Origin of the sequence: Streptomyces spinoverrucosus, assembly GCF_015712165.1 — a bacterium.
Classification (GTDB): Bacteria; Actinomycetota; Actinomycetes; order Streptomycetales; family Streptomycetaceae; genus Streptomyces; species Streptomyces spinoverrucosus_A.
In genome coordinates this window covers 6,301,597-6,761,194 of record NZ_JADPZX010000001.1, presented here as the reverse complement: position 1 = coordinate 6,761,194, position 459,598 = coordinate 6,301,597, and the positions used below count along the sequence as shown (strand labels likewise).

Sequence of the window (459,598 nt, the reverse complement as noted above, 5' to 3'; positions counted from 1 at the left end):
GGCGGCGACGGTCAGGGACGTCACGGTCACGACGGCGATCGACGGCCTGCCCCACCGCATGCTGCGTACCGAACTGGTCGACGCCCTGGAGAGATCCGGCCGGACCGGCAGACTCCTGCGGGCCGTCCGTCGAGCGGCCGGCTTCCGCAGGATCTCCGGCCTCACCTGGCGCCGTATGCTCCAGGACGGCCTCGCCATGAAGCACGGCAAGGACCTGACCTGGGGCCAGGTCCTGCTGGCCGCGAACACGCCGATGCTGCTCAGATCGGCGATGGTGCAGGGCCGTACGGACCTCGGGGTGATGGCGTCCGGTCAGGTCGCCGGGGTGATCGAGGATCTGCCGTCGTGCGCGGAACTGGTGCAGCGCATCGTCGGGGAGGCGGAGGCGGTGCTGAAGTCGCTTGAGCCGCTCAGGTCCGACCAGTGATCGCGTCCCGGAAGAGGCTCCGCCCCCTCTCAGACCCGCTCAATGATCGTCACGTTGGCCTGTCCCCCACCCTCGCACATCGTCTGGAGCCCGAACCGCCCGCCCGTGCGCTCCAGTTCGTGCAGCAGTGTCGTCATCAGCTTCGCGCCGGTCGCGCCGAGCGGGTGTCCCAGGGCTATCGCGCCGCCGTTGACGTTGACCTTGTCGGGGTCGGCGCCGGTCTCCTTCAGCCAGGCGAGGACGACCGGCGCGAAGGCCTCGTTGATCTCGACGAGGTCGATGTCGTCGAGGGTGAGGCCGGTCTTCTTCAGGGCGTGGGCGGTGGCCGGGATCGGGGCGGTCAGCATGCGGATCGGGTCCTCGCCGCGCACCGAGAGGTGGTGGACGCGGGCCCGAGGCGTCAGCCCGTGCTCGCGCACCGCCCGCTCCGAGGCCAGCAGCAGTGCCGCCGCCCCGTCGGAGACCTGGGACGAGCAGGCGGCCGTGACCGTGCCGCCGTCGATGACCGGCTTCAGCGCGGCCATCTTCTCCAACGTGGTGTCCCGCCGTGGCCCCTCGTCGACGGTCACGTCCCCGTACGACACGGTCTCGCGCGCGAAGCGGCCCTCGTCGATCGCCCGCACGGCCCGCTGGTGCGAACGCAGCGCGAACTCCTCCTGCTCAACCCGGCCGATCCCCCACTTCGCGGCGATCATCTCGGCCCCGGCGAACTGGTTCACCGGCCGGTCCCCGTATCGCGCCCGCCAGCCCTCGCTGCCCGCGAACGGCCCCTGCGTGAAGCCCAGCGGCTCGGCGGCCTGCCGGGTGGCGTAGGCGATCGGGATCTGCGACATGTTCTGCACGCCCCCGGCGACCACCAGGTCCTGCGTCCCGGACAGCACGGCCTGCGCCGCGAAGTGCACGGCCTGCTGCGAGGACCCGCACTGCCGGTCGACGGTCACGCCCGGCACCTCCTCGGGCAGCCCGGCCGCCAGCCAGCAGGTCCGCGCGATGTCACCGGCCTGCGGCCCCACCGCGTCCAGACACCCGAAGACGACGTCCTCGACGGCCGCCGGATCCACCCCGGCCCGCGAGACGAGTTCCCTGAGCACATGCGCGCCCAGGTCGGCCGGGTGGACCGCGCTGAGTCCTCCCCCGCGTCGCCCGACGGGCGTACGGACCGCTTCGACGATGTAGGCCTCGGCCATGACGACTCCCCAGCGAGGTGTGCGACTTCTGCGAGTTATGTGCGTACGGCGATCCCGTCCAGCACCATCGACAGGTACTGCCGGGCGATCTCCTCCGGGCTGTGCTGTCCGCCCGGCCGGTACCAGGACGCGGCGACCCACACGGTGTCCCGCACGAACCGGTACGTGAGCCGGATGTCGAGGTCGTCCCGGAAGGCCCGGTCGGCGACCCCGCGTTCCAGCGTGGACAGCCACGCCTTTTCGAACCTGCGCTGCGACTCGGCGAGGAACGCGAACCGTTCCTGCGCAGCCAGCTGCCTGGACTCCTTCTGGTAGATCGCGACGGCGGCGCGGTGCCGGTCGATCTCCCGGAACGACTCGGTGACCAGCGCCTCCAGTGTCTCTCTCGGCCCGAGCCCGGCGTCCAGGACGGCGTCGTAGCCGTCCCAGAGCTCGTCGAGGAAGGTGCGCAGGATCTCCTCCAGCATCGACTCCTTGGAGTCGAAGTGGTAGTAGAGGCTGCCCGCGAGCATGCCCGCGTGGTCGGCGATGGTCCGGACGGTCGTGGCGTTGTACCCCTGCTCGGCGAAGACCTCGGCGGCGGTGCGCAGGAGTTCACGGCGGCGCGCCGGTGCGGGGGCGGTCACCTGGGGGTTCTTCTTGGTCGGCACGGCATCCATTGTGGGCCTACGGGTGTTGGCTGCTGACGGAGACGACCTCTCCGGTCAGATAGGAGGAGTAGCCCGAGGCCAGGAACACGATCACGTTGGCCACCTCCCAGGGCTCCGCGTACCGCCCGAAGGCCTCGCGCGCGGTGAGCTCGGCGAGCAGTTCGGGGGTGGTCACCTTGGCCAGGTGCGGGTGCATGGCGAGGCTGGGCGCGACCGCGTTGACCCGCACCCCGTACTCGGCGGCCTCCATCGCCGCGCACCTGGTCAGCGCCATCACGCCGGCCTTCGCGGCGGCGTAGTGCGCCTGCCCGGCCTGGGCCCGCCAGCCGACGACGGACGCGTTGTTGACGATCACGCCTCCATGCCCCGCCTCGCGGAACAGCCGCAGGGCCGCGCGCGTACACCGGAACGTCCCGTTCAGCGTCACGTCGACCACCCGGAACCACTGCTCGTCGGCCATGTCGGCCAGCTCGCAGGTCCCGCCGAGCCCCGCGTTGTTGACGACGACGTCCAGCCGCCCGTGCTCCCGCACGGCCGCCGCGAACAGCTCCCGTACCTGGGCCTCGTCCGTGACGTCACAGGGCACGGCGGTCACCGCCCCGGCGAACTCCCGCCCCAGCTCGGCCTCGTACTCCTTCAGCCGCCGCACATGGGCGTCGCTGATCAGCACGCGCGCGCCCTCCTGAAGGAACCGGCGCGCGGTCGCCCCGCCGATCCCCGCCCCGGCCGCGGCCGTGATGACGGCGGTGCGGCCTTTCAGCAGCCCGTGCCCGGGCACGTACGCCGGACTCTCGACGCCTGTCATAGGGTCACGCTAACCTACCAAACACTTGTTAGGGAAGGACTGTTCGTCGATGGATCTCGCGTTCACGCAGGAAGAGGACGCCTTCCGGGCCGAGGCCCGGAGCTGGCTGCACGCGCACGTGCCGTCCGTTCCCCTCCCCTCCCTGGAGACCGAGGAGGGCTTCGCCGCCCACCGGGCGTGGGAGGCCGAACTGGCCGCGAACCGCTGGTCGGTGGTCGACTGGCCGACGGCGTACGGCGGCCGGGACAGCGGGCTCGTCCGGTGGCTGATCTTCGAGGAGGAGTACTACGCGGCCGCCGCCCCGGCCCGCGTCAGCCAGAACGGCATCCATCTCCTCGCGCCCACCCTCTTCGCCCACGGCACCGAGGAGCAGCTGGCACGCGTCCTGCCGACCATGGCCTCGGGTCACATCATCTGGGCGCAGGCCTGGTCGGAGCCGGAGGCGGGTTCGGACCTCGCGTCCCTGACGTCGAGAGCCGTCCGCACCGACGGCGGCTGGCTGCTGTCCGGCCAGAAGACCTGGTCCTCCCGCGCGCCCTTCGCCGACCGCGCCTTCGGCCTGTTCCGCAGCGAGCAGCACACCGCGAGGCCCCATCAGGGCCTGACGTACCTGATGTTCGACCTGCGCGCCCCCGGCGTCACGGTCCGCCCCATCGCCCGCCTGGACGGCAAACCGGCCTTCGCCGAGCTGTTCCTGGACGACGTCTTCGTCCCCGACGAGGACATCGTCGGGGAGCCAGGACAGGGCTGGAGTGTCGCCATGTCGACAGCGGCCGGCGAACGCGGCCTCACGCTCCGCTCCCCCGGCCGTTTCCTGGCCTCCGCCGATCGGCTGCACGAGCTCTGGCGGGCGAAGGGAAGCCCCGAAGCCCTGCGCCGGAAAGTCGCCGACGCCCTCATCGGCGCCCGCGCCTACCAGCTCTTCACCTACGCCGCCGCGTCCCGCTTCCTCGACGGGGAGCCGCTCGGCGCGGAGTCGAGCCTGAACAAGGTGTTCTGGTCCGAGTACGACATCGCGCTGCACGAGACCGCCCTCGACCTCCTCGGCCCGGAGGGTGAGCTGGCGGACACGGCGTGGTCCGAGCCGTACGTCTTCGCCCTGGCCGGACCGATCTACGCCGGCACCAACGAGATCCAGCGCGACATCATCGCCGAGCGCCTGCTGGGCCTGCCGAAGGGACGCCGCTGATGCGCTTCCTCCTCGACCCCGAACAGCGCGCCTTCGCCGCGTCCCTGGACGCCCTGCTCACCGCCGCCGACACGCCCGCCGTCATCCGGGACTGGAGCCGCGGCGACCACTGCGGCGGACGCGCGCTGTGGGCCCGTATCGCCGAGGCGGGCGTGTTCGCGCTGGCGATACCGGAGGAGTACGACGGGCTGGGCGCCCGCCCGGTCGAACTGGCCGTCGCCTTCGTCGAGTTGGGGCGACATGCCGTTCCGGGCCCGCTGGTGGAGACGGTCACGGCCGCCGCGCTGCTCACGGAACCGGCCCTCGCCAAGCGCTTCCTGCCGTCCCTCGCGGCGGGCGGGACCATGGCGACGCTGGCGTCGGCGGACGCCCCGTACGCCCTCGACGGCGACGCGGCCACCACCCACCTGTCCCTCACCGCCGACGGCCTGCGTCTGTCCCCCGGCCCGGCGACCCCCGCCCGCCCCTCCCTGGACCCGGCCCGCCGCCTCACCCCCCTCCTCCCCGGCGGCGAGCTCCTCTCCCCCACCCCGCCCACCGACCAGGCCCTCACCTGGGCGCGCCTGGCCACCGCCGCGCAGGCCCTCGGCCTCGGAGAAGCCCTGCTCGACCGGACTGTCGCCTACGTCCGGCAGCGCACCCAGTTCGGCGTGCCCACAGGGTCCTTCCAGGCGGTCAAGCACCGGCTGGCCGACGCTCGGATCGCCCTGGCGTTCGCGCGCCCGCTGCTCTTCGGTGCCGCGCTGACCATGAGCGCCGCCGACGTGGCCGCCGCCAAGGTCACGGCGTGCGAGGCGGCGTACACTACGGCCCGTACGGCGCTCCAACTGCACGGCGCGATCGGCTACACGGCGGAGTACGACCTGTCCCTGTGGCTGACCAAGGCCCGCGCCCTGCGCGGCGCCTGGGGCGGTCCGGACGAGTGCCGGGACGCGGTCCTGAGTGCCCGCCTGTGATCCCCGGTACTCCTCAGTGCCCGCGCGTGATCTCCCGGTACTCCTCCGGGGTCGGCTTCGGGATGTGGCTGTCGGGCCCCAACATGGCCCGCGCCAGCCGCGCCCGTACCCGCTGGGAGACGGTGACGCGGCGCCGGACGCCGTTGGCGTCGACGCGCGGTCCGATCTCGTACGGCGGCGGCTGCTCGTGCTGGGTGAGGGTGTGCCGCTGGGCCTGGGTGAGCGGTTCGTGGACCTCGATGTACTTGCCGTGCGGCAGGCGTTTGATGGTGCCGGTCTCCCGGCCGTGCAGTACCTTCTCGCGGTCTCGGCGTTGCAGGCCCAGGCATATCCGCTTGGTGACGACGAACGCCAGCACCGGCGCGACGAAGAACGCGATCCTGACGAACCAGGTGATGGCGTTGATCGACAGATGCAGATGGGTGGCGACGATGTCGTTGCCGCCGCCGATCAGGCAGACCACGTAGAGGGTGAGCCAGGCGACGCCGAGGCCGGTGCGGACGGGGGCGTTGCGCGGCCGGTCCAATATGTGGTGCTCGCGTTTGTCCCCGGTGATCCAGGCCTCTATGAAGGGATAGACGCCGATGGCCGCCAGGATCAGCGGGAAGAGCGCGAAAGGGATGAAGACACCGAGGACGAGGGTGTGGCCCCCGAGGTCGATCTCCCATCCCGGCATCACCCGGATCAGGCCCTCGGAGAAGCCGAGGTACCAGTCGGGCTGGGCGCCGGTGGTGACGAGGTCGGCGCGGTACGGCCCGAACGCCCAGACGGGGTTGATCTGCGCGAGTCCGCCCAGCATCGCGAGCGCGCCGAAGACCAGGAAGAAGAAGCCGCCGGCCTTGGCCATGTAGACCGGCAGGAAGGGCATGCCGACGACCGACTTCTGGTCGCGGCCGGGGCCGGGGTACTGGGTGTGCTTGTGGTAGAAGACCAGGATCAGATGGGCCACCACCAGGCCCAGCATGATCCCGGGCAGCAACAGGACATGGATCGGGAACAGCCGCGAGATGATGTCGTGGCCCGGGAACTCCCCGCCGAACAGGAAGAACGCCAGATACGTGCCCACGATCGGGACGGACAGGATGGCGCCCTGGGCGAAGCGCAGGCCGGTGCCGGAGAGCAGGTCGTCGGGGAGCGAGTAGCCGGTGAGGCCGGTGATGACGCCGAGCAGCAGCAGGGTCCAGCCGAACACCCAGTTGATCTCGCGCGGCTTGCGGTAGGCGCCGGTGAAGAACACCCGCATCATGTGCACGAGCATGCCGGCGACGAAGACCAGCGCCGCCCAGTGGTGGATCTGCCGGATGAGCAGCCCGCCGCGCACGTCGAAGCTGATCTCCAGGGTCGATTCGAACGCCCGGGTCATCACGATGCCGTTGAGCGGTGTGTACGACCCGTCGTAGACCACCTCTACGCTGCTCGGCTCGAAGAACAGCGTGAGGTAGACGCCGGTGAGGATCAGCACGAGGAAGCTGTAGAGGCAGACCTCGCCCAGCATGAAGGACCAGTGGTCCGGGAAGACCTTGCGCATGTTGGCCTTGGCGAGCGAGTAGAGCCCGAGCCGCCCGTCGGCCCAGTCGGCCAGCTTCTCGCCCCGTCCCGGGGAACTCCCCCTGCCGGTGGCCGTGTTCACCGACCGTGCGCCGTTCATGAGTCGTCGCCCTCCCCCGTCGGATCGGATCATCCTCAGGGTGACACGGTGGAGCGCTCGAGCCAAAGGTTCGCGAAAGATCTCAGCCGGTCCGTACGTCTCGACCGGTCCGCGCGCTCCCCGCTCCCGGGCGCCCGCCAGCCACTGACACTCCCGCCCCACCGCGATCACCGTCCACCGACGTTCGCTATTTTGTTCGCCGCCGACCCCACCGGCTCACCGTCCGCCCACCCCCTTCGAGGAGCCGGCCGTGGAACCCGAGTCCACCGTCACCACCTGCTACCGCCACCCCAAGGTGGAGTCCTACGTCCGCTGCACCCGCTGCGACCGGTACATCTGCCCGGACTGCATGCGCGAGGCGGCCGTGGGCCACCAGTGCGTCGAGTGCGTGAAGGAGGGCGCGAGGTCGATCAGGCAGACCCGCACGGTTGTCGGCGGCCGGGTGTCGGCGGTGCCGGTCGTGACGTATGCCCTGATCGCGCTGAACGTCCTCGCCTATGTCGGCGAGTTGGTACGCCCGGAGATCGTGGACCGTCTCGGGATGCTGGGCGCCGGCCTGGTCGGCCCGGACGGCGGGCACTACCGGTGGCAGGAGGTGTACCCGGCGGGCTTCGAGCCGGAGGGCCTGGTCGACGGCGAGTGGTACCGCCTGCTGACCGGCGCGTTCCTGCATCTCCCGCCCACCGAGGGCACGTTCGGCATCCTGCACATCGTGATGAACATGGCGGCACTGTGGAACCTCGGCCGCGTGGTGGAGCACCAACTCGGCCGCGTGCGCTACGTCTCCCTCTACCTCCTGTCCGCCCTCGGCGGCTCCGTCCTGGTCCTCCTGCTCGCCCCCGACGCCCTCACGGTCGGCGCCTCCGGCGCGATCTTCGGCCTCGGCGCCGCGTACTACGTCATGGCCCGCCGCCTGGGCGCCGACATGAACGCCGTCAACCGCTTCATGGCGGGCCTGCTGCTGTGGCTGCTGATCTCGGCAGGGCTCACGTCCTGGCAGGGGCACCTGGGCGGGCTGCTGGCGGGCGGGGCGGTGGCGCTGGCGCTGGCGTACGCGCCGCGCGGCCGGCGCACACTGGTGCAGGCCGGGGCGTGCGTGGCGCTGCTCGCGCTGCTGGTGGCCCTCGCGCTCGGCAAGGTCACGGCACTGGCCTGAGACCAAACGGCGGCGCCTGCCCAGTCGGTCCGGTCGGGGACTGGTCGGGCAGGCGCCACCTGGTGTTCCGTACGCCTTTGTACGGGACGCTTGTTGAGTCGGATCAGACCATCAGCGCGCGGTCCGTCGGACGGATCGGGGCCGGCAGGTCGCTGGCTCCCGTGAGGAAGCGGTCGACGCCGCGGGCGGCCGAGCGGCCCTCCGCGATCGCCCACACGATCAGCGACTGGCCACGGCCCGCGTCACCCGCCACGAACACGCCCGGCACGTTGGTCTGGAAGTCGGCGTCGCGGGCGATGTTGCCGCGCTCGTCGAGGTCCAGGCCGAACTGGTCGACCAGGCCGTTCTCGCGGTCGGTGCCGGTGAAGCCCATGGCGAGGGTGACCAGCTGGGCCGGGATCTTGCGCTCGGTGCCCGGCTTCGGGGTCAGCTTGCCCTCGACGAACTCCACCTCGGTGAGGTGCAGCCACTGCACGTTGCCGTCCTCGTCGCCCTCGAAGTGGGTCGTCGAGACGGAGTAGACCCGCTCGCCGCCCTCCTCGTGCGCGGAGGTGACCTTGTACAGCATCGGGAAGGTCGGCCACGGCTGGTGCGCGGCACGGTCCTCGCCCGGCCTCGGCATGATCTCCAGCTGCGTGACGGAGGCCGCGCCCTGGCGGTGGGCGGTGCCCACGCAGTCGGCGCCGGTGTCGCCGCCGCCGATGACGACGACGTGCTTGCCCTCGGCCGAGATCGGCGGGGAGACGTAGTCGCCCTCCTGCACCTTGTTGGCCAGGGGCAGGTACTCCATGGCCTGGTAGATGCCCTTGAGCTCGCGGCCGGGGACCGGGAGGTCACGGGCCGTGGTGGCGCCGGCGGCGATGACGATCGCGTCGTACCGCTTCTTCAGGTCGGTCGCCTTGAGGTCGCGGCCGATCTCGATGCCGGTGCGGAAGCGGGTGCCCTCCGCGCGCATCTGCTCGATACGGCGGTTGATGTGCCGCTTCTCCATCTTGAACTCGGGGATGCCGTACCGGAGGAGGCCTCCGACGCGGTCCGCGCGCTCGTAGACGGCGACCGTGTGGCCGGCGCGGGTCAGCTGCTGGGCGGCGGCCAGACCCGCCGGGCCCGAGCCGATGACCGCGACCGTCTTGCCGGACAGGCGCTCCGGGATCTGCGGGGCGACGTCCCCGGTCTCCCACGCCTTGTCGATGATCGAGACCTCGACGTTCTTGATGGTGACCGGCGGCTGGTTGATGCCGAGCACACACGCCGACTCGCACGGAGCGGGGCACAGGCGGCCCGTGAACTCCGGGAAGTTGTTCGTGGCGTGCAGGCGCTCCGACGCGGCGCCCCAGTCCTCGCGGTAGGCGTAGTCGTTCCACTCGGGGATCAGGTTCCCCAGCGGGCAGCCGTTGTGGCAGAACGGGATACCGCAGTCCATGCAGCGGCTGGCCTGCTTGCTGATGATCGGCAGCAGGGAGCCGGGGACGTAGACCTCGTTCCAGTCCTTGACGCGCTCCTCGACCGGGCGGGACTTGGCGACCTCGCGGCCGTGGTTCAGAAAGCCCTTCGGGTCAGCCATTGATCGCCGCCTCCATCATCTTCTCGTGGGTCTCGGACTCGGAGAGACCGGCTCGCTCGGCGGCGTCCTTGGCGGCGAGCACTGCCTTGTACGTGCTGGGGATGATCTTGCTGAAGCGCTCGACCGCCGTGTCCCACTCGGCCAGGAGCTTCTCGGCGACCGTGGAACCGGTCTCCTCCTGGTGGCGGCGGACCACGTCGTGCAGCCACTGCTTGTCGGTGTCGTCGAGCGCCTCGACCGCGTTGAGGTTGCCGACGTTGACGTTGTCGCGGTCCAGGTCGACGACGTACGCGACACCGCCCGACATACCGGCCGCGAAGTTGCGGCCCGTCTCGCCGAGCACCACCGCCTGACCGCCGGTCATGTACTCGCAGCCGTGGTCGCCCACGCCCTCGGAGACGACCAGCGCGCCGGAGTTGCGGACGCAGAAGCGCTCGCCGACCTTGCCGCGCAGGAACATCTCGCCGCCGGTCGCGCCGTACGCGAGGGTGTTGCCCGCGATGACGCTGTACTCGGCGAGGTGGTCCGCGTTCCGGTCCGGGCGGACGATCACACGGCCGCCCGACAGGCCCTTGCCGACGTAGTCGTTGGCGTCGCCCTCCAGGCGCAGCGTGACGCCGCGCGGCACGAAGGCGCCGAAGGACTGGCCGGCGGAGCCGGTGAAGGTGATGTCGATGGTGTCGTCGGGCAGACCCGCGCCGCCGAACTTCTTCGTCACCTCGTGGCCGAGCATGGTGCCGACCGTGCGGTTGATGTTGCGGATGGCGACCTGGGCGCGCACCGGCTGGGCGTCCTCCACGGAGGAGGCGTTCAGCGCGTCGGCGGCGAGCTTGATCAGCTCGTTGTCGAGCGCCTTCTCCAGGCCGTGGTCCTGCGCGACGACCTGGTGGCGCACCGCGCCCTCGGGCAGCTCGGGCACGTGGAACAGCGGCTCCAGGTCCAGGCCCTGCGCCTTCCAGTGGTCGACGGCCCGGGTGACGTCGAGGGTCTCGGCGTGGCCGACGGCCTCCTCGATGGAGCGGAAGCCCAGCTCCGCGAGGATCTCGCGGACCTCCTCGGCGATGAACTGGAAGAAGTTCACGACGAACTCGGCCTTGCCGGTGAACCGGTCGCGCAGCGTCGGGTTCTGGGTGGCGATGCCGACCGGGCAGGTGTCCAGGTGGCAGACGCGCATCATGACGCAGCCGGAGACGACGAGCGGCGCGGTCGCGAAACCGAACTCCTCGGCGCCCAGCAGCGCGGCAATGACCACGTCACGGCCGGTCTTCAGCTGGCCGTCGGTCTGCACGACGATCCGGTCGCGCAGGCCGTTGAGCAGCAGCGTCTGCTGGGTCTCGGCGAGGCCGAGCTCCCAAGGGCCACCGGCGTGCTTCAGCGACGTCAGCGGGGACGCACCCGTACCACCGTCGTGCCCGGAGATGAGCACCACGTCCGCGTGCGCCTTGGACACACCCGCGGCGACGGTGCCGACGCCGACCTCGGAGACCAGCTTGACGTGAATGCGCGCCTGGGGGTTGGCGTTCTTCAGGTCGTGGATCAGCTGGGCCAGGTCCTCGATGGAGTAGATGTCGTGGTGCGGCGGCGGGGAGATGAGCCCCACGCCCGGCGTCGAGTGCCGGGTCTTCGCCACCCACGGGTACACCTTGTGGCCGGGCAGCTGGCCGCCCTCGCCGGGCTTGGCGCCCTGGGCCATCTTGATCTGGATGTCGTCCGAGTTGACCAGGTACTCGGAGGTCACGCCGAAGCGGCCCGACGCCACCTGCTTGATGGACGACCGGCGAGCGGGGTCGTACAGACGCTCCGGGTCCTCGCCGCCCTCACCGGTGTTGGACTTGCCGCCCAGCTGGTTCATGGCGATGGCGAGCGTCTCGTGCGCCTCGCGCGAGATCGAGCCGTACGACATGGCCCCCGTGGAGAAGCGCTTGACGATCTCGCTGACCGGCTCGACCTCGTCGACGGAGATCGGCTGCCGGTCGGACTTGAAGCCGAACAGGCCGCGCAGCGTCATCAGGCGCTCGGACTGCTCGTTCACACGCTCGGTGTACTTCTTGAAGATGTCGTAGCGGCCGGTGCGCGTGGAGTGCTGGAGGCGGAAGACCGTCTCCGGGTCGAACAGGTGCGGCTCGCCCTCGCGGCGCCACTGGTACTCGCCGCCTATTTCGAGGGCTCGGTGCGCCGGGGCGATGCCACTCGCCGGGTACGCCTTGGCGTGCCGGGCGGCGACCTCCTTGGCGATGACGTCGATGCCGACGCCGCCGATCTTGGTGGCGGTGCCGTTGAAGTACTTCTCGACGAAGGCCTCGTCGAGACCGACGGCCTCGAAGACCTGGGCGCCGCGGTAGGAGGCGACCGTCGAGATGCCCATCTTGGACATGACCTTCAGGACGCCCTTGCCGAGCGCGTAGATCAGGTTGCGGATGGCCTTCTCGGGCTCGATGTCCGAGAGGAAGGTGCCCGCGCGGACGAGGTCCTCGACGGACTCCATCGCCAGGTACGGGTTCACGGCGGCGGCGCCGTAGCCGATGAGCAGGGCGACGTGGTGGACCTCGCGGACGTCACCGGCCTCGACCAGCAGACCCACGTGGGTGCGCTGCTTGGTGCGGATGAGGTGGTGGTGGACGGCCGCGGTGAGCAGCAGCGACGGGATCGGTGCGTGCTCGGCGTCCGAGTGGCGGTCGGAGAGCACGATCAGGCGGGCGCCGTTGTCGATGGCGGCGTCGGCCTCGGCGCAGATCTCCTCGATGCGCGCGGCGAGCGCGTCACCGCCGCCGCTGACCCGGTAGAGGCCGGAGAGCGTGGCGGCCTTCATGCCGGGCATGTCGCCGTCGGCGTTGATGTGGATGAGCTTGGCCAGCTCGTCGTTGTCGATCACCGGGAAGGGCAGCACGACGCTGCGGCAGGAGGCGGCCGTCGGCTCCAGCAGGTTGCCCTGCGGGCCGAGGGAGCTGCGCAGCGAGGTGACCAGCTCCTCGCGGATGGCGTCCAGCGGCGGGTTGGTGACCTGCGCGAACAGCTGGGTGAAGTAGTCGAAGAGCAGCCGCGGGCGGTCGGAGAGGGCCGCGATCGGCGAGTCGGTGCCCATCGAACCGATCGGCTCGGCGCCGGTCTTGGACATCGGCGCCAGGATGACGCGCAGCTCCTCCTCGGTGTAGCCGAAGGTCTGCTGGCGGCGGGTGACCGAGGCGTGGGTGTGCACGATGTGCTCGCGCTCGGGCAGGTCGCCCAGCTCGATCTCGCCGGCGTCCAGCCAGTCGGCGTAGGGCTGCTCGGCGGCGAGGGTCGCCTTGATCTCGTCGTCCTCGATGATCCGGTGCTCGGCGGTGTCGACGAGGAACATGCGGCCGGGCTGCAGGCGGCCCTTGCGGACGACCTTGGAGGGGTCGATGTCGAGGACGCCGACCTCGGAGCCGAGGACGACGAGGCCGTCGTCGGTGACCCAGTAGCGGCCGGGGCGCAGGCCGTTGCGGTCGAGAACGGCGCCGACCTGGGTGCCGTCGGTGAAGGTGACGCAGGCCGGGCCGTCCCAGGGCTCCATCATCGTGGAGTGGAACTGGTAGAAGGCGCGCCGGGCCGGGTCCATGGAGTCGTGGTTCTCCCACGCCTCGGGGATCATCATCAGCACCGAGTGCGGGAGCGAACGGCCGCCGAGGTGCAGCAGTTCGAGCACCTCGTCGAAGGACGCGGAGTCGGACGCGGCGGGGGTGCAGATCGGGAAGATCCGCTCCAGCTTCTCCGGGGAGCCGAACAGCTCGGAGTACAGCTGGGACTCACGGGCCCGCATCCAGTTGCGGTTGCCCATGACGGTGTTGATCTCACCGTTGTGCGCGACGAAGCGGTACGGGTGCGCCAGCGGCCACGACGGGAACGTGTTCGTGGAGAACCGGGAGTGCACGAGCGCGATCGCGGAGGCGAAGCGGCGGTCGGACAGGTCCGGGAAGAAGGGCTCCAGCTGGCCCGTGGTCAGCATGCCCTTGTAGACGATCGTCCGCGCGGACAGCGACGGGAAGTAGACGCCGGCCTCGCGCTCGGCGCGCTTGCGCAGCACGAAGGCCTTGCGGTCGAGCGCGATGCCCTCCGACGAGCCGTCGGTGACGAACAGCTGCCGGAAGGCGGGCATCGTCGAGCGGGCGGTGGCGCCGAGCAGTTCGGGGGCGACGGGGACCTCGCGCCAGCCGAGGACGGTCAGGCCCTCGTCGGCCGCGACCGTCTCGATCTGTGAGACGGCCTCGTCGGTGCCGTCCTCCGGCAGGAAGGCGATACCGACGGCGTAGCCACCGGCCTGTGGTAGATCGAATCCGGCCACCTCACGGAAGAAGGCGTCCGGCACCTGGGCGAGGATGCCCGCGCCGTCACCGGAGTCCGGCTCGGAGCCGGTGGCCCCACGGTGCTCCAGGTTGCGCAGCACCGTGAGCGCCTGCTCGACCAGCGCATGGCTCGCCTCACCGGTGAGGGTGGCCACAAAGCCGACGCCACAGGCGTCGTGCTCGTTGCGGGGGTCGTACATACCCTGCGCAGCAGGGCGAGCATCCATGAACGACCAGTTCTGGCCATTCGTGGTCTGCTGGGACGGCTGGCGCGGCGTACGCATCGGCTCTCCCGTCGTCATGTGGCATGTTCAAGTGCCGAGGGACGACGCTGGCCCTCTGCGTGAGATCAAAATTTCGTGCAGGTTACATGATGGAGCGGTTCTCGGGAACCGGAAGCACCGTTCCAGCATGCGGACGCCGCAGGTCGCGGCTTGGGTACCGCGCACGGGCGGCGGAGGTATGTGGGGACCGGAGCGGACAGATCCATGTCCGTCGGTCCAAAAGAACCGGACAGCAGCGTCGCTCACCCGGGGGCGCGCCGCAAGCCTCATTGCCCACAGCGCTTACGGCTCATGCCCAGTGGTTAAGCACTCGAAACCAGCAAGTAACGGCTATTTATGCGGCCCAACGCATAAGTCCGAGCCTCTTTATCCTACGGCCGTTCCGAACAAACTGCCCAGGGCGTATGTCACACCGGCCGCCGCGCCACCGAGCGCGAGCTGCCTCAGCCCGCTGTACCACCAGGTCCGCGCGGTCACCTTGGCCACCACGGCACCGCATCCGAACAGCCCGAGCAGCGCGAGCAGCACCGCCGGCCACAGCGCGGTGGCCCCGAGCAGATAGGGCAGTACGGGGAGCAGGGCCCCCAGCGCGAAGGAGCCGAAGCTCGACACCGCGGCGACCAGCGGCGACGGCAGATCCCCGGGGTCGACGCCGAGCTCCTCACGGGCGTGGATCTCCAGCGCCCGCTCGGGGTCCTTGGACAGCTGCCGGGCCACCTCACGGGCCAGCGCCGGCTCGACGCCGCGCGTCTCGTAGAGCCGGGCGAGCTCGGCCTCCTCGTCCTTCGGGTGCTTGCGCAGCTCGCGCCGCTCGACGTCCAGCTCGGCCTCGACCAGCTCGCGCTGCGAGGCCACCGACGTGTACTCACCGGCGGCCATGGAGAAGGCACCGGCGGCGAGGCCCGCGAGCCCGGTCAGGACGATCGTCTGCTGACCGACCGCACCGCCCGCGACACCGGTCATCAGAGCGAGGTTGGAGACCAGACCGTCCATCGCGCCGAAGACGGCGGGGCGCAGCCAGCCGCCGTTCACATCCCGGTGCGTGTGGTTGTCGCGATGCGCCTCGTGCAGCGCCGCCTCGGTCTCGATGATGGCCATGCCGGTCCCCCAAAAGGCTTGTTTGGACGAGTTCTACTTTTCGACAACGGCCAGACTACGCCCGGAATTCCAGCCCCGCCAGCAAGGAAAGGCTGGGCTAACCTGCGGTTTTACCGTTCTACGCTCATCAGAATCAGCAGGCGCTCAAATGTCGACCGGGTGACGCTGAGGCCTGTGAGGCTGCGCGGCACACCGCACCGGGGACAGTTCCGCAAAGGGTTCCGCGCCTTGAGAGGTGCCTTCAAGCGAAAGGCCCCGAGGTGCTTCTGGCAGAGCCCTGAGAGGAGAGGCCGCGATGCCATCGATCGCCTGCGTTCCCTCGGTCCCGGCCCCCGAGGACGCCGCCGAACTCCGCGCCCGGGCCCGCGGCGCCCTGCTCGGTCTCGCCGTCGGCGACGCCCTGGGCGCCCCCGCCGAGAACATGAAGCCCTCCGAGATCCGCGCCCGCTGGGGCCGTATCACCGGCTACGTCACCGACCGCCCGTCGGGCACGGACGACACCGAGTACGCGATCTTCTCGGGCCTGTTGCTCGCCCGGCACGGCTCCGCACTCACACCCGCGCACGCGGAGGCCGCCTGGCACGCCTGGATCGCGGACCGCGCCGAGGGCCAGTTCCGGGGCGCGGGCTTCAGCGAGCGCGGCACCCTGGAGAACCTCCGCCGCGGCCTCGCCGCGCCCATCTCCGCCCAGCACCGCCACGCCTGGAGCGACGGCCTCGCCATGCGCGCCGCGCCCTTCGGCGTGTTCGCCGCGGGCCGCCCCGCCGAAGCGGCCCGCCTGGTCGCGATCGACGGCTCGGTCAGTCACGACGGCGAGGGCATCTACGGCGGCCAGGCGGTCGCCGCCGGGGTCGCGGCGGCGATGGCGGGCGCCCCGCCCATCGCCGTGGTCGCCTCCGCCCTCGCCGTCGTACCGGACGACTCCTGGACCGCCCGCTCCCTGCGCCGCGCCGTCGCCGTCGCCCACCACGGCGAACGCGCGGTCCGCTCCGCCGTGGTCATCGGCGGCTACCCGTGGACCGACCTCGCCCCCGAGGCCGTCGCCCTCGCCTTCGGCGCGTACGCGGCGGCCGACGGCGACTTCAAGGAGGCGGTGCTCACGGCCGTCAACATGGGCCGCGACGCCGACACGACCGCCGCCGTCGCCGGCGCCCTGGCGGGCGCGACGCAGGGCGAGTCCGCGATCCCGGCGGAGTGGGCGGCACCGATCGGCCCGGCACGCGGGAGCTGCCTGCCGTCGATGGCCGGCCACCACGTACTGGACGTGGCGGACCTGCTGACGCCGGAGGTGCCGTCATGACACCACCGCCCCCATGGGACGACACAAAGACTCTGCGCGACCGATTCGATCCCGCGGCCGCCGACGGCGAGAACTCCCCACAGGGGCCACCCGCACCCGACCACGAAACCCGCACGGGCGGTGCGGGTGGTAAACACCCAGCCGAAGGCGAAGTCGAGGCCCACAAACACCCCACCCGCACCCGCACCCGCGCCCGAATCGAAGGCCTCCTACTGGGCCTCGCCGCGGGCGACGCCGCCGGCTGGCCCGCCGCCCGCCACCGAGCCGCCCGCATGCCCGAATGGACCCGCCGCCTCACCCGCGAACTCGACACCTTCGCCGAGCACAACGCGACCACCACCCTCCCCGTCCCCATCGCCCTCAACCAACCCCCCGAACCCCTCCGCCTCGGCCCCTCCGACGACGCCGAGTGGGCGGTGTTCGCGGCGGAGGCGGTGCTGCGGGCCGGCGACGACACCACCCTCGGCGACCTCAGCCGGGAACGCCGGGTACGCGCCGCCATCGACCTCACCTGGACCGCCGTGGCCAGCGAGGTCGCCGCCGCGGCCGAACGCGCCCCCGAGGTCGAGTCCGCCGTCCTCCCGCTGCGCGCCCGCATCTCCGTCCGGGCCGGCCTCGGCAACCTCGCCGCCGGCCTGCGCCCGCCCGCCACCGGCCACGACAACCCGCACTACTTCGACGACGCGGCCTGCGTACGCGCCTGCGTGCTGGCCGTCGCTCACCCGGGCGACCCCACGCTCGCCGCGTCCCTCGCCGAGTTCGACGCCCGCTACACCCAGGACGGCGACGGCGTGCACGGCGCCCGCGCGATGGCCGCCGCCGTGTCCCTCGCCCTGGCCGGCGCGAACCAGCGCACCTGCGTGACAGCCGCGCTCGCCGAACTGCCCGAGGAGACGGAGATCGGCCGCAACGCCCGCCACGCCCTGAGACTCGCGGCGGACGCCGTCAGCGCCTTCGCGCTGATCCCCCTCCTGGAACACCAGATCGTGGACCACGTCTACAGCTACGGCATCGCCGCCGCCGAGACGGTCCCGGTCGCCCTCGCGCTCACCGTCGCCGCCCACGGCCGGATCGCGGAGGCGGTCCCCGCGGCGGCCTGTCTCTCCCGCGTCGCGGACTCGGCCCCGGCCCTCGCGGGCGCCCTCACCGGCACGCTCGGTGGCGGCAAGTCGATCCCGGCGTCCTGGCGCGACACCTGCCGCCATCTCTCCGGCTGCGTACTCCCCCGCCTCACCGGCACCGACCTCGTGGAACTCGCCGAACTCCTGGAAGCCGCACAACCGGCCCCGCCAGGGGGATGATTCGGCTCATGACCCCCAAAGGAGAAGAAAGCCGAGCAGACTCTCGCAACGAGCGGATCGACCCCAACGACCGGACCGACCTCGACGACCGAATCACCGGCGCCCTCGTCGGCGCGGCCGTCGGCGACGCCCTCGGCGGCCCCGTCGAGGGCTACTCCCCCGACCAGATCGCCGAACGCCACGGCGGCCGCGTCCACGGCATCGTCGGCCCCTGGAACGGCGACGCCTGGCGCACCGCCCGCCCCATCGCGCCGTACCACAAGGGCGACGGCCACGTCACCGACGACACGTTGATGACCCACGCGCTGGTACGGGTCTACGCCCAGGTCCGCGACCACCTCGACGCCTACGCCGTCGCCGACCACCTGGTCCCGGACCTGATCGGCACCCCGCGCTGGATCCCGGAGCTGGAGTCGCAGGCCCTTCCCCTGCACCGGATCTTCCTGGCGGAGAAGTGGCTGGTGACCCGGCTGCACTACGGTCACGTCGACCCCCGGGAGGCTGGCGTCGGCAACATCGTCAACTGCGGTGCCGCGATGTACATGGCCCCGGTCGGCCTGGTCAACGCGGCCAACCCGGCGGGCGCGTACACCGAGGCGCTGGACGTCGCGGGCGCCCACCAGTCGTCGTACGGCCGCGAGGCGGCGGGCGTCTTCGCGGCGGCCGTGGCGGCGGCGTGCGTCCCCGGGGCGACACCGGAGTCGGTCGTGACGGCAAGCCTGGAGTGGGCGAAGGACGGTACGCGGGCGGCGATCGAGGCAGTGTGCGAAACGGCGTCCGGATACACCGACTTCGAGTCGGCCCTGGCTGCGCTGCGCGAGGCGGTTGCCCCGTACGACACGGTGGGCCCCGACTACCGGGCCCCCTCGCTCGGCGCCCGCCGCCCGTCCCGGCTGCACTCGATCGAGGAACTCCCCATCGCGCTGGGCATGTTGCTGGTCGCGGGCGGCGACTACCGGCAGGCGGTCCTGGGTTCGGTGAACTACGGCCGGGACTGCGACTCGATCGCCACGATGGCGGGCGCCCTGGCGGGGGCATTGGGCTCGCCGGTGCCGGAGGAGTGGTCGAAGACGGTGGCGGAGGCCAGCCGTCTCGACCTGTGGGAACCGGCGCGAACGCTCAGCGAAGTCACAGCCGAGATCTTCAAACGGGACGTACGCCGGCGCCGTACCCACGAGCAGTTGTTCACCGCGTTGGGAGGCACCGCATGCTCCGCCTGACCTGGGTCCAGCCCGAGGACCTGATCGGCCACGAAATCCGCCAGGCACATCAGGACGGCCGACGGCCGACGGCCATCGAGAAACGCTGGCAGGCGGCGGGCGGCCCCGAGGCCCCGACCCGCGCGGGCGCCTCCCCGGGACCGGCCTCCCGCTATCTGCGCCAGCTGGCGGAGGACCTGCTGGACGAACTGGCGGACCTGCCGAGCCTGCTGGCGGACCGGGAGCCGACAGGCCTGGCGAAGATCAAGTCCCTGTGCCCGAACTGGCCGTCGTCGGACCGCGCGCCCGGACCCCCGGTCGACCTGGAGTCCCGCCTGCACGCCGCCTGGCTGGGCCGGGCCGTCGGCTGTCTGCTGGGCAAGCCGGTCGAGAAGCTCCCCCTCACCGGCATCCGCCAACTCGCCCAGGCCACCGGCAACTGGCCCCTCAGCGCCTACTTCACGGCCCGGGGAGTCCCCCAGCCCCTCCTCGACACCTACCCCTGGAACCGCCGCTCGGCCGACACCTCCCTCGCCGAGAACATCGACGGCATGCCCGAGGACGACGACCTCAACTACGCCCTGCTCAACCTCCTCCTGCTCCAGCGGCACACCAGACGCTTCACCACCACGGACGTGGCCACCCTCTGGCTCGACGAACTCCCCGCCGGCCGCGCCTTCACCGCGGAACGCGTCGCCTACCGCAACCTCCTCACCGGCATCGAGCCCCCGCACACCGCCCGCCACCGCAACCCCTTCCGCGAGTGGATCGGCGCCCTCATCCGCGCCGACGTCCACGGCTGGACCAACCCCGGCGACCCCGCCGCGGCGGCCGAACAGGCCCACCGGGACGCCACCCTCACCCACACCGCGAACGGCGTCTACGCCGCGATGTTCACCGCCGCCACCATCGCCACCGCGGCGACCGGCACCGCCGACGTCCACACCAGCCTGCGCACCGGCCTCACCGTCGTCCCCCCGCACTCCCGCCTGGCCAACGCGGTCCGCCACGCCATTCAACTGGCGCAGTCCCACGACGACTTCGACACGGTCGTGGACGAACTCCACGCCCACCACGCCGCCCACCACTGGGTCCACGCCATCCCCAACACCGCCCTGATCGCCGCCGCCCTCACCCACGCGAACGGCGACTTCACGGGCGCCATCTGCCGCGCCGTGTCCGGCGGCTGGGACACCGACTCGAACGGCGCGACGGCCGGCAGCATCGCCGCCCTCCTCACCGGCACGCCCAGCGCACTCCCCGACCGCTGGACGACCCCTCTGAAGAACCGCCTCGCCACCTCCATCGCGGACCTCGACGGCACCGGCTTCGACACGCTCGCCCACCTCACGCATGTGGAGGCGACCCGCCCATGACCCGTATCGCCGTCCTCGGCAGCACGAACATGGACCTCGTCGCGTACGTCGAGAAGGCCCCGCAGCGCGGCGAGACCGTGACGGGACGGGAGTTCCGTACGATCCCCGGCGGCAAGGGCGCCAACCAGGCGATCGCCGCCGCCCGCGCGGGCGCCACCGTCTCGATGATCGGCGCCGTCGGCAACGACCCGTTCGGCACCCGCCTGCGCGCCACCCTGGAACACTCCGGCGTGAACACCGACCACCTGCGCACCACCGAGGGCCCCTCCGGCACGGCCCACATCGTGGTCGACGACGAGGGCGGCAACGCGATCGTCGTGGTCCCCGGCGCCAACGGCACCGTCGACCACCTCGTGCCGGGCGACGAGGGCCTGATCTCCTCCGCCGACGCCCTGCTCCTCCAGCTGGAGATCCCGCTCCCCGCGGTCGTCGCGGGCGCCCGAACGGCCCGGGCCCACGGCGTCCGTACGGTCCTCACCCCCGCTCCCGCCCGGCCGCTGCCCCGTGCACTCCTCACCCGCGTCGACCTGTTGGTGCCCAACGAGCACGAGGCGGCCACCCTCACCGGCATCCCCGACCCGCGCGAGGCGGCCACCGCCCTGCTCGACCAGGTACCCGAGGTGGTCGTCACCCTCGGTGCGGCGGGCAGCCTCCACGTCTCCCGCGGCGCCGCGCCGCTGACCGTCCCGGCCCCGCAGGTCACCGCCGTGGACTCCACCGGCGCAGGCGACACCTTCGCCGGCACCCTCGCCGTCGCCCTCTGCGAGGGCCGTCCCATGCGCGAGGCGCTGACCTGGGCCGCCGCGGCCGCCGCCCTCTCCGTCCAGCGCGAAGGCGCCTCCGCCTCCATGCCGTACCGCTCAGAAATCGAGGCCCAGTTCACGCAATGAGCACGCAGACCTCATCCCCCACGCACACCCCACCCCTCACCGGCCTCCGCGTCCTGGACCTGGCCACCCTCTTCGCCGGCCCCCTCGCCGCCACCTTCCTCGGTGACTTCGGCGCGGACGTCATCAAGATCGAGCACCCCACGAAACCGGACCCGTCCCGGGGCCACGGACCCGCCAAGGACGGCATCGGCCTGTGGTGGAAACACCTCGGCCGCAACAAGCGCACGATCACCCTCGACCTCTCCAAGCCCGGCGGCCAGTCCACCCTGCGCCGCCTGGCCGCCGACGCGGACGTCGTCATCGAGAACTTCCGCCCCGGCACCCTGGAGAAGTGGGACCTCGGCTGGCCGGAACTCTCCGCCGCCAACCCCCGCCTGATCCTGACCCGCGTCACCGCCTTCGGCCAGTTCGGCCCCTACGCCCACCGCCCCGGCTTCGGCACCCTCGCCGAGGCGATGAGCGGCTTCGCCGCGATCACCGGCGAACCCGACGCGCCCCCGACCCTCCCGCCCTTCGGCCTCGCCGACTCCATCGCCGGCCTGGCCACGGCGTACGCCGTGCTGACCGCCCTCGCCGCCCGCGACCGGACCGGCGCGGGACAGGTCGTCGACATGGCGATCATCGAACCGATCCTCACGGTCCTGGGCCCGCACCCCATCTGGTACGACCAGCTCGGCCACGTCCAGCCCCGCACCGGCAACCGCTCCCAGAACAACGCCCCGCGCAACACCTACCGCACGGCCGACGGCAGCTGGGTCGCGGTCTCCACCTCGGCCCAGTCCATCGCCGAACGCGTGATGCGCCTGGTCGGCCGGCCCGACCTGATCGACGAGCCCTGGTTCGCCACCGGCGCCGACCGCGCCCGCCACGCGGACGTCCTCGACGAGGCGGTCGGCAGCTGGATCGCCGAACGCAGCCGCGACGAGGTCCTCGCGGCCTTCGAGAAGGCGGAGGCGGCGGTGGCCCCGATCCAGGACGTACGGGACGTGATGACCGACCCCCAGTACGCGGCCCTGGACACCATCACCACCGTCGACGACCCCGACCTGGGCGCCCTGCGCATGCAGAACGTCCTCTTCCGCCTCTCCGCCACCCCCGGCTCCATCCGCTGGGCGGGCCGCCCGCACGGCGCGGACACCGAAGAGGTCCTCAGCGAACTGGGCCTGACCCCCGCCGAACTGGCCGCCCTCCGCGCGGAGGGCGCCCTGTGACCCCCCTGACCTGGCTGTACGCCCCCGGAGACCGCCCCGATGTGGTGCGCAAGGCGCTCGTCGCGGGCGCCGACGTCGTCGTGATCGACCTGGAGGACGCGGTCGCCCCCGACCGCAAGGACTACGCCCGAGCCGCCACCGCGGAACTCCTCTCCGAGCCGGACCACCCCACCCCGGTCCACGTCCGCGTCAACGCCCCGGCCACCCCATGGGCCGACACGGACCTGAAGACGCTGGCCGCCCTCCCCGGCGTGTCGGGCCTGCGCCTGCCGAAGGTGACGTCGCCCCGCCACATCACGGACACGGCGCAACGAACAGGCGCCGACGGCAGCCGACCACCCCTGTACGCGCTGCTGGAATCCGCGCTCGCCATCGAGAACGCCTACGCCATCGCCTCCGCCCACCCGGCCCTGCGCGGCATCTCCCTCGGCGAGGCGGACCTACGGGCCGACCTCGGCGTACGCTGCGACAGCGGCCTCGACTGGCCCCGCTCCCGCATCATCAACGCGGCGCGGGCGGCGGCCCTCGCCCCGCCGCCCCAGTCGGTCCACCCGGACGTCCGCGACCTGGACGGCCTGGCGGCGACCTGCGCGCACGGCCGGGCCCTGGGGTTCCTGGGCCGAGCCGCCATCCACCCCCGCCAGCTCCCGATCATCGAACGGGCCTACCTTCCCACCCAGGACGAGATCGAGAAGGCCGAGACCATCGTCAAGGCAGCGGCCACCAACAGCTCGGCGCAGGCCCTCCCCGACGGCACGTTCATCGACGCGGCGGTGGTCACGGAGGCAACCCGAACCCTGGCACTGGCCCACCGCGACTGACCTTCCCGACACACAACGAGGGCGCCCGGAAAAACTCCGAGCGCCCTCGCCGACGTACGACCGACCGTCAGGTCTTCTTGGTCGCCGACCCCGCCTCGTCCTCGGCCACGTCGGTCTCGACGTCCGCACCGTCGGCGTCATCGGCAGCGTCGGCCTTGGACCCGGCCTCACCGTCGACGTCACCGGCACCGTCGGCCTTGGACCCGGCCTCACCGTCGGAGACGCCCGGCTCGACCACGGCCTCCCGCCCCGGCCGCTTCCTGGCGGACAGCACGATGTAGACCACGGCCAGCAGGAAGACCAGCAGCGCGGTCCAGTTGTTCAGCCGCAGGCCGAGGATGTGGTGGGCGTCGTCGACCCGCATGTACTCGATCCAGAACCGGCCCGCGCAGTACGAGGCGACGTACAGCGCGAACGCCCGGCCGTGGCCGAGGTTGAACCGCCGGTCGGCCCAGATCACCAGCAGCGCGACGCCGATGCACCACAGGGACTCGTACAGGAACGTCGGGTGGTAGTAGCCCGGCACGCGCCCGTCCGCCGTGGACGTGATGTGCAGCGCCCACGGCAGGTCGGTCTCCCGCCCGTACAGCTCCTGGTTGAACCAGTTGCCCCAGCGGCCGATCGCCTGCGCCAGCGCGATACCGGGCGCGACGGCGTCGGCGTACGCGGGCAGCGGGATGCCCCGCCGGCGGCAGCCGATCCACGCGCCGACCGCGCCCAGCGCGATCGCGCCCCAGATGCCGAGGCCGCCCTCCCAGATCTTGAAGGCGTCCACCCAGTTACGGCCCTCGCTGAAGTACAGCTCGTAGTCCGTGATCACGTGGTAGAGCCGGCCGCCGACCAGGCCGAACGGCACCGCCCAGACCGCGATGTCGGCCACAGTGCCGGACCGGCCACCGCGGGCGATCCAGCGCTTGTTGCCGTACCACACGGCCACGAAGACGCCGAGGATGATGCAGAACGCGTAACCGCGCAGCGGGATGGGGCCGAGGTACAGCACTCCGCGCGACGGGCTGGGGATGTAGGCAAGTTCCATGGCAAGGTCGACGCTACCGTGCCGGGCAGGCCCGTTGTCGGGCGGCCCGGCTACGGCTCCATAACGGGCCCGGCCCGCGGCTCACCCGCGCGCGGCCTCCTGCACCAGCTGCTTCAGCTTCGCGGGCGTCATCGTCCGGTCCTCGTAGATGTTCTTGCCGTTGAGCAGCACGGTCGGCGTGCCGGAGAAGCCGCCCCTGGCGAAGGCCTCGTTGGACTTGTCGACCCAGCTGTTGTGCGTGCCGTCCTCGACGCACTTGCGGAACGCGGGCGTGTCCAGGCCGTCGACCTTCCCGGCCAGCTCGATCAGCTTGCCGTTGTCCGCGAAGGCGTCGTCGGGCTCCGGCGGCTGGTTGTCGTAGAGCACGTCGTGGTACGGCGTGAACCTTCCCGCGTCCTGTGCACAGGCGGCGGCGTTGGCCGCGTTGCGGGAGCCGCTGCCGCGCGTCATGCCGTCGATGATCGTGGCCAGCCGGTACTCCACTCTCAGCTGGCCGGCGTCCGTCAGCTCGTGGATCGTCGAGCGGTAATCCTGCTCGAAGGACTGGCAGGCCGGGCAGCGGAAGTCCTCCCACACCGTGAGCGTCGACTTGGCGGTGTCCTTGCCGACCGGGATGGCGAGGTCGTCCTCGCCGTTGGCCCCCGAGGGCGCCACGACCGGGCCCGCGCTGTCGCCTTCGTCCTTGCCGGCGTTCGCGGCGATCACGCCGATCACCGCGGCCAGGCCCAGGACGCCCACGACCGCCGCGCTCACGATCAGCGCCCGTCGGCGCTTCTCCGCGGCCTTCTGCTTCTCACGCTCGACCGCCAGCCGCTCCCGGGCGGTGCGCTTTCCGTCACGGTTCTTCTCGCTCACACCCCGCAGAACGAACCGGGGAGGCGCACCGCGCCTCCCCGGTCCCAGGTCCACCCGTACGAGGGACCCGTATGACTTCCCGCTTTGCACCCGTATGTATTGCGGGCCCGCCTACGCCTGTCCGCGCACGCCCTTCGCCAGCTCACCCGCGAGCGCGCGGACCGCCTCGACGCCGGCCGCGTCGTCCGGCGCGTCCAGCATCCGCTTGACGAAGGCCGAGCCGACGATCACGCCGTCGGCGAAGCCGGCCACCTCGGCGGCCTGCGCCGCGTTGGAGACGCCGAGCCCGACGCAGACCGGCAGGTCGGTGCCGGTGGCCCGGGTCCGCTGGACCAGGTCCTGGGCCTGCGCGCCGACCGACTCGCGGGTGCCCGTGACGCCCATCAGCGAGGCGGCGTACACGAAACCGCTGCCCGCCGCGGTGATCTGCGCGAGCCGCTCGTCCTTGCTGCTCGGCGCCACCACGAAGACCGTCGCCAGGCCGTGCTTCTCGGCGTGCTCCCGCCACAGCGCCGACTCCTGGACGGGCAGGTCGGGCAGGATGCAGCCGGCGCCGCCCGCTTCCGCGAGCTCGGCGGTGAAGCGCTCGACGCCGTAGCGGTCGATGGGGTTCCAGTAGGTCATGACGAGGATCGGCTTGCCGGTGGCCTCGTGCGCCTCGCGGACGGTGCGCATGACGTCCGCGATCTTCACGCCGCCGCGCAGGGCGATGTCGTCGGCGGTCTGGATGACCGGGCCGTCCAGGACGGGGTCGCTGTGCGGCAGCCCGACCTCCACGACGTCGGCGCCGCCGTCGAGGACGGCCTTGATCGCCTCGATGCCGCCGTCCACGGTCGGGAACCCGGCCGGGAGGTAGGCGATGAGGGCGGAACGTCCCTCGGACCTCGTCGCGGCGAGGGTGTCGCTCAGCAGCTGAATGTTCCCGCTCACTTGGCGTCCCCCTCGATCTCGGCGGTGCCGGACGCGTCCTTGGCGACCTCGGCGTCGGTGTCGTACAGGTCGAAGTAGCGGGCGGCGGTGTCCATGTCCTTGTCGCCGCGGCCGGACAGGTTGACCACGATCAGCCCGTCCTTGCCCAGCTCCCGCCCGACCTCCAGCGCCCCGGCGAGGGCGTGGGCGCTCTCGATGGCCGGGATGATTCCCTCGGTCCGCGACAGCAGCCGCAGGGCCTGCATCGCGGCGTCGTCGGTGATGGCGCGGTACTCACCGCGGCCGGTGTCCTTGAGGTAGGAGTGCTCGGGGCCGATGCCGGGGTAGTCGAGTCCCGCCGAGATCGAGTACGGCTCGGTGATCTGGCCTTCCTCGTCCTGGAGGACGTACGACCGCGAACCGTGCAGGATGCCGGGCTCGCCGGCGGTCAGGGTGGCCGCGTGCTCACCGGTCTCCACACCGTGCCCGGCGGGCTCGCAGCCGATGAGGCGTACGTCGGCGTCCGGGATGAAGGCGTGGAACAGGCCGATGGCGTTGGAGCCGCCGCCGACGCAGGCGATGGCGGCGTCGGGGAGGCGGCCGGCGCGCTCCAGGAGCTGGCGGCGCGCCTCGACGCCGATCACGCGGTGGAAGTCGCGGACCATGGCCGGGAAGGGGTGCGGGCCCGCGACGGTGCCGAAGAGGTAGTGGGTGTGGTCGACGTTGGCGACCCAGTCGCGGAAGGCCTCGTTGATGGCGTCCTTCAGCGTGCGGCTGCCGGACTTCACGGCGATGACCTCGGCGCCGAGCATGCGCATCCGGGCCACGTTCAGGGCCTGGCGCCGGGTGTCGATCTCGCCCATGTAGATCGTGCAGTCCAGGCCGAAGAGCGCGCAGGCGGTGGCCGTGGCGACGCCGTGCTGGCCGGCGCCGGTCTCGGCGATCACGCGGGTCTTGCCCATGCGCTTGGTGAGCAGGGCCTGGCCGAGCACGTTGTTGATCTTGTGAGAGCCGGTGTGGTTGAGGTCCTCGCGCTTGAGGAACACCCGGGCGCCACCGGCGTGTTCGGCGAACCGGGGCACCTCGGTGAGGGCGCTCGGGCGGCCGGTGTAGTTGACGAGCAGGTCGTCGAGTTCGCGGGCGAACTCGGGGTCGTGCTTGGCCTTGTCGTACTCGACGGCGACCTCGTCGACGGCAGCGACGAGGGCCTCCGGGATGAACTTGCCGCCGAACGCCCCGAAGTAGCCTTCGGGGCTGGGGACCTGACCCTCCGGGTCGGGGATGAAGAAGTTGCTGGGCATGCTTGAGCCTCACGGTGAGTGTGTGGAATGACACTAATCGCCGTGGGGGCGGGGCTGGTCGTACGGCCTCAGATCGTCCGTGGCTTGTCGCGCAGTTCCCCGCACCCCTTTGAGGGCTGGGGTTGTCGGTCGGCTGCGAGCCGTGCGTCGCTGGTCGCGCCCGCGCGGCGGTAGCCGCACGTCGAACAGAGCCCCGCGCCCCTCTAGGTCGGCTGCTGCCATCGCATGCCGTTGACCTGCCCAGGCTCGTCGCCGATCACATACCGGACCCGGCGGCCGTGCACCCGGCGGGCGGGGGCGCGGCAGCCTCGGGGCCTGCAGCCGCGCGCGAGGCGGGCGTACGGGTCCCTGGTCGCCAGGGTGATCGTCGAAGTCATCGCCGCTCAGCCTACCGGGGGTCAGCCCCGGCCGTGCCGCAGAGCGGGATGTGCGCCCGCCGCCACCAGGTCGGACACCGCCGTCTTGGGGTCCTTGCCGGTGACGAGGGACTCGCCGACCAGGACCGCGTCGGCGCCCGCGTTGGCGTAGGCGATGAGGTCGTGCGGGCCGCGGATGCCGGACTCGGCGACCTTGACGATGCCCTCCGGGACCTCCGGGGCGACCCGCTCGAAGGTTCCGCGGTCGACCTCAAGCGTCTTGAGGTTGCGCGCGTTGACGCCGATGAGCTTGGCGCCCGCGTCGACCGCGCGGTCGACCTCGTCCTCGTCGTGCACCTCGACGAGCGGGGTGAGCCCGATGGACACCGCCCGCTCGATCAGGGACTCCAGGGCCGGCTGGTCGAGGGCCGCGACGATCAGCAGCGCGAGGTCGGCGCCGTACGCCCGGGCCTCCCACAGCTGGTACGAGGTGACGATGAAGTCCTTGCGCAGTACGGGGATGTCCACGCGCGCGCGGACCGCCTCCAGGTCGGCGAGGGAGCCGCCGAAGCGGCGCTGTTCGGTGAGGACGGAGATGACGGCCGCGCCGCCCGCCTCGTAGTCCGCGGCGAGGCCGGCCGGGTCGGCGATCGCGGCCAGGGCGCCCTTGGAGGGGCTGGACCGCTTGACCTCGCAGATGACCTGCACGCCTTCGCCGCGCAGGGCGGCCAGTCCGTCCTTGGCGGCGGGGGCCTTCGCCGCGCGCTCCTTGAGCTCGTCGAGGCTCACGCGCGCCTGCCGCTCCGCGAGGTCGGCACGGACTCCGTCGATGATCTCGTCGAGCACACTCACGCGAGTGGCCCCCTTCCAGACGGTTGACTGTTAAAGCGGCATTCCCAGAAGAAAACCGGTGGTCACTGCGATGGTATCCGGAGCGGGGCGAAGGCCTCGCATCCGGTTGACGCCGGTCCCACTACCTGGACATCCGCCAGTTGATCAAGGGTGGAGCCAGCCACCGAAGGGCAGGTTCCGGACAACGGTGAAGAGCAGCAGCAACGCGCCCGCCGTCCACAGGTGGACGGACCGCAGGTCGAGGCGGAGCGGTCGGCCGCGGGCCGCGCGGACCACCCAGACGGTCCAGAGCACGGCGAAGAGCAGATAGCCGACGACGGCGATCGCGTTGGCGTGCAGCGCCGCCGGGAGGTCGCCGTGCACGACGGCGTGGGCGCTGCGCAGGCCGCCGCAGCCGGGGCAGTACAGGCCGGTGAAGCGCAGTAGCGGGCAGACGGGGTAGTGGCCGGGTTCGTTGGGGTCCACGGCGCCCACGTAGGCGAAGGCGGCGGCGACGGCCGCGAGGATGCCGACGGGGGCGGCCAGCCGTCGTGTGGGGGTGCTGCGGCTGTCGGCGCTCATGCCCCGCATTGTGCCCGGCCCGGGTGCGGACGCGCGCGAGGGGCGGCCCGGCGTCGCACCGGGCCGCCCCTCGACGAGGTCGCGGCGGAAGGCCGTACGGGTTGGATCAGCTCTCGGCGGCGACCGGCTCGCGCGTGGTCACGGTCCGCGTGGGCTGCGGCGCGGAGGACGTCATCTTGAGGGGGTGCGCCTTGGGCGCGCCCAGGCCCATCGCGCGCATGATGCCGCCGACGACACCGCCCGCGACCACGATCGCCATGCCGCCCCAGAAGCCGAGCGGGTTGTCCATCACCATGAAGGCGCCCGCGACGCAGAAACCGATGAAGATGATGATGACACCGGTCCAGGCGGCGGGGGTGTGACCGTGCCCGTGGCTGCTGTCCGCCATTGCTTGCTCCTCGTTGCCGTATGCGTGGGTGAGCCTGACGCTCGTCGTTCATTGTCCCGTACGCGCGCGTGTGTCATGCGCGGGGGGCTGCTCCCGGGTGCGTCTGTTTCGCCACACCAGGGCCAGTGGTCCAGTGCCTACGCCGGGCCGGTGCCCGTCGGGTCCTCGCCGCGGTCCAGGGCCTTCCAGAGGTCCTCGGGCCGGTCGGGGTCGACGGACGGGGCGCTGCGGCGTGCGCGGGGGGCGCCGCCTCGCTCGTAGCGGCCGGACATCGCGGGCCACAGGCGGCCGTAGCGCAGGGCGAGCAGTCCGGCGAGCAGGATGAGGGCGCCGCCCACGGCCGCGGCGTACGGCCACGCGGTGTGGGTGAGGGCGTCCACGGTGGCGGAGGTGTCACCGGAGGCCTGGGCGGCCTTCTCGTCGAGCGCGGAGCTGTCGGAGGCGCCGAACAGGGCGGCGGCGACGGTGCCGGCGCCGCACAGCGCGAGCAGCCCGGCCACCGCGAGGCGGCCGGCCCGGCGGACGGCGAAGACGGCGACGAGCGCGGCCAGGCCCACTATGGCGAGCGCGGCGGGGACGCCGGTGACGTCACTGCCGTTGGCGGTCAGCGGGAAGGCGCCGCCGGCCACCGTCGCGGTGCCCTCCGACCACTGCTGACGGGTGGCCAGCAACGCCACGGCCGCGCCGAGCGCACCGCACAGCAGGGCCAGGGCAAGACTCCGCCGACCGGCACGCGCGGGTCCGGAACCTTGGGAACGGGGGTGAGGAACAGCAGTCACGTACTCCACTATCGCCTGCCCCCGGCCCGAACCGTCACCCGGGGTTCACGTGAGAAGCGCCCTATTGTGCGAGCCGGTTCGCCGTGTGGATCGCGCGGAGGACCGCCGCCGCCTTGTTGCGGCACTCCGTGTCCTCGGCGAGCGGGTCGGAGTCGGCGACGATGCCCGCGCCCGCCTGGACGTACGCCGTGCCGTCGCGCAGCAGGGCCGTGCGGATGGCGATGGCGGTGTCGGAGTCGCCCGCGAAGTCGAGGTAGCCGACGCAGCCGCCGTACAGGCCGCGCCGGGACGGCTCCAGTTCGTCGATGATCTGCATCGCGCGCGGCTTGGGCGCGCCGGAGAGGGTGCCCGCCGGGAAGCAGGCCGTCAGCACGTCGAAGGCGGTGCGGCCCGCCGCGACCCGGCCGGTCACGGTCGAGACGATGTGCATCACGTGCGAGTACCGCTCGATGGACATGAAGTCGACGACCTCCACCGAGCCGGGCTCGCAGACCCGGCCGAGGTCGTTGCGGCCCAGGTCGACCAGCATCAGGTGCTCGGCGCGCTCCTTGGGGTCGGCGAGCAGCTCCTCGGCCAGGGCCTGGTCGTCCTGCGGGGTGGCGCCCCGGGGGCGGGTGCCGGCGATGGGGTGGACCATGGCTTGCCCGTCCTCGACCTTGACCAGCGCCTCGGGCGAGGAGCCGACGACGTCGAAGCCGTCGAAGCGGAGCAGGTACATGTACGGCGAGGGATTGGTCGCCCGCAGCACCCGGTAGACGTCCAGCGCGCTCGCCGTGCAGGGCGTCTCGAACCGCTGCGAGGGCACGACCTGGAAGGCCTCGCCGGCCCGGATGCGTTCCTTGATGTCCTCGACGGCCTCCTGGAAGTCGGGGCCGCCCCACAGCGCGCTGTACTCGGGCAGCTCGGAGGGCGGCAGCACGGCCGGCGGCTGGGCCACCGCGCGCGTGAGGTCGGCCTCCATGGCGTCGAGACGGGCCACGGCGTCGGCGTAGGCCTCGTCGACGCCGGTGTCGAGGTCGTTGTGGTTGATCGCGTTGGCGATCAGCAGGACGGAACCCTCCCAGTGGTCCATGACCGCCAGGTCGCTGGTCAGCAGCATGGTCAGCTCGGGCAGCCGCAGGTCGTCCCGGTCGCCGGGGCCGATCTTCTCCAGGCGGCGGACGATGTCGTACCCGAGGTAGCCGACCATGCCGCCGGTGAAGGGCGGCATGCCCTCCTGGTGGGGCGTGTGCAGGGCCTCGACGGTGGCGCGCAGGGCGGCCAGCGGGTCACCCTCGACGGGCACGCCCACGGGGGGCTCGCCCAGCCAGTGCACGTGGCCGTCCCGCTCGGTGAGCGTGGCGGCGCTGCGGACGCCCACGAACGAGTAGCGGGACCAGGAGCGGCCGTTCTCCGCGGACTCCAGCAGGAAGGTGCCGGGGCGCTCGGCGGCGAGCTTGCGGTAGAGCCCGACCGGGGTGTCGCCGTCGGCCAGGAGCTTGCGGGTGACGGGGATGACGCGGCGGTCGGTGGCCAGCTTGCGGAACGTCTCGAGGTCCATGGCGGCCGACCCTACTGACCCAGCGGCAGGACGTCGGAATCGAAGCAGGTGCGCGCGCCCGTGTGGCAGGCGGCACCCACCTGGTCGACCTTGACGAGCACGGTGTCGGCGTCGCAGTCCAGGGCCACGGACTTCACGTACTGGACGTGTCCCGAGGTGTCGCCCTTGACCCAGTACTCCCGGCGGCTGCGCGACCAGTACGTGCAGCGGCCGGTGGTCAGCGTGCGGTGCAGCGCCTCGTCGTCCATCCAGCCCAACATGAGCACCTCACCGGTGTCGTACTGCTGGGCGATGGCGGGCAGGAGCCCGTCGGCGCTGCGCTTGAGGCGCGTGGCGATCTCGGGGTCGAGGCTGCTGGGCGGCGGCGTACTGGTCATGGGGCCATTGTGCCGCGCCGCACCGACAGTCCCGGGGCGCTGTCCACTGTGCGGTACGGATACCCGGTCGTAGGCTGACTCCATGTCGACCTTTGCCAAGCGTGAACGGCTTCTGCTCGCCGACCTCTTGGAGACCGCCGGTCCGAACGCCTCCACCCTGTGCGAGGGCTGGCTGACCCGTGACCTGGCCGCGCACGTGGTGGTGCGCGAACGCCGCCCGGACGCCGCCGGCGGCATACTGATCAAGCAGCTCGCGCCACGCCTGGAGAAGGTGATGGAGGAGTACACGGACAAGCCGTACGAGGAGCTGATCCAGCTCATCCGCACCGGCCCGCCGCGCTTCTCACCCTTCCAGCTCAAGCAGATCGACGAGATGTCGAACACGATCGAGTTCTACGTCCACACCGAGGACGTCCGCCGCGCCCAGCCCGACTGGACGACCCGCGAGCTCGACCCGGTCTTCCAGGACGCCCTGTGGTCCCGGCTGGAGCGCACCGCCCGCCTGATGGGCCGCGGCGTTCCGACGGGCCTGGTGCTGCGCCGCCCCGACGGCCAGACGGCGGTCGCCCACCGCGGCACCCCGGTGGTCACGGTGACGGGTGAGCCGTCGGAGCTGCTGCTGTTCGTCTACGGCCGGCAGAGCGCCGCCAAGGTGGACGTGGACGGCGACGCGGACGCCATCGCCCGGCTGGAGGAGGCCAAGCAGCTCGGCATCTGAGGCGGTGGCGGCCTACGTCACCGTACGAGGTGACCCGCCGCCCGCAGCGTCTCCTTCACCTCGCCGATGCGCAGATCGCCGAAGTGGAACACCGAGGCCGCGAGGACGGCGTCCGCGCCGGCCGCGATGGCCGGCGGGAAGTCGGCCAGCTTGCCCGCGCCGCCGGAGGCGATCACCGGCACGGTGACGTGCTTGCGGACTGCGGAGATCATCTCCAGGTCGTAGCCGTCCTTGGTGCCGTCCGCGTCCATCGAGTTGAGCAGGATCTCACCGGCGCCCAGCTCGGCGGCCCGGTGCGCCCACTCGACGGCGTCGATGCCGGTGCCCTTGCGGCCGCCGTGCGTGGTCACCTCGAAGCTTCCCGAAGGGGTCCGGCGGGCGTCCACGGACAGCACCAGCACCTGCCGGCCGAACCGCTCCGCGATCTCCCGGATCAGCTCCGGACGCGCGATCGCGGCCGTGTTGACGCCCACCTTGTCGGCGCCCGCCCGCAGCAGCCGGTCCACGTCCTCGGCGGTGCGCACACCCCCGCCGACCGTGAGCGGGATGAACACCTGCTCGGCGGTGCGGCGCACCACGTCGTACGTCGTCTCCCGGTTGCCGGAGGACGCGGTGATGTCCAGGAACGTCAGCTCGTCGGCGCCCTCGGCGTCGTACACCTTCGCCATCTCGACGGGGTCGCCCGCGTCGCGCAGGTTCTGGAAATTGACACCCTTGACGACCCGGCCGTTGTCGACGTCCAGGCAGGGGATGACTCGGACCGCCAGGGTCATGAGTTCACGGCTCCTCTGAATGCTTCCACTTCCACTGAGACCAGGATCCTCGGGTCGACGAAGCCCTCCACGACCAGCAGGGTCGTCACGGGCCGCACGGAGTCGAACAGCTCCTTGTGGGCCCGCCCCACCTCGTCGACGTCCCGCAGATGAGCGAGATACATCCGGGTCCTGATCACGGACCCGACACCGAGCCCGAACTCGCCGATCGCCTCGATCGCGCTGGTGAAGGCCACCTTGGCCTGCTCGTACGGGTCGCCCTCCCCGTACAGCACCGTGCCCTTGAAGGACGTCGTGCCCGCCACCAGGACGCGGTCGCCCGCCGCGACGGCGCCTGCCGAACCGAAGGACTCCTCCCAGGGACTTCCGCTCTGCACCCGCCGTACGGCATCGGACGTCATGACGACACTGCCTCCAAGGCCTCTTCCAGGGTGAACGCCTTCGCGTACAGGGCCTTCCCGACGATCGCGCCCTCGACACCGAGCGGCACGAGCTCGGCGATGGCCCGCAGGTCGGCCAGCGAGGACACGCCGCCGGAGGCCACGACCGGGCGGTCCGTCGCCGCGCAGACGTTCTTCAGCAGCTGAAGGTTCGGGCCCTGCAGCGTGCCGTCCTTGGCGATGTCGGTCACGACGTAGCGCGCGCAGCCCTCCTTGTTGAGGCGCTCCAGCGTCTCGTAGAGGTCGCCGCCGTCGCGGGTCCAGCCACGGCCGCGCAGGGTCGTGCCGCGTACGTCGAGACCGACCGCGATCTTGTCGCCGTGCTCGGCGATGACCCTGGCGACCCACTCGGGGGTCTCCAGGGCGGCCGTGCCGAGGTTGACGCGGGTGCAGCCGGTGGCGAGGGCGGCGGCGAGGGTGTCGTCGTCGCGGATACCGCCGGACAGCTCCACCTTGATGTCCATCGCCTCGGTCACCTCGGCGATCAGCGCGCGGTTGTCGCCGGTGCCGAAGGCGGCGTCCAGGTCGACCAGGTGCAGCCACTCGGCGCCCGCCCGCTGCCAGGCGAGGGCGGCCTCCAGGGGGGAGCCGTAGGAGGTCTCCGTGCCGGACTCGCCGTGCACGAGGCGGACCGCCTGGCCGTCACGGACGTCGACGGCGGGGAGGAGTTCGAGCTTGGCCATGTCTCTACAGGGTTCCGATCCAGTTGGTGAGCAGCTGCGCGCCGGCGTCGCCGGACTTCTCGGGGTGGAACTGCGTGGCCCACAGGGCGCCGTTCTCCACGGCGGCCACGAAGGGCTTGCCGTGCGTCGACCAGGTCACCTTGGGGGCGGTCATCGCCGGGTTGAGCGTCTGAAGGTTCCAGTCGTGGACGGCGTAGGAGTGCACGAAGTAGAAGCGCGCGTCCGCGTCCAGGCCGGCGAACAGCTCCGAGTCGGGCGGCGCGTCCACGGTGTTCCAGCCCATGTGGGGCACGATGTCGGCCTGCAGCGGCTCGACCGCGCCGGGCCACTCGTCGAGGCCCTCGGTCTCGACGCCGTGCTCGATGCCCCGGGCGAAGAGGATCTGCATGCCGACGCAGATGCCCATCACGGGGCGCCCGCCGGCCAGCCGCCGGTCGACGATCCAGTCGCCGCGCGCCTCCTTCAGACCCGTCATGCAGGCGGCGAAGGCGCCCACGCCGGGCACCAGCAGGCCGTCCGCGTTCATGGCCTTGTCGAAGTCGCGCGTTATCTCGACGTCGGCACCCACGCGCGCGAGGGCGCGTTCGGCCGACCTCACATTGCCGAAGCCGTAGTCGAAGACCACGACGCTCTTCGAGTTGCTCAATTCCACACCTCCAGCCGTAGCACGCCCGCGACCAGACACATCGCGGCGCCGATGGAGAGCAGCACGATCAGGCCCTTCGGCATTTTCTGCTTGACGAAGGAGATGATCCCGCCGACCAGGAAGAGGCCGACGACGATCAGCAGGGTCGAGGTGCCGTTCACAGCGCGCCCTTCGTCGACGGGAGGATGCCGGCCGCGCGCGGGTCGCGCTCGGAGGCGTACCGCAGCGCCCGCGCCAGCGCCTTGAACTGGCACTCCACGATGTGGTGGGCGTTGCGCCCGTACGGCACGTGCACGTGCAGCGCGATCTGCGCCTGGGCGACGAACGACTCCAGGATGTGCCGGGTCATCGTCGTGTCGTACTCGCCGATCATCGGCGCCATCTTCTCGGGCTCGGTGTGCACGAGGTACGGACGGCCGCTCAGATCCACCGTCACCTGGGCCAGGGACTCGTCCAGCGGGACCGTGCAGTTGCCGAATCGATAAATCCCCACCTTGTCGCCCAGCGCCTGCTTGAAGGCCGCGCCGAGCGCGAGGGCGGTGTCCTCGATGGTGTGGTGCGAGTCGATGTGCAGATCACCCTCGGTCTTCACGGTCAGGTCGAACAGACCGTGCCGGCCGAGCTGGTCGAGCATGTGGTCGTAGAAACCGACCCCTGTCGACACATCGACCTTGCCGGTGCCGTCGAGGTCGATCTCGACGAGGACCGACGTCTCCTTCGTGACCCGTTCCACGCGTCCTACGCGGCTCATGCGCTCTGCTCCTTCTTCAACTCACGGACCGCGTCCAGGAACGCGTCGTTTTCAGCCGGCGTCCCGGCGGTGACCCGCAGCCACCCCGGTACGCCGTTGTCCCGGACCAGGACGCCCCGGTCGAGGATCTTCCGCCAGGCCTCGTGGGCGTCCGGGAACCGCCCGAACTGCACGAAGTTCGCGTCGGACTCCGTGACCGCGTAGCCGATCGCGCGCAGTTCGGCGACCAGCCGGTCCCGCTCGGCCTTCAGCTGCTCGACGTACCCGAGCAGCGTGTCGGTGTGCTCCAGGGCGGCCAGGGCGGTCGCCTGGGTGACGGCCGACAGGTGGTACGGCAGCCGTACGAGCTGCACGGCGTCGACGACGGCCGGGTCCGCGGCGAGATAGCCGAGGCGCAGGCCGGCCGCGCCGAAGGCCTTGGACATGGTCCGGGAGATCACCAGATGCGGACGGCCCGCCAGCAGCGGCAGCAGCGAGTCGCCGTGGCTGAACTCGATGTACGCCTCGTCGACCACGACCATCGACGGCTTCGCCGCCTGCGCGGCCTCGTACAGGGCCACCACCGTCTCGCGGGAGACCGCGTTGCCGGTGGGGTTGTTGGGGGTGGTGATGAAGACGACGTCGGGCCGGTGCTCGGCGATCGCCTGCTCGGCGGCGGTGAGGTCGATGGTGAAGTCCGCACGCCGGGGACCGGAGATCCAGCCGGTGCCCGTCCCGCGCGCGATGAGGCCGTGCATCGAGTACGACGGCTCGAAGCCGATGGCCGTACGGCCCGGTCCGCCGAACGTCTGGAGCAGCTGCTGGATGACCTCGTTGGAGCCGTTGGCCGCCCAGACGTTGGCGAGGCCGACCTCGTGGCCGGAGGTCTTCGTCAGGTACTCGGCGAGCTTGGTGCGCAGCTCGACCGCGTCGCGGTCCGGGTAGCGGTTGAGGTTCCGGGCCGCCTCACGCACCCGCTCGGCGATCCGTTCGACCAGCGGCTCGGGCAGCGGGTACGGGTTCTCGTTGGTGTTCAGCCGTACGGGCACGTCCAACTGGGGCGCGCCGTAGGGGGACTTGCCGCGCAGCTCGTCCCGTACGGGGAGATCGTCGATGCCAGTCACTTGCCTTCAGGAACCTTCCAACCGAACCGTGCCTTGATCGCCGCGCCGTGCGCCGGGAGGTCCTCCGCCTCCGCCAGCGTCACGACGTGATGCGCGACCTCGGCCAGCGCGTCCTTCGTGTAGTCGACGATGTGGATTCCGCGCAGGAAGGACTGCACGGACAGGCCCGAGGAGTGGCAGGCGCAGCCGCCGGTGGGCAGGACGTGGTTGGACCCGGCCGCGTAGTCGCCCAGCGAGACCGGCGCCCAGGGGCCGATGAAGATGGCGCCCGCGTTGCGCACCCGGTCGGCGACCTGAGCCGCCTGGGCCGTCTGGATCTCCAGGTGCTCGGCGCCGTACGCGTCGACCACCCGCAGGCCCTCGTCGACGCCGTCGACCAGCACGATCGCGGACTGCTTGCCCTTGAGCGCCGGGACGATCCGGTCGTCGATGTGCTTGGTCGCCGCGACCTGCGGCTCCAGCTCCTTCTCCACCGCGTCCGCCAGCTCGGGAGAGTCGGTGACGAGCACGGCCGCCGCCAGCGGGTCGTGCTCGGCCTGGCTGATCAGGTCGGAGGCGACGTGCACCGGGTCGGCGGTGGAGTCGGCGAGGATCGCGATCTCGGTCGGGCCGGCCTCGGCGTCGATGCCGATCTTGCCGGTGAAGTAGCGCTTGGCGGCGGCGACCCAGATGTTGCCGGGGCCGGTGACCATGTTGGCGGGCGGGCAGGACTCGGTGCCGTACGCGAACATCGCCACGGCCGTCGCGCCGCCGGCGGCGTAAACCTCGTCGACGCCGAGCAGGGCGCACGCGGCAAGGATCGTCGGGTGCGGCAGCCCGTTGAACTCGGCCTGCGCCGGAGAGGCGAGCGCGATCGACTCGACGCCGGCCTCCTGCGCGGGCACGACGTTCATGACCACGGACGACGGGTAGACCGAGCGGCCGCCCGGCGCGTACAGGCCGACGCGCTCGACCGGCACCCACTTCTCGGTGACCGAACCGCCGGGCACGACCTGGGTCGTGTGTGTCGTACGGCGCTGCTCGCGGTGGACGAGCCGGGCACGCCGGATGGACTCCTCCAGGGCGGCGCGCACGGCCGGGTCGAGCTCCTGAAGCGCGCGGGTGAGCGCAGCGGGCGGCACCCGCACCTGGTCGAGCTTGACGCCGTCGAACTTCTCGGCGAAGTCGATCAGCGCCGCGTCGCCCCGATGATGCACGGCTTCGCAGATCGGGCGCACCTTCTCGAGGGCAGCCTGAACGTCGAACTCGGCTCGGGGCAGCAGGTCGCGCAGGGCGGGGCCCTCCGGGAGGGCGTCGCCGCGCAGATCGATTCGGGAGATCACGCACCCAATTCTCGCAGACCCGGACGGGGCGCCGTTCGCGCGTATCAGTGGCTGATACGAGACCCCGCTCACGCCCCGCACCGGCACCCTGAAGATCAGCTGCACGTTGAGCGTTCGGGGCGTCACTCAGCGGGCATGAACGGCAGTACGAAACCGCTGAGCAGCCGGGGAGGGGAGAGCACACCGTGACCGACGGGGCCGGCATCCGGGACGGGGACCTGCCGGACGATCTGACCGCCGCCGAGGCCGGCATGTGGCAGGCCTTCCGCAACGGCAGCGAGTACGACCTGAGCAGCGGGGACACGCTCGTCGACGATCCGCACGGCGGGCATCCGTGGGGGCCCGAGCGGACCGTGCGGGCGCGCATCGTGTGCTGGCTGCTCCTGGACGGCCCGCCCGCGCTCGCGGGCCGGGTGTCCGCGCTGAAGCTGACCGGCGTGCAGGTCAGCGGCAGCCTGGACCTCGCGGGCGGCGCGGTGGTGCCGTACGTCGAGCTGCGCGGCTGCCGCTTCGAGCAGGAGGTCCTGATGCCGGAGGCCCAGTTCAGGACGGTGCGGCTGGTGAACTGCTCGGTGCCGCGGCTGGAGGCGGCCCGGGTGCACATCGAGGGCGATCTGCATCTGCCGCGCTGCCGCTTCCACAACGGCATCCGGTTGACCGACGCCCACATCGGTACGGACCTGCTGCTCAACCAGGCCGTCGTGTACCGGGACCACACCGGCCGCTCGATCGCCGGGGACGGCATGACCGTCGGCCAGGACCTCCAGGCGGAGATGCTGGAGTCGCACGGCGAGCTGAGCCTGCGCAGCGCGAACGTGGGCGTCTCGCTGAGCCTGCGCGGCGCCCGGCTGCGCAACCCGTACACCCGGCTCGCGCTGAACGCCCCGCAGCTGACCGTCGAGCGCACGCTGTACCTGACCCCGGCGGGCGTCGGCGGCCCGCAGCTCGCCGGGCGCACCCCCGCGCGCGGGACGCGGATCCAGCAGTTCGAGTGCCAGGGCGGGGTGCGGCTGGACGACGGCCGGTTCGGGGACGCCGTCGACCTGGAGCGCGCCCGGTTCACCCTCACCGACGACCAGGAGCTGTCGCTGCGCCGGGTGCAGGTGCCCGAGCTGCGCTTCCTCGGGGAGCGGCCGCAGCGCGGCAAGGTGGTGCTGTCCGGCGCGCGGATCGTCAACCTGGTCGACCGGGCGAGCAGCTGGCCCGGCCCCGGCAATCTGCACATGCCGGGCTTCGCCTACGAGAACCTGGTGCCGCAGGGGCCGTTCCCGCTGGCGGAGCGGCTGGAGTGGGTGGCCGCGGCGACCGCCGAGTACCACCCGGAGCCGTACGAGCGGCTCGCCGCCGTGCTGCGGGCGGGCGGGGAGGACGAGGACGCGCGCGAGGTGCTGCTCGCCAAGCAGCGCCGCCGCCGGGAGACCCTGCCGCCGGCCGGGAAGTTCTGGGGGTACGCGCAGGACCTGACGGTGGCCTACGGGTACCGGCCGGGGCGGGCCGCGGTGTGGATGGCGGTGCTGTGGGCGGCCGGCTCGCTGGCCTTCGCCTGCGCCGGGCGGCCCCGGACGGGGGGCAGCGCCGGTGCGCCGCCGTGGAACCCGGCGCTGTTCGCCCTCGATCTGCTGCTGCCGGTGATCGATCTTGGCCAGGTGGGTGTCTGGCATCTGGACGGCGGCTGGCAGTGGCTCGCCGCCGCGCTGGTCCTGCTCGGCTGGATCCTCGCCACGACGGTCGCGGCGGGGGCGACACGGCTGCTGCGGCGCAACTGAGTGGGGCTCCGGGGAGGGGCGGGGCGGACGGGCAGGGTCCGGCGACCATTAGGCTCTTGCGTCGTGACCACCGTCCGGCTGCCGCTCTTCCCCCTGAACACGGTGCTGTTCCCGGGGCTCGTGCTCCCGTTGAACATCTTCGAGGAGCGCTACCGCGCCATGATGCGCACGCTCCTGAAGACCCCCGAGGACGAACCGCGCCGCTTCGCCGTCGTGGCGATCCGCGACGGCCACGAGGTCGCGCCGAGCGCGCCCGGTATGCCCGACCCGACGGCGGTGCCCGAGCGGGGGGCGGCGGCCGGGTTCGGCGCCGACCCGGCCAAGGCGTTCCACGGTGTGGGCTGTGTGGCCGACGCGGCGACGATCCGGGAGCGGGCCGACGGCACGTTCGAGGTGCTGGCGACCGGGACGACCCGGGTGCGGCTGCTGTCGGTGGACACGTCGGGGCCGTTCCTCACGGCCGAGCTGGAGGAGTTGGCGGAGGAGCCGGGCGACGAGGCGGGGGCGCTGGCCGAGGGGGTGCTGCGGGCGTTCCGGCAGTACCAGAAGCGGCTGGCGGGAGCGCGGGAGCGGTCGCTGTCGACGGGCGGGGACCTGCCGGACGAGCCGTCGGTGGTGTCGTATCTGGTGGCCGCCGCGATGATGCTGGACATCCCGACGAAGCAGCGCCTGCTGCAGGCGCCCGACACGGCGTCCCGCCTGCGCGACGAGCTGAAACTCCTTCGCTCCGAGACGGCCATCATCCGTACGCTGCCGTCACTGCCGGCGTCGGATCTGACGCGCGCGCCGACGAGCCTGAACTGACCCGATGAACTGAGCTGGGGAACAGCCCGGATGGCAAAGAAGCCGAAGAAGAACCAGCAGTCCGGCGGCACGCCCGCGACGGTGGCGCTGACGGCGGCGGGCGTGGACTTCACGGTCCACTCCTACGACCACGACCCGTCCCACCCCTCCTACGGCGAGGAGGCGGCGGAGGCGATGGGCGTCTCACCGGAGCGCGTCTTCAAGACCCTGGTCGCGGACGTCGACGGCACCCTGACGGTGGCGGTGGTCCCGGTGGCGGGCACGCTCGACCTGAAGGCCCTGGCGTCGGCGGTGGGCGGCAAGAAGGCGACGATGGCGGACCCGGCCCTCGCCGAACGCACCACGGGCTACGTCCGGGGCGGCATCTCGCCCCTGGGCCAGCGCAAGCGACTCCCCACGGTCCTGGACGCCTCGGCCTCCGCGCACGCCACGATCTGCGTCTCGGCGGGCCGCCGTGGCCTGGAGGTGGAGCTGTCCCCCGACGACCTGACCAAGCTGACCGAGGCGACCCTGGCCCCCATCGGCCGCGCGTGACCTCTCGACGGCGTGCCCTTTCTCGGTTAATGAGAAAGGGCATGTCGAAGAAAACCCGGAAACGCAAATGGCGCATACGAAAACGCCGAGCGAACCATGGCCGACGCCCGTCGTAGTCGGCTGGGTCGGCCGTAGTCAGCTGGGCCGACCGTAATCATCCGGCTGGTCCGCGGTAGTCATCCGGCTGGTCCGTGGTAGTCACCGGGCTGATCAGCTGCCCGCGGCTGCTCCGCAGCGAGCGCAGCTGCGGGCAGTCGTGCCGCTGGGGCGGCACGGGTGGGCGCAGCGGCACCCGTCGCGCCGGGCTGCGCAACGCCCCCCCGCACGGACGCCGGACGCCTCAGACAGCTACCGAACCTCTCCGTGCGGCCCGTACCCCACCGGCTCCGGATCCCGAGGCCCGAACAACGCCGTAAGCCCCAGATGCACCAGCACCCCGAGAACGACCAGGCCAGCAACGCCCCCTTCGCCGCCAACTTCATCGGCGCCGAGAACGTCACCCCCTTCCCCACATCCTTCGCGTGCGCCAGCACATCCTGCGCGGGCCCGAGCCACACCCCCACCCGCCAGGCGAGCAACGACCCCAGCAGCCCCCCGACCCCCAGCGCGACCACGAGGGGCACACCCCCACGCCGTCGCGCCAGAAACACCAGCACCGCGCTCACCACACCGAACGCCAGCGCAAGCAGGGTGAACGTTCCGTCGACCCCGACCGACTGCTCCCCCTCGGTGTCCGCGGAGTAGACGACCCACACACCGTCCATCACGTCACCGACCAGCGGCACACTCGGCGCCAGCCAGTTCCACAGCACCCCGAGCAGCGCCCCACCCAGCGCCAGAGCCACCGCGATCACGGCGGCCTCCCGCACCTCGGTCCTCATCCCTGGCCCATCCACGGCGTGATGATGCGCGCCCGTCCCGGGCCCCGCCCCGGCCCCGGCCGGGGGCCACGCCCTGTGCGAGGACTGTTCATGCGGCGGCGGAGGCGGCGTCAACGGTGCTGTCACCCTGACATCGTGCCAGGCCCGTCCGTGGGACGCGTCACCGGACGGCGGCCCGACGGTACGCCCAGGTGGCGACGGCCAGCGAGATCACCCCGACCCCGGCGCACACGGCGAGGTCCCCGAACACCCGCGCCCAGTCGGGCTGCGCCGAGAAGGTCCGCGCGAACGCCTCCACCCCGTACGTCGACGGCAGCAGATCCCGGGCCAGCCGCACGATCTCCGGCATCCGCTCCGGCGGCAGCACCCCCAGCAGCAGCGCCGCGGACATCCCCAGCTGCCCCAGCAGCGTGGCCAGCTCCGGCCGCGGCGCGAGCAGCCCGCAGGCCGCCCCGAGCCCGGCCAGCGCGGCCCCGGCGAGCGGAATCACCGCCAGCAGGATCCACAGGTTGGCCAGCGGCAACCCGAACAGCACGCACCCGAAGACGGCGGTCACCAGCGTCCCCGGCACGGTGAAGGACGCGTACGCCCCGGCGGCGCCCAGCACCACCGCGGCCGGCGGCACCGGCAGCGTGGCGTAGTGGTCGAGCCCGCCGCTGGCCCTCAGCTGGCCGAAGTACTGGGCGAGCAGGTTCAGCGCCACGAACGCGACGACCACGACCGACGACCCGGCGACCACGGACTGCGCCTCGCCCCCGCCGTCCACCACGCCCCGCATCATGATCATGATGCCGACGGACTGGAAGGTCGCCACGAACAGCAGCGGAATCCGCGCCACCCGCGCCCGGGACAGCTGCGCCCGGTACACCGCCGCCAGCGACGGCCACAGCCGCGCGGGCGGCGCGAGCTCGGCCGCGTCCCGGGCCGCTCCGTCGGCGGCCAGGACACTGCCCGGCAGCACTTCTGCGGGTACGACACTCACGTCGCGCTGTTCCCCTTCCCCGGTTTCACTCCGGCGCTCCCCCGTTCCGTACGGATGTCACGGCTGGACGACTCAAGCTCACGCCCTGACCAGCCCCTGCCGCGCCGCCCCGCCCAGCGCCATGTACACGTCCTCCAGGCTCGGAGTGGTCAGCGTGAAGTCGTCCAGCGCGGCGAACGCGGCCCCGCCGGTGACCGTGGAGACGACCGCGCGGGCCTCCTCCGGCGCCAGCCGCAGCGTCCAGCGCCGCCCGGACTCCACGACCCGGTCCCGCAGCGCGGCCACCTCGGGCACGTCCAGCGGCGCCCGCTCCCGCCACACCAGGTCGACCCGCACCTCACCGGCGACCTGCTCCTTCAGCCCGGAGGGCGTGTCGCAGGCGATCACGCGCCCCTGGTCCAGGACGGCGACCCGGTCGAGCACGGTCTCGGCCTCGATGACGTTGTGGGTGACCAGCACGACGGTCGTGCCGCGCTCGGAGCGCCGCCGGTCCACGGCGGCCCACACGGCCCGCCGCGCCACGGGGTCCATCGCGGCGGTCGGCTCGTCCAGCACGAGCAGCGGCCGCTCCCCCACCAGCGCGGCGGCGACGCAGGCCAGCCGCCGCTGCCCACCGGACAGCTTCTTCAGCGGCCGCCCGGCGATCTCGCCGAGCCCCAGCTCCTCCAGTACGGCGTCCCGCTCGTCCCGCGCGTGCCGCGCGTCCAGGCCGCGCAGCCGCCCGGTGGTCTCGGCGGCGAGGGCCACCGTCAGTTCGTCGAGGGCGGTGGACTCCTGCCCGAGGTAGGCGAGGATCCGCGAGGCCCGCTCCGGGTGGCGCACGATGTCGTGGCCGAGGATCTCGACGCTCCCGCTGTCGGGCCGCATCAGCCCGGTCAGCTGCCTCACGAGGGTGGACTTGCCGGCCCCGTTCGGCCCGAGCAGCCCGAAGATCTCACCCCGGCGCACATCCAGCCGTACGTCGTCGGTGGCCCGGACCTCGGGTGTGCCGGGCGCCCCGCGCCGGGCCCGTACCGCCGGATAGGTCTTGGTCAGCCCGCGCACCGCACACACGACCTCGCCACTGTCATGGATGGCCTGTGCCGCGCGCGTACTCACAAGGGACGAGACTACGGGGTCGGCCACCCCGGCTCGCCCTTGGGGCCGTGTCCGAGGAGCATCGGGTCGGGGAAACGCGCCGCGCGCGCAGCCTCACTGCTCCCCGGCAGGAGCCGGTTCGGCCGCCGTCCGCACGTCGATCTCCCGCCAGAACCCGGCCCGGATCGCGTACCGGTCGTGCTCGTCGATCTGGTCGTCCTTGTGGGCGAGCAGCCCGAAGCGGGCGGCGTACCGCAGCAGCTCCCCGTCGATCCGGTGCGGGACGCGGGGGTACATCCCGGACAGCTTCTGCAGGTGGCTCTGGTCACCGAGCCGCGACATCCACCGCCGCGCGAACACCTGTCCGACCTCGTACGGGTCTCCGCCGACGGTCGTGATGTCCTCCTCCCGGTCGGCCCACCGCTGCTCCGCCGTGGTGAGCTGCGCCAGCGTCGGCATCGAGGCGACCTCGGGCGGCTCCGCGGCGACGCCGGGCCGGTCCACCCAGCCCTTGTCGGAGGACCAGCGCAGGGTCGCGGTGGTGGGCTGCGTGGCCTGTGGGCCGTGCGCCCGGAGCGCGGCGAGGTCCTTGGGCGTCGGCACGCCCTTCGGCGCCGGCACCCGCTCCTCGGCGCCGTTCTGCGCGGCGACGGGCGCTGCCCGCGGCGGCTGCTCGGCGGCCCGCTCGGCGGCGGGGGCGAGCGTGGAGTCGGGCAGCGGCGCGGACAGGATCGCGGCGATCTCCGGGCGCGGCGCGGGCGGCGGCGCGCAGATCCCGCCCAGCTCCTTGGCGCGTACGGCCTTGGTGATCCACGTCCGGTCGAGCACGCGCCGCTCGTCGGCCTCGGCGACCAGGTCCTCGGACTGGTTGTAGTCCCCGTCGGCGGCCTGCACCGCCCACAGGTGTACGGCGACCCCGTGCTCCTTGGCGGCCATCATGCCCGGCAGCAGATCGCCGTCACCGGTCACCAGGACGATGTCGGAGCAGGCGCGGTTGCGGGCCAGCTCGGTGAGCTCGGCGTGCATCGCGGCGTCGACGCCCTTCTGGTTCCAGCGGCCGTCGCTGCGGGTGAGCGCGCCGAGCCGGACCGTGACCCGGGGCATCACACGCAGCCTGCGGTGCTCGGGCTGCGGGACACGGTCGGGGGCGCCGTCGAACCAGTAGATGCGCAGCAGCGGCCGTTCCGTGTCGGACTCGGCGCGTTCACGCAGCCCCTGGATCAGGGCGGTGTGGTCCACGGTGATGCGGGACCGCGAAGGCTCCCCGGCGAGGAGACTGGCGGCGGCCCCCAGCAGATACCCGGCGTCCACCAGGACGACGCAGCGGTCCACGCGACTCACCCTCTTCCCGGGAGGTTTGCTTCGGGCTTCCTTCGAGTCTGCCCGACCGCGCGGGGGTTAACGGCCGGAACTCGATCTTCGGCGTGGCGTTTGTGGGATTCGCGCGCCCTTCGCACTCCGACAAGCCCTGTCACGGACGGTAATTGTCCGACATGCATCCGTTGTCAGCCTATGTGAATCTGGTCCCGGCCCTGGCCCCTAGATCCCCCACAGGAGGCAGATCACCATGGCCAAGAACAAGAACCGTGACCGTAAGCAGCAGCAGACCAGCCGCGCGCAGCAGCAGCCGGAGCAGTCGTCGGCGGAGCCGATGTCGGAGCAGCACGCCGCGCAGCCTTCGCCCATAGACGTGGCCCGCAAGGGCCGGCAGAAGCGCTTCGGCCACAACTGACATCACCACAAGGGCCGTTGCGGCCCAGGCACATGACGAGGGGCGCATCCGGCAACGGATGCGCCCCTTGCGCACATCAGGAAGCCGAGCTCAGCCCGCCAGGCAGGACGGTCCGAGCAGCACCTTCAGGTCACCGAACAAGGCCGGGTCCGGCTTCACCCGGTGCCGGTCCAGCCGCAGGACGGTCGTCTTCGTCGGACCCTGGAGCTTGATCCGCACCTCGCTGTCGCCCTTGTGGTGGGTGAGGATCTCACCGAGCCGGCTGATCATGGGCGGAGTGACCTTCACCGCCGGGATGGTGAGCACCACGGGCGCGTTGGTGCCCGCGTTGGACAGGTCGGGAACCATCAGCTCCATCGCGACCAGCCGCGGCACGTCCTCCCGCTTGTCCAGGCGGCCCTTGACGAACACCACGGCGTCCTCGACGAGTTGGGTCGACACCAACTGGTACGTCGCCGGGAAGAACATGCACTCGATGGAACCGGCGAGGTCCTCCACCGTGGCGATCGCCCAGGCGTTGCCCTGCTTGGTCATCTTGCGCTGCAGACCCGAGATGATGCCGCCGATGGTGACGACCGCGCCGTCGCCGAAGTCCCCGCCGGTGAGCTGGGCGATGCCCGCGTCGGCCTTGTCGGACAGCACGTGCTCCAGGCCGAAGAGCGGGTGGTCGGAGACGTACAGACCGAGCATCTCCCGCTCCTGGGCGAGCAGATAGGTCTTGTCCCACTCGTCGGTCGAGAACTCCACGTCCAGGCCGAAGCCCGGCTCGCTGCTCGCCTCCTCGCCCATGCCGCCGAAGAGGTCGAACTGCCCTTCCGCCTCCTTGCGTTTGACCGCGACCACGTTGTCGATCATCGGCTCGTACTGCGCCGTCAGGCCCTTGCGGGTGTGGCCCATGGTGTCGAACGCGCCCGCCTTGATCAGCGACTCCGTGGTGCGCTTGTTGCAGACGACCGCGTCGACCTTGTCGAGGTAGTCGGGGAAGGAGGCGTACTTCCCCTTCGCCTTGCGGCACCTGATGATCGACTCGACCACGTTCGTACCGACGTTGCGCACGGCGGACAGGCCGAACAGGATCACTTCGTCGCCCTGCGCGGCGAAGTTCGACTCGGACTCGTTGACGTTCGGCGGCAGCACCCGGATGCCCATGCGGCGGCACTCGTTGAGGTAGACCGCCGACTTGTCCTTGTCGTCCTTGACCGAGGTGAGCAGCGCGGCCATGTACTCGGCCGGGTGGTTCGCCTTCAGGTACGCGGTCCAGTACGAGACCAGTCCGTACGCCGCCGAGTGCGCCTTGTTGAACGCGTAGCCGGCGAACGGGACCAGCACGTCCCACAGCGCCTGGATGGCCTCGTCGCTGAAGCCCTTCTTGCGGGCGCCGCCCTGGAAGATGACGAAGTTCTTCTCCAACTCCTCGGGCTTCTTCTTGCCCATCACGCGGCGCAGGACGTCGGCCTCGCCGAGCGAGTACCCGGCGATGATCTGCGCGGCCTTCTGCACCTGCTCCTGGTAGACGATCAGGCCGTAGGTGACGTCCAGGACTTCCCTGAGCGGCTCCTCCAGCTCCGGGTGGATCGGGGTGATCTCCTGCTGGCCGTTCTTGCGCAGGGCGTAGTTGGTGTGGGAGTTCATGCCCATCGGGCCCGGGCGGTACAGGGCCGACACGGCGGAGATGTCTTCGAAGTTGTCCGGCTTCATCAGGCGCAGCAGCGAGCGCATGGGGCCGCCGTCGAACTGGAAGACGCCGAGGGTGTCGCCGCGCTGGAGCAGTTCGAAGGTCGTGGGGTCGTCCAGCGGGAGGCTGAGGAGATCGATGTCGATCCCCTTGTTGGACTTCACCATCTTCACGGCGTCGTCCATGATCGTCAGGTTGCGCAGGCCCAGGAAGTCCATCTTCAGCAGGCCGAGCGACTCACAGCTCGGGTAGTCCCACTGCGTGATGGTCACGCCGTCGGTGTGCCTCACCCACACCGGGACGTGGTCGGTGATGGTCTCGCTGGACATGATCACGCCGGCCGCGTGCACACCCATCTGCCGGACCAGGCCCTCCACGCCGCGCGCGGTGTCGATGACCTTCTTCACGTCCGGCTCGTTCTCGTACATCGCCCGGATCTCGCCCGCCTCCGAGTAGCGCGGGTGGCTGGAGTCGGTGATGCCGGAGAGCGGGATGCCCTTGCCGAGGACGTCCGGCGGCATGGCCTTGGTGAGCCGGTCGCCCATCGCGTACGGGTAGCCGAGGACGCGCGCGGAGTCCTTGATCGCGTTCTTGGCCTTGATGGTGCCGTACGTGCCGATCATGGCGACCTTGTCGGCGCCGTATTTCTCCGTCACGTACCTGATCACCTCGACGCGCCGACGCTCGTCGAAGTCGATGTCGACGTCGGGCATCGAGATGCGCTCGGGGTTGAGGAAGCGCTCGAAGATCAGGCCGTGCGGGATCGGGTCGAGGTCGGTGATGCCCATGGCGTAGGCGACGATCGAGCCTGCCGCGGAGCCTCGGCCGGGGCCGACCGCGATGCCCTGCTTCTTGGCCCACATGATGAAGTCGGCGACCACGAGGAAGTAGCCGGGGAAGCCCATCGAGATGATGACGTCCATCTCGTACTCGGCCTGCTTCCTGCGGTCCTCGGGGACGCCGCCCGGGAAGCGGCGCTCCATGCCGCGGCGGACCTCCTCCTGGAACCAGGTGACCTCGGTGTAGCCCTCCGGGATGTCGAACTTGGGCATCAGGTCGCGCTTCTCGAACATGCCCGCGGTGTCGACCATCTCGGCGACCAGGAGCGTGTTGGCGCAGCCCTCCTGCCAGGCGTCCGAGGAGTCGATGGCGTACATCTCGTCCGTGGACTTCAGGTAGTAGCCGGTGCCGTCGAACTTGAAGCGGTCGGGGTCGGAGAGGTTCTTGCCGGTCTGGATGCACAGCAGCGCGTCGTGGGCGCCCGCCTCGTGCGCGTACGTGTAGTGCGAGTCGTTGGTGACCAGCGGGGGGATGCCGAGCTTCTTGCCGATCTCCAGCAGTCCGTCGCGGACCCGGTGCTCGATGTCGATGCCGTGGTCCATCAGCTCCAGGAAGTAGCGGTCCTTGCCGAAGATGTCCTGGTAGTCGGCGGCCGCCTTGAGGGCCTCGTCGAACTGACCGAGGCGCAGCCTGGTCTGGAGCTCGCCGGACGGGCAGCCGGTGGAGGCGACGATGCCCTCGGACCACTGGGCGATGGTCTCCTTGTCCATCCGGGGCCACTTCTGGAGCCAGCCCTCGGCGTACGCGTCCGAGGACAGCCGGAAGAGGTTGTGCAGGCCGGTCTTGTTCACGGCCCACATCGTCTTGTGGGTGTAACCGCCGGAACCGGAGACGTCGTCCCGCTTCTGGTGCGGCTGGCCCCACTGGATCTTGCGCTTGTTGCGTCGGGACTCGGGCGCGACATACGCCTCGATGCCGATGATCGGGGTGATTCCGGCCTTCTTCGCGGAATGGAAGAAGTCGTACGCCCCGTGGAGGTTGCCGTGGTCGGACATGGCGATGTGCGTCATGCCCATCTCGTTGCACGCGTTGAACATGTCCTTGAGCCGCGCGGCACCGTCCAGCAGCGAGTACTGGGTGTGGACGTGCAGGTGCGTGAACGGCGGCTTCGACACGGTTTCGGCCTCCAAGGAAAACGTACGACTAAGGGGGTCCGACAGGCTGCGGACAGTCTGGGGGACAGCGTCGAAGTCTATGCCTCGGGACTGACACTGGATGGATACTGTGGCGCGAAGCGCCCCGATGAGGGGTGGTGGTCGGGCGACGGGCGGGCGGGCACTCCCGCGTACCTTCGAACGTTGGAAGGTGACGGACGCCGCGTGCCACGGGCACGCACCATCCGTCCCACAGGTCACGTACGACCCCGCACCAGGAGGCACCCCGCGATGTCGTTCCCGCAGCTCAACGACGAGCAACGCGGCGAGGAGATCCTCGCCGTCTTCGACACCGCCTTCGGCGAGCTGCTCGCCGCCGACCCGGCCGCGTTCCGCGTGAAGTTCCGGAAGATGGCGGCCTCGGCCTTCGCCTTCTACCGGGGCACGGCGTGCCTCTTCTACCACGACCTGGACGCCGGGAACGCGGGACGGGACGGCGGGAGGATATACAGCGGCCCGTTCCTGGACGAGCGCACCTCACGCGTGTGGATCCACGGCGACCTGCACGCGGAGAACTTCGGCACGTACATGGACTCGAACGGCCGGCTGATCTTCAACGTCAATGACTTCGACGAGGCGTACGTCGGCCCCTTCACCTGGGACCTCAAGCGCTTCGCCGCCTCCATCGCCCTCATCGGGTACGCGAAGGCGCTCAGCGACGACCAGATCACCGAGCTGGTGACGATCTACGCGACCGCCTACCGCGAGCGCGTGCACGCGCTGGCCACCGGCGCCAAGAGCGACGAGGTGCCGCCCTTCACCCTGGACACCGCCGAGGGCCCGCTGCTGGACGCGCTGCGCGTCGCCCGCTCGCTGACCCGGTTCGGGCTGCTGGACTCGATGACCGAGATCCGCGACTTCGAACGCCGGTTCGCCGCGGGCGGCGGCTCCATCGAGCTGGACGCGGCCACGCGCTACAAGGTGCTCGCCGCCTTCGACGGCTACCTGGAGACGCTCCCGGAGTCCTCGCTGGCCCGCCCGGACTCGTACCGGGTGAAGGACGTCGTCGGCCGCCGCGGCATCGGCATCGGCTCGGCCGGCCTGCCGTCGTACAACATCCTGCTGGAGGGCAACAGCGACGCCCTGGAGAACGACGTGGTGATCTACGTCAAGCAGGCACAGACCCCGGCGGTCTCCCGGCACATCACGGACCCGGCGATCCGCGAGTACTTCCAGCACGAGGGCCACCGCACGGTGATCTCCCAGCGCGCCCTCCAGGCGCACGCCGACCCGTGGCTCGGCTGGACCGAGCTGGACGGCGCGGGCCAGCTGGTCGCCGAGGTGTCGCCGTACGCCGTCGACCTCGACTGGGGCGACATCGACGACCCGGAGGAGATCGCCGCGGTCGTCGCCGACCTGGGCCGCGCCACGGCCACCATGCACTCGGCCGCCGACGACGACTCCGGCCACTCCGAGCTGGTGCCGTTCTCCACCGAGCGGGCCATCGACGCGGCCCTCGCGGGCGACGAGGAGGGCCTCGCGCCGCTGCTGGTCGACTTCGCGCACAGCTACGGGGCACGCGCGCGTGCCGACCACCAGATCTTCGTCGACCTCTTCCGCAACGGCCGGATCCCCGGCCTGTGACCGCCCACCGACCGCCCCAGGACTTCACAGGGACCCTTTAGGAGTCCCTTACCGGAGTCCGTGACACACTCTCCCCGCGATGGACATATCAGGGACCCCGCTCCGAGCCGTACGCGCGGCGCTGTTCACGGCACTCGTCGTGACACTCGGCACCGCGTCGCACGTGCTGCTGTCCGGGGTCCCGCTGCCGCTGGGCACGGTGGCGGCAGCGGCCGCCGGCGTCTTCGCAGTGGCCTACGCGCTGGCGGGGAGCCGCGAACGCCGCCTCGGCGGCATCGCCGCACTGCTGATCCCTCTCGAACTGGCAGTCGACACACTCTTCACCACCGGCCAGCACGCCTGCTACGGCCGCGCCGGCGGCCCGGTCGCCGGCCCGCTGCGCTCGGTCGGTCTGGACGTCCTGTGCGCCGGCGAGGTCGGCACCCCGCTGGCCCGTATGACCGGAACCACCGCCCCCGACCGCGCCGCCACCCTCCTCGCCCACGCCGACCCGCGCACCGCCTGGCTCCTGCTCGCCGCCCACGCCGGCGTCGGCCTCCTGGCCGCGGCCTGGCTCCGCCGCGGCGAGCGAGCCTTGGCCCAGCTGCTGGGCGCGGCCACCGCGACGACGTTCAGGCCGTTGCTGCTGGCGGTCGCGGCAGTGACGGTACGCCTGGCCCCGGTGCCGCGCCGTCTGCCCCGCCCGGCTCACCGCCCGGCGCCGGCCCGCGACCTCCTCCTGACCCACTCCGTGGGCCGCCGAGGGCCACCGCGCGCAACCGTCTTCGCCTGAGAAGCCCAAACGCAGGGGCGCTCCATCGGCGCGGCGCCGCAGCGCACCTGAGGGGCTCGGGGAACTGCGCGACCAGCCACACCACACACGCGCACCCGCCGAACACCCCCTGCCGCGCCCTTCGCCGCGCGCGCCCACGACGGCATCAAGCATTCGTACGCAATCCACCCGGAGAACAATCATGAGCAAGCGAAACAGCCAGGCCGCAAAATCCGCCGCCCGCGAACGCCTCCGCGCCGAACGCGAGCGCGAGGCACAGCGCGCCAAGGTCAAGCGCCAGATCATCGTGGCCTGCTCGGTCGTCGGCGTCCTCGCCGCGGCCGGCGGCATCGGCTACGCCGTCGTCCAGACCAACCAGCCCAGCGCGTGGGAGGCGGCCGCCGACGCCAAGGTCGTCGCCCCCGCCAACACCTCCGGCAAGAACGGCACCACGGTCCTGGTCGGCGACTCCAAGTCCGACAACGTGGTCCACCTCTACGAGGACCCGCGCTGCCCGGCCTGCGCCTCCTTCGAGCAGACCGTCGGCGAGACCGTCAACAAGGGCATGGAGGACGGCGACTACAAGCTCTCCTTCACCCTCGGCACCTTCCTCGACGGCAACCTCGGCGGCGAGGGCTCCAAGAACGCCCTGAGCGCACTCGGCGCCGCGCTGAACGTCGGTCCCGAGGCGTTCCTGGACTACAAGACCGCGCTGTACTCGGCGGAGTACCACCCGGAGGAGTCCACCGATGAGTTCTCCAAGGACGACTACCTGATCAAGGTGGCGAACACGGTGGACGCGCTGAAGAACAACAAGAAGTTCCAGGACGCCGTCGAGAAGGGCACGTACGACGCCTGGGCCATGAAGATGAGCCAGTCCTTCGACGACACCAAGGACGTCAAGTCGACCCCCACCATCAAGATCAACGACAAGGTGATCGAGAACCCGAGCACCGTCGCCGAGTGGGAGACGGCCCTCAAGGACGCGGGCGTCACCAAGTAGCACCTGGGTAACACGCCGTCAGGCGGTAACGCCGTACGGAAGCACGACGAAAGAGCGGGCGAACTCTTCCCGGTTCGCCCGCTCTTCGCACACCCGCGCCTTACCGAAAGCGCTACCGATCAGTAATCTGATCGCCCGTGACCAGTCGAAACAGACCCAACACGGGCCTCAACTCTCCCGCTCCGCGCCGCCGTACGGTCGTCAAGGCGGCCGCCGCCGGAGCCGTCCTCGCCGCCCCGCTCGCCGGTGCCCTGCCCGCCCGCGCGGCCACCGGGACCCCCGCCTTCCTGCACGGCGTCGCCTCCGGTGACCCCCTCCCGGACGGCATCCTGCTGTGGACCCGGGTGACGCCCACCACCGAGGCGACGCCCGGCTCCGGACTCGGCCCGGACACCGAGGTCAGCTGGATCGTGGCCAGGGACAAGGCGTTCACGAACATCGTCGCCAAGGGCTCCACCACGGCGACCGCCGCCTCCGACCACACGGTCAAGGCCGACATCCGCGGCCTCGCGCCCGCCACCGACTACTGGTTCCGCTTCTCCGCCGGCGGCACCGACTCCCCGCCCGGCCGCGCCCGCACCGCCCCCGCCACCGACGCGGCCGTCGCGGGCCTGCGCTTCGGCGTGGTCTCCTGCGCCAACTGGGAGGCCGGCTACTTCTCCGCGTACCGCCACCTCGCCGCCCGCGGCGACCTGGACGCCTGGCTGCACCTCGGCGACTACATCTACGAGTACCCGGCGGGCGAGTACGGCACCCGGGGCACCTCCGTGCGCTCGCACGCCCCCGCGCACGAGATCGTCACCCTCGCCGACTACCGCATCCGGCACGGCCGTTACAAGACCGACCCGGACCTCCAGGCGCTGCACGCCACCGCCCCCGTCGTGGCGATCTGGGACGACCACGAGATAGCCAACGACACCTGGTCCGGCGGCGCCGAGAACCACACCGAGGGCGCCGAGGGCACCTGGGCGGCCCGCCAGGCCGCCGCCAAGCAGGCCTACTTCGAGTGGATGCCCGTCCGCCCGGCCATCGCCGGCACCACCTACCGCCGGCTGCGCTTCGGCAAGCTCGCCGACCTCTCCCTGCTCGACCTGCGCTCCTTCCGCTCGCAGCAGGCCGCCATCGGCAACGGCGACGTCGACGACCCGGACCGCACGCTCACCGGGCGCGCCCAACTCGACTGGCTGAAGGCGGGCCTGAAGTCCTCCGACACCACCTGGCGGCTGGTCGGCAACTCGGTGATGATCTCGCCGTTCGCCATCGGGTCCCTCTCCGCCGAGCTGCTGAAGCCGCTGGCCAAGCTGCTGGGCCTGCCGCAGGAGGGCCTGGCCATCAACACCGACCAGTGGGACGGCTACACCGACGACCGCCGCGAACTCCTCGCCCACCTGCGCTCGAACGCGATCCGCAACACGGTCTTCCTCACCGGCGACATCCACATGGCGTGGGCCAACGACGTGCCGGTGAACGCCGGTACGTACCCGCTGTCGGCGTCCGCCGCCACGGAGTTCGTGGTCACCTCGGTCACGTCCGACAACCTCGACGACCTCGTGAAGGTCCCCGAGGGCACCGTCTCCGCCCTTGCCTCGCCGGTCATCCGCGCGGCCAACCGGCATGTCCACTGGGTCGACACCGACCGTCACGGCTACGGCGTCCTGGACATCACCGCCGAGCGCGCGCAGATGGACTACTACGTCCTCTCCGACCGCACCAAGGCCAGTGCGACGGCCTCCTGGAGCCGCTCCTACCGCACCCGCAGCGGCACGCAGAAGGTCGAGCGGACGTACGACCCGGTGTAACAGCCGGTCCTTCCGGGCGTCTCAGAGACTGTCGAGGAAGCCGAGCGCCACCCGCCAGGTGGCCTCGGCGGCCTCCTCGTCGTAGTCCGGGAGCTCGGGGTCGGTGTACAGGTGCCCGGCCCCGGCGTACCGGTAGATCTCCACGTCCGCACCGGCCCGGCGCATCTGCAGATACCAGGCGCTGAGCCAGTCGTCCGTCTCGAACGGGTCCGGCTCGGCGACGTGCAACTGCACCGGCAGGTCGTCCACCGAGACGTTCGGCGCGAGGTCCGACGTGCCGTGCAGGAGCAGCAGCCCGCGCGCCTTGTCGTCGCCCAGCGCGAGGGTCTGCGCGACCGAGGCGCCGAGCGAGAACCCGGCGTACACCAGCCCGCGCTCCGAGTACGGCGCGGCGGCCAGCACGGCCCGCTTCAGCAACTCGTCCTTGCCGACCTCCTCCTTGAACGCCATGCCGTCCTCGGCCGTCTCGAACGTGCGCCCCTCGAAGAGGTCCGGCGTCCACACCTCGTGACCGGCCGTGCGCAGCCGGTCCGCCGCGGCGCGCACCGCGGGTCTGAGGCCGTAGGTCGAGTGAAACAGCATGATGTTCATGAGGCCATGGTGCCAGCCGGGTACGACAACGCAGGTCCGGGGCACTACCCCGATCCGCCGCGAACTCACATGTTCACCACCCCCAAGGACTGGTTACGTTCGAGGGCATGGAGAACCTGCTCCGCCCCCTCATCGTGATCGGCGGCTCGGTCCTGCTCGGCCTGCTCATCGGCTGGGCCACCGACCGGCTGCTGCGCAAGGCCGACGAACGGCACCCGGAGACCCCCCTGTGGGGCCTGCTGCGCCGGGGCCGCATCCCCTACCAGCTCGTGCTGTGCGCCGCCCTGCTCAGAGGGTCGTACGACGAGGCGCAGCTGCTCCAGGACCACCGGGTCGGCGTCGGCCAGGCGCTCACGCTGGTGCTGATCGGGTCGGCGGCCTGGCTGGTGATCCGGATCGCGGCGGCGGTCGTGGAGACGTCGTACACGCGCTACGCCAGCTCCCGCGCCCAGCGTGACCCGGCCCGGGTCCGCCGGGTACGGACCCAGGTGACGCTGATCATGCGGGTGGTCGCGGCGGTCGTCGGCGTGGTGGCCGTCGCGGCGATGCTGCTGACGTTCCCCGCGATGCGCGCGGCCGGCGCCTCGCTGCTGGCCTCGGCCGGCATCCTCGGCATCGTCGCCGGTGTGGCGGCGCAGTCCACGCTGAGCAACATGTTCGCGGGGCTGCAGATCGCGTTCGGCGACATGGTGCGCATAGGGGACACGGTCGTGGTGGACGGTGAGTGGGGCACGGTCGAGGAGATCACCCTCACGTACCTCACGGTCCGCACGTGGGACGAGCGCCGGATCACGATGCCGGTGTCGTACTTCACGTCCAAGCCCTTCGAGAACTGGTCGCGCGGCACCCCGCAGATGACCGGCATCGTCTACTGGCACCTCGACCACACCGCCCCCGTGGCCGCGATGCGCGAGAAGCTCCGCGACATCCTGCGCGAGTGCCCCGCCTGGGACGGCCGCGCCTACGGCCTGGACGTGACGGACACCACACCCAACACCATGGAGGTACGGGCCCTGTTGACGGCGAAGGACGCGGACGACGTCTGGACGGTACGGGTCGCGGTCCGCGAGCGGATGATCGCCTGGCTGATCCAGGAACACCCGTACGCCCTGCCCCGCGTCAACACGGCCGACGCGACCCTCCCTCCAGGCGCCAACGGCCGCCGCCCGTCCCCGGACGGCACCCCCCAGCGCCGAGCAACGGACACCCCAAGGCCAGACCGATTCTGACCCCCCAAACCCACCACAACACCACTAAAACACCCACAACACGGCACGCCACCGAGACGACGGCAAACCGCGCACGACGCCACCGAGAGAACGGCGCACTGCGCACAACGCCGCCACGACGGCGGAAAGCCGCCGCCGGCGCTGAGCCCCCACGGGCGACGTTCACCTCCTGCCCAACTGGAAGCGGGCGGTGCGCGGGCGGGAGATCACCTCAAACTATGCACATCAAGCTGCCGCAACACACGATCCACCACCTCCGGATCGGCCCCCACCTCACTCCGCGCCGCCAACACCTCATGCCGCGCCGCACTCAGCATCTCCCTCTCGATCCGCCGCAACCGCCGCACCCTCCGCGCCCGCCGCTCATGCCCCTCCCGCCGCTCGTCCTCCCCCAACTCCGGACTGATCCGCCACCCGATGTCGAACGCCCGCCGCAACATCCGCTCGGACACCTCGTCCGGCAACTCCTCCACCTCCTCGATCTCCCGCAACCTCCGCTTCGCCGCCTTGGCGGCCCGCACCGCCAGCGCCCGCTCGAACTCCTTCTCCCGCGCCGTGTCCGCCCGCACCCCCAACCGCCGTACCAGCCACGGCAGGCTCAGCCCCTGCACCACCAGCGTCGCCATGATCACCCCGAACGCGACGAACACGATCTCGTCCCGGTTGGGAAAGGCCTCCCCGCCCTCCGTCCGCAGCGGAATCGCGAGCGCCAACGCCACGGACGCGACCCCCCGCATCCCCGACCACCACATCACCACGGTCTCGCGCCAGCTCATCGGGACCTCCTCGTCGTAGTCCCGCCTGGCATGCAACCGCTTGGTGAGCCACGTGGCCGGCAACAGCCACACCAGCCGCACCAGTACGACGACCCCCACGATCGCCGCCGACCACCCCAGCAGCTCACCCCACCGCCCGGACGCCGTCCGGATCGCGTTGTGCAGCTCCAGCCCGATCAGCCCGAACGCGACGCCCGTGACCAGGGTGTCGACGATGTCCCAGAAGGTGTGCCCGGCGAGCCGCGTCACCACGTCGTCGGGATCACTCGCGTACTCGGCGAGGAACAACGCGGTGGTGAGCACGGCGAGCACCCCGGACCCGTGCAGCTCCTCGGCCAGCACATAGGACGCGTACGGCACCAGCAGCGTCAGACTGATCTGCAGGGTCGCGTCGCCAAGCACGTCCATCAGCTTGTTGGCGCCCCAGCCGAGCGCCAGCCCGACGGCCACCGCGACCACGGCGGACAACACCAGCTGGCCACCGGCCTCCCACGGCGAGAACGTCCCGCTGACCGCCGCCGCGATCGCCACGTGATACAGCACGATGGCCGTCACGTCGTTGAAGAGTCCCTCGCCCTCCAGGATCGACACCAGTCGCCGCGGCAGCCCCAACTGGCCCGCGACGGCGGTCGCCGCGACCGGATCGGGCGGCGCGACCAGCGCTCCGAGCGCCACGGCGGCGGCGATCGGCAGCCCCGGCACGATCGCGTGGGCGACGGCGGCCACACACACCATGGTGACGAACACCAACGCCACGGCCAGCAGAAGGATCGGCCGGATGTTGGCCGTGAACTGCCGCCAGGACGTGCGCCGTACGGCGGCGTAGAGCAGCGGCGGCAACAGCAGCGGCAGGATCAGGTCGGGCGGAATACTGACGTTCGGTACGAAGTCGAGGAGCGCGAGCACGATGCCCAGCAGCGTCATCAGCACCGGCGCCGGCAGCCGCAGCCGATCCCCGACCGGGACACTCACCACGGCCCCGAGCAACAGCACGAACAACAGGGCCAACTGATCCACGGTCAGCACTCCGAGATCTGGACGGTCTGCGAGCCCCCGCCGTACGGTCAAGCCCCCGTCGTACGGTCAAGCCCCGCCGTACGGTCAAGCCCCCCGTCGTACGGTCAAGACCCGTTGAGCGGTCAAGACCCCGTTGAACGGTCAACCCGCCTGGAGCGAACGCCGCATCGCCCGATGCGGTATCCCCGCGTCGGGGAACTCGGGCCCGTACACCACGTACCCCAGCCGCTCGTAGAACCCCAGCGCATGCGTCTGCGCGTGCAGATCGACCGCCGACAGCCCACGCACGCGTGCCGCGTCCTCGATGGCCCGCACCAGCGCGCCCCCGACGCCGAGCCCGCGCGCCTCCCGCGTCACCGCGAGCCGCCCGAGCGAGCCGACCAACGGATCGCCGCCGGTCTTGCCGGCCGCCGCGTCGCCGAACAGCAGCCGCCCGGTCCCGAGCGGCACCCCGTCCGCCCGCACGGCCAGCACATGCACCGCGCCGGCGTCGTACGCGTCGTACTCCAGGTCCTCCGGTACGCCCTGTTCGGCGACGAAGACCTCCTTGCGCACGGTGAAACACGCCTCGCGGTCGGCCTCGTCCCCGGCGACCCGCACGACGTACCCGGGGCTCATCCGTAGGTCTCCTCGCGCACCTTGTCCAACGCGTTCCGCAGGTCGTCCGGGTAGTCGCAGGCGAACTCCACCCACTCGCCGTCACCGGGGTGGTCGAAGCCCAGCCGTACGGCGTGCAGCCACTGCCTCGTCAGACGGAGCCGCTTGGCGAGCGTCGGGTCGGCGCCGTACGTCAGGTCGCCGACGCAGGGGTGGCGGTGGGCGGCCATGTGGACGCGGATCTGGTGGGTGCGGCCCGTCTCCAGCTTCACGTCGAGCAGGGAGGCCGCGCGGAACGCCTCGATCAGGTCGTAGTGCGTCACGGACGGCTTGCCGTCGGCCGTGACCGCCCACTTGTAGTCGTGGTTGGGGTGGCGGCCGATGGGTGCGTCGATGGTGCCGCTGGTGGGGTCGGGGTGGCCCTGGACGAGGGTGTGGTAGCGCTTGTCGACCGTGCGCTGCTTGAACTGCCGCTTCAGCGAGGTGTACGCACGCTCGGACTTGGCGACCACCATCAGTCCCGACGTACCGACGTCGAGCCGGTGCACGATGCCCTGGCGCTCGGCCGCGCCGGACGTGGAGATCCGGTACCCGGCCGCCGCCAGGCCGCCGATGACCGTCGGCCCGGACCACCCCGGACTCGGGTGCGCGGCGACGCCGACCGGCTTGACGATGACGACCACGTCCTCGTCGTCGTGCACGATGTCCATGCCCTCGACCGGCTCGGCCACCACCTGCACCGACGGGGCCGCCTGCGGCAGCTCGACCTCCAGCCAGGCACCGCCGCGCACTCGCTCGGACTTGCCGACCACCGTGCCGTCGACCAGCACCTTGCCCGCCGCGGCGAGCTCCGCGGCCTTGGTACGGGAGAAGCCGAACATGCGGGAGATGGCGGCGTCGACGCGCTCGCCCTCCAGGCCGTCCGGCACGGGCAGGGTACGGATCTCGGGAATCGTGCTCACCCGTCGAGTATGCCGGACCGGTCCGACAGCGCTGACCGGAGGCTGTTGCTCAGTCCTTGTGGACGGTCCCGTCCGGGTCGAGGCCCTTGAAGGACAGCAGCACGATCAGGATGCCGCCGCACACGATCGCCGAGTCGGCGAGATTGAAGACGGCGAAGTGCTTGGGCGCGATGAAGTCGACGACCGCGCCCTTGAAGACGCCCGGCGAGCGGAAGATCCGGTCGGTGAGGTTGCCGAGCGCACCGCCGAGCAGCAGGCCGAGGGCGATCGCCCAGGGCAGGCTGTAGAGCTTGCGGGCGAGCCGGGCGATCACCACGATCACGGCCGCGGCGATCACCGTGAAGATCACGGTGAAGGCCTCGCCGAAACCGAAGGCCGCGCCCGCGTTGCGGATCGCCTCGAAGCGCAGCCAGTCCCCGATGATCTCGATCGGCTCGTGGTGCTCCAGCTTGGCGACCACGATCATCTTGCTGATCAGGTCGAGGGCGTACGCGACACCGGCGACCCCGAACAGCACGGCGATCCGGCGCTTGCCCCGGGACGGCTCGGCAGGGGCGCCCTGCTCGTCCGTGCCGGACGCACCGGACGCGGCCGCCGCCTCGCCGGTCGCCTCGTCGCCGCCGGAACCACCGGCCGGGGTCTGTGCCCCCTCGGCGGCGGACCGCTCCTGCGACGCGTCGTCGTCGCCGGGCCGCTCCTGCTCGGCCCGCGCCGCCTCCGGGGTGCCCGGCGTACCGATGATGCGCTCCGCCTCTGCCACGTGAGTCCCTCAACCTAGGTGCCTGACTGAGCACGAGGGTACGGCACGCCGATGACGGCGCACGTGCTCAGGAGGCATATGGAGGCATCCCGCGGGATACGAGGGCCGGACCGGGCTCGGTCAGTACCGGCGCTCCTGCTTCTGCTTGCACTCGACGCACAGGGTGGCCCGGGGGAAGGCCTGCATACGGGCCTTGCCGATGGGGTTGCCGCAGTTCTCGCACAGGCCGTACGTGCCCGCGTCGAGGCGTTGCAGGGCGTGCTCGATCTGCGTGAGCATCTCGCGCGCGTTGGCGGCGATGGCCAGCTCGTGCTCGCGCGTGATGTTCTTGGCGCCGGTGTCCGCCTGGTCGTCGCCGGCGCCGTCGCCGGAGTCCCGCATCAGGCCGGCGAGGGAGGCCTCGGCGTTGGCGATCTCGGTCTGCAGCCGCTCCATCTCCGACGCCAGCTCCCCGCGGGCCTCCGCGACCTCTTCCGGGGTCCAGGGGTCCTCTCCGGGGCGCACCGCGAGGTCGCCCGGCTTCGCCGCGGCGACCCGTGCCTTGGGGACGGCTGTCTTCGCCGCCGTGGCCTGCCCAGGGGTCTTCTTCGCAACCACCGTCGTGGCTCCCGTCTGCTTCGCGGCCCGCGCCGCGCCCACCTTCTTGCCCGTACTCCGCCCGCCCGCCGCCTTCTTGCCGACGGTTTCCTCAGCCGCCGCTGCCTTACTGGACACGGCCCGCTTGGCCGGGGCCGCCTTCCCGGCGACGGCCTCCCCAGCCGCCGCAGGCTCGGCCACCGCCGTCTTCTTCACCCCGGCTTTCTTGGTCGACGCCGCCTTCTTCGCCACGGCCTTCTTCGCAGCCGCCGTCTCGGCGACGGTGTTCTTGACCGCTGCCTTCCTGGCCATCGCCTCCTCAGCCACCGCCGCCGTCTTCCCGGCGACGGCCTTCTTGACCACGGCCTTCTCGGCCACCACCTCCTCAGGCACCGCCGCCTTCTCGACCGCCACCGTCTTCTCGGCTACGGCCTTCTTGGCCGCGGCTTTCTCGGCCACCACCTCCTCAGGCACCGCCGCCGTCTTCCCGGCGACGGCCTTCTTGACCACGGCCTTCTCGGCCACCACCTCCTCAGGCACCGCCGCCGTCTTCCCGGCGACGGCCTTCTTGACCACGGTCTTCTCGGCCACCGCCTCCTCAGGCACTGCGGCCTTCTCAACCGCGGCCTTCTTGGCCACCGCCTTCTTCGCAGCGCGCTTCTCGGCCACCACCTCGCCGGCCACAGCCTTGCTCGCAGCGCGCTTCCCGCCCGCCACCTCGCCGGCCGCGCCCTTCTCCGCCGACGCCTTCTTCGCCCCCCGCTTCTCGGCGGCCTCCTTCCGGGCGGCCCCCTTCCCGGCGGGAAGCTCCTCGGGTACCGCTGCCTCTGGTGCCCCCTTCTTGCCCGGCACCTTCTTCGCGGCCCGCTTCCCGGCGGCCCCCTCCTCGGCGTTGGATTTCCTGGCACCTGCCTTCTTGGCGGCCGCCGCACCCGAACCCGGCGCCTTCTTAACGGCCCCCTTCTCAGCCGCCGCCGAAGCGGCCCCCTTCTCAGCCCCAGTCCCGGCCGAAGCAGCCCCCTTCCCAGCCCCCACCCCCGCCGAAGCCGTACCCTTCCCAGCCCCCACCCCTGCGGAAACCCGCTCCTTCTCCGCCCCCGCCCCCCTCTTCGCAGGTGCCGCCCGCGCCCCGGTCCCCTCTTCCTTCTCGGCGGTCATCCCACGCACCCTCTTCACGGCCCTGCCCACCACACGCTTCGCGGCCGACGCGACACCCTGCGCGTTCTTCTTCCCACCCACCCCACCGGAGGCGCCCGCGGCCGACGCGACACCCGCCGCGTTCTTCTTCCCGCCCGCGCTCTTGGCCGCACCATCGGACGCGCTCGCCGCACCACCGGACGCGCTCGTGGACCTGCCAGGCGCCGACTGCTGTACGGGGGTCTTCTTCGCCACCATGGCCGCGGCCCCTTCACATATTGTGATCTTGCACGCGCATCGTGCTGGGACGATAAATCGACTCGAGTCCCGCGGCAACGGGGCACACCGCCCGAACCGCCCGCCCCGCGGCCGCCGCGCGGCCGGCATGCATGCGTTGTGCCCAGCTCGCCGCCAGGTAATCCGCCGAGCCGGACATCACAGGATCCGAAGTCTCATAACAGACCAATCGGGTCATATTACACACATCCCCGCCTCCCCGACCCCCTCCGAAAATCCGGTCGGCCACTGTCCGCCCGGCGCCGTACACTGGGCGGAGCGAAAAGCTTGGATGGGGACGAGTAGCGGCGTACGCAGCCCAGAGCGACCCGGGGACGGTGGAAGCCCGGGGGCGAGCGCGACGTGAAGATCACCCCGGAGCCGCCGGAAGAAAGCCCAGCCGAAGAGCCAGGGTCGGTAGAACCGGCATCGCGACCCCAATGAGGGGGCTCACCGAGGCACAACAGTGCGTCGGCGGGCCAAGGAGGGTGGTACCGCGGGAGCGCGCCGAAACCGGCGTAAGGAAAGACTCGGCTCTCGTCCCTCCGGACGGAAGGCAGCAAGTCCGCCGGAGGAAGCTCGCAGATGACAACGCCGACGTACCGCCAGGTGCCCGCCCAGGTCGACCTGCCCGCCCTCGAGCACGCCGTGCTCGACTTCTGGCGTGAGCAGAAGATCTTCGCCAAGACTCTGGAGCAGTCCGAGGGCCGCCCCGAGTGGGTGTTCTACGAAGGCCCGCCCACCGCGAACGGCATGCCGGGCGCCCACCACATCGAGGCCCGCGTCTTCAAGGACGTCTTCCCCCGCTTCCGCACCATGCGCGGCTACCACGTGGCCCGCAAGGCCGGCTGGGACTGCCACGGCCTCCCGGTGGAGCTGGCGGTGGAGAAGGAGCTGGGCTTCTCCGGCAAGAAGGACATCGAGGCGTACGGCATCGCCGAGTTCAACGCAAAGTGCCGTGAGTCGGTGACCCGCCACACCGACGCCTTCGAGGCGCTGACGACGCGCATGGGCTACTGGACCGACCTCCAGGACCCGTACCGCACGATGGACCCCGAGTACATCGAGTCGGTCTGGTGGTCGCTGAAGACGATCTTCGACAAGGGCCTGCTGGTCCAGGACCACCGCGTCGCCCCCTGGTGCCCGCGCTGCGGCACCGGCCTGTCGGACCACGAGCTGGCCCAGGGCTACGAGACGGTCGTGGACCCGTCCGTGTACGTCCGTTTCCCGCTCACCTCCGGTCCGCTCGCCGGCGAGGCCGCGCTCCTGGTGTGGACGACGACCCCCTGGACCCTGGTGTCCAACACGGCGGTCGCCGCGCACCCGGAGGTCACCTACGTCGTCGCGACCGACGGCAAGGAGAAGCTCGTCGTGGCCGAACCCCTGGTCGCCAAGGCGCTCGGCGAGGGCTGGGAGACCACCGGCCAGACCTTCACCGGCGCCGAGATGGAGCGCTGGACGTACCGGCGCCCGTTCGAACTGGTCGAGTTCCCCGAGGGCACGGAAGCCCACTTCATCGTCAACGCCGACTACGTCACCACCGAGGACGGCACCGGCCTGGTCCACCAGTCCCCCGCCTTCGGTGAGGACGACCTCAGGGTCTGCCGCTCCTACGGCCTGCCGGTCGTGAACCCGGTCCGCCCGGACGGCACCTTCGAGGAGGACCTCCCCCTCGTCGGCGGCGCCTTCTTCAAGAAGGCCGACGAGAAGCTCACCGAGGACCTCGGCAACCGCGGCCTGCTCTTCAAGCACCTGCCGTACGAGCACAGCTACCCGCACTGCTGGCGCTGCCACACCGCGCTGCTCTACTACGCGCAGCCGTCCTGGTACATCCGCACCACGGCCATCAAGGACCGCCTCCTGGAGGAGAACGAGCGGACCAACTGGTACCCGGACACGGTCAAGCACGGCCGCTACGGCGACTGGCTCAACAACAACATCGACTGGGCCCTGTCCCGCAACCGCTACTGGGGCACCCCGCTGCCCATCTGGCGCTGCGAGGACGACCACCTCACGGTCGTCGGCTCCCGCGCCGAGCTCACCGAGCTGACCGGCACCGACCAGTCGAACCTCGACCCGCACCGCCCGTTCATCGACGAGGTCACCTTCGCCTGCCCGGCCGAGAACTGCGGCCAGACGGCCACGCGCGTGCCCGAGGTCATCGACGCCTGGTACGACTCCGGTTCGATGCCGTTCGCACAGTGGGGCTACCCGTACAAGAACAAGGAACTCTTCGAGTCCCGCTACCCGGCGCAGTTCATCAGTGAGGCCATCGACCAGACCCGAGGCTGGTTCTACACGCTGATGGCGGTCGGCACGCTGGTCTTCGACAAGTCGTCGTACGAGAACGTCGTCTGCCTCGGCCACATCCTCGCCGAGGACGGCCGGAAGATGTCCAAGCACCTGGGCAACACCCTGGACCCGATCCCACTGATGGACCGCCACGGCGCGGACGCGGTCCGCTGGTTCATGGCGGCCGGCGGCTCCCCGTGGGCGGCCCGCCGTGTCGGCCACGGCACCATCCAGGAGGTCGTCCGCAAGACGCTCCTCACCTACTGGAACACGGTCGCCTTCCAGGCCCTGTACGCCCGCACGTCGAACTGGGCCCCGTCCGCGGCCGACCCGGCCCCGGCCGACCGCCCGCTGCTCGACCGCTGGCTGCTGTCCGAACTGCACGCGCTGACCGACCAGGTGACCCAGTCCCTGGAGGCGTACGACACCCAGCGCGCCGGCAAGCTGCTGTCGGCGTTCGTCGACGATCTGTCGAACTGGTACGTGCGCCGCTCCCGGCGCCGCTTCTGGCAGGGCGACAAGGCGGCGCTGCGCACCCTGCACGAGGTCGTCGAGACGGTCACGAAGCTGATGGCCCCGCTGACCCCGTTCATCACCGAGCGGGTCTGGCAGGACCTGATCGTGCCGGTCACGCCCGGGGCGCCGGAGTCCGTGCACCTGTCCTCCTGGCCGGAGGCAGACCTCGCCGCCATCGACCCGGAGCTGTCGAAGCAGATGGTGCTGGTGAGGCGGCTGGTGGAGCTGGGCCGTGCCACGCGCGCGGAGTCGGGTGTCAAGACGCGTCAGCCGCTGAGGCGCGCGCTGATCGCCGCGACCGGGTTCGACGCCCTCTCCCCCGAACTGCACACGCAGATCACTGAGGAGCTGAACGTCGAGTCGCTCGCGTCGCTGAGCGAGGTCGGCGGCTCCCTGGTCGACACCACGGCCAAGGCCAACTTCCGCGCGCTGGGCAAGCGGTTCGGCAAGCGGGTCCAGGACGTCGCCAAGGCCATCGCGAACGCCGACGCGGCCGGGCTGTCCCTCGCCCTGCGCGAAGGCACGGCGTCGGTGGAGGTCGACGGCGAGACGATCACGCTGGCTCCGGACGAGGTCATCATCACCGAGACCCCGCGTGAGGGCTGGTCGGTGGCGTCGGACTCGGGTGCCACGGTCGCCCTGGACCTGGAGATCACGGAGGAGCTCCGCCGGGCGGGCCTCGCCCGTGACGCGATCCGCCTGATCCAGGAGGCCCGCAAGAACAGCGGCCTCGACGTCGCCGACCGCATCGCCCTGCGCTGGACGGCGACCGACCCGGCGACCGTCGCCGCGCTGACCGAACATGCCGGGCTGATCGCCGACGAGGTGCTGGCAACGGACTTCGCGTCCGGCGAGGCAGACGGCACGTACGGCGAGGCGTTCACGGACGAGCCTCTGACCCTGACGTTCCGCCTCCGCAAGGCGTAACACCACTCGAAGGCCCGGTCCGCCAAAGAATCTTGGCGGACCGGGCCTTCGGCGTTGCGTACGCCCACACAACTGCGCCCATAGCCGAACACGCGCGGCAAATGCCATGAACACGCGTAGCAAAAGGGCGGGGCCCCGGAATTGGAATCCGGGGCCCCGCCCTATGAACGCTGCCGACGTCTACGCCGTACTACGAACCGTCAGTTGTCGTCCTCGTCGATGAGGAACCCACGCATCGGCGAGGGAGCCTGACCCATCGGCGACGGGCCCTGCGGCCGTACCGGCGCCATCGGCTGGGTCATCGCGGGGGACATCTGCTGCTGACCGCCGTAGGACGGAGCGGCCGGCGAGGGGGCGCCGCCCATCGTCTGGTTGCCGCCGTACGACGGGGCACTCGCGCCGGCCGGGGCCATGGAAGGCGCCGGGGACGGCGGGAGGGACGCGGTCGCCGGAGTGCGCGGCGGGGCGAGCGAGTCGTCCGCTTGGGTCTCCAGCTGACGCAGCTGCGACTCGAGGTAGGACTTCAGGCGCGTGCGGTACTCCCGCTCGAAGCCGCGCAGGTCCTCGACCTTGCGCTCCAGCGTGGCGCGGGCGGACTCCAGCGAGCCCATCGCGACACGGTGCTTCTCCTGGGCGTCCCGCTCCAGCGCGTCGGCCTTGGCGCGGGCGTCCCGCTCCAGACCCTCGGCCCGCGAACGAGCCTCGCCGACGATCTTGTTGGCCTCGGAACGGGCCTCCGCGATCGCCTGGTCGGCGGTCTGCTGGGCGAGCGACAGAACGCGCGCGGCGCTGTCGCCACCGGGGCCGCCCTGACCGGGACCGCCCATCGGGCCACCCATAGGACCGCCCATGGGGCCGCCCATCTGCTGCATGGGGGGCTGGCCCATCGGCCCCGGACCCTGGCCCATCGGACCGGGACCCTGCGGGCCACCCTGACCGCCGGGACCGGCGGGCAGCTGCGGGGCACCGCTCGGCAGCTGGGGCGGACCACCCATGGGGCCACCCATCTGCTGCTGCGGCGGGCCCGATATGCCGGCGGGGACGGGAGCGCCGGGACCGCGCATGCCCTGCTGCGGCATGCCGCCCTGCTGCTGGTCCTGCGGTCCGCCGGGACCCTCCGGGGGCTTGCGCATGTTCTGCTGGTTCTGGGCAGCAGCACGCGTGGCCGCGGCCAGCTTGGCGCGCAGGTCCTCGTTCTCGCGGAGCAGGCGGGTCAGTTCGGCTTCGACCTCATCGAGGAAGGCATCGACCTCGTCCTCGTCATAGCCTTCTCGGAGGCGGACGGTCGTGAACTGCTTGTTCCGCACGTCCTCGGGGGTCAACGGCATCTCTTCACCTCAACGTAGTCGTCGGCATTCGGCAAGACCGTAGTTCACATCGCTCACAGCCGGCTCACGATCGAGATCAGGATGTAGACGATGATCATCAGTACGAAGAAGGACAGGTCGAGCGCCACGCCCCCGAGACGCAGCGGCGGAATGAACCGCCGCAGAAGCTTGAGCGGTGGATCAGTGACAGTGTAGGTGGCCTCCAGAACGACCACCATCGCCTTGCCGGGTTGCCATGAGCGGGCGAACTGGAAGACGTAGTCCATGACCAACCGGAAGATGAGCACGATGAGGAAGCACATCAGCGCGATATAGACGACATCCAGGACCACGCTCATGACCCTTGCTTCCCTCTCCCCTGATCCGTGCTCTGGGTACTGCTCGGTGATGCTTGTACTGCTGTTTCCGGTCGTGCGTCTCAGCTCTGGTTGAAGAACCCGCCCTCTGCGATGCGGGCCTTGTCCTCCGCCGTGACATCGACGTTAGCAGGAGACAACAGGAACACCTTCTGCGTCACCCGCTCGATACTGCCGTGAAGACCAAACACCAAACCCGCCGCAAAGTCGACAAGTCGCTTGGCATCTGTGTCGTCCATCTCAGTCAAGTTCATGATCACCGGGGTGCCCTCACGGAAGTGTTCCCCGATGGTACGGGCTTCGTTGTAGGTCCGCGGGTGAAGTGTGGTGATCCGGTACGGCTCTCGTTCCGACACGACCTTGGGCATGATCACCGGTGCGTTCTTCTCCAGGGACTGACGTTCTTGTGTGATGGATGCCACGGGCGCGATGCGCGCCGGGCGTCCGGATTCCGCGGGTAGCGAAGCGGCGTGGACGATCGGCTCGCGGGGCGCCGGAGGCTGCACCACTCGTACCGGTTCGTCTCTTTGGGACTGATGTGCACCGTGGGACTGGTGCGACGACTCGTGACGCCGGTGGTCCCGTTCGGGCTCCGGGTCGAGTTCGGGCTCGAAGTCGTCGTCGGGGTCGAACCCCCGGCCGTCGTACCCATCGTCCTCCACGAGGCCGAGGTAGACCGCCATCTTGCGCATCGCGCCGGCCATGCTCTGAGTCCTCCGCTCTGTGGTGGATCGGCTGACGACTGCCAAGTGCCCGCCATCCACGAGGTCGTTACGCCCGCCCTTCGACGGAAATGACCATATTTTCTGCTGTGGTCCGACTTCTTGGCGACGTTACCCGAGCCTGGGGCGGACTCCGAGTACCGCGGTGCCGACGCGCACATGTGTCGCTCCGGCGGCCACGGCCTGTTCGAGGTCCGCGCTCATCCCTGCCGAGACCATGGTGGCAGCCGGATGGGCCCTGCGCAGGTCAGTCGACAAATCCATCATCCGCTCGAACGCCGCCAGTTCGCGTCCCGCGTACTCTCCGGTGAGCGGCGCGACGGTCATCAGCCCGTCCAGCCGCAGCCCCGGAGCCCCGGCCACGAGGTCCGCCAACTCCCCGATTCCGCCGGGCGCCACGCCGCCCCGCTCCCCTCTCGCGCTCTCGCCCGCGTCGAGGGCGACCTGGAGGAGACAGCCCACCTCACGCCCGGCGCGCACGGCCTCCTTGGACAGAGCCGTGACAAGCCTGGAACGATCGACGGACTGCACGAGATCGGCGTAACCGACCACGGACCGCACCTTGTTGGTCTGCAACTGACCCACGAAATGCCACGTAAGGGGCAGATCCGAGCATTCCGCGGCCTTGGGAGCCGCGTCCTGGTCGCGGTTCTCGGCGACATGGCGCACACCGAGTTCCGACAGGATCCGCACATCGGCAGCGGGATAGGTCTTGGTGACCACGATCAGGGTCACCTCCTCGCGCCGCCGCCCGGCGGCCGCGCACGCGGCGGCGATCCGCTCCTCGACTTCGGCCAGATTTCCGGCGAGTTCGTCCTTACGGTCCGTCATGTCCCATCAGTCCAGCCATACATAGCCCGCGAGCCGACCGGTGGTGCGGTCTCGGCGGTACGAGAAGTGGTCGCCCGACTCCAGCGTGCACACCGGCGACTGCGCCCGGTCGCGCACCCCGAGCCGGGTGAGCTGGGCGTGCACGCCGGCGGCCACGTCGACCGCGGGCGTGCCCCAACTCGTCTCGGCGTACGCCTCCGGCTCGACGGCGGCCACCTCGGCGCGCATCGCCTCCGGCACCTCGTAGCACCGGCCGCACACGGCGGGTCCCGTGCGGGCCACGATCCGGTCCGGTTCGGCACCCAGTTCCATCATCGCGCGTAGCGCGGCGGGGACGACGCCGGCGACCATGCCGGGCCGGCCCGCGTGGGCGGCGGCGACGACCCCGGCGACGGGGTCGGCGAGCAGGACCGGCACGCAGTCGGCGGTGAGGACGGCGAGGGCGAGGCCCCGCCGCCGGGTCACGACCGCGTCGACCGAAGGGATCGGCGCGGCGGAGTCCCAGGGTCCGTCGACCACGGCCACGTCGTCGCCGTGCACCTGGTTCATCCAGACGACCCGTCCGGCCTCGAGTCCCAGGGACTTGGCGGCCAGCTCACGATTGGTCCGTACCGCCTCGGGGTCGTCACCGACCGCCCCGCCGAGGTTGAGCTCCTCGTACGGAACGGCGCTCACCCCGCCCCACCGGTCGGTGAAGGCGAAGTGCGCGCCGTTCACGCTCTCGCGCTGTCCTATCACTTCAGAAACATCACTTCAGGAAGTCCGGTACGTCCAGTTCCTCGGCCGCGCTGTCCGCGTAGGTGCGCGACGGCGGGACCGGCGGCGGGGCCTGGATCTCGCTCACCGGCTCGGGCGCGGGCTCCGGCTCCTCCTTCGGCTTGACGCTGCCGAGGGCGCCGAAGGACGGGCGGCTCTCGGTCTGCCGTACCGGAGCCGGCTCCTCGCGCTTGGCGGAGGTCGAGCCGAGGACGTTGTCCCGGCGGGCGGGGGGCTGGCCCCCGTCGAAGCCGGCGGCGATCACGGTGACCCGGACCTCGTCGCCGAGGGCGTCGTCGATGACCGCGCCGAAGATGATGTTGGCCTCGGGGTGGGCGGCCTCGCTGACCAGCTGGGCGGCCTCGTTGATCTCGAACAGGCCGAGGTCGGAGCCGCCGGAGATGGACAGCAGCACACCCCGGGCGCCGTCGATGGACGCCTCAAGGAGCGGCGAGGAGATCGCCATCTCGGCCGCGGCCACCGCGCGGTCGTCGCCGCGGGCCGAGCCGATGCCCATGAGGGCCGAACCGGCCTCGGACATGACCGACTTGACGTCGGCGAAGTCGAGGTTGATGAGGCCGGGGGTGGTGATGAGGTCGGTGATGCCCTGGACGCCGGAGAGGAGGACCTGGTCGGCCGACTTGAAGGCGTCGAGAACCGAGACCTGGCGGTCCGAGATGGACAGCAGCCGGTCGTTCGGGATGACGATAAGGGTGTCGACCTCTTCGCGGAGCTCGGCGATGCCGTCCTCGGCCTGATTGGCGCGGCGCCGTCCCTCGAAGGTGAACGGGCGCGTGACCACACCGATGGTGAGGGCACCGAGGGAGCGTGCGATGTTGGCCACGACGGGCGCGCCGCCGGTGCCGGTGCCGCCGCCTTCACCGGCCGTTACGAAGACCATGTCGGCCCCCTTGAGGACCTCCTCGATCTCCTCGCGGTGGTCCTCGGCGGCCTTGCGGCCGACGGCCGGGTTGGCTCCGGCGCCGAGTCCGCGGGTGAGTTCACGGCCGACGTCGAGCTTCACGTCGGCGTCGCTCATCAACAGCGCCTGTGCGTCGGTGTTGATGGCGATGAACTCGACGCCCTTGAGACCGACCTCGATCATCCGGTTGATGGCATTGACACCACCGCCGCCGACACCGATGACCTTGATGACTGCGAGGTAGTTCTGCGGTGCTGCCACGTCGAAGGCCTCTCGCCTCGAATTACGTGCCGTCGTCTCGCGGTGCCCCGCGGTCCGACGACTGATGCCGAATGGGACGGTCCGTATCGCCGACCCGAACCCTAACGCTGAAGTTTAGGGTTACCAGTGTGTCTGTTCCCTGGAGTCTTCTGAACAGGACACTAAGTCGACAAGTGGCGCACGTTCAACGAACACGCCGAACCTCCCGTTTTTCTTTTCACCCTATGTGATCAGCCGTAGCGCTGCCCAACCAGGGTGCTGGCCTGCGCGGATGTGCGTCAACTCCCTGATGACGCAGGCGCGGTGGGAACGCTGACGTCGAAGTGCCGTGCGCCGGGGGCCGCTTTCATGAGAGCGGTGAGCGTACGGGCCTTCGCGGGCCCCTTCTCACCGCTCCCCCACGCGACGGTGCGTCGGCCGCTCAACTCCAGTGAGATGTCGTCGTAGGAACGGACCTTGACGACCTGGGTCTGGCGGGCGACCGCGGCCGGAACGGCACCGGCGACCCGGACCGCCTCGCGCACCAGGCGGGCCTCGCCGAAGCGGCGGTGGCTGGCCGCGGCGGAACCCGACCGGGACACCGTCAATTCGAGGAACGGAACACCTTTCGGGGCCTCAGAAACCGTGGCGAACCGGACACCTTCATCGTCCACTTCCACGAACTTGGCGCCCTTTTTGACGAGCAGAACCGGAGTCCGCTCGGTCACTTTCAGGACGATTCCATGGGGCCAGGAACGGACCACCTGAACCGCGTCAATTCGGGGCAATTTCCGGCGCAGTCGCGCCTCAATCCCGTCGGTGTCGACGGAAATCAGCGGCGCCCCGACCGGCACGTCGGCGGTCTCGCGCACCTGCGTGGGCGTCAGAACGCGGGTGCCGGAGACGGTCACACGCTCCACGCGCGTCCACTGCGAGCCGTACAACAGCCAGCCGGCACCGGTACCGAGAAGAATCAGGACAATCGCAAGGATGATGATCGTACGAAGCCTGGGCGGCCTCAACCGCCGGGCGCGGGGCGGGCCGGACGACTCCTGCTGTGCACCGCGCTCGGCGGTGGTCGGTCCGGCCACGCTCCCTGCCTTCCGTTCAAACGTGCCTAACGGTGTGCACGGTTGGCGGCGATCGCCTCGTACACCATGCCGACGAGGAGTTCGTCGGCGTCCCGGCGGCCGAACTCACCGGCGGCGCGGGACATCTCGTACAGCCGGTGCGGGTCGGCGAGCACGGGCAGGACGTTCTGCTGCACCCACTCAGGGGTGAGTTCCGCGTCGTCGACCAGCAGTCCGCCACCGGCCTTGACCACCGGCTGGGCGTTCAGCCGCTGTTCGCCGTTGCCGATGGGCAGCGGGACGTAGGCGGCCGGGAGTCCGACGGCGGAGAGTTCGGCGACGGTCATCGCGCCCGCGCGGCAGAGCATCATGTCGGCCGCGGCGTACGCGAGGTCCATCCGGTCCAGGTAACTTACCGGGATGTAGGGGGGCATCCCCGGCATCTGGTGCACCTGCGGCAGTTCGTTCTTCGGGCCGACCGCGTGCAGGATCTGGATCCCCGCCTGCTGCAGCCACGGGGCGACCTGCTGGACCACCTCGTTGAGCCGGCGCGCGCCCTGCGAGCCGCCGGTGACCAGCAGGGTCGGCAGGTTGGGGTCGAGGCCGAACATCGCGCGGGCCTCGGGGCGGGCGGCGGCCCGGTCGAGGGTGGCGATGGAGCGGCGCAGCGGGATGCCGATGTAGCGGGCGCCGCGCAGCTTGCTGTCGGGGGTGGAGACGGCGACCTGGGAGGCGTACCGGGAGCCGATCTTGTTGGCGAGGCCGGGCCGGGCGTTCGCCTCGTGGATCACGATCGGCACACCGAGCCGCTTGGCGGCCAGATAGCCGGGCAGCGCCACATAGCCGCCGAAGCCGACCACGGCGTCCGCCTTGGTGCGCTCAAGGATCTGCTCGGCCGCCTTGATCGTGCCGCGCAGCCGGCCCGGGACGGTGATCAGCTCGGGCGTGGGCTTGCGCGGCAGCGGTACGGCGGGGATCAGCGCCAGCTCGTAGCCGCGCTCCGGGACGAGCCGGGTCTCCAGGCCGCGCTCCGTGCCCAGGGCCGTGATCCCCACCGTCGGGTCCTGCCTGCGCAGGGCGTCCGCGAGGGCGAGCGCGGGCTCGATGTGGCCGGCGGTCCCCCCACCAGCGAGTACGACATGCACCGAAATTCACCGCTCTCCGGACGAGCGCGCCGGGGCGCGCCGTCGCATCGTGTTCCAACTCCGGGGACTCCGATTCGACGCAGTACCCCCAGCCCCCCGCTTTCTACCAAAGCGAGGTTGCCGCATCGCAAGCGCCGCCCGCGCAGCGGGCTCGTCGCGCGCGAAGGCGATCATCAGCCCGATGGCGAACATGGTCGGCAGCAGGGCGGATCCCCCGTAGGAGAACAGCGGGAGGGGGACGCCGGCGATCGGCAGCAGGCCGAGCACCGCACCCATGTTGATCACGGCCTGGGCCGTGATCCAGGTGGTCACACCTCCCGCGGCATACCTCACGAAGGGGTCCTCCGTGCGTCCGGCCACGCGGATACCCGCATAGCCTAGAGCGGCGAAGAGGGCGAGCACCGACAGCGTCCCCGCCAGGCCCAGTTCCTCACCGGTGACGGCGAAGATGAAGTCGGTGTGCGCTTCGGGGAGTTGACCCCATTTTTCCACACTCGCACCGAGCCCGGAACCGAAGAGTCCGCCGGAGGCGAGGGCGTAGATGCCGTGCACGGCCTGCCAGCAGGAGCCGTCGGGGCCCATCTCGGTGGCGCCGATGCAGCGGAACCGGTCCAGCCGGTTGGAGCTGCTCTGGATGAGGATCGTGCCGAGCACGGCGGCGACCGCCAGCACACCGACGAACAGCCGGGTCGGGGCGCCCGCCAGCCACAGCAGGCCGAACAGGATCGCGGTGAGGATGATCGCGGTGCCCATGTCGCCGCCGAGCATGATCAGGCCCAGTAGCAGGAACGCGACCGGCGCCAGCGGCACCAGCATGTGCTTCCACTGCGCCAGCAGGTTCCGCTCCTGCTTGCGGGCGAGCAGATCGGCACCCCACAGCACCAGGGCGAGCTTGCCGAACTCGCTGGGCTGGATCTGGAAGGAGCCCCCGAGGGCGATCCAGTTCTGGTTGCCGTTGACGGCCATCCCTATCCCCGGCACCTGCACCAGGGCCATCAGGAAGACGGCACCGGCCAGGAACGGGTAGGCCAGCGCCCGGTGCAACTTCACGGGCATCCGCGAGGCGACGTACAGCAGCACCGCGCCGATGACGGCGGCCAGCATCTGCTTGCGGAAGAAGTACGACCCCGGCAGGGACTTCTGCAGAGCGGTGATCTGGGAGGCCGAGTAGACCATCACCAGGCCCAGCACGGTGATCAGCAGGCTGCCGCCGAGGATGAGGTAGTACGCGGTCAGCGGCCGGTCCCAGGCCCTTCGCGCGCGCGTGAAGGACCGTACGAAGGCGTTCTCGCGCGCCGGCCGGTGGGCGGCGGGCGCGCGGACGCTCCGGGGAGCCGGAGGACGTCCTGTACGGCTGCCGGAGCTCACCGGCCACCACCGGCGGGCAGCCGCCGACCAAACCCGAGCCACATCCGAGTCACCCGTCCCTCCAAGGGTCCCAAAGCACCCGCCGTGGCCGAGACCGCCGTCAGGCGCCCGCGCCGAGTTCGCGAACCGCCGCCGCGAACGCGTCTCCCCGCTTGTTGTAGTTGGCGAACATGTCCATAGAGGCACAGGCAGGTGCCAGGAGCACCGTGTCTCCGGTGACGGCGAGTCGCCGTGCCTCTTCGACAGCCGCGAGCATCGCCCCAGTGTCGGTCCGGTCGAGGTCGACGACGGGTACTTCCGGGGCGTGTCGCGCGAGGGCGTCCCGGATCAGGGCACGGTCGGCGCCGATGAGCACGACCCCGCGAAGTCGCTTGGCCGACTTGGCGACCAGTTCGTCGAAGGTCGCGCCCTTGGCCAGTCCGCCCGCGATCCACACGATCGACTCGTACGCCGCCAACGAGGCCTCGGCGGCGTGGGTGTTGGTGGCCTTGGAGTCGTCGACGTACGCGACCCCGTCCACGTCGGCGACGTGCGCGATGCGGTGGGCGTCCGGGGTGAAGGCCCGCAGCCCGTCCCGTACCGCCGTGGGGGGCACGCCGAAGGCGCGTGCGAGGGCCGCGGCGGCAAGGGCGTTGGCGATGTTGTGCGGGGCCGGCGGGTGGACGTCGGAGACCTCGGCGAGCTCCTGGGCGTTCTTGTGCCGGTCCTCGACGAAGGCGCGGTCGACCAGGATGCCGTCCACGACGCCGAGTTGGGACGGCGCCGGCGTGCCCAGCGTGAAGCCGATGGCCCGGCAGCCCTCCTCGACGTCCGCGGCGCGCACCAGGTCCTCGGTGGCCTTGTCGGCGGCGTTGTACACGCAGGCGACGCGATTTCCTTCGTAGATACGGCCCTTGTCGGCTGCGTACGCCTCCATGGAGCCGTGCCAGTCGAGGTGGTCGGGGGCGAGGTTCAGCACGGCGGCGGAGTGGGCGCGCAGGGAGGGCGCCCAGTGCAGCTGGTAGCTGGACAGCTCGACGGCGAGGACGTCGTACTGCTCGTCGCCGAGCACCGCGTCCAGCAGGGAGACGCCGATGTTGCCGACGGCGGCGGTGCGCAGTCCCGCGGCCTTCAGGATGGACGCCAGCATCTGCACGGTCGTGGTCTTGCCGTTGGTGCCGGTCACGCAGAGCCAGGGCGCCGCGTCCGGGCCGCGCAGCCGCCAGGCGAGTTCGACGTCGCCCCAGATCTCCAGGCCGGCCTCGCGGGCCGCCGTGAACAGCGGCTTGTCCGGCTTCCAGCCGGGCGCGGTGACGATCAGCTCGGTGCCCTCGGGCAGGGTCGACCCGTCGCCGAGGCGGACGGTGACACCGAGCGCCTCCAGCTCGGCGGCCTGGGCCCGGGCGCGCTCGTCGGCGCCGTCGTTGACGACGGTGACGTGCGCGCCGAGGCCGTGCAGGACCTTGGCCGCCGGGACGCCGGAGACGCCGAGCCCGGCGACGGTGACGTGCTTGCCCCTGACCATCGAGGACACCGAGGAGGTCACTTTTCTGCTGCCCATCCCGCGTAGAAGAGGCCCAGTCCGACAATCACACAGATGCCCTGAATGATCCAGAAGCGGACCACGACAAGGACTTCGGACCAGCCCTTGAGTTCGAAGTGGTGCTGCAGTGGCGCCATCCGGAAGACGCGCTTGCCGGTCATGCGGAAGGAGCCGACCTGGATGACCACCGACATGGTGATCAGCACGAACAGGCCGCCGAGGATGGCCAGCAGCAGCTCCGTACGGGAGCAGATGGCCAGACCGGCGAGCACACCGCCGAGCGCCAGCGAACCGGTGTCACCCATGAAGATCTTGGCCGGTGAGGTGTTCCACCACAGGAAGCCGAGGCAGGCACCCATCAGCGCGGAGGCGACCACCGCGAGGTCGAGCGGATCCCGCACCTCGTAACAGGCGCCCGGGTTGGTCAGGGTCAGCGCGTTGGCGCAGGACTCCTGGAACTGCCAGACGCCGATGAACGTGTAGGCGCCGAAGACCAGCACGGACGCACCCGTGGCGAGGCCGTCGAGGCCGTCGGTGAGGTTCACGCCGTTCGACATCGCGAGGATCATGAACAGCGCCCAGATCACGAACAGCACCGGGCCGATCGTCCAGCCGAAGTCGGTGATGAACGACAGCTTGGTGGAGGCGGGTGTCTGGCCCCGGCTGTCCGCGAACTGCAGGGAGAGCACAGCGAAGGCGATGCCGACGATCAGCTGGCCGGCCATCTTCGCCTTGGCCCGCAGACCCAGCGAACGCCGCTTGACGATCTTGATGTAGTCGTCCAGGAAGCCGACCAGACCCATACCGGCCATCAGCCCGAGCACCAGCACGCCCGAGAAGGTCGGCGAGTAGCCGGTGATCAGCTTGCTCAGGAAGTACGCGGCGATCGTCGCCAGGATGAAAGCGATACCGCCCATGGTCGGCGTACCGCGCTTGCTGTGGTGCTCGCGCGGGCCGTCGTCGCGGATGTACTGGCCGTAGCCCTTGCGGGCCAGCAGCTTGATCAGCAGCGGGGTGCCGATCAGCGTCAGGAAGAGGCCAATGACTCCTGCGAACAGGATCTGCTTCATCATCGGGCGGCAACCTCACCCTCGGCACCGGTCTCGAGCAGCGCCTGGGCAACGCTCTCGAGGCCGACCGAACGGGACGCCTTCACGAGTACGACGTCCCCCGGGCGCAACTCGCTGCGCAACAGGTCGACCGCCGCCTGTGCGTCGGACACGTGCACCGACTCCTCACCCCACGAACCCTCGTTATATGCGCCCAGTTGCAGCCAGGCGGCTTCCCTGCCCCCGACCGCGACGAGCTTGCTGACGTTGAGCCGGACGGCGAGCCGTCCGACCGCGTCGTGCTCGGCGAGCGCCTCGTCCCCGAGCTCGGCCATCTTGCCGAGCACCGCCCACGTACGACGCCCCTTGCCCATGGCCACCAAGGCGCGCAGGGCGGCCCGCATGGACTCGGGGTTCGCGTTGTAGGCGTCGTTGACGACCGTCACGCCGTCCGGGCGCTCGGTGACCTCCATCCGCCAGCGGGAGAGGGAGCCCGCCTCGGAGAGCGCGGTGGCGATCTCTTCCGCGGACATGCCCAGCTCATGGGCGACGGCGGCCGCGGCGAGCGCGTTCGACACGTGGTGCTCACCGTACAGGCGCATGGTCACATCGCTGCACCCGGAGGGTGTGTGAAGAGTGAAAGAGGGCTGGCCGGAGTCCGTCAGACGCACGTTCTCGGCGCGTACGTCCGCTTCGTCGGCCTCTCCGAAGAGGATCACCTTCGCCTTGGTACGCGACGCCATGGCGCGTACGAGGGGATCGTCGGCGTTGAGGATCGCGGCGCCGCCCTCCTCCGCCGGGGGCAGTGCCTCGACGAGCTCGCCCTTGGCCTGCGCGATCTGCTCGCGGCCGCCGAACTCCCCGATGTGCGCGGTGCCGACGTTGAGCACCAGGCCGATCTTCGGGGGCGTCAGGTCGGTGAGGTAGCGGATGTGGCCGATTCCGCGTGCGCCCATCTCCAGCACCAGGAATCTGGTGTCCTCGGTGGCGCTGAGTGCGGTCAGCGGCAGCCCGATCTCGTTGTTGAACGATCCGGGCGTCCACACCGTCGGCGCCTTGCGCTGGAGCACCTGCGCGATCAGGTCCTTGGTGCTGGTCTTGCCCGCGGAGCCGGTGAGCGCCACGAGGGTGGTGCCGAGCTTGCGTACGACATGCCGGGCGAGGGCGCCGAGGGCCGTCTGGACGTCGTCCACGACGATCGCGGGCACGCCGACGGGGCGCGACGCGAGCACCGCGACCGCGCCCGCCTCGACGACCTGGGCCGCGAAGTCGTGGCCGTCCACGTGTTCGCCGACGAAGGCGGCGAACAGGCTGCCGGGCGCGGCCTCGCGGGAATCCCGGACGACCGGTCCGGTCACCTGGGCCGACGGATCCGGTATGTCGTGCGTCTGCCCGCCGACGACTTCCGCGATCTCGGCGAGAGAGAGGGCGATCACAAGTTCATCCCCTGGATCTGGTGGATTTTCATCCCTGGGTTTTCTGGATTGCTTCGCGCAGCACCTGGCGGTCGTCGAACGGACGGACCACCCCGGCGATGTCCTGGCCCTGCTCGTGGCCCTTGCCCGCGACCAGCACGGTGTCCCCGGGCCGCGCCCGGCCGACGGCGGCGGCGATGGCGGCGGCGCGGTCCTCGAAGAGCAGCACCTCGCCGCGTTCGTGCGCGGGCACCGTCGCCGCGCCCTGCAGCATCGTGGCGAGGATCGCGAGCGGGTCCTCGGAGCGGGGGTTGTCGGAGGTCAGTACGGCCGTGTCGGAGAGCCTGGCCGCGGCGGCGCCCATGGGGCCCCGCTTGGTGGTGTCCCGGTCGCCGCCGCAGCCGAGCACGACGTGCAGCCTGCCCTTGGTGACCTTGCGCAGCGCCTTCAGGACGGATTCGACGGCGTCCGTCTTGTGGGCGTAGTCGACGACCGCGAGATAGTCCTGACCGGCGTCCACGCGCTCCAGGCGGCCCGGCACTCCCGGCACGGCGGCGATGCCGTCGGCGGCGGTCTGCGCGTCGAGCCCGGCGGCGGCGAGGGCGACGATCGCGGCGAGGGTGTTCGCCACGTTGAAGGGGCCCGGCAGCGGCGACCTGGCGCTGATCCGCTCACCCTGGGGGCCGAGCACGGTGAACGGCGAGTCCAGCGGGCCGACCTCGACGTCCTCGGCGCGCCAGTCGGCGTCCGGGTGGCCCTCGGCGGAGTAGGTGACGACCGGGACGGTGGCCTCGCGGGCGAGCCTGCGGCCGTACTCGTCGTCGATGTTGACCACGCCGAGTTTGCTGCGTTCCGGCGTGAAAAGCTGCGCCTTGGCCCGGAAGTAGTCCTCCATGTCGGAGTGGAACTCCATGTGCTCCGGGCTGAGGTTGGTGAACACGGCGACGTCGAAGACGCAGCCGTCGACCCGGCCGAGGACCAGCGCGTGGCTGGAGACCTCCATGGCCACCGCCTCGACCCCGCGCTCGCGCATCACGGCGAACAGGGCTTGCAGGTCGGTGGCTTCGGGCGTGGTGCGCTCGGACTTGATGCGCTCGTCGCCGATCCGGGTCTCGACCGTGCCGATCAGGCCACTGCTGTGGGCCGTTTTGAGGCCGCCCTCGACGAGATAGGCGGTGGTGGTCTTGCCCGAGGTGCCGGTGATGCCGATCTGGAGCAGCTCGCGGCCGGGCCGGCCGTAGATCGTCGCCGCCAGCTCGCCCATCCGCGCGCGCGGGTCGTCGACGGTGAGCACCGGCAGACCCATGGCGGCGGCGCGTTCGGTGCCGGCCGGGTCGGTCAGTACGGCGGCGGCGCCGAGGCCGACGGCCTGGGTGACGAAGTCGGCGCCGTGCGCGCGGGCACCGGGCAGGGCGGCGTACAGGTCGCCGGGGCGGACGGCACGCGAGTCATGGGTGATGCCCGTGACCTCGGCGGCCCCCTCCGGGACGGCGACACCCAGCTGGTCGGCGAGGTCCGCGAGGGGTGTGGCGGAGACCCGTTCCGGCCTGGGCGGTCCCGGATATGTCACGGGAACGTCCTTCTGGGTGGTTTGGGACTGATCAGCGTGTGGCACGGCGGTGAGCGTACCGGGCGCACCCGCTCCGGAGCGAAGTGAGGGGCGGGGGGTGCTCTGGTTCCCGGGATCGGGGGTGATCGTTGTCACGGATGGTTCCTGGGGTGCTCGGTGCTGATCGGGTGTTCTGTGGTGGGTGCTCTGGGGTGGGTTCTCTGCGGTGGGTCTCTCTGTCGGCTCGGGTGCGGTGGTCAGGGTTTGAAGGTGACCGGGAGGTTCGCGGGCTTCGCTCCGGTCGGCGGGATCTGGAGCGTCTTCAGGGCGAACTCCATCACCTGCTTGTAGACGGGTCCGCAGATCTGGCCGCCGAAGTAGCTGCCCTTGGTGGCGTTCTGGATGGCGCAGTACACGGTGACTCGGGGCTTGTCAGCGGGGGCGAAGCCGGCGAACGACGAGGTGTAGCCGCGGTACTTGCCGGTGGCCGGATCCACGCGGTTCGCGGTGCCCGTCTTGCCCGCGACCCGGTAGCCGGGGATGCGGGCCTTGGTGCCGGTGCCCTCCTCGTCGTCGACGACCGACTCCAGCATCCGGGCGAGCGTCGTGGCCGTCTTCTCGCTCACGACCCGCGTCTTCTCGGGCTTCGGGGCGGGCGTGAACTGTCCGTCCGGTCCCTTCGTGCCGCGCACGAGCGTCGGTTCGACGCGTACGCCGCCGTTGGCGATCGTCGAGTACACGGAGGCCGCCTGCATCGCGTTGATGGACACGCCCTGGCCGAAAGGAATCGTGTACTGCTGCGATGTCGACCACTGGTCCGGCGGCGCGAGGATGCCCTTGGTCTCGCCGGGGAAGCCGAGCCCGCTGTAGCTGCCGATGCCGAACTTGCGCAGGTACTTGTAGAGCATCCGGTTGGCCTCGGCCTGCGTTTTGCCGAGCTGTCCGGTGGCCAGGATGGTGCCGATGTTGCTGGACTTGGCGAGCACGCCGTTGAGCGTCAGGTACCAGGTCGGGTGGTCGATGTCGTCCTGGAACAGCCGGTCGCCGCGGTGCAGCCGGTTGGGCACGACCACGTGCGTCTGGGGCGTGGCGACGTTCTCCTCCAGCACGGCTGCCATCGACATGACCTTGGCGGTGGAGCCGGGCTCGTAGGCGTCCTGGAGGGCCGCGTTGCCCATGGCGGCCGCGTCGGCCGTGGTCAGGTCGTTGGGGTCGAAGCTGGGCGAGTTGGCCATGGCGAGGATCTCGCCGGTGCGGGTGTCCTGCACGATCACATAGCCGCGGTCGGCGTCGGACTTCTCCACCTGTTCGGCGATGGCGTTCTGCGCGGCCCACTGGATGTCGCGGTCGATGGTCAGCTCGATGTCGGAGCCGGGCACCGCGGGTGTCTCGGTGGAACCGACGGTCGGCACCTGCAGGCCGCCGGACTGGGCGTAGCGGATCTTGCCGTCCTCGCCGGCCAGCCGCTCGTTCAGCTGCTGCTCGATGCCGCCGCCGCCCTTGCCCTCGGCGTTGACCCAGCCCAGTATCCCGGCGGCGAGGTCGCCGTTGGGGTACACGCGCTTGCTGCTGGGTTCGGCGAGGACGCCGGCGAGGAAGTTGACGGTGCTCTTGTCGGTCTTCGCCTTGGTGGCGAGCGCGGTCCGCAGGTCCTTGATCTGCCTCCAGACCTGCGGGGTCTGCCGCCCGGCGAGCTTGACGTAGCGCAGGGTCCGGTCCTGGGGGCGGAGCTTTCGGACGAGCTCGGCCTGGTCCTTGCCGAGGATCGGCGCGAGCAGCGCCGCCGCCTGCTCGGGCCCGTCGTCGATCTTCAGCTGCTCGCGGGTGAACAGCGTGGGGTCGGCGGTGATGTCGTACGCGTCGACGCTGGTCGCCAGGGCCACTCCGGCGCGGTCGGTGATCTCGCCGCGCTGGGCGGCGAGGGTGTGCACGACGTACCGGTTCCGCTCGGCCTTGGCGGCGTACGCGCTCGCGTCGACGGCCTGCACCTGGAGCAGCCGTACGACGAAGACCAGCAGGACGAGGGTGAACGTGAAGCCGATCAGGCGCAGCCGGGGGCGGGGGCTGCCGAGGCGAATCGCCTTCGGGGCCGGGCGGGGCGGGGCGGGGCGGCGCGCCGGGCGGGCGCCGGGGCCGGGTCGCCGTCGGCCGTCGGCGCGCTCGGGCCGCGCGGGTCCGGGCACGCGGCGACGCGGCGATTCCCTGTCGGTCACTTCCGTCACCTGCCGGAGGGTGTGGTCGGGAGGGGGGCGGGCGTGCTGGCGAGCGGGCGGGGCGCGGGGGCCGTGGAGGTGACCCTGGTGGCCGGCGAAGCGGTGGGGGTGGCCGTGGTGGCCCGTGGGGCCGTGGGGGTGGCCGGGGCGGGACTGGCGGCGGTCGGTGTGATCCGCTGAAGCGCCGAGGGGAGCGCCGCGGAGGGAATGGACACGGGTGCGGTGGTCATCGCCTCGGGGGCGAGGACGAGGGGGTGGCGGGCGGAGGCCGGTTCGGCGTCGACGGGGGACGGGACGCCCTTGACGGTGCCGTCGGGGTTGAGGAAGGCGGGGTCCGAGCCGGGGACCATGCCGAGTTCGCGGGCGCGGCGCTGGAGGGCGTCGGGGGCGGAGTAGGCGTCGATGTCGCGCTGGAGGGCCTGTTCCTCGTCGGTGAGGCTCTTGGTCTCCTTCTGCAGGTCGTCGAGTTGGAACGACCCTTCGCTGAGCGCCGAGTTCAGCACCAGCAGGCCGATGAGGCCGCCCCCGAGGAGCAGGACGACAAGGAGGACGAACGGCGTCCGGGCAGCCTGCGCCCGTCCGGTCGGGAGGAACTGCGCGAGCCGTGCGGCCCTCCCCCTCAGTTCGGGTTTCCTACTCACTCACCCTCCCCTGCGTGGGTTCGATTTTCCAACCGAAACCCACGCCCCGTCGGTTGCCTCACTCGACGTCCTCCCTGATCCGCTGCGCCCCGCGCAGTCGCGCCGGGGCCGCACGGCGGTTCTCGGCGACCTCTTCCTCGGTGGGAAGTTCGGCACCGCGGGTGAGCAGCTTGAGCCGGGGCTGGTACTGCTCGGGCACCACCGGCAGCCCGGGGGGCGCGGTGCTGGCGGCACCCGCCGCGAACACCTGTTTGACCAGCCGGTCCTCCAGCGAGTGGTACGACAGGACGGCGATCCGCCCGCCCACGTCCAGCGCCTTCACCGCCGCCGGGATCGCCCGCTCCAGCACCGACAGCTCGCCGTTGACCTCGATGCGCAGGGCCTGGAAGGTGCGCTTGGCCGGGTTGCCGCCGGTGCGCTTGGCGGCCTGCGGCAGCGCGTCCCGGATCAGCTCCACGAGCCGCGCGCTGTTGCTGAACGGCTCCTTCTCGCGCTCCCGCACGATCGCGGCGACGATCCGCTTGGCCTGCTTCTCCTCGCCGTACGCGCGCAGGATCCGCACCAGCTCACCGGCCGGGTAGGTGTTGAGGACCTCGGCGGCGCTGATGCCGCTCGTCTGGTCCATGCGCATGTCGAGCGGGGCGTCCTGCGCGTAGGCGAAGCCGCGGTCGGCCTCGTCGAGCTGCATGGAGGAGACCCCGAGGTCGAACAGCACGCCCTGCACGCGCGCGATGCCGAGCCTGTCCAGCACGTCGGGCAGTTCGTCGTACACGGCGTGCACCAGGGTGGCGCGCTCCCCGTACGGTGCGAGCCGCTCGCCGGACAGGCGCAGCGCCTCCTTGTCCCGGTCGAGGGCGACGAGGCGGGCCTGGGGGAAGCGCGCGAGCAGCGCCTCGCTGTGGCCGCCGAGGCCGAGGGTGCAGTCGACGACCACGGCTCCGGGCCGCTCCAGCGCGGGTGCCAACAGGTCCAGGCACCGCTGGAGCATCACCGGGACGTGTCGACTCTGGCTCAAGGGGCCCTCTCAGGTCCGGCGGGCCGTACGCACCGCCGGGTCCCCGCCCGCTCGTGAAGGGGAGGCCTGCCGGCGCCGGAAGCGTCAGCCGGCCGGGAGCGGGTGGAGGCCGAGCCGTACGTACGCGCCGCGCACGCGGGGGATCTCCGGCGGCTACGCCGGAATCCTGGGGAATTCGATTCAGCGGGGAGAGCCTCGCCTCCCGCTTCGCGTCACTTTAGTCCACCCCCTGTCGCGGTCAATCAACCGGCTTGCGCGTCGCGGCGGCGGACGGGAACCAACCCGCGAACCGGCGAGGATCACTCGCAAGGGCGCATACGCGCCACGCTTGTGGGTTAGCTCACATCACGGCCTGATGACGCTCTTTGTCCTCCCCACAACAGGACCCGATCGGCCGTGACCAGTAACGTCATCACCATGACGACTTCTGCATCGGTTCCCGCCGGCCCCGAGGACGCCATAGCCCGCGTCGGCACCGTCACCGACCGCGTGGTCGAGGCCAACCAGGAGTACGCGGCGGCCTTCACCGACCCCGGCCTGGACGCCGCCCCGGCCCTCCAGGTGGCCGTCGTGGCCTGCATGGACGCCCGGCTCGACCTGTACCCCGCGCTCGGCCTTCGGCTCGGCGACTGCCACACCATCCGCAACGCGGGCGGCGTCGTCACCGACGACGTGATCCGCTCGCTCACCATCAGCCAGCGCAAGCTCGGCACCCGCAGCGTGGTCCTCATCCACCACACCGGCTGCGGCCTGGAGAGCCTCACCGAGGACTTCCGCACCGAGCTGGAGGCGGAGGTCGGCCAGCGCCCGGCGTGGGCGGTGGAGTCCTTCAAGGACGTCGAGCAGGACGTACGGCAGTCGATGCGCCGCGTGCGTACCTCGCCGTTCCTGCAGCACACCGACGACGTGCGCGGCTTCGTCTTCGACGTGCGGACGGGTCTGCTGCGCGAGATCGACCCCGCGTAACCGTCGCCCGGGACTCTCGTTCCTCGGGATTCCCGGCCGCAGGGCGGAACAAAATGGCGTAAGACCCGACATATCGCGGCCAGTTGTCCACAGTCGAGTGACACGAATCGGTAACGGCAGCAAGAATGCGGGTGGTGGCGTCGCGCGGAACTTTTCACGCGTGGTGTCCGTGTTTCGGGGTGGGCCGGATACGCATCGCAGAGCGTCGGCCCGTAAGCAAGAACGGGCCGAGGAGGGCCGGGTGACGACCTATGACGATCGAGCGAGCCTCACTGATCTGACTGCCACTGTGGATCGGGTCCGCAGTTCGGTGGAGGAAGTGATCGAGGGCAAGCCCGAGGTCGTGCGGCTTTCGCTGACCGTGCTGCTCGCCGAGGGGCACCTCCTGATCGAGGACGTCCCCGGGGTGGGCAAGACGATGCTCGCCAAGACGCTGGCGCGGTCCATCGACTGTTCGGTGCGGCGCATCCAGTTCACGCCCGACCTGCTGCCCTCGGACATCACCGGTGTGTCCATCTGGGACCAGCAGCGCCGGGACTTCGAGTTCAAGCCGGGCGCGATCTTCGCCCAGATCGTGATCGGCGACGAGATCAACCGCGCCTCGCCCAAGACCCAGTCCGCGCTGCTGGAGTCGATGGAGGAGCGCCAGGTCACCATCGACGGGCAGACCTACGAGCTGCCCAGCCCCTTCATGGTGGTCGCCACGCAGAACCCGGTCGAGATGGAGGGCACCTACCCGCTCCCCGAGGCCCAGCGCGACCGCTTCATGGCCCGCGTCTCCATCGGCTACCCGAGCCCGGAGGCCGAGCTGCAGATGCTCGACGTGCACGGCGGGGTGAACCCGCTGGACGACCTCCAGCCGGTGGCGCACGCGCACGACATCGTGAAGCTGATCGAGGCGGTGCGCGGCGTCCACGTCGCCGACACCGTCCGGCGGTACGCGGTGGACCTGGTCGCCGCCACCCGCACCCACCCCGACCTCAGACTCGGCGCCTCCCCGCGCGCGACGCTGCACCTGCTGCGCGCGGCGAAGGCGGCGGCGGCCCTCAGCGGCCGGGAGTACGCCCTGCCGGACGACGTGCAGGCCCTCGCCGTGGCCGTGCTGGCCCACCGCCTGCTGCCCACCGCCCAGGCCCAGCTCAACCGCCGCACGGCGGAGCAGGTGGTCCAGGAGATCCTGCAGCAGACGCCGGTGCCCGCGACGCCCCAGCAGAACGCCTTCGGCGGCCTGGGCCACGGCGGCCCGGCGTACGGTCAGCAGCCGCCCCGGAGGCTGTGATGACCAGCCCGGCGGGACCCGAGCCCGCCGACGCCGACCGGGGCGACAAGGGCGGCGTGCGTACGGCCCTGGCCGGCCTGACCACCCGGGGCCGCTCGTTCCTGGCCGCCGGAGTCGCCGCCGCCGTCTGCGCCTACGTCCTCGGCCAGAGCGACCTGCTCCGGGTCGGACTGCTACTGGCGGTGCTGCCCCTGGTGTGCGCCACCGTGCTGTACCGCACGCGCTACCGGGTGGCCGGCAGCCGCAGGCTGTCCCCCGCGCGCGTGCCCGCCGGTGCCGAGGCCCGGGTGCACCTGCGGATGGACAACGTCTCGCGGCTGCCCACCGGCCTGCTGATGCTCCAGGACCGGGTGCCGTACGTACTCGGCCCCCGCCCCCGTTTCGTGCTCGACCGCGTCGAGCCGGGCGGCCGCCGCGAGGTGTCCTACCGCGTCCGCTCCGACCTGCGCGGCCGCTATCCGCTGGGCCCGCTGCAACTGCGCCTGACCGACCCGTTCGGGATGTGCGAGCTGACCCGGTCCTTCTCGACGTACGACACCCTGACGGTGATCCCGCGCGTGGAGCCGCTGCCGCCGGTGCGGCTGGCCGGCGAGGCGACGGGGTACGGCGACGGGCGGCTGCGCTCGCTCGCGCTGGCCGGCGAGGACGACGTGATCCCGCGTGGGTACCGCTACGGCGACGACCTGCGCCGCGTGCACTGGCGCTCCACCGCCCGCTACGGCGAGCTGATGGTGCGCCGCGAGGAGCAGCCGCAGCGCTCGCGCTGCACGGTGCTGCTGGACACCCGGGGCGCCGCCTTCGAGGGTTCGGGCCCGGACTCGGCCTTCGAGTGGGCGGTGGCGGGCGCCGCGTCCGTGCTGGTGCACATGCTCGAACGGGGCTTCTCGGTACGGCTGTTGACGGACACCGGCAGCTCGGTGCCCGGCGAGGGCGCGGACGGCTTCGCGGGCGCGAGCCAGATGTCGGCGGACGCGGCCGGGCTGATGATGGACACCCTCGCGGTGATCGACCACTCCGACGGTACGGGCCTGTCGCGGGCGTACGACGTGCTGCGCGGCGGGCACGAGGGGCTGCTGGTGGCCTTCTTCGGCGACCTCGACGAGCCGCAGGCCACGGTGGCCGCCCGGATGCGCCAGCGCACGGGCGGCGCGGTCGCCTTCGTCCTGGACAGCGGGGACTGGGTGCGGGAACCGACCGATGTGCCCGGGCCGTTGGACGGGAAGGAGGAGCGGCTGCGGATGCTGCGCGAGGCCGGCTGGACGGTCGTGCGCGTGCCGCGGGGCGCCTCCCTGCACGATCTGTGGCGCCAGGCGGAGCGTGAGCGCACGGGCGTCGTGACGGCGAGCGGTACGACCGGTGGGGAGGGGCGGTCATGAGCGGGCAGGCACGGATGGCGCTGTGTGCCACGGCGGCGACGCTGATGGCCGCGTGCGCCCTGCTGCCGCTGGTCGATCCGGCCACCTGGATTCTGCAGGCGGCCGTCCTGCTGGCGATCCAGACGGCAGTGGGCGCGACGGCCCGGCGGGTGCCGCTGGCCCGCCCGCTGACGGTGGCGGTGCAGGCCCTGGTCACGCTGCTGCTGCTGACCTTGGTCTTCGCCCGGGAGTACGCGATCATCGGGCTGATCCCGGGCCCCGAGGCCTTCGTGCACTTCGCCGACCTGCTCCAGCAGGGCACCCAGGACGTCGGGCGGTACGCCATCCCGGCTCCGCTGTCCCCGGGCATCAGGCTGATGCTCGTCGGCGGTGTCCTGGTGATCGGGCTGGCGGTGGACGTGCTCGCGGTGACCTTCCGCAGCGCGGCCCCGGCCGGGCTGCCGCTGCTCGCGCTGTACTCGGTCGCCGCGGGGCTGTCCGACGGCGCCGGCGGCTGGGTGTGGTTCCTGATAGCTGCGGTCGGCTATCTGATGCTGCTGCTCGCCGAGGGCCGCGACCGGCTGGCGCAGTGGGGCCGGGTGTTCGGCGGCGCGCCGCGCGCCTCAGGCGACGGCGAGCCGGGCGGTCCGGTGGCACCGGTTCGTACGGGGCGGCGGATCGGCGTGGTCGCGCTGGGCACAGCCCTGGTCGTGCCGCTGGCCCTGCCCGCGATGAACGGCGGTCTGCTGGACGGCGCCGGGACGGGCGCCGGCTCGGGCAGCGGCGGCGGTGGCACGATCTCCGCGGTGAACCCGCTGGTGTCGCTGCGCGACAGCCTGAACGTGGACGAGGACCGCACGGTCATGACCCTGCGCACCAGCACCAACGACCTGTCGGGCATGTATCTGCGGATCGTGTCCCTGGACGACTTCGACGGCACCACGTGGAAGCCCTCCCGGCGGAACATCATCGCGGTGCCGGACGAGTTCCCGACACCCCTCGGGCTGGGCCCGGACGTCCGCCGCGCCGAGGTCCGCACCCGTATCGCCGCCGCCGACTGGTACGGGCAGGACTGGCTGCCCATGCCCTACCCGCCGAGCGACGTGAGGATCGACGGCAACTGGCGGTACGAACCGGTGGGCATGACCCTCGTCGGCGACCACGGCCAGACCACCCGCGGTGCCGGCTACGAGGTGACCAGCCTCGATGTGCAGCCAACAGCGGAGCAGCTAGCCTCGGCGCCGGAGCCGCCCTCCGCGCTCGAGCGCGAGTTCACCCAGGTGCCGGACTCACTGCCGGGGGTGGTGTCGCGGCAGGCCCGCGAGATCACGGCCGGCGCGAAGAATCCGTACGAGCAGGCGGTCAAGCTCCAGGAGCACTTCGCCCTGACCGGCGGGTTCCAGTACGACACCGAGGTGGAGGTCGGCAGCGGCTCCCAGGCGATCGCCCGCTTCCTGCGGGACAAGCGGGGCTTCTGCGTGCACTTCTCCTTCGCGATGGCGTCGATGGCCCGCACGCTCGGCATACCGGCCCGGGTCGCGGTGGGCTTCGCACCCGGTACGCCGCAGGGCGACGGCACGGTGACGGTGGGGCTCAGGGACGCGCACGCCTGGCCCGAGCTGTACTTCGAGGGCGTGGGCTGGACCCGTTTCGAGCCGACGCCGAACCGGGGCACGACCCCCTCGTACACCCAGCCCGAGGTGCCGGGCAGCAGCATTCCCGAGCTGCCGGAGGCCTCGAGTTCGGCGGACCCGGCCCCTTCGGCGGAGCCGTCCACGAGCGAGAGCTGCTCGGCGCAGGACAAGCGGCTGGAGGCTTGCGGCGCTGCGCTGCCGCTGGACCCGGGCACCTCGGACGACGAGGGCCGCCCCTGGTACCAGACGGCGGGCTGGACGCTGCTCGCCGTCGCGGTGATCGTCCTGCCGCTGCTGCCCATGCTGTGGCGGATCAGACGGCGGTCGGTGCGGCTGGCCTCGGCCCGGCACACCGGCTCCGCGGTACAGGGTGAGCTCGGCCGGGGACGCGACGGTGCGGGCGGCAGCGACGGCGTCGAGGTGGCCACGCTCGACGTGGAACTGGACGAGCGGCATGTCGCCGAGCTGGCCGCCGGGCATGTACTGGCCGTCTGGCGCGAACTCACCGACACCGCCTGGGACTACGGCATCGCGCCGGACGACGCGCTGACCCCGCGCAAGGCGGCCGCGCGGATCGTGCGGCTGGGGCAGCTGGACGAGCCGACGACCCGGTCGGTGCACCGGGTGGCCGGTGCTGTGGAGCAGGTGCTGTTCGCGCCGAATCCGCGAGCGGAGTCCGGGCTGGCCGACGACGTCCGCCGACTGCGGTCGGCGCTGCGCTCCCGGGCCGGCTGGCGGACCCGGATCCGGGCGGTCGTGGCACCACGCTCGGCCATCCGCGCGGTGTGGGACCTGAGCGACCGCTGGACGGCCGCGAAGGCCCGCGTGGCGACCGGCTGGGCCGCTCTGCTGCGCCGGCCGTCCGGTCAGCAGAGCGGCTGAGGCGGCTGAGGTCGGAGACAGACAGGGCGAGGGGGCCGGTGTCCGGACACCGGCCCCCTCGCCTGTTCCGGCGGCTTACGTCCCGACCGGGTCACGGCATGCGTGAGGGGTTACCGCCCGCCGGGCGGTAACCCCTCACGTACGTCAATGGGAGCTGTGGGTGGGAATCAGTGGCCCTGCTGCTCGTCGCGGCGTCGCTGCCAGCGCTGTTCGATACGGTCCATCATCGAGCGCCGCTGACGTCCCTGACGGCCGGCGGGCGGACCACCCGCAGCGGGCTGCTCGCCCGGCTTGGGGGCCTTGCGCCAACCGGTCACGGCGAGTACCGCGCAGCCCAGCATGACCAGGAAGCCCACCACGCTGAGCCAGACCTGCTTGGCGACCATTCCGGCCATGAGGAGCGCGATACCTACGAGGAAGCCCGCGACCGCCTGGTAGACCCGTCGCCGGGTGTACGTACGCAGCCCGCTTCCCTCAAGCGCTGTCGCGAACTTGGGATCTTCGGCGTACAGCGCTCGCTCCATCTGCTCGAGCATGCGCTGCTCGTGCTCTGAGAGCGGCACGGAGTCCTCCTCATCGTGCAGTCGCCGGGGCGACCCGGGGGGTCCCTTCAGGATAGGCAGGGAATCGCCCCCGTGAAACCCGCCCCTCTGCGCCAATTGGCCAACCGGAACCCGCCATGGCCGGACCGGCCCGCTGAGGTTCACATTCCCCGGCAGCCGACCCGTCATGCCGGGCGGTCTCCCTCGATCATACGGCGGGAAGGGCCCGTTCGGGGGGCCTGTGGCGCACTCCATCCGCAACCAACGCGCTGATCAGCGCCGCGCCACAGCAGTCGCTCAGGCCCCGGCAGACGCTTGCGTTTCACCGAGCACATGAAGCTGCGTGGCCACGGCGTGAAACGCGGGCAGCTCGGCCGCGGCGGCCTCCAGCTTGAGCAGGGCGTCCATGGCGCCGGGCTCGGTGTCCACCAGCACGCCGGGGACGAGGTCGGCGAAGACCCGGACGCCGTGCACGGCGGTGACGGCGAGGCCGGCGCCCTCCACCAGGCCGGTGAGCTGCTCGGCGGTGAAGCGGCGCGGCATCGGGTCACCCGAGCCCCAGCGCCCGTTCGGGTCGTCGAGGGCCTGCTTGGCCTCCTTGAAGTGGCCCGCGAGGGCACGCGCGAGCACGGCGCCGCCCAGCCCGGCGGCGAGCAGGCTGAGGAGGCCCTCGGTGCGCAGGGCGGCCACCGCGTTGCGGACGCCTTCGGCGGGGTCGTCCACGTACTCCAGGACGCCGTGGCACAGCACCGCGTCGTAGCCGCCGCGCTCGACCACGTCGAACAGGCCGTGGGCGTCGCCCTGCACGCCCTTCACCCGGTCGGCGACGCCGGCCTCGGCGGCGCGGCGCTCCAGGGCGAACAGCGCGTTCGGGCTGGGGTCGACGACGGTGACCCGATGGCCGAGGCCGGCGACGGGCACGGCGAACTTGCCGCTGCCGCCTCCGGTGTCGAGGACGTCCAGCGACTCCCGGCCCGTGGCCTTCACCCGGCGGTCCAGGGCGTCCTGGAGGACCTCCCACACCACGGCGGTACGGAGAGAGGTGCGGGGGCGCATCGGGTCCGACACGGCAGTTGACTCCTCGGCGCGGCACCGCCCTCGTGCGGGGCGGAGCGAACGGGCTGCCTCCCCGGCCCGGGGTGCGGGAGGGAAGGCTTCAGGCGTCCTCCACCCTATTGCCTCCGGTGTGCCGACCGGTCACTGTGGTGACCGCATATCCCTCCTGACCATGAGTGGTTTGGACGTCTGGTGTGCCAGGTGCGTTGGATGCGTCATGTGCGTTCGGTGCGCTCCACACATCAGGTGAGTCAGCCCGCGTCCGGGCGGGGCGGCGGGAGGACCGGCTGGAGCACCAGCATCCGTTCGACGAGGCGGACGAACATCGCCACGTCCCGTATCAGGTCGTCGGCGTCCCGGCGGCTGGCCGCGCCCTGGATGCCCGCCTCGGCCCGGGCGCGGCGCCGGGCCCCCGAGGCGAACAGCGCGCTCCACTCGGTGAGCTCGGGTGCGATCTCGGGGAGCACTTCCCAGGCGCTGCGGATCCGGGCCCGGCGCCGGGGGTTGGACTCCGGGCGGCCCCGCGCGGCCAGCACGGCGGCGGCGGTGCGCAGGGCGGCGAGGTGGGCGGTGGCGTAGCGCTCGTTCGGCGTTTCGAGGACTGCTGCCTCTTCGAGCCCGGCGCGGGCCTGGGCGAGCAGGTCGAGGGCGGCGGGCGGGGCCGTGGCCCGGCGGAGCACGGGGTGCACGTCGCTCGCCGGGCCGGTCAGTGAGGGGGCAGGGCCGGTGGCGCGGCGCCGACGGGCGGCGGCTGCGGACGAGTTGGCCATGACGAACCTCCTGTCGTCTGTGTGACGGCACGCCCTCGCACGGGGGTGCCGTATGTGCCCATCGTGAGGTATGCCACTGACAATCCGTTCTGACCTGCGCTTTTGCTTCGATCGAAGGTTCGGGCTAGCTTTTGCACTGACCAGTCAGTTCAAATAGTTCCGTTCAGAAACACCTGGGGGCACTGTGGGGGGAACCGTGGCGGGACTCGCCGTCACCGCCCGCGACTTCGGGCTCAGGGGGCCCCGCGGCTGGGCCTTCCGCGGCATCTCCTTCGCCGCGGAGCCCGGCTCGCTGATCGCGATCGAGGGCCCGTCCGGATCGGGCCGTACGAGCCTGCTGCTCGCGCTCACCGGGCGGATGAAGGCGACCGAGGGGATGGCGGAGGTGGGCGACGCCCGGCTGCCGAAGCAGCTGGCGGCCCTGCGCCGAGTGAGCGCGCTCGCCCACGTCCCCGGTGTCACCGACCTCGACCCGGCCCTGACCGTCGGGGAGCACCTGCGTGAACGAGCGCTGCTGGAGCGCCGGTTCGGCGTCTCACTGCGGGGGCTGCTGCGACCGCGCGCCGAACGCGCGAAGGAGGCAGGGCTGCGGATCGACGCCGCCCTGAGCGACGCCGGACTGGACCGGGATGCCCTGCCCAAGGGCTCGCGGACCGCCGTGCGCGACCTGGAGCGCGTCGAGGCGCTGCGGCTGTCCGTCGCCCTGGCGCTCGTCGGGCGCCCGCGGCTGCTCGGGGTCGACGACACCGACCTCAAGCTCTCCGACGCCGAGCGGGGCGAGGTCTGGGCGCTGCTGAGGTCCCTCACCGAGGCCGGGACGACGGTGGTGGCGGTGTGCAGCGAGGCGCCGGGGGACGCCGTGGTGGTGTCCACCGAGCGGGCCGGGAGCGACGTACCGGAGAAGTCCGGGGCCGACGGCCTGCGCGAAGGCGACGACGAGGACGCGGACCCCGGGGGCGCCGGCGGCGGTGCGTCGGGCGAAAGGGCCGACGAGGAAAACGAGGACGACGAGGACGACGAGCCCGGCCGGGACGGCCTGGCGGTCCACGACGATGCGAAGGAGGCGGCGGATGCGTTCGCCGAGGCTGGCCGCGCTTGAGCTGCGGCGGTTCGGCCGGGGGAAGCTGCCCCGGGCCGCCCTGGTGGCGCTTCTGCTGCTGCCGCTGCTGTACGGCGCGCTGTACCTGTGGTCCTTCTGGGACCCGTACGGCCGCCTCGACCGGCTCCCGGTGGCGCTGGTGAACGACGACAAGGGCGCGACCGCCGGCGGGAAGAGGGTCGATGCGGGCGACGACATCGTGGCGGGGCTGCGGGACAGTGAGGTCTTCGACTGGCACGAGGTGAGCGCCGAGGAGGCGCTTGCGGGGGTCGAGGACGGCACGTACTACCTGTCGCTGACCATGCCGGCCGACTTCAGCAGGCGCATCGCCTCCAGCTCGGGCGACGCCCCCGAGACGGGCGCGCTTCAGGTCCGTACGAACGACGCGAACAACTACATCGTCGGGCAGATCTCGCGGACGGTGTTCAGCGAGGTGCGCACGGCGGCGTCCACGAAGGCGTCGCGGTCCTTCCTGGACCGGATCTTCATCTCGTTCTCCGACATCCACGGCGAGACGGTGAAGGCGGCCGGCGGGGCCGACAAGCTCAAGAACGGCATCGGTACGGCCGAGAAGGGCTCCAAGGACCTTGCCGACGGGCTGAAGGACGCCAAGGACGGCAGCGGGGACCTGTCCTCGGGGCTGACGAAGCTCACCGAGGGCGCGGGTGATCTGCAGGACGGTTCGGCACGGGTCGCGGAGGGTACGCAGGCGCTCGCCGACCAGGTCAACGGCATCGCGGACAAGCTGGGGCCCTTCCTGAAGGACAACGAGAAGACCATCGGTGACACGGCGCGGCTGGTCGCCGACTCGTCGGCGGCGATCCGCGACAACCTCGACGCGCTGGTGAAGCGGGCTCCGGGCGCCGCCAAGGGAGCCCATCTGGCCGCCGACACGCTGAGCGAGATCCACGAGAGGCGCTGCGAGACCCCCGTACTGCCCGACGCGGCCTGCTCCGACCTGGAGAAGGCCATGGACTCGGCCGCCGACGTGGCGACGATCGCGGACGACCTCAACACGGTGATCAGCGACTACGACGGCGACCTGGACAAGCTCGACGGGCATCTCGCCACCCTTGAGGAGCAGGCCCGGGCTCTCGCCAAGGACGCCCCGCACCTCTCGGAGGACCTCGACGAGGCCGTAGCGAAGATCAACAAGTTGAACGAGGGTGCCGGGAAGGTCGCCGAGGGCGCCAAGGCTCTGCACTCGGGGCTGGGCACCGCCCGGACCGGCGCGGTGGACCTCGACGAGGGCGTCGGAGAGCTCAAGACGGGCGCGGACGACCTCAGTGGGGGCATGTACAAGCTCGTGGACGGCTCGGTGAAGCTCGCGGACGGGCTGCACGAGGGCGCCGAGCAGATCCCCGACTACGACGAGCGGGAACGCGACGCGCGGACGGAGGTCATGGCGGACCCGGTCCAGCTGGCCTCCAAGTCCCTGCACAAGGCGCCCAACTACGGCACCGGTTTCGCCCCGTACTTCATCCCGCTGTCCCTGTGGGTGGGCGCGATGGTGGCGTACATGCTGATCCCGCCGCTCAACCGGCGGGCGCTGGCCGCCGGAGCGTCGGCCTGGCGGATCGCGCTGGCGGGCTGGCTGCCGGTGCTGGCGATCGGCGTGCTCCAGACGGTGGCCCTGATGTCGGTGCTGCACTGGGCGGTCGGCCTGGAGATGGCGCGGGCGGCCGGGACGGTGGGCTTCCTGTTCCTGGTGACGGCGTGCTTCGCGGCGATCGTCCAGTGGCTGAACGCACGCTTCGGCGCCGCCGGCCGGATCCTGGTGCTCGCCCTGCTGATGCTGCAGCTGACGTCCGCGGGCGGCACGTACCCCGTGCAGACCAGCCCGGGCTTCTTCAACGCGCTGCACCCGTACCTGCCGATGAGCTACATCGTCGAGGCGCTCAGGAGGCTCATCACGGGTGGTGGCCTCGGTCCCGTGTGGCACGCGTGCGTGGTGCTCGCCGCGTTCACCGTGGGCGCCCTCGCGCTGACCGCGCTGTCGGCCCGCCGCCGCCAGGTGTGGACGCTGGACCGGCTGCATCCGGAGCTGAGCCTGTGAGCTCCTCTGCCACGCCCTACAGGGAAGCGGTTCCTGTGACAATCAGGGCCATGGAAAGCAGCAGCGCCACATCGGGGGCCAGTACGCGCCGCGAGGCGACCCGGCAGAAGCTCTACGAGGCGGCCGTCACACTCATCGCGGAACAGGGCTTCTCCGCGACCACGGTGGACGAGATCGCCGAGCGGGCCGGGGTCGCCAAGGGCACGGTGTACTACAACTTCGCCAGCAAGTCCGTCCTCTTCGAGGAACTGCTGCGGCACGGCGTGGGCCTCCTGACCGCCTCCCTGAGGGAAGCGGCCGAGCGGACGGCGAAGGACGGCGGCACCAAGGTGGCGGCGCTGGACGCGATGATCCGGGCCGGGCTCGTCTTCATCGACCGCTATCCGGCCTTCACGCAGCTGTACGTGGCCGAGCTGTGGCGCACCAACCGGGCCTGGCAGTCCACGCTGCTGGTGGTCCGGCAGGAGGCGGTGGCGGTCGTCGAGGACGTGCTGCGTGGGGGGATCGAGAACGGTGAGTTCAGCGAGGAGATCGATGTGCCGCTGACGGCGGCGGCGCTGGTCGGGATGGTGCTGGTGGCGGCGCTGGACTGGCAGGCGTTCCAGCCGGAGCGTTCGCTGGACGACGTGCACGCGGCGTTGTCGCGGCTGTTGCAGGGGCGGGTGAGCGGGCGTCCGTGAGCGGCGGTTCCGGCGCCGGCGGATGAGGACCCACCCCGGGAGGGAGCCTCGGCAAACGGAAAGCGCCGGTCCGGGTTGTGGCCGCGTCCCCCGCGGGCCACGCCGGACCGGCGCTTCCCTGTGCTCCCCCGTTGTCCCCCGTTCCCCCCGTTGGGCCCCCGTTCGGTCGTCCCTCCCCCGGGATCCCCCGTGTCTCGCTCCCGCCGACCTGAGCCGGCGGAAGGAGCGGTCCAGGGCCGCGCCGTTCCGCCGCCCCGTGTCGGCGGTGCCGGCGCGGGGCCCCTTTCCGTGCCTCCACTCTCTCGTTCGCGCAGGTCGGGCCCCATCCGCGCGCGTACTCATCTCCCCGCCTAGGTACGGATACTCAGTCCTGCGCGCTCGCCCCCAGGACGCGCCGCCGCCCGCTGGTTACGATCGCGTCCGTGTCCGTACTCCCCCTCGTCTTCACCAGCGGCTGGGCCAGCGGCGTCAACGCGTACGCCGTGGTGCTGCTGCTCGGCTTCTTCGGTGCGACGGGACTGAGCGACGAGGTCCCGGAGGCCCTGCAACGCCCCGAGGTGCTCATCACTGCGGGCGTGCTGTTCCTGTGCGAGGCGGTCGCCGACAAGATCCCGTACGTCGACTCCGTGTGGGACTCCGTGCACACGGTGATCCGGCCGGCCGCCGGCGCGTGGGTCGGGGCGCTGCTCGCCGGACAGAGCGGTTCGCTCTCCGATCTGGCGGCGGGCGCGATCGGGGGTTCGACGGCGCTGGCCAGCCATGCGGTCAAGGCCGGGACGCGGATGGCGGTCAACTCCTCGCCGGAGCCCTTCAGCAACGTGATCATCAGTGTGGCCGAGGACCTGGGCGTCGGCGGCCTGGTGACGTTCGCGATCTTCCACCCGGAGGCGGCGGCGATCATCGCGGCGACGCTGCTGGTCATCGGCCTGACCGCCCTGTACTTCCTCGCCTCCCGCATCCGCCGCTTCCTGCGCCGCAGAGCGCAACGCCGGGAGGAACGACGACTGGCGGGACGGGCGGGGTGGCCACCGGGCTGAGGCTGCGGGGCGGAGAAGCGGCGCCGTCAACAGGCCCAGGGCTGAAGCCGGCGCCGGCTCAAGGACTGCGGGCGGCGCAGAAGCCTCCGTCAACGGGCCGGCGGCACGGCCGCCCAGGAGACCGTCGTCGCCGTGAACCTCGCTGGTCACAGGCCCGGACACGGACTGTCAGTGGCGGCCGATAAAGTCGCACGCATGGCACGGATTGCGGTGATCGGCGCTGGGATGGGCGCCATGGCGGCTGCCGCGCGGCTGGCCGTGGCGGGCCACCGGGTGGCGGTGTACGAGCGCACGGAGACGTACGGCGGGGCGGTGCGGCGGCTGGAGCGGGACGGGTTCGCCTTCGACACCGGCCCCGGAGTGCTGCCGTTGCCCGCGGTCTGGCGGGACCTGTTCCTCAAGACCGGCAAGGAGCCGCTGGAGGCGTGCGTCGAGCTGACGCAGGTCGATCCGTCGGCCCGGCACCTCTTCGCGGACGGCACCGAGGTGTCCCTGCCGAACGCCTCGCGCGCGGGCGTGGTCACCGCCCTCGACGAGGCGCTGGGCTCGGGTGCGGGCGCCCGCTGGGGCGACTTCCTGGTGCGGGCCCGTGAGGCCTGGGACCGGACGCGCCGACCGCTCCTGGAAGAGCCGCTGTGGCCCAACTGGGAGGTGCTGGCCGAGCGCGAGCCCTACCCCGCGGTCCCGCACAAGCGGCTGCTGCGCACCCGCCGGGCCGGCACGCTCGCCGAGGTCGGCGCCTGGGAGCTGCGCGACGCCCGGCTGATCGCCCTGCTGGAGAGCCACGCCCTGGCCTACGGCCTGGACCCGCGCGTCGCACCGGCGAGCGCGGCCGTGCTGCCGTACATGGAGCACGCCTTCGGCACCTGGTACGTAAGCGGCGGCATCCGGGAGCTGGCCCGCGCGGTGTACGAGCGTTGCCTCGCCCGCCGGGTCGAGTTCGGCTTCGGTACCGAGGTCGCCCGGGTGCTGGAGAAGGACGGCCGAGCGGCGGGCGTGGAGCTCGCCGACGGCAAGCTCGCGGAGGCGGACTTCGTGGTCGCCGGTGCCGCGCCCGGCGCACTGCCGGACATGCCACCGCGGGCCACCGGCGAGATCCCGCCCCAACGCGGGCTGCCCAGCCGCCTGACGGTGCTGCTGGCGCTGCGCGGCTCCCGCCCGGCGGGGACACCGCACCGGACGGTGGTGCACGCCGAGGACCGGGACGGCGAGTTGGAGTTCCTCTTCGGCACCGGGACCGGGACGGCGACGACACCGCGTCCCACGGTCACGGTCCTGCGCCCCGACGACCCGCGACTGGTCCCGGACGCCGATCACGAGGCGGTCACCCTGACGACCACCGTCCCGGCCTCGACCCCGTCGGAGGCGTGTGCCCACCACGCCGAAGCCATGATCACCGCCGCCGAGCGCGCGATACCCGACCTCCGCTCCCGCCTCCTGTGGCACGAGGCTCGCACCCCGGCCCACATCGCCGAGGCGACCGGCGCGGAGGGCGGAGCGGTCCCGGCCCCGGCTCTGGCGGCGGCCGGGGGCAGGCTGCTGCACCCGTCCAACAGCAGCGCACTGCCCGGCCTGTTCGTGGCCGGCGGCTGGTCGCACCCGGGCGGCGGCCTCCCGCACGCCGGGATGTCGGGCGCGCTGGTCGCGGGGCTGATCGTGGAGGGTCCGGACTTCCGCGGCTCTCAGTGAGAAGCCGACGGCTCACTCAGCGCTCAGGGACTCAGAACCGGTACCGCTCGTCGTACCCGTTCCCCTGCTGCGCCTGACCGTCTTCCTGATAGGGATACGACTGCTCGGGCGGCAGCTCGCCGCCGTACGGATCGTCGGCGTTGCGCTGCTGCGGCACCCACACACCCCCGGACGGGGTCTCGCCGCCGTAGCCGCCGTTGGCGTACTGGTCCTGGCCGTAGCCCTGCTGGCCGTACTGCTGGTCGTAGCCGGTGTCGTACGACCCACCGCTGTAGGTCTGGGTGCCGATGTACGGGTCGGAGTAGGCCGCGTACTGCTGCTGGCCGGTGGTGTCGTAGCCGTACTGCTGCTGGCCGTAGGTGGAGTAGCCGTCGTAGGCGTAGGTCTGGTCGGCGGCCTGGGCGGCCGTCGCGTACTGGTCCTGGCCCTGGGCGGCGTAGGCGCCGGTGTCGCCGTACACGCCGTACGAGCCGGTGTCGTCGGGCATCGGCTGCGGCTCGTACACGGCGGTGGTCTCGGCGGCCGTGGGCGCGGCAGGGCGGGCCGGGGTGAAGACGTCGTCGCGGTCGTAGTCGTCCTGACCGTACGCGGCGCCGCCCTGCTCGTACTTGGCGCCGCCGTCGCCGTAGTCGGCCGCCTGGAGGTCGGAGACCTCAAGGGTCGGGTCCTGGTGGTCCGGCTCACCGCGGCGGCGCTTGCTGCCGCCCAGGCCCGGACGGCCGGTGACCGCCCAGCCGGCGGCGAAGCCACGGCGGAACGACAGGGTGACGTAGGTCTGCCCGACCGCGAAGGCGGCCGCGCCCAGTCCGATCACGATGACGGACGGGATCAGTACACCGACGACGACACCGAGGAAGCCGACGAACGCCAGCAGCCGCCAGCGAAGCCGTGCCTTGTACTGCAGCAGGACCTCGCCGAGCAGCCACAGCGCGACGATGCCGAACGCGATGTAGAGGACCGTCCAGCCCATGTACGCCCCTCTCCCAGTGGCCGCTACGCAGTGTGTCGTATGAGCGTGCGACCGGTCTAGGCCCGCGGTGGGTGGTGCAGGCCCAGGTTCTCGTAGATTTCCAGGGTCGCCGTGGAGTTGTTGAGCGTGATGAAGTGCAGACCCGGCACTCCCTCCGCCAGCAGCCGTGCGCAGAACTCCGTGGCGAACTCGATCCCAATGGAGCGTACAGCGGACGGATTGTCTTTCGCTGTGAGGATCCGCTCTTTCAAGGTGGACGGAATGTGAGCGTTGCTGAGCTGCGGCAGCCGCTCCAGCATCCGAACGCTGGTCACCGGCATGACCTCGGGGATGACCGGCGTCTCGCAGCCCGCGGCGGCCACTCGGTCACGCAGTCGAAGGTAGGACTCAGGCTGGAAGAACATCTGTGTGATCGCGTAGTCGGCACCGGCCCGGCACTTGTCGACGAAGTGCCGGGCGTCCGTGTCCCAGTCGGCGGAGCGCGGGTGCATCTCCGGGAAGGCCGCGACGCCTACGCAGAAGTCGCCCGACTCCTTGATGAGCCGGACGAGGTCGGCGGCGTAGGTCAGACCCTTGGGGTGCGGCACCCACTCGCCCATGGGGTCGCCGGGCGGGTCGCCGCGCAGGGCGAGCATGTTGCGGATGCCGGCGTCGGCGAACTGGCCGATCACGTTGCGCAGCTCGCCGATCGAGTGATCGACGGCGGTGAGGTGCGCGACCGGGGTGAGCGTGGTGTCGGCGACGATCTGCTGCGTCTCCTTGACCGTGCTCGCGCGCGTGGAACCTCCGGCGCCGTATGTCACGGAGACGAAGTCGGGGGCCACCGCCTCGACCCTGCGCAGCGCGTTCCACAGGCTGCGCTCGCCCTTGGCGGTCTTCGGCGCGTAGAACTCGAACGAGTACGTCGTCTTGCCGGCGGCGAGCATGTCACGCACGGTGCGCGCGCGATCAGTCCTGGTGGATGCGGTTCCGAGGGCCATACGGGCAGGTTAGCCAGGGGCTGCCGGTCCCCCAACCGGACGCCGGAAATTTGCCCGAATTGTCGGCTTGTTGTCCACCCCTTGGACAAGGCGACTCCGGTAACCGGCTGAAGTCGGCCTCACACCCCTCGCAGCCGCTTCGCGAACTCCCCCGCCGCCGCGCCCGGGTCGTCCGCCTCGGTGATCGCGCGGACGACGACGACCCGGCGGGCGCCCGCTTCGAGGACCTCGTCGAGGTTGCCGAGGGCAATGCCGCCGATGGCGAACCAGGGGCGGTCGGTGCCCAGCGCGGCCGTGTGCCGGACCAGGTCGAGGCCGGGGGCGTGGCGGCCGGGCTTGGTGGGGGTCGGCCAGCAGGGGCCGGTGCAGAAATAGTCCACGCCCTGCTGGACGGCCGCCGCCTCGGCCTCGGACTCCGCGTGGGTCGAGCGGCCTATGAGGATGTCGTCGCCGAGGATCGCGCGGGCCGCGGGGACCGGGAGGTCGCCCTGGCCGAGGTGGAGCACGTCGGCGCCGGCGGCGTGGGCGACGTCCGCGCGGTCGTTGACGGCGAGGAGCTTGCCGTGCCGGGCGCAGGCGTCGGCGAAGACCTTGAGGTGCTCCAGCTCCTCGGCGGCCTCCATGCCCTTGTCGCGCAGCTGCACGATGTCGACCCCGCCGGCCAGGACCGCGTCCAGGAACTCGGGCAGGTCGCCCTGGCGCTTGCGGGCGTCCGTGCACAGGTACACACGGGCGTCGGCGAGGCGGGCGCGAGCGGTGGCGGCGGTGTCGGACATGCGTGGGTCCCCCCGTGGATCGGTACCTCTGGGTGTCACTGTCGGTGGCGTACGGGCCGCGCCGGGCGCGGTCGCCCCGGGCCGTGGCCCGTGGACCGCGGCCCGTACGCCGGACGGTTGCTCGTGTCGGCCGGTGTCAGACGGCGAGCGCCTGGGCCCGCCGCTTCACCTCCGTGCCGCGATTCTCGCTCAGCGCCTGCGCGGGCGTGCCGGGCAGGGTCGGGTCGGGGGTGAAGAGCCACTCCAGCATCTCTTCGTCCGTGAAGCCGTCGTCCCGCAGGAGCGTCAGGGTTCCGGACAGGCCCTTGACGACCTTGTCTCCGTCGATGAAGGCGGCGGGGACGTGCAGCGCGCGGTTCTCACCGCGGCGTACGGCGATGAGCTGGCCCTCCTTGACCAGCTGCCGCACGCGCGTCACCTCGACATCGAGCATTTCGGCGATGTCGGGGAGGGTGAGCCAGGCGGGGACGAGAGCATCGATCTTTGCGTCAATCTCGGTCACGGGAACAAGCCTGCCATCCCGCACTGACAGTCGGAAGTCAGCCCCGCCCGCCGACCCTGCCCACCTGCGAGAACGCGCTACGCCGTGGCCGCCTTCAGTGGGCGTGCCGGGTCGGACAGCAGCTGTGGGTCCATCGTCGTCGCGGCCTCGATCAGACGTCGGCCCTGCGCGAGGTCCCGCGGGCGGCCCACGGCCAGCAGTGCCACCAGCCGGCCCTCGCGCAGCCAGCACACCGACCAGGCGGGCCCGGCCGGGTCACCGCGCCACACGGTGGCGTCGGCGGCCGTGTGGTGTCCGGCGTACTGGACGAACCGCCCGAACTGCTCGGACCAGAAGTACGGCACCGGGTCGTAGACCGCCGGCGCCTCGCCGACGATGTTCGCCGCGACCGTGCGGGGGCCCTGCAGGGCGTTGTCCCAGTGGTGCACCATCAGCCGCTCGCCATACCGTCCCGAAGGGAAGGACGCGCAGTCGCCGACCGCGTAGACGTCCGGCGCCGAGGTGCGCAGGTGGTCGTCGGCCACGACCTCGCCGTACCGGCCGAGCTCGATGCCGGAGCCGGCGAGCCAGCGCGTGGCGGGCCGGGCACCGATGCCGACCACGACGGCGTCGGCCGGCACCCGGGAGCCGTCGTCCAGGACCACCGAACCGGGCTCGACGCGCTGCACGCGCGCGTGGGTGCGCAGTACGGCGCCGCTGTCTGCGTACCAGGCGGTCATCGGCGCGGCCACCTCGGCGGGCAGGGCCCCGGCGAGGGGGCGGTCCGCGGCCTCCACGACGGTCACCGCGCAGCCCGCCTCCCGGGCGGCCGTGGCGAACTCGGCGCCGATCCAGCCCGCGCCGACGACCACGATGTCGTGCTGCCGGGCGAGCACCGGCCGCAGCCGTTCGGCGTCGTCGAGGGTGCGCAGCAGATGCACCCCGGGGACGCCCTCCACGCCCGGCAGGGTGACGGGTTCGGCGCCGGTGGCGAGGACCAGCACGTCGTAGGGCACGGGCCCGGCCTCGGTGTCCAGCTCGTGATCACCGGGGCGGACGCCGGTCACCTCGCGCCCGAGGTGCAGGTCGATGCCGAGCGCCTCGAAGTCGACGTCGAAGGCGGAGCCCTCGGCCGTGCCGAGCAGGACGGCCTTGGACAGCGGTGGCCGGTCGTACGGCTGGTGGGGCTCGGCGCCAATCAGCGTCACGGTGCCGGTGAAGCCCTGCTCCCGCAGGGCGACGGCGGTCTGCACCCCGGCCATTCCCGCGCCCACGACGACCACCCGCCGTGCCCCTGCCCTCGTCTGCTCGCTCACCTGATCACCATAGACACTGACAGATTGTCAGTCAGGGGGCGGACTCAGTGACCTGCTCCACAACACTGGTTCCGCTGCCCGCCTGCGACTCCCACTCCCAGGCCTCCTCCAGTCGCACCCGCCCGTCCGGCAGTGCCACGACCGTCGACACACAGTGCCCCGAGGACGTCGTCCCGTCCTGCTTCAGCTGCACGTACCGGAAGTCCAGCCGGTCGCCCTCCCGGGTCCCCACCAGGTACCCGCGCACGACATCCCCACCCGCGTACTCGGCCCAGATCTCGCCGCCCTTCTCGTGGTACGTGAACCGGGTGCGTGTCCCCACCTGCCCCGGCGCCTGGTCGGCGACGGGGGCGAGGACGAGGCCGTCGAGTGAGCGGGGCATGACAGCGGACTCCCTTACAGAGGCGCGGCGGCAAGGGCTAGGGTGGCCACCGTAAAGCACTCGCGGGAGCCCGGACGCACCGGGCTGAGAGGGAGGCTGGCGGCCTCCGACCGTACGAACCTGATCCGGGTCATGCCGGCGAAGGGAGGGGCTGGACGCCCGTGTCGTCTTCCACACGTACGTCAGACGTCCTCGTCATCGGGGGCGGAATCATCGGCCTGGTCACGGCCTGGCGAGCCGCGCAGCGCGGACTCGCCACCACGGTCGTGGACCCCGAACCGGGCGGCGGGGCCGCCCAGGTGGCGGCCGGCATGCTGGCCGCCGTCACGGAACTGCACTACGGCGAGGAGACCCTGCTCGGTCTGAACCTCGCCTCGGCCCGTCGCTATCCGGACTTCGCGGCCGAGCTCACCGACCTGACCGGCCACGACCTCGGCTACCGCCAGTGCGGCACGCTCGCCGTCGCGCTGGACGCCGACGACCGCGCCCATCTGCGCGAACTGCACGCCCTGCAACGGCGGTCGGGGCTCGACTCCGAGTGGCTGTCGGGCCGGGACTGCCGCCGCCTGGAGCCGATGCTCGCGCCCGGTGTGCGCGGCGGGCTGCGGGTCGACGGCGACCACCAGATCGACCCTCGGCGACTCGCGGCGGCCCTGGTCGCCGCGTGCGAGCGGGCGGGCGTGGTCCTCCACCGGGAGTGGGCCGAACGGCTGCTGGTCGTCGGGGAGCGGGCGGCGGGAGCCGTCACGCGCGCGGGGGCCGAGTTGACCGCCGGGCAGGTGGTGCTGGCCGCGGGGAGCCTCAGCGGCCGGCTGGCGGGCGTCCCGGACGCCGTACTGCCGCCCGTGCGGCCGGTGAAGGGGCAGGTGCTGCGGCTGACCGTACCGCCGCGCCACGCGCCGTTCCTGAGCCGCACCGTGCGCGCGGTGGTGCGCGGCAGCCATGTCTACCTGGTGCCGCGCGAGAGCGGTGAGCTGGTCGTCGGCGCCACCAGCGAGGAGCTGGGCTGGGACACCACGGTCACCGCCGGGGGCGTGTACGAGCTGCTGCGCGACGCGCACGAGCTGGTCCCCGGCCTCACCGAGCTGCCCCTGACGGAGACCCGGGCCGGACTGCGCCCCGGCTCCCCCGACAACGCGCCCCTGCTGGGCCCGACCGAACTGGACGGCCTGCTGCTGGCCACCGGCCACTACCGCAACGGCGTCCTGCTCACCCCGGTCACCGGCGACGCCATGGCGCACGCCCTGACCACCGGTGAACTCCCGGAGGTGGCCCGTCCCTTCACGCCGAAGCGCTTCAGCGCCGCACTCACGGAGCAGCCCGCATGATCATCTCCGTCAACGGGGAGCCCCGCCGGATCGCCGACGGCACGGCTCTCGACGCCCTCGTCCGCACCCTCACCCCGGCACCCTCCGGGGTGGCCGCCGCCCTCAACGAAACCGTCGTCCCGCGCGCGCAGTGGCCGGCCACGCCCCTGTCCGAGGGGGACCGTGTCGAAGTCCTCACCGCCGTCCAAGGAGGCTGACCATGGCCGACGATCCCTTTGTCCTCGGGGGTACGACCTTCACCTCCCGGCTGATCATGGGCACCGGCGGCGCGCCCAGCCTCGACGTGCTGGAGCGGTCGCTGGTCGCCTCCGGGACCGAGCTGACCACGGTGGCGATGCGGCGTGTGAACCCCGATGTGCACGGCTCGGTGCTGTCGGTGCTGGACAAGCTCGGCATCCGGGTGCTGCCCAACACGGCCGGCTGCTTCACCGCCGGTGAGGCGGTGCTGACCGCCCGCCTCGCGCGCGAGGCGCTGGGCACGGAGCTGATCAAGCTGGAGGTCATCGCCGACGAGCGCACCCTGCTGCCGGACCCGATCGAGCTGCTGGAGGCGGCGGAGACCCTGGTGGACGACGGTTTCACGGTGCTGCCGTACACCAACGACGACCCCGTCCTGGCGCGCAAGCTGCAGGACGTGGGCTGCGCCGCGATCATGCCGCTCGGGTCGCCGATCGGCTCCGGGCTCGGCATCCGCAACCCGCACAACTTCCAGCTGATCATCGAGCACGCGCACGTGCCGGTGATCCTGGACGCGGGAGCCGGTACGGCGTCGGACGCGGCGTTCGCGATGGAGCTGGGGTGCGCGGGTGTGATGCTCGCCTCAGCCGTCACCAGGGCACAGGAGCCGGTGCTGATGGCGGCCGCCATGAGGAACGCGGTGGAGGCGGGGCGGCTGGCCCGGCTGGCGGGGCGTATCCCGCGGCGGCACTTCGCGGAGGCCTCGTCGCCGGTGGAGGGGATGGCCGCGCTGGATCCGGAGCGGCCCGCTTTCCAGTGACCCCGCGCGTGCCCGCCGCCGAGTAGGAGCCGCCGGGTCGGACACGTCACAGGTCGGCTGCAGTCCCGCCCCGATGCCGCGGGAAGCGGCCAGGAGTGTCGGCGGCGGCTCGTACACTCGCCTGCGTGGACACGACCCTTCAGGACCCTCTGGTCGGGCAGTTGCTCGACGGCCGTTATCGCGTCGACGCGCGGATCGCGGTCGGCGGGATGGCCACGGTCTACCGGGCCGTGGACACCCGCCTCGACCGCGTCCTCGCGCTCAAGGTGATGCATCCGACCCTGGCCGCCGACGGCTCCTTCGTCGAGCGGTTCATCCGCGAGGCCAAGTCGGTGGCCCGGCTCGCCCACCCCAACGTCGTCCAAGTGTTCGACCAGGGGACGGACGGGTCGTACGTCTACCTGGCCATGGAGTACGTCTCCGGCTGCACCCTGCGGGACGTGCTGCGCGAGCGCGGGGCGCTGCAGCCGCGGGCCGCGCTGGACATCCTGGAGCCGGTCCTGGCCGCGCTGGGCGCCGCGCACCGCGCCGGGTTCGTGCACCGGGACATGAAGCCGGAGAACGTCCTCATAGGGGACGACGGCCGCGTCAAGGTCGCCGACTTCGGGCTCGTCCGGGCCGTGGACACGGTCACCCACACCACCGGGTCCGTCCTCGGCACGGTCTCCTACCTCGCTCCGGAGCAGATCGAGCACGGCAGCGCCGACCCCCGCGTCGACGTGTACGCGTGCGGTGTGGTGCTGTACGAGATGCTGACCGGCGCCAAGCCGCACACCGGGGACTCCCCCGCCCAGGTGCTCTACCGGCACGTCCACGAGGACGTCCCGCCGCCCTCGGCGGCCGTGCCCGGTCTGCCGTACGAGCTGGACGAGCTGGTCGCCTCCGCGACCGCCCGCACGCCGGAGATCCGCCCGTACGACGCCGTGGCGCTGCTCGCGCAGGTCCGCGAGGCGCGTGGCGCGCTCAGCGCCGACCAGCTCGACGCGGTGCCCCCGCAGGCGATCAGGGCGGAGCACGACAACGCCGACGACCGTACGAGCGTCATCCCGCGCGCGTTGACCGCCCTGCGGCAGCTGCCCGTGAACGAGGACGGCGACGAGTCCCGGTACAACCGGACCAGCCGACTGGAGTCCCCGCCGCTGGACGCCCCGCGCCGCCGTTCCCGGCCTCCGCGCTCGGTCGTCACGATCGTCGCCGCCGTGCTGCTGGCGCTCGGTCTCGGTGTGGGCGTCTGGTACATCAACTCGGGCCAGTTCACCGAGGTCCCGCCGCTGCTGGCGAAGACCGAGGCGCAGGCCGAGGACCGGCTCGCGGACGCCGGGCTGGAGGTCGGGCAGGTCAAGCACGCCTACAGCGACACGGTGAAGCGCGGCACGATCATCAGCACCGACCCGGCGCCGGGCTCCCGGATCCGGCACAACGACTCGGTGACGCTCACCGTCTCCGACGGCCCCGAGACGGTGAAGGTGCCGGATCTCGCGGGCTACCGGCTGGACAAGGCGCGCAGCCTGCTCAAGGACGGCGGGCTGGAGCCGGGCATGGTGACCCGGGCGTTCAGCGAGGACGTCCCCCGGGGCTTCGTGATCAGCACGGACCCGGCGACGGGCACGACCACGCGCGCGGGCACGGCGATCGCCCTCACCGTCAGCAAGGGCGCCCCGGTCGACGTCCCGGACGTCACCGGCCGTGACCTGGGCGAGGCCAGGGAGCAACTCCAGGAGGCGGGCCTGAAGGTCCGCATCGCCCCCGAGCGGATCAACTCCGAGTTCGAGGCGGGCCAGGTGGCACGGCAGAACCCGGGCCCCGACGGCCGGGCCGCCGAGGGCGACACGGTGACGCTGACGGTGTCCAAGGGGCCGGAGATGATCGAGGTTCCGGACGTGGTGGGCGACAGCGTGGACGAGGCCACGCGGAAGCTTCAGGACGCCGGTTTCGAGGTCGAGGAGGACCGCGGGCTGCTCGGGCTGTTCGGCGACACCGTACGGGGCCAGTCCGTGGAGGGCGGGGAGACCGCACCCAAGGGGTCGACGATCACCATCGAGATCCGCTGAACGACGATCACCTGCCGCACCTCCGACCGACGAAGATCCGCTGACAGGGCACCCAGGGCCGCATGACACCCTGAACAGGTGAAGAGTCAACACCCCGGTCCCTCCCGCAACCCCATCGGCGGTCACGTCCCCGTGGCCGGCGGCCTGCACTCCGTGGGCCTCACCTACGCCCACGACCTCAAGGCCGAGACCGTGCAGGTCTTCGTCGCCAACCCGCGTGGCTGGGCCACGCCGGCCGGTGACCCGCGGCAGGACGAGGCGTTCCGCGCGGCGTGCGCGGAGGAGTCGATCCCGGCGTATGTGCACGCGCCGTACCTGATCAACTTCGGCTCGCACACGGCGGCCACCGTCGAGCGGTCGGTGGAGTCGCTGCGGCACTCGCTGCGGCGCGGCCGGGCGATCGGCGCGCTCGGCGTGGTCGTGCACACCGGGAGCGCGACCGGCGGGCGGGAGCGGTCGGTGGCGCTGAAGCAGGTACGGGAGTACCTGCTGCCGCTGCTCGACGAGCTCACCGACGACGACCCGTACCTCCTGCTGGAGTCCACGGCGGGCCAGGGCGCCTCGCTCTGCTCCCGCACCTGGGACTTCGGGCCGTACTTCGAGGCCCTGGACGCCCACCCGAGGCTCGGCGTCTGCCTCGACACCTGCCACATCTTCGCCGCCGGGCACGACCTGACCGGCCCGAACGGCATGCACCAGACGCTGGACCTGCTGGTCGACACGGTCGGCGAGGGCCGGCTGAAGCTGATCCACGCCAACGACTCCAAGGACATGGTCGGCGCCCACAAGGACCGGCACGAGAGCATCGGCGCAGGCCACATCGGCGAGGACCCGTTCCGCGCCCTGATGACGCACCCCGCGACCGAGGGCGTACCGCTGATCATCGAGACACCCGGCGGCAAGGAGGGGCATGCGGCCGACGTGGAGCGGCTGAAGAAACTGCGGGATTCCTGAACGTTCAGGAATACCCCCAGGGGGTATACGGTTCCTGCTCGATGCGGGAACCGTCACCTGACATTGGGGGCACACATGCAGCACGGACACACAGAGCACGAACACGCCCAGCACGCCCACGCACACACCCCGCCGACTGGCCCACGGCCGTCCAGGCCACCCTGCACTGCCTCACCGGCTGCGCCATCGGCGAGGTGCTCGGCATGGTCATCGGCACCGCGCTCGGCTGGGGCGACGTACCGACACTCGTCCTGGCGGTCGTACTCGCCTTCTTCTTCGGCTACGCGCTCACCCTGCGCGGGGTGCTGAAGTCGGGCGTCGGCCTGCGCGCCGCCATCCGCGTGGCACTCGCCGCGGACACGCTGTCCATCGCCGTGATGGAACTGGCCGACAACGGCGTGATCGCGTTCTGGCCCGGCGCGATGGACGCCGGCCTGGACACCGCGCTGTTCTGGTTCGTGCTCGCGATCGCCCTCGCGGTCGCCTTCGTGGTCACGGTCCCGGTCAACAAGTGGATGATCGGCCGCGGCAAGGGCCACGCGGTGGTGCACCAGTACCACCACTGAGCACCGCAAGTACCTCCACCGGGCACCGTACGAGGAGTCAGAGCTCGGGGCCGTCCCCGGGCTCCTCCTGGTACGAGTAGCGCTGCTCCTTCCACGGATCGCCGATGTTGTGATAGCCGCGCTCCTCCCAGAAGCCGCGACGGTCGGCGGTCATGTACTCCACGCCGCGCACCCACTTCGGACCCTTCCAGGCGTACAGGTGCGGGATGATCAGGCGGAGCGGGAAGCCGTGCTCGGCGGTGAGGAGTTCGCCGTCCTTGTGGGTGGCGAAGATCGCGTGCTCGGAGGCGAAGTCCGACAGCCGGAGATTGGAGCTGAAGCCGTACTCCGCCCACACCATCACATGGGTGACGTTCGGGGCGGGCGGCGCGAGGTCCAGGATGGTGCGGGCGGGGATGCCGCCCCATTCCGCGCCGAGCATGCTGAACTTCGTGACGCAGTGCAGATCGGCCACCACGGTGGTGTACGGCAGAGCCGTGAACTCCTCGTGGGTCCAGCAGCGCTTCTCCCCGTCGGCGGTGGTGCCGAAGACCCTGAACTCCCAGCGCTCGGGCCGGAACTTGGGCACCGGACCGTAGTGCGTGACCGGCCATCCGCGCTGCACTCGCTGCCCCGGCGGAAGCTCGAACGATGCCGCTGCTCCAGATTCGCGCTCCACCGGGTGACCCATGACTCCATCCTGACAGACCCAGGACAGTGCACCGGACCACCCCTTCTCAATTCATCCCAAACAGGACTAAGCATGCACTTACTTACTAAGTGAAGACTTACTGGACGATCTTTGTCGCCGGTGCAATCATGCGGCGCAACCTGGCAGTTCCCCCCGGTTCAGAAGGAGCCTGAAGCGATGCAGGGCGACCCCGAGGTCCTCGAATTCCTGAACGAGCAGCTCACCGGCGAGCTCACGGCGATCAACCAGTACTGGCTGCACTACCGGATCCAGGACAACAAAGGCTGGACCAAGCTCGCCAAGTACACGCGTGAAGAGTCCATCGATGAGATGAAGCACGCGGACAAGATCACCGAGCGCATCCTCATGCTGGACGGCCTGCCCAACTACCAGCGACTGTTCCACGTACGGGTCGGCCAGACGGTCACCGAGATGTTCCAGGCCGACCGGCAGATCGAGGTCGAGGCGATCGACCGCCTCAAGCGGGGTATCGAGGTGATGCGCACCAAGGGCGACATCACGTCCGCGAACATCTTCGAGTGGATCCTCGCGGACGAGGAGCACCACATCGACTACCTGGACACACAGCTGGAACTCGTCGACAAGCTCGGCGAGGCGCTGTACATCGCGCAGCAGATCGAGCAGCCGAGTTAGGCGGCTTCGTCGAGGCCCGCGACCTCGGAGAGGACCGGCTTGCCCTTGTCGGCCAGTTCACGGCGTGGGCAGGTACCCCGGCCCAGGAGTGCCTGGATACGACGGACGCAGGAGCCGCAGTCCGTGCCCGCCTTGGAGGCCGAGGCTATCTGGCGGGGGGTGCAGGCGCCGTTCTCCGCGTGCTGCTTGACCTGCTGCTCGGTGATGCCGAAGCAACTGCAGACGTACACGCGGTTCACCTCCCGCAGGGGTCGATTGATGGTGCCGTCCCCGTTGATCGGTGAGGCTAACCTAACCTTACCCGGCCCACCCGGACCGCAAAAGTGGCGGGGCGCGGATCGTATGTGATCCGCGCCCCACCGCATGCCCTGGTAACAGGCGAACCGGCTACTGGTCCCTGTACATCTCCGCGACCAGGAACGCCAGGTCCAGCGACTGGCTGCGGTTCAGCCGCGGGTCGCAGGCCGTCTCGTAGCGCTGGTGCAGATCGTCGACGAAGATCTCGTCGCCGCCGCCCACGCACTCGGTGACGTCGTCGCCGGTCAGCTCGACGTGGATGCCGCCCGGGTGGGTGCCGAGGCCCTTGTGGACCTCGAAGAAGCCCTTGACCTCGTCGAGCACGTCGTCGAAGCGTCGGGTCTTGTGGCCGGAGGCCGCCTCGAAGGTGTTGCCGTGCATCGGGTCGGTCACCCAGGCGACGGTCGCGCCGGACGCCGTGACCTTCTCGACCAGCTCGGGGAGCCGGTCGCGGATCTTGTCCGCGCCCATGCGGACGACGAAGGTCAGCCGGCCGGGCTCACGCTCGGGGTCGAGGCGCTCGATGTACTGCAGCGCCTCCTCGGGCGTGGTCGTCGGGCCGAGCTTGATGCCGATCGGGTTGCGGATCTTCGAGGCGAACTCGATGTGCGCGTGGTCGAACTGCCGGGTGCGCTCACCGATCCACACCATGTGCGCCGAGACGTCGTACAGCTGCCCGGTGCGCGAGTCGACCCTGGTCAGCGCGGACTCGTAGTCCAGCAGCAGCGCCTCGTGCGAGGAGTAGAACTCGACGGTCTTGAACTCCTCCGGGTCGGCCCCGCAGGCGTGCATGAAGTTCAGCGCGTTGTCGATCTCGCGGGCGAGCTGCTCGTAGCGCTGGCCGGACGGCGAGGAGCGCACGAAGTCCTGGTTCCAGGCGTGCACCTGGCGCAGGTCGGCGTAGCCGCCGGTGGTGAAGGCGCGGACCAGGTTCAGCGTGGAGGCGGAGGCGTGGTACATCCGCTTCAGCCGCTCCGGGTCCGGGATCCGGCTGGCCTCGGTGAAGTCGAAGCCGTTGACGGAGTCGCCGCGGTAGACCGGCAGGGTCACGCCGTCGCGGGTCTCGGTCGGCTTGGAGCGCGGCTTGGAGTACTGGCCGGCGATGCGGCCCACCTTCACCACGGGCACGGACGCGGCGTACGTCAGCACGGCGCCCATCTGGAGCAGGGTCTTGAGCTTGTTGCGGATCTGGTCGGCCGACACCGCGTCGAAGGCCTCGGCGCAGTCGCCGCCCTGGAGGAGGAACGCCTCTCCCCTGGCGACGGCCGCCATCCGGGCGCGCAGCTGGTCGCACTCGCCCGCGAAGACGAGCGGCGGATACGACTCCAGCTCCGCAACGACTGCGCGCAGAGCCTCGGGGTCGGGGTACTCGGGCTGCTGCGCCGCGGGCAGGTCTCGCCAGGTGTTGCCAGCGTGGGAGCTGGTCTTAGCGTTCACGGTCACAACCTCAACATTACGGGGTGATGTCCGGCCTTCCTGCCCATGCCCAGGAAGTGAGACGCCGGTAACGCAGTGCGGACATGGGGTAAGGTGCGGCATATGTTCGCGCACTCGATCCAGAACTGGTGGTGGACCGCTTCTCCGGCGGCCCACTGACTGCGCGTACCCAAGACTTCGCGAAGGCCGCCCGAGGGGCGGCCTTCGGCGTTTGCGGGCCGTTCCTCGAACCGATCACGACGACGGAAGAGGAAACCATGGACCTGGCACAGCTCCCGCACGACGACCGCCCCTTCGCCCTGCTCCACCGCCGCACGCCGGGCCGTGACCACGACACCGTGGAACTGCTGCTCGGCCCGGTGACGGCGTACGACCGGCTCGCCGACCTCCCCGACGAGGGCCTGGCGCTCGTCCCGCACCGCCAGATCCGCGAGCGCGGCTTCGACGTCCGCGACGACGGCACCCCGCTGCTGGCCCTCACCCCCGAGGAGTCGTACGACATCCCGCTCGCCGAGGCGCTGCGTCGGCTCCCGACGCACGCGGTGCGCGTCGAGGGCGGCGGCTTCGACGTCGGGGACGAGGAGTACGCCGGGATCGTCGGGCGCGTGCTGCGGGAGGAGATCGGGCGGGGCGAGGGCGCCAACTTCGTGATCCGGCGGACGTACGAGGGCGGGATCCCGGGGTTCGGCCGCGCCGACGCGCTGGCGCTGTTCCGGCGGCTGCTGGAGGGCGAGCGGGGTGCCTACTGGACCTTCGTCGTCCACACCGGGGACCGGACCCTGGTCGGCGCCAGCCCCGAGGTGCACGTGCGGATGGCCGGCGGCACGGTCGTCATGAACCCGATCAGCGGGACGTACCGCTATCCCGCCGAGGGGCCCACTCCCGAGCACCTGCTCGGCTTCCTCGCCGACGGCAAGGAGATCGAGGAGCTGTCGATGGTCGTCGACGAGGAGCTCAAGATGATGTGCGCGGTCGGCGACATGGGCGGGGTGGTCGTGGGGCCGCGGCTGAAGGAGATGGCGCACCTGGCGCACACCGAGTACGAGCTGCGCGGCAAGTCGTCGCTGGATGTGCGCGAGGTGCTGAAGGAGACCATGTTCGCCGCCACCGTCACCGGCTCCCCCGTGCAGAACGCCTGCCGGGTCATCGAGCGGTACGAGGCCGGCGGACGCGGCTACTACGGCGGGGCCCTCGCCCTGCTCGGCCGGGACTCGGGCGGGGCGCAGACGCTGGACTCCCCCATCCTCATCCGCACCGCCGACATCGACGCGGCAGGGCGGCTGCGGGTGCCGGTGGGCGCCACGCTGGTGCGCGGCTCGGACCCGGCGGGCGAGGTCGCGGAGACCCACGCCAAGGCGGCGGGGGTACTGGCGGCGCTGGGTGTGCGGGAGCAGCGGCCGCGCGAGGAGGCCGTACGGCCGAGGCTGGCCGACGACCCCCGGGTGCGGGCCGCGCTGGACGGACGCCGGGCCTCCCTCGCGCCCTTCTGGCTGCGGATGCAGGAGCCGACGGAGGACCTCACCGGGCACGCCCTGGTCGTCGACGGCGAGGACACCTTCACGGTGATGCTCGCCCACGTGCTGCGGTCCTCGGGCCTCACCGTCACCGTCCGCCGCTACGACGAACCCGGTCTGCGCGAGGCCGTGCTCGCGCACGAGGGGCCGCTGGTCATCGGACCCGGCCCCGGCGACCCGTCCGACCTGGGCGATCCGAAGATGCGGTTCCTGCGGGAACTGACCGCCGAGGTGATCCGCGGTCACCGGCACGGGGTGCTCGGTGTCTGCCTGGGGCACGAGCTGATCGCGGCCGAGCTGGGGCTGGACATCGTCCGCAAGGAGGTGCCGTACCAGGGGGCGCAGACGACGGTCGACCTGTTCGGGCGGGCCGAGACCGTCGGCTTCTACAACAGCTTCGTGGCGCGCTGCGACGACGAGACCGCGGCGGAGCTGGCCGCGCACGGGATCGAGGTCGGCCGCAGCGAATCCGGTGAGGTGCACGCCCTGCGCGGACCGGGGTTCGCCGGCGTGCAGTTCCACGCGGAGTCGGTGCTGACGCTGAACGGTGCGGACATCGTGCGGGAGCTGGTCGGTCAGCTGCGCGGCACCAGCACGTTCTCCGAGCGGCGGCCGGCCCTGTAGTCGAGGACGTTCTTCACCGTGGCGTCGACGATCTCACCGACGGCGTCCTCGGTGTAGTACGCCTGGTGCGAGGTGACCAGGACGTTCGGGAAGGTGACGAGGCGGGCGAGGGTGTCGTCCTCGATGGCCTGGAGGGACTTGTCGAGGAAGAACAGCCCGGCTTCCGCCTCGTACACATCGAGGCCGACGCCCGTGAACCGGCCCGCGCGCAGCTCGTGGACGAGGGCGGCGGTGTCGATGAGGCCGCCGCGGCTGGAGTTGATCAGGATCGCGTCGTCCTTCATCGCCTTCAGGGCGGGCGCGTCGATCAGGTGCCGGGTCTCCGGCATCAGCGGTACGTGCAGGGTGATCAGGTCGGACTCGGCGAGCAGTTGCTCCTTGGGGACGTACGTCATGCCCAGTTGCATGCATTCGGGGTTCTCGGCGATGTCCCAGCCGAGCAGCCGCATGCCGAAGCCGTGCGCGATCCGGGCGAACACCTCGCCGATCTTGCCGGTGCCGAGGACGCCGGCGGTGCGGCCGTGCATGTCGCGGCCCATCAGGCCGTCGAGCCGGAAGTCGAAGTCGCGGGTGCGGGTGGAGGCGCGGACGACACGGCGGTTGACGGCCATGGCGAGGGCCCAGGCGAACTCGGCGACCGCGTACGGCGAGTAGTACGACACCCGGGCCACCGTCATGCCGAGCCGCTCGGCCACGTCGAGGTCGATGTTGTTGAAGCCGGTCGAACGCTGGGCGATCATCCGGGTCCCGCCGGAGGCGAGGGTGGCCAGGACCGGCGCGCCGAGGTCGGCGTTGACGCTGGTGGAGACGATCTCGTGGCCGGCGGCGATGGGGGCGGTGTCCTCGGTGAGGAAGACGTCCAGACAGCGGATGTCGTGGCGGCCCCGGAAGGCTCGCTCGATCAGGGGCTTCTCGTCGGCCTGCACACCGAAGGCCAGGATTTCCACGACATCTCCTGTTCTGTACGGGTATGGGCCGAATACGCCGAATATACGGTCCATACCCGTACGACTGCCCGTACGACCGCCCGTGCGACGCCGGTCAGCCGAAGAACACCCCGACCTCCTCGTAGAGCTTGAGGTCGACCGTCTTCAGCCGGGCCGTGGCCTCGGCGATCGGGACCCGGACGATGTCGGTGCCGCGCAGGGCGACCATCGTGCCGAAGTCGCCGTCGCGGACACAGTCGATGGCGTGCAGGCCGAAGCGGGTGGCGAGCCAGCGGTCGAAGGCGCTGGGCGTGCCGCCGCGCTGGACGTGCCCGAGGACGGTCGTGCGGGCCTCCTTGCCGGTCCGCCGCTCGATCTCCTTGGCGAGCCACTCACCGACCCCGGACAGCCGCACATGCCCGAAGGAGTCGAGGCTCTCGTCCTTGAGGACCACGTCGCCGTCCTTCGGCATGGCCCCCTCGGCGACGACGACGATGGGGGCGTACGACGCCTTGAACCGGGACGTCACCCAGGCGCACACCTGGTCGACGTCGAAGCGCTGCTCGGGGATGAGGATGACGTTGGCGCCGCCGGCCAGGCCGGAGTGAATCGCTATCCACCCGGTGTGACGGCCCATCACCTCGACGACCAGGACCCGCATATGCGACTCGGCGGTGGTGTGCAGGCGGTCGATCGCCTCGGTCGCGATGCCGACGGCGGTGTCGAAGCCGAAGGTGTAGTCCGTGGCGGACAGGTCGTTGTCTATCGTCTTCGGGACGCCGACGCAGGGCACGCCGTACTCGTCGGACAGCCGTGCGGCGACGCCGAGGGTGTCCTCGCCGCCGATCACGATGAGCGCGTCGACCTCCTGCTTGGCGAGGTTCTCCTTGATCCGGGCGACGCCGCCCTCGTGTTGGAACGGGTTGGTGCGCGAGGAGCCGAGGATGGTGCCGCCGCGGGGCAGGATGCCGCGCACGGCCGGGATGTCGAGGCGCATGACGTCACCGTCGAGCGGACCTCGCCAGCCGTCCCGGAAGCCGGTGAAGTCGTAGCCGTACTCCTGCACGCCCTTGCGGACGATGCCCCGGATGACGGCGTTGAGCCCGGGGCAGTCGCCGCCTCCGGTCAGTACTCCGACCCGCATGGAATTGTCCCTTCGCCGCGGTTGCCGTGTGCCGTGTGCCGTACGAGCACGCTAATGGTGATTCAGGTCACTACGGCATGGCCCGGGCGGGTAATTCCGGTGAATTGCCGGGCGTTTGGGTTCACTCCTCGTCGAGGCCGCGCTCTATCGCGTACCGCACCAGTTCCACGCGGTTGTGCAACTGGAGCTTGCCGAGGGTGTTCTGCACGTGGTTCTGGACCGTGCGGTGGGAGATGACCAGCCGTTCGGCGATCTGCTTGTAGCTCAGGCCCTTGGCGACCAGCCGCAGCACCTCGGTCTCGCGGTCGGTCAGCCGGGGCGCCTTGGGCTCGTCGGTGTCCGTCGCCGCGCCGGGCGCCGGGTCGGAGGCGAGGCGCCGGTACTCGCCGAGCACCAGCCCCGCCAGGCCCGGCGTGAAGACCGGGTCGCCGACGGCCGTACTGCGTACCGCGTCCAGCAACTCCTCCGTGGACGCCGACTTCAGCAGATAGCCGGTCGCGCCGGACTTCACCGCCTCCAGCACGTCGGCGTGCTCACCGCTCGCCGAGAGCACCAGGACGCGCAGCGCCGGGTTGTGGGCGACGAGTTCCTTGCAGACCTGGACGCCGGGCTTGGCGGGCAGGTTGAGGTCCAGGACGAGGACGTCGGGCGCGGCCGCCTTGGCGCGGCGTACCGCCTGGTCGCCGTCGCCCGCGGTGGCGACCACCTCGAAGCCCGACTCGGCCAGGTCGCGGGCGACCGCGTCGCGCCACATGGGGTGGTCGTCGACCACCATCACCTTGATCGGGTCCTGCCGTTCGCTCATCGCTGCCCCCGTGCCATCTGCTTCGGTACCTTCAGCTCGACTTCCGTGCCCTGTCCGGACGTCGATATCAGCTCGGCCGTGCCGCCCAGGTCGCGCAGCCGGCCCCGGATGGACAGCGCCACGCCGAGCCGTCCCTCGCCCTCGGCCTGCGCGAGGCGACCCTCGGGGATGCCGGGGCCGTCGTCGCGGACGGTCACGATCACCTCGTCGGGCTCGTCCTCGACCAGGATCCAGGCCCGGGCGCCCGCACCGGCGTGCTTGCGGACGTTGTCCAGGGCCGCCGACACGGCGGCGGCCAGTTCCCGCGCCGCGGGCGGCGGCAGCAGGACGGGCGCGCCGGGCTCGGCGAGGCTGACCCGGGCGGCGGCGTACGGGGCGAGCAGCACGCGCAGATCGACGGGGCCGGCGTCGTCGTCCGGTTCCTCGACGGTGCGTACGACCGCGCCCTCGGCGACGTCCTCCGAGACCCGGGAGACGGGCACCAGGCCGCCGGACACCAGCGTGCGCAGGGCCACCTCCTGCTCACCGGCCAGCCGCCCCAGCTCGGCCGCCTCACCGCCGATGACCGCGCCGCGCCGCTGCACCATCGCCAGCACCTGGAGCACGCTGTCGTGGATGTCCCGGGCGAGCCGCTCCCGCTCCCGGGTCGCGGCCTCGATCTCCAGGGCGCGGGCCAGGGTGCGTTCGGAGGCGCGGGCGACCTCGACGACGTACCCGATGGCGATGGAGGCGATCCAGACCAGCAGCACCATGTGGACGGTGTCGCGGGTCGGTACGCCGGAGCGGTGGACCAGGTTGGCGGCGGCGACCAGCGTGGAGGCGAAGGCGGCCCAGCGCCAGCCGCCCTTGATGGCGAAGGCCAGCACGGCGCCCGCCGTCCATATCGACGGCAGGGTCGGGGCGCCGGCCTCGATCCGCTCGGGGGACTCGACGACCCGGGTGAGCAGGATGCCGGCCAGGGCGACGGCGAGGTCGACGGCGAGGAAGCGCTTGGTGCAGCTCGCGGCGTTCGCGACGCGGGGCAGGGTGGCCAGGGTCCACACGGCCAGTACGGCGTAGTAGGCGATGGCGATCCGGGGCCGGGCGACCTCGTCGTAGGCGCTCGCGAAGAGCCCGATCGCGTACAGCATCGTCAGGACGCGGTATCCCGTGAGCGCACGCCACAGCGGCTGCTCGACCGACATCCGCATGACTCTCTCGCGTCTGGCCATGTCCCCCCGCCCCCCGGTTACTACTGGTCGGCCCGCTGTTCCTTTTCCTTCTGAGCTTCCTTCTGGGCCAGTTCCTTCTCGGCCTGCGCGAGCGCGGCCTTGGCCGCCTTGGCCGCTTCCTTCTCCGCCTTGGCCGCCTCCGCGATCTGCCGCTTGGCCGCGGTCGCGTACATGTCGACGTACTCCTGGCCGGAGAGCTTCATGATCTCGTACATGACCTCGTCGGTCACCGCGCGGAGCACGAAACGGTCGTGTTCCATGCCCTGGTAGCGGCCGAAGTCCAGCGGCTTGCCTATCCGGATGCCGGGCCGCATCAGCTTCGGCACGACCTTGCCGGGCGGCTGGATCTTCTCCGTGTCGATCATCGCGACCGGGATGACGGGGGCGCCGGTGGCGAGCGCCACGCGCGCGAGGCCGCCGGGCTTGCCACGGTAGAGGCGGCCGTCGGGCGAGCGGGTGCCCTCGGGGTAGATGCCGAACAGCTCACCGCGCTCGATGACCTCTATGCCGCTCTTGATCGCGGCCTCGCCGGCTCCCCGCGCCCCGGAGCGGTCCACCGGGAGCTGGCCGACGCCCTTGAAGAACGCGGCGGTCAGGCGGCCCTTGACGCCGGGGGTGGTGAAGTACTCGGCCTTCGCGATGAAGGTGACCTTCCGGTCGAGCACCGCGGGCAGGAAGAACGAGTCGGAGAACGACAGGTGGTTGCTCGCCAGGATCGCGGGGCCCTCGGCGGGGACGTTCTCCAGGCCCTCCACCCAGGGCCGGAAGACAAGCTTCAGCGGTCCCCCGACGGAAACCTTCATCGCGCCGTACAACAACCGAGTGCCTCCTGTGTCTGTCGATCAGACCTTAACCCGGCGGCCGACCAATGAACCCGACGACCCTGGTCGGTGTCAGTGCGGTCGCGTACGGTGAAGCACACCTGGACTCGTTTCACGCCCCTCTCACATGAACAGGAGACCGAAGGTGCCGGTCCTTCCTGGAGCCGAGCCGTACCGCCATGACGGCGGAGAAGTCGGCGTCCTGCTCTGCCACGGCTTCACCGGTTCCCCCCAGTCACTGCGCCCCTGGGCGGAGTATCTCGCCGAGCACGGCCTGACCGTCACGCTGCCACTGCTGCCCGGGCACGGCACGCGATGGGAGGACATGGAGCTCACGGGCTGGCAGGACTGGTACGCCGAGGTGGACCGCGAGCTGCGCGCCCTCAGCCGCCGGTGCGCGCAGGTGTTCGTGTTCGGCCTGTCCATGGGCGGCGCCCTCGCGCTGCGGCTCGCGGCCCGGCACGGGGACGCGGTCAGCGGTGTCGTGGTCGTCAACCCGGCGAACAAGGTGCACGGACTGTCGGCGTACGCCCTGCCGGTCGCCCGCCATCTCGTGCGGACGACGCCGGGCATCACCAGCGACATCGCCAGGCCCGGCGTCGTGGAGGTCGGCTACGACCGGGTCCCGCTGCACGCCGCGCACTCCCTGCGGAGCTTCTTCCGCATCGTCGACGGCGAGTTGCCGCAGGTCACGCAGCCGCTGCTGGTGCTGCACAGCCCGCAGGACCATGTGGTGCCGCCGGCCGACTCGGCGCGGATCCTCAGCCGGGTGTCGTCCACGGACGTGCGGGAGGTCCTGCTGGAACAGAGCTACCACGTCGCGACGTTGGACCACGACGCGGACCGGATCTTCGAGGAGAGCCTCGCGTTCACCGGCCGGCTCGCACCCAGTGTCGGCAAGGAAGGGACGGCCGCAGGTGGCTGAGCACGACTCCGACCGCGAGGACCGCGAGGAGCGGGAAGAACGGGAGGAACGGCAGGCCGGCGCCGGGCAGCGGCACGAGCCCGGTGAGCAGCAGGTGCCGTTCGACGAGGACGCCGCCTGGGCGGCGATCGTCGCCGGGTTCGGTGAGGAGCCGCCGGATCCGCCGGGGGCCAAGCCGTTCAAGTCGGTCGAGGACCTGGCGCTGCTGGAGGCCGAGCCGAACGACGGCGGGGGCGAGGCGGGCGAGCGGGAGCCGGAGCCGAAGCCGCAGAAGGAGACGCCGAAGCCGCTCGGCAGCTCGGTGACGTTCGCGCCGGGCGTGGGCGGCGGGCCTCGGGACTACTCGCCGCCCGAGCCGTCCGACGAGGACCTCGGCGAGGACGACGAGGGCCACTTCGTACCGCCGGAGCCGCCGCCGCTGCCCGCCGCCGACGCCACGGCCAAGTTCGCTTGGCTGGGGGTGCTGGGCGGGCCGGTGCTGCTTCTGCTGGCGGTGCTGCTCGGCTGGGACATGACCTGGTGGCTGACCACGCTCGGCATCGGCGGCTTCCTGGGCGGTTTCGCGACGCTGGTGATGCGGATGCGCACCGACGAGGAGGACGACGACGATCCGGGGCGGGGGGCGGTCGTCTAGGGCCTGTTGCGAAAGTGGCCTCGTCGCCCGGAGGGCGGCCGCGCGGCGAGGGTGCGTGCCGGGCGTCGCGCGGCAGAGGCCACTTTCGCAACAGGCCCTAGGACAGACCCTGGGCGGTCGTCCAGCTCGCGGGCACTTTGAGGGCGGCCAGGACCGGAAGGTGGTCCGTGGCCGCCCTCAGGTCTGTCTGCGTCACGCCGGGGTGACCGTGCGGCACCCCGCAGCCGAGGACCTCGATCCCCTTGGTCGCGAAGATCGCGTCGATGCGCTGGTGGGGGTCGACCGGGGTCGAGGTGTACTCGCCGCCCCAGGGAGCCGTGGCCCAGCAGTCCTGGAGTCCGTCGGCCAGGCGCCGGAAGGTGCGTCCGCCGGGCCGTTCGTTGAGGTCGCCGCCCGCGATCACATGCTCCGTGCCCAGGGCGGCGACACGGTCGAGGAGCATGCCGGCCTGCTCGTACCGCTCGTCCTTCTGGAGCGAGAGATGGCAGCTCAGCACCCCGAGGCGAGCGCCACCGAAGCGGACCACCGCGGTCGCGAAGCCGCGCCGGTGCAGTCCGGGGGTGAGCGGCAGCAGCACGTCCTCGGTGCGCTCGACGGTGGCCCGCAGGGAGCACAGCAGCGCCGGTCCGGCGGCGGTCGCGCCGCCCGAGAGGATCACCTGGCCGGACGCTGCCGCGAGCCGGGCGAGCTTCTTGCGCCAACGGAAGAAGCGGGGGGCCTCCTGGATCAGGACCAGGTCGGGGTCGCAGGCGGTGATCACGCGGGCCAGCGCGGTGGTGTCGTCGCGCATGGAGCGGATGTTGTAGCTGAGGACGCGGAGGACGGCGGAACCGTCGGGTGCGGTAAGGGAGTCGGGCAGCAACGAGGTCGCCATGCGGTCAAGATACGGGACCGCACCGACCCCAGGGGCGCGGGGAACTGCGCGACCAGCCACGACGAACCCGCAGCCCGAATCGCGCAGAACCCCGACGGCGAAACCATCACATGATCGGGTCGGGTTCCCGGGCCAGGTCCGCCGCGCCGACCAGCCCCGCCTTGTTGCCGAGCTGCGCGGCGATCACGTCCGCGACCGGGCGCCAGTTGCCGCCCACGAGCCATCGCTTGTACGACTTGCGGATCGGCTCCAGGACCAGCTCGCCCTCCTCGGACAGCCCGCCGCCGACGATGAACGCGGACGGGTCGAACAGCGAGGCGAGGTCGGCCAGGCCCGCGCCGGCCCAGCGGGCGAGCTCGCGGTAGGAGTCGACGGCGACGGGGTCGCCCTGGCGGGCGGCCATGGAGATGTGCTTGCCCTCGATGCCGTCGGGGGTGCCGTCGCCGAGGCCGAGCAGCAGCTCGGCGTTCTCCGGGGTGGCGTTGGCGCGCTGCTTGGCGTACCGCACCAGGGCGCGGCCGGAGGCGTACTGCTCCCAGCAGCCCTGCGAGCCGCAGCCGCACATCAGCCCGTCCGGCACCATCCGGATGTGGCCGAACTCGGCGGCCACGCCGAAGTGCCCGCGGCGCAGCTTGTTGCCGATGATGATGCCGCCGCCGAGGCCGGTGCCGAGCGTGATGCAGATGACGTTGCGGTGGCCCTTGCCCGCGCCGAACTTGTACTCGCCCCACGCGGCGGCGTTGGCGTCGTTCTCCACGACGACGGGGAGGCCGGTGCGGGCCTCGACCTTCTCCTTGAGCGGCTCGTTGCGCCAGTCGATGTTGGGCGCGAAGTAGACCGTCGAGCGCTGCCGGTTGACGTATCCGGCGGCACCGATGCCCACGCCGACGATCTCGTGCCCCGCGCGTGCGCCCTCCACGGCAGAGGCGATGGCGTCCACGATGCCCTCGGGCGTGCCCGGGGTCGGCACCTTGTGGGTCGAGAGGATGTTGCCTTCCTCGTCGACCACGCCGGCCGCGATCTTCGTGCCGCCGATGTCGACGCCGATGGTGAGTCCCATGAATCCCTCAGTTTCGGTCGAGCCCCGCTACGGCCAACCGTACCCGAGCAGAGGGTCAGTCCAAGTCGATGCGCTGGCCGGGGCCGGTGCCCTCGCCGGGGTCGCGGGGGGACTCGTCGAGATCCTTCAGTTCGTCCGTGGCGCTGCCGGCGTCCGTACCGGACGTCCAGCGGCGTTCCTGGGCCTGGACCGCGGAGCGGTAGGCGGCGAGGAGTTCGTGGCCGGCGGCGGCGAGGTGGTCGAAGACGTCCGGGTTGCGCTCGATCACGGGTTCCACGGCGGCCTTGGCCTGCTGCACCACCTGCTGCACCACCTGCTGGGCGGCCGGGCCGGCGACCGCGCCGAACAGCGGCGACTGCAGGCCGGACAGCTTGTCCGCGACGGTGTCGACGAGTCGGCGCAGCTCATCGGCCGCCGAGCCGGGCGGCGGCCCCTGCCGGCCCCGGCGGCGGGCCTTCTCCGCCTCCAGGTCCTCGGCGCACGCGGTCGCCCACGCGTCGGCGTCACCCGTGGGGCGCGGCTCGTCGGCCGGCTGTTCCTGAGCGGCGTCGGGGAGGGGGCGCTCTTCGCTCATGGCGGGCTCCTGACTACGTGTCGTCCCTACGACGTTACCCGAACGGGGGTAGCGGTTTCACGGCGTCCGCGGCCACAGCTGCGCATCCGGTTCGAACCGGATGCGCAGCTCACCCTCGCGCAGGCCCGCCCCGGCGACGGTGCAGCGGCGCAGGGCGGAGGGCAGCGGGACGACCCGGCGGAACTCGGCGGCGGTGACGACGATTTCGTCGCCGCGCCGGACCAGGTCGAGGTCCTCGCGCACGGCGCCGGGCAGCGGGATGCGCCAGACGAGCACGCCGTCCGCGGCGAGCCGGTCCTCGACGGGCCATTCGACGGGGGCGGGCGCCGCCTCGACCACGGGCACGGCCAGGGCGGCGAGGTCGTCGGTGCCGCGCGGGTCGTGCCCGAGGTGGCGGACGCGGCGTACGTCGTACGCGGCATCCCACTCGTCGACGGCCTTGCGCTGCTGGGCCAGCGGCCCCGCGAGCCAGCCGTCCCCGGCGTCCTCCGGGAGCACCCGGTTGGCGATCAGCGTGTCCGGGCGCAGGCCGCGCAGGGCGAGGCCGAGGGTGGCGGTGTGGACGGCGTCGAGGCCGGCCGGGGAGGGCTCGGCGACGAGCCGTACGGTCGTGCCCTTGTCGGCCAGGACGGCCTCCAGGGCGGCGAGTTCGAGGTCCCAGCGGGCGGCGGTCTCGTACAGCCACTCCGCGGGCATGGGCACTCCGGCCAGCCGGCCGAGTACGGGGCGCAGGGCGCGGGCGGCCTGCCGCTCGGGCGGCAGCAGGCGGCGCAGATAGCGGCGGAGCTCCTCGGGCAGGGCGAGCAGCGCGAGGGCGTGCGGGACGGGCGGCAGATCGACGACCAGCAGGTCGTGCGCCTCGGCGAGGGCGGCGTCGCGCAGGGCGCGGAGTGTGGCGAGTTCTTCGGCGCCGGGGAGCGGGGTCAGCTCCCCGGGGTCGAGCGGACTGGCGCCGAGCAGGTCGAGCACGGTGGACGCACGGTCCTGCAGCCGGGCGAGGTCCTGCCGGAAACCGGCGGCGGGGTCGGGACGCCAGGCGGTGAGGCCGGGCGCGACTGCCACGGGGGCCGGTCCGGTCGCCGTCCCCAGCGCGGCCCCGAGACTGTCGTTCCGGTCGGTGCCGAGGACGAGCGTACGGATGCCCTCGCGCGCGGCGGCGAGCGCGGTGGCCGCGGCGACGGTGGTACGACCGCTGCCGCCGGGCCCGGTGATCAGGATGGTGCGCATGAGGGTGAACCGTACCGGGGCGTCGGCGGCACGCCCGTCTATGGCCTGACGGCGTGGTGGGAAACCTACTGCCCGGACTCGACCCGCTTCTTCAGGCCCGCCAGCGCCCGGTCGATGATCACCTTCTCGGCCTTGCGCTTGATCATCCCGAGCATCGGGATCTTGACGTCCACCGTCAGCTGGTAGGTGACCTCGGTCGAGCCCGCGCCCGCCGGCTTCAGGAGGTACGAGCCGTCCAGGGACCGCAGCATCTGGGACTTCACCAGCGTCCAGGAGACCTCGTGCTCCCCGGTCCAGGTGTACGCCAGCGTCTGGTCGTCCTTGATCGCGCCGGCGTCCATGACCAGCCGCACCTGCTCGGCGCGGCCCTCGCCGTCGGACTTGAGGACCTCCGCCTCCTTCACCTCACCGGTCCAGTCCGGGTAGCGGGCGAAGTCGGCGATCACCGCCATGACGTCGGCCGGGGCCGCCTCGATCTCAATGCTCGAGCTGGTGTGTTCCGCCATCGCCGTGGCTCCTCCAGATGCGGTCCGGCAAGAGGTCGTCGTGCGCACGTGTGTGCAGCGTGAAGGCTACCGCGCGGCGCCCCACCCGCCGTCACCGCTACCTGCGCGAACCGGCCCCCGGCCTCACCACTGAAGCGCCCAGGGCCGGCCCGTCCCCGCGAAGTGCCCCACGTTCACACACTCGGTCGCCCCGATCCGCATCCGGCTGACGAGCGGCTGGTGGACATGCCCGAAGAGGGAGTAACGGGGGCGGGTGCGGCGGATGGCGTCCAGCAGTGCCCGGCTGCCCCGCTCGAAGCGCCGCGCCACCGTGTCGTACACCAGCTCCGGTACCTCCGGCGGGATGTGCGTGCACAGCACGTCGACCTCGCCCACCGCCTCGATCTTCGCCGCGTACTCCTCGTCGCTGATCTCGTACGGCGTGCGCATGGGGGTGCGCAGGCCGCCGCCCACGAAGCCGAACACCCGGCCCCCGATCTCCACCCGCTCGCCGTCCAGCACCGTCGTGCCCGGCCCGGCGTACTCCCGCCACAGTGGCGGCATGTCGACATTGCCGTACGTGGCGTACGTCGGCGTCGGGAACGCCGCGAACAGCTCGGCGTACTGCTTGCGCACCGCCCGCTCGATCACCGCGGCCCGGTCCTCACCGATCCCGGCCCACAGCCGCGCGCCCAGCTCGCGCGCCTCCTCGAAGCGGCGGGCGGTGCGCAGGGCGACGATGCGGTCGGCGTTCTCGACGCCGAACAGGTCGGGGAAGATGCCGCGCGAGTGGTCGGCGTAGTCGAGGAACAGGACCAGGTCCCCCAGGCAGACGAGCGCGTCCGCGCCGTCCCCGGCGCGTGCGAGGTCACGCGCGTTGCCGTGCACATCGCTGACCACATGGATCCGCGTCCTGCGGTTACCGGCTGGTGTGGGTGCCATGGCGATCAAGGGTAAGCGTGTGCGACTAACGTGAACAGTGGCGGCTGGACCTGCGATTACTCGCCAGTCGGGAAATCCGTCGACTACTGTGCGCGCTGGAGCACCAACAGGAACATCAACGAAGCACCAACTGTGTGACGCAGCGAACATCTCGCCGGACCCCCCTGTCGTAGACGCCATACCGGCGGGTAACGTCCGGGCAGTCCAGTCGTACTCAGGTTTTCAACCAGTGGGATCCGTTGGCTCCTGCCGGTCACCTGAGCACCCCTGCCCGAGCCTTGGACCGGACCGTCGCATCACACAACGTCGTGGCGCCGGCGCCCTATGAGGAGCAGCAGTCTTGCGCGAGTTCAGCCTTCCGGCTTTGTACGAGGTCCCCTCGGACGGCAATCTGACGGACATCGTCCGCAGAAACGCCGCGCAGCATCCGGACGTCGCCGTGATCGCCCGCAAGGTCGGCGGCGCCTGGCAGGACGTGACGGCCACCGCCTTCCTCGACGAGGTCCGGGCCGCCGCCAAGGGCCTGATCGCCTCCGGCGTGCGGCCGGGCGACCGGGTCGGCCTGATGTCCCGTACCCGCTACGAGTGGACGCTGCTCGACTTCGCGATCTGGAGCGCGGGCGCGGTCACCGTACCGGTCTACGAGACCAGCTCGCCGGAGCAGGTGCAGTGGATCCTCAGCGACTCGGGCGCGACCGCCTGCATCGTCGAGCTGGACAACCACACGGCCGCCGTGGAGTCGGTGCGCGACCGGCTGCCCGAGCTCAAGCAGGTCTTCCAGATCGAGGGCGGCGGCATCGACGAACTGGGCCGCCTGGGCAAGGACGTCAGCGACGCGGCCGTCGAGGAGCGCAGCTCGCTGGCGAAGGCCGACGACCCCGCGACGATCGTCTACACCTCCGGAACCACCGGCCGCCCCAAGGGCTGTGTGCTCACCCACCGCAGCTTCTTCGCGGAATGCGGCAACATCGTCGAGCGGCTGCGGCCCCTGTTCCGCACCGGCGAGTGCAGTGTGCTGCTCTTCCTGCCGCTCGCCCACGTCTTCGGCCGGCTGGTGCAGGTCGCGCCGATGATGGCGCCGATCAAGCTGGGCTGTGTCCCGGACATCAAGAACCTCACCGACGAACTGGCCGCGTTCCGGCCGACGTTGATCCTCGGTGTGCCGCGTGTCTTCGAGAAGGTCTACAACTCGGCCCGCGCCAAGGCCCAGGCGGACGGCAAGGGCAAGATCTTCGACAAGGCCGCGGACACGGCGATCGCGTACAGCAAGGCGACGGACACCCCGTCGGGCCCGTCCATGGGTCTGAAGATCAAGCACAAGGTCTTCGACAAGCTCGTCTACAGCAAGCTGCGCGCGGTCCTCGGCGGCCGCGGCGAGTACGCCATCTCCGGCGGCGCCCCGCTCGGCGAGCGGCTCGGCCACTTCTTCCGCGGCATCGGCTTCACGGTCCTGGAGGGCTACGGCCTGACCGAGTCCTGTGCCGCCACCGCCTTCAACCCCTGGGACCGGCAGAAGATCGGCACGGTCGGCCAGCCGCTGCCGGGTTCGGTGGTGCGGATCGCGGACGACGGTGAGGTGCTGCTGCACGGCGAGCACCTGTTCAAGGAGTACTGGAACAACCCGGGCGCCACCGAGGAGGCCCTCGCCGACGGCTGGTTCCACACCGGCGACATCGGCACCCTCGACGAGGACGGGTACCTGCGGATCACCGGCCGCAAGAAGGAGATCCTCGTCACCGCGGGCGGCAAGAACGTGGCGCCGGCCGTGATCGAGGACCGTATCCGGGCGCACGCGCTGGTCGCGGAGTGCATGGTGGTCGGTGACGCGCGGCCGTTCGTGGGCGCGCTGATCACCATCGACGAGGAGTTCCTCGGCCGGTGGGTCGCCGAGCACGGCAAACCGGCCGGCTCCACGGCCGCGTCCCTGCGCGAGGACCCCGACCTGCTGGCGGCGATCCAGTCCGCCGTCGACGACGGCAACGCGGCGGTGTCCAAGGCGGAGTCGGTACGCAAGTTCCGCATCCTGGACTCGCAGTTCACCGAGGACTCCGGTCACCTCACGCCCTCGCTGAAGCTGAAGCGGAACGTGGTGGCGAAGGACTTCGCGTCCGAGATCGAGGCGATCTACCAGAAGTAGCAAGCTGTCTGACGTACCGTCACGGCGCGGGTCCGGAGCAACAGGACCCGCGCCGCGATGCGTCTACAGCAGCTCCTCGAGCCGCTCCGCCAGCAGATCCCAGCGCCACTTCTCCTCGACCCAGGCGCGCCCGCGCTCCCCCATCCGGCGGCGCAGCTCGGCATCCCCGAGGAGGGTGACGATCCGGTCGGCGGCGTCCTCCACGGACCCGCCGCGCACGACCCACCCGGTCTCCCCGTCGAGCACGGCATCGGGCGCGCCCCCGGAGTCCCCGGCGACGACCGGCAGTCCGGTCGCGGACGCCTCCAGGTAGACGATGCCGAGCCCCTCGACGTCGAGCCCGCCGCGCCGGGTGCGGCACGGCATGGCGAAGACGTCACCGGCGCCGTAGTGGGCGGGCAGCTCCGACCAGGGCACGGCGCCGGTGAAGACCACGGACCGCTCGACCCGGGTCTCCCGCGCCAGCTTGCGCAGCTCCCCCTCGTACGGCCCGCCCCCGACGATCAGCAGCACGGCGTCCGGCTCCTTGGCCAGGATGCGCGGCATCGCGAGGATCAGCGTGTCCTGCCCCTTGCGCGGCACGAGCCGGGAGACGCACACCACGACGGGCCGGTCGGTGAGCCCGAGCCGGGCCCGGACGCGGTCGCCGCCGGAGCCGGGGTGGAAGGTCTTCTCGTCCACGCCGGGCGGCAGTTGGACCATCCGGGCGGCCGCGTCCGGCGTCAGCGCCCCCGCGATCCGGGAGCGGGTGTACTCGCCGAGGTAGGTGAGGGTGTCGGTGGAGTCGCCGATCCGGCGCAACAGCTGCCGGGCGGCGGGCAGTTGGGCCCAACCCGCCTCGTGACCGTGGGTGGTGGCCACCAGCCGCTCGGCGCCCGCCCTGCGCAGGGCGGGCGCCATCAGCCCGAGCGGCGCCGCCGCCCCGAACCACACCGACGTGCACCCGTGCGCGCGCAGCAGCGCGACGGCCTGCCGGGTGGCGGCGGGCGTCGGCAGCAGCATGGTCGTCCGGTCGCGTACGACGGTGAAGGGCTGCTCGGCGTCGAAGGCGGCGGTGGCCTCGACGCCCTCGCGGCTCCGCTTCCAGGTCGAGGCGTAGACGACGAGCCGGTCGGGATCCAGCCGGAGCGCCATGTTGTGCAGAAACGCCTGGATGCCGCCGGGTCGGGGCGGGAAGTCGTTCGTGACGACGAGGGTCTTGCGCATCAGCGCCGACCCTACCCAACGTAGACTCGTCGCTCGGCACGGCCGCGTGACGAACAGGGGCGCAGGTGGACAGGACGGACGGAACGCGATCCCTGACCGGACTGCTCGCGCTCTGGGGCCTGACCCGGCTGCTGCTGCTCGTGTTCGTCTTCAAGGTGTACGTCTTCCCCGGCCCGGACGTCACCAGCGACGTCTCCGTGATCTACCAGGGCTGGTACGAGGTGCTGCGCACCGGAACGTTCCCTCTGGACGACGTCACCTGGCAGTACCCGCCCGCGGCCGCCCTCGCGATCCTCTCCCCGGCGCTGCTGTTCTTCCTCGACTACGCGCAGGCCTTCTTCGTCCTGGTCTTCCTCGCCGACCTGGCGGTCCTCGCCCTGCTGCTGAACGCGGGCCTGCGCCCGGGCCGCACGGTGCGCGGCGCCTGGGTGTGGGCGGTGGGCGTTCCGCTGCTCGGGCCGACGGTGTACGCGCGCTACGACGTGATGGTCACGGCCGTCGCGGTGGCCGCGCTCCTCGCGGGCACCCGCCGGCCCCGGCTGATGGGGGCGCTGGCGGGCCTCGGGGCGATGCTGAAGGTGTGGCCGGCGCTGCTGCTGATCGGTGCCGTGCGGCGCCGGGCGTGGGCCGCGGCGGTGGTGACGGCGGGGGCGCTGGCGGCGCTGTTCGCGCTGGCCATGCCGGGTGCCTTCGCGTTCCTGTCCTTCCAGCGGGACCGGGGCACCGAGGTGGAGTCGCTGGGCGCGCTGGTCTTCCATGTGGCCCGGCACTTCGGCTGGGACGGGCAGGTACTGCTCAACTACGGCTCGGTGGAGTTCCTCGGCCCGTACGTCGACGTGGTGAGCGGCGCCGCCCTGGCGCTGTCCGGGATCGCCTTCGGCTGGCTGCTGCTGTGGCGGCTGAGGGCGTCGAGGTTCCTGGCGCACACGCTCGCGGACGCCGCCTTCGTGGCGGTGCTGCTGTTCACGACCACGAGCCGGGTGATCAGCCCGCAGTACCTGGTGTGGCTGGTCGGGCTCGCGGCGGTCTGCCTGTGCTTCCGCCGCACCGGCATGCGCGTACCGGCCGCTCTGGTCCTGGCGGCGTCGCTGGTGACGATGCTGGAGTTCCCCCTGTGGTTCTCGCACGTCGTCGCCGGCGACGCGCTCGGCGTCACCCTGCTCTTCGTCCGCAACGGCCTGCTGGTGCTGGCCACCCTCGTCGCGGCCCGCGAGCTGTGGCGCACGTCGGTGCCCCGGCGGCAGGAACCCTTCGCCGATCGGGACGCCGACGCCGAGCGACGCACCGACGGGCGGGAGGGCGAGCCCCTGAAGGGGGCCCGCCACGGCCTCACTTCCCCAGGGGCTGGGTGAAGCGCAGCAGGTTGCCGGCCGGATCGCGGAACGCGCAGTCGCGGACGCCGTAGGGCTGGTCCATGGGCTCCTGCAGCACCTCGCCGCCGGCGGCGCTGATGCGCTCGAAGGTGGCGTCGCAGTCGGCCGTGGCGAAGATGACGCCCCGCAGCAGGCCCTTGGCCATCAGCTCCGCCATGGTCTGCCGGTCGGCCACCGAGGCGTTGGGGTCGGCGAGGGGCGGTTCCAGGACGATGTTCACGTCCGGCTGCGTGGGCGACCCGACGGTCACCCAGCGCATCCCCTCGAAGCCGACGTCGTTGCGCACCTCCAGGCCGAGCACGTCGCGGTAGAAGGCGAGCGCCTTGTCGTGGTCGTCGACGGCGATGAAGCAGGTGTTGAGCGTGATGTCCATGCCGCCGAGGCTACGGCCGATCGACGCGGCCGGCTTCTCCATTCCTGACCGGCCGGGTGTGGATCTTGGCGATGCACGGCGGGATGGCGGCGCTGTCGTCGTGGCTGCGCGCCCGGTAGGCGCTCGGGCTCTCGCCGACCAGCTCCGTGAAGCGCGAGCTGAACGAGCCCAGCGACGTACAGCCGACGGCGAAGCAGACCTCGGTCACCGTGAGGTCGCCCCGCCGCAGCAGCGCCTTGGCGCGCTCGATGCGGCGGGTCATCAGGTAGCTGTACGGCGTCTCGCCGTAGGCGGCGCGGAAGCTGCGGGAGAAGTGCCCCGGCGACATCAGCGCCTGGCGCGCCAGCGCCGGTACGTCGAGCGGCTCGGCGTAGTCGCGGTCCATCCGGTCGCGGGCCCGCCGCAGCCGGACGAGGTCGTCGAGGTCCTGCCGTTTCACCCGACGAGTCTGCCACAGCGGCCCGGCCCACATACCGGGCCGCTGCGGAAAGGGGGCAGCTGTGGGAAGGGGTCAGCCGCCCACGTACGCCGCGAGGTGCTCGCCGGTGAGGGTGGAGCGGGCGGCGACGAGATCGGCCGGCGTGCCCTCGAAGACGATCTTTCCGCCGTCGTGGCCGGCGCCGGGGCCGAGGTCGATGATCCAGTCGGCGTGCGCCATGACCGCCTGGTGGTGCTCGATGACGATGACCGACTTGCCGGACTCCACGAGCCGGTCGAGCAGGCCGAGCAGCTGCTCGACGTCGGCGAGGTGCAGGCCGGTCGTCGGCTCGTCGAGGACGTAGATGCCGCCCTTGTCGGCCATGTGCGTGGCCAGCTTCAGCCGCTGCCGCTCGCCGCCGGACAGCGTGGTGAGCGGCTGGCCGAGGGTGAGGTAGCCGAGCCCGACGTCCGCGAGCCGGTCGAGGATCCTGTGCGCGGCCGGGGTGGCCGCCTCCCCGGCACGGAAGAACTCCTCGGCCTCGGTCACCGACATCGCGAGCACCTCGCTGATGTCGCGGCCGCCGAGCCGGTACTCCAGCACCTCGGCCTGGAACCGCTTCCCGTCACAATCCTCGCAGGTGGTGGCCACGCCGGCCATCATCGCCAGGTCGGTGTAGATGACACCGGCGCCGTTGCAGGTGGGGCAGGCGCCCTCGGAGTTGGCGCTGAACAGCGCCGGCTTGACGCCGTTGGCCTTGGCGAACGCCTTGCGGATCGGGTCGAGCAGTCCGGTGTACGTCGCCGGGTTGCTGCGCCGGGAGCCGCGGATCGGGCTCTGGTCGACGGACACCACGCCTTCGCGCGCCGGAATCGACCCGTGGATGAGCGAGCTCTTGCCGGACCCGGCGACGCCGGTGACCACGCACAGCACCCCGAGCGGGACGTCGACGTCGATGTCGTGGAGGTTGTTCGCCGTCGCGCCGCGGATCTCCAGCGTGCCCTTCGGTGTCCGCACGGTCTCCTTCAGCGCCGCCCGGTCGTCCAGGTGGCGTCCGGTGACGGTGCCGCTGGCCCGCAGCCCCTCGACGGTGCCCTCGAAGCAGACGGTGCCGCCCGCCGTACCGGCGCCGGGGCCGAGGTCGACGACGTGGTCGGCGATCGCGATGGCCTCCGGCTTGTGCTCGACGACGAGGACCGTGTTGCCCTTGTCCCGCAGCCGCAGCAGCAGGTCGTTCATCCGCTGGATGTCATGGGGGTGCAGGCCGATGGTGGGCTCGTCGAAGACGTACGTGATGTCGGTCAGCGCGGAGCCCAGGTGGCGGATCATCTTGACGCGCTGTGCCTCACCGCCCGACAGGGTGCCCGCCGGCCGGTCCAGCGAGAGGTAGCCGAGGCCGATCTCCACGAACGAGTCGAGGGTCTGCCGCAGCGCGGTCAGCAGCGGCGCCACCGAGGGCTCCGTCAGCGCGCGGACCCATTCGGCCAGGTCGCGGATCTCCATCGCGCAGGCGTCGGCGATGCTGACGTTCTTGATCTTCGACGACCGGGCGCCCTCGCTGAGCCGGGTGCCGTCGCACTCGGGGCAGGTGGTGAAGGTGACGGCCCGCTCCACGAACGCCCGGATGTGCGGCTGCATCGCCTCCTTGTCCTTGGACAGGAACGACTTCTGGATCTTGGGGATCAGGCCTTCGTAGGTGAGGTTGATGCCGTTGACCTTGACCTTGCGCGGCTCGCCGTAGAGGAAGTCCTGCATCTCCTTCTTGGTGAACCTGCGGATCGGCTTGTGCGGGTCGAGGAGACCGGACTCGGCGTAGAGGCCCACGGTCCACTGGCTGTCCGACTTCCAGCCGGGGATGGTGAACGCGCCCTCGGAGAGCGACTTGGAGTCGTCGTAGAGCTGGGTGAGGTCGATGTCGGAGACCGTGCCGCGGCCCTCGCAGTGGGTGCACATGCCGCCGGTGCGCTGGAAGGTCGCCTTCTCCGCCTTGGTCTTGTTGCCGCGCTCGACGGTGATCGCGCCGCTCGCGCGGACCGAGGCCGTGTTGAAGGAGTACGCGCTGGGCGGGCCGATGTGCGGCTCGCCGAGCCGGCTGAAGAGGATGCGCAGCATCGCGTTGGCGTCGGTGGCGGTACCGACCGTGGAGCGGGGGTCGGCACCCATCCGCTGCTGGTCGACGCTGATCACGGTCGTCAGCCCGTCCAGCACGTCGACCTCCGGCCGCGCCAGGGTCGGCATGAAGCCCTGGAGGAAGGCGCTGTACGTCTCGTTGATCAGCCGCTGCGACTCGGCGGCGATGGTGTCGAACACCAGCGAGCTCTTGCCCGAGCCGGACACGCCGGTGAACACCGTCAGCCTGCGCTTGGGGATCTCGATGCTGACGTCCTTGAGATTGTTCTCGCGCGCTCCGTGCACGCGGATCATGTCGTGGCTGTCGGCAGCGTGCGGCGCGGGCGACTGCGTGTTCTTTCTCGTGGGCATGCTCATGTCTCCATCCATTGGGGCGCGGCCGCGGCAGCGACCTCCGTCGGCGTCACCCGGCTCGATCCAACCAGCTTCGAGCGGCACGCGTGATTGTCCTTCGTCGATCCGGCCGTCTGTCCAGGTCAGCGCTCAGCGGAGCTGCTGGATCCGGATCAGGTTGCCCGCGGGATCGCGCACGGCGCAGTCCCGGACGCCGTACGGCTGCTCGGTCGGCTCCTGGGCGATCTCCGCGTCGCGGGCCCGCAGCCGGGCGAAGACGCCGTCGAGGTCGCGGGTGGCGAGGAGGATACCGGCGTAGGTTCCCTTGGCCATCATCTCGACGATGGTGCGGCGCTCGTCCTCGGTGACGCCGGGGTCGGTGACCGGCGGCCGCAGCACGATGGACGTGGCCGGCCGGCCGACGGGCCCGACGGTGATCCAGCGCAGCCCCTCGTGTCCGACGTCGTCGCGGACCTCGACGCCGAGAGTGTCGCGGTAGAAGGCCAGGGAGGCGTCCGGGTCGTCGTGCGGGAGGAAGCTCGCGTGGATGCGTAGGTCCATGACCGTCACGCTAGGCGCGACCCGGGCGCCGACGCTTCTCGATTCCTGACCGGTTCCCGACGCCGCCGGAACAGCGGGAACGCCGCCGCACACTGCACGGTCATCGCCAGCGCCAACGCCAGGCACACCCCGGGCAGGCCCAGCCCCGACAGCCCGTACGCCAACGGCAGCTGGACAGCCGTGCCCACCACGGTCACCCGCAGCAGTACCGGCGCGCCCCCGCTTCCCTCGAAGACCCCGCCGAGCGCGATGAACCCCGCCATCAGCAGCAGATACGGCCCGACACAGCGCAGGAACAGCACACCGGCGTCGGCGACGGCGGGCCCGGCGCCGAAGGCGGCCATGATCCAGGGCGCGGCGAGGCCCAGCACCAGTGCGGCCGCCACGCCCACCGCGCCCGACAGGAGCACGGTTTCGCGCCCGATCGCCCGCCGCTCCTGCGCGCGCCCGGCACCGAGGGTGTGCGCGGTGTGGATGGCGGCGGCCTGCCGCACCGCGTAGAAGGCCATCGTCGCCACGTACATGACCTTGTAGGCGATCGCGTACGCGGCCACGGCCGTCACCCCGAGCCGCGCCACGATCGCGACCATCACCAGCGCTCCGCCCTGCCGCACCCCGAAGTCGGCTGCCATGGGCAGCCCGGTCCGCAGCGTGTCCCGCATCCGGGCCCGCGAGGGCACCCCCGTGCACTCCCGCAGCAGGGCGTTGCGGCGCAGGGCCGCCAGCCCCACGGCCAGGGCCACGCACCGGCACAGCACCGTCGAGACGGCGGCGCCCTGGACGCCGTACCACCGGATCAGCCACGGATCGCACACCAGGATCAGCCCGTTGGCGAGCAACGCGAGCCGCATGGGGGTTCTGGTGTCGCCCGCGCCCTTGAGGATGCCGTCGACGAGGGTCTGCGCGAAGAAGACGGCCATGCCCGGCAGGGAGATCGCGAAGTAGCCGACGGCCAGGGGGAGAGCACCGCTCTCGCCGCCCAGCACCAGCCGGGCCAGCGGCTCACGCGCCAGGAACCCGCCCACCGCCACCACCGGCGTGACCACCGCCCACAGCGCCCAGCCGCCCCGCACCGCCGCCCGCGCCGCGGCCCGGTCCCCTGCGCCCCGCGCGTGCGCGACCAGCACGGTCGTACCGGACCCGAAGACCAGCGCGACCCCGAGCAGCACGTTCTCGGTGTTGGTCGCGACGGCCACGGCGGCCACGGCCGAGCCGCCGAGCCGGGCGACCCAGACGGTGTTGATGATCCCGGCGGCGACGGAGGCGAGGAGGGAGAGGTAGACGGGGTGGGCGAGCGATATCAGCTGTCTGCGGTGCGCGTTCACCATGCGAGGCCCCCTTGAAAAGCTGTACCTCGATTCGAGGTAACTCGACAAGAGGTACCATCGCCCGAGACCACCCGCAAGGAGGGCCCCGTGCTGGAGCTGTCGATCCTGGGCTTCCTGGCCGAGGAGCCGTTGCACGGCTATGAGCTCAAGGAGCGCATCAAGGCCCTGACCGGCCATGTCCGCCCGGTCAGCGACGGCGCCCTCTACCCGGCGATCAGCCGCCTGGTCGCGGCCGGAAAGCTCGACCAGCACACCGAGCCGGGCGCGAGCGCGGCTCCCCGCCGCACCCTGTCCCTCACCGACGAGGGTCGCGCGGACCTGCTGGAACGGCTGCGCCACCCCAAGCAGGCCGAGATCACCGACCAGGTCCGCTTCAACACGATCCTGGCGTTCCTGCGGCACCTGCCCGACAGCGGCGAACAGGCCGCGGTCCTGCGCCGCCGTCTCGACTTCCTTGAGATGCCCGCGAGCTTCTTCTACCGGGACGGGGATCCCGTACGGGCGGAGGAGGCGGGTGATCTGTTCCGTCAGGGCATGCTGCGGGTGGCCCGGGCGACCGGCGCGGCGGAGCGGGAGTGGCTGAGGGAGGCCATCGCAGTGCTGGACCCGCCTCAGCGCGACTGAGCCCTGCCCGGCCGGACCGCCTCCTCAGCGCGACTGAGCCTCGCCCGCGCTGAGCCTCACCCGGCGGCCGGACCGTCTCCTGCGAACTGAGTCCGCAGATACTCCCGCCACCACCCCGTGAACTCCTCCGGCGACGTCCCGAGCACGTCCGTCATGGCGGCGTCCACCCCCTCCGCCCCCACCGCCCGGTAGAACGCGCCCAGCCGCCCCTCGCCCCACCGCTCCGCGATCAGCCGGCAGGCCATCCAGCCGCCCTCGTACGCCTGCGCCAGCGCGGTCGAGTCCCCGGTGAAGCCGAAGTCGCCGCTGTCCGGCAGCGTGGCGGGCACGTCCCCGGCGGCCACCGAGCGCGCCAACTCGGGCGCGGCCTCGGCCGGGGTGCGGCCGCTGTCGCGGTAGCCGATCCAGTCGGCGTACCCCTCGGACAGCCACATCGGGGTGCCGGTGTCGGTGTGGGCGCGGGTGGCGACATGGGTGGTCTCGTGGGTGAGGACCACCTGCTTGCCGACGGAGCCCAGGACGTCGTACGCCTCGGGATTGACGATGATCCGGTCGGCGGGCGCCCGCGCGGCCCCCGTCTCGCCGGTCGTCACGGCGGCGATCCCCCGGTAGGAGGAGGCGGGCGACCCGAGCAGTCCTGCCATGCCCTCCAGCGACTCCGGTACGAGCACCACCACATGCTCGCTCCAGTCCGTGCCCCAGGCCTTCGATACCGCGGGCACGGCCCGGTCGCCCAGCTCCGCGTAGCGCTCCAGCGCCTCCCGGGACTGCCCCACCCCCAGCACCAGGCTGTGCTCGCCGCGGACGGCGGTCACCGCGCCCCGGTCCCAGAGCTGTTCGGCGGAGTTCCCAGCGGGCCGGTCGGAGATGACGGACCACCCGCCGTCGGCGTCCCGGGTCAGTTCCAGGGTGCGTCGGGCCGTCACGGGCGCCTTGTCGAAACCGTCGATCCGGTAGCGCAGTTCGGCGTCGGCGGTGGCCCGGTCGCCGGTGCGGTGCAGCTCCGTCAGCCGGTACGACCAGTCCGCGAGCGGCAGTGCGCGCACGTCGGCGAATCCGGCCGCCGACCCGGTCCGCCGGTACCCGCTCTCGTCGTGGTCGAGGACCGCGGCCGCCCGCCGGTCGAGCAGCCGCTGTACGTCGGCCCGCGCGTTGTCGGTGGCGGGCCGGCCCCCGCAGGCGACCAGGGAGACGAGCAGCAGACACAGCGCCACCACCGAGGAACCCGACGCCCGCCTTCGACCTGCCACCCGCCCGATCGTACGGGGGCCCGCGCCGCCCGATCAGACCCTGGTGACCCCCGAGACCGGCATCATGCCGACCGGGTCGTAGCGCACCGGCGCGCCCGGGTAGGGGGCGTGGACGACCTGGCCGTTGCCCATGTACATCGCGACATGGCTGGCGTCGGACCGGTAGGTGATCAGGTCGCCGGGCTGGGCCTGGGAGAGCGGGACCTGGCGGCCGGCCGCGCGCTGGCCCTGCGAGGTGCGCGGCAGCGCGATCCCGGCCTGGGCGTACGACCACTGCATCAGGCCGGAGCAGTCGAAGCCGCTGGGACCGGCCGCGCCCCAGATGTAGGGCCTGCCGAGCGCGGAGCGGGCGGCGGCGACCGCGGCGGCCGCGCGGCCGGAGGCGGGGACGGCGCCCCCGAGGTCGGGCATGTCGGAGCGGCCGGAGCGGGAGGCCCGGTCGTAGGCGGCGCGTTCGTCGTCGGTGAGGGCGTTGAGGAGTGCGCGGGCCTTGGCGAGCTTCTGCTCGACGGTGCGCTTGTGGGAGGCGACGGCCTTGCGGCTCTTCTCCAGTTCGCCGAGCTTCTCGGCGGCCTCGGCGCGCTCCTGGGTGAGTTCGCGCATGGCCTCCTGGAGGTCCCTGAGCTGTCCGGCCTGGTGGAGGCTGATCCGGTCCAGGACGGCGGCCTTGTCGAGGTACTCGTCCGGGTTCTCGGAGAACAGCAGGGCGAGGGAGGGGTCGAGGCCGCCGGAGCGGTACTGCGCGCCGGCCAGCGAACCCAGCGCGTCACGCATGGAGTTGATGCTCTCCTGCTGCCGGGCGATCCGGTCCTGGGCGCGGCCGACCTGCCCGTGCAGGGCGTCGGCACGCTCGTCGGCCTCGTTGTAGGCCTCGGTGGCCTTCTCGGCCTCCGCGTAGAGGCGGTCCACCTCGGCGCGAGTGTCGTCGGCCGGCGCGGCCTGCGCCGGTACGGCGGCGACAGCGGCCGCTGCGGCGGCCGCGGCCGACAGTACGCCGACGGTGAGACGCGCCACGCAGGCGCCCCGGTCGAACCCGGACGGTGCAAGGCGGCGATGGGACCCCACGAGAAGCCGCGCTCCTTCCACTGGCGGACAGGAAAATCCCCCGGCGCCGGACGGAGGTCCGACGGGGGGAAACGCGGCAGACAGTAGCCCCGCGGTGGGGCAACGGCCAAAGAGCTCGGCGGGCACTCAACGTGACACCCCGCCGCTGACGCAGGTCATTGGCGGGGTGTGGGGTCACAGCCCGGTTCCGTAATTCGCCCGAACGGGCGGCACGGTCCGTTGATCTCGGGGAGCGCCTACGGCTCTCAGATCCGGACGCCGAACTGGTACGGCATGTTGTTGATCGACTCGTAGCGGACGACCGTGCCGGAGCGCGGGGCGTGCAGCACCTGGCCGTTGCCCGCGTAGAAGCCGACGTGGTGCAGGTCGCCGTAGAAGATGACCAGGTCGCCGACCTGGAGGTCGCTCTGCGAGTAGATCCGGGTGCCGGCGTTGGCCTGCGCCTGCGAGGTGCGCGGGATCTGGATGCCGGCCTGGGCGAAGGCCCAGGAGGTGAGGCCCGAGCAGTCGAAGGAGGACGGGCCGGAGGCGCCGTAGACGTAGGGCGAGCCGATCTTGCTCTGCGCCGCGCCGTAGGCCGAGGACGCGCGGCCGGTGGCGGGGGCGTTGGAGCCGCCGAGGGCGGTGCGCTCGCTGGCGCGGCTGGCGCGCTCCTCCTCGGCCGCCAGGGCCGCCTTCTCCGCCGCGGTGAGGGAGTTGAGCAGCTTCTGCGCCTCGGCGAGCTTGCCCTGCACCTCGCTCTTCTTCTTGCCCAGTTCGGTGCGGGTGGTGGCGAGGTCCTTGAGCTTGTCGGAGGCCTCGGCGCGCTCCTGGGCGAGTTCGCGCTGCTTTTCCTGGATCTTCTTCAGCGCCTCGACCTGCTGAGCGCTCAACTGGTCGAGCGTGGAGGCCTTGTCGAGGTAGTCGTCCGGATCGGCGGAGAGGAAGAGCTGCAGGGCGGGGTCGATGCCGCCCGAGCGGTACTGGGCGCTGGCCATCGAACCGAGGCCGTCGCGCAGCTCGTTGACCTCTTCCTGGCCGCGGGCGACGTTGTCCTGGATGGTGGAGATCTCCTTCTGGAGCTTCTCCTGCTTCTCCTTGGCCCCGTTGTACTTCTCGGTGGCCTGCTCGGCTTCCTCGTAGAGCTTGTCGACCTTGGCCTTGACCTCGTCCTTGCTCGGCTTCTCGCTCGGCGCGGCGTTGGCGGCCTGCGAGCTGAGGGCGACGGCAGCGGCGGCTGCGGTGGTCAGCACGGTCACGCGTGTGCGACTGGGCTGCTTGGGTCGACGGTGGGACGCCACGGGGGCAATCTCCTTCTTGTGAGTGATCACCCGATCGGAGGTTCGAGGCCAGACCCTAGTGACCCAGTTGTGATCAGATCAAATCCTCACGTGAAAAATCTCGGTGACCGAGCGCATCCTTTACCTACAACTCACGTGCAGTGATGCGTGTTGACGCTACGTTGCGTGACGGTTCCGTCAATTCGGGCATTCTCCGGGCACATTGCACGGTTGGGACGTAGGTGGCGCATGGGGCGTACGTCAGCTGCGCGAGAGGCGCTTGAGCAACACCGCCGACGCCACCGGCCGCGCCCCCGCGCGGGCCACCCCGTCGGCCACCTCACGGTCGGTCGAGACGACGATGACCGGACGCCCGGGCGGCTCGGCGCGCACCAGCTGGCGGATCAACTCGTCGGCGGTGACGCCGGGCTTGGAGAACAGCACCCGCACTCCGCGGGGCGGGGCCAGCAGCACCGGCGCGGCCAGTTCGGCCCCGTCGAAGACACAGGTCACCTCGGCGCCGGACTGCGCGGCGAGCTGCGAGAGCTGCCCGAGCAGCCTCAACCGCTGCTTCTCCAGCGGCATTTGGGGATAGCCGGTCTTGGTGACGTTGTAGCCGTCGACGACCAGATGGGCCTGCGGCAGCGCGAGGAGCTGGTCGAGGATCGCGGGGTCGTTCTCGGACAACGCCCGCGCGGCGATGTCCTTCGGGGTCATTCGTCCCGGTTCGACCGCGTCCACGGTCTCGGCGGGGCGTACGGAGACCGGCGGCAGCGCCAGTTCCCGGCGCAGCCCCTGCGCCGCGTCCAGCACGGTGTCGAGCAGCAGCCGTACCCGCATGTCCTCGACGCTGCGGCCCTCGCGCGCGGCCCGGCGAGTGGCCTCCAGGGCGGCCTCCGCCTCCCCCAGCCGCGCCTTCAGCCGCCGCGCCTCGCTCTCGGCCACGGACACCTGGGCCTGGCCCTCGGCGCGTACGGCCTCGATCTCGGCCTGCACCTTGCGCAGCGCCGCCTCGCCGCGCTTGACGTCGCTGAGCGCGGCCCGCAGCTTGCGGTGAAGCGATTCGGCTTCCTTGCGGGCGCCGTCCAGCTCGGCGCGCAGCCGCTCCGTCTCGGCGCGGGTGTGGTCGCGGGCGGCGGCGAGTTCGGTACGCAGCCGCTCCAGTTCGGCGCGGCTCTCCTCGTCGGCGCGCTCGGCGTCGGCCCGCTGGGCCTCCTCGCCGGCGGCGGCGACCAGTTTCACCCAGCCGATGGGGCGCAGCACATACGCGGCGGCGGCCACGTCCAGCGGATCCGCGGCCGGCGGCGGCGATCCGGCGTCGAGGGCACCGGCCAGATCGGGCTGGGCCTCGCGGAACTTCTCCCCGATGCGCTGCCGGAACAGCGGGTCGGTCTCCACCGCCGCGGCCATCGCGTTACCGGCGAACTTGGCCCGGCGATTCGGGGCGAACCGCGCGTACTGCCGCAGCTGGGCGGGCAGTTCGGCCATCGTCAGCCCACCGAAACCGTCGGAGACGATCTGCACGACCTTGCGGCGCACTCCTTCGGGCAGCGGACGGTCGAGCACCTCAGCGGCGCCGTCGCCCGGCCCCCCGCCTGCGGTCTCCACCATCCGTCACCCCAATACCCCTGCGGGGCCGGTCCCTGTCAGGAGCCGGCGCCCGGCCTGTCCACGAGTTCCACCTGATCCACGGCGTTGCACCACCGGCACCGCACCGACTCGATGGTCTCACTGACCACCTCACGCTCCTCGACCCTCGGCTCACCGGCGAGGTCGAGGTGGACGTACTCGACGACCTTCGAGGAGCGCGTCACGTCGAAGCGCGTCAGATTGCCGCAGAGGGTGCAGCGCCACCGCGTGGTGTCGGTCGGCAGGGGAACCGTCATCGTGGCTGTTTCTTTCCTTCTAGTTTCGGTGATGCGTCGTTTCTCGGTGATACGTCGTGATGCGCCCAGCTTCCCTGGAGCGTGTGGCTCGTAACCCTACGGCCTGGCGGGTCCTCGACGCCCGTCCGTCCCGGGCGGCGAGGCAGTCTGTGCGGTTGCGTCCGCTTACGTCATGCTCTGTGTCCATGATCAGCCTCTGGAGCACGGTGGGCCGCCGGGCGGTCCGCCGACCGCAGGCGCCGGTGATGTTCACACTGATCGCCGTGTGCTGCCTGATCTTCCTGGCCGGCCCGGCCTCGGGGCTCAGTCCGGTGTACGGCTCCGGCGACGAGCCGCTCGCCGTACAGCGGGCGTACTTCCGCCACTGGGGGGTGGTACCCGCAGAACTGTTCGAGGGATCCCCCCGGGCCGCCCTCACCCCGGCCACGGCCCTCTTCGTGCACGGCAGCTGGGTCCACCTGCTCGGCAACATGCTCTTCCTCCATGTCTTCGGGGCGATGACCGAGGAACGGATGGGCCGCGTCGAGTTCACCCTCTTCTACGTCGGCTGCGGCTACCTCGCGCTGCTGGGGTACGCGGCGGCCAACGCCGACTCCGAGCAGTCCCTGGTCGGCGCGTCGGGCGCGATCTCGGCGGTGCTCGGCGCCTTCCTGTACCTCTTTCCCCGGGCCCGGGTGACCAGCCTCCTGCCGTTCCTGTTCTTCCTGCCGCTGCGCTTCCCGGCGTGGGTGGTGCTGCCCTTCTGGGTGGCCCTGCAGTGGCTGGCGGCGCGGCAGGCGTCCAGCGGGCCGGGGGTGGCGTATCTGGCCCACCTGGTGGGCTTCGGGCTGGGCTTCGCCTACGCGTGGGCGCGGTACGGCCGTGCGACTAAAGTGAAGGCCGCCCCAGCTCCGGCCCCCGAGGGAGAGAACCAGCCGTGATCACCGCGATCGTCCTGATCAAGACCAGCGTGGACCGGATCCCCGAGATCGCCGAGCAGATCGCCGCGCTGGACTCCGTCAGCGAGGTCTTCTCCGTCACCGGCACCTACGACCTGATCGCCATGGTCCGGGTGAAGCGGCACGACGACCTCGCCGACGTCATCCCCGGCAGCATCAGCAAGATCCCCGGCGTGGAGGCGACGGACACACACGTGGCGTTCCGGACGTACTCCCAGCACGACCTGGAGGCGGCGTTCGCGATCGGGCTGGACAACTAGCTAGTAGTGCTTCGTTACGTCGAGTGATCTCGCCTGGTGGTGGGCATCTTCGTGGTGTGAAGCTGGGGGAAGTGGAACGGCTCCGCGGTGAGTTAGCAGAGTTCGTTGCCGATGTCTTGGGGTCGTTGCCGCGGCGGGATCAGCGGCGGTGGGGCGATTGTTATCTGCGGGGTCTGATGCTGGACGGCCGGCGGAAGTCGATCCAGCCGATGGCCGAGCGGCTGCCGGACGGCAACATGCAGGCCCTGCAGCAGTTCGTGAACCAGTCGCCGTGGGACCCGCTGCCGGTGCGGCGGCGGATCGCCCAGCGGTTGTGCGAGGCGATCCGCCCTGAGGTGTGGGTGGTCGACGATGTGTCGTTTCCCAAGTGCGGCACGGCGTCGGTCGGGGTGGCCCGGCAGTACTGCGGAGCGCTGGGCAAGCGGGCGAACTGCCAGGTCGCGGTCAGCGTCCACGCGGCCACCGACACAGCATCGTGCCCGTTGGAGTGGGAGCTGTTCCTGCCCCAGGAGTGGGCGCACGACGATGGTCGGCGGCAGCGCGCTGGGATACCCGTGGAGGTCGGGCATGTCTCCAAGACGCACCTGGCTCTGGGCCTGTTGGACCGGCTGGCCGGGCAGGGATTGGCGGTGCCGGTGATCGTGGCCGATGCCGGCTATGGCCGCAGCGTCTCCTTCCGGCTCGCACTGGAGGAACGCGCCTGGACCTACGTCATGGCCGTCGACCCGAAGGAGATCGCGCGGCCTGCCGACGCCGAGCCGTATCAGCCGGCTTATGGCGGGCTGGGACCACCGACCCTGCCCCGCTACCGCGAGAAGCCCTGCCCGTTGCCCGGCCTCGTTGATGAAACCGCCGTGTTCGAGGAGGTCACCTGGAGGCAGGGCAGCAAGGGGGCGATGACCTCGCACTTCGCGGTGCTTCCGGTGCGGCCCTCGGGCAAGGAGGCCTGCCGCACCGCCCAGGAACAGGCCGGGGGACGCAGCCGGTGGGACGGTGTGCTGCCGCTGCGGACCCTGCTGGTCGAACGGCCCGAAGAAGCCGACGAGCCGACCGGCTACTGGATGACCAACCTGCCCGCCACCACTCCGATCGCCGACCTGGTGCGGTGGGCCAAGATGCGCTGGCGGATCGAGCACGACTACCGCGAACTCAAACACGGCCTGGGCCTGGACCACTTCGAAGGCCGCACCTGGCGCGGCTGGCACCACCACGTCACCCTCGTCACCGCCGCCCAGGCCTTCCTCACCCTCAGGCGGCTCGACCCAAAAGCCCAAGCGCCGGCCTGACCCTCTACCAGGTCCTTGGTGCCCTTCAGGACCTGCTGAGGTGCTGGACCGGCACCTGCACCACCTGCGGCCGCCCCCTCACCACACCCCGAAGCAGAGCCAGAACCTAACGAAGCACTACTAGGGCCTGTCCGGCCGATCAGGCCGCAGACGCGGGGTCTGGCACGCCGATCTGCGGCGTTGTCGTCGGTTGCCGACGCTCCGCGTCGCCGCCCTCCTCCGCCTTGCAGCTCGACGCACCAGCCCCCTGTCACCCGCGTCCATGAATCACCGCCGATTTCCTGCGACCTGATCCGCCGGACAGGCCCTGTCCGCACGGAGTGTGGCGTGCGTCCCGCGATCCGGACTCGGGTTGCGGGGCGCCGATCAGTTCACGTACGTTCCTGTTCAGGTCATGAGCGACAGTCATTCGGCCCCGGCCGACTGTCCGGCAACCCTCCGTCCGTGGCGGGGTGCCCCGGGTGAAGACCAGGCCGTAGGCAGCGAGGTCTACGGCAAGCGCGGACCCCTCGCGAAACCAGGGGTCCTGGTCGTCGAGGAGCCTTCCGTGAGCAAGCGAATGCGATAGGGCCGCCGAGCCCCGCCTCCGCACACCCCTTTTTTCTCTCTTTTCTCTCTGTCTCTCACGGGAGTTCCGCCATGTCCGTCTTCACCGCTGCCGCCGATCAGTCCGTTTGTGCCCCGCTGCCCGTTCTGGGGCGGGATGTCACCGTCCCGCTCGTCACCGGGGGCGAAGTCAGCTACGCCGCCCTCGACTACGCGGCCAGCGCCCCCGCCCTCCAGCGGGTGTGGGACGACGTGGCGGCCTACGCGCCGTACTACGGCAGCGTCCACCGCGGCGCCGGCTACCTCTCCCAGCTCTCCACCGACCTGTTCGAGAACTCCCGCAGGACCGTCGCCGAGTTCCTCGACTGCCGCGCAGACGACCAGGTGGTCTTCACCCGGTCCACCACCGACTCGCTCAACCTGCTCGCCGCCGCCCTCCCGGCCGGCTGCCAGGTCTTCGTCTTCGAGACCGAGCACCACGCCTCCCTGCTGCCCTGGCGGGACGCCCACGTCACCTACCTCGACGCGCCGCGCACCCCGCAGCAGGCCGTGCGGACCCTGGAGCGCGCGCTCGCCGACCGCGACCCCCACGGCCCGGCCCTCGTCTGCGTCACCGGCGCCTCCAACGTCACCGGCGAGCTGTGGCCCGTGCGGGAGCTCGCCGCGGCCGCGCACGCGCACGGCGCCCGCATCGTGCTGGACGCCGCCCAGCTCGCACCCCACCACCCGGTGTCCGTACGGGAGTTGGACGTCGACTGGGTCGCCTTCTCCGGGCACAAGCTGTACGCCCCCTTCGGCTCCGGCGTCCTCGCCGGCCGCGCCGACTGGCTGCGCGCGGCCGAGCCGTACCTCGCGGGCGGCGGCGCCAGCCGCAAGGTCGCCCGGCGGGCGGACGGCGGCGTGGACGTGGAGTGGCACGACAGCGCCGCCCGGCACGAGGCGGGCTCCCCGAACGTCATCGGCGCCTACGCCGTCGCGTCGGCCTGCAAGGCCCTCACCGAGGCCGGCTTCGACACGCTGGTCGCCCGTGAGCAGCACCTGATCGACAAGGTGAAGGACGGCCTCGCCGAGGTCCCCGAGGTCCGGATCCTGTCCCTGTTCGGCGACGACGCCCCCCGCGTCGGTGTGCTCTCCTTCGTCGTCGACGGCTGGAACAGCTCCCACTTCGCCGCCGCGCTCTCCGCCGAGTACGGCATCGGCGTCCGCGACGGCCTCTTCTGCGCCCACCCCCTCGTGCGCACCCTGCTCGGCAGCGATCCGCAGACCCAGGGCGAGTGCGGCGCCCCCGAGGCGGCTCCCGGGGAGAAGTCGCTCAACGCGATCCGGGTGAGCTTCGGGGCGGGCACGCCGGACGAGCATGTCGAGCGGTTCGTCGGGGCGGTGCGGGAACTGGTGCGCGACGGCGCGAAGTGGAACTACCGCACTGTGGACGGGCGTTGCGTCCCCGCCGTGTGAGCCGCTGACCCGGGCACGGCGTATACGCTCCCCTCGGCAGCCGTACGCGGGACAGGGGGAACACGGGGTGCAGGCGCTGCGGGACACGGATCCTCGGCGGGTCGGGCCCTACGAGGTCCGGGGCCGACTCGGTGCCGGCGGCATGGGCGAGGTGTATCTCGCCGAGGGCCGTGGCGGACTTCGGCTGGCCGTGAAAGTGGTGCGGGCCGAACACGCGGAGGACCGCACCTTCCGCGCCCGGTTCCGTCAGGAGGTGCGGGCCGCGCAGACCGTCGGCGGTGCGGGGACGTACACCGCCCGGGTCGTCGACGCCGACACAGAGGCCGAACGGCCGTGGATGGCGACGGAGTTCGTCGACGGACCCAACCTGCGGGACGCCGTGCTGGACCACGGGCCGCTCCCCGAGGACGCGGTGCTCGTCCTCGCGGCGGCGCTCGGCGAGGCGCTGGGCGCCATCCACGGCAAGGGGATGGTCCACCGCGACCTGAAGCCGTCCAACATCCTGCTCGCGCAGGACGGCCCCCGGGTCATCGACTTCGGGATCGTCCGGGCCCTGGAGGCGACCTCGCTGACCCGGACCGGGACGATCGTCGGCTCGGTCGGCTATGTCTCGCCGGAGCAGATCCGCAACGGCGCCGAGGTGGGCCCGGCCAGCGACGTCTTCTCACTGGGCGCGGTCCTCGCCTACGCGGCGAGCGGCCGGGAGCCCTTCGGGGAGGGCCAGGACTCGGTGATCCTGCTGCGGATCCTGACCCGGGACTTCGATCTGTCCCAGGTGCCGAAGCGGGTGCTGCCGCTGGTCGAGTCGTGCCTGCGGGCGGAGCCCGAGGAGCGGCCCACGCCGCAGGCCCTGGTCGCGGAGGCCGGGCACACCGGCCGCTCGCTGCGGGACAGCACCCGGCCGGGCTGGCTGCCCTTCGCCCCGGAGCGCGCCCAGGACGCGGGCCCGGAGCGTGCCGAGGACGGCGAGCGCTGGGTCGCGGACCGGGACTCCGGCCCGGAGCGGAGCCGGGTGGAGTACCTCGCCCCGCCCACGGTGCTCTCCGAGGCCCGGCCGGCCGCCGAGGTGCGGCAGGACGCGCCCTCCGGCCGGGGTCTGTCGCGGCGCCGCCTGCTCACGGCCGGGGGAGGGCTCCTGGTGGCCGGTGTGGGGGTGGGCGGGGTCCTCCTGACCCGGGAGCGCGACGCGGGCGGCGGCGCCAGTCGCTCCCCTTCCGGCACGCCCGCCTCGGACACCGGCGCGTCCGCCGCGAAGGCCTCGGTCGCCTGGCAGTTCGAGACCGGGCCCCTGTTCTACGCCGCCGGGGCCGGCCCGTGCGTGGCACTCGCGCCGAACGACGACGTCGTCTACGCCGCCGGCGAGGACGGCACGCTGTGGGCGATCAATTCGGACGGCACCCAGCGCTGGAAGACGGACTTCGACGGGATGGCGGCGACGCCCCCGGCGGTCACCGCGGAGGGCGTCTTCTGCGCCCTCACCGCCGATGCGCCCGGCTCGGAGCGGCTCGCGGCGGTCAGCCATGACGGCGACCATCTGTGGACCAGGGATCTGCCGCCCCGCGGTTTCGAGATGCCCGCGGTCACCTGGGACGGCCTGGTGCTCGTCGGGTACGGGGACGCGGGCACCGGGGGCGTGCGCGCCTACGCCGCCGACGGCACTCCGGCCTGGACACGGACCCTCACGGGGTCGCCGGACGTGGCCCCCGTGGTGGCCGACGGGACGGTGTACGTGGGCAGCTACGACAACCACCTGTACGCCCTCGACGCCGGCACCGGGGCCCTGACCTGGCAGGCCGAGCTGGACAGCGACGTGGCGCGGCCGGGCGTCTCCGTCACCCGGGGCATGGTCGTGGCGAGCACGAACAACGAGGCGAACATCCTGTACGGCATCACGACCGACGGGAAGCGCGTGTGGCAGCGGGAGGGCCAGGGCGGCGGCATCTACTCGTCCGCCGTCACCTTCGGCTCGCTGGCCCTCGCCAAGGTCGGCACCACGCTGGTGGCGAGCTCACTGGAGGACGGCGCCCGGATGTGGACGTACGGCCCCTGCCACTCGGACCCGACGCCCGCCGCCGACGCCGTTCTGCTCCGCTCCGGCAGTGAGCTGCGCGCCGTGGGCGCGGACGGCGCCCTGATCTGGAGGGTCACCGTCGGCGACCCCGGCGAGCGCCGGCTGAGCCCCGTCGTCCGCGGCACCCGCGTCTACGTCCCGTCCGCCAAGGGACTCGCGGCGGTCAACTTCAGGGGCTAGTAGTGCTTCGTTACGTCGAGTGATCTCGCCTGGTGGTGGGCATCTTCGTGGTGTGAAGCTGGGGGAAGTGGAACGGCTCCGCGGTGAGTTAGCAGAGTTCGTTGCCGATGTCTTGGGGTCGTTGCCGCGGCGGGATCAGCGGCGGTGGGGCGATTGTTATCTGCGGGGTCTGATGCTGGACGGCCGGCGGAAGTCGATCCAGCCGATGGCCGAGCGGCTGCCGGACGGCAACATGCAGGCCCTGCAGCAGTTCGTGAACCAGTCGCCGTGGGACCCGCTGCCGGTGCGGCGGCGGATCGCCCAGCGGTTGTGCGAGGCGATCCGCCCTGAGGTGTGGGTGGTCGACGATGTGTCGTTTCCCAAGTGCGGCACGGCGTCGGTCGGGGTGGCCCGGCAGTACTGCGGAGCGCTGGGCAAGCGGGCGAACTGCCAGGTCGCGGTCAGCGTCCACGCGGCCACCGACACAGCATCGTGCCCGTTGGAGTGGGAGCTGTTCCTGCCCCAGGAGTGGGCGCACGACGATGGTCGGCGGCAGCGCGCTGGGATACCCGTGGAGGTCGGGCATGTCTCCAAGACGCACCTGGCTCTGGGCCTGTTGGACCGGCTGGCCGGGCAGGGATTGGCGGTGCCGGTGATCGTGGCCGATGCCGGCTATGGCCGCAGCGTCTCCTTCCGGCTCGCACTGGAGGAACGCGCCTGGACCTACGTCATGGCCGTCGACCCGAAGGAGATCGCGCGGCCTGCCGACGCCGAGCCGTATCAGCCGGCTTATGGCGGGCTGGGACCACCGACCCTGCCCCGCTACCGCGAGAAGCCCTGCCCGTTGCCCGGCCTCGTTGATGAAACCGCCGTGTTCGAGGAGGTCACCTGGAGGCAGGGCAGCAAGGGGGCGATGACCTCGCACTTCGCGGTGCTTCCGGTGCGGCCCTCGGGCAAGGAGGCCTGCCGCACCGCCCAGGAACAGGCCGGGGGACGCAGCCGGTGGGACGGTGTGCTGCCGCTGCGGACCCTGCTGGTCGAACGGCCCGAAGAAGCCGACGAGCCGACCGGCTACTGGATGACCAACCTGCCCGCCACCACTCCGATCGCCGACCTGGTGCGGTGGGCCAAGATGCGCTGGCGGATCGAGCACGACTACCGCGAACTCAAACACGGCCTGGGCCTGGACCACTTCGAAGGCCGCACCTGGCGCGGCTGGCACCACCACGTCACCCTCGTCACCGCCGCCCAGGCCTTCCTCACCCTCAGGCGGCTCGACCCAAAAGCCCAAGCGCCGGCCTGACCCTCTACCAGGTCCTTGGTGCCCTTCAGGACCTGCTGAGGTGCTGGACCGGCACCTGCACCACCTGCGGCCGCCCCCTCACCACACCCCGAAGCAGAGCCAGAACCTAACGAAGCACTACTAGGCGTTGCTGACGGCCACCCAGCGGTCCAGGACGCGCTTGGCGGCGCCGGAGTCGATCGACTCGGCCGCGCTCTCCATGCCGGCGCGGATCCGCTCGGCCAGCGGCCCGTCACCCGGCCGCAGCGCCACCAGCGCCGCCGCCGCGTTCAGCAGGACCGCGTCCCGGACGGGGCCGCGCTCACCGTCCAGCAGGCGCCGGGCGACCTCGGCGTTGTACGAGGCGTCCGCGCCCCGCAGCGCCTCCACCGGCACCAGGTCGATGCCGACCTCGCGCGGGTCGAAGGTCTCCTCGGTCACCTTGCCGTCCCGGACGACCCACACCCGGGACGTCGACGTGGTCGTCAGCTCGTCGAGGCCGTCGTCACCGCGGAACACCAGCGAGGAGTTGCCGCGCTCGGCGAAGACTCCGGCGACGATCGGCGCCATCCGGAGGTCCGCGACGCCGACCGCCTGCGCCCTGACCTTGGCGGGGTTCGTCAGCGGGCCCAGGAAGTTGAACGTCGTCCTGATGCCCAGCTGGCCGCGCGCCGCCGCCACATGACGCAGCGCCGGGTGGAACTTCACCGCGAAGCAGAAGGTGATCCCGGCCTCCTCGGCCACCTCGGCGACCCGCCGCGGCGTCAGCTCCAGATTGACGCCCAGCTTCTCCAGTACGTCGGACGCGCCGGAGGCGGAGGACGCGGCGCGGTTGCCGTGCTTGACGACCTTCGCGCCCGTACCGGCGATGACGATCGCCGACATGGTGGAGATGTTCACCGTCTTCGCGCCGTCGCCGCCGGTCCCGACGATGTCGACCGTCTCGCCCGGCACCTCGATCACGTTCGCGTGCTCGTACATCGTCCGGACGAGTCCGGTGATCTCCTCGACGGTCTCGCCCTTGGCCCGCAGTGCCACCGCGAACCCGGCGATCTGCGCGTCCGTCGCCTCGCCCCGCATGATCACGTCCATCGCCCAGGCGGTGTCGTCCGCGCCCAGGTCACGGCCGTCCAGCAGGCCGTTCAGCAGGGCGGGCCAGGAGCGGCCCGCCGCGGTGTCGCCTCCAGCGGGGGTCACAGCGCTCATAAGCCGCTCCTGGGTCGGTCCCGTCGTACGGGACACGTGTCTCGAACAAGGTCCACCCTATCCAGCCCGGGGGACGGCGAAGGGCCCCGTCCGAGCTTCGGACGGGGCCCTTCGCCGTGGCGTGGCGAGTGCAGCGATCAGTGGTGGCCGTGGCCGCTCGTGATCTCCTTGTACTCCTCGACGGTGGGCTTGGGGATCTGGGCGTCCTCACCGAAGTAGGCGTCGCTGAGCTTGGCGCGCAGCTTCTCGGAGCCCTTCACCTTGCGCTCGACACCGTTCTCGTCGACCGTCGGGCCGATCTCGGCCGGCTTGTACTGCTCGTGTGCCGTGAGCGTGTGCAGGGCCTCCTGGCTGAGCGGCTCGTGGACCTCGATGAACTCACCGTGCGGCAGGCGCTTGATGGTGCCGGTCTCCCGGCCGTGCAGCACCTTGTCCCTGTCCCGGCGCTGCAGGCCGAGGCAGATCCGCTTGGTGACGATGAAGGCGAGGACCGGTCCGGCGAAGAAGCCGATCCGGACGAACCACGTGACCGCGTTGATCGACAGATGGAAGTGGGTGGCGATGATGTCGTTGCCACCACCGATCAGCATGATCATGTAGCCGGTGACCCAGGCGACACCGAAGGCGGTGCGGGTCGGGGCGTTGCGCGGCCGGTCCAGGATGTGGTGCTCGCGCTTGTCCCCGGTGATCCACGACTCGATGAACGGGTACAGCGCGATCACCGCGAGGAACACACCGAACAGCACCAGCGGGATGAACACGCCCAGGACCAGCGTGTGACCCCAGAAGTCGATCTCCCAGCCGGGCATGGCCCGGACGAGGCCTTCGGCGAAGCCCATGTACCAGTCGGGCTGAGCGCCCGTGGACACCAGGTCCGGACGGTACGGGCCGAGCACCCAGATCGGGTTGACGCTCGCGATGCCGGCCAGGGCCGCGATGGCACCGAAGACCAGGAAGAAGAAGCCTCCGGCCTTGGCCATGTAGACCGGCAGCAGCGGCATGCCGACGACGTTCTTGTTGGACTTTCCGGGGCCCGCGAACTGCGTGTGCTTGTGGTAGAAGACCAGGATCAGGTGGCCGACCACCAAACCGAGCATGATGCCCGGCAGCAGCAGGATGTGGATCGAGTAGAAGCGGGCCACGAAGTCGGTGCCCGGGAACTCTCCGCCGAACAGGAAGAACGAGATGTACGTGCCGACGATCGGCACGGACAGGATCGCGCCCTGGGTGAAGCGGACACCGGTGCCGGAGAGCAGGTCGTCCGGGAGCGAGTAACCGGTGAAACCGGTGAACATGCCGAGGACGAACAGCAGGAAGCCGAACAGCCAGTTGATCTCACGCGGCTTGCGGAACGCGCCGGTGAAGAAGACGCGCATCATGTGCACGAACATGCCGGCGAGGAAGATGATCGCCGCCCAGTGGTGGATCTGCCGGATCAGCAGACCGCCGCGCACGTCGAAGCTGATGTCCAGCGTGGAGGCGTACGCCTCACTCATCAGCACGCCCTGCATGGGGACGTAGCTGCCGTGGTACTCCACCTCGTTCATCGACGGGTGGAAGAACAGCGTCAGGTACACACCCGTGAGGATGATGATGATGAAGCTGTACAGGCAGATCTCACCCAGCATGAAGGACCAGTGGTCCGGGAAGATCTTGCGCATGTTGGCCTTGGCCAGGGAGTAGATCCCGAGCCGGCCGTCGGCCCAGTCGGCGACGCGCTCGCCGGCCGGTGCCTTCCCGCGAGAGCGGGACTCGGAGGTGGTCGTAGTGCTCATCCGCGCTCCCAGAATGCAGGACCGACGGGCTCTTCGAAGTCGCCGAGCGCCTCGAGGTAACCCTCGTCGTTCACGCCGATGCGCAGCTGCGGCAGGGCGTGACCGGCGGGGCCGAAGATGACCCGGGCACCGTCGGAGAGGTCGAAGGTGGACTGGTGGCAGGGGCACAGCACGTGGTGCGTCTGCTGCTCGTACAGCGAGATCGGGCAGCCGACGTGGGTGCAGATCTTCGAGTACGCCACGATGCCCTCGTGCGACCACTCGAGCTCGCGCTTGTCCTTGATGTCGCCCGGCTGCAGCCGCACGATCATCAGGGCCGCCTTGGCGATCTCGTTGTTGAAGTCGTGGTCGTGCTCCTCCAGGCCTTCGGGCTTGGCGAACGTGAGCGAGCCGACGGCGACGTCCGAGGGACGCAGCGGCTCGTTCGTGTTCATGTTGACGAGGAGCTTGCCCTTCTTCCACAGGGTGTGGCGGAGCGTGTCCTCGGGCAGCGGACCCAGGTCGCGCAGCAGGACGACGCCGGAAAGCGGCACCAGCGTTAGCGCGCCGAACATGGTGTTGCGGATCAGCTTGCGACGGCCGATCGCGGACTCCTTGGCACCCTGCTTGAAGTCCGCGTGGACCTTCGCGCGGACCTCGGGCGAGGCCTCGATCGGGTGGCGCTCGTCGGCGATCTCGACGTCGGACATCAGGGTGCGGGCCCAGTGGACCGCACCGGCGCCGATGCAGAACAGCGCGAGGCCGAGGGTCAGGCCGAGCGCGAGGTTCAGCGCGCTGATGTGGCCGAGCGGCCAGACGAAGATCGACTTGTCGACCGGGATCGCCACGAACGCGGCGATGAAGCCGATCGTGGCCAGCATCGACAGCGTGAACAGCAGGGCCACCGTGCGCTCGGACCGCCTGGCGGCCCGCTCGTCGATGTCCTGGATCCGGTGCTCGTGCGGCGGCAGGCCCGGGTCTGCGAACGGGTGCTTCTCGTCGGCGACGTCCACCGCGCCGTGCACGCTGTCCCGCTCGGCGGGCACGTTCTCTTCTGGAATGTCTTGGCTACTCATGACTTCTTGGCCTTTGCGGTCCGGGCGGCGACCCACACGGCGACGGCGATCAGCCCGCCGAGACCGAAGATCCAGCCGAAGAGGCCCTCACTGACCGGCCCGAGGCCGCCCAGCTCCAGACCGCCGGGGTTCTCCGTCTTGGAGCTGTTGACCGCCTCCAGGTACGCGATGATGTCCTTCTTGTTCTGCTCGGACAGCGTCGTGTCGGGGAAGGAGGGCATGTTCTGCGGGCCGGTCTGCATGGCCTCGTAGATGTGCTTGGGGTCGACGCCTTCCAGGGTCGGCGCGTACTTGCCGTTGGTGAGCGCACCGCCCTTGCCGGTGAAGTTGTGGCACTGCGCGCAGTTGGTGCGGAACAGCTGGCCGCCCTCGGCGATGTCCGCGCCCTCCGTGCCGTACTGCTCCTTGGTCGGGATGTTCGGGCCGGCGCCGAGCGAGGCGATGTACGCCGCGAGCTGGTCGATCTGGGCCTGGGTGTAGATGACCTTCTTCCGCGGCACCTGGGCGCCCTGGGAGGTCGCGGCCGGCATACGGCCGGTGCCGACCTGGAAGTCGACGGCCGCCGCGCCCACGCCGACCAGGCTCGGACCGTCGGAGGTGCCCTGACCGCCGGTGCCGTGGCAGCTGGCGCAGCCGACGGCGTAGAGCTTCTTGCCCTCGTCGATGGCGAGGGACTGGGCTGTGTCATCGGCCTGCGCCTTACCCGTAGGCGCGAGCGCGGTGTACAGCACCCCCGTGGCCGCCAGCGCGAGGAGTAGGACGACGACCGCCGCCAGCGGATGGCGTCGTCGTGCGGAAAGCTTTTTCACGGATTACCCCGGTGTCAGGATCTTCTGCGTCGAGTCTTCTGGGATGCGCGGGAACGGGTCCCGGGCTACTTGATCATGTAGATCGTGGCGAAGAGGCCGATCCAGACGACGTCGACGAAGTGCCAGTAGTAGGACACGACGATGGCGGCGGTCGCCTGCTCGTGGGTGAACCTCCGGGCCGCGTAGGTCCGGCCGAGGACCAGCAGGAAGGCGATGAGTCCGCCCGTCACGTGCAGGCCGTGGAAGCCGGTGGTCAGGTAGAAGACCGAGCCGTACGGGTCGGAGGAGAGCGAGAGCCCGTCCTTCTTCACCAGCTCGGTGTACTCGTAGACCTGACCGCCGATGAAGATCGCACCCATCACGAAGGTGACGATGAACCACATCCGGAGCTTCTTTACGTCACCGCGCTCGGCGGCGAAGACGCCGAGCTGGCAGGTGAGGGAGGAGAGCACCAGGATCGTGGTGTTGGTCGCCGAGAACGGGAAGTTCAAGGCCGAAGCCTTCTCATGCCAGAACTCGGGGCCGGTCACCGATCGCAGGGTGAAGTACATCGCGAAGAGGGCCGCGAAGAACATCAGCTCGGAACTCAGCCAGATGATGGTTCCGACGCTGGTGAGGTTCGGCCGGTTGACCGACGGGTGCGCGTGCCCGGTATCTACTGTCGTTGCTGTCGCCACGACCGACATTATGTCGGTCGCTTATCCCGCCCTCACTCCGGGGGGTGCCGTTCGGAGTGTCTCCCTGTTTCTTACTGGTGTTGACGTGGTGTTCAAGGGAGTAGCATCCGCGTCACGGGCCTTGCCGTACGACGCCGAAGTCACGGAGGAACCATGCAGCCGACCGCCACCGTGCTGGTCTACAGCGACGACTCCAACACCCGCCAGCAGGTACGGCTGGCGACCGGCCGTCGGCCGGCTCCGGACGTCCCTGTCGTGGAGTTCGTGGAGTGTGCGACTCCGGGTGCCGTCGTCAAGGAGTTGGACAAGGGCGGGATCGACGTCTGCGTGCTGGACGGTGAGGCCGTGCCGATGGGGGGCATGGGGGTGTGCCGGCAGATCAAGGACGAGGTGTTCCAGTGTCCGCCGGTGCTGTTGCTCATCGCTCGGCCCCAGGATGCGTGGTTGGCCACGTGGAGCCGGGCCGATGCGGCGGTGACGTTGCCTGTGGAGCCGGTGGAGTTCGCGTCCGCGTTGGCTTCTCTGTTGCGGCAGAAGAGGCTTGCGAGCGCCTGAGGGGGCGGTTGGTCCGGTTGTGGGGCGACTGCGGGCTGCCTGTGGCTTGTCGCGCCCACGCGGCGGAGCCGCACATCGATACGCCCCGCGCCCCTCAGGGCGTTGTTCAGACGCTCTGGGCGTTGTTCAGACGCTCTGCGGCTGAAGTCGTAGCTTGTCCGACTCCTTCGGGCCCTCGGGGTTGCCCTTGAGCAGGGCGCTGCCCTTGCGCCATTTCGCCCAGTCGACGTTCCAGTCGCCGAAGCCGTTGCCGAACGGTTCCATGGTGTGGCCGTAGGAGTTGACCACCTTGACGATGTCGCCGGGGCGGACGTTCTCGTAGAACCAGGCGGCGTTGGTGGTGCTCATGCCGGTGCAGCCGTGGCTGACGTTGGCGGAGCCCTGGTCGCCGACGGACCAGGGGGCGGCGTGTACGTATTCGCCGCTCCAGGTGACCCGGGTGGCGTAGTAGACGGGCAGGTCGTACGACTCCGAGGTGCCCTCGGCGATGCCGACGGTGGTGCCGCGCATGCGTACGAAGTACTCCTTGCCGATGACCACCTTGACCCCGTTGCGGGTCTCGAAGCCGGGCTTGCCCATGGTGATCGGGATGGTGTTGATCACCTTGTCGTTCTTGTAGACCGTCATCTGGTGGCTGGCGCCGTCCGCGACGGCGACGATCCGGTCGCCCGTGGTGATCTTCAGGGGCTTCGCGGTGCCGCCCCAGAGGCGGTCGCTGATCTTGATGCCGTCGAGATTGCTGCTCACCTGGATGCCGGCGTTGACGGGCCAGTACTCCTTGGGCCGGTAGTGGAGCTTCTTGTCGTCGACCCAGTGCCAGGCGCCGTCCACGACGGGGCTGGAGACCACCTTCAGACCGCGTTCGACGATCGCGCGCTGCGCCTTGTCCTTGACGGGCTGGCTCAGGTCGGCGGTGATGGGCTGGCCCACGCCGTACTTGCCCGCCTCGGGGCCGAAGGTGACGTTCAGCCGCTTCTTGGTGCGGGGCTTGCCGGTGTCGAAGGTGACGACCCGGCGGCCGGGCGCCCCGTCGTCGTCCTCGGTGCTCACCCGGACCGTGTAGTGGGCATTGGCGGCCAGCGGTGAGGTGCTGTGCCAGCGGCTGCCGTCGGCGGAGAGTTCGCCCGAGACATGGCGTCCCACGGCGTCCATGGCCGTGACGTCCGTGATCCGGCCCTCGGAGCCCTCGGCGGTGATCTCCAGGGGCTTGTCCGGGTCGGCCTTCTTCCCGGCCTTGGTGGGGCCGTTGAAGGAGATCTGCTCCGCCGCGTCGTACGGCGTGGCGGACAGCGGGTTGCCGTCGCTGCCGCAGGCGGTGACGCCCGCGCCGAGGGCGATCACCACCAGCGTGCAACCGGCGACTCTGCTGGTGCGCGAAGAGTGGCTCATGCCTTCACGCTAGGAAGGTTCGTCAGGCTCGGCGCGGTGAGTCATCCGGACGGGTGACTCCGTCCGTGGGTGTGAAGGACAGAACGAGGGAGCCCGGACCCTCCTGACGGAGAGTCCGGGCTCCTGGAGCGCTCGGCGCCGACTGTTACTGGGTGCGGTTCTCACCGCGGTAGTACTCGAAGACCCAGCCCCAGATGCCGATCAGGATCAGCGGGGCGGAGAAGTACAGCAGCCACCAGCCGACCGCGACACCGAGGAAGGCGAGGGCGCCGCCGATGCCCAGGGACAGCGGCTGCCAGCTGTGGGGGCTGAAGAAGCCCAGCTCGCCCGCGTCGTCCGCGACGTCGGCCTCCTTGTTGTCCTGGGCGCCGGTGTCGACCCGCTTGGCGGTGAAGCCGAGGTAGAAGCCGATCATGATGGCCAGGCCGAAGGCCAGGAAGAGGGCGGTGGTGCCGGCCGGCTCCTTCGACCACAAGCCATAGACGATCGCCATGGCGAGGATGAAGACGCTCAGCCAGATGAACATCTTGCCCTGGATCTTCACTTGCCGGCCTCCTTGCCACCCGCGAGGGCGCTGGCACCGTGCCCGCCGTGGCCGAGCTCCTCGAGCGCGGCGATGTCGGGGTGGTGCAGGTCGAACGCCGGGGATTCACTGCGGATCCGCGGCAGGGTGAGGAAGTTGTGCCGCGGCGGCGGGCAGGAGGTGGCCCACTCCAGCGAGCGGCCGTAGCCCCACGGGTCGTCGACGCCGACCGGCTTGCCGTACTTGGCCGTCTTCCACACGTTGTAGAAGAACGGCAGGACCGACAGGCCGAGCACGAAGGAGCTGATCGTCGAGATCGTGTTCAGGGCGGTGAAGCCGTCGGCCGCCAGGTAGTCGGCGTACCGGCGCGGCATGCCCTCGGCGCCCAGCCAGTGCTGGACCAGGAAGGTGCCGTGGAAGCCGATGAACAGCGTCCAGAAGGTGATCTTGCCGAGCCGCTCGTCGAGCATCTTGCCGGTCCACTTCGGCCACCAGAAGTGGAAGCCGGAGAACATCGCGAAGACGACGGTGCCGAACACCACGTAGTGGAAGTGCGCCACCACGAAGTACGAGTCCGAGACGTGGAAGTCCATCGGCGGCGAGGCCAGGATGACACCGGTCAGACCACCGAAGGTGAAGGTGATCAGGAAGCCGGTCGCCCAGAGCATCGGCGTCTCGAAGGACAGCGAGCCCTTCCACATCGTGCCGATCCAGTTGAAGAACTTCACACCGGTGGGTACGGCGATGAGGAACGTCATGAAGGCGAAGAACGGCAGCAGCACACCACCGGTGACGTACATGTGGTGCGCCCACACCGTCACGGACAGACCCGCGATCGCGATGGTCGCCGCGATCAGACCCGAGTAGCCGAACATCGGCTTGCGGGAGAAGACCGGGATGACCTCACTGATGATGCCGAAGAACGGCAACGCGATGATGTACACCTCTGGATGGCCGAAGAACCAGAAGAGGTGCTGCCACAGCAGCGCTCCACCGTTGGACGAGTCGAAGATGTGCGCCCCGAACTTGCGGTCCGCCTCCAGGGCGAACAGCGCCGCCGCGAGGACCGGGAAGGCGAGCAGGACCAGGACACCGGTCAGCAGCACGTTCCAGGTGAAGATCGGCATGCGGAACATCGTCATGCCGGGAGCGCGCATGCAGATGATCGTGGTGATGAAGTTGACCGAGCCGAGGATGGTGCCGAAGCCGGAGAAGGCCAGACCCATGATCCACATGTCGGCGCCGACACCCGGCGAGCGGACCGCGTCCGACAGCGGGGAGTAGGCGAACCAGCCGAAGTCGGCCGCACCCTGCGGGGTGAGGAAGCCGGCCACCGCGATCAGCGAGCCGAAGAGGTACAGCCAGTAGGCGAACATGTTCAGCCGCGGGAACGCCACGTCGGGCGCGCCGATCTGCAGCGGCATGATCCAGTTGGCGAAACCGGCGAACAGCGGCGTCGCGAACATCAGCAGCATGATCGTGCCGTGCATCGTGAACGCCTGGTTGAACTGCTCGTTCGACATGATCTGCGTACCCGGGCGGGCGAGCTCGGCGCGCATGAAGAGCGCCATCACGCCACCGATGCAGAAGAACGCGAACGAGGTGGCCAGGTACAGCGTGCCGATCGTCTTGTGGTCGGTGGTCGTCAGCCACTTGACGATGACGTTGCCGGGCTGCTTGCGCCGGACCGGCAGTTCGTTCTCGTAGGAGCCGGCCTCGGCGGCACCCGCGGGTTCGTTGAGGATGCTCACAGCTGGTTCACCTCCCGCTCCTTCTCGTGGTCCGTCTGCTCGATGCCGGCGGGAACGTAACCGGTCTGGCCCTTGCGGGCGAGCTCCTGAAGGTGCTGCTCGTAGCGCTCCTGGGAGACGACCTTCACGTTGAACAGCATCCGGGAGTGGTCGACGCCGCAGAGCTCGGCGCACTTGCCCAGGAAGGTGCCCTCCTTGTTGGGGGTCACCTGGAAGGCGTTGGTGTGGCCCGGGATGACGTCCTGCTTCATCAGGAACGGCACCACCCAGAAGGAGTGGATGACGTCACGCGAGGTGAGGACGAAGCGGACCGTCTTGCCCTCGGGAAGCCAGAGGGTGGGGCCCGGGTTGCCCGTCTGCGGGTTCCGCTCACCCGGCGTGCCGCAGGTGTAGACCCCGCCGGCGTCCGCCGGGAACTCCTTCTTGTAGCGGTCCGGAATGGCGTCCAGGGCCGGGGCGGTCCTGGCGTCGCCCGTCGAACCTTCGACGTTCTCGATGTAGTTGAAGCACCAGCTCCACTGGAAGCCGACCACGTTCACCGTGACGTCGGGCTTCTTCGACATGTCGAGGAGCTTCGTCTCGTCGCGGGCCGTGAAGTAGAAGAGGACCGAGACGATGATGATCGGAACGACCGTGTACAGCGCCTCGATCGGCACGTTGTACCGGGTCTGCGGAGGAACCTCCACCTTGGTGCGGCTGCGCCGGTGGAAGATCGCACTCCACACAATGAGGCCCCACACCAGCACGCCGACGGCGAGCGCGGCAGCCCAGGAGCCCTGCCAGAGGGAGAGGACGATCGGCGCCTCCTCCGTGGTGGGGGTGGGCATACCAAGGCGGGGGAAGTCCTCCCATGTGCAACCGGTGGCGGTCGCCAGGACCAGGCCCGCGGTCAGTGCCTGCAGCAGCTTCCGCCGCATCGGGCGCCGCGGCGAGCGGTCGGAGCCGTTGGGACTCACGTAGCGCCTTCCCGAGAGTCTCGCCCGCGCGGTCGGCTGCGGCCTTCTCGCTGGTCGGTCGCCGCCCTGCGTCGGGCAGGGGTTTGGATGTTTATGCGGACCAAACCCTAGCCGACGCCCTCCGGGGGTTCGCGGGGAGGGGTGCCTGTACGCGCCGCTGGGTCAGCCGAAGGGGGCCTAATGCGCCGGGGGGTGCGACTTGTGCGGCGAAGTGCGGGTGGTTGGGGTTGCTCGCGCCCCGCGGCGGAGCCGCTGAAGTCACGGCCCCGCGCCCCCGAGGGACGAGTACCCGCACGGCGATTTAGCGTTGGCGTATGGGTTACTTCGACGCTGCCTCCGCCGCTCCGCTTCACCCTGTCGCGCGGCAGGCGCTGCAGGCCTCGCTGGATGAAGGGTGGGCCGATCCCGCGCGGTTGTATCGGGAGGGGCGGCGGGCGCGGTTGCTGCTCGATGCCGCCCGGGAGGCCGCCGCGGAGGCGGTCGGTTGCCGGCCGGACGAGTTGGTGTTCACGTCGTCCGGGACGCGGGCCGTGCACACGGGTGTCGCGGGGGCGTTGGCCGGGCGGCGGCGCGTCGGACGTCACCTGATCGTGTCAGCGGTCGAACACTCCTCGGTGCTCCATGCGGCTGAGGTGCACGAGGCGGACGGCGGTACGACCACTCAGGTTGCGGTGGGCCGGGAAGGCGCCGTGCGGGCGGAGGGGTACGCCGAGGCGCTGCGGCCCGACACCGCGCTGGCGTGTCTGCAGTCCGCCAACCACGAGGTGGGGACCGTGCAGCCGGTGGCCGAGGTGGCGTCGGTGTGCCGGGAGGCCGGGGTGCCGTTGCTGGTGGACGCGGCGCAGTCGCTGGGGTGGGGGCCGGTGGCCGGCGACTGGTCGCTGCTGACGGCCAGCGCCCACAAGTGGGGCGGGCCTTCGGGCGTGGGGCTGCTGGTGGTGCGCAAGGGGGTCCGGTTCGCGCCGCAAGGGCCCGCGGACGAGCGGGAGTCGGGGCGGGCCGCCGGGTTCGAGAACATCCCGGCGATCGTCGCGGCGGCGGCCTCACTGCGGGCCGTTCGGGCCGAGGTGGCGCAGGAGTCGGTACGACTGCGGGAACTGACGGACCGGATCCGGGCGCGGGTTCCGGAACTGCTGGGGGACGTCGAGGTGGTGGGCGATCCGCAGCGGCGACTGCCGGGGATCGTCACGTTCTCGTGTCTCTATGTCGACGGGGAGACTCTGCTGCACGAGTTGGACCGCGCCGGTTTCTCCGTCTCGTCCGGATCGTCCTGCACGAGCAGCACGCTGACGCCGAGCCATGTGCTGAAGGCGATGGGGGTGCTGAGCGAGGGCAACGTGCGGGTGTCGCTGCCGCTCGGGGCGGCGGCGGAGGACGTCGACCGGTTCCTTCAGGTGCTGCCGGGGGCGGTCGCGGCGGTCCGGGAGAAGCTCGGGGCGCCGACGCCCAGCACGGTCGTACGGGAGGACGTGCTCGTCGTGGACGCGGTGGGCAAGCTCTGCCCCATCCCGGTGATCGAGCTGGCCAAGGTCATCGGGGACGTGCCGGTGGGCGGCACGGTGCGGGTGCTCGCGGACGACGAGGCGGCGAGGCTGGACATCCCGGCGTGGTGCGCGATGCGGGGCCACGAATACGTAGGCGAGGAGCCGGCAGAAAAGGGAACGGCTTACGTGGTCCGCCGGGCGCTGTGACCCACCCGGGGGCGCGGGGCTGTATCGATAGGCGGCTACCGCCGCGTGCGCGCGACCAGCCCCACGCACCCGCAGACGAAACTAGACGAGTTGCGCCTGGACCTCGGCGGCGGCCTCGTGACCGTACGCCTTGGTGAACCGGTCCATGAAGTGCGCCCGGCGCAACGCGTACTCCTGCGTGCCGACGGTCTCGATGACCAGCGTCGCCAGCATGCAGCCCACCTGCGCGGCCCGCTCCAGGGAGACCCCCCAGGCAAGCCCCGACAGGAACCCGGCGCGGAAGGCGTCGCCGACGCCGGTGGGGTCGGCCTTGCGCTCCTCCTCCGGGCAGCCGACCTCGATCGGGTCCTCGCCGGCCCGCTCGATGCGCACGCCCCGGGCGCCGAGGGTGGTGACGCGGTGGCCGACCTTGCCGAGGATCTCCTCGTCGCTCCAGCCGGTCTTGCTTTCGATGAGGCCCTTCTCGTACTCGTTGGAGAAGAGGTACGTCGCCCCGTCCAGCAGTATCCGGATCTCCTCGCCGTCCATGCGGGCGATCTGCTGGGAGAAGTCGGCGGCGAACGAGATGTTGCGGGAGCGGCACTCCTCGGTGTGCCGGAGCATCGCCTCGGGGTCGTCGGCGCCGATCAGGACGAGGTCGAGGCCGCCGACGCGGTCCGCGACGGTCTTCAGCTCGATCAGGCGGGCCTCGCTCATGGCGCCCGTGTAGAAGGAGCCGATCTGGTTGTGGTCGGCGTCCGTGGTGCACACGAAGCGGGCGGTGTGCAGGGTCTCGGAGATGCGCACGGAGGCGGTGTCGACGCCGTGCCGGTCCAGCCAGGCACGGTACTCGTCGAAGTCGGCGCCGGCGGCACCGACGAGGATCGGCCGGGTTCCGAGCTGGCCCATCCCGAAGGCGATGTTGGCGCCCACGCCACCCCGGCGGACATCGAGCTTGTCGACCAGGAACGACAGCGAGACCGTGTGCAGCTGGTCCGCGACGAGCTGGTCGGCGAAGCGGCCGGGGAAGGTCATGAGGTGGTCGGTGGCGATGGAGCCGGTGACTGCGATGCGCACGGCGTGGAATCTCCCGGGTGGAGGGGGTTGACGATTCACGCTACCCGGTTGCGGCGGTGACGCTGAAGCGGATGGCTCGATGGTGTGGGGAGAACGCCCGGAGTCGGCCATGCGGCGGACATGAGGCGGGCGGACGGCTTCGAAGCCACCAAAACTACCCGATAGTAGATCTTTCTTCGCCTGCCTCGGCGTGCCTACGGTGCGGCTATGACGAAACTCGACGACCCGGCCCCCACGCCCGCCGACCTGGAGGGCGACCTGGCCTCGCTGCGCGGCGACTGCGCCCGGATGGTCCCGCACTGGTCGGCCCCGGACCGGGGTGTCACCCGCCCGGTCCCGCCGTCGCTGATCCACGGGGTGACCGTGCCGCCGAAGTCGGCCCGGCTGCTGGACGCGATGTCGGACTACGGCGACTGAGCGGATCCGCTCCGGGAACCGCGCGCTCCCCCGCTGCGTCCCATCGCTGTCCCCCGTAAAGGGGATACGGGATACGACCCACCAGCGTGAGCTGTGCAGCCGAAGGAGCGATGCGGTGAACACCGAGCGACCCGACAACGACGACGACGTCGCGGGCGGGACCGGCGCGCAGGCCTCCCGGCGGGGCTCGGAGGACGCGCGGGCTTCGGAGGAGGCGCACGCCTCTGGGGACGCGCCTGCCTCCGGGACCGCCGAGGAAGGCGCCGATCAGGACACCGCCGGCGAGGAGCAGGGCGCCGATCAGGACGCAACCCTTCACGCGCCCGACGCCGAACAGGACGCAACCCCTGACGAATCCGGCGCCGATCAGGACACCGCCCGCGAAGACCAGCGCGCCGAACAGGACGCAACCCTTCACGAGCCCGGCGCCGATCAGACCGCAACCCTTCACGAGCCCGGCGCCGATCAGGACGCCGCCCATCACGCGCCCGGCGCCGATCAGGACGCCGCCCATCACGAGCGCGACGCCGATCAGGACGCCGCGCACCCCGAACCCGGCGCCGATCACGACGTCACCCGCGAGGAGCCGGGCCAGGGGGACGCCGTCCGTCCCGCCCGCCGTCGCTCCCCCGCTGTCATCGCCTCCGTCGCCGCCGCCGTGCTGCTGGTGGGAGGCGGCGGAGCCTATCTCGCGGCGTCGGCCGGTGGCGGCTCCGGCAGCGGTACGGGGTCCGGTGCCCCGGCGGGGAACGGCACTCCCCCGCCGCTCGCCCTCGACGGCTACTCCTCCGGCACCCCGAACGGCATCGCCCCCGGCGAACCCGACCCGAACGGCGTCACCTACAAGGCCGACGGAACCCTCCCGGACGGCCCGCGCTCGGCGGCCGTGCACTGGCCGAAGGGCGAGGTCACCCAGGAGGACGTGGCGCGGCTCGCCGAGGCGCTCGACCTGGCCGGGACGCCGGTCGCCGAAGGGCAGGCCTGGAAGATCGGCGGCCAGGACGGTCAGGGCCCCAGCCTCCAGGTGAACCGGCAGGCGCCCGGCACCTGGACCTTCCACCGGTACGCCCCCGGCACCGACAACTGCCAGGGCACCACGACGTGCGCCAAGGGCCCCTCCGCCGGTTCCGTCGATCCGGTGAGCGAGGAGGCGGCGAGGAAGGCGGCCGCGCCGATCCTGAAGGCGGTCGGGCAGGACTCCGCCAAGGTGGACGCCGGCCAGGTCATGGGCGCGCAGCGAGTCGTGAACGCCGATCCGGTGGTCGGCGGGCTGCCGACGTACGGCTGGCCGACCGGGGTCACGGTCGGCGCCCAGGGCGACGTGGTGGCCGCCAGCGGCCAGTTGACGGCGCCGGTGAAGGGGGCGACGTACCCCGTGCTGAGCGCGGAGCGGACGCTGGAGCTGATGAACGCGGCGCAGGGCCCCGCCCCGCGCGCCGGCATCGGCGGCTGCGCCAGCCCCGTACCGCTGGAGGGCGACGCGTCCTGCGGTGCGGCGACCGGCGCGCCCAAGCAGGAGCGGATCGCCGTCGAGGAGGCGGTGTTCGGGCTGGCCTCGCACTCGGTGGACGCCCGGCCGGCGCTGGTGCCGTCCTGGCTGTTCGAGGTCAGGGCGCCGGGGGCGCAGGACAGCTTCACGGTGACGTATCCGGCGATCGACCCGAAGTACCTGGCCTCGACCCAGTCGGGCGGGCAGGTCAGTCCGCGCCCGTCCGAGCCCGGGGACGCGCCGCGCGCCCGGGACGTCCAGGTGGAGGGCTACACCGCCGAGGGCCGGGAGCTGACCGTGAGCTTCACGGGCGGGGTGTGTGCCGACTACGAGGCGAAGGCGGTCGAGGGGTCCGACAAGGTGACCGTGACGGTGACCGAGAAGCCGTGGCCGGACAAGGTCTGCATCCTGATCGCCAAGGTCCACTACCGGACCGTGCAGCTGGACGAGCCGCTCGGTGACCGGAAGGTGGTCGGCTCGGACGGCAAGGGCGTTCCGCTTGAGAAGCCGGGAGCCCGGCTGCCCCAGTGACCATGACAGGAAGAAGGCGGCGGTCCCCTCGGAGGGGGCCGCCGCCTTCACTCACACCTGTGGGTCAGCTGAAGGAGTCGCCGCAGGCGCAGGAACCCGTCGCGTTCGGGTTGTCGATCGTGAAGCCCTGCTTCTCGATGGTGTCCACGAAGTCGATGGTCGCGCCGCCCAGGTAGGGAGCGCTCATCCGGTCGGTGACGACCTTGACCCCACCGAAGTCCTTCTCCACGTCGCCGTCGAGCGAGCGCTCGTCGAAGAAGAGCTGGTAGCGCAGGCCGGAGCAGCCGCCGGGCTGGACGGCGACGCGCAGCGCGAGGTCGTCGCGGCCTTCCTGGTCGAGCAGCGCCTTGACCTTGGACGCGGCGGCGTCGGTCAGGATGATGCCGTCGGTGACGGTGGTGGTCTCGTCCGATACGGACATCTACATCTCTCCCGGGTTGTACGGAGACTGCTTGCCGACGGTTGCAACCGGCGGGGCCGTGGATTCATTCCGGGGCGGGCCCGTGTCTTTTCTCCTTGGCGTCCTCTTCATGCTCGCACATGCCTCCGGGAGCGCACAGCAGCCTGTGGACAACGGGACAACGCCATACGACAGGGAGGTGTCGGGATTCACGTCACATCGACGCAATGGCCATCGTCAAACTGACGTGAAGCGGTTATGATAGATAGCGTCATTTCGACGAAAAGTCGAAAAGGTGTCCCGTATGTCCCGCCGATCCGGCTCCCCGGGTCGGCGAGCCGCAGAACAGAAAGGGTGCGTGTCGTGACCACCGCCCAGACCCAGGAGCTCGACGTACAGCCGACGCCCCTCGCCCTGCTGCTGCTCGGCCGTGAGGCCGACCCGAGGAGCGAGCGCGGCGTCGAGTGTCCCGGCGACCTGCCCTCGCCGTCCGACCCGAACCTGGTCGAGCGCGCCCGCGCGGCCAAGGAGAAGCTGGGCGACAAGGTCTTCGTGCTCGGCCACCACTACCAGCGCGACGAGGTCATCCAGTTCGCGGATGTCACGGGCGACTCCTTCAAGCTGGCCAGGGACGCGGCCGCGCGCCCCGAGGCCGAGTACATCGTCTTCTGCGGCGTGCACTTCATGGCCGAGTCCGCGGACATCCTGACGTCCGACGACCAGAAGGTCGTGCTGCCGGACCTGGCCGCCGGCTGCTCGATGGCCGACATGGCGACGGCCGAGCAGGTCGCCGAGTGCTGGGACGTGCTGACCGAGGCCGGGACAGCCGAGCAGGTCGTGCCCGTCTCGTACATGAACTCCTCCGCCGACATCAAGGCCTTCACCGGCAAGCACGGCGGCACGATCTGCACCTCCTCCAACGCCAAGCGGGCCCTGGAGTGGGCGTTCGAGCAGGGCGAGAAGGTGCTCTTCCTGCCCGACCAGCACCTCGGCCGCAACACCGCGGTGCGCGACATGGGCATGTCCCTCGACGACTGCGTGGTCTACAACCCGCACAAGCCGAACGGCGGCCTGACCGCCGACGAGCTGCGGGCCGCGAAGATGATCCTGTGGCGCGGCCACTGCTCGGTGCACGGCCGTTTCAACCTCGACTCGGTCAACGACGTGCGTGAGCGCATCCCCGGCGTGAACGTGCTGGTCCACCCCGAGTGCAAGCACGAGGTGGTGTCGGCCGCGGACTACGTCGGCTCGACGGAGTACATCATCAAGGCCCTGGAGGCCGCGCCGGCCGGCTCCAAGTGGGCCATCGGCACGGAGCTGAACCTGGTCCGCCGCCTGGCGAACCGTTTCGCGCCCGAGGGCAAGGAGATCGTCTTCCTCGACAAGACGGTCTGCTTCTGCTCGACCATGAACCGCATCGACCTGCCCCATCTGGTCTGGGCCCTGGAGTCCCTGGCCGAGGGCAACCTGGTCAACCGCATCGAGGTCGACAAGGAGACCGAGGCGTTCGCGAAGCTGGCGCTGGAGCGGATGCTGGCGCTGCCGTAGCCTCCGGCGGCAGTAACGCGTGAAGGGGCCGCACCCTGCGAGGTGCGGCCCCTTCGTCATGCGGTCAGACCCCCGCCGGTTCCGGCTGCGGTTCCGCCGGAGTCTGCGACTTCGCCTGCCGCTTCGCCGCCCGCTTCTTCGCCCGGCGCTCCTTGCGGAGCTCCAGCATCGCGTAGAGCGTCGGGACCAGCAGCAGGGTCAGCAGGGTGGAGGTGATCAGACCGCCGATCACGACCACCGCCAGCGGCTGGGCTATGAAGCCGCCCTCGCCGGTGATGCCCAGGGCCATCGGGAGCAGGGCGAAGATGGTCGCCAGGGCGGTCATCAGGATCGGGCGGAGCCGGTGACGGCCCCCCTCGACCACGGCCTCGACGACGCCGTAACCCTGCCTGCGGTACTGGTTGATGAGGTCGATCAGCACGATCGCGTTGGTCACCACGATGCCGATCAGCATCAGCATGCCGATCATCGCGGGGACGCCCATCGGGGTGTCGGTCGCGATCAGCAGTCCGATCGCGCCCGTCGCGGCGAACGGGATGGAGACCAGCAGGATCAGCGGCTGGACCAGCGACCGGAAGGTCGCGACCAGCAGCATGAAGACGATCGCGATGGCCGCCAGCATCGCCAGGATCAGGTTGGCCTGGGCCTCTTCCTGGTCCTCGGAGACGCCGCCGATCTGGACGGTGGCGCCCTCCGGGAGGTCCAACTTGTCGAGCTTCTGCTGCAGCTCGGTGCTGATCGCGCCCGTGTTGTCGCCGGTCGGCCTGGCGGTGACGGTGGCCGCGCGCTGACCGTCGATCCGGGTCATGGAGACCGGCCCGTCCACCTCCTTGACGGTCGCGATGTCACCCAGCCGCACCGGGCCGAGCGGCAGCCTGCGCAGCTCGGCGAGGGTGTCGGCCGGCTTCTCGGACGTGATGACGATGTCCCGCTCGGTGTCGTCCAGCGTCGCCGTGCCCGCGGTGGTGCCGCGCACCGCCTGGGCCACGGCCGCGCCCAGCGTCTGGTCGTTGAACCCGGCGGCCGCCGCCGAGGGCTTGGCCGTCACGGAGATGCGCGGCACGCTCTGCGCCAGGTCGCTGGTGACGTCCGTGACGTCGTCCAGACCCGCCACCGTCTTGCGGACCTCCTCGGAGGCCTCGCGCAGCACGTCCGCGTCGGCCGCCTTCACGACCACGCTGAGGTCCTGGCTGCCGAAGCCGTCACCGACCGAGACGGTGGTCGTGCCGATGCCGTCGAGCTTCTTCAGGCCCGCGTCGATGCGGTCCTGGACGTCCTTGGACGACGCCGAGTCCTCCAGCATCACCGAGTACGAGGCCTGGTTGGTGTCGGTGCCGCCGCCGAAGGCGGCCATGAAGCCGGAGGAGCCGACCGTCACCTGGTAGTCCTTGACGCCCTCGGTGTCGGCGAGCAGCTGCTCGACCTTCTTCGCCTGGGCGTCGGTCGCGGCCAGGCTGGTGCCGGGCTCCAGCTCCTGCTTGACGGAGAGGACCGCCTGCTCGCCCGGGTCGAAGAAGTTGGTCTTCAGCAGCGGCGCCATGCCGAAGGTGCCGATCAGCACGACGACCGCGATGGCCACGCTGGTCAGGCGGCGCCGGGTGGCGAAGCGCAGGACGGGGACGTAGAACCGCTGGAGCCTGCTCTTCGCCTCCTTCTCCTCCGCCAGGCGGCGGGCCTCCTCGGCGTCCTCGGGGGTGCCCTTCGGGGCGCGCAGGAACCAGTACGACAGGACCGGTACGACCGTCAGCGAGACCAGCAGCGAGGCCAGCAGGGCGGCGGTGACGGTCAGCGAGAACGAGCCGAACAGCTCGCCCACCATGCCGCCGACCAGACCGATCGGCAGGAACACCGCGACCGTGGTGAGCGTCGAGGACGTCACCGCGCCGGCCACCTCGCGGACGGCGTTCAGGATCGCCGACTGGCGCTCCTCGCCGTAGCCGAGGTGCCGCTTGATGTTCTCCAGCACCACGATCGAGTCGTCGACGACCCGGCCGATGGCGATGGTCAGGGCGCCCAGCGTGAGCATGTTCAGGGACAGGTCCCGCGTCCACAGCACGATCAGGGCCAGCACGACGGAGAGCGGAATGCTGACCGCCGTGACCAGCGTCGAGCGGATCGACGCCAGGAAGACCAGGATCACCAGGACCGCGAAGAGCAGACCGAGCCCGCCCTCCGTGGTGAGGCCCTCGATGGACTTCGAGACCGCCGGGCCCTGGTCGCTGACGACCGTGACGGTGGCGCCGGAGCCGAGGTCAGCGCGCATCTCGGGCAGCTTGTCCTCGACCGCCTCGGAGATGGCGACCGCGCTGCCGTCGCGGTCCATGGTGACGGCGACGGCGAGGCTGGGCTTGCCGTTGGTGCGGGTGAGGGACTCGGCCCTGGCCTGCTTCTCGGTCACCTCCGCGACCGCGCCGAGACGCACAGGCTTGTCGACGCCCTCGCCGGTGATCATCAGGTTCTCGATCTGCCGCAGCGAGGTGAAGGCGCCGCCGACCTGCACGGTGCGGTTGCCGCCGTCCTCGTCGAACGAGCCGGCCGGGACGGTGGCGCCGCCCGCCTGGAGGGCCTGGACGAGGCTCTGGACGGTGAGGCCGGCCCGGGCCAGCTTGCGGTCGTCCGGGGTGACGGAGACCTGGAGGTCCCGCACGCCGTCGACGGTGACCTGACCGACGCCGTCGATGTCCTCCAGGGCCGGTACGACGGTCCGGTCCAGCCGGTCGGCCAGCGCCTGCTGGTCCTCGCCGGAGGTGACGGCGAGGACGACGGTCGGGATGTCGTCCGTCGAGCCGGCGATGACCTGCGGGTCGACGTCGTCCGGGAGCTGCACACGGGCCCGGTTGACGGCCTGCTGGACGTCGGCGACGAGCTGGTCGGTGTTGTTGCCGTAGTCGAAGGACGCCATGATCACGGCGTTGCCCTCGCTCGCCGTGGAGGTGACGCCGGTGATGCCGTCGACGGCTTCGAGGGTGTCCTCGATGGGCTCGACGACCTGCTTCTCGACCACGTCCGGGGACGCGCCCTGGTACGGCGCGAGCACCGACACCATGGGCAGTTCGATGGTGGGCAGCAGTTGCTGCTTGAGCTGTGGGATCGCGATCGCACCGAAGGCGAGCGCGACGATCGACATCAGCCCTATCAGGGCCCGTTGCGCGAGGCTGAATCTGGACAGCCAGGACATGGGTCAGCGTCTCTCTTCTGTGGCCTGAGCAGGAGCGGCGGGCGCATGTGAGCGCCCGTACCTACACCCTGAGCCATCGCCCCCCGGTGATCCGTCGCCCCTGGGTCCATTTCCTTATACGGCGCATACTCCGGCCGCAGTACACACCGCTCGGGGTCAGTCCACCCTTGGACGTACCAGCCCCGACTCGTACGCGATCACCACCAGCTGCGCCCGGTCGCGCGCGCCCAGCTTGGCCATGGCCCGGTTGACGTGCGTCTTCACCGTCAGCGGGCTGACCTCCAGGCGTTCGGCGATCTCGTCGTTGGAGTGCCCGCCCGCGACCTGGACGAGGACCTCCCGCTCCCGCCCCGTCAGCGCGTCCAGCCGCGCGGTGCGGGCGTGGTCGCGGTCGGTGTCGTCGAGGTCGCCGCCCTGGGCGAGGAAGCGGGCGATCAGGCCCTTGGTGGCGGTCGGGGACAGCAGCGCCTCGCCGCCGGCCGCGACCCGGATGGCGGTGAGCAGCTCGTCCGGCTCGGAGCCCTTGCCGAGAAAGCCGGAGGCGCCCGCGCGCAGCGACCGCACCACGTAGTCGTCGACCTCGAACGTGGTCAGGATGACGATCCGGACGTGGGCGAGGCCGGGGTCGGCGCTGATCATCCGGGTCGCGGCGAGGCCGTCGGTGCCGGGCATCCGGATGTCCATCAGGACGACGTCGGCGCGCCGCTCCTTCGCCAGCCGTACCGCCTCCGCCCCGTCGGACGCCTCCCCCACCACCTCCATGTCCGGCTCGGAGTCGACGAGCACCCGGAAGGCACTGCGCAGCAGCGCCTGGTCGTCGGCGAGCAGGACACGGATCGTCATACGGGGTCCTTCGCTGGGGCGGTACGGGTCTTGACCGGCAGGATCGCATGCACGCGGAAGCCGCCGCCGTAGCGAGGACCGGTGGTGAGGGTGCCGCGCAGGGCGGTGACGCGTTCGCGCATGCCCAGCAGTCCGTGGCCGCCGGAGACAGGGCCGTCGTCCTGGCCGGAGCCGTTGTCGAGGACGGTGATCTCGATGTTCGGCCCCACGCGGACGACGCTGACCTCGGCCTTCGCCGCCGTACCGGCGTGTTTCTGGACGTTGGTGAGGGCTTCCTGGATGACGCGGTACGCGGCCAGGTCGACGGCGGCGGGGAGGCTGGTGTCGTGGTCGGTGCGGGCTACCTCGACGTGCAGGCCGGCGCTGCGGAAGGTGCCGACGAGTTCGTCGAGGCGGTCCAGGCCGGGGGCGGGTTCGGTCGGGGCCTCGGGGTCGTCGGACTGGCGGAGCAGGCCGACGGTGGCGCGCAGTTCGTTGAGCGCGGAGCGACTGGCTTCGCGGACGTGCGCGAGGGCCTCCTTGGCCTGGTCGGGCCGCTTGTCCATGACGTGGGCGGCGACCCCGGCCTGCACGTTGACCAGGGCGATGTGGTGGGCGACCACGTCGTGCAGGTCGCGGGCGATGCGCAGCCGCTCCTCGGCGACCCGGCGGCGGGCCTCCTCCTCGCGGGTGCGCTCGGCCTTCTCGGCGCGCTCGCGGATGGCCTGCACGAAGTCCCGGCGGCTGCGGACGGCGTCGCCGCCGGCCGCGGCCATACCGCTCCAGGCGAACACGGCGAGGTTCTCCTGCGCGTACCAGGGCAGGGGGCCGGCGAGCATGGCGGCGCCGGTCAGCAGGGCCATGGTGAGCAGGCCGACGCGCCAGGTGGTGGAGCGGTCGGTGGCGGCGGCGACGGTGTAGAGGGCGACCACGGCGGCCATGGCGACCGGGGCCCGGGGGTCGCCGGTGACGAACTCGACGACGGAGAGGGAGCCGGTGATGCCGAGGACCCGTATGGGGGCGCGCCTGCGGAACACCAGGGCGGCGGCGCCGAGCACCATGAGGACGAGGCTGAGGACGTCCGGGGTGCGCAGCGCCCAGTTGACGCCGTGCTTGCCGTGCGGGTCCACGAAGGAGCCGGCCACCATGCAGATCAGTACGCCGGCCGCCAGCGCCGCGTCCAGCGCCGCGGGGTGGGCCTTCAGACGGCGCCGGGCGCTTTCGAGGGTGCTCACGGCTGTCAACGGTACGGGTACCTCGCGGGGCTTGGAACGGGGGCCGACTGCCGGCCCCGCCGTTCGTCAGCCCCCCGGGATCAGTCCGTCGTCGCTCAGCAGCTCCCGTACCTCTTCCAGGGTCGCGTCGGGGGACGGGAGGATCAGTTCCGAGGGTTCGAGGGAGTCGTCGGGGAGGGGATCGCCCAGTTCGCGGACCTGGGTGAGGAGGGCCTCAAGGGTGCGGCGGAAGCCGGGACCGTCGCCGTTCTCCATTTCCGCCAGGAGCTCGTCGTCCAGCTTGTTCAGCTCGGTGAGGTGGCTGTCGGCCAGCCTCACCTGCCCCTCCCCCATGATCCGTACGATCATGTCGCCCTCCGGTGGGTGACTACTGCTTGTCGAAGCGCGGGGTGTCCTGCGGCTGCTGCTGGGACTGGGGCTGGTCCTTGCCGCCCTCGATGGCCTGCTGGCCACCGGAGCCGCCGGCCAGCTCCGCCTTCATGCGCTGCAGTTCCAGCTCCACATCCGTACCACCGGAGAGCCGGTCCAGCTCGGCCTGGATGTCGTCCTTGGCCATGCCGGTGGGGTCGTCGAGGGCGCCGGAGGCGAGGAGTTCGTCGATCGCGCCGGCCCGGGCCTGGAGCTGGGCCGTCTTGTCCTCGGCCCGCTGGATGGCCAGGCCGACGTCGCCCATCTCCTCGGAGATGCCGGTGAAGGCCTCGCCGATCCGGGTCTGGGCCTGGGCCGCGGTGTACGTCGCCTTGATCGTCTCCTTCTTCGTGCGGAAGGCGTCGACCTTGGCCTGGAGGCGCTGGGCCGCGAGGGTGAGCTTCTCCTCCTCGCCCTGGAGCGTCGCGTGCTGGGTCTCCAGGTCCGTGACCTGCTGCTGGAGGGCGGCGCGGCGGGAGAGGGCCTCGCGGGCCAGGTCCTCACGGCCGAGCGCGAGCGCCTTGCGGCCCTGGTCCTCCAGCTTCGTCGACTGCGTCTGCAACTGGTTCAGCTGGAGCTCCAGGCGCTTGCGCGAGGTCGCCACGTCCGCGACACCACGGCGGACCTTCTGGAGCAGCTCCAGCTGCTTCTGGTACGAGTAATCGAGGGTCTCGCGCGGGTCCTCGGCCCGGTCAAGGGCCTTGTTCGCCTTCGCGCGGAAGATCATCCCCATACGCTTCATGACACCGCTCATGGGCTTCGCGCGCCCCCTTCTGACGGACTCCAGCTCCAGCTCTGCGACAGAACCCACAGTACGGGCCCTGCTTCCATTACCGCACTGTTCGGGGACGGATGCGCTCATCCCCAAGGACGACTGAGTGCGCTCCTGCTCCGGCGTAGGGAGTAGGTGGTCCCCGGGTATGCCCCGGGGGACCCGAGTGCTCGCACCCGGGGGGACCCGAGGGCGTACACATCGTCCCCTCTGTCCCCTTACAGACGACTGGTGTTGCGGGATCGTTCCCCGCGGGACTGGGGTCCATGCCCCGGGACCCCGTACCCTTGGGTTTTGTGTTCCGTAGCCGTGCCAAAGACGAGAAGGCCGCCGTCGCCGCCCAGGCCCAGGTGACCGACTCCAAGCAGACCCGTGACCCGCAGGCCCCGAAGGGCCGGCCGACACCCAAGCGCAGTGAGGCCCAGTCTCAGCGCCGCAGCGTCGCCAACACGTCGATGACGCGCAAGGAGGCCGCCAAGCGACAGCGCGAGGAGCGCCGTGCCGCCATGGAGCGGCAGCGTCAGGCGCTGGCGGGCGGTGACGAGCGGTACCTGCCGGCGCGCGACAAGGGGCCGGTGCGCCGGTTCGCCCGTGACTTCGTCGACTCCCGGTTCAACATCGCGGAGTACTTCCTGCCGATGGCCGTGGTCATCCTCGTGCTGAGCATGGTGCGGGTGCCGGCGCTGCAGAGCGTCGCGCTGCTGCTGTGGCTGGTGGTGATCGTGCTGATCGTGCTGGACTCGATCGTCACCGGGTACCGGCTGAAGAAGCGGCTGGCCGAGCGCTTCCCCGACGAGAACAAGCGTGGCGCGGTCGCCTACGCGCTGATGCGTTCCCTCCAGATGCGCCGACTCCGGCTGCCCAAGCCGCAGGTCAAGCGCGGAGAGCGGCCCTGAGCGCGACGGCTTTCTCCGGGGGTGCGGCGGACGCCTGGCTGAGCAAGCTCGGCGGGTTGCGTGACGTCGTACGGCAGGAGCTGGTGGCTCGGCAGCTCGACGAGCAGATAGCCGGGCGGTTCCCGGTCGGGCAGCGGCTGCGGGTGCTCGACGTGGGGATGGGCCAGGGGACGCAGGCGCTGCGGCTGGCCCGGGCCGGGCACCGCGTCACCGGCATAGAGAAGGACGCCACCATGCTCGCCGCGGCGAGGTCGGCGCTGACGGAGGAGCCGGAGGGGATCCGGGAGCGGGTACGGCTCATCGAGGGGGACGGCCGGGACACGGGGGTGCACTTCCTGCCCGGCAGCTTCGACGTCGTGCTCTGTCATGGCGTGCTCATGTACGTCGACGATCCCGATCCGCTGCTGGCGGGGCTGGCGCGGATGCTGGCGCCGGGCGGGCTGCTGTCGCTGCTGGTGCGCAACGGGGACGCGCTGGCCCTCCGGCCGGGTCTGTCCGGCGACTGGACCGCGGCGCTCGCCGCCTTCGACACCACGGCGTACCGCAACCGGCTGGGCCTCGACGTCCGCGCCGACCGGCTGGGCGCGCTCACGGCCACCCTCGCCGGGATCGGCGCACCGCTGCACGCCTGGTACGGCGTGCGGGTCCTCACCGACACGGCGTCCGACGGCGCGGAGGTCCCGGCGGACGTGGAGACGCTGCTGGCGGTTGAGGAGCGGGCCGGGCGCACGGATCCGTACCGGGGGGTCGCGGCGTTGCTGCATCTGTGCGGGGTGCGGGGCTGAGCCCGTTCGGGCGTACAGCGCGGGCCCGTGTCGTGGTCCTGAAGTCAGACTCGGGGCATGGAAGCTCCCCCTTACCGCCTTGCGGGTCTGTCGTGCTGCCTCGCCCTGGTCTTCGTCTCCGGGTGCACCGTCGGCGGGTCGGCGCCGCGGTCCGAGCCGTCGACGACGCAGGCCGCCGTGCCGGTGGCGGCGAACGATCTGCAGAACGACTACCAGAGGGTGATCAGGGACGTCCTGCCGTCGGTCGTACAGATCCAGGGCCGCCAGGATCTGGGCTCCGGGGTGGTGTACGACGACAAGGGCCACATCGTGACCAACGCGCACGTCGTCGGTGAGCAGCGCACGTTCCAGGTGACGACCGTCAACAGCGAGGACCCGCTGCGGGCCCGGCTCGTCTACTCGTATCCCGAGCAGGACCTGGCCGTGGTGCAGCTGGACCGGCCTCCGAAGGGACTGCGGCCGGCGGCCTTCGGGGACTCCAAGAAGGTCGAGGTGGGGCAGATCGTGCTGGCGATGGGGTCGCCGCTCGGGCTGTCGTCGAGCGTGACGCAGGGGATCGTGTCGGCGACCGGGCGGACCGTCACGGAGCCCAGTGAAGGCGGCGGTCCGGGGGCGACGATCGCCAACATGGTGCAGACGTCGGCGGACATCAACCCGGGCAACAGCGGCGGCGCCCTGGTGAACCTCGACGGGCAGGTCATCGGCATTCCGACGCTGGGCGCGACCGACCCCGGCATCGGGGCGGGCGCGGCGCCCGGTATCGGGTTCGCGATCCCGGCGTCGACGGTGAAGCTGATCGCCGATCAGATCGTCAAGGACGGCCGGGTCACCGACTCGGGGCGGGCGGCGCTCGGCATCACGGGCCGTACCGTCGTCGACGACGAGTACCAGGCCGCCGGGGTGGCCGTCGTCGAGGTGCGCGGTGGCGGGGCGGCGGCGCAGGCCGGGATCGAACCCGGGGATGTCATCACCAGGTTGGGTGACACGGAGATCACCACCCTCACCTCACTGGCCGAGGCGCTGGCGGCGCTGCGGCCGGGCGACCGGACGAAGGTGACGTTCACTCGGAACGGCGATGAGCAGACCGTGGACGTGACGCTGGGTGAGCAGTGAGACGGGGGCGGCCTGCGGGTAGGGCCGCCCCGCACCCTAGGCCTGGTCCGCGTGCAGGTTCATCGGTCCGTAGATCTCGGTGGCGTCCTCGAAGAGCCGTACCTGGTCCGCGCCCCCGGCGAGCAGTTCCTTCCAGTGCTCCCCGATCCAGGACTCGGCGTCGCCCTGCGTGGTGAACTCCTCGGGCTGCACCGCGGGCTGGACCTCCGTCCCGTCGGCCTTCTCGAACCGCCACGTCCATGCCGTCATGTCGCCTCCGGGTGTCTGGATCTTGGTCGGGCTGCCGCCAAGGGTATTCGCTCGGGGGTGAGCAGGTCTCCGCGTTCTCCCGAAGCGTCCCGGGCGGGCATGACAAGCGGGGAACGGTGAGAATCGGATCGTGGAAATTACTTTGCTCGGCACCGGCGCCCCGATGGGGCTGCCCCGGCCCGACTGTCCCTGCGCGGCCTGTGCCGGAGCACTGGGCGCGGACGCGCGCGCGGCGACCTCGGTGCTTGTGGACGGCACGTTGCTGCTCGACCTGACGCCGGGGGCGGCGTTCGCGGCGGCGCGGGCGGGGCGGTCGCTGGCGGGGGTACGGCAGGTGCTGTTGTCGCATCCGCACGACGGGCCGCCCGTGGAGGTGCCGGCCGGGCTGCCGCAGCCCGGGCGGGTGCCGGACGGGCGGGAGTTGGCGCTGCTGACGGGGCATCGGGTGCGGGCGCTGGCGATGGACGCGCCGGGCACGGGGTACGCGGTGACCGGGCCGGACGGGCTGCGGTTGCTGTATCTGCCGCCGGGGTGCGCGCCGGCCGGGGTCGAGGAGGGGGGCGCGGCTGCGGAGCCGTACGACATGGTGCTCCTGGATGTCGTGGGGCGGCCGGACGCGCTGGCGCGGCTGCGGGCGGTGGGGGCGGTCGGGCCCACCACGGACGTCATCGCCGTACACCTGGATCACGACGTGCCGCCCGGGGCCGAGTCGCGGCGGCGGCTGGCGGCGGCGGGGGCGCGGGCCGTGCCGGACGGGGCGAGTGCGGCGGTGGGGGCGTACGAGGAGGTGCCGGATGTGCCGCGCCGGACGCTGGTGCTGGGTGGGGCGCGGTCGGGCAAGTCGGTGGAGGCGGAGCGGCGGCTGGAGGCGTTCCCCCATGTGCTGTACGTCGCGACGGGCGGCACCCGTAACGGGGACGGCGAGTGGGCGGAGCGGGTGGCCGCGCATCGGGAGCGGCGGCCGGGGTCGTGGCGGACGGTGGAGACGTGCGACCTGGTACCGCTGCTCGCGGAGGACGGGCCGCCGCTGCTGATCGACTGCCTGTCGCTGTGGCTGACGGACGCGATGGACGCGGTGGGCGCCTGGGACGACGCGGAGTGGGCCGACGGCGGTGAGAAGGCGCTGCGCGAGCGGGTGCGCGCGCTGACGGAGGCGGTACGGGGCACCCGGCGGGTGGTGGTCGCCGTGTCGAACGAGGTGGGCTCGGGCATCGTCCCCGCCACCGCGTCCGGACGGCGCTACCGGGACGAACTCGGGCGCCTGAACGCGGCGTTCGCGGGCGAGTGCGAGCAGGTGCTGCTGGTGGTGGCGGGGCAGGCCGTGGTGCTGCGGGGGTGAGGAGCCGACCGGCGTCGCCCGGCTTACGGCAGTGGGTCCTTGCGGGCGATCACCCGGTACGCGTTGGAGAAGCCGGTGCGGCGGAGGACGGGCGCCAGGGCGTGGTCCAGGGCCGCGGCTGTCAGGCGCAGGGGGACGGTCGCCGGTGTCAGGGCCGCGCGCGTGGTGTGTTGCAGCAGGGTGGGTGGGGTGACTCGCCAGGGGGTGTCGGGGGAAGGGAGGGCCTGGGCGAGGGCTCGGGTCGTCGCCGTGGCGAGGTCCGTGGGGGTGTGGGGGGTGGACTCGTCCGTGGTGAGGATCGTGCAGTTGTGGGACTCCAGGACCTCGTACACGTTGGCGAGCGGGATGAGGTGGGCCTGGCGGGGTTGCGCGTGGCCGGGCCACCACTTGCCCAGGAGTGCGGCGAAGGCGCTCTGGGGGTTGGTCAGTTCGAGGACGAGGTGACCGCCGGGACGGAGGGCCGCGATCGCCGCCCCGAGTTCCTCGCGGGGTGACGGGGACTGTTCCAGCTGGTGGAAGACGCTCACCACGTCGTAGCGGGAGCGCAGACGGGCCAGGAGGCGGGGGCTGGTCAGGTGCCCCACGTAGGCCTCCTCCACGCGTTCCGTGGCGCGGGCGCGCAGGACGCGCGGGGTGGGGTCCGTGCCGTCGAAGGACGTGTACGGGAGCAACTCCTGGGCGACGGCCGGGAAGTCGCCGTCGCCCGTGCCCACGTCCAGCCAGCTCTCCGGCACTGGGAAGCGCAGCATCGCCCGGACGCGCTGCCGGTTGCGGCGCCGCGAGGGCGGGCGCTCGTACAGGTCCCGGTCCCGGTGGTAGAACGCCGCGCCCTCCGGGGTGAGACCGGGGTTCTGGAAGACATGCGCGCAGTCCTGGCACTCGTCGAGCGTGAACGTGCCCGGCTTGCGCTGGATGACGTCGGGTGCCGTGAGGCGGGTGCGCAGGCGCTGCCCGCCGCACCAGGGGCAGCTGTCGCGCCGCGCCGCGTGGAAACGCGCGGTGCCCTGGGCGAGTTCGGCGAGGTACTTGGCGCGGCGCAGGTCGATCGCCGGTGGGGCGACGGGGGCGGACGACGACATGGGCGGCTCCCGGGGCGCGACGGACGGAGCGGGGTGGGACGTACGACGAGACATACGACAATCCGCTGCAAAACGGAACGTATGGGATCGCGATCTTGGGTGCAACGACGTGGTGGGGTCGAGGTCGCCATGTGGCGCCGTCCTGTTCGATCGGGGCCGGTACTGTTCGGCGAATGAGCTCGCTTAATCTCGACGACTTCACCGACCTGATCGAGCGCCCGGACGGCGGGGTGCGCCGCGACGCGGAGGCGCGCCGGGAGCGTCAGATCGTGCCGCCCGGTTCGCTGGGGCGCCTCGACGACCTGGGTGAGTGGCTGGCCGCGGCGCAGGGTGCCGTACCGGTGCGGTCGGTGGAACGGCCGCGGGTGGTGCTGTTCGCCGGTGACCACGGTGTCGCGGAGCTGGGGGTGTCGGCGCGGCCCGCGGGGAGCGCCGTGGAGCTGGTGCGGGAGGTGCTTCAGGGCGGCCGGCCGGTGTCCGTGCTGGCCCGGCGGCTCGGCGTGCCGGTGCGGGTCGTGGACATGGCTCTGGACTGCGATCCGCAGGCGCTGCCCGAGGACGTCGTGAAGCATCGGGTACGGCGGGGCAGTGGGCGGATCGACATCGAGGACGCGCTGACCGCCGAGGAGGCCGAGGCGGCGTTCCGGGCCGGGGTCGCGGTGGCCGACGAGGAGGCCGACTCCGGTACGGATCTGGTGGTGCTCGGCGATGTGAGCGTGGGCGGGACCACGGTGGCCGGGGTGCTGGTCGCCGCGCTGTGCGGGACCGACGCGTCGGTGGTGACCGGGCGGGGCGGGCTCGCGATCGACGACCTGGTGTGGATGCGCAAGTGCGCGGCGATCCGGGACGCGTTGCGGCGGGCGCGGCCGGTGCTCGGGGATCAGTTGCAGTTGCTGGCGACGGTCGGCGGGGCCGATGTCGCGGCGATGACCGGGTTCCTGCTCCAGTGCGCGGTGCGGAAGACGCCGGTGATCCTGGACGGTGTGGTGGCGGCCGCGTGTGCGCTGGTGGCGCAGCGGATCGCGTTCCGGGCGCCGGACTGGTGGCTGGCCGGGCACAACAGCGGGGAGCCGGGTCAGGCCAAGGCGCTGGACCGGATGGCGCTGGAGCCGCTGCTCGACCACGGGGTGTCGGTCGGTGAGGGCGCGGGGGGCCTGTTGGCGCTGCCCATGGTGCAGGCCGCGGCGGCGTTGGCGGCGGAGCTTCCGGAGCGGCCGGCGGAGAAGAAGCCGAGCGAGGAGCCGGAGGCCGAGTAGGGGCGTCGGCCGGTTGGGCACCGCCGGGCTGCGCCGTCGTGGCCGAGCGCGGCTTCGGCCGGTTCGGCACCGCCGGGCTGCGCCGTCGTGGCCGAGCGCGGCTTCGGCCGGTTGGGCACCGCCGGGCCGCGCCGTCGTGGCCGAGCGCGGCTTCGGCCGGTTGGGCACCGCCGGGCTGCGCCGTCGTGGCCGAGCGCGGCTTCGGCCGGTTGGGCACCGCCGGGCCGCGCCGTCGTGGCCGAGCGCGGCTTCGGCCGGTTCGGCACCGCCGGGCTGCGCCGTCGTGGCCGAGCGCGGCTTCGGCCGGTTGGGCACCGCCAGGCTGCGCCGTCGTGGCTGAGCGCCGTCGCGGCGGGAAAAGCGGGGTAGGTGCCTGAGGTGCAGGTCACTCGCGGTGTGGGCAACTTGCGGGAGGTTTCGGGCGGTCTCCGTACGTGTCGTCACGTATTCCGTCCCGCCGCATCGTCCGGAGCCGCCCCCGATGAACCCGCTCGCCCGCTGGGCCCGCGCCGAATGGGGGCCGCTTTACCGGACCGTCCGTGACGGGCTGCGGGCGCGGGCGGTGGCGATGGCGCTCGGGGCCGTCGGCCTCACCGCCCTGCTGCATTTCGTGCACGGACAGGCGTGGGGCTACCGGTTCGTGCAGAACGTCGGGGCCGTCCGCGCCGAGGACCCCCTCTGGCTCGCCCTGCTGCGCACTCCCCTGTCGCTGTTCGTGCCCGCCCTCGACCTCCCGGTGTGGGGTGCGCTGCTGCAGATCCTGCTGGTGCTCGGCATCGCGGAGATCTGCCTCGGCCGCCCGCTCACCCTCGCGCTCGCCTACGCCGCCACCCTCGCCGGCACACTGTACGCCCGGCTCGGCATCGCCCTCGGCTCCGGCCACCCGCTGGGCCTGCCCGCCTCGGACGCGCAGGTCGTGGACAGCGGCCCGTCGGCGGCGGTCGTCGGCCTCGCGGTGTACGTCGGCCTGCGCCACGGCGCGTACGTCACCGCCGGAGCGGTCGTCGTCGCGATGGTGGTCGAGGTGCTGGTGAAGGAGAACCTCGCCGGCAAGGAGCACCTCGCGGCGATCGCGGCGGTGCTGGTGCTGTGTGCGGTGACCGCGCTGTGTCAGTGGCTCTCCAGGGCCCGGGTCCGCTCGGGGTCGGGCGTGCCGCCGAGCCAGTCCTGAAACTTACGGCTGGGACCCAGCCAGCGGCGGTCGTGGTGGTAGGCGCGCAGACTCGCTCTGGCCCGGGCGCGGGGGCGGCGCCGGTAGAGGCGTTTAGCCCACGGGGAGCCGGGGCGGGCCAACCGGATCGCGCCGAACAGGGCGAGGAACGGGACGATCACGCCGAGGATCGCCAGGCGGGCCTTGCCCTTGGCGAGGGCGATGAGCGACAGGAGGAAGTTCGCGGCGACGGTGGAGATCACCGTCCCCCGCCCCTGCAGCTCGTCCTCGTCGAGGTCGTTGACGCCGAACGGCGAGAAACCGGCCACCCACAGGCCGACCAGCGCGGCGGTGAGCACGACCGCCTCGACGCTCTTGCGGCCCGCCTCGGTCCAGTACACGTCGGCCAGGTGCAGGATCAGCGCGAACTCATCCAGCACCAGGCCCGCGCCGATCCCGAAGACCACGGCCGAGAGACAGGCCCCGAAGCCTTGCCGGCCGCCGGCCACCGCCCCGAAGCCGCCGACGAGGGTGAGGATGACGCCGGGCACCACGTGGTGGACGTGCACACCGCCCGCCCTGACGTTGCCGAAGGGGCCCTTGCCCGCCCGGATCATACGGGTGATCAACCGGGTGATCAGGAAGGTCAGCACGAAGGCGGTGAGGGCGAGCAGCAGGGGGAGTTTGCCGGGCTCGACGATGTTGCGTTCCAGCCAGTTCCCCATGGGTCCAAGTCTGCCCAGGATCACCGTGCGGCGCTCTGTGAGCGGTCGCGTACCCTGCCGGGATGCCCCTGCTCCCGCCCGCGCACGGCCTGCGCTTCGCCTTCGGCACCCTCACCGTCCTGCCGGTACGGGTGACCCGCTGGGACCGTGGGACCGCACGCGGCGGGATGCTCTGCGCCCCTCTCGCCGGGCTGGTCGTCGGCCTGTGCGCGGCCGGGCTCGGTCTCCTGCTGCTGCTCCTCGGCGCGAGTCCGCTGCTCGCCGCCGTCGCAAGCGTCGCCGTCCCCGCCGTACTCACCCGTGGCCTGCACTTGGACGGGCTGGCCGACACGGCGGACGGGCTGGGCAGCGGCAAGCCCGCCGAGGACGCGCTGCGGATCATGAAGCAGTCGGACATCGGGCCGTTCGGGGTGCTCACCCTGGTCTTCGTGCTGCTGGCCCAGGTGGCGGCGCTCGCACAGATCTACGAGGGCTCCTGGGCCCGGGGCGCGCTCGCCGCCGTCGTCGCGGCCACCGCCGCCCGGCTGGCGCTGACGCTGGCGGCCCGCGCCGGGGTGCCGGCCGCCCGGCCGGACGGGCTGGGGGCGGCCGTCGCCGGGGTCGTCCCCGCGGGCTGGGCGGGGGGCGTGGCCCTCGCGGTGACCGGGGCCGCCGCGGCCGCCGGGGCGCCCTTCGGGTCGTACGACATCGCCCGCGCGGCCCTCGCGGTGGTCGCCTCCGCCGTCGTCGCCGACGTCCTGCTGCGGCACTGCGTCCGCCGGTTCGGCGGGGTCACCGGGGATGTGTTCGGCGGGCTCGCCGAGACGGCGGCCACGACGGCGCTGCTGGTGCTCGCCCTGGGGTGAAACGCCTCAGCAGCTCTGGCGCCACACACCCAACTCGTACTTCTTCAGCAGCGAGCTCAACTTCAGCCGGCGGGACTCGGCGCAGAAGCTGCGCGTGGAGAGTTCGTACTCGGCGTGGAAGACCGCCTTGCCCGCCTCGATGAAGGGGGTGAGGGCGGCGCACTCGTCGTACTGGGCGCACTGTTCGTTGACCGCGAAGTCGAAGTCGTCGACCAGTTCGGGGATCTGGTCGAGGTCGTTCTTCAGGCCGGCCGCCATGCCGCGCTCGTGGGCCAGGTCGGCGATCAGCCGGTTGTAGCGGAGCTGGTCGGCAGCCTTGAGGGGGAAGCCGGTGCGGTTCTTGTAGCCGTCCATGTTGTCCGGCTCGACCGCGTCGAAGCCCTTGTCGCGGCACATGTCCATGCGGGCCGCCATCAGCGGCTCCAGCACGTCGGTGCGGCGGATGTCGAGCCAGCGTTCGCCCTCCCAGCCGTTGCCCTCGCCGATGACCGACTTGGGGAACTTCTTCGCGTCGGGCCGCCAGTCCTCCCAGGCGCCGGTGGAGAGGTAGCAGATGACCTTGCGGCCCTTGTCGTGCAGTTCGGCCACCGTGGCCTCGGGGGTGTCGAAGCCGTCGATGTCGTAGACGGGGGCGTCGACGGAGGTGTCGACGCGGCCGCGCAGCTGCCACTGCCAGTCCGTGCCGGGGCGCGGCTGCCAGATGGCGTCCGGCGGCTCGGGGTCGGAGGTGCAGCCCGCGATCAGCAACAGCAGGGCGATCAGGAGGATCGGGCGTCTCACCGGACGGGCTCCAGGGTGTGCGGCAACGTACCCCACGGATGATCTCCCATCCCGGGTACCGCGCAGTGCACGGCCGCCCCCGCGCGCGGGCCAGCTCCGCCGCGTCGACGCCGGCCGGGACGCCGTACACCAGATGGCACAGGTGCACGCCCGCGCCGCGCCAGGGCCTCGGGGTCAGGTCGCGGTACGTCGTCCAGTCGCCCTCGAAGGTGACCAGGACGTCGGCGATGCGGGCGTACGAGGGGTGCGGCGGGGTGCCGTGGTTGAGGGCGAGGGTGTCGCAGCCTGCGCCCCAGGCGGCGGTGGCGAGCCGCTGGTAGTGGCCGAACCGTTCCGGTTCCGCGGCCACCTGGTCGAGGAAGGCGCCGTCCGCCCCGTACCACTCGCGGTGCCGGGTCAGGTCCTGGACGACCTCGGCGTGGCGGCGGTGGCCGTAGGCGGTGTCGGTGTAGCCGAGCACCCGGACGCCGGCCGCGCGGAGACGGGCGGCGACCTCGGCGAAGGCGTCGTCGGGGTGGTCGCCGGGGCCGCTGGCGGGGTTGAGGACGACGCCGTAGAGGCGGGGCGCGGCGGCGACGATCGCGTCCCATTCGGCGGGGCGGGCGGCCGGGTGCTCGTAGTACGGCACCAGCAGGGTGCTCATCGGTGGGCGGTGACCCTTCCCAACAGGCCGCAGACCAGGGCGGCCTGGGCGGCGGCCGCGCAGCCGTACACCGTCACGCCGACCAGGTGCGGGGCGCCTGCGTGGGTGATCAGGGCCAGCGTCTGGGCGAGGGCGGCCGCGCCGCAGAGCGCCGCCGCGCCGATGACCGCGCCGAACGACTGGAGCAGCAGGCCCGTCCACAGCACCACGCCGAGCAGCAGCAGCCCGGCCAGGCGGACACCGCCGGGGAACGGGGTGTGCGGCCACAGCGCGGCGGTGGCCAGGGCGAGGGCGAGCAGGGCGGCGAGGTAGCCGGTGAGGCACCGCGCGACGGTGCGGGCGGTGGCCCGCCAGAAGGCGCGGGGCGTGCCGGCGGAGCGCAGTCCGGCCAGGCTGCCGCTGCGGAAGCGGTACAGCAGCCATTCGGCGGGGCCCATGCTGAGCGTGAGCGCCACGGCCGCGGGTGCGGCGAGCGCGCTCTGCTCCTGCCCGGTGAGTACGTCGCCGAGTGCCGCGTACAGCACCAGGACACCACTGGCCAGGCCGAAGAGGGCGTACGGGAGGGAGGCGGCGAGGCGGGGACCGCCCGTGCGGCGCGGCAGGGGGCCCAGCGCCCCGAACGGCAGCAGTGCCGTCAGTCCGGCCGTCCAACTGCCCTCGCCCAGCTCCTTCACGGCGGGCGCCACCTCCAGCAGCGCGACCATCACGACCGCCGCCAGCGAGCCGAGCAGCAGCGTGAGGCGGGCCGCCTCGGGCACGTCCGTGAGCAGGGCGACCACCGCGCCCGCCGCCATCGGCGCCAGCGCGGCGAGCAGGGCGCGTTCGCGGCCGAGGACCAGCAGGGTGGTGGAGGCGCCCAGGTAGCAGGACTGGCCGGCGGCGAAGGCCACGGCGGCCGGGGCGGCGGTGCCCGCGACGGCGAGGGCGGTGAGCGAGCCGAGCAGGGCGCCGAGCGGGGCGCCCACGAGGAGACAGCGGCGGGCGGCGGAGCGGTCACCGAGACCCAGCCAGGAGTACGCGCGGTGGGCGAGCCCCTGGTTCCACATCCAGCCGGTCACGGCGCCCGCGAGGAGCGGGATCGTGCCGGCCGGGAGGCCGAAGTCGTCGCTCGGGCCCGCGAGAAGCGGGGCACCGAGGACGTAGGCGAGGCCGGGGAGGGCGAAGACCACGCCGCGCAGGAGGCAGCCGAGGAGGCCGACCTGCCAGGGGTCGTGGACCGGGCCGTCGGGTTCGGGACAACGGCGTCCGACGCGTTCGTAGAGCTCCTCGGCGAGGGCGAAGGAGTTCTTCACGCCGTACCGCTCGCGTATCCGGGCGTCGGAGAGTCCGTCGGACTCCAGCAGCGCGGCTATCTCGTCGGGGTGGACGGCGGCGGCTATGAAGTCGTCGAGGCGCTCGGCGAGTTCGTCGATCGGGTCGGGCCGCGCCCAGCTGGGGGTGGTGCGCCGGCGCGGGATGGCGGGCAGGGTGTCGGGGCGGGCGCCCGGGGGCAGCCAGACGCTTCCGCTCACCAGCCCGTTCCGTTCGTCGCGACGGTCGCGTACCAGGGGTCGCGCAGTTCGAGAGTCCAGTCGGCGACCGTCTCGACCGTGGGCTCGTAGACCTCGGCCTGGCCCGCGAGTTCCTGGTAGATGGTGCGGAAGTTCTCCACGCAGCGGCGGAGCGTGAACCGGTCGATGACCCGCTGGCGGGACGACTCGGCGAGCCGCAGCCGCCGTTCGTCGTCCCTCAGCAGCGTCAGGGCCGCCGCGGCCATCTTCTCCGGCTCGCGCGGCGGCACGACCAGGCCGGTGTCGCCGACCGCCTCGCGCACTCCGCCGACGTCGGTCGAGACCGTCGTACGGCCGCAGGACATGGCCTCGATGAGGGAGAACGGGAAGCCCTCGGAGATGGACGACAGCATGACGACGTGGCCGGCGGCGTAGGCGCGCCAGACCTCGCTGATGCGGCCCTCGAAGGTGAGGCCGTCGGTGACACCGAGTTCGGCGGCGAGCTTCTCCAGTTTCGTCCGGTACGCCTCGCCGCCGGGCGGGACGGGGCCGAACAGGCGCAGCCGGGTTTCCGGGATCTCGGCGCGGACCATGGCGTAGGCGCGGATGAGGGTTTCCAGGTCCTTGATGGGGTCGACGCGGCCGCACCAGGTGAGGGTGGGGATCTCGGGTTCGGGGCCGGCGTGCGGGAAGGCGGCCGGGTCGACGCCGTTGTACACCGTGCGGATCCTGTCGGCGTCGGCGCCGCCGCGCTCCTCCCAGCGGCGGTTGTACTGGTTGCACGGTGTGATCAGGTCGGCCGCTCGATAGCCGTGTGAATTCAGTTCACGGTAGAAGCCGAGCATGAACGCCTTCACCGGCCAGCGCTGGGCGTCCCGGCGGTAACCGAGGTACCGCTCGCGCAGATAGATGCCGTGCTCGGTGAGGAGGAAGGGCACCCCGTCCAGCTTGTGCGCGGCGAGGGCCGGGAGCGTGGCCAGACCGCTGCTCACCGCGTGGGCGACGCTGTCCTCGGGGATCCGCACCCCGAGCGGGCGCAGCGCGTGCTCCAGCAGGTCCGTCGCGGTCAGGGCGTCATGGACGGTCGGCCGGGCCGCCGCCGTCGGTAGATGCGGCATCGTCCAGATCCACATCAGCGACCGCAGCGCCGACTCCGTGCGCAGCGCCGCCGACAGCCGTCCGTCCCGGGCGAGTTCGGCCAGCTCGTACAGCGCCTCGCCGAAGTCGCAGGGTGCGTCCGGGTCGAGGAAGGACAGCAGAAAACGCTCGTAGGAGTCGGTGAAACGGCGCCGGGCCCGGCCGTACGGTGCCCGCTTGCGGCCCGGGCGTGGGCCCCAGGTCGGCACCGAGGTGTGCCGGTAGACGTTGGGCGGCAGCTCCCAGGTGACGGGTTCGCGGCCGGTGCCGGTGAGCGAGACGAGGTGGAAGTCGACTTCCGGCATGCCCTTCACTAGCTGGTCGCACCAGGTGCTGACGCCGCCGTGGACGTGTGGGTAGGTGCCTTCGGTGAGCATGGTGACGTGACGGCCGGTACGCATCGCTGCGCGGTTCCCCCCTGATTTCCGGATGTTGTGCGGGGAACTGCCGACCGGAGGCCGGGTGCGGGTTTGGTGTGGCTGGTCGCGCAGTTCCCCGCGCCCCTTGAGGGCGTTGCTGCTTACGGCAGCTTCAAGGTGAGTGCCGACTGCAGCAGGGCAGGAGTTGCCCAGGCTGAGCGAGTGCCGGCATATGGCGTGCCGAAGGTGGTCGTGCCCAGCAGGAGTTGCTGCTTGGTGCCCTCCGGGGCGGTCACCGGGATCTGGACGCCGCTCGGGGCGGTGACCGTGATCGTGTTGCCGATGCGGTATGCGGTGACCCGGTTGTTCGTGACCGCGTTCTGCCAGGCCGTGCGGCGCTGGAGTTCGGTGCCGATGGACTTCTGGCTGAGGTTCTCCAGCGGGGTGTTGTCGGCGAACAGCGCCCGGTAGTCGGCGAGTACCTGGTCCAGCACCGGGTACAGCAGCCGGTCCTCGGCGAGGTTGGACTGGTGCACGTAGTGCGGGCGCGGGTCGTTGTTCAGGGCGTGCCCGAGGGCGATCCGGGTCTCCTGCGGGACGATGTACGAGGCGTAGCCGGTCGCCGGGTCCAGCGGGTCGTCCAGGCAGGTCGAGGTCGGGTTGTTCTCGCAGATGCCGCTGCCGCCGTCGGCGGCGGAGGTGTAGATGAAGTTGTACTCGTCGACCATCTCCTCGGCCGTGCCGACGTTGTAGTACACGTTCATCGGGTGCCGGGGCACGGTCAGCGCGCCGCCGACGGCCCGCTGCTCGGGCTCGCGGGAGTTGTCGGAGGCGATCCACTTCACGCCGGTGTCGGCGAGGGCGCCGGCGAGGTCGGGGTTGTCCTCGGGCTGCTGCGGGAGTGTCTTCAGCCCGGAGTGCTCGCCGGTGACCAGTTCGGTGCGGTCGACGGGGAGGCCCTGGCGCACCGCCCAGTTGTGGTTGTCGCGGATCTGCGCGGCGATCTCGGCGCGGCTCATCCAACGCGTCGTGCCGTCGGCGTTCTTCGCGCAGCTCCACGGCACGGTGGAGGTGTCCTGCACACAGCCCAGGTACGGGTGCGTGTAGGTGTGGTTGATCCAGCGGTACTGGTTCCGGTCGGCGAGCAGTTGCGCGGCGAGGGCGTCCGTGCCGCCGTTCTCCGCCTTCCACTCCTCGCCCGAGCCGGCGTTGTAGACCATGTCGAGCGTGAAGCCGCGCTCGCGCTGCCACTGGGCGGCGTACTGCGCGTCGGCGGCGGTCATCCGGATCGGCGTGGTCCCCTCGCCGTCACCGCCCGCGCAGTCGAAGTCGCCGGGCGTGCAGTCACGTTCGGTGTCCCAGCGGCTGTCGGGGGCGAAGACGTCGTCGACGTGGACGGCGAAGTAGTTGCGGTCGCGGCCCAGGTGGACGCCCTGGGTCAGCCACTCCACGATGCCCCGGGCCAGCGCCCGGAACTGCCGCTGGTGCTGGTTGTAGGCGAAGGTGACGACGAGCTCGCGGCGGCCGTCGTGGGCGTACTCCCCGACCAGGCTGCCCCGGCCGGACCCGGCGGGCACCGGGACGTCCACATAGCTGGTGAAGCCGCTGCGGGGCCGGGCCACATAGCCGTAGCTCTCCTGCACGGCGGGCGAGTTGTCCTCGAAGGCGAGGGCGCCGTCGAGGTAGTCGAAGGGTCCCGCCTTCCCGGCGTCGGTGACGGCGGCCTCACGGCCGTCGAGGGTGCCGGCCCAGCCGCCCTCGCTGGTGTAGTCGAGGCCGACCCCGGGGTGCGCCCACGTGTAGGCGTCGACCTGCGGGATGCCGTAGGTCCGCTCGTACGTCTCCAGCGCGGTCTGCTCGGCGGAGCCCGCGCCGAACGGGGCCTCGTTGGGCAGTACGACGCCCTGGTACTTGGCCCGGGGCGTGCCGTTCACGGTGTCGCTCAGGAACGCCTCGGTGATCGTCGGGCGGTCCGGGTCGGTGAGCTGCACCGTGGTGTACGGGATGCCCGTGCTCCTCAGCTGGGCGGTGATGGCCTGGACGGGGCTGTCCCCGTTGTCCACGACCAGCACCCTCAGATCGATCCGCGGCTCGGGAGCCGCGGACGCGCCGGGTGCGATGAGCACCGGCGTCAGCAGTCCGGCGGCCGTCAGGACGGCGGCCGCGGATCTCCGTATGCGCGCGCGTGGCGCCATGGTGGTCCTCCCCCCAGAAGATCCCCGCGCGATCCCGACGGCCCGTGTGCACTTGTGACGGGTCCACGGGGGATCAGTGGAAATCATGCAAAGCGGTGAGCGCCCGGCTCACCCGAACCCGACGAGTGTGACTCAGCTCATGGAGTGCGAGGATCGGTACATGGCGACGACGCCACTGACAGGTGAACGTCCGCAGGAATGCTCGAAGAGATACCGGGCGTAGGCTCGTGCCAGGTCAAAACCTGTCCAGGTGCGGACTCCACCGCACGAGGGATCTAGGGTCGGCTGTCGGGCCCGGCCGTCCCACTCCTTCGGCCACAGAAACTTCACATCGGAAGCGAGATTTCACCACCGTGACTGCTCTCACTCTCAGCACCGCCGCGGCGCCGGGCCTGCGGTCCGACGCGATCGTGATCGGTGTCGCCAAGGGCGACAAGGGCCCGGTCGTCGCACCGGGCGCGGAAGCCGTGGACAAGGCGTACGACGGCAGGCTCGCCGGCGTCCTGGAGACCCTGGGTGCCTCCGGCGCCGAGGGCGAGGTGACGAAGCTGCCCGCGCCGGCCGGCTTCAAGACGCCGCTCGTGGTGGCGGTGGGCCTGGGTGCCCGGCCGGAGAAGGACGCGGAGTACGACGCGGAGGCGCTGCGCCGGGCCGCCGGGGCCGCCGCCCGTGCGCTGACCGGCGCCAAGAAGGCCGCCTTCGCACTGCCGGTCACGGACGCGGCCGCGGTCGGCGCGATCGGCGAGGGCGCGCTGCTCGGCGCGTACTCCTTCGACACGTACAAGGACAACGGCAAGAACGCCAAGGACAACAAGAACGGCAAGGCCCCGCTCGCCGAGGTCACCGTGCTCGGCGGCAAGCCGCGCGACAAGGCGCACAAGGCGGCGGTCGAGCGTGCCATCGCCGTGTCCGAGGAGCTCAACCGCGCCCGCGACCTGGTCAACACCCCGCCGAACGACCTCAACCCCGAGGCCTTCGCCGCCGTCGCTCAGGCGGCGGCCAAGGAGCACGGCATCAAGGTGCAGGTGCTCGACGAGAAGGCGCTGGCCAAGGGCGGGTACGGCGGCATCGTGGGCGTCGGCTCCGGGTCGGCGGCGGCGCCGCGGCTGGTGAAGCTGTCGTACACCTCCTCCAAGGCGAAGAAGCACCTCGCGTTCGTGGGCAAGGGCATCACCTACGACTCGGGCGGCATCTCGCTGAAGCCGGCCGGTCACAACGAGACGATGAAGTGCGACATGAGCGGCGCGGCGGCGGTCTTCGCGGCCGTGGTCGCCGCCGCCCGGCTCGGGCTGGAGGTCAATGTCACCGGGTGGCTGGCGCTGGCCGAGAACATGCCGTCCGGGTCGGCCACGCGGCCGGGTGACGTGCTGCGGATGTACAGCGGCAAGACCGTCGAGGTGCTGAACACCGACGCCGAGGGACGGCTGGTGCTGGCGGACGCCCTGTGGGCGGCGTCGGAGGAGAAGCCGGACGCGATCGTGGATGTGGCGACGCTGACCGGGGCGATGATGCTGGCGCTGGGCAACCGGACGTTCGGCGTGATGGCCAACGACGACGCGTTCCGCTCCGCGGTGCACGAGGCCGCGGAGGAGGTCGGTGAGGCGGCGTGGCCGATGCCGCTGCCGGAGCATCTGCGCAAGGGGATGGACTCGGCCACCGCCGACATCGCCAACATGGGTGAGCGGATGGGCGGCGGGCTGGTCGCCGGGATCTTCCTGCGGGAGTTCGTGGGTGAGGGCATCACCTGGGCGCACCTCGACATCGCCGGGCCCGCTTTCAACGAGCAGGGGCCGTTCGGGTACACGCCGAAGGGTGGGACCGGGTCCGGGGTGCGGACTCTTGTGCGGCTGGCGGAGCTGACGGCCTCCGGCGATCTGGGGTGAGGGTCGCCTAACAGCTGATCCGTTCCGTCGTACGGCGGGTGCGGGTGGACTGTGCTTGATCGCGCAGTTCCCCGCGCCCCTGGGGCGTTGCAGTGGGGCGTATCACACAGTGGCCCCGCGTCTCGTTGTGTGCTGACAAGTGCGAAGATGGGGCTCGGCAGGACAGGGCCCCACCGAAGGGCCGAAGTAGAGCGGCCGGACACCAGCCGCCTGCCGGTCATCGTCGACCGGCGTACGGCGCACATGCATGGAGGACGTGACGTGGCGAACGACGCCAGCACCGTTTTCGACCTAGTGATCCTCGGCGGTGGTAGCGGTGGTTACGCCGCGGCCCTGCGCGGGGCGCAGCTGGGCCTGGACGTCGCCCTGATCGAGAAGGACAAGGTCGGCGGCACCTGCCTGCACCGGGGTTGCATCCCCACCAAGGCCCTGCTGCACGCGGGCGAGATCGCCGACCAGGCCCGCGAGAGCGAGCAGTTCGGTGTGAAGGCCACCTTCGAGGGCATCGACGTGGCCGGGGTCCACAAGTACAAGGACGAGGTGATCTCGGGCCTGTACAAGGGTCTGCAGGGCCTCATCGCCTCCCGGAAGGTGACCTACATCGAGGGTGCGGGACGGCTGTCCTCGCCCACCTCGGTGGATGTCAACGGTCAGCGGATCCAGGGCCGCCACGTGCTGCTGGCGACCGGCTCCGTACCGAAGTCGCTGCCGGGTCTGGAGATCGACGGCAACCGGATCATCTCCTCCGACCACGCTCTCGTCCTGGACCGCGTGCCGAAGTCGGCGATCGTGCTCGGCGGCGGTGTCATCGGCGTCGAGTTCGCCTCCGCCTGGAAGTCCTTCGGCACCGACGTCACGGTCATCGAGGGCCTTAAGCACCTCGTCCCGGTCGAGGACGAGAACAGCTCCAAGCTTCTTGAGCGCGCCTTCCGCAAGCGCGGCATCAAGTTCAACCTGGGCACCTTCTTCCAGAAGGCCGAGTACACGGCCGACGGTGTCAAGGTCACCCTCGCCGACGGCAAGGAGTTCGAGGCCGAGGTCCTGCTGGTCGCCGTCGGCCGCGGCCCGGTCTCGCAGGGCCTGGGTTACGAGGAGGCCGGGGTCGCCATGGACCGCGGCTACGTACTCGTCGACGAGTACATGCGGACCAACGTCCCGACCATCTCGGCGGTCGGCGACCTGGTCCCGACGCTCCAGCTCGCGCACGTCGGCTTCGCCGAGGGCATCCTGGTGGCGGAGCGGCTGGCCGGTCTGAAGGTCGTCCCGATCGACTACGACGGTGTCCCCGCGTGACCTACTGCCACCCGGAGGTCGCCTCCGTCGGCATCACCGAGGCCAAGGCCAAGGAGATCTACGGCGCGGACAAGGTCGTCGCCCTGAAGTACAACCTGGCGGGCAACGGCAAGAGCAAGATCCTGAAGACCGCGGGCGAGATCAAGCTCGTCCAGGTCAAGGACGGTGCGGTGGTCGGCGTGCACATGGTCGGCGACCGTATGGGCGAGCAGGTCGGCGAGGCCCAGCTGGTCTACAACTGGGAGGCGCTGCCGGCCGAGGTGGCCCAGCTCATCCACGCCCACCCGACGCAGAACGAGGCGCTCGGCGAGGCCCACCTGGCTCTGGCCGGCAAGCCGCTGCACTCCCACGACTGACGCCCTCGGTCATCGGGCGCGACGACACAGACTTCCGCAATTCGTAAGGAGCAACCGAAACCATGGCGGTTTCCGTAACCCTTCCGGCGCTCGGCGAGAGCGTCACCGAGGGCACTGTCACCCGCTGGCTGAAGGCCGAGGGTGAGCGCGTCGAGGCCGACGAGCCGCTGCTCGAGGTCTCCACCGACAAGGTCGACACCGAGATCCCGGCCCCGGCCGCCGGTGTGCTGGCCTCCATCAAGGTCGCCGAGGACGAGACCGTCGAGGTCGGCGCCGAGCTGGCCGTCATCGACGACGGCACCGGCGCTCCGGCCGCTGCCCCGGCCCCGGCCGCCGCCGAGGCTCCGGCCCCGGCCGCCGAGCCCGCTCCGGCCCCCGTGGCCGAGGCCCCGGCCGCACCCGCCCCCGCCGCTGCCCCGGCCGCCCCGGCCGGTGGTGCCGCCGAGGGCACCGACGTGGTCCTGCCCGCGCTCGGCGAGTCCGTCACCGAGGGCACCGTCACCCGCTGGCTGAAGTCGGTCGGTGACAGTGTCGAGGCCGACGAGCCGCTGCTCGAGGTCTCCACCGACAAGGTCGACACCGAGATCCCGGCGCCCGCCTCCGGCGTGCTGCTGGAGATCACGGTCGGCGAGGACGAGACGGCCGAGGTCGGCGCCAAGCTGGCCGTCATCGGCGCCCCGGGTGCGGCTCCGGCCGCTGCCCCGGCTCCGGCCGCCCCCGCTCCGGCGCCCGCCGCCGAGGCCCCGGCCGCGCCCGCCGCTCCGCCGGCCCCGGCCGCCCCGGCCCCGGCCCCGGCCGCTCAGGCTCCGGCCCCCGCGGCTCCCGCGGTCCCGGCCCAGCCCGCGGCTCCGGCCCAGCCCGCCGCCCCGGCTCCCGCGCCGGCCGCTCCGGCTCCGGTGACCCCGGCCCCGGCCCCGGCCGCCGCCCAGCCGACCGACGAGGGCGCCTACGTCACCCCGCTGGTGCGCAAGCTCGCCGCCGAGAACGGCGTCGACCTGGCCACCGTCAAGGGCACCGGCGTCGGTGGCCGCATCCGCAAGCAGGACGTCCTGGCCGCCGCCGAGGCCGCGAAGGCCGCCGCAGCCGCCCCGGCTCCGGCCGCCGCCGCCCCGGCCGCTGCCGCCGCCGCCAAGAAGGCGCCGGTCCTGGAGGTCTCCCCCCTCCGTGGCCAGACCGTGAAGATGCCGAGGATCCGCAAGGTCATCGGCGACAACATGGTCAAGGCGCTGCACGAGCAGGCCCAGCTGTCGTCGGTCGTCGAGGTCGACGTCACCCGCCTGATGAAGCTGCGCGCCCGCGCCAAGGACGCGTTCGCGGCCCGCGAGGGCGTCAAGCTCTCCCCGATGCCGTTCTTCGTCAAGGCCGCGGCCCAGGCGCTGAAGGCGCACGCGCCGATCAACGCCCGGATCAACGAGGCCGAGGGGACCATCACCTACTTCGACACCGAGAACATCGGTATCGCGGTGGACTCCGAGAAGGGCCTGATGACCCCGGTCATCAAGAACGCCGGTGACCTCAACCTCGCCGGTATCGCCAAGGCCACGGCGGAGCTGGCCGGCAAGGTCCGCGCCAGCAAGATCACCCCGGACGAGCTGTCCGGCGCGACCTTCACCATCTCCAACACCGGTTCGCGCGGTGCGCTGTTCGACACGATCATCGTGCCGCCGGGCCAGGTCGCGATCCTCGGCATCGGCGCCACGGTCAAGCGCCCGGCCGTCATCGAGACGGAGGAGGGCACGGTCATCGGCGTCCGCGACATGACGTACCTGACCCTCTCCTACGACCACCGCCTGGTGGACGGCGCCGACGCCGCCCGTTACCTGACGGCGGTCAAGGCAATCCTGGAGGCAGGCGAGTTCGAGGTCGAGCTCGGTCTGTAACAGCGCCTGAGGCAAGTCGATCGATGCCCCGCCCGTGTTGAACGGGCGGGGCATCGGCGTCCCCAGGGGCGCGGGGCTGTGACCTCAGCGGCTCCGCCGCGGGGCGCGAACACCCCCACCACCCGCAGCCGCCGAACAACAGAACACCCCGACCCACCAGGCGTGTAAGTCTCGTCTCACCTGCACCAAAGCACCCCCATCGGCCCCTACAGCGGAGCGCCCCCCCCGTATTGTCTAAACGTCAACGCGCCCTAAGGAGCCCTCATGACCGCGCCCGTCATCCACTCGCTGCGCGAACAGATCCGCGAGCACATCCTGGAAGGGATCATCAGCGGGCGCTGGAAGCCGGGCGAGCGGATCGTGGAGCGCCGTATCGCCACGGAACTGGAGGTCAGTCAGACCCCGGTCCGCGAGGCTCTGCGCGAACTGGAGTCCCTGCGCCTGATCGAGTCCGCGCCCAACAAGGGCGTACGCGTACGGAATCTCACCGCGGCCGACCTGGAGGAGAGCTACCCGGTCCGGGCCGGTCTGGAGGCGATCGCGGCGGAGCTGGCGGCGGAACGGCTCTCCCAGGACTGCTCGGCCCTGAAGCCGCATGTCGCCGCCCTGTACGAGGCCGACCGCAAGTCCGACGGCACGGCCCAGGTGCGGCACACGGTCGCCTTCCACCGCGAGCTGGTCCGGGCGGCCGGCAACTCGGTGCTGCTGCACACCTGGGAAGGCCTCGGCATCGAGGTGTTCACCACCCTTTCCATCCGCTGGCTGGGCACGGTCCAGCAGTCCTACGCCGAGGAGCACGAGGAGTTGGTCGAGGCGTTCCGGCGGCGCGATCCGGAGATCGGCCGTCTGGTGAAGGAGCACGTGCTGGGCTGCGCGCCGCGCGCCGCCGGCGATCACGCCTGACCTCCGGATTCGCTCGTTCCGTGGGGGGCACTCGGCTACCCGGCCCAGCAGGCTCGTCCGTGCCGGGCGAGGCCGCTGGGACGCACACATACTGAGGGGTACCGTCGCCTCCCGGGCGCCGGTCCCGTCTCCAGTCGGCCGATGGTGGAGGCCGCGCGTGATCTGGCCACAGCTGTCCTCCGTGCTTCCCGGCTCGTTGCTGCCCGCGTTCGTGGTCCCTTCGACGAAGGCCGCGGTGGCCTCGACGGCCTCGACGGTCCGGGCTGTGGCGCAGGGCCTGACCGCCGTACCGGCGGCGCTGCCCGTGGTGGGGCCGATGCTGCGGCCCGGCAGGCCCAAGGTCTGGCGGACCTCCGGAGGCGTGCAGATCGAGGTACGACGCCTGGGACGGCCCGGGACGGCATCCGCGGCGCGTGAGCTGGAGGCCGCGCTGCGCCGGGTGCCGGGGGTGAGCCGGGCCGAGGTGAACGGCACGCTGGGCTGCGCGTACGTCGGCTGCGGGCCGGAGACCGACGTGGCGGCCCTCGTCGACATGGTCGGCGCCGCTGACACCGCCGCCGAGGAGGAGGCGCTCGGTGCCCGGCGCTCCGGGGGCGCGGATCAGGGGCGGCCGCCGGTCGGCTACCCCGGGGCGGCGGGGGCACGGATCGGGTCGGCCGTCCGGCTCGGCGCGGGCCTGGTCGCGGTGGGCGTGGCATCGGTGGGCAACGCCGTCGGGCTGCGCGGCCTGCCGCCGGCGGTGATCTCGGCGCTCCAGCTCGTGGAGTCCATGCCGCCGCTGCGCGAGGGTCTCGCCCGCCGGATCGGGGAGCCGGCCGCGGAGCGGGGCTTCGCGGCGGCGAACATGCTGGTGACGACGCTGACGTTCCGGCCGCTGGGCGCGGTGGTGGCCGCCGTCCTGGCCGCTGCCCGGTACGGGGAGGTGCAGGCCCGTCGCACGGCATGGGGGAACTGGTCGCGCAGGCTGGCCGTGCACGAGGGCACGTACCGCCATGACGCCGTCCCGGGCTACGAGCGGCCCGCCCCGCTGCCCCCGGGGCCGGGCGAGCGGTACGCGAACGTGGCGGCGCCGGCCTCCCTCGCGGCCTACGGGCTCACGACGCTCGGCAGGCTCGGCCAGGACCGCGGGCTGGCACTGCTGATCGCGGGGACGCCGAGGGGCCCGCGGTTCGGCCGGGAGGCGTTCGCGTCCTCGGTGGGCCGGGCCGTCTCCGACCGCGGGGCCCTGGTGCTGCGGCCGGAGACGCTGCGCCGGCTGGACCGTGTCGACATGGTGGTCCTCGACGCCCGGGTACTGGCCGACGGCGCCTGGACGGTGGAGAGCGTCCTGCGCCTGCCGCCGACCGGGCCTGCGGAACCGGGCCTGCTGGACGCCGGGGGGCCGGCCGACGGTGGTGGCCCCGATGCGGCTCTGCCGGTCGCTTCCGCGCCGGTGCCGGAGTCCCGCGGCCCGCAAACCGGCGGACCCGCACCTGTGCGGGAGGCCGGCGATCCCGATGGGGAGCGTCCGGGGGACGACGAGATCCACGCGCGTCTCCACGAGCTGATCGCGCCGGACGGGCCGCCGCCGAGGTGGCGGATCCGGCACGGCGGAGTGCCGCTGCCCGCGCGACGGCTGGGCAGTTGGGAACTGCGGCCGTTCACCGGAGCGGCCGCCGTCCCGGGCGATGACGTCGTACCCGATGAGACGGCCGCGCGGGCCCGGCGGTGGGCCGAGGAGGGTGCGCAGGTCATGCTCGTGCTGCGCGAGGGCACCCCGGTGGCCATGGCCGCGCTGGTGCCCCAACTGCACCCGCTCGCCCACCACTTGGTGCGCGCGGCGCGGGAGTGCGGCGAGGTGCGGCTGGTGGGCGGCCCGCCCGGTCTGCATCGCCGGTTCGGGCTCGCTCAGGCCGCGCCCACCGGGCATCGGCGTACGGCCGCGCTGGTGCGCTCCCTCCAGGCGGACGGGCACGGTGTCGCGGTGATCTCGGCGCGGACCCGGCGCGCGCTCGTCCGCGCGGATCTGGGCATCGGGGTGATCACCGTCACCCGGCACGTGCCGTGGGACGCCGATGTCGCCGCCCCGCCCGATGTCGTCCATCTGCTGCTGGCGGCCCTGCCGGAGGCCCGGCGGATCAGCCGGCTGTGCACCCGGCTGGAGGTCGTCGGCGCCGCGCTGGGCTCGGGACTCGCCCTCCTGGTGCCCCGCCCGCGGGCCTGGGTGCGGGCCCGCCTGGTGACCGACGGGGTGACCATCGCGGGGATCGCGGCGGGCTTCTGGGCGGGCTGGCAACTGCACGGGCGTCCGGCCCCGGCCGCCGCCGAGCGCACGCCCTGGCACGCCATGACGGTACGTCAGGTGATGGCCCGTCTGGGCACCTCGTCCCGTGGGCTGGACGAGGCCGAGGCGGCCCGGCGCAGGCAGTTCGAGGGCCATGACCGGCACGACGGTGCGGTCACCCTGATCGGCCGGGTCGCGGAGGAACTGGCCAATCCGCTCACGCCCGTTCTGGCGATCGGCGGTGGCATCTCGGCGGCGCTCGGCTCCGTGCTGGACGCCGTGCTGATCGGCGGGGTGCTCGGCGTGGACGCGCTGGTCGGCGGGGTGCAGCGGCAACAGGCCGACGAGGCGGCGGAACGGCTGGTCGAGGCGACCTCGGCGCGGGTGCGGGTGCGGCGGCCCGACCGGGCCGAGGCGGTGGAGGCGGCCGGTGAGCACCTGGTGCGCGGTGACGTCATCGAGCTGCGGGCCGGGGACGCGGTTCCGGCGGACTGCCGGGTGGTGCGGGCGCAGGGTCTGGAGGTGGACGAGTCCAGTCTCACCGGTGAGTCGCTGCCGGTCGTGAAGAGCGCCGCGCCGACCGCGGCCCGGACGGTCGCGGACCGGACGTCGATGCTCTACCAGGGGACGACGGTGGCGGCCGGCCATGCCCTCGCCGTGGTCGTCGCCACCGGGACGGCCACCGAGGCGGGCAGCGCGGCGGAGGCGGTCCCCGAGAGCGGGCCGCCGGAGAGCGGTGTGGAGCGGCGGCTGAAGGCGCTGGGCCGGTGGTTCCTGCCGCTGTCCATCGCCGCCGGGGTCGTCCTGTTCGCCGTCGAACTGCTGCGCAGGCGGCCCGCGGGCGCCGCCCTGGGCTCCGCGGTCAGCCTGTGCGTCGCGGCCGTACCGGAGGGGCTGCCGTTCGTCGCCACGGTCGCGGAACTGGCCGCGGCGCGCCGGTTGTCCACCCGCGACACCCTCGTCCGCAGCGCCTCCACCATTGAGGCGCTGGGTCGCACCGATGTCCTGTGCTTCGACAAGACCGGCACGCTCACCGAGGGCCGGATCAGCCTCCAGCAGGTCTCCGACGCCCTGGACCGCCGACCGCCCGACCGGCTCACCCCGCCGCTGCGCCGGATCGTCGCCACGGCGGCCCTCGCGGGGCCACGGGGCCCGGCCGCGACGCTCGCCCACCCCACCGACCGCGCCATCGCGGCGGGGGCCGAGCTGCTCGACGACGCCCCGGAGCGGGCCGCCGGGCTCGGCTCGGACACCTGGGAGCAGCTGGCGGAGCTGCCGTTCGAGCCGGGGCGCGGCTTCCACGCCGTGGTGGGGCGGACCGACTCCGAGGCGCGGATGGTCGTCAAGGGCGCACCCGAGGTCGTACTGGCCCGCTGCGACCGTATCCGCCGGGGTGCTGCCACCGAGGCGTTCGGGGACCGGCTGCGGGAGCAGATCGAGGCGGAGATCGACCGGCTGGCCCGGCGCGGTCTGCGGGTTCTCGCGGTCGCCGAGCACGTTCCGCCGACGGGCGGGCCGCAGGAAGGTGCCGAGCTCGCCGACGAGGACGTCGACGGGCTGTGTCTGCTGGGCCTGCTGGGTCTGGCGGACCCGGTGCGGGCCACCGCAGCCGAGAGCGTGGACCGGCTGTCCCGGGCCGGGGTGCGCATCGTCATGCTCACCGGTGACCATCCCAGCACCGCCGCCGCGATCGCCCGGGAGCTGCGGCCCGAGGAGGAGCCACGGCTGATGACCGGGGCGGAGCTGGACGCGCTGGACGACGACGCGCTAGCCCGGACGCTGCCGGACATCACCGTGTTCGCCCGGGTCACGCCGGCCCACAAGGTCCGTATCGTCACCGCGCTGCGCTCGGCCGGCCGGATCGTCGCCGTCACCGGCGACGGCGCCAACGACGCGCCCGCCATCCGGATCGCCGACGTCGGCATCGCCCTGGGCTCCCGGGCCACCCCGGCCGCCCGCGCCGCCGCCGACGTCGTCGTCACCGACGACCGTATCGAGACGATCGTCGACGCCTTCGTCGAGGGCCGGGCCATGTGGGCGTCGGTGCGCAAGGCGCTCGGCATCCTGCTCGGCGGCAACCTCGGGGAGATCGTCTTCACCCTGGCGACCACGCTGTTCACCGGGCGCAGCGCGCTGAACGCACGGCAGCTCCTGCTGGTCAACGTGCTCACCGACATGCTGCCCGCCATGGCGATCGCCGCCCGGCCGCCCGCCGACCACGCCGGCCGGCTGCTCGCGGAGGGACCGGAGGCCTCGCTCGGCACGGCGCTGACCCGCCATATCCGGCTACGGGCCGTGCTCACCACGGCGGCGGCCACCGTCGCCTGGGTGCTCGCCCGGGCGACCGGCACCCGGGGGCACGCCGACACGGTCGCCCTGGTCGCGCTGGTGACGTCCCAGTTGCTCCAGACGCTGGTGGACGCGGGCCGCGATCCGGTGGTCGCGGCGGCCGTGGCGGGGTCCCTGGTGGTGCTGGGTGTGGTGGTGAGCGTGCCCGGGCTCAGCCACTTCTTCGGCAGCCGGCCGCTGGGCCCCGCGGGCTGGACGATCGCGCTGGCGTCGGCGGCGGGGTCGGTTCTGGTGCCGGCCGCGGCGCAGGGCATCGCCGGGATGCAAGGCAGATTTCACCCGAAGGACACCGTGGTGCAGCCTCGCGGATGACATCGGCCCGGACAAAGGAGCCGTACCCCGCACACTGCACACGAAAGGCGGCCACCATGCCGCACATCCTCACCACCATCGTCACCCAGGTGGCCGTCGCCCTGATCGAGGCCGCTCTGGTGCGCCTGTTCATGCAGCTCTGGAAGTCGTTCGGCGCGACCGCACGCCCGGCCGCCGCGTACGCCTGACCCCGGAGCACGAAGTCCCCTGAGCGCGCCGGCCGCTCAGGGGAGCCCCCTCCCTGCCCGGCCCGAGTCGCGCAGGCTAGCCACCCGCACCTCATCTGAGCAGGAAAAATGCGGCACCGCGTGCCTGCCCCAAAGGCACCCCGTGCCTATTTTCTCGTGATCAAGAGGTTTTGACCCTCAACCCTTTGATCGATCATCGATCAGGGAGTTACAGTCGCCGACGGACTTCCACCCGAGTCCACCCGCCCTGTCCTGCCAAAGACCAAGGGCACCCCCGAACCCTTACCGATGAGGGAACCCCCTTCGACTGAGGAAGGCGGCGACATGACCGACCCCAACGCCATCCAGCCGAGCGCGCTCGACCAGCTCCCCGACCGGGATCCGGAGGAGACCGCCGAATGGCAGGCCTCGCTGGACGCGGTCGCCAAGGCGGCCGGGCCGCACCGTGCCGCGTACCTGATGCGGCGCACGCTGGAGCGTGCCGAGGGCAACGGCATCGCGCTGCCCAAGCTCCTTGAGACCGACTACGTCAACACCATCCCCACAGCCGCCGAGCCGACCGTGCCCGGTGACGAGGAGATGGAGGCGCGGATCACCGCCTGGAACCGCTGGAACGCGGCCGCCATGGTGACCCGCGGCAGCAAATACGGCGTCGGCGGCCACATCGCCACCTTCGCCTCCGCGGCCTGGCTGTACGAGACCGGCTTCAACCACTTCTTCAAGGGCAAGGAGGCCGACGGGTCCGGCGACCAGCTCTACATCCAGGGCCACGCCTCCCCCGGCATCTACGCCCGCGCCTTCCTCGACGGCCGGCTGAACGAGGACCACCTCGACAACTTCCGCCGCGAGGCCGGCGGCAACGGCCTGCCGTCGTACCCGCACCCGCGCCGCCTGCCCTGGCTGTGGGAGTTCCCGACCGTGTCGATGGGCCTCGGCCCGCTCTCCGCGATCTACCAGGCGCGCTTCAACCGCTACCTCACCAACCGCGGCATCAAGGACGTCTCCGCCTCCCACGTGTGGGCCTTCCTCGGCGACGGCGAGATGGACGAGCCGGAGTCGACGGCGGCGCTCGCGCTGGCCGCGCGTGAGGAGCTGGACAACCTCACCTTCGTCATCAACTGCAACCTGCAGCGCCTGGACGGCCCGGTCCGCGCCAACTTCAAGATCGTGCAGGAGCTGGAGGCCCAGTTCCGCGGCGCCGGCTGGAACGTCGTCAAGACCCTGTGGGGCTCCACCTGGGACGAGCTGTTCCAGCTCGACACCACCGGCGCGCTGGTACGACGCCTGCGCGAGGTACCCGACGCACAGGTCCAGACGTACCAGACCCGCGACGCCGCCTACATCCGCGAGGACTTCTTCGGCAAGGACCCGGCGCTCGTCGAGATGGCGAAGCTGCTGAGCGACGACAAGATCCTCGACTGCTTCCACTTCTCCCGCGGTGGCCACGAGCCGCGCAAGGTGTACGCCGCGTACAAGGCCGCCGTCGAGCACAAGGGCGCGCCGACCGTGATCCTGGCCCAGACGGTCAAGGGCCACACCCTCGGCACGGGCTTCGCGTCGAAGAACGCCAACCACCAGATGAAGAAGCTGACGGTGGACGAGTTCAAGACGATGCGCGACCTGCTCGGCCTGCCGATCGCCGACAGCGCGTTCGTCGACGGCGTGGTCCCCTACGGCCACCCGGGCGCCGACTCCGCCGAGGTCCGCTACCTCCAGGAGCGTCGCGCCGCCCTCGGCGGTCCCGCCCCGGCCCGCCGCGTGCACCCGGTTGCGCCGCTGCCCGCGCCCGCCGAGAAGGCCTTCGCCTCCTTCGACAAGGGCTCCGGCTCGCAGAACGTGGCCACCACCATGGCGTTCGTCCGCCTGGTCAAGGACCTGGTCCGCGACAAGGAGACGGGCAGGCGCTGGGTGCCGATCGTCCCCGACGAGGCGCGCACCTTCGGCATGGAGTCGCTGTTCCCGTCGCTCGGCATCTACTCGCCCAAGGGCCAGACGTACGAGCCGGTCGACCGCGACCAGCTGATGTACTACAAGGAGGCCGAGAACGGCCAGATCCTCAACGAGGGGATCACCGAGGCCGGTTCGATGGCCGACTTCATCGCCGCGTCCACCGCGTACTCCACGCACGGCGAAGCGATGATCCCGTTCTACATCTTCTACTCGATGTTCGGCTGGCAGCGCACGGCCGACCAGATGTGGCAGCTCGGCGACCAGCTCGGCCGCGGCTTCCTCATCGGCGCGACGGCCGGTCGTACGACGCTGACCGGTGAGGGCCTGCAGCACGCCGACGGCCACTCCCCCGTCATCGCGGCGACCAACCCGGCGGCGCTGACGTACGACCCGGCGTTCGCGTACGAGGTCGCGGCGATCGTCAAGGACGGTCTGCGCCGGATGTACGGCGAGGCGGCGCCCGGTGAGGACCCGAACGTCTTCTACTACCTCACCGTCTACAACGAGCCGCTGCCGCAGCCCGCGAAGCCGCAGGGCCTCGGCATCGACGAGGGCATCGTCAAGGGCCTGTACCGCTTCAACACGGCCGAGTCGGCGGGCGTGACCGCGCCGGCCAACGCCCCGCGCGTCCAGCTGCTCGGCTCCGGTACGGCGATCCACTGGGCGCTGAAGGCGCAGACGCTGCTCGCCGAGGAGTGGGGCGTGGCCGCCGACGTGTGGTCCGCGACCTCCTGGAGCGAGCTGCGCCGGGACGCGCTGGAGGCCGACGCGGCACTGCTGCGCGGCGAGGAGCGGGTGCCGTACGTCCGGCAGGCGTTGCAGGGCGCCGAGGGCCCGGTGCTGGCGGTCTCCGACTACATGCGCCAGGTCCCCGACCAGATCGCGCAGTGGGTCGAGCAGGACTACTCCTCGCTGGGCGCCGACGGCTTCGGTCTGTCCGACACCCGCGACGCCGCCCGCCGCCACTTCGGCGTCGACGCGGAGTCGATCGTCGTCGCGGCCCTGGCCCAGCTCGCCAAGCGGGGCGAGGTCAAGGCGACGGCCGTGAAGGAGGCCCGCGAGAAGTACGGGCTGTAAGGCCCACGCTCGCGGAAGGGGTACGGCGGCAGCCGTACCCCTTCGTTGTACGAGTATCGATGTCAGTGGCCCCCGGCATCATGAACGCATGCGCGCTGCCCGGCTCATCAAGATGGTGCTGTTGCTCCAGTCCCGGCCGACCATGACCGCCGCCGAGCTGGCGCGGGAGCTGGAGGTGTCGGAGCGGACGGTGACCCGGGACGCGCAGGCGCTGTCGGAGGCCGGGGTTCCGGTGTACGCCGACCGGGGCCGGGCCGGGGGTTACCGGCTGATCGGCGGATACCGCACGCGGCTGACCGGCCTGCACCGCGGCGAGGCCGAGGCGCTGTTCCTGTCCGGGGTGCCGGGGGCGCTGAGGGAGATGGGGCTGGAGGACGCCGCCTCCGCCGCCCGGCTGAAGGTGTCCGCCGCGCTGCTGCCCTCCCTGCGGGACGCATCGAGGACGGCCGCGCAGCGGTTCCATCTGGACGCCCCGAACTGGTTCAAGGAGCCCCGGACGCCCGAGTTGCTGCCCGCGGTCGCGGACGCGGTGTGGGACGACCGGCGGATCGTCGCCCGCTATGTGCGCGGGGAGGCAGAGGTCGTCCGGGAGCTGGAGCCGTACGGGCTCGTACTCAAGGCGGGCGTCTGGTACCTGTGCGCGCGGGTGGCGGATCACGGGGCCTTCCGGGTGTACCGGATCGACCGGTTCACGGCGGTGGAGCCGGGCGAGGAGCGGTTCGCGCGCGACGGGGAGTTCGAGCTGCCCGCGTTCTGGGAGGAGCGGGCGGAGCAGTTCGCGCGCTCGATCCTGCGCGCCGAGGTGGTGGTCCGGCTGTCCGGGGAGGGCGTGCGGAGGCTGCCGTTCGCCCTCGATCCGCAGTCGGCGCGGGACGCGCTGGCCGCCGTGGGCGCCCCGGACGACGACGGCTGGGTGACCGTGACGCTCCCGGTGGAGTCCGAGGAGGTCGCGCACACCCAGCTCACCGCCCTCGGACCGGAGGTCGAGGTGCTGGCGCCCGAGGAGCTGCGGGCGCGGTTCGCCCGGGACGCGCGGCGGATCGCCGCCCTGTACGGCACATAACGATCCGCCCCACTCCGCGTGCGCCCCACCCGTGAAGGCCCGATGCTTGTCCCGTGATGGACGAGACGGAGTTCTGGGAGCTGATCGACGCCACCCGCGAGGCCGCCGAGGGCGACCCGGAGGAGCAGGCCGACCTCCTCGTGGACCGGCTCCTGCGGCTGGATCCCGAGATGGTCCTCGACTTCGCCCGTCACTTCGAGGCCCGCTACAACCGCGCGTACACCTGGGACCTGTGGGGCGCCGCCTGGGTGCTGCTCGACGGGGCCAGCGACGACGCCTTCGACTTCTTCCGGTGCTGGCTGATCGGCCAGGGCCGCGAGGTGTACGAGGGCGGCGTGCACGACCCCGACTCGCTCGCCGACCTGCTGGGCGACTTCGACGAGGAGATCGACGGCGACGGCGAGGAGCTGGGCTACGCCGCCGACGAGGCCTACGAACAGCTCACCGGCACCGTCGCTCCCGACCTCGGCATCGCGCCCGCCACCGCCGAGCCGGAGGGCACGCCGGTCGAATTCGAGAACGAGGCGGTGCTCGCGGAGCGGTTCCCGCGACTGTGGGACCGCTTCAAGGAGTGAGACCGGCGCTCGGGGTTCAGGCGCCCCTGCGGCGGGTGTCCGTCGGTATGTACGCCTGCGTCTGATCGGCCTTCGCCGCGTGGTGCAGCGGTGCCGCGTTGGCCTGGTCGAGTGCCGACGCGGTGACCGCGGCCGGTCCGAGGACGACCGTCGCGACCGCGCAGAGCACCGTCCAGGGTCCCCGCAGGGCCCCGTTCCACGTGCCCGCCCCGTGCTCCGTACCACGGCTGCTGCTCATGTTCCCCACCTCCGGTCGGCTGCTGGCCGCAACGGTAGGGCGCGGGCCTCTCAGTGCCCTGCGGGGCGGCTGTGGCCTTCCTATGGAGTTCACGGCCGCCCCTGCAACCGGGCCGCCCGGTCCCTGATCTGCGGCAGCCGCGCGGTCAGGGCGGCGCCGGGGCAGTTGGTCATGTAGCCGTCGTTGTGGCCGGCCAGGGCGGGCAGCGTGGCGGAGGTGCCGGCGGCGAAGCGGCTGCGGCTGTTGCTGGAGACCAGGCGCACCTTCGCGTGCGGGTCGGTGCCCGACAGGCCCAGTTTCCAGGCGGCCAGCGCGGCGATCGCCTCGGTCATCGCGCGCGGCACCTCGGCGCCCGCCGTGAAGGTGCCGATGGCGGCGATGCCGGCGGTGCGGTGGTTGAAGCCCAGGGTGTGGGCGCCGGTGACGGGGCGGGTGACGCCGCCCGCGCGGCCCTCGTAGATGGTGCCGCAGCGGTCGACGAGGAAGTTGTAGCCGATGTCGTCCCAGTCCTGGTCGCCGGTCTGGCCGGCGTAGAGGTCGCGGATGATGCGGGGCGAGTCGGTGCAGCGGTACGCGTTGGGGGTGTCGGTGTGGTGCACGAACACGGCGACGACCTTGTCGTCGTAGCGCGGTGGCGGCTGCTTCTCGACGGGGGCCCGGCCCTGGCCGGTCCAGGCCGTCCGGGGGACGACGGGCGGCTTGGGTGCGGTGTGCGGGGTGCCCGCCCGGGCGACGGCGAGCGAGCGGGCGGTCCGGGCGTCCGTCACCAACCGGTCCACCACGTGGGCGCACAGCGCCAGGGCGGTGACCGCGGCGACTCCGGGCAGACAGCCCGCCAGCGCCACGGCGGTGCCACGTATCGGCACGGCGCGGCGCCGTGCTCCCCGTCTTCTTCTCTTGCCTTGTCTCAGGACACGCATGGACCCACTGTCGGTCCGAGCGCCTGCGCCCGCGATGTGTGCTGTGCCACCTGGTGGAACCATCGTCCGGGTCGGTGACGTTTTTCGGGATACACGCACACGTGGCCGGTTTCCCGACCGGTGGCGCGGGCGTGGCTGATCACTGGACCCGTCCGGCGCGTACTAAGGCGTGCTGGGGCGCGTACCCGCGCACCGACGGGTCCTAGAGAAAGGCGGCTCCGTGGACCTGCTCGACATCCTGCTGGTGCTGGTGATCCTGGTGTACGCCGGTTCCGGCTACCGGCGCGGACTGGTGGCCGGCTGTGTCTCGCTCGCCGGGTTCGTGGGCGGCGCGGTCATCGGCGTGTGGATCCTGCCGTGGGTGATGGACCTGGTGTCGCCGGGGACGACGGCGGCGACGGTGACGGCGGTGCTCACGGTGCTGGTCCCGGCGGTGGTGGGGCACGAGCTGGCCGGTCGGCCGGCGCTGCGGCTGCGGCGGGAGCTGGACCGGGGGCCGCTGCGGGTGGCCGACGGGGCCGGCGGGGCGGCGGCCAACTCGGTCGCCGTGCTGATCGTGGCGTGGGTGGCGGCGAGCGTGCTGGCGGCGTCCGCCTCGCCGCTGCTGACGGGCGCCATCCGGGACTCACGGGTGCTGGGCGCGGTGCAGAGCGCGATGCCGGACACCACACCGGCCTGGTTCTCGCGGGCCACGTCGGCGCTCACCGAGGCGGGCTTCCCGCAGGTGTTCAACCCGTTCGAGAACGAGTCGACCGCCGAGGTGGCGAGGCCCTCCGGCGACAGCGTCACGCCTGCCGCCACCAACGCGGCCAAGCTGAGCACGGTGAAGGTCGAGGGCGCCGTGGGCGACCAGGGGCGCGAGGGCAGCGGGTTCGTGTACACGGCCGAGCATGTGATGACCAACGCGCACGTGGTGGCGGGCATCGACGAGCCGACCGTACGGATCGGCGGGGTCGGGCCGTCGTACGAGGCACGGGTGGTGCTGTTCGACCCGGACAAGGACGTGGCCGTGCTGTACGTCCCCGATCTGCGCGCCCCCGCCCTGGAGTTCGACGACGACGCCGATCGCGGCGACGCGGCCGTTGTCGCCGGTTATCCGCAGGACGGCGGGCTGGATCTGCAGGCGGCGACGGTCGCCAACCGGGTGCGGGCGACCGGCCAGAACATCTACAGCGACGAGAACGTCACCCGCGAGATCTACTCGATCCGCTCCACGGTCCGCCCCGGCAACTCCGGCGGCCCGCTGCTCACCACCGACGGCAGGGTCTACGGCGTGGTCTTCGCCCGCTCCACCTCCGACGCGGAGACGGGGTACGTCCTGACGGCCGACGAGGTCGCCGGTGACGCGACGCGGGCGGCGGACGCGACGACACCGGTGGACACGGGCGAGCTGGTGGCGTCGTAGCGCCCGGCACGGCTCACAGGGCCCGGCCCATCAGCACGTCGTCGACGTACTCCCCGTCGAGGAAGAACTCCTCCGGCAGCACGCCCTCCACCACGAACCCCTCGGACTCGTAGAGCTTGCGGGCCGGGGTGTTGTGCCCGAGGACCCGCAGGGTGATCCGGCGGGCCCCCTGCCGCCGTGCCTCGTCCTGCACGGCCCGTAGCAGCGCCCGGCCGACCCCGGCGCCCCGCGCCTCCTCGGCGACGACGAGGCCCTGGATCTGGCGGACGTGCGCGTTGCTGTCCAGCGGGGTGGAGAAGGCGAGCCGTATGTAGCCGACGATCGCTCCGGCGAGTTCGGCGACGAGATGGTCGCGCGGCCCGAAGCGGTCGTTGAAGAAGGGGTCGTACGGCGGCCTGGGGCGCGGCTGGACGGAGTGCAGCCCGGACCAGCAACGGCGGTCGAGCCGCCCCAGTTCTTCCTCGTCGGCGTACCTGGCGTGACGTATGTACGGAACCGGCATGACGTCACTGTACGGCGGCCGTGGGAGCGCCTGTTCGGCATTTATCCGGGCTTGACCGGCAGTATGGGCCGCATGGAACGAATCGCGGTGGCCGGCGCGTCCGGTCTCATCGGCAGCGCCCTCGTGCGATCCCTGACCGCCGAGGGGCACGAAGTGGTGCGCCTGGTACGCCGGGAGCCCCGGGCGGCGGGCGAGGTCCGCTGGGATCCGGAGCGCGAGTACGTCGATCCGGCCGGGCTGGCCGGGTGCGACGCGGTGGTGAACCTGGCGGGCGCCGGGGTGGGCGACCGCCGCTGGACCGAGGAGTACAAGGCGCGGATCCGCGACAGCCGGGTGCGCGGTACGGCGACGCTGGCCGGGGCGGTCGCCGGGCTGCCGGCGGAGCGGCGGCCGCGGGTGTTCGTCAGCGGCAGCGCGATCGGCTACTACGGCGACACCGGGCAGCGGGCCGTCGACGAGGAGGCGCCCGCGGGGAGGGGTTTCCTGCCGGAACTGTGCGTGGAGTGGGAGTCGGCCGCGGCGCCCGCGCGGGACGCGGGTGTGCGGACGGTGTTCGCGCGGACCGGGTTGGTGGTGTCGCGCAAGGGCGGTGCCTGGGGGCGGCTGTTCCCGCTGTTCCTGGCGGGTCTCGGTGGGCGGCTCGGGGACGGGCGGCAGTACTGGTCGTTCATCTCGCTGCACGACGAGGTCGCCGCGCTCCGGCACCTGATCGACCGTGAGGACCTGTCGGGGCCGTTCAATCTGACGGCCCCGCAGCCGCTGACGAACCGTGAGATCACCGCGGCGATGGGGCGGGTGCTGCGCCGGCCCACGCTGTTCGCGGTGCCGGCGCCGGTGCTGCGGGCCGTGCTGGGCGAGATGGCCGGGGATGTGCTGGGCAGTCAGCGGGTGGTGCCGAAGCGGTTGCTGGAGTCCGGGTTCGGCTTCGCCTTCCCGGGGATCGAGGAGGCGATTCGCGCGGCGGGGTGAGGTTTACGGTCGTCCAGGACGTGGCACCCTGCCCCCTTGGCCGTACCTGACCGTATGCGACCGCCGTGCGACCGTGCCCTGTTCATGCGCGACTTCCCTTGACCGAACGCGGCCCTAACCTCGACCCGAACTCGGGTATCCCCGGAGCCGGTTGAGGGCATGACCTCTCCACCGGCCGTGCAACGTCGAGGAGGGGCACGTGCTTGAGCCCGCGTATCAGGCGGATGTCGTCGTCGTGGGAGCCGGGGTCGCCGGTCTCGCCGCGGCGCATCGGCTGACCGGTGCAGGAATCCCGACCACCGTCCTGGAGGCCGCCCCTTGTGTGGGCGGGCGGATGGCGACGGAGAAGGTCGACGGCTTCCGGCTCGACCGCATCGGGCAGCTCCTGTTCACGTCGTATCCCGAACTGCGTCTGACACCGGGGCTCGACGCGCTCGCGCTGCGCGCGTTCACCCCGGGTGTCCTGCTGCACAGCGACGGGCGCCGGCAGCGTGCGGGCGCCCCGGCGGGCGGCAGGAGCGCGAGGGGCGCACTCCATGCCGTGCGCGCCCTTGCGAGCGCCCCCCGTTCGACGGGGAGGCCCGGCACCGGTTCCCGCGGACCGGCGGGTGCGCCGCTGGGCGGTGCCGTCGATCAGGCGCGGCTCGGGGCGGCGCTGGCCCGGATCGGCCAGATGCCGGTCGAACGGCTGCTGTCCCGCCCGGAGTTGCCCGCAGGTCAGGCCCTCGCGGAGCGCGGGCTGCCCGCCCGGACCGTCGACGGCTTCCTGCGCCCGCTGCTCGCCGCGCTGCTGTGCGACCCGGAGCTGCGGACGTCCAGCCGGTGCGCGGATCTGGCGCTGCGGGCGTTCGCGGCGGGGCGGATGTGTGTGCCGGAGGGCGGCGCCGAGGTGCTGCCGGAGCTGCTCGCGCGCGGGCTGCCGCCGGGGACGGTGCGCACCGGGGTGCGGGTCACCGGTGTGTCCACGACGTCGGTGAGCACGGCCGAGCACGGGGAGTTCCGGTGCCGGGCGGTGCTGCTGGCGACGGACGCGCGGACGGCGGCCGAGCTGCTGCCCGGGCTGCGGGTGCCGGACTTCCATCCGGTGACGGTGGTGCACCACACGACCGACGAGGCACCGCAGACCGGGGCCTCGCTACTGCTGGACGCCGACCGGGGCGGCCCGGTGGCGCACACGGCGGTGGTCAGCGCGGTGGATCCGACGCGCGCGCCGGCGGGGCGGGCGCTGGTGTCGTCGACGGTGCTGGGGGCCGTACCGAGCGATGTCGACACGGCGGTACGAATGCATCTGGCCCGGCTGTACGGCACGTCGACGGCACGGTGGGAGACGCTCGCCGTGCACCACACCGCCGAGGCCGTGCCGGTGATGCGGCCGCCGCACGATCTGCGACGGCCGGTGCGGCTGCTGGCGGGCCTGTACGTGTGCGGCGACCACCGGGACACCAGTACGGTCCAGGGCGGGCTGCACTCGGCCCACCGGGCGGCCGCGGCGATCCTGGCCGACCTCGGGGCGACGGGCTCGATGCACGCGGCGGACCCGGCGCCCACGGCTCGGGCGGCGTGAGGCGGATCGACTCACCGCCACCCCGTCACGACGCCGTCAGTTCAGCACGGCCACCTTGTCCCGGTACGTCCGCACCGGTGCCGCGTCCTTGTACGGCTCCAGGCGGCGTTCGAAGTCCTTGACGTACTCCACCGCCCGCACCGACCGCATCTCCGCCGCCTGGCCGGCCGCTTCGGCGGCCAGTTGGCAGGCCTGGTCGAGTTCGCCGAGGCCGAGGCGGGCGGTGGCGAGGACGACACGGCAGAACAGACTGCTGCGGGCGAAACCGGGGCCCCGCAGCTGCAGCGAGCGCTCCGCGTGCTGCGCGGCGGCGCGGAACTGCTGCAGGTCCCGGTGGCAGTGCCCGAACTCGTCGGCGAGCTGTGCCTCGTCGAAGAAGCGCGCCCAGTACGGGACGTCGTCCCCGGGCCGGGCGCCCTCCAGCGCGCGCTCGGCGCGGACGAGGGACGCGGTGCACGCCCGTACCTCCCCCAGCACCCCGTGCCCCCGTGCCTCGGCGGCGTGCAGCAGCGCCTGCACGACGGGCGGCGCGGAGCCGCCCACCCCCTGCTGGGCCACCCGCGCCAGCTGCACGGCCTCGCGCCCGTGGCTCAGATAGACGGCCTGCCGGCTCATCGTGACCAGGACATACGCCCCGTACGCCCGGTCCCCGGCCGCCTGCGACAGCCGCAGCGCCTGTACGAAGTACCGCTGGGCGAGACCGTGCGCGGCGATGTCGTACGACGTCCAGCCGGCGAGCCGGGTGAGGTCGGCGGCGGCGCCGAACAGCCGGCGGCCGGTCTGCTCGCCGTAGGTGCCGCGCAGCATCGGTTCGAGCTCGTGTTCCAGGTAGCGCACCAGGGCCTGCCGGGCGTGGCCGCCGCCGTAGGCGTTGTCGAGGGTGCGGAACAGCTCGGCGACCGAGCGGAGCGCGGCGATGTCGCCGGAGGTGACCCGGTGGCCGGGCCCGCGCTCGGCCCGGCCGCGCTGCTGGGGCACCGCCGGGCGGCCCTGCGCGGGCACCCGGGCCGGGGACTCGCCCCGGGCGACCTTCTCGTCGGCGCGGCCGATCAGCCAGTCCCGGCTGGGGACGACCAGCCCGGCCGGGGTGAAGGCGATCTTGCGCAGCTCGGCATGGCTGCCGGAGTCCTTGCGCCACAGGCCGCTGACGATGTCGACGGCCTCCTCGGGCCCCGCCGCGAACTCCAGCCCCGCGTACACCGGGGCGCAGGCGTCCAGGCCCAGGTCCTGGGCGGTGAGCCGGCGGCCGAGGCGGCGGGTGAACACCTCGGCGATGAGCGCCGGGGTCGTTCCCCTGGGCTGCTGTCCGCGCAGCCAGCGGGTGACGGAGGTCTTGTCGTATCTGAGGTCGAGTCCGTGTTCGAGGCCGAGCTGGTCCACGCGACGGGCGAGACCTGCGTTGGAGAACCCCGCTTCTGCGATGAGCGCGGCGAGCTGGCGGTTGGGAGTGCGCTGCGCGGGTCGTTCCGTCATCTGCGGTGCGGTCTCCTGCCTTCGGGCGTTCGGCGGCTGTCGCCACCGCGCTGCCCGGATTGCCTGTGAGCAGCCCATATGGCCTCGTGAACGGCGCGAATGTAGCGGAGAGTGAGCAGCTGATAGCACACTTCGACGTTCATTCATCCGATCGTGTGAGGATTGCCCCCAGGGCTGACGCGCCCGGAGGAGTCGTACAGTGGCGTAGGCGCGTTTCATGCCTTACGACCTCTAGGGAGGCGCTTGCCGTGAGTGAGTTGCGGTTCGTCCGTATGGGATTCGGCGCGGACGCCGTCGAGTACCAGGAGGCGTGGGACGAGCAACGCCGGGTGCACGCGGCGCGGTTCGCCGACGAGGTCTCCGACACCGTGCTGCTGCTGGAGCACCCGCCGGTCTACACCGCGGGCCGGCGCACGGCGGACAACGAGCGCCCCCTCGACGGCACACCGGTCGTCGACGTGGACCGCGGCGGCAAGATCACCTGGCACGGCCCGGGCCAGCTGGTGGGCTACCCGATCCAGAAGCTCCCGCGCCCGGTGGACGTGGTGGCGCACGTACGACGGCTGGAAGAGGCGCTGATCCGCACCTGCGCGGAGTTCGGCCTGCAGACCACCCGGGTCGAGGGCCGCAGCGGGGTGTGGGTCCTCGGCGACCCGGTCGAGCAGCGCCCGTCCGTCGGCGGCCTCTCCCTCGACTTCGACCCCCGGCTGCACGACGAGGAGTTCGACCCCCGCCTGAACGGCCCGGAGTACGCCCCCTCCAATGCCGGCCAGCGCCGCGAGGACCGCAAGATCGCCGCCATCGGCATCCGTGTCGCCAAGGGCGTCACGATGCACGGCTTCGCGCTGAACGTGAACCCCGACAACAAGTGGTTCGACAAGATCATCCCTTGCGGCATCCGCGACGCGGGCGTCGCCTCCCTCGCGAACGAGCTGGGCCGCGACATCACGATCGAGGAGGTGCTCCCGATCGTCGAGCGCCACCTGAGGGACGTACTGGAGAACGCGGAACTGAAGCCGAGGGTGATCGAGAAGGCCCCGGCCGCATAACCTGGCCGGCACCGACGCAGGCCAGAATTCCAACGGGCGTACCCTGAAAAGTCGCCGTACCACCAATCGCTAGGGAGCCGGTCGTGTCCGCAGTCGCACCCGACGGACGCAAGATGCTGCGCCTGGAGGTCCGCAACAGCCAGACCCCCATCGAGCGCAAGCCCGAGTGGATCAAGACCCGGGCGAAAATGGGCCCCGAGTACACCAAGATGCAGAACCTCGTGAAGAGCGAGGGCCTGCACACGGTCTGCCAGGAAGCCGGCTGCCCGAACATCTACGAGTGCTGGGAGGACCGCGAGGCGACCTTCCTCATCGGCGGCGACCAGTGCACCCGGCGCTGCGACTTCTGCCAGATCGACACCGGCAAGCCCGAGGCGCTCGACCGCGACGAGCCCCGCCGGGTCGGCGAGTCCGTGGTCACCATGGACCTGAACTACGCCACCATCACCGGCGTCGCCCGCGACGACCTGGAGGACGGCGGCGCCTGGCTGTACGCCGAGACCGTGCGCCAGATCCACCAGCAGACCGCCGGCCGTGAGGGTGGTCACACCAAGGTCGAGCTGCTGGCTCCCGACTTCAACGCGGTCCCCGAGCAGCTGGCGGAGGTCTTCTCGGCCCGCCCCGAGGTCTTCGCGCACAACGTCGAGACGGTGCCCCGGATCTTCAAGCGGATCCGCCCCGGCTTCCGCTACGACCGCTCCCTGAAGGTCATCACCGCGGCCCGCGACTACGGCCTGGTGACCAAGTCCAACCTGATCCTCGGCATGGGCGAGACCCGTGAGGAGGTCAGCGACGCGCTCAGGCAGCTGCACGACGCCGGGTGCGAGCTGGTCACCATCACGCAGTACCTGCGCCCGTCGGTGCGCCACCACCCGGTGGAGCGCTGGGTGAAGCCGCAGGAGTTCGTGGAGCTGAAGGAGGAGGCCGAGCAGATCGGCTTCTCCGGTGTGATGTCCGGCCCGCTGGTGCGCTCCTCGTACCGCGCCGGGCGCCTGTACCAGATGGCCGTCGAGAAGCGGGGTACGTACGTCGCGGCGCAGGCCGTCTGACGCGGCGTCACCCGCCGTCCCCGTACGGCGTGCGGCGAGCGTGTGAATTCCCGCACAAGCGGCTACCCGCAGGTAGTGACCGATACGACGCGGTCCTGACCGTCCTCGCAGATGAGGGCGTACGTCAGGGCCGCGTCCGCGTTCGGGGCCGCCGTATCAAGGCTTCATTGGTGTTTGACCGGTCGGTCACGCCCTGGTAACACCAATCAGTGACGCTGGCCTCACGCCACGTACACCGGTATCCACAGCCGATCTCGAGGGGGGACCTCCACCATGCAGGCCGCGCCCGTCCGCGCCACCGCCATTCCGTCCTTCACCACCGCCCTGCGCGCCGTGGAGTCCCTGCTGATGAGCGGCGGCCAGCGCACCGCCCGCCGCAACGCCTGGACCTCCGTGCTGGAGGACCGCCGCCGGGCCAAGGACCGGATCGAGGCGCAGCGGATCGTGGAGCAGACCTTCGCCCGTCGCTCCTGAGATGCGCACCGCCGTCGAAGGCGGTTCGCGAGCCACGTAGACTTCGTGGCATGGCGAGGAAGGAAACCGCAGCGGACGCTGCGAACCCCGGGCGACTGAAGCAGATCGCTCTGACCTACAAGATGACCCGCAGGGCCGACAAGAAGATCGGTCTTGTACTCGCGGCAGTCGGAATCGTCACCTTCGGTGTCTTCCTCGCGATCGGTTTCTTGATCGGTCACCCCATCTATCTCGGCATCCTGGGCCTGTTGCTCGCCTTCCTCGCGACGGCGATCGTCTTCGGGCGCCGCGCCGAGCGGGCCGCCTTCGGGCAGATGGAGGGCCAGCCGGGCGCCGCCGCGGCCGTGCTCGACAACATCGGCCGGGGCTGGACGACGACCCCCGCGGTGGCGATGAACCGCAGCCAGGACGTGGTGCACCGGGCGGTCGGCAAGGCCGGCATCGTGCTGGTCGCCGAGGGCAACCCGAACCGGGTGAAGTCCCTGCTGGCCGCCGAGAAGAAGAAGATGAACCGGGTCGTCGCGGACGTGCCGGTGCACGACCTGATCGTCGGCACCGGCGAGGACGCGGTCGAGCTGAAGAAGCTGCGCACGACCATGCTGAAGCTGCCGCGCGTACTGACCGGACCCCAGGTGACCGCCACCAACGACCGGTTGCGGGCGATGGGCGACCTGATGAGCAACATGCCGCTGCCCAAGGGGCCGATGCCCAAGGGCATGCGGCTGCCGAAGGGCGGACCGAGGGCCCGCTGACCCTCGGTCGGCGTCGCGGACCACAGGTACGGGCTGAGCCCGGGCGTACAGGCGCCCGGCTCGGCCCGTACTGCCTTCCGGGGTGACACGCCGTCGAACGGAGCATCCAGCCGGTAATCGACTGATGCGCTCCTAGCCTTCGGAATGTGACAAAACGCCATATCACATACGTCGCATGCGCGACGGCGCTCCTGGGCGCCCTTGTCGGTTCCGCTCCCGCGTCGGCCGCCCACCAGGTCCACGTGGTGACGCCGGGCGAGTCGATCCAGAAGGCCGTGAACGCCGCCCAGCCCGGCGACACGGTCCTCGTCATGCCCGGCGTCTACCACGAGAGCATCACGGTGAGGACGCCGGGACTGACCCTGCGCGGACTGCGCCACCACGGCGACGACACGGTGATCCAGCCGGTCCAGAAGAAGAAGGTCGCGCCGCGCGCCACGAAGGCCACCCCGAACTGCCTCGACTCGGGGAACGGCATCTGCGTGATCGGGGAGAAGAACAAGGCCCTCCAGGACGTCACCATCGCCGACCTGAAGGTGACCGACTTCTCCAAGAACGGCCTGTTCGCGCTGGGGACCGACCGCCTGACCGTGCGGCGGGTGACCGCCGACGACAACGGGCAGTGGGGCATCGCGCAGGAGCACTCCACCCGCGGCGTCTTCCGGGACAACATCGCCCGGGGCAACGGTGACGCGGGCCTGTTCCTCGCCAACAACGTGAAGGCCGAGGTGGGCGCCACCGACACCAAGGGCACGGTGATCGAGCGGAACCACCTCGAGGACAACCGGATCGGCATCACCGTCCGCCGGCTGCGGAACCTCGCCGTCACGGCCAACCACCTCACCGGCAACTGCACCGGCCTGTTCGTCGTCGGCGACGAGAACAAGCCGAGGGCGGGCGCTCTGACCGTCAGCGACAACCGCGTCGAGAACAACAACAAGTACTGCGCGAAGACCGCCCGGCTGCCCTTCCTGCAGGGCTCCGGCATCGTCCTGACCGGCGCCGAGAACACCCTGGTCGCGCGGAACGTGGTCACCGGCCACTCGGGCAAGTCCCCGCTGTCCGGCGGCATCGTCCTGTTCAAGAGCATGGTGGGCGTCACGAGCGAGCGGAACCGGATCACCGACAACCGCCTGGAGAACAACTCGCCGGCGGACCTCGTCAACCAGGAAGCCACCAAGAGCGCCAACGCGTTCGACGCCAACACCTGCGGGGCCTCCAAGCCCGCGGGTCTGTGCTGACCGGACAGCCGTAACCCACTCACGCAAGGAAGGAAGGCGGCACATGACCGCTCCATCCCCCGAGCTCTCGGCTCCTCCGCCACCACCGCCGTCGATGCGGCTGAGAGAGCTCGTGTTCGGGGCGGCGTGTGCCGCCGCCGTCCGCGCGGCAGCCCGGCTGGGCGTCGCCGACGCGCTCGCGGACACCCCCATGACCGTGGAGGAGCTCGCGGCCGCGGTGAAGACCGAGCCGAAGCCGCTGCGCCGGCTGCTGCGCGCCCTGTCCTGCTACGGCGTCTTCGCCGAGCGGCCCGACGGCACCTTCGGCCACACCGAGATGTCCAAACTGCTGCGCGAGGACGACCCGAACAGCCTGCGGTACATCTCCCTGTGGTGCACCGAGCCGTGGACCTGGGACGCCTGGCCGAAGCTCGACGAGGCGGTGCGCACCGGCCGGAACGTCGTCGAGGACCTCTACGGCAAGGAGTTCTTCGTCTACCTGAACGAGGACGCCCCCGAGTCTGCCGACGTCTTCAACCGCGCGATGACCACCTCCAGCGAGCAGTCGGCGCGCGATGTCGCCGCACTTTTGGACCTGTCCGGCGCTTCGTCCGTCGCGGACCTCGGCGGCGGCCAGGGGCACGTGGTGGCCAGCCTGCTGGACAAGTACCCGTCGATGAAGGGGTACCTGCTCGATCTGCCGCGGGTGGTGGACAACGCCGTACCGCGGCTGCGCCAGGGTGGCGATCTCGCCGACCGGGCGCGCATCGTGCCCGGCGACATCCGGGAGTCCGTCCCGGTCACGGCCGACGTCTACATCATCAAGAACATCCTGGAGTGGGACGACGAGTCCACGGCCAGGCTGCTGCGCAACGTCGTCGAGGCGGGCGGTCCCGGCACACGGGTCGTGGTCATCGAGAACCTCGTCGACGACACCCCGTCCATGCGCTTCAGCACCGCCATGGACCTGCTGCTGCTCCTGAACGTCGGCGGAGCCAAGCACACCACCGACAGCATGGTCGGACGGCTTCAGGCCGCCGGCCTGACCGTCGGCGACATCCGGCCCGTCAACCCCTACCTGCACGCGTTCGACTGCACGGTCGCCGTGTGAGCGAACTCCCCCCGGAGAACACCGGTGCCGGGCCCGCGTCGGACGCGGGCCCGGCACCGGTGGCCGGGACGGGGTTCAGGCGCGGGCGTCGCGCTCCCAGAGGTAGAAGCGCTGTGCCATCGCGTCCTTCGGGGACCGCCAGGTCTCCGGGTCGTACGCGCTGACGTATGCCGAGAGGCGCTCGCTGACGTCCCTGAACTCGGGATGCGAGGTGACCTTGGCGATGGCCGGTCCCGGCTCGCGCTCGGACTCGATGAGGTGCATGTACACATCGCCGAACTGGAAGAGGCTGCGCCGGACGACGCCGACGAGGTGCGGCAGCTCTCCCCGGTCGGAGTCCTCGAACACCTTGGCGATGTCGGGGGCGGAGCCCGGGGCCATGCGGGCGACGATCAGGGCCTGGTGCACGGTCTTCTCCTGTCGTCGGGCTCAGTCGGCCAGGGCGGGGGCGGGCCGGTGACCACCGGCGGCCGCCTTCTCGATCTTGTCCCGGATGAGGGCCATCTGGATCTTCGAGTTCTTGTTGATGTTGTCGGTCATCCAGTCGTCGTCGACGGGCGCGTCCGGCTTCATCGCGAAGTCCTGCGTCCAGACCATCCGGGTGCCGGCGGGGACCTCCTCGTAGCGCCAGTGGATGTTCATGTGGGCGAAGGGCCCGGTCTCCACCCGGCGCGCCTTGACGGTGAGGGTGTCGCGGTCCGGCTCGCGCTCGGAGACCCAGCTCCAGACGGTGCCGTTCTCGTCCGGGTGCATGGTCAGCCGGAACGTCGTCTTCTTCCCCTCCTGGGAGAGGACCTCGACGGACGCGTACTCGCTGAACAGCTGCGGCCACCGCTCCAGGTCGTTGGTCATGTCCCAGACCAGGTCCAGCGGGGCGGCGATGGTGATCTCGTTCTCGGTGTGTCCGGCCATCTCAGGCTCCAGTCATCAGGGTGCTGTTGACGAGGTTGAGGAACTGCTGGGGCGTCTTGCAGCGCTCCGCGTCGACCGGCATCGGGGTGCCGTGCACGTTCTCCAGCTCGCCGACGATGCCGAGCAGGCCCAGCGAGTCGACGCCGAGGACGTCGAAGCCGGTGTCCGGCTTCTCCTGGAGCTGCTGCGGGCTGACGGTGACCCCGGCGGCCTTCTTCATGAGCGCGGCGAGTTCTTCCACGGTGATCTGGGACATGTCTTCCTCCTTTGCTGTGCTCACTGCGCGGCGCCGTGTCGCAGCACCAGCGCCGAGTTCGACCCCATGAGTCCGCGGCTGAGGACCAGCGCCGTGCGCAGCTCGGCGGCCCGGGCACGGCCCGTCACGAGGTCGAGGTCGTGGCAGACGTCGAAGACGTTCGGCGTCGGCGGGATCAGGCCGTGCTCCATGGCGAGCACGGCCGCGGCGGTGTCCAGCACGGGGGCCGCGCAGTACCCCCGCCCGGTTCCGGTCTTCGGCGCCGTGACCGGCACCCGGGTGCCGTGTCCGCCGAGGGCGTCGGCGAGCGCCAGTGCCTCGGCCCGGTCCGCCTCCGGCACCCCGAGGGCGTCGGCGAAGACGACGTCGATCTCCTCGGGCGCGCAGTCGGCCTCCCGAAGGGCCTGCCGGATCGCGTGGGCGAGGCCGTCGCGGGACTCCGCCCAGCGGGAGGCGCCGGTGAAGGTGGCCCCGTGGCCCGCCACGACGGCCCGGATCCCGGCGCCGCGTTCGCGGGCGGTACCCGCCGCCTCCACCACGAGCATCGCGCCGCCCTCGGCCGGCACGAACCCGCACGCCGCGTCCGTGAACGGGCGGTAGGCCCGGGACGGATCGGTCTCGCGGCTCAGCTCGTCGTAGCCCAGTTGGCAGACCACCGAGTACGGCGCGAGGGGCGCCTCGGTGGAGCCGGCAACGATCGCGCCGGTGCCGCGCCGCACCGCCCGCGCCGCGTGCGCCAGGGCGTCCAGACCGCCGGCCTCGTCGGAGGCGACGACCGAGCAGGGGCCCTTGAACTTGCGGCGGATGGAGATCTGGCCGGTGCTCGCTGCGTAGAACCAGGCGATGGACTGGTACGGGCCGACGAACCGGCTGCCCTTGCCCCACAGCTGTTGCAGCTCACGCTGGCCGAACTCGCCGCCGCCGGACCCGGCCGCGGTCACCACACCGATGGAGTACGGCTCGTCGGAGGTGTCGGCCTGCCCGAGCCGTGCGTCGTCCAGGGCGAAGTCCGCCGCGGCCATGGCGAAGTGGGTGAACCGGTCGGTCTGGACGAGGAACCGCTCCTCGATCGTCGCCGCCGGGTCGAAGCCGCGGACCTCGCCGGCCACCTTCAGCGGAAGGTGCTCACAGCCCTCGCGGGTGACCCGGTCGAGGACGCTGAGTCCTTCCTTGGTGGCCTTCCAGAACGCGTCGGTGCTGGTTCCGTTGGGCGCGACCACCCCGATTCCGGTGACGGCCGCGCGCCGATCGTGCGGTTCGCTCATCGTGTCCTCACTCCCTGCTTCGGGTCAGGACCACCGCCGACTGGAAACCCCCGAATCCGCTGCCCACGGACAGGACGCTGGTCAGCTTCCGTTCGCGGGCGACACGCGGGACGTAGTCCAGGTCGCACTCGGGGTCGGGGGTCTCGTAGTTCGCGGTCGGCGGTACGACCTGCTTGGCGAGGGCCAGCACACAGGCGACCACCTCGATCGCCCCGATCGCCCCGAGCGAGTGGCCCACCATCGACTTGATGGAGCTCATGGGGGTGTCGTAGGCGTGCCGACCGAGGGCCCGCTTCACGGCCGCCGTCTCGTGGCGGTCGTTCTGCCGGGTGCCGGATCCGTGCGCGTTGACGTAGTCGATCGCCGTCGGATCCAGTCGGGCGTGGTCGAGTGCCAGATCTATCGCCCGGGCCATCTCCAGACCTTCGCTGGTCAGGCCGGTCATGTGGTAGGCGTTGCCGAAGGTGGCGTAGCCGCCCAGCTCGCAGTACACGTGGGCGCCGCGGGCTCGCGCGTGCTCCAGCTCCTCCAGGACGAGCACGGCGCCGCCCTCGCCCATCACGAATCCGTCACGGTTGTTGTCGAAGGGCCGGGAGGCGTGGGCGGGGTCGTCGTTGTTCGGGGACGTGGCCTTGATCGCGTCGAAGCAGGCCATGGTGATGGGGGAGATCGGGGAGTCCGAGGCACCCGCTATGCAGATGTCGGCCCGGCCCTCCTCGACGGTGTGGAAGGCGTACCCGACCGCGTCCAGGCCGGAGGTGCAGCCGGTGGAGACGGTCTGGACCGGACCCTGGGCGCCGAAACGTTCCGCCACCGCGGAGGCGACCGTACTGGGCGAGAACGCCCGGTGCAGGTGCGGCTCCGCCTGCTGGTGTTCGACGTCCCAGCGCTGTCCTCGGTGACTGACCAGGACGTAGTCGTGCTCCAGCCGGGTGGTGCCGCCGACCGCGGTGCCCACGGACACCCCGACCCGCCACGGATCCTCCCGGGCCAGTTCCAGACCCGAGTCCCGGACCGCTTCCTCGCCGGCGACCAGGGCGAACTGTATGTACCGGTCCGCGCGCGCTATCTGCTCCTCGTCGAGGCCGTGCGCCGCCGGGTCGAAGTCGCACTCGGCGGCTATCCGGGAGCGCAGTCCCGTGGGGTCGAAGAAGGTGATGCCCCGCGTCGCGGTCCGGCCGTTGGCCAGCAGATCCCAGAAAGCCGGTACGCCGATGCCGCCCGGGGCGACGATGCCTATGCCAGTGACCGCCACGCGCCGGGTCATGATCGAACCTGACCTCGGTCGTGGGCGGCACACGCGGATGCGGGCTCCGTGGCCACCGCGGCGGCCCCGATGACCTCCGTCTCCTCCGTGTCGACGTGTCCCAGGCTCGGGCGCGGGGCCAGCGGCCCCAGGTGGAAGACGATGCGCGCCTCCACGTTGCCCACGTTCCGGAAGCGGTGGCGCATGTGGGCGGGGATCATCAGCCCCTGCTCCGGGCGGAGCGGGTGCGCCTCGCCGTCCAGGTCCACCTCCAGCTGCCCGCAGACGACGTACACGAACTCCTCGGAGTACGGGTGGTAGTGCTCAGCGATGCGGTCGCCGGGCTGGACGATGGCCACGCCCATGAAACCGCTGGTGGAGCCCACCGTGGTCGGGGTGAGCATGGCGCGCAGATCGCCGCCGCGCCGGGTGTTGGGCTCGACCTCGCTGAGGTCCACGATCTTGGGAATGGGTTTGATCACGACGTTCCTCCGTGGGTGTGCTGCGCCTGACGGAATCAGGCGTCCGGCGAGCGGCGGTCGGTGACGAGTTCCATGCGGGCGGCGTCGCCGTCCAGCAGGGCGTTCGGCGGGGACAGTGCCCCGGACTTCGACAGGGCGACGTCGGCGTCCACGCCGGGGCGCACGTCGATCAGCCGTACGACGACGTCGTCCCGCTGGAAGATCGTGCTGCGCAGCACCGGGTTCGCCGGGTCCTGCGCCGCCTTCTCGTCCTGCCGGGAGAGCGCCTCGGCCAGCTGCATGCCCTCGCCGGGCCGGGCCGGGTAGGACAGGGCGTACCGCGCGCCCTCGGGCATCTCGTCCACGCTGATGTGGTGCACGGCGGGCAGCGCCGCCCGGGTGAAGAACACGCGCGCGGAATCGTCGTCGCTGAGATCCCGGTCCTGCTCCAGGTACGGGTTGATGGCCTCCTCGATCGCCCGTACCTCGGGCTGCCGGGCGACGTGCCGCAGCGCCACGAGCAGGTCGCCGCGGACCTCGATGGCCCGTACGACCCGGTTGGCGTGCATGAAGAGAGAGGTGCGGACCAGACGGGTGGTCTCGTCGACCCGCGTCTCGGGTGGATCGTAGTTCGCGAGGATCTTCGCGACCTCCGGCTCGCTGCCCGGCTTGACCGTGAAGGTGAGGGCGTGGCGGATCACGCCGTCGCCGATCCGGGGGGACATCTGCAGTTGGCGGTGTGCCGTGTCGGCCATCGGCGCCGCGCCGCCCGTCTCGCGGACGATGTGGAAGCGGAGCGAGCGGGTGTCCCGTACACAGCTGTGCAGCGGGCGCACCATCTGCACGTGCTCCTCGCTGTTCACCCAGGCGAGGAACGGCGGGGCGCTCTCCCACTCACTCGTGATGAGCCATTGGGAGGGATTCTCGATGGACTGGCACAGCTGGTCGCTGACGTGACCCGGCACCGAGGCCACCTGGCTGCACAGTTGCTCGTATGCCTCCAGGAACTGCTGCTGGGCACCGTCGTGTACGTCGACCAGCAGGATGACCCGGAGGCGGGAGCCGTCGAACACGGACTGGGAGACCCGTGCCGACACCTGTCGCGTCAGCTGCTGCTGCTGCGAAACCTTTTCCGACGTGGTGGTCATGCTGCGCAATCTCCTTCTCTGGAGGCCAGGGCGAACGCCGGCCGCCGATGACGCGACGTCAGCGCTTCTTGATCCTCTGCCGGTCCCCCTCAGTGCGCGACTCGCGTGAACCACGCGGGTGATAGAGCACGCGGAACCCCCTTCCAGAGGGCATGGAAACTGCAACACCCCCAACACCCCCAACACCCCCCACCACTGCCTCAGGAGTCCTTGATGCAGCAAAAAGCCGATCACCAGGTTCCCGTCCTCGTCGTGGGCGGTTCGCTGGTGGGCCTGTCCATGTCCCTCTTCCTGGGCCGTCTCGGCGTGCGCCACATGCTCGTCGAGCGGCATGCCGGGACCTCGATCCACCCGCGCGGCCGCGGCAACAACGTGCGGACGATGGAGCTCTACCGGGTGGCCGGCATCGAGCCGGACATCAAGACGGCGGCCGCCCTCCTCGCGGACAACCACGGCATCCTGCAGACCCCGACGCTGGTCGGTGACGCCGGGGAGTGGCTGTTCAAGGAGATGGACCCGGGCGGCGGCCTCGCCCGGTTCAGCCCCTCGGGGTGGTGCCTGTGCAGCCAGAACGACCTGGAGCCGGTGCTCAGGAAGGGGGCCGACGCGCTCGGCGGCGACCTGAGGTACTTCCACGAGCTGGAGTCCTTCGAGCAGGACCCCGAAGGAGTGACGGCGTTCGTCCGGGACCGTGACAGCGACGAGCTCTACACGGTCCGCGCGGACTACCTGGTCGCGGCCGACGGTCCGCGCAGCCCCGTCCGCAACCGGCTCGGCATCGGGCAGAGCGGCCCCGGCGACCTGTTCGCCAACGTGAGCGTCACCTTCCGGTCCAAGCTGCTCGCCGACGTCGTCGGCGATCGGCGGTTCATCTGCTGCTACCTCACCAACCCCGAGGCGGACGGTGCCCTGCTGCCCGTCGACAACAAGGAGAACTGGGTCTTCCACGCCCCCTGGCACCCCGAACAGGGCGAGCAACTGGAGGAGTTCACCGAGGAACGGCTCCAGCGGCACATCCGGCTCGCGGTCGGCGCCCCCGACCTCGACGTCGAAATCACCGGAAAGGCGTCCTGGCGCGCCGCCGAACGGGTCGCCGAACGGTATGCCGTCGACCGGGTCTTCCTCGCCGGCGACTCCGCCCACGAGATGTCCCCGACCGGCGCCTTCGGCTCCAACACCGGGATCCAGGACGCCCACAACCTGGCCTGGAAGCTGGCCGCCGTCCTCGGCGGCTGGGCCGGGCCGGGGCTGCTGGAGACCTACGGCGCCGAGCGCCGGCCCGTCGCCCTGGCCACCAGCGCCCGTGCCTCGGCCCGCTCGGTGGAGCACAGCCATCCCGGTTTCGCCCCGCCCCCCGGCATCGGCGGCGGCAAGGGCGGCGGCATCCTCAACATCGTCCTCGCCTACCGCTACCCGCAGGGCGCCGTCGTGGGCGCCGACCCGGCCCAGCCGGTCGTACCCGAAGGGATGCGCCTGACCGCGGAGCCGGGCAGCCGGGCCCCGCACATGTGGCTGCGGCACGCGGGCGAACGGGTCTCCACGCTCGATCTGTACGAGCGTTCACTGGTGCTGCTCTGCGACGCCGCCTCGAGTGAGGGCGCCGCCTGGCACGCCGCCGCCCGGCGCATCGCCGACACGGACGGCGTACAGCTGGACGCGTACCGGATCGGTGCGGAGGCGGATGCCGAGCTGGCGTACGACGCGGAGGGCGACGACTGGGCGGAGACGCACGGGACGTCGGCCGACGGGGCGGTGCTGGTGCGGCCGGACGGGTTCGTGGCCTGGCGCTCACCCGGAGCGGCAGCGGATCCGGAGGCCGAGCTGCGGCAGGTCGTGGCGGCGATCCTGCACCACCGCTGACTTCGGCGCAACCACCCCGAAGGCCACCCGCCCCGACCGGCACGGGTGGCCTTCGGCATGTCAGCGGGCCGGTGGGGGTGGCTGTCGGTTCGTCTAGGGGGGCGGTACGGGTGGCCTTCGGCAAGTCAGCGGGCCGGTGGGGGTGGCTGTCGGTTCGTCTAGGGGGGCGGTACGGGTGGCCTTCGGCAAGTCAGCGGGCCGGTGGGGGTGGCTGTCGGTTCGTCTAGGGGGGCGGTACGGGCGGCCTTCGGCAAGTCAGCGGGCCGGTGGGGGTGGCTGTCGGTTCGTCTAGGGGGGCGGTACGGGCGGCCTTCGGCAAGTCAGCGGGCCGGTGGGGGAAGCTGTCGGTTCGTCTAGGGGGGCGGTACGGGCGGCCTTCGGCAAGTCAGCGGGCCGGTGGGGGAAGCTGTCGGTTCGTCAGCCGACCGGTGCGAACGGACCTCGGCACGTCAGCGGGCCGCTGCGAGTGGCCCTCGGCTTCGTCCAGCGGGGCGGGCGGGTGGGCCATGTCAGCGGGCCGGTACGGGCGGCTGTCGGCTCGTCAGCGGGACTCTGCGAGTGGCCCTCGGCTCGTTAGCCGAGGGGTACCAAAGGCCCTCGGCACGTCAGCCGACCGGCACCCGCGGCACTCGGCACGTCAACGGGAGGCTGCGAGTGGCCGTCGGCTCGGCGGCCGACCAGTACGAACGGACCTCTGCACGCCAGCCGACCGGTGCAAGGCGCCCTCGGCACGTCAGCCGACCGGTACGAACGGCACTCGGCACGTCAGCGGGCCGCTGCGAGTGGCCCTCGGCACGTCAGCCGACCAGCACGAACGGACCTCTGCACGCCAGCCGACCGGTGCAAGGCGCCCTCGGCACGTCAGCCGACCAGTACGAACGGCACTCGGCACGTCAATGGGCCGCAGCCGACCGGTACGAACGGCACTCGGCACGTCAGCGGGCCGCTGCGAGTGGCCCTCGGCACGTCAGCCGACCGGTGCGAACGGAGCCGGCGCGTCGGACGGGCGGGATTCCGGGATTCAGATTCGTACCTCGACCGTCTTCGCCACCCGGTCGTGGAGTCCGCGGCCGTCGCGGTCCCAGATCAGGGCGGGGACGGCGAGGCAGAGCAGGGCCGTGCGGAGCAGGGCGCGGCCCGGGTGGACGGTGCCGGTGTCGAGGGCGACCACGCGCAGGCCGAAGAGGCGCTTACCCGGGGTGACGCCGATGGTGCCGACGGTCAGGGCGCTCATGACGAAGAAGATCAGCAGCGCCCAGTTGCCGGTCGTCTGGCCGCCGTAGCCGTCCGTGATCAGGCTGTATGCGATCATGAAGCACAGGCCCCAGTCCACGGCCAGGGCGACGAGCCGCCGACCGGGGCGGGCGATCGATCCCGGCCCCTCCTCGGGCAGACCCAGCTGCTCCCCCCGGTAGCCGAAGTCCGCACCGGCGTCCTCCATGGCCGCACGGGGGCCGGAGAGCCATGATCCGATTGCTTGCCTCTTGTCCACCCGCCAAAGGTACTGCGCCCGGATTTGACCGGGGTACGCCGGGGTCGGTCCGCGTTACGGTGGAACAGAGCCGGTTAACTTCTGCGAAACAAATGGGTCACGCCCGAGAAATCACGCGTCCCTAGTGTCGAGGTCAGCGTGTGCCACCGCACTGGCCGCACGAACGAACTACCACCCCGGCGGGACGGTCGGGAGTAGGAGGAGCTGGATGTTCCAGAACGCCGACGAGGCCAAGAAGTTCATCGCGGACGAGGACGTCAAGTTCGTCGACGTCCGCTTCTGCGACCTGCCGGGCGTCATGCAGCACTTCACGGTGCCCGTCGAGGCGTTCGACCCGGACGACGAGCTCGCCTTCGACGGATCCTCGATCCGCGGCTTCCAGGCCATTCACGAGTCCGACATGGCCCTGCGCGCCGACCTGTCGACCGCCCGCGTGGACCCGTTCCGCCGCGACAAGACGCTCAACATCAACTTCTTCATCCACGACCCGATCACGGGCGAGCAGTACTCCCGTGACCCGCGCAACGTGGCGAAGAAGGCCGAGGCGTACCTGGCGTCGACCGGGATCGCCGACACCGCGTACTTCGGTCCCGAGGCCGAGTTCTACGTCTTCGACAGCGTCCGCTTCAAGACGTCCGAGAACGAGTCCTTCTACCACATCGACTCCGAGGCGGGCGCCTGGAACACCGGCGCGCTGGAGGACAACCGCGGGTACAAGGTCCGCTACAAGGGCGGCTACTTCCCGACCCCGCCGGTCGACCACTTCGCCGACCTGCGCGCCGAGATCTCCCTGGAGCTGGACAAGGCCGGCCTGAAGGTCGAGCGCCAGCACCACGAGGTGGGCACCGCCGGCCAGGCGGAGATCAACTACAAGTTCAACACGCTGCTCGCCGCCGCCGACGACCTCCAGCTCTTCAAGTACATCGTGAAGAACGTCGCCTGGCGCAACGGCAAGACCGCGACCTTCATGCCGAAGCCGATCTTCGGTGACAACGGCTCGGGCATGCACGTCCACCAGTCGCTGTGGAGCAACGGCGACCCGCTGTTCTACGACGAGCAGGGCTACGCCGGCCTGTCGGACACCGCCCGCTACTACATCGGCGGCATCCTCCGGCACGCCCCGTCGCTGCTCGCCTTCACCAACCCGACGGTGAACTCGTACCACCGCCTGGTCCCGGGCTTCGAGGCGCCGGTCAACCTGGTGTACTCGCAGCGCAACCGTTCCGCCGCGATGCGTATCCCGATCACGGGCTCGAACCCGAAGGCCAAGCGCGTCGAGTTCCGCGCCCCGGACTCCTCCGGCAACCCGTACCTGGCCTTCTCCGCCCTGCTCCTCGCGGGCCTGGACGGCATCAAGAACAAGATCGAGCCGGCCGAGCCGATCGACAAGGACCTCTACGAACTCGCCCCCGAGGAGCACGCGAACGTCGCGCAGGTCCCGACCTCCCTCGGCGCCGTGCTGGACCGCCTGGAGGCGGACCACGAGTTCCTCCTCCAGGGCGACGTCTTCACGTCCGACCTGATCGAGACCTGGATCGACTACAAGCGTTCGAACGAGATCGCCCCGCTGCAGCTGCGTCCGCACCCGCACGAGTTCGAGCTCTACTTCGACGTGTGATCGACGCCTGAGACGTCACGCGCGAGACGTCATGGCTGAGGGCCGCCACCTGGAATGCTGCAGGTGGCGGCCCTCAGGCGTTCACTTTCCGTCCGCCGGGGTCGCTGCCACCGTCACCGAACCACGATCACGACGGGTCCGCTGCTGAAGCGGTTGTACGGATCGAAGAAGCCGTAGTTGTCGAAGAAACCGTAGTGACCGTACCGGTCCCGGTGGTCCCACCAGTCATCGTCGCCCCAGTTCGCGGGCGTGCTGGTCGGGGTGGCCGCCGAAGCCGTACCGGCTGTGCCGATCGCGGCCCCACCGGCCAGCAGAACGCCTATGGCGGACATCGCGAAGAGACGCCTGGCGCGTGGTGCTTTCATGGAGATACCTTCCTTCCATCCCATCGTGCGGAGCACGATCCGGAGGGATGGCCGCAGCCGCAGCGGGGAAAGTACGGCGCGCTCGTCGGTGTATCCGCCTGAGTACGAGGCGTACGTTCAACCGCGTTCCGTGCGGCATGTGGCTGTCGGTTGTGAACAGGGATCTCGCCGACGGGGGGCGCGTCCCGGAGAACAGCTCACTTTCAAGGCTAAGCCCGCCACCGATCACTCGGCATCCCGAGCCACGGGGGATCATGGGCCCGGAGACAGTTGTTCGAGAGAGGGGTACGGGGATGACCGAGCAGGACGACCCGGAGCGGGAGTACGACCTCAGGTGGGCGGACAGCGCCGAGCACAAGGAGCCCTCGGCGCGGGCCCGCATGCTGGCCGCCCGCTGGAAGCACAGCCCGCCGGAGCCGGTGCCTTTCCGGGCGGATCCGGAAGGGCGGGCGCCACGCCGGTCGTCGTGGATATCGACGGCCGTGGTCCTGGGGTGCGTGGTCACGGTGATCGTGGTGCTCGGCTACATCAACTTCCGGGCGCCCTACTGATTCCCACTGAGTGTTGATCCTTTGCCGGTCCTGGGGCTGATCACGACCGCTTCATGGGGTGGGGCGGGTGCACACTGGGCAGTGGGACGAGTGCCTGAGCGCAGGATGGTGTTCCATGCACAGCCGCTTCCGCAGTGACCGGCGGTTGACCGTGCGGATGACGGTCACGCTGTTTCTGCTCGGATTGTTGTACGTGGCGTTCGTCGCCGCGTTGATCGCGTTGCTGAAGTCCTGGGTGCTGGTCGTGGTGATCGCGGCGGCGCTGCTGGGCGCTCAGTACTGGTTCTCCGACCGGATCGCGCTGTACGCGATGCGTGGACGGGTCGTGGAGCGGGACGAGTATCCGGAGCTGCACGGCGTGGTCGACCGGCTGTGCGCGGTGGCGGACATGCCCAAACCGGTGGTCGCCGTGTCCGACATGGAGATGCCGAACGCGTTCGCGACCGGACGGAACCCCGACAACGCGGTGGTCTGCGTGACCACCGGGCTGCTGCGGCGGCTGGAGCCGGCGGAGCTGGAAGGGGTGCTCGCGCACGAGCTGTCGCACGTGGCGCACAAGGACGTCGCGGTGATCACGGTCGCGTCGTTCCTCGGCGTGATCGCGGGGCTGATCGTCCGGTTCGCCTTCTACTCGCAGGTCTTCGGCGGCGGGCGACGCGACCAGAACACCGCCGTGATCTTCATGGGGGTCATGGGCGTCTCCGCCGCCGTGTACGCGATCAGTTTCCTGCTGATCAGGGCGCTGTCCCGGTACCGGGAGCTGGCCGCCGACCGGGCGGCGGCGCTGCTGACCGGGCGGCCCTCCGCCCTGGCGTCCGCGCTCACCAAGGTGACCGGGGACATCGCGCGGATCCCGACGAAGGACCTGCGGACCGCGCAGGCCTTCAACGCCTTCTACTTCACGCCGGCGCTCGGCCGTGGGTCGGATGTCGCACGGCTGTTCTCCACCCACCCGAGCCTTGAGCAGCGGCTCGAACAACTGGGTCGGATCTCCGCCGAGTTGGGCGATGCCGCGGCTCCCGGAAAGGCGTGAGTATGGGATTGCTGGACATCCTGCTCGGTCGTACGAAGCCGGTCGCGCCCGATCTCGACCAGCTGTTCGCGCTGCCCTCGGCGGCGGTGACGCTGGAGGCGGCGGCGTCCTTCACCCCGACCGGGCACGGCGCGGTGTGCTTCGCGACGGTCGAGGGCGCCGCGTTCGACCAGACGCACCGGGAGGTGCGGGCGCTGCTGGACGCGGACACCGATCGGACCGGGCCGCCGGTGGAGCTGGAGCGGGACGCGTACGGGTACTCGTGGCTGGTGTCCCGCCGCGCCCCCGACGAGCTGTCGCTGCTCGTCAACGATCTGCACGCGGTGAACAGCTCCATGGAGATCAACGGATTCGGGCCGCAGCTGCTGTGCTCGCTGGCCGGTTTCCGGGACGATTCGGGACGATCACTCGCGCTGGTCTATCTCTACAAGCGCGGCACCTTCTACCCGTTCGCGCCGCTGCCCGGTGCGGGGCAGCGGCGCGACAACGCGCTGGAACTCCAGGTGAAGGCCGCGCTGGCCGGTGATCTGCGGATCGAACAGGATCTGGGGCGCTGGTTCCCGGTGTGGGGCGCCCCGGGGCTGTGACCCCGTCCTGCTTGTCACGTCCTGCTTGTCACGTCCTGCTTGTCACGTCCTGCTTGTCACGTGCTACTTGCTGCGCTCGCGCTCCTGGCGGCGGGCCTGAAGCGGCCGCTCACGGCGGTAGCGGCGCTCCCACCTGGCCTGCTGGTCGCGGCGCTCGCGGTACGCCTTGTAGGTCGTGGGCGCGGGACCGGGCGACGAAGGGTTGGAGGTCGAGGACGTCGAGGCCGCGTCGCGCCCGTATCGCATGTAGAGGAAGAGCAGGGCGACGGCGGCGAGCCAGTAGAGGTGGTTTCCGAATCCCAGGACGACCAGGACGACCGTCCCGGAGATGACGATGGTGCCCATGACGGGACTCCCCTGGGAGGTTTGCTTGCGGTGCAACGAGAGTAGCGCCGGGGGCGTGGGGTGCCGCATCTCCTTTTCCGTGGTGTGTGACCGTTTCGCGGTGTGCGGACGCGGGCGCCATGAATGATTGGCGCCATGACGGACCTCTCCCCCTTCGCGGGCTTCACCTACGACCATGACGGCGAACGGCTCAGCGGTGTGCACGGCGGTGCTCCTCAGGCCCCGGCCACCGCCGTCGTCCTGCACGGCGCGGGCAACGGCGACAAGGAGCGCCTGCTGCCGCTGCTGGGCGAGTTCGTGGCGCGGGGCTGCCGGGGTCTCGCGTTCGACTTCTCCGGGCACGGTGAAAGCACCGGCGAGCTGCGGGAGTTGAGTCTGCGACGCCGGTTCGAACAGGCCGTGGCGGTGATCGACGGGCGGGTCGCGGCGGGCGGGGCGCTGATCCTGGTCGGCTTCAGCATGAGCGGACAGACGGTGGCGGATCTCGCGGCGCATTACGGCGACCGGGTGACGGCACTGGGCTTGTGCGCGCCCGCTGTCTACGCGGCGGAGGCATGGGACGTGCCCTTCGGGACGGGCGACGGCCGCTTCAGCACCCTCATCCGGCGGCCGGACAGCTGGCGTGAGTCGCCCGCGCTGGACGCGCTGCGGGCGTACGAGGGGCGTGCGGTGCTCGCCGTACCGGGCACGGACGCGGTGATCCCGTCGGCGGTGACGGACGCGGTCCAGGACGCGTTGGCGACCCGCGCCCGGTACACCCGCTTCGAGCTGCCGGACGCGGACCATTCAGTGGGGCTGTGGTTCCGGGAGCACGGGGACGACCGGCGGGCGTTCGTGACGCAGGTGCTGAACGGGCGGGTGGCCGAGCGGGGCGGGGTTTTTGCAGGTGGGGGGCCATTGTCAGTGGTGGTCGGCAGGATGGGTGGCAGGACGTCGTCGTGAGTGGCGTCGGCACAGTGGGTGCAACGGGTGGAGGCCGGGATGGGTGCTGCGGGGTTGCCGTACGTGGGGGTGGCGGAGCGGCGGGCTCGGGTGGCGGTGCGGCATCGGTTGGCGGCGGGTGCGCGGGCCGGGCGGCCGGAGGAGGCCGCTGACGCCCTGGTCGCGTTGCACGGTACGGATCCGGCGACCGTCTATCTGGCGGTGGGGGCGCGGCTCGCGGAGGCCGCGGGGACCGTGGCGGAGACCGAGCGGGCGTTGTACGGGGAGCGGACGCTGGTGCGGATGCACGGCATGCGGCACACGGTGTTCGTGTTCCCGACGGAGCTGACCGCCGTGGTGCACGCCTCGACGGGGCTCGCGGTGGCCGCGCGGGAGCGGGCCTCGCTGGTCAAGGACATGGCGAAGGTGGGGGCGCCGGACGCGGCCTGGCTGAAGGAGGTCGAGGAGTCGACGCTGGCCGTGCTGGGGCTGCGCGGGGAGGCCACGGCGGCCGAACTGGCGGGGGACGAGCCGCGGTTGCGGGAGCAGTTCGCGTATGCCGTCGGGAAGAGTTACGAGGGCGTCCACACGGTGTCGACCCGGCTGCTGCGGGTGCTGGGCGTGGAGGGGAAGGTCGTGCGGGGGCGGCCGCTCGGTTCCTGGACGTCGAGTCAGTTCCGCTGGGCCCTGGCGCCCGAGCATCCCGAGCTGGACGTCGCCGAGGCGCAGGCCGCGCTGCTGCGCCGCTGGCTCACGGCGTGCGGGCCGGCGACCGAGGCGGACCTCAAGTGGTGGACGGGGTGGCGGGTGACCGACGTCCGCAGAGCCCTGACCGCGATCGGGGCACAGGAGGTGCGGCTGGACGAGGGCACGGGGTACGTCGTCGAGGGCGACGTCGAGCCGGTGGGTCCGGGGCCTGTCGAACCGTGGGCCGCGCTGCTGCCCGCCCTCGACCCCACGGCGATGGGCTGGCAGCACCGCGACTGGTTCCTCTCCCCCGAGCTGCGGCCCGCCCTGTTCGACCGCAGCGGCAACGTCGGGCCGACGGTGTGGTGGGACGGTCGGGTCGTGGGCGGTTGGGCCCAGCGGGCCGACGGGGAGATCGTCTGGCGGGCGCTGGAGGACAGGGCCGTGGGCCGGGAGGCGGTCACGGCGATCGAGCGGGAGGCGGAGCGACTTCGCCGGTGGGTGGGGCCGACGCGCATCACACCACGCTTCCGGACACCACTGGAGCGGGAGTTGGCGGCGGGGTGAGAGGCGAGGTGTGCGCCGGGTGCCGTGGTGAGTGGGTGGCACCCGGCGCCACGGCTCACCGCGTGTAGCGCAGCAGCGCCCGCACCATGTGACACGTCGTGTCGGACGGCGGGTGGACGCCGATGAGCTCCGCGGCGTCGCGGATCGTCTCGTTGCGCGCCTGGTTCGGCACGTACACCCCCGAGTCGAGCAGCGCGATCGCAAGGCGCATGGCCTTGAGCCGGCGGTTGTGCGAGATGTACCACTCACGCGGACGCCCCGGCGGCAACGGCCGCTTCTCCACGGGCGCGTAGGGAAGGTCGAGCAGGACGGGGCGCTTCACGGTGGACTGGGTCGGCAACGGCTTCGGCTTCAGTGCGGCAGCGGGCACAGGCATCCTCCTGTCGCGGTCAGGGCGCCGGCCGGACACCCCGGCGACACCCTCGAACACTGCTTCTATTCTACTGGCCCCCACTGACAAAAGCCCCTGGCCACAAGGGCTTTCGGGGCCGCAGTGACACACGTGGAAGACGGGTTTCGAGGCGGGTTCGGAGACGGGTTTTCGGCGGCCTACCGGCGTACGGTGGCCGCATGGAAATCTGGATCAACCCCGCCTGCTCCAAGTGCCGCAGCGCAGTGCAGCTGCTCGACGCCGAGGGCGCCGACTACACCGTCCGCCGCTATCTGGAGGACGTACCGACCGAGGACGAGATCCGCGACGTACTCGACCGTCTGGGCCTGGAGCCCTGGGACATCACGCGAACCCAGGAGGCCGCGGCCAAGGAGCTCGGCCTGAAGGAGTGGCCGCGCGACGCCGCCGCGCGCGACCGCTGGGTGACCGCCCTCGCCGAGCACCCCAAGCTCATCCAGCGGCCCATCATCACCGCGGACGACGGCACGGCGGTCGTCGCCCGCACCGACGAGGCCGTCCGTGACGCGCTGTCCCGCTAGCAACTCCCCTGTGACGCACGACACTTCAACGTACTCCTGTAACCACTGAGTAACCTCGTTCGGGATCTCGTACATAGCGGCGTACGCTCCCCGACCTCCCAGGAGGCGCGCATGTCGCGTAGGAGAACTCTCAGCACGAGGAAGAAGCTGGCCCTGCTGGTCAGCGCGGCGTCGGTGGCGGGCGGTGGTGCGTTCGTCATGGCGAGCACCTCGAACGCCGCGCAGACCGCGGCGGACTCGACGGTCTGCCAGGGCCTCGCCACCGCCCTCGGCAACAACCAGCGGTTCATCGAGGGCCAACGGGCCAACCCGGACGCGCAGTCCGCGGCCCGGATCGCCAACCGCGAGGCCGTCATCGCCCAGATCCAGCGCCAGCAGGAAGCGTCCGGGTGCGAGGTTGGGGAGTCGGCTCAGGGCTCCCAGGCCGCACAGCCCGGCCAGCAGGCCGGGGACGCGGGTCAGGGCGCCGGTCAGCAGGCAGGGGGCGGCGGCGCCCAGCAGTCCACGCCGCCCGCCGAGCCCGCCGCCCCGGGCGCCGGCGGTGGCGCCGCCGCCTCCGGGGAGCAGGTCTGCAACGGCTCCACCGTCACCCTCTCCGGCGAGGGCGGTGCCCCGGCCGCGTCGAGCAACCAGTTCCCGGCGGGTACGAAGCTGAAGGTCACCAACCTGGACAACAACAAGTCCACGACGGTGGAGGTCACTTCGGTGTCCGGCAGCTGCGTCCTGCTCAACAACGCGGCCTTCGAACAGGTCCGGGAGCCCGGCAAGTTCCTGATCCGCCGGGCCGTGATCGAGAAGGTGGGGTGAGGTTCAGCAGCCGAGGAAACCGCTGAGGCGGCGGCCCAGTTCGGGCGGTGCGGCATGCGGCAGGGCGTGATGTGAGACCTCCGGCAGTACGGCGGTCTCGACACGCGGCAGCAGCGCACCGGCCCTGGACGCCACCTCGTATGTGTCATGGGTCCTGCTGCTCGCGGCCACGAGCAGCAGGACCGGCACGTTCAGTCCGCGCAGTGCCTCCGGCGCCGGACGCGGGCCGGTCACCGGCCGCGCGGCGGGGAAGCCGGCGGCCGCCTCCTGAAGGCGGAGCCAGTCGGGGTCGAGCGCGGCACCCCCGGTCTCCCACTCCAGGAAGGCGCGGACCCGGCGGGCCGAGGGCCGCAGCAGCATCGGCAGGGCACGCAGCAGATACGCCGCCCGGAACCCGGCGAAGCACTGGGTGGGGTCGAGCAGGAACAGGCTCCGCACCCGGTCGGGCGCGTGCACAGCGTGGTGGACGGCGATCCAGGCACCGTACGAGTGCCCGCCGAGGTCGGCCGTCTCTACCCCCAGCCCGTCGAGGAGCGCGTCGAGCCAGGCCGTGAGATCGGCGACGGTACGCAGGGGACGGCCACCGGCCGGGTTGCTGCGGCCCGGCCGGCCGATCAGGTCGACGGCGTAGAGGCGGCGGGTCCGGGCGAGGTCGGCGGCCTGCGCGAACCAGGATGCCGAGGTCGCTCCCCCACCGCCGGGCAGCAGGATCAGCGGGGGTGCGTCACGTGGTCCACAGGCGTTGACGTGCGTGCCGCCGAAGGGCGTGCGAATCTCCAGCGCCTCCCGGTCGTGCGGCCACTTGGCCATGACCTTGTCGTACGCCGCCCGGAACCCGTCGATGTCGTACGCGTTGCTGTCGTACGCGCCGCCGCGGCTGCTCATGCGTACCCCCTATTATCTCGCTCAGCAAGATACTCGTGGAGCGAGATGATACGCCCAGTGCGGAAGCGGAGGTACGGCTCGTGCGGAACGACGGCCCGGAGATGGAGATCGTCCATCTGCTGCGCGCGACGACGGTCGAACTCGGGCTGCACAGCACGCGGTTCGCGAACCGCAACGGAATGCACCCGACGGACGTACGCGCCCTGATCGCCCTCATGGACGCCGGGCGAGCAGGCGAGGAGATGACCGCCGGGAGGCTCGGGGCCGCGCTCGGGCTGAACTCGGCGGGTACGACGGCGCTGGTGGACCGCCTGGAGCGGGCCGGGCACGTCAGGCGCGTGCGCGGCAGGCGGGACCGGCGGCAGGTCGTGGTGGAGGTGGACGCGCGGGCGGTCGACCTCGGCTGGGCCTCCTTCGGGCCGCTGATCGAACGAGCCGTGCAGTTGCTGCGGGGGTACGACGAGCGGGAGCTGGCGGCGATCCGGGGCTTCCTGGAGGGCGTACGGGAGGCGGCGGCCGGGACGGAATGAGCGGAATCACATCGCATACGAGTCGTCCCGCCCCCGCCACCCGCGTCCCAGGTAACACGGGGTTCACAAACGGGCAATGATCGGGAAATCGCCTGTTGACACGCTGCTGGGCAAACACAAGCGCGGCGCCCCAGTGCCGCAGCGCCGCAGCACCCGCAAGCGCGCCCAGACCCACCCCCGAAGGATGTGGCCCGTGACCTTCAAGGCTGAGTACATCTGGATCGACGGCACCCAGCCGACGGCCAAGCTTCGTTCCAAGACGAAGATCCTGGCCGACGACGCCAAGGGCGCCGAGCTTCCGATCTGGGGCTTCGACGGGTCCTCCACGAACCAGGCCGAGGGCCACGCCTCGGACTGTGTGCTGAAGCCGGTCTTCTCCTGCCCGGACCCGATCCGCGGCGGCGACGACATCCTGGTGCTGTGCGAGGTCCTCAACACGGACATGACCCCGCACGCCTCCAACACCCGTGCCGCGCTGGTCGAGGTCGCCGAGAAGTTCGCGGCGCAGGAACCGATCTTCGGCATCGAGCAGGAGTACACCTTCTTCGACGGCGCCCGCCCGCTCGGCTTCCCCGAGGGCGGCTTCCCGGCCCCGCAGGGCGGCTACTACTGCGGTGTCGGCGCCGACGAGATCTTCGGCCGTGACATCGTCGAGGCCCACCTGGAGAACTGCCTGAAGGCGGGCCTGGGCCTGTCCGGCATCAACGCCGAGGTCATGCCCGGCCAGTGGGAGTTCCAGGTCGGCCCGCTGTCCCCGCTGGAGGTCTCCGACCAGCTGTGGGTGGCCCGCTGGCTGCTCTACCGCACCGCCGAGGACTTCGGCGTCTCCGCCACCCTCGACCCCAAGCCGGTCAAGGGAGACTGGAACGGCGCCGGTGCGCACACCAACTTCTCGACGAAGGCGATGCGCGAGGGCTACGACGCGATCATCACCGCGTGCGAGTCGCTCGGCGAGGGCTCCAAGCCGCTCGACCACGTCAAGAACTACGGCGCCGGCATCGACGACCGCCTGACCGGCCTGCACGAGACCGCCCCGTGGAACGAGTACTCCTACGGCGTCTCCAACCGCGGTGCCTCGGTCCGTATCCCGTGGCAGGTCGAGAAGGACGGCAAGGGCTACATCGAGGACCGCCGCCCGAACGCCAACGTCGACCCGTACGTGGTGACGCGCCTGCTCGTCGACACCTGCTGCTCCGCGCTGGAGAAGGCCGGCCAGGTCTGATCGGCGCCCGCACGGCTCCTGAAGGGGCGTCCACCGGCCGGTGGACGCCCCTTCCGTGTTGACGTGAGCCGTCGTCGCCTTGTTGACTTGGGGACATGGCCAGCCTCCAGAAGTACGCCGCCACGGGTCGCCGTGACCTCGAGCCCTTCTGGCCTTCCCGTCAGCACCACGACTTCGACCGGGTGTGTTGCCGCGCGCTGACCGCGCCGGCCTGCTGACGCCGTACACCCCGGCCCTGGGCCAGCGCGAAACGACGTACGTCTTCCCACGGACTCTCGCGCGAAAGAGCTGACCTCCCATGGCGACCACTCGTTCTCTGTCCCCCGCCACGCTCACCTCCCCTTCCACCAACGGTTCACGGCATCATCTGCGGGCCGTGGACCGGGACGAGGTGATCGACGTCGCGGACCTGCTGCCGCCGGGTGCCACCTGGCTGCCCGCCCCGCAGCACTCCCTGCCCACGCTGCCGGGGCAGCCACCGATGATCGGCTATCTGGTGCTCGTTCCGGCCGACCAGCAGCCGCCGTTGCGGCAGCCCGCCACCGACCCCGACGCCCTCATCCGCATCGACACCGTCCGCCGCACGGCCGCCGTGGACGGCCGGGAACTCGACCTCACCTACCTGGAGTTCGAGCTGCTCGCCCACCTGGTCGCGCACCCGCACCGGGTGCACACCCGCGACCAGCTGGTCACCACGGTGTGGGGCTACGGGCACGTGGGCGACGGCCGTACGGTCGACGTCCACATCGCCCGCCTCCGCCGCAAGCTGGGCGCCGAACACCGGCAGGCGATCCTCACGGTGCGCCGGGTGGGTTACAAGTACGCCCCGCCGAAGTCCGCCCCGCCGAAGTCCGCCCCGCCAACCGGGCACTGACGATCTGCCCTCGGCAGATCCCGCTTCCCCCGCGCCCCTCCCCCGGGCAGGGTCAGTCCCATGAGACTGCTGATGCTGGGTGGTACGGAGTTCGCGGGCCGGGCCGTCGTCGAGGCCGCTCTCGGGCGGGGCTGGGACGTCACCGTCTTTCACCGGGGGACGCACGCGGCGCCGCCCGGGGTGCGGGAGGTGCTGGGCGACCGCACCGCACCCGACGGGCTCGGCGGACTGGAGTCGGGCGACTGGGACGTGGTCGTCGACACCTGGTCGGCGGCGCCCCGGGCGGTGCGGGACGCGGCGCGGCTGCTGCGGGGCCGCGCCGGGCGGTACGTGTACGTGTCGAGCTGCTCGGTGTACGCCTGGGCCCCGCCCGCCGGGTACACCGAGGAGGCGCCCCTGGCCGAGGGCGCGGAGGCCGGCGCGGACCACACCGACTACGTCCGCGACAAGCGGGGCGGTGAGCTGGCCGCCGTCGAGGCCTTCGGCGCGGCGAACTCCCTTCTCGTACGGGCCGGGCTGATCCTCGGCCCGTACGAGAACGTCGGCCGGCTGCCCTGGTGGCTGACCCGGATCGCCCGCGGCGGTCCGGTGCTGGCGCCGGGTCCGCGTGATCTGCCCCTGCAGTACGTCGACGTACGCGATCTCGCCGAGTGGATCCTCGGGGCCGTGGAGCGGGAGTCGAGCGGCCCGTTCAATCTGATGAGCCCGCAGGGACACGCGACCATGGGTGAGTTGCTGGAGGCGTGTGTGCGGGTCACCGGTGCGGCGGCCGAGCTGCGCTGGACCGAGCCGCAGGTGATTCTCGACGCGGGCATCGAGCCGTGGACGCAGCTGCCCGTATGGGTGCCGCCGGGCACCGACATGCACGACGCCCTGCACTCCGCCGACGTCTCGCGGGCGGTGGCGACCGGGCTGCGCTGCCGGCCCGTCGAGGAGACCGTCGCCGACACCTGGAAGTGGCTCCAGGACATCGGCGGCACCGCGCCCCAGCGCCCCGACCGGACCGTCAAGGGCCTGGATCCGCAGGTGGAGGCGAAGGTACTCGGGGACAGCGGGGGTGTACCTGACAACACCCCCTGAACGGGGCCTCCTCCCCGAAAACGGACCGGGTTACTCACTCGCCGTGGGTGATCCACAACTCCCGGTATTCCAGGGGCAGTTGTTTCCACAGTGCCCTCACGAACTTCTCATCAATTTCCGGGACGGCTGAACACCCGTGGGGCTGCCTCCGTATTGGAGGGCGCCGCTTCACTCCTGTCGGGCGCCTCGGTGCTGCCCCGCAAGGAAGTCAGAGGAGTTCCATGGGACGCAATACACGAAAACGCCGTTCGTCGCTGGCCACCAAGGCCATTGCCGCATCGGCGGCCCTAGCGCTCGGTGGGGGCGGGCTGGTCTGGGCGAACTTCTATGCCTCGGCACACGAGGAGAACCGCTGGTCGAACAACACGAGGTCAGCAGGGGCCCAGATCGCCACGATCTCCTGCCCTGACGTCGGTCTGAAGCTCAGGAAGGTGCCGAAGCAGGCGCGCTACGGCGTCGCCAGGGAGCTCGCCAACCTGGACAAGCAGATCACCGACGCGTACACCCGCCTCGCCTCCACGCGGCAGGCCCAGGCGGGCGACCCGGCCTACGTCGACAACGCGATCCTCGGACCGCTGAAGTCCAAGCGCGTCGCGGCGATCGACCGCATCGGTATCAACATCAAGCGTGTGGGCGGCACCGCTCCGCGGGGACTGTCGAAGTTCGCACAGTGCAAGGGCGTGCCGGCCGAGCAGCCGCAGCCCAACGACGGCAACGGCGACCAGAACAACGACGGCCAGGACAACGGCCAGGGCCAGGACAATGGTCAGGGCCAGGACAACGGCCAGGGCAACGGCAACGGCCAGGACAACGGTCAGGGCCAGGTCGGGGACAACGGCAACGGCGCCGCCGGGCCGGTGGCCGACGACTTCGTCGACATCACCACCGTCCAGCCGAACACGCCCCCGGCCAACGGGAACGGGCTGAAGGCGAACGGCGACAGCGGTTCGCAGGGCAGCTTCACCACGGTCTGCGGTGTCAACGAGAACAACAACTTCAACACCGACAACCTGATCGTCGCCCCCGGTGTCGACAACGGCGCGCGGCACACGCACGACTACGTCGGCAACCAGGGCAACAACGCCTTCGCCAGCGACCAGGATCTCGACAACGCCGAGACCAGCTGCCAGAACCAGGACGACAAGTCCACGTACTACTGGCCGGTGCTCCGGCTCCAGGACGGCACCCAGGAGTTCGACCAGAACGAGCTGGGCGGTGGCGCCGAGGGCAACCTCGGCCGGATCCTGAAGGCCGAGACGGCGGAGATCAAGTTCGTCGGCAACAAGCAGGGCGACGTCGTCGCGATGCCGAAGTTCCTGCGCATCATCACCGGCGCCGCCAACGCCTTCACCGGCGGCGACGCCAACGCCAACGCCTCCTGGAGCTGCACCGGCTTCGAGGACAGGCAGCTGACGGACAAGTACCCGATCTGCCCCGAAGGCAGCAAGGTGGTCCGCACGGCCAACTTCCAGAGCTGCTGGGACGGCCAGAACATCGACAGCGCCAACCACCGCGCCCACGTCGACTTCGTCGAGGCGGACGGCAGCTGCTCGAACGGCTTCCAGGCCATCCCCCAGCTGCAGATCCGGCTGGTGTACGACGTGCCGGCCCCGGTCATCGAGAACGGACAGCTGCAAACCCCGTTCGCGGTGGACGGCTTCCCGGAGGAGCTGCACAAGCCGATCACCGACCACAACGACTTCATCAACGTCATGGACGATGACCTGATGAACCAGGTGGTCGAATGCATCAACAGCGGTCAGGACTGCCAGTGACGCGGTAGCCGGTGACCCAAGAAGGCCGGCGGTGGGATCTCCCACCGCCGGCCTTCTCGCGTCCGGCCGAAGAACGCCGGCTTCAGTGATGGCCGGAGTGGTCGGCGCCGATCTCCAGCGTCCCCCCGAGCTCCCCGCCCAGGTCCGTCACGACGTCCTTGTGGCCGACGGCGACCCACTTGCGGCCGACGAGGAAGAAGCCCCCCATGCGCTTGGACTCGTTGATCCACTCGCGCTGGCCGCGGTCGGTGGCGAAGGTGGCGAGGATGTACTTCTCGTCGCCCTCCTTGCAGATGGCCTGGCGGAGCTCGTCCGCGTCGATCTGGATGTTCGGCGTGCACTTCACCTCGGCGGCCAGCTGTTCCAGGCTGCCGGTCGCCGTCTCGGCCGCCTGGTCGGCGCCGGAGCCGCAGCCCGCGAGCGCCAGCACCGCGACCGCACCGCTCACGGCGAGCATCGGACGGGTCAACCTCATCTGTTCCTCCGGTCGGTCAAGGAAGGCACACACCTGTGCCCCCCGTTCGATACGGCTGGGAATGGCCCGGTGCTCAATCCGACGGCCTCCGACGCGCACTCGGTCGACGGCGGACTCCACGCCCGCGTGTTCGTCAACCCCGGCGGCTCACCGCACCCGTGCGTCGGTGACCTCACGCCGATTCGCTCGTTCTGCTGAACGTGCAGTCACAGGATGTCGCCCCGCGCCCCACGTCTTCCGCTTCCGCCCCGGTCGTCGACGTCGAGCAGGCCGAGGCCGCGCTCGTCGAGCACTACCCGCGGCTGGTCCGTCTCGCCTACCTGGTGCTGCCGCCCGGCCTGGGCCGCAACCGGCGTGTCCTGACCGCGCACGCCCTCACCCAGCGCGCGCTGCCCCGCGGTCGCGCCGCGGCGTCGGTGATCCCGGCCCAGTCGACCGGCCGCGACGGCGACCCGGGCTACGCCTTCGTCCGCCTCCAGGTGCTGCGCACGGCACTGGAGGCCGGCCTGCCGCTGCGGCGCAAGGCGTGGCCCAAGCGGTCCCAGCTGCCGCCGGTGCTCCCCCAGGTGTGGGGTCTGCGCCTCTTCCCGCGCTCCGGCGGCGCCGACGAACTCGCCCTGGACCAGCAGCTGTCCGCGCTCTCCGCCCCCGCCCGCGCCGCCTACGTCCTGCGCGGCCTGGAGCGGCTCCCCGACAGCGACGTGCACCACGTTCTGCGCACCGCCGGCGTCACCGACCCGGACGCCGCGCTCCAGGAGGCCGACAGCGTCCCGGCGCAGTACACGCTGCTCGACTCCCCCGAGTTCGACCCCTGCTCGCTGCAGGCCAGGCCCACCGACCTGATGCGCCGCCGCCAGCACCTGAAGGCCGCGCTCGCCGGTGCCGCGGCTCTCGCCGTGTGCGGGGCACTGCTCGCCCTGCCCGGCGACGGCTGGGGCCCCGACGGCGCCGCCGCTCCGCCGTACGCGCAGAACCCGGCGGCCCAGGCGGCCCTCGACCCCAGCAGGCTGCTGAAGGTCTCCCCCGCCGCCTGGCAGTCCGCCACCCGCACCGACTTCTCCGTCTGGCCCGCCCGCGGCGACCTCACCACCGACCGCGCGCTGCTGCGCCGCGCCCTCACCGTCTGGGCCCGCCCCGGTGAAACCGTCCAGGTCTCGGCGACCCCCGGCACCCCGACCGGCGGCCCGCCCGGCCCGCCCCAGCTGCTCTACGCCGGGACCGTCGACAACGCCCGCGTGGTGATCTTCTACGACGGTCTGCGCATCGCCCGCTACGCCGAGCCGAAGGACGGCACGGCCGGCGCCGCCCTCGACTTCGCCCGCGCGGACGGCGCGAGCCGCATCGAGGCGAACGCGGTGGTGCTGAACCGGACCGACGGCAACGTCCGCTACCTGACCGCGCCCTGGGTGAGGAAGACGGCCGAGCGGGACCTGATGAAGCCGGGCTCCGGCGCGATGGACCTCGGCCTCACCAACGGCGTCACCGCACCGCTGGCCAGCCCCGCCACCCGGACCGGCGCGTGCACGTCCTGGAACGTCCTACAGGTCACCGACGACTCCGGTACGCGGCTGATGACCGACCTCGGCGAACTGGTCCCCGCCCGCCTCACCACCGGCCGTCCGGGCTCGACGCACGACGCGTCCGGGGCGGAGGCGTTGCGCACCTGGGCGCCGTTCGGCTGTTCGCTGGGCGACCTGCGCGGGCACGGCGTACGGTCCGTGAACGCCTGGCAGTACGCAGAGCAGCCGCTGCCCGACGCGAGCGGCACGGCGGCGTGGGTGTGCACGCGTGGGGAGACCTGGCGGGGCGGCGGCGAGCGGGTGCTGGCGCAGTTCCACACGCCGGGCGGGAAGTACGGGGCGGTCGCCGCGAAGGCCGAGGACGTGGCGGCGTGCGGGGCCCGCGACCCGCATGTGCTGGCCGGGGTGCTGTGGAAGTCCGAGGCGGGCCCCTGGTATCTGCTGGCGGCGGGCAGCCGCGACACCGCGTCGATCAGCGCGACGGGCGGGGTGGCGCAGACCGCGCAGGGCAACCTGCTGGCAGCGAAGGCGAAGCAGGGCGCCCGGGCCGGGCTGAAGGCGACCCTGACGGACGGACGGTCGGTCAACGGCCTGCGGTAGCCGACAGGCCGTAGCTGACGTCGGCGTCATCAAGTCGCGGCACAAGGGTTCCGTCGCGACTTACCCGTCAGTACATTGACGCCATGTCTAATACGCAGGCCCGGGTGCCCCGCCCCGTGGAGTCCGAGCGCATACCGCTCAAGGCGCGGAAGGTGTCCTTCTCCTGGGAGGACACGCCGCTGCACTGGGTGCCCGGGGATCCGTTCACCACGCACACCATCAATGTGCTGCATCTGCTGCTGCCCGCCGGTGAGCGGTGGTTCGTGCATGTGTACAAGCAGGTGCTGCCGTACATACGGGACGACCGGCTGCGCGAGGACGTCATCGGGTTCATCGGGCAGGAGGCGATGCACTCCCAGGCCCACGACGAGGTGCTGCCGCATCTGAGGGAGCAGGGGCTCGACCCGACGCCGTACACCGCCCAGGTCGACTGGCTCTTCGAGAAACTGCTCGGGGACCGGACGCTGCCTCCGGGCCGGGCGCGTCGGTGGTGGCTGATGGAGCGGGTCGCGCTGATCGCGGCGATCGAGCACTACACCGCCTTCCTCGGCGACTGGGTGCTCAACGCCGGGGAACTGGACCGGCGCGGGGCCGATCCGACCATGCTGGACCTGCTGCGCTGGCACGGCGCCGAGGAGGTCGAGCACCGATCGGTCGCCTTCGACCTCTTCATGCACGTCGACGGCGGCTACGCGCGCCGCGTCCGCACCTGGGCGACCGCCTTCTCGGCGCTGGTGTTCCTGTGGCAGCGCGGGGCGCGTTTCTTCATGGCGAACGACCCGACGCTGCTGGGCGGAAAGGCCACGTTCAAGGACTTCTACGTGCGCGGCAGGCGGGGTGTGCTGCCGACGACCGGTGACATGGCGAGGTCGATCCCGCGCTATCTGAGCCGTACGTACCACCCGTCGCAGGAGGGTTCCACCGAGCAGGCGGTCGCCTATCTCGCCTCGTCGCCCGCGGCTCTCGCCGCCGGTGTCGCCGTCGATGCCGCCTCCGATGTCACCTCCGATATCGCCGTCGAGAAGAGGGGCGCGTGATGCCGAGGGCGCGCACTGTGGTGGTCGTCGCGGGGGCCGCGCTGCTGGCCCGGCGGGCGATGCGGCGCCGGATCCAGGCCTCGCCCCTGTGGCCGATGCCGGCCCTGGAGGAGCCGATCTCCGGGCGGCCGCGTTCGCGCGCACTCAGGCTCCGGGTCACCGCACGGGAGACGATCGCCGAGGGGGTCGTACAACTCCGCCTCGAAGGCCACGACTTGCCGCGTTGGGAGCCCGGGGCGCATCTCGACCTGGTGCTGCCGTCGGGGCTGGTGCGGCAGTACTCGCTGTGCGGGGACCCGGAGGACACCTCGTCGTACACCGTCGCCACCCGGCTCGTGCCGGACGGGCGCGGTGGCTCGCGGGAGGTGCACGAGCAGGTACGGGAGGGGACGGAGATCGAGGTGCGGGGGCCCCGGAACCGCTTCCCGCTGGTCGCGGCGGACTCGTACGTCTTCGTCGCCGGGGGCATCGGGATCACTCCGATCCTGCCGATGCTGCGGGCGCTGCCGGAGGGGGTGGAGTGGCGGCTGCTCTACGGCGGCCGGACGCGGGCGTCGATGCCGTTTCTGGAGGAGGTCGGGAAGCTCGGCGGCGATCGGGTGACCGTGGTGGCCGAGGACGAGGCCGGACTGCCGGATCTGGACGCGCTGTTCACGGGCCTGCGTCAAGACACCGTCGTGTACTGCTGTGGGCCCGGGGGGTTGCTGACCGCGGTCGAGGAACGGTTTCCGGAGGTCCGCCTGGAGCGGTTCGCGCCCCGGACGTCGGTCGACGGCAACGGTTCCTTCGAGGTGGAACTCCGCCGCAGTGGGCGGTCGTTGACCGTGCCCGCCGACAGCACGGTACTCGCCGCCGTGCGGGCCGAGCTGCCGAACACCGCGTACTCCTGTGAGCAGGGCTTCTGCGGGACCTGCCAACAGCGGGTGCTGGAGGGTGCGGTCGATCACCGGGACGAGTTGCTGACCGACGGGGAGCGGGCCGACTCGATGCTGATCTGCGTGTCGCGGGCGCGAGGTGAACGGCTCGTGCTGGATATGTGATCGGTACCGCTGAACGCCCCGCACCGGTCCTGTCCGTTCAAGGCCGGATCCGATCGGTAAGGTGTTCGTATGTCTACCGGGGTTCGCCGCAGAATGGGTGTCGAGGAGCGGCGGCAGCAGTTGATCGGCGTCGCCCTCGAACTGTTCAGCCGCCGCTCCCCCGACGAGGTCTCCATCGACGAGATAGCGTCCGCCGCGGGCATCTCGCGCCCGCTGGTCTACCACTACTTCCCCGGCAAACTCAGCCTGTACGAGGCCGCGTTGCAGCGGGCGGCGGACGATCTGGCGGGCCGGTTCGTCGAACCGTACGAGGGTCCCCTCGGTGCGCGTCTGCTGCGGGTGATGCGCCGCTTCTTCGACTTCGTCGACGACCACGGCCCCGGTTTCTCGGCGTTGATGCGGGGCGGACCGGCGGTGGGTTCGTCACGGACGAACGCGCTCATCGATGCCGTACGGCAGGCCGCGTATGACCAAATCCTTTCGCATCTCGGCGTCGAGGATCCGCCCGCGCGACTGGAGCTGGTCGTGCGGTCATGGATCTCGCTCGCCGAGTCGACGGCGTTGATCTGGCTGGACGGCCGACGCATCCCGCGTGCCGAGCTGGAGTACCAGCTCGTGCACGACTTCGCGGCGCTGGCGGCCGTCAGCGCGGCCTACGACGAGGAGATGGCGATGCTGATGCGCCAGGTCCTCAAGGACGAGCCGACCGACGGGCCGTTCAGCGATCTGGCGGCCCGGCTGATCACGCTGGCGTCCTGAGCGACTCTTTTCAGGCGTCGAACTTCCGGTACGACGGGTCGAGGTCGCGCACCTCGGCCGAGGCGTGCAGGGCGAGACCCTCGGCGGGCTTGAGGTGCTGCCGCAGCAGCTCCAGTACGGCCTCGGTGAGTCGGGCCTTGGTCTCGTCGGTACGCCCGGCCAGCAGTCCCATCGTCACGTGCACGATCGCGTGCCCCTCGGTGTCCGGGCCGACCGTGGTGTCCTCGGTACGGCGGAACTGCGTCTTGCACGCCGGGAGCTTGGCGGCGGCGATGTCGACCACCGCGTCGTGCATCGCCCGCGCGAACGCGGGCCGGTCGAAGTCGTCGGCCAGCCGGGCGGAGTAGTCGACGGTGATCTGCGGCATGGGTGCTCCTGCTTTCTACGGCGGACAGGAGCACCCTATGCTCCACGGGTTGTGCGGCGATGGGCCGTCTTTCGGGTGCGGGTGCGTTGTGGCTGGTCGCGCCCACGCGGCGGAGCCGCATATCGATACAGCCCCGCGCCCCTTAGGGCGCTGCCCGGACGAAGACTGCGACCGTGCGGGCCGGGACGGTGAACGTGCCCGAGTCCGCCGCGTAGGCCGAGCCCTTGACGACCGGGTCCGCGCCCGTCGCCTGGCCCGGGTGCAGCCGGTAGCCGTCCCCGGCCAGCGCGGCGATCCGCTGCTCCTGCCGCTTCGGCGTCGCGTTGAAGACGACGACCAGGTCGCCGAGTCGCATGGTGATCACGCCGGGTGTCTCCTCCCTGCCGGACAGCGGGAAGGAGAGCTGCTGCTGGACCCGCTCGGTCGTGTCGAGGGAGAAGGCGTTCTCCGTCGTACGGATCTTCAGCAGATCCCGGTACGCCGCCGAGGCCCCCTCGATCTGTGTGCAGCCGACCCCGACCGAGGTCAACAGCGGCTTGGCGTACGACCACTTGGACCGGTTGTCGGCGGCCATCGGCAGTCCGCGTCCGAAGCCGTTGCCGTCGGCGCAGTTCCAGTGGATGGCGTTGAACCAGTCACCGCTGTCGTAGGAGTTGCGGTCCAGGGACTTGGAGCGCAGCAGGTCGGTGCCGGCCTGGGAGAGCGACGGGCCCTGCGAGAGGGTGGCCGTGGCCATGGCGAGGACCTGCATCCGGGCCCGGTCGGAGGCACTCACCGACGCGGGCAGCTTGAAGGCGAGCGCGTCGAAGAGGGTCTCGTTGTCGTGTGCGTCGGCGTATGCGAGGGCGTCGCCGGGGGCGGCCGCGTATCCGGCGGGCGAGCCGTTGTAGTCGACCTCGGAGCCCTTGACCTCCTTGCCGCTGGTGTCGGTGAAGCGGTACTCGGCGAGATTGCCGGACAGCCCGACCTTGATCAGGTCCTGGTAGTGCAGCAGCCGGGCCTTCTGCTCCTGGGGCGTGCCGTTGTTCGTGGACGAGTTGGGCTCGTTGTACAGCCCGGACGCGAAGCCCTGGATGCCGGGGTCCTCGTCGAAGGGGCCGCCGCCGCGCACGGCGTCACGGGCGCGGTCGGAGAACGTGGCGATCCCGGTGCCGGCCATGTTCTTCTGCGTGGCCTGCTCGAAGCGGGCGTCGTCGGCGATCTCGCCGAAGTTCCAGCCCTCGCCGTACAGGATGATCTTCTTGCCGTCGACGCCGTCCTTTTCGAGGGTCAGCGCGTCGAGGGCCTCGCGGACGGCGAGGATGTTGGCCTTCGGGTGGTGGCCCATGAGGTCGAAGCGGAAACCGTCCACCTTGTACTGCTTGGCCCAGGTGACGATCGAGTCGACGACGAGCTTGCCCATCATGGCGTTCTCGGGGGCGGTGTTGGCACAGCAGGTGCTGTTCGCGACCGTGCCGTCCGCGAGGAGCCGCTGGTAGTAGCCGGGCACGATCCGGTCGAGGACGCTGGTTGGCGCCTGCCCGCCGGCCGCCGTGTGGTTGTAGACGACGTCCATGACGACGCGCAGGCCGTCCTCGTTCAGCGCCTTGACCATCTCGCGGAACTCGACCGTACGGGCCGTGCCGTCCGGGTCGGTGGCGTAGGAGCCCTCCGGGACCGTGTAGTGGTACGGGTCGTAGCCCCAGTTGTAGGCGTCCTTGGCGGCGATCGCGGACACGCATTCCTGCTGCCGCTCGGAGTCCGCCGGGAGGGCGGCGAGGTCGCAGTCGACGGTTGACTGGTCCGCGCGGCGTTCGGGGATGGTGGCGATGTCGAAGGCCGGGAGGAGATGGACGTACGAGGTCCCGGAGTCGGCGAGCTCGCGCAGGTGCTTGCTGCCGTCACTCCCCTTGTCGGTGAAGGCGAGGTAGGTGCCGCGGTGCTCGGCCGTGCCGTCCTCGACGGAGAAGTCCCGGATGTGCAGCTCCTGGATCTGGGCGTCCTTCAGCGGCACGGCCCTGGGCTTGCGCAGTGACGTCCAGCCGCTGGGCTTCAGCGACCTGTCGGCGAGGTCGACGACGAGGCTGCGCTCGGAGTCGGTGGTGAGGGCGAGGGAGTAGGGGTCGGTGACCTTGTTGGTGACGACCTCGCGGACGCTGGGGGCCCAGACCTTCACGACGTACCGGTAGGGCTTGTTCTTCCAGGACGCGGGGCCGGTGACGGACCAGACGCCGGTCGTGGCGTTCCGCCGCATCGGCTTGAGGGAGCCGTCCAGCTCCAGGGAGACGGACTGGGCGGTCGGCGCCCAGACGGACAGGGTGGGGCGGCCCTTGTGGAAGGTCGGGCCGAGGTCCGCCTTCGTCGCGTCGTACAGATCGTCGAGTACGCCCGCGATCTGGACGCCGGTCGCGGCGAGCACGGCGCCGTTCGCGGCCCGCTGGGCGGCGACGACCTGGCCGCGCAGGGCCTCGCGGACCCGGTCGCGGTCGCGGGGGTCGACGGACCAGGCGGTGTAGTCCTTCAGGTGCGGGAACTTGGTCTTCTGGTCATCGGTGAGGGCGGTTTTCGTCAGGCGGAGCCACTTGGCGTCGTCGCCGGTGAGCGTGCCGTTCTCGGCCTTGATGGCGCCGTCGCGCGAGTACAGCAGCTGGGTGGACGCGGCCGCGTCGGAGCCGTTCCAGGCCACCGTGTTCCGGTCGATCCAGATGGCCTTGGAGGTCGTCAGGTCGAGCGCGGCGGCGCTGCCCGCCGGCTGCGGCAGCAGGTACTTCTCCTGGCCGTTCAAGAGCCACACCTCGTGGCCGCTGGCCTTGAGGTCGAGCGCCTGGTCGGCGGAGAGGTCCTTCTCGTCGCCCTTGTGGATGATGTAGCTGAGGCTGGTGGCACCCTCGGTGAGCGGCACCTCGAAGACCGCGCCATAGGAATCAGTCTTCACCGGCATCAGGGGCTTCGACCAGTCGGTGGGCTGCGCGGCGCCCGTCCAGACGTGCAGGCCCCAGCCGTCGTAGGCGCCGTCGGCGCGGTGGTAGTGCAGTACGGCCTTGGACTTGTCCTGCGCCGGGTACTCCGGGCGCTCGGTGCGGACGGTCTCCTTGCCCTGCTCGATCCAGATCTCGCCGGTCTTCGTCACGTCGATCGTGCGGTCGGCGGAGACGTCCTTGTCGCCGTCCTTGTCGATGACCAGGAAGCCGATGTTCGAGGCGCCGGGCTTGAGCTTGACGTAGGCGAAGGCGCCGTAGGCGTCGCGGCCGATGAAGGGGTGGCTGTCCGGCCAGGTGGTCGACTCGCCGTCGGCGAGGTCGCCCCAGGCGTACAGGCCCCAGTCGGCGTAGTTCCCGTCGGGGCGGTTGTAGTGGACGATCGCGTAGTCGCGGGAGCCGGCGGTGGGGGGCTGCTCGGTGGTCGGCGTGCCGGTGGTGCTGGTGGCCGTGGCGCTCGCGGTGCGGCCGGCGGAGTCGATGACGACCGCCTTGTAGCGCAGGGCGGTGCCGGGCTCGACGTCCTTGCCGATGGTGTGGGTGACCTTGTAGGGGGCGTGGTCGGCGGAGCCGAGGGTGCGCCACTTGCCGGTGCCGGTCTGGGCGGCGAACACGACGCGGTTGAGCCCGCCGCCGTCGACGTCGGCCGTGACCTCGACCGTGCCGGTGGCGCCGGGGGCGGGGCCGGCGAGGGTGATCGTCGGCTTGGTGGCGGGGGCGGGGACCTTGCCGGTGGCCTTGTAGACGACCGCGGACCGGGCCGGGACGGTGACGGTCACCTTCCGGTCGGCGTCGGACTTCAGGTGCTGGTCGGTTCCGTAGATGCCGTCGAAGCCCATGTCGGCGGAGCCGGTCGGGAAGGTCGCCGACTTCGCCTCGCCCGCGTTGTTGAAGGCGACGACGTATTCGGTGCCGGTCTTCGCGTCCGTGCGGGTGACGGCGTAGACGCCGGCGCCGTCGGCCGCGTACCGCTCGGTCTGGACTCCGTCGGCGAGGGCGGGGTGGGCCTTGCGCAGCTTGGCGAGAGCACTGATCTGCCGGTAGAGCGGTGCTCCGGTGTCGTAGGCGTCGACGGCGTGCGTACGGTCCGTGCCGAGCTGGTCGTCGTCGAGGTAGTCGGCGGTGGCGGAGGCGAACATCGTCTGGCGGGCGTCCTTGTCGCCGCCCGCGCCGGTGAAGCCCTGCTCGTCGCCGTAGTAGATCACCGGGTTGCCGCGGCTGAGGAACATCAGCTCGTTGGCGAGCCCGGCCTTCTTCAGCAACTCGGCGTCGCTCGCGCCCTCGTTGTCCTGCTTGAGGAAGGTCCCGATGCGGCCCATGTCGTGGTTGCCGAGGAAGGTGACCTGCTCGTACGCGTTGGCCGTGCCGGTCGTGTACTTGTAGTCGTCACCGAAGACCGACGCCAGCCGCTGGGCGCTGCCGCCCTGGGATGCGTAGGCGCGGGCCGCGTCCTGGAAGGGGAAGTCGAGCGTGGAGTCGAGGCGGCCCTGGGTGACGTACGGGGAGGTCACGGAGGTGTCGGACGAGTACACCTCGCCGAACATGAAGAAGTCGTCGCGCCCCTGCTTGGCCGCGTAGGCGTCCAGGGCCGTGGCCCACTGGGTCCAGAACTCCATGTTGACGTGCTTCACGGTGTCGATCCGGAAGCCGTCGATGTCGAAGTCCCTGACCCACCGCTGGTAGATCTTCTCCATGCCCTCGACGACCTCGGGACGCTCGGTCCACAGGTCGTCCAGGCCCACGAAGTCGCCGTAGGTGGCGGACTCACCGGCCCAGGTGGAGTCGCCGCGGTTGTGGTACATCGTCGGGTCGTTGAGCCAGGAGGGGACCTTGACGTTCCGCTTGGCGGCGGGAACGACGGGCGTGCGCGGGAAGGTGGCCTTGTCGACCTCGGGGAAGTCCCGCTTCCCGTCCGCGTGGTCGGCGTCGTCGAAGGGCTCGCCGTCCTCGGTCAGATACGGGAAGGCGCCCTTGGAGAGGTAGTCGTAGGACTTCTCCTCGTAGTCGACGACGTCGGCGGTGTGGTTGGTGATGACGTCGAAGAAGACCTTCATGCCCTTGGCGTGCGCCTTGGCGATGAGGGTTTCGAGGTCCTTGTTGGTGCCGAAGTGCGGGTCGACCTGGGTGAAGTCGGTGATCCAGTAACCGTGGTAGCCGGCGGAGGCGTTGGTGCCCTCGCCCTGCACCGGCTGGTTCTTGAAGATCGGGGCGAGCCAGATGGCGGTGGTGCCGAGGCCCTTGATGTAGTCGAGCTTGCGGGTCAGGCCCTTGAGGTCGCCGCCCTGGTAGAAGCCCTTGTCGGTGGGGTCGTAGCCGGTGGTGAGACGCGAACCGGTGAGCCCGCCGCGGTCGTTGCCCTTGTCGCCATTGGCGAAACGGTCCGGCAGAACGAAGTAGAACTGCTCCCGGGTGAGGTCGTGCCGAGCGGGCTCGGCGGCGAGCCTCGCGTCGGACGGCGGCGGGGGCGGGGTGGCGGCCCTGGCGGCGAGGGGTTGGACGAGCGCTGCGGCGAGCGCGGCCACGGTGACGGCCGCGACCCGTCTGACATGGGCGGTACGGCGCCTGCGGGGCGCCCGCCATCTCGGTATCACGAGCGTGAACTCCTTGCGATTGCGGCTCTTGTGAGTCCTTGAGTCCGACCCCTGCGCCCGCGGCACGGCTTCGTCGCCGGGCGCCCGGGTGCGACCGTATCGCTGACGAAAGGTTTACAGCAAGAGTGTTGAAACACTTAGCAAGAAGTTTCAGTGCGAGGCGTGTCGCACTCATGCGAACAGCCCCGCCAACTTCTGCGCCGACGGGGCTGCTTCGTGTCGATCTGTCGCACACCGCCGCCGGTGCAGGCGACGGAATGCCGGCTACTCGGGCTGTGTCACCGTCAGCCCCCAGCGGATCGACTCCGCCGAAGCGTCGACGGCCACGGAGAAGGAGCCGGAACGGACCACTCCGGCATCCATGGTCACCGAGCCCACCCCGGCGGTCCCGGCCGGGCAGTCGACCGAGAACGCGGCGACCTCCGTCCCCTGCGACTCCATCGTCACCCGCACGCTGCCACCGCCCTCGCAGGCCACGGTGAGTACGGTCGGCAGGCTCTCCCACACGCCGGCCGACACGACGCCGCCGTCACCCGTGCGTTCGCCCACCCACACCAGGCCTTCCGGGCCGGGGTGGGGCAGCAGGTCGTCGGCCGCCGCGGCGGCGGCACCCGCGCCCACGCCCGTCAGCCCGAAGGCCGCCAGCGCCGTCACGGCCAGAGCTGTGCTGATGCGTCTCACGTTCGCTCCTCTGTGGTCCGTCATGGACACCACAGTCTGCTGAGCGAAGTGAACCGGCACATGAGTACCTGTACTTACTCGTCTGCTCGCTCGTCACCGCAGGTCGAGCCGCATCAGGATCCGCGGATGACCGGCCAGGACGGACGTGGTGTCGGCGGCGTGGACGAAGCCCGCGCGTTCGAAGTTCTTGCGGAGACCGGCGTAGGCCATCGTCAGGTCGACCTTGGCGTCACCGTTGTCGAGGGGGTACGCCTCGATCACCGGGGCGCCGTGGGTGCGGGCGAAGTCGACCGCGCCGGCGATGAGGGCGTGCGTGATGCCCTGCTTGCGGTGGCCGGGGCGCACGCGGACGCACCACAGCGACCAGACGGGCAGGTCGTCGACGTGCGGGATCTTGCGGTTGCGTGCGAAGGACGTGTCCGCGCGGGGCGCCACGGCGGCCCAGCCGACCGGCACGTCACCGTCGTAGGCGAGCACCCCCGGAGGGGGGTCCGTGCCGCACAACCGGGCCACGTACTCACCGCGGGCCGGGCCGCGCAGCTCGTTGTTGAGCCTGGAGGGGATCCGGTAGCTCAGACACCAGCAGACGCTGGCCCCGGGTGACTTGGGACCGAGCACGGCGGCGACGTCCTCGAACACCGACGCCGGGCGAACTTCTATGGGCATGGCACCACGATGTCACGGCGCCGCCACGCGCGCCCTCAGGAGATCGTCGCGGCGGGCGGCGTCCACCGGTGGGTGCGAGGCACCGTGCCGGCGACGCCGTAGTCCTTCTTGAGCTGTTCCGGGATGGCGTAGTGCATGACGCGTCCACGGGTGAGGGAGGACAGCTCGAAGATCGTGGTGAGGTGGCCGAGGCGGTCCAGGGCCCAGGCCCCGAGGGGTGAGCGGTCCTCGATGGTTTCGAGGACGCCGAGCAGGTGGGGCACGGCCCGGACGACGGTGTCCCACGGGGTGCGCGGCACCTGGAGCCAGTCGGCGCAGGTGTCGCCGACGAGGTGGCGGATCAGGGCGGAGACGATCGGGTCGAACAGGGTGCCGGGCACGACCTCCTCGTAGAGGTCGATCAGCTGCCGGGTCAGGTGCGCGCCCTCCTCGGACGGCCCCATGTGCCGGATCATGTACCGATCGAGGAACTGCCGGGCCTCGTCGAGGGACTTGGGTACGGCGTCCTGGTCGACGCCGAGCATGGCACCGACCACGCGCCAGGCGTAGTAGTAGGCCTCCGCGCCCTCCGTCGACATGTGGATGCCGAGGCGGTGCAGGCTGTCCAGCACCAGCAGGGAGAAGAACATCTGGCCGCCGATCATGTCCTCCTGGCAGATCGGCGTGCCGAGGGTGCCGGTGTCCCACCGGTTCTCGCGTCGGAGGTGGTGGCGGATCGAGGCGTGCAGGAGGCGGACCTTCTGGGCGGCGGGAATGAAGCGGCTGCCGGCCTCGAAGGCGTCGGGCTGCATCAGGTAGACGGTGAACTGGCCGGTCTCCGCCATCCGTTTGGAGGGGTACTTCAGCCCGTGCGTCGCCGACAGCAGCCGCGCCACATGCGGGACGACGTAACAGGCGGGCATGGACGCGAAGGACAGCGCGGTGGAGATGTGCACGTTGTTGTCGAGGAAGAACAGCCGCGCCTTCTCCATCTCGCCCCAGTCGACCCAGGCCGGCGGGGCGCTCGTCGCCCGGAGGTACTCCCGGGCGACATCGGGCAGCCCGTCCGGCAGCGGAGCGCCCGCGGTGGAGACATGGCGCATCAGCGTGTTGAACGTGCCGACCTCCCCGCGCTCGAACAGCGTGGCGACGGTGGCGTCGGCCAGGTCGTCACCGACCCGGCGGAGCGCGTCCATGGATGCCTCGGTGTACGTCATGGCAGGGCTCCTCGTGTTCAGGACGGGCGGACGGCCGCCGAGTACGCCAACGCGCTCAGGGCTGCGGCGGCGTGCGCGGGGACGTCCAGCTCGTGGAGGGCGCCGAGGGCCTCCTCGACCCGTGCGGTGATCATGTGCTCGACGCGGTCGGGGGTCTTCAGCCGGCGCATCACCTCGCGTACGGCGTGCAGTCCGTCCCCGTCCGGGTCGTGTCGCCCCAGGAGGGCGCGCAGCTGCTCCCGGTCGTCCGCGCCGGCGAGGCGCCAGGTCTCCGCCAGCAGGGCCGTGGGCCGGTGGCCGCGTACGTCGTCGGCGTTGGCCTTGCCGGTCCGTTCCGGGTCGCCGAACAGGCCGAGCAGGTCGTCGCGCAGCTGGAACGCCTCGCCCAGCGGCAGCCCGTAGGCGGAGTAGCCCTCGCGCAGCCGCTCGCCCGCCCCGGCCAGCGCGCCGCCGATCAGCAGGGGCTGCTCGACGGTGTACTTGGCGGTCTTGTACCGGATCACCTTCAGCGAGGCCGCGGTGTCCGGTTCGGCTCCGGTCCGCAGGATCTCCAGGCACTCGCCCGCGATCAGCTCCCGGGCCAGCACCGACCACAACGGGCGGGCCCGCGCCAGGTACGCGGCGGGCAGGCCGCTGGTGGTGAACAGCTGCCCGGCCAGCCCCATCAGCAGGTCCCCCACCAGCATCGCCAGGGACCGGGCGGCGGCGACGGCACGCGGGCGACGGCGTACGGCGGCGCGCAGCGCGATGTGGGCGGTGGGCCGGCCGTGCCGCAGCGGGCTGTCGTCGATGAGGTCGTCGTGCACGACCGCGGCGGCATGCACCAGCTCCATGGAGGCCGCCGCCCGCACCAGCGCGTCACTGTCCGGATGTCGCGCCGCGCGCCAGCCCCAGTAGCAGAACGCCGCCCGCAGCCGTTTGCCGTCCGCGACCGCCGCCTCCAGTTGGTCGGCCACGGGGCTGAGGGCCGGATCGATCGCCGCGAACCGCTCGGCCTCCTGCGCGACGAACCGACGCAGTACCTCGTCGACGCGGGTCTTGAACGCGGCCGGCTCCCACCGGTCAGACATCCTCGGCGGCCCGTCGAGTCAGGGCGTGCCGGGCGAGGATCTCCAGGTGGGCCGGGGGTGCGGTCGCGTACCGGTCCAGCGCGAGGCGGCCCCGCGCCATCAGATCGTGCTCGGCGTCGGCCGCCAGCTCCGCCGCGTCCGAGCGGCGTAACAGCCCCCGTACCGTTCCCACGGCCGTGCCCACCGTGCTCACCGCCAGATCGGCCAGCCCGGCGGCCAGCAGGACCGCCCGCTGGTCCAGGCCCTCGTGTCGTCCCACTTCCCGCGTCATGCCGCTCCCCCCAGCAAGTACGGGCGGCGCCGGTCATCCGCCGCCCGCACCAGCTTCGCGACGCGCCGGTCACGGAACACCGGGAACTCACGACCGAGTGAACGGCCGCTCGCCCGTACGGGAGTACTCAGCAGCTCGACTTGCCCGCGTAGATCGCCAGCGCCGTGTTGCTGCCCAGCGTCGCCGTGAGCTGCCCCGAACCGTTCACCGTCACCGTCGTGTTGTTCTGGACGTTGCAGTACGTCCCCGACGGCAGCGACGTCTGATACGTGCGGGTCAACGAACCGGCCTCGTGGTTGATCGCCACGAAGCCCTTGCCGCCCCGGCCGAAGGCGATCGCGTCGCCGCCGTTGTCCCACCAGTTCGTGACGGCCTCGCCCCGCGTGGCGTTGCGGAAAGCGACCATGCGCTGGATCTCCGGCCAGGCGTGCTGGCACTTCCAGCCGTTCTGCCAACAGGCGTTGACCTGACCGCCGTTGGGCGGACCCGCGTCATGGTCGGTGAACTCGTAACCGGAGTTGATGTCCGGCGCCCCGTACGGCCACGCCAGCATGAAGACGTTGGCGAGGGTGTAGTTGGCGTTGTCCTTGTAGCTCAGCGTGGAGCCGTTGCGCTCGGTGTCGTGGTTGTCGACGAAGACGCCGGAGACGGAGCTGTTCATGTAGCCCCAGCCCTCGCCGTAGTTCTTCAGGTACGCCAGGTTCTCGTTGTTGAAGACGCGCTTGAGGTCGTAGGCGTAACGGAACTCCTGCACGTCCCCGTTGCCGGTGTACTCCGTCGGCTGGACGGCCTCTCCGCTGCCGTAGATGACCTCCTGCTTCCAGTAGGCGGACGGATTGCTCAGCCGCGACTTGATGTTGGCCAGGTCGGCGGTCGGCATGTGCTTGGCCGCATCGATGCGGAAGCCGTCGACGCCGAGGGAGAGCAGGTCGTTCATGTACTTGGCGATGGCCCCGCGGACGTACTCCTCTCCCGTGTCCAGGTCGGCGAGGCCCACCAGTTCGCAGTGCTGGACGTTCCAGCGGTCCTGGTAGTTGGAGATCTGAGCCGTGCAGTCGTCGAAGTCGAAGGACGAGTACAGGCCGGGGTAGTTGTACTTCGTGTACGACGAGCCGCCCGTGCCGGTGCCGCTGCCCGCCGACATGTGGTTGATGACCGTGTCGACGACCACCTTCACGCCTGCCGCGTGGCAGGTGTTGACCATGTTCTGGAAGGCCGTACGGTCGCCCAGGCGGCCGGCGATCTTGTAGCTGACCGGCTGGTACGAGGTCCACCACTGGGCGCCCTGTATGTGCTCGGCAGGCGGGGAGACCTGCACGTAGCCGTAGCCGGCGGGGCCGAGGGTGTTGGTGCACTCACGGGCGACCGAGGCGAAGTTCCACTCGAAGAGGACGGCCGTGACGTCCTTGGTGCCGGGCGGGGAGGCCTCAGCAGCGGACGGGGTCATGACAAGGGCGGCGGTTGTGAGGGCGGCCGCCCAGGAGAGGGTTCTGCGTGCCATGTGGGGTTCCTTCACCTTTGAAGGCTCTTGCTGAAAACTTTCAACCATCTTGCGGTGACGGAGATGTTAAAGGCCCGCCGCCTGAAAGGGCAGCGGGCCGTACGAACTTCAATGAAAAATTTTGCGAGGGGCCGTCAGGCGGTGGTCCACCACACCGTCGTGTCGGCCGGCACCTTCACCTCGCCGTCCGCCTCGCTCACCTCACCACTGGCGAGCAGCAGACGGCCGTACGCCGGAGTCGTCACCGCCTCCGCACCGGTGTTGGCGACGCACACGAACTCCCCACGCCGGAAGGCGAGCACGCCCTCGGGCGCCTTCAGCCACTCGACCGCCTCCCCCGCGCCGAGGTCGGGCTGAGTGCGCCGCACGGCGAGCGCCGACCGGTACAGCTCCAGCGTCGAACCGGCCACCCCCTCCTGTGCCTGAACGCTCAGCTCGCCCCACCCCTCCGGCTGCGGCAGCCAACTGCCCCCGCCGCCGAAGCCGTACGACGAGCCGGTGCGCGTCCACGGGATCGGCACCCGGCAGCCGTCACGGAAGCCGTCCTGCCCCGCGCCCCGGAAGTACGCGGGGTCCTGGCGCACCTCGTCCGGCAGGTCGACGACGTCCGGCAGGCCCAGCTCCTCGCCCTGGTAGATGTACGCCGATCCGGGCAGCGCCAGCATCAGCAGGGTGGCCGCCCGCGCCCGCCTCAGCCCCAGCTCGCGGTCGCCGGCCTGGCGGATCTGCGTGCCGAGGCCGGGCGGGTTGGCGAAGCGGGTGGCGTGCCGGGTGACGTCGTGGTTGGACAGCACCCAGGTGGCCGGGGCGCCGACCGGGCGCATCGCCTCCAGGGTGCGGTCGATGACCGTACGGAGTTCCTCGGCCTCCCAGTCCGTGCTCAGGTACTGGAAGTTGAAGGCCTGGTGCAGCTCGTCCGGGCGGACGTAGTGCGCGGTGCGCTCCACGGTCGGCGTCCACGCCTCTGCGACGAAGATGCGCTCGCCCGCGTACTCGTCGAGGATCGTGCGCCACTGCCGGTAGATGGCGTGCACGCCGTCCTGGTCGAAGAACGGCATGACATCGTTACCCAGCAGCTTCAGCTGGTCGTGGGCGCCGAGGTCGGGCAGGCCGTCCGCCTTGACCAGGCCGTGCGCCACGTCGATGCGGAAGCCGTCGACGCCCATGTCCAGCCAGAAGCGCAGGATGGAGCGGAACTCGTCGCCGACCGCCGGGTGCTCCCAGTTGAAGTCGGGCTGCTCGGGGGCGAACAGGTGCAGGTACCACTCGCCGTCGGGTACGCGCGTCCACGCCGGGCCGCCGAAGATGGACTCCCAGTCGTTGGGCGGGAGTTCGCCGTTCTTCCCCTTGCCGGGGCGGAAGTGGTACCGCTCCCGGAGCGGCGAGCCGGGGCCTTCGCGGAGCGCCCGCTTGAACCACTCGTGCTGGTCGGAGGAGTGGTTCGGGACCAGGTCCACGATGATGCGCAGGCCGTGCTCATGGGCGTCGCGGATCAGCGCGTCGGCGTCCAGGAGGTTGCCGAACATGGGGTCGACGGCCCGGTAGTCGGCGACGTCGTACCCGGCGTCGGCCTGCGGGGAGGCGTAGAAGGGGCTGAGCCACACGGCGTCCACGCCGAGGTCGCGCAGGTACGGGAGTCGGGATCGTACGCCCTCCAGGTCGCCCATGCCGTCGCCGTTGCTGTCGGCGAAGCTGCGCGGATAGACCTGGTAGATCACCGCGTCGCGCCACCAGTCGCGGCGGCGGGCGACGGTGGCGACGGCGGAGGTCGGGGCCGGGTCGGTGGAGTACTGGCTCATGGCGTCCTTGATGCGTCAGGGAGTCATCGGGCGTGAGTGGGGCGGCTGTCGGGGGCGAAGACGAGGCGGCCGCGGTGACAGCGGGGTCGGATGAGGCACCGCGGCCGCCACCCGCGCGGCAAGGCGCGCGGGAATCTCGTACGGGCCGGTCAGCCCTTGGTGCCACCGGCGGTCAGGCCGGTCACCAGGTTCTTCTGCACGAGGTAGAAGAACGCGGAAACCGGTATCGCGATCAGTACGGCGGTGGCGGCCATCAGGTTGCGCTGGGCGTCGTGCTCGCTGACGAAGCTCTGCAGACCGACCGCGAACGTGTACTTCTCGTCGTCCAGCAGGAACGTGGTGGCGAAGGCGACCTCGCCGAAGGCGGTGATGAAGCTGTAGAAGGCCGCCACCGCCAGGCCCGGCCGGGCGAGCGGCAGGATCAGCCGCACGAAGGTGCCGAACGGGGAGAGTCCGTCGACGCGTCCCGCCTCGTCGATCTCGAAGGGGATGGTGTCGAAGTACCCCTTGAGCAGCCAGGCGCAGTACGGCACGGCCGTCGAGCAGTAGACGAGGATCAGGCCGAGGTAGGTGTCGATGAGCTGGAGGTCCGACAGGATCTGGTACATCGGCACGATCAGCACGGCGATCGGGAACATCTGGGTGACCAGCAGCACCCACATGAACTTGCGGTAGCCGGGGAAGCGCATCCGGGACACCGCGTAGCCGGTGGTGGCGGCGATGAGCACGCCGATGGCCGTGGTGCCGAGGGAGACGACCAGCGAACTCTTCAGCCAGTCGAAGAAGTTCGTCTCCGTCAGGACGTACGAGTAGTTCTCGAAGGTCATCTTCCCCCAGATGCGCCCGGGGTGCAGGTAGTCGTCCTTGTCCGGGCCGAGGGACAGGAAGACCAGCCAGGCGATCGGGAACAGCGCGATCAGGCTGGCGACGGTCAGGATGCCGTGCGAGGCGAGGGTCCCGGCGAGGCCGCGCTCGCCGCGCCGGCGCGGCGGGGCGGAGGCGGGGGCCTGGTCCGCGGTGGCGGACTTCTGAACGGTCGTGGTGCTCATGGGGACTCCTGCCTCAGATCGCGAGCTGCTGGTCATTGCGGTTCAGCCAGCGGCGGTAGACGGAGGTGAAGACGATCAGGATGGCCAGCAGCAGGATGCCGTAGGCGGCGGACTGCGCGAAGTCGCGCGGCTGCTGTCCGAAGCCGAGGTAGTACGCCCAGGTGACGAGGATCTGGGCATCCGGCGCAGTGGTGCCGAACAGCAGGAAGATCACCGCGAACTGGTTGAAGGTCCAGATCACGCCGAGCAGGACGACGGTGGAGCTGACCGACCTGAGGCCCGGCAGGGTGACGTAGCGGAAGCGCTGCCAGGCGCCCGCGCCGTCCATCTCGGCGGCCTCGTACAGCGTGCGGTCGATCGACTGGAGCCCGCCGAGCAGCGAGACCATCATGAACGGCACACCGCACCAGGTGTTGACCATGATCGCGGCGAACCGCTGCCAGAAGGTGTCCTCCAGCCACAGCGGCGTCGGCAGGTGCAGGAAGTCCAGCGCGGAGTTGATGACGCCGCCGTCGGCGAGCATGAAACGCCAGCCGAAGACGGTGACGAAGGTGGGCACGGCCCACGGCAGGACCAGGATCAGCCGGTAGAAGGTGCGGCCGCGCAGCTTCTGGTTGAGCAGCAGGGCGAGGCCGAGACCGATGGAGTAGTGCAGGCCGACGCAGGCGGCCGTCCACACGATCGTCCAGATGAAGTGCGACCAGAAACGGTCGTACGCGGTTTCCCCCCACAGGATGTCGGCGTAGTTGTCGAAACCGATGAACTTGTAGGTGGCCTCGATCTCGTTGACGCCGATCGTGCGCGCCGTGTTGAGGCTGTTGGCGTCCGTGAGCGTCAGATAGAAACCGTACGCGAGCGGATACAGCACCAGGACGCCGAGCACGACGACCACGGGGGCGATCATCGCGTAGGCGTACCAGTACCTCTGGTAGCTGCGCCTCAGGCGCTGAACGGCGACTGTCATGGTTCGACAACCTTCGTGTGGGTCTGCGGATCAAGGGGGCATGACACACAGGCCGGTGGCCGCCGGGTCCGTCCCCCCAGGGACAGCGGACCCGGCGGCCACGCGGCGGTCACTTGCTGAAGTCCGGCACCAGCTTGGCGATGGCGGTCTCAGCGCTGCTCAGCCCCTCGTCCAGGGACTTCTTGCCGCCGGCGACGGCGAGCAGCTCGTCGTCGAGCGGACCCCACAGCGAGCTGTACTCGGGCAGCGCGGGGCGCGGCTGGGCGGCGGCGAGGACGCCCTGGTAGCCGGCGATGCCCGGGTCGGCCTTGACCTCGGCGGTGTAGGCGTCGTCGCGGGTGGGCAGCGTGGCGTTCTTCAGGGCGATGGTCTCCTGGGCCTTCACCGAGGTCATGAAGTTGACGAACTTCAGCGCGGCCTTCTGGTGGGCCTCGTCGGAGCCGGCGTACACGGAGAGGTTGTGGCCGCCGGTCGGGGCGCCCGCCTTGCCGGTGGAGCCGGCCGGGACGGTGGTGATGCCCAGGTTCTCCTTGTCCTTGAACGCGGAGCCCTTGTAGAAGTTGGTGATCTCCCAGGGGCCCTGGATGATCGCGGCGACCTTGCCGTTGACGAACGCGTCCTGGATGTGGGCGTAGGCGTCGGCGGTGGTGTCGGCCTTGTGCAGGCCCTTGCCGTCGAAGAGGCTCAGCCAGGTCTCGTAGGCCTTCTTGGCCTGGGGCGAGTTGATGGTGATCTTCTTGGCGTCGGCGTCGACGGTGTCGGTGCCCTCGCCGTGGAGGAAGGTCTGGGCGTAGTAGCCCTGGGTGGAGCCCCAGTAGCCGTCCACGCCGGTCTTCTCCTTGATCGTGGCGGCGGCCTTCTTCAGGTCCTGCCACGTCTTGGGGGCCTCGACGCCGGCCTTGGCGAAGAGCTCCTTGTTGTAGACCAGCGCGAGCGTGTCGGTGGTGAAGGGCACGCCGTAGGTCTTGCCCTCGTACTTGGCCTGCTCGATCAGGCTGGGCTGGAACTTGTCCTGGTCGGCGAGGGCCTCGGTGCCGTCCAGCGGCACGAAGTAGCCCTTCTTGGCGAAGGCGGGGGTCCAGCCGACCTCGGAGCGCAGCACGTCCGGGGCGCCCTTGGAACCGGCGGCCGTGTCGAACTTGTTCTGCGCCTGGTCGAAGGGGACGTTGACGTACTTGACCTTGATGTCCTTGTTGGCGGCCTCGAACTCCTTGACCAGGGCCTGGTACGTCGGCGCCTCGTTGGTGGCGTTGGAGGTGTCCCACCAGGTGATCGTGACCGGACCGTCGGCCGAGTCGCCGCTGTCGTCTCCGCCGCAGGCCGTCGCCGTGAGCGCGAGGGACGCCACCAGCGCGGTGGCCGCTATGCCACGCCGCATGAGTTCTCCTTGAGGGTGAAAGCCCGAGTGAGCAGGGGGTGGTCCCGTCTACCGCCCCTGTCTGTGTGCCGACTGCGCCGTTGCGGCGGCCGGGCGACCGTGAACGTAACAGCGATGTAAGCGTTGCGAAAGACCTTGCAGAAAAAAAGTGCAAGACATCTCCGAAGTTATCCGGGCGTGACCTCTTGTCGACCGCCGTGAGACCGTTGTTCTGCGGGGTTGAGCGGGCACGGACGGTGTTGTGCAAGACTCTGCAAGCTCTTGCCGTCGGTTTCACGAAGGGACGCCATGTCGCAGCAACCCGCAGCGCGCCGGTCAACCGCCCGCACCCGGCGTCCGGTTGGTGGGCAAGGAGAGATACGGCCGGTACAGTCCAACCCCGTGACCACACGGCTTGCCGACATCGCTGCTCAGGCGGGGGTGAGCGAAGCGACCGTCAGCCGCGTCCTCAACGGGAAGCCGGGCGTCGCCGCCACCACCCGCCAGTCCGTGCTGGCCGCGCTCGACGTCCTCGGCTACGAGCGCCCGGTGCGGCTGCGACAGCGCAGCGCGGGCCTGGTCGGCCTGATCACCCCGGAGCTGGAGAACCCGATATTCCCGGCCCTGGCACAGGTCATCGGCCAGGCGCTGACCCGGCAGGGCTACACGCCGGTGCTGGCCACCCAGACCCCCGGCGGCTCCACCGAGGACGAGCTGACCGAGATGCTGGTCGACCGCGGCGTCGCCGGCATCATCTACGTCTCCGGACTGCACGCCGACACCACCGCCGACATGCAGCGCTACGAGCAGCTGCGCGCGCAGGGCGTGCCCTTCGTGCTGGTCGACGGCTTCTCCCCGAAGGTGCAGGCGCCCTTCATCTCCCCCGACGACCGGGCGGCGATGACCCTGGCGGTCACCCACCTCGCCTCCCTGGGGCACGCCAGGATCGGCCTGGCCCTCGGCCCGAAACGGTTCGTCCCCGTGCAGCGCAAGATCGAGGGCTTCGTGCGGGCGATGCAGGACCAGCTGGGCCTGAGCCGGGAGACCATCGAGGCGGAGTTCGTCCAGCACTCGCTGTACACCCTGGAGGGCGGCCAGGCCGCCGCCGCGGCCCTGATCGGCCGGGACTGCACGGCGGTGGTGTGCGCCAGCGACATGATGGCGCTCGGTGCCATACGGGCGGCCCGGCAGCTGGGCCTTCGGGTCCCTACGGACATCTCGGTGGTGGGCTTCGACGACTCCCCGCTGATCGCCTTCACCGACCCGCCCCTCACCACCATCCGCAAGCCGGTCCCGGCGATGGGTCAGGCGGCGGTGCGTACGTTGCTGGAGGAGATCGGCGGGACGCCCGCACCGCACAGCGAGTTCGTGTTCATGCCGGAGTTGGTGGTGCGCGGTTCAACCGCTTCGGCCCCTGGGGACCGGAATCGTCCCTAAGGCGGAGAATCGTCCCCCGATCTGATACGCGGGTACGAGACGAGGGCCTCCCGCAGCCGTAGAACGTGCGTGCTGAATGCCACCAGGGGATGATCGGAGCGGGAATTCTTTTCTGGCAGACTCTGTGCCCATGGGTGACACGACCGTGACGACACTGGAAGGCCAGGAAGAGGCCGTTCCGCACCCCGTCGCGGACGACATGGGGGCGGGTTTCCTGCATCGGCTGCGTACTCCGCGTCGGCCTCGGCTGTGGTTCGAGATCCTGTTGATCGCGGTGAGTTACTGGACGTACTCACTGATCCGCAACGCGGTTCCGGAGCAGAAGGCCGAGGCGCTGCGCAACGCCGACTGGATCTGGAAGGCCGAGCAGCAGCTGGGCATCGCCGTCGAGCAGTCCGTCAACCATGCGGTGAACTCGGTGACTTGGCTCATCGTCGGCATGAACTACTACTACGCGACACTGCACTTCGTGGTCACGCTGGGAGTCCTGGTGTGGCTCTACCGTGGCCATCCGGGCCGCTACGCGGCGACCCGCATGGTGCTGTTCGCGACGACGGGTGTCGCGCTGGTCGGTTACTACCTGTATCCGCTCGCGCCGCCCCGGTTGATGAACGGCGGCCACTTCGTCGACACGGTCATGGTCCACCAGACCTGGGGTTCGATGGCCTCCGGCGACCTGAAGAACATGTCCAACCAGTACGCCGCGATGCCGTCCATGCACATCGGCTGGTCGCTGTGGTGCGGCCTGACGATCTTCGCGCTGGCGACCGTCCCCTGGGTCAGGGTGCTGGGCGTGCTCTACCCGACGCTCACCCTCGTCGTCATCGTCGCCACCGCCAACCACTTCTGGCTGGACGCGATCGGCGGTCTGCTGTGCCTCACCTTCGGTTACGGGGTGGCACGCGCGTGGTACGGAACACTGCCGCACGCGCTGCCGCGCCTGGTGTCGAAGCGGAAGCCGTTGGTGCCGACGCAGGCGTAGCCGCCTCGGGCTCCCGCTCAGTCCTGGTAGAACAGCGACTCCACCACACCCCGGGCCCGCCGGGCCGTACGCCGGTAGGCGTCGAGCATGTCGCCCACGTGCCCCGGCCCGTACCCCAGGTAACGCCCCACCGCCGCCAGCTCCCGCGCGTGCGACGGGAAGGTGTCCCCGGCCCGCCCGCGCACCAGCATCACGGCGTTGCGGACGCGCGTGGCGAGCACCCACGCCTCGTCCAGGGTCCCGGCGTCCTCGGCGGAGATCAGCCCGGCGTCCCGGGCCGCCCGCAGGGCCTGGCGGGTCCGGGTGGTGCGCAGCCCCGGCACCTCCCAGCCGTGCCGCAGTTGCAGCAACTGCACCGTCCACTCCACGTCGGACAGCCCGCCCGGCCCGATCTTGGTGTGCAGCTTGGGGTCGGCGCCCCGGGGCAGCCGCTCCGACTCCATCCGGGCCTTCAGCCGCCGGATCTCCCGTACGGCCTCGTCCCCGAGCCCCCGCTCCGGGTAGCGCAGCGGATCGATCAGGGCGACGAAACGCCGGCCCAAGTCCTCGTCACCGGCCACCGGTTCGGCCCGGAGCAGCGCCTGCGACTCCCAGACCAGGGACCAGCGGCGGTAGTACGCCTCGTACGACTTCAGCGTGCGCACCAGCGGTCCGGACTTGCCCTCCGGCCGCAGGTCGGCGTCGATCAGCAGCGGCGGATCGGAGCTCGGCAGTTGCAGCAGCCGGCGCATCTCGGAGACCACCCGGTTCGCGGCGTCGGACGCCTCCCGCTCGTCGGCCCCCTCCTGGGGTTCGTGCACGAACAGCACGTCCGCGTCGGAGCCGTAGCCCAGCTCGTGCCCGCCGAACCGCCCCATCCCGATCATGGTGAACCGGGTCGGCAGGGTGTCCCCCCAGCCGTCCCGCACCACGGCCCGCAATGTCCCCGCCAGCGTCGCCGCCGTCAGGTCGGACACGGCCCCGCCGACCAGGTCCACCAGCGCGCCCTGGTCCACCTCGACCGGCTGGGCCTCGGTGCCGTAGGAGCCGACGATGTCCGTGGCGGCCGTACGGAACAGTTCCCGGCGGCGTACGCCCCGGGCCGCGGCGACCGCCTGCTCGCCGCCCTCGGCGCGGCCGACCGCCGCGAGGATCTCCTGCTCCAGATGGGCCCGCGGCCGCGGCTCCAGTCCCCCGCCGTCCCCGTCGCCCAGCAGGGCCACGGCCTCCGGGGCGCGCATGAGCAGGTCGGGGGCGAGCCGCCCGGCGGACAGCACGCGGGCGAGGTTCTCCGCCGCCGCGCCCTCGTCGCGCAGCAGCCGCAGATACCAGGGCGTCTTGCCCAACGCGTCGGAGACCTTGCGGAAGTTGAGCAGTCCGGCGTCCGGGTCGGCGGAGTCCGCGAACCAGCCCAGCAGCACCGGCAGCAGCGTCCGCTGGATCGCCGCCTTGCGGGTGACCCCGGACGCCAGCGCCTCCAGATGCCGCAGCGCCGCCGCGGGATCGGCGTACCCGAGCGCCACGAGCCGCTCCCGAGCCGCCTCGGGGCTGAGCCGCGCCTCGCCGGGGGCGAGTTGGGCGACGGCGTCGAGCAGTGGCCGGTAGAAGAGCTTCTCGTGCAGACGTCGTACGACGGCGGCGTGCCGTTTCCACTCGCGGTTCAGCTCGGCGACCGGATCCGCGCGCAGGCCCAGGGAGCGGCCGAGGCGCCGCTGGTCGGCCTCGCCCTCCGGGACGAGGTGGGTGCGGCGCAGCCGGTAGAGCTGGATGCGGTGCTCCATGGAGCGCAGGAAGCGGTACGCCTCCGCCATCTGCGTGGCGTCGACCCGGCCTACGTACCCGCCCGCGGCCAGCTGCCGCAGGGCCTCGAGGGTCGAGCCGCTGCGCAGCGAGGCGTCCGTGCGCCCGTGCACCAACTGCAGCAACTGCACGGCGAACTCGACGTCCCGCAGGCCGCCCGGGCCGAGCTTCAGTTCGCGCTCGACCTCGGCGACCGGGATGTTCTCGACCACCCGGCGCCGCATCTTCTGCACATCGGCGACGAAGTTCTCGCGTTCGGCGGCCTGCCACACCAGGGGGCCGACGGCGGCGACGTACTCCGCGCCGAGCTTGAGGTCGCCGGCGACCGGGCGGGCCTTGAGCAGGGCCTGGAACTCCCAGGTCTTCGCCCAGCGCTGGTAGTAGGCGAGGTGGCTGCTGAGCGTGCGCACCAGAGGACCGTTTCTGCCCTCGGGGCGGAGGTTGGCGTCCACGGGCCAGATGGAGCCCTCGACGGTGGTCTCGGAGCAGATCCGCATCATGTGCGAGGCGAGCCGGGTGGCGGCCCGCAGCGCCTTGCCCTCGTCGGCGCCCTCGACGGCCTCCCCGACGAAGATCACGTCGACGTCGGAGACGTAATTCAGCTCGTTGCCACCGCACTTGCCCATCGCGATCACCGCGAGCCGGCACAGCGCGGCGTCGTCGGGCGCGGCGGCGGACGCCAGGGCGAGGGCGCGGCGCAGGGTCGCGGTGGCCAGGTCGGCGAGCTCGGCGGCGGTCTGCGCGACGTCGATCGTGCCGCACACGTCACGGGCGGCGATGGACAGCAGACAGCGCCGGTAGGCGACGCGCAGCGAGACCGGGTCGGTCGCCTCGGCGAGCCCCCGCTCGAACTCGGCGATCCCCGGATGCAGGTCCCGCGGCTCATAGGTGACCAGCGCCCGCCAGTCGCCGGAGTGCCGGGCGAGGTGGTCGGCGAGGGCGGCGGAGGCGCCGAGCACACCGAGGAGCCGGTCGCGCAGGGGCTTGGCGGCGGTCAGGGTGTCGAGCAGTTCGCGGCGCGCGGTGGGGTCGGGCTGCGCCTCCAGCAGCCGTACCAGGCCGTGCAGCGCGAGATCGGGGTCGGCGGTGGCGCCCAGCGCCTCCAGCAGCACCGGATCGTCGCGGACGGCGCCCAGCCCGGCGCTCTCCAGCAGCCGCTCGGCGGCGGTGGCGTCGGTGAAGCCGTGCCGCAGCAGCCGTGTGAAGGTACTGCTTCTGCGCCCCGGCGTCATCCTCGGCCCTCCCGTCCGGATCAGCGTGGTACGAGCCGAGCCTAACCGGCCCGCCGGTGACAGGCGCCGATGAGTTCCGCTGTCGTACACGGTCTGCACTCCAGGGAACCCTGCGGCAGGAGGCAGCTCATGACCGGCAAGAACCGACCCCGGACCCTGCTCGACCCGCGCTACAGCGACGAGACGGCCACCGCGACGCCGTGGCCCGAGGCCGAGGCGCTGCTGAGCGAGGCAGAGCTGTTCTGGATCTCGACGGTACGTCCGGACGGGCGGCCGCATGTGACGCCGCTGCTCGCCGTCTGGTCGGCCGGCGCGCTGCACTTCTGCACCGGCCCGGAGGAGCGCAAGGCCCGCAACCTCGCCGACAACCCGCACGTGGTCCTGACCACCGGCATCAACATCTGGAACAAGGGCTACGACCTGGTGGTCGAGGGCGAGGCGGTCCGCGTGAGCGACGAGGACCGGCTCCGTGAGCTGGCGGCGGCCTGGGAGGCGAAGTACGGCGAGTTCTGGCGCTTCGAGGTACGGGACGGCAGCTTCCACCACGGGACGGGACACGCTTATGTCTTTTCGGTGGCGCCCGTCACGGTTTTCGGCTTCGGTAAGGGTGAGCCGTTCAGCCAGACCCGCTGGCGCTTCAATCTGGAGGACCACTGATGGACTTCACGCTCGAAGTGATCCCGCTGCCGGTGAGCGACATCGACCGGGCCCGCGACTTCTACCGGGACAAGGTCGGCTTCCACGTCGACATCGACCAGGAGGTCATGCCGGGCATGCGCATCGTCCAGCTGACACCGCCCGGCTCGGGCTGCTCGATCGCCCTCGGCGACAGCATCTGGGACATGGCCGAGGGCCAGTCCAAGCCCGAGCCCGGCTCCTACCAGGGCCTGCAGCTCTGCGTCACCGACATCAAGGCGGCCCGCGCGGAACTGGTCGAACGGGGCCTGGAAATCTCCGAGCCCGTCCAGTACGCCCCCGACGACGGCGCCACGTTCATGTACTTCAAGGACCCGGACGGCAACGGCTGGTCGATCCAGGAGTACCGGCGCAGGGCGACGGAGCCGTTGCACCAGGTACTCAGGGAACGTCAGCAGTAACGCCCTGCTTTTGGGGCGCGGGGCTGTATCAATATGCGGCTCCGCCGGGTGGGCGCGACAAGCCCCCACCGGCAGCAAGCCGAAACACAACCCGCGCCCCTACGGCGAGAAACCCCTAAAGAACCGGCAGATTCTTCCGCAACTCGAACGCGGTCACCTCGGACCGGTACTCGTACCACTCCTGCCGCTTGTTCCGCAGGAAGAAGTCGAACACATGCTCCCCAAGCGTCTCGGCAACCAAGTCGCTCCGCTCCATCAGCGACAGCGCCTCCCCCAGGTTCTGCGGCAACGGCTCGATTCCCATCGCCCGCCGCTCCGCGTCCGACAGCGCCCAGACGTCGTCCTCGGCCCCCGGCGGCAGCTCGTACCCCTCCTCGATGCCCTTCAGACCCGCCGCCAGCAGCACGGCGTAGGCGAGGTAAGGATTCGCCCCGGAGTCCAGCGACCGCACCTCGACCCGCGCGGAGCCCGTCTTGCCCGGCTTGTACATCGGGACGCGGACCAGGGCCGAGCGGTTGTTGTGGCCCCAGCAGATGTACGACGGGGCTTCGCCGCCCGCGCCTGCGGTGCGCTCGGAGCCGCCCCAGATGCGCTTGTAGGAGTTGACCCACTGGTTGGTGACCGCCGAGATCTCGCCCGCGTGCCGCAGCAGGCCCGCGATGAAGGAGCGGCCGACCTTCGACAGCTGGTACTCGGCGCCGGACTCGTAGAACGCGTTCCGGTCGCCCTCGAACAGTGACAGGTGCGTGTGCATGCCGGACCCCGGGTGCTCGGAGAACGGCTTCGGCATGAACGTCGCCTGGAGGTTCTGCTCCAGCGCCACCTGCTTCATGACCAGCCGGAACGTCATGACGTTGTCGGCCGTGGACAGCGCGTCCGCGTACCGCAGGTCGATCTCCTGCTGGCCGGGTGCGCCCTCGTGGTGGGAGAACTCGACCGAGATGCCCATCGACTCCAGCATGGTGATCGCCTGGCGGCGGAAGTCCATGCCGACGTTGGTCGGGGTGTGGTCGAAGTAGCCGGAGTTGTCGGCGGGGGTGGGCACCGTGCCGTCGACCGGCTTGTTCTTCAGCAGGAAGAACTCGATCTCGGGGTGGGTGTAGAAGGTGAAGCCCAGGTCGGAGGCGCGGGCGAGGGCGCGCTTGAGGACGTAGCGAGGGTCGGCGAACGACGGGGAGCCGTCCGGCATGAGGATGTCGCAGAACATCCGGGCCGTGCCCGGCGTCTCCGCGCGCCACGGCAGGACCTGGAAGGTGGACGGGTCCGGCTTGGCGATCATGTCGGACTCGTAGACCCGGGCGAAGCCCTCGATCGCGGAGCCGTCGAACCCGATGCCCTCGTCGAAGGCCTGCTCCAGCTCGGCCGGGGCCACGGCCACGGACTTCAGGAAGCCCAGCACGTCCGTGAACCACAGGCGTACGAACCGGATGTCGCGCTCCTCCAAGGTCCGGAGTACGAACTCCTGCTGCTTGTCCATCTTCCGATTCCCCATCCTTGCTGGTCAGGCCGCCTGCATCCCGCGCACGGGACGGTCGGGCTCCTGAGCATCCCACCACAACACCATTTCATGCGCGTTGCGCACCTTGATCGCCCGGCCGACCCCGGCCTTAACGCCTCACATACGGCAGGTGTACGGCTGCTGAGCCCATCTTGCCCGCTCGGACTGACATCCGTAATGCCCGGCCATTTCTGTGCCCTCGCTACGAGATCGTCGGCCCGGCCCACTACGATCAGCGCACCCGTCCGTCTCCGCTTCCCAGAAGGGCCGGCCCCATGGGTTCCGCCAAGAACAAGAGCAGTGCGGCGCGCAAGGCGCGCATAGAGGAGATGCGGCGCGCGGAGCGTGCCCGCGAGCGTCGCAGCCGGATCCTCACCATCGCGGCCAGCGTGGTGGTCGTCGCCGGTCTCGTCGTCGGCGGCGTGGTGCTGCTCCAGTCGCAGTCCGACGACTCCGACGCCGCCGCCGCCGACTCCAAGTCCACCGGCAAGTTCGTCACCGGCGCGGACGGCGTGAAGACGTGGCAGGGCAAGCTGACCCAGAACCACGTCACGACGGACGTGAAGTACCCGATGGAGCCCCCGGTCGGCGGCGACCACAACCAGGTGTGGATGAACTGCAACGGTGACGTCTACGCCAAGGAGATCCCGAAGGTGAACGCCGTGCACTCGCTGGAGCACGGCGCGGTCTGGGTGACGTACACGAGCAAGGCCGACAAGGCCGACGTGGACGCGCTGGCGGCGAAGGTGAAGAAGACGCCGTACACGCTGATGAGCCCGGACGAGCAGCAGAAGGACCCGATCATGCTGTCGGCGTGGGGCCACCAGCGCACGGTGACCGGCGCGGACGACCCGAATGTCGACAAGTTCTTCGAGACGTACGTCCAGGGGCAGCAGACCCCCGAGCCGGGCGCGGCCTGCACGGGCGGGCTGGCGCAGTGACGGCAGCGGTGAGGCGTAACCAGTGAGGCAGGACCAGTGAGGCACGCGCAGGCCGGATGGATCGCGGGGGCCGCGGCGGCGCTGCTCGTCGCGGTCGGCGGGATCACGTACGCGGTCGCCGAGGACGGCGGCTCCGACGCGGGCAGGCCCGCGGCCGACTCCGCGGACGCCGGCTTCGCACGCGACATGGCGGTGCACCACCAGCAGGCCGTGGAGATGTCGTACATCGTGCGCGACCGCACCGACGACGAGGAGGTGCGGCGGCTCGCGTACGACATCGCGCAGACACAGGCCAACCAGCGCGGCATGCTGCTGGGCTGGCTGGACATGTGGCAGCTGCCGAAGGTGTCGTCGGAGCCGATGAGCTGGATGGGCATGGGCGGCATGGCCTCCGGCGAGGACGGCGCGCTGATGCCGGGGATGGCGACCAACACCGAGCTGGACAAGCTCGGCCGGCTGAGCGGCCGGCAGGCCGAGGTCTTCTATCTCCAGCTCATGACGGACCATCACAAGGGCGGTATCCACATGGCCGAGGGCTGTGTGGACAGGTGCTCGGTCGATGTGGAGAAGCGGCTCGCGCGGGGCATGGTCGAGGGCCAGCAGTCGGAGATCCAGCTGATGACGGACATGCTGCAGGAGCGGGGCGCGAAGCCCCGAGGGTGAGGCCCTGGGTCAGTACGGCAGCGAAGGGTGCGTGGGGTGGCCCACACCACGCCACCCCCCCATCGCGTCGCTCTGACGATTACACTGGGCCCGTGCCTCAACTACGTCTCGCCCTGAACCAGATCGACTCGCGCGTCGGCGACCTCGCCGGGAACACCGAGACGATCCTCACCCGGACCCGGCACTGCGCCGAGCGGGGAGCGCATCTCGTGGCGTTCCCGGAGATGGTGCTGACCGGGTATCCCGTCGAGGACCTGGCCCTGCGCTCCTCCTTCGTCGAGGCCTCCCGCGCCGCCCTGCGCACGCTCGCGGCGCGGCTCGCCGAGGAGGGCTTCGGGGAGCTGCCGGTGATCGTCGGCTACCTCGACCGCAGCGAGACCGCGCAGCCGAGGTTCGGCCAGCCGGCCGGCGCCCCGCAGAACGCGGGCGCGGTGCTGTACGGCGGCGAGGTGGCGCTCACCTACGCCAAGCACCACCTGCCGAACTACGGCGTCTTCGACGAGTTCCGCTACTTCGTGCCCGGCGACACCATGCCGGTCGTGCGGGTGCACGGCGTCGACGTGGCGCTGGCCATCTGCGAGGACCTCTGGCAGGACGGCGGCCGGGTGCCGGCGGCGCGTTCGGCGAAGGCCGGGCTGCTGCTGTCGATCAACGCCTCGCCGTACGAGCGCGACAAGGACGACACCCGGCTGGAACTGGTCCGCAAGCGCGCCCAGGAGGCCGGCTGCACCACCGCCTACCTCGCCATGATCGGCGGGCAGGACGAGCTGGTGTTCGACGGCGACTCGATCGTGGTCGACCGGGACGGGGAGGTCGTGGCGCGGGCGCCGCAGTTCGCGGAGGAGTGCCTGATCCTGGACCTCGACCTGCCGGCCGCCTCCGCCGACGCCCCCACCGGCGTGGTGGACGACGGGCTGCGCATCGAGCGGCTGGTGCTGTCCGAGGAGCCGCTGCCGGCGTACGAGCCGGAGCGGACGGGCGGGTACGCCGAGCGCCTCGACGACGACGCGGAGGTGTACTCGGCGCTGGTCACGGGCCTGCGGGCGTATGTGCGCAAGAACGGCTTCCGGTCAGTGCTCATCGGTCTGTCCGGCGGCATCGACTCCGCCCTGGTGGCGGCGATCGCGTGCGACGCGGTGGGCGCGGAGAACGTGTACGGCGTGTCCATGCCGTCGAAGTACTCCTCCGAGCACTCCAAGGGCGACGCGGCGGAGCTGGCGCGGCGGACGGGGCTGAACTTCCGTACCGTCGCGATCGAGCCGATGTTCGACGCGTACATGGGGTCGCTGGGACTGACCGGGCTGGCGGAGGAGAACCTCCAGTCCCGGCTGCGCGGCACGCTCCTGATGGCGGTCTCCAACCAGGAGGGCCACATCGTGCTGGCGCCCGGCAACAAGTCCGAGCTGGCGGTGGGCTACTCGACGCTGTACGGCGACTCGGTGGGCGCGTACGGGCCGATCAAGGACGTGTACAAGACGTCGATCTTCCGGCTGGCCCAGTGGCGCAACCGGGCCGCGGAGGAGCGGGGCGAGACGCCGCCGATCCCGGAGAACTCCATCAGCAAGCCGCCGAGCGCGGAGCTGCGGCCGGGGCAGGTCGACACGGACTCCCTGCCGGACTATCCCGTCCTGGACGCGATCCTGGAGCGGTACGTGGACCGGGACGAGGGGGCCGACGCGATCGTGGCGGCCGGGTTCGACCGGGAGCTGGTGACGAAGACCCTGCGGATGGTGGACACGGCCGAGTACAAGCGACGGCAGTATCCGCCGGGGACGAAGATCTCGCCGAAGGGGTTCGGGAAGGACCGGCGGCTGCCGATTACGAATGGGTGGCGCGAATCGGCGTAGCGCCGGGGCGGGTGCTGCGCGTCGCCGGGTGCGGGTGTGTGGGGGGCTGGTCGCGCCCACGCGGCGGAGCCGCATATCAGTACAGCCCCGCGCCCCTTGGGGGCGTTGCAGTCGCCCCCGTTCCCCCCACCCCCACCGCTCAGCGGTGCAGTGCCTCCGACGGTTCCGGGACGTGCGAGGCCACCAGGCGCTCCCGGCCCCCGCCGATGCTCCGTCGGTCCACCGCGTACGCCGTGCCCGCCACCGCCAGGCCCAGTACGGCCAGCGCCGCGCCCGCCGTCGCCGGGGACGTCGTGCCGAAGCCCGCGGCCAGGGCGAGGCCGCCGATCCAGGCGCCGCCGGCGTTGGCCAGGTTGAAGGCGGCCTGGTTGGCGGACGACGCCAGGGACGGGGCCGCCGACGCCTTCTCCATGACCATCAGCTGCAGCGGCGAGCCGGTGACGAAGGCCGCCGTGCCGAGCAGAGCGACGCCCAGCGCGGCGCTCCACTGCGCCGACATGAGCACCGGGAACAGGGCGAGCACCGCGACCAGCGACGCCAGGCCGCCGAAGAGGGTGCCCCGCATCGCGTGGTCGGCCAGCCGGCCGCCCAGCAGGTTGCCGATCGTCGCACCGACGCCGAACAGCGCCAGCAGCAGCGTCACGCTGGTCTCGGCGTACCCGGCGGAGTCGGTGAGCATCGGCGTGATGTAGCTGTACGCGGCGAAGAGCGCGCCGAAGCCCGCGACGGTCGTACCCAGCGCCAGCCACACCGGCAGGGACTTCAGCGCGGCCAGCTCGCCGCGCAGCCCGCTCGCGGAGGCGTGCGTGTGGTCGTGCGGGATCAGCATCGCCAGCGACGCGATCGCCGCCACGCCGATCGCGCTGACGCCGAGGAAGGTCGCCCGCCAGCCGAGGTGCTGGCCCATGAGGGTGGCGACCGGAACGCCCGCGATGTTGGCGACCGTCAGGCCGAGGAACATCAGGGACACGGAGCGGGCCTTGCGCTCGGGCGCGACCATGTTGGTCGCGACGACGGCGCCGACGCCGAAGAAGGCGCCGTGCGGCAGACCGCTCAGGAAGCGGGCGGCGAGCAGCCAGTGGTGGTCGGGGGCGAACGCCGACAGGGCGTTGCCCACGACGAACAGGACCATCAGGCCGATCAGTACGGTCCGCCGCGACATCCGCGCGGTGACCGCGGCCAGCAGCGGGGCGCCGATGACGACGCCCAGCGCGTACGCGGAGACCAGATGGCCGGCGGTGGGGATCGAGACGTGCAGGTCGTCCGCGACATCGGGCAGGAGCCCCATCATCACGAACTCGGTGGTACCTATGCCGAAGGCGCCCACGGCGAGGGCGAGCAGGGCCAGGGGCATGAAGGGCCTTTCAGAGCGGAGTTCCGTTGCATCGTATGTTCACGTTCGGAACAAAGGCTCTCAGGCCGAGTATTCCAGCAGGTTAAGGCCCGGTTGCGGTGACCTCGCCCACACCGGTCGGAAGGCGGACACGCACACCGGTCAGGAGGCGGACATATCCATCCGTACCCGTGCCGCCACCGGCAGATGGTCGCTCCCCGTCTGCGGCAGCGTCCACGAGGTCACCGGCTCGACGCCCTTGACCATGATCTGGTCGATCCGGGCCATCGGGAACGACGCCGGCCAGCTGAAGCCGAAGCCGCTGCCCGCCGCGCCCTGCGTGGAGCGCATCTGGGCGGTCACGGCGTTGAGGGCTCGGTCGTTCATGGTGCCGTTGAGGTCGCCGAGCAGGATCACCCGGTCCAGGCCCTCGGCGGCGATGGCCTCGCCGAGCGCGTCGGCGCTGGTGTCGCGCTGCCGGGCGGTGAACCCGGCCTCCAGCTTGACCCGCACGGACGGCAGGTGGGCGACGTAGACGGCGAGCTGCCCGCCGGGCGCGGACACCGTGGCCCGCATGGCGCGGGTCCAGCCGAGCTTGATGTCGACGGGCCGGACGTCACTGAGCGGGTACTTGCTCCACACCCCGACCGTGCCCTGCACCGAGTGGTACTTGTACGTCGACGCCAGCGCCGCCTCGTACGTCGGTACGGCCGCCGCCCTCAGCTCCTCCAGCGCCACCACGTCCGCGCCGGACGCGGCGACGTCGCGGGCGGTGCCGGAGGGGTCGGCGTTGTCGGCGTTGACGTTGTGCGTGGCGACGGTGAGGTCGCCGCCGGTGCCGGCCTTGTCGGTGAGCAGCCCGCCGAAGAGGTTGACCCAGACGACCGCCGGGAGCAGGACCGCGATGAGGGCGGTGGCGGACCTGCGCACCAGGGCCAGCAGGAGCAGCAGCGGGACGAACAGGCCGAGCCAGGGCAGGAACGTCTCGGTGAGGCTGCCGAGGTTGCCCACGCTGTTCGGGATGTAGGCGTGGGCCCCCATCACGACGGTGAGCAGTACCGCGAGCAGGGCCACGATCAGGCCGCGCCGCCAGATGCGGGGGTCGCCGCGCCAGCCGCCGGTCACACGGGCCGCCACGCGCCGAAGCCGAGACCCGCGGTGCTCGGGTCCCGAGCCGCCGCCCGCCGTCTCCGTCACGTACGCCTGCTGCGCCATACCGTCGCCTCGCTACCTGCCGTGCACACCGTCGTCCCCCGCGCACAAGACCCTAGGGGATGTTCGGCTCCGATCCTGCCGTCACATGACGGCCGTACGGGCACTTAGGACGAACAAGTCGGCGCCGGGAGTTCCGGTTTCGCGGGCCGGGAGTGTCGTCTGTGACGAAACGCGCACATTCGGGTTACGCGGTGGGGGAGCTGACGGGGCGTAGTCCTTCGAGCACGGTGTCGACGAGTTGTTCCGCGAGTCCTTCGGGGAGTTCGGCCTCGGGGTGCAGCAGCGAGCGGGTGAGCATGGGGCCGACGACGATGTCGTGGACGAGTTCCAGGTCGACGTCGGCGCGGAGTTCGCCGTCCTGCTGTCCGCGGCGCAGGACCTCCATGCCGAGGCGGCGGCGGGGGGCGATGACGGCGTTGTGGTAGGCGGCCCAGATGCGGGGGCTGGTCTTCATCTGGGCGTGCACGTTGTGCAGGATCGCCGAGGTGCGGTTGGCCAGGCCACGGCGGCGCAGGGCTTCGAGGAGGACGACGAGGTCGTCGCGCATGGAGGTGCCGGGGAGTTCGGGGTCGGGCGGTTCGGCGGAGCGTACGACGTCGACGAAGAGTTCCTCCTTGCCGTGCCAGCGGCGGTAGATGGTGGCCTTGCCGACGCCGGCGGTGCGGGCGATGCGTTCGATGGAGAGCTCGGCGAGGGGGACGCCGTCCTCCAGGAGCTTCATCGTGCCTTCGATGATGGCGCGTTCCACGGCCTCGCTGCGGGGGCGGCCCCGAACGGGGGCCGCGTGCGGGGGGTGGCTTGCGGCGAGGGGGTTCACTGGGCTGCGTCCTTTCCGTGCGTTGCGGTGATTCTCCCGGTTGTACGACGGTGATGACGCGACCCGCGTTACGCGGCTTCGTCCGCTCCCACCCGGGCGCCTTCGGGAACCTGACCGTCCGCCGGGCTGTCAGGCGTCCGCCCCGGCAGGGACAGGGCCACCACCGCGGCACCCACCAGCGCCACTCCCGCCCCGCACAACGCCGTGATGTGCATGGCGTGGAGGAAGGCGTCGTGGGCCGGGGCTATGAGGGAGCTGCTCTCGGGGCCCAGGCGGGACGCGGCGGCCAGGGTCGCCTCGATCGACTCGCCCGCCGAGTGGCGTACGGAGGGCGGGAGAGCGGTCAGGTGGTCCTCGATCGAGGTGCGGTACGCCGTGGAGAGGACCGAGCCGAGGACCGCGATGCCCAGGGCGCCGCCGACCTGGCGGAAGGTGTTGCTGAGGGCGGAGGCGGAGCCGGCCTTCTCGCGGGGCAGGGCCTGCATGATGACCACGCTGGTCGGGGTCATGATGTGCGCCATGCCGGTGCCCATGAGGAAGAAGACGACCTCCAGGATCCAGATGGGCGTGTCCGCGTCCAGCGTGGCGAACGCCGCCAGCGTCGCCGCGATGATCAGCATGCCGCCCGTGGTCGTGGCCCTGTTGCCGAAGCGGTCGACGACGAGCCGGGCGCGCGGGGCGAAGATCATCTGGGCGGCGGCCAGGGGCAGCATCAGCAGCCCGGTCTCCAGTGGCGAGTAGCCGCGCACGCTCTGGGTGTAGAAGACGGCGAAGAACGTCACGCCCATCAGCGCGAAGAAGACCAGCGCGATGACCGTGATCGCGGCCGAGAACACCTTGTTCTTGAAGTAGGTGACGTCGATGGAGGGGTGGTCGCTGCGCTTCTCGAAGAGATCGTCTTGACGGCGACGTTGAGGATCGAGTTGTCGAGCACCACGATCAGCAGGCTCAGCATGAGCACACCGAGTATGGCCCAGCGGCGCCGGTGCACCGCTTCCGGGACGCGGGTGCCGGGGGCGGCGAGAGCAGTCATGCCGCCGAGGCTAGGGAATTACGATACGAGACGGTACCGTATCGTAAATTTTTTACCCGGCTCTGGTGCTCTCCTTACCTGCTCCCCTTCGTGCTCTCCTTACGTGACGGGGTCCCCCTAGCCGTTCCATGGCACGAGGTGCCACCATGGGACTGGTCCGGGGACGCCGTCAGGGCGCCTCGAGATGACGTAAGGAGCCGTTGCAATGACGCAGCTTTCGGCTGCCCAGACTGCACCGCAGAAGTCCTCCGACGGCAGCAAGGCGCTGTACGGGGGCAAGGGCACACGCCGTATCACGGTTCGTGACATCACCGCCGCCAAGGAGCGCGGCGAGAAGTGGCCCATGCTCACCGCGTACGACGCGATGACCGCGTCCGTCTTCGACGAGGCCGGTATCCCGGTGATCCTCGTCGGCGACTCGGCGGGCAACTGCCACCTCGGGTACGAGACCACCGTGCCCGTCACCCTCGACGAGATGACCATGCTCTCCGCCGCGGTCGTACGGGGCACCAGGCGCTCCCTGATCGTCGGCGACCTGCCGTTCGGGTCCTACCAGGAGGGGCCGGTGCAGGCGCTGCGCTCGGCGACCCGGCTGGTGAAGGAGGCCGGGGTGCAGGCCGTGAAGCTGGAGGGCGGCGAGCGGTCGCACGAGCAGATCCGGCTGCTGGTCGACTCCGGCATCCCGGTCATGGCCCACATCGGGCTCACCCCCCAGTCCGTCAACGCCATGGGCTACCGGGTGCAGGGGCGCGGCGAGGAGGCGGCGGCGCAGCTGCTGCGGGACGCCAAGGCCGTGCAGGACGCGGGGGCGTTCGCGGTGGTGCTTGAGCTGGTGCCGGCGGAGCTCGCCGCCGAGGTGACCCGGACGCTGCACATCCCGACGGTCGGCATCGGGGCGGGCGCGGAGACGGACGCACAGGTGCTGGTGTGGACCGACATGCTCGGGCTGACCGGGGGGCGGGTGCCGAAGTTCGTGAAGCAGTACGCCAACCTGCGTGAGGTGATGAGTGGCGCGGCGAAGGCGTTCGCCGAGGACGTCGTCGGCGGAACGTTCCCACTGGAGGAGCACTCCGTCCACTGAGCCATGGCCGCACCACGGGCAGCCCGCCGATCATCCCCCGTCGGCGGGCTGCCGTCTTTTGGGACACAGAGGAGAGAAATGACCGGCTCAGCCACCCGCTATCTGTATCTCGTTCGGCACGGCGAGGCATCGCCGGACGAGAGCGGGCTGACAGAGGGCGGCCGCCGTCAGGCCACGCTGCTCGGCCAACGCCTCCGGGACGTCCCTTTCGCCGCCGTTCACCACGGCCCGCTGCCCCGGGCGGAGCAGACCGCACGTCTGATCGGCGATCAGCTGCCGAACGTCCCCGTGCACGTCTCGGACGCTGCCGGTGACTACGTCCCCTACACGCCGGTGAGGGACGAGCTGCCGGCAGAGTCGGCGGACTTCTTCCTCGACTTCGTCGCCGGTGCCAGTGACGAGGAACGGGAGCATGGAGCTGTGCTGGCCCGCCGGGCGCTGGACCTGTTCACCGGGCCGGTGGACGACGGAGAGGACCGGCACGAACTGGTCGTCACCCACAACTTCTTGGTCGCCTGGCTCGTCCGGGACGCCATGCATGCGCCGAAGTGGCGCTGGCTCGGCGTCAACCACTGCAACGCCGCCCTCACGGTCATCCGGTACGCGCCCGACCGGCCGGCCACGATCCTCGTCTCCAACGACATGCGGCATCTGCCCACCGAGCTGCGCTGGACCGGCTTTCCCCCCGAGTCGCACGTCTGACGGCACTCGCCAACCCCTTCAAGGCCAACAGGCACTGGCGACTACATGGCCCATCAACGATCATGGCCGCCATGACTGACCACCCCGCACGATGGACCCAGGCAACCGTCCACCCCGACATGTGGGTCGACCCGGACGACGACCCCCGTGACAACGGCGGAGCCAGTCCGGACGGGGAGCTTGCGACGTTGCTGGACTTTCTGGCGGGTTACCGCCTGACCCTGCGGATGAAGTGCGAGGGGCTGGACGCGGAGCAACTGGCGCGGCGGTCGGTTCCGCCGTCGACGATGTCGCTGCTCGGCCTGCTGCGGCACCTCGCCGAGGTCGAACGGGACTGGCGCAACTGGATCGTCGACGGCGATCCGCTGCCGAAGCTGTACGGCGAGGGCGACGGGGACTTCGACGGGGCCGTCGCCGAGCAGGCCGTCGTCGACGCCGCGTACGCGACTCTGGAGCGCGAGCAGGCCGCGACCGACGCCGCGCTGGCCGAGCACCCGGATCTGGGCGAGCGCCTGGCGAAGGACGGGATCGCGGTTCGGGAGCTGATGGTGCACAGGATCGAGGAGTACGCCCGGCACTGCGGGCACGCCGACCTGCTGCGCGAGTGCGTCGACGGCAGGGTGGGCCAGTGACGAGGGCCGCGTCCGAGGGCGCCGTCGGCCCGGTGTCGGCGGCTGTCGGTGAGCTGTAGGCCGTTTGTCGGTGGGGCCTGGCACAGTCCTCGGCATGACACACATCGACAAGAAACCCAGCAGCGCGGCCGTCACCGTGCGGGGGCTGGTCAAGCACTACGGCGAGACCAGGGCGCTGGACGGAGTCGACCTCCAGGTGCGTGAGGGCACCGTGATGGGAGTGCTGGGGCCGAACGGGGCCGGAAAGACGACCCTCGTGCGGATCCTGTCCACCCTGCTGGCCCCGGACGCCGGCCAGGCGACCGTCGCCGGCTACGACGTCGTACGGCAGCCGCGGCAGTTGCGCCGGGTGATCGGGCTCACCGGGCAGTACGCCTCCGTCGACGAGAAGCTCCCGGGCTGGGAGAACCTGTACATGATCGGGCGGCTGCTCGATCTGCCCCGCAAGGAGGCCCGCTCCCGGGCCGACGAGTTGCTGGAGCGGTTCTCGCTCACCGACGCGGCCAAGCGGCCGGCGGCGACGTACTCCGGTGGTATGCGGCGGCGCCTGGACCTGGCCGCCTCGATGATCGGGCGGCCGGCCGTGCTCTTCCTCGACGAGCCCACCACCGGCCTCGACCCGCGCACCCGCAACGAGGTGTGGGACGAGGTGAAGGCCATGGTCGGGGACGGCGTCACCGTCCTGCTGACCACGCAGTACATGGAGGAGGCCGAGCAGCTGGCCTCCGAGCTGACCGTCGTCGACCGGGGCAAGGTCATCGCGAACGGCGGGATCGAGGAGCTGAAGGCCAAGGTCGGCGGGCGGACGCTGCGCGTGCGGCCGGCCGATCCGATGCAGCTGCGGCCGCTGGCCCGCGCGCTCGACGAACTGGGCATCACCGGGCTGGCCACGACCACCGTGGACACCGAGGGCGGCACCGTGCTGGTGCCGATCCTGAGCGACGAGCAGCTGACCGCCGTGGTCGGCGCCGTCACCGCGCACGGCATCACGCTCGCGTCGATCAGTACCGAACTGCCCAGCCTGGACGAGGTGTTCCTGTCCCTCACCGGCCACCGTGCCAGTGCCCCGCAGGACGCCGTGCCCGCCGACGACCGCGAGGAGGTCGCCGTATGAGCGCCGCCGTCGCCACCCCGACCGCCGACGCCCGCATTACGCTGCGCGGCCACCTGCGCCACACCGGCGCCCTGATCCGCCGCAACCTGCTGTGGATCCGGCAGGACCCCGAGTCGATGTTCGACGCGCTGCTGATGCCGGTCGTCTTCACCCTGCTGTTCGTGTACGTCTTCGGCGGCTCGATCGGGCAGGCCCTGGGCGGCGGTCAGGACGGGTACGTGCAGTACGTGATCCCCGGCATGATCGCGATGATGAGCATGACGCTGTCCCAGGGCGTCGGCACCGGCTTCAGCCAGGACTTCAACTCCGGTGTCATGGACCGTTTCCGGTCCCTGCCGATCGGGCGCGGCTCGGTGCTGTTCGCGAAGATCTCGGTCGAACTGGTCCGGATGCTGTTCGCGACGACCGTGCTGATGATCGTCGCCGTCCTGGTCGGCTTCGACATCACCAACTGGCTCGGTGTCCTCGCGGCCGTGGGTCTGTCCACGGCGTTCGCCTCGTCGATCATGTGGGTGTTCCTCACCCTGGGCGTGGTCCTGAAGAACGCGCAGTCCGTGCAGGCGATGGGCTTCCTGGTGCTGTTCCCGCTGCAGTTCGGTTCGTCGATCTTCGCGCCGACGGCGTCGATGCCGGGCTGGCTGCAGGCGTTCACCGACTACAACCCGCTGTCCACGCTCGCGGACGCGGCCCGCGGCCTGATGGTGGGCGGCCCGGTCGCGCACGACCTGTGGGTGACGCTGGGCTGGTCGGCGGCGATCACGCTGGTGATGGCGCCGGTCGCGATCCACAAGTTCAAGACGAAGAACTGAGCCGGTCACACCAGGGCGGCGGCCTCCTGCGGGGAGATGCCGCCGCCTTCGGCGTACGCCGCCGTGAACTCCTCGGCGGGCAGCGCGGCCCGTACGGCGGCGGTGGCGCGGTCGTGGGCCATGCGCTCCATGGACCCGCGCAGATGGCCGGGCGGCAGCAGCGCGTCGGCCGCGCCCAGGCAGCGCGCGGCGTCGCGTCCGCCGTCGCAGCCGGCCATGGCCAGGGCGGCGATGACGAGGTACGAGGAGAACAGGTGCGGGGCCATCGCCTTCGACAGCGGGTCCTCGGCCTGCGCGAGGCCGCGCCGGATCTTCTCCCTGGCCTGCTCGTAGCGGCCGTCGAGGGCCTCCACCCACGCCTCCTGGCCGAGGATGAACGCGTCGAAGACCACGAAGTTGGCGATGGTGAACTCCTCGCGCAGCGCCCGCAGATGCTCGCGCGCCTCGGCGGTCCGGCCGGTGCAGCTGAGCCATCCGGCGAGCATGACCCGGGCGAACGGCATCGCCTCGTTGTGCGCGCCGTCCACGTCGTCCAGCACCTCCCGCAGCAGGCGCTCGCCCCGCTCGGCGTGGCCCGCCTCCAGCAGCGCGCCGGCCAGCCGGGCGGTGAGGACCGTGTGCTGGGCGTGGGCTCCGAGTCGCCGGGCCTGTTCCATGGCGGCCTCGTAGTCGGCGGCGGCCACGAGGTAGCGCCCGGTGCGCTCATGCGCTTCGGCGCGCGCGGAGAGCGCTTCGGCGCTGCCCCAGGCGTCGCCCAGCCGCTGGTAGATCTCCAGCGACTCGTCGGCGTCCTGCTGCGCGGCGCCCGCCCGGTCGGGCCGGTTGGCGAGGATGTTGGCGCGGAGCTGGAGGCTGGCGGCCAGTTCCCAGTCGTAGCCGGGCGTCGCGCGGCAGGTGTCGACGGCGGCGTCGAGGAGCTCGGTCAGCCGGTCCATGCCGCCGGTGAGCATCACGGCGTAGAACGACAGCATGCCGGGGCTGCGGCAGGTCTGCGGGAGTCCCGGCTCGTAGGCCTCGGAGATCGCCCGCAGCTTGCGCTGCGCCTCGGGGGTCTGCCAGGCGTCCAGCTCGGTGTCCATGCACGCGAGATGCCCCAGGTGGACCCCGCGCCGGGCCTCCTCAAGGAGCTCCCCCGTCCAGGGCGGCGGCTCGGCGGTGCAGCGCTGCCACACCGGGGCGGCCTTGCGCACCGGCTCGGCGAAGGGGTCGGGGCCGAGGTCCATGACCGCGCGGCACCAGTGGCGGGCCTCGATGCGCAGGTCGCGCATCTGCCAGTACCAGGTCAGCGACAGCACCAGGCACATCGCCTCCTGCTCGTCGCGTTCGGCGACGGCGTGCCGCAGCGCTGTCCGCAGGTTCTCGTACTCGCGTTCCAGCCGCTCGATGGCGGTGAGTTGACCGGGGCCGCGCAGCAACGGGTCGGTGGTGCGGGCGAGTTCGCGGTAGTACGTCAGGTGCGCGTGCTCGGTGTCGCGGCGCTGCCCGGCCTCGTCGAGCCGTTCGCCGGCGTACTCGGCGACGGTCTCCAGGAGCCGGTAGCGCATCTCGCCGTCGCCGGAGGGGGCGGCCACGACGAGCGACTTGTCGACGAGGGAGGCGAGCGCGTCCAGGGCGGCGGGCCCGCACACGGCCTCGGCGGCGGCGAGGTCACAGCCGCCGGCGAACGCCGACAGGCGGCTCAGTACGTCCCGCTCGTCCGCGTCGAGCAGGTCCCAGGACCAGTCGACGACGGCACGGAGCGTCTGCTGGCGGGGCAGCACGGTACGGCTGCCGGAGGTGAGGAGCCGGAAGCGGTCGTCGAGCCGGTCGGCGATCTGGCGGGGGGTGAGCATGCGCAGCCGGGCGGCGGCGAGCTCGATGCCGAGGGGCAGGCCGTCAAGACGGCGGCAGATCTCGGCGCAGGCCTCCGGGTCGTCGTCGACACGGAACCCGGGCCGGGCGGCGGCCCCGCGGTCGGCGAGCAGCCGCAGGGCGTACGGCTCCGGCAGCGGCTCCACGGGGCGCAGCACCTCCCCCGGCACGCCGAGGGGTTCCCGGCTGGTGGCGAGGACGGTGAGGTGCGGGCACCGCGCCAGCAGCTCCTCGGTCAGGCGGGCGGCGGCGTCGACGACGTGCTCGCAGTTGTCGAGGACGATCAGCATGCGGCGCCGGGCGCAGTGCTCGACGAGCCGGGCGACGGGGTCGTCGTGGCGTTCACCGGTGGCGGCCCGGAACTCCTCGGCGCCGGCGCCGTGCAGCACGGTCTCGCGGGCGCCGATCGCGGTGAGCACGGCCTCGGGGACGGCGGCGGGGTCGTCGACCGGCGCCAGCTCGGCCAGCCAGACGCCGTCGGGGGCCGCGTCCCGTACGGTCTCGGCGGCCTCCTGCGACAACCGGGTCTTGCCCGCCCCGCCGGGCCCGAGCAGCGTGACGAGCCGGGCGGTGGCGAGGTCGGCGCGGATGGCGTCGATGTCGTCGGCCCGGCCGACGAAGGAGGTGAGGCGGGCGCGCAGGTTGCCCAGGGGGCGGGACTCGGCGGGGCGGGCGTCCTGCTGCCGGAGCAGCTCGGTGTGCAGGGCACGCAGCTCGGGCCCCGGGTCGGACCCCAGCTGCTCGGCGAGCAGCCGTCGTACGTCCTCGTAGGCGGCCAGCGCCTCGGCGGTGCGGCCCGCGTCGCGCAGGGCGCGCAGGCGCAGGGCCTGGAGGGGTTCGTCGAGGGGGTGGCTCTCGCACAGCGCGGTCAGTTCGGGCAGCGCCTGCTCGGCCTGGCCGAGGGCGAGGGCGGCGGCGAGCCGGGCGCGGCGGGCGTCCAGTCGGCGGGCGGTGCAGCGGGCCGCCTCCACGGTGCGGTCGGGGAGGTCGGCGAGGGCGGGGTCCCGCCACAGGGCGAGGGCGTCGTCGAGGAGGACGGCGGCCTTGGCGGGGTCGCCGTCGGCCAGCGCCCGCGCGCCCTCGTCGGCGAGCCGCTCGAACCGGTGCAGGTCGATGTCGTCGGGCGCGGCGGCCAGCCGGTACCCGCCCTCGGCCGAGGCGATCGCCTCCGGTCCCAGAACCCGCCGCAGCCGTCCCACGAGCGCCTGCAGGGCCCCGGCCGCGTCGGCGGGCGGCTCCCCCTCCCAGACCTCGTCCACCAGCAGCCCGACGGGTACGACCCGCCCGGCCCTGAGCGCCAGCACGGTGAGCAGCGCACGCAACCGCGCCCCGCCGATCGGGACAACCGAACCGTCGGGGCGAACCGCCTGTGTGGTGCCGAGGATGCGATAGCGCACGGGACCCATTGTCTCCGGCCCGGCCAGTGCGCCGCCTCCGGGTTTACGCACGCATGAACCGCACGTGCAGGGGCCGGGGGGCGGGGAGGAACCTCGGGCCCGCCCGCTGACGTTCACCTCACGCCACCGGTACGGTCGACCCCACGCCGCCCGAGACGTCAGGAGTGCTCACCATGACCATCGCCGCCTCCCGTCGCGCCGAGCGGCGGATCAGTCCGGTGTTCCTCGGGATACTGGCCGTCACGGCGGTGACCGGGTGGGCCACCTGGACGGGCTTCGCCCAGCAGCCCGGGGTGGCCGTCTTCCTGTTCGTGACCGGCGCGTGGGTCGTGTCGCTGTGCCTGCACGAGTACGCGCACGCCCGCACCGCCCTGCACGGCGGGGACATCACGGTCGGCGCGAAGGGCTATCTCACGCTCAATCCGCTGAAGTACACGCACGCCCTGCTGAGCATCGTGCTGCCCGTGCTGTTCGTGATCATGGGCGGGATCGGGCTGCCGGGCGGGGCGGTGTTCATCGAGCGGGGGCGGATCCGGGGACGGTGGAAGCACAGTCTGATCTCGGCGGCCGGGCCGCTGACGAACGTGCTGTTCGCGGCGGTGTGCACGGCGCCGTTCTGGCTGGACGCGCTGGACGGGGTGCCGCGGGACTTCCGGTACGCGCTGGCGTTCCTGGCGCTGCTGCAGGTGACGGCCGCGATCCTGAACTTCCTGCCGGTGCCGGGCCTGGACGGCTACGGCGTGGTCGAGCCCTGGCTGTCGTACAACATCCGCAGGCAGGTGGAGCCGATCGCGCCCTTCGGGCTGCTGCTCGTGTTCGCGCTGCTGTGGATCCCGGCGCTGAACGGCGCGTTCTTCGACGTCGTCGACGCCGTGCTGCGCGCCCTCGGCGTCGGCGACCTCGACACGTACTGCGGGTACGAGCTGTACCGCTTCTGGCTCGGCACGAACGAGTACTGCTCGGTCAGCCCGTGACCGAGTCCCGCCGGGCGAGCTTGCCGCGCTTGAGGTAGTACCAGGCCATGTTCGACGACAGGCCCGCCAGCAGCACCCACACGATGCCCAGCCAGCTGCCCCGCACGAAGGACATGACGGCCGCGGCGACGGCGAGGACGCAGACGACGAGCGCGTAGAGGGCGAGTCGCCGGGCCGGGCTGGGTGGGGGCAAGGGGGGCATGTGGTCGGCTCCTGTCGGGGGACACTGCTGGGGTTGTGCCGGGATTGTGCTGACCACCAGTGTCCCCCATGGGCTCAGACGTCCGTGACGCGCAGTCCCGCGTGGGCCTTGTAGCGGCGGTTCACGGAGATCAGGTTGGCGACCAGCGACTCGACCTGGTGGGCGTTGCGCAGCCGCCCGGCGAAGATGCCGCGCATGCCGGGGATGCGGCCGGCCAGCGCCTGCACCATCTCCACGTCCGCCCGCTCCTCGCCGAGGACCATGACGTCGGTGTCGATCTGCTCGATCTCGGGGTCCTCCAGGAGGACGGCCGACAGGTGGTGGAAGGCGGCGGTCACCCGGGAGTCCGGCAGCAGGGCGGCGGCCTGCTCGGCGGCGCTGCCCTCCTCCGGCTTCAGCGCGTAGGCGCCCTTCTTGTCGAAGCCGAGCGGGTTGACACAGTCGACGACCAGCTTGCCCGCGAGCTCCGTGCGCAGGGACTCGAGCGTCTTGCCGTGCCCCTCCCACGGCACCGCGACGATCACGATGTCGCTGCGCCGGGCGCACTCGGCGTTCTCGGCGCCCTCGATGCCGTGCCCGAGCTCGTCGGCGGCGGCCTGCGCCCGCTCGGTGGCCCGCGAGCCGATGATCACCTTCTGGCCGGCCCGGGCGAGCCGGTAGGCGAGGCCCTTGCCCTGCGGCCCGGTCCCGCCGAGCACACCGACGACCAGCCCGGAGACGTCGGGCAGGTCCCAGGGGTCCTTGGCGGGGGCCTTCGCGGGCTTGTCGGCGGCAACACTGTCGGTAGAGGTCATGAGCCCGACTCTACGTCCGCCCCCGCCGGCCCGCGGGGTCAGGTGAGCCGCTTCACGGGCAGCCGCCGGAAGGCGATCCGTTCGTACGCCCCGAAGTCACCGGTCTCGTACAGGAGGCCGACCGTGCGGTCGTCGACGCGGACGAGGTCGGAGTAGGCGGCGGGCAGGCCGTCGACGGTGTGGGTGTCGCGCCAGGTGGTGCCGTGGTCGGTGGAGGCGCGGATGGTCATCAGGCCGCGGCCTGCGGGGAAGGCGGGGCCGGAGAAGAGCAGCACGTCGGGCTCGCCGAGGTGCAGGACGCTGGCCTGGCAGACGGGGCCGGCGAGACCGGCCTGTGGGCGGAAGGCCTTCACGAGGGTCCTGCCGCCGTCCTTGGAGAGGGCGTCGGCGCGGTTGCCGGGGGACGGGGAGTCGTTGCGGGTGTTGAAGTAGACGCGGCCGTCGGGGAGTTCGGCGGCGGTGGTCTCGTTGGCGTTGACGTAGCCGTTGGTGTTCTGGTCCAGGTAGCCGAGGTACCAGGTCTCGCCGTGGTCGTCGCTGAGCAGGCAGTGGCCGCTGTTGTACTTCGCCTCGTCGCCGAGGTCGGTGCCGGTGGGCGGGAGGGTGTGGTTGCCGGGGACGACGACCCGGCCGGTGCTCAGCTGGAGGGCGTGGCCGGGGGTGGTGGCGTACCAGCGCCAGCCCGGCTGCTTCACCTGCTCGGTGATGTCCCGGGGCGCGGACCACGTTTCACCGTCGTCGTCGCTGTGCTGCACCCACACCCTGCGGCCGTCGGCCTCGCTCACCTCGCCGCGCAGGATGAGGTGTTCGGAGGCGGACGCGGCGGAGCGGACGTGGACGAGGAGGATGCGGCCGGTGTCGAGGACGACGGGGGCGGGGTTGCCGGCGAGGTCGGTGCCGTTGTCGGCGGCGACCCGCAGCGGGCCCCAGGTGCGGCCGCCGTCCGTGGAGCGCTTGAGCACGATGTCGATGTGGCCCCAGTCCTTCGCGGAGTCCGCCCTGCCTTCGCAGAAGGCGAGGAGGGTGCCTTCGTGCGTGCGCACGACGGCCGGGATCCGGTAACTGGCGTATCCCTCACGGCCGGCGCGGAAGGGGACAGTGGCTGCGGACATGGGTGGCTCCTCGCGTCGGTGATCTCCGTGAACGGCGGTAATGCGGCCGTCTGCCCATCTTGGGGGAATTCGCGGTGAACTCGGGGTCACGAGTGGTTGGTTGCGGCAGTATGCGGGGGCATGGATGCCGTACGGGTCGCGTGGTTGCGCGAAGTGCTCGCCGGGACCGAGTGGTTGGGGGCCACGCGCAGGTTCGCCGGGGTGCTGCGTGGGTCGGTGGTGTCGCACGGGGGCGGGTTGCTGCTCGTGGGCACGCGGGAGTACGAGCCGTGGCATCTGGCGGCGCACCTCGTGGACGAGGCGGCCTGGTCCGGTACGCCGGAGCTGGCGCCGACTCTCGTACGCCATGACGCGCGGCCCTCGGACCCGGCGCATCTCGCGGTCGGGCTGGGGCGGATCGAGGCGGCTCGGCGGGGGGAGACGCTGCTGGTGGTGTCGCCCGAGGGGCCCTGCGACGCGCTGCTGGAGCGGGTGCACGACGCGCGGCGGGCCGGTGCGACGGTGCTGGCGCTGGGCACCGCCGAGCGGGACCTCGCGGCGATGGCGCACGACGCGCTGGCCGTCGGGGCGGAGTCGGAGCTGGACCTGGACACCGTGCAGCACCTGGTGAGCGCGGCGGCGGGCGAGGACGCGCTGCCCGCGGCACGGGGCCGTCGCCGCTTCCGGGACCGCCTGTCCCGCCTGGCGGACGAACTGACGGCCCCGCCGCCGCCCCGCTGGTAGCCCCCGCGAAAAGCGGTTGCCTCGGGTCGCGGCCCCGTCCAACCATGGCGTCTCGTGACCGACGACGCCCCGGCAGCCGCCCCCACTGGCCTGCGCGCCCTCCTCCCGGATCTCGCTCCCTGGCGGGCCTCCCCCGACTTTCGCAGGCTCTGGATCTCCGGGCTGGTCACCAACTTCGGCAGCTTTCTGACCTTCGTCGCGCTGCCGGTGCAGATCAAGGAGCTCACCGGGTCGGCGGCGGCCGTGGGGGCGATCGGTGCGGTGGAGCTGGTGCCGCTCGTCGTGTTCGGGCTGTACGGCGGTGCGCTGGCGGACGCGTGGGACAAGCGGCGGCTGATCGTGTGGACGGAGGTGGGGCTCGGGGTGCTGTGCGCGGCGCTGCTGGTGAACGCGCTGCTGCCGAGCCCCGCCGTCTGGCCGCTGTACGTGGTCGCCGCCCTGTCCTCGGCGCTGGTGTCGGTCCAGCGGCCCGCGCTGGACGCGTTGACGCCCCGGATCGTGGCCCACGAGCACCTGCCGGCCGCGGCCGCGCTGAACTCGTTGCGCTGGCAGGTCGGCGGCATCGCGGGCCCGGCGCTGGCGGGCTTGGTGGTGGCGTACGCGGGGCTGGGCTGGGCCTATGCGCTGGACCTGGCCACCTTCGTCGTCTCCGTGGCGCTGGCGGTCGGCCTCGCCGCCTCCCCCGCGTCCCACGAGGCGGCGAAGCCGTCGTGGCGTTCGATCGCGGAGGGCGCCCGGTACGCGTGGAGCCGCAAGGAGCTGCTGGGCACCTACACGATCGACCTCGCGGCGATGTTCCTGGCGATGCCGCTCGCCGTGCTGCCGTTCCTCGCGGACGAGCTGGGGGCGGAGTGGTCGTTGGGCCTGATGTACGCGGCGATTCCGGCGGGGTCCTTGCTGGTGAGTCTGACCAGCGGCTGGACGTCGCGGGTGCACCGGCACGGGCGGATGGTGGTGCTGGCGGCGGCCGGCTGGGGTCTGGCCATGGCCGCCGCGGGGATCGCCGGAAACGTGTGGCTGGTGCTGCTGTGTCTCGCCCTCGGGGGTGCCTTCGACATGGTCAGCGGCATCTTCCGCGCGGCGATGTGGAACCAGACGATCCCCGACGAGCTGCGCGGCAGGCTCGCCGGGATCGAGCTGCTGTCGTACTCGGTGGGCCCGCAGCTCGGCCAGGTCCGCGCGGGTGGCATGGCCGCGTGGGCCGGGGTGCGGGCGTCGGTGTGGTCCGGCGGGCTGCTGTGCGCGGGCGCGGTGGGGTTGCTGGCGCTGTGCCTGCCGAAGCTGATGACGTACGACGTCCGGACGAACGAGCACGCGACCCGCCTGCGCGAACAACGCGCAGCGGCAGCGGCGTCGGCCTGATCTCACGCCGACGCGCTCATTACGCCGGGCCGGCCGGGCGCCGGGACGGCCAGGGCACGGGGGGATCAGCCGCCGGGCCGACCAGGCGCCGGGCAGAACAGGACACTGGGCAGACCAGCCGCCACGCCGACCAGGCGCCAGGCAGAACAGGACACTGGACAGACCAGCCGCCACGCCGACCAGGCGCCAGGCAGAACAGGACACTGGACAGACCAGCCGCCACGCCGACCAGGCGCCAGGCAGAACAGGACACTGGGCAGACCAGCCGCCACGCCGACCAGGCGCCAGGCAGAACAGGACACTGGGCAGACCAGCCGCCACGCCGACCAGGCGCCAGGCAGAACAGGACACTGGACAGACCAGCCGCCACGCCGACCAGGCGCCAGGCAGAACAGGACACTGGGCAGACCAGCCGCCACGCCGACCAGGCGCCAGGCAGAACAGGACACTGGGCAGACCAGCCGCCACGCCGACCAGGCACCGGGCAGAACAGGACACTGGGCAGATCAGCCGCCGGGCCGGTCAGGCATTGGTCATCGGACGACCAGTCCGACCCGGCGTCGGACTCGCCGATGACGGCCTGATCAAGCCTCGGCGATCAGTGGCCGACGCAACCAGACCCCGGCCGGATCAGCCTCGCCCCGACCAAGCCCGCCCCCTCAGTCCTCCTCGCGCTCCCCCCGGCCCACGCTGTCGTGCCACCGCGGGTCGGTCTCCCATTCGAGGTTGCGCTCGCGGGCCGTCTCCATCGCGTGTTCGGCCTCCTCGCGGCCGGCGTACGGGCCGAAGCGGTCCTTGGCCGGGCACTCGGGGCCCTCCTCGACCTTCTTGTGTTCCAGGCAGTAGTACCACTCGCCCGGCTTCCCGACCGTGCGCTTCTTGAACAGGGCCATGACCGGCTCCTTTCGCCAGGGGACATGGTCTCGTATGCCCGCTGGTTAGACTCGCTGGCATGTCTGGCCAGTCGCTGCTCGTTCCAGGGGAGCTGTCTCCCACCCGTTCCGTGCCCGGAAACATCCGCCGGCCCGAGTACGTCGGCAAACCCGCGCCGACCCCGTACACAGGCCCCGAGGTGCAGACCCCGGAGACCGTCGAGGCGATGCGGACCGCGGGGCGGATCGCCGCGCAGGCCTTGGCGGAGGCGGCGAAGGCGATCGCGCCGGGCGTGACGACGGACGAGTTGGACCGGATCGCGCACGAGTTCCTGTGCGACCACGGCGCCTACCCTTCCACGCTCGGCTACCGGGGCTTCCCGAAGTCCCTGTGCACCTCGGTCAACGAGGTCATCTGCCACGGCATCCCCGACTCGACGGTCCTGCGCGACGGCGACATCGTCAACCTGGACGTGACCGCGTACATCGGCGGGGTGCACGGCGACAACAACGCCACCTATCTCGTCGGTGACGTCGACGAGGAGAGCCGGCTGCTGGTCGAGCGCACCCGCGAGTCGCTGAACCGGGCGATCAAGGCGGTCAGGCCGGGCCGCCAGGTCAATGTCATCGGCCGGGTCATCGAGTCGTACGCCAAGCGGTTCGGGTACGGCGTGGTGCGGGACTTCACCGGGCACGGCATCAACTCGTCGTTCCACTCGGGCCTGATCATCCCGCACTACGACGCCCCGCACGCGACCACTGTGATGCAGCCCGGCATGACCTTCACCATCGAGCCGATGCTGACGCTCGGGACGTACGAGTACGACATGTGGGACGACGGCTGGACGGTCGTCACCAAGGACCGCAAGCGGACGGCGCAGTTCGAGCACACGCTGGTCGTGACGGACACCGGCGCGGAGATCCTCACGCTGCCGTGAGCCCCTGCTCGTGAGAAAGGCCCGCTCTCCTCGGAGGGCGGGCCTTTTCGTGTGCGACCCGTGCGGATGAGGGGTAGAAAGTTACCGACAGGCTGTCGGAAAGCCGTTGACTTAGGTAAGCCTAACCATAGAAACTGGCCCCATGGACTCCTTCTCGACCGTCATCCGCACCGCTTCCCACGAGCAGCACGAGGAGGCGAACACCTCGACGTTCATGAGCGATCTGCTCGGTGGCCGGCTGGGGGTGGACGCGTACACGCGCTACACCGAACAGCTGTGGTTCGTGTACGAGGCCCTGGAGGCCGGCGCGGACCGGCTGGCCTCGGATCCGGTGGCGGGCCCCTTCGTCCGCCAGGAGCTGTTCCGGCTGCCCGCGCTGGAGCGGGACCTCGAACACCTGCGCGGCGCTGACTGGCGGGCGACTCTCACCGCGCTGCCCGCCACCCGGACGTACGCGGACCGGATCGCGGAGTGCGCACATCAGTGGCCGGCCGGTTATGTGGCCCACCACTACACCCGTTACCTCGGCGACCTGTCCGGCGGTCAGGTCGTCCGCGACAAGGCCGAGCGGACGTGGGGTTTCGCGAAGAAGGGCGACGGCGTCCGGTTCTACGTCTTCGAGGAGATCGGCAACCCGGCGGCGTTCAAGCGGGAGTACCGCGAGCTGCTGGACGCGATCAACGCCGACGAGCTGGAGCAGCAGCGGATCGTGGCGGAGTGCAGGAAGGCGTTCGCGCTGAACATCGCGGTACTCCGGGCGCTGGGCGAGGAGTTCCCGCTGTCGGCGTGAGCGTCGCGTACCAACGGGCGGGTCCCCCTCGCGTCGGGCGAGAGGGACCCGGGGCCGACTCGGCCATGCGCCCGTCGTGTCCTGCTCAGAAGTCGAACACTCCCTTGTGACAGACCGCGCCCGACCATTCGAGGTCGGCGGTCTCGGTGTCGATTTCGCCCTCGTACGGGCTGCACGGGACGGAGTCGTCGGACCCGTCCCGGTGGTTGTCGAGGGCGGTGGCTGTGGCGGTGCCGGTGACAGTCAGGGCGGCGGCCAGGACGGTCGCGGCCAGGGCAGATCGGATGCGCATGGGGCTCCTCTCGCGATGCTGAGTGGTCACGCCCATCGGTCCCCGTTCGGCACGGAACACACACACTGTTCCACCCGTACGGACGCTCACCGCGCCGCACTTCGGGCCCCCGCAGGTCAGCGCTCCAGCAGCACCCGGCCCCCGATCTCCACCCACCCCTCGGGCTGAGGAGCCGTGAGGATCTGTGAACCGGCGCCCTGCGCGATGTTCAGGGCCCGGTTCAGCTGGGCCGTGAGCTGGAGTGCGGCGGCGCCCGTCGCCTCGTCCTCCTCGATGCCGTCGCCCCGGCCGGGGAAGCCGCGGGCACGCACCCGCCCCGCCGCCTCCTCCTCCCACGCCCAGGCATACACCCACTCCCCCTGCGGCGGTACGGGCAGGTCGTCGACTTCGGCGGGGCTCGGGTACCGGCGCAGGGTGCGCGGCTCCGGCCACTCCGGCCGCGCCTCGATCCAGCTGAACTCGCCGTCCTGCCGGGCCCCCACCACCCCGGCGGGCGTGACCAGTTCGGGCACGTCGAGCAGCCAGGCCGCGCCGACGCAGGGGTACCCGGCGAACGGCAGACGCGTGCTCGGCGTGTAGATGTCGATGACGCCGCGCTCGGGGTCGTCCACGAACACGGTCTCGCTGAAGCCGAGCTTCGCCGCGAGCGCCTGCCGTTCGCTCCGCCCGGGCACGACCGAACCGTCGCGGACGACGCCCAGTTCGTTCCCGTATCCGCCGTTCGCCGCGCAGAACACGCGCAGCACGTCGTAGTCAGTCACCCGGGCATTGAAACATCACGAGGTGGCCGGGTCGTCCCCCGCTTCGGTTGACCCGACGACAGCCGGCCAGAAAGGTAAGGCTACCCTTAGCTGTAGCTGGGGTTCCGGGACAACGGGGGTGCCGCATGACGGCGTTGGAGGAGAAGGCCACCGAGAAGGCCACCGACGAGGCCGCCGAACCGACCGCCCCGCCGGACACCCCGCCCGGCAGACGCCGACGCCCCGCCTGGCTGCTGACCATCGGCCTGGTCGCCACCCTCCTCGTTCTCGTCCCGCTCGCCGCCGGCATCGGCGCCTACCCCGTCCCCGTCGGCGACGTGCTCACCTCCGTGCAGCACAAGGCGGGGCTGGGTGGCACGGAGTTGGACCGGGTCGCCGAGTCCGTGCTCTGGAACGTCCGCTTCCCGCGGATCGTCCTCGCCCTGCTCGTCGGCGCCTCGCTGGGCTGTGCGGGTGCGCTGATGCAGGGCGTGTTCGGCAATCCGCTCGCCGAACCGGGCACCATCGGCGTCTCCTTGGGCGCGGCGGTCGGCGCGGTCGCCGCGATCGCGCTCGGGCTGGACTTCCTCGGCAACTGGACGCTCCCGGCGATGGCGTTCGTCGCCGGTCTCGGCACCGTCCTGCTGGTCTACGCGATGTCCCGCGCGGGCGGCCGTACGGAGGTCGTGACGCTGATCCTCACCGGCATCGCGGTCAACGCGTTCTGCGGGGCGCTCGTCGGTCTGTTCATCTTCCTCGCCGACACCGCCGCCGTGAACCAGATCACCTTCTGGCAGCTCGGCTCCCTCTCCCAGGCCACCTGGCCCAAGGTGCTGGCCGTGCTGCCGTGCGCGGCGGCCGGACTGCTGCTGGCGCCCCTCTCCTCGCGCCGCCTCGACCTGCTCGCCCTCGGCGACCGGCCCGCCCGGCATCTGGGCGTGGACGTGGAGCGGCTGCGGATCATGCTGATCCTGGTGGTCGCGCTGCTGACGGCGGCCGCGGTGAGCGTCTCCGGCGTCATCGGCTTCGTCGGTCTCGTCGTACCGCATCTGCTGCGCATGGCCGCCGGACCCGGGCACCGGTTCCTCGTCCCGGGCAGCGCCCTCGGCGGCGCGGCGGTGCTGCTCGGCGCCGACCTCGCGGCGCGGACCCTCGCCGCGCCCGCCGAACTGCCGCTCGGTGTCCTGACCGCCCTGGTGGGCAGCCCGTTCTTCTTCTGGCTGCTGCGCCGCACCCGACGCAAGCAAGGAGGCTGGGCATGATGCCGCTGCTCCGCACCCGGCGCCCCACTCCCCCACCGGCCCCGGCCGCCGGGGACGTCCTCGCCGAGGCCGAGGGCCTGCACGTCCGCCTCGGCGCGCGTGCGGTCCTCGCCGGCGTCGACGTCACCGTCCGCGCGGGCGAGGTGCTGGCGCTGGTCGGCCCCAACGGGCGGGCAAGTCCACCCTGTTGAGCGCCCTCGCCGCAGATCTCCCGGCCGCCGAGGGGGTCGTACGCGTCCACGGCCGTCCGGCGTCGGAGTGGTCGGCGCCCGAACTCGCCCTGCGCCGGGCGGTGTTGCCGCAGTCGGCCGCGCTGTCGTTCCCGTTCACCGTCGAGGAGGTGGTCCGGATGGGGCGGGCGCCCTGGGCCGGGACGCCGCTGGAGGAGCAGGACGACACGGCGGTGGCGGCGGCCATGGCGGCGACCCAGGTGACCGCCTTCGCCGTACGGCCGTTCTCCGCGCTCAGCGGCGGCGAACGCGCCCGCGTCGCGCTCGCCCGGGTCCTCGCCCAGCGGGCCCCGCTGCTGCTGCTCGACGAACCGACCGCCGCCCTCGACCTCAAACACCAGGAACTGGTGCTGCGGCTGTGCCGGGAGCGGGCGCGCGCCGGGGACGCCGTCGTGGTCGTCCTGCACGACCTGGGCCTCGCCGCCGCCTACGCGCACCGCGTCGCCGTGCTGCGCGCGGGCCGGATCGCGGCCGACGGGCCACCGGCGGAGGTGTTCGACGAGCGGCTCCTGTCCGAGGTGTACGACCAGCCCGTCGAGGTGTTCCCGCATCCCCGTACCGGAGCGGTTCTGGTGGCGCCCCGGCGTGACCTGTGAAGTACAGGTCACGTTGTGGCCGCTGTACCCGGTCCGGCCGTCCGCACCTCGGGGTGCACCGGTAGGGTTCGCCTCCGGGAAGGGGAAGGTGAAAGGACCCGATGAGCAGGGATCGCGGCCCTCGAAGGCTTCGCAGGCTGGACCGGAGTGTGCTCATGGCCGCTTCGGTGACCGCTTTGTCGTTGACGGCGAGCGGGTGCGTGGTGGTGCACGGGGAGCGGGAGGTGCTGCCGGGCGCGACCGAGGACGAGGCGGCCAAGGCGCTTCAGGAGTTCACGAGCGCGTACAACCGGGCGGACAAGTCGTACGACAGTTCGCTCGACGCCGACCATGTCACCGGGCCCCTGGCCGATATCGACGAGGCGCGGCTGAAGGCGGGCAACGTCAACAACCCGGGCGGCAACCCGAACCACTCGCCGCTGGAGTTCAGCGACGTCGAGTACACGATCCCGAAGAAGGCGGGCTGGCCGCGCTGGTTCCTCGCGAACGCGAAGGCCAACCGGGGCGGTGACGCGCGCTGGCTGCTGGTGTTCACCCGGGACGGGCTCGCCGAACAGTGGGAGGTGTCGTATCTCACCCTCGTGGCGCCCGAGAAAATGCCGGAGTTCAGGAAGGACAAGGACGGCTGGGCGGAGGCCCTCCCCGTCGATTCCGGCGAGTTCGCCATGAACCCGGCCGAGTTGGGCGAGAATTACGTCACCTACCTGCAGAAGGGCGGGGACGGTTTCGAGTCCGGCACGCACACCAGCGTGTGGCGCGAGCAGCGGGAGAAGGACAAGGAGCGGCCGGGTCTGGTCACCCAGTACATCGACGAGCCGCTGGTCGACGGCGACTACGCGCCGGTCGCGCTGCGCACCGCGGACGGTGGGGCGCTGGTGTTCTTCACCACGCACCACTACGAGAAGCAGACCGCCGCGGCGGGCACGTCGGTGCCGACGCCGAGCGAGGACGTGGAGGCGCTGACGACCGGCGAGATCAAGCAGTCGCTGACGATGGAGTTCGTCTCCAACCAGGTGGCGCTGGACCCGAAGAAGGGGTCCGGCACGGACCAGGTGACCGTGCTGGGCCGGATCCAGGGGCTGACGTCGGCGAAGGGTGAGTAGCGCCTGGGCTTGAGGTTCGGTGCCGTGGCGTCGGGGCCGTGGCGTTCTGCGCTGTGGCGTTCTGCGCTGTGGCGGTCGGGGCCGTGCCGGTCGGGGCCGTGGCGATCGGTGCCTTGGTGTTCAGTGGCGCAGGGGCCAGGCCGCGCGTGTGTGGTCGGGGTCCGTGCCCGCGTGTCGGGCGCAGGCGTCCGTGAGTGCCTCCAGCAGGGTCAGCGGGTCGGGCAGCGGATGCTCGGGGCCGCGCAGCCAGCGCACGGTCTGGTCGTCGCCGGGGAGCCGGGCCGGGGGGACGAGGACGTAGGAGCCGCGGCAGTGCCAGCGCAGGCCGGGATGCTCGTCCATCGTCTCGGGGTGGCAGTCCAGTTCGCACGGCCACCACTCGTCCTCTTCCTCGGGGGTGCCGCGGGTGAGGGTGAAGAACAGCATGCGGCCGTCGTCGCTGGCGGCGACCGGGCCGACCTCGACACCGGAGGCGAGCAGCCGGTCCAGGGCTTCGCGGCCGGCGTCCAGCGGTACGTCGAGGACGTCGTGCGTCATGCCGGTCGCGGTGATGAAGTTGGCCTGCGGCTGGTGGCGGGCCCAGCGCTCGATCTGCGCGCGGTCGGTGGTGGACTGCGTCTGCCAGGCGAACGACACCGGGTGCCGGGCGGGGTGGGACAGCCGACGCGGTCACAGGAGCAGCGGTAGCCGGGTGCCGGGTGCGCGGCGGGCGCCAGGGGCAGTCCCGCGGCGGCGGTGGCCAGCAGCAGGTCCTCCCGGCCGCCGTCGCCGGCGGCCTCCTTCGGGCGGCGTCCGCGCAGCCACTGGGAGAGTTTGCCCTGCCGGCCGGAGCGGCCGCCGAACTCCGCGCTCATCTATCCCCTCGCCTCGCCTGTTGAACGGTCAGCATGACCCATCGTCCCACCATCCTGCGCCTCGGGGGGCCGCAGACCCCAACCGGGGCAGGGGGTACGAGACATACTCCACACGGCAGATCACGGACAGCCACGGCGAGTGACGTGCGGTCAGCGGGGTGCGAGGCCGTGCAGGGCGTAGTCGACGAGGGTGTCGGTGTACTCGTAGGAGATGGGCGCCGTGCGCTGCAACCAGCGCTGGGCCAGCGGGGAAACGAAGAGTTCCAGGCCGATACGCGGGTCGATGTCGGGGCGGACCTGGCCGGCGTCCTGGGCTGAACGCAGGCGCTGGACGTAGAGCTGGAGCTGGGGTTCGAGGAGCTTGGTGACGAACTCGCGCCCGACCTGCTCGTTGACGAGACCCTCGGCGGCCAAGGCGCGGGACGGGGCCTCGAACTTGGGATCGAGGAGTTCGTCGACGGTGGCGCGCAGGACGTACTTGAGGTCGGCGGCCAGGTCGCCGGTGTCCGGGATGGCGTACTCGGCGCCGGGCGGCGCCCCCTGTTCGGCCGCCTGCTCGGCGGCCTGCTCGCTGAGGTCGAGGAAGGCCTCCAGGAGCACGTCCGCCTTCGACGACCACCACCGGTAGATCGTCTGCTTGCCCACGCCGGCGCGGGCGGCGATCCCCTCGATGGTGGTCTTCGCGTAGCCGACCTCTCCGACGAGCGTGAGGGCGGCGTCGTAGATCGCGCGGCGGGACTTCTCGCTGCGGCGGGTGGAGTCGGGGGTGGGCTTCTTGACCATGCGACGAATTTACCAGGTTGACAAGACGGTGCGTCTCGCCGCACGCTGATGAACGTCACTAGCGAGACGATGCGTCTCGCGAGACCGATGACGGTCGACCGTCGACGATCACGAGGGAGACACACGATGACCCGAGGTGGAGCCGGAAACATGCTGGGAGTCGGCGGCACGCGCCAGAACCTCGGCCGCAAGGCCCTGCGGGGCGGCGGCCGTGGTGGCCGCACGGGCGGCCTGGACGCGCAGGCGCAGAAGCGGGAACTGCTGCGCAAGCTGCAGGAGAAGAACGCGGAACGGCGGGGGCGGGCGCAGGATCGAGCGGAGGAGGATGCGCGGGAAGGGGCGCGGGAGGGGGCGTTGCCCCGGAACGGCCCGTCGGGGGTGAGCGGCGGGGCGGAGGGAAGGCGGTAGCCGCGCGGTAGCCGTCGCTCAGGCTCGACCGCTGGCCCCTCCGGCGGCCTCATGGTGGCCAGGGGTCGCCCCAGTCGGCGTCGCGGGCGGCCTTGTAGAGGTCGCCGTGGCGTTTGGTGACGGTGGCGCGGCGCAGGGCGGGCTCGGTTTCGCAGAGGTCGAGGAGGACCTGGCCCTTGCGGATCTGGGGCTTGCGTACGACGCGGGAGGGGGCCGGGGTGGGGCGGAAGCGGGTCGCGGCGACGTAGCTGAACTTCTCGTCCTCGTAGGCGAGGGAGCCGCCCTTGACCTGGCGGTGCAGCGAGGAACGGCTGACCCGCGCCGAGAAGTGGCACCAGTCCGTGCCGGGGGCGATGGGGCAGGCGGCGCTGTGCGGGCAGGGGGCGGCGATGTGGAAACCGGCGCCGATGAGGCGGTCGCGGGCCTCGATGACGCGGGCGTAGCCGTCGGGGGTGCCGGGTTCGACGATCACGACGGCCTGGGCGGCGGTGGCGGCGGCGTCGACGAGGGCGGCGCGGTCGGGTGCGGTGAGCTCGTTGAGGACGTAGGAGACGGTGACGAGATCAGTGCTCTCGATGGTGAGCGCCGCTCCGATACGAGAGCGCTGCCAGCGGGTTTCCCGCAGGGCCGGGTTGGCCGCGGCGATCTCGCGGCCCAGCGCGAGCGCCGGCTCGGCCCAGTCGAGCACGGTGACCGGGCGGGCCCCGTCCCAGGTGGCGGCGACGGCCCAGGTCGCGGCACCGGTACCGCCCCCGACGTCCACATGCCCACCGGGCACCCATTCCGGCACGGCGTCCGCGAACGCGCCCAGCGCCGCCGAGACCGCCTCGAAGGTGGCCGGCATCCGGTACGCGGCGTAGGCGACCACGTCCGCCCGGTCCCGCAGAATCGGCGCGTCGGTCGGCGTGGCCCCCCGGTAACTCGCGATCAGCCGCTCCACGGCCTGCGCGGCCTGCCTGGGCGGAAGCCCGTCGAGGAGACCGGCGAGGGCGGCGCGGAGGGTGTCGGCGGGGGGTAGGGGGGCGTGCACCGTGCGATTCTCTCAGGTGGCTCACTCAGGTCTCTCAGGTGGCTCACTCAGGTGGCTGTCTCAGGCGGCTCTCTCAGGCGGCTCTCTCAGGCGGCTCTCTCAGATGGCCGACGGAGTCACACCCCCCGCACCGCCCAAGCCACCCGCGACCCCGCCCGCGCGCGTGGCCTGCTGTCCGGGGTTCGGCGTCGGGGGTGGACCGTGTTCGCCAGCAGCACCAGGAACGTGTCCGTCGCCCGGTCCACGACCAGGGACGTTCCCGTGAAGCCCGTGTGCCCCGCCGCTCCCCTCCCCGCCAGCTCCCCCATGAACCACCGCTGGTCCAGCGCGAAGCCCAGCCCGGGCGGCGTCAGCATCAGGTCCACGAAGTCCGGGCCCAGGATGCGCGCCGGGCCGTACGAGCCGCCCGCCAGCAGGGCGCGGCAGAACACCGCCAGGTCCCGGGCCGTCGAGAACAGGCCGGCGTGACCGGCCACCCCGCCCAGCGCCCACGCGTTCTCGTCGTGGACCTCGCCCCGCAGCATCCCCCGGTCCGCCTTCGCCCACGGCCGGCGCTGGTCCTCCGTCGCCGCCGCGTCGGGGCACGGGCCGAAGCGGGTCGACGTCATGCCCAGGGGCCGGGTGATGCCGTCGTGGATCAGGACGTCCAGGGGGCGGCCGGTGACGCGTTCGAGGACGTGCTGGAGGAGGAGCAGGTTGAGGTCGGAGTAGCGGTAGTCGCCCGGTCGGCCGGTCGGGGCCTCCGCGCGGAGCAGGGCCAGGCGGTCGGCGTCCGTGGCGCAGTCGTACAGCGGCAGCTCCGGGCGTAGGCCCGACGTGTGCGTGAGGAGGGCGCGGACCGTGACGCCGTGGCGGGCGGCGGCCCGGAACTCGGGGACGTACGCGCCGACCTGCCCGTCGATGCCCAGCGTGCCGCGCTCGATCTGCTGCACCGCGGCGACGGCCGTGAAGAGCTTGGTGAGCGAGGCCAGGTCGAAGGGGGTGTCGACGGTCACCGTCACCCGTTCGGGCTCCGGCAGTTCCACGCCCGCGTCCGCCTCCGCGTCGTAGGCCGCGTACCGCACCGCGTACCCGGCCGCCTCGTGCACCGCGAGTACCGGCCCCCGCCCGGCGGCCACGACGACGCCGGGTGCCCAGGGGTGTTCCCCGGTCGTCAGCTGCTGGACCTCGCGGACCAGGTGACGCAGCTCGCCGGGGTCGAGGCCGGCCCGTTCCGGGGCCCCGGTGCGCAGTCTGGGTGCGCTCAGCTCTCCGCTCCCTCCGTGCTCGCACGGGTGTTCCAGGGACGGCACATTCCCACGAAGCAGGCGGTCGCGACCAGCGCGGCGGCCAGTTGGACGACGGCCATCGGGACGGCGGTGTGCTCACCTGCGATACCGACGAGCGGGGAGGCGATCGCGCCGATGAGGAAGGAGGACGTACCGAGGAGGGCGGACGCGGAACCGGCCGAGTGCCGTACCCGCATCAGGGCCAGCGCCTGGGTGTTGGGCAGCGTGATGCCCATCGCGCTCATCAGCACGAACAGCGCGGCAGCCACCGGCGCGAGCCCGACCTCGCCGAACGCCCCCAGCGACATCAGCAGCAGCGCGGTCGCGGCCAGCACGACGATGCCCAGGCCGACGGCCAGCACCCGGTCCAGGCTGACCCGCCCGACCAGCACCTTGCCGTTGATCTGCCCGGCGACGACGAGGCCGATCGAGTTCAGCCCGAACAGCAGGCTGAACGTCTGCGGGGAGGCGCCGTAGATCTCCTGGACGACGAACGGCGAGGCCGAGATGTAGGCGAACAGCGCGGCGAAGGCGAAGCCGCCGGTGAGCATGTAGCCGGTGAAGGGCAGGTCGGCGAGGAGGCGGCGCATCGAGCTCAGGGCCTCGCCGACGCCGCCGCTGTGCCGCTCCTTCGCCGGCAGGGTCTCCGGCAGGCGGAACCACACGACCCCGGCGAGCAGTACGCCGAGCACGGTGAGGACGACGAACACGCCCCGCCAGTCCGTCACCCGCAGGATCTGCCCACCGATCAGCGGCGCCACGATCGGCGCGACGCCGGAGATCAGCATCAGGGTGGAGAAGAAGCGGGCCATCGCCATGCCGTCGTACAGATCGCGGACGACCGCCCGGGCGATCACGATCCCGGCCGCACCCGCGAGTCCCTGCGCCAGCCGGAAGGCGACCAGCGTCTCGACGGTGGGCGCCAGCGCGCACAGCGCGGTGGCTACGACGTACACGGCGAGGCCGACGAGCAGCGGGCGGCGGCGGCCCCAGCGGTCGCTCATCGGGCCGACCACCAGCTGGCCGAGCGCCATGCCGGCCAGGCAGGCGGTGAGCGTGAGTTGCACGGTCGCGGCGGGCGCGTGCAGCGACCGGGTGACCTCCGGCAGCGCCGGGAGGTACATGTCCATGGCCAGCGGCGGGGTGGCGGTCAGTCCGCCGAGGACGAGCGTGACGAGCAGTCCGGCGCGGCGCTGCGCACGAACGGGCGGCCGCGCATCCGCCGCGGCCGCCTGTGACAGGTCCGGTATCGGTGCCCCTTCGGGCATGTGCCCCTCCCTCTCCGAGCAGTCCGGTCCCTATGCTCTCAGTTCGAACACGGTGCCTGGTGACATCGAACGAGAACGCACGAGATCGAACGAGGACGAGGGCGGGCGGGAATGGGCGGGGCGGGAATGGGCGGGGCGGGAATGGGCGCGGACAGCGTGCGGTGGGGGATCCTGGCGACGGGCGGGATCGCGGCGGCGTTCACGGCGGATCTGGTCGATCTGCCGGACGCCGAGGTGGTGGCGGTGGCCTCGCGGAGGGCGGACTCGGCGAAGGCGTTCGCGGAAAGGTTCGGGATTCCCCGGGCGTACGGCGACTGGGACGCGCTCGCGCACGACGAGGACGTGGATGTGGTGTACGTCGCCACTCCGCACTCGGCGCACCGGACGGCCGCCGGTCTGTGTCTGGCGGCGGGGCGGAACGTGCTGCTGGAGAAGCCGTTCACGCTGAACGTGCGCGAGGCGGAGGAGCTGGTCGCGCTGGCGCGCGAGCGGGGGCGCTTCCTGATGGAGGCGATGTGGATGTACTGCAGTCCGCTGATGCGGAGGCTGAAGGCACTGGTCGACGATGGTGCGGTCGGTGAAGTGCGCAGCATTCAGGCGGACTTCGGGTTGTCCGGGCCCTTCCCGCCCTCGCATCGGCTGCGGGATCCGCGGCAGGGTGGGGGTGCGCTGCTGGATCTGGGCGTGTATCCGGTGTCGTTCGCGCAGTTGCTGCTCGGGGAGCCGTCGGACATCGCGGCGAGAGCGGTGCTCTCGAACGAGGGCGTCGATCTCCAGACGGGAGCGCTGCTCTCCTGGGAGAGCGGCGCTCTCGCTTCGGTGCACTGCTCCATCGTGGGTGGTACGCCCGTGGCGGCCTCCGTCACCGGCAGCCACGGCCGGATCGACATCCCGTACGGCTTCTTCCACCCGGAGCGTTTCGTCCTGCGCCGCGACGGCCGCGAGCCCGAGGAGTTCGCCCACGACCCGGCCGCCGGCGCCGCGCACAACAGCCTCAAGCACGAGGCCCGCGAGGTGATGCGCGCCCTGCGCGCCGGCGAGACCGAGTCCCCGCTGGTCCCGCTCGACGGCACCCTCGCCGTGATGCGGACGCTCGACACGATCCGGGACCGCATCGGCGTCCGCTACCCGGGCGAGGCCCCCGAGACGGACCCCACGGCGGAACTCACACCTGCCTGAGCCCCTGCTCCCCCACCTGGGTCACGAAGGACGCGGCCGTCGTGACCGGCGCCCCGGGCGTGGTCACGTACGGCACCGTCCGGAAGTCGGCCCGGGCCTGCTCCCGGCCCAGCGCCACCGTCACATAGCCGCGCCGCCCGTTGTAGAACTTCATGTGCGGGTTGGCGGTCATGTACGTGTTCCAGTTGGCGGGCTTGTCCGAGCCGTCCCGGCCGCTGGCGATCGACGTGGCGACGATCTCGGTACCGAGCGTCCGCGACGCCGGGTCGTCGAAGTCGTCCTTGATGTCGAAGGCGTAGCCGACGTGCACGTCACCGGTGAGCACCATCAGGTTCTCGACGCCTGCCGCCTTCGCGCCGTCCAGGACGCGGCGGCGCGAGGCGCGGTAGCCGTCCCAGGCGTCCATGGACACCCGTGCGGGCTCGGTCAGGTCGAACTTCCGCTGGGAGAAGGTGACCTGCTGCGGTACGACGTTCCACAGCGCCTTGGACCGTCGCCAGCCGTCGAGCAGCCAGCGCTCCTGCGTCTCGCCGGTCATGGTGCGCGTCGGGTCGTCGACCTCGGGGCCGGGCACGTCGGAGCCGTCGCCGTAGGCCTGGTCGGAGCGGTACTGCCGGGTGTCGAGCACGTCGAACTGGGCGAGCCGGCCCCAGTACAGCCGCCGGTAGAGCTGCATGTCCGGGCCCTCGGGGCGCTGGGGGCGGCGCAGCGGCTGGTTCTCCCAGTAGGCGCGGTAGGCGGAGGCGCGGCGCAGCAGGAACTCCTCCGGCGGGACGGAGTTCTCGGGGATGTCGTCGGCGTAGTTGTTCTCGGTCTCGTGGTCGTCCCAGGTGACGACGAAGGGGTGCGCGGCGTGCGCGGCGCGCAGGTCGGGGTCGGACTTGTAGAGGGCGTACCGCAGCCGGTAGTCCTCCAGCGTCATGGTCTCCCGGTTGAAGAGGTCGGGCAGGGTCCGGTCGGTGTACTTGCGCTGGCCGCCGACCGCGTTGACGGCGTACTCGTACAGGTAGTCCCCGAGGTGGAAGACCACGTCGACGTCGTCCTGGGCGAGATGGCCGTACGCCGTGAAGTAGCCGTCGTGGTACGCCTGGCAGGAGACGGCGGCCAGGGTGAACCCGGAGACCCGGTCGAAGGGGGCGGGCGCGGTGCGGGTGCGGCCGGCCGGGCTGACCCAGCGGCCGACGCGGAAGCGGTAGAAGTAGACGCGGCCGGGCTCCAGGTGGCCCACCTCGACGTGCACGGTGTGGTGGAACTCGGGGTGCGCGGTGGTGGTGCCGCGCCGGACGGGACGGCGGAAGTTCTCGTCGCGGGCCAGCTCCCAGTGCACCGTGACGCGCTCGGCGGGCAGGCCGCTGTCGGGCTGGTAGGGCGCGGGGGCGAGGCGGGTCCACAGCAGGACCGAGGTGGGCTGCGGGTCACCGGAGGCGACGCCGAGGGTGAAGGGGTCGTCGGTGATCTGCGCGGCGTCGAGTTCGGCGGCGCCGGCGACGCCCGCGGTGGGCAGGTTGACCGCGAAGGCGAGCGCGGCGGCCGCACCGGTGGCGGTGAGGAAGCGGCGACGGCCGATGTGGCGGGCGGCGGCGCGGAGTTCGGGGGCGTGCTGGGGCTGACGGGCTGCGGGTGTCATCCGGTTCTCCCCTGGCGATCCTGTCGATCGACGGTTGTGAAGCAGTTGGTCGCAGGTGGCATTCGAATCGCCGGGGACGACACACGCTTGGCGCGTACACAACACCCGAATGGCGGACTGATGAGTTCTGGATGGCGGACCGTCTCCTACGCTGCGGGGCTATGAATGCCGAGCAAACTGCCGAACGGCAGTCGAGGATCGCGGTCGTGACGGGCGCCGGCTCCGGTATCGGCCGCGCGGTCGCGGTGGAGCTGCTGCGCGCGGGCTGGTCGGTGGCGCTGGCGGGCCGCCGGGTGGAGACGCTGGAGGAGACGGGGGCCCTGGTGCCGGAGGGCGCCTGGTTGGCCGTACGCACGGACGTGTCGCGGGAGCAGGACGTGAGCGCGCTGTTCGCGGCGACCGTCGAGCGGTTCGGGCGGGTCGACCTGCTGTTCAACAACGCGGGGACGTTCGGGCCGGGCGGGGTGCCGGTGGAGGAACTGGCGTACGACGCCTGGCGGCATGTGGTGGACACCAACCTCAACGGGGCTTTCCTGTGCGCGCGGGCGGCGTACCGGCAGATGAAGGAGCAGGACCCGCAGGGCGGCCGGATCATCAACAACGGCTCGATCTCGGCCCACACCCCCCGCCCCCGCTCCGTCGCCTACACCGCCACCAAGCACGCGGTGACCGGCCTGACCAAGTCGCTGTCGCTGGACGGCCGGCCGTACCGGATCGCGGTCGGGCAGATCGACATCGGCAACGCGGCGACGGACATGACGCACGCGATGCAGACCGGCGCGTTGCAGGCGAACGGCGAGATGGCGCCGGAGCCGGTGATGGACGTCGCCGACGTGGCGCGCACCGTGCGGCACATGGCGGAGCTGCCGTTGGAGGCGAACGTGCAGTTCGCGACCGTGCTGGCGACGGCGATGCCGTACGTCGGGCGTGGCTGAACGGTCAACCTCTACAAGCGGAATACAGAGGTCCGCCACATCGCCGCCGGTGGGGCGCTTATGCTCGGATCTCCTCCACAGAAGCTTCACACTTGGAGCGCCCAGCTCCCGTCGGCTGCATTCCAGGGGGAGGGCGGCAGCCGTTCCACGGCGACCGGAGGGGGGACCTCGCGCGGGACCGCGAGGTACGGACCGGTCGCCCGTGGAACGGCTGCCGCGTTCACAGCGGCCCCGGGCCCCTGCCGCCGCTCACCGCCCCAGAATGTCGTCGATCTCGGCCATCTGCCCGGCGGTGAGCGGGCCCTTGGCGAGCGCGCCCGCGTTCTCCTCGGCCTGGGCGACCGTACGGAAGCCGGGGATCGGGACCGTGTGCGGGCTGCGTGCCCAGATCCAGGCGAGGGCGCCCTGCGCGAGCGTCCGGCCGTCGCTGGTCAGGACGTCCCGCAGCGCGTCGACCCGCCGCGTCCACTGCGGGTCGGCGCCCGTGCCCGGGGCGAATCCCGGCAGCCAGGCGGGCGGCGTGCTGCGGATGTCGCCCGCGTCGAGCGGCTGCCCGGCGGCCCGCTTGCCGGTCAGCAGGCCCATCGCCAGCGGGCTGCGGTTGATGCCGGCGAGCCCCGAACGGGCGCACAGGGCGAGCATCTCGGGTGCGTCCTGGAGGACGTTGAGGCGGTGTTGTACGGCGGCACAGTGGGCGCCCTCGGCGAAGACGGCGGCGCGGGCGGGGTCGTCGGTGCTCCAGCCGTACGCCCGGATCAGCCCTTCCCGTACGAACTCCTCGCAGGTGTCCCGGAGTTCGGCCGCGCGGTCCGGGTCCGCGTCGGACAGGTGCAGCTGGTACAGGTCGATGTGGTCGGTGTCGAGTCGGCGCAGGGAGGCGGTCAGCGCGCGGCGGGCGTACGCCGGGGAGTCGTCGGCGCCGGTGAGGGTGCGGGTGTCCTCGTCGAAGACGTTGCCCCACTTGGTGGCGACGACGACATCGGCGCGGCGCTTGCCGAGGGCGCGGCCGAGGACGCGTTCGCTGTGGCCGGCGCCGTAGGTGTCGGCGGTGTCGAAGAAGGTGACGCCGAGGTCGAGGGCGCGCCGGATCGCCCGTACGGACTCCTCGTCGTCGACCTTGCCCCAGCCCAGCGGCTGTCCCTCGGCGTCCTGCCACTCACCGCCGACGGCCCAGCAGCCGAAGCCGAGAGCACTGATCCCGATGCCGTCGCGCCCAAGTGTTCTGGTGGTCTCCATGCCCGGTGAGGCTAGGAGTTGAAGCGCACTTCAGCGCAAGGCATGAGGCGCGACGACTCTCACGCCTGCCCGGTCTCGAAGCGGGTGATCCTGCCGTCGTCGTCGACGGTGAAGCTCCACCGCGTGCGCATCTCGCCCCAGGTGTCGTTGCTGTAGCGGGCGATGAGCGAGCGGCCGCCCTTGGACTCGTTGTCGACCTCCATGTGGCCGTGGGAGGAGAAGATCTCCCGGTCGATCCAGTCGGCGAGGTCGCGGTCGGTTCCGTCGTCGGCCATGGTCGCGCCGGGCGCGAGGAGGGTCATGAAGCCCTCCCTGTCGTGGGAGTTGACAGCGGTGACGAAGGCGCGCACCGCCGGGTCACTCAGCTTGGCTGTCTGAATCGTCATGCCAGCCACACTCACACCGCGTCCGGCACCCCGCCACCCGAACGGCTGCCCGGGAGGGCCGGGTGGGTGGCGGGCTGCGACGGTGGGGTGGAGTCCATTTCTGCACCGGGAGACAACGTGACGTGCTACGACCGACGTGATCTGGGTCTGCTGCTGCTCCGGCTGGGCACCGGCGGGGTACTGGCCGCGCACGGCGCGCAGAAGCTGTTCGGGTGGTTCGGCGGAGCCGGGATCGAGGGCACCGGTCAGTTCATGGAGTCCGTCGGGTACCGCCCCGGCACGCTGAGCGCCACGGCGTCGGGGCTGGCGGAATGGGGCGGCGGGACCCTGCTGGCGCTGGGGCTGGCCACTCCGGCGGCGGGTGCGGCGGCGGCCGGCGGGATGGCGGGCGCGGCCGCGGTGCACGCCCCGAGCGGCTTCTTCAACCAGGAGGGCGGCCTCGAGCACCCCGCGACCCTCGGCCTGACCGCGGCGGCCCTCGCCGTCATCGGCCCCGGCCGCCTCTCCCTCGACCACCTCCTTAGGGACCGCCTGAACCGCGGCTGGATGGTCCCGGCGGCCCTCGGCGCGGCGGCGGCCGGCACGGCGGTGGTCGTGGGGCTGCGGAACAAGCGGGTGCGGCAGGCGGCGGAGATGAGCGGCCAGGAGGCGCTGTTCGAGGAGTAGCGGGCGCCTCGACGACACGCGGAAAGCCCTTGTGGGGCAAGGCCAGCGGTGGCGGGCCCGGTAGGGGCGAGGCACCCTGGAGAAGAGGCATGAGCGTGGCGGCGGGCCTCCTGTGCTCGGGCCCCTGCGCGCCCGGAGGAGGCGGGTTGGACATGACGGAGACGACCGGTGCGACGGTACGCACCACGGAATCCGGCGCCGGCGCGCGCGGAGGCGCGACCGCACCCGGCACCCGGGGCAGGACCACCATCGCGGACGACGTCGTGGCGAAGATCGCCGGGATGGCCGCGCGTGAGGTGCCCGGCATCCACGCCCTGGGTGGTGGCCTCGCCCGCACCATGGGTGCGGTGCGCGAACGGGTCCCCGGCCGGCGGCCCAGCGTCACCAGCGGCGTCAAGGTGGAGGTCGGCGAGCGGCAGAGCGCCGTCGATCTCGATGTCGTCGTGGAGTACGGGCTGTCCATCACCGAGGTCGCCGGCGACGTACGGGAGAACGTCATCGCGTCGATCGAGCGGATGACCGGCCTGGAGGTGGTCGAGGTCAACATCGCGGTCAACGACGTCCACCTCCCGGACGAGGAGGAGGGCGAGGAGCCCACGGTGGGGCGGGTGCAGTAGCCGCCTCGCGTCCGGGAGCCGGCTCAGATGAGCCGGCCCCGCAGACCGCAGACCCAGGCCAGGGCGCCGTACACGCCCTGGAAGTACTCACGGTTGCCCGCCGGGTTGGTGGGGTCCTCCAGTCGTACGACGGTGGCGTCCACCTCGGCCGTCAGCAGCTGCAGATCCGGAACGTCGCCACCGCCCACGCCGGTGACCGGCGCGCGGGCGGTACGCCCCAGCGCCCACTGCAGGGCCACCGCCTCCCCCGCCGAGAACTGCGGGCTGCCCACATGCCGAGCCACCAGACCACTCAGCGCCGAGTCGACCTCCCCGTACGTCCGGATGCCGATCCGCCGCTCCGGCCGCGTTCTCCCGGTCACCCGCTCCATGGCATCCTCCTCGCCGCTCGTCGCCGCCCGCCGCCCGCCGCCCGCCGCCCGCCGCCCGCCGCCCGCCGCCCGTCGCCCGTCGGACAAAGGTGCGTCCCTCTTCGTTGCGGTGCGTCCTTCTCTTTGCGTCTTCCTTTCTTGCGCCTTCCCGAACTCCCACCCGTCGAACAGGTTGTCCTTGCGCGGCCGCCGGTCAGCCGGCCGCGTGCTCGACCCGCAGCCGCACCTGCTCCTCCAGCCGCCGCAGGCTGGAGTCCAGGGCGTCGCGTACGGCCTCCTCGCCGGGGTCGTGGCCGGCGTCGAAGAACGACAGGTGCACCGTCACCTCACTGGCTCCGGCACCGATACCGGCGACCTGGAGCCAGCCGGCGTAGCTGCCCTGTTCGCGGGTGCCCCATTCGAGCCGCATCTGGTCGCGCTGGGCGCGCAGCAGGGCGGCGGTGTCCTCGTCCGTACGGTCTTCGTGCACGGTGATGGCGGGAAGATCCACGGACTCCACGTGCAGAGCCTCCGGCATCCAGGACTCCAGCCGTCCGACGTTGGCGGCCTCGTCGAAGACCTGCTCGGGCTGGGCGGGCATCGTGCGTGAGCGTTCGTACTCGGTCATGGCCGCCGGGTACCCAGCGGCTCGGCCGGTGAATCGGTCCCACAAGGTCACCGAAGGCGGGTTCACCCGTTAGTCCGTTTACACGACGGCGTCCGGCTTTTGCGTGATGACGGCGTCCAGCTTTTGCCTGACGCTTCGAGGAACCCACTGGGAGGGACCACCATGGACAGCAGTGCCTGGGAGAAGACCGCCGAACTGGCCGCATTCCTCGACAGGGCGGCAGCTCACATCCCCCCTGACCAGCGCTCGGCCCTGCAGGTGCTGAAGATCGGCGAGGAGTTCGGCGAGGCCGCCCAGGCCCTCATCGGGGTCTCCGGCACGAGCCCCCGCAAGGGCGTGAGCCACACCTGGGAGGACGTGACGGCGGAGGTGTGCGACGTGATCGTGACGTCGATGGTCACCCTGCACCGCCTCGGCGTCCCGAACCCCGAGGCCCGCTTCGCCGAGCACCTCGAACAGGCCGCCGCCCGGACCCTCACCTCGCGGGAGTCCTGAGTGGCCGACTGGCTCCCCCGCGAGGAATGGATCAGAACCCAGCCGCAGGCACTCATCGCTTCGTGCGTGCTGCTCTTCGACCGCCGGGGCCGGATCCTTCTCCTGCGCTATGCCCCCGGCCAGCCGTTGGCGGGCGTCTGGTGGCTGCCCGGCGGCATGCTCGACCACGGAGAGGACCCGCTGACGGCCGCGCGCCGCGAAACGCACGAGGAAACCGGCATCGGCCTCCCCGCGCCCCCCGTCCTGATCGGCATCGACCACCGGGTGAACGTCGGCGGCACGGGCCCGGTCCTCGACTGCTACTTCCACGCAGGCACCCTCCCCGACGGGGCACGCATCACCCTGAGCCCCGAACACGACGAGCACACCTTCGCCGCCCCGAACGACCTGAGCGACACCCTGCACCCCGCGCACCTACGGACCCTGAACGCGCTGCGGGCGGCCGCCGTGTCCGGGAGGGTCGTCTGCCTACGGGAGGGGGAGCCGGCGGCCATGGCCGAGGAATAGCCCGGCCGCCTGTCAGGAGGCCGGGCAGGCACTCCCAACCCCCACCTGGGGCTCGGCGCCGGGTCGCATTACTGTCTGGGGGCGCGCGGCCGGCCGGCCTCGACGGTCATCAGCGGCTTCAAGAACCTGCGGCTGCGACTCACCCCTGCCTGCACCGGCTGCCGTACGGCCTGAACACCGGAGCTCGTACGAACAGATGGGCGGAACAGTGACGCGACAACCGGTGACGGACGACCGGCCCGAGCAGGCCGATCGCCCCACGGTGTGGCACAGCGGGAACTTCCTGCTGCTGTGGGGCGGACAGACCGTCGCCGAGTTGGGCTCACGGATATCCAGCGTCGCGGTCCCGCTGCTCGCCGCCGAGACGCTCGACGCGAGCGTCTTCCAGATCTCGCTCCTGACCACCCTGGCCTGGCTGCCGTACCTGCTCATCTCGCTGCCGGCCGGACTGCTCGCCGACCGGGTCGACCAGCGCAAGCTGATGATCGCCTGCGACCTGGGTCGCATGGCGCTGATGCTGTCGCTGCCCGTCGCCTCGATCGCCGGGGCGCTGAGTCTGGGGTACCTGTACGCCGTCGTCGGGATCTCCGGCGTACTGACGGTCCTGTTCAACGTGGCCTACCGGGCGAAGCTGCCGCGCCTGCTGAGACCGGGTGCCCCCTCGGACGCCCTGAGGTCCGTTCGGTTCACCGCGGCTGCGGGATCAGCCGTCGACGGCCCCGAACTCCACGTGCGCACCGAGGACATGGAGCCGGTCGCCGCCGACGCCACCCGGCAAATTCGGACGAGCCTGGCAAACACCGGGGCCCTGCCTCAAACAGAGCCGAACCCTTTGTCGAGTGCACGGATCGTCAATTGACAAGCCAGTGGCGCGACTTAGCAAAGCCCGTGGGTGAAGTCAAGCCTGGTGGCCTTGAGAAAATTCCAGTTACAGTGACTGAGCTGTAAACGAGTGCGGGAGAGCGACCACTCTCCCCATTTCGGGGGCTTCCGGGGGAACGTCAAGAGGGAACTCACCTGCCCGGACCTCTGTCGTGCGTACCTGTAACGACTAGAGCGAAGCGAGACGATGGAGCCAGACTTCGAGCAGCGCCTGATCACTGCGATCCAGCCGATCAGGGGCTTCTTTCTAGCGCAATGCCTTGAGTTCGCCATGACCAGCGGCCTTCTGAGCAAACTCGGTGAAGCCTCACCGACGGATGTGGAGCAGCTCGCCAAGGACCTGGCCCTCGACCCCGAGCGGCTGGCCGGATTGTTGCGCTACCTGGAAGGCGAAGGGGTGGTCACCGACTCGGAAGGGTCGCCGGCCATCACCGCCAAGGGCCGTGAGTTCCTGGAGTTCCGCCCCTGGTACGAGCTTCTGATCGGCGGGTACGGCGCCACCCTGCGGGAACTGCCCGAGGTCATGGCCGACCGCACCCGCTTCGCCTCACGCAACGGCACCATGGTCGGCCTCGGCAGCTGCGGGATGAGCCGCTACGACGCCATTCCGCTGGTCAAGCGCCTCATCGACCGCCTGCCCGAGCCCCCGAGCGCCGTGGTGGACCTGGGATGCGGCGACGGCACGTTCCTGCTCGACCTGTGCGAGGGCGGCCGCCCCGGTATCGGCGTGGACCCGCACCCGGGCAGCATCGACAACGCCCGCCGCGCGGCCGCCGCGCGCGGCCTGTCCGAGCAGGTCGGCTTCGTGAACGCGACGGCCGAGGACTACATGGCGCAGGTCAGGCCCGAGGCCGGGCCCACCCCGTGCTTCGTCACGGCCTTCTCCTTGCAGGAGGTCCTGGAGCAGAAGGGGCGGGACGCCACCGTCGAGGTGGTCCGCACCGCGCTCACGCACACGCCCGGCGCCCACCTCGCCGTCGTCGAGGTCGACCACCGGCCCCTGGACCCCGCGGTACTGCGGCACGGCCTGGGCAACGCGTACTACAACCCGTACTACTTCCTGCACCAGATCACCGAACAGCGGCTGGAGACGCGCGCTTTCTGGGACGAGCTCATCGCGGAAGCGGGCGGGCGCATCGTCGAATGCCTGACGACGGCCCCGGAAGTCGACTCGACAGGGCTCGAATTGGGTTACCTGGTACGCGGCCAGTAGCACGTAAAATTAGGGACAGATACCTTCATGTCATCCGGTCTTTGGCGGCACCGGGACTTCAGGAACCTCTGGCTCGGCCAGACATCGTCGATGTTTGCGGCGAATATGGTGGCGGTTATTTTTCCGCTCCTCGCCGCGGTTTCCCTGAATGCTTCCGTATTCGAAATGGGTCTGCTTTCGGCGGCGGGCCACGTGCCATATCTCTTTGTGAGTCTCTTCGCCGGTGTCTGGCTCGACAGAAAACCGAAGCGGGCCATTATCGTGCTGTGCGACACGGCTCGCGCGCTCCTTCTGCTCGGCCTTCCTGCCGCCTCGTGGCTCGACATTCTGAGCGTTCCTGTCCTGTTGGTCATCGCGTTGCTCGTCGGTTGCTTCAGCGTGGTCGCGGACGTCGGAAGTTCCGCGATTCTGCCGTCCCTCGTCAAGCGCGACGAGCTCATCGACGGCAACAGCAAGCTGGAGATGAGTGCCTCTTCGGCCAGCGTGGCCGGAAGTGCGCTGGGCGGCGCGGTGTTCCAACTCCTCGCCGGCGCCGCCTCGATGCTCATCAACACGGTGCTTTTCGGCCTCTCCGCCTTCTTCACCGCGCTGATCCGCGGCGAGCGGAAGCCCACCGGCGGCGAGGAGTCGGGGGACGAGGCGGACCAGGAGCAGAGCCAGTCGATACGGCAGGACATCGCCGACGGCATCAAGTTCGTCACCGGTCACGTCACGGTGCGCACCCTGATCCTGGCCACCCTCGTCATCAACTTCTTCATGGCGATCGCGGAGCCCGTCTCCCTCGTCTTCATCACCCGCACCCTCGACATCCCGCCGTTCTCGGTCGGCCTCGTGCTCGCCGCCTCGGGCGTCGGCGCGCTGCTCGGCGCCGTCATCGCGGCCCCGATGAGCCGGGCCCTCCCGCTGGGCAGGCTGATCGTGCTGACCGCCTCGCTCACCGGTCTCGCCTCGCTGCTGACACCGCTGGCCACGCTGGTGCCGGTGCCCGCCGCCGTGACGCTGCTGATCGCCATGTACGTGCTGGACGCCGCCATGATCATCGTCTACAGCATCAACGTACGCAGCTACCGCTCGGCCATCACCCCCGACGCCCTGCAGGGCCGGATGAACGCGACCAACCGCATGGTCGTCATGGGCGTCATGCCGGTCGGAGCCGTACTCGGCGGTCTGCTGGGCACCGTGGTGGGCACCCTGCCCGCGCTCGTCCTGGCCTCGCTGGGCATGCTCATCGCCCCCGTGATCCTGGCCTGCTCGCACGTGCGCACCGTCAAGAGCGTCCCCGGGCTCGAAGAGGCTCCCCGACCCGAAGAGGAACCGCAGGTGGAGGAGGGGCGGACATGAGCGGACAGCTGAGCGGCAGGGTCACCGAGGATCCCAGCGACCTCGTACGGGAGTTGGTGCTCGACCCGCAGTTCCGCTACGAGACACGCACCCTGCTGCCCTCGTACGTGGCGATCGAGAAGGCCATCGTCGCCGAGTACCTGAGGATGGGCCTGATCGACGCCGAGCAGGCCCGCACCCTCGGCGGCCTCCTGGACGACGTGACACCCGAACGCATCGAGGACGCCCGGCAGCAGAACCTGTCCGACATCGCCCTCGCCCTGGAACGCACCGTCACCGAGGGCCTCGCGGCACCCGTGCCCGTCTGGCACGTGGACCGCAGCCGCAACGACCTCCAGGCCTGCGCACAGGTGATGTACGCCAAGCACCGCCTGCGGGAGACCGCAGGTCATCTGCACGCCCTCGCCGACGCGGCCCGCGGCCTCGCCGAGCGGTCCGTCGACGTCCTGATGCCGGGTTACACACACTTCCAGTCGGCCCAGGTCATCAGCGCGGGCTTCTACTTCGCCGCGCTCGACGAGAGGCTGCTGCGCCGCTCGCGCCGCCTGCTGGCCACCCACGACGCGATCGACGCCTGCCCGCTGGGCGCGGGCGCCCTGTCGGGGCAGGAGCTGGCCTGGGACCGGGAGCGCCTCGCCCGCCTGCTGGGCTTCGAACGCCCCGAACCGCTCGCGCTCAGCGCCGTCGCCTCCCGCGAATGGGCCCTGGAGGTCACCGCCGAGCTGGGGCTGCTCGGCGCCACGTTGAGCCGGTTCTGCACCGACCTGCTGATGTGGGCCGGCAGTGAACACGGCTTCCTCGACCTGCCCGACGCGCTGTCGGGGATCTCCGCTTCCATGCCGCAGAAGAAGAACTTCCCCCTGCTCGAACGCATCCGCGGCAAGACCGCCCACCTGGCCGCCTTCCACGTGGACGCCCTGCTGGGCCAGCGCAACACCCCGTACACCAACCTCGTGGAGGTCTCCAAGGAGGCGGGCGCGCACGTGGCGCGGGCCTTCGACACCGGCCGCGACCTGCTGCGGCTGTTCACGGCCGTCCTGGAGGGGCTGCGGCTGCGCGAGGACAGGCTGCTCGCGGCCTGCGAGAAGGAGTTCTTCGGCGGGTTCACGCTCGCCAACCAGCTGACGCTGCGGCACGGCATCCCCTGGCGCACCGCCCAGGTGATCGCCGGAGGCTACGTGCTGGCCGCGGTGCGCGCCGGACACACCCCCGAGGAACACGCCCCGGACGTGCTGGGCGAGATCGCGGCCGGGCACGGGCACACCGTCGACGCCGCCGACGCCGAGGCGCTCCTGAAGGACGCCTTCGACGTGCGGCGCGCGCTGCGGCGGATGAGCTCGGCCGGCTCCGCCCACCCCGACCGGGTCGGCGAGGCCCTGGCCGCGCAGCAGCAGGACGCGAAGGTTCTGGCCGATGCCTGGGCGGTACGTGCCGACGCGGTGCGCACCGCCCGGGCGACGACGGACCGGGCCCTCGGTCTCGTCACCGATACGGAGTGAGCGGATGCGGGGGGACACGATAGACGAGGGGACGGCACACGCGCCGCCGGCCGCGACCCGCGCCGCGCAGGCGGCCTTACCGGTCGGCAGCGGGTCGGCGGTGGGCACCTTCGGCGAACTGCTCCAAGGGGTCCTGCCGGATCACCGGCACTTCCTCGTGACGCTGCCGATCACCGCCGGCAGCACCGCGCGGTTCCGTTACGCCGACGACGCCGACGGCATCACGGTCGACGCACCACACAAACAGAAGTCGGCGCACGCGGCCGCGCTCGCGCTCAAGGAGCTCGGCCGGCCCGGCGGCGGACGGCTGCTGCTGAGCAGCGCACTGCCCGAGGGCAAGGGGCTCGCCAGCTCGTCGGCGGACCTCGTCGCCTCCGTACGCGCCGTCGCCGACGCCTTCGGCGTGACCTTCCCCGCCGCGACGATCGAATCGCTGCTGCGCGAGGTGGAGCCGTCCGACGGGGTCATGCACGACGAGATCGTGGCCTTCCTGCACCGCGAGGTGCGCCTGCACCGGCGCCTCGGCCACCTGCCCCGCCTCGTGGTCGTCGGCTACGACGAGGGCGGCCAGGTCGACACCGTCACCTACAACCGGCACGACACCCCCGTGTACGCCCGAGCGCGGGCCGAGTACGGGCAGCTGCTCGACACCCTGACCGCCGCCGTCGCCGCCCACGACCTGCGCACCGTGGGCCGCGTGGCCACCCGCAGCGCCGAACTGCACGTACGCACCCGACCGCGGGCCGCGTTCGCGCCGCTGCGGCGGGCCTGCGAGGAAGCCGACGGGCTCGGCGTCGTCATCGCGCACAGCGGCACCATGCTCGGTGTCCTCCTCGCCGGCGACGACCCGGAACTGGAGCGCAAGACCGCCCACCTGCGCGGCCACTGCTCCCGCCTGGGCGGCACCAGCGCCCTCTACCACTACGCGCCCGGCACGACCGCGCGGCACCCCGCGACCGAGGAGAACGGCGATGTTCTTTGACGCCATGCACGACGCCATCGGTTCGACGCCGCTGGTGCGACTGAAACTGGACGCCGCCCCCGGTGTGGAGGTGTGCGCCAAGCTGGAGATGCACAACCCGTTCGCCATGAAGGACCGGGTCGCCCGCAGCATGCTGCTGGAGGCCCGACGCCTCGGCGTGCTGCGGCCGGGCGCCCCCGTGATCGAGAGCTCGTCGGGGACGATGGCCCTGGGCATCGCCCTGGTCGGACGCTCCCTGGGGCACCCGGTGCACATCGTCACCGACCCGCGGATCGACACCATCACCCTCGCCAAGCTGCGGGCGCTGGGCTGCGAGGTCCACGTCGTGGAGCGCATGTCCAGCCACGGCTGGCAGAGCGCCCGCATCGAGCGCCTCGAACAGCTCCGAGCGGACCTGCCCGGCGCGTTCTGGCCGCAGCAGTACAGCAACCCCGACAACCCCGGCGCCTACCGTGAACTCGCCCAGGAACTCGTCACGGACCTCGGCACCGTCGACGTACTCGTCGGCTCCGTCGGCAGCGGCGGCTCGCTGTGCGGCACGGCCCGCGCGCTGCGCCGCCACAACCCCGACCTGTACGTCGTCGGCGTGGACTGCGTCGGCAGCGCCCTGTTCGGCCAGCCCGACCGGCCCGGAAGACTGCAGAGCGGCCTCGGCAACAGCCTGCAGCCCGCCAACCTCGACGCGTCCCTGCTGGACGAGGTGCACTGGCTCAACGACCACGAGGCGTTCGCCGCGACCCATGAACTCGCCCGCGACCAGCAGATCTTCGCCGGGAACACCTCCGGGTCGGTGTACCAGGTGCTGCGGTACCTGGCCCGCACCAGCGCGCCGGGCCGCCGCGTCGTCGGCATCTTCCCCGACCGCGGTGACCGCTACGCCGAGACCGTCTACAGCGACGGCCACTGGCAGCAGCACCAGCTCACCGGTCTCGAACGCGCCGAGCAGCCCACGCAGGTCACGTACGGCACCGAGGTGCACGCCTGGTCGCGGGCCCTGCTCGCGGACGCCCGGCCCACCCCGCGCACCCTCCTCTTCGTCGAGTCGAACACCACCGGCACGGGCATGGCCGCCCTGGGCCTGGCCCGCGAGATGGGTTACACCCCGGTGTTCCTCACCAACGACCCCGAGCGGTACACGGGACTGGCCGACACCGGCAGCGAGGTCGTCGTGTGCGACACGAACACGCTGCCCGCGCTGCGCGAGACGGTGCAGGCCCGCTTCCGGCGCGACGAGATCGCCGGGGTGACGACCACCAGCGACTTCTACGTGCCCGCCGTCGCCGAACTCGCCACCTGGCTGGGCGCTCCCGGCAATCCGCCCGAGGCCGTGCGGATCTGCCGGGACAAGGCGCGGCTGCGCGAGACGTTGGACCGGGCGGGGGTGCGCCAGCCCCGGTTCGTGGCGGTGCGCGACGCGGCCGCCACCGCGACGGCCGTGGCCGACGTGGGCCTGCCGTGCGTGGTCAAACCCGCCGACGACTCCGGCTCCACGGACGTGCTGCGTTGCACGACCGTCGAGCAGGCCACCGCACACGTCGCGCACATCCTGAAGCGGACGGTGAACGCGCGCGGGCTGCCCATGGCCGGTACGGCCCTGGTCGAAGAGCTCGCCGACGGGCCGGAGTTCAGCGTCGAGATGTTCAGCACCGAGGGACACCATCACTGTGTCGGGGTCACCGCCAAGACGGTCACCGGTACCCCGCACTTCGTCGAACAGCAGCACCTCTTCCCGGCGCCGGTCGCCGAGACGGTCGCCGCCGACCTGGAGCGCACCGTGCGGGCCGCGCTCACCGCGGCGGGCATCCGGTTCGGGCCCACGCACACCGAGGTGCGGCTGCTGCCGGACGGGCCGGTGATCATCGAGATCAACCCGCGGCTCGCCGGCGGGATGATCCCGGAGATGATCCGACTCGCCACCGGCACCTCGCTGCTGGAACAGCAGTTGCGCGCGGCGACCGGCCAACAGCCGTCCCTGGAACCCGAGTTCGTCCGGCAGGGCGGCATCCGGTTCCTGCTGGCGGACCAGGCCGTACGGCTCGCCGCCGTCGAGGGCGTCGAGCGGGCCGCCGCGATCGCCGGGGTGGAGCGGGTGACGGTGACGGTACGGCCGGGCGCCGAGGTGCGGCCCGCGACGGACGCCTACGGACGGCTCGGCCACATCATCGCGACGGCCGAGCGCCCCGACGAGATCGAGAAGATCCTCGACGCCGCCGAGGGCGAGATCCGCTTCCGGTGAGGGCGGGCGCGAAGCCCGCTTCCCGCAAGGGGCGTCGAGACCCGCCGGCGAACCCGTCGGTGTCCGCCTCGGCGCACCCCGTCGGCGCGCGCCGACGACCGCCACGACCGCCGACGAACTCAGGCCGATGGAAAGGGGCTGGGTGTGCAGCAGACAGACGAGCCGCAGGAGCACTTCCACGTCGTCGTCAACGACGAGGAGCAATACTCGATCTGGCAGGAGGGCAGGCCGCTGCCCGCCGGCTGGAACGCCACCGGGCACAGTGGCACCCGGGACGAGTGCCTCGGCAAGGTCGCCGAGATGTGGACCGACATGCGGCCGCGCAGCCTGCGCGAGCGGCACGGGGAGGCGAGGTGACCCCGCAGCTCTCGGCGCTGCAACGGCGCCTGAACATCGCCGAGTCACGGCCCGGCGAGGACTGGCTCGTGCTGGTCGAGAACGTGCCCGAGTGGCCGCGCACGGCGTCCCCGCAGGCCACGACGACCCACGCGGACCACCCCGGCGCGCCCTTCGGCTACGCCCCCTCCCAGGGCCACCCGCGGCTGACGGAGGCGCTGGTCAAGCGGGAGCACGAGGTGTCCGCGAGCCGCCTGGCCGACGAGGCCAACGTACTCGTCACCGCGGGCGGTATGCACGCCGTGGGCCTGGTCCTGCGCGACCTGGCCGCGCGCGGTTTCCGCAAGGCGGTGCACACCACCCCGGTCTTCTGCGGGGTGCACGACAGCATGCGGGCGGCCGGAATGCGGGCGAAGCCGCTCTTGCTGACCGGCACGGCACAGGATCTCGCCGTTCTGGAGGCCGAGTTCACCGAGCCGACCGTCGTCTACGTCAACCTGCCGCACAATCCGACGGGCGAGGTGCTGCGCCACGAGTACGTCGACGTGCTGCGGGCCCTGGCCGCCCGGCCCGACGTGCACGTGGTGTACGACGCCGTGTACGACTCCTTCGACTTCGGGCCCGACCGCTGTCCGACCCCGGTCGACCTCGCCGTCGAGGAAACCGGCCTGACGATCGTCAACTCCGTCTCCAAGAACTACGGGCGCCCCGGTGACCGGGTGGGCTGGATCGTGGCCGCCCGGGAGAACATCGCACGGCTCGTGCCGCGCCTCGAATGGGAGGCGGTGTCCATCAACGGGCGGGCCCAGCTGGACGCGGTGGCCGCGATCGACCGCGGCAACGCCGAGCTGGTCGAAGGGGTACGGGCGGGGCGGGCCGCCGCCCTCGACCACGCCCGGCAGACGGGCGGGGTCGGGCCGTTGCCGCCGGGCGGCACCCAGCTCTGGCTCGACCTGCGCGTCGCCGACATCGAGCGGTTCGCCGACTTCGCCCTGGAGCGGCACCACCTGGTGCTCACCACCTCGGCGAACTACGTCCCCGTGGTGCGCGGGCACATCCGGTTCCCCACCGGCATCCCCGCCGAGCGGATGCGGCGGGCCCTCACCGCGCTGCACGAGGCGCTCGACGACTGGCGCACCCATCACGCGGAAGGAACGGTCGCACATGTCGGTAGCCGTTGACGGGCGCGAGGCGGCGAAGCGGTACTGGCAGGACGCCTTCACCGGACTCGCCACCCGCGAACGCGCCTTCCCGGCGGCCCGCCGTGCCGACGGCGCGCAGGACGCCGGGGCGCCAGTTGCGTACGCCGAGTACTCCCTGACGCTCGACCCGCGGCAGGCCGCCCGCCTCACGGCCGCCGCCGAACGCTGGGGCGTCGCCTTCGACACGCTGGCCGACGGCGTCTGGGCCGTGGCTCTCGCCCTGCGGTCGGGCCGTGACGACGTGGTGTTCGGCCACGTCGACGCGGGCGGGGAGGCGGTGCCGCTTCGGGTGCGGCTCCCCGCCGGGCGCCCGGTGTCCGCGTGGCTGCGGGAGCTGAGCGCCCAGCTGCGCCAGGCGCGGCGCCACCTCGGCGTGGCGCCCGAGGACATCCGGCGCTGGGCCGTCGGCGGCGACGGCGAACTCTTCGACAGCATCGTCTCGTCGGAGCCCGCGGACGGGCCGGCCACACCGGTGGCGCTGCGCGTGCGAGGGGGCGCCGCACCGCGGTTCGTCGTCGACGCGGTGACCGAGGCTCTGTCCGCCACGGCCGCCGCCGAACTCCTCGACGTACTCGACCGGGCGACGCAGCGGCTCGCCGCCGACCCGGAGCCGCTGCTCGGCGACCTGATCGCGGCGGCGAGCGGAGTGCTGCCGTTGGCCGCGACGGGCGGCGTCCGCCCCGGCGCCGGGGCGGACGCCCTGATGTCGGCGGACACCCGCGAGGCGCTGCTCGCCACGGTGTGCCGCGCCGATGACGAGGGCGACACGTTCGTGCCGGTGCAGGAGATGTTCGCGGCAGCGGTCCGGCAGTGGCCGGACGCGATCGCGGTCGAAGCTCCCGACGGCGAGCTGACCTTCGCCGACCTGGACGTACGGGCCCGCCGTCTCGCGGCCCGCCTGCGGTCCCGGGGCGCCGGTGCCGAGACCGTCGTGGCCGTCCTGACCGAGCGCACCGGGGAGCTGGTGGCCGCCGTGCTGGGGATCTGGGCGGCGGGCGCGGCCTTCCTGCTGGTCGACCCCGGCGAGCCGGAGCGTCGTACGCGGCACAAGCTCGCGCAGGCCGGCGTACGGCTGGTCGTCGCCGACGCCGCCCACCAGGAGGCGGCGGCACGCCTCGGCCCGCCGGTCGTCGCGGTGACCGACGACACCGAGCCCGGGGAGGTGCCCGCGTACGCGCGGCCGCTGCCCCGGCAGCTGGCCTACGCCGTGTTCACCTCGGGCTCCACCGGAAACCCCAAGGGTGTCCTCATCGACCACCTGGGCCTGGCCGAGCACGTGCACACCCAACTCGCGCCCGTGTACCGGCGCGTGAGCCCGGACGGGAGCGGGCTGCGCGTCGGCGGGGCCGCCCCCGTCACCTTCGACTCGTTCATCGACCAGATGCTGCCCATGATCACCCTCGGGCACCGTCTCGTGCTCTTCGACGAGATGCAGCGGCGCGACCCCGGCAGCTTCCTGACCCGCGCGCCCGGCACCGAACTCGACGTCGTCGACTGCGCCCCCTCGCAGCTGGTGCTGCTCGTCGAATTCGGTCTGCTGCAGACCCCGTTGAAGCTGCTCGTCTTCGGCGGTGAGAAACCCGGCGCGCAGCTGTGGGACACGTTGCGGCAGGCGCGGGCGCACGCGGTCAGCGTCTACGGCGCCACCGAGTGCTCCATCGGCTCGGTCGAGGCGGACGTGCACCGCGACCCACGGGTGTGCCTGGGCCGCCCGGCCGGCTCCGGCACCGTCTACGTCCTGTCGCCGGAGCAGAAGCTGCTGCCGCCGGGACTGGTCGGCGAGATCTACCTGGGCGGCCCCGGCGTCGGGCGCGGATACGCGGGCGACCCGGCGCACACCGCCCGCGCCTTCCTGCCCGACCCGTTCTCGAACCGGCCCGGCGCACGCATGTACCGCACCGGCGACCTCGGCCGGGTGGCGCCGGACGGACGTCTGGTCTTTCTCGGACGGGTCGACGACCAGCTCAAGATCAGCGGCTACCGCATCGAGCCGGCCGAGATCGAGGCCGCCCTGGACGCGGTGACGGGTGTGCGCCGCTCGGCCGTCCTGCCGGTGCGGTCGGCGAGCGCCGACCGGCTCGTCGGGTTCGTCGAGTGCGCCGAGGACTTCGACGCCGAGCGGGCCATGGCCGAACTCGCCGCCCGGCTCCCGTCGTACATGGTGCCCAAGCGCCTGATCCCCGTGGACACGCTGCCGTTGACGCCCAACGGCAAGGTCGACCGCAAACAGCTCGCCCGAGGGGTGGAACCGCATGAGTGACCGCACATCGCCACCGGTGACCCGGCTCAGCGCCGCCGACAGCCCGGTCGTCCTCGGTGACGCCCGGCTCTCCGCGGCCGAGCTGCACACCCGCATCACCCGCCTGCGCACCGTCCCGCTGACCTTCGAGGGGCCCCGCGGCGACACCACGCTCGACATCGCCCTCGACCCCGACCGCACCGCCGTGGACGAGGCCGACTTCACGGCCGGTACCGGGCGGCTGCACCTGGAGGGCGAGCTGACGCTCGACGAGACACTCCTGCGCTGCACGGCCGACGTCGACCTGGCCACGCGCCGGGGGACCGGACGGTTGCAGGTTTCACGACGTTCGACTCGGGAGACGGTGTGAGCAGCATGACCGCCGACGCCGTACAGGCACGGCTGACGGACCTGTTCCGCGAGGTGCTCGGCGTGCCCGGGCTCGGCCCCGACGACAGCTTCTTCGACCACGGTGACTCGCTGCTCGCCGCCCGCCTCATCATGCGGGTGCGCGGCGAGTTCGGGCAGAACGTGCCGCTGCCGTGGCTGTTCGAGGGCCGCACCGCCGCCGCCCTGGCCGAGCGCATCACCCGCACGCCCGAGCAGTCGGCCGCGCCCGAGCCGATCGAGCGCGTCGACAGTCGGCGCCCCGTTCCGCTGTCGCACGCCCAGGAGCGGCTGTGGTTCCTGCATCTCCTCGACCCCTCGGACCCCGCCTACAACGAGCCGCTCTCCTACCGGGTGCGCGGAGCACTGGACACGGCGGCGCTGCGGGCGGCGCTCCAGCAGGTGATGGACCGGCACGAGCCGCTGCGCACCCAGGTCGCGCTGGGCGACGACGGTGAGACGCCCGTCCTGCTGGTGCGTGAGGACGTGGTCTGCGCCCTCGACGTACAGGACCTGCGCGTCGCGTACGCCGAGGGCGGCGAGCCGTGGCTGCGCGAGACGCTCCGCGCCCGGATCCGCCACCCCTTCGATCTGACCAAGGCGCCGCTGGTGCGCGGCCACGCCTTCCGGATCGGCGACGACGAGTGGGCGTTGCTGTTCACGCTCCACCACATCGTCACCGACGGCTGGTCCAACACCGTCTTCCTCGAAGAGCTGAGCGCCGGCTACCGGCAGGCCCGTGAGGGCCGCCCCACCGACGACCTCGGCGCGCTGCCCGTCCGGTTCTCCGACTACGCCGCCTGGGAGCGGCGCATGGTGGGCGAGGGCCTGGAGCGCGGGCTGCGCTTCTGGGAGGAGGAACTGCGCGAGGCACCCAACGCCCCGGCGCTGCGCACCGACCTGCCGCGCGGCGACGCCCTGTCCACGCGCGGCGACGCCGTGCTGCACGATCTGGACGCCGCCACCTCCGCGCGGATCGCCGACGTGGCCCGGCGGTGCGGGGTGTCGACGTACTCGCTGACGCTGGCCGTGTTCACGCTGCTGATGCACCGCTGGACCGGCGAGGCGGACGTCGTAGTCGGCACGCCCGTCGCGGGCCGCCACCACCCCGACCTGGAGCGGCTGATCGGATTCTTCGTCAACACCCTGCCGGTCAGGTCGGGGTACGACGGGCGGGACACGTTCGCCGCCCACGCCGCCCGCATCGAGGCGACGGTGCGGCGCGCGTCCGCGTACGACCACATCCCTTTCGACCGCATCGTCAACCGGGTCAGCGGCGGCCACAGCGGCTACCAGCCGCTGCCCCAGGTGGTCTTCGCCTACCAGAACGACTTCGACCGCAGGCTCGCCCTCGACGGCCTGGACGTCGAGCTGTCGCACGTGCCGAACGGCTCCGCGCGGTTCGAGATGACGTTGTTCATGGCCGTCGCGCCGGGTGGCGCCCTGGAGTGCGAACTGGAGTACAACACCGACCTGTTCACGCGGGACACCGCGCAGCGCTTCCTCGACGTCTACCGGCACCTGCTGGCCGGCGTCCTCGAGGACCCGTACCGGCCGCTGTCCCGGTACCCGCTGGTCCCGCCCGCCGAACACCGGCGGCTGGCCGCCTGGAACGACACCGGCATGCCGTTCCCCGACCGGACGTGTCTGCATCATCTGGTCGCGGAGCAGGCGGCACGGACCCCCGACGCCGTCGCCGTCGTCCACGGCCACACCCACCTGACCTACGGTGCGCTGGACGCCCGGGCCAACCGGCTGGCCCGCCACCTGCGGGCCCTGGGCGCGGGCGCCGACGCGGTCGTCGGCATCTGCATGGACCGCTCCGTGGAGATGGTCGTGGGGCTGCTGGGCATCCTCAAGGCGGGCGCCGCCTATCTGCCGCTGGACCCCACCTCGCCGCGCCACCGCCTGGAGACGATCAGCGAGGACGCCCGCTCCCGCTGGTGTCTGAGCCTGGAACGGCACCGCGACGGCGTCCCGGACGTCCCCCACCGGGTGTTCCTGGACACCGACCGGGAGGCGACCGACGCCCACGACCCGACACCGCCCGACGCACCCGTGTACCCGGACGACCTGGTGTCCGTGTACTACACGTCCGGCTCCACCGGCCGCCCCAAGGGCGTGGCCAACACCCATCGGGGCTGGGTCAACCGCATGGCGTTCCTCCAGCGCCGGCACCGGCTGCACCCGGGCGAGACCGTCCTGCACAAGACCACGTTGAGCTTCGACGACGCGGCCCTGGAGATCTTCTGGCCGCTGCTGCACGGCGGCCGTGTCGCCCTGATCGACCCCGAACTGCACCGCGACCCGCGCGAGATCGTCGACGCCGCGATCCGCAGCCGCACCATCCATCTGCAGCTCGTGCCCAGCATGCTCGCGATGGTCGTCGACACCGTCGACGCCCTGGACCCGGACACCCGCGCCCTGCTGAGCGCCCTGCGCACCACCGTCTCCAGCGGCGAGGCGCTCTCCGGCGAACTGGTGCGCCGCCACGGGGAGTCGCTGCCCGGCACCCTGCACAACACCTGGGGCGCCACCGAGGTCTCCATCGACTCCACCACGCACGCCTGCACCGCCGCCGACGTCGACACGGCCGGCGCGGTCAGCGTGGGCCTGCCGTTCGACAACAACCAGATCCATGTGCTCGACGCCCACCACCAGGAAGTACCGGTGGGCGTCGTCGGGGACCTGTACATCGGCGGCATCGGCCTGGCCCGCGGCTACCTCGGCGACCCGGCCAGGACGGCGGCGGCGTTCGTGCCCAGCCCGTACGCGCCCGGCGAGCGCCTGTACCGCACGGGCGACCGCGGTTACCGGCGCCCCGACGGCACCCTCATGTTCGTCGGCCGCACCGACCACCAGGTCAAGATCCGGGGCATGCGGGTCGAACTCGGCGAGATCGACGCCGTCCTCACCCGGCACCCGGACGTCAGGGAGTCCCTCACCGTCGTCCAGGAGTCGACGTCCGGGGTCAAACGGCTCGTCGCCTATGTCGTGGCGGCCGGCGCGGCGCAGGCGCCGACTCCGACGGCGCTGCGCCGGCACGTCGGCGACCTGCTGCCGGACTACATGGTCCCCTCGTTCGTGCTGGTCCTCGACGCCTTCCCGCTCACCCCGAACGGCAAGGTGGACCGCAGGGCGCTGCCCGAGCCGGACCGGCTGCGCGACCACTCGGACCTGGAGTTCGTGGCGCCCCAGGGCCCGGTGCAGGAGAACATCGCCCGGATCTGGGGCGACCTGCTGGGCGTCGACAAGGTCGGCGCGCTCGACAACTTCTTCGCGTTGGGCGGCCATTCGCTGGTGGCGACCCGGCTCGTCTCCCGCGTCCACCAGTGTTTCGGCGTCGAACTGCCGCTCAAGGACGTCTTCGGCAGCCCGACCGTCGAGGCCCTGGCGCAGGACGTGGAACGGCTCCTGGCCGAGCGGGTCGAGGCCATGACGGAGGCCGAAGTCAGGGAGCTGTTCGAGCGGTTGGGCGGCTGACCGGCCTACCCGTCGCCCGAGCCGTCCTGTCCCGCCCTGTCCTGTCCTGTCCCTCACCGAGCGGAGACCACAGCATCATGGCCAACCCATTCGACGACACCGACGGCACGTTCCTCGTCCTGGTCAACGACGAAGGACAGCACTCCCTGTGGCCGGCCTTCGCCGCCGTCCCCGACGGCTGGCAGCGCGTCTTCGGTGAGGCGAGCCGTCAGGAGTGCCTGGACCACGTCGAGCGGGCGTGGACCGACCTGCGGCCGCGCTCGCTCGTCGAGGCACCGCAGAGCACCCCCAGCTGAGCGCTCGCCCACCCCACCGACACCCACGGAGCCCGGACCATGACCACCGTTGTTCTGGACGCCCACGACATCTCCCGCATCATCGGCACCGTCGGCCGCGACGCGGTGATGGACCGCGTCATCGACGCCCTGGCCACGGCGTTCACCGCGCTCGCCCACGGCGAGGGCGGCAGCACGCCCGCCCGCGGCGGGTTCACCAGGCAGGCCCACGGCGAGGGCTGCCTGGAGTGGATGCCGCACCATGAGCCCGGCAGAAGCGTCACCATCAAGACCGTCGCCTACTCGCCGGGCAACCCCGCGCACTGCGCGCTGCCCACCATCCTCGGCACCGTCGCCCGCTTCGACGACATCACCGGCCGGCTGACGGCGCTCGCCGACGGCGTGGTGCTCACCGCCATCCGCACCGGCGCGGCCTCCGCCGTGGCCAGCCGGCTGCTCGCCCGGCCCGACAGCGGCGTCGTCGGGCTGATCGGCGCCGGCGCCCAGGCGGTGACCCAACTGCACGCCCTCAGCCGGGTGTTCGACATCCGCGAGGTCCTGGTGCATGACGTGAACCCGCGGCATCTGGCCTCGTTCGCGCAGCGCGTGGAGTTCCTCGGCCTCGACGTACGGGCCGCCGCCGCGGCCGACGTGGTGGCCGCCGCCGACATCCTGTGCACCGCCACCTCCGTCGAGGTCGGCGCGGGCCCCGTCTTCCACGACGCCGACCTGCGCGAGCACCTGCACGTCAACGCCATCGGCGCGGACCTGCCCGGCAAGACCGAGCTGCCCCGCTCGCTGCTGACGCGGGCGTTCGTGTGCACCGACCACGTCGAGCAGGCCCTGCGCGAGGGTGAGTGTCAGCAGCTCGGTGCGGACGGCATCGGCGCCCATCTGCCGCAGCTGTGCGCCGACCCGGCCACCGCCCACGCCCAGCGTGCGCGCACCACCGTCTTCGACTCCACCGGGTTCGCCCTGGAGGACCACGTCGCCCTCGACGTCCTGCTCGAACTGGCCACCGAACTCGGCCTCGGCACCGGCCTCGACATCGAGTACCACCCGGTGGACGCGCTGGAGGTCTACCCACCGCTGGCGGCCGGCGACCGGCTCGCCCCGGCCACCGCGGGCTAGGGCCGGTCCGTCGAAAGTCCCGCACGTGAAAGGATGGGGTCAACTCCGTTGAGTACGAGCCAGTTTGATGATGTGGCCGCGGACGTGCCGGACGGCGGCAGCGGTGAGGACTGCTACGTCTTCCCCGCCTCGCGGGCCCAGCAGCGCATGTACTTCCTGCAGGAACTGGCGGGCGACGCCTCCACCTACCACGTGCCGCTGTTCTTCGCACTCACCGGCGAGGTCGACGAGCGGGCCCTGCGCGAGGCCGCACAGGGCCTGCTCGACCGGCACGAGGCGCTGCGCACCCGGTTCGCGGTGCGGGACGGCGAGCTTCTCCAACTCATCAGCGAGAAGGCCGAGTTGGCGTGGCGTGTGGACGAGGCCGCCGCGGCGGACGACGACGAGGAAGTGGCCCGGTGGCTGCGCCGTGAGAGCGCGCGCCCCTTCGACCTGCGCACCGGGCCGCTGTTCCGCGTCGCGCTGCTGCGCAGGTCGAGGCAGGCGTCGGTGCTGCTGCTCGACATGCACCACATCGTCACCGACGGCTGGTCCTCGGGCATCCTCCTCCGGGAGCTGTCCCACGGCTACGCACGCCGCATCGCGGGCGCCGAGGACGACCAGCAGCCGCCCGAGGTGCAGTACGCGGACTACTCCACGTGGCAGGACGAGTGGCTGGAGTGCGCGGCGGCCCTCCGCCAGGAGGAGTACTGGCGCGGACGGCTCTCCGGTGAGCTGCCCACCCTGAAGCTGCCCACGCCCCGGCCGCGCCGCCAGGACGTACCCGACGGCGCCGGAAGTCATGTCTTTGCGCTGTCCGACCGGGCGGCGCAGGGGCTGACCGAACTGTGCGCGCGGTCCGGCGCCACCCCGTTCATGGGACTGCTCGCCGCCTTCAACGTGCTGCTGAGCCGCTACACCGGGGACGAGGACATCCTGGTCGGCACGCCCATCGCGGGCCGCAACCGCGACGAGTTCGCCCGGACCGTCGGCCTGTTCGTGAACACCACGGTGCTGCGCACCGACCTGTCCGGCGATCCGACCTTCAGGGAGCTGCTCGACCGGGTCCGTGACCGGGTGCTGGAGGCGCACGACCATCAGGATCTGCCCTTCGAGCGGCTGGTGGAGCTCGCGGGGGCCGGGCGGGGTCCGCAGTCCTCACCGCTGTTCCAGGTGATGTTCGGGATGAACCGGTCGGGCGATCTGGAGTGCACGCTGCCCGGCGTGGATGTCGAGTGGCTGCCGGTGACGCTCTCCGAGGCCAAGTTCGACCTGATGCTGGACGCGACCGAGTCCCCGGCCGGTATCGAGTGCGCCTTCGAGTACCGCGCCGACCTGTTCGGGGCCGAGACGATCGCGCTCCTCGCCGAGCAGTACGGGGTGCTCCTGGAGTCCGTCGTCGCCGACCCGGACGGTCCCGTGTCGGCGCTGCGGGTGCTCACCGACACCGAACTGGCCCGGCAGGCGTACCCGTCGACGGCTTCGACGGGTACGGCGCCGCGGCTGTGTCACGAGCGGTTCGCCGACTGGGCGGCCCGCACCCCCGACGCGATCGCCGTGGCCGACGGCGACGCGCACCTCACGTACGCCGAACTGGAGGCGTACGCCAACCAGTTGGCGCACCACCTGCGCGCGGCGGGCGTCGGCCCCGGCACCCTGGTGGGGCTGAGCATGCGCCGCACCGCCGACCTCCTCGTCGCGCTCCTGGCCGTCGTGAAGGCGGGCGGCGCCTACGTGCCTTTCGACCCGGCCTACCCCACCGACCGGCTGCGCTTCATGGCCGACGACAGCGGGGTGCGCACCCTGGTCGTCGGCGACGGGGTCCCGCGCTGGTGGGACGGGCTCTCCCTGCACGTCGTCGACCCGGCCCGCGAGGCCGCCGCCGTCGCCGCGCGGCCGCGCACCGCCCCGGACAGCGGCGTCACCGCCGACGATCTCGCGTACGTCATCTACACCTCCGGCTCCACCGGCCGCCCCAAGGGCACCCTGATCCCGCACCGCAACATCGCCCGGCTGTTCTCCGCGACCGAGCCCTGGTTCGGCTTCGGGCCGACGGACGTGTGGACGCTGTTCCACTCCTACGCCTTCGACTTCTCGGTGTGGGAGATCTGGGGCGCCCTCACCCACGGCGGGCGGCTCGTGGTGGTGCCCTACGAGACCAGCCGCGACCCCGAGGAGTTCCACCGGCTGCTGAGCGCGCAGCGGGTGACCGTGCTCAACCAGACACCGTCGGCGTTCTACCAGCTGATGCGGGCCGACCGGGACACCCCGCGCCCGCTCGCGCTGCGCCTGGTCGTCTTCGGCGGCGAGGCCCTGGACCTGCCCGCCCTGCGCGACTGGTTCGAGCGGCACGGCGACAGCTCGCCACGCCTGGTCAACATGTACGGGATCACCGAGACGACCGTGCATGTGACCTACCGTCCGATCACCCTGCGCGACCTGGACGAGGGCCGCGGCAGCGTCATCGGCAGGCCCATCCCGGACCTGCGTCTGTACGTCCTGGACCGGCACGGCCGCCCCGTGCCCACGGGTGTGCCCGGCGAGCTGTACGTGGGCGGCGCGGGCCTGGCCGACGGCTATCTGAACCAACCCGAGCTGACCGCGCGGCGGTTCGTGCCCGCACCGCCCGGCAGCGGCGCGACCGGGCCGCTGTACCGCACCGGCGACCTGGTGCGCCCGCTGCCCGACGGCGACCTGGAGTACTGCGGCCGCATCGACCGGCAGGTCAAACTGCGCGGCTTCCGCATCGAACTCGGCGACATCGAGGCCGCGTTGAGCAGCCACGACGCCGTCGTCGACTCGGCCGTGCTGCTGCGCACCGACGACGCGGGCCATCCCTACCTCGCCGCCTACGCCGCCGCGCCGGGCGCCGACGCCCCGGATGCGCGGGCGCTGCGTGACCACCTGGCCGCGCTGCTGCCCGACTACATGGTCCCGGCCTCCTGCACCGTACTGCCCGCCCTCCCGCTGACCGCCAACGGAAAGGTCGACCGCGACGCGCTGCCCGCACCCCGGGCGGCCCGGGAGCCGGCCGCCCGGTACGTCGCCCCGCGCACTGAGGTCGAACGCGCCCTCGTCGAGGTGTGGCAGGAGGTGCTCGGCTGCCGCGTCGGCATCGACGACGGCTACTTCGCCCTGGGCGGCGACTCCATCCGCAGCATTCAGCTGCTGGCCCGCGCCCGCGAGGCAGGGCTCGACTTCAAGCTCACCGACCTGATGGACAAGAAGACCGTCCGCAACCTGGCCGGCACCGTCACCGTGCGCGTTCCGCGCGGACAAGGCAGCCGCCCCGGGGCGTTCGACCTGCTGTCCGCCGCCGACCGGGCCCTGCTGCCGCCCGGCCTCGACGACGCCTACCCGATGACCCGCACCCAGCTCGGCATGGTCTTCCACAGCGGCCTGTCGCGCGGCGGCACCGGCGTCTACCACAACACCACCTCCTACCGGCTGCGCGCCCGCTTCGACGAGGCGGCCTGGCGCACCGCCCTCGACGCCACTATCGGCCGCCACGACATCCTGCGGACCTCCTTCGACCTGCACACCTGCTCCGTGCCCGTACAGGTGGTGCACCACCGGGTGAGCGCTCCCGTCACCTTCGAGGACCTCACCCACCTGACCGACGCCCGGCAACAGGCGGCGGTCGACCGGCGTGCCGCCCAGGAACAGGCCGAGCCGTTCGACGGGCAGCGCGCCCCGCTGATCCGCTTCCACGTCCAGCGCCTGTCCGACGACACCCAGCAGCTGTTCATCACCGAGCACCACGCGATCCTCGACGGCTGGAGCGAACGCTCCCTGTTCACGGAGCTCCTCACCCGCTACGCCGCCGCTCTCACCGGCGCCCTCGCCCCCGGCGTCGCCCCGCCCGCCGCCCGCTTCCGCGACTACGTCGCCCTGGAGGCCGCCGCGCTCGCCGACGAGGACAGCGCCGCGTACTGGCGAAGGGAGCTGGCGGACGCCGCCTCGACCCGGCTGCCCCGCCCGGTACGGGCCATCGGCCAGGACCGCGACAGCGACATGCGCTTCGCCGAGGCCCCCGTCGCCCCCGAGGTGACCGCCGCCCTCACGGCGCTCGCGGCCCGCCTCGACGTACCGCTGCGCACCGTCCTGCTCGCCGCCCACCTGCGCGTGATGGGCCTGCTCGGCGGCAGCGACGACGTGGTCACCGGCGTCGTCCACAACGGCCGCGGCGAGGACCGCGACGCCGAACTGACCCTGGGCGTCTTCCTCAACACCCTGCCGTTCCGCTCCCGTTCGACCGGCGGCAGCTGGATCGATCTGATCGAGCGCACCGCACGGCAGGACATCGACATCCAGCCGCACCGCCGTTTCCCGCTCCAGGAGATCATGCGGCTGCACGACGGCGCGGAACTCTTCGAGCACTTCTTCAACTTCACGCACTTCCACGTGGAGAACACCGGAACGTACGACGGTGCTGTCGACGTCCTGGACGCCCAGGGCGAGGCGCCGACGAACTTCCCCTTCGGCGCCGAGTTCGCCCTCGCGAGTGGCGACGGCGACCTCACGCTCGGACTGCGCTATGACGCCGCCCGGTTCGACGACGACCAGATCACCGCTTTCCACGGCCACTACGCCGCCGCCCTCGCCGCCATGGCCCACTCGCCGCACAGCCCGTACCTGGACGCGGATCTGCTCTCGCCCGCCGAACACGCGCTGATCGCCTCCTGGAACGCCACCGAGCGGGACTACAGCGACCGCCCCCACCTGCTGCACTCGCTGGTCGCCGAACAGGTGCGGCTGCGCCCCGAGGAGATCGCGGTGCGCCACGACGGGGCCGAGCTGAGCTACCGCGCCCTGGACGAGCGGGCGGCGCGCCTGGCGGCCGCGCTGCGCGAGCACGGCGTGGCCCGGGGCACGTTCGTCGGCGTCCTGCTGGAGCGCTCGCTCGATCTGTCCGTGGCCCTGCTCGCCGTCCTCAAGGCCGGTGCCGCGTATGTGCCGTTGGACGTCGAGCACCCGGACCGGCGCATCCGCCAGGTCGTGGACGCCGCGGGCCTGACCGTGGTCGTCACGGACGCGGCCGGTGCGGACCGGTTCGCCGCCGTTCCCGGCCCGACAGTGGTGGCCCCGGACGCCGTACCGGCGGACACCGTCCGGGAGGAGACCGGGCGCACTCCCGACGACCCCGCCTACATGATCTTCACGTCGGGTTCCACCGGCACCCCCAAGGGCGTCGTCGTGTCCCACCGGGCCATCTGCAACCGGCTGCTGTGGATGCAGCAGGAGTACCGGCTCGTGGCCGGGGAGCGGGTGCTGCACAAGACGCCGTACACGTTCGACGTGTCGGTGTGGGAACTGTTCTGGCCGCTGCTCGCGGGCGCCACCGTGGTGCACGCCCGGCCCGGCGGCCACCGTGACCCGGCCCATCTCGCCGAGCTGATCGTCGCCGAGCACATCACGACCGTGCACTTCGTGCCGTCCATGCTCCAGGCGTTCGTCGAGGAACCCGCGGCCCGCCGGTGCACCGGCCTGACCCGGGTCGTGTGCAGCGGAGAGGCACTGCCGCACGATCTGCAGACCCGGTTCTTCGCCGTCCTGGACGCCGAACTGCACAACCTGTACGGCCCCACCGAGGCCGCCGTCGACGTCACCGCCTGGCACTGCCGCGACGACGGCCGCGCCGTGGTGCCGATCGGCCGCCCCATCGCCAACATGCGGACCCACGTCCTGGACCCGCGCGGCCGCACCGTGCCCGTCGGCGTCACCGGTGAACTCCACCTCAGCGGCGTCGGCCTCGCCGACGGCTACCACGGCAGGCCCGACCTGACCGAGCGGGCCTTCGTCACACACACCGACCGCACGGGCGTCCGGCGGCGCATGTACCGCACCGGCGACCTGGCGCGCCTGCTGCCCGACGGCACTCTCGAGTACCGGGGCCGCACCGACTCCCAGATCAAACTGCGCGGAGTCCGCATCGAACTGCAGGAGATCGAGGCCGTGCTGGCCGCCCACCCGGCCGTCGCCGAGTGCGCGGTCGCCTTGCGCGGGCAGCGGCTCGTCGGCTACGTCGTACCCGCCGCCGGCGCCGACCTCGACCCCGCCGACGACGCGGCCGCCCACCTCGCCCAGCGGCTGCCCGCCCCCATGGTGCCGACCGCGTGGGTGCGCCTGGACGCCATGCCGCTCACCGGCAGCGGCAAGCTCGACCGCGCGGCGCTGCCGCAGCCGCCCGCGACGGAACGCCCCCAAGGGCACCGCGTCGCCCCTCGCGACCCGCACGAGGAGCGCCTGGTGCGGCTGTGGCAGCGGCTGCTCGACACCCAGGACGTGGGGGTGCACGACGACTTCTTCGCCCTGGGCGGGCACTCGCTCACCGCTGTCCGCCTCGTCGCCCTGGTCAACGCCGAGTTCGGCGCCGCCCTGCGCGTCTCCGCGGTCCTCGAACACCCCACGATCGCCCGGCAGGCCGCGCTGCTGCGACGGCACCGGGACCCGGCGGGCGGCGCGGCCGCGCCCGTGGTGACGCTGCGCGGCCACGGCCGTCGCACGCCCCTGTTCCTGGTCCATCCCGTCGGCGGGGGAGTCACCTGCTACCGCGACCTGGCCGCCGCCCTCGACGACGAACAGCCGGTGTACGCCCTGCCCGCGCCCGGCCTGGACGACGCCGATGCCCTGCCCGCCTCCGTCGCCGAACTCGCCGAGCGCTGCCTGCGGGCCGTGCTCGCCGTGCGTCCCGACGGTCCCTACGCGCTGGCCGGATGGTCCTTCGGCGGCCTGGTCGCCCAGGAGATGGCCTGCCGCCTGCACGAGCACGGCACGCCCGCCACGGTTCTCGCCCTCATCGACACCGGCTTCCCGACGGCCGCCCCGCCGGAGCCCGACCTGCTGCGGGACTTCGCCGTGGACGTGCTGAGCTCGGCGGGCCGCGCCGCCGACGCCGCGCTGCTCGCACAGCTGGCGGCGCACGCGGCGGCGGCCCGCACCGACGCGGCCGTCGAGACGCTCGCCCGGCACCTCGACACCCCGCGGCCCGACGACGGACCCGGCGGCCTGACAGCGCCCCAACTCGCCCGCCGCTACGCCGTGTTCCGCAACAACCGGCTGCTGGCCGCCGCCCACCGGCCGCGCCCCTACCCCGGCGCCGTCCGCTTCTACCAGGGCACCGACGCGGCGGCCGGACACGAGGCCACCCGCTGGGCCCCGTCCTGGCAGGGCCCGGCCGTCGTCCGCGAACTGCACGCCGGCCACTACGACATCGTGCGCCCCCCGCACGTCAAAGCGGTCGCCGACGACCTCGGCACCGCCCTCACGACTCGGCAACAGGAGACACCCGCATGATCGAGCTGCGCAGCGACACCTTCACCCTGCCGACCCCCGCCATGCTCACCGCGATGGGCCGGGCCAGGCTGGGCGACGACGTGTACGGCGAGGACCCGACCGTCCGCGAACTGGAGGAGAAGGCCGCCCAGTTGCTCGGCAAGGAGGCGGGCTGTCTGATGCCGAGCGGCACCATGGCGAACCTGGCCTCGATCATGACGCACGCGCCACGCGGCTCGAAGGTCCTGGTCGGCACCGAGAGCGACATCTACGTCTACGAGGCGGGCGGCGCCTCCGTGTGCGGCGGCATCGTCTACGAGCCGGTCGTCAACCGGCCCGACGGCACGCTGCCCCTGGCCGAGCTGCGGGCCGGCTTCCCCGACGACCCGGAGGACCCGCAGTTCGCCCTCCCGTCGCTGATCTGCCTGGAGAACACCCAGAACCGCTGCGGCGGCGTCCTGCTGAGCCTGGAGTACCAGCGCGAGGTACGGGAGTTGGCGGACCGGCACGGCATCGGCGTCCACCTGGACGGGGCGCGGATCTTCAACGCGGCGGTGGCGCTCGGCCGTCCGCCCGCCGACCTGGTCCAGTACGCCGACTCCGTGCAGTTCTGCCTGTCCAAGGGGCTGTCCGCGCCGATCGGATCGATGGTGGTGGGCTCCACCGACTTCGTGCGCGGCGTCCGTCGCGTCCGCAAGATGCTCGGCGGCGGCATGCGCCAGGCCGGCCTGCTGGCCGCCGCGGGGCTGGTCGCGCTCGACGACTACGAGCGCCTCGCCGAGGACCACGAGAACGCGCTGCGCCTGGCCAAGGGCCTCGCCGACATCGACGGCATCGCCGTCGACCCCGACGCCGTACAGACCAACATCGTCATGTTCCGCGTGACGGCCCCCGGCTTCACCTGGCAGATCTTCGCCGACGCCGCCGCCCGCCAGGGCCTGGCCATCGCCGAACTGGGCCACGGCCGGCTGCGCGCCGTCACCCACCGTGGCGTCGACGCCGCCGGCATCGACGCGGCCCTCGCCATCGTGCGGCGCGTCATCGCGCAGGGAGCGGAGGCCTGACATGACGGCACACGAGAAAGAGCCCTCCACCGCCGCGCTGCGCGCCGCGCTGCTGCAGAAGCTGCGCGGCGGCGCGGGCGACACCCCTCCGGCCGAGACGGCCACGGCCGCCGCGGCCCGCGTGACCGCCGTCCCGAGGACCGGCCCGCTGCCCGCCTCCAGCGCACAGGAACGCCTGTGGTTCCTGGACCAGTTGCACGGCGAGAACGCCGCCTACAACGTGGTGTTCGCCCTCCGCCTCGACGGCCCGCTCCGTATCGACGTGCTGCGCGCCTGCCTCGCCCGCCTCGTCGACCGGCACGAGGTGCTGCGCACCCGCTACGTCAAGGAGGGCGAGGACCTCTTCCAGGACATCGCGCGCACCCTCACCCTCGACATCCCCTGCGACGACCTGACCCGGCTGCCCGAGAACGAGCGGGAGGCGGAGGCACACCGCCGCCTCGCCGCCCACAGCCGCATCCCCTTCTCCCTGCTGTCCGCGCAGCCCCTCGTACGGTTCCGCGTGCTGCGCTCGTCACCGACCCGCCACCACCTCTTCGCCAACTTCCATCACAGCGTCACCGACGGCTGGTCGGAGGACATCTTCTTCGGCGAGCTGTGGCAGCTGTACGGGGACGTCGTGGCGGGCCATGAGAGCCGCCTGCCCGAGGTGCCCGTGCAGTACGCGGACTACGCGGTGTGGGAGCGCGGCCCGGCCGCCACCGCCCGCGTCGAAGAGCAAGTGACGTACTGGAAGCAGCAGTTGAGCGGCGAGCCAGCCGCCGTCGAGCTGCCCGCCGACCGGCCGCGGCCCACCGCACCCAGCTTCCGCGGCGCCGGTGTCACCGTCGACGTGCCGCCCGAGGTGGCCCGGGCCATCGACGAGACGGGCCGCCGCGAACACGTCACCCCCTTCACGGTCCTGCTGACGGCGCTCACCGCCCTGCTGCACCGCTACACCGGCGGCGAGGACATCGTCGTCGGCACGCCCGTCGCGGCCCGTACCCGCCCGGAACTGGAACGGACCGTCGGGTTCTTCGTGAACACCGTCGCGCTGCGCACCGACCTGTCGGGCGAGCCCACCTTCGCCGAACTGCTGCGGCGCGCCCGCGAGGTGACCGTGCAGGCCCAGGCCCACCAGGAGGCCCCGTTCGCCCGGGTCGTGCAGGAGGTCGCGCCGGACCGCGACCCGGCCCTCAACCCGCTCTTCCAGGTGCTGTGCAACTACCTGGAGACACAGGAGAGCTGGCACGTCGGCGAGGTGACCGCGCAGATCGTCGACATCGCCGAGCAGAGCACCCGCTTCGACCTGGAACTGCACGCCGAGAAGCTCGCGTCGGGCGGCTACCGATGCCGCTTCGTGTACGCCACCGACCTCTTCGACGAGGCCCGGGTACGACGCCTGGCCGAGCACTACCTCACGGTGCTGGCCGCCGCCGTCCAGGCACCGCACACCCGCGTCGCCGACTGCGCCCTGCTGTCCGGCAGCGAACGCGAGCTGGTCGTCGAGACGTGGAACGCCACCGAGCGCCCGCTGCCCGATCGGACGGTGGTGGAACTCTTCGGGCGAGCGGCCGCCGCCACCCCCGACGCCACCGCGCTGCTGCACGAGGACGCCGCCCTGACCTACCGGGAACTCGACGAGCGCTCGGACCGGCTGGCCCGGCTGCTGGCCGCCCGCGGCGCCGGCCCCGAGCGGGTCGTGGCCCTGACGCTGCCGCGCTGCCCGGACCTCGTCGTCGCCATGATGGCCGTCCTCAAGACCGGCGCCGCCTATCTGCCCGTCGAACCCGACTACCCCGACGACCGCGTCGCCTACATGCTCGGCCAGGCCCGCCCCGCGCTCGCGGTGACCTACCGCTCCCGCCTCGACGGGCTGCCCGCGGGCGTCGAGGCGCTGGTCCTCGACGCCCCGCAGACGGCCGACCGGCTCGCCGCGCAGCCCACGGGGCCGCTCGACGCACGCGAGTGGCACGGGCCGCCCCCGCGTGACGACCACCCCGCCTACCTGATCTACACCTCCGGCTCCACCGGCCGGCCCAAGGGTGTCGTCATGCCGCACCGCGGCCTGCGCAACATGCTCGCCGCCCACCGCGCCGCCTTCCCCGCCGGCGGCCCCGGCACCCGCGTCGCCCAGTTCTGCTCCGTCGGCTTCGACTTCTCCGTCGAGGAGATCCTCGCGACGCTGCTGCACGGCAAGACGCTCGTGATCCCGCCCGACGAGGTGCGCCGCAGCGCCGAACAGCTCGCCCGCTGGATCGCACGCCACCGCGTCAACGAACTGTTCGCGCCCACCGCCGTCATCGAGGCCCTGTACGAGGCCGCCCGCGAACAGGGCATCCCGCTCGACACGCTCACCGACGTCATCCAGGGCGGCGAGGCCCTCACCCTGGGCGAACGCACCCGCGCCGGACACCGGCCCGGCTCCGGACGCCGCCTGCACAACGTGTACGGACCCGCCGAGACCCACGGCGTGACCATGTACACGCTCCCCGAGGACAGCGCCGGCTGGCCCGCGTCCGCCCCGCTCGGCGCCCCCATCGCCAACACCCGCGCCTACGTCCTCGACACCCGCCTGCGCCCGGTGCCCGTGGGCGTCACCGGCGAGCTGTACCTGGCCGGCGACTGCCTCGCCCGCGGCTACGCCCACCAGCCCCGGCTCACCGCCGAACGCTTCGTCGCCTGCCCCTTCGGCGCCCCGGGCGAGCGCATGTACCGCACCGGCGACCTCGCCCAGTGGCAGCCCGACGGCACTCTGCAGATGTTCGGCCGCTCCGACGAGCAGGTGAAGATCAGGGGATTCCGGGTGGAGCCCGGCGAGGTGGAGGCGGCCCTCACCGAACTGCCCGACGTCGCCCACGCGGCCGTGACCGTGTGCGAGGACCGGCCCGGCGACAAGTACCTCGCCGCCTACGTCACCCCCGCCGACGGCACCCCGCTCGACATCACCGCGCTGCGCGCCCGGCTCGCCCGGTCGCTGCCGTCGTTCATGGTCCCCGCGGTCTTCGTCCCGCTGGACGCGCTGCCGCTCAGCCCCAACGGCAAACTCGACCGCAAGGCACTGCCCGCCCCCGACCACGGGGCGCGCGAGGCCGGACGCGGGCCGCGCACCGAGGCCGAACACCTGCTGTGCGGACTGTTCACCGAGGTCCTCGGACACCCCTGGGAGGATGTCGAGGCGAGCTTCTTCGCCCACGGCGGCCACTCACTGCTCGCGACCCGTCTGATCACCCGCATCCGCGGCGAATGCGGTGTCGAACTCCCGCTGCGCGCCGTGTTCGAAACCCCCACCGTCGCCGAACTCGCCACCCGCCTGGGCGTACGGGGAGCGAGCCGCCCGGCCCTCGAACGCGCACCGCGCCCCGAGACCGTACCGCTGTCGTACGCGCAGCGCCGGCTGTGGTTCCTCAACCGGTTCGAGGACCAGCGCGCCGTCTACAACATGCCGTGGGCGCTCACCCTCACCGGCCCGCTCGACGTCGCCGCGCTCGAAGCGGCGCTCGGCGACCTGGTGGGCCGCCACGAGAGCCTGCGCACGGTGTTCCCCGCGACCGAAGGCGAACCCCACCAGTACCTGCTGAGCCCCGAACAGGCGCGCCCCCGGCTGCGGTTGCACGACACGGCCACCGCGCAGGGCCCCGGCGACCTGAGCGAGCCGGTCGCCGCCGCGGCGGCGGCGGGATTCGACGTCACGGTGGACCCGCCGCTGCGCGCCCATCTGTTCACCGCGGGACCCGACACCCACGTCCTGCTCGTCGTGGTGCACCACATCGCCTGCGACGGCTGGTCCATCGGACCGCTGTGGCGGGACCTGTCGGCCGCCTACACGGCCCGCCGCGCGGGCCGGGCGCCGCAGTGGGAGCCGCTGCCCGTCCAGTACGCCGACTACACCCTGTGGCAGCGCAGGCTGCTCGGCGCGCCCGACGACCCCGACAGCGTGCTCGCACGCCAGACCGCGTACTGGGCAGAAGCACTGGCCGGACTGCCCGACGAACTGAACCTGCCCACCGGCCGACCGCGCAGGCCCGACAGCGGGCACCGCGGTGGCGCCGTCCCCTTCGCCGTACCGGCCGCCCTGCACCGGCGTCTGACCGACCTCGCGCAGCGCACCGGCACCAGCACCTTCATGGTGGTGCAGACGGCGCTCGCCGCGCTGCTCACCCGGGCCGGGGCGGGCACCGACATCCCGCTGGGCACACCCCTCGCGGGCCGCGCCGACGAAGCCCTCGACGACCTCGTCGGCTTCTTCGTCAACACCCTCGTGCTGCGCACCGATACCTCCGGCGACCCGACGTTCGCCGAACTCCTCGCCCGTATCCGCTCCCACAGCCTGGCCGCGTACGCGCACCAGGACCTGCCCTTCGACCGGCTGGTGGAGTCGCTGAACCCGGCCCGCTCGGTCGGCCGCCACCCGCTGTTCCAGGTGATGCTCGCCTTCCAGAACAACGCGGGCGGCGAACTCGACCTGCCCGGACTCCAGGTCCGTGACTTCCCCTTCGAGCTGCGGCACTCCATGTTCGACCTGCTGTTCAACATCACCGAGCAGCGCGACACGCGGGGCGAGCCCGCGGGCCTGGGCGGCTACGTCACCTACCGGCTCGACCTGTTCGAGCGCGGCACGGCCGAATGGCTCGTGACCGGCCTGACCCGGATGCTGACGGCCCTGGCCGCCGACCCCGACCGGCGCCCCGCCGACGTGGATCTCCTCGACGCCGCGCAGCGCCACCTCCTGCTGAGCGAGCGCAACGACACCGACCGCACCCTGCCGCGGACCTCACTCGCCGCCCTCTTCGAACACCAAGCGGCCCGCACCCCCGACGCCCCCGCCCTCAGCCATGGTGAACTGACGCTGACCTACCGGGAGTTGAACGAGCGGGCCAACCGCCTGTCCCGTCTGCTCGTGGGACGCGGGGTGGGTGCGGAGGACATCGTCGCGCTCCTGCTGCCCCGCTCGGCGGAGCAGGTGATCGCCCTGCTCGCGGTGGTCAAGGCGGGCGCCGCCTACCTCCCCCTGGACCCGAGCCAGCCCGCGGACCGCGTCGCCTACATGCTCCGTGACGCGTCCCCCGCCCTGACACTCACCACCACCGCCGTCGACGCGACCCTCCACGGCCGGCCACCGGCCCGGACGATCCACCTCGACACCGCGGACCACACCGCCGCCCTCGGCCGGCAGTCGACCGACGACCTGCGCGACGAGGAGCGAGTGCGCCCCACCCACCCCCTCCACCCGGCCTACCTCGTCTACACCTCGGGATCCACCGGCCGCCCCAAGGGCGTACTGATGCCCGGCCGCACCCTGATCAACCTGCTGACCTGGCAGGCCGATGCAGGACCCGGCCACGGCCCCGGCCGCACCGCGCAGTTCACCACGCCCAGCTTCGACGTCAGCACCCAGGAGATCCTCGCCACCCTTGTCGACGGCGACGAACTCGTCGTCCCCGACCTGGACGTCCGCGAGGACTTCGCTGGGTTCGTACGCTGGCTCGACCGTGAACGGATCACCACCCTGTACGCCCCCAACGTCGTCATCGAGACCCTGGCCCGGATCGCCGACGAGGAGAGTCTGGGCCTGGCCGCGCTGCGCCAAGTCGCCCAGGCGGGCGAGGCGTTGGTGCTCGGCGACCGCATGCGTCGCTTCTTCGCCGAGCGGCCGCACTGCCGGCTGCTCAACCACTACGGCCCGGCCGAGACCCACGTCACGACCAGCTACGCGCTGCCCGCCGAGCGCGCCATGTGGCCCTACGCTCCCCCCGTCGGCCGTCCCGTGGACAACACACGCTGCTACGTCCTGGACGACCGACTGCGCCCGGTGCCGCCGGGTGTCCCCGGCGAGCTGTACCTCGCGGGCGCGGCACTCGCCCGAGGCTACGCGGGCCGACCCGCCCTGACCGCGGAGCGCTTCGTCGCCTGCCCGTTCGGCGCACCTGGCGAACGGATGTACCGCACCGGCGACATCGTGGTCTGGAACGCGGAAGGCCAACTGGAGTACCGCGGCCGCGCCGACGACCAGGTCAAGGTACGCGGCTTCCGCGTCGAACTCGGCGAGGTCGAACAAGCCCTGGCCGGGCACCCGGAGGTGACCCAGGTCAAGGTGCTCGCCGAGGACCACCCCAGCCGCGGCAGGCAACTCGCCGCCTACGTCGTGACCGCGGCGGACGCCGAGCCGACCGCCCGGGACCTGCGCGAGCACGCCGCCCGCTGGCTGCCCGACCACATGATCCCCGCCCGCTTCTGCACCGTGGCCGCCTTCCCCGCCTCGCCCAACGGCAAGGTGGACGCGACCCGCCTGGCGGCACTCGCCACGGAACTGCCCGCCGAGGACACGTACGAGCCCCCGACCTCACCCACACAGCACACCATCGCGGCGGTGTGGCAGAAGCTGCTCGACACCGACCGCGTCGGCGTGCACGACAACTTCTTCACCCTGGGCGGCCATTCACTGCTGGCCACCCAGGCGGTGTCGAAACTCCGCACGGCCCTGGGGATGCCCCTGACCATGCGGGACTTCTTCACCCACCCCACCGTCGCCGCCCTCGCAACCCTGGCCGAGAGCCGGGACACACAGGAGACACCCGAGGAACCGGAGGTACCGGTGGTACGCCGGGCCCGACGCCGCACGACACTCTGACGGGCGCGGGGGGCCGGAGGGAGCCCGGCACCGGTCCCCCCAGCTGGGCGAGAGTTCGCGGCGGGGTGGCCGGAGCGATGCGCGGGGCGCTGGCTGAGGAGAGGAGGGATGCGGGGAGGTTCGGCGGGGAGGGCTAAGCGAAAGGTCGTGATCCATCCAGGAACTGAGCGATCAGATTCGCCGCTTCCGCGCCTGCGGACAAGCGCGAGATCACCTCGGCCTCGCGGTCGAGGTGGGTCTCCAAACCATCGGCCCACGAGGAACGCACCAGGTGTCGGGCTTCACCGAGCGCACGAGTGGGCCTTGATGCCAAACGCACAGCCAGGCGATGCGCGCTCTCCCCGACGAGCTCGTCGTCGCACACCTGGGACACAATGCCCAGTTCCCTCGCACGCTCAGCATCAACCGGGGCTGACATCATGATGAGTTCGAGGGCCCGCTGCTGCCCGATCGCTCGTGGAAGAAGCCACGACAGTCCGCTGTCAGGCGACAGGCCGATCGAAGTGTAGGCGGTGACGAACCTCGCCGAGCCGCCCGCCACGACGGCATCGGCTCCCAGCGCGAGCGCGAACCCGGCTCCGGCTGCCGCGCCTTGGACCGCCGCTACAACCGGCTTCGGCATCGCATCCATGACCTTCACTGCTTCATGCGCGGCCCGCACAAGGGACGTGAGGAACGCCGGCCGGTCCGCGGCGGCTGCCATGGCCGCGACATCGCCGCCGGCGCAGAAGTTCTTTCCCGCCCCCATGAGCAGCACGGCGTCAACATCGGTGTCCTCCCCGGCACTTCTCATCGCCACTTTCAGCTGTCGCGCAAGCGGGATGTCAATGGCGTTGGACACCTCCGGCCGGTTGAGCGTCACATGTGCTACGCGGTCGTGTACCCCGTAGAGCACGGCCTGTGACCCGTCGGCCGCGGAGTGGGTGCGCAATGGACCTCCTCAGTCGATCCATGATAGAAGGAAGATTGTATATGATATTTGAATTGGGGGTCCGATGCGCGTCCTTAACGGAATCGACGAGCTGCGCGCGGCCGTCGGTGAGCACCTCGGGTACAGCGACTACCGAACGGTCTCGCAGGCCGACATCAACACCTTCGCCGATCTGACGGGTGACCATCAGTGGATCCACGTGGACCCGGACCGGGCCAAGGACGGCCCCTTCGGCGGCACCATCGCGCACGGGCTGCTCACCCTGTCGCTGGGGCCTCGGATGGTCAACGACATCTTCCGCATCGAAGGGATGCGGATGGGCGTGAACTACGGCTACGACCGCATCCGATTCCCCGCCCCCGTCCCCGTGGACTCCAAGGTGCGGGTGGGCGCGGCACTCGAAGCGGTCGAGGAGGTGCCGGGCGGCGTCCAGGTGCGGATGGCGTTCACGTGGGAGATCGAGGGCGGGAACAAGCCGGCGTGCGTGGCGGCCATGCTGCTGCGATACAGCGCCTGAAGCGGGAGGGCGAAGTCGTATGCGAGAAGCGGTTGTCTGCGAGCCGTTGCGTACGCCCGTCGGCCGGTACGGGGGTGCGCTGCGCGATGTGCCCGCCGTCGGCCTGGCGGCCACCGTGCTGCGGGCCCTGGTCGAGCGCACCGGTCTGTCCTCGGCCGACATCGACGAGGTGCAGCTCGGTCAGTGCTATCCGACCTCGGAGGCGCCGGCGATCGGCAGGGTCGCGGCCCTCGACGCCGGTCTGGACGAGACCGTCACGGGGTTGCAGATCGACCGGCGATGCGGTTCCGGGCTGCAGGCCGTCCTGAACGCAGCGATGCAAGTGCGCATGGGGGTCAGCGACCTGGTGGTCGCGGGCGGCGCGGAGAGCATGAGCTCCGCCGCGTTCTACACGACCGAGGCCCGCTGGGGTGCCAAGGGCGGGGCGCTCACCCTCCACGATGCACTGGCGCGTGGGCGTACCACCGCGGGCGGTCAGCTCCATCCCGTGGCTGGCGGGATGCTGGAGACCGCGGAGAACCTGCGGCGCGAGTACGGCATTTCCCGTCTGGAGCAGGACGAGCTCGCGCTCGGCTCGCATCTGCGCGCCGTGGACGCCCAACGCAAGGGTCGGTTCGCCGACGAGCTCGTGCCGGTGGAGGTGGCCGGCCGCAAGGGTGTGACCGTGGTCGACGCCGACGAGCACCCGCGGCCCGAGGTGTCCCTGGAGTCGCTCGGCCGACTGCGTCCGGTCCTGGCCGCTCAGGACCACGAGGCGACGGTCACGGCGGGCAACGCCAGCGGCCAGAACGACGGCGCCGCGGTCTGCGTCGTCACCCATCCGGACAACGCCCAGCGACTGGGGCTGCGCCCCATGGCCCGGGTCGTCTCCTGGGCCGTCGCCGGCGTACCACCGCGCACTATGGGCATCGGCCCGGTTCCCGCCACCCGGATCGCCCTGGAACGCGCGGGACTGAAGCTCACCGACATCGATCTGATCGAGATCAACGAGGCCTTCGCCGCCCAGGTCCTCGCCTGCACGCGGGAGTGGGGCTTCGGGGCCGCGGACTGGGAGCGCACGAACGTCAACGGGTCAGGGATCTCACTCGGCCACCCCGTCGGTGCCACCGGCTGCCGGATCCTCGCGACACTGCTGCGCGAGCTCGACCGCCGGCAGGGGCGCTACGGCCTGGAAACCATGTGCATCGGAGGCGGCCAGGGCCTGACCGCGGTCTTCGAGCGCATCGCTGCGTAGAGGCCGGCAGATCACCGCGTAGGCACCACCACGTGAAGGAGCTTCGATGAAACTTCTTGAGGGGCAGAGCGTGATCATCACCGGCGCCGGTCAGGGCATCGGTCTCGCCATCGCCAGGGTCTTCGCCGCCCAGGGAGCGCGGCTGATCGTCGCCGACATCGACCTCGACGCGGCCGAGGCGGCCGCCAAGTCGCTGTGCGACACCGGGGCTCAGGCCTCAGCCGTACGCTGCGACGTCACCGTCGAGGACCAGGTGGAGGCCTTGGCCGGGGCCGCGGTCGAGCGGTACGGCGCGCTGGACGTCCTGGTCAACAACGCGGGCATCACCCGTGATGCCACGCTTCGCAGGATGACCGTTCAGCAGTTCCGCGAGGTCATGGACGTCCATCTCGTCGGCACCTGGCTCGGCCTGAAGTACGCCGCAGCGCGCATGCGCGAACAGGGCGGCGGGGCCGTCGTCAACATCTCGTCCATCTCCGGCAAGGTGGGGCTGCCAGGTCAGACCAACTACAGCGCGGCGAAGGCCGGTGTGGTCGGCATGACGAAGGCAGCGGCCAAGGAACTGGCGCACCTGGGAATCCGGGTGAACGCCATCCAGCCGGGTCTGGTCCGCACCGCGATGACCGAGGCCCTGCGGCCGGACATCTGGGAGGAGAAGCTCGCCGGAGTTCCGATGGGGCGGGCCGCGGAGCCCGAGGAGATCGGCAAGGTGGCGCTGTTCCTGGCCAGTGAGCTGTCGAGCTATATGACCGGTGCGGTGCTCGAAGTGACCGGTGGTCGGCACATGTGACCGTGCGGGTGGCCGTCCCTGGTGACGGTCACCCGCGCGGTGCTGTGCGCTCACCCCGGGCGGACGATCCTCTCCGTCACCTGCCAGCCCTCGTCGGTGCGGCGGAACGTGTCCCGGTACGTACCCATCGAAGCCAGCACCGGGCGCCCACCGGTCCCGACATAGAACTGCCAGCAGGACTCGGCGACGGCCTCGTCTCCATGGACAGTGACCGCGGTGGTGCTGATCAGGTGTCTCGTACGGGTTCCCGGCCCGGCGATGGCGGATGCCCTCCGCTCGGCGCCGGCGAGGCAGATCTCCGTACGCCCCTTGCGCACGACCTGGCCGGGCATCTCCCAGCGCGCGTCCTCGGTGAAGCACGCGCCGTACTCCTCCAGCGTGCCTTCGTCCGAGCTGTGCGCGATCCGTGCCAGCACGTTCCTGATCTCGAACTGCGCTTGTCCGTATGAACGCTCGCGCTCGGACGTCGTGTCCATCTGCTTCTCCCCCACAGCCGGAGGCCTACCGAAGCCCGGCCGCGCGGGTGCCGAAGAGATCTGTCGCGATCGAGGCGCCCAGGGCCGTCGCGTCCCAGCGCTTCTCGCCGCTGCAGATGCTGCGTGCCTCGTGCCAGCCGCCCATGAGGTGAATCTTGTCGTGGATCGCGCGGATCACCTGGCCCGTCACATGCTGGGCCTCATCGCTCGCGAGCCACGCGACGAGTGGGGAACTGCCCGCCGGATCCATGGGGTGGTACTCGTCCTCGGCCAGTTGGTCGGGCTCGAACGGCACCAGGTCCGCGCCCATCGTCGCGGTCAGCCGCGTCATGCCGCCGGGGCCGACGGCGTTGACCGTCACACCGAGCTTGTACAGCTCAAGGCTCGTGGTGAGAGTGAGGCCTACGATCGCCGCCTTGGCCGTCGCGTAGTTGGACTGGCCCATGTTGCCGCTCAGGCCCGCCCCGGACGTCGTGTTGATGATCCGTCCGCGGACCTGCTCGCCGCCCTTCACTCGCTCCCTGAAGTGCCGGGCCGCGTGGTGCGTGGTCAGCCAGGAACCGCGGACGTGGACGCGCATCACTGTGTCGAAGTCGTCCGGCGACATGTTCCAGATCATCCTGTCGCGCGCTATGCCCGCGTTGTTGACCACGACGTCCACGCGGCCGAACTCGGCGACGGTGCGCTCGAAGAGGGCTTCGACGCGATCGGCGTCGGAGATGTCCGAGTAGTCGGCCACGGCTGTCCCGCCGCGCCCGGTGATGAGGTCGACCACCTCGTCGGCGTCCTTCCCTTCTCCCTCACCGCGTACGGACGCGCCGACGTCGTTCACCACGACGCGTGCGCCGTGTCGGGCCAGTTCCAGAGCATGGCCGCGGCCGATCCCATGGGCTGCGCCCGTGACGATCGCGACCTTGTCCTCCAGAAGACGGGGCATACGGACCTCCCGAGAGCGATTGCAGACTATATATATTATCAATCTCTTGGGAGGAGATGCAGCATGGCCACAACAGACAGGCCAACCACAGATCCCCGAGCCGACCTGCGCTGGGGAACGACCAGCGCGCTCCTGAGCGATGCGGCCGCCCGCCTGGGTTCCGCCGAGGCCGTGGCCGAGGGCGCGGACCGCTGGACGTACGCCGAACTCGACGCCCGAGTGACGCGGCTGGCCCGGTCGTTCCTCGCCGCAGGCCTCGTCAAGGGCGACCGGGTGGCCGTCTGGGGCCCGAACAGCGGCAAGTGGATCGTCACCGCGCTGGCGCTGCAACGGGCCGGCGGGGTGCTGGTGCCGCTCAACACGCGCTTCAAGCCGGCCGAGGCCGCGTACATCCTGGCCCGCAGTGGGGCACGCATGCTCGTCGTCACCGGGGAGTTCCTTGGACGTGATTACGCGGCCGGGCTTGCCGAGGAGACCGGACCCGCGGCCGGCGGGCTTCCCTTCAGCGGTCTGCCGCTGCTGGAGACCGTGGTGCTGATGGACGGCGACGCGACGGGACCACTGCTCGCCTGGCGGCAATTCGAGAACCTCGGCCAGACGGTGGACGAGGCGGACGTGATCCGCCGGGCGGCCGTGATCGGACCCAACGACCTGTCCGACATGCTCTTCACCTCGGGAACCACCGGACATCCCAAGGGCGCGATGTGCACACACGGCCAGACACTGCGGGCGTACGCGGTCTGGGCCCAGGTCGTCGGGTTGCGCGAAGGCGACCGGTACCTGGTCGTGAATCCGTTCTTCCACGGGTTCGGCTACAAGGCCGGCTGGCTCGCGTCGTTGATCGTCGGGGCCACGGTGCTGCCCGAGCGCACGCTCGACGTGCCGCATGTGCTCGAGGTCGTACGACAGGAACGCGTCACCGTCCTTCCCGGTACGCCGACGCTCTATCAGACCATGTTGGAGCACCCCGACTTCAGCGCCGAGGGCGTCGCGCATCTGAGACTGGCGGTGACGGGTGCGGCCAGTGTGCCGCCGAGGCTGCTGACCCGTATCAAGGAGGAGATCGGCTTCGACCACGTCGTCACGGGCTACGGACTCACCGAGTCGTGCGCGATCGTCTCCATGTGCCGCTACGACGATCCACCCGAGGCGGTCGCCACCACCTGCGGCCATCCTCTGCCCGGCATCGAGGTCGCCGTGCTGGACGGTTCGGGCTCCGCTGTACCGCCCGGCGAGGAGGGCGAGATCGTCGTCCGCGGATACACCGTCATGAAGGGGTACTTCGGAGAGGAGTCCGAGACCGCGGCCACCATCGACGAGGACGGCTGGCTGCACACCGGCGACATCGGACTGCTCGACCCGGACGGCAGGCTCCGGATCACCGACCGCATGAAGGACATGTACATAGTCGGCGGTTTCAACGCGTATCCGGCGGAGATCGAGCGGATCCTGGACGGCCATCCCGGTATCGCCCGCTCGGCCGTGGTCGGCGTCCCGGACGCTCGCATGGGCGAGGTGGGAGCCGCCTTCGTCGTGCCGCGCCGTGACACGACCCTCGTCCCCGAGGACGTCATCACCTGGGCCAGGGCGAACATGGCCAACTACAAGGTGCCCCGGCAGGTCCACGTGGTCGCGGACCTGCCGGTCAACGCCTCCGGGAAGGTACTGAAAGGCGAGTTGCGCGAACGCCTCGCCACGCCCTCCCAGAGCTGATCAGGCCGTACCCAGGACTCCGGCCGTCCGCAGCGCTTCGATCCGGGCGTCGTCGTAGCCGAGGAGGTCGCGCAGGATCTCCTCGGCGTGCTCGCCGGGCGCCGGCGCCTTGGCGTTGGCCGCGGGCGGCTGCTCCCCCACCACGCGTACAGGGAAGGGGAGTTGATCCGCGCCGAGGCGCTCCGCGCACTGCCACGGCATCCGCTCGCCGAACTGCGGGTCCGCCGCGATCGTCGCCGGCGTGTTCACCGGCCCGATCGGTACGTCATGGGCGAGCCCCAGCTCGATCCACGCCGCCGTCGTGCGCTGCCGGAAGACGTCGGCCAGTTCGCGGCGCAGCCACAGGTCGCCGCGCGCGTGGTCGGCGAGGTGGGCTCCCGGGCGGGCCTCGTAGAGGTCGTCGCGGCCCACGGCCGAGCAGAAGTTCTTCCAGAACTTCTGCTCGGAGGCCATGAACAGGACGTGGCCGTCCGCCGATGCGTAGAACTGGTAGCGGACGCCGTCCGCCATACCGGCCGTGCCCGGCGGCCGCCGCTCCAGACCGTCGGAGGGATTTCCGGTGACCTCGTCGGCGGGACGCTCATGGGCGCGGTGGCCTTCGCTGCGCAACCAGTCGAAGGCCGCTGCCGCATCGGACTGGGCGACTTCCAGATGGCAGCCGGCGCCTGTCTCGCGAGCGCGCAGTACTGCGGCCAGGATCGCCGCGGTGCCGTACAGCGGACCCGCGGTGATGCCGATCGAGGTGTGGTCCGGGATCGACGGAAGACCTTCGGGACCGGGCACCGGGGCCACGGTCCCGGCCCACGCGTCGTACGCGATCCCGTGGCTGGGCAGATCGCGATACGGGCCGGTCATGCCGTATCCGGTGATGGTGAACAGCACGACACGCGGGTTGACTTCCGTCAGCCGTCCGAAGCCCAGGCCTCTGCGGTCGAGCCCGCCGGGCCGCATGGCCTCGATCACCACGTCGGCACCGGCCACAAGCTCCAGGAAGATCTCCCTGCCCGCCTGAGTGCGAAGGTCGAGCACGATGCTGTTCTTGCCACGGCTGATGTGCAGGTGCAGGAGCGAGTCCCCCTGCACGATGGGCCAGCTCATCTCGCGTATGTAGTCGCCTCCCGGCGGCTCCACCTTGATCACGTCCGCGCCCAGGTCGGCGAGCGGTGTGGAGACCGCCCCCGGACCGAGCATCGAGCACTCCACGACCCTGAGCCCGGCCAGCAGCCGGGATCCCACTGGCGCGTCGTCGGTCACTTGCGACTCCCTCCGTCCGAGCAGTACGGTCAACTATATATAATATTCAGGAGGTGGGCGTGGGTTCGATCTACTCGTCGGCACAGGGCCTGGACCTACACGTCGACGACGCTGTCCTGAGAATCACCTTGGACAACCCCGAGCGGCGCAACGCGCTGAACGACGTGTCGATGGCGGCCTTCATCGCCGCACTCGAACGGGCCGCGACCGACGAGCAGTTGCGGGCCGTGCTGCTCTCGGGAACCGGCGGAACATTCTGCAGCGGCTTCGACATCGTCGGCCGCAACGCCGCGCGGAACACCGGCCCCAAGCCGCGAACCGGCAGCATCCAGCGCAGACTTCCCACCCAGGCGAACCGGCTCGTCCCCCTGCTCCTCGAGATCCAGCTCCCGGTGATCTGTGCCGTCCGGGGTTCGGCCGTCGGGATCGGAGCGCAGCTCGCGCTCGCCGCCGATTTCACGGTGACCGCGGCCGATGCCCGCTTCTGGTATCCCTTCCTGCGTCGGGGATTCACTCCGGACTCGGGCAGTACGTGGCTCCTTCCCCGCGCCGTCGGGCCCCAGCGGGCACGCCAACTTCTCATGCTCGGGCGGGAGTTCTCGGGGACCGAGGCGGAGGCCTGGGGAATCGCCCACGCCGCGGTCCCGGACGACGAGGTCATGTCCGCCGCCGAGCAGCTCGCGGCGGAGCTGGCGACCGGCCCCACCGTGGCGCTCGGCCTGACCAAGGCACTGCTCAACGCGAGCGCCGACCACGATCTGCGCAGACACCTCGCCGATGAGGCGTACGCCATGGAGCTCAGCAGCCGCAGTCCGGACTTCCGCGAGGGGCTCAAGGCGTTCGCCGAGCGCCGCGATCCCGGCTTTCAAGGCCGGTGACGCCCGGGTCAACGGGTCAGTGGCGGCGGAACCAGGCGACCGCGTCTCGCACCGTGTCCTCGATGGGGCGCGGCTCCCACCCGAGTTCGACGCGCGCCCGCGCGTTGTCGTACGGGCCGAACGTGGAGGCCAGTTCGATCGCGTCCGGCCGCAGGTCGATGTGGTACCCGCCGATCGCGGCGGCACGCGCGACGATCTGCGCGGCCAGCTTGGCCCGGCGCACGGAGACGGTGCGCGGCGGGCGGTTGCCCTGCACACCTGCCGCCAGGGCGAACAGGCGCTCGTGCGAGACCTGATCGGCGACGACGATGTAGCGCCGACCGGTCTGCCCGATCTCGGCCGCCCGGACCATCGCCTCAGCGGCGTCACGGATGTCGACGCACGGCATGGTGGCCCGGAGCGCGTACCGCAGTCGACCCGTGGCCGCTCGTCGCAGCAGGGCGCCCTGCGGTGTGGGCTGGACGTCGCCGGGGCCGAACGTGGTGCCGACACACATCGAGACCCCGCCCAGCCCGCCCTCCCGGCAGTACGAGAGCAGGCGCCGCTCCCCCATGACACGCGAGGTGACGTACGCCGGGGCGTCCTCCCAGTCGAACGGGTCCTCCTCCGTGGCCGGGCGACTGCGGGGGCGTCCGACCGTCGCGACGCTGCTCGCCAGGACGAACCGCCGCGCATTCGCCCACAGCGCCGAGTCCAGGGCATTCGACAGACCGCGGACGTTGCAGTCGAACAGCGGCTTGGAGTCGCACAGCAAGGCCCGGGTGTCCACCGCGCAGTGGAAGACGGTGTCGCAGCCGGCCATCGCCGCGTCGAGCGAATCGGGGTCCAGCAGATCGCCGTGGCGCAGATCGACGTCGAGGTCCCGCAGACCGGACAGGTCGCTGGTGGTGCGGACCAGCGCCCGCGGCCGGTACCCCCGGCTGTGCAGCAGTCGGACCACGTTGGATCCGAGAAAGCCACTGGCGCCCATCACGAGCACGGTCTGCATGGGCCGTCAGTCTTCCTTCCACCTCGGTTCACGCTTGGCGGCGAACGCCGCGGGTCCCTCGGTCTGGTCCGGGTGTCCCCACAGACCGACCAGCTCGGCGGCCCCCGCCTTGCACGCGTCTGTGAGCCCTTGCTCGAGCGCACCCCAGAGCGCGCGCTTCGTGGCGCGCAGCGCCGCGGGCGAGTTCCTGGCGATCTTCTCGGCCAACTGCTGTGCCGCTGCGTGCAGTTGATCGGGCGGTTCGACCACTTCGCTCACCATGCCGAGCTCCCAGGCCCGCGTGGCGGGCATGCGCTCGTGCCGCCCCACTAGTGCCATACGGAACACGGCCTCGGCCGGCATCTTGCGGATCAGGGCGATCGTCTCGACGGCACTGACCTGGCCGACCGAGACATGCGGGTCGGTGAACGCGGCGTCGGATGCGGCGAGCACGATGTCGGCGTCCGCGACGAAGTGCAGCCCGCCACCCGCGCAGACGCCGTTGACGGCGGCGATCACCGGCTTGTCGATGCCGAGGTGCCACGCGGTGAAGCCCAGATCGAAGGCCTCCATGGATGCGCGATAGCGCTCCATGCCCTGCCCGTCGGTGGCGAGCTCGACGACATCCGCGCCGGTCTGGAAGTCGCGGCCGCGTCCCGCGTTGACGATCACCCGTACGCCCGGATCCCCGGCGAGCTCGGTCCAGGCCGCTCGCAGCTCGTCGCGCATCGCGTTGTTCATGGCATTGCGGCGGTCGGGCCTGTTGAACACCAGCCAGCCGACCGGGCCTCGGCGGAACACGTCCAGGGTGGCGTAGCTCATGCGGGGTCCGTCCCTTCGGAGTCCGCTGCGGCAAGGCGCGCGACCAGCTCGCGTTTCAAGACCTTTCCGATCTCTGTTCTGGGGAAGTCGTCGACGAAATGCACCGCGACCGGCACCTTGTATCCGGCGAGACGGCCGCGGGCGAAGGCCCTGAGCTCCTCTGACGCGGGTGTGCGGCCCGACGCCGGCCGTACCCACGCCACCGGCACCTCGCCGAGGCGTTCGTCGGGCATACCGGCCACGGACGCGTCCGCCACGTCGGGGTGGTCGCGCAGCACCTCTTCGACCTCGTACGGGACCACCTTCAGACCGCCCCGGTTGATCATGTCCGAGACCCTGCCCTCGATCCACAGGAACCCCTCGGGGTCCAGGCGCCCGAGATCACCGGTGCGCAGATAGCCGTCCACCACACGGTCCGCGGGCAGTTCCCCCTCGGAGGAGGCGAACGGCGATTTGATCCAGATCTCCCCGACCGCACCCGGCTCGACCTCGGCTCCCGCGTCGTTCAGGATCCGGATCCGGACGCCGGCGTGCGGCCTGCCGACCGCGCCGAGCTTGGTGGACCCGTACGCGCGAAGATCCGCCGCGGTCCATCCGACGACCTCTCCCCCGAGCTCGGTCTGGCCGTACGAGTTCATGACGCCCACGCCGAAGCGAGTGTGGAAGCGGCGCGCCTGGGCTGGGGAGAGCGGCGCGGTGACGGACCGTACGTAGCGCAGGGGCCGCAGATCCGTGACGCGGGGATCGTCGCAGAGCATGGTCATCATGGGGGGCGCGAGGATCGTGGAGCGGATCTCGAAGCGCTTGACCATGGCCGCGTACTCGGCGGGATCGAAGGGGTCGAGGAGCACCACTTCCGCGCCGAGGCGCACGGCGAACAGCGTGTTCCAGATGCCCGCCCAGAGGGCGAGTGAACTCGGCATCAGGTTCGGCATGGGCCGCCCGGTCGTCTGCTTGCCGGCGCCGCGCAGCTTCTCGATGACCGTGTCGATGCCCTTGCGGACGCCCTCGTGCTCCAGGACCACGGGCTTCGATGCGCCGGTCGTGCCCGAGGTACGCATCACCAGGGCGACGTGCTCGCCGAACTCCTCGCCGCGCCAGGGCTGTTCGGCCTCCGTGACGGACCAGCCGTCGCCGTCCTGAACGAGCCGCCTGGGGCCCGGACGCACGCGGTCGGCTTGAAGACCACTCGTGATGACGGCCGCGGGAGCGACAGCGGCCAGCTGCTGGTCGACCTCGGCGTCGGTCAACCGGGCGTTCACCGGTATGTACACGCCGTCGGCCAGCCAGGTGGCGAACATGGCCGTGAGCGCGAGCGGTCCGCTGTCGACCACACAGGCGACGGGTGCGCGGTCGACCGGTCCGAGCCGGCGGGCGAGGGCCTGTGCCCGGCCGGTCAGCTCGCCGAGGGTGACGCTGCCTTGGGGCCAGTGCGCGACCGGTGTCTCGGGCGTGCCGGGATAGTCGAGGAGGAAGGAGCTCAGGTTCATCGGGCAGCTGCCAGGTGATCTGCGAGGGTCTCCAGGTGCTCCTCGGGCCTGCCGAGCAGTTCCCTGCTGGTCCACGCCCGTTTCAGGTACAGGTGGGCGTCGTGCTCCCAGGTGAAGCCGATCCCTCCGTGCACCTGGATGTTCTCCGCGGCGACGGAGACGAAGGCGTCGCAGCAGTAGGCCTGCGCGACAGCCGCGGTCACGGCGAGTTCCGGCACGTCCGTCAAAGGGCTCCCGTCCGTCGCGGGCGCGCTCAAACCGTGGCCGGCCAGGAGCCCGGCAGCGGCGTGTGCCGCGGCGATCGCCGCGGAGTTGGCGGACTCCACTTTGATCAGCAGGTCGGCGGCCTTCTGTTTGGTGGCCTGGAACGAGCCGATGGCGCGGCCGAACTGGACCCGGTGCTTGGCGTAGTCCACGAGTACGTCCAGGCACTCGGCGGCGCCTCCGGCCTGCTCACAGGCGAGCATGGCCCTGGCCACGTCGAGGGTGTTCTCCAGAGCGAGTGCGGGTTCGCGGCAGGCCAGCACAGTCGCCCGTACGCGGGTGAAGGTGAGCCGCGCCTGGCGGCGGGTCTGGTCCAGACAGACGAGTGGTTGGCGGACGAACCCCGCCTCTTCTGCCTCCACCGTGAAGAGGGCCATGGCTCCATCGAGCAGGGCGGGAACGAACACGAGGTCGGCCGTGGCGCCGTCCACCACATGATCGGCCACGCCGTCCAGCACGTATCCGCCGTCCTCGGCCCTCGCCTCGATCGGCCGACCGCTCAGGATCGGCCGGCCCGTACTGTCGCTGGTGACGACGGTCGCGGTGAGCGTTCCGGCGCACAGGCCCGGCAGGTACCGCTTGCGTGCCGGGTCGTCGTCCGTGAGGAGCAGCAGCGGTATGGCCAGGCCCGCGGTCGACAGGAGCGGCCCGCAGAGCATGCGCCGCCCGGCCTCCTCGAAGAAGACGCCTTGCTCGACGGCCGACAGCCCGGCACCGCCGTACTCCTCCGGCACGGCCAGTCCCGCCACGCCGAGTTCGCCGCAGAGCCGCCGCCAGACCTCCGCGTCCCACCCGTCGGCCATCTGGCGGCGCACCTGGGCGGAGGAGGACAGCTCGCCGAGCGCTTCGCGTGCTGTCTGCCGGAGCATTCTGAGGTCGTCGGCCGTCATGCGCGGCCTCCGCGGAAGGTCTCGATCGTCGCGTCGAAGGCCTCGTCGAGGGTGTTTCCCGGCGGGTCGGGGAGCCTCACGGGTCCGTGTTCCCGGCTCGGCAGCAGGATCGTGGCGGCGGCCGGCGAGGTGACTTCGCCTCGCTGGTTACGCGTCCGCAGGTCAAGGTCGACCGCAGGCCGGTCACCTTCAGCAAGGTAGTGCCGGGTCACCTCGCCTTCGACCCACTGCACGTCTCCCACGTAGTTGAACCTGCGGAACTCCACCCGCAGTCGCCACAGCCAGGCGTCGTCACCCATCCAGTCCGTGCAGGCGTGGATGAGCCAGGTTTCACGCATCCGCCCGTAGTCGAACGTTGTGGGATTCCCGGACTTGCGGGCGTACGCCGGGTCCCAGTGCACACGCTGCATCACATCCGGTATCCCGAGTTCGTCGCGGTGGTAGAAGCGGGGGATCCGCCTGCGGTTGCGGTGGGCCAGACGCAGGGGGGCCACGCCGTACATGCCCATCCCCATGCCGACGTGCCAGCAGACCATGTCGGTCACGGTCAGCGGGCCCTTCACCAGCGGCCCCACCAGATCGCCGACCCGTACGTCCTCCCACCAACGCGGCTCGCTCCCGCGCGGGCTCTCGGCGGCCAACTGTTCATCCAGCGCGGCCAGTTGCTGCTCGCCCCAAGGTTCGACGGTGACGTCCGCGTACTTCTTGCGCTCGCGTGCCTTGCCGCGTTCGGTGCGGTACATCATGCGGTTCTGGGCGCCGAGGAGCACCCCTGCTTCGGTGCGGTACGCCTGTGATGTCCACTCCTGAACGCCGCGTCCGCCGAACTCGCTCGGTTTGTCGACCACGCCCACGAGGGCGGTCCTGCGGAAGATCCGCTGATCGGCGGTCAGCGGCGCCCACCACTCACGCTGGCTCGCCGCATAGAAGGCGTGAACTCCGCGCAGGGGGTCACCACGCAGGTCCTTCTGCTGATCCAACTCCGTGTCGGTGAGTCGGTCTTCGCCGATGAGACTGTCACCACCGATCAACGGCGGCGGGGCGATCTGCTCCTTCCACCGCGTCGTCGGGGCGTGGGACGGATCGCTCCACAGCGGATTGTCGTCCCCGTACGACCTCGCGACGTGGCGGAAGGCATCAACTCCCGGCCGCAGATAGTGCGGAGGCACCGGATACACCTGCGGTACGCCGATCCGCGCTCGCAGCCGCGCGACTCCCTCATCCGTGATGATTCCGGCGGTCGCCGAATCCGACATCCACGGCCTCCCAGGCCTCCGAAGCGGCTCTACATCCAGGAACTTGTATCATCGATATGATATACAATCAATGTGCTGAGTGACGATCCCCTCCTCCTCGAGAGACGAGGCCCCGTGGGCTGGCTCGTCTTCAACCGGCCCGACGTGGGCAATGCCATGAACGCCCGGATGATGGAGCAGCTCCCCCAGGCCTGGAGGGAGTTGGAGGCCGATGACTCGGTGTGCGCGATCGTGGTCACCGGGCGCGGCAGTGCCTTCCAGACCGGTCTCGACGTGCGCCAGCTCAGTCGTGATCCCCAGGCTCTGCGCGCCATGTCCCGCCGCACCAAGCAGGCCGATCTGCGGCTGACCGGCTGGCACTTGGGCGTGAGCAAGCCGGTCGTCACCGCGGTGAACGGAGTCTGCGCCGGCGGCGGACTGCACTTCGTCGCCGACTCCGATCTGGTCCTGGCCTCCGAGACGGCCTCGTTCCTCGATCCGCATGTGAGCCTCGGACAGGTCAGCGCGTTCGAGACGATCGGCCTCGCGCGCCGCGCCTCCTTCGGCGCGGTGGCTCGTATGGCTTTCACGGGTGCCCACGAGCGCATCGGAGCGCGGGAGGCACTGCGTCTGGGCTGGGTCGGCGAGGTCGTCAGCGCCGACCGCCTGGAAGCGCGGGCGCAGGAGCTCGCCGAAGCCGCGGCCCGGTGTCCGGACTCTGCGGCCACACGGAAGGCCGCTCTGTGGCGCGCGTTGGAGAGCGGTTTGAGCGACGCGAGAGGGAGGACGCAATGAGTGACGTGCTTGCGGAGTGCCGCACAACCGGCCAGGTCAGGGCGGCGGTTCAGGACTGGCTGGCGAGTACGGTGCCGGCACGCTGGCGTACGGCGGCCGAGTCGGGTGGCCGTGGCGCGGTGCGCCGGATACGGACTCCCGACGAATACCGTGCCTGGTACCCGCAGTTCGCCCGCAGTGGCCTGGTCGTGCCGCAATGGCCGACTGAGTACGGCGGTCTGGGCTGGTCACGGGAGCTCGCCCAGGCCGCCGAGGCCGAGCTCCGCCCGTACCACCTGCCGCGCCTCAATCCGCTCGGCCTGAATCTCACAGCAGCCGCGCTCTTCGCCCACGGCACCCACGAGCAGCGTCTGCGCTTCCTGCCGAAGCTGGTCTCCAACGAGGAGGTGTGGTGTCAGCTCTTCAGCGAGCCCGGCGCGGGCAGTGACCTCGCCTCCCTCGCGACGACCGCGGTCCGTGACGGCGACGTGTGGCGCATCACCGGACAGAAGGTGTGGACGACGTGGGCACATCTGGCCGACCTCGGCGTCCTGCTGGCGCGGACCGACCCCGGCGTGCCCAAGCGCGAGGGCATCACGTACTTCCTCATCGACATGAAGCAGCCGGGTGTGGACGTCCGCCCGCTGCGGCACATCGGAGGCGAGGTCGACTTCAACGAGGTGTTCCTCGACGGTGCCGTGGTGCCGGACGCCCAGCGGGTCGGTGCGGTCAACTCGGGCTGGAAGGTGGCCCGTTCCACGCTGAGCGGGGAGCGACAGATGGTGTCGGGCGCGGGATCCGGCGGCGTCGACCGTATCGGCGGCACGGGTGCCGGGCGGCTCGTCCGGCTGGCGCAGGAGCGTACGGAACGCAGACTCCCCTACGGCTGGGACGACGCGAACACGCGCCACGCGCTCGTGCGGCTGTGGTGCGAGGAGCAGATCCGCTCGTGGACCAACTCCCGTGTCCGCGCCGGCATCGCGGCCGGCTTTCCGCCCGGGCCCGAGAGCTCGGTCGGCAAGGTGCACGGATCCGAGCTCAATCAGCGGCTGCAGGAGACCGCGGCGCGCATGCTGGGCCTGGGAGCGACCGCGTGGCCGGGCGATCCCGCCGGGTACGCCGAGGACATGCCCGCCGAGGTACGCGCCATGCTGCGCAGTCGGGCGAACACGATCGAGGGCGGAACGACCGAGGTCAACAAGAACATCCTCGCCGAGCGCGTGCTCGGCCTTCCCAAGGAGCCCGACCCGTGGGAGGGCAAGCCGTGGCGCGAGGTACCACGAGGCTGAGGAGGCCACATGAGCGCCCTGAACGACGAGGACTTCGAGGAGATACTCCGCACCACCCGGCAGTTGGTCAGGGAGCTCGTCGTGCCCGCGGAGGCGGAGATCGACGAAACCGACCACATGCCGGACGACTTGAAGGCGTTGGCGGCGCAGGTCGGGCTCTACGGTTTCGCCCTGCCCGAGGAGTACGGCGGGTTCGGCCTCAGCATGGCGCGCGAGGCGCGCCTCGTCATGGAACTGGGCTACACCACCCCCGCCTTCCGGTCACTGTTCGGCACCAACAACGGCATCGCCGGCCACGTCCTGATGCTCGGCGGGACCGAGGCACAGAAGAAGGAGTACCTGCCGAGGATGGCCTCGGGCGAGTGGACGGCGTCGTTCGCGCTCACCGAGGACGAAGCCGGCTCCGACCCCGCCGGCCTGCGGACGACGGCCCGACGGGTTCCCGGAGGCTATTCACTGACGGGCTCGAAGCGCTACATCACCAACGCCCCGGTCGCCGATCTGTTCATGGTCTTCGCTCGCCACGGCGACGAGGAGCGCGCCACGCGTGACATCTCCGTCTTCCTTGTCCCCGCCGGCACTCCGGGGCTCACCGTCGGACCGCGCGACGCCAAGATGGGCCAGCACGGCGCCTGGACCGCCGAGGTGATTCTCGACGGGGTGGAGGTCCCCGAGCACGCCTTGGTCGGCGGCCCCGAGGGCAAGGGCCGCGGCTACATCACCGCCATGGCATGCCTGGCCCACGGTCGTCTGCACATCGCCGCACTCTGCGTCGGCATGGCCGAGCGGCTCCTCGACGAGACGACGTCGTACGCGCTCGCCCGAAAGCAGTCCGGCCGGCCCATCGCCGAGTTCCAGCTGATCCAGGGCCTCATCGCGGACTCGCAGACCGAGGTGTACGCCTCACGCGCGCTCGTCCTGAACGCCGCCGAGGCGTACGACCGTGGCACCGACACCCGGCTCGGGCCGTCCTGCGCCAAGTACTTCGCGAGCGAGATGGTCGGCCGGGTCGCCGACCGCGCCGTCCAGGTGCATGGCGGGGCGGGTTATATGCGAGGCGTCGCCGTGGAGCGCTTCTATCGCGACGCCAGGCTCTTCCGTATCTACGAGGGCACGAGCCAGGTGCAGCAGGTGGTCATTGCGAAGCAGGCACTCAACGCGGCACGCGAGCGCGACCACTGACCTTCCGGGCGGACGTGGAGGGCGGCCGCCACCGCTTGGCCTCGGTGACAGCCGCCCGGAACGTAGCCGAAGCCCGTCCGACCCGGGCTCGGGTACGTCCGCCACGGGCCGCCTACAGGAACAGGTCCTCGGCGGCGTCGGCCATCGCCGCGTATCCCGCGTCGTTCAGATGGATGTGGTCGCCGCTGTCATACGCGGGCAGGATGCGCGACGGGTTCGACGGGTCGCGGATCACCGCGTCGAAGTCGACGACCTTGTCGAACCCTCCTGACTTTCCGGCGGTCGAGCGCAGCCACTCGTTGACCTCATCGCGCTTCTTCTGGGCCGTGGGGTTGTCGTAGATGTGGCCGCCCACCGGCGTCAGCGTCCCGCCGTAGGCCTTGATGCCTCGCGCGTGTGCGCGTTCGATGAGCGACTGATATCCCGCGATGATCTGCTGGCTGGTGACGTTCTCCCTGGGGTCGAGGAAGTCCGCCACGCCGATGTCGTTGATGCCGACATGGACCAGCACGTACTTCGCGGAGGCCTTGGACAGCACGTCCCGGTCGAACCGGTCGACGGCCCTCGGGCCGATACGGTCGTGCAGCAGCCGTCCGCCGCCGATACCGGAGTTGACGACGGCCAGGGTCTTCGTGGCCGACTGGCCCGCCAGTTCCTTCGCCAGGTAGTCGGGGTAGCGGTGGTTGGCGTCGACGGTCGACCCGGTGCCGTCGGTGAGCGAGTCGCCGAAGGTGACCACGCCCTGCCGGGTCGCGTCCAGCACGTCGATGCCGCTCAGGAAGAACCAGCTGGCGGTGGTGCGGCCGACCGGCAGGGAGGGCTTTCCGGCGTGGTCGCCGGCGGTCGAGACGTACGAGGTCTGGCGTGCTTCGAGGTGGCCGGTGGGAACGCCGGTCGACTGCGGGAGGAACAGGTCGACCGCCACGTTCTGCCCGGCGGGCAGCGAGAACTGCACGGGGTCGGACACGATCTGGGCACCGGCCGCCACCGTCACGCGCTGCCGTCCGCCGAACGTCAGTGAGCGGACCGTCGCCGCGTCCACGGCGGAACCGGAGGTCTGGCGGGCGATGGTCGCCCGGCCGATGGTGAGCGGCCGATCGCCGAAGACGTTCGACAGGCGGATACGCACCGTCGCCCCGCTGGTCTGCGGTTGGACGATCATCCGCAGCGTCTCGTTCTGGAGCGGGGCTGCCGGTGGCATCCCCGGGATGCCCGTGTCACCCGGCTGTGGGGCGGCGCCCCAGGCGCCCACCCATCCGGAGCCGGCGACCGGCACGGCGGCGGAGGCCGGGAACGGGCCCCCGCCTCCGACTGCGCAGGCCGTCGCCAGGGCGATCAGGGCGGTCGTCGTACGCCGCCGTCTACGTGACGTCATGTCAGTCATGATCCGTTCACTCCTTCAGGCATTGCGCATACTTGATTTCATATACGAACGTAGAGGCGACCTTCCGTGATTGGCCACCCTCTTGCACCACTCCCCTAGCGATCGTTCGGGAGAAGGTCCATTCGCTCCACCTCATACAGCACCCGACGCCTGGCTGTTGACTAGCGAGCGTTCGGTAGGCAACCATCACACGCGACGACCAGGAGATGGCATGCGTGCGTTCCAGCTGACGGAGTACGTGGGCCCCACCGGGCTCCGACTGGGCGAGATACCCGCCCCTGAGCCGGGTGCCGAGGGGGTGCTCGTCGACGTACGCGCGATCGGCGTGAACTTCCCCGACCTGCTCATGACGAAGGGGCTTTACCAGTACCGCCCCGAGCTTCCTGCCGTCCCTGGCTGTGAGGTGGCCGGGGTTGTCCTCCACTCCCCCGATGGCTCCCACTGGGCCGGCGGTGACCGAGTGGCAGGGTTCGTCTGGCACGGCGGCTTCGCCGAACAAGCGGTGCTGGACCAGAAGTCGATGGTGCGCATGCCGGACAACGTCGATTTCGCCTCGGCAGCGGCGATGATCGTCAACTACCACACCGTCCACTTCGCGCTCGCCAGGCGAGGGCAGTTGAAGGTCGGTGAGACCGTCCTGGTGATGGGCGCCGGTGGCGGCATCGGCACAGCCGCGATCCAAGTCGCGCTCGGTCTGGGCGCATCAGTGATCGCGGGTGTCGCCGACGAAGGACAGGCCGAGACGGCCCGCGCTGCGGGAGCAGCCGAAGTGGTCGTGCTCGGCGAGCACTTCGCCGCCCTGGTCTCGGAACTGACCGGCGGTCGCGGTGTGGACGCGGTGCTCGATCCGCTCGGCGACTGGCTGTTCGGGGAGGCGGTCCGGGCGCTCGCTCCCGAGGGCCGGATCCTGGTCATCGGATTCGCCGCCGGCCGGATCCCGGAGATCAAGGTCAACCGTCTTCTGCTGCGCAACGCCTCAGTGGTGGGGGTCGCCTTCGGCGCGTTCCTGGAGCAGGACCCGGGCCTGATGCGCGAGCAGGCTCGCTCGCTGGACCGGATGGTCGACGAAGGGATCGTGCGTCCGCAGATCGGTGCCCGGTTCACGTTCGAGGAGATCCCCGAGGCACTGGGCCGCCTCGAGAAGGGGCTCATCCCCGGCAAGGGTGTCGTTCTGCTCTGAAGCCGAAGATGCGAGGTCGCTCTCAGGTGGTCGCCGTCACTCAGGCACTGGAGGTGTGGTGAACGAAAGTCCCCGGCCCTGGCAGGAGCTGTACCCGCCATCCGTCGACTCCGGTCTCACGGGGGCCTTCCCCACGATGCTGCACGCATGGGACGAGCATGTGCGCCGGCGGCCCAAGGCGCCGGCGGTCTACTACTTCGCCACGGAGCTGAGTTTCGCCGCCGTGGATCGCACCGCCGACGCGCTCGCGTGCTGGCTTCAGGGCGTCGGCGTTCAGCCGAAGGACCGCGTGGCGGTCTACCTCCAGAACGACCCGCAGTGGCTGGCCGTCATGCTCGGCATCTGGAAGGCGGGCGCGATCCCGGTCGCGGTGAACCCGATGCTGCGGCACGAGGAACTCACCCACCATCTCGTGGACTGCGGCGCGGTCGTCCTGGTCTGTCTGGAGCACCTGTACGGCGAGGTGGCCGAGGACGTGGTGCCGCACACGGCGGTCCGACATGTGCTCACCACACACCCCTTGGACATGACGCCCACGGTCCAGCCGCCGGAAGCGGTCGCCCGGCACATCCCCGGACGACGGGACTTCGAGTCGGCCGAGGGCTGGCGCGTGGTTGTCGAGCGCTACGAGGGACGCCGACCGGAGTCCGCGGGCCGCCGCCCGCAACCGGGAGACGTGGGGATGCTGACGTACACCTCCGGAACGACCGGACGTGCCAAGGGCGCGATGAACCTCCAGTCGGCGATGGTGCACAACTCGACTGTGTACAGCACGTGGTGGGACCTCCGGTCGGAGCGTGACGTGGTGCTCTGTATGGCACCGGTGTTCCACATCACCGGGGCGATCGCCGGGTTGGGCACGGCCATCGTCTCGGGGACGCCGGTGGTGCTGCTGCATCGCTTCGAGCCCGAAGTGGTGCTGCGGGCCGTGGAGCGCCGGCGCGCGACCTTCACCGTCGCGGCGAGCACCGCTTTCATCGCGCTGATCAACCATCCCTCCCTCCAGCACTACGACGTTTCCTCGCTCACCAAGACGCTCTCCGGGGGCGCTCCGGTCAGCGCCGCACTCGTGCGCAAGGTGCGGGACGCGGCCGGCTGGAATCTGCACGGTGTGTACGGGATGACCGAGACCACCTCGCCGACTCATCTGGGACCGCCGGGTGTGCAGCCGCCGGTCGACGCGGAGTCCGGGGCCTTGTCGGTCGGCGTTCCCGTGCCTGGTTGCGAGATACGCGTCGTGGACCCCGCGGACGGCCGGGTTCTGCCGCCCGGGGAAACGGGCGAGATCGTCGCCCGTGGTCCGATGGTGGTGCCCGGGTACTGGCAGCTGCCGGAGGAGTCGGCTCGCGCCGTCGGCGACGACGGCTGGCTGCGTACCGGTGACGTCGGCAAGGTGACGGAAGGCGGCTGGCTGTTCGTCGTCGACCGCCTGAAGGACCTGATCAACGCGGGCGGGTACAAGATCTTCCCGCGTGATGTCGAGGGCGTGCTCCAGGAGCACCCCGCCGTGCGTGAAGCCTCGGTGGTCGGCATTCCGCACGAGTACCGGGGTGAGACGGTGAAGGCCTTTGTCTCCGTCGTCCCCGGCCACCACGTCGACCCCGAGGACCTCATCGCGTACTGCAAGGAGAGAATGGCGGCCTACAAGTACCCACGCGAGGTCGAGATTCTCGAAGAGCTGCCCAAGAACACCAGCGGCAAGGTGCTGCGGCGGGAGCTTCGGGAGCGATGAGGGTCGTGGCCACAGCGGGAGGAAGTGTCCGGATGAGCACGGGCCGACGGACCAGGGCGCCAGGCAGGGACGTCGTGCTCGACGCCGCCGTCGACAACTTCCAGCGGCTCGGCTACCACGGCACCACCATGCGGGACATCGCCCGCGACGCGGGTATGAAGGTGGCCTCGATCTACCACCACTTCCCGTCCAAGCAGCGGATTCTGCAGGACATCATGGTGCGCGTGCTCAGCGACGTGATCGCGGTGACGCGCAATGCGCTGATGGGTTCCGGTACGAGCGCGAGCGAGCAACTCCAGGCCGTGATGCACGCCTGGGCCCTGTTCCACACGACCCGCCGGGCCGAGGCGCTCATCGGCGCTTCGGAGCTGCGGAGCCTGGACGAGGTCGGGCTGCGGCTCGTGGTGGCGCTGAGGGACGAGCAGGAGGGGATGTTCCGCGCCATCGTCGAACGCGGCGTGGCACAGGGCGAGTTCACGACGCCGTACCCGCAGGAGGCCGTGCGGGCGATCATCAACATGGGGTCCTCGATCGCCACGTGGTATCGCCCGGGCGGCGAGCTGAGCCCGGAGCAGATGGCCGAGCGGTACGCCGCACTGGCACTGGGAACGGTCGGGGCGGCGGCCCGGCCGACGTGACGGCCGCGAGCGCACAGGGATGTCGGGAGGGGAAGCCGTGGGTGTGGGGGACTTCCGGGTCGGCGCGTTGCGGCGCTGGCTCGCCGAGCAGGTCGGGGAAGAGGTCGGGGAGCTGTCCGTCGAGCCGATCGACGGGGGGCGGTCGAACCCGACGTACGAGGTCACCGATGGCCGCGGGTTCTGGGTGCTGCGTCGACCGCCGTTCGGCCATGTGCTGCCGACCGCGCATGACATGGGCCGCGAGCACCGCGTGCTCTCCGCTCTCTTCGGCACCGGCGTGCCGGTGCCCCGGGTTGTGGGTCTGTGCCGCGACGAAACCGTCGTCGGTGCCCCGTTCTACGTCATGGACAGGATCGACGGGATCGCCCTGCGCACGCAGGAGGACACCGCACGGCTGACGGCCGGGCAGCGCGCGGGACTCGCCGACCGGATGATCGAGACGCTGGTGCGGCTCCATGAGGTCGCCCCCGCCTCGGTCGGCCTCGCCGGTTGGGGGCGTCCGTCGGACTATCTCGAACGGCAGTTGAAGCGTTGGCACGCCCAGTGGGAGGCGTCGACGACCAGGCCGAGGCCGCAGGTCGAGGAGCTGCTGCGGCGGCTGACCGCGACGGCGCCGCCCTGTACGTACCCCGGGATCGTCCACGGCGACTTCAAGATCGACAACCTGCTGCTCGACCGGGCCGACCCGACCCGTATCGTCGGCGTGCTCGACTGGGAGATGTCGACCCTGGGCGACACCCTCACCGACCTCGGCATTCTGTGCTCGTTCTGGGACCAGGAGGGCGAGTTCCACAATCCGATCACCGCGGGAGCCACGGCACTGCCGGGGTTCCCGAGCCGCCGGGAGGTCGTGGAGAAGTACGCCGCCGCCCGGGGCATCGACATCGCGGACCTGGACTGGTACATGGTCTTCGCGGACTTCAAGATCGCGGTCATTCTCGAAGGCATCCACGCCAGGCGCATGCAGGGCCACACCGACGACTCCGCACGCTTCAAGGGCCTCGACGTGATGGTGGACGCGCTCCTCGACCGGGCGCTCGAACTCGGCTCGCGGTCGGTCATCGCGGGCCTGCGGGGGTGAGCGGGGCGTGGACCCTCGGATTCTCACTGCACAGCATCAAGTCGACAACCTCGATCTGCGCCCCTCGCCGCGAGCGCTTCGCATGAGCGAGACGCTGGTCGAGTTCATGAACGAGCATGTCCTCCCGGCGGAGCGCGACTACGAGGAGTACCGGGCGCGGGCCGGGCATCACGACCACAGCGTTCCGCCGGTCGTCGAGGAGTTGAAGGCGAGGGCGCGCGAACGCGGGCTGTGGAATCTCTTCCTGCCCGCTGTCTCAGGCCTCAGCCAGCTCGACTACGCGGGTCTCGCGGAGATGACCGGCTGGAGCATCCCCCTAGCCCCGGAGGCGATCAACGGGTGGGCGCCCGACGCGGGGAACATGGAACTGCTGCATCTCTTCGGAACGGATGAGCAGCGCAAGCGCTGGCTGGAACCGCTGCTGGCCGGAGAGATCCGCTCCGCGTTCTCCATGACCGAGAAGGAGGTGGCGAGTTCGGACGCGACGAACATCCGGACGCGGATCGAGCGCGACGGGGACACGTACGTCATCAACGGCCGCAAGTGGTGGACCACCGGCCTGGCGGACCCCCGCTGCGCCCTGCTGATCGTCATGGGCAAGACGGACCCGGACGCGGAGCGGCATCGTCAGCAGTCGATGATCCTGGTCCCGGTGGACACCCCCGGCGTCACGGTCCTGCGCGACCTGCCGGTCTTCGGCCGCTACGACCAGCATGGCCACTGCGAGGTCGTGTACGACGACGTCCGGGTTCCGGCCGCGAACCTGCTCGGCGAGGAAGGAGCCGGGTTCGCCATCGCCCAGGCCCGCCTCGGTCCGGGACGCATCCACCACTGCATGCGGGCGATCGGCGCCGCGGAACGGGCCCTTTCCCTGATGACCACCCGTGCCGCTGCGCGCGTCGCCTTCGGCAAACCGCTCGCCGAGCAGGGGGTGGTGCAGCAGCAGATCGCCGAGTCCCGTATCGCGATCGACCAGGCGCGCCTGTTGTGCCGGCTCGCGGCCCGAACGATCGACCTGCACGGCAACAAGGCGGCGGCCCCGTACGTCTCGGCGGCCAAGGTGGCAGCGCCGCGCATGGCGCTCGAGGTCATCGACCGGGCCATCCAGGTGCACGGCGGGGCGGGCATCAGCGACGACGTACCGCTGACAGCCATGTACGGCTGGCACCGGGCGCTGCGGATCCTGGACGGGCCGGACGAGGTCCATCTGCGGTCGATCGCCAAGCACGAGCTGAAGCGGGCAGCGGCGGGCGGCGCCATCGACAAGCCCTGGTGACTGCACGAGCTCCGGAGCAGGACAGGCCGTGCGGGGCCGCGATCCACGCGACCGCGGCCCCGCACGGCATCGTGCGCCGTGTCAGTGGCGGATGATCTGCCCGCCATCTGTCGCGAGAACCTGTCCGGTGACCCACGACGCGTCGTCGGACAGCAGGAACAGCAGCGCGCCGACGTGGTCCTCCGGAGTGCCGAGTCGCTTGATCATCAGGGAGTTGACCAGCGGCTCGATGAAGGGCTCGGGTACGACGGTGCGCGTGGCCGCCGTGTCCGTCGGCCCGGGCGCGATCGCGTTGACCCGGATGTTGCGGCCGCCGAGCTCGGAGGCGAGGTTCACGGTGAGCGCGTTCAGGGCGGCCTTGGCGATCGAGTAGTAGCCGCCGGCCATCCAGGCCGCGGTGGACGACTGGTTCACTATCGCGCCGCCGCCGCGCTCGGCCATGGACTCGTAGCACGCGCGGGTGCAGTGGAGCGCACCGTTCATGTTCACCGCCAGGAAGCGGTTGTAGTAGCCAGGGTCCACGGTGAGCAGGGATTCGATCTGCATCCCGCCGTATATCGCCGCGTTGTTGACCAGGTGGTCGATGCCGCCCCAGGCGGACTTCACCGTCTCGGCCATGGCGCGAGCGCTCTCGGGGTCGGCCACATCGACCTTGACGGCGAGCGCGGTGCCGCCGCTCGCCTCGATCTCCTTGGCGACACGGTCGGCCTGTTCGGAGTTGAGGTCGGCGACGGCGACGCTCGCGCCCTCGGCGGCCAGCGCCTTGGCGTAGGCCTCACCGATCCCCTGACCCGCTCCGGTCACGATCGCGATCTTGTCCTTGAAGCGCATGGTGCGGCCTCCCCTGGTTCCGGACTTGAGGGCCAGATTTTGAATACTATATATAACATCAGGCTCTGCAGGGTAGCCGCTGGACGCGTCCACCCACCGACAGACTGGAGCTCGCCCGTGCGCATAGGGATGCCGCTGGCCTACAGCGGCGGATTCACCGAGACCGCCGACCGCTTGGCCGACTACGAGCGAAGCGGCCTCGACGTCGTCCTGCTCCCCGAGGCCTACAGCTTCGACTCCGTCAGTCAGCTCGGCTACCTCGCCGCGAGGACCGGCACAGTGGAGATCGCCTCCAACATCCTCAACATCTATTCCAGAACACCCGCGTTGCTCGCCATGACCGCCGCCGGTCTCGACTACGTCTCCGGCGGGCGCTTCACCCTCGGCATCGGCGCCTCGGGCCCGCAGGTCGTCGAGGGCTTCCACGGGCTGCCGTACCGGGCACCTCTCGCGCGCACCCGCGAGGTGGCCGAGATCTGCCGCAAGGTCTGGCGCAGGGAGCCGGTGGAGCACAGGGGCACGCAGTTCCATCTGCCCCTGGACCGCGAGCATGGCGGATCGGGTGTCGGAAAGCCCCTCAAGCTGATCAACGAGCCGGTGCGGGAGCGGATTCCGATGATGCTGGCCGCCCTCGGACCGAAGAACGTCACCTTGGCGGCCGAGCTGTTCGAGGGCTGGGAGCCCATCTTCTTCTACCCGGAGGCCGCACGCGCCGCCTTCGGCGGGGCCCTCGACGCCGGCCTGGCTCTCCGCGACCCGTCGCTCGGCCCGCTCCGGATCGCTGTCGACACCCAGGTCGCTGTGACCGAGGAGGAGACCGAGCTGGTCGCGGCAACTGATCACGTCCGCCGCCAACTCGCCCTGTACGTAGGTGGAATGGGTGCGCGCGGCAAGAACTTCTACAACGACCTGGCACGCCGTTACGGCTTCGAAGAGGCCGCAGAGACCGTCCAGGACCTCTACCTCTCCGGCCGCAAGGCTGAGGCCGCCGCAGCGGTCCCCGACGCGCTCGTCCACGGCGTCTCGCTGATCGGCCCGCTCGGCTGGATCAAGGAGCGCGTCGCAGCGTTCGCCGAGGTCGGCGTCACCCAGCTCAACGCCAGGCCGCTGGCCGCGACGCACGAACACCGCGTACGAGACATCGGCCTGCTCAAAGAGACCGCCACCTGAGGAACGGAACCGGCTCGTCGCCACGTAACACCCCCTTACCAGCGGCAAGTTACGCCGATCTCACCAGCAAGAACAGATCTCAGTGACATTTTGTCTGGACAGGCGACTGATCGTATGGTCTGCTGCCAGCATGTCAGAGGACACTGCGGTTGATGACATACGGCGGGACGTTCGGGTCGCCGTCATCGGGGCCGGCTTTTCCGGCATCGCCATGGGCATACGGCTGCTGCGCAAGGGACTCCACGACTTCGTGATCCTGGAGCGGGCAGCCGAAGTCGGTGGCGTATGGCGGGACAACACCTATCCCGGCGTCGGCGTGGACACTCCGTCGAAGCTGTACTCGCTCTCGACGGATCCCAACCCCCACTGGTCCCGGCTCTTCGCCATGGGCGACCAGCTCTTCGACTACACCCGCGATGTGGCGGAGCGGCGCGGTCTGTTGCCGCACATCCGCTTCGAGCACCGCGTGGACGAGGCGCGCTGGAGCCCGGACGAGCGGTTGTGGGTCATCGCCACGTCCAAGGGCGTCTACCGGGCGCGCTTTCTGATCAGTGCGGCGGGTGTCGTGGCCGACCCGAGCTACCCGGACGTTCCCGGCCTGGAAGAATTCCCCGGAGAGTGCTTCCACTCGGCGCGCTGGAACCACGATCACGACCTACGAGGTCGTCGGGTCGCCGTGATCGGCACCGGTTCGTCGTCGGTCCAGTTCGTGCCGCTGATCCAGCCGCAGGTGGCCGAGCTTCATGTCGTTCAGCGCACGGCGGCCTGGGTCAGGCCCAAGGTGGACCGGCCGATCCCGGAGCGAGCCCAGCGCCGCCTGCGCCGGCACCCCCGCCTGATGACGGCCGAGCGAGGGCTCTTCTACCTCATCACGGAGGCGCTGGCGGCCGGTCGGCGCTTCGGCGTGCTGCGCAGCCGATTCCAGAAGACCTGCCTCAAGCACCTCCAGAAGCAGGTCCCGGACCCAGAACTGCGGCGCAAACTACTGCCCGACTTCGAGTACATGTGCAAGCGGCCCCTGATCTCCAACGACTACCTGCCCGCGCTGTGCGAGCCGAACGTCACCCTGCACACCGGCGGACTCGTCGAGGTACGCGGCAACACCGTCCTCGCGGGAGACGGCACCAAGGCCGAGGTCGACACACTGATCCTCAACACGGGCTTCGACATCGGCGTGACCAGCCCGATCGCTCAGCGCATCCACGGCAGGGGCGGTATCTCCCTGGCCGATTACTGGGGCGACGATCCCCGGGGCTACAAGGGGATCACCGTACCGGAGTTCCCCAATCTGTTCATGCTGCAGGGACCCAACGCGACCAGCGGGGTCAGCTCGGCGCTGATGTTCAGCGAGGCGCAGGCCGTGTATGTCGCCGATGCCCTGCAGCGGTTCGCGAAGGCTGACGTGGAGACGGTTGAGGTCCGGGCGGAGCGGGCCGGCGCATGGACCCGCTGGGTCCGGCGCATGTCGAAGCGCACGGTCTACGAGGTGGGCGGCTGCCGCAGCTACTACCTCAACCGCAAAGGGGAGAACGTCGTCATGTGGCCTGCCTGGAGCGCGGGTTACCAGCTGCGCACCCGACGCTTCGACACGGCTGCCTACCGCGTGACCCGCGCAGGCGCCGCCCGCGTCCGCGAGGAGGTGGCGTCATGACGCTCCCGCTGCGGGTCCGCGTCCTCACCAAGCCGCAGAAGTGGTCGTCGGCGAACACCGTGCTGGGCAAGTCTGCGGACGAGATTCCCGCGCTGCGGCGCCGGCTCGCGCCACCTCGCAGCGGACCGGGGACACTGCTGACCGGCAGGGTGCCCAAGTCCGTGGCCGTGGACTGGATCCAGGCCGAGCTGCCCGGACGCAGTCTGTGCGTACGCCGGTACCGGCCCCGGCAGCAGGCCGCCGACCCACGGCCGGTCCTTGTCGACTTCCACGGCGGCGGATTCGTGATCGGCGATCCCACGCTCAAGGAATGGTTCAACGCCCAGTTGGCCGCACGCCTCGATGCCGTCGTCGTGTCGGTGGACTACCGCCTCGCGCCCGAGCACCCGTTCCCGGCCGCCTACGAGGATGCCGTCGATGCGGCGCGCTGGGCCTCGGCGACCGCGCGGGAGTGGGGCGGGGACCCGGCGCGGATGGTCCTCATCGGGGACAGCGCGGGCGCCAACCTGGCCACGGGGGTCGCTCTGGCCGACCGGGACGGATCCTCCGGTCCGCGCTGGTGCGCACAGGTATTGCTCTACCCACCCGTCGATCTGGCCGGCGACTATCCGTCCGCGGTGGAACACGCTGTCACACCCATGCTGACCAGCGCGGAGTCCGAGGCGTATCTCGCGCACTATCTGGGCGAGCTGGACCGATCGGACCCGCGGATCTCGCCTCTGCTGGCGTCCGATCACCGCGGTCTGCCGCCTGCGGTGATCATCGCTGCCGAGCATGATCCGCATCGCGACCAAGGTCCCGCGTACGCCGAAGTGCTGCGTGCCGCGGGCGTCCCGGTGCGGCAGACGACCTATGCGGGCGCCGCGCACGGGTTCCTCTCCGTCCCGGGCCTCTTCCCGGTCTCCCTGCACGCCCTGACCGAAGTGGTCGACGCACTACGCCGGCTGCTGCCACACGCCACCACGCCCGGCCTGGAATCAAAGGTCGACTGAGGGCACCCGCTGCCCGATTGGGAGACTGCCGGAGACACTGCCGCGGCGACCGACGGCGAAAGGCAACGAGCAGATGAGTCACAGCGCATGAGCAAAGAACGACGCCCCAGCATTCGCGAAGAACAAAAGAGGCTGACCCGTGAACGGCTTCTTGACGCAGCCGTAGAGGTCTTCGCGGAACGATCCGCATTGGACGCCAATATGGACGACATCGCCAAAGCGGCCGGAGTGGCCAGAGCCACCGTGTACGCGCATTTCACGAACAAGTCGGATGTGGTGCTTGCTCTCGCGCAACGGCAGTACGAGCTCGCTGACGAGGTGTACACCGAGCTGGCGGCGATCGAGAACTGGACCCGCGCCGCCATCCACACCTGGCTCGAAGCACTCGAGGTGCGCTGGCGCGAACAGGCCACCAGCATCCGCGCACTCACCATGGCCGGCCCAACTCTTGCCTCCGACGGCGCTGCCGAAGCGCACGAACGCTTCATCGCCAAGCTCGCGGACGACCGCGAACGCTGGCGCGATGTCTCACCGGCGGAAGCCCGCCAGCGCGTGCTGATGGCGCTGGGGCAGATCGAGTCGTTCTTCTCGGCCTGGGTGGTCGCCGATTGGAAGCCGGCCCTCGAAGATCCGCTCGACCTGGTCACCGACGTCGTCTGCCATCTGCTCGCGCCCGCCCTCTACGAGGAGCCGGGGTAGTCACGAAGGGAACAGCATGCGCGCTGCGATCTACCATCGCGGGGAATTCGAGGTAGGCGACTTCCCGTTGCCGCCTCTTCAGGCCGGGCAGATGCGGGTGCGCCCCATAGCCAACGGCATTTGCGGCACCGACCTTTCGGCTTGGGCGCACACCGACGACTTCCTTGCGGCGGCAGTCGAAACGGGCCAGGAGCTCTATCGGTTCGATGCGAAACAGCCGGTGGTGTTCGGCCACGAGTTCACGGCAGAGGTCGCCGAACTCGGTCCAGGGGCGGACGAGTTCTCCGTCGGCCAGAAGCTCTTCGTCCTGCCGGCGGTCTTCGACGACAGCGGCGCGATGCACGGGATCGGTTTCTCCAACAGCTACCCCGGCGGTATGAGCACCGAAGCCGTCGTCATGGCGATCATGCACGTCCCGCTCGACGGCGTGGACCCGGTCCTCGCCGCCACACTGGAGCCGATCGCCACCGGTACGAACGGTGCTCGCCGGACGGGCCTGAGTGCGGGCGGCACCGCCCTTGTCACCGGTGCGGGGCCGGTGGGCCTCGGTGCGGTCGTCGAGTTCGCGGCGGCCGGGGCGAGCACCGTCGTGGTCTCCGATCCCTCGGCGAAGCGCCGGGAGATCGCCCTGGCGTACGGGGCCACGGTCGCGGTCGATCCCCGGGAGAAGGACCCCGTGGAGGTGTGGCGGGATCTGGTGCCGGCGGGCAGCCGGCTGCATGTCGTCGAGGCGTCGGGCGCACCCGGGCTGTTGACCGGACTGCTCGGCTCCGTCCCGCCGTACACCGTGATCGCCGTCGTGGGCGGCGCGACCGAGAGGGAGTCGCTGCGGCCGATCTCCGCGGTCATGAAGAACATCTCCGTCGTCTTCGCCTCCGGCCCCGCACACGGCGAGATCCGCTACGAGGCGGTGTGGCGGGCGTACGAGCATCTGCGCGAGGGGCGTTACGACCCGGCGCTCATGGTGACCGCGTACACCGGTCTCGCCGGAGCGCAGAAGGCCTTCGAGGCCCTCCGCCCCCGCGACGGAGCCACCGATCAGGTCAAGATCCTCATCCTGCCGGATCTCGACACGGACGAACTGCTCACCGCCGAACAGGCCGGATACGGCCCGGCCCCAGCCACCCACACGTGAGTGCGCACCCTCCCGCACTCGGACAGAAGGGCGAGACCGTGCTTCATTTCGATGGCCAAGTCGCCATAGTCACCGGCGCGGGCCGGGGCATCGGCGCCGCGCACGCCGCGCTCCTCGCCGCTCGCGGGGCCAAGGTCGTGGTGAACGACATCGGGGCCGCGATGGACGGGGCGGGAACCGATGCCACCCCGGCTGCCCTGCAGGCCGAGCGGATACGGCAGTCCGGTGGCAGCGCTGTGTCGGACACCTCGGACATCGCCACGCCCGAGGGCGCCCAGGCGCTGGTGGATCGTGCGATCGACGCCTTCGGCCGCCTCGACATCGTGGTCAACAACGCCGGCATCTATTGGTACGACGCGTTCCCCGCCGTCGAACCGGCCGACCTGCAGGCGCAGTTGGCCCTGCACATCGGGGGCAGCTTCAACGTCACGCGGGCCGCCTGGCCGCACTTCGAGTCCGCCAGGTACGGGCGTGTCGTGATGACCACGTCCACCGGAGCGCTGGGCCAGGCGTCACTGACGTCGTACGGATCGGCGAAGGCCGGGGTGATCGGCCTGGGACGCGCCCTCGCCATGGCCGGGGCGCCGCTCGGCGTCAAGGTCAACATGGTCGCGCCCATGGCCATGACCCGCATGATGAACGCGCACACCGGCCAGTCCGAGGTGCCCGACGACCCGGAACGCGCCCCGTCCCTCGTATCACCGCTGGTGGCGATCCTCTGCCACCGCGACTGCCCGGTCAACGGGGAGACGTACGTCAGCGGGATGCGCCGGGTGACCCGGCTCTTCATCGCCGAGACCCACGGATACACCCACCCCGGCCTGGACCTGACGCCGGAGCACCTGCTGGAGAACTGGGACGCGCTCAACGACCTCGACCGGCAGCAGCTTGCCCCTGACACGAAGACCTGGGCGGATGCGAACAGCAGGCACCTGAGCGCCACGATCGGGACGAGCACGCGATGAGCGAGAAGTCGGCCTTCGATGCCGTGGTCATCGGCGCCGGGTTCAGCGGTCTGTACGCCCTGCACCGCCTGAGCGGACTGGGCCTGGACGTGCGGTGCCTGGAAGCGGGCGACGGTGTGGGAGGCACCTGGTACTGGAATCGCTATCCCGGTGCGCGCGTCGACATCGAGAGCATGCAGTACTCCTACTCGTTCGACGAGGACCTCCAGCAGGACTGGAAGTGGCCGGAGCACTTCTCGCCGCAGCCGGACCTCGAGGCGTACGCCAACCATGTCACGGACCGCTTCGGGCTCCGCGAGAGGATCCGGTTCGGCACGCGCGTCAACCGGCTCCGCTTCGACGAGGGAACGTCCCGCTGGCACATAGCCGCGGAGGACGGATTCACCGCAACCGCCAAGTACGTGATAGCGGCGACCGGAAGCCTCCATGCGCACAACGTCCCCCCGTTCCCCGGGCTCGACTCGTTCAAGGGGACCTGGCACCACACCTCGCGGTGGCCGGCCGAAGGCGTCGACCTGACGGGCAAGCGAGTGGGCCTGATCGGGACCGGCTCCACCGGCATCCAGATCGCACCGGTCGCGGCCGAAGTAGCCGAGCACCTCACCGTCTTCCAGCGCACCCCGGCCTTCAGCGTCCCGGCCGTCCACCGGGCACTGGACCCCGCGTACGAGCAGGAGTGGAAGGCGCAGTACGCCGAGCGCCGCGAAGTCATGCGCGCCAATCCGTCGGCCGTGTTCCCGACGGTCCCGCGCTTCGGCTCGGTCTTCGACCACTCCCCCGAGGCCCGGCAGGAAATCCTCGAACGAGCCTGGTCGGCACGCAACGGACTACTCTTCCTACAAGCGTTCACCGACACCATGGTGGACCCGGCGGCGAACGAGGTCGTGGCGGAGTTCATCCGCGGCAAGATCCGCCAGATCGTGCGGGATCCCGAGGTCGCGGAGCTGCTCTGCCCCAAGACGTACCCCGTGGGCACCAAGCGGATCTGCATGGACACGGGCTACTACGAGACGTTCAACCGCGAGAACGTGACGCTCGTCGACGTCCGCACCCACCCGATCACCCGGATCACGGAGTCCGGCCTGCGGACCACGAACGCCTCGTACGACCTCGATGTGATCGTCTTCGCCACCGGATTCGACGGCGTGACGGGCTCGTTCACCGCCATGAACGTCACCGGCACGGACGGCCTCGACCTGCGCGAGAAGTGGGCGGACGGCCCCACGTCCTACCTGGGTCTGCTCGTGGCCGGCTTCCCCAACCTCTTCATGGTGCACGGTCCCGGCAGCCCCGGCGTCCTCGCCCAGATGATCACCGGAGGCGAGTGGCAGGTCGACTGGATCACCCGCTTCATCACCCACATGGAGACCGAGGGGCACGAGCGGGTCGACACCACTGTGGAATGGGAGCGCCGCTGGGGCGCGGAAGTGGACGGCGCGGCCGACCACACGCTCTACAAGCGGGCCGACTCCTGGTACATGGGGGCGAACATCCCCGGAAAGCCACGGGTGTTCATGATCTACGTCGGCGGCTTCGACCGCTATGTACAGCGCTGCACAGAGCAAGTCGAGGCCGGGTATGAGGGGTTCGTCTTCGACGGACCGGCACGCGGGCCTGTGCACGCCAACACGCATGCCCCTGCCCCCGCCACTGACTGACGCCGCTCCCGAGGAGGCACGATGTCCTACGCGTACGATCCCGAACTCGCACCGCTGATCTCCTTGCTCCCGGTCTTCGGTCCCGACGACCTGCAGACGCTCCGCGCCCAGTCGGTGACGGGTTCGGCGGGACCGCCGTACGAGCCGCCCGTCCCCGTCGACATCCAGGACCGCACCATCCCCGGCCCCGCCGACGCCCCCGACGTGACCGTGCGCGTCTACACCCCGTCCGGACAGGACGGGCCACGACCCGGCGTCCTCTACATCCACGGCGGCGGATTCGTCTTCGGAGCACCGAAGACGTTCGACGCCTCCACCACCCGCATGGCCGCGGAAGCCGGTGTGGTCGTGGTGTCGGTCGACTACCGCCTCGCACCAGAGAATCCCTACCCCGCCGGCCTCGACGACTGCTATGCCGCACTCCTGTGGGTCGCGAAGTCGGCGACGGAGCTGGGCATCGCCCCGGACCGCCTGGCGGTCTACGGCGAGAGCGCGGGCGCCGGTCTGGCCGCGGCCCTCACCCTGCTCACGCGCGACCGCGGCGGTCCGTCCCTCTGCTACCAGTACCTGGGCATCCCGGAACTCGACGACCGGCTCGACACTCCGTCGATGCGCGCCTACGTCGACACACCGCTGTGGAACCGCCCCATGGCCGAGTTCAGTTGGGAGTCCTATCTCGGCCCGGGCCGCCGTGGTGCCGCCGACGTGCCCGCGTACGCGGCCCCCGCGCGCGCCGAGGACCTCTCCGGCCTGCCGCCCGCGACCGTGGTCACCTGCCAGTACGACCCGATGCGCGACGAGGGCATCGACTATGCGCAGCGCCTGGCACAGGCGGACGTGCCGGTGGAGCTCAGGCTGTACCCCGGCACGTTCCACGGGTCGGTCCTGGCGCACGATGCGGCGGTCTCGAGGCGGATGATCGCAGAGGCGCTGGCCTCGCTGAAGCGCGGGCTCGGACTGAGCTGACTCCCGCGTCGATGCCCATCGGCGTCCCCTGTTCAGACCTCCGCATCCTGATCCGCACACCCTTCCCTGCTCACCGAGGACACTCGCTTTCTGGTGTTCATGGACGCCACAGCGGCCGAGCCGACGCAAGTGCTGCACGGGCCAGATTCCCTTGGGCCCATTGAAGTGGGTGGTGGCCTTGTAGGTGTTGAGGTTCTGCCTGGGGCGGGACCGCGTCGTGGGCCGACATGGTGCTCCCTACGACCACGCCACCGAGCGGGAAAGCATCATGTTGGCGTTCGGGGCGAGGTGAGGCAGCTTGGTCACTACATCGAAAGGGTGGAGCTCTTTGCTTTTGCGCAGGGACCATGGAGAGCCCCGTGTGCCGGCTGCCGGTCAGCGCAGGAGCGGCTTGATGAAGCGGGCGGCGTCGATGACGCCTTCAACTGCGTCCTGGACGGGGTCCTCGTTCTCGATGCTGACGATGTCGTCGTAGCCGACCTCGGCCAGCGCCTCGATGAACGGGGCCCAGAACTCGGTGCCGTGGCCGTGGCCGACCGTGCGGAAGGTCCAGGCCCGCTCCTCGGGAGTGGCATAGGGACGGTTGTCGAGGACGCCGGCCAGCGCGAGCTGGTCGACGCGGTATTCGACGTCCTTGAGGTGGACGTGGTGGACCGCCGGGCCCAGCGTGCGGACCACGGCGGCCGGGTCCATCCGCTGCCAGAACATGTGGCTGGGGTCGACGTTGGCGCCGATGATCGGGCCGACCGCCTCGCGGAGCTTCAGGAGCGTGGGCACGTTGTAGACCATGTGCAGCGGGTGCAGTTCCAGTGCGATCCGCTCGATGCCGTGGTCGGCGGCGAAGGGTGCGAACTTCTGCCAGAAGGCGATGGTCTCGTCCCACTGGCGGTGGAGGAGTTCGATGTTCTCCGGCGGCCAGGGGTAGAAGATCCAGTTGGTGAGCCGGGCGTCGGGCGACTCGCCCGGGTTGCCGGTCATGGTCACGATCTTGTCGACGCCGAGCTGTTCGGCGAGCCGTACCGCCGCCTCCATGATCTCGACGTGCCGTGCGCCGTGCCGGGGGTGCATGGGCCAGGCCGAGCAGTTCACCGCGCCCATGCGCAGGCCCCGGGAGGCGAGCGCGTCGGTGAACTTCCGGCGTTCCCCGGCGTTCTCGACGAGTGCGAAGACGTCCATGTGCGGGGCGCTGGACTGGCCGCCGGCGGCTATCTCGACGGCGGTGCCGCCGATCCGGACGGTGAGGTCAAGGGCCTCCTCCAGGGAGAGGTCGGGGACCGAGTCGGTGTAGAGGCACAGTTCCATGGGTCAGCTCCCGTTGGGGGTCAGTCCGAAGAGGCCGCGGGTGCGGACGCTCGAGGTGGCGGGGATGTCGAGTTCGGCGAGACCGATGACGCCCTGGCGGTGCACGGGACCGTCGGGGGGCAGGGGGATGTCGACGCTGCGGCCGAGGGCCGCGGAGGCGTAGGCGGCGACGGTCGCCTCCAGCGTGCGCAGGGCGGCACGTCCGGAACCGGCCGGGGCCCGGCCCGCGGCGACGGCATCGGCGAAGTCGGCGACGGTGATCCGCAGCGCGTCCGCGACCAGGGGGCCGAGTTCCTGTCCCGGGGGAAGACCGACGGTCTCGGTGCCGGACTCGGTGGTGAGGGCCATTGCCTCGAAGGGGGCCCAGGGGATGGTGCCTTCGTCGCGATAGCGCAGGACCATGCGCCCCTTGGAGCCGTTGATCCGGATGCCGCCGGGACCGAATCCCCAGCCGATGTTGACCAGTGCGGCGCGGCGGGCGGATTCGAGGCGGCACAAAGCCAGCCCTTCGACCGCGTCACCGGGGGTCGCGGCGTCGACGTAGGCCGACACCCGCTCGACGGGCTCGTCGAGGAAGTGTTCGGCGAGGTAGACGCCGTGGAGCATGTCCATCAGCACTCCGCCGCCGGCCGCGGCGGGGTCGTGGCGCCACCGAGGGCGGTAGCCGGCGGCACCCGGCGAGTCGACGACACCGAGCATGTCGACGGTGACCGTACGCACTTCGCCGATCGCTCCGTCGTCGATCAGCTCACGAGCGGCGATGATCTCGGGGAAGAAGAGGTAGTTGTGTACGACGCCGAGCACCACCCCGGCCTCGTCCGCGGCCCTGACCATGGCCGCGGCGTCGGCGGGGGTGGCGGCCAGCGGCTTCTCGCACAGGATGTGCTTGCCCGCGGCCGCCGCGGCGACCACGAGGTCACGATGCAGGTGTTGAGGGGTGCATACGTCGATGACGTCGACGTCGTCGCGTGCGATGAGGTCGAGTGGGTCGCCGTGGACCTGCTCGGGAGTCAGGCCCGTGCCCGTACGGCCGAGTTCGAGCCGTTCGGGGGTGGTGTCTGCCAGGGCGGTGATGGTGAAGCGGTCCGGTTCCGCCTGGTAGGCGGGTACATGGAAGTTCAGCGCGACGTTGCCGCAGCCGACGATGCCGACGCGCAGGGGTGCGGGCATGGTGGGACTCCTCAAGGGCCTAAAGGTCTACGGCGGCGACGGAAGGTGCCGGTGCGACGGGGGCGCCGAGCGCGGCGGCGCGGCGGATCGCGTCGACCACTTCGGCCTGGTCGACGGCGTCGGCGCGCCCGAACAGCGGAGCCGTACCCTGGGTGATGGCGTGCGAGGCGGCCTCGAACTCGATCCGGTAGGCGTCGGCGTTGTCCGGGTCGTCGGCGAAGGTCAGCGCGAAGGTCCCGTCCGGGTCGGCCGGCAACCGGCGGGGCACTCCGGCGCGTTGCAGCTCGATGTGTCCGGTGCGGCACAGCCACGGATCCGGGACGGTGATCTTCCCCTCGGTGCCGATGATCTCCAGTTCGTCGCGCCTGGGGAAGTCCAGGGCCACGTCGAACTGAGCCAGGACGCCGCCCGGCATCTCCAGCGTCGCGGCCAGCCGCAGGTCCGTTCCTTCGCTGCCCTCGGCGTGGTCGAGGACACGCGCGGCGTGCACGCGCCGCGGATGGCCGGCCAGCAGCCGGATCGCGCTGACGCAGTAGCAGCCCAGGTCCAGCGAGGCACCGCCGCCGAGGGCGGTGGTGCGCCGGATGTCACCGGGCGGGGCGGATACCGTCAATGCCGCCCGGATGTACGCCAGTTGCCCGATCGCGCCATCGGTGACCAGTTTGCGTACGAGCTGTGTCTGCGGGTGGTGCCGGTACATCAGGCCCTCGACGCACAGCCGCCCGGCGGCCTCTGCCGCGTCGAAGCAGCGCACGGCGTCGGCGGCGGTCACCGCGAACGGCTTCTCGCACAGCACGTGTTTGCCGGCTTCCAGCGCCTTGATCGTCCATTCGGTGTGCATCGAGACGGGCAACGGGACGTACACCGCGTCGATGTCGTCGCGGGCGAGCAGTTCGTCGTACGACCCGAAGCTCAGCTCCGCTCCGATGTCCTCGGCGTAGCGGCGGGCGCGATCGGCGTCGCGCCCGCCGACGGCGACCAGGTCCGCGTGGGGCGAGGTCCGCAGGGCGGCGGCCACCACCCGCCCGATCCCGGCCGTCGAGAGCATGCCCCAGCGGACCGGCTTCATCGCGCGCCTCCGACGGTCACGACCCGTCCGGTGCGCAGGCTCTGCTCCGCCGCGTCGGCCAGGACGAGGGCGGCACGGCCGTCCTCGAAGCCGGGCGTCGGCTCCGTGCCGCTGTCGATCGCCTCGATGAAGTGGGCGAGTTCGGCGCGGTAGGCGGGCGTGTAGCGGTCGAGGAAGAAGTCGAGGTAGGGCGCGGCGGCCTCGGTCGCCCGGGCGCCGTACGCGCGGACGCCGTCGGGGCGCAGGTTGTCCACGCCGAGCGCGCCGAGCGCGCCGAACGCCTCCAGGCGCTGGTCGTAACCGTACGTGCAGCGGCGGCTGTTGGTGATGTGGGCGAGGGCGCCGTCCGCGCCGCGCAGGGTGACCATCGCGCCGTCGATGTCGCCGAGGTCCGCGATGTAGTCGGCGACCAGGTTGCTGCCCATGGCCGAGACCTCGACGACTTCGCCGAGGAAGAAGCGGGCCATGTCGAGGTCGTGGATGGTCATGTCCCGGAACAGGCCGCCGGAGCTCGCGAGGTACTCCGCCGGAGAGGGGGCCGGGTCGCGGCTGATGATGACGAGTTGCTCCAGCCGGCCGATCTCGCCGGCCGCGACGCGCTCGCGCACCGCGCGGAACGAGGGGTCGAAGCGGCGGTTGAAGCCGACCATGACCCGGGACGCGGCGGCGCCGATCCAGGTCCGGCAGTCGTCGACCCGGGCGAGGTCGAGATCGATCGGCTTCTCGCACATCACGGCCTTGCCGGTCTCGACGGCGCGGGTCAGCAGGTCGACATGGGTGGGGGTCGGCGAGGCGATGACCACCGCGTCGACGCCGGGGTCGGCGAGGACCGCGTCGGCATCGGAGCCGGGCAGGCCTCCGAACCGCTCGGCGACCTCCCGGGCGGCGCTCTCGACGGCATCGCAGGCCCGCACGAGTTCGGCCTTCGGGTGCAGGGCGACCGATTCGGCGTGGACCCGCCCGATGCGCCCGCATCCGATGAGAGCGATCCGCATGAGCACTCCTCTTAGATCGATCTAAGTATCATCTGACTGGAATGATGTGACGCCTGAAGCCCGCCGTCAAGGGTTAGCTTAGATCGATCTATACTGCTACAGACGGTGCGGTCAGCGCCGTGCCACAGTCGAGGCCCCGGAGGTCCCATGCCCAGCCCAAAGGCGCCCCGTCCCTCGGGTCCGAAGGACGGCCCGAAGGACGGCCAGGCGGCGGGCTCGGCGGCGGGCACCGGGCGACGGCCGACCCTGATGGACGTCGCCCGCCGCGCGGGCGTGTCGCGGGCGACGGCTTCGCTGGTCATACGTGACGCGCCCGGCCCGAGTGCCGAGTCCCGGGAGCGGGTGCGCGCGGCCGCCGCCGAACTCGGCTACCGCCCCGACCAGGCCGCCCAGTCGCTGCGGCGCCGCAACAGCCGCCTGATCGGCGTGATGTTCAGCGCCCAGGAATCCTTCCACGCCGATCTGATCGAGAGCGTCTACGCCGCCACCGAGGAGGTCGGCTATGACGTGGTGCTCAGCGCGGTGGTCCCGAGCCGCAGCGAGCGGCGTGCGGTCGAGGCGCTCATGGCCTCCCGCTGCGAGGCGGTGATCCTGATCGGAGCGCGCGAGGCATGGCCCGCCGACCTGGGCATCCAGGTCCCGGTCGTGGAGATCGGCCGCCCGCCGACCCAGACGGTGTTCGACGCGGTCCACACCGCCGACGACGAGGGGGCCCGTCTCGCCGTAAACCACCTCGTCTCCCTGGGGCATCGCGACATCGTCCACGTCGACGGCGGCGAACGCCCCGGTGCGGCCGAACGGCGCGCGGGCTACCTGGCCGCGATGCGCGACCACGGGCTGGGGGCCGGGCGAGGGTGGTGCCCGGCGACTACACCGAGCACTCCGGTTCCGAGGCCGCCCACTCCCTGCTGGACGCGGGCACCCTGCCCACCGCCGTCGTGGCCGGCAGCGATCAGTGCGCCATCGGACTCCTCATCGAGCTGAGGCGGGCCGGCATCGATGTCCCCGGTCGGGTCTCGATCGTCGGATACGACGACATCCGTTCCGCGCAGCTCGCCCACATCAGCCTCACCACCGTCCGTCAGGACGCCGGGCAGCTGGCCCGGCTCGCCGTCCAAGCCGCGGTCGAACGCCTCGACAACGGCCTCGACGGCGAGACACGGGAATTCAGCCTCGCCCCGCAGTTGGTGGTGCGCGGTTCTACCGGCCCGGTCTGCTGACGTCAGGCCCAGAGACGGTGCAGTGCGTCGCGGACGTCGCCCAGCATTCGGTGGCAGACCTCAAGGACACCACCGATCCAGAGGAACCCGTGGGTGGAGTCCTCGTAGTGGAGGGAAACCGTGGGCACCCCGCACGCGGCCAGCCGTTCGGCATACAGCAGTCCCTCGTCCCGAAGGATGTCGAACCCGGCGGTCACCACCACGGCCGGAGGCAGGCCTTCCAGCGAACTCGCCCGCGACGGGCTGACCCAGGAGCTCAGGCGCACCTCTTCGTCGGGGGCGTACTGCTGCCATGACCAGCGCATGTCCTCGGTGGTGAGGCCGAATCCCTCCGCGTAGTCCCTCGCCGACGCCGTGTCGAGGCCCGGGTCGAGGGCCGGGTAGACGAGGACCTGCGCGGCCGGCGCCCGCTCGCCGAGGTCACGTGCCCTCAGGCACACCGCGGCGGCGAGATTGCCGCCCGCGCTGTCACCGGCGACACCGATCCGAGCGGGGTCGATGCCGAGTTCACGTGCATGCTCGGTGGTCCAGGCATAGCCGGCGCAGCAGTCCTCCAGCGGGACCGGGAAGGGGTGCTCGGGAGCCTTCTGGTAGTTGACGGCCACCACGACGCATCCGGTTGTGGCGGCAAGAACCCGATGGGGCCGGTCGGAGAGGTGGATGTTCCCGACGATCCAGCAACCGCCGTGGAAGACCACCAGGGCCGGGAACGGGCCTTCGCCGTGCGGCGTGTAGATGCGCACCGGGATCTCGGCGGTGCGCGACGGGATGATGCGGTCCTCGACCTTGGCCAGATCCGCCGGTTCGCCCATGTACGGCAGCCATCCCCAGGTGGCCGCCCGCGACTCCGCGATGCTCGCCTCCCTCATGGGGCGGTCGCCCGCGGCGGCGCGTTCGGCCAGGACGGCCCTGGTCTGTTCGTCGAGTTCGGCCCGCACAGCCTTCGTCTGTCCGTCGGGTTCGGTCACTGGTAGAAGTTCCTCGGCCATTCGTGGGTTTTGAGGGCCTCGAACAGGTCCTCGGGGAAGGGGGCACCGTCGGAGCAGGCGACGTTCATGTCGACTTCGGCGGGGGTCAGCATGCCCGGGATCACGGTGGACACCTCGGGGCAGGCCAGCGTGAAGCGCAGGGCGGCCTCGGCGAGCGTCGGGTAGTACGGCGCGCAGAGTTCCCTGAGCGCCCGGATCCTGCGCAGCGTCTGGCCGAACCGCTCGCCGCGGAACAGCCAGGCGGGCACCGAGTCCTCGGGCCAGGTGGCGTAGGTGTCCTCGGTCCAGTGGCCGATCAGCGACCCGGAGTCGAACGGAACCCGGGCGATGAACGCGGCTCCGCTCCCGGCACCGGCGGGGAACAGCGCCTGACGGGGGCGCTGTTCGAAGAGGTTGAGGACGACCTGGAGGGAATCGACCAGCCCGAACCTCGCGAGGTCGACCCCGTCCTCGGGGCGGTAGTCCCGGACGGACACCCCGATCCTGTCGATCTTGCCCTCCTGCCGGAGGGCGTTCAGCACTTCGAGCCAGTCGAGGGTGGTGATGCCGTCGGGGATCCAGGCGTGCAGCTGCAAGAGGTCCAGGCGTTCCACACCGAGGCGCCTCAGCGCCTGCTCGACACCCTGGCGGAGGTACCACTCGGGGTAGCGTCCGGCCATCTGCGGGGCGTCCTCGGCCGGATCCGGCCACCGGATCGGCTGGATCTTCGTGGCGACGTACACCCTGTCGCCGTCCCAGCGCCGCAGCGCCCGGCCGATCACCTCCTCGCTGTGGCCTTCGCCGTACAGCTCGGCGGTGTCCACGAAGTTCACGCCACGCTCGAACGCGTGGAGCAGCGCGGCGATGGACGCCTCGTCGTCGACCTGGCCCCACTGCCCGCCCAACTGCCAGCCCCCGAAGGCGATTTCACTCACCTTCCACCCGGTGCGACCGAACTCGCGGTATTTCATCGTGCTCCGTTCTGTGTGATGCGCTGGTGAAAGGTCCAGGGCGCGGCGTGATCCGGGTCAGAGGTCCAAAGCCCTGCGTGGTGCGGGTCAGAGATCCAGGACCAGGCGCTTGGTGCAGGAGCGGGAGACGCAGATCATCATGCGGTCGCCCGTCTTGCGGGACGCCTCGTCCAGTACCGAGTCGCGGTGGTCCGGTTCGCCTTCCAGGACGGTCGTCTCGCACGTGCCGCAGGTACCTTCCTGGCAGGACGAGAGCACCTCGATCCCTGCCTCCGCCACGGCCGCCAGGACGGACTTCTCCGGGGGAACGTCGAGCGTGAGGCCGCTCTGGGCGAGGTGGACCTCGAACGCCTCGTTCAGGACCGGTGCGGACAGCGGCCTTGCCATGAACCGTTCGACGTGCAGCGCGTCTTCCGGCCAGGTCGCGCACTTCTGCTCGACGGCGGCCAGGAGAGGCTCGGGCCCGCAGCAGTAGACCTTGGTGTCGGGCAGTGGCGTGCCGAGCAGGCCGTCGAGGTCGATGAGGCCCTGCTCTTCCTGTGGCCAGACGGTGACGCGGTCGCCGTAGCCCGCGAGTTCGTCCAGGAAGGCCATCGAAGCGCGCCGGCGACCGCCGTAGACGAGTCGCCAGTCGGCGCCGGCGGTCTCGGCGGCGCGGATCATGGCCAGGATCGGAGTGATACCGATGCCGCCGGCGATGAACAGGTAGCGCGGTGCCGCCACCAGCGGAAAGTTGTTGCGCGGGCCGCGGATGCGGACGGTGTCGCCCGCCCGGAGCCGGTCGTGCACGTACAGGGAGCCACCGCTGCCGTCCGGGTCGCGCAGGATCCCGAGGCGCAGGGTTCGGCGGTCGGTGGGGTCACCGCACAGCGAGTACTGCCGGGTGGGGGCACCGCCCAGCACAAGGTCGACGTGGGCGCCGGGCTCCCAGGCCGGCAGTGGCCGGCCGTCCATGGCGTGCAGGGTCAGGGCGACGACGCCGTCGGCGACCGCGTCCTTGCCGCTGACGCGTACCTCGGTCTCCAACTCCCGGGTGGCCAGGGTCAGTCGGGTGGTGCGTTCACGGGTCCGCTCGATGTGGACCTCGGGCACCAGCTCGGTCCGAGCCGCCTGCTCCTGCTCGCCGGCGAGGAACTGCACCGGCAGCGACGCGAAGCCGCGCACCATCTGCTTGGTCCAGCGCTGCGGTGTGCCGACGACCCGGACCTCGGTCGCGGCCGGCCCGGCAACCAGTTCCTCCACGGCGATCCGCGCGGTCAGCCGGGCGAGCGGGGCGCCCATGCAGGAGTGGATGCCCTCGCCGAAGGTGAGGATCTTGTTGTCCGCGTCGAACGTGCGGTACAGGTCGAAGGCGTCGGGGTCGGGATAGACGCGCTCGTCGCGGCCGGCCGAACCCATCAGGACCATCACACGGGAGTCCGCGGGGATGGTGATGCCGCGGAGCGTGATGTCGGCCGTGGTCTGGCGGCACAGGTTCTTGGCCGGACCGTCGTAGCGCAGGGTCTCCTCGACGAAGTTCTGGATCAGATCCGGATGGTCGCGCAGGTGGCCCTGGAGACCGGGGAACTTGTCCAGTACGGCGACGCAGTTGGTCAGCAGGGCCGCGGGCGCGTCGATCGACGCCGACAGGACGAGGTGGGCGAGCCCGATCTGTTCCTGGTCGTCGAGCGTGCCGTCGGCGACGGCACGCAGGACCTGGGTGATGACGTCGGGTGTGTCGCGCGGCGCTCCGGCCCCGATGTCGAGCCGGCGTCGGCGCATGATCTCGGCGAGGTGCTCCTCCGTCTCGTGGTTGGAGAGGGCGGCGTCCTCGGGGACACCGAACCGGCCGACGGTGCGGGCCATCGAGCGCAGCAGGTGGTCCTGCCAGAACGGGCTGTCCGAGGCCGGCATCCCCATCAGCCGCATCGAGGCACCGATGACCAGGGGCAGCGCGACGTCCGTCGCGAAATCGCCGCCACCGCGCTCGCGGAGCCCGGCCACCAGGTCACGGGCGAGTCCGCGCACATGCGCCTCCAGGGCGAGGATCTCGCGGGCCGCGAACGACGGACGGACCACGTTGCGCAACACCGTGTGGTGCGGCTGGTCCTGGGCGATCAGGTTGCCCGCACCGTACGAGGCGTGGGTGCCGTCCATGTCGTTGCCCAGGGCGTTCACCATGTGCTCGTGGTCGCGCAGACACGCCTTGACGTCCTCGTACCGCGACACCACCCACAGGTCGCGCCGTGCGTTGTAGTAGACCGGCGCGTGGTCGCGCAGTCGCCGGTACACCTCGTAGGGATGGTCGTAGGCCGCGTAGGAGAGCGGGTCGTAGAAGACCTGGAGGCCTTCCGCCACGGGCGTCGGGGAGAGGGACGTCATCTGGGGTCTCGCATTCGGCGGGTCCGGCTGGACGGTGGGGGGCGGGGGTGCAGCCGTCGGCTTCGACGGCGAGAACAGGGACAGGACACAGGGACACAGGGACAGGGAGCGGAAGGGAGAAGGTGAGCGTCTTCGGCGCTGTCGGGAACCGCCACGACGATGGTCAGGCGTCGGTCAGACGTCGGTCAGACGTCTCCCGCGTAGCGTCTGCGCTCGTTCTCACCCTCGGGCAGGGCGCAGAGCTCGAAGGCCCACGTGCGCCGCGACGCCGGGTAGCAGTGGGTCGCGTACTCGACGGCCCGGCCGGCGCCGTCGAACAGTGTGCGCCGCATGGTCAGGATGGCGCTCCCTTCGGTGATGCCGAGCAGTTCGCTCTCTCCGGCGGTCGCGTTGCGCGCTCCGATCGACTGCTGGACGCTCCGTACGGTGATGCCGACCGCCTGCATCGCGGCGTACAGGCCGGCTGAGGCCAGATGCTCGGCGTTCGGACGGAACCCGCCGAGGGGCAGGTAGTGGCGCAGGTACGCGGCGACCGCGCCGCCATCTCGTTGCAGCCGTTCCAGCCGTACGACCGTGCTGCCCTCCGGGACAGCGAGAGCGACCGCCACCTCCGCCGAAGCGGGTACGTTCTCCGTGCGCAGCAGGTCCATGACGCGATGGCGCTCTGTCGCTCGCAGGTCGTCATGGAAACTGGTCAGGTCCACGGCACCGTCGAGCGGGGCGTGCGCGACATAGGTGCCGACGCCGCGACGGCGTACCAACAGGCCCTCGGCTGTGAGCGCTCGGACCGCGTGCCGGATCGTGATGCGTGACAGTCCGGTCCGCTCCGCCATCTCGGTCTCGCTGACCAGCTGAGTGCCGGGAGCAAGCCGACCGTGTGCGATGGCGTCCCTCAGTTGTTCCGCGAGTTGCTGGTGGAGCGGTTGATGGCTCGCACGGTCCACGCGGAGCCCGACGGCCGTCACCGCCGCAGCGCGCGTATCCGACATGGTGTGCTCCTGAAGGTCGACATGGTGCGGGCGTGCGCCCTGTTCGATCCCGGCCTCGATGAGGCGCTCAGGGGGCGGCGTCGGCCTGGAGTTGGGCGAGTTCGGCTTCGAGATGGGCCATGGCCTCGCCGCCGGCCATGAGGTCGGTGATCTCCTCGCGGGTGCGTTCGCCCTTGCGGAAGTCGTCGGCCTTCCGGCCGCGGATGAGGACGGCGAAGTGGTCGCCGACCATCATGGCGTGGCGGACGTTGTGGGTGACGAGAATGACCGCGACGCCCTTGGCACGGGCCTGCATGACGATCCGCAGGACGTGCGCGGCCTCCTTGACGCCGAGGGCCGCGGTGGGTTCGTCGAGGATGAGGACGTTGGCGCCGAAGTAGACGGCGCGCGCGATGGCGAGGGCCTGGCGCTCACCGCCGGAGAGGCTGCCCACCAGGCGGTTGCCGTCGGTGACGCGGGTGATGCCGAGGGACTGCATCTCGCGTACGGCGATCTCGCCGGCGGTCTTCTTGTCGAAGAGCTTGAACGGGCCGAAGCCCTTGGTGGGTTCGGCGCCGACGAAGAAGCAGCGGCCCACACCCATGAGCGGGAACGTGCCGCCGAACTGGTGGACGGTGGCGATACCGCGGGCGGACGCGTCGCGGGGGCTGTCGAAGACGACCGGTTCGCCGTTGACCTCGATGGTGCCCGTGGTGGGCTTGTGGAACCCAGAGAGGATCTTGATGAGGGTGGACTTGCCGGCGCCGTTGTCGCCGAGCAGGCACAGCACCTTGCCGGCGTCCACTTCGAGGGAGATGTCCGTGAGAGCGTGCGTGCCGAGGAAGGACTTGCCGACTCCGGTCAGGCGCAGGAGGGGTGCGGTCATGGTCAGGCCTTCTTCGTGCGGGGCTTGTAGGACAGGGCGAGGCGGCGGAAGGTGTTGTTCATCAGAACGGCGGCGAGGATGAGGATGCCGAGGATCAGGCTGGCCCAGTCGGAGTTCCAGCCGGTGTAGTAGATGCCCTGGTTGACGATGGCGAACGTCAGCGTGCCCAGGACGACGCCGACGACGGAGCCGTAGCCGCCGGTCAGCAGGACCCCGCCGATGACCACGGCGATGATGGAGTTGAAGACGAAGGACTGGCCGTTGGCGACCTGGGCTCCGTTGTAGAGGATGGTCTGGATCACGCCGACCAGGGCGGCGCCGAGCCCGCTGGCCATGTACAGGGCGATCTTGACCCGGTCGACCGGGATACCGGTGGCGCGGGCGGACTCCTTGTCACCGCCGATGGCGAAGATCCAGTTGCCGTACTTCATCGCCTGCAGGATCACCGTGACCACGACGGCAAGGCCCAGCCACCAGAAGATGGCGACCTCGAACTGGCCGGCGATCAGATGCCCGAACAGTGCCTTGGAGAGGGGGTCAGGACTGATCGGGACGCTGGTGGTGCCGGTCGTCACCCGGGACAGGCCCAGGGTCAGGCCGGCCATGCCGGACAGTGTGGCCAGCGTGACGATCAGGGAGTGGACGTTGGTGCGGGTGACGATGACGCCGTTGAGCAGGCCGGTCAACAGGCCCAGGGCGAGCGCACACAGGATGCCGACGATCATCGGGGCGCCCCAGTGACCGGACACGATGGCCAGCGTCATCGAGCTGCCGGCCAGGACCGAGCCCACGGACACGTCCAGTTCGCCGGCGATCATCAGCAGGCCGACCGGGATGGCGATGATGCCGAGTTCGGCGGCGATGTTCAGCCAGCTCGCCGCGCCCCCGGCGGCGAGGAACTTCTCCCCGCCGAAGATCGCGAAGAAGACGAAGACGCTGATGGTTCCGATGAGCGCGCCGACCTCGGGGCGGTGCCGCAGTTGCGCCAGCCTGCTCTCGGACTGCTTCGGAGGAGCGACAGCGGTCTCTTTCTCGGCCGCCGCGTGCGGAAGTGAGGTAGTCATCGCAGTGGTGTCACCTTCGGGAATGTGGATGCGGTGCGAGGTCGGGCCGGGGAGGGGCGCCGGGCCTGGGGAGAGCCCCGGCGCCCCTCGCCGGTCAGCGGACCCCGGCCTTGGTACCCTCGATCGCCTTGCTGACGTTGTCCTTGGTGACCAGCAGCGGGCCGGTCAGGATCGGGTTCTGCGGCGGCAGGACGCCGTAGGACAGGTACTGGCTGGCCATGGACACGACGTAGAAGCCCTGCAGATACGGCTGCTGGTCGATGGCGAACAGTTGGGTACCGGCCTTGATCCGGTCGAGCTGGCTCTGCGAGAGGTCGAAGGTGCCGAGCTGCACCTTGCCGCTCGCCTTCGCCTGCTCGATCGCGGCGGCGGCACTGTCCGCGTCGCCGGTGCCGATCGTCACCAGGCCGTCGACCGAGCTGTCCTTCAGCAGCGCTCCCTTGATCGCCTGGGTCACGGCCGAGGGGTTGCCGAAGTTGGAGGAGGGCAGCGAGAGCTGCTTGGACTTGCCGCCCTTGGCCTTGGCGCCATCGGCGATGCCCTTGCAGCGGGCCTCCGAGTTCGCCGCGCCCGGCACGGTGTTGACGCACAGCACGTTCTTGGCGCCGGACTCGGCGAACTTCTCGCCGCCGGCCACGCCCGCCTTGTACTCGTCCGTACCGATGTACTTCACGGCCCCGACCTTGTCGGCCGCCTCCACACCACCGGAGTTGTAGAGGAAGACCGGGATGCCCTTGCTGATCGCCTGCTTGATCGCGGAGTCCTGGCTCTCCGGCACCCAGTCCGGCACCAGGATCGCCGACGGGTTCTGCGCAATGCCGGTGAGTGTCAGCTTCGCGACGTCCGGGCCCAGGTTGTCGTAGTTCGCGGGGCCCACGAACGTCACCTTGCCGTTGACCAGCTTGGCCGCGTCCTCGACACCGCGCTTGACCGTGGAGAAGAAGGGGTCGTCGGACTTGCCGCCGATGACGTAGAGGGAGAGCTTGCCGCCGACCTTCGCCGAGCTCTGCGACCCCCCGCTGCTCGCCGTCGCCTGTGAGGTGTCGCCCGTCGCCTTGCCGCTGGCGCAACCGGTCAACGCGGCCCCGGCCAGGGCGAGCGCGCTCACCGCCGTCAGGGCTCTGCGGGAGAGGCGGCGGCCGGACGGGAACCGGCGGATCTGGGTGCTTTCCATGAGCTGAGTGCTCCTTACGTCTGGTGCCGAGCGGAGGGAGGGGAGGGCCGAAAGCGCCTCGGAACCTTGTGAGGCGATGCGCTGCCACGGGAAGCGGGCGGAGCCGGGGCTTGCGGAGAAGCGGGGGCGGTCCGTCGTGGGGCTGAAGGGACGCTGCTTGGTTGCGGGTGACCCCGCCGTGCCCTCGGGCACAAGCGAGCCGGGATGACTTGCGGTGGGGTGCCGGCGGCCGGCACATCGCGTCGCCGGGAAAGGCAGCCCCCGGTCGCGGGGCCGCCTCCTGTCCGTACCTGGCCGAGGCGTACGTCTCGTTTCGGCGCTTCTTCGTCGACGGCTTGTCGGGTCGGTGGTCGCCGGCCATCGCACCCGCGCCGGGACGTCCTCGTGGGCTGTCGTCGTCGCGTCGCGGTGGCTCGTCCGGTGAACCCGTGCGCCGATCTAGTCGGTGGGCATTGCACGCTCCTGAAGGTCAAGGCGGTCGGCCTGCGGTCACGGAACGCCGTGCCGTATGTCGCCGCTCATGAGCCCGATCCGGATCGTTTGGATCGATTTCTTAGATCGTTCTAAGCGATGCGTTGGAGCATGCTTCTGTTTCCGGGAGGTGTCAAGGGTTTGTTCTGAAATGCCAGATCCCGATGACGACCGACCCAGCACGGCGGGCGCGGGCCGGGAACCAGGAGGCCGCAGGGCACCGCCGGGTGCTCCGGAGGCGATCGAAGTCATCGCCGATCTGGGCCTGACCGGCATTGAGATCAACACCGGTGGCTTCCTGCCCGCCGTCCATGTGCCGACCTTCGACGACATCCTCGTCAGCGACACCGCCCGGGACGACTTCCTCGGCCTCTTCGACGGTACCGGTGTCTCCATCGCCGGACTCAACGCCAACGGCAACCCGCCGCACCCGAACCCCGTCATCGGCGAGAAGCACGCCGGGGACGTCCGCCGCTCCATCCGCCTGGCCGAGCGGCTCGGACAGCACCGCCTCGTCACCATGTCCGGCCTGCCCGGCGGCGAGCCCGGTGCCACCCGCCCCAACTGGGTCGTCAACGCCTGGAATTCCGCCGCCCTGGACGTACTGGACCACCAGTGGAAGATCGCCGCGGACTTCTGGCGCGAGACCGACCGGCTCGCCCGCGACCACGATGTCAAGGTCGCCCTCGAACTGCACCCGCAGAACCTGATCTTCAACTCCGCCGACGTGCACAAACTCATCGAACTCACCGGCGCCACCCACGTCGGCGTCGAACTGGACGCCTCCCACCTGTTCTGGCAGCAGATGGACCCGGTGGCCGTCGTCCGCCACCTCGGCGAACTCGTCTTCCACGCCGCCGCCAAGGACGTCCGCATCAACCCCGAGCACGCCGCCCTCAACGGCGTCCTCGACAACAGCTTCCGCCGTCTGTCGCCCGACGAGCCCCGCACCAACCTCGGCGGCGACGAATGGGCCAACGAGTGGCCCAGGAAGTCCGCCTGGGACTTCGTCGCCCTCGGCAAGGGGCACGACGTCGCCTACTGGACCGAGTTCCTGCGCGCCCTGCACGAGGTCGACCCCGACATACTCGTCAACATCGAGCACGAGGACACCGAACTCGGCCGCGTCGAGGGCGTCGCCGTCGCCGCCGGGGTACTGAAGGCGGCCGACGCGGCGCTCCAGGAGTCCCTCCAGCCGTGAACGCCTCGGCCAACTGCCTACCAGGGCCCGGTCGTCGTGCTCGCGGGCGCCGGCACCGGTATCGGCCAGGCGATCGCACCCGCGTCCCTGGAACAGGAAGCGACCGTCGCGGGCCTCGGCCGCGGCCCGGGCCCGCTACGGGAAATCATCGGGCTCTCGCTCTGGTCCAGGAAACATCGATCACCTCGGGCAGACGGATGCTCCTCGACCACGCCGGCCTCCGTCGTCGAACCGTCGGGCCGCACTCGGCCTCGCAGCCATCCCCGAAGACCGTGACCGCTTCGCCGGCCGACACGTCGTCACCATCGTGCGCGGCAGCAACGTCGACGTAGACGCCTATCACCGCGATGGCGTCCCGCCGGGTGGTGCAGCCGATCAACGGACCAGAACTCGCAGGTCACTCCGGGTACTTCGACCGAACGGAGTACTTCATACGTCTGCATGGGCACAGCCCTCATAGGGTCAGGTCGTCATCGACACCGAGACACGCCTGGTCGTGGCCACCGCTCACCCTCTCCGGCCGACACAGCCGATGCCCAGGTGTGGCGCGACTCCGGTCTGCCGCAGCGGTGCCAGGTGTCGTGGTGCTCGACGAGGGCGCCTACACCGACACCGGCACCGGCCTGGTCGTCCGGCACCGCCAACGACCCGGTCGACACCAGTGGCCGGCGAGAAGGCCGACAACGCGGAATCCCACCGGGTCCGAGCGCGGGTCGAGCCTGAGTTCCCCAGAACGAAGAACCTCGAGTTCCTCAGTGGCTGCCGACAGCACCTCTCCCCCGGTCTGCACCTGCACCGGCACGGACTCGCGTCCCTCCGCCCGGATCGGGCCGGTCGGCCGTCCCTCGGCGTCGAGCAGCACCCGGTCGCCAGTGATCAAGGTGACGTGCAGGGCCTCGTGGCCGCCGCCCGTGGCGCCGAGGGTACTGCTCCGCGCCGGCTGAGCGGTGGCCGGAACCATTGGCCCCCACGACGAGCGCTGCGGCGACCGCTGCGGCCCCCAGCACCCTCGCCACGCGGCCGCTGCCAAGTCGCCGCTCACGTACGGGTCTTGGGATCATCAAGTCTCCTCCATGACGGGATCTTTCAGGGGATCCCCCACCCCCCGGCAGGGGACAGGTGCGTCGGCGGTGTCTGCGGAAGAAAGGCACCGGGCACGGCGCCGGCGGTGCTCTGGCCGCACGCCTGATGACAAGCAAGGGCCACCCCGTGATGGGTTGTTGGTCCGGTCCGCATCAGGGAACTCCCGAAAAGCGGGGAGCTTCAACGGACGCAGGAGGCTCACTTGTGTACGTGGACACTGGTGTGGCCCAAGAGCCCGGAGGAAAATCCGGCCGTCATCCAAAAGGCAGACCAGGGGTCGGAGCTGCGGGAACTCGGACTCAGCGAGGACGAGGAGCGCGTGTACGGGGCGCTCCTGCGGCACCGCCCGGCGGACGCGGACGAACGCGCCCGCCTCGCCGGCATCCCACGCCCTCGGCTCGAATCGGCCCTGGCCGGATTGGCTGAGCAGGGCCTCGCCGCGCCCGGGGCACCGCTCCCCCGGCCCATCGCGCCCGCCGCGGCGATCCGCACGCTCGTCCACCAGCGACAGGCCGAACTACACGGTCGTTCCGCGCAGTTGGAGCGAATCGTGGCGTCCACGGACCAGATAGCCGGACGGCTCGTGGAGGGATCGCCGATGGCTTACGAGGGCGGGATGGAGATGGTCACGGGCGCGCGCGAGATCATCGGCCGCGTGGACTCGCTCCTCGCGTCGGCCGAGCACGAGGTGCTGATCCTGGACCGCCCGCCGTACGCCAAGGCGCCTGAGGAGTACGACGATCCCTCCCGTTCCGCCGGGCTCGACGTGGAGTCGCTGCTGGAGCGCGGGATAGTCGTCCGCACAGTCGTCGACAGCGGCGCCCTGAACTACCCGGGGCGTACGCTGTCCCTGCACCGTCTCGCCGAGCAGGGCGCGCAGGTGCGCACCTCGTCCGGCGTACCGACCAAGATGGTCATGGTGGACCGGCGCATCACCCTGCTGCCGCCGACGGGACGACCGACCCTTCCGCGACAGCCCTCGTGGTGCGCGAGGCGCTTCTGCACAACGCGTTGGTGCCGCTGTTCGAGACGGTGTGGGACCGCTCGATGCCGCTCGGCAACCCGGACGCCGAACTCTCCGATACGCAGCGCGAGCTGCTGGCGCTGCTCGCGGCGGGCCTGAAGGACGAGGCGATCGCCCGCAGGATGGGCGTGCACGTGCACACCGTCCGGCGGCGGATCGCGGACCTGTTGGAGACGCTGGACGCGGAGACGCGCTTCCAGGCAGGGGCACTGGCCACGCGGCAGGGGTGGCTCGATTTCGGCAACGAAGAACGCCGGAAACCGTACGGCTGAACGGATGCGGGGCAGGAGGTACCGGCCCGCAGCGTCCAGATCACTCGGCTTCTGCCTGAAGCATCGCGTCGGGCAGTCTCTCCGCCAAACCCAGAGCGTGCTCGTCCGCGCTGCCGAACGCGCTCTGCTGGACCCACGCCCGCTTGAGGTAGAGATGGGCGAGGACCTCCCAGGTGAAGCCCATTCCGCCGTGCACCTGGACGCAGGTGCGTCCGTTCGCCGCGGCCGCGTCATCTGCCAGGACTTTGGCCGCCGCCACCGTTTCGGCCGAATCCCCTGCGCCAGGGTCGTCGAGGGTCAGCGCGGCGACGTGCACCGCGGCGCGCGCGAGGTCGACACGGACCAGCGCCTCGGCCAGCAGGTGCTTGATCGCCTGGAACGAGCCGATGACGCGACCGAACTGGACGCGTTCGGTGGCGTACTGCGTGGCGAGCTCCAGGGCTCCGCGAGCGACTCCCGTCTGGAGCGCCGCTGTCAGCACGGCGCCGACTTCCCGCCACCGTGCGGCGTCCTGGGCCGAACCGATGCGCTCACCTGAACCCAGAGGGCCCGCCAGCACGGCCACGGGGGTGAGCGGGTCAAGTGGCTGCTGCGCGACTACGGACTTCAGCCCCTCCACCGGGTGCAGCAAGAGGCCCGAATCCTCGATGACGACCAGGTGAGTGGCGTTCGGCAGGTGCTCGGCCACTGCTGTCGGGTCGCGTCGGTCGAGGAGGGCGACCAGGCAGTCGCCCGTCAGAACGCCGGGCACGCGGTCGGCCGCGAGCAGGCTGGGCACCAGCGGGCCGGGGACGAGGTAGCGGCCCAACTCCTCGCAGAGGATCGCCGCTTCGGCGCATCCGAGGCCCATCCCGCCCGCGCTCTCGGGGACGGTGACTCCGAAGAGGCCCAGTTCCGACAGCCTGCGCCATGAGTCGTGATCCGGCGTCGGGGAAGACGCGCCCGCGCGCAGCCGCTCGGGCGTCCACTGCGCATCGAGGAATTCGACGAGGCCGGCGCGCAGATCGAGCTGGTCGGGGCTCAGCGTGAGGTCCAACGGGGCTCCTTGGGCAGGCCGAGGGCGCGCTCGGCCAGGATGTTCTTCTGGATCTGCGAGGTTCCGGCGGCGATGGTGTACGCGAGGGTGGTGAGCCGGTCCTCGACGATGTGGGAGTTGTCCGCGCCGGGCAGATCGCTCACCGACAGGGCGGCGCGGCCCAGCACCTGGGCGGCGAGGTCGCCGATCCGTTGGCGGTTCTCCGTGAACCTCAGCTTGAAGACCGAGGCGCCCTGCACCGGTACCCGCCCGGCCGAGGCTTCGGAGACGTTCTTGAGGATGAGGGACCAGAGCCCGCAGACCTCGGCGGTGAGGCGGCCGACGTCGCGACGCAATCCCGGGTCGGCCCACAGAGGTTCGCCGCGGGGGCCGGGGCTGCTGCGGGCGATGCGAGCCGTCTCCTGGAGGAGCCGGCGGGATTCGAGGACGTCGGCGATGAAGGCCGTGCCGCGCTCGAAGGAGAAGGTCACCATCGCCACACGCCAGCCGTCGTTCTCGGCACCGACCAGGTTCTCGGCGGGCACGCGCACATCGTCCAGGATCAGCTCGGCGAACTCGTCGCTCCCGACGGCGTTGCGCAGCGGTCTCACCTGGACGCCCGGTGTCTCCATCGGAAGGATGAGCCAGCTGATGCCCTTGTGCGAGGGCGCCTGCGGATCCGTCCGTACCAGCAGTTCGCAGTAGTCGGCGACCTGGGCGAAGGATGTCCACACCTTGCGGCCGTTGATCACATACGAGTCGCCGTCCCGGACCGCGGACGTACGAAGGGAGGCGAGGTCGGAGCCGGCATCCGGTTCGGAGAAGCCCTGGCACCAGACCTCCTCGCCGCGCAGGATCCCGGGCAGATGGCGTGCCCGCTGCCGCTCGGTCCCCTCGGCGATCAGCGTCGGCCCTGCGTGGAGCAACCCGACGAAGCCGGCGCCGACACCCGGGGCCCGCATGCGCGCGCACTCCTCCAGGAAGATCAGCTGCTCGGTCGGCGAGGCTCCGAGCCCGCCGTGCTCGGCCGGCCAGTCCACACCCGCGTATCCGGCTCCGTACAACCGTTGCTGCCAGGCGCAGTCGTACGCCCTGCGCCCGGACCAGTCGTCGCGGTCGGGAGCGGGTGGCACGGTGGGAAGTGTCTCGGCGAGCCAGGCCCTCAGTGCCTTGCGGAACGCCAACTCGGCGGCGGTGTAGCGCAGTTGCATGCAGGGCCCCTCACTCTCGTACCGCAGATCCGCCCGAACTCCTGTGGGCGCCGGAGGTCGCTACCACCCGCGGAAGACGGGGGCACGGCGTTCCACGAACGCCCGCAGGCCCTCCTGCCCGTCGGCGCTGCGCATGTTGATCTCGGCAGCCAGTGCTTCGTGGGCGAACGCCGTACCACGATCGCCGTCCAGCGCCTGGTTGACCAGCCGTTTCCCAAGAGCGAGCGCCACCGTCGGCCCCTCTGCGAGCCGCTTCGCCCAGCTGTCTGCAGCCGACGCCAGTTCGCCGGGCGGGACGACCTTGTTCACCAGGCCGAGGCGGTACGCGTCCGTCACCGGCAGGTCGTCGGCGAAGAAGATCAGCTCCTTGGCCCGCTGCGGCCCGATCAGACGAGCGAGCAGATACGCCCCGCCGCCGTCCACGACGAGCCCTCTCCTCGCGAACACCTCCACGAACCTGGCGCCTTCGGACGCCACCACCAGATCGCAGGCGTACGCGAGGTGGCAGCCGATTCCGGCCGCGGTCCCGTTGACCGCCGCGATGACCGGCTTCTCGCAGTCGAGTACCGCGGCGATCAAGCGCTGAGCGCCTCTCGCGACGGCGCGCGAGACGGACCCCGCGGGTTGGGCGGGTGCGCCGGCGGGCAGATCGTCATCGGTATGCGAAGCACCCAGGTCAGCACCCGTACAGAAGTGCCTGTCCCCCGCGCCGGTCAGCACCACCACGCGGATGCGCTGGTCGGCGCCGGCCTGCTCAAGCCGTTCGATCACGTACTCGCGCATCGCCGGCGTAAGGGAGTTCCCCGCCCGAGGGCGGTTCAGCGTAAGCCGGGCCACACCGTCGGCGCCGACATCCCAGAGCAGATCCTCGGTCAAAGCCCTCCCCTTTCAGCAGGGTTGCATATTTTATACAACACCTGACTCCTTACCTCCTACCCTTACGATGTTCGGATTCGGAAAGCACACGCGGTTCCGCCGATGACCAGAGGGAGACGACGGCATCCATGGCCCAGCGCAGCCTCCGCGACGAGCGACGCAAGCGGCGCCGGGAGCTGAGCCGGGGGCAGATCCTCGACGTCGCGGAGCAGGTGTTCGCGCGCGAAGGCTTCCACGACGCGGCACTGCGCGAGATAGCCGAGCTTGCCGAGTACTCGGTCGGCTCGGTCTACACCTTCTTCCCGGGCGGCAAGGACGACCTCTACCGCGAGACCTTCCGTCGCCGCGGCGCGGAGTTCATGCCCGGGATGCGGACCATTCTCACCTCCGAGAAGCCACCGCGCGAGCAACTGATCGCCCTGGCCGACTGGCAGGTGGGGTTCTTCCGCACTCACCGCAACTTCGGACGGCTCGTCCTGCGTGGCGGCGCGATCGCACCACCGCTGGCCGAACCCACAGGTGATCCGCAGATCACCAAGAACTTCCACGAGGCACAGCAACTGCAGGCGGATCTCTTCGCACGCGGCCAAGGCGCAGGCGAACTGATCCCGGGTCCACCCACCGTACTCGCGCTCATGTTCTCGGGGATCATCGCCGCCTGCCAGACGGCCGAGCTCGGCTCAGCCGACTCGTCCCAACCACCCTTGCCGACCGAGGACTTCCACGCCCTGCTCGCGCGGACCTTCTTCACCTCCGGCTGACCCGGCCCACCCCGCACTCCGCTCCCGGGCGGCACACGGCGGACCGGGCGAATTCATGGCTACGAGTTCTTGCGCGCACCCTTGCGGCGAAAACTGAACCGTAGTTCACTCCGCTGAAACCTGGTTCAACGCCCGCACTCGCTGGGAGAGTTCATGAACCCCGAAGACCTCGTCCTGATCAGCGTCGACGACCACGTCGTCGAACCGCCCACCCTCTTCGACGGGCACATCCCCGCCAAGTACCGCGACCGCGCGCCCAAGGTCGTCAGCAAGGACGGCCTGGACGTGTGGACGTTCAACGGAGCCGTCATCCCGAACATCGGGCTCAACGCGGTGGCCGGCCGCCCCAAGGAGGAGTACGGAGTCGATCCGACCTCCTTCGAGGAGATACGGCCCGGCTGCTACGACATCGACGAACGCATCAAGGACATGAACGCCGGCGGACTGCTCGCGTCCATGAACTTCCCGTCCTTCCCCGGCTTCAGCGGTCGCCTGATCGCCACAGCCGAGGACAAGGACCTGGCCCTCGCCGTGATCCGCGCGTACAACGACTGGCACATCGACGAGTGGGCCGGAACCCATCCGGGCCGGATCATTCCGATGGCCCTGCCCGTCCTGTGGGACGCCGAGGCCTGTGCCGCCGAGGTGCGCCGGGTGGCAGCCAAGGGCTGTCACTCGATGACCTTCACCGAGAACCCCGCCACCCTCGGGTACCCGAGCTTCCACAGCGACTACTGGGATCCGCTGTGGCAGGCCGTCAGCGACGAGGACGTCGTCCTGTCGATCCATCTCGGCTCGTCCGGGAAGCTCGCGGTCACGGCGCCGGACGCGCCCATGGACGTGATGATCACGCTCCAGCCCATCAACGTCTGCCAGGCGGCGGCCGACCTGATGTGGTCGCGAGTGATCAAGAAGTTCCCGCGCATCAAGTTCGCACTGTCCGAAGGCGGCACGGGCTGGATCCCGTACTTCCTCGACCGCATCGACCGCACGTACGACATGCACCGCCTGTGGACGGGCCAGGACTTCGGCGGGAAGCTGCCGAGCGAGGTCTTCCGCGAGCACTTCCTCACGTGCTTCATTTCGGACCCGATCGGGATCAAGCTGAGGCACGACATCGGACTCGACAACATCGCGTGGGAATGCGACTACCCGCACTCCGACTCGCCCTGGCCGCACGCTCCCGAGGAGCTGTCGGCCATGGCCGCGGATGTTCCGGACGACGAGCTCAACAAGATCACGTACCAGAACGCCATGCGCTGGTACTCCTTCGACCCCTTCGTGGGCGGCCGCACGCGGGAGACCTCGACCGTGGGCGCTCTGCGCACCGAGGCCGCCGGGCACGACGTCTCGATCAAGGCGCGGGGCAAGGGCCGCAGCCCTTCCGCCACCACCCTGGCAGATCTGGCCGCGAACGCCACGGCCTGACGCCGCGGCCGACGAGACGACCTGCGCCGACGCCATCTCCGGGCCGATGGGCCCCTGTTGCCTTCGGTCCGGCAGCGCGCCGTCGCCCCGGCAAGACCACTCCAAGCAGAGCCGTTGCCCATCGACCCCCACATAAATACGATATATAAAATCAACTGAGCCTCGGGAGGCGCGATGCCCCAGACAGGCCGCACAGAGCCCCTGTTGATCGACGGCCGGCTGGTGTCCGCCTCCGACGGCGGCACCTTCGAGAACATCAATCCGGCCACGGAGGAGGTCCTCGGATCGACCGCGGATGCCACCGCGACCGACATGGACGCGGCCATCACCGCCGCTCGCCGGGCCTTCGACGAAACGTCCTGGAGCACCGATCCGGCGTTCCGCGTCCACTGCCTGCGCCAACTACAGGCGGCCCTGGTCAAGAACGCGGACCAGCTCAAGGCCGATCTCGTCGCCGAGATCGGGACCCCGGTCGTCCTGACCGGCGGACCCCAGTTCGACACCCCGGTCGAGGGCATCGGCTGGTTCGCCGATCTCGCCGAGCGCTACGACTGGGAGACCGACCTGGGTGAGGCCGCCGCGCCGACCGGAGTGTCGCGCCGACTGCTCCGCCGCGAGCCGATCGGAGTGGTCGGGGCCATCACCCCCTGGAACTTCCCCACCCAGATCAACCTCGCGAAGATCGCACCCGCGCTGGCCGCGGGCTGCACGGTCGTCCTCAAGCCCGCACCCGACAGTCCCTGGGCCGCGACCGCGCTCGGCCGGCTCGTCGCCGAGGAGACCGACATACCCGCCGGCGTCCTCAACGTCGTGGCCTCCTCCCGGCACGAGATCGGCCACCAACTCGCAGCCGACCCCCGGGTCGACATGCTCTCCTTCACCGGATCGACCGCCACCGGCCGGGCCGTGATGGCTGCCGCCGCGGAGAATCTCACCAAGGTGTTCCTCGAACTCGGCGGCAAGTCGGCGCTGATCGCGCTCGACGACGCCGATCCCGCGACGGCCGCCGTCACCGCGGCCTTCCACATCACCACGCACGCGGGCCAGGGCTGCGCGATCCTCTCGCGGCTGCTCGTACCGCGGGCGCAGTACGAGGCGACCCTGACGACGCTGGTGGAGACCCTCCGCGGCTGGCCTTACGGAGATCCTTCCGACCCGGGCAACCTCATGGGCCCGCTGATCAGCGAACGCCAGCGGGAACGCGTACTCGGCTACATCCAACGAGGGGTGGCCGAAGGCGCCCGGATCACGCTGGGCGGTGGGATCCCTGCCGACCGCACCAAGGGCTGGTTCGTCGAGCCCACGGTTCTCGCCGACGTCGGCGAGAACGACACGGTCGCTCAGGAGGAGATCTTCGGTCCGGTTCTCTGTGTGATCCCGTACGACGGCGGTGACGACGAGGCCGTGCGGATCGCCAACAACTCCTCGTACGGGCTGTCCGGCGGCGTGATCAGTGCTTCGCCTGAGCGGGCGCAGTCCGTGGCCCGGCGGCTTCGGGTCGGGACCGTCTCGGTCAACGGCGGTAACTACTACGGCTTCGACGTTCCGTTCGGCGGCTATCGCCACAGCGGTATCGGCCGCGAGAGCGGGGTCGCGGGATTCGAGGAGTATCTGCAGATCAAGGCCGTGGCGGAAGGGGTCTGAGAGCGATGACGTCTGCGAGCAACAGCGCATCCGCGCCGCTGAGCGGCAGTCGCGTCCTCCTGGTGGGCGCCTCCGCGGGCATCGGGCGCGCCCTCGCCGTACACCTCGTGCGGGCGGGTGCCCAGGTGGTCGTGGCCGCACGGCGGATGGCCGAACTGGAGAAGACCGTCGCAGAGGCGGTCGGCGGCCATCCGGTCCGGGCCGACGTACGTGACGAGACCGACTGCGACCGGCTGGCACGCGAGGCAGCGGACCGGCTCGGCCGGATCGACTTCCTCATCTCCTCCGTCGGAGTGGCCCGTCTGCGGCCCATCGCCGAGACCAGCCTGGACGACTGGCGCTGGGCGATGGAGACCAATGCCGTCGGATTCCACCAGGTCCTGCGGTCGTGCCTGCCGTATCTGGCTCCGAATGCGATGGCGGCCGCGCTGTCCTCGGAGGCCGTCGACCAGCACCGGGCCGCGCTCGGTGCCTACGCCACGAGCAAGTTCGCACTCGAACGCACCCTGCGGGCCTGGCACTCGGAACATCCGGAACTGCGGATCTGCCGCATTCGGGTCGGCCAGACGTCCCCCACCGGGTTCGGGAGCGACTTCGACGACGAGGCGCTCGGCAAAGCCTTCGAGGCATGGGCGAACCAAGGTCTGCTCGTGGACCGCTTCATGTCGCCTGACGAGGTCGCGGGCTCCCTGGTCGGCCTGCTGTCCGTCGCGGCGGCTTTCCCGTCCGTCACGGTCGAGGAGCTGACCGTCGCCCCCTCCGCCGCGGCCGCGTCCTTCTCCGGCACCCAGTCCGGCCCGACGCCCGTGCCCTCCGCGGCAGCGCCACGCGACTAGGAGAGACGATGCTGGAGTACGACCCCTTCGACCGGCTGACGGCGCACAACCCCTTCCCGGTCTACCGGCGTCTGCGGGACGAGGCACCCGTCTACTACAACGAGAAGCACGACTTCTGGGCCCTTTCGCGCTACGAGGACGTCGTGGCCGGGCATCTCGCGCCGGAGATCTATTCGAGTGCCAACGGCGTCACGTTGGAGGGACAGGACCGAGGTCTGCCGTTCCTCATCCTCAAGGACCCCCCGGAGCACACCTTCCACCGCAAGGTGGCCATGCGCATGTTCACGCCCCGCCGCGTGAACCAGCTCGAGGACTTCGTCCGCGAGACCGCCGGCCGGCTGCTCGACAACGTCATGGGCCGGGACTCCTTCGACCTGGTCCAGGAGTTCTCCTTCCGCCTGCCGCTGGACGTCATCAGCGAGCTCGTCGGCATTCCGGCCGAGATGCGCGAGCAGGTCCATCTGCTGAGCGACCGGCTCGCGTACCGCGGTGAGGACGGTTCGGTCTCCGAGGACGCCATCAACGCCAACATCGAATTGGTCGGCCTGTTCTCGGACCTGATCGCGGAACGCCGCCGCGATCCCGGCGACGACGTCATGTCGCTGCTCATGACCACACCGGTCGAGGAGCCGGACGGGAGCACCCGCCTGCTCGAAGACGGTGAACTGGCTTTGCGATTCCTGGAGTTGGCCTTCGCGGGCCATGAGACGGTGGCCCGGCTCATCCCGAACGGCGTGGTCGCGCTGCACTGGTATCCCGACCAGCGCCGCGAGCTGGTCGCCGACCCCGGCCTGATCCCGAACGCGGTCGAGGAGATGCTCCGCTGGGACCCCCCGTCCCACTTCCAGGGAAGGTGGACGACCAAGGACGTCGAACTGCACGGGACGGTGATCCCCAAGGACTCCCGGGTCATCCTGATCACGGGGGCGGCCGTGCACGACGAGCGCAAGTATCCGGACCCCGAGGTGTTCTCCATCCATCGGGACATCGACCGGCACGTGGCCTTCGGCTTCGGCCGCCACCTGTGTCTCGGCGCGCCGCTGGCGAGACTCGAAGTGCGAGTGGCCTTCGAGGAACTCCTCAAGCGCTTTCCCGACTTCGGCATCGACGAGTCCGGCATCACCCGCATGTACAACAGCAATGTGCGAGGCCTCGCCACCCTTCCGCTCATCGCGGCCGGGGGCCGTTGACCTGTGGCCGGCTACGAAACCCTGCGCTATGAGGAGCGCGGTGGAGTCGCGTGGATCACGCTGGACCGTCCTCAGGTGCTGCACGCCTTCGACACGGTGATGATGCACGAGGTCCATCGGTGCTGGTCGGAACTCCGGGCCAATGACGACGTCAACGCAGTCGTCCTGACCGCCGCCGGCGACCGCGCGTTCTGCACGGGCGTCGATCGGAACGCCGCCGCGATCGGCGACGCGGACCGGCCCCGGGACATCGGGCAGCAGGGTGCGACTCCGCTCCACTTCGACGACCCCGGCGACTGGCTGCCTCCGAAGACCGCGGGCCGGCTGTGGAAGCCCGTGATCGCGGCGGTCAACGGCATGGCCTGCGCAGGCGCCTTCTATCTCCTCGCCGAGGCGGACATCATCATCGCCGCCGAGCACGCGACGTTCTTCGACCCACACACCACGTACGGGATGGCCTCGGTGTTCGAGTCGATGATGCTGCTGCAGCGCGTGCCGATCGGGGAGGTCCTGCGTGTCTCCCTCCTCGGGGCGCACGAGCGGATGACCGCTCGGCGGGCCTATGAGATCGGCCTCGTCCAGGAAGTCGTACGCCTTGACGACCTGGCCGACGCGGCGGCGCGCGTCGCCGAGGCGATCGCCGCACAGCCGGCCCGTGCTGTCCAGGCGACCGTCCGGGCGATCTGGTATGCGCAGGAGCTCGGGTACCGCCAAGCCCTGGACGTGGGCAAGACGCTGGTGCACCTCGGCAGCGACGACAGGGATCTCGCCGAAGGGCAGGCCCTGTTCGCTTCCGGCGGGCGGATCCCGTGGCGAGCGCGCTGACCGGCCATCGGGCTCACAAAGCGCAGGAATCGACCTGGAGGTACGAGTGGATCTCGGTCTGAAGGGCGCCTCCGTGGTCGTCAACGGCGGTTCCAAGGGCATGGGCCGCGCGGCAGCCGAGGTGATCGCCGCGGAGGGCGCGAACGTCGCGGTCCTCGCCCGGGGCAGAGCCGCACTCGACGACACCGTACGAGCGCTGCTCGACCTCGGCGCGGCGGACGCAGTGGGCCTCTCGGTCGACCTCGGCGACCGGTCGGCGGTTGATGCCGCCTTCGCGGAAGTGGGCGCCCGCTGGGGCGGGATCAATGTGCTGATCAACTCTGCGGGCCCGACGGACGTAGGGGTGGGCCGTACCTTCGACGAACTCGACGACGAGGAGTGGCACGCCACCTTCGACATCGGGATCGTCAGCGCGGCCCGCTGCGCACGCGCCGCCCTTCCGTGGCTGCGCCGTGCCGAATGGGCCAGGGTCGTCAACGTATCCGCACATTCGGTACGACGGCAGTCACCCGGACTCGTCGCCTACACCGCGGCCAAGGCGGCCCTGACGAGCTTCAGCAAGAACCTCTCCCAGACCCTGGCCCCGGACGGAATCCTGGTGAACACCGTCTCCCCCGGTTCCTTCCTCTCGGAGGGCATGCGGGACTACCTGGCCGCACTGCCGCCCGAACGACGTATCGACGACGGCGATCAGGTCGCGGCGATGCGGATCATCGGCGAGGACTTCGGGCACCCGGCCCAGCTCGGACGGGTGGCGCTCCCCGCGGAGATCGGCCCGGTCATCGCCTTTCTCGCCTCGCGCCGCAACACGTACATGACGGGGGCCGACATCAACGTCGACGGCGGCTCGGACTTCTGATCGCGGCGCCGGCCACCTCCCTGTCCTGTATATCCGCATCTCTGAATGGCTCCGAAAGGTGAACCATGAGTTCTGAAGTGGTGGTCGTCATCGGTGTCGGCGGTATGGGGCGCGCTGTCGCCCGTCGTCAGGGGGCCGGCAGGACGGTGCTCCTCGCCGACCACAACGAGTCCGTCCTCGACTCCGCGGCGGAGGCTCTGGCCGAGGACGGACACGAGGTACGGGCCCGGCAGGTCGACGTGACGGACGGGGAATCCGTCTCGGAGCTGGCCGCGGACGCGGCGAAGTTGGGACGGGTCACGCAGGTGGTGCACACGGCCGGATTGTCCCCCGTCCAGGCACCCGTGGCCGCCATCCTCCGGGTGGACCTGCTGGGGGTGGCGCTGGTCCTGGACGCGTTCGGAGAGGTGATGGCCCCTGGCGGAGCCGGCGTGGTCATGTCCAGCATGGCCGGACACCTGGCCGGTGCGCTCCCGCCCGATCAGGAAACGGCCCTCGCCCAGACCCCCAGCGACGAGTTGCTGAGCCTCCCGTTCCTCAGCGCGTCGACGGTCACCGACCCGGCGCAGGCCTACTGCCTGGCCAAGCGCGCCAACCAGCTCCGCGTCCGCGCCGCGAGCACGGTCTGGGGCGACCGTGGCGCACGCGTCAACTCGATCAGCCCCGGCGTGATCTCGACCGCCATGGGCCGGGAGGAACTCGCGTCGGAGGCGGGTGGATTCATGCGGGCGATGGTCGACGCGTCGGGAACGAGACGACTCGGCAGTCCGGACGACATCGCCGCAGTGACGGCCTATCTGCTGGGACCGGACGCCAGTTTCATCACAGGTGCCGATCTGCTGGTGGACGGAGGTGCCTTGGCGGGGTTGCTTTCGGGGCGGGTGAAGGCGTCGGACTAGGTTCATCGGCAGGTCGGCCGCCGCCATGGACCTTCAACGTCGCCTCCACGGTGTGCCGGGCCCACCAGCACGCCGCGGGGGCGAGGAAATCGGCACGTGGCGCCCATTGCCGTAGGCGGTCAAGGGCCGCGTGCGGCACGTGTCGCCCGTTGCCGAAGGCGGTCAAGGGCCGCGCGCGGAGCCCCAGCGCGCCTCAAGATCCGCGCGGCTCCGACGGGCCAGCCGCCCTCGGCATCGGCGCATCAGCCCAGGTACGCGGCCCGAACAACAGGATCCGCGTGGACCTCCTCGGGCCGGCCGTCCGCGATGACCCTGCCCAGGTTCAGCACGACGACTCGATCGCTCAGCCCCATGACAAACGGCACATCATGCTCGACCAGCACGATCGTCGTGTCGAGCGACCGGATCACCTCGGCGAACAGTGCGGTCTGGTCGGCGTCCAGGCCCGAGGTGGGTTCGTCCAGCAGAAGGACGGCCGGATCGTCGACGATCGCGCGGGCGAGCTCGACCATCCGGCGCCGGCCGATCGGCAGGTCCGCCGCGTGGACATGGGCCAGGTCCTCGATGCCGCAGCGACGCAGCGCCTCCGCGGCGCGAGCGCGCCGCTGCTCGGCCAGACGTCGCCGAGGGCGCCAGCCGACCAGGTCGGCGGCGAGGCCACCGCCTCCCCCGTGCCATTCGAGCGCGGCAAGGACGTTGTCGAGCACGGTCAACCGGCCGAAGACCTGCGGGCGTTGAAAGGTGCGGCGCACCCCGAGACGGGACCGGTGCAGGGCGCCGTCCCCGGTCACATCCCGGTCGCGCAGGCGTACCGAGCCGGACGTCGGGCGACGCAGACCGCTGACCACATCGAAGAGTGTGGTCTTCCCGGCGCCGTTGGGGCCGATCAGACCGCAGATGCCACCCTCCTCGATGGTCAGCCCGACATCCGTCAGAGCGTGGACGCCACCGAAGCGGACGCTGACTTGCTCAATGCTGATCACCGGTCAGCTCCGTTCCCGCGAGTCCCAGATAGGCGGTGGCGAGGCGGTCGTCGTCGACTTCGGACCGCGGCCCGGCCCACGTCACACGCCCCAGACGCATGAAGGCCACGGAGTCGGCGAGGCCCAGGACCTCTGTGGCCTTCTCCTCCACCACGACGATGGCGACGCCCTGGTCCCGCAGCTCACCGAAGAGCTGGAAGATCTGGTCGACGACGAGTGGGGCGAGTCCCAGCGACGGCTCATCGGCGATCAGCACTTTCGGCGGGTGCACGAGGAGGGGGGCCAGCGCCAGAATCTGCTGCTCCCCGCCGGACAGGGCGCCGGCGGGGACGCTGCGCCGCTCGCCGAGGCGTGGCAGCCGCTCGTACACCGATTGCCTGTCCGCCTGGCTCGGCAGGGACACGGCGAGGTTCTCCTCGACCGTCAGCGCCGGGAACACGCCTCGCCCTTCGGGGGCCAGGAACACACCGGCACGCGCCCTGCGGTGGGCCGGCCAGGCGGTGATGTCCTCGCCGTCGAGGAGGACGCGGCCGCCGAGCGGTCGCAGCGTGCCGGCCGCGGTCGCGCACATGGTGGTCTTTCCCGCGCCGTTCGGGCCCAGCAGAGCCACAACACTCCCTGCCGGGACGTCCAGGTCGACGCCGCGCAGCACCGTGGCATCGCCGTATCCGGCGACCACTGTCTCCAGGCGCAGCCGCGCCGGCGCCGCGTCGCCCCGCCTCGGCTGAGGCACTGCGGTGAGGGCCGCCTTCTCCATACGGCCTTCACGCTTGCGCTTCTTGTAGCGCCGCTCCGCGAACTGCGCGAGCACACCGTCGGGATGCCTGGCCAGCAGAATGCCGCCCAGGCCGAAGAGCACCGCCCCCAGATGCGGTGACTGGGTGAACACCGCGAGCAGTTCGGGGAAGAGCGCGACCATCAGCCCGGCGAGCACCGCGCCACCGATCCGCCGTACGCCCTGCAGCACGACGACCGCCAGCCACACGAAGCCCGACATCGCGGGCAGGTCCGTGACCGTGATGCGTCCGGCGACCGTCCCGTACAGCACGCCGCCCAGGCCCGCGATGCCCGAGGACAGGGCGAAGAGCGTCAGCTTGGCGCGCGTCGCGGAGATTCCGGCCGACTGCGCGGCCGTCGGCGTCGAACGGACCGCGAGGACAGCCCGGCCTGAGCTGGATCCCTCCAGGTTGCGGACCATGAGCATGACCAGGCCGATGAGCGCGAGCAGCAGCACGATCTGCACCTTGGGATCGCTCGTCGTGGTGAAGCCGAGCGAGAGGGCGGGAAGTTCCCAGCCCGCGCTGCCGTTGCTGAACGAGTTGATCTGGAACAGCAGCTGGTCCGCGACGAGGGCGAGAGCGAAGGTGGCGAGGGCCAGGATGCGTCCGCCGAGTCGCAGTGCCGGCAGGGCGACGATCAGTCCGGCGACGATCGCCGCCAGCACACCGAGCACCATGGCGAGCGCGTACGGAAGCCCGCTGTGAAAGGTGTAGCCGACAGTGAGCGCGGCGAGCGCGGCGAACGACGCCTGCGCCAGGTTGATCATGCCGCCGATCCCCGTGACCACCACGAACGAGCTGAAGATCAGGGCGAGTACGAGGCCGTGGGCGACCAGACCGGTCCAGTACGCGTCGCCGATCGCGAACGCCCACACCAGGAGCCCGGCCACACCGGCCGCCCAGGGCAGCGCGCGTCGCAGCCGGGGCACGTCGGCCAGGTAGTCGGGTGGCGGTGCGTCCTCGGCGATCGAACCGGCGACGCGCTCGCGCGAGCGGTTGAAGACAAGCAGCCCGGCGAACAGCAGCATGGCCGGTATCGCGCTGCGCAGACCGGTGATCTCCTCGGCGAAGTCGGCGTATCCCGCCACGAGATTCTGTACGACACCGAGCGCCAGGCCCGCGGCGAAGGTGATCGGTATCGACTGCAGCCGCCCGAAGACCGCGGCCGTCGCCGACGCGAACAGCAGCAGCGTGAAGGCCGACGCGTCGACGCCGAGGGTCGGGATGGCGAGCACCCCCGCCAGCGCGGCGAGCGTGGAGCTGAGCATCCAGGCCTGGGCCGAGGCGGCGTCGGCGTCGATGCCGCGCAGCGTCGCGAGGTCGCGCCGGTCCACCGTGGCCCGCATGCGCAGACCGAGCGTCGTGTGCCGCATCACCGCCCACAGGACGAGCGCGGCAAGGACGGCGAACGCGAAGGTCGTGACCTGGTCGGAGTCCAGCGTCAGCCAGGAGAAGGGGTGCCAGGCCTCCACCGGCCGCGGACCGATCCCGCGGGCGCTTCTGCCCTCGGTCATGGTCGGAATGCCGGCGCCCGCCGAGATCAGCAGATCGACGATCCACATACCCAGCGCGGGGAGCGCGATGCTGAGGCCGATCGTAGCGACGATCTGCGCGATCTCCCCCGAGGTGGCCAGACCCTTGAACATGATCCGGTGCAGGACATGGCCGAGCAGCGGTGCCACCCCGCCGATGGTGACAATGGCGGCGAGCCACGGCGGCCAGCCCGCGCCGTTCGTGAGCTCGAAGAAGAGCAGCGCGCTGGTGAACCCGACGGCGCCATGGGCGAAGTTGAGCACCCCGGTCGCCGCATAGGACAGCGTGAGCCCGGACGCCATCACGGCGAAGATCGCGCCCGTCACCAGTCCGCTCAGCACGTAGCCGACAAGCTCCGTCATACAAGGTCTCCCAGGGCCTCGGGCCCGCAGGCCCGGCCGGGCCTGCGGGCGGAACAGATCACTTGTCGAAGCACTCGAGCGGCTGCGCCTCGACGAACCGGCCCTTGCGTACCTGCACCAGCGACGAACAGGAGCTCGGCTCCGTCTTGTTCTCGGGGAAGCTGAGCTTGCCGATGGCGGCGTTCTCGTACTGCAGCGTGTCGAGCGCTTCCCGGTACGACTCGGCGGTGACGTCCTTGCCGGCCTTCTCCAGTGCGGTCAGGAACATGTCGGCGGCCCAATACCCCATCGCGGTGGCCTGCGTGAACACATGCTGGGGGTCTTCCTCGCGGACGTCCGCCATCATCTGCTCGACCTCCGGGGTGTCCGCCTCGAACGGAGCGAAGGAGATCCCGGTGTAGACGCCCTCCATGACCTGCGCGCCCTGGGGGTCGGCGAGCAGCCGGGGGTCGTAGCTGGTGGAGTCGGCGATGATGCCCTGGTAGCCGGCCTTGCGCAGGGCGCCGTACATCCCCAGGTTCGTCGCACCGGACATGATCGAGTAGACGACGTCCGGCGGACCGCCGTCGTTCGACTTCATGATCTTGTTGATGTACGGGAGCCAGTCCTGCGGCGGCGCGGCTGCGGGAATGGACGCCGACGCCCCGGCCACCTCGAAGCCGGCCGTGGTGAAGAGCCCCTTGGTCGCCTTCACGCCGTCGGTGCTGTCGCTGTTGTCGAAGCCCTGGATCCAGACCGCCTGGCCGTCGGCCCGGCCGCCCTTGCCACCCATTTCATCGGCGAGCTGATGCGGCCCGTACCCGCGGCTCCACAGCACGTCCTCGTCCGTGCTCTCCTCCGGCTGCAGACAGCCGCTCACGCCGTACGACAGCTTCGACGAGCACCAGCCCTTGCTGACACCCCAGCCGAACCGGGTGACACCGGCGCTCTCGGCGACCGGTGACGTCCCGGCGCCGAACGCGATCCACGGGACGATCGCGAAGACCTTCTCGCGCTGCACGAGCTTCTTGACGGCCGCATCGGCGGTGGCGGCGGTCATGGCGTCGTCCTCGGCCCCGATGAAGTCGATCTTTCGGCCGTGCACCCCGCCTTCGGCGTTGGCCCGCGCGAAGCGCGCCTTGGCCCCGGTCTCCGCCTCGCCCGTGGTGTATCCGATCGGGCTGGTCTTGGTGACAAGCCCGCCGATCTTGATGGTGTCACCGAGGGCCGCGCCGCCGGAGCCGCCGGCCCCGCCTGAGCCGCCGGACCCGCCGCTCTCCGCGGCGCAGGCCGACATCAGCGTCATCACTGCCACGACCGCGACCAGCCGCGACCTGCTCCTGGCGCCCTTGTAACCGTGCATGCGGCGCTCCCGCTTCGTCTGGGGTGGATGCGCGAACCGCGCTCAGCGGCGAGCGTATGAAGGCACCATCTGGGTGTCAATAAAGAAAACAATATATAAGATACAGACAATCGCCAGCCGCAGGCTTGTGCAGGCAAGGAGGGGTGCTCACAGTGAACACCAAGGTCTACATCCACGAGTTCATCAACGTGGTCGGACACAACAGGGCCCGGTACATGCAGCACATGGCCGCCAACTGGAGCCCGCTCGCCCAGGAGGAGCGCAACCAGCTCTGCTACGGCATCTGGGGCGTGGTCGGCTCGACCGGAACGTGGCCGCAGGTCGTCAACATCTGGGAGGAGGACGCCTTCGACGGGCTCGCGGAGTCCTTCCGGCACGAGCTGGGCCACCCCGAACTGCAGGATCCGGCTCTGGCCAAGTGGTGGGCGGCGGCAGCCGAGATGCGGTCCGGAGGCTTCGACCGCATCCTCGTACCGCATCCGAAGATGCCGACCATCGAGGAGCTGGTCAACGGCGGTGAACACCGGGGAGCCGCCTACGCACACGAGATCATCACCACGAGCCCCGGTGGCGCATGGCGCTTTCTGGACGCGGCGTGGGAGGACGCGGAGAAGATCGGCGCCAACTACGGCTGGCGGCTCACCGGCGCCTGGACCACGGCCATGCGCAACCGGGACGAGTGCGTCCTGCTGTGGACGATCCCCACGTGGGAGGCCTGGGCCGGCGCCGAAGCGGACGCGGCCCAGGGCCGTGAACTGCTCCCCACCACCGAGGTGTTCGTACGGGCCCGGCAGCGGATCCTGCTCGCCGACGCGCCCCTCTCCCCGACGAGGACGGGCCGACAGCCGTCCCGCGCCGACCGCGTCGACTGGACCGACTGATCAGCCTCGGGGTGGTCAGCCGGTGCCGAAGACGCCGACGAAACTCACCATCTCCCCTGGGTATCCGCCGAGGTTGTGAGTGAGGGCGAGGGATCGCTTCCCGTACGTCGCGATCCTTCGCTCGGCGGGTGCCTCGCCCCGCAGCTGCAGCCACGCCTCGAAGACCATCCGCAGGCCGGTGGCCCCGACGGGGTGCCCGAAGGACTTCAGGCCACCGTCGGGGTTCACCGGCAGCTCGCCGTCCAGGTCGAAGGCACCGTCCATGACGCGCTGATGGGCGGTGCCTCGTTCGGCGAGCCCGAGGTCCTCCAGGAGGACGAGCTCGGCCGGCGTGAAGCAGTCGTGAACTTCCGCCAGCGCGAGCTCCGTTCGCGGATCGGCGATGCCCGCCTGCCGATAGGCCTCCCGCGCCGCGGCCGCCACCTCCGGGAACGTCGTGTAGTCGTAGTCCGGGTCCATCAGGCCTCGCCCGTCGCCCGAGACGAACGACAGCGCCTTGATGAACAGCGGGTTGTCCGTGTACCGATGCGCGTCCTCAGCCCGGACCACGACCGCGGCGGCCGCGCCGTCGGCCACGCCCGCGCAGTCGAGCACGGACAGCCGCCCGGCGACCGCGGGCATCGCGCACAGCCGCTCCACGGTCATCTCCCTGCGGAACTGCGCCCGCGGATTCCGGGCGCCGTTGGCATGGTTCTTCGAGGCGATACGGGCCAGCGCCGTGCGCAGCTCGTCCTCGTCGACGCCGTGGCGGGCCGCGTACGCGGGCACGATCATCGAGAACATGGCCGCGGCGGTCAGCGAGCGCGCCGTGCCGTCCCCGGGTATGGGGAAGGCGTTGAGGCCCTGGTAGCCGGAGTCCTTGACCTTCTCTCCCCCGATCGCCACGGCGACGTCGTACGCACCGCTCGCGACGCCGTAGGCCGCCTGCCGCAGTGCCTCGGACCCGGTGGCACAGTAGTTCTCGACCCTGGTCACGGGCTTGTTGTCCAGACGCAGCGGACGCGAGAGGGCCAGCCCGCTCATCCCCGACTGGACCGTCCCCAGCCAGTACGCGTCCACGTCGTCCTTGCCGATTCCGGCGGACGAGAACGCCCCTTGCGCGGCCTCGATCAGCAGATCGTCGAAGCCCATGTCCCAGCGCTCGCCGAAGCGCGTACATCCCATGCCGACGATCGCGACGCGGTCGGTGATTGCGTTGGACCCCATGTCAGACGCCCTTCTCGCGGACGGGCCGCGCCTTCCAGAAGTAGTTGTGCACGCCGTCGGCGGTGTGCAGCCGGCGGAAGCTCATCTCGACCCGCCCGCCGATGGCCAGTTCGTCGATGTCGACGTCGGTGAGTTCCACCGGAAGCCGCCCGCCGCCGTCGAAGTCGACGACCGCGAACACCACGGGCGGACTCGGCGAGTAGGCGAGGCGGTCGACGGTGTACGTGACGACCGTCCCCGTGCGATCGGCCATGGCGACGGCGCTGGTGTCCAGGGGCGACGGCGGGAGACTGACGGTCCCGCCCTCGTCCGCGGAGCCGACGAAGCCGAACTTCCAGTCGTGGTTGCGCAGAGCCGCCGACGCGGAGGCGCGCGCCGGCTCGGGCCTGCGCGGTGGTTCGGGGTCCAGCATGCCGCGCCAGGCCAGGAACGTCAGATACGGCACGGGACGGCCGTAATCGAGCTGCTGGAGCAGCGGCACCGGCTGCGGATGATCACGCAGTGCGGGCGTCGTGCGCCACACGAAGGCGTCGGCCCCGTCGGCGAGCGAGACGAGCACGATCACCTGACCGGGGGCTGCCTGTTCCAGCGCGGCGGCGAGCAACAGGGCCGGCTGAGCCGCACCCGGATTCCCCACGCGTCCGTCGAGACGGTCGACCACGGCCTCGGCCGGGACACCCGATGTGGCCGCGACCGTCTTCGCGGCCCTCGCGTGCAGACCGGACACGACGAGGGCGCCGACGTCTCCGGGAGCCAGCTCCGCCTCCTCCAACGCCGACTTGAGCGCCTCGCGCCCCAGGTCGGTGTAGACGGTCTCGCCGAACCTCTCCTCCCACAGGCGGGAGGCGGGCTCCCCCGGGATCCGCCAACGGTCCAGGAACTCCGCGGTGACCGACGCCGTCGCCACCTGTTCCGCCAGCACCGGTCCATCGCTGTCGGACCCGATGAGCAGCGCGGCCGCGCCGTCTCCACCGGCCGCTTCGTCCGGCCCGCCCGGGCGGCCGGTTCGCAGGTCGGATGCGACCACGAGGGTCGGCCCGGCGGAGGTGAGGGCGGTACGCAGCGTCCCCACCGCGGACCGTACGGAGCCGACGGCGTCGTAGGCGGCGCAGGTCCGCCCGAGACGCAGGGCCGCGTGCACGGCCGTCGCGTTGGTGCGGTCGAGATAGGGCGGATCCGCGGTGGCGAACCACAGTGCCGCGGGTTCTGCGGGGGTCTGGCGAAGCGCCAGGCGTGCTGCCGCCACCCCCATCGTCGTCGCGTCTTCGTCATAGCCGGCGACTGATCGCGTACCCGAGAGTGCCGGTGCGATCTGGCGCCGGTCCAGGCGTCCGAAGGGGACGTAGGCGCCCCAACCCAGGATTCCTCGCATGAGACCAAGCTAACTGCATCTTGTATAAAATATCTAACCTACGCTTAGACTTGGCGCATGCCTTCGAGTACTTCCGACCGGCCGCTGGCCGGCGTCCGGATCCTCGCGTTCGAGCAGATGCAGGCGCTTCCCTACGCCACGCAGCTCCTCGGCCGCCTCGGCGCCGACGTCGTCAAGATCGAGTCACCGAGGGGCGGCGACTCCGGCCGCGCCTCGCTCCCCGCCATCAAGGATCCGCAAGGCCGCAGCGTCGGTGCCACGTTCCTGCGCAACAACCTGGGCAAGCGCAGCATCTGCATCGACCTCAAGGACCAGCGGGGCCGCGAACTCGCCCTGCGCCTGGCCCCCTACTTCGATGTGATCGCCGAGAACTCCCGCCCCGGTGTGCTGTCCGGGCTCGGTCTCGGCTACGAGGACATGCGGCGGCGCCACCCCCAGGGGATCTACGTATCGGTCTCCGGTTTCGGCAACACCACGCCCACCCCGTACCGCGACTGGCCCGCGTACGCTCCGATCGTCGAGGCCATGTCCGGCATCTACGAGATGAAGCGCGCCGAGGGCGCACCGCCCACCGTCGCCCCGGTCGGCGCTCTCGGCGACATCGGCGCGGCACTCTTCGCCACCATCGGCATCCTGGCCGCACTGCGCCACCGCGAGACGACGGGTCGAGGTCAGTACGTCGACGTCGCGATGTTCGACGCGATGATCTCGATGACGGACATCGTCACCAACTTCTGGTCCATGGGCCTGCGGCGCGGCGAACTGGGTCCGCTGATCATGCATGGCTTCCGCGCCAAGGACGGCTGGTTCGTCCTCCAGGTGGGTCGCGAGCAGCACTTCGCCAAACTGGCCGAACTCATCGGCCACCCCGAGTGGACCTCGGATCCCCGACTCGCCACGCGTGAGGGCTGGTTGGAGCACCTGGAGGACGTCCTCCGCCCGGCCATCGAGTCCTGGGCGGCGGCCCGCACCGCTGTCGAAGCCAGCGCGCTGCTGGCCGGCCACGGCATCGCCGCGGGCCCCTGCCTGGCCGACGCCCAGGTCGCGGCCGACCCGCACGTCCTGGCACGGAACATGCTCGTACCGCTCCCCCGTACGGACGGAGTCGCCCAGCCCGTCCTCGTACCGGGAAATCCGGTGAAGCTCGCGGACGTACCCGAGCCCGAGACGCAACGCCCGCCGTGGCTCGGCGAACACACCGACGAGGTGCTCGCCCAGGAACTCGGCCTCTCCCCGGGCGAGCTCACAGAACTCCGCGACGCGAAGGTCATCGCCTGACGCCCTCGGGCGCGGCTGCTGGTAGTTCCCTTTGTCCACAAGGAAGGTGGCGGTGACAGAGCCGATGTGGAGCATCGAAGTCAACCGTGCGGCCTGTCTCGGTACCGGCGGTTGCGCCGCCGTGGCCGCGGAACATTTCGCTCTGGTCGGCAATCGCGCCCAGGCAGTCGAGACCGCGGTGCCGCCGGACGAGGCGGTCCTCGACGCCGCGGAATCCTGTCCGGTCCAGGCGATCCTGGTCCGCGACAGGGAGACGGGCGAGGTCCTCGCTCCGGAGGAGTAGCGCGGCCTGCGCCCGCCTGATCCGTCAGAGGCGGCGCCCCGTCCGGAACGCCTCCGGGACCCAGTCCGGTTCCCGCTTCTCGGCGAACGCGCGCGTTCCCTCACGCATCTCGGCCGAGTACAGGAAGGCGTCCATCGTGGTGCGGTCGACCATGCCGTAGCGGTCGTTGATGATGCGCTTCACCTGGAGCCGGGCCTGCGGTGCGGTGCGGCAGATGTCGACCGCCACCTCGCGTGCCGTCTCGCGCACCTCGTCGTCGGGCACGACACGGCTGAACATGCCCCAGCTCTCGGCCTCGTGCGCGGTGACCTCGCGTCCGGTCAGGAGCATGTCGCGGGCGCGGGCGATGCCGATCTGCGCGGGAAGGTAGGCGGCGTAACCCGTGTCAGCGATCCCGCGGAGCAGTTCCGGGGCCCGCACCGTGACGCTCTCGCCGACGACCGCGACGTCGGAGAGCATCGCGATGAGCAGACCGCCGCCCTGCGCCTTGCCGTTGACGGCCGAGACGACCGGCTTCGGGGACCGGCGGATGGCCTCGAACGGTGTGGAGTCCATGCCGAGCAGGTCGGGGAAGTCCAGCCAGCGGTCGGGCTCCTTGCCGCGCAGTTCGCCGCCCGGCATGAAGATGTCGTCGGTTCCGGTGATGATCAGGGCGGACAGGGAATCGTCGCGGTTCACCACGTCGACGGCTCGGCGGATGCCGAAGTACATGGCGCTGGTGAGCGCGTTGCGGGAGTCGGGCCGGTCGACGATGCACCAGGCGAGCGGGCCCTCGCGTTCCAGGCGCAGAAACGGCGTCCCCAGATCGTCTCCGGTCAGGCCTGTCGGACTGTCGTCGCCCGACTGCGCGTTGTGGTGCGTCATCGGTGAGTCCTCGCTCATCAGCGGCGCTCGAAGGCGATGCCGGCGGCTTCGCGGTCCCAGGTCGCCTCAGTGACGCCTTCCGCCCGCAGCACATGCTTGGCGGAGCGGCCGGTCGCGCTCAGCGGGAGCGCGTCGCGGAACTCGAAGTAGCGCGGTACGGCGTAGTACGGGAGTTGGTCGATCGACCAGCGGCACAGGTCCTCTTCGGTCGGCCGCTCGCCCTCGTCCGGTTCCTTGAGTACGACGGTGACCTTGACGTCGTCCTCGGACACGGCGCTGGCCACGGCATGGACGCAGACATCGCGCACAGCGGGGTGTTCGTGGAAGACCTTCTCTATCTCCCAGCTGGAGATGTTCTCTCCGCGCCGTCGCATGTAGTCGGCCTTGCGGTCCACGAAGTACAGGTAGCCGTCCGCGTCGATCCGCCCGATGTCCCCGGTGTGGAACCAGAGATTTCGCCAAGCCTGGACGGTGGCCTCCGGGCGCTTCCAGTAGCCCTCGAACATGGCGTGCGGCTTGCGAGGCCGGCAGACGATCTCGCCTTCGGTGCCCACCGGGACGGAGCGGTCGTCGTCATCGAAGATGTCGACAATGAAGGCGTCGGAGTTGACCAGTCCCGCCGAGCCGGGCTTCCCCGGGTTCCCGGCCGGCAGCCACGAGATGAGGGACGCCTCGGTGGTCCCGTAGGCGTTGCTGAACGTGGTCACGCCGAACCTGGACCGGAAGAGCGCGTCGATCTCCGGTGGCATCGGCGCTCCCGTGACCAGACGCAGGGTCGTGTTCGCGTCGGCCGTTCCCGAGTTCCGCGCGCCGGGGTGATCACCGGCCTTGGCGACGAGTACGGCCAGCGAACCGAGCATGGAGGCGATCGTGGCGCCGGTCCGGTTGATCTCGGGCCAGAATCCCGAGACGGAGAATCGCCGGGAGAGCGCCGCGCGGCCGCCGCTGAGCAGTGTGCCCGTCAGCAGGCACGAGATGGCGTTGAAGTGGAAGAGCGGAAGCGGACTCCACACCACGTCCTCGGGGGTGCGGCCCCACGAGTCGATGATCTGCCGGGCGATCGACAGGTGGTACTGGTGGCTGAGGGCGCAGCCCTTGGACGGGCCGGTGGTGCCGCCGGTGTAGACGATCGTCCCGAGATCCGAGGGCCGTACCAGCGTCGGTGACCGACTGCCGGAGGCTTTCAGCAGGTCGTCCCATGCGTGCACGGCAACGCCCGGCGCCTCGGGCAGCGCACGCCCGTTCTCGTCGACGACGACCAGGTGGCGTACGTCGTCCAAGCTGTCGAGGACAGCCAGCGGACGTTCCATGAGCTCCGCGTGCACCACGACCACGGACGAGGACGCGTCGTGGAGCTGATGCCGCAGCAGCGCGCCCTTCAGGGCCGTGTTGACCGGGACCGAGATCGCCCCGAGGCGGTGGATCGCGAACCACACGACCACCGCTTCGGGACCGTTCTCCAGGATGGTCGCGACCGTGGACCCGCGGCCCACACCGAGCTCCGCCAGGCCGATCGCGACGCGCTCCGCCTCGCGGTCGAGCTCGGCGGCGGAGTACGGCGTACCGCACAGGTCGAGGAAGGACCCGTCCGGATCGGCGGACAGCCGTCGGTCCAGCAGATCGAGAAGGCTGTACTGGTCGTCGTTCACCCAGTCCGCCATACCGCCTCCTATCGCATAAAGTATTCACGCTCAGGTGCGCGTACGTCCCCGGATGCCGGGCGGTCCGGATGCGACGACCGCCCGGCGATCCGGACCGTGGACCGATCAGGAACCCGCTTCCGTCGCGGCCTCCGCCTCCAGCAGACCCTTCGTACGGAAGAGGTCGACGACCAGATCGCCCTGGCGCCGCAACATGGTTCCGTACTCGCGCTCCGCGATCTCCGAGTAACCCCGCTCGATGGCGGCCACGATCGCCGCGGTGCCGTCACGCTCCAGAGCGTCGGCCCCCGGGACCAACTCGAAGAAGTTGCCGGGCACGATGTCGGTCATCTGCCGGACCACCGTCTTCAGCCGCGGCGACTGTGCCGCGTCGATGACCGCGCGATGGAAGGACAGGGTCAGCTCGTGCAGCCGGCCGGCGTCCTTCTCCTTGTGGATCTGCTCCTGGATCGGCTTGAGGCGTTGCGCGAGATCGGCGCCCCGGCGCTCGACGGCACGGCGCACCGCGAACCCGTAGAACATCCCGTACAGCTCGTAGTGGTCGCGCACGGAGTTCTCGTCGAGGGCGTTCACGAAGGCGCCACGGTGCGGGATCATCGTCACCCAGCCCTCGCGCTCCAGGACGATGAGCGCCTCACGGACCGGGATACGGGAGACGCCGAGGGCCTCCGCGATCGCGTCCTGCGGCACCTTCTGGCCCGCCTCGAGGTAGCCGTCGAAGACCAACCGGCGTACATAGAGGCGCACTTGCTCGCCGCTGCTGAGCCTGGGCAGGTTGGCGCCCGGCAGCGCCCTGTGCTCGTCGCTCGCCGGCAGGGCGGCGGACCCCTGGACCTTGCTGATGACCGTCACGTCCTCGACTCGTAGTCCTGCAGTTGATCGATTGGTCCTGCAGTCGGGCTGATTGCAGATTACCTCAAATATCAAACTTGCAGGTCAGACCGGAAGGTCAAGGCCGAGGAGCCTGATGGCGTTGCCCCGGGCGATCTGGCGGACGGCCTTCTCGTCGAGGTGTCCGAACTGTTCGGCGGCCGCCTCGCGCGAGCGCGGCCAGGTGCCGTCCTGGTGCGGGTAGTCCGTCTCGAAGGTCACGTTGTCGAGGCCGACCCGGTCGAGCAGTTCCACCCCCACGTTGTCCTTGAAGAAGCAGCTGGTGATCTGCCGGTAGTAGTACGTGGACGGTGGCTCGGGGCACTGGTTCTGGCCCTGCGCCCAGCCGCGGTGCGTCTCCCAGACGTCGTCGACCCGTTCGAGCAGGTACGGCACCCATCCGATCTGCGCCTCGGCGTACAGCAGCTTCAGCTTCGGGAATCGGTGCAGGACGCCCGAGAACAGGAAGTCCGTCATGCTGGCCACGCTGTTGCCGAAGATGATGGTCGCGCCGACCGCTCCTGGTGCGTCGGGCGAGGTCTGCGGCGTCTTGGTGCCCGAGCCGATGTGCATGGAGAGCACCGTGCCCGTCTCCTCGCAGGCCGCGAAGAACGGGTCCCAGTACCGCGAGTGCAGACTCGGCAGGCCCAGGTACGCGGGCAGTTCGCTGAACGCGACGGCCGGCACGCCGCGGGCCGCGTTGCGGCGCAGCTCGGCGACGGCGAGGTCGACGTCCCACAGGGGGATGAGACACTGCGGGATGAGCCGGCCCCCGCTGGAACCGCACCACTCCTCGACCATCCAGTCGTTGTAGGCCTTGACGCACTGGAGCGCGAGGTCGCGGTCCTTGCCCCAGAGGAAGATCTGACCGCAGAAACGCGGGTAGTTGGGGAAGCACATCTGCGCCTCGACCCCGTTGAGCTCCATGTCCGCGATGCGCTCCGACGGGATCCAGCAGCCGGGGCGCATGTCCTCATAGGTGACACCGTCGTTGGTGACCTCGTCCGCGGGTACGCCGGCCGCGGCTATGTACCGCTTGATCTGGGTCCAGGTGTCCTCGTAGACCCACCAGGCCACGTCGGGCCCCTCGGTGCCGGGCTTCTCGACGTACTTGCCGTCGACGAGTTCGACCTCGCCGCCTGGTGCGTGCACGATGCGCGGCCCGCGCTCCTTGAGCCGCGCGGGAAGCCGGCTGCTCCACAGGGTCGGCGGCTCGACGACATGGGCGTCCACGTCGATCAGCTTCGGGATCTCCATCAGTCCTCCTGGGAACCTTGGGTCGAACGGTCTCTACTCGGGCTGGAGTTGGGGGTCGTCGGCCTGGCGGTCGGGGTCGGTCTGACGTCGGGGCGCCGGCCGCCGCCAGCAGGTCGCGAGCAGCCCGGCCGCGCCGACCGAGCCGATCCCGACGGCGGTGGCGAGCCCTGACCAGCCGTCGAGTCCGACGCCGATCAGATGGTCGGCGGAGAGCCTCCCGGGGCCCAGGGCGGCCAGTGCCGCCGCCACGACGATGATCATCAGGACGTACTCGTAGCCTTCTCCGGGCCGGAAGATGAAGAAGCCGTTGCGCAGGTGGTTGGCGATCAGGGCGACGGCCATGGTGCCGATCACCGCGCCGGCGGCGAGTGCGTTCAGCAGGCCGGCGACCAGCAGTACTCCTGCGCCGAGCTCGGTCAGTGTGGCGAGCAGGGCGTGCAGTCTGCCGGGCCGGATCCCGATGGACTCGAACCAGCGGGCGGTTCCCGGCAGTCGTCCGCCGCCGAACGCGTGGTTCCAGCCGTGGGCGATCATCGTGCCACCGAGCACCAGGCGGAGGAGAAGGCCGGCGATGTCCGCGTCGTTCATGCGGCGGACCCCTCGGTCAGCGCCTCGATCTCCGCGGCGGTGCAGCCCAGCTCCTTGAGGACGGACTCCGTGTGCTCGCCGAGCCCGGGCACCGGATCGAGGCGCCAGGTCCAGGCATCGGTTTCCGGCGGCGGCATCAGCACACTGACCGGCCCGACGGGCGAGTCCACTTCTCGCCACCTGTTCCGCTCCGTGAGCTGAGGATGGCCGAGCACCTCGGTCGGGCTGTTGAGCCGCGCATGCCCCAGGCCCGCGCTCTCCGCCCGTACCCGGCACTCGGCGAGTGTGTGCCGCCCCGCCCACTCCCCGATGACCTCGTCCAGCTCCCCGCGTCGGGCCACCCGCCCGCTGTTCGTCGCGTACCGCGGATCGTCGGCGAGATCGGGGCGGTCGAGCACCTTCGTGGCGAGCCGGCGCCACTCGGAGTCGTTCGTCGTGCCGAGGACCAGAGTCTGCAGGTCGGCCGTCCGGTAGGCGCCGTAGGGTGCGACCATGGGCGAGCTCACGCCGTTGGGTTCCAGGTCCACTCCCCCGTAGCGGGCCTGGTTGAGCGCGAAGCCCATCCATTCGGCGACGGCATCGAAGAGTCCTACGGAGATCGTCGCGCCGTCGCCGGTCCGTTGCCGTGCGTAGAGCGCCGCGAGCACGCTCGCGAACGCGTACATGCCCGCTCCGATGTCGGCGAGCGGGATGCCCGGCTTGGCCGGGGCCCCGGCCGTCCCGGTGATGGCACACGAACCGGCCTCGGACTGCACGAGCAGGTCGTACGCGCGCGCCTGCGCATACGGGCCGCCGCGTCCGTAACCGGAGATGTCGACGGCGATCAGCTCGGGCCTGCGGGACCTCAACTCCGCCGACCCCACGCCCAGTCGGGCCGCCGCACCCGGTGCGAGGTTCTGCACCACGACGTCGGCCCGGGCGATGAGGCGGTCCAGCGCCTGTCGCCCGGCGGGCTGCTTGAGGTCCAGCACCACGGACTCCTTGTTCCGGTTCGCCCAGGTGAAGTGCGCCGACAGGCCGTTCACCACGTCGTCGTAGTCACGGGCGAAGTCACCGCCTCCTGGACTCTCCACCTTGACGACACGCGCGCCCAGGTCACCCAGGTGACGCGTGCACAGGGGCCCCGCGACGGCCTGTTCAAGGGCGAGGACCAGGGTTCCGGTCAAAGGCTGCATGCAACTTGTATATAATATCTATTCGACTTACGGAAGGGGCACCCCATGTCGAAGCCCGTCGGCGACGCCCTCGTCGAGTCCCGCCTCACCGAGGGGGTGGCCGTGCTGACCCTGGCCGATCCCGATCACCGCAACGCGCTGTCAAGGCAGTTGAGCGACGACCTCGCGCACGCCGTAGGGGACGCACTGGATGCCGGCGCCCGAGCGCTCGTCCTGACCGCAGCGCCACCGGTGTTCTGCGCGGGCGGCTCGCTCGACGCGTTGCTCGACCGCGCCGACCCGCTCCCCGCGATGTTCGCGGGGATGACGGCTCTGGCCGGTGCCCCGGTCCCGACGATCGCCGCTGTCGCCGGCCCCGCCATCGGTGCCGGTGTCAACCTGCCGCTGGCCTGTGACATCGTCATCGCCACACCGGGGGCCCGGTTCGACCCGCGGTTCCTGGACGTCGGTATCCACCCGGGCGGCGGCCATCTCTTCCGCCTCGCCGCCCGCGTCGGTGCGCAAGGGGCCGCCGCCATGGTCCTGTGCGGTGACACATTGACCGGGCAGCAGGCCGTCGAACACGGACTCGCCTGGCGTTGTGTCGCAGAGAGCGAGCTGGAACAGACCGTCATGTCGCTCGCCACGCGAGCCGCGCAACGGTCGCCCCGCCTCGTCCGCAGAACGAAGGAGACCCTGATCCGCAGTCTGACGCTCACCGACGCGGACGCGGCCTTCGCGGTCGAGCTTCAGGCTCAGCAATGGTCCATGACCCAGCCCGAGTTCGCCGAGGCGCTCGCCCGCGTCCGGGCCCGGATCACAGCAGCTCGACGATGAGCGCGGAGCCCAGGCCGCCGCCCGCGCACATCGAGAGGCATCCGAACGTCGCGCCCCTGCGGCGCAGTTCACCGAGCATGGTGACGACCATCCGGGCTCCTGTCGCCGCGACCGGATGCCCCAGGCCGCATCCGCTCCCGTTCACATTGAGGCGTGTCTCCTCGATGCCGAGGATCTTGCTCGATGCGGCGGCCACGGTGGTGAACGCCTCATTGATCTCGAAGAGATCGATGTCGCTGGACTTGAGTCCGGCCCGCTCCAGTGCCAGCGGGATCGCGAGCGTCGGGGCCAGGCCGGTCCGCTCCGGTTCGACCCCGACCGACGCCCAGGCGACGACCCGGCCGAGCGGCGCGATCCCATGGGCCGCGGCGTAGCCGTCGGAGGTGACGACGAGGGCGGCGGCTCCGTCGTTCAGCCCTGCGGAGTTTCCCGCGGTGATGACCGCCCCGTCCAACTCGGGGTGCAGTACGGGCAGTTCCGCGAGCCGTTCCGCGGTCGTGCCCGCGCGCGGATGCTCGTCGACGCCGAACTCACTCCCGTCCGGCAGCGGCACCGGAGTGATCTCCTGCGCGAAGTGCCCTGCCGCTATGGCGGTGGCCGCGCGGGTGTGCGAGGCGAGGGCCCAGGCGTCCGCCTCTTTCCGGCCGATCCCGGCGAGCCTCGCGGTGTTCTCGCCGACGGTCACCGACATGTCCGCCGCCGGCGCGCGGGGCGTCTCGGGATGCGTCGGCGACATCCACGCAGTCGGCTCCCCCGCCGACGGCGGCACGGACTTCAGTACGCGCGGCATGGTGCTGAGGCTCTCGGTTCCGCCGGCGATGACCACCCGGTCCATGCCGGACCTGATCGACGCCGCAGCGAGCTGCACGGCCGAAAGCCCTCCGGCGCAATGACGGTTGACGGCAACGGCCGGCACCGCGGTCATGCCCGCCTCCAGCGCCACGTACCGCCCGATGACGCCACCGCCCTGCAGTGATTCGGCGAGCACCAGGTCGTCGATCTCCTCCACGGGAAGCCCCGAGCGATCGACGGCCGCGGTGACGGCCGTGCGCGCGAGCTGGAAGGCGTCGACTTCGCGCAACGTTCCCTTGTGGGACCGCCCGATCGGTGTGCGGACGGCCGAGACGATCACCGCTTCGGTCATGGGGCAACTCCTCCTCGTAGCAGGGTGATCCGCTGCCTGCTCCGCCTCACCTCGGGGCGAACCGCTGGCCCCCGTCGAGCCGGATCGTCTGCCCGTTGAGCATGGGGTTGCGCACGATGGCCTCGGCCAGCCATGCGTACTCCTCGGGGAGGCCGGCCCGCTTGGGGAAGGCCGCGTCCTTGGTGAGGGTGGCGATGACGTCCTCCGACGCGCCTTCGAGAAGTCCGGTCGCGAACAGACTGGGCGCGATGGTCATCACCCGGATTCCCAGGCTGCCGAGATCGCGCGCCATGGTCAGGCTCATCCCGGCGATGCCCGCCTTGGCCGCCGAGTACGCGACCTGGCCGATCTGGCCCTCGAAGGCGGCGATGGAGGACGTGTTGACGATGACCCCCCGCTCTCCGCCCTCGTCGGGCTCGTTCTTGCTCATGTGCCAGGCCTGCAGGCGGTTGAGGTTGAATGTCGCGACGAGGTTCAGCTCGACGAGCCGCCGGAAGTCCGCCAGCGGCATCGGGCCGTCCTTGCCGATGATGCGCCTGCTGACGCCGCCGCCCGCCGTGTTGACCGCGACATGCAGCGACCCGTGGGCCTCCACGACGGCAGCCAGGGCGGCCTCGGTGCCATCGGCATCAGTGATGTCGCAGGGATGGAAGGTCGCACCGCCACCGAGCTCCGCGGCCACCTCCTTACCGGCCCCCGACGGCAGATCGAGCACTGCCACCAAGGCCCCTCGTCCTGCCAGCGCCAGGGCAGTTGCCCGCCCCATGCCCGACGCTCCGCCTGCCACGACGGCGACCTTCTTTGCCACGTCCATGGGCGCACCTCCCACTGGGGCTGCTCGGCAGCCTCGGATCGCCAGAACCCAACCTTTTGTATATCATATTTAATGGCCGTCCCGTTCCGGGATCGGAGGCATGCCGGCTCCGGTGTGGAAATGAGCCGCGAAGGAGGCGATTTGCCGGGTGTTGCGGTGGTTGCCGTCGAGTTCGTGGCGCGCGCAGTGGCCCAGGCGCTCAGCGATCTCGGCCAGCGTGGAGTTGGTGTCGGTCAGACTCTGGCACTCGTCCGCGTACACCATCGTGCGGGCTCCCAGCAGTCGGCAGAGGCGGTAGAACTCCGGTGGCAGGTCCTGTCCCTCGTCCACGACCAGGGTGAGTCCGGGCGGCGGGGCGGTCGCCGCGGCCCGCTCGTACAGGGCGGGCCAGTCGAACCAGCCGTCCGGGCCGCCGGGCGGCTTCCCGCCGTACCACTCGGCGAGCCAGGCGTGCACGGTCCGCACCCGCACGCTGCGGTCCACGGGACCCAGGACGTGGACGGCTCCGGCCAGTGACTGGTGCAGCAGGTTGGAATAGGTCAGCAGGACCACCGGCGTTCCCGTCAGGGCGAGCATGACGGCTCGCTGGGCCGCCAGGAGGCTCTTGCCGCTTCCCGGCGGACCGCTGATGAGGTGGTTGCCGTCCAAGGGCAGATCGTCGAGACAGGAGCGCTGCTCCTGGGTGAGGTCGAGATAGGTGACGGTCACATCGCCTCCACGGCGTCTGCGGCCGCGGCGCGGGCCGCGGTGACGATGGACTCCAGGTAGCCGGGTACTCGTTCGCCGCCGACGACCAGGGCGCGGTCGAGGAGGGTGTTGCCGGTCTCGCAGCTGGTCTCGGGGAGCAGCGCGCAGGCGTGGCAGGCCGCGCGGTTGAGGTTGCCGAAGCCCTGGCGGGTGTGCTCGGCGCAGAGGGGGTCGGCCGAGCACCAGGCCGCGGCCTCCGTCATCCGCAGCAGGGTCTCGGCGAGCCGGGGCGGTTCACCTTGCCGGACGAGACCGCCGAGAGTTCCCTCGGAGCCCATCTCGCCAAGCGCCGAGCGCCGACGGGCGAGGGGCAGTGAAGCAAGCCGGGCTTCCGGAACGCACCCGCTTCCACGACCTCAAGCACTTCTACACCACCACGCGCGGCGGCTCCGGCAAGCACGACCCGAAGACCGTGCAAGCACTCTCCCGGCATGCCAAATTCTCTGAGACCTGGGATACCTACGCCCACCCACCCCTCGCTGTGGAGGAGGTCACGGTCACCGTGTTCGGGACCGCGTTCTCACACATCGACACACCGGCGGGCGCACTGCGGAATGGGCAACCGTTGTTGCTCGGGCGTCCGACGTATCCTGAAGCCGCAGACCGACGGGAAGGTCGGCTCGCGTGTGCGCTGTCCGGGCGATGGCTCAGCGGCTCCGTTTCCGGCGGTACAAGCAGGGCGGTCGATCCGACGACCGGTACCGCCAGGCCATCACCGCGGCCGGCTCTGGCTGTGCGGCTGCTCTGGACGCAGAGCGCTATCTCGCCGCCCTGGGCGACATCGACACCGCGGGCGAACCGGCCGTAGCCGCCGTCTGACGCCCGGAGACACATCATGGCTCTCAAGAACGTCACCGACGACTCCTTCGAGCAGGACGTCCTCGCCAGCTAAAAGCCGGTCCTGGTGGACTTCTGGGCTGCCTGGTGTGGCCCCTGCCGACAGCTCGCCCCCTCGCTGAAGGCGATTGCCGCCGAGCACGGCGACAAGATCAAGATCACCAAGAACCCGGTCCTGCCCTGGCCGTACGCCACCATCCAGGCTCAACGGGACGCTCCTGGACCGGTGCAACTCCTGTGTCCAACAGACCGGCGACGACGAGCGGTTCGTCGCCGTGCTCGTCCTGAGTGTTGGTGGGATACCGAGGCGCAGGAAGTCAACATGGGGTGCTTCGTGTTCCCGGGCGGCGCGACGCCGCGGCCTCCTCGGCCTCTCTCCCACCGGACTGCCCCAGGCCGTGCCGTCAGCAAAGCCTTCAGTCCATCCGGATGATTCCCCTGCCCAGTGCGGCGGTGACGGCGGCGGTCCGGTCGCGGACGTCGAGCTTGGCGTAGATGTGCAGCAGATGGGTCTTGACGGTGGCCTCCGACAGGCGCAGGGCGCGGGCGATCTGTTTGTTGCTCTGCCCCCGGGCCACGGCGGACAGGACTTCGAGCTCCCTGCCGGACAAGCCGGCGCCCCGGTCGCCGCGCATATGGGCGAGGACCTTGGCGGCCACGGTGGGCGACAGTGCCGCGCCTCCCCGAGCCGCGGTCCGAACGGCCTCGCAGAGCTCGTGTCGTCCGGTGTCCTTGAGGAGGTAGCCGACTGCCCCGGCGTCGACGGCGGCAGTGATGTCGGCGTCCGTGTCGTAGGTGGTCAGGACGAGAACCCGCACCTCGGGGTGGGCGGCACGGATGGCGGCGGTCGCGGTCGTGCCGTCCATTTCGGGCATCTGCAGGTCCATCAGCACGACGTCGGGTGCGAGTGAGGCGGTCTGGCGCAGCGCCTCGGCGCCGCTGGCGGCTTCGCCGACGACCGTGAAATCGGGCTGGGTGGAGAGCATGGCGGCAAGCCCGTCACGGACCACGGGGTGGTCGTCGGCGAGAAGGACTCGGATCGTGGGACCGGCCGACGTCCTCATGACGCCGGGGCCATCCGCTCGGTGCCCGACACGGCTGAAGGGTCGGAGGCGGAAGGCTCGACCGGGAGGGGCACCGTGACGGCGACGGTCGTACCCTCGCCCGGGGAGCTTTCGACCGCGAACGTGCCGTGCACAGCGGCAATGCGCTCCCGCATGGTGATCAGGCCAACGCCCGTATGCCGGGCAGCGGGTGCGAACCCGGTGCCGTCGTCCTGGACGTCGATCGCCAGGACGTCGCCGAGGTACGACAGCGTGACCGAGACACTCATCGCGCGGGAGTGCCGCCGGGCGTTGGTCAGTGCCTCCTGCACGACCCGCAGCAACTCGCCCTCGGTGCTGGGAGGCAGGGCGGCCGGGCGGCCGGTCACCACCGTGTAGGCCTCGGTGCCGGTCTCCTCCGCGAGCCGGGCGGTGAGTTCACGGACCGCCTCTGCCAGGTGCGTGCGGTCCAGTGGCGCCGGGCGAAGAGCGTGCACGAGGCGGCGGCTCTCCGCGAGGTTGTCCCGGGCCGTGCGCATGGCCTGCTCGACGCGGCGGGCCGCAGGGGAGCCGGGTGGCAGGTCGTCGCGTGCGGCGTCCAGCAGCATGGCGATGGAGGCGAACCCCTGGGTGAGCGTGTCGTGCACCTCGCGGGCCAGGCGCTGGCGTTCGGCCAGGGTGCCCGCCTGGCGTTCCGCTGCCGCGCGTTCGGCCTGGGTGGCGGTGAGCTCGTCGAGGAGCCGCTGCCGCTTGTGACTCTCGTGATCGAGGGTCGCGACGTAGCAGGTGATCGTGACCGCCACGGCGGTACCGAGTACGCATCCCGTGAGCGCCCGCACGTCGACGGGGCCGTCCGTGGTCAGGCTCTGCCACGACCAGGCGGCGCCCAGCACCAGCACCCCGCCGGCCGACCACCAGGCCCACCGCAGCAAGTACGGGCTCAGCACCGCCATGGCGACCGGGAGGAACGCGGGGTCCACCACGGCCATGACCGCCCACCCGGACAAGGCCCCGACGAGGTAGGGCAGCGGCGGGCGGTCGGCGCCACCGCGCAGCGCGATCCAGTACGCATACCAAAGCGCGAGCCCCACTGCCGGGCCGATCCGCGACAGCGCGGCGCCGGTCGTCATATCCGCCCCGGCCAGCGCACCCGGCATGGACAAGGCGAGCACGGTGACGAAGAAGGCGTGCTGCCCCATGGCCTTCCACCGCTGCCGGTCCCACGCCTGTTGCAGTGCCATGGCCTACAGAGTAGGTGCAGCCGCGTAGCGGCAGAATCAGCCGACCAGCGGAGCGGGTTCACCGATCGGTGGACGAACGACGCGTCGATCGGTCGATGTGCGGGAGGGACGCTGGCGGCGACGATCAGCCCCGGAGCCGACGGCCTGCCCTTCCACCGCCCCTTGTGAGGAACTACCCGTGACCCTGGCCTTCATTCCCAGCCCGTCCGTCAGTGAGGTCCAGCTGGGGCCGCTGCCGCTGCGCGGTTACTCACTGATGCTGATCCTCGGCATCGCCGCCGCCGTGTGGCTGGGTGGCCGTCGATGGGCCGCACGCGGCGGGGAGAAGGCCGTCGTGACGGACGTCGCTCTGTGGGCGGTCCCCTTCGGCGTGGTCGGCGCCCGCCTTTACCACGTGATCACCTCCAGCGAGGCGTACTTCGGCGAGGGTGGTGATCCGGTCAAGGCCCTGTTCATCTGGGACGGCGGTATCGGCATCTGGGGCGCCATCGCCGGCGGTGCCGTCGGAGCCTGGATCGGCTGCCGCCGTAGCGGCATCCCGCTGTCCGCGTACGCCGACGCCGTCGCTCCCGGCATCGCACTGGGGCAGGCCATCGGCCGCTGGGGCAACTGGTTCAACCAGGAGCTCTACGGGCGGGCCACCACCCTCCCCTGGGCCCTGGAGATCGACCCCGCGCACCGGCCTGAGGACACCCCGAACCTGGCCACCTATCACCCGGCGTTCCTGTACGAGTCGTTGTGGTGCCTCGGCGTGGTCGCCCTGGTCCTGTGGGCGGATCGCCGCTTCCGTCTCGACCGGGGGCGGGCGTTCGCGCTGTACGCCGCCACGTACAGCGCAGGTCGCTTCTGGATCGAGTACCTGCGGGTGGACGAGGCCCACCACATCCTCGGCCTGCGCCTCAACAACTGGACCGCGCTGCTGGTTGTCGCCGTCGCCGTCTGCTACCTCGTGGTGACGACGCGGCGCGCAGTCGGCGGGCGGGACGGCGTCGACTTCGGCCGTCCCTTTCAACAAGTGAATGCCACCAGTAGCCCCAAGAACTGACCAATATCCCTCTATCCCTCGCATCCGTTTGGAGTTGCCATGTCCCAAGTCTCTGAAACGCTCCCCTCCCGTCGTGGTCCGATCATGGTGGCGGGAGGTGTGTTCGTCGCCTTCCTGCTGTCCTCGCTGGTGAACGCGTTGATCGCCGTAGTGGCGCTAGCGCTAGGTGCACCGGAGGAATTCGGCCCGTTGAAGCCCTCGTCGTACATCTCTCTGACCGCGCTGGGAGTGCTGGGAGGCTCCGTCGGGTGGACCCTCGTCCGCCGGTTCTCCGCCGATCCCGAACGGCTGCTCCGCCGACTCGTCCCGTCGGTCGTCGTGTTGTCCTTCGTGCCGGACTTTTTCCTGTTCGGCGAGGGCGAGGTGACCGGTGTGGTGGCGCTGCTCCTGATGCACGTCGCGGTCGCGGTGATCGCAGTGCCGACGTACTACAGGGTCATGCCACTGAGCTCGGTTCGGTGACCAGGCACCAGTCGGCACCTGGGCCCCGCTGGTCGCGCTCCGTGAACTCGGGAACCCGTACGTCCGTAACCTCCGACCGGCGCCTTGTTGCGAGGTGCCTCTGCCGCCTGCCGGTGCGCTCAACATTCGATGGCAGCAAACAGGTCCAGGCCGCTCCCGGACGTGATGGCCCGGTACGACGCCAGGGGCGGCTCGCCTGCTATCGCATTCGCCGTGGAACACGCGGTGTCGCTTGTCCCGGCGTCCACCTGACGCCAACTCATTTCCCCCATCGCCTTGTTGCCCCTATCCCTGGTGGGCAGCGGGCTGACCCGGCGTACGTACTCGGTGTGGCGCTACGAACCCGCGGGCCTTGTCGAGCTGTGCGTGCTGGGTCGGCCGGGCGCGGGGCCCGGTGGGGACGGGCCGCCGAGGTGGGAGACCAGGTGCGGCTGAGCAGGCCGGAGGGATCCTTCGTGCTGCGCCCCGACGCCACCAACCATTTCTTCGCCGGGGACGAGACCGCGGCCATCGCCTTCGGGGCGATGGCCGCGCTCCTTGAGAACGCGCGGGTCTCGGGGTGCGTGGAGACGGCGATGGAGGCCGACCGGCTGCCGCTGGACCACGGCGACCGCCTGGACTGGCTGGTCAGGGGCGATACACCGCTGCCTGCTGCCGTACGACGGCTCGCGGCATCGCCTATGTCGCAGGGGAAGCACGGACGGTGCAAGCGGTGAAAAGGTGCTCGTGCGGGAGGCAGGCTGGGACCGGCGATCGGTCCTCACCATCGATAGGAGCTTGAGCCGGGCCGGGCGTCACGCCCGCGCTGTCGGAGCCTGTTCTGGGAAGGCAGTGCCGGTCAGTTCCTCGGAGACGGTCTGCAGGCGTCGGGCAGTGGTCGGGTCGCTGGCTGCCTTCGAGCGGCCGACCGGGGTCGGGGCTCCCCGGAACTCGCCGAAGCCGTCAAGGCCGACGTAGCTGGCGCCGGGCAGGTCCTCGACGGCGGCATACAGGGTGGGCAGCGCGCCGGCCTGGGTTTCCTGCGCGAGCAGCAATTCGGCCAACCGGCTGCCGACACGCATGAGGACGCGGGAGTCCTGCCTGCTGTGCCTGCTGAGGTTGCTCTTGGCCGCGCCGGGGTGCGCGGCCAGGGCGCGTACGGGTGAGCCCGCTTCGGCGAGCCTGCGGTGAAGTTCCAGGGTGAACAGCAGGTTGGCCAGCTTGGACTGGCTGTAGGCCTTCATGGGGGCGTACTCGCCGGTCAGGTTGAGGTTGTCGAAGTGGATCCGCGGGCTGCCCGGCGCCTTGTGCGCGCCGGAGGAGACGGTCACCACTCGGTCGGTGATGTGCGGCAGCAGCAGGTTGGTCAAGGCGAAGTGCCCCAGGTGATCGGTGCCGAACTGCATCTCGAAGCCGTTTTTGGTCAGGGTGGGCTTCGGGATGTTCATGACGCCGGCGTTGTTGATGAGCACGTCCAGATCGCCGTGCCAGCCGGCAGCGAACTCGCGCACGGAGGCGAGGTCGGCCAGGTCGAGCCGGCGCACCTCCACGCTCCCTGGCACGGTAGCGGCCGCGGCCTCGCCGCGCTTCACGTCCCGCGCGGTGAGGACCACATGGGCACGCTGCCGACCGAGACCGCCGAGCACGGTCTGGACGACGTGATCGCGTACATCCTGCGAGTATGCGCGCCGGACTAGGAACACCGCCGGGACCGGTCAGTCCCGGGAGAAGGCGCCGCACCGGGGCAGCGACATCGCTCTGGCCACGAGCCCCAATTGAGTACGTCCGATGGTCGATTCAAGTTGAAGCACGATCCTGGGGAGCGCCCCGGAAAGCGGCGGGGAGCGGTCAGCCGTCGATCGGACGGAGAGTGTCGTCGACGCAGCTTGTCACCAGCCACTGCTCGACTGCGGTGATGTGAACAGTCGCGGCGGAGACCGCGAGCAGCGCGTCGCGTGCCTGGAGCGCGCGGAGGATCTCCTCGTGATCCTGGTGGGCGCTGTCCAGCGCATCACGGGTGCGGCTGCCTCGGACGATGCGGACCCGCTGAGTGCGGGTGGAGAGCACCTCCAGGAGCATGGACAGAACCGGGTTGCCGACGGCTTCGACGATGCGCAGGTGGAAGGCGATGTCGTGGGCGACGAAGTCCTCGACGGTTGCGGCCGAACGGCATCGGTCGAGGATGTCGCGGAGTTCCTGGAGGTCGTGCGGTTGCAGCATGGCCGCGGCCAGTCCGGTCGCCTGGGGTTCGAGCAGTCTGCGTACCTGGAGCAACTGCAGGGCGGCACGCCCCTGGGAGACATCCGCTGCGAAGGACAGGTTTTCGAGGAGAAGGTGGGGTTCCAGGCTGGAGACGTAGGTGCCGTCGCCCTGCCGGCTGACCAGGATCCGCATGGCGGTCAGGGCCCGCACGGCTTCGCGCAGCGAGTTGCGGGAGAGCCCGAGCTGGGCGGCGAGGATCTCCTCCTTGGGCAGGCGGGAGCCCGGGGCGAGTTCGCCGGCGACGATCATCGCCTTGATTTTGTCCATCGCCTCGTCCGTCAGTGCCACTGGGGTGCCTCTCTGTGGGGGATGCGTAGGGGCCGTCGCGCTCCGCCCGGTCCTCGTCCGGGCGGAGCGCTGAGCTGCCGGGAGTCGGCCTCTACTCCTGCTTCTCGCCGGAGGCGAAGCGGGAGATGATCAGGGCGACGATGATGATCGCGCCGTTGAGGAACTGGTTCCACAGGGGCGGTACACCCGCCAGTGTCATGACGTTGACGACGAGCTGGAGGGTGAGGACACCGGTAAGGGCGCCGAAGACGGAGCCCTTGCCGCCGTTGAGGCTGACCCCGCCGATGACGGTGGCGGCGAAGACCTGGAAGATCCAGCCGCTGCCCTGGGTGGCGGAGATGGAGCCGTAGTGCCCGCTGTAGAGGATGCCGGCGAACGCGGCGAGCAGGCTGCCGATGATCAGCACCACCCAGACGATCCGGTCGACGCGGATGCCTGCGGTGCGGGCGGCCTCCGCGTTGCCTCCGATCGCGTACAGCGCGCGGCCGTGCCGCAGCCAGGCCAGTGCACTGCCGCCGATCGCGAAGAGCACCGCGCACACCCAGATGGCGGCGGGCACGCCCAGCCAGGACGCCTTGCCCAGGTACGTGAACGAGGACGGCAGCTCCACGATGGACTGACCCTCGGAGAGGGCCACCTGAAGGCCTCGCAGCATGGTCAGGGCACCGAGGGTGACGATGAAACCGTTGAGGCGCAGTTTGAGGATGAGGAAGCCGTTGACTGCGCCAATCACCGCGCCGACCAGGAGGCAGAGCGGGACCGCCGCCCATTCGGGAAACAGCCCGAGGCCCATGAACCGCCCGCCGCTGGAAGGCAGCACGAGCCACACGGCGATGACCGGAGCCACACCGATGGTCGACTCCAGGGACAGGTCCATCCGTCCGCAGATGAGGATGAAAGTGGTGGCGAGGACGAGCAGGCTCAGCTCGGTGGACTGCTGGGCGACGCCGATGAGGTTGTCGGCGGTGAGGAAGGCCGGCGAGACGATGAACCCGATCAGCATCAGGACGAGGATGGCGGGGACCAGGGACAGTTCACGGAAGCGGCCGAGGTCGACCCGGCGGCGGGCGGTGTCCGCGGTGGCCGGCTCCGCCGCGCTCGCTGCGGGCTCGGTGAGATCTGTGGTGGCGGACATGACTACCTTCCGTGCTCGTCGGTGCCGGATACGGTGGATGCGAGGGGGGTGCCGACGCCCTCCATGGCGGCGACGAGCTGGTCGTCCTTCCAGCCGCGGTCGAACTCGGCGACCACCCGGCCGTGGAACATGACGACGACCCGGTCACACACTTTGAGGTCGTCCAGTTCGTCGGAGACGATCAGCGCGGCCTGGCCTGCGTCGGCGACCTGCCGGATCCTGCCGAGCAGGAACTCCTTGGACTTGACGTCGACGCCGTTGGTGGGGCGGATGGCCACCAGCACATGGGGGTCGGTGGCCAGGGCGCGGGCGACGACGACCTTCTGCTGATTGCCGCCGGACAGGGCGGAGACGGGTGTGGCGGCGCCCGGGGTCTTGATGTCGAGGTCCTGGATCATGCGCTGGGCGAAGGCCCTGGTCCGGGCGGGCAGGACCGTGCCCAACGGGCCGAGCTGGTCGGTGATGGTCAGGGTGGCGTTCTCCGCCACGCTGCGGTTGTTGACCAGTCCCTGGAGGTGGCGGTCCTCGGGGACCAGACCGACCCCGGCGGCGAGGGCGGACGGCACGCTCCCGGTGCGCACGCTCCTGCCACCGACCGAGATCCTGCCGTCCTTGGCCCGGTGGAGACCGGCGACGGCCTCGCCCACCTGGACGTTGCCGCTCGCCGCGGCACCGGCGAGCCCGATCACCTCGCCCGCGCGGACCGAGAGAGACAGCTCCTCGCAGGCACCGGGCAGCGTCAGGCCGCTGATCTCCAGCAGTTCCTCGGAGCCGGCCCGTGCGGCCGGGGACCTGCTCCCGTCGACCGCCGCGACGGAGGCGGACTCACCGGTCATGGCCTCCACCAGCGCCTGGTGACCGAGCTCGGCCACGGGCGCGGTGAGGATATGGGCCGCGTCGCGGTAGACCGTGACCGTGCTGCAGAGGTCGTACACCTCTTGCAGGTGGTGGGAGATGAAGAGGAAGGCGACGCCCTGGCCCTGCAGGTCGCGGAGCTTGTCGAAGAGGCGGCCGATGCCGCGGGCGTCGAGCTTGGCGGTCGGTTCGTCGAGGATGATGAATCGGGCGCCGAAGGACAGGGCCCTGGCGATCTCGACGAACTGCCGCTGCTCGACGGTGAGGTCTTTCGCGCGTGCGGCAGGGTCGACGGCCACGCCGTACTCGCCGAGCAACTCCTCCGCGCGCAGCCGCAGTTGCTTCCAGCGGATGGGCTGTACCGCGCCGGCGCTCTGCCGGTTCAGGAAGAGGTTCTCGGCGACGGTCAGGTCACCGATGATGGTGGAGCGCTGGTAGACGCAGGCGACGCGGGAGCGCCAGGCGTCGATGTCGCCGACGGCGGGCGCCGGCTCGCCCGAGAAGCGCAGGGATCCGGTGTCGGGCTGCTGGAGGCCGGTGAGGATGGACACGAGCGTCGACTTGCCGGCGCCGTTGCGGCCGACCAGGGCGTGCGACTCGCCGGCGGCGATGCTGATACGTGCGTCGCGCAGGGCGACGGTCGCGCCGAACCGTTTGCTGATGCCGGTCGCCTCGGCCACCGGAGCCGGATGCCCGGGACCGGTCGCGGTATCCGCCATGGTGGATTCCGTCCTTTGACGTCGGATGCTGGTGAGCGGGGAAGGGCGCGGTGGGGACGGAGGCAGGTGCCGGTCCCTCCCCACCGCGGGCGTGAACTGCCGGTGATCAGCCGACGTTGTTGCCCCACAGGGCCTTGTCGTCCACGTTGTCCTTGGTCACCAGCGGGGCGGGCAGCTGGTCCTCCAGGCCGCCCGGGATCTTGATGATGGTGGAGTCGTGGTCGGTCTTGCCCGGCTTGAAGGTCTTGCCCTCGGCCGCGGCCTGGGCGTAGTACAGCGCGTACTTGGCGTAGAGGTCGGCGGGCTGGGAGATCGTGGCGTCGATCTGGCCCTTGCGGATGGCGTCGAACTCCTGCGGGATGCCGTCGTTGGAGATGATCGTGATGTGGCCCTTCTGGCCCGCCGGCTTGAGCAGCTTCTTCTGCTCGAGAAGTGCCAGGGTGGGCTGCAGGAAGACACCGCCGGCCTGCATGTAGATGCCGTTCAGGTCGGGGTGCTGGGCGAGCAGCGACTGGAGCTTGGCGGAGGCCACGTCGCCCTTCCAGTCGGTGGGCAGCTCGAACACCTTGATCTTGGGGAACTTCTCCTTCATGCAGGCGGCGAAGGCCTCGGAGCGGTCGCGCCCGTTGATGGAGTCCAGGGCGCCCTGCAACTCGGCGACCTTGCCCTCGCCGTTCAGCTGCTTGCCGAGGTACTCGCAGGCCTTGGTGCCGTACGCCTTGTTGTCGGCGCGGACCACCATGTAGACGTCGCCCTTGTCGGGACGGGTGTCGACGCTGACCACCGGGATCTTCGCGGCCGACAGGGTGTCGAGGGTGGAGGCGATGGCGCCGGTGTCCTGGGGCGCCATGACGACGGCCTTGGCGCCGGTGTTCTGGAACACCTGGACGTTGGCGACCAGCTTGGTGACGTCGTTCTGCGAATTGCTCAGCGGGAGGGCGTTGACACCATCGGACTTGATGTCCTTCTTCAGGTATTGCGCGTAGGAGTTCCAGAAGTCGGAGTCGGAGCGCGGCAGGTCGATGCCGATCGCCGGTGCGTCACTGCTCGAGCCGGCCGAGTCGGAACTGTCGCGGTTGCACGCGGTGACGAGCGACATCGCCGCCACGACGGCGATGACGCCTGCGGCGGTGGAGCGGGTGCGAGCGAGCTTCATGACCGTGTTCTCTCTTCAGGCAGGGCGGGGAGCCGCCGGGCGAGGGTGGAGGGGGCGTACTCGCCTGCGGGGGAAGGACGAGGCCGCCGCCGGGCAGACTGCGGATCCGGCGCAGGGCATGCGCGGACCGCACCAGACAGGGCGTGAGGGAGTGGCAGCCAGACGGACATGGAGGCTGAACGGCCGCACGGTGCGCACCGGTTGTACACCGGAACGTGCAAGCCATTCCTCCGATGTATTTGGGACGTCGAGGACGTTACGACGGCGTTGCCAGCGTTGACAAGAGTGCACGGCCGCAGATTTCCGTTGCTGAGGACCGCAGAGCGCCACGAGTCCGCGCGGGCACCCTGGATCGTCTGCCACAACTGCTTCCCAACTGCGTTTATATCGATGACAGCCGGTTCGAGGCACCGAGCGACAACAGCTCACAATTCGGCAACGAGGCCACCGCAGACCTCCTCGCGATGGCGAGGCGGGACGGATGCGAGGCGGTGCCGGCCCCCTCAAGGCCCGGAGAACCGACCGACGCTCCCTGCTCTCAGCAGGGAAGATGAGCGTGTGAGGGCTCTCCGGATTCATCGGGGGGAAGACATCGAACCTCATCTCTATTCATGGACAAAACAACCCATACCAACCAGATAGGCGGGACGCAGCAGCCAACGGTGGCGAAATACATCCGAGGTTTCCTTGGTCAGCGGGCCCTTCTGCGTCTACAGTCGCCCTGCCACCATTCCTCCGATGACTGCGAAGAGGCGCCAACCCCTCCGCAGGTCCTGCTCATGGCACCGACGGCGGCGCGCCCATACGGCCGGTCACCCCCTCACGAACCACCCATGGCAAGGAGTTGCCCAGTGAAACTGCTACGAGTCGGCGCGCCCGGCGAGGAGCGGCCCGCTGTCCGCACCGACGACGGCCGACTGCTGGATCTGTCCTCCGTGGCCTACGACATCGACGGCGCGTTCCTTGCCGGGGACGGTGTCGACCGAGCCCGTGCGGCGGTCGCGGCGGGCGGGCTGCCCGAACTGGACGCGGACGGTCTGCGGGTCGGCGCACCTGTCGCCCGTCCCGGCAAAATCGTCTGTGTCGGCCTGAACTACCGCGACCACGCCGCCGAGACCGGAGCGCCGATCCCGCCGCGTCCGGTGGTGTTCATGAAGGACCCGGGCACGGTCGTGGGCCCGTACGACGAGGTGCTGATTCCCCGCGGTTCGGTGAAGACCGACTGGGAGGTCGAACTGGCGGTCGTCATCGGCCGCCGGGCGCGCTACCTCGACGGACCTGCCGCCGCGCGGGCCGTGATCGCCGGCTACGCGGTCAGCCACGATGTCTCGGAGCGTGAGTTCCAGCTGGAGTACTCGCCGCAGTGGGACCTGGGCAAGTCCTGCGAGACCTTCAATCCCCTCGGCCCCTGGCTGGTCACCGCCGACGAGGTCGGCGACCCGCAGAACCTCGGACTGCGCCTGAGCGTCAACGGCGTGAAGCGGCAGGACGGCCACACCGGCGACATGATCTTCCCGGTGGACCACATCGTGTCGTACCTGAGCCAGTACATGGTTCTCGAGCCGGGCGACGTGATCAACACCGGTACCCCCGCGGGCGTGGCCCTCGGCCTGCCCGGCACCCCCTATCTGCGTTCCGGTGACACCGTCGAGCTGTCCGTGGACGGGCTCGGCGGCCAGCGCCAGACCTTCGGCCAAGCGTGAAAGGCACCCCCTTGACTGCAACCTCCGCCCGGATCACCGCGGTCGACACCTACGACGTCCGCTTCCCCACCTCACGGGAACTGGACGGCTCGGACGCGATGAACCCGGACCCCGACTACTCCGCCGCCTATCTGGTGCTGCGCACCGACGCCGGTGACGGGCTCGAAGGCCACGGTTTCACCTTCACCATCGGACGCGGCAACGACGTCCAGGCAGCCGCGATCAACGCACTGCGCCCGCACGTGGTGGGGCGTGACGTGGCGGAGCTGTGCGCCGACCCGGGCTCGCTCAGCCGCGACCTGATCGCGGACAGCCAGCTGCGCTGGCTCGGCCCCGAGAAGGGCGTGATGCACATGGCGATCGGCGCCGTCGTCAACGCCGTGTGGGACCTCGCCGCCAAGCGGGAGGGCAAGCCGCTGTGGCAACTGCTCGCCCACGCGGAACCCGAGTGGCTGGTCTCCCAGGTCGACTTCCGCTACATCGCCGACGCCCTCACCCCCGAGGACGCCCTGGGGCTGCTGCGCGAGGGCCGGACGGGGCTCGCGGAGCGCGAGACGATCCTGCTGGAGCGCGGCTATCCCGGCTACACCACCTCCCCCGGCTGGCTCGGCTACTCCGACGACAAGCTCACCCGGCTCGCCAAGCAGGCCGTCGCCGACGGCTTCACCCAGATCAAGCTCAAGGTCGGCGCCGACCTCGACGACGACCTCCGCCGGATGCGCACCGCCCGTGCCGCCGTCGGCGACGGCATCCGCATCGCCATCGACGCCAACCAGCGCTGGAACGTCGACGAGGCGATCGAGTGGACCAAGGCGCTCGCCGAGTTCGATCCGTACTGGATCGAGGAGCCCACCAGCCCCGACGACGTCCTCGGCCACGCGGCGGTACGCCGTGCGGTGGCACCGGTGAAGGTCGCCACCGGCGAGCACGTGCAGAACCGCATCGTCTTCAAGCAGCTCCTCCAGGCCGGCGCCCTCGACATCCTCCAGATCGACGCCGCCCGGGTCGGTGGGGTCAACGAGAACCTCGCCATCCTGCTGCTGGCGGCCAAGTTCGGGGTGCCGGTGTGCCCGCACGCCGGCGGAGTCGGGCTGTGCGAGCTGGTGCAGCACCTGTCGATGTTCGACTACCTGGCGCTGTCCGGCACCACCGAGAACCGGGTCATCGAGTACGTCGACCACCTCCACCAGCACTTCACCGAGCCCGTGGTGATGCGCGACGGCCACTACACCGCGCCGCTCGCCCCCGGCTTCTCCGCCACCATGCGCGAGGAGTCCATCGCCGAGTACCGCTACCCCGACGGGAGCTTCTGGGTGGCCGACCGCGCCGGGCAGGAGGATGCGGCATGACCGAACTCTCAGGTCTCAGAGCCGTCGTCACCGGAGGCGCTGCCGGGATCGGGCTCGCCACGGCCCGCGCGCTGGCCGCGCAGGGCGCGGCGGTGATCGTCCTGGATCTCGAACCCGCCGGTGTGCCCCAGCCATTGCTCGGTCTCAAGGCCGATGTGAGCGACGACACCTCGGTACGCGCCGCCGTGGAGGCCGCGGCCACCGCGATGGGCGGCATCGACATCCTCGTCAACAACGCCGGCATCGGCGCCATCGGTACCATCGAGGACAACCCCGACGAGCAGTGGCACCGCGTCCTGGACGTCAATGTCCTCGGCATGGTCCGCACCACCCGGGCCGCCCTCCCCCATCTGCGCAGCGCTGCCACTGCCCGTCCGGGCACTGCGGCCGTCGTCAACACCTGCTCCATCGCAGCCACCGCCGGACTGCCACAGCGTGCCCTGTACTCCGCCAGCAAGGGCGCCGTGCTCTCCCTCACCCTCGCCATGGCCGCCGACCACGTCCGCGAGGGCATCCGCGTCAACTGCGTCAACCCCGGCACCGCCGACACCCCCTGGGTAAGCCGGCTGCTGGACGCCGCCGACGACCCGGAAGCAGAGCGCGCCGCGCTCAACGCCCGCCAGCCCATGGGCCGTCTGGTCACCGCCGACGAGGTGGCAGCCGCCATCGTCTACCTCGCCAGTCCCGCCGCGGCGTCCGTCACCGGCACCGCCCTCGCGGTGGACGGCGGCATGCAGGGGCTGCGGCTGCGCCCGGCGGACCGGTCGTGAGGACCACCACGCTGGGCCGCAGCACGGTCGGGGTCACACAACTCGCGCTCGGGTGCGCGGCCATCGGCAACCTCTACCAGCCGGTCACCGACGAGGCCGCCCTCGCCACCGTGGACGCGGCCTGGGACGCCGGAATCCGCGCCTTCGACACCGCACCCCACTACGGGCTCGGCCTGTCGGAACGGCGGCTCGGCGCGGCCCTGCGCGACCGCCCCCGGGACACCTACACCGTCTCCACCAAGGTGGGCCGGCTGCTCGTCCCCGACCCGGAGGGCGGCTGCGGCGACGACCTCGCGAACGGCTTCGCCGTCTCCGCGACCCACCGCCGCCTCTGGGACTTCAGCGCCGACGGGGTGTTGCGCTCCCTGGAGGCGAGCCTGGACCGCCTCGGCCTCGACCGGATCGACGTGGCGCTGCTGCACGACCCGGACGACCACGCCGAGCAGGCCCTGCGCGAGGCGTATCCGGCGCTGGAACGCCTGCGCACCGAAGGCGTGGTCGGGGCCATCGGCGTCGGCATGAACCAGTCCGCGCTGCCCGCCCGTTTCCTGCGCGAGACCGACATCGACGTGGTGCTGCTGGCCGGCCGCTACACCCTCCTGGACCAGGACGGCCTCGCTGAACTGCTGCCGGAGGCCGCCGCGCGAGGCCGGAGCGTGGTCATCGGCGGGGTTTTCAACTCCGGGCTGCTCACCGACCCGCGACCCGGTGCCACGTACGACTACGCGCCCGCGCCACAGTCCTTGCTCGACCGTGCCCTGCGCCTTTGGGAGATCACCGAACGCCACGGCGTGCCGCTGCGGGCCGCCGCCCTGCACTTCCCCTTCGGCCATCCCGCGGTCGCGAGCGTCCTGACGGGCGCGCGGTCTCCCGAGGAGGTCCACGACGCCGTGGAGCAACTGCGCCGCCCCCTCCCCGAGGCGCTGTGGGGCGAGCTGTGCGCCGAGGGTCTGCTCACCGAGGGCGCCCCCGTCCCCGTAGTCCCGGCTGCGAAGGAGCCGTCATGAGGGTCGCCCTGCACACCAGGGTCCGCGCCGACCGCGTCGAGGAGTACGAGGCGGCGCACCGGGAGGTGCCCGAGGAGCTGACCGCCGCCATCCGCGCCGCCGGCGTGAGCGAGTGGACGATCTGGCGCAGCGGTACCGATCTCTTCCACGTACTGGAGGTCGACGACTACCCGGCGATGATCACCGAACTCGAGAAGCTGCCGGTCAACATCGCCTGGCAGGCGCGGATGGCCGAGCTGCTGGAGGTCGTCCACGACTACTCCGCCGAGGGCGCGGATGCCTCGCTGCCGGTGGTGTGGCAGCTGTGACCGTGCCGCATCCCTGGCCGGGCATCGTCGACGCCCGCCATCATGTGTGGCAGCTCTCGGTACGCGACCAGGGCTGGATCACCGGCCCCGAACTGGCCTCACTCCGCCGTGACTTCACCCTCGCCGACCTGGCGCCCGAGGCCCGTGCCGCCGGAGTCTCGGCCACCGTGTTGGTGCAGACGATCACCGTGCCGGAGGAGACGCCGGAGTTCCTGGCCCTCGCCGCGTCCAGCGATCTGCTCGCCGGTGTGGTCGGCTGGACCGACCTGACCGCACCCGATGTCGGCGACGCCCTCGCGAGGTTGCGCGCGGGCTTCGGTGGCGAGTACCTGGTCGGTATCCGCCATCAGGTGCAGGGAGAACCGGACCCCCGTTGGCTTGTGCGCCCCGACGTGCTGCGCGGGCTGACCGCGGTCGCCGAAGCCGGACTCGTCTACGACCTCGTGGTGAAGCCGCATCAGCTCAGGGCCGCGGCCGAGGCCGCCGCGCGCTTGCGGGACCTCATGTTCGTTCTGGACCACGCGGGCAAGCCGCCCATCGTTTCCGGTGCCCTTGACCCGTGGGCCGAGGAGATCCGATGGTTCGCCGCCCTGCCCAACACCGTCTGCAAACTCTCCGGCCTGGTCACCGAGGCGGACTGGGGCACCTGGACCGTCGAGGACCTCAGGCCGTACGCCGACACGGTACTGGACGTCTTCGGCCCCGAGCGCGTGATGTTCGGCTCCGACTGGCCGGTCTGCCGGCTCGCTGCCTCCTACGGCCAAGTGATCGCTACAGCACAGAAGCTGACGGCCTGGCTCGCCCCCACGGAACGCCACGAAGTCTTCACCGGCACCGCCGCACGGACCTACGGCCTGCCCGTCATTGGATTGCCGGGCCCACCCCAGGAAGCACCATGCGCATAGCCCTCTTCATCACCTGCTTCAACGACACCATGTTCCCGCGCACTGGCCAGGCGGTGACCGCACTCCTGGAACGCCTCGGCCACACCGTGGAGTTCCCCCAGGCTCAGACCTGCTGCGGCCAGATGCACTTCAACACCGGCTACCGCCCCGAGACCCTGCCCATGGTGCGCCGATTCACCGAGGTCTTCGCAGGCTACGACGCCGTCGTCGCCCCCTCCGGCTCCTGCGCCGGCATGGTGCGCGACCACCACCGGGTGGTCGCCGCCCAGTACGGGGACACCGCCCTCACCGAGGCGGTCGAACAGGTGGCGCCAACGGTGTACGAACTGTCGGAACTCCTCGTCGACGTGCTCGGCGTCACCGACGTCGGCGCCTACTTCCCGCACCGCGTCACCTACCACCCCACCTGCCACTCACTACGCATGCTGCGCGTCGGCGACCGGCCGCTCAGGCTGCTGCGCGCGGTGAAGGGCATCGACCTCGTCGAACTGCCCGCCGCCGACTCCTGCTGCGGCTTCGGCGGCACCTTCGCGCTGAAGAACGCCGACGTCTCCAACGCCATGCTGGCCGACAAGATGCGCCATGTCCTGGACACCGGCGCCGAGTTCCTGACCGCGGGCGACAACTCCTGTCTCACGCACATCGGCGGCGGCCTGTCCCGGCTCCGCACCGGCGTCGGGACCCTGCACCTGGCCGAGATCCTGGCTTCCACGGAAGGGGACGCACGGTGAGCGGCGCCGACAACGTCGTATGGCTGGGCACACCGGCCTTCCCCGAGGCCGCGCGTGACGCGCTCGCCGACACCCGGCTGCGGGCGAACCTGCGCCGGGCAACCGGCACCATCCGCGACAAGCGCCTCGCGGTCGCCGCCGAGCTGGAGGACTGGGAGGAGCTGCGGGAGACGGCCGCGGCGATCAAGCGCCACGCCCTGCGCCACCTCGACCACCATCTCCTGCGGCTGGAGAAGGCGGTGACCGCCGCGGGCGGAACCGTGCACTGGGCGGCGGACGCCGCCGAGGCCAACCGCATCGTCACCGGCCTGGTGGAGGCGACCGGCGAAAGGGAGGTCGTCAAGGTCAAGTCGATGGCCACGCAGGAGATCGGCCTCAACGAGGCACTCGCCGACGCCGGCATCCGCGCGTACGAGACCGATCTGGCGGAACTCATCGTGCAGTTGGGCGGCGACCGCCCCTCCCACATCCTCGTACCGGCCATCCACCGGGGCCGCTCCGAGATCCGGGAGATCTTCCGGCGGGAGATGGGAGAGTGGGGCAGGCCCGCCCCCGACGCCCTCACCGACGACCCGCGCGACCTCGCCGAAGCGGCCCGGCTCCATCTGCGGGAGAAGTTCCTGCGGGCCAAGGTGGCCGTCTCCGGCGCCAACTTCGCCGCCGCCGACACCGGCACGGTGGTGGTCGTGGAGTCGGAGGGCAACGGGCGGATGTGCCTGACGCTGCCCGAGACACTGATCACCGTCATGGGCATCGAGAAGGTCCTGCCCTCCTTCGCCGACCTGGACGTCTTCCTCCAGCTCCTGCCCCGCTCGTCCACGGGCGAGCGCATGAACCCGTACACCTCCCTGTGGACCGGCGTCACCGAGGGCGACGGCCCCCAGGACTTCCACCTGGTGCTCCTCGACAACGGCCGCACCGCCACCCTGGCAGACGAGGTGGGTCGCCAGGCGCTGAACTGCATCCGCTGCTCGGCCTGCCTGAACGTCTGCCCGGTGTACGAGCGCACCGGCGGCCACGCCTACGGCTCCGTCTACCCCGGCCCGATCGGCGCCGTCCTGACGCCGCAGCTCGTCGGCGTCGAGAACGCCGCCTCGCTGCCCTTCGCCTCGACCCTGTGCGGGGCCTGCTACGACGCCTGCCCCGTGAAGATCAACATTCCTGAGGTGCTGGTCCATCTGCGTGCCGAGGCCGTGGAGGCGAAACGTGCGGCCCGGCTGCTGCCCACCAGCGAAGCGCTGGCCATGAAGGCCGCGGGCGCCGTGCTGTCTTCCCCCGGACGGCTGGCCGCAGTCCAGAAGGTTGCAGCCTTCGGGGCCCGCCTCGTGGGCCGCGAGGGCCGGATCGGCTTCCTGCCGGGTCCCCTCGCCCGCTGGTCCGCCACCCGGGACGCGCCCGCGCCGGCCCGGGAATCGATGCGTGCCTGGTGGCGCCGGACGAGAACGACCGGACGAGACGAAAGCCCGACGACGGCGGAAGGGAAGGAAGCACGATGAGCGGCCGCGAGACAGTCCTCAGCGCGGTGAGGACGGCACTGGTAGACGTGCCCGGCTCCGAGAGCCCCGATAACGCACCGGTCACGCATGGACGTCGCGCGGACCATGCGGGGCCGGACATCGTCGGGCTGTTCACCGAACGTGCCGCCGAGTACCGAGCCACGGTGGTCCGTGTGCCGATGGCCGGCGCCGCGGCCGCCGTCGGGCGCGCGCTGGCACGCACCGGAGCGCGGTCCGTGGTCCTGCCGCCGGGGCTCCCCGAGGACCTCGTCTCCGAGGGGCCCTGGTCGCGGTTGAAGGACGTCCCGCCGCTGACGGTGAATCAGCTGGACGCGGCGGACGCCGTGATCACCACCGTCGCCACCGCCATCGCCGTCACCGGAACCGTGACCCTCGACCACGGCCCCGGCCAGGGCCGCCGGGCCCTGACCCTGCTGCCGGACCAGCACATCTGCGTGGTCCGGGCGAGCCAGATCGCCCCCGACGTGCCCGAGGCGCTGAAACGGCTGGACCCGTACCGGCCGCTGACGCTCGTCTCCGGCCCCTCGGCCACCAGCGACATCGAACTGGACCGGGTGGAAGGCGTGCACGGGCCGCGTGTCCTGGACATCGTCGTGGTCGAAGACGCGTAGCGGCCCGCCGGCGGACAGCCCGAAGCCGAGAGGGCGACAGGAGCGGTCCACCGTCCTGTGCTCACTGTGCGGCGGCGCTCTTCAGCGCCGCCGCATCTGATGTGACCGCTCAGCTGTGCTCTTGAGTCGCTTGTGCAGCCACTCACCGACCCAGTCAGCCGACTGGCGTGATCGTCCACAACAGGTTGGTGCTCTGCTGCCACGTCCACTGCTTGGTCACGGACCCTGAGGCGACCATTCCGCCGCCGTCGAGGACCAGTCCCGTACTGCGGTTGGCGATGGAGTACTGGCCTTGGCCTCGGTGGACGATCTGCCATTGCTGGGTGTTGCTGCCGTCCCAGGCCTTCTGCCGGGCCGGGTCGCCGTTGCGGGTGCCGCCCCAGCCGTCGGCGACCATGCCGTTGCTGCGGTTGACGAGCCTGTAGTAGCCGTTGCCGAGTTCGATGGCCTGCCACTGGAGATTGGCGTGGTCTATTGGCTCCCACTGCTTCAGGTTCGAGCCGCTGGCGACATTTCCGCCGCTGTCCAGTGCCAGGCCGTTCGTGACGTTGGCCAGGCGGAAGTACGTGGCCGGGTTGAACGTCACCTTCAGCGAGGCGATGACGTCATTGTTACCGGTCTGCCGAAGGTCGGCGGCGTTCGCGGTGAACGTCCAGGCGGTGCCGGTGAAGTTGTCGCCGGAGTAGCCCGTCACCTGGTAGCCGTCGGGCACCAGGACGGACGAGGCCGTGGCGGGCGCCAGACCGGCGGCGGACAGCTGGGAGGAGGTGTAGCTGCCCAGCGCGAGAACGGCGCGGGAGCCTTGGTAGTTGACGTTCTGGAACACCGTCGGGGAGACCCTCACGGGCATGCCCTGGACCTCGACGCACACCACGGAGACGTTGGCGTTCGGCGCGCTGGTCGGCACGGTGACGTTGATCTGATCGGTGACGGTGTGGGAGAGCGAGACCGAGGGGTTGTTCAGCAGGTAGACGCGGCTGATCGCGTTGTCGATCCTCGGGATCCGGAGCTGGCCGTTGGTGGGCCAGGTGAAGACATGGGCGAAGAGCTTGCCGTTCTTCTTGGTGATCTTCCCCCATGCGGGTTCGGTGGTGAACGGGCTGCCGCTGGTGCCGTGAATGCTGTCGCTGTACGTCGACATCCATGAGGCCACGCCGTTCAGGATGGTCTGGGTTCCCGCGGTGACCGAGCCGTCGCCCTTGGGGCCGATGTTCAGCAGGTGGTTGCCGTCCCGGGAGACGACCGTCACGAGCTCTCGAACGATGTCCGTGACTGATCTGTAGGAGTTCTCCTTCGACGCGTCGTAGCCCCAGGAGCCGTTCATGGTGGCGCACCGCTCCCACGGCCGGCTCATGGGTGCGCTGGGCATCCCGAACTCCGCGACCGCGTAGTCGCCGAGGCCGTGGTCCCGCTTGACCCGTTCGTTGACGATGAGGCCGGGCTTGCGGGCGATCAGCCAGTTATAGAGGTCGACGCCGTCCGATTCCAGCCACCAGTCCTCCAGGGTGGGGCTGGAAGGCTCGTCGAACCAGTCACCGTCGAACCACAGCAGCGCCGGGTCGTAGCGATCCAGCAGCTCCCGAAGCTGCGCCTTCATGTCGGCGATGTAGGCGGTACGGGCGGCCTGCGACGACATCGTGGTGAGACCGCCCTCGTGACGGTCGGTCTGGGACGGGTGGTTCCAGTCGAGGATCGAGTAGTAGAGGCAGAACTTGATGCCCCGGCTCTCGCACTCCGTCTTGAGGTCCATGAGCAGGTCGGTCTGGATGCCGTTGTAGTCGCGCAGGTTGTACTGCTTGGTACCCGTGGTGTCGGTGAAGCCCGCCACGTCGGAGTTCCACATCGCGTAGCCCTCGTGGTGCTTGGCGGTGATCACGATGTACTTCATGCCGGCGTTCTTGGCCAGTTCGGCGATGGTGGCGGCGTTGAACTGGTTCGGGTTGAAGTTCTGGGTGACCTGGGTCTGGTAGTCCGCCTTGCTCCACCGCTGGTTGTCGAAGGCCCATTCGCCCTGGCCGAGGTGCGAGTAGGACCCGAAGTGGATGAACATCCCGAACCTGGCCTGGTACCACCAGTCCATCTTCGAGGGGACGGTGTACGCCTCGACGGTGGAGGGCCACAGGGCCTGGGGCAGCCCGAAGGCCGCCACTCCTCCGGCAAGGGCGGCGGCCTTCATCAGAGAGCGTCTACTGAGGGAGGCAGAGGACATGGTGCGGCTCCATGTGTCAAGGGGAGGGATGACAGGACGTCAGCAGCGGGACGCCGACATGGCGGCGCCGTCCCCGTCCTCCGCGTCGCCCCAAAAGAGACATCGGATGGATTTATAGGAGCACGAAGGCGATCGCGTCTATAGCTGAGACGAGATTCAATCAAAACAGCACCCTAGACAGGCGATTCCTGGAGGCTTGCCGAGCCTTGAAGGCCACCCTCAAGCTTCAGGAACCCCGCCATACATCGGATCTCTTGATGTTCCACTCTTCCCGATCCGAGCCAGAGCCCAGGCCGACCGGCTCAGTCCAGCGGCGGAACCCCTGAAGCGCCCCGGGTGTCGACCCTGTCCAGACGGGCCTGGAGCACCACCCTCAGGGCCCGTGGATCCTCGGCCGCGAGATGGGCGGTTCGAGCATCTCCAGGGTGGCGTGAGCGATGCCCGCCACGAGCGCCTGGGTGTACCTGACAGGGGAGGCTTCGGAGTCGCGTCGGCCATCGCGGCCGAGATCAACGGGTTCGCGGGGTCGCACGTCGGCGAGTTGATGGGGACTCCCCTCACGGCTCACTTCCTCGGCGGCTGCCCCATCGGCTCCTCCTGCGAGACCGCGGTCCCGGCGGAGGCCTTCGGTGCGCTGCGGCTGCCGTTCCTGGGAATGCCGACGGTGCCGTCCAAGAAGTAGAAACAAGTCACTGAAGGACCCGCTCAGCCGGCAAGCCCCCGGTCGTCGCAGACTGGTGTGCCCGGTTCGGCTCGCAGGCCGGTGCACACCACGTCGATCACGCGCTGCCGGGCTTCCGGGTCGCAGCCCTGACGCTCTCGGGCCAGGCAGCCGACCAGGAGCGCTTTCACATCGGCGCGAGTGATGTCCCGCCGTACTGCACCCGCCTGCTGAGCCCTCGTCAGCAGTTCGCTCTCCACAGCCTCCAGGCTGTGCTCGGGACGGAAAGCGACCTCCTCGACATCGAAACCGGCACCGCAGATCGCCTCGGCAAGACCGCGGTTCACCGCCGCTTGCTCGACCATGTGGACCAGGAACTGGAAGAAGGCGCTGCCCGGATCATTCTTTGCGGAGAGGTCCCGGGCCTTGTCGACGATGCCACCGACCAGGTGAAGCACGATCGCTTCGTACAGGAAATCCTTCATTGGGAAGTGCCGACCGACGGCGCCGGTGCCTACCCCTGCCCGCCGGGCGATTGCGGCCACGGGCACTGACAGGCCCTCGGTGGCGAACGTCTCCATCGCCGCCTCCAGGACGCGCTTGCGATTGCGCTGGGCGTCAGAACGCATCGAGGTACCTTTACTCGACATCCGGAACGGCCTTACCGTATCGTCAACTGGAACGCGCTTTCCGATTATAGCGGGGGGAGGCTTCCCTGCCCTGCCTCGACATCATGAGCCGCTGAGCGGCAGAACGCATCCGACTCGACAGTCGTCACGGTGACCACTTCCAGCGAGACGCTTATGTTGCGAGATCAACTTTGTTCACCTTATGTCCGAGTAATCAGGAAAGAGACCATGCCGCGCCCTATGCCCTGGAGCCTTCCATGACTATGCCGACCTCAGTCACATCACCAGGCCGCCCGATGGACGTCCACCGCGAAATTGCGCTGCTCGACGCCGCGCTGGACCTGCTGGCCGAGGTTGGTTACGAGCGGCTGACCTTGACCGCCGTGTGCGAGCGGGCCACGGCCAGCACAAAAACGATGCATCACCGCTGGGGAGACAAGGACGAGTTGTTAACCGCGGCTCTGCACCGGGCTGCGTACCGGGTCATCAACCAATCCGCTGACGTAACCGCCACCGGATCGTTGCGCGGCGATCTGCTGCACAACTTGGCGCCGAACGGCGGCGCGCAGGCGCAACATCCGGCCAAGTATCTCTCCGGTCTACTGGTCGCCGCCTCCGACGACGGCGGTGTCGGACGCATGGCCAAGGAACTGATCCGCCTGCACCACGCCCGTCTGGCGAAGACCGTCCTGGGCTGTGCCAGGAAACGTGGCGAGGTCGGTGAAGGGGCGGATCCCGTCCTGCCGGCGGATCTCACACGCGCCGCAATCCTGCACCAGGTCCTGGTCGCCGACGGCCAGGTCGATGCGGCCTTCGTGGAGTCCCTGGTGGACCGGATTCTGCTTCCGGTGCTCACGTCCCGGCAGAGCGGGGACGCCCAGTGAAGATCAGTGTCGACCTGAACCGCTGCGAGGGTTACGGACAGTGCGTGTTCGCCGCCCCCGACGCCTTCACCTTGCATGGCCTGGAGGCTCTGACCTACGTACCGAACCCGCCCGACGAGATGCGGGACGCGGTACGCCGGGCCGCACTGGCCTGCCCCGTGCGCGCCATCACCGTCGGCACGGAAGACGCGGACGAACCCGCCACGGCCAGCAGGGAGAACGGCCGCCACGTTGTCATCGTCGGCGCCTCCCTCGCCGGGCTGAAGACTGCCGAGGCGCTGCGCGAGTCCGGCTTCTCCGGACAGCTGACCATCATCGGTGATGAGCCCCATCGTCCGTACGACCGCCCTCCGCTGACCAAGGCGTGCGTGAGCGAGAAGCTGCCGCCCGATCGCCTCGAACTGCCGGTCACGCAGGCCCTGGACGCACGCTTCCTGCTGGGTGTCCCGGCGACGGGGCTGGATACCGACCACCGCCTGGTCCGGCTGGCGGACGACGCCACGGTCGGCTACGACAGCCTGGTCATCGCCACCGGCACCCGGGCCCGTCCGTTCCCCGGCGGCGCCGCCGACGACATCGACGGTGTCCTCACCGTCCGCACCCGCGACGACGCCGAGGAACTTCAGCGGCGCCTGGCGCGTCCGCCCCGTCGCGTCGCCGTCATCGGCGCCGGCTTCCTCGGGGGCGAACTGGCCTCCGGCTGCCGCGAACTCGGCCTCGACGTCACACTCGTCGAGGCACAAGCCACGCCGTTGCAGGGACCGCTGGGAAGCGTGATCGGTGGCGTGGTGGCGGACCTGGCCCGGAACAAGGGCGTGGACCTGCGGCTGGGGACCATCGTCGAGCGCTTCGTGGCGGACGGGACCGGTGCGCTGCGGCAGATCGTGCTGTCGGACGGTGACACTGTCGACGCGGACCTGGCCGTCGTCGCGCTCGGCGCACAGCGCAACGTCGAGTGGCTGAATGGCTCCGCCGTACGGACGGACAGCCGCGGGGTGCACTGCGACGACCAGTGCCACGCACTCGGCCGTGGCGAGCAGGCCCTGCCCGATGTGTACGTCGTCGGCGATGTCGCCGCCGCGCCGCATCCCCTCCTCCCGGACCAGCGGCTGTCGGTGGAGCACTGGGGCAACGCCGTGACCCAGGCCCGCACGGTCGCCCACAACATCACACGCCGGCCCGGCCAGGCCCCGATCCCACACACCGGTCTGCCGGCCTTCTGGTCCAGCCAGTTCGGCGTGAACATCAAGGGCGTCGGCCACCCCGGCATCGCCGACCGCATCGCGGTGGTCCAGGGAACCCTCGGCCAGGGCTCCTTCAGCGTGTTGTACGGACGCGAAAACCGCACCGTCGCCGCGGTCACCTTCGACAACGGGCGCTACCTGCCCTACTACGAATCGCTCGTCCGCCAAGGCGCGCCGTTCCCGGCCGAGTTCGTCGCCTGCGACGAGAACACGTCCCGCACACTCCGGCCGGTCGGCCGCTGATCGCACACCCCTCTCCCCCACACCGAAAGTGAGTGGCACCCCCATGGCGTCCACCTTGTACAAGCAGGTTCTTCACCCCGACAGCCGCCCTCACCCCTGGCCTCTCTACGCCGAGCTGCGCAAAGAGCCGGTCTCCGTCCAGGACGACGGAACCTGCGTCGTCAGCGGATACGACGAGGTCAGTGCGCTGCTGCGCGACCCGCGTATATCCGCCGACCGCGGTAAGGCCACCCCGGACAGTCGGGTCGGCATCAACGCCCCGGCTCCCGGTACCGCTTCGACGTTCCTCGGGCGGGACAACCCCACACACGACCAGCTACGCGGCCTGGCCCAGCGCCACTTCGGCCCGCCCGCACGCCCCGGCTTCGTCGAAAGTCTGCGGCCGATGGTGGAAGAGCTGATCCGCGACCACATCGACCAGCTGACCGGGCGCAGCGAGTTCGACCTGGTCTCGGAGTTCTCCTACCCGATCCCCGTCCGCGTGGCCTGCCACCTCGTGGGCGTCCCGCCCGAAGATGCCGAGATCCTCGGCCCTCTCGGCGAGGAGTCGGCCACCGGCCCGGAGTTCCAGGTCGATCCGCATGACCAGGAGGCCGCCGCGGCCAGGAACCATGCCCAGCAGGAACTGGCCGAGTATTTCGTCGCCCACATCGAGCGGCTGCGCGAGAAGCCGGGCCAGGACATGCTGTCCCGGATGATCCACGACGACGGCCCGGGCGGTCCGATGAGCCTGCCGGAACTGCTCAGCACCGCCACGATGCTCTTCATCGGAGGCCACGAGACCACCGTCAACCTCATCAGCAGCAGCATGCTCCTGCTGCTGCGGCACCCCGAGCAGCTGGCCCGGCTCCAGGCCGACCCCTCCCTCGCCGCCGGTGCCATCGAGGAGACCTTGCGCCTGGAGCCGTCCGTGCACCTGCGACCGCGTGTCGCGGTCGACGACATCGTCATCGGCGGCCGCACCATCCCCAAGGGTTCCACGGTCATCCTCGCCCTCGCCGCGGCGAACCGGGACCCGCGCCGCTTCCCCGACCCGGACACCTTCGACATCACTCGTCCCGACACCAGCCACCTCAGCTTCGGCGCCGGCATCCACTTCTGCTTCGGGGCCGGACTCGGC

The 459,598-nt window shown here is 71.1% G+C and carries 400 protein-coding genes, 12 pseudogenes and 2 riboswitches (2 of these 414 running past the window's edge); of the genes and pseudogenes, 200 read left to right on the top strand and 212 right to left on the bottom strand.

Annotated features, from left to right (window positions below; translation table 11 throughout):
• Nucleotides 1-427, top strand: the 3' portion of a protein-coding gene (locus I2W78_RS30690; RefSeq protein ID WP_196463494.1) for an NAD(P)H-dependent flavin oxidoreductase. 632 nt of this gene lie to the left of the window's left edge; the window shows 427 of its 1,059 coding nt (coding positions 633-1,059); the start codon falls outside the window, past its left edge; it ends in the stop codon at nt 425-427.
• A gap of 29 nt (nt 428-456) precedes the next feature.
• Here I2W78_RS30690 and I2W78_RS30685 read toward each other — a convergent pair whose 3' ends face one another.
• From I2W78_RS30685 to I2W78_RS30675, 3 genes are read right to left on the bottom strand one after another with little or no spacing between them, the layout of a single operon-like run.
• Nucleotides 457-1,614 carry an acetyl-CoA C-acetyltransferase gene (locus I2W78_RS30685; protein ID WP_196463493.1) on the bottom strand — a complete coding sequence of 386 codons (1,158 nt, stop codon included), beginning with the start codon at nt 1,612-1,614 and terminating at the stop codon, nt 457-459.
• 35 nt (nt 1,615-1,649) lie between these two features.
• Nucleotides 1,650-2,264: a TetR/AcrR family transcriptional regulator gene (locus I2W78_RS30680; protein ID WP_196463492.1), complete on the bottom strand. Its 615-nt coding sequence runs from the start codon at nt 2,262-2,264 to the stop codon at nt 1,650-1,652.
• 16 nt (nt 2,265-2,280) lie between these two features.
• Nucleotides 2,281-3,069, bottom strand: a complete 789-nt coding sequence (locus I2W78_RS30675) for an SDR family oxidoreductase (protein WP_196463491.1) — start codon at nt 3,067-3,069, stop codon at nt 2,281-2,283.
• 49 nt (nt 3,070-3,118) lie between these two features.
• Here I2W78_RS30675 and I2W78_RS30670 point away from each other — a divergent pair, with 49 nt between their 5' ends.
• The gene (locus I2W78_RS30670) at nt 3,119-4,258 is read left to right on the top strand and encodes an acyl-CoA dehydrogenase family protein (protein ID WP_196463490.1); all 1,140 of its coding nucleotides are present in this window, start codon (nt 3,119-3,121) and stop codon (nt 4,256-4,258) included.
• Nucleotides 4,258-5,214, top strand: coding sequence for an acyl-CoA dehydrogenase family protein (locus I2W78_RS30665; protein ID WP_196463489.1), 957 nt, complete (start codon nt 4,258-4,260; stop codon nt 5,212-5,214). Before I2W78_RS30670 ends, I2W78_RS30665 begins: the two co-directional genes overlap by 1 nt.
• Nucleotides 5,215-5,227: 13 nt before the next feature.
• On the opposite strand, the gene qcrB (I2W78_RS30660) is transcribed toward I2W78_RS30665, so the two are convergent.
• Nucleotides 5,228-6,862 carry a cytochrome bc1 complex cytochrome b subunit gene (gene qcrB / locus I2W78_RS30660; RefSeq protein WP_196463488.1) on the bottom strand — a complete coding sequence of 545 codons (1,635 nt, stop codon included), beginning with the start codon at nt 6,860-6,862 and terminating at the stop codon, nt 5,228-5,230.
• Nucleotides 6,863-7,112: 250 nt separating this feature from the next.
• Here qcrB (I2W78_RS30660) and I2W78_RS30655 point away from each other — a divergent pair, with 250 nt between their 5' ends.
• Nucleotides 7,113-8,018, top strand: coding sequence for a rhomboid family intramembrane serine protease (locus tag I2W78_RS30655; RefSeq protein WP_196463487.1), 906 nt, complete (start codon nt 7,113-7,115; stop codon nt 8,016-8,018).
• A 103-nt stretch (nt 8,019-8,121) separates the two neighbouring features.
• Here I2W78_RS30655 and I2W78_RS30650 read toward each other — a convergent pair whose 3' ends face one another.
• The 3 genes from I2W78_RS30650 to I2W78_RS30640 form a co-directional block, all read right to left on the bottom strand.
• Nucleotides 8,122-9,582 carry a glutamate synthase subunit beta gene (locus I2W78_RS30650; protein ID WP_196463486.1) on the bottom strand — a complete coding sequence of 487 codons (1,461 nt, stop codon included), beginning with the start codon at nt 9,580-9,582 and terminating at the stop codon, nt 8,122-8,124.
• Complete coding sequence (gene gltB / locus I2W78_RS30645; RefSeq protein ID WP_196463485.1) at nt 9,575-14,170, bottom strand: glutamate synthase large subunit; 4,596 nt, start codon at nt 14,168-14,170, stop codon at nt 9,575-9,577. The genes I2W78_RS30650 and gltB overlap by 8 nt, the downstream gene beginning before the upstream one ends.
• A 366-nt stretch (nt 14,171-14,536) precedes the next feature.
• Nucleotides 14,537-15,268, bottom strand: coding sequence for a VIT1/CCC1 transporter family protein (locus I2W78_RS30640; protein ID WP_196463484.1), 732 nt, complete (start codon nt 15,266-15,268; stop codon nt 14,537-14,539).
• A gap of 295 nt (nt 15,269-15,563) precedes the next feature.
• Between I2W78_RS30640 and I2W78_RS30635 the strand changes: the two genes are divergently transcribed.
• The 7 genes from I2W78_RS30635 to I2W78_RS30605 are packed head-to-tail and all read left to right on the top strand — an operon-like array spanning nt 15,564 to nt 23,366.
• A complete protein-coding gene (locus tag I2W78_RS30635) occupies nt 15,564-16,568 on the top strand; it encodes an ADP-ribosylglycohydrolase family protein (RefSeq protein WP_196463483.1) in 1,005 nt (334 codons plus the stop codon).
• Nucleotides 16,565-17,869: an ADP-ribosylglycohydrolase family protein gene (locus I2W78_RS30630; RefSeq protein WP_230885640.1), complete on the top strand. Its 1,305-nt coding sequence runs from the start codon at nt 16,565-16,567 to the stop codon at nt 17,867-17,869. Before I2W78_RS30635 ends, I2W78_RS30630 begins: the two co-directional genes overlap by 4 nt.
• 8 nt (nt 17,870-17,877) lie before the next feature.
• Nucleotides 17,878-19,089 carry an ADP-ribosylglycohydrolase family protein gene (locus I2W78_RS30625; protein ID WP_196463482.1) on the top strand — a complete coding sequence of 404 codons (1,212 nt, stop codon included), beginning with the start codon at nt 17,878-17,880 and terminating at the stop codon, nt 19,087-19,089.
• Nucleotides 19,077-20,444 (top strand): ADP-ribosylglycohydrolase family protein, encoded by a 1,368-nt coding sequence (locus tag I2W78_RS30620; RefSeq protein ID WP_196463481.1) that lies wholly within the window; start codon nt 19,077-19,079, stop codon nt 20,442-20,444. Before I2W78_RS30625 ends, I2W78_RS30620 begins: the two co-directional genes overlap by 13 nt.
• Nucleotides 20,441-21,334 (top strand): ribokinase, encoded by an 894-nt coding sequence (rbsK, locus tag I2W78_RS30615; protein ID WP_196463480.1) that lies wholly within the window; start codon nt 20,441-20,443, stop codon nt 21,332-21,334. Before I2W78_RS30620 ends, rbsK begins: the two co-directional genes overlap by 4 nt.
• The gene (locus I2W78_RS30610; RefSeq protein WP_196463479.1) at nt 21,331-22,545 is read left to right on the top strand and encodes a CaiB/BaiF CoA transferase family protein; all 1,215 of its coding nucleotides are present in this window, start codon (nt 21,331-21,333) and stop codon (nt 22,543-22,545) included. Before rbsK ends, I2W78_RS30610 begins: the two co-directional genes overlap by 4 nt.
• Nucleotides 22,542-23,366: an HpcH/HpaI aldolase/citrate lyase family protein gene (locus I2W78_RS30605; protein WP_196463478.1), complete on the top strand. Its 825-nt coding sequence runs from the start codon at nt 22,542-22,544 to the stop codon at nt 23,364-23,366. Before I2W78_RS30610 ends, I2W78_RS30605 begins: the two co-directional genes overlap by 4 nt.
• Nucleotides 23,367-23,433: 67 nt before the next feature.
• On the opposite strand, the gene lgt (I2W78_RS30600) is transcribed toward I2W78_RS30605, so the two are convergent.
• The 11 genes from lgt (I2W78_RS30600) to hisI all read right to left on the bottom strand — a co-directional run bounded on the left by lgt (I2W78_RS30600) (nt 23,434) and on the right by hisI (nt 32,320).
• Complete coding sequence (lgt, locus tag I2W78_RS30600; protein ID WP_196463477.1) at nt 23,434-24,402, bottom strand: prolipoprotein diacylglyceryl transferase; 969 nt, start codon at nt 24,400-24,402, stop codon at nt 23,434-23,436.
• Nucleotides 24,403-24,483: 81 nt separating this feature from the next.
• Nucleotides 24,484-25,257 carry a DsbA family protein gene (locus tag I2W78_RS30595; RefSeq protein ID WP_196463476.1) on the bottom strand — a complete coding sequence of 258 codons (774 nt, stop codon included), beginning with the start codon at nt 25,255-25,257 and terminating at the stop codon, nt 24,484-24,486.
• A gap of 111 nt (nt 25,258-25,368) precedes the next feature.
• On the bottom strand, nt 25,369-26,187 hold the full coding sequence (trpA, locus tag I2W78_RS30590; RefSeq protein WP_196463475.1) for a tryptophan synthase subunit alpha: 819 nt from the start codon (nt 26,185-26,187) through the stop codon (nt 25,369-25,371).
• On the bottom strand, nt 26,184-27,467 hold the full coding sequence (gene trpB / locus I2W78_RS30585; RefSeq protein ID WP_196463474.1) for a tryptophan synthase subunit beta: 1,284 nt from the start codon (nt 27,465-27,467) through the stop codon (nt 26,184-26,186). Before trpB ends, trpA begins: the two co-directional genes overlap by 4 nt.
• A 203-nt stretch (nt 27,468-27,670) precedes the next feature.
• Entirely contained in the window at nt 27,671-27,844 is a 174-nt protein-coding gene (gene trpM, locus I2W78_RS30580) for a tryptophan biosynthesis modulator TrpM (protein WP_196463473.1), read from the bottom strand.
• Between the two features lie 21 nt (nt 27,845-27,865).
• The gene (trpC, locus tag I2W78_RS30575) at nt 27,866-28,675 is read right to left on the bottom strand and encodes an indole-3-glycerol phosphate synthase TrpC (protein WP_196463472.1); all 810 of its coding nucleotides are present in this window, start codon (nt 28,673-28,675) and stop codon (nt 27,866-27,868) included.
• A gap of 144 nt (nt 28,676-28,819) precedes the next feature.
• Nucleotides 28,820-29,245, bottom strand: a complete 426-nt coding sequence (locus I2W78_RS30570) for a DUF2752 domain-containing protein (RefSeq protein ID WP_196463471.1) — start codon at nt 29,243-29,245, stop codon at nt 28,820-28,822.
• Between the two features lie 97 nt (nt 29,246-29,342).
• Nucleotides 29,343-29,624 carry an HGxxPAAW family protein gene (locus I2W78_RS30565; protein ID WP_196463470.1) on the bottom strand — a complete coding sequence of 94 codons (282 nt, stop codon included), beginning with the start codon at nt 29,622-29,624 and terminating at the stop codon, nt 29,343-29,345.
• 137 nt (nt 29,625-29,761) lie between these two features.
• Nucleotides 29,762-30,412, bottom strand: a complete 651-nt coding sequence (locus I2W78_RS30560) for a TIGR02234 family membrane protein (protein ID WP_196463469.1) — start codon at nt 30,410-30,412, stop codon at nt 29,762-29,764.
• Between the two features lie 52 nt (nt 30,413-30,464).
• Nucleotides 30,465-31,943, bottom strand: coding sequence for an anthranilate synthase component I (locus I2W78_RS30555; protein WP_196463468.1), 1,479 nt, complete (start codon nt 31,941-31,943; stop codon nt 30,465-30,467).
• Nucleotides 31,944-31,954: 11 nt separating this feature from the next.
• Entirely contained in the window at nt 31,955-32,320 is a 366-nt protein-coding gene (gene hisI, locus I2W78_RS30550; protein ID WP_196463467.1) for a phosphoribosyl-AMP cyclohydrolase, read from the bottom strand.
• 82 nt (nt 32,321-32,402) lie between these two features.
• Here hisI and I2W78_RS30545 point away from each other — a divergent pair, with 82 nt between their 5' ends.
• A complete protein-coding gene (locus I2W78_RS30545) occupies nt 32,403-33,038 on the top strand; it encodes a TIGR03085 family metal-binding protein (protein WP_196463466.1) in 636 nt (211 codons plus the stop codon).
• A 17-nt stretch (nt 33,039-33,055) separates the two neighbouring features.
• On the opposite strand, the gene hisF is transcribed toward I2W78_RS30545, so the two are convergent.
• The 8 genes from hisF to hisD are packed head-to-tail and all read right to left on the bottom strand — an operon-like array spanning nt 33,056 to nt 38,756.
• Nucleotides 33,056-33,811 (bottom strand): imidazole glycerol phosphate synthase subunit HisF, encoded by a 756-nt coding sequence (gene hisF, locus I2W78_RS30540; RefSeq protein WP_196463465.1) that lies wholly within the window; start codon nt 33,809-33,811, stop codon nt 33,056-33,058.
• Nucleotides 33,808-34,212 (bottom strand): RidA family protein, encoded by a 405-nt coding sequence (locus tag I2W78_RS30535; protein WP_196463464.1) that lies wholly within the window; start codon nt 34,210-34,212, stop codon nt 33,808-33,810. Before I2W78_RS30535 ends, hisF begins: the two co-directional genes overlap by 4 nt.
• Nucleotides 34,209-34,934, bottom strand: a complete 726-nt coding sequence (gene priA, locus I2W78_RS30530; RefSeq protein ID WP_196463463.1) for a bifunctional 1-(5-phosphoribosyl)-5-((5-phosphoribosylamino)methylideneamino)imidazole-4-carboxamide isomerase/phosphoribosylanthranilate isomerase PriA — start codon at nt 34,932-34,934, stop codon at nt 34,209-34,211. The genes I2W78_RS30535 and priA overlap by 4 nt, the downstream gene beginning before the upstream one ends.
• Nucleotides 34,935-34,938: 4 nt before the next feature.
• A complete protein-coding gene (gene hisH / locus I2W78_RS30525; RefSeq protein ID WP_196463462.1) occupies nt 34,939-35,580 on the bottom strand; it encodes an imidazole glycerol phosphate synthase subunit HisH in 642 nt (213 codons plus the stop codon).
• On the bottom strand, nt 35,577-35,741 hold the full coding sequence (locus I2W78_RS30520; protein WP_167529542.1) for a hypothetical protein: 165 nt from the start codon (nt 35,739-35,741) through the stop codon (nt 35,577-35,579). Before I2W78_RS30520 ends, hisH begins: the two co-directional genes overlap by 4 nt.
• Nucleotides 35,738-36,331 (bottom strand): imidazoleglycerol-phosphate dehydratase HisB, encoded by a 594-nt coding sequence (hisB, locus tag I2W78_RS30515; RefSeq protein WP_196463461.1) that lies wholly within the window; start codon nt 36,329-36,331, stop codon nt 35,738-35,740. The genes I2W78_RS30520 and hisB overlap by 4 nt, the downstream gene beginning before the upstream one ends.
• Complete coding sequence (locus I2W78_RS30510; RefSeq protein WP_196463460.1) at nt 36,328-37,434, bottom strand: histidinol-phosphate transaminase; 1,107 nt, start codon at nt 37,432-37,434, stop codon at nt 36,328-36,330. The genes hisB and I2W78_RS30510 overlap by 4 nt, the downstream gene beginning before the upstream one ends.
• On the bottom strand, nt 37,431-38,756 hold the full coding sequence (hisD, locus tag I2W78_RS30505) for a histidinol dehydrogenase (RefSeq protein ID WP_196463459.1): 1,326 nt from the start codon (nt 38,754-38,756) through the stop codon (nt 37,431-37,433). The genes I2W78_RS30510 and hisD overlap by 4 nt, the downstream gene beginning before the upstream one ends.
• A gap of 185 nt (nt 38,757-38,941) precedes the next feature.
• On the opposite strand from hisD, the gene I2W78_RS30500 reads away from it, so the two are divergent.
• The 3 genes from I2W78_RS30500 to ybaK all read left to right on the top strand — a co-directional run bounded on the left by I2W78_RS30500 (nt 38,942) and on the right by ybaK (nt 41,860).
• Nucleotides 38,942-40,522, top strand: coding sequence for an oxidoreductase (locus tag I2W78_RS30500; RefSeq protein ID WP_196463458.1), 1,581 nt, complete (start codon nt 38,942-38,944; stop codon nt 40,520-40,522).
• Between the two features lie 63 nt (nt 40,523-40,585).
• Nucleotides 40,586-41,326 (top strand): LON peptidase substrate-binding domain-containing protein, encoded by a 741-nt coding sequence (locus tag I2W78_RS30495; protein WP_196463457.1) that lies wholly within the window; start codon nt 40,586-40,588, stop codon nt 41,324-41,326.
• A gap of 30 nt (nt 41,327-41,356) precedes the next feature.
• Nucleotides 41,357-41,860, top strand: a complete 504-nt coding sequence (gene ybaK / locus I2W78_RS30490; protein WP_196463456.1) for a Cys-tRNA(Pro) deacylase — start codon at nt 41,357-41,359, stop codon at nt 41,858-41,860.
• 348 nt (nt 41,861-42,208) lie between these two features.
• Here ybaK and I2W78_RS30485 read toward each other — a convergent pair.
• From I2W78_RS30485 to I2W78_RS30470, 4 genes and pseudogenes are all read right to left on the bottom strand, one after another.
• Nucleotides 42,209-42,867: pseudogene (locus I2W78_RS30485) on the bottom strand (AAA family ATPase).
• Between the two features lie 34 nt (nt 42,868-42,901).
• Nucleotides 42,902-43,723: an ABC transporter permease gene (locus I2W78_RS30480; RefSeq protein WP_196463455.1), complete on the bottom strand. Its 822-nt coding sequence runs from the start codon at nt 43,721-43,723 to the stop codon at nt 42,902-42,904.
• A gap of 78 nt (nt 43,724-43,801) precedes the next feature.
• Entirely contained in the window at nt 43,802-44,776 is a 975-nt protein-coding gene (locus I2W78_RS30475) for an ABC transporter ATP-binding protein (RefSeq protein WP_196464783.1), read from the bottom strand.
• Between the two features lie 138 nt (nt 44,777-44,914).
• The gene (locus tag I2W78_RS30470) at nt 44,915-46,132 is read right to left on the bottom strand and encodes an NYN domain-containing protein (protein ID WP_196463454.1); all 1,218 of its coding nucleotides are present in this window, start codon (nt 46,130-46,132) and stop codon (nt 44,915-44,917) included.
• A gap of 235 nt (nt 46,133-46,367) precedes the next feature.
• Between I2W78_RS30470 and I2W78_RS30465 the strand changes: the two genes are divergently transcribed.
• Nucleotides 46,368-46,532 (top strand): hypothetical protein, encoded by a 165-nt coding sequence (locus I2W78_RS30465; protein WP_167529541.1) that lies wholly within the window; start codon nt 46,368-46,370, stop codon nt 46,530-46,532.
• Between the two features lie 90 nt (nt 46,533-46,622).
• Here the strand turns inward: I2W78_RS30465 and dnaE are convergent, their stop codons facing one another.
• Entirely contained in the window at nt 46,623-50,162 is a 3,540-nt protein-coding gene (gene dnaE / locus I2W78_RS30460; protein ID WP_196463453.1) for a DNA polymerase III subunit alpha, read from the bottom strand.
• 270 nt (nt 50,163-50,432) lie between these two features.
• On the opposite strand from dnaE, the gene I2W78_RS30455 reads away from it, so the two are divergent.
• From I2W78_RS30455 to I2W78_RS30440, 4 genes are all read left to right on the top strand, one after another.
• Entirely contained in the window at nt 50,433-51,785 is a 1,353-nt protein-coding gene (locus tag I2W78_RS30455) for a DUF2252 domain-containing protein (protein WP_196463452.1), read from the top strand.
• A 79-nt stretch (nt 51,786-51,864) separates the two neighbouring features.
• Complete coding sequence (locus tag I2W78_RS30450; RefSeq protein ID WP_196463451.1) at nt 51,865-52,557, top strand: hypothetical protein; 693 nt, start codon at nt 51,865-51,867, stop codon at nt 52,555-52,557.
• 181 nt (nt 52,558-52,738) lie between these two features.
• Nucleotides 52,739-53,539: a DsbA family protein gene (locus tag I2W78_RS30445; protein ID WP_196463450.1), complete on the top strand. Its 801-nt coding sequence runs from the start codon at nt 52,739-52,741 to the stop codon at nt 53,537-53,539.
• A 137-nt stretch (nt 53,540-53,676) separates the two neighbouring features.
• Nucleotides 53,677-55,338 carry an alkaline phosphatase D family protein gene (locus tag I2W78_RS30440; RefSeq protein ID WP_196463449.1) on the top strand — a complete coding sequence of 554 codons (1,662 nt, stop codon included), beginning with the start codon at nt 53,677-53,679 and terminating at the stop codon, nt 55,336-55,338.
• 21 nt (nt 55,339-55,359) lie between these two features.
• On the opposite strand, the gene I2W78_RS30435 is transcribed toward I2W78_RS30440, so the two are convergent.
• Entirely contained in the window at nt 55,360-55,929 is a 570-nt protein-coding gene (locus I2W78_RS30435; protein ID WP_196463448.1) for a dienelactone hydrolase family protein, read from the bottom strand.
• A 107-nt stretch (nt 55,930-56,036) separates the two neighbouring features.
• On the opposite strand from I2W78_RS30435, the gene I2W78_RS30430 reads away from it, so the two are divergent.
• On the top strand, nt 56,037-57,158 hold the full coding sequence (locus I2W78_RS30430; protein WP_196463447.1) for a mechanosensitive ion channel family protein: 1,122 nt from the start codon (nt 56,037-56,039) through the stop codon (nt 57,156-57,158).
• A gap of 206 nt (nt 57,159-57,364) precedes the next feature.
• Here the strand turns inward: I2W78_RS30430 and I2W78_RS30425 are convergent, their stop codons facing one another.
• The 5 genes from I2W78_RS30425 to I2W78_RS41220 form a co-directional block, all read right to left on the bottom strand.
• A complete protein-coding gene (locus I2W78_RS30425) occupies nt 57,365-58,951 on the bottom strand; it encodes a Na+/H+ antiporter (RefSeq protein ID WP_196463446.1) in 1,587 nt (528 codons plus the stop codon).
• Between the two features lie 141 nt (nt 58,952-59,092).
• Nucleotides 59,093-59,569, bottom strand: coding sequence for a GNAT family N-acetyltransferase (locus I2W78_RS30420; protein WP_196463445.1), 477 nt, complete (start codon nt 59,567-59,569; stop codon nt 59,093-59,095).
• Nucleotides 59,566-60,510, bottom strand: a complete 945-nt coding sequence (locus tag I2W78_RS30415) for an RluA family pseudouridine synthase (RefSeq protein WP_196463444.1) — start codon at nt 60,508-60,510, stop codon at nt 59,566-59,568. The genes I2W78_RS30420 and I2W78_RS30415 overlap by 4 nt, the downstream gene beginning before the upstream one ends.
• A gap of 49 nt (nt 60,511-60,559) precedes the next feature.
• The gene (gene lspA / locus I2W78_RS30410; protein ID WP_196463443.1) at nt 60,560-61,270 is read right to left on the bottom strand and encodes a signal peptidase II; all 711 of its coding nucleotides are present in this window, start codon (nt 61,268-61,270) and stop codon (nt 60,560-60,562) included.
• 120 nt (nt 61,271-61,390) lie between these two features.
• The gene (locus I2W78_RS41220) at nt 61,391-63,241 is read right to left on the bottom strand and encodes a histone H1-like repetitive region-containing protein (RefSeq protein WP_307783858.1); all 1,851 of its coding nucleotides are present in this window, start codon (nt 63,239-63,241) and stop codon (nt 61,391-61,393) included.
• A gap of 603 nt (nt 63,242-63,844) precedes the next feature.
• On the opposite strand from I2W78_RS41220, the gene ileS reads away from it, so the two are divergent.
• Complete coding sequence (ileS, locus tag I2W78_RS30400; protein ID WP_196463442.1) at nt 63,845-66,994, top strand: isoleucine--tRNA ligase; 3,150 nt, start codon at nt 63,845-63,847, stop codon at nt 66,992-66,994.
• A 200-nt stretch (nt 66,995-67,194) separates the two neighbouring features.
• Here ileS and I2W78_RS30395 read toward each other — a convergent pair whose 3' ends face one another.
• The 16 genes from I2W78_RS30395 to rsmH form a co-directional block, all read right to left on the bottom strand.
• Nucleotides 67,195-68,322, bottom strand: coding sequence for a DivIVA domain-containing protein (locus I2W78_RS30395; protein ID WP_196463441.1), 1,128 nt, complete (start codon nt 68,320-68,322; stop codon nt 67,195-67,197).
• Between the two features lie 53 nt (nt 68,323-68,375).
• Entirely contained in the window at nt 68,376-68,660 is a 285-nt protein-coding gene (locus I2W78_RS30390) for a YggT family protein (protein WP_007448661.1), read from the bottom strand.
• A gap of 80 nt (nt 68,661-68,740) precedes the next feature.
• A complete protein-coding gene (locus I2W78_RS30385; RefSeq protein ID WP_196463440.1) occupies nt 68,741-69,382 on the bottom strand; it encodes a cell division protein SepF in 642 nt (213 codons plus the stop codon).
• A 129-nt stretch (nt 69,383-69,511) separates the two neighbouring features.
• Nucleotides 69,512-70,231, bottom strand: coding sequence for a YggS family pyridoxal phosphate-dependent enzyme (locus I2W78_RS30380; RefSeq protein ID WP_196463439.1), 720 nt, complete (start codon nt 70,229-70,231; stop codon nt 69,512-69,514).
• A gap of 6 nt (nt 70,232-70,237) precedes the next feature.
• Nucleotides 70,238-70,969 (bottom strand): peptidoglycan editing factor PgeF, encoded by a 732-nt coding sequence (gene pgeF / locus I2W78_RS30375; RefSeq protein ID WP_196463438.1) that lies wholly within the window; start codon nt 70,967-70,969, stop codon nt 70,238-70,240.
• A 10-nt stretch (nt 70,970-70,979) separates the two neighbouring features.
• Nucleotides 70,980-72,170, bottom strand: coding sequence for a cell division protein FtsZ (ftsZ, locus tag I2W78_RS30370; RefSeq protein WP_196463437.1), 1,191 nt, complete (start codon nt 72,168-72,170; stop codon nt 70,980-70,982).
• Nucleotides 72,171-72,448: 278 nt separating this feature from the next.
• Nucleotides 72,449-73,240, bottom strand: a complete 792-nt coding sequence (locus I2W78_RS30365; RefSeq protein WP_196463436.1) for a cell division protein FtsQ/DivIB — start codon at nt 73,238-73,240, stop codon at nt 72,449-72,451.
• Nucleotides 73,241-73,266: 26 nt separating this feature from the next.
• Nucleotides 73,267-74,364 (bottom strand): undecaprenyldiphospho-muramoylpentapeptide beta-N-acetylglucosaminyltransferase, encoded by a 1,098-nt coding sequence (gene murG / locus I2W78_RS30360; RefSeq protein ID WP_196463435.1) that lies wholly within the window; start codon nt 74,362-74,364, stop codon nt 73,267-73,269.
• 6 nt (nt 74,365-74,370) lie between these two features.
• Nucleotides 74,371-75,732: a putative lipid II flippase FtsW gene (ftsW, locus tag I2W78_RS30355; protein ID WP_196463434.1), complete on the bottom strand. Its 1,362-nt coding sequence runs from the start codon at nt 75,730-75,732 to the stop codon at nt 74,371-74,373.
• 100 nt (nt 75,733-75,832) lie between these two features.
• A complete protein-coding gene (gene murD, locus I2W78_RS30350; RefSeq protein WP_196463433.1) occupies nt 75,833-77,272 on the bottom strand; it encodes a UDP-N-acetylmuramoyl-L-alanine--D-glutamate ligase in 1,440 nt (479 codons plus the stop codon).
• On the bottom strand, nt 77,254-78,324 hold the full coding sequence (gene mraY, locus I2W78_RS30345) for a phospho-N-acetylmuramoyl-pentapeptide-transferase (protein ID WP_196464781.1): 1,071 nt from the start codon (nt 78,322-78,324) through the stop codon (nt 77,254-77,256). Before mraY ends, murD begins: the two co-directional genes overlap by 19 nt.
• Nucleotides 78,324-79,739: a UDP-N-acetylmuramoyl-tripeptide--D-alanyl-D-alanine ligase gene (locus I2W78_RS30340; protein ID WP_196463432.1), complete on the bottom strand. Its 1,416-nt coding sequence runs from the start codon at nt 79,737-79,739 to the stop codon at nt 78,324-78,326. The genes mraY and I2W78_RS30340 overlap by 1 nt, the downstream gene beginning before the upstream one ends.
• A gap of 28 nt (nt 79,740-79,767) precedes the next feature.
• The gene (locus tag I2W78_RS30335) at nt 79,768-81,288 is read right to left on the bottom strand and encodes a UDP-N-acetylmuramoyl-L-alanyl-D-glutamate--2,6-diaminopimelate ligase (protein ID WP_196463431.1); all 1,521 of its coding nucleotides are present in this window, start codon (nt 81,286-81,288) and stop codon (nt 79,768-79,770) included.
• A 236-nt stretch (nt 81,289-81,524) separates the two neighbouring features.
• Nucleotides 81,525-83,480: a peptidoglycan D,D-transpeptidase FtsI family protein gene (locus I2W78_RS30330; RefSeq protein WP_374222734.1), complete on the bottom strand. Its 1,956-nt coding sequence runs from the start codon at nt 83,478-83,480 to the stop codon at nt 81,525-81,527.
• 5 nt (nt 83,481-83,485) lie between these two features.
• A complete protein-coding gene (locus I2W78_RS30325; protein WP_196463429.1) occupies nt 83,486-84,121 on the bottom strand; it encodes an FtsB family cell division protein in 636 nt (211 codons plus the stop codon).
• Nucleotides 84,122-84,179: 58 nt separating this feature from the next.
• Nucleotides 84,180-85,136, bottom strand: coding sequence for a 16S rRNA (cytosine(1402)-N(4))-methyltransferase RsmH (gene rsmH, locus I2W78_RS30320; RefSeq protein WP_196463428.1), 957 nt, complete (start codon nt 85,134-85,136; stop codon nt 84,180-84,182).
• A gap of 417 nt (nt 85,137-85,553) precedes the next feature.
• Between rsmH and I2W78_RS30315 the strand changes: the two genes are divergently transcribed.
• The 4 genes from I2W78_RS30315 (at nt 85,554) to I2W78_RS30300 (ending at nt 91,252) form a co-directional block, all read left to right on the top strand.
• Entirely contained in the window at nt 85,554-86,102 is a 549-nt protein-coding gene (locus I2W78_RS30315) for a beta-class carbonic anhydrase (RefSeq protein WP_196463427.1), read from the top strand.
• 241 nt (nt 86,103-86,343) lie between these two features.
• Entirely contained in the window at nt 86,344-87,381 is a 1,038-nt protein-coding gene (locus tag I2W78_RS30310; protein ID WP_196463426.1) for an AAA family ATPase, read from the top strand.
• Nucleotides 87,381-88,757 carry a DUF58 domain-containing protein gene (locus I2W78_RS30305; protein WP_196463425.1) on the top strand — a complete coding sequence of 459 codons (1,377 nt, stop codon included), beginning with the start codon at nt 87,381-87,383 and terminating at the stop codon, nt 88,755-88,757. The genes I2W78_RS30310 and I2W78_RS30305 overlap by 1 nt, the downstream gene beginning before the upstream one ends.
• Entirely contained in the window at nt 88,754-91,252 is a 2,499-nt protein-coding gene (locus I2W78_RS30300) for a transglutaminase family protein (protein ID WP_196463424.1), read from the top strand. The genes I2W78_RS30305 and I2W78_RS30300 overlap by 4 nt, the downstream gene beginning before the upstream one ends.
• A 167-nt stretch (nt 91,253-91,419) precedes the next feature.
• Here I2W78_RS30300 and I2W78_RS30295 read toward each other — a convergent pair whose 3' ends face one another.
• From I2W78_RS30295 to I2W78_RS30285, 3 genes are all read right to left on the bottom strand, one after another.
• A complete protein-coding gene (locus I2W78_RS30295; RefSeq protein WP_196463423.1) occupies nt 91,420-91,815 on the bottom strand; it encodes a DUF3040 domain-containing protein in 396 nt (131 codons plus the stop codon).
• A gap of 276 nt (nt 91,816-92,091) precedes the next feature.
• Nucleotides 92,092-92,862, bottom strand: coding sequence for a class I SAM-dependent methyltransferase (locus tag I2W78_RS30290; RefSeq protein WP_196463422.1), 771 nt, complete (start codon nt 92,860-92,862; stop codon nt 92,092-92,094).
• A 239-nt stretch (nt 92,863-93,101) separates the two neighbouring features.
• A complete protein-coding gene (locus I2W78_RS30285; protein ID WP_196463421.1) occupies nt 93,102-93,620 on the bottom strand; it encodes an SAV_6107 family HEPN domain-containing protein in 519 nt (172 codons plus the stop codon).
• Nucleotides 93,621-93,816: 196 nt separating this feature from the next.
• Here I2W78_RS30285 and I2W78_RS30280 point away from each other — a divergent pair, with 196 nt between their 5' ends.
• From I2W78_RS30280 to I2W78_RS30260, 5 genes are all read left to right on the top strand, one after another.
• A complete protein-coding gene (locus tag I2W78_RS30280; protein ID WP_196463420.1) occupies nt 93,817-94,719 on the top strand; it encodes an ATP-binding cassette domain-containing protein in 903 nt (300 codons plus the stop codon).
• Nucleotides 94,691-96,775, top strand: a complete 2,085-nt coding sequence (locus tag I2W78_RS30275; RefSeq protein ID WP_196463419.1) for a YhgE/Pip family protein — start codon at nt 94,691-94,693, stop codon at nt 96,773-96,775. Before I2W78_RS30280 ends, I2W78_RS30275 begins: the two co-directional genes overlap by 29 nt.
• A gap of 50 nt (nt 96,776-96,825) precedes the next feature.
• Nucleotides 96,826-97,455 carry a TetR/AcrR family transcriptional regulator gene (locus I2W78_RS30270; RefSeq protein ID WP_196463418.1) on the top strand — a complete coding sequence of 210 codons (630 nt, stop codon included), beginning with the start codon at nt 96,826-96,828 and terminating at the stop codon, nt 97,453-97,455.
• A 422-nt stretch (nt 97,456-97,877) separates the two neighbouring features.
• Entirely contained in the window at nt 97,878-98,492 is a 615-nt protein-coding gene (locus I2W78_RS30265) for a DUF4126 domain-containing protein (RefSeq protein WP_196463417.1), read from the top strand.
• 195 nt (nt 98,493-98,687) lie between these two features.
• Nucleotides 98,688-100,181: a phytoene desaturase family protein gene (locus I2W78_RS30260; protein ID WP_196463416.1), complete on the top strand. Its 1,494-nt coding sequence runs from the start codon at nt 98,688-98,690 to the stop codon at nt 100,179-100,181.
• A 31-nt stretch (nt 100,182-100,212) separates the two neighbouring features.
• Here the strand turns inward: I2W78_RS30260 and I2W78_RS30255 are convergent, their stop codons facing one another.
• The 6 genes from I2W78_RS30255 to I2W78_RS30230 all read right to left on the bottom strand — a co-directional run bounded on the left by I2W78_RS30255 (nt 100,213) and on the right by I2W78_RS30230 (nt 105,086).
• A complete protein-coding gene (locus tag I2W78_RS30255; protein ID WP_196463415.1) occupies nt 100,213-101,151 on the bottom strand; it encodes an SCO2102 family sporulation regulator in 939 nt (312 codons plus the stop codon).
• A gap of 56 nt (nt 101,152-101,207) precedes the next feature.
• Complete coding sequence (metF, locus tag I2W78_RS30250; RefSeq protein WP_196463414.1) at nt 101,208-102,131, bottom strand: methylenetetrahydrofolate reductase [NAD(P)H]; 924 nt, start codon at nt 102,129-102,131, stop codon at nt 101,208-101,210.
• A gap of 119 nt (nt 102,132-102,250) precedes the next feature.
• Nucleotides 102,251-102,907, bottom strand: coding sequence for a thiamine phosphate synthase (thiE, locus tag I2W78_RS30245; RefSeq protein ID WP_196463413.1), 657 nt, complete (start codon nt 102,905-102,907; stop codon nt 102,251-102,253).
• Between the two features lie 136 nt (nt 102,908-103,043).
• Complete coding sequence (locus I2W78_RS30240; RefSeq protein WP_196463412.1) at nt 103,044-103,409, bottom strand: Rv2175c family DNA-binding protein; 366 nt, start codon at nt 103,407-103,409, stop codon at nt 103,044-103,046.
• 77 nt (nt 103,410-103,486) lie between these two features.
• A complete protein-coding gene (locus tag I2W78_RS30235; RefSeq protein WP_196463411.1) occupies nt 103,487-104,704 on the bottom strand; it encodes an NAD(P)/FAD-dependent oxidoreductase in 1,218 nt (405 codons plus the stop codon).
• A 31-nt stretch (nt 104,705-104,735) separates the two neighbouring features.
• Complete coding sequence (locus tag I2W78_RS30230) at nt 104,736-105,086, bottom strand: hypothetical protein (RefSeq protein ID WP_196463410.1); 351 nt, start codon at nt 105,084-105,086, stop codon at nt 104,736-104,738.
• Between the two features lie 52 nt (nt 105,087-105,138).
• Nucleotides 105,139-105,250: riboswitch (TPP riboswitch) on the top strand.
• Between I2W78_RS30230 and thiO the strand changes: the two genes are divergently transcribed.
• From thiO to I2W78_RS30200, 6 genes and pseudogenes are all read left to right on the top strand, one after another.
• The gene (thiO, locus tag I2W78_RS30225; protein ID WP_196463409.1) at nt 105,248-106,414 is read left to right on the top strand and encodes a glycine oxidase ThiO; all 1,167 of its coding nucleotides are present in this window, start codon (nt 105,248-105,250) and stop codon (nt 106,412-106,414) included. Its footprint overlaps the riboswitch before it by 3 nt.
• Complete coding sequence (gene thiS / locus I2W78_RS30220; RefSeq protein ID WP_196463408.1) at nt 106,411-106,611, top strand: sulfur carrier protein ThiS; 201 nt, start codon at nt 106,411-106,413, stop codon at nt 106,609-106,611. Before thiO ends, thiS begins: the two co-directional genes overlap by 4 nt.
• 2 nt (nt 106,612-106,613) lie before the next feature.
• On the top strand, nt 106,614-107,411 hold the full coding sequence (locus tag I2W78_RS30215; protein WP_196463407.1) for a thiazole synthase: 798 nt from the start codon (nt 106,614-106,616) through the stop codon (nt 107,409-107,411).
• 125 nt (nt 107,412-107,536) lie between these two features.
• Nucleotides 107,537-109,462 (top strand): Stk1 family PASTA domain-containing Ser/Thr kinase, encoded by a 1,926-nt coding sequence (pknB, locus tag I2W78_RS30210; RefSeq protein ID WP_196463406.1) that lies wholly within the window; start codon nt 107,537-107,539, stop codon nt 109,460-109,462.
• Nucleotides 109,463-109,540: 78 nt separating this feature from the next.
• A complete protein-coding gene (locus tag I2W78_RS30205) occupies nt 109,541-110,416 on the top strand; it encodes a deoxyribonuclease IV (RefSeq protein WP_196463405.1) in 876 nt (291 codons plus the stop codon).
• Nucleotides 110,417-110,491: 75 nt separating this feature from the next.
• A pseudogene (locus I2W78_RS30200) lies at nt 110,492-110,982 on the top strand (DUF4396 domain-containing protein).
• Nucleotides 110,983-111,019: 37 nt separating this feature from the next.
• Here the strand turns inward: I2W78_RS30200 and I2W78_RS30195 are convergent.
• Nucleotides 111,020-111,652 carry a sulfite oxidase-like oxidoreductase gene (locus I2W78_RS30195; RefSeq protein WP_196463403.1) on the bottom strand — a complete coding sequence of 211 codons (633 nt, stop codon included), beginning with the start codon at nt 111,650-111,652 and terminating at the stop codon, nt 111,020-111,022.
• A gap of 177 nt (nt 111,653-111,829) precedes the next feature.
• Here I2W78_RS30195 and bfr point away from each other — a divergent pair, with 177 nt between their 5' ends.
• Nucleotides 111,830-112,306, top strand: a complete 477-nt coding sequence (bfr, locus tag I2W78_RS30190; protein WP_196463402.1) for a bacterioferritin — start codon at nt 111,830-111,832, stop codon at nt 112,304-112,306.
• Here bfr and I2W78_RS30185 read toward each other — a convergent pair.
• Nucleotides 112,303-112,545, bottom strand: a complete 243-nt coding sequence (locus I2W78_RS30185) for a (2Fe-2S)-binding protein (RefSeq protein ID WP_196463401.1) — start codon at nt 112,543-112,545, stop codon at nt 112,303-112,305. The two genes, bfr and I2W78_RS30185, sit on opposite strands and share 4 nt — an antisense overlap.
• Before the next feature lie 148 nt (nt 112,546-112,693).
• Nucleotides 112,694-114,046, bottom strand: coding sequence for a class II 3-deoxy-7-phosphoheptulonate synthase (locus tag I2W78_RS30180; protein WP_196463400.1), 1,353 nt, complete (start codon nt 114,044-114,046; stop codon nt 112,694-112,696).
• Between the two features lie 96 nt (nt 114,047-114,142).
• On the opposite strand from I2W78_RS30180, the gene I2W78_RS41765 reads away from it, so the two are divergent.
• Entirely contained in the window at nt 114,143-114,199 is a 57-nt protein-coding gene (locus I2W78_RS41765; RefSeq protein ID WP_142195936.1) for a trp operon leader peptide, read from the top strand.
• Nucleotides 114,200-114,297: 98 nt separating this feature from the next.
• The gene (locus tag I2W78_RS30170) at nt 114,298-116,178 is read left to right on the top strand and encodes an anthranilate synthase family protein (protein WP_196463399.1); all 1,881 of its coding nucleotides are present in this window, start codon (nt 114,298-114,300) and stop codon (nt 116,176-116,178) included.
• Here I2W78_RS30170 and I2W78_RS30165 read toward each other — a convergent pair.
• From I2W78_RS30165 to I2W78_RS30145, 5 genes are all read right to left on the bottom strand, one after another.
• Nucleotides 116,130-117,125, bottom strand: coding sequence for a 2-hydroxyacid dehydrogenase (locus I2W78_RS30165; protein ID WP_196463398.1), 996 nt, complete (start codon nt 117,123-117,125; stop codon nt 116,130-116,132). The genes I2W78_RS30170 and I2W78_RS30165 overlap by 49 nt on opposite strands.
• A gap of 94 nt (nt 117,126-117,219) precedes the next feature.
• Nucleotides 117,220-118,248 (bottom strand): 6-phosphofructokinase, encoded by a 1,029-nt coding sequence (locus I2W78_RS30160; protein WP_196463397.1) that lies wholly within the window; start codon nt 118,246-118,248, stop codon nt 117,220-117,222.
• Between the two features lie 121 nt (nt 118,249-118,369).
• Entirely contained in the window at nt 118,370-119,053 is a 684-nt protein-coding gene (locus I2W78_RS30155; RefSeq protein ID WP_196463396.1) for a response regulator, read from the bottom strand.
• Nucleotides 119,050-120,264 (bottom strand): MacS family sensor histidine kinase, encoded by a 1,215-nt coding sequence (gene macS / locus I2W78_RS30150; protein ID WP_196463395.1) that lies wholly within the window; start codon nt 120,262-120,264, stop codon nt 119,050-119,052. The genes I2W78_RS30155 and macS overlap by 4 nt, the downstream gene beginning before the upstream one ends.
• 20 nt (nt 120,265-120,284) lie before the next feature.
• Entirely contained in the window at nt 120,285-121,067 is a 783-nt protein-coding gene (locus tag I2W78_RS30145) for a lysophospholipid acyltransferase family protein (protein WP_196463394.1), read from the bottom strand.
• A 163-nt stretch (nt 121,068-121,230) separates the two neighbouring features.
• Here I2W78_RS30145 and I2W78_RS30140 point away from each other — a divergent pair, with 163 nt between their 5' ends.
• Both I2W78_RS30140 and I2W78_RS30135 read left to right on the top strand, forming a co-directional pair.
• Entirely contained in the window at nt 121,231-122,010 is a 780-nt protein-coding gene (locus I2W78_RS30140; protein ID WP_196463393.1) for an alpha/beta hydrolase, read from the top strand.
• The gene (locus I2W78_RS30135) at nt 122,003-122,644 is read left to right on the top strand and encodes a hypothetical protein (protein WP_196463392.1); all 642 of its coding nucleotides are present in this window, start codon (nt 122,003-122,005) and stop codon (nt 122,642-122,644) included. The genes I2W78_RS30140 and I2W78_RS30135 overlap by 8 nt, the downstream gene beginning before the upstream one ends.
• 97 nt (nt 122,645-122,741) lie before the next feature.
• Here the strand turns inward: I2W78_RS30135 and I2W78_RS30130 are convergent, their stop codons facing one another.
• The 6 genes from I2W78_RS30130 to I2W78_RS30105 form a co-directional block, all read right to left on the bottom strand.
• Nucleotides 122,742-123,518 carry an endonuclease/exonuclease/phosphatase family protein gene (locus I2W78_RS30130; RefSeq protein ID WP_196463391.1) on the bottom strand — a complete coding sequence of 259 codons (777 nt, stop codon included), beginning with the start codon at nt 123,516-123,518 and terminating at the stop codon, nt 122,742-122,744.
• Nucleotides 123,519-123,624: 106 nt separating this feature from the next.
• Nucleotides 123,625-124,578 (bottom strand): ROK family glucokinase, encoded by a 954-nt coding sequence (locus tag I2W78_RS30125; protein WP_196463390.1) that lies wholly within the window; start codon nt 124,576-124,578, stop codon nt 123,625-123,627.
• A 55-nt stretch (nt 124,579-124,633) separates the two neighbouring features.
• Nucleotides 124,634-125,152, bottom strand: coding sequence for a DUF5304 domain-containing protein (locus I2W78_RS30120; RefSeq protein WP_196463389.1), 519 nt, complete (start codon nt 125,150-125,152; stop codon nt 124,634-124,636).
• Between the two features lie 57 nt (nt 125,153-125,209).
• Nucleotides 125,210-126,379, bottom strand: a complete 1,170-nt coding sequence (locus I2W78_RS30115) for an ArsA family ATPase (protein WP_196463388.1) — start codon at nt 126,377-126,379, stop codon at nt 125,210-125,212.
• A 65-nt stretch (nt 126,380-126,444) separates the two neighbouring features.
• Complete coding sequence (locus I2W78_RS30110) at nt 126,445-126,885, bottom strand: SRPBCC family protein (RefSeq protein ID WP_196463387.1); 441 nt, start codon at nt 126,883-126,885, stop codon at nt 126,445-126,447.
• A 123-nt stretch (nt 126,886-127,008) separates the two neighbouring features.
• Complete coding sequence (locus tag I2W78_RS30105; RefSeq protein ID WP_196463386.1) at nt 127,009-127,806, bottom strand: metallophosphoesterase family protein; 798 nt, start codon at nt 127,804-127,806, stop codon at nt 127,009-127,011.
• A gap of 340 nt (nt 127,807-128,146) precedes the next feature.
• Here I2W78_RS30105 and I2W78_RS30100 point away from each other — a divergent pair, with 340 nt between their 5' ends.
• A complete protein-coding gene (locus I2W78_RS30100) occupies nt 128,147-129,943 on the top strand; it encodes an AMP-dependent synthetase/ligase (RefSeq protein WP_196463385.1) in 1,797 nt (598 codons plus the stop codon).
• Between the two features lie 63 nt (nt 129,944-130,006).
• Here I2W78_RS30100 and I2W78_RS30095 read toward each other — a convergent pair whose 3' ends face one another.
• A complete protein-coding gene (locus I2W78_RS30095) occupies nt 130,007-131,149 on the bottom strand; it encodes a glycosyltransferase family 4 protein (RefSeq protein WP_196463384.1) in 1,143 nt (380 codons plus the stop codon).
• 65 nt (nt 131,150-131,214) lie between these two features.
• Here I2W78_RS30095 and I2W78_RS30090 point away from each other — a divergent pair, with 65 nt between their 5' ends.
• Nucleotides 131,215-132,501, top strand: coding sequence for a glycosyltransferase 87 family protein (locus tag I2W78_RS30090; protein ID WP_196463383.1), 1,287 nt, complete (start codon nt 131,215-131,217; stop codon nt 132,499-132,501).
• On the opposite strand, the gene I2W78_RS30085 is transcribed toward I2W78_RS30090, so the two are convergent.
• The 5 genes from I2W78_RS30085 to I2W78_RS30065 all read right to left on the bottom strand — a co-directional run bounded on the left by I2W78_RS30085 (nt 132,479) and on the right by I2W78_RS30065 (nt 137,662).
• Nucleotides 132,479-132,895 (bottom strand): VOC family protein, encoded by a 417-nt coding sequence (locus I2W78_RS30085; protein ID WP_196463382.1) that lies wholly within the window; start codon nt 132,893-132,895, stop codon nt 132,479-132,481. The two genes, I2W78_RS30090 and I2W78_RS30085, sit on opposite strands and share 23 nt — an antisense overlap.
• A gap of 10 nt (nt 132,896-132,905) precedes the next feature.
• The gene (locus I2W78_RS30080; RefSeq protein ID WP_196463381.1) at nt 132,906-133,367 is read right to left on the bottom strand and encodes a helix-turn-helix transcriptional regulator; all 462 of its coding nucleotides are present in this window, start codon (nt 133,365-133,367) and stop codon (nt 132,906-132,908) included.
• Nucleotides 133,368-133,406: 39 nt separating this feature from the next.
• Nucleotides 133,407-135,800 carry an ATP-binding cassette domain-containing protein gene (locus tag I2W78_RS30075; RefSeq protein WP_196463380.1) on the bottom strand — a complete coding sequence of 798 codons (2,394 nt, stop codon included), beginning with the start codon at nt 135,798-135,800 and terminating at the stop codon, nt 133,407-133,409.
• A gap of 126 nt (nt 135,801-135,926) precedes the next feature.
• Nucleotides 135,927-136,337 (bottom strand): VOC family protein, encoded by a 411-nt coding sequence (locus tag I2W78_RS30070; protein WP_196463379.1) that lies wholly within the window; start codon nt 136,335-136,337, stop codon nt 135,927-135,929.
• A gap of 5 nt (nt 136,338-136,342) precedes the next feature.
• On the bottom strand, nt 136,343-137,662 hold the full coding sequence (locus I2W78_RS30065; protein ID WP_196464780.1) for an MATE family efflux transporter: 1,320 nt from the start codon (nt 137,660-137,662) through the stop codon (nt 136,343-136,345).
• Between the two features lie 90 nt (nt 137,663-137,752).
• Here I2W78_RS30065 and I2W78_RS30060 point away from each other — a divergent pair, with 90 nt between their 5' ends.
• Entirely contained in the window at nt 137,753-138,289 is a 537-nt protein-coding gene (locus tag I2W78_RS30060) for a PadR family transcriptional regulator (RefSeq protein WP_196463378.1), read from the top strand.
• A 56-nt stretch (nt 138,290-138,345) separates the two neighbouring features.
• Here I2W78_RS30060 and I2W78_RS30055 read toward each other — a convergent pair whose 3' ends face one another.
• The 5 genes from I2W78_RS30055 to I2W78_RS30035 form a co-directional block, all read right to left on the bottom strand.
• Complete coding sequence (locus I2W78_RS30055) at nt 138,346-139,539, bottom strand: hypothetical protein (RefSeq protein ID WP_196463377.1); 1,194 nt, start codon at nt 139,537-139,539, stop codon at nt 138,346-138,348.
• A 33-nt stretch (nt 139,540-139,572) separates the two neighbouring features.
• Entirely contained in the window at nt 139,573-140,604 is a 1,032-nt protein-coding gene (locus I2W78_RS30050) for a C40 family peptidase (protein ID WP_196463376.1), read from the bottom strand.
• 245 nt (nt 140,605-140,849) lie between these two features.
• A complete protein-coding gene (locus I2W78_RS30045; protein ID WP_196463375.1) occupies nt 140,850-141,884 on the bottom strand; it encodes a C40 family peptidase in 1,035 nt (344 codons plus the stop codon).
• A gap of 240 nt (nt 141,885-142,124) precedes the next feature.
• Nucleotides 142,125-143,474 carry an NYN domain-containing protein gene (locus I2W78_RS30040; protein WP_196463374.1) on the bottom strand — a complete coding sequence of 450 codons (1,350 nt, stop codon included), beginning with the start codon at nt 143,472-143,474 and terminating at the stop codon, nt 142,125-142,127.
• Nucleotides 143,475-143,509: 35 nt separating this feature from the next.
• Entirely contained in the window at nt 143,510-143,749 is a 240-nt protein-coding gene (locus I2W78_RS30035; protein WP_171115436.1) for a hypothetical protein, read from the bottom strand.
• Nucleotides 143,750-143,934: 185 nt separating this feature from the next.
• Between I2W78_RS30035 and I2W78_RS30030 the strand changes: the two genes are divergently transcribed.
• The 6 genes from I2W78_RS30030 to I2W78_RS30005 all read left to right on the top strand — a co-directional run bounded on the left by I2W78_RS30030 (nt 143,935) and on the right by I2W78_RS30005 (nt 151,767).
• A complete protein-coding gene (locus I2W78_RS30030) occupies nt 143,935-144,669 on the top strand; it encodes a rhomboid family intramembrane serine protease (protein ID WP_196463373.1) in 735 nt (244 codons plus the stop codon).
• Nucleotides 144,666-144,947, top strand: a complete 282-nt coding sequence (locus I2W78_RS30025) for an Lrp/AsnC family transcriptional regulator (protein ID WP_196463372.1) — start codon at nt 144,666-144,668, stop codon at nt 144,945-144,947. The genes I2W78_RS30030 and I2W78_RS30025 overlap by 4 nt, the downstream gene beginning before the upstream one ends.
• Before the next feature lie 56 nt (nt 144,948-145,003).
• Entirely contained in the window at nt 145,004-146,233 is a 1,230-nt protein-coding gene (locus I2W78_RS30020; RefSeq protein ID WP_196461643.1) for an IS701 family transposase, read from the top strand.
• Between the two features lie 390 nt (nt 146,234-146,623).
• Nucleotides 146,624-146,740: riboswitch (SAM riboswitch) on the top strand.
• Between the two features lie 132 nt (nt 146,741-146,872).
• Nucleotides 146,873-148,234: an aminotransferase class V-fold PLP-dependent enzyme gene (locus I2W78_RS30015; RefSeq protein WP_196463371.1), complete on the top strand. Its 1,362-nt coding sequence runs from the start codon at nt 146,873-146,875 to the stop codon at nt 148,232-148,234.
• 67 nt (nt 148,235-148,301) lie between these two features.
• On the top strand, nt 148,302-150,485 hold the full coding sequence (locus tag I2W78_RS41215) for a protein kinase domain-containing protein (RefSeq protein WP_196463370.1): 2,184 nt from the start codon (nt 148,302-148,304) through the stop codon (nt 150,483-150,485).
• Between the two features lie 52 nt (nt 150,486-150,537).
• The gene (locus tag I2W78_RS30005) at nt 150,538-151,767 is read left to right on the top strand and encodes an IS701 family transposase (RefSeq protein ID WP_196461643.1); all 1,230 of its coding nucleotides are present in this window, start codon (nt 150,538-150,540) and stop codon (nt 151,765-151,767) included.
• Between the two features lie 120 nt (nt 151,768-151,887).
• On the opposite strand, the gene trpD is transcribed toward I2W78_RS30005, so the two are convergent.
• The 5 genes from trpD to ctaE all read right to left on the bottom strand — a co-directional run bounded on the left by trpD (nt 151,888) and on the right by ctaE (nt 157,277).
• Nucleotides 151,888-152,952 carry an anthranilate phosphoribosyltransferase gene (trpD, locus tag I2W78_RS30000; protein WP_196463369.1) on the bottom strand — a complete coding sequence of 355 codons (1,065 nt, stop codon included), beginning with the start codon at nt 152,950-152,952 and terminating at the stop codon, nt 151,888-151,890.
• Nucleotides 152,953-153,089: 137 nt separating this feature from the next.
• Nucleotides 153,090-154,727, bottom strand: coding sequence for a cytochrome bc1 complex cytochrome b subunit (gene qcrB, locus I2W78_RS29995; RefSeq protein WP_196463368.1), 1,638 nt, complete (start codon nt 154,725-154,727; stop codon nt 153,090-153,092).
• Complete coding sequence (gene qcrA / locus I2W78_RS29990; RefSeq protein WP_196463367.1) at nt 154,724-155,782, bottom strand: cytochrome bc1 complex Rieske iron-sulfur subunit; 1,059 nt, start codon at nt 155,780-155,782, stop codon at nt 154,724-154,726. Before qcrA ends, qcrB (I2W78_RS29995) begins: the two co-directional genes overlap by 4 nt.
• The gene (gene qcrC, locus I2W78_RS29985; RefSeq protein WP_196463366.1) at nt 155,779-156,591 is read right to left on the bottom strand and encodes a cytochrome bc1 complex diheme cytochrome c subunit; all 813 of its coding nucleotides are present in this window, start codon (nt 156,589-156,591) and stop codon (nt 155,779-155,781) included. The genes qcrA and qcrC overlap by 4 nt, the downstream gene beginning before the upstream one ends.
• A 65-nt stretch (nt 156,592-156,656) precedes the next feature.
• Nucleotides 156,657-157,277 carry an aa3-type cytochrome oxidase subunit III gene (gene ctaE, locus I2W78_RS29980; protein WP_196463365.1) on the bottom strand — a complete coding sequence of 207 codons (621 nt, stop codon included), beginning with the start codon at nt 157,275-157,277 and terminating at the stop codon, nt 156,657-156,659.
• A gap of 144 nt (nt 157,278-157,421) precedes the next feature.
• Between ctaE and I2W78_RS29975 the strand changes: the two genes are divergently transcribed.
• Nucleotides 157,422-157,823 carry a hypothetical protein gene (locus I2W78_RS29975; RefSeq protein WP_196463364.1) on the top strand — a complete coding sequence of 134 codons (402 nt, stop codon included), beginning with the start codon at nt 157,422-157,424 and terminating at the stop codon, nt 157,821-157,823.
• Between the two features lie 126 nt (nt 157,824-157,949).
• On the opposite strand, the gene I2W78_RS29970 is transcribed toward I2W78_RS29975, so the two are convergent.
• The 4 genes from I2W78_RS29970 to ctaC all read right to left on the bottom strand — a co-directional run bounded on the left by I2W78_RS29970 (nt 157,950) and on the right by ctaC (nt 162,442).
• Complete coding sequence (locus tag I2W78_RS29970; protein ID WP_196463363.1) at nt 157,950-159,212, bottom strand: L,D-transpeptidase; 1,263 nt, start codon at nt 159,210-159,212, stop codon at nt 157,950-157,952.
• A 145-nt stretch (nt 159,213-159,357) separates the two neighbouring features.
• Nucleotides 159,358-159,756: a cytochrome c oxidase subunit 4 gene (locus I2W78_RS29965; RefSeq protein ID WP_196463362.1), complete on the bottom strand. Its 399-nt coding sequence runs from the start codon at nt 159,754-159,756 to the stop codon at nt 159,358-159,360.
• Entirely contained in the window at nt 159,753-161,486 is a 1,734-nt protein-coding gene (ctaD, locus tag I2W78_RS29960; protein WP_196463361.1) for an aa3-type cytochrome oxidase subunit I, read from the bottom strand. Before ctaD ends, I2W78_RS29965 begins: the two co-directional genes overlap by 4 nt.
• On the bottom strand, nt 161,483-162,442 hold the full coding sequence (gene ctaC, locus I2W78_RS29955; protein ID WP_196463360.1) for an aa3-type cytochrome oxidase subunit II: 960 nt from the start codon (nt 162,440-162,442) through the stop codon (nt 161,483-161,485). The genes ctaD and ctaC overlap by 4 nt, the downstream gene beginning before the upstream one ends.
• A 314-nt stretch (nt 162,443-162,756) precedes the next feature.
• Between ctaC and I2W78_RS29950 the strand changes: the two genes are divergently transcribed.
• Complete coding sequence (locus I2W78_RS29950) at nt 162,757-164,133, top strand: cysteine desulfurase/sulfurtransferase TusA family protein (RefSeq protein ID WP_196463359.1); 1,377 nt, start codon at nt 162,757-162,759, stop codon at nt 164,131-164,133.
• Between the two features lie 81 nt (nt 164,134-164,214).
• On the opposite strand, the gene I2W78_RS29945 is transcribed toward I2W78_RS29950, so the two are convergent.
• Nucleotides 164,215-165,189, bottom strand: a complete 975-nt coding sequence (locus I2W78_RS29945; RefSeq protein ID WP_196463358.1) for a carbohydrate kinase family protein — start codon at nt 165,187-165,189, stop codon at nt 164,215-164,217.
• A 207-nt stretch (nt 165,190-165,396) separates the two neighbouring features.
• Here I2W78_RS29945 and I2W78_RS29940 point away from each other — a divergent pair, with 207 nt between their 5' ends.
• Both I2W78_RS29940 and I2W78_RS29935 read left to right on the top strand, forming a co-directional pair.
• Nucleotides 165,397-165,606, top strand: coding sequence for a hypothetical protein (locus tag I2W78_RS29940; RefSeq protein WP_196463357.1), 210 nt, complete (start codon nt 165,397-165,399; stop codon nt 165,604-165,606).
• A gap of 115 nt (nt 165,607-165,721) precedes the next feature.
• A complete protein-coding gene (locus tag I2W78_RS29935) occupies nt 165,722-167,626 on the top strand; it encodes a hypothetical protein (RefSeq protein WP_196463356.1) in 1,905 nt (634 codons plus the stop codon).
• Nucleotides 167,627-167,690: 64 nt separating this feature from the next.
• On the opposite strand, the gene I2W78_RS29930 is transcribed toward I2W78_RS29935, so the two are convergent.
• Complete coding sequence (locus I2W78_RS29930) at nt 167,691-168,047, bottom strand: HesB/IscA family protein (protein ID WP_006135694.1); 357 nt, start codon at nt 168,045-168,047, stop codon at nt 167,691-167,693.
• A gap of 342 nt (nt 168,048-168,389) precedes the next feature.
• Between I2W78_RS29930 and nadA the strand changes: the two genes are divergently transcribed.
• Nucleotides 168,390-169,574, top strand: coding sequence for a quinolinate synthase NadA (gene nadA / locus I2W78_RS29925; RefSeq protein WP_196463355.1), 1,185 nt, complete (start codon nt 168,390-168,392; stop codon nt 169,572-169,574).
• Between the two features lie 64 nt (nt 169,575-169,638).
• On the opposite strand, the gene I2W78_RS29920 is transcribed toward nadA, so the two are convergent.
• The 5 genes from I2W78_RS29920 to I2W78_RS29900 all read right to left on the bottom strand — a co-directional run bounded on the left by I2W78_RS29920 (nt 169,639) and on the right by I2W78_RS29900 (nt 175,950).
• Nucleotides 169,639-172,752 carry an efflux RND transporter permease subunit gene (locus I2W78_RS29920; protein WP_196463354.1) on the bottom strand — a complete coding sequence of 1,038 codons (3,114 nt, stop codon included), beginning with the start codon at nt 172,750-172,752 and terminating at the stop codon, nt 169,639-169,641.
• Between the two features lie 156 nt (nt 172,753-172,908).
• Nucleotides 172,909-173,595 (bottom strand): response regulator, encoded by a 687-nt coding sequence (locus I2W78_RS29915; protein WP_196463353.1) that lies wholly within the window; start codon nt 173,593-173,595, stop codon nt 172,909-172,911.
• Nucleotides 173,592-174,809, bottom strand: coding sequence for a sensor histidine kinase (locus I2W78_RS29910; RefSeq protein WP_196463352.1), 1,218 nt, complete (start codon nt 174,807-174,809; stop codon nt 173,592-173,594). The genes I2W78_RS29915 and I2W78_RS29910 overlap by 4 nt, the downstream gene beginning before the upstream one ends.
• Nucleotides 174,810-174,875: 66 nt before the next feature.
• Nucleotides 174,876-175,157, bottom strand: coding sequence for a PspA-associated protein PspAA (pspAA, locus tag I2W78_RS29905; RefSeq protein WP_196463351.1), 282 nt, complete (start codon nt 175,155-175,157; stop codon nt 174,876-174,878).
• 19 nt (nt 175,158-175,176) lie between these two features.
• A complete protein-coding gene (locus tag I2W78_RS29900; protein WP_230886753.1) occupies nt 175,177-175,950 on the bottom strand; it encodes a PspA/IM30 family protein in 774 nt (257 codons plus the stop codon).
• A gap of 305 nt (nt 175,951-176,255) precedes the next feature.
• Between I2W78_RS29900 and I2W78_RS29895 the strand changes: the two genes are divergently transcribed.
• From I2W78_RS29895 to I2W78_RS29885, 3 genes are all read left to right on the top strand, one after another.
• Nucleotides 176,256-176,885, top strand: coding sequence for a DUF3043 domain-containing protein (locus tag I2W78_RS29895; protein ID WP_196463349.1), 630 nt, complete (start codon nt 176,256-176,258; stop codon nt 176,883-176,885).
• 83 nt (nt 176,886-176,968) lie between these two features.
• Nucleotides 176,969-177,670, top strand: coding sequence for a class I SAM-dependent methyltransferase (locus I2W78_RS29890; protein WP_196464779.1), 702 nt, complete (start codon nt 176,969-176,971; stop codon nt 177,668-177,670).
• Between the two features lie 57 nt (nt 177,671-177,727).
• On the top strand, nt 177,728-178,783 hold the full coding sequence (locus tag I2W78_RS29885; protein WP_196463348.1) for a S1C family serine protease: 1,056 nt from the start codon (nt 177,728-177,730) through the stop codon (nt 178,781-178,783).
• Nucleotides 178,784-178,819: 36 nt separating this feature from the next.
• On the opposite strand, the gene I2W78_RS29880 is transcribed toward I2W78_RS29885, so the two are convergent.
• A complete protein-coding gene (locus tag I2W78_RS29880; protein WP_196463347.1) occupies nt 178,820-179,032 on the bottom strand; it encodes a hypothetical protein in 213 nt (70 codons plus the stop codon).
• 130 nt (nt 179,033-179,162) lie between these two features.
• Here I2W78_RS29880 and I2W78_RS29875 point away from each other — a divergent pair, with 130 nt between their 5' ends.
• A complete protein-coding gene (locus I2W78_RS29875) occupies nt 179,163-180,371 on the top strand; it encodes a bifunctional adenosylcobinamide kinase/adenosylcobinamide-phosphate guanylyltransferase (RefSeq protein WP_196463346.1) in 1,209 nt (402 codons plus the stop codon).
• A 23-nt stretch (nt 180,372-180,394) separates the two neighbouring features.
• Here I2W78_RS29875 and I2W78_RS29870 read toward each other — a convergent pair whose 3' ends face one another.
• A complete protein-coding gene (locus I2W78_RS29870; RefSeq protein WP_196463345.1) occupies nt 180,395-181,450 on the bottom strand; it encodes a class I SAM-dependent methyltransferase in 1,056 nt (351 codons plus the stop codon).
• 173 nt (nt 181,451-181,623) lie between these two features.
• On the opposite strand from I2W78_RS29870, the gene cobT reads away from it, so the two are divergent.
• Together cobT and I2W78_RS29860 are read left to right on the top strand one after the other, a co-directional pair.
• Nucleotides 181,624-182,706, top strand: coding sequence for a nicotinate-nucleotide--dimethylbenzimidazole phosphoribosyltransferase (gene cobT / locus I2W78_RS29865; protein WP_196463344.1), 1,083 nt, complete (start codon nt 181,624-181,626; stop codon nt 182,704-182,706).
• 481 nt (nt 182,707-183,187) lie between these two features.
• The gene (locus tag I2W78_RS29860) at nt 183,188-183,877 is read left to right on the top strand and encodes a hypothetical protein (RefSeq protein ID WP_196463343.1); all 690 of its coding nucleotides are present in this window, start codon (nt 183,188-183,190) and stop codon (nt 183,875-183,877) included.
• On the opposite strand, the gene I2W78_RS29855 is transcribed toward I2W78_RS29860, so the two are convergent.
• On the bottom strand, nt 183,817-184,581 hold the full coding sequence (locus I2W78_RS29855) for a hypothetical protein (protein WP_196463342.1): 765 nt from the start codon (nt 184,579-184,581) through the stop codon (nt 183,817-183,819). The genes I2W78_RS29860 and I2W78_RS29855 overlap by 61 nt on opposite strands.
• A gap of 62 nt (nt 184,582-184,643) precedes the next feature.
• Here I2W78_RS29855 and I2W78_RS29850 point away from each other — a divergent pair, with 62 nt between their 5' ends.
• Nucleotides 184,644-185,426, top strand: coding sequence for an adenosylcobinamide-GDP ribazoletransferase (locus tag I2W78_RS29850; RefSeq protein ID WP_196463341.1), 783 nt, complete (start codon nt 184,644-184,646; stop codon nt 185,424-185,426).
• Between the two features lie 6 nt (nt 185,427-185,432).
• Here the strand turns inward: I2W78_RS29850 and I2W78_RS29845 are convergent, their stop codons facing one another.
• The 5 genes and pseudogenes from I2W78_RS29845 to I2W78_RS29825 all read right to left on the bottom strand — a co-directional run bounded on the left by I2W78_RS29845 (nt 185,433) and on the right by I2W78_RS29825 (nt 192,030).
• Complete coding sequence (locus I2W78_RS29845) at nt 185,433-186,206, bottom strand: endo alpha-1,4 polygalactosaminidase (protein WP_196463340.1); 774 nt, start codon at nt 186,204-186,206, stop codon at nt 185,433-185,435.
• A pseudogene (locus I2W78_RS29840) lies at nt 186,203-186,849 on the bottom strand (spherulation-specific family 4 protein). The gene I2W78_RS29845 and the pseudogene I2W78_RS29840 overlap by 4 nt, the downstream one beginning before the upstream one ends.
• Nucleotides 186,846-188,360 carry a hypothetical protein gene (locus tag I2W78_RS29835; RefSeq protein ID WP_196463339.1) on the bottom strand — a complete coding sequence of 505 codons (1,515 nt, stop codon included), beginning with the start codon at nt 188,358-188,360 and terminating at the stop codon, nt 186,846-186,848. Before I2W78_RS29835 ends, I2W78_RS29840 begins: the two are co-directional and overlap by 4 nt.
• Nucleotides 188,357-189,877 carry a GT4 family glycosyltransferase PelF gene (pelF, locus tag I2W78_RS29830; RefSeq protein ID WP_196463338.1) on the bottom strand — a complete coding sequence of 507 codons (1,521 nt, stop codon included), beginning with the start codon at nt 189,875-189,877 and terminating at the stop codon, nt 188,357-188,359. The genes I2W78_RS29835 and pelF overlap by 4 nt, the downstream gene beginning before the upstream one ends.
• Before the next feature lie 119 nt (nt 189,878-189,996).
• Nucleotides 189,997-192,030, bottom strand: a complete 2,034-nt coding sequence (locus tag I2W78_RS29825; RefSeq protein ID WP_196463337.1) for a hypothetical protein — start codon at nt 192,028-192,030, stop codon at nt 189,997-189,999.
• A 353-nt stretch (nt 192,031-192,383) separates the two neighbouring features.
• Between I2W78_RS29825 and I2W78_RS29820 the strand changes: the two genes are divergently transcribed.
• From I2W78_RS29820 to I2W78_RS29785, 9 genes and pseudogenes are all read left to right on the top strand, one after another.
• Nucleotides 192,384-193,913 (top strand): leucyl aminopeptidase, encoded by a 1,530-nt coding sequence (locus I2W78_RS29820; protein ID WP_196463336.1) that lies wholly within the window; start codon nt 192,384-192,386, stop codon nt 193,911-193,913.
• Nucleotides 193,914-194,174: 261 nt separating this feature from the next.
• Nucleotides 194,175-195,562 (top strand): annotated as a pseudogene (gene lpdA, locus I2W78_RS29815) (dihydrolipoyl dehydrogenase).
• A 62-nt stretch (nt 195,563-195,624) separates the two neighbouring features.
• Complete coding sequence (gene sucB, locus I2W78_RS29810; RefSeq protein WP_196463335.1) at nt 195,625-197,442, top strand: 2-oxoglutarate dehydrogenase, E2 component, dihydrolipoamide succinyltransferase; 1,818 nt, start codon at nt 195,625-195,627, stop codon at nt 197,440-197,442.
• A 264-nt stretch (nt 197,443-197,706) separates the two neighbouring features.
• Nucleotides 197,707-198,345, top strand: a complete 639-nt coding sequence (locus I2W78_RS29805; protein ID WP_196463334.1) for a GntR family transcriptional regulator — start codon at nt 197,707-197,709, stop codon at nt 198,343-198,345.
• 157 nt (nt 198,346-198,502) lie between these two features.
• Nucleotides 198,503-203,269, top strand: coding sequence for a cation-translocating P-type ATPase (locus tag I2W78_RS29800; RefSeq protein WP_196463333.1), 4,767 nt, complete (start codon nt 198,503-198,505; stop codon nt 203,267-203,269).
• Between the two features lie 56 nt (nt 203,270-203,325).
• Entirely contained in the window at nt 203,326-203,457 is a 132-nt protein-coding gene (locus I2W78_RS41210) for a hypothetical protein (RefSeq protein ID WP_263579104.1), read from the top strand.
• Between the two features lie 324 nt (nt 203,458-203,781).
• On the top strand, nt 203,782-206,484 hold the full coding sequence (aceE, locus tag I2W78_RS29795) for a pyruvate dehydrogenase (acetyl-transferring), homodimeric type (protein WP_196463332.1): 2,703 nt from the start codon (nt 203,782-203,784) through the stop codon (nt 206,482-206,484).
• 88 nt (nt 206,485-206,572) lie between these two features.
• On the top strand, nt 206,573-207,547 hold the full coding sequence (locus I2W78_RS29790) for a helix-turn-helix transcriptional regulator (RefSeq protein ID WP_196463331.1): 975 nt from the start codon (nt 206,573-206,575) through the stop codon (nt 207,545-207,547).
• A gap of 56 nt (nt 207,548-207,603) precedes the next feature.
• Nucleotides 207,604-208,122: a DUF4240 domain-containing protein gene (locus tag I2W78_RS29785; RefSeq protein ID WP_196464778.1), complete on the top strand. Its 519-nt coding sequence runs from the start codon at nt 207,604-207,606 to the stop codon at nt 208,120-208,122.
• Between the two features lie 16 nt (nt 208,123-208,138).
• Here I2W78_RS29785 and I2W78_RS29780 read toward each other — a convergent pair whose 3' ends face one another.
• Together I2W78_RS29780 and I2W78_RS29775 are read right to left on the bottom strand one after the other, a co-directional pair.
• Complete coding sequence (locus tag I2W78_RS29780) at nt 208,139-208,360, bottom strand: hypothetical protein (RefSeq protein ID WP_196463330.1); 222 nt, start codon at nt 208,358-208,360, stop codon at nt 208,139-208,141.
• 89 nt (nt 208,361-208,449) lie between these two features.
• Nucleotides 208,450-209,226, bottom strand: coding sequence for a peptidoglycan recognition protein family protein (locus I2W78_RS29775; RefSeq protein ID WP_307783852.1), 777 nt, complete (start codon nt 209,224-209,226; stop codon nt 208,450-208,452).
• Nucleotides 209,227-209,500: 274 nt separating this feature from the next.
• On the opposite strand from I2W78_RS29775, the gene I2W78_RS29770 reads away from it, so the two are divergent.
• The gene (locus I2W78_RS29770) at nt 209,501-210,685 is read left to right on the top strand and encodes a MarP family serine protease (RefSeq protein WP_196463328.1); all 1,185 of its coding nucleotides are present in this window, start codon (nt 209,501-209,503) and stop codon (nt 210,683-210,685) included.
• A gap of 13 nt (nt 210,686-210,698) precedes the next feature.
• On the opposite strand, the gene I2W78_RS29765 is transcribed toward I2W78_RS29770, so the two are convergent.
• Nucleotides 210,699-211,187: a GNAT family N-acetyltransferase gene (locus I2W78_RS29765; RefSeq protein WP_196463327.1), complete on the bottom strand. Its 489-nt coding sequence runs from the start codon at nt 211,185-211,187 to the stop codon at nt 210,699-210,701.
• Between the two features lie 72 nt (nt 211,188-211,259).
• Here I2W78_RS29765 and I2W78_RS29760 point away from each other — a divergent pair, with 72 nt between their 5' ends.
• Both I2W78_RS29760 and I2W78_RS29755 read left to right on the top strand, forming a co-directional pair.
• Nucleotides 211,260-212,156, top strand: coding sequence for a TIGR01777 family oxidoreductase (locus tag I2W78_RS29760; protein ID WP_196463326.1), 897 nt, complete (start codon nt 211,260-211,262; stop codon nt 212,154-212,156).
• A gap of 199 nt (nt 212,157-212,355) precedes the next feature.
• Nucleotides 212,356-213,720: an NAD(P)/FAD-dependent oxidoreductase gene (locus I2W78_RS29755; RefSeq protein WP_196463325.1), complete on the top strand. Its 1,365-nt coding sequence runs from the start codon at nt 212,356-212,358 to the stop codon at nt 213,718-213,720.
• A 36-nt stretch (nt 213,721-213,756) separates the two neighbouring features.
• Here I2W78_RS29755 and I2W78_RS29750 read toward each other — a convergent pair whose 3' ends face one another.
• Nucleotides 213,757-215,193, bottom strand: coding sequence for a regulator (locus I2W78_RS29750; RefSeq protein ID WP_196463324.1), 1,437 nt, complete (start codon nt 215,191-215,193; stop codon nt 213,757-213,759).
• A gap of 248 nt (nt 215,194-215,441) precedes the next feature.
• Between I2W78_RS29750 and lipB the strand changes: the two genes are divergently transcribed.
• From lipB to I2W78_RS29720, 6 genes are all read left to right on the top strand, one after another.
• On the top strand, nt 215,442-216,242 hold the full coding sequence (gene lipB, locus I2W78_RS29745; RefSeq protein ID WP_196463323.1) for a lipoyl(octanoyl) transferase LipB: 801 nt from the start codon (nt 215,442-215,444) through the stop codon (nt 216,240-216,242).
• A gap of 83 nt (nt 216,243-216,325) precedes the next feature.
• A complete protein-coding gene (gene lipA / locus I2W78_RS29740; protein WP_196463322.1) occupies nt 216,326-217,291 on the top strand; it encodes a lipoyl synthase in 966 nt (321 codons plus the stop codon).
• Between the two features lie 273 nt (nt 217,292-217,564).
• Nucleotides 217,565-217,765 (top strand): SCO2195 family GlnR-regulated protein, encoded by a 201-nt coding sequence (locus tag I2W78_RS29735; protein ID WP_196463321.1) that lies wholly within the window; start codon nt 217,565-217,567, stop codon nt 217,763-217,765.
• A gap of 50 nt (nt 217,766-217,815) precedes the next feature.
• Nucleotides 217,816-218,517 (top strand): DUF4191 domain-containing protein, encoded by a 702-nt coding sequence (locus I2W78_RS29730; RefSeq protein WP_196463320.1) that lies wholly within the window; start codon nt 217,816-217,818, stop codon nt 218,515-218,517.
• A 146-nt stretch (nt 218,518-218,663) separates the two neighbouring features.
• Nucleotides 218,664-219,758, top strand: a complete 1,095-nt coding sequence (locus tag I2W78_RS29725) for a right-handed parallel beta-helix repeat-containing protein (protein ID WP_196463319.1) — start codon at nt 218,664-218,666, stop codon at nt 219,756-219,758.
• A 94-nt stretch (nt 219,759-219,852) separates the two neighbouring features.
• Nucleotides 219,853-220,848: a methyltransferase gene (locus I2W78_RS29720; RefSeq protein WP_196464777.1), complete on the top strand. Its 996-nt coding sequence runs from the start codon at nt 219,853-219,855 to the stop codon at nt 220,846-220,848.
• Nucleotides 220,849-220,923: 75 nt separating this feature from the next.
• On the opposite strand, the gene I2W78_RS29715 is transcribed toward I2W78_RS29720, so the two are convergent.
• From I2W78_RS29715 to I2W78_RS29685, 7 genes are read right to left on the bottom strand one after another with little or no spacing between them, the layout of a single operon-like run.
• Nucleotides 220,924-221,256 carry a TcmI family type II polyketide cyclase gene (locus tag I2W78_RS29715; protein ID WP_196463318.1) on the bottom strand — a complete coding sequence of 111 codons (333 nt, stop codon included), beginning with the start codon at nt 221,254-221,256 and terminating at the stop codon, nt 220,924-220,926.
• 21 nt (nt 221,257-221,277) lie between these two features.
• Nucleotides 221,278-221,760: an SRPBCC family protein gene (locus tag I2W78_RS29710; protein WP_196463317.1), complete on the bottom strand. Its 483-nt coding sequence runs from the start codon at nt 221,758-221,760 to the stop codon at nt 221,278-221,280.
• A gap of 1 nt (nt 221,761) precedes the next feature.
• Nucleotides 221,762-222,016, bottom strand: a complete 255-nt coding sequence (locus tag I2W78_RS29705) for an acyl carrier protein (protein ID WP_196463316.1) — start codon at nt 222,014-222,016, stop codon at nt 221,762-221,764.
• A gap of 20 nt (nt 222,017-222,036) precedes the next feature.
• Nucleotides 222,037-223,281: a beta-ketoacyl synthase N-terminal-like domain-containing protein gene (locus I2W78_RS29700; RefSeq protein ID WP_196463315.1), complete on the bottom strand. Its 1,245-nt coding sequence runs from the start codon at nt 223,279-223,281 to the stop codon at nt 222,037-222,039.
• A 7-nt stretch (nt 223,282-223,288) separates the two neighbouring features.
• Complete coding sequence (locus I2W78_RS29695; protein WP_196463314.1) at nt 223,289-224,548, bottom strand: beta-ketoacyl-[acyl-carrier-protein] synthase family protein; 1,260 nt, start codon at nt 224,546-224,548, stop codon at nt 223,289-223,291.
• Entirely contained in the window at nt 224,545-225,009 is a 465-nt protein-coding gene (locus I2W78_RS29690) for a cupin domain-containing protein (protein ID WP_307783851.1), read from the bottom strand. Before I2W78_RS29690 ends, I2W78_RS29695 begins: the two co-directional genes overlap by 4 nt.
• A gap of 35 nt (nt 225,010-225,044) precedes the next feature.
• Nucleotides 225,045-226,136, bottom strand: coding sequence for a SchA/CurD-like domain-containing protein (locus tag I2W78_RS29685; RefSeq protein WP_196463313.1), 1,092 nt, complete (start codon nt 226,134-226,136; stop codon nt 225,045-225,047).
• Between the two features lie 213 nt (nt 226,137-226,349).
• On the opposite strand from I2W78_RS29685, the gene I2W78_RS29680 reads away from it, so the two are divergent.
• Nucleotides 226,350-227,996, top strand: coding sequence for an FAD-dependent oxidoreductase (locus tag I2W78_RS29680; RefSeq protein WP_196463312.1), 1,647 nt, complete (start codon nt 226,350-226,352; stop codon nt 227,994-227,996).
• Nucleotides 227,997-229,017: 1,021 nt separating this feature from the next.
• Here the strand turns inward: I2W78_RS29680 and I2W78_RS29675 are convergent.
• On the bottom strand, nt 229,018-229,488 hold the full coding sequence (locus I2W78_RS29675) for an RDD family protein (protein WP_196463311.1): 471 nt from the start codon (nt 229,486-229,488) through the stop codon (nt 229,018-229,020).
• Nucleotides 229,489-229,696: 208 nt separating this feature from the next.
• Here I2W78_RS29675 and glnA point away from each other — a divergent pair, with 208 nt between their 5' ends.
• The gene (gene glnA, locus I2W78_RS29670; RefSeq protein ID WP_196463310.1) at nt 229,697-231,106 is read left to right on the top strand and encodes a type I glutamate--ammonia ligase; all 1,410 of its coding nucleotides are present in this window, start codon (nt 229,697-229,699) and stop codon (nt 231,104-231,106) included.
• A gap of 113 nt (nt 231,107-231,219) precedes the next feature.
• Here glnA and I2W78_RS29665 read toward each other — a convergent pair whose 3' ends face one another.
• Nucleotides 231,220-231,471: a hypothetical protein gene (locus I2W78_RS29665; protein ID WP_196463309.1), complete on the bottom strand. Its 252-nt coding sequence runs from the start codon at nt 231,469-231,471 to the stop codon at nt 231,220-231,222.
• 293 nt (nt 231,472-231,764) lie between these two features.
• On the opposite strand from I2W78_RS29665, the gene I2W78_RS29660 reads away from it, so the two are divergent.
• The 3 genes from I2W78_RS29660 to pspAB all read left to right on the top strand — a co-directional run bounded on the left by I2W78_RS29660 (nt 231,765) and on the right by pspAB (nt 233,642).
• Nucleotides 231,765-232,022, top strand: a complete 258-nt coding sequence (locus I2W78_RS29660; RefSeq protein WP_196463308.1) for an SCO2583/SCO2584 N-terminal domain-containing protein — start codon at nt 231,765-231,767, stop codon at nt 232,020-232,022.
• A 115-nt stretch (nt 232,023-232,137) separates the two neighbouring features.
• Nucleotides 232,138-233,055: a zinc metalloprotease HtpX gene (gene htpX / locus I2W78_RS29655; protein ID WP_196463307.1), complete on the top strand. Its 918-nt coding sequence runs from the start codon at nt 232,138-232,140 to the stop codon at nt 233,053-233,055.
• A gap of 2 nt (nt 233,056-233,057) precedes the next feature.
• On the top strand, nt 233,058-233,642 hold the full coding sequence (gene pspAB, locus I2W78_RS29650) for a PspA-associated protein PspAB (RefSeq protein ID WP_196463306.1): 585 nt from the start codon (nt 233,058-233,060) through the stop codon (nt 233,640-233,642).
• A gap of 63 nt (nt 233,643-233,705) precedes the next feature.
• Here the strand turns inward: pspAB and I2W78_RS29645 are convergent, their stop codons facing one another.
• Entirely contained in the window at nt 233,706-233,987 is a 282-nt protein-coding gene (locus I2W78_RS29645; RefSeq protein WP_196463305.1) for a hypothetical protein, read from the bottom strand.
• Nucleotides 233,988-234,122: 135 nt separating this feature from the next.
• Here I2W78_RS29645 and I2W78_RS29640 point away from each other — a divergent pair, with 135 nt between their 5' ends.
• A complete protein-coding gene (locus I2W78_RS29640) occupies nt 234,123-234,929 on the top strand; it encodes an alpha/beta hydrolase (RefSeq protein ID WP_196463304.1) in 807 nt (268 codons plus the stop codon).
• 39 nt (nt 234,930-234,968) lie between these two features.
• A complete protein-coding gene (locus I2W78_RS29635; protein WP_196463303.1) occupies nt 234,969-236,162 on the top strand; it encodes a winged helix DNA-binding domain-containing protein in 1,194 nt (397 codons plus the stop codon).
• Nucleotides 236,163-236,217: 55 nt separating this feature from the next.
• Here the strand turns inward: I2W78_RS29635 and I2W78_RS29630 are convergent, their stop codons facing one another.
• Entirely contained in the window at nt 236,218-236,532 is a 315-nt protein-coding gene (locus tag I2W78_RS29630) for a hypothetical protein (protein WP_196463302.1), read from the bottom strand.
• 200 nt (nt 236,533-236,732) lie between these two features.
• On the opposite strand from I2W78_RS29630, the gene I2W78_RS29625 reads away from it, so the two are divergent.
• Together I2W78_RS29625 and I2W78_RS29620 are read left to right on the top strand one after the other, a co-directional pair.
• Nucleotides 236,733-237,092, top strand: coding sequence for an arsenate reductase family protein (locus I2W78_RS29625; RefSeq protein ID WP_196463301.1), 360 nt, complete (start codon nt 236,733-236,735; stop codon nt 237,090-237,092).
• A 111-nt stretch (nt 237,093-237,203) separates the two neighbouring features.
• Entirely contained in the window at nt 237,204-237,899 is a 696-nt protein-coding gene (locus I2W78_RS29620; protein ID WP_196463300.1) for a hypothetical protein, read from the top strand.
• A 3-nt stretch (nt 237,900-237,902) separates the two neighbouring features.
• Here I2W78_RS29620 and I2W78_RS29615 read toward each other — a convergent pair whose 3' ends face one another.
• The gene (locus I2W78_RS29615) at nt 237,903-238,784 is read right to left on the bottom strand and encodes an alpha/beta fold hydrolase (RefSeq protein WP_196463299.1); all 882 of its coding nucleotides are present in this window, start codon (nt 238,782-238,784) and stop codon (nt 237,903-237,905) included.
• A 101-nt stretch (nt 238,785-238,885) separates the two neighbouring features.
• On the opposite strand from I2W78_RS29615, the gene I2W78_RS29610 reads away from it, so the two are divergent.
• The 5 genes from I2W78_RS29610 (at nt 238,886) to I2W78_RS29590 (ending at nt 244,265) form a co-directional block, all read left to right on the top strand.
• Nucleotides 238,886-239,314, top strand: coding sequence for a MarR family transcriptional regulator (locus I2W78_RS29610; RefSeq protein ID WP_196464775.1), 429 nt, complete (start codon nt 238,886-238,888; stop codon nt 239,312-239,314).
• 193 nt (nt 239,315-239,507) lie between these two features.
• A complete protein-coding gene (glnII, locus tag I2W78_RS29605) occupies nt 239,508-240,536 on the top strand; it encodes a glutamine synthetase (protein ID WP_196463298.1) in 1,029 nt (342 codons plus the stop codon).
• A gap of 298 nt (nt 240,537-240,834) precedes the next feature.
• Nucleotides 240,835-241,410 carry a winged helix-turn-helix domain-containing protein gene (locus I2W78_RS29600; protein WP_196463297.1) on the top strand — a complete coding sequence of 192 codons (576 nt, stop codon included), beginning with the start codon at nt 240,835-240,837 and terminating at the stop codon, nt 241,408-241,410.
• A 60-nt stretch (nt 241,411-241,470) separates the two neighbouring features.
• Entirely contained in the window at nt 241,471-242,490 is a 1,020-nt protein-coding gene (locus I2W78_RS29595; RefSeq protein WP_196463296.1) for an SDR family oxidoreductase, read from the top strand.
• A 221-nt stretch (nt 242,491-242,711) separates the two neighbouring features.
• Nucleotides 242,712-244,265 (top strand): DUF1996 domain-containing protein, encoded by a 1,554-nt coding sequence (locus tag I2W78_RS29590; RefSeq protein WP_196463295.1) that lies wholly within the window; start codon nt 242,712-242,714, stop codon nt 244,263-244,265.
• A gap of 82 nt (nt 244,266-244,347) precedes the next feature.
• Here the strand turns inward: I2W78_RS29590 and I2W78_RS29585 are convergent, their stop codons facing one another.
• Nucleotides 244,348-244,740, bottom strand: a complete 393-nt coding sequence (locus tag I2W78_RS29585; RefSeq protein ID WP_196463294.1) for a hypothetical protein — start codon at nt 244,738-244,740, stop codon at nt 244,348-244,350.
• A 200-nt stretch (nt 244,741-244,940) separates the two neighbouring features.
• Here I2W78_RS29585 and I2W78_RS29580 point away from each other — a divergent pair, with 200 nt between their 5' ends.
• The 4 genes from I2W78_RS29580 to I2W78_RS29565 all read left to right on the top strand — a co-directional run bounded on the left by I2W78_RS29580 (nt 244,941) and on the right by I2W78_RS29565 (nt 249,696).
• A complete protein-coding gene (locus I2W78_RS29580) occupies nt 244,941-246,860 on the top strand; it encodes a hypothetical protein (protein ID WP_196463293.1) in 1,920 nt (639 codons plus the stop codon).
• An 83-nt stretch (nt 246,861-246,943) separates the two neighbouring features.
• Nucleotides 246,944-247,897, top strand: coding sequence for a metal-dependent hydrolase (locus tag I2W78_RS29575; RefSeq protein WP_196463292.1), 954 nt, complete (start codon nt 246,944-246,946; stop codon nt 247,895-247,897).
• Nucleotides 247,897-248,937 carry a PDR/VanB family oxidoreductase gene (locus tag I2W78_RS29570; RefSeq protein WP_196463291.1) on the top strand — a complete coding sequence of 347 codons (1,041 nt, stop codon included), beginning with the start codon at nt 247,897-247,899 and terminating at the stop codon, nt 248,935-248,937. Before I2W78_RS29575 ends, I2W78_RS29570 begins: the two co-directional genes overlap by 1 nt.
• Nucleotides 248,938-249,006: 69 nt before the next feature.
• Nucleotides 249,007-249,696, top strand: coding sequence for a TetR/AcrR family transcriptional regulator (locus tag I2W78_RS29565; RefSeq protein WP_196463290.1), 690 nt, complete (start codon nt 249,007-249,009; stop codon nt 249,694-249,696).
• 10 nt (nt 249,697-249,706) lie between these two features.
• Here I2W78_RS29565 and I2W78_RS29560 read toward each other — a convergent pair whose 3' ends face one another.
• The 12 genes from I2W78_RS29560 to I2W78_RS29505 form a co-directional block, all read right to left on the bottom strand.
• Nucleotides 249,707-250,063 (bottom strand): 5-carboxymethyl-2-hydroxymuconate Delta-isomerase, encoded by a 357-nt coding sequence (locus I2W78_RS29560; protein ID WP_196463289.1) that lies wholly within the window; start codon nt 250,061-250,063, stop codon nt 249,707-249,709.
• A 142-nt stretch (nt 250,064-250,205) separates the two neighbouring features.
• Nucleotides 250,206-255,611 (bottom strand): pullulanase-type alpha-1,6-glucosidase, encoded by a 5,406-nt coding sequence (gene pulA, locus I2W78_RS29555; RefSeq protein ID WP_196463288.1) that lies wholly within the window; start codon nt 255,609-255,611, stop codon nt 250,206-250,208.
• A 264-nt stretch (nt 255,612-255,875) separates the two neighbouring features.
• Nucleotides 255,876-256,292: a hypothetical protein gene (locus tag I2W78_RS29550; protein WP_307783850.1), complete on the bottom strand. Its 417-nt coding sequence runs from the start codon at nt 256,290-256,292 to the stop codon at nt 255,876-255,878.
• Between the two features lie 93 nt (nt 256,293-256,385).
• On the bottom strand, nt 256,386-256,958 hold the full coding sequence (locus I2W78_RS29545; RefSeq protein ID WP_196463287.1) for a GNAT family N-acetyltransferase: 573 nt from the start codon (nt 256,956-256,958) through the stop codon (nt 256,386-256,388).
• Between the two features lie 35 nt (nt 256,959-256,993).
• A complete protein-coding gene (locus I2W78_RS29540) occupies nt 256,994-258,154 on the bottom strand; it encodes an oxygenase MpaB family protein (protein ID WP_196463286.1) in 1,161 nt (386 codons plus the stop codon).
• A 17-nt stretch (nt 258,155-258,171) separates the two neighbouring features.
• Nucleotides 258,172-259,224: a polyprenyl synthetase family protein gene (locus I2W78_RS29535; protein WP_196463285.1), complete on the bottom strand. Its 1,053-nt coding sequence runs from the start codon at nt 259,222-259,224 to the stop codon at nt 258,172-258,174.
• Nucleotides 259,217-259,495, bottom strand: a complete 279-nt coding sequence (locus I2W78_RS29530) for a polyprenyl synthetase (RefSeq protein ID WP_196463284.1) — start codon at nt 259,493-259,495, stop codon at nt 259,217-259,219. Before I2W78_RS29530 ends, I2W78_RS29535 begins: the two co-directional genes overlap by 8 nt.
• Before the next feature lie 127 nt (nt 259,496-259,622).
• Entirely contained in the window at nt 259,623-260,996 is a 1,374-nt protein-coding gene (locus tag I2W78_RS29525) for an alpha-amylase (RefSeq protein WP_196463283.1), read from the bottom strand.
• A 134-nt stretch (nt 260,997-261,130) separates the two neighbouring features.
• Nucleotides 261,131-262,795, bottom strand: coding sequence for a glycoside hydrolase family 13 protein (locus I2W78_RS29520; protein WP_196463282.1), 1,665 nt, complete (start codon nt 262,793-262,795; stop codon nt 261,131-261,133).
• A gap of 149 nt (nt 262,796-262,944) precedes the next feature.
• Nucleotides 262,945-263,844: a sugar ABC transporter permease gene (locus I2W78_RS29515; protein ID WP_196463281.1), complete on the bottom strand. Its 900-nt coding sequence runs from the start codon at nt 263,842-263,844 to the stop codon at nt 262,945-262,947.
• 13 nt (nt 263,845-263,857) lie between these two features.
• A complete protein-coding gene (locus tag I2W78_RS29510) occupies nt 263,858-264,808 on the bottom strand; it encodes a carbohydrate ABC transporter permease (RefSeq protein ID WP_230885632.1) in 951 nt (316 codons plus the stop codon).
• A 109-nt stretch (nt 264,809-264,917) separates the two neighbouring features.
• Nucleotides 264,918-266,186, bottom strand: coding sequence for an extracellular solute-binding protein (locus I2W78_RS29505; RefSeq protein ID WP_196463280.1), 1,269 nt, complete (start codon nt 266,184-266,186; stop codon nt 264,918-264,920).
• A 381-nt stretch (nt 266,187-266,567) separates the two neighbouring features.
• On the opposite strand from I2W78_RS29505, the gene I2W78_RS29500 reads away from it, so the two are divergent.
• Together I2W78_RS29500 and I2W78_RS29495 are read left to right on the top strand one after the other, a co-directional pair.
• Nucleotides 266,568-267,602, top strand: a complete 1,035-nt coding sequence (locus I2W78_RS29500) for a LacI family DNA-binding transcriptional regulator (protein ID WP_307783848.1) — start codon at nt 266,568-266,570, stop codon at nt 267,600-267,602.
• Between the two features lie 130 nt (nt 267,603-267,732).
• Complete coding sequence (locus tag I2W78_RS29495) at nt 267,733-268,584, top strand: phosphatase PAP2 family protein (RefSeq protein ID WP_196463278.1); 852 nt, start codon at nt 267,733-267,735, stop codon at nt 268,582-268,584.
• A 17-nt stretch (nt 268,585-268,601) separates the two neighbouring features.
• On the opposite strand, the gene I2W78_RS29490 is transcribed toward I2W78_RS29495, so the two are convergent.
• Entirely contained in the window at nt 268,602-271,595 is a 2,994-nt protein-coding gene (locus I2W78_RS29490) for a bifunctional [glutamine synthetase] adenylyltransferase/[glutamine synthetase]-adenylyl-L-tyrosine phosphorylase (protein ID WP_196463277.1), read from the bottom strand.
• A gap of 129 nt (nt 271,596-271,724) precedes the next feature.
• Here I2W78_RS29490 and I2W78_RS29485 point away from each other — a divergent pair, with 129 nt between their 5' ends.
• Together I2W78_RS29485 and I2W78_RS29480 are read left to right on the top strand one after the other, a co-directional pair.
• Nucleotides 271,725-272,252: a pyridoxamine 5'-phosphate oxidase family protein gene (locus I2W78_RS29485; RefSeq protein WP_196463276.1), complete on the top strand. Its 528-nt coding sequence runs from the start codon at nt 271,725-271,727 to the stop codon at nt 272,250-272,252.
• Complete coding sequence (locus tag I2W78_RS29480; protein ID WP_196463275.1) at nt 272,252-272,692, top strand: VOC family protein; 441 nt, start codon at nt 272,252-272,254, stop codon at nt 272,690-272,692. The genes I2W78_RS29485 and I2W78_RS29480 overlap by 1 nt, the downstream gene beginning before the upstream one ends.
• Nucleotides 272,693-272,807: 115 nt before the next feature.
• Here I2W78_RS29480 and I2W78_RS29475 read toward each other — a convergent pair whose 3' ends face one another.
• A complete protein-coding gene (locus I2W78_RS29475) occupies nt 272,808-274,169 on the bottom strand; it encodes a glutamine synthetase family protein (protein WP_196463274.1) in 1,362 nt (453 codons plus the stop codon).
• Between the two features lie 296 nt (nt 274,170-274,465).
• Between I2W78_RS29475 and I2W78_RS29470 the strand changes: the two genes are divergently transcribed.
• The 3 genes from I2W78_RS29470 (at nt 274,466) to I2W78_RS29460 (ending at nt 277,641) form a co-directional block, all read left to right on the top strand.
• Nucleotides 274,466-275,131 carry a DUF3105 domain-containing protein gene (locus tag I2W78_RS29470; protein WP_196463273.1) on the top strand — a complete coding sequence of 222 codons (666 nt, stop codon included), beginning with the start codon at nt 274,466-274,468 and terminating at the stop codon, nt 275,129-275,131.
• Nucleotides 275,132-275,167: 36 nt separating this feature from the next.
• Nucleotides 275,168-275,794, top strand: a complete 627-nt coding sequence (locus I2W78_RS29465; RefSeq protein WP_196463272.1) for a DUF305 domain-containing protein — start codon at nt 275,168-275,170, stop codon at nt 275,792-275,794.
• A 92-nt stretch (nt 275,795-275,886) separates the two neighbouring features.
• Nucleotides 275,887-277,641, top strand: a complete 1,755-nt coding sequence (locus I2W78_RS29460; RefSeq protein WP_196463271.1) for an NAD+ synthase — start codon at nt 275,887-275,889, stop codon at nt 277,639-277,641.
• 139 nt (nt 277,642-277,780) lie between these two features.
• Here the strand turns inward: I2W78_RS29460 and I2W78_RS29455 are convergent, their stop codons facing one another.
• The 4 genes and pseudogenes from I2W78_RS29455 to I2W78_RS29440 all read right to left on the bottom strand — a co-directional run.
• Nucleotides 277,781-278,995, bottom strand: coding sequence for an MFS transporter (locus I2W78_RS29455; protein WP_196463270.1), 1,215 nt, complete (start codon nt 278,993-278,995; stop codon nt 277,781-277,783).
• A 141-nt stretch (nt 278,996-279,136) separates the two neighbouring features.
• Nucleotides 279,137-280,189 (bottom strand): endonuclease/exonuclease/phosphatase family protein, encoded by a 1,053-nt coding sequence (locus I2W78_RS29450; protein WP_196463269.1) that lies wholly within the window; start codon nt 280,187-280,189, stop codon nt 279,137-279,139.
• A 184-nt stretch (nt 280,190-280,373) separates the two neighbouring features.
• Nucleotides 280,374-281,006 carry a TetR/AcrR family transcriptional regulator gene (locus I2W78_RS29445; protein WP_307783846.1) on the bottom strand — a complete coding sequence of 211 codons (633 nt, stop codon included), beginning with the start codon at nt 281,004-281,006 and terminating at the stop codon, nt 280,374-280,376.
• A gap of 68 nt (nt 281,007-281,074) precedes the next feature.
• A pseudogene (locus I2W78_RS29440) lies at nt 281,075-281,899 on the bottom strand (MFS transporter); the annotation flags it as partial.
• Between the two features lie 345 nt (nt 281,900-282,244).
• Here I2W78_RS29440 and panB point away from each other — a divergent pair.
• The 5 genes from panB to I2W78_RS29415 all read left to right on the top strand — a co-directional run bounded on the left by panB (nt 282,245) and on the right by I2W78_RS29415 (nt 286,377).
• Complete coding sequence (gene panB / locus I2W78_RS29435) at nt 282,245-283,120, top strand: 3-methyl-2-oxobutanoate hydroxymethyltransferase (RefSeq protein ID WP_196463268.1); 876 nt, start codon at nt 282,245-282,247, stop codon at nt 283,118-283,120.
• Between the two features lie 78 nt (nt 283,121-283,198).
• On the top strand, nt 283,199-283,822 hold the full coding sequence (locus tag I2W78_RS29430) for a histidine phosphatase family protein (protein ID WP_196463267.1): 624 nt from the start codon (nt 283,199-283,201) through the stop codon (nt 283,820-283,822).
• 62 nt (nt 283,823-283,884) lie between these two features.
• Complete coding sequence (locus I2W78_RS29425) at nt 283,885-284,454, top strand: DinB family protein (RefSeq protein WP_196463266.1); 570 nt, start codon at nt 283,885-283,887, stop codon at nt 284,452-284,454.
• Between the two features lie 94 nt (nt 284,455-284,548).
• On the top strand, nt 284,549-285,568 hold the full coding sequence (locus I2W78_RS29420) for an ATP-binding cassette domain-containing protein (protein WP_196463265.1): 1,020 nt from the start codon (nt 284,549-284,551) through the stop codon (nt 285,566-285,568).
• Nucleotides 285,565-286,377: an ABC transporter permease gene (locus I2W78_RS29415; RefSeq protein ID WP_196463264.1), complete on the top strand. Its 813-nt coding sequence runs from the start codon at nt 285,565-285,567 to the stop codon at nt 286,375-286,377. The genes I2W78_RS29420 and I2W78_RS29415 overlap by 4 nt, the downstream gene beginning before the upstream one ends.
• Before the next feature lie 5 nt (nt 286,378-286,382).
• Here I2W78_RS29415 and I2W78_RS29410 read toward each other — a convergent pair whose 3' ends face one another.
• Nucleotides 286,383-289,634: a BTAD domain-containing putative transcriptional regulator gene (locus tag I2W78_RS29410; RefSeq protein WP_196464772.1), complete on the bottom strand. Its 3,252-nt coding sequence runs from the start codon at nt 289,632-289,634 to the stop codon at nt 286,383-286,385.
• A 164-nt stretch (nt 289,635-289,798) separates the two neighbouring features.
• On the opposite strand from I2W78_RS29410, the gene I2W78_RS29405 reads away from it, so the two are divergent.
• Complete coding sequence (locus I2W78_RS29405; RefSeq protein WP_196463263.1) at nt 289,799-290,599, top strand: site-2 protease family protein; 801 nt, start codon at nt 289,799-289,801, stop codon at nt 290,597-290,599.
• On the opposite strand, the gene I2W78_RS29400 is transcribed toward I2W78_RS29405, so the two are convergent.
• The 3 genes from I2W78_RS29400 to I2W78_RS29390 all read right to left on the bottom strand — a co-directional run bounded on the left by I2W78_RS29400 (nt 290,589) and on the right by I2W78_RS29390 (nt 292,707).
• The gene (locus I2W78_RS29400) at nt 290,589-290,801 is read right to left on the bottom strand and encodes a hypothetical protein (RefSeq protein WP_196463262.1); all 213 of its coding nucleotides are present in this window, start codon (nt 290,799-290,801) and stop codon (nt 290,589-290,591) included. The two genes, I2W78_RS29405 and I2W78_RS29400, sit on opposite strands and share 11 nt — an antisense overlap.
• Before the next feature lie 74 nt (nt 290,802-290,875).
• Nucleotides 290,876-291,595 (bottom strand): NADPH-dependent F420 reductase, encoded by a 720-nt coding sequence (gene npdG / locus I2W78_RS29395; RefSeq protein WP_196463261.1) that lies wholly within the window; start codon nt 291,593-291,595, stop codon nt 290,876-290,878.
• A gap of 38 nt (nt 291,596-291,633) precedes the next feature.
• Entirely contained in the window at nt 291,634-292,707 is a 1,074-nt protein-coding gene (locus I2W78_RS29390; RefSeq protein WP_196463260.1) for a sialidase family protein, read from the bottom strand.
• A gap of 120 nt (nt 292,708-292,827) precedes the next feature.
• On the opposite strand from I2W78_RS29390, the gene I2W78_RS29385 reads away from it, so the two are divergent.
• Nucleotides 292,828-293,430 (top strand): hypothetical protein, encoded by a 603-nt coding sequence (locus I2W78_RS29385; protein WP_196463259.1) that lies wholly within the window; start codon nt 292,828-292,830, stop codon nt 293,428-293,430.
• 54 nt (nt 293,431-293,484) lie between these two features.
• Nucleotides 293,485-294,792, top strand: a complete 1,308-nt coding sequence (locus tag I2W78_RS29380; RefSeq protein ID WP_196463258.1) for an MFS transporter — start codon at nt 293,485-293,487, stop codon at nt 294,790-294,792.
• 659 nt (nt 294,793-295,451) lie between these two features.
• On the opposite strand, the gene I2W78_RS29375 is transcribed toward I2W78_RS29380, so the two are convergent.
• Nucleotides 295,452-295,685 (bottom strand): hypothetical protein, encoded by a 234-nt coding sequence (locus I2W78_RS29375; RefSeq protein ID WP_196463257.1) that lies wholly within the window; start codon nt 295,683-295,685, stop codon nt 295,452-295,454.
• 59 nt (nt 295,686-295,744) lie between these two features.
• Between I2W78_RS29375 and map the strand changes: the two genes are divergently transcribed.
• Both map and I2W78_RS29365 read left to right on the top strand, forming a co-directional pair.
• Nucleotides 295,745-296,602, top strand: coding sequence for a type I methionyl aminopeptidase (gene map, locus I2W78_RS29370; protein WP_196463256.1), 858 nt, complete (start codon nt 295,745-295,747; stop codon nt 296,600-296,602).
• 142 nt (nt 296,603-296,744) lie between these two features.
• Nucleotides 296,745-297,392, top strand: coding sequence for a biliverdin-producing heme oxygenase (locus I2W78_RS29365; protein ID WP_196463255.1), 648 nt, complete (start codon nt 296,745-296,747; stop codon nt 297,390-297,392).
• 85 nt (nt 297,393-297,477) lie between these two features.
• Here I2W78_RS29365 and I2W78_RS29360 read toward each other — a convergent pair whose 3' ends face one another.
• Together I2W78_RS29360 and I2W78_RS29355 are read right to left on the bottom strand one after the other, a co-directional pair.
• Entirely contained in the window at nt 297,478-297,684 is a 207-nt protein-coding gene (locus tag I2W78_RS29360) for a hypothetical protein (RefSeq protein WP_196463254.1), read from the bottom strand.
• A 116-nt stretch (nt 297,685-297,800) separates the two neighbouring features.
• The gene (locus I2W78_RS29355; RefSeq protein ID WP_196463253.1) at nt 297,801-298,445 is read right to left on the bottom strand and encodes a PhzF family phenazine biosynthesis protein; all 645 of its coding nucleotides are present in this window, start codon (nt 298,443-298,445) and stop codon (nt 297,801-297,803) included.
• A gap of 125 nt (nt 298,446-298,570) precedes the next feature.
• On the opposite strand from I2W78_RS29355, the gene I2W78_RS29350 reads away from it, so the two are divergent.
• From I2W78_RS29350 to I2W78_RS29340, 4 genes and pseudogenes are all read left to right on the top strand, one after another.
• Complete coding sequence (locus I2W78_RS29350) at nt 298,571-299,686, top strand: FecCD family ABC transporter permease (RefSeq protein ID WP_196463252.1); 1,116 nt, start codon at nt 298,571-298,573, stop codon at nt 299,684-299,686.
• Nucleotides 299,686-300,512: pseudogene (locus I2W78_RS29345) on the top strand (heme ABC transporter ATP-binding protein). Before I2W78_RS29350 ends, I2W78_RS29345 begins: the two are co-directional and overlap by 1 nt.
• A 1-nt stretch (nt 300,513) precedes the next feature.
• Nucleotides 300,514-300,651 (top strand): annotated as a pseudogene (locus tag I2W78_RS41760) (iron transporter); the annotation flags it as partial.
• Nucleotides 300,614-301,615: a hypothetical protein gene (locus tag I2W78_RS29340; RefSeq protein WP_196463251.1), complete on the top strand. Its 1,002-nt coding sequence runs from the start codon at nt 300,614-300,616 to the stop codon at nt 301,613-301,615. The pseudogene I2W78_RS41760 and the gene I2W78_RS29340, both read left to right, overlap by 38 nt.
• A gap of 120 nt (nt 301,616-301,735) precedes the next feature.
• Here I2W78_RS29340 and I2W78_RS29335 read toward each other — a convergent pair.
• Together I2W78_RS29335 and I2W78_RS29330 are read right to left on the bottom strand one after the other, a co-directional pair.
• A pseudogene (locus tag I2W78_RS29335) lies at nt 301,736-302,469 on the bottom strand (bifunctional DNA primase/polymerase).
• Between the two features lie 150 nt (nt 302,470-302,619).
• Entirely contained in the window at nt 302,620-303,252 is a 633-nt protein-coding gene (locus I2W78_RS29330) for a TetR/AcrR family transcriptional regulator (protein ID WP_196463250.1), read from the bottom strand.
• A gap of 150 nt (nt 303,253-303,402) precedes the next feature.
• Here I2W78_RS29330 and I2W78_RS29325 point away from each other — a divergent pair, with 150 nt between their 5' ends.
• Nucleotides 303,403-303,660 (top strand): DUF6243 family protein, encoded by a 258-nt coding sequence (locus I2W78_RS29325; protein ID WP_374222733.1) that lies wholly within the window; start codon nt 303,403-303,405, stop codon nt 303,658-303,660.
• 49 nt (nt 303,661-303,709) lie between these two features.
• Here I2W78_RS29325 and I2W78_RS29320 read toward each other — a convergent pair whose 3' ends face one another.
• The 3 genes from I2W78_RS29320 to I2W78_RS29310 form a co-directional block, all read right to left on the bottom strand.
• A complete protein-coding gene (locus I2W78_RS29320; protein ID WP_196463248.1) occupies nt 303,710-304,690 on the bottom strand; it encodes a small ribosomal subunit Rsm22 family protein in 981 nt (326 codons plus the stop codon).
• A 116-nt stretch (nt 304,691-304,806) separates the two neighbouring features.
• Nucleotides 304,807-305,982: a serine hydrolase domain-containing protein gene (locus I2W78_RS29315; protein ID WP_196463247.1), complete on the bottom strand. Its 1,176-nt coding sequence runs from the start codon at nt 305,980-305,982 to the stop codon at nt 304,807-304,809.
• The gene (locus I2W78_RS29310) at nt 305,934-307,226 is read right to left on the bottom strand and encodes a multidrug effflux MFS transporter (RefSeq protein WP_196463246.1); all 1,293 of its coding nucleotides are present in this window, start codon (nt 307,224-307,226) and stop codon (nt 305,934-305,936) included. The genes I2W78_RS29315 and I2W78_RS29310 overlap by 49 nt, the downstream gene beginning before the upstream one ends.
• Before the next feature lie 141 nt (nt 307,227-307,367).
• Here I2W78_RS29310 and I2W78_RS29305 point away from each other — a divergent pair, with 141 nt between their 5' ends.
• Nucleotides 307,368-308,405 (top strand): Gfo/Idh/MocA family protein, encoded by a 1,038-nt coding sequence (locus I2W78_RS29305; RefSeq protein ID WP_196463245.1) that lies wholly within the window; start codon nt 307,368-307,370, stop codon nt 308,403-308,405.
• On the opposite strand, the gene I2W78_RS29300 is transcribed toward I2W78_RS29305, so the two are convergent.
• Nucleotides 308,392-310,032 (bottom strand): alkaline phosphatase D family protein, encoded by a 1,641-nt coding sequence (locus I2W78_RS29300; protein WP_196463244.1) that lies wholly within the window; start codon nt 310,030-310,032, stop codon nt 308,392-308,394. The two genes, I2W78_RS29305 and I2W78_RS29300, sit on opposite strands and share 14 nt — an antisense overlap.
• A gap of 161 nt (nt 310,033-310,193) precedes the next feature.
• On the opposite strand from I2W78_RS29300, the gene I2W78_RS29295 reads away from it, so the two are divergent.
• Nucleotides 310,194-310,967 (top strand): SDR family oxidoreductase, encoded by a 774-nt coding sequence (locus I2W78_RS29295; protein WP_196463243.1) that lies wholly within the window; start codon nt 310,194-310,196, stop codon nt 310,965-310,967.
• A gap of 249 nt (nt 310,968-311,216) precedes the next feature.
• Here I2W78_RS29295 and I2W78_RS29290 read toward each other — a convergent pair whose 3' ends face one another.
• Nucleotides 311,217-312,203 (bottom strand): aldo/keto reductase, encoded by a 987-nt coding sequence (locus tag I2W78_RS29290; protein WP_196463242.1) that lies wholly within the window; start codon nt 312,201-312,203, stop codon nt 311,217-311,219.
• A 59-nt stretch (nt 312,204-312,262) separates the two neighbouring features.
• Nucleotides 312,263-312,589, bottom strand: coding sequence for a nuclear transport factor 2 family protein (locus I2W78_RS29285; protein ID WP_196463241.1), 327 nt, complete (start codon nt 312,587-312,589; stop codon nt 312,263-312,265).
• Nucleotides 312,590-312,706: 117 nt separating this feature from the next.
• Here I2W78_RS29285 and I2W78_RS29280 point away from each other — a divergent pair, with 117 nt between their 5' ends.
• Nucleotides 312,707-313,255: a DoxX family protein gene (locus I2W78_RS29280; RefSeq protein ID WP_196463240.1), complete on the top strand. Its 549-nt coding sequence runs from the start codon at nt 312,707-312,709 to the stop codon at nt 313,253-313,255.
• A gap of 152 nt (nt 313,256-313,407) precedes the next feature.
• A complete protein-coding gene (locus I2W78_RS29275) occupies nt 313,408-313,872 on the top strand; it encodes an Asp23/Gls24 family envelope stress response protein (RefSeq protein ID WP_196463239.1) in 465 nt (154 codons plus the stop codon).
• 23 nt (nt 313,873-313,895) lie between these two features.
• On the opposite strand, the gene I2W78_RS29270 is transcribed toward I2W78_RS29275, so the two are convergent.
• Together I2W78_RS29270 and I2W78_RS29265 are read right to left on the bottom strand one after the other, a co-directional pair.
• Complete coding sequence (locus I2W78_RS29270) at nt 313,896-314,330, bottom strand: hypothetical protein (protein WP_196463238.1); 435 nt, start codon at nt 314,328-314,330, stop codon at nt 313,896-313,898.
• Nucleotides 314,331-314,436: 106 nt separating this feature from the next.
• Nucleotides 314,437-314,850, bottom strand: a complete 414-nt coding sequence (locus I2W78_RS29265; RefSeq protein ID WP_196463237.1) for an SRPBCC family protein — start codon at nt 314,848-314,850, stop codon at nt 314,437-314,439.
• Between the two features lie 162 nt (nt 314,851-315,012).
• Here I2W78_RS29265 and I2W78_RS29260 point away from each other — a divergent pair, with 162 nt between their 5' ends.
• The 18 genes from I2W78_RS29260 to I2W78_RS29175 all read left to right on the top strand — a co-directional run bounded on the left by I2W78_RS29260 (nt 315,013) and on the right by I2W78_RS29175 (nt 347,986).
• Entirely contained in the window at nt 315,013-315,345 is a 333-nt protein-coding gene (locus I2W78_RS29260; protein WP_196463236.1) for a MazG-like family protein, read from the top strand.
• On the top strand, nt 315,346-315,852 hold the full coding sequence (locus I2W78_RS29255; RefSeq protein ID WP_196463235.1) for an NUDIX hydrolase: 507 nt from the start codon (nt 315,346-315,348) through the stop codon (nt 315,850-315,852).
• A gap of 223 nt (nt 315,853-316,075) precedes the next feature.
• Entirely contained in the window at nt 316,076-316,711 is a 636-nt protein-coding gene (locus tag I2W78_RS29250) for an MFS transporter (RefSeq protein WP_196463234.1), read from the top strand.
• Nucleotides 316,712-316,921: 210 nt separating this feature from the next.
• On the top strand, nt 316,922-317,947 hold the full coding sequence (locus I2W78_RS29245; protein ID WP_196463233.1) for a 2-ketoarginine methyltransferase: 1,026 nt from the start codon (nt 316,922-316,924) through the stop codon (nt 317,945-317,947).
• A gap of 27 nt (nt 317,948-317,974) precedes the next feature.
• On the top strand, nt 317,975-319,288 hold the full coding sequence (locus tag I2W78_RS29240) for an MFS transporter (protein ID WP_196463232.1): 1,314 nt from the start codon (nt 317,975-317,977) through the stop codon (nt 319,286-319,288).
• On the top strand, nt 319,285-320,787 hold the full coding sequence (locus I2W78_RS29235) for an argininosuccinate lyase (RefSeq protein ID WP_230885630.1): 1,503 nt from the start codon (nt 319,285-319,287) through the stop codon (nt 320,785-320,787). The genes I2W78_RS29240 and I2W78_RS29235 overlap by 4 nt, the downstream gene beginning before the upstream one ends.
• Before the next feature lie 4 nt (nt 320,788-320,791).
• Complete coding sequence (locus tag I2W78_RS29230) at nt 320,792-321,769, top strand: GHMP family kinase ATP-binding protein (protein ID WP_196463231.1); 978 nt, start codon at nt 320,792-320,794, stop codon at nt 321,767-321,769.
• Entirely contained in the window at nt 321,759-324,005 is a 2,247-nt protein-coding gene (locus I2W78_RS29225) for a pyridoxal-phosphate dependent enzyme (protein WP_196463230.1), read from the top strand. Before I2W78_RS29230 ends, I2W78_RS29225 begins: the two co-directional genes overlap by 11 nt.
• 144 nt (nt 324,006-324,149) lie before the next feature.
• On the top strand, nt 324,150-324,362 hold the full coding sequence (locus I2W78_RS29220; protein WP_307783842.1) for an MbtH family protein: 213 nt from the start codon (nt 324,150-324,152) through the stop codon (nt 324,360-324,362).
• Nucleotides 324,359-325,522 carry a beta-methylarginine biosynthesis bifunctional aminotransferase gene (locus I2W78_RS29215; RefSeq protein WP_196463229.1) on the top strand — a complete coding sequence of 388 codons (1,164 nt, stop codon included), beginning with the start codon at nt 324,359-324,361 and terminating at the stop codon, nt 325,520-325,522. Before I2W78_RS29220 ends, I2W78_RS29215 begins: the two co-directional genes overlap by 4 nt.
• Entirely contained in the window at nt 325,506-327,803 is a 2,298-nt protein-coding gene (locus I2W78_RS29210) for an amino acid adenylation domain-containing protein (protein ID WP_196463228.1), read from the top strand. The genes I2W78_RS29215 and I2W78_RS29210 overlap by 17 nt, the downstream gene beginning before the upstream one ends.
• Nucleotides 327,796-328,152 carry a hypothetical protein gene (locus I2W78_RS29205; protein ID WP_196463227.1) on the top strand — a complete coding sequence of 119 codons (357 nt, stop codon included), beginning with the start codon at nt 327,796-327,798 and terminating at the stop codon, nt 328,150-328,152. The genes I2W78_RS29210 and I2W78_RS29205 overlap by 8 nt, the downstream gene beginning before the upstream one ends.
• Nucleotides 328,153-328,157: 5 nt before the next feature.
• Complete coding sequence (locus I2W78_RS29200; RefSeq protein WP_230886728.1) at nt 328,158-331,652, top strand: non-ribosomal peptide synthetase; 3,495 nt, start codon at nt 328,158-328,160, stop codon at nt 331,650-331,652.
• A gap of 77 nt (nt 331,653-331,729) precedes the next feature.
• Nucleotides 331,730-331,948, top strand: coding sequence for an MbtH family protein (locus I2W78_RS29195; RefSeq protein ID WP_230885629.1), 219 nt, complete (start codon nt 331,730-331,732; stop codon nt 331,946-331,948).
• A gap of 39 nt (nt 331,949-331,987) precedes the next feature.
• A complete protein-coding gene (locus I2W78_RS29190; protein ID WP_230885628.1) occupies nt 331,988-333,058 on the top strand; it encodes an ornithine cyclodeaminase family protein in 1,071 nt (356 codons plus the stop codon).
• Between the two features lie 72 nt (nt 333,059-333,130).
• Entirely contained in the window at nt 333,131-340,333 is a 7,203-nt protein-coding gene (locus tag I2W78_RS29185) for an amino acid adenylation domain-containing protein (protein WP_196463225.1), read from the top strand.
• Complete coding sequence (locus tag I2W78_RS29180) at nt 340,330-341,376, top strand: GntG family PLP-dependent aldolase (protein ID WP_196463224.1); 1,047 nt, start codon at nt 340,330-340,332, stop codon at nt 341,374-341,376. The genes I2W78_RS29185 and I2W78_RS29180 overlap by 4 nt, the downstream gene beginning before the upstream one ends.
• A gap of 1 nt (nt 341,377) precedes the next feature.
• On the top strand, nt 341,378-347,986 hold the full coding sequence (locus tag I2W78_RS29175) for a non-ribosomal peptide synthetase (RefSeq protein ID WP_196463223.1): 6,609 nt from the start codon (nt 341,378-341,380) through the stop codon (nt 347,984-347,986).
• Nucleotides 347,987-348,119: 133 nt separating this feature from the next.
• On the opposite strand, the gene I2W78_RS29170 is transcribed toward I2W78_RS29175, so the two are convergent.
• Entirely contained in the window at nt 348,120-348,917 is a 798-nt protein-coding gene (locus I2W78_RS29170; RefSeq protein ID WP_196463222.1) for an enoyl-CoA hydratase/isomerase family protein, read from the bottom strand.
• A 64-nt stretch (nt 348,918-348,981) separates the two neighbouring features.
• On the opposite strand from I2W78_RS29170, the gene I2W78_RS29165 reads away from it, so the two are divergent.
• The 3 genes from I2W78_RS29165 to fabG are packed head-to-tail and all read left to right on the top strand — an operon-like array spanning nt 348,982 to nt 351,458.
• Nucleotides 348,982-349,434 (top strand): MaoC family dehydratase, encoded by a 453-nt coding sequence (locus tag I2W78_RS29165; protein WP_196463221.1) that lies wholly within the window; start codon nt 348,982-348,984, stop codon nt 349,432-349,434.
• 19 nt (nt 349,435-349,453) lie between these two features.
• Nucleotides 349,454-350,668 (top strand): acetyl-CoA C-acetyltransferase, encoded by a 1,215-nt coding sequence (locus I2W78_RS29160; protein ID WP_196463220.1) that lies wholly within the window; start codon nt 349,454-349,456, stop codon nt 350,666-350,668.
• A 46-nt stretch (nt 350,669-350,714) separates the two neighbouring features.
• The gene (gene fabG, locus I2W78_RS29155; protein ID WP_196463219.1) at nt 350,715-351,458 is read left to right on the top strand and encodes a 3-oxoacyl-ACP reductase FabG; all 744 of its coding nucleotides are present in this window, start codon (nt 350,715-350,717) and stop codon (nt 351,456-351,458) included.
• Between the two features lie 50 nt (nt 351,459-351,508).
• Here fabG and I2W78_RS29150 read toward each other — a convergent pair whose 3' ends face one another.
• Both I2W78_RS29150 and I2W78_RS29145 read right to left on the bottom strand, forming a co-directional pair.
• The gene (locus I2W78_RS29150; protein WP_196463218.1) at nt 351,509-351,934 is read right to left on the bottom strand and encodes a nuclear transport factor 2 family protein; all 426 of its coding nucleotides are present in this window, start codon (nt 351,932-351,934) and stop codon (nt 351,509-351,511) included.
• Nucleotides 351,935-351,959: 25 nt separating this feature from the next.
• Nucleotides 351,960-352,871, bottom strand: a complete 912-nt coding sequence (locus tag I2W78_RS29145) for an SDR family NAD(P)-dependent oxidoreductase (protein ID WP_196463217.1) — start codon at nt 352,869-352,871, stop codon at nt 351,960-351,962.
• A 63-nt stretch (nt 352,872-352,934) separates the two neighbouring features.
• Between I2W78_RS29145 and I2W78_RS29140 the strand changes: the two genes are divergently transcribed.
• A complete protein-coding gene (locus tag I2W78_RS29140; protein ID WP_196463216.1) occupies nt 352,935-354,584 on the top strand; it encodes a FadD3 family acyl-CoA ligase in 1,650 nt (549 codons plus the stop codon).
• Here I2W78_RS29140 and I2W78_RS29135 read toward each other — a convergent pair whose 3' ends face one another.
• A complete protein-coding gene (locus tag I2W78_RS29135; protein WP_307783839.1) occupies nt 354,585-355,838 on the bottom strand; it encodes a CaiB/BaiF CoA transferase family protein in 1,254 nt (417 codons plus the stop codon).
• Nucleotides 355,839-355,897: 59 nt separating this feature from the next.
• Between I2W78_RS29135 and I2W78_RS29130 the strand changes: the two genes are divergently transcribed.
• The gene (locus I2W78_RS29130) at nt 355,898-356,716 is read left to right on the top strand and encodes an enoyl-CoA hydratase/isomerase family protein (protein WP_196463215.1); all 819 of its coding nucleotides are present in this window, start codon (nt 355,898-355,900) and stop codon (nt 356,714-356,716) included.
• A 16-nt stretch (nt 356,717-356,732) separates the two neighbouring features.
• On the opposite strand, the gene I2W78_RS29125 is transcribed toward I2W78_RS29130, so the two are convergent.
• The 5 genes from I2W78_RS29125 to I2W78_RS29105 are packed head-to-tail and all read right to left on the bottom strand — an operon-like array spanning nt 356,733 to nt 362,405.
• Nucleotides 356,733-357,704 carry an NAD-dependent epimerase/dehydratase family protein gene (locus I2W78_RS29125; RefSeq protein ID WP_196463214.1) on the bottom strand — a complete coding sequence of 324 codons (972 nt, stop codon included), beginning with the start codon at nt 357,702-357,704 and terminating at the stop codon, nt 356,733-356,735.
• 6 nt (nt 357,705-357,710) lie between these two features.
• Nucleotides 357,711-358,505 carry an enoyl-CoA hydratase/isomerase family protein gene (locus tag I2W78_RS29120; protein WP_196463213.1) on the bottom strand — a complete coding sequence of 265 codons (795 nt, stop codon included), beginning with the start codon at nt 358,503-358,505 and terminating at the stop codon, nt 357,711-357,713.
• On the bottom strand, nt 358,502-359,995 hold the full coding sequence (locus tag I2W78_RS29115) for a class I adenylate-forming enzyme family protein (protein ID WP_196463212.1): 1,494 nt from the start codon (nt 359,993-359,995) through the stop codon (nt 358,502-358,504). Before I2W78_RS29115 ends, I2W78_RS29120 begins: the two co-directional genes overlap by 4 nt.
• The gene (locus I2W78_RS29110) at nt 359,992-361,149 is read right to left on the bottom strand and encodes an acyl-CoA dehydrogenase family protein (protein WP_196463211.1); all 1,158 of its coding nucleotides are present in this window, start codon (nt 361,147-361,149) and stop codon (nt 359,992-359,994) included. Before I2W78_RS29110 ends, I2W78_RS29115 begins: the two co-directional genes overlap by 4 nt.
• Nucleotides 361,146-362,405 carry an acyl dehydratase gene (locus tag I2W78_RS29105; RefSeq protein ID WP_196463210.1) on the bottom strand — a complete coding sequence of 420 codons (1,260 nt, stop codon included), beginning with the start codon at nt 362,403-362,405 and terminating at the stop codon, nt 361,146-361,148. Before I2W78_RS29105 ends, I2W78_RS29110 begins: the two co-directional genes overlap by 4 nt.
• 114 nt (nt 362,406-362,519) lie before the next feature.
• On the opposite strand from I2W78_RS29105, the gene I2W78_RS29100 reads away from it, so the two are divergent.
• From I2W78_RS29100 to I2W78_RS29090, 3 genes are read left to right on the top strand one after another with little or no spacing between them, the layout of a single operon-like run.
• Nucleotides 362,520-363,179, top strand: a complete 660-nt coding sequence (locus tag I2W78_RS29100; RefSeq protein WP_196463209.1) for an enoyl-CoA hydratase/isomerase family protein — start codon at nt 362,520-362,522, stop codon at nt 363,177-363,179.
• Entirely contained in the window at nt 363,176-364,447 is a 1,272-nt protein-coding gene (locus tag I2W78_RS29095; RefSeq protein ID WP_196463208.1) for an acyl-CoA dehydrogenase family protein, read from the top strand. Before I2W78_RS29100 ends, I2W78_RS29095 begins: the two co-directional genes overlap by 4 nt.
• A gap of 9 nt (nt 364,448-364,456) precedes the next feature.
• Complete coding sequence (locus I2W78_RS29090) at nt 364,457-365,629, top strand: acyl-CoA dehydrogenase family protein (RefSeq protein WP_196463207.1); 1,173 nt, start codon at nt 364,457-364,459, stop codon at nt 365,627-365,629.
• Between the two features lie 112 nt (nt 365,630-365,741).
• On the opposite strand, the gene I2W78_RS29085 is transcribed toward I2W78_RS29090, so the two are convergent.
• Nucleotides 365,742-367,004 carry an SGNH/GDSL hydrolase family protein gene (locus I2W78_RS29085; protein WP_196463206.1) on the bottom strand — a complete coding sequence of 421 codons (1,263 nt, stop codon included), beginning with the start codon at nt 367,002-367,004 and terminating at the stop codon, nt 365,742-365,744.
• Nucleotides 367,005-367,224: 220 nt separating this feature from the next.
• On the opposite strand from I2W78_RS29085, the gene I2W78_RS29080 reads away from it, so the two are divergent.
• The 5 genes from I2W78_RS29080 to I2W78_RS29060 all read left to right on the top strand — a co-directional run bounded on the left by I2W78_RS29080 (nt 367,225) and on the right by I2W78_RS29060 (nt 372,920).
• Nucleotides 367,225-368,193, top strand: coding sequence for an NADPH:quinone oxidoreductase family protein (locus I2W78_RS29080; RefSeq protein ID WP_196463205.1), 969 nt, complete (start codon nt 367,225-367,227; stop codon nt 368,191-368,193).
• A gap of 58 nt (nt 368,194-368,251) precedes the next feature.
• Nucleotides 368,252-369,925 carry a class I adenylate-forming enzyme family protein gene (locus I2W78_RS29075; RefSeq protein WP_196463204.1) on the top strand — a complete coding sequence of 558 codons (1,674 nt, stop codon included), beginning with the start codon at nt 368,252-368,254 and terminating at the stop codon, nt 369,923-369,925.
• A 32-nt stretch (nt 369,926-369,957) separates the two neighbouring features.
• Nucleotides 369,958-370,563, top strand: coding sequence for a TetR/AcrR family transcriptional regulator (locus tag I2W78_RS29070; protein ID WP_196463203.1), 606 nt, complete (start codon nt 369,958-369,960; stop codon nt 370,561-370,563).
• A gap of 37 nt (nt 370,564-370,600) precedes the next feature.
• Entirely contained in the window at nt 370,601-371,644 is a 1,044-nt protein-coding gene (locus tag I2W78_RS29065; RefSeq protein ID WP_196463202.1) for a phosphotransferase family protein, read from the top strand.
• Nucleotides 371,645-371,726: 82 nt separating this feature from the next.
• Nucleotides 371,727-372,920, top strand: a complete 1,194-nt coding sequence (locus tag I2W78_RS29060; RefSeq protein WP_196463201.1) for an acyl-CoA dehydrogenase family protein — start codon at nt 371,727-371,729, stop codon at nt 372,918-372,920.
• Between the two features lie 81 nt (nt 372,921-373,001).
• On the opposite strand, the gene I2W78_RS29055 is transcribed toward I2W78_RS29060, so the two are convergent.
• Nucleotides 373,002-373,751: an SDR family oxidoreductase gene (locus I2W78_RS29055; RefSeq protein ID WP_196463200.1), complete on the bottom strand. Its 750-nt coding sequence runs from the start codon at nt 373,749-373,751 to the stop codon at nt 373,002-373,004.
• A 117-nt stretch (nt 373,752-373,868) separates the two neighbouring features.
• On the opposite strand from I2W78_RS29055, the gene I2W78_RS29050 reads away from it, so the two are divergent.
• The 8 genes from I2W78_RS29050 to I2W78_RS29015 all read left to right on the top strand — a co-directional run bounded on the left by I2W78_RS29050 (nt 373,869) and on the right by I2W78_RS29015 (nt 382,987).
• Nucleotides 373,869-374,921, top strand: a complete 1,053-nt coding sequence (locus I2W78_RS29050) for an LLM class F420-dependent oxidoreductase (protein ID WP_196463199.1) — start codon at nt 373,869-373,871, stop codon at nt 374,919-374,921.
• A gap of 130 nt (nt 374,922-375,051) precedes the next feature.
• Nucleotides 375,052-376,572, top strand: a complete 1,521-nt coding sequence (locus tag I2W78_RS29045) for a flavin-containing monooxygenase (protein ID WP_196463198.1) — start codon at nt 375,052-375,054, stop codon at nt 376,570-376,572.
• Entirely contained in the window at nt 376,569-377,564 is a 996-nt protein-coding gene (locus I2W78_RS29040) for an alpha/beta hydrolase (RefSeq protein ID WP_196463197.1), read from the top strand. The genes I2W78_RS29045 and I2W78_RS29040 overlap by 4 nt, the downstream gene beginning before the upstream one ends.
• Before the next feature lie 87 nt (nt 377,565-377,651).
• Nucleotides 377,652-378,263 carry a TetR/AcrR family transcriptional regulator gene (locus I2W78_RS29035; RefSeq protein WP_196463196.1) on the top strand — a complete coding sequence of 204 codons (612 nt, stop codon included), beginning with the start codon at nt 377,652-377,654 and terminating at the stop codon, nt 378,261-378,263.
• Nucleotides 378,264-378,279: 16 nt separating this feature from the next.
• Nucleotides 378,280-379,398 (top strand): zinc-binding dehydrogenase, encoded by a 1,119-nt coding sequence (locus I2W78_RS29030; protein WP_196463195.1) that lies wholly within the window; start codon nt 378,280-378,282, stop codon nt 379,396-379,398.
• Nucleotides 379,399-379,436: 38 nt separating this feature from the next.
• On the top strand, nt 379,437-380,363 hold the full coding sequence (locus I2W78_RS29025; protein WP_196463194.1) for an SDR family NAD(P)-dependent oxidoreductase: 927 nt from the start codon (nt 379,437-379,439) through the stop codon (nt 380,361-380,363).
• The gene (locus I2W78_RS29020; RefSeq protein WP_196463193.1) at nt 380,360-382,021 is read left to right on the top strand and encodes a flavin-containing monooxygenase; all 1,662 of its coding nucleotides are present in this window, start codon (nt 380,360-380,362) and stop codon (nt 382,019-382,021) included. Before I2W78_RS29025 ends, I2W78_RS29020 begins: the two co-directional genes overlap by 4 nt.
• Nucleotides 382,022-382,042: 21 nt before the next feature.
• Nucleotides 382,043-382,987 (top strand): alpha/beta hydrolase, encoded by a 945-nt coding sequence (locus I2W78_RS29015; RefSeq protein WP_196463192.1) that lies wholly within the window; start codon nt 382,043-382,045, stop codon nt 382,985-382,987.
• Nucleotides 382,988-383,362: 375 nt separating this feature from the next.
• On the opposite strand, the gene I2W78_RS29010 is transcribed toward I2W78_RS29015, so the two are convergent.
• From I2W78_RS29010 to iolG, 4 genes are read right to left on the bottom strand one after another with little or no spacing between them, the layout of a single operon-like run.
• Nucleotides 383,363-384,289 (bottom strand): sugar phosphate isomerase/epimerase family protein, encoded by a 927-nt coding sequence (locus tag I2W78_RS29010; protein WP_196463191.1) that lies wholly within the window; start codon nt 384,287-384,289, stop codon nt 383,363-383,365.
• 3 nt (nt 384,290-384,292) lie between these two features.
• Nucleotides 384,293-385,459, bottom strand: coding sequence for a Gfo/Idh/MocA family protein (locus tag I2W78_RS29005; RefSeq protein WP_196463190.1), 1,167 nt, complete (start codon nt 385,457-385,459; stop codon nt 384,293-384,295).
• A gap of 19 nt (nt 385,460-385,478) precedes the next feature.
• The gene (locus tag I2W78_RS29000) at nt 385,479-386,528 is read right to left on the bottom strand and encodes a Gfo/Idh/MocA family protein (RefSeq protein WP_196463189.1); all 1,050 of its coding nucleotides are present in this window, start codon (nt 386,526-386,528) and stop codon (nt 385,479-385,481) included.
• Entirely contained in the window at nt 386,525-387,523 is a 999-nt protein-coding gene (iolG, locus tag I2W78_RS28995) for an inositol 2-dehydrogenase (protein ID WP_196463188.1), read from the bottom strand. The genes I2W78_RS29000 and iolG overlap by 4 nt, the downstream gene beginning before the upstream one ends.
• A gap of 147 nt (nt 387,524-387,670) precedes the next feature.
• On the opposite strand from iolG, the gene I2W78_RS28990 reads away from it, so the two are divergent.
• Both I2W78_RS28990 and I2W78_RS41495 read left to right on the top strand, forming a co-directional pair.
• Nucleotides 387,671-388,507, top strand: coding sequence for a LacI family DNA-binding transcriptional regulator (locus tag I2W78_RS28990; RefSeq protein WP_307783837.1), 837 nt, complete (start codon nt 387,671-387,673; stop codon nt 388,505-388,507).
• The gene (locus tag I2W78_RS41495; protein WP_307783993.1) at nt 388,429-388,743 is read left to right on the top strand and encodes a substrate-binding domain-containing protein; all 315 of its coding nucleotides are present in this window, start codon (nt 388,429-388,431) and stop codon (nt 388,741-388,743) included. The genes I2W78_RS28990 and I2W78_RS41495 overlap by 79 nt, the downstream gene beginning before the upstream one ends.
• Nucleotides 388,744-388,745: 2 nt before the next feature.
• On the opposite strand, the gene I2W78_RS28985 is transcribed toward I2W78_RS41495, so the two are convergent.
• The 7 genes from I2W78_RS28985 to I2W78_RS28955 all read right to left on the bottom strand — a co-directional run bounded on the left by I2W78_RS28985 (nt 388,746) and on the right by I2W78_RS28955 (nt 397,135).
• Nucleotides 388,746-389,711, bottom strand: a complete 966-nt coding sequence (locus tag I2W78_RS28985; RefSeq protein ID WP_307783836.1) for an alpha/beta hydrolase — start codon at nt 389,709-389,711, stop codon at nt 388,746-388,748.
• Nucleotides 389,708-390,646: an aldo/keto reductase gene (locus I2W78_RS28980; protein ID WP_196463186.1), complete on the bottom strand. Its 939-nt coding sequence runs from the start codon at nt 390,644-390,646 to the stop codon at nt 389,708-389,710. The genes I2W78_RS28985 and I2W78_RS28980 overlap by 4 nt, the downstream gene beginning before the upstream one ends.
• Nucleotides 390,647-390,769: 123 nt before the next feature.
• Entirely contained in the window at nt 390,770-393,043 is a 2,274-nt protein-coding gene (locus I2W78_RS41490) for a cytochrome P450/oxidoreductase (protein ID WP_196463185.1), read from the bottom strand.
• 185 nt (nt 393,044-393,228) lie between these two features.
• On the bottom strand, nt 393,229-394,032 hold the full coding sequence (locus tag I2W78_RS28970; RefSeq protein ID WP_196463184.1) for a GntR family transcriptional regulator: 804 nt from the start codon (nt 394,030-394,032) through the stop codon (nt 393,229-393,231).
• 67 nt (nt 394,033-394,099) lie between these two features.
• A complete protein-coding gene (locus I2W78_RS28965) occupies nt 394,100-394,897 on the bottom strand; it encodes an ATP-binding cassette domain-containing protein (protein ID WP_196463183.1) in 798 nt (265 codons plus the stop codon).
• Between the two features lie 2 nt (nt 394,898-394,899).
• On the bottom strand, nt 394,900-395,961 hold the full coding sequence (locus I2W78_RS28960; RefSeq protein ID WP_196463182.1) for an ABC transporter permease: 1,062 nt from the start codon (nt 395,959-395,961) through the stop codon (nt 394,900-394,902).
• 94 nt (nt 395,962-396,055) lie between these two features.
• Nucleotides 396,056-397,135, bottom strand: a complete 1,080-nt coding sequence (locus I2W78_RS28955; protein ID WP_196463181.1) for a sugar ABC transporter substrate-binding protein — start codon at nt 397,133-397,135, stop codon at nt 396,056-396,058.
• 622 nt (nt 397,136-397,757) lie between these two features.
• On the opposite strand from I2W78_RS28955, the gene I2W78_RS28950 reads away from it, so the two are divergent.
• The 4 genes and pseudogenes from I2W78_RS28950 to I2W78_RS40780 all read left to right on the top strand — a co-directional run bounded on the left by I2W78_RS28950 (nt 397,758) and on the right by I2W78_RS40780 (nt 401,186).
• Nucleotides 397,758-398,807, top strand: a complete 1,050-nt coding sequence (locus I2W78_RS28950; protein ID WP_230885625.1) for a sugar phosphate isomerase/epimerase family protein — start codon at nt 397,758-397,760, stop codon at nt 398,805-398,807.
• Nucleotides 398,808-398,968: 161 nt separating this feature from the next.
• Nucleotides 398,969-399,153, top strand: a pseudogene (locus I2W78_RS40785) (threonine dehydratase); the annotation flags it as partial.
• Nucleotides 399,154-400,092: 939 nt separating this feature from the next.
• Nucleotides 400,093-401,013 (top strand): TrmB family transcriptional regulator, encoded by a 921-nt coding sequence (locus tag I2W78_RS28945; protein ID WP_230885624.1) that lies wholly within the window; start codon nt 400,093-400,095, stop codon nt 401,011-401,013.
• Complete coding sequence (locus I2W78_RS40780; RefSeq protein ID WP_230885623.1) at nt 400,938-401,186, top strand: helix-turn-helix domain-containing protein; 249 nt, start codon at nt 400,938-400,940, stop codon at nt 401,184-401,186. The genes I2W78_RS28945 and I2W78_RS40780 overlap by 76 nt, the downstream gene beginning before the upstream one ends.
• Nucleotides 401,187-401,226: 40 nt before the next feature.
• Here I2W78_RS40780 and I2W78_RS28940 read toward each other — a convergent pair whose 3' ends face one another.
• Genes I2W78_RS28940 through I2W78_RS28930 form a run of 3 tightly spaced genes read right to left on the bottom strand, consistent with a single transcriptional unit; the run spans nt 401,227 to nt 404,288 of the window.
• Nucleotides 401,227-402,222, bottom strand: a complete 996-nt coding sequence (locus I2W78_RS28940) for an acyl-CoA dehydrogenase family protein (RefSeq protein WP_196463180.1) — start codon at nt 402,220-402,222, stop codon at nt 401,227-401,229.
• Nucleotides 402,207-403,412: an acyl-CoA dehydrogenase family protein gene (locus I2W78_RS28935; RefSeq protein ID WP_196463179.1), complete on the bottom strand. Its 1,206-nt coding sequence runs from the start codon at nt 403,410-403,412 to the stop codon at nt 402,207-402,209. Before I2W78_RS28935 ends, I2W78_RS28940 begins: the two co-directional genes overlap by 16 nt.
• A gap of 60 nt (nt 403,413-403,472) precedes the next feature.
• Complete coding sequence (locus I2W78_RS28930; RefSeq protein WP_196463178.1) at nt 403,473-404,288, bottom strand: enoyl-CoA hydratase/isomerase family protein; 816 nt, start codon at nt 404,286-404,288, stop codon at nt 403,473-403,475.
• A gap of 128 nt (nt 404,289-404,416) precedes the next feature.
• On the opposite strand from I2W78_RS28930, the gene I2W78_RS28925 reads away from it, so the two are divergent.
• The 8 genes from I2W78_RS28925 to I2W78_RS28890 all read left to right on the top strand — a co-directional run bounded on the left by I2W78_RS28925 (nt 404,417) and on the right by I2W78_RS28890 (nt 412,730).
• On the top strand, nt 404,417-405,049 hold the full coding sequence (locus I2W78_RS28925) for a TetR/AcrR family transcriptional regulator (RefSeq protein ID WP_196463177.1): 633 nt from the start codon (nt 404,417-404,419) through the stop codon (nt 405,047-405,049).
• 153 nt (nt 405,050-405,202) lie between these two features.
• Complete coding sequence (locus I2W78_RS28920) at nt 405,203-406,477, top strand: amidohydrolase family protein (protein ID WP_196463176.1); 1,275 nt, start codon at nt 405,203-405,205, stop codon at nt 406,475-406,477.
• 174 nt (nt 406,478-406,651) lie between these two features.
• Nucleotides 406,652-408,121 (top strand): aldehyde dehydrogenase family protein, encoded by a 1,470-nt coding sequence (locus tag I2W78_RS28915; protein WP_196463175.1) that lies wholly within the window; start codon nt 406,652-406,654, stop codon nt 408,119-408,121.
• 5 nt (nt 408,122-408,126) lie between these two features.
• Entirely contained in the window at nt 408,127-408,957 is an 831-nt protein-coding gene (locus tag I2W78_RS28910) for an SDR family oxidoreductase (RefSeq protein ID WP_196463174.1), read from the top strand.
• Between the two features lie 8 nt (nt 408,958-408,965).
• A complete protein-coding gene (locus I2W78_RS28905) occupies nt 408,966-410,147 on the top strand; it encodes a cytochrome P450 (protein WP_196463173.1) in 1,182 nt (393 codons plus the stop codon).
• A 3-nt stretch (nt 410,148-410,150) separates the two neighbouring features.
• On the top strand, nt 410,151-410,972 hold the full coding sequence (locus I2W78_RS28900; RefSeq protein WP_196463172.1) for an enoyl-CoA hydratase/isomerase family protein: 822 nt from the start codon (nt 410,151-410,153) through the stop codon (nt 410,970-410,972).
• A 46-nt stretch (nt 410,973-411,018) separates the two neighbouring features.
• Entirely contained in the window at nt 411,019-411,831 is an 813-nt protein-coding gene (locus I2W78_RS28895; RefSeq protein WP_196463171.1) for an SDR family NAD(P)-dependent oxidoreductase, read from the top strand.
• A gap of 65 nt (nt 411,832-411,896) precedes the next feature.
• A complete protein-coding gene (locus tag I2W78_RS28890) occupies nt 411,897-412,730 on the top strand; it encodes an SDR family oxidoreductase (RefSeq protein ID WP_196463170.1) in 834 nt (277 codons plus the stop codon).
• 242 nt (nt 412,731-412,972) lie between these two features.
• Here I2W78_RS28890 and I2W78_RS28885 read toward each other — a convergent pair whose 3' ends face one another.
• The 3 genes from I2W78_RS28885 to I2W78_RS28875 are packed head-to-tail and all read right to left on the bottom strand — an operon-like array spanning nt 412,973 to nt 417,729.
• The gene (locus I2W78_RS28885) at nt 412,973-413,713 is read right to left on the bottom strand and encodes an ABC transporter ATP-binding protein (protein ID WP_196463169.1); all 741 of its coding nucleotides are present in this window, start codon (nt 413,711-413,713) and stop codon (nt 412,973-412,975) included.
• A complete protein-coding gene (locus tag I2W78_RS28880) occupies nt 413,700-416,387 on the bottom strand; it encodes an ABC transporter permease subunit (protein WP_196463168.1) in 2,688 nt (895 codons plus the stop codon). The genes I2W78_RS28885 and I2W78_RS28880 overlap by 14 nt, the downstream gene beginning before the upstream one ends.
• A gap of 58 nt (nt 416,388-416,445) precedes the next feature.
• Complete coding sequence (locus I2W78_RS28875) at nt 416,446-417,729, bottom strand: ABC transporter substrate-binding protein (RefSeq protein ID WP_196463167.1); 1,284 nt, start codon at nt 417,727-417,729, stop codon at nt 416,446-416,448.
• 152 nt (nt 417,730-417,881) lie between these two features.
• On the opposite strand from I2W78_RS28875, the gene I2W78_RS28870 reads away from it, so the two are divergent.
• Entirely contained in the window at nt 417,882-418,610 is a 729-nt protein-coding gene (locus tag I2W78_RS28870) for a hypothetical protein (RefSeq protein ID WP_196463166.1), read from the top strand.
• Between the two features lie 15 nt (nt 418,611-418,625).
• On the opposite strand, the gene I2W78_RS28865 is transcribed toward I2W78_RS28870, so the two are convergent.
• Nucleotides 418,626-419,816, bottom strand: a complete 1,191-nt coding sequence (locus I2W78_RS28865; protein WP_196463165.1) for an acetyl-CoA acetyltransferase — start codon at nt 419,814-419,816, stop codon at nt 418,626-418,628.
• A gap of 1 nt (nt 419,817) precedes the next feature.
• Nucleotides 419,818-421,188, bottom strand: a complete 1,371-nt coding sequence (locus I2W78_RS28860) for an OB-fold domain-containing protein (protein ID WP_196463164.1) — start codon at nt 421,186-421,188, stop codon at nt 419,818-419,820.
• A gap of 57 nt (nt 421,189-421,245) precedes the next feature.
• On the opposite strand from I2W78_RS28860, the gene I2W78_RS28855 reads away from it, so the two are divergent.
• Both I2W78_RS28855 and I2W78_RS28850 read left to right on the top strand, forming a co-directional pair.
• Complete coding sequence (locus I2W78_RS28855; protein WP_196463163.1) at nt 421,246-422,466, top strand: CaiB/BaiF CoA transferase family protein; 1,221 nt, start codon at nt 421,246-421,248, stop codon at nt 422,464-422,466.
• Between the two features lie 52 nt (nt 422,467-422,518).
• Nucleotides 422,519-422,749, top strand: coding sequence for a ferredoxin (locus tag I2W78_RS28850; protein WP_307783835.1), 231 nt, complete (start codon nt 422,519-422,521; stop codon nt 422,747-422,749).
• Between the two features lie 24 nt (nt 422,750-422,773).
• Here I2W78_RS28850 and I2W78_RS28845 read toward each other — a convergent pair whose 3' ends face one another.
• From I2W78_RS28845 to I2W78_RS28820, 6 genes are all read right to left on the bottom strand, one after another.
• Nucleotides 422,774-423,613, bottom strand: coding sequence for an enoyl-CoA hydratase/isomerase family protein (locus tag I2W78_RS28845; protein WP_196463162.1), 840 nt, complete (start codon nt 423,611-423,613; stop codon nt 422,774-422,776).
• A gap of 17 nt (nt 423,614-423,630) precedes the next feature.
• Nucleotides 423,631-425,274 (bottom strand): AMP-binding protein, encoded by a 1,644-nt coding sequence (locus I2W78_RS28840; RefSeq protein WP_196463161.1) that lies wholly within the window; start codon nt 425,272-425,274, stop codon nt 423,631-423,633.
• A 105-nt stretch (nt 425,275-425,379) separates the two neighbouring features.
• Nucleotides 425,380-426,126 carry a GntR family transcriptional regulator gene (locus I2W78_RS28835; RefSeq protein ID WP_196463160.1) on the bottom strand — a complete coding sequence of 249 codons (747 nt, stop codon included), beginning with the start codon at nt 426,124-426,126 and terminating at the stop codon, nt 425,380-425,382.
• Between the two features lie 84 nt (nt 426,127-426,210).
• The gene (locus I2W78_RS28830) at nt 426,211-427,401 is read right to left on the bottom strand and encodes an amidohydrolase family protein (RefSeq protein ID WP_196463159.1); all 1,191 of its coding nucleotides are present in this window, start codon (nt 427,399-427,401) and stop codon (nt 426,211-426,213) included.
• 33 nt (nt 427,402-427,434) lie between these two features.
• Nucleotides 427,435-427,989, bottom strand: a complete 555-nt coding sequence (locus I2W78_RS28825; protein ID WP_196463158.1) for a DoxX family protein — start codon at nt 427,987-427,989, stop codon at nt 427,435-427,437.
• Nucleotides 427,986-429,164 carry a CaiB/BaiF CoA transferase family protein gene (locus I2W78_RS28820; RefSeq protein ID WP_196463157.1) on the bottom strand — a complete coding sequence of 393 codons (1,179 nt, stop codon included), beginning with the start codon at nt 429,162-429,164 and terminating at the stop codon, nt 427,986-427,988. The genes I2W78_RS28825 and I2W78_RS28820 overlap by 4 nt, the downstream gene beginning before the upstream one ends.
• Before the next feature lie 45 nt (nt 429,165-429,209).
• On the opposite strand from I2W78_RS28820, the gene I2W78_RS28815 reads away from it, so the two are divergent.
• Nucleotides 429,210-429,980: an enoyl-CoA hydratase-related protein gene (locus I2W78_RS28815; protein WP_196463156.1), complete on the top strand. Its 771-nt coding sequence runs from the start codon at nt 429,210-429,212 to the stop codon at nt 429,978-429,980.
• Here the strand turns inward: I2W78_RS28815 and I2W78_RS28810 are convergent.
• From I2W78_RS28810 to I2W78_RS28795, 4 genes are all read right to left on the bottom strand, one after another.
• A complete protein-coding gene (locus tag I2W78_RS28810) occupies nt 429,961-431,124 on the bottom strand; it encodes a thiolase family protein (RefSeq protein WP_196463155.1) in 1,164 nt (387 codons plus the stop codon). The genes I2W78_RS28815 and I2W78_RS28810 overlap by 20 nt on opposite strands.
• Nucleotides 431,125-431,170: 46 nt before the next feature.
• On the bottom strand, nt 431,171-431,938 hold the full coding sequence (locus I2W78_RS28805; protein ID WP_196463154.1) for an SDR family NAD(P)-dependent oxidoreductase: 768 nt from the start codon (nt 431,936-431,938) through the stop codon (nt 431,171-431,173).
• Nucleotides 431,939-432,007: 69 nt separating this feature from the next.
• Entirely contained in the window at nt 432,008-432,646 is a 639-nt protein-coding gene (locus I2W78_RS28800; protein ID WP_307783834.1) for an AAA family ATPase, read from the bottom strand.
• Nucleotides 432,643-432,963 carry a hypothetical protein gene (locus I2W78_RS28795; protein WP_374222708.1) on the bottom strand — a complete coding sequence of 107 codons (321 nt, stop codon included), beginning with the start codon at nt 432,961-432,963 and terminating at the stop codon, nt 432,643-432,645. The genes I2W78_RS28800 and I2W78_RS28795 overlap by 4 nt, the downstream gene beginning before the upstream one ends.
• A 391-nt stretch (nt 432,964-433,354) precedes the next feature.
• On the opposite strand from I2W78_RS28795, the pseudogene I2W78_RS28790 reads away from it, so the two are divergent.
• A pseudogene (locus I2W78_RS28790) lies at nt 433,355-433,504 on the top strand (thioredoxin-disulfide reductase); the annotation flags it as partial.
• 16 nt (nt 433,505-433,520) lie between these two features.
• Nucleotides 433,521-433,688 (top strand): annotated as a pseudogene (locus I2W78_RS28785) (thioredoxin family protein); the annotation flags it as partial.
• 250 nt (nt 433,689-433,938) lie between these two features.
• Here I2W78_RS28785 and I2W78_RS28780 read toward each other — a convergent pair.
• On the bottom strand, nt 433,939-434,586 hold the full coding sequence (locus tag I2W78_RS28780; RefSeq protein ID WP_196463153.1) for a response regulator: 648 nt from the start codon (nt 434,584-434,586) through the stop codon (nt 433,939-433,941).
• On the bottom strand, nt 434,583-435,806 hold the full coding sequence (locus I2W78_RS28775) for a sensor histidine kinase (RefSeq protein WP_196463152.1): 1,224 nt from the start codon (nt 435,804-435,806) through the stop codon (nt 434,583-434,585). Before I2W78_RS28775 ends, I2W78_RS28780 begins: the two co-directional genes overlap by 4 nt.
• Before the next feature lie 178 nt (nt 435,807-435,984).
• Here I2W78_RS28775 and lgt (I2W78_RS28770) point away from each other — a divergent pair, with 178 nt between their 5' ends.
• From lgt (I2W78_RS28770) to I2W78_RS41485, 3 genes are all read left to right on the top strand, one after another.
• Complete coding sequence (gene lgt / locus I2W78_RS28770) at nt 435,985-436,851, top strand: prolipoprotein diacylglyceryl transferase (protein WP_196463151.1); 867 nt, start codon at nt 435,985-435,987, stop codon at nt 436,849-436,851.
• 99 nt (nt 436,852-436,950) lie between these two features.
• Nucleotides 436,951-437,313: a DUF6069 family protein gene (locus I2W78_RS28765; protein WP_307783832.1), complete on the top strand. Its 363-nt coding sequence runs from the start codon at nt 436,951-436,953 to the stop codon at nt 437,311-437,313.
• Between the two features lie 425 nt (nt 437,314-437,738).
• On the top strand, nt 437,739-438,029 hold the full coding sequence (locus I2W78_RS41485; protein WP_307783831.1) for an SIP domain-containing protein: 291 nt from the start codon (nt 437,739-437,741) through the stop codon (nt 438,027-438,029).
• Between the two features lie 78 nt (nt 438,030-438,107).
• Here I2W78_RS41485 and I2W78_RS28755 read toward each other — a convergent pair whose 3' ends face one another.
• The 5 genes from I2W78_RS28755 to I2W78_RS28735 form a co-directional block, all read right to left on the bottom strand.
• Nucleotides 438,108-438,938, bottom strand: coding sequence for an SDR family NAD(P)-dependent oxidoreductase (locus I2W78_RS28755; protein ID WP_307783829.1), 831 nt, complete (start codon nt 438,936-438,938; stop codon nt 438,108-438,110).
• 202 nt (nt 438,939-439,140) lie between these two features.
• Entirely contained in the window at nt 439,141-439,842 is a 702-nt protein-coding gene (locus tag I2W78_RS28750) for a FadR/GntR family transcriptional regulator (protein WP_196463148.1), read from the bottom strand.
• A gap of 91 nt (nt 439,843-439,933) precedes the next feature.
• On the bottom strand, nt 439,934-440,977 hold the full coding sequence (locus tag I2W78_RS28745) for an ABC transporter permease (protein WP_196463147.1): 1,044 nt from the start codon (nt 440,975-440,977) through the stop codon (nt 439,934-439,936).
• A 2-nt stretch (nt 440,978-440,979) separates the two neighbouring features.
• Nucleotides 440,980-442,551 carry a sugar ABC transporter ATP-binding protein gene (locus tag I2W78_RS28740; RefSeq protein ID WP_196463146.1) on the bottom strand — a complete coding sequence of 524 codons (1,572 nt, stop codon included), beginning with the start codon at nt 442,549-442,551 and terminating at the stop codon, nt 440,980-440,982.
• A 106-nt stretch (nt 442,552-442,657) separates the two neighbouring features.
• Nucleotides 442,658-443,707, bottom strand: a complete 1,050-nt coding sequence (locus I2W78_RS28735) for a sugar ABC transporter substrate-binding protein (protein ID WP_196463145.1) — start codon at nt 443,705-443,707, stop codon at nt 442,658-442,660.
• A gap of 851 nt (nt 443,708-444,558) precedes the next feature.
• On the opposite strand from I2W78_RS28735, the gene I2W78_RS28730 reads away from it, so the two are divergent.
• The 9 genes from I2W78_RS28730 to I2W78_RS28690 are packed head-to-tail and all read left to right on the top strand — an operon-like array spanning nt 444,559 to nt 452,608.
• Nucleotides 444,559-445,410: a fumarylacetoacetate hydrolase family protein gene (locus I2W78_RS28730; protein ID WP_196463144.1), complete on the top strand. Its 852-nt coding sequence runs from the start codon at nt 444,559-444,561 to the stop codon at nt 445,408-445,410.
• 11 nt (nt 445,411-445,421) lie between these two features.
• Nucleotides 445,422-446,759, top strand: a complete 1,338-nt coding sequence (locus tag I2W78_RS28725) for an L-fuconate dehydratase (RefSeq protein WP_196463143.1) — start codon at nt 445,422-445,424, stop codon at nt 446,757-446,759.
• On the top strand, nt 446,756-447,529 hold the full coding sequence (locus tag I2W78_RS28720; protein ID WP_196463142.1) for an SDR family NAD(P)-dependent oxidoreductase: 774 nt from the start codon (nt 446,756-446,758) through the stop codon (nt 447,527-447,529). Before I2W78_RS28725 ends, I2W78_RS28720 begins: the two co-directional genes overlap by 4 nt.
• Nucleotides 447,526-448,536 (top strand): aldo/keto reductase, encoded by a 1,011-nt coding sequence (locus I2W78_RS28715; RefSeq protein WP_196463141.1) that lies wholly within the window; start codon nt 447,526-447,528, stop codon nt 448,534-448,536. The genes I2W78_RS28720 and I2W78_RS28715 overlap by 4 nt, the downstream gene beginning before the upstream one ends.
• Nucleotides 448,533-448,844: an L-rhamnose mutarotase gene (locus I2W78_RS28710; RefSeq protein ID WP_196463140.1), complete on the top strand. Its 312-nt coding sequence runs from the start codon at nt 448,533-448,535 to the stop codon at nt 448,842-448,844. Before I2W78_RS28715 ends, I2W78_RS28710 begins: the two co-directional genes overlap by 4 nt.
• Entirely contained in the window at nt 448,841-449,749 is a 909-nt protein-coding gene (locus I2W78_RS28705) for an amidohydrolase family protein (protein WP_307783827.1), read from the top strand. The genes I2W78_RS28710 and I2W78_RS28705 overlap by 4 nt, the downstream gene beginning before the upstream one ends.
• Nucleotides 449,740-450,480 carry a (Fe-S)-binding protein gene (locus I2W78_RS28700; RefSeq protein WP_196463139.1) on the top strand — a complete coding sequence of 247 codons (741 nt, stop codon included), beginning with the start codon at nt 449,740-449,742 and terminating at the stop codon, nt 450,478-450,480. The genes I2W78_RS28705 and I2W78_RS28700 overlap by 10 nt, the downstream gene beginning before the upstream one ends.
• Nucleotides 450,477-451,976, top strand: a complete 1,500-nt coding sequence (locus I2W78_RS28695; protein ID WP_196463138.1) for a LutB/LldF family L-lactate oxidation iron-sulfur protein — start codon at nt 450,477-450,479, stop codon at nt 451,974-451,976. The genes I2W78_RS28700 and I2W78_RS28695 overlap by 4 nt, the downstream gene beginning before the upstream one ends.
• Entirely contained in the window at nt 451,973-452,608 is a 636-nt protein-coding gene (locus I2W78_RS28690; RefSeq protein ID WP_196463137.1) for a LutC/YkgG family protein, read from the top strand. Before I2W78_RS28695 ends, I2W78_RS28690 begins: the two co-directional genes overlap by 4 nt.
• Before the next feature lie 154 nt (nt 452,609-452,762).
• On the opposite strand, the gene I2W78_RS28685 is transcribed toward I2W78_RS28690, so the two are convergent.
• Nucleotides 452,763-454,817 carry an alpha-L-fucosidase gene (locus I2W78_RS28685; RefSeq protein WP_196463136.1) on the bottom strand — a complete coding sequence of 685 codons (2,055 nt, stop codon included), beginning with the start codon at nt 454,815-454,817 and terminating at the stop codon, nt 452,763-452,765.
• Nucleotides 454,818-455,304: 487 nt separating this feature from the next.
• Here I2W78_RS28685 and I2W78_RS28680 point away from each other — a divergent pair.
• Nucleotides 455,305-455,499 (top strand): annotated as a pseudogene (locus I2W78_RS28680) (hypothetical protein); the annotation flags it as partial.
• A gap of 23 nt (nt 455,500-455,522) precedes the next feature.
• Here I2W78_RS28680 and I2W78_RS28675 read toward each other — a convergent pair.
• Complete coding sequence (locus I2W78_RS28675; protein WP_196463135.1) at nt 455,523-456,107, bottom strand: TetR/AcrR family transcriptional regulator; 585 nt, start codon at nt 456,105-456,107, stop codon at nt 455,523-455,525.
• Nucleotides 456,108-456,364: 257 nt separating this feature from the next.
• Between I2W78_RS28675 and I2W78_RS28670 the strand changes: the two genes are divergently transcribed.
• The 3 genes in view from I2W78_RS28670 to I2W78_RS28660 are tightly spaced (at most 43 nt apart) and all read left to right on the top strand, a layout consistent with a single transcriptional unit that may run on beyond the window.
• Nucleotides 456,365-456,991 (top strand): TetR/AcrR family transcriptional regulator, encoded by a 627-nt coding sequence (locus I2W78_RS28670; protein ID WP_196463134.1) that lies wholly within the window; start codon nt 456,365-456,367, stop codon nt 456,989-456,991.
• A complete protein-coding gene (locus I2W78_RS28665) occupies nt 456,988-458,478 on the top strand; it encodes an FAD-dependent oxidoreductase (protein ID WP_196463133.1) in 1,491 nt (496 codons plus the stop codon). The genes I2W78_RS28670 and I2W78_RS28665 overlap by 4 nt, the downstream gene beginning before the upstream one ends.
• A 43-nt stretch (nt 458,479-458,521) precedes the next feature.
• Nucleotides 458,522-459,598, top strand: partial view of a cytochrome P450 gene (locus tag I2W78_RS28660; protein WP_196463132.1) — the 5' portion only. 150 nt of this gene lie beyond the right edge of the window; only the first 1,077 of its 1,227 coding nucleotides appear in the window; its start codon is at nt 458,522-458,524; the stop codon falls past the right edge of the window.

Bases quoted from the DNA above. Each gene is read 5' to 3' on its own strand.
- I2W78_RS29515 (WP_196463281.1), bottom strand. From the start codon at position 263,844: ATGAGCACCACGACCGTTCAGAAGTCCGCCACCGCGGACCAGGCCCCC.
- I2W78_RS29165 (WP_196463221.1), top strand. From the start codon at position 348,982: ATGCGCGTCCTTAACGGAATCGACGAGCTGCGCGCGGCCGTCGGTGAG.
- I2W78_RS28820 (WP_196463157.1), bottom strand. From the start codon at position 429,164: ATGCAGCCTTTGACCGGAACCCTGGTCCTCGCCCTTGAACAGGCCGTC.
- I2W78_RS29330 (WP_196463250.1), bottom strand. From the start codon at position 303,252: ATGGTCAAGAAGCCCACCCCCGACTCCACCCGCCGCAGCGAGAAGTCC.
- I2W78_RS29470 (WP_196463273.1), top strand. From the start codon at position 274,466: ATGGGTTCCGCCAAGAACAAGAGCAGTGCGGCGCGCAAGGCGCGCATA.
- I2W78_RS30640 (WP_196463484.1), bottom strand. From the start codon at position 15,268: ATGGCCATCATCGAGACCGAGGCGGCGCTGCACGAGGCGCATCGCGAC.
- I2W78_RS28955 (WP_196463181.1), bottom strand. From the start codon at position 397,135: ATGGAAAGCACCCAGATCCGCCGGTTCCCGTCCGGCCGCCGCCTCTCC.
- I2W78_RS41220 (WP_307783858.1), bottom strand. From the start codon at position 63,241: ATGGTGGCGAAGAAGACCCCCGTACAGCAGTCGGCGCCTGGCAGGTCC.
- I2W78_RS41490 (WP_196463185.1), bottom strand. From the start codon at position 393,043: ATGACGTCCCTCTCCCCGACGCCCGTGGCGGAAGGCCTCCAGGTCTTC.
- I2W78_RS29000 (WP_196463189.1), bottom strand. From the start codon at position 386,528: ATGAAGCCGGTCCGCTGGGGCATGCTCTCGACGGCCGGGATCGGGCGG.
- I2W78_RS29895 (WP_196463349.1), top strand. From the start codon at position 176,256: ATGCCCCGGGACCCCGTACCCTTGGGTTTTGTGTTCCGTAGCCGTGCC.
- I2W78_RS29030 (WP_196463195.1), top strand. From the start codon at position 378,280: ATGCGCGCTGCGATCTACCATCGCGGGGAATTCGAGGTAGGCGACTTC.
- I2W78_RS29125 (WP_196463214.1), bottom strand. From the start codon at position 357,704: ATGCAGACCGTGCTCGTGATGGGCGCCAGTGGCTTTCTCGGATCCAAC.
- cobT (WP_196463344.1), top strand. From the start codon at position 181,624: ATGAGCTCGCTTAATCTCGACGACTTCACCGACCTGATCGAGCGCCCG.
- I2W78_RS29625 (WP_196463301.1), top strand. From the start codon at position 236,733: ATGGAAATCTGGATCAACCCCGCCTGCTCCAAGTGCCGCAGCGCAGTG.
- bfr (WP_196463402.1), top strand. From the start codon at position 111,830: ATGCAGGGCGACCCCGAGGTCCTCGAATTCCTGAACGAGCAGCTCACC.
- I2W78_RS29705 (WP_196463316.1), bottom strand. From the start codon at position 222,016: ATGTCCCAGATCACCGTGGAAGAACTCGCCGCGCTCATGAAGAAGGCC.
- I2W78_RS30685 (WP_196463493.1), bottom strand. From the start codon at position 1,614: ATGGCCGAGGCCTACATCGTCGAAGCGGTCCGTACGCCCGTCGGGCGA.
- I2W78_RS29110 (WP_196463211.1), bottom strand. From the start codon at position 361,149: ATGACGGCCGACGACCTCAGAATGCTCCGGCAGACAGCACGCGAAGCG.
- I2W78_RS29760 (WP_196463326.1), top strand. From the start codon at position 211,260: ATGGAACGAATCGCGGTGGCCGGCGCGTCCGGTCTCATCGGCAGCGCC.
- I2W78_RS29010 (WP_196463191.1), bottom strand. From the start codon at position 384,289: ATGGAACTGTGCCTCTACACCGACTCGGTCCCCGACCTCTCCCTGGAG.
- I2W78_RS28775 (WP_196463152.1), bottom strand. From the start codon at position 435,806: ATGGCACTGCAACAGGCGTGGGACCGGCAGCGGTGGAAGGCCATGGGG.
- I2W78_RS29915 (WP_196463353.1), bottom strand. From the start codon at position 173,595: ATGACGATCCGTGTCCTGCTCGCCGACGACCAGGCGCTGCTGCGCAGT.
- I2W78_RS29930 (WP_006135694.1), bottom strand. From the start codon at position 168,047: ATGTCCGTATCGGACGAGACCACCACCGTCACCGACGGCATCATCCTG.
- I2W78_RS28825 (WP_196463158.1), bottom strand. From the start codon at position 427,989: ATGAACGACGCGGACATCGCCGGCCTTCTCCTCCGCCTGGTGCTCGGT.
- I2W78_RS28740 (WP_196463146.1), bottom strand. From the start codon at position 442,551: ATGGCGGATACCGCGACCGGTCCCGGGCATCCGGCTCCGGTGGCCGAG.
- I2W78_RS28960 (WP_196463182.1), bottom strand. From the start codon at position 395,961: ATGACTACCTCACTTCCGCACGCGGCGGCCGAGAAAGAGACCGCTGTC.
- I2W78_RS29615 (WP_196463299.1), bottom strand. From the start codon at position 238,784: ATGAGCAGCCGCGGCGGCGCGTACGACAGCAACGCGTACGACATCGAC.
- I2W78_RS29205 (WP_196463227.1), top strand. From the start codon at position 327,796: ATGAGTGACCGCACATCGCCACCGGTGACCCGGCTCAGCGCCGCCGAC.
- I2W78_RS28890 (WP_196463170.1), top strand. From the start codon at position 411,897: ATGAGTTCTGAAGTGGTGGTCGTCATCGGTGTCGGCGGTATGGGGCGC.
- I2W78_RS29385 (WP_196463259.1), top strand. From the start codon at position 292,828: ATGGATGCCGTACGGGTCGCGTGGTTGCGCGAAGTGCTCGCCGGGACC.
- I2W78_RS29235 (WP_230885630.1), top strand. From the start codon at position 319,285: ATGAGCGGACAGCTGAGCGGCAGGGTCACCGAGGATCCCAGCGACCTC.
- I2W78_RS29095 (WP_196463208.1), top strand. From the start codon at position 363,176: ATGAGTGACGTGCTTGCGGAGTGCCGCACAACCGGCCAGGTCAGGGCG.
- I2W78_RS29325 (WP_374222733.1), top strand. From the start codon at position 303,403: ATGCTGGGAGTCGGCGGCACGCGCCAGAACCTCGGCCGCAAGGCCCTG.
- I2W78_RS29195 (WP_230885629.1), top strand. From the start codon at position 331,730: ATGGCCAACCCATTCGACGACACCGACGGCACGTTCCTCGTCCTGGTC.
- ileS (WP_196463442.1), top strand. From the start codon at position 63,845: ATGACAACGCCGACGTACCGCCAGGTGCCCGCCCAGGTCGACCTGCCC.
- sucB (WP_196463335.1), top strand. From the start codon at position 195,625: ATGGCGGTTTCCGTAACCCTTCCGGCGCTCGGCGAGAGCGTCACCGAG.
- I2W78_RS30675 (WP_196463491.1), bottom strand. From the start codon at position 3,069: ATGACAGGCGTCGAGAGTCCGGCGTACGTGCCCGGGCACGGGCTGCTG.
- I2W78_RS29390 (WP_196463260.1), bottom strand. From the start codon at position 292,707: ATGTCCGCAGCCACTGTCCCCTTCCGCGCCGGCCGTGAGGGATACGCC.
- I2W78_RS30195 (WP_196463403.1), bottom strand. From the start codon at position 111,652: ATGGGTCACCCGGTGGAGCGCGAATCTGGAGCAGCGGCATCGTTCGAG.
- I2W78_RS28920 (WP_196463176.1), top strand. From the start codon at position 405,203: ATGAACCCCGAAGACCTCGTCCTGATCAGCGTCGACGACCACGTCGTC.
- I2W78_RS28965 (WP_196463183.1), bottom strand. From the start codon at position 394,897: ATGACCGCACCCCTCCTGCGCCTGACCGGAGTCGGCAAGTCCTTCCTC.
- I2W78_RS30145 (WP_196463394.1), bottom strand. From the start codon at position 121,067: ATGAAGGTTTCCGTCGGGGGACCGCTGAAGCTTGTCTTCCGGCCCTGG.
- I2W78_RS29225 (WP_196463230.1), top strand. From the start codon at position 321,759: ATGTTCTTTGACGCCATGCACGACGCCATCGGTTCGACGCCGCTGGTG.
- I2W78_RS29510 (WP_230885632.1), bottom strand. From the start codon at position 264,808: ATGACAGTCGCCGTTCAGCGCCTGAGGCGCAGCTACCAGAGGTACTGG.
- pelF (WP_196463338.1), bottom strand. From the start codon at position 189,877: ATGCGTACCGGCCGTCACGTCACCATGCTCACCGAAGGCACCTACCCA.
- I2W78_RS30170 (WP_196463399.1), top strand. From the start codon at position 114,298: ATGGACCTGGCACAGCTCCCGCACGACGACCGCCCCTTCGCCCTGCTC.
- ybaK (WP_196463456.1), top strand. From the start codon at position 41,357: ATGGCAAAGAAGCCGAAGAAGAACCAGCAGTCCGGCGGCACGCCCGCG.
- I2W78_RS28970 (WP_196463184.1), bottom strand. From the start codon at position 394,032: ATGTCGGATACGCGCGCTGCGGCGGTGACGGCCGTCGGGCTCCGCGTG.
- I2W78_RS30160 (WP_196463397.1), bottom strand. From the start codon at position 118,248: ATGCGGGTCGGAGTACTGACCGGAGGCGGCGACTGCCCCGGGCTCAAC.
- qcrA (WP_196463367.1), bottom strand. From the start codon at position 155,782: ATGAGTAGCCAAGACATTCCAGAAGAGAACGTGCCCGCCGAGCGGGAC.
- I2W78_RS28935 (WP_196463179.1), bottom strand. From the start codon at position 403,412: ATGCAACTGCGCTACACCGCCGCCGAGTTGGCGTTCCGCAAGGCACTG.
- I2W78_RS29970 (WP_196463363.1), bottom strand. From the start codon at position 159,212: ATGAGCCACTCTTCGCGCACCAGCAGAGTCGCCGGTTGCACGCTGGTG.
- I2W78_RS30155 (WP_196463396.1), bottom strand. From the start codon at position 119,053: ATGAGCGAACGGCAGGACCCGATCAAGGTGATGGTGGTCGACGACCAC.
- I2W78_RS28875 (WP_196463167.1), bottom strand. From the start codon at position 417,729: ATGCACGGTTACAAGGGCGCCAGGAGCAGGTCGCGGCTGGTCGCGGTC.
- I2W78_RS29120 (WP_196463213.1), bottom strand. From the start codon at position 358,505: ATGAGCTACGCCACCCTGGACGTGTTCCGCCGAGGCCCGGTCGGCTGG.
- I2W78_RS29685 (WP_196463313.1), bottom strand. From the start codon at position 226,136: ATGACCACCACGTCGGAAAAGGTTTCGCAGCAGCAGCAGCTGACGCGA.
- I2W78_RS30650 (WP_196463486.1), bottom strand. From the start codon at position 9,582: ATGGCTGACCCGAAGGGCTTTCTGAACCACGGCCGCGAGGTCGCCAAG.
- I2W78_RS30610 (WP_196463479.1), top strand. From the start codon at position 21,331: ATGAGCACGCAGACCTCATCCCCCACGCACACCCCACCCCTCACCGGC.
- I2W78_RS28675 (WP_196463135.1), bottom strand. From the start codon at position 456,107: ATGCGTTCTGACGCCCAGCGCAATCGCAAGCGCGTCCTGGAGGCGGCG.
- I2W78_RS29230 (WP_196463231.1), top strand. From the start codon at position 320,792: ATGCGGGGGGACACGATAGACGAGGGGACGGCACACGCGCCGCCGGCC.
- hisF (WP_196463465.1), bottom strand. From the start codon at position 33,811: ATGACCCTGGCGGTCCGAGTCATCCCCTGCCTGGACGTCGACAACGGC.
- I2W78_RS29860 (WP_196463343.1), top strand. From the start codon at position 183,188: ATGAACCCGCTCGCCCGCTGGGCCCGCGCCGAATGGGGGCCGCTTTAC.
- I2W78_RS28690 (WP_196463137.1), top strand. From the start codon at position 451,973: ATGAGCGGCCGCGAGACAGTCCTCAGCGCGGTGAGGACGGCACTGGTA.
- I2W78_RS29940 (WP_196463357.1), top strand. From the start codon at position 165,397: ATGACGAAACTCGACGACCCGGCCCCCACGCCCGCCGACCTGGAGGGC.
- I2W78_RS29040 (WP_196463197.1), top strand. From the start codon at position 376,569: ATGACGCTCCCGCTGCGGGTCCGCGTCCTCACCAAGCCGCAGAAGTGG.
- gltB (WP_196463485.1), bottom strand. From the start codon at position 14,170: ATGCGTACGCCGCGCCAGCCGTCCCAGCAGACCACGAATGGCCAGAAC.
- I2W78_RS29780 (WP_196463330.1), bottom strand. From the start codon at position 208,360: ATGAGCAGCAGCCGTGGTACGGAGCACGGGGCGGGCACGTGGAACGGG.
- I2W78_RS41210 (WP_263579104.1), top strand. From the start codon at position 203,326: ATGCCGCACATCCTCACCACCATCGTCACCCAGGTGGCCGTCGCCCTG.
- I2W78_RS30300 (WP_196463424.1), top strand. From the start codon at position 88,754: ATGAGCGGGCAGGCACGGATGGCGCTGTGTGCCACGGCGGCGACGCTG.
- I2W78_RS29455 (WP_196463270.1), bottom strand. From the start codon at position 278,995: ATGCCCCTGGCCCTGCTCGCCCTCGCCGTGGGCGCCTTCGGCATAGGT.
- I2W78_RS28720 (WP_196463142.1), top strand. From the start codon at position 446,756: ATGACCGAACTCTCAGGTCTCAGAGCCGTCGTCACCGGAGGCGCTGCC.
- I2W78_RS29640 (WP_196463304.1), top strand. From the start codon at position 234,123: ATGACGGACCTCTCCCCCTTCGCGGGCTTCACCTACGACCATGACGGC.
- I2W78_RS29475 (WP_196463274.1), bottom strand. From the start codon at position 274,169: ATGGACAAGCAGCAGGAGTTCGTACTCCGGACCTTGGAGGAGCGCGAC.
- I2W78_RS28805 (WP_196463154.1), bottom strand. From the start codon at position 431,938: ATGGACGTGGCAAAGAAGGTCGCCGTCGTGGCAGGCGGAGCGTCGGGC.
- I2W78_RS28700 (WP_196463139.1), top strand. From the start codon at position 449,740: ATGCGCATAGCCCTCTTCATCACCTGCTTCAACGACACCATGTTCCCG.
- I2W78_RS29645 (WP_196463305.1), bottom strand. From the start codon at position 233,987: ATGGGCACCATCGTCATCTCCGGGACGGTCGTCCTGGTCGTCCTGGGA.
- I2W78_RS30070 (WP_196463379.1), bottom strand. From the start codon at position 136,337: ATGGACCTACGCATCCACGCGAGCTTCCTCCCGCACGACGACCCGGAC.
- qcrB (WP_196463368.1), bottom strand. From the start codon at position 154,727: ATGAGCACTACGACCACCTCCGAGTCCCGCTCTCGCGGGAAGGCACCG.
- I2W78_RS29415 (WP_196463264.1), top strand. From the start codon at position 285,565: ATGAGCGCCGCCGTCGCCACCCCGACCGCCGACGCCCGCATTACGCTG.
- pspAA (WP_196463351.1), bottom strand. From the start codon at position 175,157: ATGATCGTACGGATCATGGGGGAGGGGCAGGTGAGGCTGGCCGACAGC.
- I2W78_RS29660 (WP_196463308.1), top strand. From the start codon at position 231,765: ATGACCGAGCAGGACGACCCGGAGCGGGAGTACGACCTCAGGTGGGCG.
- I2W78_RS28880 (WP_196463168.1), bottom strand. From the start codon at position 416,387: ATGACGGAGCTTGTCGGCTACGTGCTGAGCGGACTGGTGACGGGCGCG.
- I2W78_RS29375 (WP_196463257.1), bottom strand. From the start codon at position 295,685: ATGGCCCTGTTCAAGAAGCGCACGGTCGGGAAGCCGGGCGAGTGGTAC.
- I2W78_RS30635 (WP_196463483.1), top strand. From the start codon at position 15,564: ATGCCATCGATCGCCTGCGTTCCCTCGGTCCCGGCCCCCGAGGACGCC.
- I2W78_RS28670 (WP_196463134.1), top strand. From the start codon at position 456,365: ATGACTATGCCGACCTCAGTCACATCACCAGGCCGCCCGATGGACGTC.
- I2W78_RS29420 (WP_196463265.1), top strand. From the start codon at position 284,549: ATGACACACATCGACAAGAAACCCAGCAGCGCGGCCGTCACCGTGCGG.
- I2W78_RS29480 (WP_196463275.1), top strand. From the start codon at position 272,252: ATGGACTTCACGCTCGAAGTGATCCCGCTGCCGGTGAGCGACATCGAC.
- I2W78_RS30125 (WP_196463390.1), bottom strand. From the start codon at position 124,578: ATGGGACTCACCATCGGCGTCGACATCGGCGGCACGAAGATCGCGGCC.
- I2W78_RS30565 (WP_196463470.1), bottom strand. From the start codon at position 29,624: ATGGCGGACAGCAGCCACGGGCACGGTCACACCCCCGCCGCCTGGACC.
- trpM (WP_196463473.1), bottom strand. From the start codon at position 27,844: ATGACTTCGACGATCACCCTGGCGACCAGGGACCCGTACGCCCGCCTC.
- I2W78_RS29350 (WP_196463252.1), top strand. From the start codon at position 298,571: ATGACGGCGTTGGAGGAGAAGGCCACCGAGAAGGCCACCGACGAGGCC.
- I2W78_RS29680 (WP_196463312.1), top strand. From the start codon at position 226,350: ATGCAGCAAAAAGCCGATCACCAGGTTCCCGTCCTCGTCGTGGGCGGT.
- I2W78_RS29275 (WP_196463239.1), top strand. From the start codon at position 313,408: ATGACGGAGACGACCGGTGCGACGGTACGCACCACGGAATCCGGCGCC.
- I2W78_RS29720 (WP_196464777.1), top strand. From the start codon at position 219,853: ATGCGGCTGAGAGAGCTCGTGTTCGGGGCGGCGTGTGCCGCCGCCGTC.
- I2W78_RS29540 (WP_196463286.1), bottom strand. From the start codon at position 258,154: ATGACGTACACCGAGGCATCCATGGACGCGCTCCGCCGGGTCGGTGAC.
- I2W78_RS29870 (WP_196463345.1), bottom strand. From the start codon at position 181,450: ATGTCGTCGTCCGCCCCCGTCGCCCCACCGGCGATCGACCTGCGCCGC.
- I2W78_RS28840 (WP_196463161.1), bottom strand. From the start codon at position 425,274: ATGGCGGACTGGGTGAACGACGACCAGTACAGCCTTCTCGATCTGCTG.
- I2W78_RS30450 (WP_196463451.1), top strand. From the start codon at position 51,865: ATGGACATATCAGGGACCCCGCTCCGAGCCGTACGCGCGGCGCTGTTC.
- I2W78_RS30285 (WP_196463421.1), bottom strand. From the start codon at position 93,620: ATGGCCAACTCGTCCGCAGCCGCCGCCCGTCGGCGCCGCGCCACCGGC.
- ctaE (WP_196463365.1), bottom strand. From the start codon at position 157,277: ATGTCGGTCGTGGCGACAGCAACGACAGTAGATACCGGGCACGCGCAC.
- I2W78_RS29825 (WP_196463337.1), bottom strand. From the start codon at position 192,030: ATGGCGCCACGCGCGCGCATACGGAGATCCGCGGCCGCCGTCCTGACG.
- I2W78_RS30015 (WP_196463371.1), top strand. From the start codon at position 146,873: ATGTCCGTCTTCACCGCTGCCGCCGATCAGTCCGTTTGTGCCCCGCTG.
- I2W78_RS29505 (WP_196463280.1), bottom strand. From the start codon at position 266,186: ATGCGGCGTGGCATAGCGGCCACCGCGCTGGTGGCGTCCCTCGCGCTC.
- I2W78_RS30305 (WP_196463425.1), top strand. From the start codon at position 87,381: ATGACCAGCCCGGCGGGACCCGAGCCCGCCGACGCCGACCGGGGCGAC.
- I2W78_RS29305 (WP_196463245.1), top strand. From the start codon at position 307,368: ATGGGCGCGGACAGCGTGCGGTGGGGGATCCTGGCGACGGGCGGGATC.
- I2W78_RS30040 (WP_196463374.1), bottom strand. From the start codon at position 143,474: ATGGTGGAGACCGCAGGCGGGGGGCCGGGCGACGGCGCCGCTGAGGTG.
- I2W78_RS29735 (WP_196463321.1), top strand. From the start codon at position 217,565: ATGCAGGCCGCGCCCGTCCGCGCCACCGCCATTCCGTCCTTCACCACC.
- I2W78_RS29695 (WP_196463314.1), bottom strand. From the start codon at position 224,548: ATGACCCGGCGCGTGGCGGTCACTGGCATAGGCATCGTCGCCCCGGGC.
- I2W78_RS29005 (WP_196463190.1), bottom strand. From the start codon at position 385,459: ATGCCCGCACCCCTGCGCGTCGGCATCGTCGGCTGCGGCAACGTCGCG.
- I2W78_RS29525 (WP_196463283.1), bottom strand. From the start codon at position 260,996: ATGGCACGCAGAACCCTCTCCTGGGCGGCCGCCCTCACAACCGCCGCC.
- I2W78_RS30215 (WP_196463407.1), top strand. From the start codon at position 106,614: ATGGCCGACGATCCCTTTGTCCTCGGGGGTACGACCTTCACCTCCCGG.
- fabG (WP_196463219.1), top strand. From the start codon at position 350,715: ATGAAACTTCTTGAGGGGCAGAGCGTGATCATCACCGGCGCCGGTCAG.
- I2W78_RS29585 (WP_196463294.1), bottom strand. From the start codon at position 244,740: ATGAGGTTGACCCGTCCGATGCTCGCCGTGAGCGGTGCGGTCGCGGTG.
- I2W78_RS28710 (WP_196463140.1), top strand. From the start codon at position 448,533: ATGAGGGTCGCCCTGCACACCAGGGTCCGCGCCGACCGCGTCGAGGAG.
- I2W78_RS29045 (WP_196463198.1), top strand. From the start codon at position 375,052: ATGTCAGAGGACACTGCGGTTGATGACATACGGCGGGACGTTCGGGTC.
- I2W78_RS30075 (WP_196463380.1), bottom strand. From the start codon at position 135,800: ATGAGCATGCCCACGAGAAAGAACACGCAGTCGCCCGCGCCGCACGCT.
- I2W78_RS29290 (WP_196463242.1), bottom strand. From the start codon at position 312,203: ATGGAGACCACCAGAACACTTGGGCGCGACGGCATCGGGATCAGTGCT.
- I2W78_RS28745 (WP_196463147.1), bottom strand. From the start codon at position 440,977: ATGTCCGCCACCACAGATCTCACCGAGCCCGCAGCGAGCGCGGCGGAG.
- I2W78_RS29410 (WP_196464772.1), bottom strand. From the start codon at position 289,634: ATGGGTCCCGTGCGCTATCGCATCCTCGGCACCACACAGGCGGTTCGC.
- I2W78_RS29565 (WP_196463290.1), top strand. From the start codon at position 249,007: ATGTCTACCGGGGTTCGCCGCAGAATGGGTGTCGAGGAGCGGCGGCAG.
- I2W78_RS29485 (WP_196463276.1), top strand. From the start codon at position 271,725: ATGACCGGCAAGAACCGACCCCGGACCCTGCTCGACCCGCGCTACAGC.
- I2W78_RS29115 (WP_196463212.1), bottom strand. From the start codon at position 359,995: ATGAACCTGAGCTCCTTCCTCCTCGACTATCCCGGCACGCCCGAGACA.
- I2W78_RS28865 (WP_196463165.1), bottom strand. From the start codon at position 419,816: ATGGGGTCCAACGCAATCACCGACCGCGTCGCGATCGTCGGCATGGGA.
- I2W78_RS29590 (WP_196463295.1), top strand. From the start codon at position 242,712: ATGGGACGCAATACACGAAAACGCCGTTCGTCGCTGGCCACCAAGGCC.
- thiS (WP_196463408.1), top strand. From the start codon at position 106,411: ATGATCATCTCCGTCAACGGGGAGCCCCGCCGGATCGCCGACGGCACG.
- I2W78_RS30270 (WP_196463418.1), top strand. From the start codon at position 96,826: ATGGAAAGCAGCAGCGCCACATCGGGGGCCAGTACGCGCCGCGAGGCG.
- qcrB (WP_196463488.1), bottom strand. From the start codon at position 6,862: ATGAACGGCGCACGGTCGGTGAACACGGCCACCGGCAGGGGGAGTTCC.
- I2W78_RS29180 (WP_196463224.1), top strand. From the start codon at position 340,330: ATGATCGAGCTGCGCAGCGACACCTTCACCCTGCCGACCCCCGCCATG.
- I2W78_RS29015 (WP_196463192.1), top strand. From the start codon at position 382,043: ATGTCCTACGCGTACGATCCCGAACTCGCACCGCTGATCTCCTTGCTC.
- I2W78_RS29260 (WP_196463236.1), top strand. From the start codon at position 315,013: ATGGACAGCAGTGCCTGGGAGAAGACCGCCGAACTGGCCGCATTCCTC.
- I2W78_RS29160 (WP_196463220.1), top strand. From the start codon at position 349,454: ATGCGAGAAGCGGTTGTCTGCGAGCCGTTGCGTACGCCCGTCGGCCGG.
- I2W78_RS30390 (WP_007448661.1), bottom strand. From the start codon at position 68,660: ATGAGCGTGGTCCTGGATGTCGTCTATATCGCGCTGATGTGCTTCCTC.
- I2W78_RS29620 (WP_196463300.1), top strand. From the start codon at position 237,204: ATGTCGCGTAGGAGAACTCTCAGCACGAGGAAGAAGCTGGCCCTGCTG.
- I2W78_RS30095 (WP_196463384.1), bottom strand. From the start codon at position 131,149: ATGCGCAAGACCCTCGTCGTCACGAACGACTTCCCGCCCCGACCCGGC.
- hisB (WP_196463461.1), bottom strand. From the start codon at position 36,331: ATGAGCCGCGTAGGACGCGTGGAACGGGTCACGAAGGAGACGTCGGTC.
- I2W78_RS29295 (WP_196463243.1), top strand. From the start codon at position 310,194: ATGAATGCCGAGCAAACTGCCGAACGGCAGTCGAGGATCGCGGTCGTG.
- I2W78_RS29570 (WP_196463291.1), top strand. From the start codon at position 247,897: ATGCCGAGGGCGCGCACTGTGGTGGTCGTCGCGGGGGCCGCGCTGCTG.
- I2W78_RS30275 (WP_196463419.1), top strand. From the start codon at position 94,691: ATGCGTTCGCCGAGGCTGGCCGCGCTTGAGCTGCGGCGGTTCGGCCGG.
- I2W78_RS29785 (WP_196464778.1), top strand. From the start codon at position 207,604: ATGGACGAGACGGAGTTCTGGGAGCTGATCGACGCCACCCGCGAGGCC.
- I2W78_RS29265 (WP_196463237.1), bottom strand. From the start codon at position 314,850: ATGACCGAGTACGAACGCTCACGCACGATGCCCGCCCAGCCCGAGCAG.
- I2W78_RS29300 (WP_196463244.1), bottom strand. From the start codon at position 310,032: ATGACACCCGCAGCCCGTCAGCCCCAGCACGCCCCCGAACTCCGCGCC.
- I2W78_RS29055 (WP_196463200.1), bottom strand. From the start codon at position 373,751: ATGCGCTTCAAGGACAAGATCGCGATCGTGACCGGAGCGGGTCAGGGG.
- I2W78_RS30455 (WP_196463452.1), top strand. From the start codon at position 50,433: ATGTCGTTCCCGCAGCTCAACGACGAGCAACGCGGCGAGGAGATCCTC.
- I2W78_RS30555 (WP_196463468.1), bottom strand. From the start codon at position 31,943: ATGGACCTCGAGACGTTCCGCAAGCTGGCCACCGACCGCCGCGTCATC.
- I2W78_RS29285 (WP_196463241.1), bottom strand. From the start codon at position 312,589: ATGACGATTCAGACAGCCAAGCTGAGTGACCCGGCGGTGCGCGCCTTC.
- I2W78_RS29145 (WP_196463217.1), bottom strand. From the start codon at position 352,871: ATGCCCCGTCTTCTGGAGGACAAGGTCGCGATCGTCACGGGCGCAGCC.
- I2W78_RS29575 (WP_196463292.1), top strand. From the start codon at position 246,944: ATGTCTAATACGCAGGCCCGGGTGCCCCGCCCCGTGGAGTCCGAGCGC.
- I2W78_RS29090 (WP_196463207.1), top strand. From the start codon at position 364,457: ATGAGCGCCCTGAACGACGAGGACTTCGAGGAGATACTCCGCACCACC.
- I2W78_RS30420 (WP_196463445.1), bottom strand. From the start codon at position 59,569: ATGAGCCCCGGGTACGTCGTGCGGGTCGCCGGGGACGAGGCCGACCGC.
- I2W78_RS29430 (WP_196463267.1), top strand. From the start codon at position 283,199: ATGACCGGCTCAGCCACCCGCTATCTGTATCTCGTTCGGCACGGCGAG.
- I2W78_RS29610 (WP_196464775.1), top strand. From the start codon at position 238,886: ATGGAGATCGTCCATCTGCTGCGCGCGACGACGGTCGAACTCGGGCTG.
- I2W78_RS28855 (WP_196463163.1), top strand. From the start codon at position 421,246: ATGCCTTCGAGTACTTCCGACCGGCCGCTGGCCGGCGTCCGGATCCTC.
- lgt (WP_196463477.1), bottom strand. From the start codon at position 24,402: ATGGAACTTGCCTACATCCCCAGCCCGTCGCGCGGAGTGCTGTACCTC.
- map (WP_196463256.1), top strand. From the start codon at position 295,745: ATGTCTGGCCAGTCGCTGCTCGTTCCAGGGGAGCTGTCTCCCACCCGT.
- I2W78_RS28735 (WP_196463145.1), bottom strand. From the start codon at position 443,707: ATGAAGCTCGCTCGCACCCGCTCCACCGCCGCAGGCGTCATCGCCGTC.
- I2W78_RS30035 (WP_171115436.1), bottom strand. From the start codon at position 143,749: ATGACGGTTCCCCTGCCGACCGACACCACGCGGTGGCGCTGCACCCTC.
- I2W78_RS30670 (WP_196463490.1), top strand. From the start codon at position 3,119: ATGGATCTCGCGTTCACGCAGGAAGAGGACGCCTTCCGGGCCGAGGCC.
- aceE (WP_196463332.1), top strand. From the start codon at position 203,782: ATGACCGACCCCAACGCCATCCAGCCGAGCGCGCTCGACCAGCTCCCC.
- I2W78_RS29200 (WP_230886728.1), top strand. From the start codon at position 328,158: ATGACCGCCGACGCCGTACAGGCACGGCTGACGGACCTGTTCCGCGAG.
- I2W78_RS29635 (WP_196463303.1), top strand. From the start codon at position 234,969: ATGGGTGCTGCGGGGTTGCCGTACGTGGGGGTGGCGGAGCGGCGGGCT.
- I2W78_RS29400 (WP_196463262.1), bottom strand. From the start codon at position 290,801: ATGCCCCCCTTGCCCCCACCCAGCCCGGCCCGGCGACTCGCCCTCTAC.
- thiE (WP_196463413.1), bottom strand. From the start codon at position 102,907: ATGTCCGACACCGCCGCCACCGCTCGCGCCCGCCTCGCCGACGCCCGT.
- I2W78_RS29700 (WP_196463315.1), bottom strand. From the start codon at position 223,281: ATGAGCGAACCGCACGATCGGCGCGCGGCCGTCACCGGAATCGGGGTG.
- I2W78_RS29340 (WP_196463251.1), top strand. From the start codon at position 300,614: ATGAGCAGGGATCGCGGCCCTCGAAGGCTTCGCAGGCTGGACCGGAGT.
- I2W78_RS29790 (WP_196463331.1), top strand. From the start codon at position 206,573: ATGCGCGCTGCCCGGCTCATCAAGATGGTGCTGTTGCTCCAGTCCCGG.
- I2W78_RS30380 (WP_196463439.1), bottom strand. From the start codon at position 70,231: ATGACGGACCGTAAGGACGAACTCGCCGGAAATCTGGCCGAAGTCGAG.
- I2W78_RS30385 (WP_196463440.1), bottom strand. From the start codon at position 69,382: ATGGCCGGCGCGATGCGCAAGATGGCGGTCTACCTCGGCCTCGTGGAG.
- I2W78_RS29600 (WP_196463297.1), top strand. From the start codon at position 240,835: ATGGCGACCACTCGTTCTCTGTCCCCCGCCACGCTCACCTCCCCTTCC.
- I2W78_RS29105 (WP_196463210.1), bottom strand. From the start codon at position 362,405: ATGTCGGATTCGGCGACCGCCGGAATCATCACGGATGAGGGAGTCGCG.
- I2W78_RS29070 (WP_196463203.1), top strand. From the start codon at position 369,958: ATGAGCACGGGCCGACGGACCAGGGCGCCAGGCAGGGACGTCGTGCTC.
- I2W78_RS29595 (WP_196463296.1), top strand. From the start codon at position 241,471: ATGAGACTGCTGATGCTGGGTGGTACGGAGTTCGCGGGCCGGGCCGTC.
- I2W78_RS28810 (WP_196463155.1), bottom strand. From the start codon at position 431,124: ATGACCGAAGCGGTGATCGTCTCGGCCGTCCGCACACCGATCGGGCGG.
- I2W78_RS29560 (WP_196463289.1), bottom strand. From the start codon at position 250,063: ATGCCGCAGATCACCGTCGACTACTCCGCCCGGCTGGCCGACGACTTC.
- panB (WP_196463268.1), top strand. From the start codon at position 282,245: ATGACGCAGCTTTCGGCTGCCCAGACTGCACCGCAGAAGTCCTCCGAC.
- I2W78_RS30395 (WP_196463441.1), bottom strand. From the start codon at position 68,322: ATGCCGTTGACCCCCGAGGACGTGCGGAACAAGCAGTTCACGACCGTC.
- I2W78_RS29175 (WP_196463223.1), top strand. From the start codon at position 341,378: ATGACGGCACACGAGAAAGAGCCCTCCACCGCCGCGCTGCGCGCCGCG.
- I2W78_RS29900 (WP_230886753.1), bottom strand. From the start codon at position 175,950: ATGGGGATGATCTTCCGCGCGAAGGCGAACAAGGCCCTTGACCGGGCC.
- I2W78_RS29150 (WP_196463218.1), bottom strand. From the start codon at position 351,934: ATGGACACGACGTCCGAGCGCGAGCGTTCATACGGACAAGCGCAGTTC.
- I2W78_RS30535 (WP_196463464.1), bottom strand. From the start codon at position 34,212: ATGACGTCCGATGCCGTACGGCGGGTGCAGAGCGGAAGTCCCTGGGAG.
- I2W78_RS30435 (WP_196463448.1), bottom strand. From the start codon at position 55,929: ATGAACATCATGCTGTTTCACTCGACCTACGGCCTCAGACCCGCGGTG.
- I2W78_RS29190 (WP_230885628.1), top strand. From the start codon at position 331,988: ATGACCACCGTTGTTCTGGACGCCCACGACATCTCCCGCATCATCGGC.
- I2W78_RS30630 (WP_230885640.1), top strand. From the start codon at position 16,565: ATGACACCACCGCCCCCATGGGACGACACAAAGACTCTGCGCGACCGA.
- mraY (WP_196464781.1), bottom strand. From the start codon at position 78,324: ATGAAGCAGATCCTGTTCGCAGGAGTCATTGGCCTCTTCCTGACGCTG.
- I2W78_RS29520 (WP_196463282.1), bottom strand. From the start codon at position 262,795: ATGAGCCAGTACTCCACCGACCCGGCCCCGACCTCCGCCGTCGCCACC.
- I2W78_RS29210 (WP_196463228.1), top strand. From the start codon at position 325,506: ATGTCGGTAGCCGTTGACGGGCGCGAGGCGGCGAAGCGGTACTGGCAG.
- metF (WP_196463414.1), bottom strand. From the start codon at position 102,131: ATGGCCCTCGGAACCGCATCCACCAGGACTGATCGCGCGCGCACCGTG.
- I2W78_RS28685 (WP_196463136.1), bottom strand. From the start codon at position 454,817: ATGTCCTCTGCCTCCCTCAGTAGACGCTCTCTGATGAAGGCCGCCGCC.
- I2W78_RS29425 (WP_196463266.1), top strand. From the start codon at position 283,885: ATGGCCGCCATGACTGACCACCCCGCACGATGGACCCAGGCAACCGTC.
- I2W78_RS29535 (WP_196463285.1), bottom strand. From the start codon at position 259,224: ATGTCTGACCGGTGGGAGCCGGCCGCGTTCAAGACCCGCGTCGACGAG.
- I2W78_RS30465 (WP_167529541.1), top strand. From the start codon at position 46,368: ATGGCCAAGAACAAGAACCGTGACCGTAAGCAGCAGCAGACCAGCCGC.
- macS (WP_196463395.1), bottom strand. From the start codon at position 120,264: ATGGCCAGACGCGAGAGAGTCATGCGGATGTCGGTCGAGCAGCCGCTG.
- I2W78_RS30110 (WP_196463387.1), bottom strand. From the start codon at position 126,885: ATGGCGGAACACACCAGCTCGAGCATTGAGATCGAGGCGGCCCCGGCC.
- I2W78_RS28925 (WP_196463177.1), top strand. From the start codon at position 404,417: ATGGCCCAGCGCAGCCTCCGCGACGAGCGACGCAAGCGGCGCCGGGAG.
- I2W78_RS29085 (WP_196463206.1), bottom strand. From the start codon at position 367,004: ATGACGTCACGTAGACGGCGGCGTACGACGACCGCCCTGATCGCCCTG.
- I2W78_RS29750 (WP_196463324.1), bottom strand. From the start codon at position 215,193: ATGACGGAACGACCCGCGCAGCGCACTCCCAACCGCCAGCTCGCCGCG.
- pspAB (WP_196463306.1), top strand. From the start codon at position 233,058: ATGGGATTGCTGGACATCCTGCTCGGTCGTACGAAGCCGGTCGCGCCC.
- hisI (WP_196463467.1), bottom strand. From the start codon at position 32,320: ATGACCAGTACGCCGCCGCCCAGCAGCCTCGACCCCGAGATCGCCACG.
- I2W78_RS30105 (WP_196463386.1), bottom strand. From the start codon at position 127,806: ATGGCACCCACACCAGCCGGTAACCGCAGGACGCGGATCCATGTGGTC.
- I2W78_RS28795 (WP_374222708.1), bottom strand. From the start codon at position 432,963: ATGGGCTCCGAGGGAACTCTCGGCGGTCTCGTCCGGCAAGGTGAACCG.
- I2W78_RS30315 (WP_196463427.1), top strand. From the start codon at position 85,554: ATGACGACTTCTGCATCGGTTCCCGCCGGCCCCGAGGACGCCATAGCC.
- priA (WP_196463463.1), bottom strand. From the start codon at position 34,934: ATGGCCAAGCTCGAACTCCTCCCCGCCGTCGACGTCCGTGACGGCCAG.
- I2W78_RS28905 (WP_196463173.1), top strand. From the start codon at position 408,966: ATGCTGGAGTACGACCCCTTCGACCGGCTGACGGCGCACAACCCCTTC.
- I2W78_RS29360 (WP_196463254.1), bottom strand. From the start codon at position 297,684: ATGCGCATCCGATCTGCCCTGGCCGCGACCGTCCTGGCCGCCGCCCTG.
- I2W78_RS29950 (WP_196463359.1), top strand. From the start codon at position 162,757: ATGGGTTACTTCGACGCTGCCTCCGCCGCTCCGCTTCACCCTGTCGCG.
- I2W78_RS29920 (WP_196463354.1), bottom strand. From the start codon at position 172,752: ATGTCCTGGCTGTCCAGATTCAGCCTCGCGCAACGGGCCCTGATAGGG.
- I2W78_RS28830 (WP_196463159.1), bottom strand. From the start codon at position 427,401: ATGGAGATCCCGAAGCTGATCGACGTGGACGCCCATGTCGTCGAGCCG.
- I2W78_RS28860 (WP_196463164.1), bottom strand. From the start codon at position 421,188: ATGCGAGGAATCCTGGGTTGGGGCGCCTACGTCCCCTTCGGACGCCTG.
- I2W78_RS28845 (WP_196463162.1), bottom strand. From the start codon at position 423,613: ATGACGCACCACAACGCGCAGTCGGGCGACGACAGTCCGACAGGCCTG.
- I2W78_RS30625 (WP_196463482.1), top strand. From the start codon at position 17,878: ATGACCCCCAAAGGAGAAGAAAGCCGAGCAGACTCTCGCAACGAGCGG.
- I2W78_RS30545 (WP_196463466.1), top strand. From the start codon at position 32,403: ATGTCGACCTTTGCCAAGCGTGAACGGCTTCTGCTCGCCGACCTCTTG.
- I2W78_RS30120 (WP_196463389.1), bottom strand. From the start codon at position 125,152: ATGAGCGAAGAGCGCCCCCTCCCCGACGCCGCTCAGGAACAGCCGGCC.
- I2W78_RS29405 (WP_196463263.1), top strand. From the start codon at position 289,799: ATGACCATCGCCGCCTCCCGTCGCGCCGAGCGGCGGATCAGTCCGGTG.
- I2W78_RS30115 (WP_196463388.1), bottom strand. From the start codon at position 126,379: ATGCGCACCATCCTGATCACCGGGCCCGGCGGCAGCGGTCGTACCACC.
- I2W78_RS29765 (WP_196463327.1), bottom strand. From the start codon at position 211,187: ATGCCGGTTCCGTACATACGTCACGCCAGGTACGCCGACGAGGAAGAA.
- I2W78_RS30230 (WP_196463410.1), bottom strand. From the start codon at position 105,086: ATGCCCCGCTCACTCGACGGCCTCGTCCTCGCCCCCGTCGCCGACCAG.
- I2W78_RS30085 (WP_196463382.1), bottom strand. From the start codon at position 132,895: ATGGACATCACGCTCAACACCTGCTTCATCGCCGTCGACGACCACGAC.
- I2W78_RS28815 (WP_196463156.1), top strand. From the start codon at position 429,210: ATGTCGAAGCCCGTCGGCGACGCCCTCGTCGAGTCCCGCCTCACCGAG.
- I2W78_RS28910 (WP_196463174.1), top strand. From the start codon at position 408,127: ATGACGTCTGCGAGCAACAGCGCATCCGCGCCGCTGAGCGGCAGTCGC.
- I2W78_RS40780 (WP_230885623.1), top strand. From the start codon at position 400,938: ATGCCGCTCGGCAACCCGGACGCCGAACTCTCCGATACGCAGCGCGAG.
- I2W78_RS29245 (WP_196463233.1), top strand. From the start codon at position 316,922: ATGGAGCCAGACTTCGAGCAGCGCCTGATCACTGCGATCCAGCCGATC.
- I2W78_RS28950 (WP_230885625.1), top strand. From the start codon at position 397,758: ATGCCAGATCCCGATGACGACCGACCCAGCACGGCGGGCGCGGGCCGG.
- I2W78_RS29885 (WP_196463348.1), top strand. From the start codon at position 177,728: ATGGAAGCTCCCCCTTACCGCCTTGCGGGTCTGTCGTGCTGCCTCGCC.
- I2W78_RS29140 (WP_196463216.1), top strand. From the start codon at position 352,935: ATGGCCACAACAGACAGGCCAACCACAGATCCCCGAGCCGACCTGCGC.
- I2W78_RS29545 (WP_196463287.1), bottom strand. From the start codon at position 256,958: ATGCCCATAGAAGTTCGCCCGGCGTCGGTGTTCGAGGACGTCGCCGCC.
- I2W78_RS28780 (WP_196463153.1), bottom strand. From the start codon at position 434,586: ATGAGGACGTCGGCCGGTCCCACGATCCGAGTCCTTCTCGCCGACGAC.
- I2W78_RS29020 (WP_196463193.1), top strand. From the start codon at position 380,360: ATGAGCGAGAAGTCGGCCTTCGATGCCGTGGTCATCGGCGCCGGGTTC.
- I2W78_RS28990 (WP_307783837.1), top strand. From the start codon at position 387,671: ATGCCCAGCCCAAAGGCGCCCCGTCCCTCGGGTCCGAAGGACGGCCCG.
- I2W78_RS30430 (WP_196463447.1), top strand. From the start codon at position 56,037: ATGGAGAACCTGCTCCGCCCCCTCATCGTGATCGGCGGCTCGGTCCTG.
- I2W78_RS29880 (WP_196463347.1), bottom strand. From the start codon at position 179,032: ATGACGGCATGGACGTGGCGGTTCGAGAAGGCCGACGGGACGGAGGTC.
- trpD (WP_196463369.1), bottom strand. From the start codon at position 152,952: ATGAGCGCTGTGACCCCCGCTGGAGGCGACACCGCGGCGGGCCGCTCC.
- murD (WP_196463433.1), bottom strand. From the start codon at position 77,272: ATGGGCAGCAGAAAAGTGACCTCCTCGGTGTCCTCGATGGTCAGGGGC.
- I2W78_RS30080 (WP_196463381.1), bottom strand. From the start codon at position 133,367: ATGTGGGCCGGGCCGCTGTGGCAGACTCGTCGGGTGAAACGGCAGGAC.
- I2W78_RS29080 (WP_196463205.1), top strand. From the start codon at position 367,225: ATGCGTGCGTTCCAGCTGACGGAGTACGTGGGCCCCACCGGGCTCCGA.
- I2W78_RS29310 (WP_196463246.1), bottom strand. From the start codon at position 307,226: ATGCCCGAAGGGGCACCGATACCGGACCTGTCACAGGCGGCCGCGGCG.
- I2W78_RS29240 (WP_196463232.1), top strand. From the start codon at position 317,975: ATGTCATCCGGTCTTTGGCGGCACCGGGACTTCAGGAACCTCTGGCTC.
- I2W78_RS29805 (WP_196463334.1), top strand. From the start codon at position 197,707: ATGACCGCGCCCGTCATCCACTCGCTGCGCGAACAGATCCGCGAGCAC.
- iolG (WP_196463188.1), bottom strand. From the start codon at position 387,523: ATGCGGATCGCTCTCATCGGATGCGGGCGCATCGGGCGGGTCCACGCC.
- npdG (WP_196463261.1), bottom strand. From the start codon at position 291,595: ATGACCTCTACCGACAGTGTTGCCGCCGACAAGCCCGCGAAGGCCCCC.
- I2W78_RS30570 (WP_196463471.1), bottom strand. From the start codon at position 29,245: ATGCGGGGCATGAGCGCCGACAGCCGCAGCACCCCCACACGACGGCTG.
- htpX (WP_196463307.1), top strand. From the start codon at position 232,138: ATGCACAGCCGCTTCCGCAGTGACCGGCGGTTGACCGTGCGGATGACG.
- I2W78_RS29060 (WP_196463201.1), top strand. From the start codon at position 371,727: ATGAGCGAGACGCTGGTCGAGTTCATGAACGAGCATGTCCTCCCGGCG.
- I2W78_RS29530 (WP_196463284.1), bottom strand. From the start codon at position 259,495: ATGACGCGGGAAGTGGGACGACACGAGGGCCTGGACCAGCGGGCGGTC.
- I2W78_RS30030 (WP_196463373.1), top strand. From the start codon at position 143,935: ATGATCAGCCTCTGGAGCACGGTGGGCCGCCGGGCGGTCCGCCGACCG.
- I2W78_RS30445 (WP_196463450.1), top strand. From the start codon at position 52,739: ATGAGCAAGCGAAACAGCCAGGCCGCAAAATCCGCCGCCCGCGAACGC.
- I2W78_RS30260 (WP_196463416.1), top strand. From the start codon at position 98,688: ATGGCACGGATTGCGGTGATCGGCGCTGGGATGGGCGCCATGGCGGCT.
- I2W78_RS30255 (WP_196463415.1), bottom strand. From the start codon at position 101,151: ATGGGCTGGACGGTCCTCTACATCGCGTTCGGCATCGTCGCGCTGTGG.
- glnA (WP_196463310.1), top strand. From the start codon at position 229,697: ATGTTCCAGAACGCCGACGAGGCCAAGAAGTTCATCGCGGACGAGGAC.
- I2W78_RS29855 (WP_196463342.1), bottom strand. From the start codon at position 184,581: ATGGGGAACTGGCTGGAACGCAACATCGTCGAGCCCGGCAAACTCCCC.
- I2W78_RS29035 (WP_196463196.1), top strand. From the start codon at position 377,652: ATGAGCAAAGAACGACGCCCCAGCATTCGCGAAGAACAAAAGAGGCTG.
- I2W78_RS30620 (WP_196463481.1), top strand. From the start codon at position 19,077: ATGCTCCGCCTGACCTGGGTCCAGCCCGAGGACCTGATCGGCCACGAA.
- I2W78_RS28915 (WP_196463175.1), top strand. From the start codon at position 406,652: ATGCCCCAGACAGGCCGCACAGAGCCCCTGTTGATCGACGGCCGGCTG.
- I2W78_RS29490 (WP_196463277.1), bottom strand. From the start codon at position 271,595: ATGACGCCGGGGCGCAGAAGCAGTACCTTCACACGGCTGCTGCGGCAC.
- trpB (WP_196463474.1), bottom strand. From the start codon at position 27,467: ATGCCCAGCAACTTCTTCATCCCCGACCCGGAGGGTCAGGTCCCCAGC.
- I2W78_RS29495 (WP_196463278.1), top strand. From the start codon at position 267,733: ATGGGTGACACGACCGTGACGACACTGGAAGGCCAGGAAGAGGCCGTT.
- I2W78_RS29665 (WP_196463309.1), bottom strand. From the start codon at position 231,471: ATGAAAGCACCACGCGCCAGGCGTCTCTTCGCGATGTCCGCCATAGGC.
- rbsK (WP_196463480.1), top strand. From the start codon at position 20,441: ATGACCCGTATCGCCGTCCTCGGCAGCACGAACATGGACCTCGTCGCG.
- I2W78_RS29365 (WP_196463255.1), top strand. From the start codon at position 296,745: ATGGACTCCTTCTCGACCGTCATCCGCACCGCTTCCCACGAGCAGCAC.
- I2W78_RS30130 (WP_196463391.1), bottom strand. From the start codon at position 123,518: ATGGCGACCTCGTTGCTGCCCGACTCCCTTACCGCACCCGACGGTTCC.
- I2W78_RS29975 (WP_196463364.1), top strand. From the start codon at position 157,422: ATGCAGCCGACCGCCACCGTGCTGGTCTACAGCGACGACTCCAACACC.
- I2W78_RS30665 (WP_196463489.1), top strand. From the start codon at position 4,258: ATGCGCTTCCTCCTCGACCCCGAACAGCGCGCCTTCGCCGCGTCCCTG.
- I2W78_RS29730 (WP_196463320.1), top strand. From the start codon at position 217,816: ATGGCGAGGAAGGAAACCGCAGCGGACGCTGCGAACCCCGGGCGACTG.
- I2W78_RS29850 (WP_196463341.1), top strand. From the start codon at position 184,644: ATGCCCCTGCTCCCGCCCGCGCACGGCCTGCGCTTCGCCTTCGGCACC.
- I2W78_RS29450 (WP_196463269.1), bottom strand. From the start codon at position 280,189: ATGGCGCAGCAGGCGTACGTGACGGAGACGGCGGGCGGCGGCTCGGGA.
- I2W78_RS29710 (WP_196463317.1), bottom strand. From the start codon at position 221,760: ATGGCCGGACACACCGAGAACGAGATCACCATCGCCGCCCCGCTGGAC.